The organism is Fusibacter bizertensis (assembly GCF_029914245.1).
In the GTDB taxonomy this organism is placed as follows: domain Bacteria; phylum Bacillota; class Clostridia; order Peptostreptococcales; family Acidaminobacteraceae; genus Fusibacter_C; species Fusibacter_C bizertensis.
Genome location: NZ_JARYZI010000001.1, coordinates 230,687 through 688,624 on the forward strand (window position 1 = coordinate 230,687; position 457,938 = coordinate 688,624).

Sequence of the window (457,938 nt, forward strand, 5' to 3'; positions counted from 1 at the left end):
CTATGGTCTGCTCTATAATTTTGAGCTCATTGTTAACTTCTATTCTAATTGCTTGGAATGTCCTTTTAGCAGGATGTGGTCCATCTTTTCTCGCTCCCGCTGGAATTGCTTTTTTAATAACATCCACAAGTTCAAAAGTTGTCTCTATAGGTTTACTTGCTCTCTCTTCAATAATGAATTTGGCTATTCTATTAGCCCAGTTTTCTTCACCATAATCAGAAATAACACCTGTAAGTTGCTGTTCAGTATAACTGTTCACTACATCATATGCAGTAAATGCATCGCTTTGATTCATACGCATATCTAGTTTTCCATCATTCATATAAGAAAAACCACGTTCTGCTTCATCTAGTTGAAACGAAGATACCCCTAAGTCTAGTAACAAGCCATCAATTTTAGGAATTTCCAAATCTGCTAAGACTTGTGTAATCTTAGAAAAATTACTATGATATGGTATAAATTTACCTTCAAATATTTTGAGTTTCTCTGTTGCAGCACTTAACGCATCAGTATCTTGATCTACGCCAATCAACTTACCTTTATCTAAGAGTTGTAAAATCTTGAAAGAGTGTCCTCCTCCGCCAAGTGTTCCATCTACATATATGCCGTTTGGCTTAATGTTCAATCCTTCAATACATTCTTTTAACAATACACTTACATGATTAAAGCTCATATCTTCTCCTTCTAGAATCTAATGCCCAAGGCTTCCATATCCTCTGCAAGATCGTCCATATTAGCTGTCATGAAGTCATTGTAAGACTCCCACGTTGTGGCATCCCAGATCTCGATTCTTGATCCAGCACCGTTGACATAAACATCTTTCTCAATATTGGCATGTGTTCTCAGTGTCTGTGGTAACAATATACGTCCCTGCTTATCAAGTTCACACTCTGTTGCACCTGCAAAGAAAGATCTTGCAAAAGCACGTGCGTTCTTATTAGACAATGGGAGTTCTTTTAGTTTTTCTTCAAAGATTGACCACTCTTCCATTGAAAAAACAAAAAGGCAATGATCTAAGCCTTTAGTGATATAGAAACTATCGCCAAGCTTTTCTCTAAATTTAGAGGGTATGCTCAGTCTATTTTTTGCATCTACTGCATGTTTAAATTCTCCTGTAAACATAGCCCCACTCACCCGTGTTTTTTTAACGTATGGTCTTTCTACCCACTTTATAACACTTTCTACCACTTACTAATCTAATTTTAATATTTTTTAATATTAAAAGCAACAAAAAAAACGACTTTATTATAAATAAAGTCGCATTTCACAGGTTATTAGGGCGCTAGTCCTACTCTTTTATACATATTTCGTATTTTTAATAACTATCTATCAAAACTTTCTCTCTTACTTAAAGTTGGTTTTAGTCATTTTGACTTTCAACCGTTGTTTCTTTGATCTTCCACCAGCCTTTTTTTCTTGCCAGATAGATAAATGCAGCACCAAGTAAAACTGATACTAAACTCACAACTTGTGCAATTCTAAGTGGACCCATCATCAAACTATCTGTTCTTAATCCCTCAACAAAGAACCTGCCAACAGAATATAACATCAAGTATTTAACAAAATGTTCACCGTAGAATTTTCTTTTCTTAAATGTAAACACCAATATCCCAAAAACTAATACATTCCAAAGTGATTCATATAGAAAAGTGGGATGCACTTTTACGCCATTCACCATAATCCCCCAAGGTAGATCAGTTGGTCCACCATGCGCCTCTTGGTTGATAAAGTTTCCCCACCTACCAATAGCTTGACCGAGTATCAATGGCATAGCGACCATGTCAGCCAAATCACCAAAATTCAGCTTCTTCACTTTACATACAACATAACCACCGAGCAATCCACCTATGATTCCACCGTGAATTGCAAGTCCACCTTCTCTAAATGCTAAAATTTGATTTAGATGCTGTGAATAATATGACCATTCAAAAGCAACATAATAAAGTCTAGCAAATACAATAGCTGATGGCAAAACTACAAGTACTAGATCTAAAATATCATCTTCTTTGTAGCCGTATTTTTTACCTACTTTCATCAAGATCAAAGCACCTATAAACATAGCTGAAGCAATGATGATACCATACCAAGCGATCTGTATTCCAAAAATTTCAAATGCATATCTGTCCATTTAGTTCTCCTTTAAAGCTGTTTTTTGCATCGTAGAAACGACATGGTTTTCTACATCAAAAAAGACATTGATAATCTGGTTTATTTGTTCAAATGTCACTGCTTTATAAGCTTCCATCTGTTTGAACAAATCATTTCCTCTCATAATTGAATGTGTTAAATTCCCCGCGATTGATTGAAGTGAATTAAATGACGAAACTGTTCTGCCCAATATTTTACGTTTGATCCGAATAAAGTCGGTTTCATCGAAACCAATTTCTAAGCAACGTCTTACTTCTGATAATATCGCTTGATAGAGTTCTTCTATATGATCAGTCTCATTGCCAATAATTACAAAGGCATGTCCGTCGCCAAGCTGCAAATCAAAATCAAAATGCTCAGTTACTAAACCCTTTTCATAGCAATCTAAGAAAAAGCGACTACTTCTACCAAACATCATATCAAGTGCAAGTTTAAGTGCAGCCTGTTTGTCTTCTTTATTTTCTTTAAAAAGTACAGGATTTCCTTTGAAACCAACTGCGATCATACCTTTAGATATATCTTTTTTGATGTCAAAACGCTTTTTGTGAATTTCATAAGGTTCTTCTGGTAAAATCAACTCTGGTTTATTGGGATTTTGTTTATATGACGGCGATAGCAAATCGTCAACCAAAGAAAGTATTTTATCTATCTCAATATCACCGTATAAGAACAAACTCATATTACCTGGTGTGTAAAAATGATGATAGCATGACAGGATTGTTTCTTTGGTCAAATCTCCGATGCTTTCAACAGTTCCAGCAATTTCAGATTTTACAGGATGGATATGAAATAAGCCCTCATAAAGGTTATTATAAAGTTCCCATGTTGGTTCATCCATATACATCAAGATTTCTTGTGCAATTACTTCTTTTTCTTTCGCTACGGAATCATCTGTGATATCAGTACTTTGAACCATATCGAGCAACAATTTGAGACACGGTTCAAAATTTTCAACTGTATCAAAATGGTATACGGTTGATGTTGCACTGGTATAAGCGTTTAGGTTTGCTCCTAACTCTTCAAATTTTTCGAAATTGCTTTTTTGGCGATCTTCAAAAATCTGATGTTCTAAAAAATGTGCAGTTCCTAGAGGGACATGGATTTTTTCCCCCTCTAGCATATAATCGTTATACAGTCCGCCATATTGTGTTGCGAAAAAGGCATACTTTTTAGCAAAATGTTTTTTTGGCAGTATATATACATTTAAACCTGATGACAGTGTCGCTTGATGAACCACTTCACCCATGTACTCAGTTTGCTTTGTTTTGTATTTAGGCATGTTCTTCCTCCTTGACAAGTCTAACCACAGCGCCAAGTTTGATGTCAGCAAATGATTCGATGACCGATTCTCTTGTTACGGCACGTATAATTTTGAGATTTTCTTCAATATCTACCGAACCATTTGTAATTAGCATATTATAGTAGAAATTGATATAAGAGTTTGGATAATCAGATACCGATTGTATATTTGACAGCACTGTGTATTTGGCAATATCCAGTTCTTCCTCGGTAAAGTTTCCTTTTTTTATATCTTCAACTTGTTGGTGAATGAGTTCTTCTGCCAAATCAAAGTTTTCAAAATCAACACCTGCATAAACGAGCATAATCGACTTATGCTTTTCCAAACGTGAAAAGACAGAATAGCAAAGTCTAGCTTTTTCTCTAACATTTTTAAATAGTTTAGAACTACCTCCGCCACCTAAGAGCACAGATGCAACAAGTGCCGAAGTATAAAGTGGCGATTCATATGGTACATTAATTCGGTAGCCCATGCTTAGCTTTCCTTGTGAGATTTCGTGTTTTTCATGATAGCGTGTCACAGTCTCTGGATGAAATACCACCTGTTCTCTAGGAAGAGTAATCAGCTGTGTTCGCTCAAATTTTAAAGCGGATTTAACCGTATCAGCCATCTTATCAGAATCATAGTCACCTATGATACAGATATCAATTTGCGATGTTTCCCACAGTTTGCGAAGATGAGCGTAAAGCGCTTGAGGCGTGATCTCTTTTACAGCCTCAACTGTTCCAAATTCATGGATATGATACAGTTCATCCGGGCACATTTGTTCGATGCACATGCTCATCGCCCAGCCATCTTTTTGATCTTTTCTTACGTTAATCTCATCGATTAAGCCTAATTTTTCTCTTTGGACAATCTCTGGATCAAAACTACCATTTACAAGTCTCGGCGAATTGATCATATCGTTTAAGAGTTCTAAAACCCCTTGGTATACAGATTCATCGCCAATATATTTAGCACCTGGCACTTGCATCTTCAATTGAAGCATCTGCTTCTCACCGTACTTATGGACATCAGTCACCATGACACTTCCATAAAGCATATCTAGTGCTTGACTCACTTCTTGTGTCGACTGGAGTTTTGCTGTTGCCTGATCCAAAACCCTAGACAAAAGTGCGTTAAGTGCAACTTCTTCCTCTGATAGCGGCCTTTTTATATATAAACCGAATAATACTGTCTTAAATTTGTCCGATTGCACCAAGTGCAGTTGTATTCCTTCATGCAATTGTAACTTTAAAGTATGGTTAATCATAAGTCACTTCCCATTCTCTGTATTGATAACACCATAACCAATCTAAAATTAGGCGTTATAAAGATATTATAGCTTATTTACAATACATTGTTAATACGTTATAATATTTTGATGTGAATTGAAATTATTAACTGACTATATATTAAGGATGGGATCAAATGAAATTAGGGATAGTAGGATTACCAAACGTTGGTAAAAGCACATTGTTCAATGCAATAACTCAAGCTGGCGCTGAAAGTGCCAATTATCCATTTTGTACAATCGAGCCAAACGTCGGCGTCGTTTCAGTACCGGATAAACGTCTTGATGTGTTAAAAGAACTTTATAATTCAAAAAAAGTCGTTCCGACTGCTATTGAGTTCTATGATATCGCGGGACTTGTTCGCGGTGCATCGAAAGGTGAAGGTTTAGGCAACCAGTTCTTAGGACATATCCGAGAAGTTGAAGCGATTGTTCATGTGGTACGTTGTTTTGAAGATGAAAACGTTGTACACGTTGAAGGCAAAATCAACCCACTTAGCGATATTGAGACGATTAATATCGAGTTGATTTTATCAGATGCTGAAATTCTTGAACGTAGACTTGCAAAATCGATTAAGCAATCTAAAGGCGATAAAACACTTGGCAAAGAAATCGAGATGCTTCAGCGTGTAAAAGTCGTTTTAGATGAAGGTAAATCTGTAAGAACCATGGACCTAACTTCTGATGAGAGAGAATTTGTAAATTCACTTAACCTCCTCTCTTCAAAACCAATTATCTACTGTGCTAATATCTCAGAAGAAGATGTTGTAGATGGCATTGAAAATGAGCATGTTAAAGCAGTAAAAGAATTTGCAGCAACTGAAAATGCAGAAGTTGTTGTGATCTGCGGTAAAGTCGAACAAGAAGTTGCGGAACTCGAAGATGAAGACCGCCAAGCTTTCCTTGAAGAACTTGGTCTAAAAGAATCTGGACTTGATAAGTTAATTCGTTCTAGTTATCACCTTCTGAATCTTATCAGTTTCTTAACTGCTGGTCCTCAAGAAGTAAGAGCTTGGACGATTAAAAAAGGCACTAAAGCACCTCAAGCAGGCGGTAAGATCCACTCTGATATCGAAAGAGGTTTCATCCGCGTTGAGACCATTGCTTTTGAAGACCTTACTGAGTACGGTACGATGTCAGCGGCTAAAGAAGTAGGAAAAGTTAGACTTGAAGGTAAAGATTACACAGTTCTTGATGGTGATGTGATGCTGTTTAGATTCAACGTGTAGAATCAGCATAATCATTAAAATAACCCCAGCTATCACTCACCACCCTATCGGTCAGAGTCCTCACTGCGTTGCGGATGACCTTTCGGGTGATGAGTAATAGCTGGGGTTTTGTGTTTTTACATTGATTGTTATAAATCCATTCTTATACCGTAATTTCTTAGCCATTTACGACGGTTATCATAGTCTGGCATGATACGCTCTACCAGTGACCAAAATTCTTTTGAATGGTCCATTACTTGCAAATGACACATTTCATGCACAACAACATAATCAAGAACCCATGAAGGCGCCATCACACAACGCCAATTGAAAATCAACTCGCCTTTTGAAGTGCAACTTGCCCAACGTTTCTTCTGTTCTTTCACCCTGACATCAGCAGGTTTAAGATCAAAATACTTCTGATAAAAGACAATACGTTCATTTACCTTCTCAAGCGTTTTATGTCTGTACCATCCTACCATAGATGCTTTAAGCTTTGTAGACTCCCTTGTTGGTGTATAGATAATGAACTTGCCTTGAAACAGCTTGGTTACTGGCTTTTTCAGTGATTGATCATCTACAATTTCTAATGTATAATTACGACCTAGATACATAAAGGCTTCACCATTGACATACTCTCTGTCAATATGCTGTGACTGGATCTCTTTGATTTCATAAAGTTTTTGGACTATCCACTTAGCCTTTGACTTAACGTGCTTTATAAGAATATCATCATCGATCTCCTCAGGTGCAACAACAGATACTGCATTAGGAGGTTCAACACCTATTTCAATGGTTTTTCGTTTACTATATGTCACTGTGAATTCAATGGTCTGCGTCCCATATTTAATCGTCATCATTTTCATACTACATCACTTCTTCGTCAGTTTCGTATCTTTTGCACGCTCAATAGATCTAATGCTTTTCTTTGGCGTTTCAAGGTCTTCAGGCATAGTGCCTCCTAATTCCTTGATGGTTTGTCGTACCTTATGCCCAACCTCAAAATGCGTCTCATTGGCTTCTTCTTTTCCTTTTATGTTTTCTCGACGCAGTTTTTCATCTGTTTGGGTGGCTCGGAATAAATTAGCCGCCAATTCCGTACTTCCCATATGATCAAGAATTTGTTGGCTTTTTTTCAATCCTTTTTTACTATGAATCTCTTTTGCTCCCAGACCACCATATAGACCTTGATAGCCTCTGTTCTGGAAAATTGCATAATCTCGTGGATCATCAATTCCAGCCATTTGAGCTGCTTCAGCCAATGATTTATTATGATTTTTTAACTCATTACGTATTGCCAATCTTTTCTCATCTTCAGAAAGCTCATCGAACTGTTCTTGTACTTCACGTTCTCTCGTTTTAAATGCAAAGTAAGACTGACCTTGGGCAATAATTTCCTTTCGTGGATCACCATTTTGTACAATGAGATAGCACGCGTAGCGAGACAGCATTAAATCATCAATGATTCTTACAGCACCCTTGGGCATATCTATCGATTTACCGACGTCGGCAAAATGATCCAACACGTTGTTACCACTGTTTTCACAAGCTTCTTTGGCTTTATTAATTACATTGGAAAATGTGGACCACTTTGAATAATCCAAGGCTTGTTGAAGATCTCTGGCATACCAAAACTCTATGCCTTCATCTGTAAAGTTCTTGATATCCTCAAAAGTTTGTCCACTATATTCTTTTACCTCATTCATATTTCAACTCCTTATTCCTCAGTGCCTGCAAAATGCCTTTTAGCAAGTTCTAGAAGAGGGTTAACCAATTGCTTAAGCTTCTGATAACCGAATCCGTAATACTTATTAGTCATTAGCGCACCTTGAATGGCTTTCTCTACTTGATCAGCTTTTGCCTTATTGGTTGCAAAGCCATCAAGCCTATTATCCTTGATGGTCTTAACCACATCAAATGTCATGTCCTTATAAAGCTCAACATCAGAACTTGATAAATACTCCGCAGGTGATTCAGCAACGGCATCAGCCTGTTCAATTTCGCCAAGGATTTCTTTGATTTTCAGATAGAAGGCATAGTCCTTTTTCGACTTAAAGCCAAGCTTTTCGGCTTCATCTTCTTCACTGTGTTCCATTTCTCTGTCGATGAAGTCTTTGAGTTTTGCTCGACGTTCTTCCCAACTTAACTTTGTTTCATCTAAAATTTGCTGAAGCTTTTCAAGTAGCGAGGTAAAGTGAACTGGGTTGTCTTCCATTTTGACACTGATGGTATGACGGATAGCATGTTCCATACTGGATGCCACTGCTTCATCTGACTTTAGGGTATTCATTTTCTCTTGGAAGTCCTTGTCACACAGGGATATAGGTCTAATCCACTGGGTGACCCCTAGTGCCTTTAAATGCTCTGATATGATTGCTCTGGCTTTCTCGCCACAGTCTGCAATATCAATCTGCTTTTCTGGTTCAAACCTTGCCTTGGCACCTGCACGTACATAAGCCATCCACTTAAGATCGTTGAGGTCGTCTTTGGTCACATGACTTGGCATCAAGGCTTCCAGTGACGTTGCATAGCGTTTATAAGCCATTTCAAACTCAGCACGTTTGTTTTCTGGTTCAATGACACGCATGACAGCATCCAGATCCGAACGGTCTACACCTGTAAACATACGCATAACAGCACCTTTATAGTCCTGCATACGCTTATAAAGTTCATTCAGGTCTTCCATTTGACCTTCGACATCTGACTTGTCAAAGACTTCAAGTGCTTCTTCCAAATGATTTGATACGCCATAATAGTCCACAATGAAGCCATACTTCTTGGCAAAACTGTGCTTTTCAACCGTACCATCATCAGCAACAACTTCTTTCTCCTGCACGTAGGTTCTGTTGGTTCTTGCTATAGCTTGCAGTAGTGTATGCTCTCTTAAAGGGCGATCCAAATACATGACCTGCTCAATCGGTGCATCAAATCCTGTCAGCAGCATATCTTTTACAATGATAAAGCTCAAACGGTCCTTTTCAATAGGCTTTTTAAAACGATCTATGATAGCATCCTGCTCTGGTTTTGTTGTACGGTGTTCCTTTAAAAAAGGCTGCTCATTATTCTCACAAGAGTAGATGACTTTGGCTTCAAGGGGTTCCTCGAAAAACTCAGTCATGTACTTATTGAGAGCATCATAATATTTCACACAAGCACGACGGCTGACACAAACGATTTGCGCTTTGAATCCATTAGGATAGATGTTTGACTTGTAATGTTCAAGGATATCCTTGGCAATTTCATCGATACGTTCATCAGCCTCAGCAATGGCCTGTTTATTGGCATACTTCTGTTTAATAGCTTCTCGCTCTTCATCGGAATACTCAGAGAAGGTTTCGGCAAATACGTCTTCTAGGGTATCAACCTTAATCTGAAGTCCTGGCTTACGTCCTTCATAAAGGATACCAACTGTTGCACCATCTTCCACAGCTTCAGAAAGGGTGTATTGGTCAATCTTCTGACCAAAGGTTCTATAAGTATCCTTGTCATCCTTTTCAATGGGTGTTCCTGTAAAACCAATGAATGCAGCAATAGGTAGTGCCATTCTCATATTCTGAGCTAGAGACGAATACTGTGAACGATGGGCCTCATCCGTCATAACGATGATGTTAGACTTGTTCGACAGCACTTCAATGTCGCCTTCAAAGTAGAGCCCCTTTTCCTGATGCTCGTCTTCAAAGATAACCTTGTCTGATTTCTCACTCTGGAACTTATGAATGGTCGTCATAATAATCTTCGGCTGAGCCTTAGCCAAAAGCGCTTTCATGCTCTTTACTGACTGGGCACGCACCAACAGCTTATCTTCTTCCTTTTCAGCCAGCGTCAACTCAGGAAACACACGACAGAAGGTATCGTATATCTGCTTATCTAAATCCACACGGTCTGTAATGACGACTATTGTTGAATCCTTCAACGACTCAGTACGACGGATTAATCTCGCCAGCATCACCATAGACAGTGACTTACCACTGCCCTGAGTAGCCCATATAACGCCACCACGTTCCAAAGGTGTTTTACTTGAGTCAATCCTAGTCAGCGCCTTATTAACCGCTCTAAACTGCTGATAACGAGCCACCTTCTTAATATTCTTGCCACCTTCTTCTTCAAACAAGATAAAGTGCTGCATGATCTTCAAGAGGTTCTCTTTTTCTAAAATACCTTGTATGAATAAATTCTGTCCATTGTTTTCAACTTCTACAATATCAGTCCTTTTAAAGGGATACGGATCTTTCCATTCCAAGTAATGGTTATACTTGGAGCTGATTGTGCCTACATAACCATGGTATTTATTAAAGATACCTGTAATGAAATTGGTGTGAAAGAGCTTATCGATTCCTTCATCATCAGCAGCACCACGCAAATTCATGTAACGACGAAGCTGTTCATAGCCATCTTTCTTACCTAACTTAACACCCGACTCCATTTCCTTAAAAGGTGACTTACATTCAATCACCACAACTGGAATACCATTAATATAGATGATCAAGTCAGGAATACAGGTTTCATTGACTCCCTTGATCTTCATCTGGGAAACCACATGGAATGTGTTATTCTCAACCTTATCAAAGTCTATGTACTTGACCGTATAATGGCGTTTCTTACCTGAAGCATCTGCCTGTTCAATTGATAGGTTCAAATTGACAATGATCTTGTAGATGTTCTCGTTGATTTCATTAAGTGAGGTACCATGCTGTGAGCCATTGGATAGAACTTCAACCGCCTTGTGTAAACTTGATTCATTCATCCATGGGTTCAGTTCTTTAAGGCGTTCAACAAGATACTTGCTCAAAATCACATCGCGGTCGGAAACACGATCACCAGAAGCTTTGGCCAGTTCTCTACCATCAAGGTAGGTATAACCAAGGCGATCCACTATGTAGTCTATGGCTGGTTTTTCTACTAATGTATATTCATTTCCAAGATATGACATGGGACCACCTCCTTACATTTTGATTTCACAAATAATCACTCGATCATCTTCTTTTACAAACAACAAATCGTCTTCTTGTTCCAGTGAATACTTACTAGAAGATAGTTCTTTTCCAGATGCATTGAACACTAACACTACCGCTGTTCCTATAGGCATCTTTAGAATTTCAGTTTTACCATTCTTAATGTATCCCAATACTTGATCAATTGGTTCATCAACTGAAGCGTTGTTATCTCGGAACGCTTTTAACTCGATAACCAAACTTAACTGTTCGTCTAAGTTTGATACAAACAAGTCATACCTGAAATTTGTTACTGCTAGTTCTGAAAACACATAGCTTGAGTTAAACTCTCTTACAAAATATGGGTACACAAAATTGTGGATAAAATCCTCTACTCTTCCATTTACATTTTTCAACGCATTTGCTTTACTACTACCAAGCATTTGATTTCTATATTGCTTAAATACATCTATTATTCTCAATCGATTAAATTCAACTATAGCTTCATACAAGTTTGCTTCAGTCACAAGCCCTTCACAGTCCTGTTCAATGTCATCAATTGTTCTAAAAGACAAAATGTATTTGATGTTTTCTAATAATTCATCACTTGCATTAATATTCTTTTCTGCTAAACCAATACGAACAATGTAAAACTCATAAAGTATTTTATATACATTTGGGATTTCTAATTGTTCAGAGAACTCATATCCTTGAATCTTGTATGTCTTAACAGCCGCAGTATTTGAGGTTGCTATTAGTTTTATTAAACCAATGAGAAGTACATTGAATTTTGAAATATCCTCACGGAATTCTAGCTCAATTTCCTTATGTCCTAAGCTTTTAATGTAAAGATCAACAGCAATAAAGTGCATAAAGAACTCAATACTATCCCATAGTTTGTTTTGGCAAATGAGTTTAAATATTAACTCATAATTATATAGCGCTGAAGTACATTCACAATCAATTGATTTATTATGTTCAACATACGCAATGTTACAAATTTCTTTCGAAAGAATTGAAAATGCTTCTCTATTCTCGTTTCTTTTTATTAACTCAAGTGCACTTTTTATCCTTGTATCAAGAATCCCTTTAATCTCTGCTGTTATTCTACTCATTAACAGTTACCCTCTTTTTACCCGTGAGCAAATGCTGCATCAGACCTTTCTTTAACTCTTTAGTTTGGAAAAGCAAGCTCTCATACTGAACAATATGGTTTTGTAAGCTATCAAGAATATCTGCAATCATTTTTTGCTCTTTAAAAGGCGGGACTTGAAGTTTAAAGTCAAGCACTTCACTTTTTCTCAAGTTTGTTTGTTTATTCCCATCATCAAACTTTAGGAAATAAAGATTTCTACTAGTGATATATGATAAGAATCTACTGTCCATGTCATTTGTTCTTAAGCAACAAATCCGCTGATTGAGAGTATATTTGTTATCTTCTTCAATCAGGTATGTTTTAGCAATTGCCTTCCCATTCGGCACATCACTCATAACCATAGTAACATCCCCTTTTATTAATGGAAACAAGCACTCATCAGACCTTTTTATAACTTCACCTTCTGTTGAAATGAACTTTGAATTGACAATTATATAATGCCCATCTTCAGATACATTCTTTTCATGTCCTTTTCCGTTAAAAAACTCAGCAACTTCATCTAAAGTTTTCACTTCCCACTCAACAGGTATCCGCCCAACTTCACTATCCTTAAACTCTGTATGCCCAATCCCTTCAGTCAACAACTTCTGCATCAGACCTTTTTTCAGTTCTTTCAGATCTTCGATCATGCCATCAACTTCATCAATATGCCCATCAACCGTTGAGAGGATCATGGCGATTTTCTTTTGTTCTGGGAGAGGTGGTATTACAATACTTAATTTCTTTTGCTGAGTAATACCAATATACGCTCTTGTAGATTGAGCTGAGAGTCTCGTCAACATCGATTGATAATTCTCTTGGTCAAAATAGTACTTCAAATATTTATTATCCAATCTTTCACAATTTGAAATTCTATAATAGGTCACTTGAGGTGTTAATACAATATATGGATTCACTTCTGGTACAATAGCAGTTTCACCTATTGTACCTTTATGTGTCAGCAATACATCTCCGGTTTTTGCAAATCCTTTCATAAGAGTTTTACTTAAATCCACAGTAATAAACTTACAGTTTTCAAGATCCACTTTGCCACTACCTAGATTATTAGCCATTATAAAAGGAATACCTTTATCAACATAATCAGCTGAGGTTGGATGTATCGCACCATGATTCCCATCAAGAACGCCTTCAATAATTCCCATCTTAATTAATTCATTGATCTCTATCTCATCCCATTCATCTGGTATAAAACCAACAATAGATTCTTTATATTTCATAACTTGCAGCCTCCCTATATCGACTCAAATCCAAGCTCACGCATGAACTCGTTGATTTGATCTCTGGATGCCTCAAGTCTACCTTCACGTTCAGAAATACGTCTTGCCACAGCATTGATATCCACTATTTCTTCTTCCTCAGTGGTATCTACATAGCGACTAATATTGAGGTTATAGTCGTTCTCACGTATCTGATCTAAGGTAATTACCTCTGCATACTTTTCAACCATCTCAAAGGCATCATAAGCCTTAACAACAGCATTGATGTCTTCTGGTCTAAGTTTGTTCTTGTTGCCATCTTTAGCAAAGTCATTACTGGCATCGATAAAGAGTACCTTACCTTTTCTTTCAGTAGGTTTATGTTTGTTTAGCACCAATACAGCAGCAGGTATACCTGTACCATAGAAGAGGTTTTGTGGCAGTCCTATAATCGCTTCAAATAGGTCATCTTCTAAAATACCTTGACGAATACTACCTTCTGCACCACCACGGAAGAGTATACCATGAGGTACAACCGTCGCCATTTTGCCCTTACTATTTAATGAAGCAATCATATGCTCTACAAATGCTAAGTCTCCGTAGGATTGAGGTGGTACACCATAGCTAAAACGGTGATAGGTGTTGTTTTGAGCAGATTCAATGCCCCAGTTCTTTAGTGAGAATGGTGGGTTAGCAATGACTTTATCAAAGGTCTTCAGTGTTGCACCTTCAAGGTTCTTAGGTTCTCTGATAACATCGCCTTTATATATAACAGCACCACGAGCTTCATGAAGCAACATATTAAGCTTACAAATTGCCCAAGTAGATAGATTAATCTCTTGTCCGTAAACTTGCACGTTCTTATGGTTGCCACCTTGCTTTTTAACATATTCGATGGCGTTGATCAGGAAGCCACCACTACCTGCTGTTGGATCATAGATAGTATCTGTATCCGTCGGCTGAAGGACTCTTACCATCAGTTCTTTAATTTCCTCAGGTGTATAGAACTCGCCGCCTTTTTTGCCACCATCATCAGCAAATTGCTTAAGCAGGTACATATAAGCATCACCCATGATATCAGGCTTCTCTAGTCCTTCGTTAGACAGGTTCATACTGTCGAAGATCTGCAGCAGCTGATTTAACTTGGCATCAGGCACACGCTCTTTATCGTTATAATTGGCCGTTGTAAGTACTCCAACAAGCTCTGAGTTTTTAGGTTCATCTTCTATAGCGTGGAAGGCTTTGTCCAGTTCAGGACCGATGTTTAAATTGAGGTTCTTAAGCTTTTCCCAGCGCGCTTGTTTTGGTACGAAGAAAGTATGGTAAGACGACGCATCCTCAAGCATGTCATTTAGAAAGGCTTCTGGAAGGTCTGCTTTCTCTTCTTTAATCTTCTTTTGCTCAAGGTCAAACTGATCATTCATCCTTTTTAGGAACATCATGCCAAATATGTAGTCCATGTATTGTGCTGAGCTTAGTGATCCCCTGAGTACATTTGCACAATCCCACAGCTTGGTTTCAAGTTGTTGTAAGTTTAATTTCATCATACGAATTCCCCTTTTATATTATGATTGTTATCTCTTCTAATATTGATTTTAGCGTAACAACAGCCGCTAATTCTATTATAGCGTATATGATTCTCACATTCCATAAATTACCGATAGGATATCAAAGTAAATAAGCCAACGACTCACCCAACAGCAAGCCGAAGGCTCTTTACTCCAATGATTACATGATGCCATTACACCCTTATGTCAAATCACCCATGGGTGTAACGATGGTGTAGTAGCCCAGTTCACTCTATCAAAACTATTGACTCAATTAGACTCTATCAACTAGAGCCTTAACTCAAAAGCACTCAGTAGGCACCATTTGACTCGATTATTAGATTTAACGTGTAGTTTTATTATAAGTGTAGAATGAATATATAAAACCAAAGGCTATATTAGCGTCTTTTCGGTCAGAGTCCTCGTTTCACTGCGGATGACCTACAACACGCTATTATTGCCTTTGTTTTTTTGTTATATAATTCTACCTTCATAAAGTTACTAATTTGAACGACGTGTCATAGAATATGCACAAAACATTAAAACCCCATGGCTATATTAACATATGGAAGGTCATCCGCAGCATAGCGAGAACTCTGACCTGAAAGATGTTAATATAGCCATGGGGTTTATTTTCTGTTCATTTATCTTCTATCAATCTCTTGTTCAAATGTCACAATCGCATCCTGCAACTCACCGATTTCGGCGATATAAAAGTCGGCCCCAAGAAAATCAGTGGCTTCTTTTTGATTCTTGATGCCTCTTCCGCCTGCGAGGATTTTAACTTTTTTTCCTTCTGGTGTAGCACGTAATGATTGTATCAAATGTTCAGCGCTATTGAGGTTATCTTTCAAAGACACTGCTGTCACAATTAAGTCAATCTTGATGTCAGAAGTAAACTGTCTAAGACTTGAGATTGGAACACTGTTACCGATATAATACGTCAACCATCCAGCCATTTTAAAATACTCTCTAATCATCTTCAAAATAATTGTGTGTTCCTCCGAACTAGGTACTACAAATAAAGCTGCAAATTTTTTCTGAGTTTTCACCCTTGGAACACTGGTCATGATCAACCATCTGTCTATTAAATTAGAGATAAAATGTTCTTGAGCTATTGAAAGTTCTTCACGCTCCCATCTTCTCCCCGTTTCTCTCAAAATAGGAATATAAACTTTCTCTATAATGGCTATTGGATCAGATGACTTTTGATAGGCATTCAGAATCTTTTGAGTAGCAATTGCCTCATCACCTTTTACTAATAGTTCAAAGACTTCCTTCCACAGTTTATCATATTCAATACCAACACCTCCATTTGGTGATGCCGTATGAACTGCTAAAACTTCAGAATCTTCATACTCTGATATCCCAAGTAAATAGTCGATACTAACATTCAGATACTCAGAAATCTGTCTCAATGGGGTTTCACTAGGAAATCTCGTGTTATTCTCATAATTAGCAACTGAAGATTGAGCCAATTGAAGCGACTCGGCAAGTTCTTTTTGTGTGATATTTCTCTTTTTACGAATAGTTTTTAGTCTTTGCCCGAAATCGCTCATTATTCACCTTCTCTATGCTTTGATTTTTCTGTTTACTAAAACAGCACCCAGTAGAATAATTATAGTTAATATTCCCAAATTGGTCAAATCTAATGTACCTGTTTTAGGGATATCAGTATTTTGTTCAACCACTTGATAATTAAAATTACTTGGCACTAAAACTGAATCAACCACATGTACAACACCATTTCCAGCCTCAAGGTCTACAGTTGTAATATTACTGTTGTTAACCATCGGATTTGATGTTAAGTCAAATTTAAGTTCAGTATTATTAAGCGTATTTGCCATTAATCCATCTGAAAGATCTGAACTCATCACTTTTCCAGGAACTACATGATAAAGTAAAACTTTTGCAAGGTCTGGTTGTGCCATCAAATCTGATGCCGTAATATTTAGATCAGAGAGTAATTTTTCAAATGCAGCATTTGTTGGTGCAAACACTGTAAAAGGACCTTCTCCTTGAAGTGCAGATACTAAGTCAGCTTTTTGAAGTAAAGATACCAACATACTAAAATCTGGACTTGATAAAGCAATATCAACTACTGTTGATGGAAAATCTAATTTAAAATTATCTGGGACAAGAACGGTATCTATTACATGAATAACACCATTACTAGCCATTAGATCAGCTGACACTACATTGCTATCATTGATTTTTACGCCATCTTTTAGATCGACAACTAGGTCTTTTCCATTTAGTGTTTCCGCTGATAATCCATCTGATAAATCTGTTGATTTAACTTCACCTGAAATAACATGATAAAGTAAAACTTCACTCAATTGTGGATGATTTAAAAGTTGATCTGCAGTAATTCCAAGTTCACCAAGCAACTTTTCAAAAGCTTCATTGGTAGGTGCAAATACTGTAAATGGTCCATCACCTTGTAGTGCATCTACTAAATTAGCTTTTTGAAGCGCTGCTACGAGTATGCTGAAATCAGGATTACTTGAAGCTATATCTACAATTGATTCATCTGCTGCAAATGTTGGAATAGAAAAACTCAACAATAGTACTAACATTAGACTTAAAAACTTTTTCATAACTTAACCTCCTTGGGTTATATCATATAAGTTTCACATTTTGTGATAACAATTATCAACTACACTTTGAATTTATCACTAATCGTGATATTTGTCAACACAAATATTTGATTTTTATTACTTAACGTGATATTATTGTTTTGAGGTGATAGAAATGAAGCCACTAAATATCAGAAAAATAATTAATATGATTATATTCTCTTGCATCATTATATTATTAAGCATTGCAATATTACTCTTTATCCGTAAAATATCTGCCAATAAATATGAAGAACTTCTCGCAGATCGCAATGAATTTCAAGCAGACACAATAATAGTTAATGATAATAGCAATGATATTTTTAGTGTTGTCCCTGACAGTACTATACCAAGTACAACTATACAGTTTAAAAAAAATCCAAATTCAAAGTACCTAGATATCAATACCGACTATGTTGCATGGTTAAAAGTTGAAGGCACCTCCATAGATTACCCTGTTGTAAGAGGTTTGGACAACTCAATTTATTTAAAAACTAATTTTTATAAAGATTATAGCGATTCAGGTGCTATCTTTATGGACTACCGTAACCTCGGTCAATTTCAAGATGTTCACACCGCAATTTATGGTCATTATATGAAAGATGGTTCTATGTTTCATGATTTACACCTATACAAAGATCAATCTTTTTTTGAAGCTCATAAAAAAATAAACCTTTCAGGTTTATATGAAAAAAAAGAGTATGAGATTTTTTCTGTGTATATTGAATCTGCAAACAACTACGAGCTTGATTTTGACTATGAAGCTATGACTTACATGCAGTATCTTGACTTCATAAAAAAAAGATCCCTTTATCAAAGCGATCTCGTTATAACTGGTAATGAGAAATTACTTACATTGATTACATGTAGCTATGAAATCGATAACGGTCGAATCATCGTACACGCAATAGAAGTTAATTGAATTAAGTACTATGACAGAATTCTTCTCTTAGAATTGTGCTCTTAGAAGTGATAAAAACACGCAGAACTTACTTTGCCTTCTTTAACAAATTTGACACCTTCCATTTCTAGTCTAAGAATTTGCTCAAACTCTCCATCTCCAGACAATGCAATTTCACCTTTTTTATTGACAATTCTATGCCATGCTAGGTTCTCTTTTGAACTTAGACTACTGAGAACACGTACAACTTGCCTTGCACCATTGGGATAACCAGCAGCTTTTGCAACTTCTCCATAGCTGCACACAAATCCAAAGGGTACTTCTCTAATTGCCTTTATAATATCGATCGTCATCTGTGTGTAGCTCATTTTTCCTTCACCTCAATTATACTATGATATACAACAGCACTTAAGACAATCACACCTCCGATAAAAGCGAAAACTGAAGGCTTTTCACCGGTGCCTAAGAATACCCAAAATGGATTTAAAAGTGGCTCAAGCACTGGTATAAGTATACCTTCTAGCACACTAACATTTTCGATTCCTTTAGTGAAAAATATATATGAAAGTCCCAATTGAAAAACCCCGAGTAATAAAACGCCAATGATGTTGGCACTTGTCAAAGTAATACCCGAATAGAACGGAATCGCGATAAAAAATGTCAGTATATTTCCCCATATTACAATCTCAATTGGCTTTCGACCTTGAATTCTTTTTAAACTTATAATCATAAGTGCCATTGAAATTCCACTAACAACAGCTAAAGTATTTCCTATTAAACTCCCACTCTTCAGATCTCCCACGAAAAACAAAAGCATCCCTAAAAAAACTATAATTACAGTAGAGACATCTTTTTTTGAAAATTTTTCTTTAAGAAAAAATGCACCAATGACCATTGCCCATGCTGGCGCAGTGAACTGAAGTAATATCGCATTAGCGGAAGTCGTTAATTTATTTGCAGATACGAAAAGCATCACCAAAAACATATAGTTTATAGCGCCCATCAGTACATACTTATTGGGTCTTCTAGGTAGCCTTTTATAGACAGAAAAATATAAAATTAGCATGACTAAACTCGATATGCCACTTCGCATACCAGAAATAGCAATTGGATGCCATGAAACCATTTTGATTAACAAACCACCAGTACTCCACAAAAGTGAAGCAAGTACAACGCATACAATCGCAAAAATTCTACCATTAGTCTTCATTTAATTTTCTCCCTGAATGGTTTATGAAATTCGAATTCATTTGTTTTAATGATTTTAAAAAGAGTTCCTTCTCATTAGGCTCAAAACCTTCATAAGCCGTCTCTACTACGCGTTTTGAAATATCACGGTATTTTTTTTCAATTGCCTTTCCCGCCGAAGTCAAAGCAATTAACGAGACACGTTTATCTTCAGCACTAGTAATTTTTTCTATATATCCTTGTTTTAATAAATGATTAATCAGAACAGTAACTGTTGATTTGTCTTTTCCGATCCGCTTTGCAATTTCTTTCATTGTCAAAGGGCTCTTATTTTCAAACAAAACAGTTAAGATACTCCCATGTGAGGGTATGATATCAGAGAGCCCTTCTTTTTTTAGTTCAACTTCAATGAATTGGTGCATACTTTGGCGTGTCTTGCTTATAAAATAGACGATATATTGTTCGTTCATTGTTTTCCCCAGCTTTCATTAATCTAGACTCATTATAATCAATCTAGTACAATGAATCAAACAAAATATCCTTGAATTAGTTTGACATAAAACTATATGCAATCTATAATTGAAACTAAGAAACACATTACTGTTTAAAGACGTGTATTTAACCTAAATATAGAAATGAAAGGAGCTTTTATGAACTTCAAATCTTTACGTGTATATCTCGAACCAACACTTCGCATCGCTGTCGAAACTGTAGATGAAACGATATTACCTGATCATGAGGTACTCATCGAAGTACATTATTCTTCACTAAATTATAAAGATGCCCTCTCTGCAAATGGAAACAAAGGCGTCTCTAAAAATTACCCACATACACCTGGAATAGATGTTGCTGGGATAGTAAAAGATAGTAAATCAGATGCATGGAAACCAGGTGATCGTGTAATTGTCACAGGCTATGATTTAGGAATGAACACATATGGCGGATTTTCCCAGTATGTTAGGGTCCCTTCGGACTGGATTGTTTCATGTCCTGATAGCTTAGAACTAAGAGATGCCATGTGCTATGGTACTGCTGGGTTTACAGCTGCACTTTCAGTTGAGAAAATCGTAAATAACATCACACCTGATGCTGGTGAGATCTTAGTTACGGGTGCAACAGGCGGTGTTGGTACAGTGGCTATAGCTATCCTCTCAAAATTAGGTTACAGTGTTGCAGCTGCTACAGGAAAAGCAACAAGTGCCGCTTTTTTACAAAGCATTGGTGCCAAGACAATTGTTTCAAGAGAAGAAACCAACGATCAAACTGGAAAGGCCTTACTAAGATCAAGGTGGGCTGGCGTCATAGATACTGTTGGTGGCAACATCCTTTCAACAGCAATAAAAACGACACAATACCTAGGTCATATAACCTGTTGCGGCAATGTGTCGTCTCCTGAATTTTCTAGTTCTATCTATCCTTTTATCCTTAAAGGTGTAACCCTTCACGGAATTGATTCAGTTGCATGTCCAAAAGAACATCGCTTTAAGATCTGGGAATACCTTAGCACAGACTGGGCAATTCCAGGTTTATATCAAGCTGTTCATGAAGTCACACTTGATGAAGTGCCTGAGCAACTAGACTTGATGATTAAAGGCAAACATCAAGGCAGAACCATTGTTAACCTTAAAAATTCTTAGTATAAGAACTATTGATTTTAATCACGTTGCAGCAGATGCTCCAGCAGCTGCTGAAGCTGAAGTTGCTGCTATTATCGCTGCCATCTGAGCAGAAATTAAAGCTTCTATAGAGATGCTAATTGATAGTTTAGCAACTTCAGAATTTAAAGTTTCATCGATCCACTGATCAGATACAAGTGCAGATGCAAGCATGATATTCATGCCTTTGCCTAACCACTTGTATTTTTTTTGATGACTTAAATAAATTGATAGTTCAATCCAGTCATTCATTATTCGCTCATCCTCAAAATAGATTAGTGCGATAATGCCCAACGTTGCATAAAAAGAAGCAGATAGATTCATCTTATTTTGTTTTAGCATATCTTTCATTTTCACACAAACTTCAACAAGTTCTTCAATTGATCTGTTGGAAAGCGCTAAAATATGTGACAATCTTTGAAGTTCGTTTCCTTTATAGAAACCTCTACTATTTAATTGCTGATAGGCTGACTCGATGCGAGACAGCTCACACCCTGAAACTGCAAGCATGACACTCATCGAATAATCATCACCACTTGTGATCCATGGATGAGCAGATTTCATCTCTTGGTATATTGTTTTAGCTTTTGTTGCTATTAATCTTGGAGACTCTTCACCAGCAACTTTATAAAGCGCATAACTTGCCAGTGGAAGATGTGTACTAGACTTAAACCCCGCCTCTTTTAATATACTCTCACAATTTAAAATTCGTGAAAAAGTGCCTTCAACTGAATCACTATCTACGACCATTAGCCCTGCCAACATCAAACGGTACATGCCCCTAAAATTTGAAAATACACCCGAATTTTTATTGATCACCTCAAGTGCGTTTTTTAGGTTTTCTTTAGAGTAGTGTTTATCAGATTGTGTCATAATTAGCGCAACAAAGTGTTTCGCTAAATTACTCTCCCAAATAAAGTCTTTTTCAATCTTTTTATAACGTTCCAACATTTCATCTGCTTTAACTCTCAAATTTTCATTCATATAAACCTCCATCAGAAAATATAAGCTTTTCTGATAGTACTTTACCATAACCTTTATAAGAATGTATAAAAATTGTATTAAATATTAAATAACTTAAGACGCTGATTCAATTGAAGCATCAGTTCTGTTAGTTCATTGGTCTTTAGATCAACATGTTTTATGGCATTTACTTGTCCTTCAATTGAAGCTGCCGCTTCTTCAGCACCAGCAGCATTATCTTCAGATATATTTGACAAATGCTCCATAATTCCTTTGATTTTTAAATTCATGTCCATCATTGAGCTTTGGCTATCTGTGACACTTAAAAGCTCCGTTTTCATCACAGAAAGTGCGGTGGATATTCCTTTGAATTTATCAGTCGTTCCCGTTACACTTAGCTTTTGAGCTGCTACCAAAGATTCTAAAGTCAACATATTATCAACTGCAACGCCTATTTTTTGCGTTAATTCGCTAATTACAGTTGTGATCTCTTCAGTAAAACGATTGGATTCTTCCGCCAGTTTTCTAATTTCATCCGCAACAACAGAAAAACCTTTTCCAGCTTCTCCAGCTCTTGCGGCTTCTATAGATGCATTAAGTGCTAACAAATTGGTTTGTCTAGTAATTCCTTTTATTTGTTCACTTGCACTTGTGATTTTGTCCGCACTTAAGTGTGTTTGTTCAATAATTAAAGTGACTTCCCTTGCAGATTTTGTACTGATATCAGATTTTCCAATGAGTAACTCAAGTTCTGAGAAACCTTCTTCTTTTAATTTTTCTACAATTTCAGTTGCCTCTTCAAGTGCCTTCAGTCGTTTTTCATTATCTTCAATTAGAGTATCCAGCGAAGCTATACTTGCTCTACCCATCTTCACATCTTCAGATTGAGAAACAGCACCAGATGCAATAGCATTCACTGTTTGGCCCACTTCATATGAAGCTGCGGTTGTCTCACTGGTCTTTTCGGTTAAAGCTTGTATTGCGGTATCAAGTTTGAAGTTCGTCTCAACTACGCGCTTCACTATATCAGTAACTGCTCCTTGAAGTTCGTCAATCGCTTGAGCTATTTCTCCAAGTTCATCTTTTCGTGAGATGAGTTTACGATTTAATACATTTCCAAAATTACCTTGTGCCATTCCGTTTAAGTGTACTTTAAGTATCCCAATAATTGAAACTACACGTCCTGAAGTAATAGCTAAAAAACCACCTACAAAGATAAAGATCAACGCAGTAAGTATATAAGTAATTAATCTTCCTTTATTCACTACAGCGTTAACTTTTTCCATTGAAAAACCTAAACTAATTAAGTGTTTTCCTTGCGAATCAATTTCAAAGGGTACGACAACATTTAATATATTATTATCAGTTGCAATAGATTTATCTATAGCCACTTGATCGAGTCCGCTTTCAAGCGCTTGGAAGTAGATTGAATTTTGATCAAATGTTTTCCCAACAATTGATAGTTCATTGTTAGCAATCACTTTTCCACTCTCGTCAATCATCATGGCAAACTCAATTTCTTCAGAACTTGCCATCTGCTCAATTAGTTTTTGATAACTAAAAGCCTTTTGCAGATATTGTAGTCTAAGTGCATCCACTCCAGTTTGCACCATTCCACCTTCTGGAAGTTTAAGGTAACCATATTTTAAAGTTTTTTTACTATCCTCATTGTAGAGAATTTCATCAAATAATGAGTTGCTTTTACCAGTAAGTACAGTTTGCGCTTTTGCATCTTTATCAAGTTTTTTTCCTATGTTGGTGCTAATGTTGGAAAATTCTATCTTTCCATTTTCATCGTAAACATTAATTTCATATATTCCCAGTTGCTGTGCCAGCCTACTCACATATTGGTTACTAATCAACTCTTCATTTGAAGCTACTACACGATTGCTCGCATGAATCTTTTCTTCCATCTCATTATTAACGATTTTTAGTGTCTCGCTATTATCAGAAATTCTTTCAATAAATCTCTTCGAACTATAAAGTCCGCTGTTTTCAAGCTCATCAACTAAACTATTTTTTAAAATTATAGATGAAAAAACACCTATACCAGATGCTCCCAAAAAAATCAAAAGCAATGGTATTACTATTAACTTTCTTCTTAAAGATCCATTTCGCTTCATGATAATCTCCTACATTCTCATTTTGTTTGGTACCGTTTCCAACTCTTCCCTCCTATATTATAACCGAATTCCCATTTCCTCGGTTTGAGAAAACATTTGTTAATTAGGTGCACTGGACGGCCTTTTGGAAACGAAATTTCACAAAAAAATAGTAAGCCAACCAATTTAATGACAAATCGGTTGGCTTACTAGGGCGTAATTCTATTTCAAAACAAACTAATTATAATTTTCTCAATTTATCTTCTGTTATATCAGCTATACGTGCACAGCCAGTCATCAACATTGCGTTTGAAAGTTCAGCTTCCAATTGATTGACGTATAAAGCAACACCTTCACGATCACCACCATAAACCGCTGTTACAAAAGGTCTTGCAATCAAAACTGCTTTTGCACCTAATGCTAGAGCTTTAAAAACATCCAACCCACTTCGCACACCACCATCAAGCATCACAATTGTTTGATCACCAACAGCAGCTACAATTTCGCTTAAGACTTCTAGACTTGAAGGTGTCTCGTCTAATACTCTACCGCCATGATTTGAAACGATTATTGCATAAGCGCCTGCATCAGCTGCTTTCTTTGCTGCAGCTACTGTCATAATCCCCTTTATGATAAAAGGCTTTTCTGTTGAAGCAATTATTTCTTTCAAGGTTTCCGTAGACATTGGCGAGACAGGCTTACCTTGGGCTGCAAGAATTGTAAGTCCAGCAGCGTCTATATCCATTGCTATAGCTACAGCATTTGCAGCTTCTGCGGTTCTTATCTTTTCAATGACCTCTGACTTTCTCCATGGTTTAATAGTAGGTACACCATAGCCATTTTGAGCTTTTATTGCAGTAGCAGTACCGTCATACACTTCTGACTTGACGCCATCTCCTGTGAAAGCCAAAATACCAGCTGCATGACATCCCTCTACAACAGCAGCAGAATATGACAGATCATCATACAAATCACTATAGTGCATCTGTACTGCACCTACTGGTGCGGCAAACACTGGTAGTTTAAATGTCTTACCCATTAATTCAACACTTGTGTCCGGTTGACTCACTTCATGTAAAGTATCCATGTTTAATCCATATCCTCTGAATGCTTGGTAATTTCTGATAAACCCTATACCAGATCCTTTCCCACCTGGTCCAGGTATGACACCCTTACAAGCAATGCCATTGCAGTTAGGACAAACTTTACAATGAGGCCCTATGTTTTTTTTAGCATTTTGAACTACTTCTTGATAAGTCATATTCTTCCCCTTTATATCTTTATTTATATGTTGTATTTTTCCCATAATTCATATTGAGTATTTAATACTTCTTTAAGTGATGATCTTTGAGTCAGTAGACTTTGTAGCTTTTCATAGTCATCACTAAATTCATTTATTTGAGATTCAACGTTTTGTAACGCTTGCTCTAGTGATTCTATTTCAAGTTCAATTAAATTGATTTTTGCAAAATTTTTTTTATTTTTATCAAGTTGAACTGAAACATCACTTGAAGCACTGTTTGATTCTGATTTGTTTGATTCTGATTTGTTTGATTCTGATTCGTTTTTTTCAGTTGATCTATCGCCAATAGCTTTTGCCTTTTTTTGTTGGATGTTATCACGATTTTTAAAAACCGCTCTATATGCATCATAATTTCCTTCAAAAGCGTTAATTTTACCACCTTCAAGATGCCAAAACAAATTTGCAAACTTATCAATGAAGTGACGATCATGGGATACAAAGAGAAGTGTCCCTTCAAACTGAGCAAGTGCATCTTCAACCCACTCACGCGATGGAATATCCAAGTGATTTGTAGGTTCATCAAGTAATAAAAAGTTAACTTTTTTTTGCATAAGCTCGCATAATTTGAGCCTCGTCTTTTCTCCGCCAGACAACCCCGATAAGGGTTTAAAAACATCTTCCTTGATAAATTTATATTTTGCAAGTAATCCTCGAGCTGTTTCTTCATCAATTTCTAAAGTGCCTTTCAGCCATTCTAAAACTGTTAAATCACTAGGTATAAATTCGATTTCTTGTGGCAGATAACCATATTTTACAGATGGACTCCATATATAGTCTCCAGAATCTCCATTTAATTCTTCACATAAAATTTTAAGTAATGTCGATTTCCCAACACCATTATCTCCAACTAAAGCAATTTGTTGATGTTTAAAGAGTGTAAGCGTCACTTTATTTAACAATTGTTTTTTTCCGTATGCTTTGCTTAATTCTATCAACCTAAGCATTTCTTTGCTTTGTGCTTTCTCACTGTCAAACTTAGCAGTTAATTTCCTCTCTGTTTGAGGTTTTTCAGTTTGATCCATCCGTTCTATTCTTTTCTCAACTGAAAAAGCCCTTCTATGCATGGCAGTACTGTCAGCACGTTGCGCCCATTCATGCATACGTTTCGCTGCTTCTTCCAACTGTTTGATTTTCTTTTGTTCTTGCTCATACTTTTCTTCTTGTTGTCTAATCAATATCTCTTTTTGTTTGGCATAATCATTATAATTACCAGTAAAACTAAACGCTTTGCCTTTTGAAATTTCTATAATACGATCTGCAATCTGATTTAAGAAGTACCTGTCATGTGATATCACAATTACAGTACCACTATACTTCTTGATGTAACTTTCCAACCATTCTATCCTGTTTAAATCTAAATGATTTGTGGGCTCATCTAATATTATTACATCTTGTGGCGTTAAAAGCATCGTCGCCATAGCAACACGGGTCTTTTCACCACCACTTAATTGTTCAAATTGCTTTAAAAGCATATGCTCATCTATATTAAATCCCGTCTGAATATCTTCAATAGCCGATTCTATTTCATAGCCGCCCCCATGTTCAAAGGCATGGCTCAACTCTCCGTATTTTTTTAGAAGTTGTTTATCATCTACCGATAACAACTTTTCCTCTATAATTGTCATTTCATTTTTTATTTCAATTAGGTTTTGAAATGCACTCAATAAACAAGTCCTTACATTCCAACCTTCTGGAAAAGTAGGCATTTGATCCAATGCGCCTATTTTGACACCTCTTGTTAAAAAGAGTTCCCCACTATCAATAGACTCTGTCTGTGTTAACACTTTAAGTAATGTACTTTTTCCAGCACCATTTGGCCCGAGTATACCTACTTTTTCACCTTGAAATATTTCAAATGTAAGGCCGTCAAGTACTTTGTTGGCACCATAATATTTATCTATATTATTTGCTGCTATTCTGATCATATTAGCCTCCACTCTCATTATATGACACCCATATCCTGTCTGCAATGCTTTGTCTTTTAAATAATAATTACAAATGTAGGATACAGCCTAGACTTTATAAAGACTAAAGGGTAAAATAGGCTTAGCTTTCATAGCAAAAAATGACATACATGGAGATTCTCATGAAAAAAAGTAGATTGGTTTTAATTATTGCTCTAATATTAATTGTTTGCCTTGGTGCATTCTATGTTTATAAAATTAATGTTTTCGATACACAAACACTCAAAACGCTTGATATACGATTACTCAATTCTAGTGAAGCATCTCTTTATGAGCTAGATTCTAAATCAAAGAGTGCTCTTTTTAATAGTTTATCTAGCTTATCAGAATTTGATATTAATAATGATGCTTTTTTAGACGATGCCATTGCTTATGACATGATTTTACTTAACAAGTGGAATTTAACACATAATTTCAAGATATATTTTTTAAAAGATCATGAAGTATATGCAAAGATCGATAATGACAAAACTATTTATCACGTCGATGATCCTACATTTTTTTATGGTTCTGATGGGTTTGAAGCGCTCTATAGTGCTCAGATGTTCCCTGATATACGTTTGTTATTAGGCGAACAAGCTATCTCTTTTGTTTCAGATCAAATCGACTGGAGCTATAAACGTCTTAACGATGAATGGTACAGTATAATAAAGCCCACATTAAGCTATAGCAGTGAAATTCCAACTATTACTTCCAGTACAGAAGTTCTTGGTCTGGACATAGACAAACTCCCTACAAAAGCGACCTTAAGAATTATTGATAATAGCGGGAAAACCATTGCATTTGAAGGAATAGTCAACGTTAGACAGCTCCCTTTTCCCGAGTATGACGGTTCGTTTAAGTATGAGCTCAACCTAAACTGGACTGAAGAAGCACAAGGTTTTAAAGGTGATACATCACTTAGCTTTGATGTCAATGTCGACCTACCAGAATCATATGTAGTTTCGAAGGAAATTTTGAAGCAAGGCGATATGTTGGTGGTTACTGCCCAACATGTTAACGCAATTGAGGATATCTCACTTGATCAGAACTTAGTTGAGCATTTTACATGGTTTAAAAATGATAACAGTTACAGGGGATATGTTCCGACAAACTATTATACAAAACTTGGTAGTTACACCTTAACTTTTACAAACAAAACTACAAATATAAGTACAGATTTTAACGTCGAAGTTGTCTCTAGAGATTTTAAAGTACAAAATCTTATCATTGATTCTAACGTTGAAGCAAGTACGCGTAATGATGAAGCTTATGCTGAATACCGTGAAGTATTTAATCCTGCTAGAGATGTAAGTGCTAACGAAAGATATTATACTGAGTCATTTATGTTACCTACTCCGGGTAGACTTAACACTGAGTTTGGTGAAAGTCGTAACGTCAATGGTGCGCCAACCACTTATAGGCATATTGGGATAGATATCGGTGCGCCAAGAGGCGCTACAGTAGTAGCTGTAAACCGAGGCAAAGTCGTGTTATCACAACTACTGATACTTACTGGCAACACGGTGATTATTGATCATGGTGAAGGTTTGTTTAGTGTCTACGAGCATCTGGATAGTCTAGCTGTCGAAAAAGGTGATTTAGTAGAAAAAGGTCAAACTATAGCGACTGTTGGATCAACTGGTTTTTCAACAGGGCCTCACCTCCATTTTACGATGTCTTATTACAGAACTGATATAGAACCAGGATACTTTCTTTATGGTGAACCTTTAACTAAAGAGAACTACAAAGAACTCATGAAATAAACAAAATTAAAAGAGCTAGAAATAAACGTATTGGATAATATATCCCTAGTTTATTACTAGCTCTTTATTTATGTTTTTAGAATTTTACAGTTCTTTAGATTTTATGCTCTGGCAAAACATATGGCCTAATTGCTTCAAGTATCTCTAATTTTACCGACTCTTTTACATTGCCATTATCATCCAGTGCAGAATTGTTGAGATCAAATCTAACCTTTGGACAAAGATCAAACTGCTCAAACCACAATTCATAGTTTCTTCTTAAGTCTTCCATATAATCTCTTGGGATTAAGTCCCCTTCCGTAGATCTTGCTCTTTTGTTAATACGTTCCATCGCAGTATCCACAGATACATCGATATAGATCAAAACTTGAGGTGCTTTAATATGTTGAAGCATATTGTGAAGTAAATCTCTATATATATGAAACTCATCAGCCGTCATTTGACCACGCTCATGTATGGTTTTTGCAAATATCTCATCGCCATAGATTGATCGATCTAAGATTGCATTATCACCTTCTGCTTCAATTTTCTTCAAATCTTTAAATCTATCGTTTAAAAACATCACTTGAATGATTGCGCTCCATCTCGTTTGATCTGCATAAAACAAATCCAGCATTCTTTGAGCAAGAGACTCTTTTCCGTCATCTTTAAGCTCTTCAAAAATTGGCACTTGAAGCATATCACTTAGAAAATGTCCTACAGTACTTTTACCTGCCCCTATGATGCCATCTATAACTATCGCCATGTTTCTACTTGCTCCTTTATCAACGTAATTTTCTTTATTTGTACACGTATATGAGACTGTCATTGCCACTCCTATTTTCTGATAATTGTTCCCCCACCAACTAGATATTCATCTTGATAAAAAACAACAGCTTGACCTGGCGTCACTGCACGTTGAGGCTCATCAAAAATAACATGCACTATACCGTCGTGGTATTCAATAGTACATGGTGCCGGTTTCGCACTGTATCTTATCTTTGCCTCACACCTGTAGGGACCCTTAATAGATGCCATCTGAATAAAATTCACATCTTTTGCCCATAATTCACTTTTAAAAACTGTATTATTTTCACCTAACACCACACGATTATACTCTGGATCTATGTCCACTACATACATAGGTTTGCCGAACGTTATACCCAATCCTTTTCTCTGACCTATTGTGTAATTAACAATGCCTTCATGTTTGCCAAGGATTTCTCCTTCTGTGCTAAAAAAATCGCCCGATTCAATTTTAAAATCGCCATTGCGTTTTAAAAAGCCAACATAATCTTGATCAGGTACAAAACAGATTTCTTGACTATCTGATTTTTGAGACATTTGCACATCAAATTTTGCAGCAATTTGTCTTACTTCTTCCTTTGAAGAAAATTCAGAAAGTGGCATCAAAATATGCTGCAACTGCTCTTGCGTTAAATTATAAAGTGCATAAGTTTGGTCCTTTTCAATAGCACTCGCTTTCTGTACGACATAACGCTCAATACTATCATCATATGAAATTTTTGCATAGTGGCCAGTTGCAACATAATATGCTCCTAATTGATGCGCTTTTTCTAGTAAAGCTTCAAATTTCACATATTTATTACATGCAATACAAGGATTTGGCGTTTCACCATTTTTATAAGCATCAATAAAATAATCTACTACGGTTTCTTTAAACACACCTTTAAAATCTAAGGCAAAAAAAGGTATCCCTATTTGTTCACAAACACGTCTTGCATCCTCTACTGACGAAAGACTACAGCACCCTCCATCTTTCATAAAATGCTCTTCTTCAAGAAAATCATCTTGCCATAATCTCATATTGACTCCGATGACTTCATAGCCCATCTTTTTAAGTTGGTAAGCAGCTACAGTACTATCTACACCACCGCTCATTCCAACGACAACTTTGTTTTTATTTAACATACTTTAATCCTTTCAACATCTCTTCTGTTACAGCGATCACATGCGCTATATCATCCATGGATGTATTATCACCTACTGTGATTCTAATACACCTTTTTGCCTTTTGATCATTAAATCCGATTGCTTTTAAAACATGTGACGCACTAAGTGCACCAGAACTACACGCAGAACCACTTGAGATTGCAATGCCATTAAAATCATAATTAATCACTAAGCTATCTCCATCCATCTGAGGAATATAAAAATTCATAATCCCTGGATGGCTTGATTCATCAAGAGGTAGTCCATTACACTCTATCCCCATATCAAGGCTAAGCATTCCTTTTACAAGTTTCTCTTTCAAGACTTGTCGATGCGATACACTCTCTTTAAAATGTTCATATGAGAGACTTAGTGCTTTTCCAAATCCAACGATATAAGGTATGTTTTCATATATCTCACATGAAGGCTCTAAAATTGAACCGTGTGAAAAATTCAATAATTCTATATTTTTAACATATAAAGCACCACAACCCTTTGGGGCATAGATTTTATGCGCTGAAAAAGAAGCAGCGTCAAGATGAAGTGAATCAATATCAATCTTCATACTACCCAAGGCTTGAACAGCGTCAACATGAAAAAGCGTTTCCTTCTCTTTCAAAAAAGTACCAATCTCTTCAATTGGTTGTTTAGTACCAATCTCATTATTCATCATCATAATGGTTACCAGAGCTGTCTTTTGAGAAATCGCTTTATAAAATAAGTCCATTTCCAAAACACCACTTTGATCAACTGGAACATAGACCACTTCAAAACCTTCAACTTCTAGCTTTTCAAGCGTCTTATATACCGCTGGATGTTCAATTGTACTGGTAATAATCTGATTGCCTTTTCCATGATCTCTTTGATAGTAAGCGAGACTTCTAATTAACGTATTGTCACTAAAAGTACCGCTACTAGTAAATATAATTTCTCCTGTTGAAGCATTAAGTATGGACATAAAATCATCTTTTATTTTTGAAATCAGCGATTCATGTTTCTCAGTGCTTTCAAAAAAAGGAAGCATCGCGTTGACTACTTCTTCTTTAACAGGTGTGGTTGCAGCATAATCTAGATAAATTTTTTTCATTTTGATTCCTTTTTCTATTTTTATGTCTAATTTTAACTCACAAAATACAACTCATATTATAACACATATGTACTTCATATGAGGATAAAGATTGAAGAAAAAAACGACATCATCTTCAAATAGCAGTCTTCAAAAAAGTAAAAATGGATGCTGGCGATGCATCCATTTTTTTTAGAGGTATTCAATAAAGTTTACGTTTTGGGGTACCTACTACTTTTAAGGGTAATAAGAAGTTAAGGTGTTACGAGTATAAGGAGTTTTAATTGATAATGATTATCAATTTCATGCTCTTAATATACCATGTATTTCTATCCTTGTAAACCCTTTTTGAAAAAATATTTTTTTTTTTTTGAAATCAATTATATGTTACTATATAAGAAATAATCTATAAGTACAAGTAAACACTGTGAGGTTCCCTATGAATGAATTGATCATTACTTTAAGGTCCTACATAATACTCTCCTTTCAGGATTTAGCTAATATCAAAAATACGATCCAAAAGCGATATATTAATTTATCGTCTACTGAACGCGCTCAAGTGCTCTCTTTGGCAATTCATAATCTTTTAGATAAGCATCTTTCAGGTGTTGAAGAACAGTACAGAGAAAGTTTAAAACTAGAGATCTTAGCTAATACTTTAGTTAAACATATATATGACATCAATCGCTTTGATATATTCGACTCTATCCTCAAATTGGGAGTTGATGAGAAGACACGTCTAGATTTGGCAGAAAGTTGGCTATCTGAGTCTGTTAGAACACCTGTACCTAGATGGGCACTTGAAAATTACTTGATGGATGAATACCAGTTTAGTGACCTTACAACAAATGATAATTCAGACTTTACTTCTTTAGACCAAAGACTAGATGCTCCAGTCCTTAATTTTCCTAAACCACTTGAACTCAATATCCATCGTACTTCTAAAATTAGTTTTTCAAAAGGTTGGAAATATCGATTTAGCTACGAAGCTATTAATCGTTTTATTGCTAGAAACTTTCTCGTCATTTCGATACTTATATTAATTGGACTCTCAACCACATTTATATTGTCTTTACTGCTTAAGCCCCAAAATGATACAATTGACTTTGATTTATCAAGTAGTTTAGATTACCAAGTTTATGAAGGACTTAGCGCTTTAGACAAAGTCTATCTTATAGATTTATCACAGGGGTTAACTAAAAACATTAAAGTTAGTACAGATAAAGATAAAACTATTTCTTTTGCTGTAAAAAAGGATGCCTATCCTTATGGACTAACATCTCAACTTAGATACTTCAAATATGAGAACTTCGATTATTTTCGAGTCAAAGCCTATATTTCAGATGCACGCAACGGATTGATTGGTAAAGCAGAGCACTTTAACAAGGTAATCTATTTATCTTATATAAATGATATTGACCCATTACTTCTCCTTGCAATAATTGGTCAAGAACAAGCATTTATCCCTGTAGATCATCATGAAAGTAGTGAAATCATAAACAATCCTTACAATGTGTATCATAGTTGGACAGAATACAATACTACACTTAGAGACAGCACTCAAATTGCAATTAACACTATTAAAAACCGTTTAAAAATTGCTCCAAAGAATATATCACCTTTTGTCTGGCTTAATCAAACTTATGCAGAAGATCCGAATTGGAACAACGGCGTCAGATTAATCTATATTCATTTGCTTTCTATTGGCAGGCCGTAATTTAAGTATACAAGAATCATTCGCATAATTAATAAAATACTGGGTATGAACACCACACGCTTAACTACCAGAAAGGAGTGTGATGTAGATGCCATATAGAGGTACTAACTCTAAGCGAAATGTCGTTCACGATAAGAGTAGAGGAACTATTAAAAGTAGCTCTCGCGATCATTTTCTATCTGAAAAGAAAGAACATGAACACGAACTTTCGAAGGCAAGAGAAACCATATTAAAACTTCAAAATGAAGGGTATCGTTACAGAGAGCAAATTGATGAACACAATACTGTAAGTGTACTATTTGTCAATTCAGATCAACAAGAAAAAAGGCTGGAATTTAAGTTCCCAGATATTGTTAACCAGCTCAAAGAATTGATGATTAACATCTGGTAAATAACTGCTTTTCAGTTAAAAATAATGAATCTAAGAAAGGGGCTGTCATTTGACAGCCCCTTTCTTGCTTAAAGTCGATCCCATTTTGTTTTAATCATCACTTAAACGATCAAATCCAACCCCTTCTCCCCAGACTGTATTTACTGGTAAGACAGAAACAAATGCTTTGGTATCAGTTATAGCTATAAAATCTCTTATTAAGATTGATTCTCTTGGAGAACACAATGTAATTAATTTAACGCGATTTAAACTTGTATACCCACCGACAACATTATATTTAGATATGCCTCTACGTATTGTTCCTAAGATAAAGGCTTCAATTTCAGCCTCTTTTTCACTGATAATTTCAAGTTTAACAACCTTAGAAGAAAAACCGAACAAAACAATATCAATTGCTTTCATTGCGACAATCTGTGTTAAGAGACCATACATTGCAATTCTAGTGTTAAAAACAAATGCTGCCACAAAAATCACACCCATATCAAGTGCTGCTATTATAAGTGAAATACTCATAAATCTAAAAAGTTTACGATTGATGATCTTAGCGATTGTATCTGTTCCACCTGATGAAAAACCACCTTTTAGAATTAAACCAGTTGCACCACCCGCCATGATTCCATAATATACTGAAGCAAGAAATAAGTCGTTTTGCGTTATATTCATTTCAAATCGACTAAACAAGATCAAAATCATTGGGAAAAATACTGAAAACACTACAATCTTTCCAGCTTCAGCTCTGCCCATAGTCATTCTAGTTAACAACAAAACACCCAATGACATGATATAGTAGATAATTGTATAATTGACTCCAAGCGCTTTCTCAATAACAAGTGAAAAACCTGTAATGCCACCAGTTATCATACCATTTGGCTTGAGAATAGATGTTATTGCTATTGCCAAAATAATTGAACCCACAAGTACATATAATATATCTGTAAATTTCTTTTCGTTTTCTCTATTTCTCATCATTAACCTCTTCTTATCCATACTTTGAAAGATAAGTATAGCATAACTATTTTGACTTTCAATAGATATACAGTTTTGAACATACCACAATATATTAAACTTTTGTATCAATCGCTATCAGGTCCCATTTTTCCAACTATTTAGCTTGACTTGTCTGTGGTTAGCTTTATAATGACAGGGAATGGCAATTTATTCACAAATATTTATAGACACACGAAAGGTTAATAAAGGTAACTTATAATGAAAACTCAAAAACAGACTGAAGAAGAAGAACTTCCATTAAAAAAATCAAAACTACAAGGTATATACAAATTTATAATCGCTATTATTTTATTGGCACTTATTGCTTTTTTTACAATGGCTTTTCTCACAAAGGAGCGAGTCAATATCCTAGTGATGGGGGTTGAAGGCACGCGCACAGATACCATGATCTTTGTATCAATTGATCCTAAAAACAATAAAGTAGATGCTATTTCAGTTCCCAGAGATACTTACTATCCTACTGAAGGAAAAAATGGCGCTGGTCAGGCTAAGTTAAATGCGGTCTACGGATTTAAAGAAATCGGCGGTCCACTAGGTGTTAAAAATACATTATCAAAACTCCTTGGAACACACATCGACTATTATATTACAGTAAAATATGATGCAGTAAAAGAGATCGTAGATCTTATCGGCGGTGTTGAAGTAGATGTGCCATTTAGGATGAAATACGATGATCCCTACTCTAAACCACCTCTTCATATTGATTTTCAACCAGGTCTACAAGTTATTGATGGTGATCAAGCTATGGCATATCTACGCTTTAGAAAAAATGCAGATGGTTCTCATAGTGGTGGTGATATCAAACGCATGGAAAGACAGCAAGATTTTATCAAATCAGCTGCAAAATCTGCAATACAAATCAAACTTCCCTATATTGTAGCTAGAAGTTTATCATATGTAGAAACAGATATGCCACTTAGTAAAGCCGTTATGATAGCAACTTCCATGATTGGAACTGATATGGAATCCGTAAACATACAGACGATTCCTTCAAAAGGCACTGGAACAGGTAAAGATGGTCTTAGTTATTTTTATTATGATCCAGATGCAACTAAAGCTCTAATTGAACAATTTGATCAAGAAGTTAATAAATAAATAACTTTTAGCTGCATATTAAAACGCCTATCTCAACTACTGAGACAGGCGTTTTTACTTACAACTTATTTCTAATGCATCATTATTCCTTTTTCAAGATCTTTAAGTTCATTTGCGATTTCATCTTGATTGAACCCATAAAAAGTCATCTCATAAAGACACATTGCAAGTAGTTCCTCTTTCTTAATTTCCAAATCTTCTTGGATTATCAATTTAGCATTTGCCCATTCTTCCCATCTGGAAAACCCTAGAGCAAAGTGAAGGTTTTCTTTTTCAGAATAACCTGCGATACTTAGATATGCTTCTTCATCAATGTCTTCTTCATAAGCTTCTTCTTCAGAAGGATCAATCAAAGTAACCATGATGATAAAATCATCAATAATTGTAGTTGGTGTTTGATCAATAAATTCTAGCACACTCTTATAGTGGTGCTTATCAGCAATACATTCTGGATATGAAATCAGCAATTCATCTAGAACCGAATCAATAGTAGTTGTTTTTAACATTTCCTTTAAAGTCATGGTAGTCCTTTCCTGTTATCTTCATAATATTAATCTCATTCTTATCTATATTATAGTATTCTAACCATTATTTCAATTCAATTTTATGTTACAATGTAATCAGTAAATTTACATTTAAAAACATTACATCTAAAGGGGGAAATATGGCGCAAACAATTGGTTTTATAGGTGGCGGTAATATGGCAAGTGCAATTATAAAAGGGCTGATTCAACAAGAAATTTATAGCCCAAGTAATATTTTTGCAAGTGCTTTAAGTGAAAGATCAGTGGATAGATTAAAAAATCAGTTTGCTATCAATTCAAGTCAATCCAACGAATTCATCGTAAAAAATAGCGATATAATTGTGCTTGCTGTTAAACCTTATCTGGTTTTTAAAATCATTGATGAAATAAAATCCGTTTTAAAAACTGAACAAATAGTTATCTCTATCGCATCTGGAATCACACTTAAAAAACTAAATCATGCAATGCCAGAACAAAGGGTTTATCGCGCGATGCCAAACACACCTGCATCAGTTAATATGGGAATGACCTCTATTTGTACGACACTCAACCCAAATGAAACTTCACGTACACTTGTAGCTCAAATTTTTGAAGCCATTGGCAAAACAGCTTGGATTGATGAAAGTCTCATGCATGCAGCAATTGCAGTTCATGGTTCATCGCCCGCATATGCCTTTGTGATGATAGAAGCTATGGCAGATGCAGCAGTATTAGAAGGCATGCCCCGTGACAAGGCTTATATTATGGCAGCACAAAGCCTCTTAGGAGCAGCACAGATGGTTTTAGATAGCGGTCTTCATCCTGGCGTACTTAAAGATCAAGTAACTTCTCCTGGTGGCAATACAATAAAAGCCATCGCTGTATTAGAAGAAGATGGTTTTAGATCAAGTATCATAAGAGCAATGCATGCTGCAGCAGAAAAATCACGTGAAATGGAAGCTAATAACTAGCTATAATGATTTATTTAACGCTATGATGTTTTGAATAATCAAGTTTAAGTTGATAAAGCATTTCTTTTGATATAATTGAAGCGTTTGTTAAGCTATTATTTATTTCATTTGCATCATCAATTATATAATCCAGTACCCAACTTACCAAATCACCATTGATGATAGGTTCATCAATTATTCCATCAAAATAAAGCTTGCCATCAAGGTTGATCAATTGACTATATAGCCCTTCTACAGCGTCACTTTCAAGTCTATATTCAGGAATGAAGTTTTCACAGAAGTCAATTTTTTTCATCAGTACTTTAGGTGAAAGTTTTATCCCTTCAAAAGTATAAAGTGACTTAGCAAAGGTTAAGTTTTGTTTTCTAATTTTCATATAATTTGACTCATAAGCATCTTCAGAGGGTGCACCAAAAATACGACAAGGCAATGGTCTTACCTCGTAAATGGTGCACCTTTTTTCATTATCTAAAAAAGGACAAGCATTTGGTTTTACCCATTCAGATAAATAAAATGAAATAATCCTTTTATAAAGTTCCTCTCTTTGTTTTGGTAAAAGCTTAGAAATGCCATTTTCGAATATATTAGCTAGTTCCACAAGAGATACATTCACTGATTCAGAACAACACTTGGCACAACCTACACAACTACCAGAAGGAATTTCAGCATAAACCTGATTTAAAAGTAAATTATAAGCATTTTTCTTTTCCGTTGAAGCATTTATTCTATCGATTACATTCTTGATATCCATTGTCCCACTACTTTCAATCTAAATTTTTAATTCATTATTTAAGACTATCTTTCAATCGCCTTATCCGTTTGGCTAAATCCGATCTTCACAAAAAACCAAGGTATAATGGCTGCTACAGAAAAGACTGTAAAGAAATATCTAAAACCGATAAATGGCGTGGTATCAGGCAGTACTACTTTTAATCCAAGAAAAACTATAAGTGTCAGGCCCATCCCAGAGACAAATTTTAATAACTGTAAAAGCGCTCTATTTTGCGTTTTAAAGCGAATGTACTTCATTTCTATCATAGTACCCAACATAAATCCCATAAACGCAGCACAGCCTTTTACATAAGTCTCGGACTGTAAAAAAAAGAAACTAAACACAATCCCCATAATCAAGAGATAATACGGCCATAGAATACCTTTCTCTCTCTCTTTTCGATATAAAAACATCATCATAAGAACTGACAAAACACCTAAAATTATTGCACCAACAACATCTCTTGGCCAATGTACACCTAGATAAATTCGTGATAATCCCACCAACACTACAAGTGTACTCCCTAAAATCCATGCCCAAGCCTTTTTTACCCTCATAGCGAGTGCAAAGTAAAAGGAAACAACCGTTTGTGTATGACCACTTGGAAAAGAAGTCCCTAGTGCCGTTTCGACCCTTAAAGCACGAATATCAGCAACTAGATAGGGTCTTTGTGAATTGACGATTTCCTTCATAGCGCCATTTAGTACACTCGAAAAAGTTAAACTCAAGACTAGATAACGTGTGATTTCTTTGTTGGAACACCAATACATATAGCCCAATACCAGTATATAAAAATACTCTTCACCCAACATGGTAATCAGGATGAAGATTTGATCTAAAAATTCGGTGTGAAAACTTTGTACCCACTTAATAAAACTTAACTCCATTTGGCTGCCTCCTTTACAATCTAATGAAAGTATAGCGTATTTTTAAAAAAAGTGCTATGATAGGTTTATGGAGGTAAATGAGAATATGAATCAATTATACAATAAAACCCTTGGTCTTTATTTTAAAAATGCCAGTCTATATAAGAAACTATCCGACTTAATTTTTATAATCGCTATCGGAATCAGTTTATATACTTTAATCAGCACTTACATCGTTAGAAGTAATTTGCCGCCTGGTGTCTGTCCAATAGAGAGTAAAACAGAACTATACTACCTCTCAATTGGCTTACTCGTACTTGCAATTTTTATCTCATTTTTTGATAAAAAGAAAAACAAATAAATAAGAGCTATTTAAGTGATTTTGCATTTCCTCTTTGCCGATCTACTCGGCGATCATAAGGAATCTCAAATTTACTTAAATAGCTCATTTTATTATAGGTGCGCTTCTAATGCCTGTGCTAATTGTGATGGACAAGATGTATTTTTACCACCGCACTTTACATCCTTTAGCTTCGTTATTACGTCTTTGATTGGCTGACCTGCTACCATATTACTTAACCCGATAGCATTGCCTGGGCAACCACCGATAAACTCTACACGCTTTATCAAGCCTTCCTCTATCTCAAAATGTATTTCACTTGCACATACCCCTGATGTTTTTACTCTAAACATTGATTCCTCCATACGTTCTTCTTTATGTCTCATATCATTATAAAGGAATCTTCATCAAATTCAAGTAACTTTTTCGTAAATCATTCTGAGTAATCTACAAACTTAAAAGTATTTTTTCCCTCGTTTTTAGCGATATAAAGTGCATTGTCTGCATAATTTACAAAAGCATTGAGTGGTAGATTTTTACAGTTCCCATTTTCCACAGAAACCACTCCCATAGATGCAGTTACTTTAAGGACATCGCCTACCGAATAAAACTGTCTTGACAAAATCATAATTTCTTCTAGTAATTTTAAAACTACCTCTCTTTCAAGCCCAACAAATAACAAACTAAACTCATCGCCCCCATACCTGTATATATGACCAAGGTTTCCAATTGTTCGCTTAAGTAAATCTGCAAATGTGATCAAACATTGATCACCTTCTTGATGACCATATTGGTCGTTGAGGCTCTTAAAATTATCCAAATCTACCATTGCAAAGATTAAATTTTGCTCCTCATCTATTGCCTTTTGATAAAACTGCGGTAGATATTCATTAAAAGCTTGTCTATTATAGACATTAGTCAAACTATCCAAAAATGATAACCGATTTAATCGGATAATAGCTTCATTAAGCTCAGACTTTTGTTGATAGTTTTCTAGGGCGACTGCAAGGTGGGCTGCTAACATCTCAATTAACTCTAGATCAAAATCTGTAAACAAGTTTTTAGTCAAAGATTGACAGTTAATAAGTCCAATCGATCGAGATTCTGTGATGAGAGGCCAAATAACGATTGATTGAGAATGGTTACCATAATTTATAATATCCTCTACAACGAGCTTAACATTAGGGTATTTTTCCTGAAGTCCGCTAAAATCCGATATATCATTAATTATAAATGGTTTTTCAGATTTCATGACAAAAACACTAAATGATTTCTCGTTTTGATAACTGATCATTGATTCACCAACAGATACACCATTTTCATATTTAGCAATATAATGAATGAATTGCTGATGATCGTCATAAATCCCAAGCGCAAATGTATCGATATTAAATAGCACTTTTAATGAATTATATAAAATTTCAATCAAAGCATTTAAATCACTAGTGGCATTAATCAATTTTAGGATGTTGTTAACTTGCTTAAGTCTATGGATTGAATCATTAAGGCTTCTATTCTTAACATTCATCATAAGTACTTTTTCTTGAATTTTAAAATAATTAAGGTTTAGTAAATTGCTTTTGTGTTTATAAGCTTGTTCAAGTTCAAAATAGGTATTTACAGAAGTCATCGCATTTTTCCAATCATTCTCAACAGCATAAATTTCAGATAATGCTTTGTAATAATACTGAATTATCCAATGCCAACTTTTTTCAGTTGCGATTTTTATTGACTGCTCAATATATCTCTTAGCTTTATCCATATGTTGATTGCGTTTTAAAAATGCTATAAAATCCAAAGATATTTGGTTGTAATAATAAAAGGTATTACCATCTAGTTGGTTTTTTATCACTTTTTCATAAAAGTACATCGCATCATCATGCGCATCTGTCATTTCAAAATACTTAGCTTTATAATAATCAACAAGAATCTGTATCACAACATATTGCATATTTTGTGCCGCTTCTTCACATAATAAGATATATTCAAAAGCTCTATTGTAATCCTTAAGTAAAATATATGCATACGCAAACGTTGCAAGCATCACGGCGCCTTCTTCTTTTTCTTCAGCATCATAAAAAGGCATTGCACGCTCGATAACTTTTATAGCTTCCTCAGGTTGATTGATATGCAGATATGCATCTGCAATATTTAAATTAAGAGTAAAAATCATATCTTTTCGTTCGTCGTATTCGTAAATAAGGTTTAAAGCGTTTGACAAATTTTCAATGGCTTCAAAATAGTTTTGTTTGATAATCAAAGCAGTACCAATATTGTTAAGTACAACAGGTTTTTCTTTTCTCAATTCGTTTATTGATGTATATGTCATAGCAATTGTATAATAATTTAATGCCTCATCAATTCTGCCTTCATCTGAACACAATATTCCAAGCAAATTATTCGCTTTATATATTCCAAACACATCATTTGCTTCATTAGACAAATCGAGGAGATGTTCTGCTTTACGCCTTGCCTGAGCATAGTCGCTAAATAACACGTCCTCGATTTCTAAAACTAAGCTTTTTATTTGGTTGTTAATCTCTGACATATGCGCCTCCACAAAGTTTCTAAGTCACATATACCCATAAATATTTATATATTTACAAATTAATTCGATTTTCTAGTAAATATCCAGTTGCTGCAAATAATAGTACTGCTGAAACTAGCGTCGCTACGATACCATAATTCAGCGCTGCATTAACACTTTCAAGCATCATGTTAGCAGATGAAATGTTTACTGTTTCAAAAGTCTTTCCTAATAAGCTCCCAATCACTTCAACTAACTTAGTTTTAAGGATGTTAATCACAATAAAAATACCAAATGTAATGAGACCTTTAAATCGAGTATTATTAAACAAGCTCTTGAAAAGTGCAAATGAAAGATAAACAGTAAGCGCAAACTCCAATATACCTAAAATACTGATACTAAGCACTTTAATAATAACTTGCCATTCATTCGGCTTGATATCAGAGAGGCTAAAGTTAATTGGACCCATGTGCATTATTTTGGCATTTAAGAAAATAATTAAGAGATATGTGGCTGCTATACAAACGCCTTCAAGTAATGCAAATAATAGTTTTGCTCCTAATAATTTGTAGCCATTATGTGGGGTCATAAAAAGCATATAACCTTCTTGTTTAAACAAATCGTTCCTATATAGTAGAATCACATCAATCAAGTATAACAATCCAAATCCAAGTGCTACTACACCTACAAATATTCCGAAAATATCACCATTTATTACAGTTCTTACACTCTCATCAATTTTAAAATATTGATATAAAGCATATATTTGAGCTAAAGCAGTAACTGCTATAGCAACTAAGAAAGTCATTCTCTTTCTTAAAAATTCAAATTTAATAAGCTTAAGCATGTCCATATACCTCCTTGTAAATCTCTTCAAGGGATTTTCCCTTTTCCAATCTCATCTTTTCTGTTTCACCGGCTAGTATAACTTCTCCATGGTCTAAAAATACAACTTCGTCTAAGATTTGCTCAATTTCATTAACAAGATGTGTAGAAATAATCATGACACCCTCTGCATCAAATTGATCAATTATACATTCCTTAATCTTTGATCTAGAGATAGGATCAAGTCCATTTAAAGGTTCATCTAACATGTATATCTTCGCTTTTCGTGAGATTGTGAGTGTGATTTTTAATCTAGCGCGTTGCCCTGTAGATAAGCTCGATACCTTTTGGTTCATATCTATTTCCATGAACTTTAAAAGTTCAATCGCTTTTTCTTTGTCAAAATCCGCATACATATCAGCATAGAACCCCAGTGATTCTTTAACCTTCATCCAACCATAAATAAAATTCTCAGTAGGCATATACGCAACGTAAGCTCTTGTTTTATGCGATGGCTTCTCATCACATATTACTAACTCACCAGAAGTCTGTTTATGCAAGTCAGCAAAAATTTTCATCAATGTCGTTTTGCCACTTCCATTAGGACCTAAAAGTCCATATATTTTTCCCTCTTGAAACTTTAAATTAATATCTATTAATGCTTTTTTTGACATGTAATTTTTTTGAAGATTAATACAGTTTATTAGATAATTCATAGTTTCCCCTCCTCATAAGCTTTTAATTTATTGATGATTTCTTCAAACCCCATATTTAACGATTTCATACCTTCAACAAATTGTGCAATTTTCTCTTTTGCTATTTGTGTTTTCAAAAGTGCTAAAGTCTGATCATCTTCCGTTACAAAAGTTCCCATTCCCCTTTTAGTAAAGCATATTTCTTCGCTTTCTAGTTCTTTAAAAACACGCTGTACTGTGTTGGGATTTACTTTTAAAGCTACCGCTAATTCTCTTGTAGACATTAGTTTATCTCCCTTTTTTAGTTTTCCAGTGATAATATCTGATTTAATCTTATCCATGATCTGAATATAAATCGGTGTGTCATTAGTAAAATCCATAAGTCACCTCCTGTTTGAGTTTCAGCAACAGTGTATCTGTGTATTAATTACATAGTACACTAATTCATAAGTGCAGTCAATACTATTTTTCAAATTTTTTTCTGATCTAAATAACATCTTTAAACAAATTGTAATGTTAAATTTATAGTTATATTGAAAATAGAATGATATAATGGAAAATGACTATTTGTAGTGATTGCATAATTAATTTCAATATAATATGCAATCATTCCATTTGTTATAAAAAAACAATTGTAATTTTAAATAATAAAGTGAGGTAAAAATGAAAAAGCATTCTAAAATTAGGAACAAAGATAAAATAATAAGCTTAATTCTTCTATTTGTCTTTTTATCTGTTGGAATTTTCCCAACAACCCTCGTCACCAATACTTATGCAGATTCTGACCCTGGTTTTAGAATTACTGCAGCTGAGTTTTCTTACAATGGCACCCCCTTGCTAGAAGCTCCAAGTATAATCGGACCCTTTTCAAACGGTGATCTCATCAACTTCACATACCATTGGGAGATTGATGATGCAACTACAATTACAGATGGTTCCAATACTTTAACACTAGTGTTACCAGACGTCTTTCCAATTGATGCTGAAGCATCTGGCCTAATGAATGATGACAACAATGTAAGCTATGGTACCTATCAAGTCACAAATCGCAATTTGATTTTCACTTTTACACCTGGCATAATTGCATCAAACGTTACTGGAGGAGCGAGCTTTAATTTAAGCTTTAACTTTGAAAATATTTCAATTGATGAACCCTATTCTCTATTAGTTCCAGTCACTGATACAATTACAAAATCCTATTCAATTAAAATAACGCCTGATGCGAGTACCCCTTCTATCTTAAAAAGTGGTCAAGCAGTAAATTCTGCTTTAACCCGTTGGACTGTAGATGCTAATATGAACCTTTCAGATGCCGATGATATCATCGTAATCGATAGTTTAGACTCAAGACTTCTATATGTTCCAAGTTCTCTTGCGATTTATCCATTGGCAACAAATAGCGATGGCTCTTATACCGTTTCAGGTCCCGCGATTGATAGCTCCCTTTACGCGGTAAGTTATGTACCAAGTAACGATGTCTCACCTCATGCACTTTCATTTACAATATATCCGGTAGCAGGAGATCCCATACCAAATGCCTATCGCATCATATATGATGCAACTGTTGATCCAGATAAAATTGATTTTGCACAAACAAGTTTTACTTATAACAACACTGCAAACTTAAATGGTACTTCATCGTCTGCAAGTACCACCATAACAGGTGGAAATATCCTTACTAAATCTGAACTTGGAGATAATGCTTCAAAATTTAACCCATCACAGCTAAACTGGAAAATCACTGTAAATGAAGCTGGTTATCCACTTAAAGCAGTTCGTGTAGAAGATATTTTACCACCCAACTTATTATTTGACAAAGATACTGATGTAGTGATTCTTGATGAAAATAACGTTGATGTTACAATAGCATATACCGTAAACTATGATGGCGGCACTCGCACACTCAGTGTCGATTTTGGCGATCTTTCAGTAAAAAGAGAAATTCAGATCAATACAAACATTGATCCCGAGTATATCAAAGGTCTGACTTCAGGCAATACAAACAAGTATTTTGATCTCAGTTTTGCAAATAGTGCAAAATTATACCAAACACAGAACGGCACTGAAAGTGAAACCAATAAAAATAGCACGCTAAGTACAAAAGTTGGCAAGTTAATCTATAAAACTGGCAACGCTTCAGTAAGTTATGATAATGCAAAATATATCAATTGGAATTTATATGTCAATCTTGCAAATATAGATACTGGCGCAACAACGATTACTGATACGTTAGATGCAAGACAAACCTTACCCATAGACTTAAATGATTTACACGTGTACCCCGTAACAATAGATGATAACGGCACTTTAACTGAAGGTGCTGAAATTGTAGCCGGATTTACCAAAAGCTTCGATGCAGGTAACCCGACTAGAGCATATGAAATTGTTTTTGACGCACCAATTACGACACCTTATGTCATCAAATACACTGCTACAATCAATCAAGCTGACTTTGACAAAACAAGCTTTTCAAATACAGGCATGATTGATATTGGTGCTGGTGTTTCCTATACGGGTTCTGTTAATCAAACCATTAAAAACACCTTTACAAAATCCAATACTGATATAGATAATGATGGAAAGGCTTTCGATTACAATACAAAAACTTTTGACTGGAAAATAACCGTTTCACCTACTAAAGAAGCCATCCAAGATCTAGAAATCATAGATACTTTTTCAGCTGGATTAAAGATGACAGATTCAGAGTTTGATGCCCTCGTTATCAAAAGAGGAGCGACGCCTCTCACGAAAGATGTTGACTATACCATTACCAAAACCATTACTGGTGGTGTTATAAAAGGTTTTACAATTAAATTTCACGATGGTGCTGTCAATCACATCGTCAACCAAGCCGTCTATACTGTTTTGTATAAAACTTCAATCGACGAAGCAACTCTATCTACAAACGGGAACTTAAATTATGCCAATTCAGCAGAGTTTAATTGGGATGTTAATAGTACACTACCGGTTGTTACAACAGTCCCTACTATTAATCCGCTTCATAAATACAATGGTAATAAAAGTGGCTCACTTGATTTAGCTACGAAACAAATTACTTGGAATATCAATCTCAATTATTTATCAAAAGATTTAAATGGACTTAAAGTTACTGACCAAATCAATATTGATGCAGATGGTAGCGGTGAAAAACTTGTTCCAAGTTCTATCAAAATTTATAAAGATACTGTTGATAGCTCAGGCAATTTGAAATCACTTGGCATAACTGAACTTTCGCCAAGCGATTTGATTACTGAGGGAATCATAATTACTGAAGATTTAAATGCAAACTCATTTACAATTGATTTTACAGGCAACGTATCAGAACCCTATAGAATCGTTTATAAAACCGATATGGTGGGAATTTCAAGTACAAACTATACCAATACTGCTATGACGAATAAAGGTGAAAACTATACTGCAAACGTCACACATACTACTGGTCTCACTTTTGTAGACAAAACGGGTGCAAGATCAGGTGAATTTGTAAACTGGACACTCACTATCAATCAAGGAAAATCAACTATCTCAAATTTAATTATAAGTGATCAGTTAAATGAAGGACTTGAACTTGTAGAGAATAGTTTTACATTAACTCAAAATGGTAATCCATTGACTTTTGCTGATTATTTTAATGTCGAAGTAGCGCCAAGAAATTTGTCTTCCGACCCTCAACGTTTTGAAATAAGTGCAATTAGTCCAATTGTTGACACCATGGTTATTGGCTATCAAACTTCAATTGTAACTGATAATATTGTGTCCACTTCCTTTTCAAATACAGCGACTGTCAATGGACAATATATCGTTCAAGGGACGCGTACAAAAACGGTTACCATAACGCATAACATCATGGAGTCAAACGGATGGGCCGTGGGACAACTTGGCAGTTTCACACTAAAGAAAGTAGATGAATCTGGCGTTGCATTACCAGGTGCAAAATTTGAGTTTTATAAGGGTGCCACGCTTATTGGTACTTTAACCACTGATTCAAATGGCGAAATACACGTTGAAAAATTAAAATATGCAACTTATACGCTAAAAGAAGTTGAGGCACCTACTGGATACCAAATCGTTAGCAGTTCAGATGATGTGGTTATTAATAGTACTACTGATAAAGACTTAACCATAACAAACGACGCACTTCGAACAATTCAGATCAAAAAACTTCAAAAGAACTCAACAACAAACGTTTTAGCAGGCGCTGTATTTGAAATCAAAAAATCTGGCGTTTTAGTGCAAACTATCACCACCAATCAGCTAGGAATAGCAGAATTACAAGTACCCTATGGTACTTATGACATTTCAGAGAAAACAGCACCAAATGGCTATCGTAAATCAAATGAGATTAAGACGCTTGTGATTAGCGATGGCGACTTGAATGAAGATTTAACACTTAGAACGACCTATGCACTTGTATTCGAAAATGAAGTTCTTCCTAATTATGAACCACCGACAGCGGAACCGACTACTGAGGCAACTACTGAGCCTACTTCTGAATCTACAACAGAAGTTACCATAGAAATCACGACTGAACCTACTACCGAAAAAGTGATTGAAAAAACACCCGAAAACATTCCGAAAGAAGGCGAAATTATAGTTCCTGAAGGTTCAAAACCAACAGTTTCGAATCCTCCTTCAAACGGGAAAGTTGAAATTGATAAAAATGGAAAATGGATCTATACGCCTAACCCAGGATACATCGGAAAAGATCAATTTGAAGTGATCTTAGTTGACCCAGAGGGCAACGAAGAAGAATTTATCATTGATATAGAAATTGAAGAGGTACCTCTTGGCCCTGCTTTACCTCAAACAGGACAAAGTTCTCTTGATTGGCTATATTGGTTAGGAATAGCTATTGTTGGACTTGGAGTATGGTTAAGGAAAGGTAAATTCGCATAAAAAATATAATAATCAAGTTATAGCTTTTATAAAAAAAAGAGTCATTTAACCCCAAGGTTAAAATGACTCTTTTTCAATTGAAATAAAATATTCATTAAAATCTAAAGTATATAAATGGATTAAATTTTTCTCCTACGAGAAAAACAATTGATACCATTAATATACCAATGATACTTATATCAAGCAGAACTTTAAACACAGGATTATCTTGTGCTTCAATTTTCGCCATAAATCTCTGAGTTAAAGGCGTTGAAGCAAATACAGCCAAAATTAAGAACGGGATTGCATACAGCATATCTTGATAGATAAAAAGTAAATCACTTCTCGATGTTCCCGTATATCTGAACATGCCTTTAAGCGCATCAAAAAGTTGACTTGCATCTTCTAGCCTAAAGATTACCCATCCTACAACTACTATTAACAGTGTATAAATATGTCTAAGCACTTTAGGAACCTTATTTAAAACCTTGTGAAGAAGAAGTTTCTCTGCAATCAATAAGACCCCATAGTATAATCCCCAAAACACATAATTCCAACTAGCTCCGTGCCATAGTCCCGTGAGCATCCATACAATTAAGATGTTTCTATAAATCCATTTTCGGTTACCACCTAACGGAATATAAACATAATCCTTGAACCATGTACTTAAAGAAATATGCCATCTTCTCCAAAAATCTGTAATTGAAGTTGAGATGTATGGATAATTGAAATTCTCAAGGAAATGAAATCCAAATATTCGGCCAAGTCCAATGGCCATATCACTATAGCCTGAGAAATCAAAGTAAATTTGAAAAGTATAAGCAATTGCAGCAAGCCAAAGCATAATTGTACCTGGCGTTCCATAAGCACTATTGTAGATGGTATCTGCAATCATCCCCATCTGATTGGCTATGATCACTTTCTTCCCCAGTCCAATAATGAAACGTCTCAATCCATAACTTGCCATCTCTAAAGATTCTGTTCTATGTGTCAACTCTTCTTCAACAGTAATATACCTTACAATAGGACCTGCAATTAACTGAGGAAACATCGTAACATAAGCTGCCATCGTTAAGAAGTTCTTTTGTACTTTTACATGCCCCATATATACATCTATGCTATAGGACATTGTTTGAAATGTATAAAAGCTTATACCAATTGGTAATGCCAATTTATGTGCAGATAAGCTTAAGTGGAACAGCGCATTTATATTCTCTATCAAAAATCCAGCATATTTAAAGAAGAACAATAACCCCAAATTGATACTCAATGATAGAATAAAAAAGAACCTAGCTCTTCCTGTATTGCCCTTGTTACGCTCTTTCTCTACTAATTGAGCACAGAAAAAATCGTTGAATATCGATACAATCATGATACTTATATAGATGGGTTCGCCCCATGCATAGAAAAAAAGCGATGTGACAAACAACCATAAATTTTTATATGTCCTCGTAGGAATAAGATAATAGATTCCGATGACAATTGGTAAGAATAAAAATAGAAAAACTAAACTAGAAAAAACCATAGTCACCTCTTAGTCATTTATAATGAATGTATCTCCAGCGAAAAAGTAATAATATCCCAAATTAACAGCTACACTAATGTCTTTATCCTTGATAAATTCACTGAAATCAAAGGGTTTACCATAGGCAGTTTCATAATAACGAAAATCTACATAATAAGTGTTATTATAATGAGATGCAATAACTTCCTTCAAAGGATTTGAAAAAGAATCAATAAAAATTAATGCATTTGGTTTAGAAGGCTGATTATAGTGATATTCAACAAGTGCATAATCCGCACCGTTACAATCACCGTAGTAGTTAGCAGCAGTTTCTTGGGTGAAATTTCCTTTAATAAAACCATATTTATTGCCATAAGTTGACTTCGATCCATTGATATATACCTCTGAGCGAGAAACTTTAGGCACAATAAATTTGAAAACATCAGTTGTAGAAAACTCATTGAGTAATCTTGATTTATAACCATTGTATGCTAAATTGGTTAAGTATAGATCAAAATCAACCAATGGCTCATCTGGCCCCTTTAAGAACTTGATCAGTGATTGATATCCGATAAGTTGTCTCTCCGTATCCCAGTGATGGTCAGTTTTATAAAAACCATTGATATACTCTTCAACTGAATTGATATTTAAAGACGCAAATCTCACATTATCATTAAATTGCTCACCTAAGTAATTAGACAAATCATGTGTAATCGTTCCACCAACAAAATCAACATCGACATCTGTTTCAATATAAAAGTTATTAAACTGAATCTCAGGATAGTTCTCAGCTAATTTATTGACACTTGCTGCCTTATTTTCAAAGCCTGCTTTCGCAGCACTTAGTCCTATTTTCGTAAAAATCAAGTGGTTTTCTCCAACAGCCTCTACTAAACCACTGCCTTTCGGATTAAGTGCCACCTTAAAGTGCGTATCATCTATTGATGTCCATTTTAGTTTTGACATATAGTCTTTTGTATAGCTATCAATTTTCTCAACATGTGGCACAAAAGATATTTGAGGCTCTACTGTAGTTTCTTCACTAGCTATTGTTGGCTCAGTTGTCTCAACTGTACCCACGAGAATATTAGTCGTTTCTTCGGTTGTATAACCCGGCTCTGCAGTGGTATCAACTTGGCTTGTTTCTTCAGCAACAAATTCATCGTCTCTATCTTTAATGGACCAAACCATTAAGCCTAGGCTTTGCTTTTTGAGTTCCAAATATTTAGCTTTAAAAGTTTCGCCAAGTACCATTTGATCTGATAACGCCTCTTCAAGATCATTTTGAAAAGTATTTTTCATAAAACTTTCAAAAGTAAATTTAGGAAAAGTGTAAAGTCTTTTATTTTCAATTAAAGATTCTGCTTTTACACCTCTGATAAATATGCCTAAAAACAAAATTCCAAATATACTAACAATAGAAATAATAAATGCGTAATGACGTTTCATATTGCCTCCTAAGCCAAACTATTGCTAGAATATCATTCTGTTATAAAGTTGTCAACATACTGTCATTTAGACAAAAAGATAGACCAGTGTAAACTGGTCTATCACAACTTTGTATTAACAAAAATTAACATTTAATTATCAAATATATTCTCTCTTACTTCGGCAAATTAATAACTTGACCTACTTTTAAGAAGTTAGGATTACTAAGATTGTTCAATTCTATGAGAATCTCCATAGTAGTATGTTGATCGGCAGCAATTTTCCATAAAACATCACCTGCTTGTATTGTATAAGTTGATGCTACTTGAGGGCTGATCATATCAATTGCAGCTTGAGGTATAAAAAATTGTGTTCCGTTGAAAACCGTTATTCCATTGAAAGTTGATTTTACCCCATCTGATATAAAGAAATTCTTGTTTTCTTCAAAAAGATATTTCTGATCCGCTTTGAGAAGAACAAGTTTTGGATTTGTAATATCCGAAGCATCAATTGTCACATCAAACCCAAATTTGCTTAAGTCCTTTTGAGGGACAAACAGTTCATCAGTTGCTTTGTCAAGGTCAAGCCCCATAGCTTTGGCCGCATACAAAGCGATATCACTATTTTGAACGGTTCCTGAAAGTTGATTTTCAAAAGAATTCGCGTAAACATATAAGACTACATCTTCACCAGTATGTCCACCGGTTGTCCAGCCGATATGCGCATGTGTACTAACAACTTTCGAAATTTCAACCAATGTTTTATCATAAGCTTTTCCATTTTCATCAATACCTTTTGAAAGTTTAATTGTCTCAACTTCCTCAGCACTCAAATCCAATATACCAAGTTGCTTCATTACTTCTACGATATTGCTTCTTTCAGTATCAATCATTGCTGCAGCTGCCTCTTCAGTAACTTTAGCTTTTTTTAGTGTATCTGTGAAATATGCAATAGGCAACGTTGAATAATTGCCAGATGTACTTGCATCTCCTATTGATATACCACCATTTCCGTGATCACTTGCTATAATAATCAAAGTATCAGCATTACTTTTAGCAAAATCTAAAGCAACTCCTACCGCTTCATCAAAAGCTTTAATTTCTGAGATAAGACCAACCGTTTGATTGCCATGAGCTGCCCAATCAACTTGAGACCCCTCTACCATGAGAAAAAAGCCTTCATCATTTTGAGACAGCAACTCTATTGCCTTGTCAGTCATCTCAGCAAGTGATGGTTCCTCATCGGATTTTATCATATCTTTATTCATAGCTTTTGGTGAAAATGCACCCCAAAGCTTTCCACTTTGAGTATTTAACATTTCTGCTCGCGTAGTGACAAAATTATATCCCATAGATTTTATGGCATCTTGCATATTCTCATGGTCAATCCTCATCTTGTTAAGGGGCTCTGTTGAATTTTTTGTATCAGGGAGTAAGTAGTCTCTACCTCCACCTAAAACAACATCCATGTTCTGATAGACTTGTTGTTCACCAATTGTAGTATACATATTTCGATGTATAACATGTGATGAAAAATCTGCTGGAGTTGCATGTTGAATTTCTGATGTTGCAATAATACCCACTGATTTACCTGCTAGTTTTGCAGCTTCAAGTATAGAAGCAGCTGGCGCAAAAGCATCACCTTCAGTAACTTCACGCGCACCTTCAAGTGTTGTCTTAGCTGGCTTTACACCTACAAGTTTATCTTGAGTTTTATACCCAGTTGCCATAGCCGTTCCTGCAGGTGCAGAATCCGCAATAGCTGTATCTGAGTTGTTGGTAGTTACCAAACCACTTGCTAAAGCATCCATATTTAATGCTTTTCCATCGTTGTAAACCCATCTTGATAATGTTACGCCATCATGACTCATACCGTCAGGGATCATAATAATTACATTTTTAGCAAAATTACTTTTGACTTGATCAAGTGTTACCGCGTACCCTGTCCCATTTGAAAAAAATAGTGAAATAACAAGTACCAAACCTAAAATCGACTTAAACTTAGATCTTCTTTTCATCACTTAGACACTCCTTAAGTATTTTATAGTCTTAATAAGTGCATTATACATTCGCATTGTGATGTCAACATAAAGAATTCGTTTGGCATGTGTAAAGATTTGATTATTTTTACCTCATATTATGTTATCCGCTTTATACTTAAGTCCAATTTGATCTCTTATTTTATCTAATTCTTGCATTAACTCTAAAGTAAACTTATGAGATGCAATATCGGATTCTATTTTACCTTCTGTAATCATTTGACAAATATGTTCTATTTCGTAGTGATACCCCCAAAAACCTGTCACTATATGCTCTATCTTATGTGTTTCAACTTCTTTAATAATTAGGGCGTGATTTGCTTCCCAAAATTGAGGAACTTCAATAGTACCTGCGTCTCCTATTAGTAGCAAATTATTGTCGAGATTTTCTAGAATTGACGCATTAAGTTCTACTTCAACATGTTGATTATATAACAGCCTTATATTTACTGTACCATCCACTCCCGTATCAGTATAAAGTGCATCTGTATGCATCTCTTTATAATTGACACCCATAAGATAATTGGTAATCATCACTGTATATATACCTATATCTAGCAGTGCGCCACCTCCTAAGCTAGGATTTAACAATCGTCCCTCACTTGGTCCTTCATTTTTAAAACCAAAACTGCATTTGATTTTTTGTAAATTTCCAATTGTCCCAGTAGTAATCTTTCTTTTTACTTCTTGTATGGTTGGTAAAAAAAGTGTCCAAAGCGCTTCCATCACAAATAGTTCTTTACGCTGAGCCAGCTCTATAACTTCCTTTGCCTCCTTAAAGTTCATAGCAAAGGGTTTTTCACAGACTACGTGCTTGCCAGCATTTAACGCTTTCATTGCTACTTTTGCATGTAAAGTATGAGGTGTTGCAACATATACAACATCTATTTCAGGGTCATTAAAAAACTCATTTTCATCACTATACGCCTTATCTATCTTATGGTTTTCACAAAAGCTTTTAACTTTAATTCCATCTCTTGCATATACCGCAATAATCTGACCACCTTTAACAACTGAAAAATCGTGAGCGTATTTATCCGCGATTGTTCCAGCCCCATATATTCCCCATTTAATCATATCTACTCCTTTATCGAATCAATTCTTGTTTAGTGTCTTTGTGTTAACCCTGTGCAAACGGGTATAGTTAAAATGAAAGGCTTGTTACTAAGTTTTACAGGATGTTAATTTTATTACTCTACAGAAAGCGAGAAAATTATGGAAAAGAAAATTTTAGTTTTAATTCATGATCTTGCAGAAGATCTTGAACTTTGGTATCCAATATATCGTATGAAAGAAGAAGGATTTACAGTAGACCTTGCCAGTGAACATGCGAACGAATCATTTCACGGAAAATACGGTGTTCCATATACATCCAATCTTAGCTGGGATGAAATAAATGCCGATGATTATGCGGGATTATTGATCCCAGGTGGATGGGCGCCTGATCGTATAAGAAGATATGATAGTGTAAAGCAACTGGTGCGTTCAATAAACGATGCGCATAAGCCAATCGGTCAAATTTGTCATGCTGGCATGGTGACTATCTCAGCTGGTATATTAACAGGTAAAAAAGTCACAAGTACACTTGGCATCAAGGACGACATGGTCAACGCAGGGGCCATCTGGGAAGATAAAGCAGTCGTAGTTGATGGCAATCTCGTTTCAAGTAGAAAACCTGATGATCTACCCGATTATATGAAAGCATATATTTCACTTTTTAGTTAGGCTTTTCACCAAGTTTCTTCTAATTTATCACTGTAGAAATATATTGCCCTTTTATACTTTTCTAAGTTTTCATCACCTGGAAAGTCTGCGATTGTTCTAAGTAAAATTTTAAATGCATCACCATATTCTTCTAAATTGTAAAGTGTCATGGCTTTAAACACATAGAACTCATTATTTTTGGGAAATAGATCAATTGCAATTTCAAAAGTTCTTCTTGCTTCTTCATACTTTCCAATGGCACGGTAAGTACTTCCAAGTCCAAGATAGGCTCCTTTTAAGTCATCATCAACTAAACCCGATTCAATAGCCCTCAGATAAAAAGGAATTGCTTCGTGTTCATTTCCCAATAAATCATTACACCACGCTGCTTGATAATTGAGATCACCACGGTGTGGATGTTGACGTATAAGCTCCATAATTATCAGCAAAGCTTCATCTACTTTCCCAGATTCTCTCAAATTAATGGCTTGTTGTATATTCACTTTACTCCCTCCTTCAGCGCTCTAGTAAAACAATTAACTTTATTATATCATTCTTTGATTATATAAAAGCGATAACAAAAAACAAAATCCAACCTTAACAATAAAAGGTTGGATTTTTATATCTTTATGAATTCAACTCCCAAGATAAACCTGCTTGATGAATCATCTTTTTATCTTCTTCTACATTACTGCCTAGGGTTGTTAAAAAATTTCCCACTAATGCCGCATTGACGCCTGATTTAAACCCTTTTTGTTGCAGATGCTTTAAAGCCATTCTACCACCGGCGTATCTCAAGCTTACATCTTTTAGAATGATGCGATATAGTGCCATACTTAAGATGATTTCTTCAGGTTCCAAAACCGGGTAGTTTTCCATTGGCGTGCCTACAATTGGCATAAGAACGTTAACGGGTACCGACTTGATGCCAAGTGCCTGAAGCTCAAAAGCCATTTCAAGTCGATCTGCCATCGTTTCTCCCATGCCTATGATACCGCCAGAACACACGCCAAGACCAACCTCTCTAGCATTTTTAATAGTATTTAATCTATCTTCAAATGAATGACTATCACAAACTAGTTCATAGCGTCTCGCAGTTGTCTCAACATTATGATGATACATACTAACGCCTGCTTCCTTTAACTTCTTTAGTTCCTCCTCTGTTGCCATGCCATGAGAAGCACACAACTGAAGTGAAGTATCTTCTTTTAGTCTTCTATAGATATCAACCAAAGGCTCTATGATCCCTTCTGATTCAATTGAACGTCCACTTGTTACCAAAGAAAACCTATGTGCGCCAGATGCTTCTACCTCTTTGGCTCTTAGTAGAATTGCTTCATAGCTCTGTAGGTCATACTCGTCGCATTTGGTATCGTGATGAACAGACTGAGCACAATATTTACAGTTCTCGCTACACTTACCTGATTTTGCACTTAAAATAGTACAAAGGTCAACATGATTTCCAACATATTTTTCTCGAATTTGATTTGCGCCTTCACAAATCAATTCATAGTTTTCTGAAGATTCTTCTGCAAGCTTAGCAAGGTTAAGGCCCTCATCCATGCTGATGTCGCGCCCCTGTAAAACTTCACCGATAATTGTTTGGATGGTCATTTTGGAACTGCTCATACTACGCCATTTCCTTTACTTTATAGATGCCTGCTTTTTTTAATCTAGGGATTAGCAAAGCAGATACATACGCAGCGATGATCAGTAAAACATAATCTTTAATCATATAAGGAATCATCATTTTAAATATCGCAGAAAGTGCCATAGGTGTTCCGACATAGATGTTCTTTATCATATAAAAATAAACATTCCCGAAAGCATAAGTAAAGACAAGACCTAACGTCGCAAATCCTAACAATTTAGTGAAATTAACAACTTTGGTTCTTTCAGCTAAAGTTCCAACTATAAGTGCACAACCTGCAAAACCTATCAAATAGCCAAAAGTTGGATTAAATATATACTGAAATCCACCACCATAAGTAAAAACAGGAATTCCTATTAGTCCCATGCCTATATATAAGAGTTGTGAGATTAATCCATTTCTCGCACCCAGTAAAAGCCCTGCAAACACACTGAAGAAAAGTTGGAAAGTAATAGGAACTGCTGAAAAAGGTATACTGACTTTTGCACCCACAAACATCAAAGCTGTAAATAATGGAATCATCGTTAAATCTCGAGTCGTCAATTTCATAAAATTCTCCTGTAAAATAATTTGTCATTACTTTAACAGTATAAAAACTCAAAAGCCTATTGTCAACCCTAAAATTAGCACAGGTTAACAATAGGCTATACAATTCCTTATTTTGCTCATATGATCAAGTAATGTGTTGATAATCTATATCGGCTTTTTTAGCCTGCTTACACAAATCTTGTCGTTTTATATTAAAGTGTTGGTTATCTTTAATGAAATTTGATCCCAATTCCCTAAACTCAAAACTGATATTTTTATCTATGCATTGTTGTCTAATATCTAATACCCAATTATAGTCAAGTGGTCTGACATCTTTGCCTGATTCACCACCGACAATGACGCATTCTATATTTTCATCCAAATATGGTGTTATATCAATTTTTTCGAGCATCGGTTGAATTGTTATAAGTTTATGCTTGATTGGTAATGTTTTAAAAATGCTTAGTCTTTCATCAGCTTTTTCTTGATTTTCAATTGTACAGCAGACGATAATGTGATCATTCCAGCTCTCAAAATCTTTAGGCAAACCAACCATAAACCGCTCAATTCTCTTCGTTAAAAAAAGAAATTTTAAATCATTACGTTCTTTCATAATCTCCCATGCAGCAATTCGCCAATTATCAGCTTCTTCAATTAAAAAATCACTGTTGAAGCAAAGATATACCAACTGACCACTTTTGATTTTATAATTTCCTTTGCTATCTTTTTCAATTGGTTTATCAAATTCTTCCGTCTTGTAAATCATATCAGTCGCTATACCTTTTCGACTATCTGCTCGATGAATATAACAGTTTAAGCATCCATCACTTTTCTTGTGACAACCTCTCCAAGGATTCCTAAATAGACATAGAAAGTCTCCTTAACCTTTTTGGTTATTCGCTTGACGTACCATGTTTTCAACTACAATATCATGAATATCACCTATTGATGCAGCATATTCAAGTAATTGCCATGGCTCATTTGTATGAAAGTGAATCTTAATCAGTTCTTCATCTCCAACTGCCAATAAACAATCACCTTTAATGTTTTCTGTTATATATGCGACAATTTGATCCTCAGAGAGGTTCTCACCTTCAATTAATAATTGTGTATCAAATCTATAATCAATCATATCTTAAACCTCCTATTAGCATAATAATCACTTAACCAATATCTGCTTAGCTATCTCGCTAATGCTTATATTATATCACTTTTTTAAGCATAAATTGCTCAATAACTTTAGCAACACCATCTTCATCGTTGGTATCGGTAATATGATCAGCTATCCCCTTTACATCATCATAGGCATTACCCATAGCAACGCCAAGACCAGCATAATTAATCATAGCGATATCATTGCCTGCATCACCAACACAGATGACTTCATGCGAACCGATATTTTTAGCCACCGCTACTGCATTTACCCCTACACCTTTATTTGCTTCAAGGTGTAAAAATTCAAGGAAAATAGGAGAACTTCTAACGATGGTGTATTTAGCTTTAACTTCATCAGATAAAAGCGTTACTACTTTATCAAGTTTTTCTTTTTCATCAACAAACATTACTTTGACTATTGTCTCAGATTCTGAGAAAGTATAGACGTCATTTTTCACAATTTCTATGCCATTGAGATCAGCTTCAACCTGTGTAAAAGGGTTGAGAACTGGCGTTGTGACATACGTTTCTGTCAAGGCTTGAATATGTACTTCTAGATCTTTACTAACTTCGTATAGAAACTTATAATCGTTTAGCGTTAAAACACTTTTATAGATTACTTCACCTGTTTTTGCATTTTGAACCAAAGCACCGTTGAAAGCTATCACATAATCATCGTGTGTATTAAGTTCAAGGTCATCAAGTACTTTTCGTATGCCTACAAGTGGTCTTCCAGTAGCGATTACTACATTTTTACCATTCTCGCGGGCTTCTTTAATTGCCGCTCTATTTCGAACTGAAATCTCTTTCTTTTCGTTAAATAAAGTACCATCCATATCTAGTGCTATTAATTTATAAGGCATTCTTAATCTCCATTTCAATCTATCTCATTTATTTACAAATCGGACTAGAGGACGAAAAAAGTCCCTATCACACACTTCTCGTCCCAACACTTATATAAAATAACACAGTTTTTAAGATTCTTCAATCTTAACTGTGCTAAATTTATTAATCCAACATCTTATGTACATGTAAAATCAAATCAGCTTTGCTTGATATAAATGACTTAGAAAGGCGTCACACCCCTCTTTGACATCGTCATAAGTTTCATCAAAATCACCAGTATACCATGGATCAGCTATATCTCTCGGCGCAGATGAAAAGTCAAGTAACCGCTTTATTTTTCCTTGAGCATCATCGCCAATAATTTTGATTAAACTTTTAACATTATAAGTGTCCATACAAAGTATATAATCATAATAGGTATAATCTTGTTTAGAAAATTGCATCGAAGTCTTTCCTTCACACTTAATCCCCACTTGAGAGAGTTTTCGTACGGTACCTCGGTAAACAGGATTTCCCAGCTCCTCTCGGCTAGTACCAGAAGATGCAATGATAAAACGCGCCTCTAAACTTAACTCTTTTACAATATCTTTAAATACAAATTCCGCCATGGGACTTCTGCAAATGTTCCCCAGACATACAAACATCACCTTAATCACAAAATCACCTACTTTCTTCAAACTTTAAGGTTCATCGACTTAATAAAAAAGTCTCTAAATCCACCACTGATCTTATCAATTTTCAATTGTTCATCATCTATATCAAAATAATATTGACCACTGTCGATTTCCACTGAGAGAGAATCTAATGGAAAACCTTGAACCCGTTTTTTATGTGCCCTCTCAATAATATAGAACTTCTCCGAATGAATCGTCTCACCATCATATGAAATCATCGTTTCATGATCAAGTGTTAAGCATATGGCATTCTTATAATATGCGGTTAACTTGCCACCATATTTTTTAGCGAGCGTTTGATAATATGCTCTCATTTCATCATCATTTAAGCGTTTCCCATCTACACGTCTCGCATGTACACCAGGCTGGTCTTCATCAGATACCCCCTCAAAATAAAGTCCTGAATCACATGAAAAAACAGGTTTTTTGATTTGTTTATAATACGCTTGTGATTTTTGAATGGCATTTTCAAGAGGTTCATTTCCCGATTCTTCCGCCTCATGGATTTCAAGATCAATATCTTTGATGTCTACAATTTCTAGCGGAAGACCTGATACAGCTTTAATCATCCCAGTAAGTTTTGATGGATTATGTGTCCCATAAATTAGTTTCATTGAATTATCCTTTCTGTCATGTGTTTTTAATAGAAAATATTGTCATTATCTTGTATCATATAGTCAACAAGTTCTTAAAGGAGCAAATATGAATCCTATTAGTAATTTATCGCATCATAAGTTTATAGTCCTTTGTTTTTTGACTGTCTTCATATTCCTGTTATCGAGCTGCTCTAGTACAAAAGAAGACACTCAAACAACAACAACAACAACAACAACAACAACAACAACAACTACTACTACTACTACTACTAATAATAATAATAATAATAATAATAATAATAATAATAATAATGAACTCGACAAAGTAGATACTGAAAATACAGTGTCCACAGGAGAAAGTGAAGTTGAGCACTCTATTTATAAAGATCGTGCTAAATTATCACTTTCTCCATATACAGTGTCTAAAAAACCGCTGATGTTATTCCTAAATATGTCAATGACATCGCTAGTTGAAGCATACGGAATGCCTATCGCAAAATTCTATGATAATGGGAGTTATGTGTTTGAGTATCTTGATTTTTACTGTTATTTCGACGGTCCAAACTATAGTGATATAGAGATGATGAACCAAGATAAAATGATTGCTTTTGCCTTTCAGTTTAAATTAACCTATACAATCTTTGATCTCTCATATGGTCAAGCTAAATCTGAAATTGACTACAATGAAGATACGAATACGACAATTGTCTCCCCCTTCAAGATTGAGCTCATTTGGAGCACTCAAAATTTATTGACCGGTATTATCGTCAGTGAAGAACAAATAGAATAAATAACTTCAACTATTGTATATTAAAGTTGTTCCCACTCTCTCCGAGTCAATGAGTAACAGACTAGATCCTCTATGCTATCATCAAAGATTTTTCTGGCATAGCGGATTGTACCTTCACTTTTAAAACCTAATTTTTCAATAACGCGCTTTGATTTAGCATTGTTAGCAAAATGCTGAACTGATATAAGTTCTAAGTGTTCTACCTCAAAAGCATGCCGCATCACTTCTTTAACAGCTTCTGTCATCAACCCTTTTCCCCAGAACTCTTTTGCCAGTACATATCCAACCATTTTCACGCCTTTAGTATTTCTCATTGTATCTTCATGCATTCCTACTGACCCAATTACTTTATTTGAGATTTTATCAACAATAGCTAAAACTTCATTGCCTTCCATCATCATCTCTAAATACTTGAGTGATTCCTCTATAGATTCATGTGGTTTCCATCCCGCATTTGGTCCAACTTCAGGATGTTGACAATATGCATAAAAAGCATCCAAATCAGGTCGTACAAATTTTCTCAAGATTAATCGCTCTGTCTCTAGTCTCATTATTTCTCCCCTCCAATCAAAAATGAAGTCTGCCCTTTTTCACATATAACATATGATCCGCCTGGCTGATCAGTTCATCTAATGATACATGCTGAGTACCTATAATCTTTGCCATCCCAGCTTCTAACGATAATGTAAATGAATTGCAATTACACTCATTATAAATTGAAATTTCGTTTTCGAGATTTTCAATAATATCATTGAGCATTTGATCATTACAATCATCAAGATAAATTATAAACTCATCTCCACCTAATCTCGCAATAGTATTACTTGCAAAGACCTTTTTCAAAATGTCTGAAGCACTGATGATCAGTTGATCACCCGTAGCGTGACCATAGTTATCATTGACTTTTTTTAGGCCATTGATGTCACAAAATATAATGCCCGGGTTTTTCAAATGCTTTAGCTTTTCATAATAATCTACTTCGACAAATGAAAAAAATCCTCTTCGATTTAACAGTCCTGTCATTGCATCCATGGATGCTAGTCGTTTCATTTGCTTGCTGTATCGATGGATCTGCTCAAACATATCGATTCTATTTAAAGCATTCACAATTTCTCTTCTAAGAGAAGTAAATGTTTTGCTTTTTGCTGTATTTGCATCAGTAACGATATAGCCATAAGAAAGATTGTATTGATTAACCGGATAAATTAACAAAGCTTTTGCCGTTGAGATTTTTAAGGCTTCAAGGGGCAAACCCGTACTCGTTTTGTACCTGCCAAATTTATTGACACTTCCATTTAAGTATCCATATTGATAATTCATCCACGTTGGATATTCAAAAGTCTCGGGGCTTTCGATGACTATCGCTTTTTCTTCAAAAAGACAAAGATGTAATTCTCTCCCTTTCACCTCATCTAAATAGTTGGTAATAGCATCATTTAGCTTTTCCATAGTATCTACTCGATCAAATTTATCATGTAATGTTAGTGTTTGATTATACTCATAAATACTTTCCTGGTATTTATTCATGTAAAACCTTTTCATATCCATCTCAGTGATTGCATCTAAAACCTGCTTATTACAGCCACATGACTCACGAATCTTAATTTCACCCAAATGATGAATATCACTTCGCCTATTAAATCTAAGAAGATCATAAGCACTTCTCACCATTTCTGAAAAGGGTTGTTTAACTGTGGTTAAGGGAACCTCTTGAAGTTTAGCTTGTTCAATATCATCAAAGCCTACTACTGCAATATCATTTGGAATACGTAAGCCTCTTTCTGCTATTGCCTGATAAGCCCCAAGCGCCATTTGATCATTTGCACTTATAATGACATCTACACCTTTATCCAATAATACTGTTGCACCATGATACCCTGAATCTTTAGAAAAATCACCAACGACACTATGAGTAAGTTTTATTCCACGTGTCATTAAAGCTACCATTGTGCCTCTGTAACGTGATAATGACTCAGTGGTCTGATCAGGCCCTTTAATTACACCAAAAGTTGTATAGCCATGGTCAATTAAGTGTTCACATAAAGTATAACTACTTCCGTATCCATCTAAAAGCACGTTTGTGCAACCTTCTAGAGGAACTGAAATACTTATTTTGTGCATATTATCAAACTGGTTAATGTACTCATTGTATTTCTTTAAACCTATGTAATGGCTTAAAGAGCCCGTTAAAGAGATTAAACCATCCATCGGCAATTGCTTCATTAAATTAAATATAACATTACTATAACACTCATCGTTTAGAGTTGAATTAATTGGTTTTCCACAAAAAAAGTACATTTTATCATCGAATTTTTCTACATATTCACTTAAACTAACCCATATTTCTTCTTGAAACAAATCATCAGTCGTTGATAGCATCATTGCATAGTGTTTACTCATTATGTAACCCCTTATATCATTTCTATGTTTTCCAAAGCCATCTTCTCCATATTTATAGGAGACGTCTTTTTCCCTTAAGCGCATCAATAATTCTGTCTTTTATCAAATCAGACCCCGTAAAGATTTGGTAGTTCTCATGATCGTAGTAAACGTTGAAATTCGTACCAAAATTATCCTTATATGCTACTATTTCATCTAGCTCATACATCTTATTCTTAACTATAAATCGCTTTGAATCTAAATAGCCCTTATTTAGTATCCTTTCAAAATACTTGTTCATCCACGCAATTAACAGAAGCAAATAATTGCTATAAGTCATTCTAATTCCAAAAAGAAATAGTACAGCTAATACAATATAAATACTAATTATATACTTTGTTTTTTTACTTGAAAATGCATCAATCTCTTGCCACTCATTACTTAATTTCATAATTCTCGTTTGAGCAACTTTGTACTTTCCCCATATGAATAGATTTAAAAAAACTACAAATATTAATCCATAAATATTTTCAAGTGTTATTTTATCAAGCTTAATTACATATTCCTTACTTTTTTGCCAATAACTTATATATATAAGAACTCCCGCGATTAAAAATATCAGTAGATAATACAATGCAATTTCCCATCGTTTAATAATCCGTGTCATTTTTTCACCTCATATCCTAATTAATTACATCAATACCAATTACACCAATGACTTTTCCATCTACAACAATAGGTTTACTAAGCGTTTGTACATACTTCTGTAATAAAAAATCATCATATAATTCAGGAATATATAGTCCCATCTCTACTGCGTTGAGGTAAACTGGTCTTTCAGTAAATTTATACTCAGGTGGTACTTCCACGATAGGTGATGACCAAAAATTATTTTCAAAATCTCCATAGTAAACATAATATACATCCCAAGTCGTTTCATCATTAAACGTGTCTAGAATATTTTGAATTTCATTGGCATCAGCAGTTGAAATTTTAATTGATAACTGGTCTACATCATTTTCAAGTGCTTTTAGATCTATATTTGTTATTGTTTCTATAGTGGTTTCTACTGTAGATGCTACTGTGGTTTCTACTGTGGTTTCCATACTCAAAACTTCTGTTTCTGCAAGGGCGTTCTCGCTTTTGCAACCTATCAAAAAAGATGACATTAGTAATATGATTGCCAATAAACTCACTAATTTTTGTGTTCTTTTACAATTCATCTAAATCCTCCGATTATATGTATTAATCTGCTTTTTAGCAATACCTCTTTCATTATAACATATTGAGCTAACTTTGAACCAAAAGAGAGCTCATTTGCAAGGCTCTCTTTTGGTAGTATATTGATAGTACAATTATTTAAAATTAAAGTCTTACTTATAAGGACAAATGAAGTGTCATTGATTCCTCATAGATAGACTTCGCGCTAAAACCAGCATCCATGTAGACCTTTTGAGCTGCGTGATTAAATCTACTTACACCAATTTCAAGCTCTTTTGCGCCCTCTTTAGCTAGGTACTCAACTGCCCACTTGATCATCAACTTACCATAACCTCGTCCTTGAAAGCGTTTATCGATTTGGATAATATCTATGTTATAGTGTTTATTTTTTTTATCAATATCCAGTACAAGTAAACCGATCACACGTTTGCCTTCCATTTGAACAAATGCCTTCTTTGTTTTGTACATTAGCGCCATTGCAATTGATGATTTTGCTTCTAGTACAAACTCCAGTTGTTCTGGATCTACCTTGATATTAAGTGCATCCCATAAATTATCACTACTGATCTTAGCCATTTTTGTTTCAAGAGGATAAGTAAATGTAGCTTCAATGACTTCTCTCAAACATTTTCGGTAGTAATACCATATTCCTTCAATATTTTTAAATTTTTGCTCTTCATTGACCAAACTAACATATGAAATCCCAGTTTTATGGTTGAAATATATACACAAACCATAACCATTGAATAACATACTCACACAATCAAATCCATTTGCATTTTCAAATATAAGGCCATTTCCCTCTGAATCAGGTTTTAAAGCCTGCTTCCACATTTTTTTTGAAATTACTTTTGCTTCACCAATTGCCATCAGCAGTTTTTTTACATCTTCTAGTGTAAGAGTGAACAAGCCATCAACTTGGTAGTCCAGCGGCATGCGAACTAGATTGTTATGTCTATACACAGTATAACTTGTCGTATTAGAGGCCTGACCTTGGTTGACACCGGTCATATTCAGCGGTGTAAATACATGTTTTACTAAAAACTCAAAAACCGTCATATGAGTTACACGTCTTACAATTTCAGCCAAAAACGCTGAGTTTGATTCTGAACCATTTCTGCCGATTGTTCCAGGCTCATATTCAAGTGGTTGATCACCTATAAGTGATAAAACGTCTTTGTAGTTTTTGTTTTGGTTCCTTAGTTTATTTTCAGCCCTAATCTTATCACAGTGTGATAAAGCTTGATGTGCACGATCCTTATCTAATTTGATCATTAGCTGTGTATAAAAGAAGTCAGGAATACCTGTTGCATTTTTTAGTAAATGTTTGATTTGGATTTTATCTGCAAACTGATATTCTGGTATATACATGTCTATTTTGTCTTCGAGCTTTATTTTACCTTGATCAATCAATAAGAATGTACAAAGTCCTAAAAAAACAGAAGTCTCTGTATCCATTATATAATTGCTTTCTCTAGTCGTTAAGATTCCATTTTCTCGATCAGCAAAACCATACACTTGATCGTATAATACTTCACCATCTTTTATAACGACAAAGCCACCTGATGCATCCCACTCTTTTGATACCCTATCAATTTCATAGCCTAATTTCTTCTTGTCGATCATCATATTTCCTCCTGCAACTATTGCTACGATTTTTCCGTGAAAAGAAACAAAAAAAGCGGTATATGCTCATATGCATATACCGCTTGCTATCACTAAAAATTTAATCATAATTCGACAAATTTAAGCGCTGTCGCCTTTTACACGGAGATATGTAACAATATGATTTTTAATATAATTACTTCTATTAAATTTGTTGTTATCAATTGTTGTTAAGAACATTGTCATACCTCCTTTCATTGAATTTAATTAATCTTATCACTTGTGTTAATTATCTGTCAATTACAAAACCATTACAAATCAAAATGTGACGAAATATTCACACAATTCAGAATGATTATGTTTATATATCTATCAAAATCAGTCAGATGAATCTCAAAATTAGATATCTGCCGAGCATTTCTTCACTTAAATCATTAGAATATTTTATCTTAGCTCCTATGACTAAGGCTGCCTCATAATTAGACGGCCTCTTTTATTACTGAATCTATCTGATAAAACTAAATCATGACTTTATAACCTTATCGTGCCCTCTCTAAGCATCTTAATGATACAATCTTCTACAGAAGTTAAGATATCCTCTTCAGCGCCCCAGCTAAAGTTAAAAAAAGCGCCTTGTCCACCACCTGACCCAATGGCAGATACAAATATGGTATCGTCGCTTCCCACGACAGTAACACTTAGGCTAGCTCTACTACTATTTCTCATGAAGAACTTATCATAAATGTGTACAGATACTTTAGTATCACCAGTTTCAAAATGACTGGTATCCACTAGTTGCATAGATACGCCACTATTAATGATTTCATCATCTAAATTTTCAACAATCGTCTTAAAATCTCCGTAAACTGTTTTCTCGTATTTTGCCATAAATGTCTCCTTAGAAATATATTGTACTATAATACAGTCTCATCAATATCAAAATCAAATGGAAAAATTTTAGCAACTTGATTCAAAAAATCCACTTTATATCCTCTTCCATCTTTATAATAAAATCCATCCTTCAAATCCACTTTGACAAAACACATGTGCTCATCGTTTTCATCATTATGGGCAAAATACCACGGCGCAAAAACTTTAGTCAGTTTCTCTCTGATCTTTAGATTGACTTCTTTTAATGGATGACCTAAATTTATAGCAGTTCCTGAAAACCTGTACAGGTCGTGGCATAACGCTACATTTGGACTGCTCATAAGCTCGATAACCTTCCGAGTTTTTGCATGGGTAACAATGTAAAATCCTCCGTCATCATAGAACGTATCAACGATTCTCACACTTGGTGTTTCACCTGAAACCGTCGCAAGAGCAAACTGACAATCTTTAGCAAATAATGCTTCTAAAACCTCTAAACTTTCTTTGAATTCAGACATAAAAGATCTCCTTCGATTATCATAATTATTATATTTATAATAGCTAAACCTGTTTTTTGAAAATCATTTCAAGCATTTTATCTGGATGCATCAAAAATTCCTTTGTCACTCGGTAATGGTCAGTTTCTGTGTATTTTGTCTCCTCGTAACCATTGTCTATGTTATAGATCACTGCATGAGGATATGCCATCAAGATCGGTGAATGTGTCGCAATAATAAACTGAGAATCATCTTCTACAAGTTGATGAATTCTAGACAAAAGTGCTAACTGTCTCGATGGAGAGAGTGCGGCTTCAGGTTCATCTAGTATGTAAAGGCCTTTGCCTCTAAATCTATTCAGTGCGAGCGCCATAAAAGATTCACCATGTGACTGCGAATGAAGTGATTTACCACCATAAGAATCTAATAGACTTGCGGCTCCCCCTTCCTCTTCAAGTGCATCGATGTTAGAAGCAACATTATAAAAACTCTCTGCACGTAAGAAAAAACTGTCTCTTGGCGACCTAAATCCTTTGATCAGGTTAATGTCTTCAAAAAGTCCTGAGTGTGTATCTTTGGTTGTAAAGTTAAAGTTTTTTGAACCGCCTTCTGGATTGAATCCATAAAGGACTGCAATCGCCTCTAGCAACGTGGATTTACCACTACCATTTTCACCGATCACAAAAGTGACATTAGGATGAAAATCTAGTTCCTTAAGTTTTTCCAAAGCTAAAATGCTTGGAATGTTATAGGGATATTTTTTTGTGGTTTTATCAATGGCATTTTCAAATGAAACGGTTCTAATATATTGGTCAAATTTTTCTTTAATCATTTTAGCTCCATTTATGCAGTTCTTCGAATATCGGCTACTTTCTTGTGATAGGTTCTCACTTTATATTCCCACCACACTGCATTAGTAATGACAAAGAAGACAAGTAACATCAAGATATGTACAACTATACCTGCTAACTCGCTTTCAAATTTAAATACGAAAATTTTATTTCCAATAAGTAAGTATAAAAACAAAGTGTAGACGGTTGAAAATATAAGCGCGTCTTTTATGTACATTTTGATCCTTTTAAACATATCCTTTTTGGAATAGCCAATAGGGATATAACTGCCACCTATTTTACAAGGTCTTTTAATACGTTCAATTCTCTTTTCAATTTTTTTACTCATATATGCCTCACTCATAATATATACATCTTCACGACTACTTGATCATAATTTCTTCAATCAATTTTGATAAGCCTACTGCGATTACACCACCTACAAAAATAATCGCCAATGCTATAGCAAATAATGGCCTATCTCCCACATAAGATGATGTCATCATCTTTGAACCAATAAACGTAAACATCCAACCAAAAAACAACACCGCTAGTCCCCAAAATAAATGCTTCATGAGTTTTTCCTCCTTTTACTTACTTTCCTATAAAAGACAATTAATATAGTCGTCACTAAAGCAGCACCTAAAAACTTTGCAATATAAAGCACTGGACTTTGACCAGCCAAAAAAATAGCCGTTGGTCCATCTGCGCCACCTATGATACCGATGCTCACACTATTTTTACGTACCAAGGATTTTATATAATAATTTCTCAAAAAAGGTGTTGCTATCATTAAACTAACAACACCTATTAAGGCAATTACACCAATTTTTCGTTTGTTTTTCATTATATACCTCTTGATTAATTAGGAGAATGTTATACAACTATCATACCTTATTATTGCTGCAAAGTACTCAGAATTCAATCAATCTAATCAAATTTTAAGATTATTTTAATGCCTATCATGACTTTCTATTTCCAGACATCTATGCTACTTAATAGCTTTATAAAATCATCCATCGTTTTTGACTGATCCCATAAGCTAAGGCCACTTTTGCTTTCAAGGTCAGTACGCTCATAACGGTAGGAGTCTTCCCATACATAACCATCTGATAGTGCATATTCAACCCACTGGGCATTTTTGATTAATGAAAGTGCGAGCTGTGCATTGTGAGAGAACATTTCATCTAGCGTACTGCCAAACTTTGCATCTGCTCTAAGCTCTGCTTTAGCCTTCAGATGGATGATAAGTCCATAAGGTTCTTCGCTGGTTTTCAGTTCAAAATAATCATAATCAAACCCATCTGGAATAGCGAGGTAACTAACAATATTGCCAACTTTTGTATTGTCGCCAATATACTGCGTACGGTAGTTATAAAGCGTATCAATTGATTGGTATACCAAGGTCTCTTTCAGTTTGAAAATCCACCTTATACTTTTTCCCCTGTCATTATCATAGCCAACAGCAAGATAGAGAGTGCCATTTTTTTGCTGCATCACCATATAAAAAGTATGCGCTTCATCATCAGCATCAGCTCGGTAAAGATAAGCACTATCTTTTAAAAGTTTAGTGACTTTATCAACTGGTACCATAAACATCTTATCAAACTCAGTTTCATCCATCTTGTAAGGACTGAGTCCATTTGCCATACTCCAGTTTATATCGAAGACTTCCTTTCTTAAAAGTGTCATATCGGAAGTAACTGTGAAGATCGGCGCAGTGCTTAGTGTATAAGCAAAAGAATAAACTGGTGCCTCATAGACAATCTCTTCCACTTCATATGTTTTACCACTAAAATCGGAGATGGCTTTTGGATTTGTCAAAAGTACTGTAGCTAGTACCAGTAAGATAAGAATCCCAAAACTCAAAGTCCAAAACGATGGCTTTTTATACTTTAATATATTTTTGATTCTTCCTTTTGTATCGCTCTCACCAAAGGCAATTGGTGAGATACCTAAAGCAGACCTTTCCATGGATAACTTAAGCAGTGAAGTAGAGTAAGCTTTCTTTATATCGACTCCCATGGTACGAAGCACTGCTTCATCGCAAGAACGTTCCATGTCTTTAGCACTTAAAAAGTAACTCGCCCATACCAGTGGATTAAACCAGTGTATTGATAAAGCAAGAAAACTTAGCGCTCTCCATATAGGATCAAGTCGTTTGATATGCACGTGTTCATGTGCCAATATATAGGTTTTCTCGTCCCCTTCGATATGTTCAGGGAGCATGATTCGAGGCGAAAATATTCCAAACACAAAAGGTGTTTCAATATGGTCTGACAAATAGACGCCTTTACCAAGTGGTTTTGCACCCACTAAACGCCTTCTAATGACAATTGTCTTGTAGCCATAATAGCCCCAAAGTGACAAGGTGCCAATCATCCATATTATTAACAAAAGTTGACTCCAAATAAAAGTTTCATGAGTTGCAGCACTTATAACCGGTAGCTCGCCAATGGATTTTCCTACACTTGGCAATACAACTGATGAAACAGTACTAGCACTTAGATTGATGCCATCACCACCGAAACTACTAATTGGGTAGTGTTGGCTTTTAGAAAACCAGTGACCAAATCCACTTAACAGCGACCAATTAGAGGTCATAGAAAAAGGAACAAGTAATCTAATCAAAGGTAAAATCCAAAGTATATAAGTATAACGCTTAGGTAACTTCGTCATTAAGACTCTAGCGATCATAACGGCTATAATAACAATTGAAGCAGTTAGCGTCATGTCTATAAGGTTGATTTGCATCAACATCTCATATAGATTGAAAAGCTTTTTTTCTAGCATGGCTATTCCTCCTCATGAGATGCAATCAGTTTCTGAATTTCTCTAACTTCATCGGCACTTAATTTTTTACCTCGTGTGAAAGCCGCTACAAACTGAGGCAAAGAACCCCCAAAGTTCTCATTGACAAACTGTTCGCCCTGTCCTGATTTAAAGGCTTCTTTGCTGGTCATAATAGTAATTTCACCATTTTCATGCGCAAATAATTCTCGCTCACAAAGGCGCTTTAACATTGTATAAGTCGTCGTCCTTTTCCAGTCAAATGCGTCTGCGCATAAGGCAATTAGCACTTTGGTTTTTAAAGGTGCATGCGCCCATATAAGGTCAGCTAATTTTTCTTCCATTTCTCCAAGTTTATGTTTTTCCATATGCCCTCCTCGTCTAATGTCATTAGACATTTTTAGTCTAACACCATTAGACAAGCGCGTCAATCAATTCACTTATTTATATTCAAATTAATACTCGATATTTAATTATAGTATTTTATAGCATTTAAAGATCACTCAACGATCACTCGAAACAAAACGATGTTCTCAGCATCCTTTAAAAGTTCAGGATCAGCTTCAAATCCAGATACAGCAGATGCTCTTATCATGCCACTCTCTGAAAAGACATAATAGCCAATAATAGGACTTCCGTTTTTTGAAAGGTCTATCGTTTCTTCAAGAAAACCATAACTCCATCCTACTATCTCACCCTCTATAAAATCCAGTGGTACTTCACTGTCAACAGTGACAGTACCTTGATTGTCACTTTGCTTTATTTGAACCGATAGGTTTTCACTTTTGTTAAGAACAAGCACCACTTTTCCTTTTTCTGACGCTTCGAGGCCTATTCCCATGATCGGTTGGGTATTGACTAATTCCCCATCGATATAGGACTCTGCAATGATGCTTAGATTTCCCACTTCTGGACTTTTATCAAATTCAAATAAAGCGATTTGATTATTCATTTTCACGAGGTCAATAAGTTCATGTTCTGAACTACTTAGCTTTAGGGGTTTAATGTAATTCTTGGAGATCGTACTTTGAGTACATCCTGTTAAACTTAGAATTCCGACTACGACGATCAGTATCATTCTTGCTGCATTTTTCATAACTACCTCCGATAAACTTTTACTATAAACACTATGGTAATCTAGACCAATTTTTCTCAGCGTCCTGTTGCTAGTCCCTCTATTTTCCATCCAAATGGATATTTTGTTAGTGTGATAAACTGAGTTGATTTCTCTCCCTCTGTATTAAAACCAGCCATTTTCCACTTGAGATTTAAAAGCACTTCCACTTCTATACGGTCCCCAACTTGCAAAGCAACCTTTATCATCTCTTCGGTTATAGGTTTGAAAGTCATGGGTTCAAAATAGCTAACCACTTCTACATCAGTTGCAGACACTATATTTTCGGTGATTGAGTTGTTCTCGTTAAATCCTGTGTGATATAACCTTCCCTCTACAGGATAGATATTACTACTTAGGGCATCAAACAAAGACCGAGGCGTCAAATACATATTCGCCTTTTCTTTGTTATCTACATCTACTGCATTAAAGAACCCTTTAATCACCTCATCAGGCGATAACTTCTCAAGGGACTTATAAGTGCTTGAAAGTGTATAGGCGCTTTCATCTACGAGCCAATCGCCCAGTTCGAGTCCGGTTAAAGTCTTTAAAGCCTTCCCAGAGAACGAGGGGCCAATGCTTGAGATATTATACTTAAGCCATGCACCAACGATTTTTGAGTCATCTCTTAAAATGACCAGATCAGTTGGCCATGAATGCTTAATCCCTTCATGATCTGTGGCTATCTGTTCATTAATCCTATAGACGTGTGCCGTGACTGTCTTCCCTTTTTGTTCACTAAGGTCTAGTCCATTGGCTTTTGAAAAAACATTTACAAGTTGCCAGTATTGACCTACTGGATATGTGCCCAGTTTTACGGTCCAGTCCTTAGGGATTTTTACTTCAAACGGTTCAAAAGTCTCGCTCACTGTATAGCCATAATTTTTCATAAACAAAGTGTCACTGAGTAGCGAAGCCTTTATCAACCGCCAATCTACAACTGCATAATCACTAAAATCATACGATGTGAGTGGTGACGCAGTAAATGAGTTGAGGTCAATTTGGTACATGATGCCATCGTCTTTGCCTATGGTAATAAGGCATGGGTTTGGCACATCAAGCATCTCGAAGAAAAGTCGCATGGGTTGATCGCTAATCTTCTGAGGTTTATCTAGGGTTAAGTTGTAGGTATAAAAGTCCTCATCTACGGGATCTCCATTTTTAGAGGTAGCAGTGGATGCGTTGAAATAACAGTTATCTGATGGAATTTTAAAATCTGTTATGTGGTGAAGTTCTTTAAATGCAAATTTTTCTTCATCAAAAAATTTTTCAGCTGCAGTCGTTATCTGTTCTTTTATTTCGTACTTCTCACTACTGTCAGCACTTGAATCAGGATAGTAATTGAACCGAATGGCACACACTTTAAAATCTGTATTAAAATCTATGCTGATCCTTAGGTCCTCTTGATCATTTGCAATCGAAATTGGGTAAACGAGTTCAGAGCCTTGCGTGTATGGCACCAAACTCGGTTTAACAATTTTTAGCACTTCATCCAGTGACATCCCAACTTTGATGCCAGCCACGGGATATGGTCCATAATAGTCAGCGGCTAAAATAGGATAAAAAGTTAAAGTATCTTTTTCCTCAACCATATTTAAGTAGAGCATCAAATCGTCATATAAGAGATAGTAGCCTTCCAGCCATTTCACATCTTTAGGAAGTCCCAATTTATCAAAAACTACATCACTACCAGAGCCAATACTGAGCTGCCTGAGTCTTGGTTCATCAGTGATCTTAGAAAACGCTGGCCCAAGTGTTGCTTCTTCTAAAGGCATATGTTTAATGGTGTATTCACTTAAATCATAGTTAGGCTTCGCATCAGATTCTGACAGTTTGCTCATATGGTTAAACTTTTTACTATTAATATCAAACTCAACGATTCGTGAAATCGTTTCAAGTACTAAGATCGTTGAGTTACTGTCAGTATTTTTAGAGGGAATTTGATTCTCATAAGCTTCATACCGTTTATAAAGCGTCGGTTCTTTAAGTGAAGTGACATAATAGGTACGCTCATAGTGATAAGTTGCATAGTTATCTTCATATCTTATGCTAAGTTGCCGATACACTTGCTCTATGGAAGATGCTTTATAGTGTCCTAAAAACTGAAGCTCATCAGCGACTGTTATGGTTTCAGTTTTTAGCCTCACATCTGTATCGATGTCTAGCATCACCACGGCATAGAAAATTCGCCCCTCATAATCTTCGATTCCCCAATCTGAAAAATCATAAGGTGCGGGGTACTCTGATGGTTCAAGTTCTCTCAGTGCAATGACGCGTCTTTGTAATTTGGGTCTTATGTAATAATAGTCAATGCCGTTAACAGTAGTTTTGGTGAAACTCTCTGGTGTAATATCTGAAGGTTCAGTGGTCTGGGCTGTGTCTGAGGTGTCTGAAGTTTCCAGGCTTGTATTAACGCCCTCAGAAGAACTGGCGATTTCATCTGGTGATCCATGATCTAAAGCTGCCTGATCTAAACTATGTTTGATGACAAAGACCAAAATCACCAGGGCAATGGCTAGGCCAATATAATGCCAGGGCCTATACTGCGTGTTCAAGAGTTGTTTGAATCTGTTCTGTTTCATACGATACGCCTCCTGTTTGTTAGCATTTTAACAGATTAGGTGAACTCTGCTCTAAGCAATTCATCATACTCCGTAATAGATTTTACGCATCTACCTTCTCTGCCTACTGTAGTTTGTGCGTAAAACATTGAATTCAAAATTGCTTCTTCGGTGGCCTTTATGGCAGCATTAAAAACGCGGTCAATTAGGTTCTCGTTGATGACCTGGATGCTGATGATATCGTCTGTTTCGCGATAATTGATTCTTCTTGCTGTGCTAAAGCCAAAGAATACATCGCCACTGCCATTTCCAAAGTGTGCACCGGTCCTTGCCATACCTGCTGGTATACGTTTAAGCGTTCTCTTGAGTTGTCGCTCGCTTAGCGGGAGATCCGTGGCGAGTACTGCGATCATTGAGCCTTTTTCTTCGTGTTCAATCTCATACTTAATCAAATCACCTATCTTATGCCCCTCAATTTGAAGTGTACTTAAGTTGCCAAAGTTAGAAAGGACAAGGACGCCAACCGTATAAGTCTTATCGCCAAATTCGACAAGGCGAGATGAAGAGCCGATGCCTCCTTTTAAGCCATAGGTCATCATACCTGTGCCTGCGCCCACTGCGCCCTGTTCAAAATCTATAGCACAGTTTTCTATGGCTTTAAACACATCTTCTTCTTTAATTGGTAACTCCCTGATAGCGTTGATATAACCGTCGTTGCACTCACAAACCACTGGATTAACTGAGCCAGCAGATACACCGATGTCATCGTTTTGCTCAAGCATGTATCTTACAAGTCCTGTTGCGACACGTCCCACACTTAAGGTGTTTGTCATGAGAATTGGCGTCTCTATCGTGCCTAGTTCATCGATTTGCATGAGTCCGATGCTTTTTCCAAACCCGTTCATCACGTAGGTTGCTGCTGTTAACTTTTCCTTAAAGAGGTTGTCACCATGGGGTAGGATCGCAGTGATACCCGTTTGGATATGATCTTCTGATAAGGTATAATGCCCAACTCTTACCCCTTCTACATCAGTAATGGTATTATTGGGCCCCCTAGTACCTTTGCCTATATTAACTGAGTACTTTATTAAAGCGTCTTTATACTTAGTTTCCTTTTTATCGATTTGATTATTGTTCATTAGTAGATGCCCTCCGTAGTTCAACTATGATCTATACTTTCACTATATCCAGTTTTTACTATCAAATCAATATATAACCTCTCATTTATATCTTTTAATCTATTTTGAACTCAAAAATATGCCGCAAATGCTGAATTTTGAATAAAGTTACGGCATTTTTGTCCATAATCATATATAATATTAGTAATGAAGTATTTCTAATAAAAAATCAATAAATTTTAGGAGAAACATGAGGCATTTCAATTTAGTTATATTGATGGTTGTTATTCTATCACTCGTTATATGGGGAATAGTTTCACTCGATACAACAGCAAAAACAGTAAAGCTAGAACGAGCTATAATTGATCAAAAGATACTCAATTTCAATCTCGGTTCTGCACCAGCAACTCTTGACCCTCAACTCAACAAGGACTTATATGGCGGAAGCCTGATAAACAATATGTTCGAGGGGTTATTTCGTCGCGTCGATCATCAGATTGTTCCTGCTATCGCTAAAAATTATACACTATCAGCTGACCAGCTCACCTATACGTTCTATCTTAAACCCTCAAATTGGTCAGATGGAACACCCGTGACAGCACATGATTTTGAATATGCGTGGAAACGCGCTATCGATCCAAGTCTCGTCTCAGAATATGCTTATCAACTGTTCTTTATAGAAGGGGCTGAAGATTACTATCGCGATAAAACTACCAAAGAAAATGTTGGCATTAATGCACTTGATGATTATACATTAGAAGTAAAACTAATGGCCCCTACACCCTATTTCATCGATTTGTTAACTTCTTTTACTTACATGCCATGTAAAGAAGATGTGGTTCAAGATTCTAACGATGGTTCCTGGATGACGCAACCAGAAACAGCTATTAGCAATGGTCCATTTAAACTGAGAAATTATACTACTGGCGATCAAATCGTTTTAGAAAAAAACCAAGAATACTGGGATGCAGAAAATGTGCATCTTGATCTTATAAATGTATATATGATTAATGATTCAACAACCGCTATGACAGCATTTGAAAGTACAGAACTAGATATTATAGATTCAGTACCAATCGCTGAAATACCAAAACTTATGACTGAAGCAGCTGAATTTTATGTAGAGCCATCTTTAGCAACTGCCTACTATCTTTTCAATGTTTCTGTTAAGCCTCTAGATGATATACGCGTAAGACAAGCACTTTCCATAGCAGTCAACCGTAGACAACTTGTGGATACAGTTACTAAAGCAGGAGAAATACCAGCTGTTGGCATTACACCTCCCGGACTTGAAGATGCTATGGGTGATGATTTTCATCAAGTGGCAGGTAATTATTTAATTGATACAGAAAGAGCTGAGGTAGAACGCGCTAAGGCATTATTGGCAGAAGCTGGGTTCGATGGTGGCAAAGGTTTTCCTGAGCTTGAGATATTATACAATACGTCAGAAACAAATGAATTACTCGCTGCTGCAATTCAGGAAATGTGGCAAAAGACCCTTAATATCAAAGTTAAGCTAGTCAATCAAGAGTTTGCAGTTTTTCAGTCCTCAAAACGTTTAAAAAACTTTCAAATCGCAAGAGGAAGTTGGTTTGGTGATTTTGCAGACCCACTTGCTATGCTAGAGATTTTCACCTCTAATACACCTATCAATACAACAGGGTGGAAAAATGAAGGTTTTGATCTTTTAATCGAAAAGGCTAAAACTGCAACAGGTCAAGCACGTTATGAGTTGCTCTATAAAGCCCAAGAAATTCTGATGACTGAGTTACCGATTATGCCTTTATACTATTATTCAGATGTATTTATGGTTTCAAAAAAAATAATAGGATTTGAGAAAACTGCCATGGGTTTATGGTATTTTGGAAAAACTGATATTATCAAATTGGAGAATTAAATGAGAACAAATTTATCAATGGTTATGAAAGCACTTACAAATGGCATTTTAGATGCTTATATATATAATAGCAATGATTATACTGGGGCAAATCAAATGACTTTTTTAACCAGTACTTTTCCACTCTATTTTTTGAATTCAGCTGAGAATGCTCAAATCTTAAAGGTAAGCAAAAGCAATTCCAGTAGACTCTCTAATTTATTTACACGTCAATCCGATCCAAAAAGACGGGAATCGAAGTTTAGAGAGCGCTTTGTAATGGCGTTTGATGAATATTTCGTTGACGAGATGCTTCTAACAACACGTTATATTTTGAGAAATTATAACAGTGATGCCTTTGAAAAATGGCTAGAAGCAATTCTTATTACTGATATGGATTTACGCTTTGATGAGAATATGTTTTTTTACAGAAATATCTCAAAATTTTATAAAAATAGTCCTCATGTTGCGTTAATGCTAGTTTTAATCTGGGCATTTCATATTGATGATTTTAAACCTTTGATTGCGGTTTTAGAACAACACACTACCCTTTCAGGCGGAAGTACCGCTCTTGCTACCTCTGAAGACGATCCCATCAAACCTCTTATTACGATGTTGGATGAATATAATTTATCACCTAACGATGTCTGTGATTTCTTAGAGATTGCTTTCAAATACGGTGTATCGGGCAATCTTGGCGCAATAGCCATTAAAACCTATGTAGATACACATACACATAACAATCCCTTAATCTCAGCTGAACTCGCTGATATGTACTTTTATGGCAACAATTTTACCAAAACCAATAGAGAAAAAGCAATGACACTTTATACACAAAATGCCAATCAACATTATGGATCAGCACTTTGGTCAATAGCACAGATTAGTTCTAACGAACGATTTGATATCCATCAAACGCCAGTAAAAATGTCGATGTACTATTATGAACTTGCTATAGAACACAACCATGCTCTTTCATACAACAACATTGGAAAATGGTGGATCTATGCACTTCATTACCATCTAGATAAAGTCGTTGGTGTTCCAGATTATAGAAACATCTACGCCAATCAAGGCAGACAAGCAGTCTCGGATATTTATCAAATTATGATGGACCGTAATGATTTCATATCATTTCTCCACCAAAACGAATTGTTCGATTCCTCAGAATTTGAAACCATGCTCCCTGTCCAAAAACTTGCACTACTAACAAAAATCGAATCTGCTGAAGATTTTATAGTTGAGAATTTTATTATGCAAGCTTTCCATAAGCAAAAATACTTTTTTTCACTTGGAAGTTGTGTCACACTTTATGAGCACCAATACTGGCGTAGGACAAGGTTTACCGAAGCTTATGCACTTCCCGCTGCCAAAGAAGTTGAAAATAGAATTTGGCAAAAGTATGCGTATTATGTAACAGAATACGCAAAATTTCAGATTTCAAATGCCCAACTTACCTATGCGCATTATCTTGAGCAAATAAATGCTGAAGCGCAAGATATCTATGAATATCTTTATAAAGCGGCGTTCGAGATGCCTGGTAACCAAAATGAACATGAAGCAATTTTAGAATTTCTGACTTATCATGTTAATCCTAAAGTCGTCTATAAAAAGAAACAAATTAGTTTTGAACTCTGCTTGATAGAAGCACTAAAAGAATATAGGCCCAATTATCAATCGAAAACACACTATATCTTTAATTCTGTTCAATTGATGTTAACACATTTCAAATCATTTTACTTGTACAGTGATGCTCTTGAACCTATCTTAGAAGGACTCTTTGCAGAGTCACTTGCTCATCCTGAAGAGGTTGATCAGTACAATGAACTTACAGATGAATTGAAATCCAAATTTAAACAATAACAAGCTACTCTATCATTTATAGAAGTAAAGACACTGAGTGATCAGTGTCTTTTTTTATAAAGTATTCAAAAATTTAGTTATGTCTAGTTTAAAGGACTTTGCAGTTGAACAGATAATAACTTTTCTAATTGTTTCACTTCTAAACTTTTAGGTGCTTTTCTCTTTGCTTTTTCTAAATAAGATAAAGCTTTATCTATTTTATTGTTTTCTAAACTAATCATCGCTTTTTTTATAGTATAGGCATCATCAAAGATGAATTCTCTGGTTTTTTTAACACGCTCGATTATAGCCCAAAACTGTAAACTATATTGCCATGAATTTACTGCTTTTTTAGTTTCGATCATAATCCCCTCCTACTCGACTCTAATGGTTACTAACAACATTTTATGTCAACTAGCTTCTTAGAATCAATAGCGTTCTCTCTTAGAGTACATCTGAGATTAACTTTGACCGACTACTTTATCTTCTTAATCGACATCCCCATCATCAAACTTGGTAAAAAGGCACTGATTAGCAATATAATAGGGATATCTCCGTCAATAGATTCAACTATAAAAGTTGCAAAACCAATACATAAAGCATAAACAGACCAAAGATTCAACTTACTAAATACCTCCAATTGTGCAGCTGGATAAACCAATAGCCATAATAAGATACAAAATATGGAGACACTACTCACTGAGACTAGATTTTTTAATAAACTACCCTGATCCTCTAAGAACTTTCTCGCAAAAAAATAATATAAAAAAGATGCTAAAATAGTCAGCACTATTGCTAAAATCACCAGCTTTATCATATGCGACTCATAGGCCTTTACATCTACCCACTCTGTTACACCAAAGTATGACATTTGAATCACATACCCTAAAAAATATGTAAAACAAAGTGCAATATGAAAACATAAACTTTTAAGATTGTTTTTAAGCATCAAATCCCCCTTATTTTGAATTAGTATTGAACAGTGTGATTGCAACTTAACTACATTCACTACTCTAATATTAGCACAAGGTATCTTGATATACATAAAAAAACTCTCAACAACAGTTTCCTATTATTGAGAGTGCAATTCGTTTTAACTTCTTTAGATGTATTTTATCCAAGTATTGCTGGCAAAACCAATAAACCAATCGTTGTAATGATAAACCAGAATAACCAAATAAATGCCATATAACCCCAAACATCTTTAAGTTTCATCTTAACGATTGCAAGAGCTGGAATAACGTATAACGGTTGTAACAAGTTTGTTGCTTCATCACCAAATACAAAGGCATTGATAACGTGTGGTACATTTGCATTAAGCTGTTGAGCAGCTTCCATAAGGATTGGACCTTGAACGATAAATTGGCCACCCTGAGATGGAATAAATAAATTCAAGATAGATGCTGAATAGTAAGAAAGTAACGGTAAAGTATCTGCTGTAGCAATAGAAGTAAAGGCGCCAACAATCTCTTGACCAAGGCCAGAATCCATCATCATACCTGAGATACCACCATAGAATGGAAACTGAATCATTACATCAGTTGCCAGGCTCATGTTGTTTCTATAAGCATTTACAAACTGTGTTGGTGTACTATAGAGGAAAAAGTTTGCAATCAAAAAGATAAAGATTACAAAATTCAAACTCAATGATCCTAAGAAACCTTTTTCCATAATTGTACTTACAATTACGACTAGGCCGCCGAGACCAATTAACCACATAAGGATTCTACTACCATTCATACGATCTGCAAAAGATAATTTTGTCGTATTTTTTTTCTCTACGACTTCCACTTCATCATCAAAACTTTCAAACTCAATTACTTGATCTTTAGGTGGCATAGATAGGATTGTAAGTCCAATCGTTCCAAGCGCTAAGATAAAGAACAAGATTGTATTCATCGGATTATAGACTGAAACATCTTGAGTAATCACACCGATCTGATCTACTAGGAAGTGATCAGGACTTGCAATTAAAGCATATACAGATGCACTTGGTCCCCAACATTGCCCTAAAATCATCGTCGAATAACCAGCTGCTACAAGTATTGGAAAATGAAGTCCTTTCACATTTTTACTAAGCAACATCGCTAGTACAGGAGTAGCGATTGTACCAAATGCCCAGTTCATAAAACTTGAAATATAACCAAAAATCATAAGCAAAATAATTGCAACTATCGGAGATTTAGCCAGTTTTGCAACTTTTGATAAAAAGTTTTTTACTTGTCTTGATCTAGCTGCAACTGAACAAGTAACAACCATAAAAGACATTTGAAATGCAAAACCAATTTGTGACCAAATCCCTTTAAACCATGCATTTAGCATATCAACTGGTGAAAATGCTGTGAAAAGCACACCTGATATAAATAAAATTACCGTTAGAATTAAACAGAACACCAATGGATCTGGTATGATATTTTCAGCAGCAAAGTTAAATCGTTGACTAAAACGCCATAAGAGTGATCCTTTGCTTTTTTCCTTAACATTATTATTTGTAGACATATAAGTTCCCCCATTAAATATATTTTTTGCTTGTCTTTAATTGAGTGATTAGTCTTTTATTAAAATCGTTTTTGCACTGAATGCGCATTTGATCAGTATATTTAAAAAATCCTTCTCCCGATTTCATTCCTAACTTACCTTCTTCAACTTTTTTTCTGAGAATTGGATTAGCTTCTTTACGATTGTCCATATCTTTAAGCAAGTTATCCCCCACGATACACCAAATATCTAAACCGCCCATATCAGCAACTTCTAGTTGTCCTGTCGTCGCGTATCTAAAAGCAGGTCCAAACTTTAGTGCTTTATCGATATCTTCTGGTGTTGCAACCCCTAACTCGATAAGAGAAAATACTTCTCTTGCAACAGCTTGTTGAATTCTATTTGCAACTAAACCTGGGACATCCTTTAAAATTGTAACAACTTGCTTGTCAATGTTCAAGTAAAGCTGCTCAACCTCTTTATAAATTACCTCTGGCATATTTCCGAAGTTGGAAAGTTCCGCGATTGGCATGAGGTGCGCTGGATTATACCAGTGACAGACCATCATCTTAGTCTGTCTCTCAGCCGAAACCGCTGAAATCATTTTATCTAAAGAGAGTGAAGATGTATTTGTCGCGAAAATAGCTTCCGCTTTACAGTAACCATCTAACTCCTTAAATATCTTGCATTTCAGATCAATGTTCTCAGCAACTGCTTCGATAATATAATCAGCATCAATTGTAGCATCCTTCATAGAATCAAACACCTTAATTCTACCAAGAGTAGCAGCAATATCAGCAACATCTATATATGATTGTTCATAGAGAAACGTAAGCTCAGATTCAATTGCTTCCATCATATGTGTACGAATTGTTTCATCGTATTCATATACATTGACACTGTAACCATGAAGCGCAAAACTTTCAGCTATACCATGTCCCATTGTACCGCCACCGAGGACGGCAATATTTTTAATCATCATTAACCCCTTTTAAGTCCTAAGATTTCTCTTGCATCTGCAGGTGTTGCTACCTCATAACCAGCTTCCCTAATCAAGTTAGCGGCTCTAGTAACGAACTGTGCATTTGACTTAGCAAGTTCAGTGGCACTAAACATTACATTATCTTCCATACCAACTCTCACATGGCCACCAAGTGCTAATGTTGCAAGTATAATTGGTACATGACCTTTCCCTATTCCAAGTGCTGACCATGTTGCATTTTGGGGAAGTAAACTTTTAAGATAAACTAAGTTTTCAACCGTTGCAGTACTACCACCCGCTGCGCCAAGCACGAACTGGAAGTGTAACTGATCATCTAAAAACCCTTTTTTCTGATAATAAAGTGCATTGTAGAGCATACCCGCATCAAAAACTTCAATTTCTGGTTTCACACCATTTTCTTTCATAGTAACTGCAAGGGCTTCTAAGAATTTAGGATGGTTGATAAAAAGCGAACTATGCATCCAGTTCATAGAGCCACAATCAAATGAAGCAAGTTCTGGTTTAATAGCTTTAAGATGCGCTTGTCTTGTCTCATCTGTCGCTTCAAGATCTCCTGAAGTCGTTAAGTTAATGACGATATCACACTTTTCTTTGATTAGTCTAACGGTTTCTTCAAACAGTGCTTTGCTCATTGTACCTTTACCAGCATCATCTCTCATATGAAGATGTGCCACAGATGCGCCAGCCTGATAACATGCATAAACATCTTCTGCAATTTCTTTTGGTGTCATTGGCACATTGGGGTTATTGTCCTTTGTTGGCCATGCCCCTGTAGGTGCCACTGTAATAATTCTTTTCTTCATAAAATTCTCCTTTCTCATTCCTTAACTACTATATATGCAACGACCGTGCCAACTGTATAAAACAAGCTATATCAACAAACATCTGTTATAACACAAGAAAACACCTATAACTTAAGTTATAGGTGTTTTGTTTGAAACGATTGCTACATGGACTTTTCAAAACTTATTCCATTCGTTATGCATGGATATAACAAATGTTATACACGATCACATTTGATTTGATATTTTTTACACTTTTTAGATAAACCTGGTTGGGATAATCCCAAAACTTTTGCTGCCTTGTTAATTGAACCGTATCTTTCAAGTGCCTCAAATATCATTTGCTTTTCTATTTGTTCAATCGCATTTTTAAGATTACCTTCTGATGAAACTGTTCTTCGATCCTTCATGTCTAAGTGCAATAAATTGCTTAAGAACTGTTCTTGAACGATAGGCTCATGATGTATCACAACAATTCGCTCAAACACGTTTTCAATTTCACGAATATTTCCTGGCCAATGATAGGCAGTCAAAAGAGTCTCTGCACTGGTATCTAACAAGAGTTTCTTACCGTATTTTTTGTTGTATCGCTCTAAAAAAGTTCTCGCAAACAAGATTATATCTTCTTTACGTTCTCTAAGTGGTTTTAAATAAATAGGGATAACATTTAGACGATAATAGAGATCTTCTCGAAAACGACCTAGTTTCATTTCTTCATGCAAGTCTTTGTTAGTAGAAGCAATAATTCTAACATCTAATTTTATTGGGACAGATCCACCAATTCTAACAATTTCCATACTCTGCAAGACTCTAAGCAATTTACTTTGTAGTTTTAAAGACATATCTCCAATTTCATCTAACAAGAGTGTGCCTGTATGAGCGAGCTCAAACAGACCTATTTTACCTGATTTATTTGCATCAGTAAATGCACCTTTTTCATACCCAAAAAGTTCTGATTCCAGTAGCTCAGCTGGTATAGCTGCACAATTGATTTTGATAAAAGGCTTATCACTTCTTTTACTGTTTTTATAAATTTCATCTGCAATGATTTCTTTACCCGTTCCAGATTCACCGGTTATTAGTACCGTTACATCTGTTGGGGCAACTGCATGCATCACTTCAAAGACCATTTTCATCTCATGATCTTTACTTATTACCACTTCACTAGACAATTGTTTCCGTAAAAACTTCACCTCTTCATCGACCCTATCTTTATCGACTTTTAGTTGCGACATCTCATTCTCAAGCGCCCTGAGTTCTGTGATATCGCGATTGTTAATCACAACCATTCTCACATTTCCATGCTCATCTAAAAGTGGTGAACCCGTAACAAGATGCTCACGATTTGTAAGTAGGCTCTTTCCAATAGAACTGACACGACTTTTTGATGCAATTACTTTCATCGTTACTGCACCTTTAAAAAGCTTTCCTTCTTCAGTTATATCCTTTACTGTACGGCCAATAATCAGACTTTTATCGATACCCGTAATTCTCGAATATGCTTCGTTAACAAAGACTGTTCGACCTTCACCATCAGCGATATAGATGCCATCAAATAGATGATCACTGACTTCTCTGAAATCAAGATAGTCTGTCATCAGTTCATCATAAAGTTTCTGATAAGTGAGTATATCTTGATTCATCAGCTCTTTTTCACCTAATACACAATGACTTTTAATTGAATCCACCACTGCTTTTAAAGCTATAATTTTCTCTTTATCAGTCATATGATTACCTATCCCCTTTATGGGAAAATCCCTTCTTTAGAAATTCCACATAAAGCTTTAGATTTTTCATATTAAATTCAAGATCTGTCACTTCATCGAAGATTGAATCATAATGCATAAACTGATAAGCAAGTACTTTAATGATAAATTCTTTATCGAAATGGTGATCTAATTCATGGTTTTCATATGCTGCATCAATCATTTGCCTCATTAAAGCTTCGCTATTTCCGCCTAAATAGGCTATCGCCTTTGTGTAAATCGGATGATTTTTCTCTTTTGATAACCTCAAACTCAGTTGGTAGTATTGAGGATACCTTTTAGCAAATTCATATCCAAGTTCAGCTTGGTATATAAATTTATCAAAGAGATTCATTTTAGCAAATTGCTCTTGATCTTTTCCTGAGTTCTCATTAATAAAGGTCCATTTTACATTTGCGCTATTTTCTAGTAAATAGAGATATAACGCCTCCTTATTTTCAAAATGGTAATAAAAAGTTCCTTTGCTGATTTGTGCATTTTTGATGATGTTATTCAATGAAGCTTTTTCATAATCTGTCTGAATAAATTCATCAAGTGCTGCTTTTATTAATTCGTCCTTGCGTTCAAATGATTTTAATTTTTCGATCTTTTTCATATACTATCACTCCATTAAAACGCAAGGACAAAAATATCACTTCAATAGTTGCTATTGCGCTTTTCTTTTTTCAGCTCGTTTAAATCCATAATAAACGACTGCGATGCAAATGACAAGCCCCCCTATGGCTGGAACAAGGATAGACGCACCATCATTTCCCGCTTCAGTAATACTCCATAAGATTTTTGCAAACGCTATAACGACAAGTACAAATATACCCCATTTGAGGTTGCGCTTCCAAAGTGCCGCACATAGAAATCCCATAGTAAGTGGCACCATTGAACTAACTAAGATTTTGCCGAGTGTCCATGTGGAAGTCAAATAGTCCTTTTCTACATTAAGGAATCCTTTTACCTGCTCATTTACCTCTGATGGTACAGGAAACCAAGCCATGCTGGTTAATAACAAAAAGATCGTCACTGAAATGCCCATCGGATTGCGTTTATACGCAAAGTAGCAAAACGGAATCAGCGAGAGTGGTCTAAGCCACCAGCTTAAAACATTTTGATGCCTTAAAAAAGTCCAGTCGAAAAATGACTTGCTACTTGCCATTAGGATGATAAACACTAGTGAAAGTAATCCAAATCCAATTGCTATCATTTTATTTTGTTTTGAAATTCCGCTTTTGTTTTTTAAAAATTCCATTTTATTCTCCTCTCAGAATAACAATTTTACAAATAATCGAGAGCATGTAGCCCTTATTTTTTCTATAGACCAAGTGGTCTATAAAATCAATTTAACACTTTTCCTTCACTTCGTCAAGTATTTAATCGTTCATAAGTTGCACTTATTTTTTCTGATAGTTGCCACTTCTTCATCATATTCTCATCACATACTCAAGTTATGATAAGAACATCAAATGAAACACACATTGACAATCAATCAAATAATATGAATAAGTAATCATGAGAGACATGATTCCAAGGAGGAAAATTATGAATAACAAGAGAAATCTAAAAAACAGCTTTACAAAAACAATGGCAATGGGCTTTATCGCATTAACACTAATCACAGGTACAGTAGCAGGAAGTACACTAACCTACGCATCCGATCTTCCTTTAACAGGATCTGCTGCAGCATTTGCTGATAAAGAATATACACTTGAAGAAATGCTTATCTATGCAATACAAGATGAATATGCAGCTCAAGCTGAATATGATGCCATCATCAAAACTTTTGATACCTCAAAACCATATACAAATATCATCAAAGCTGAAGGTACCCATATTGATCTACTTTTACCACTCTTTGATACTTACGGATATGAAGTTCCTGCTGATACTGCTGCTAAAAACGTCGTTATACCAGCTACTTTAACTGAAACTTATCCCATCGGCGTTGAAGCTGAGATCAACAACATCGCAATGTATGAAGCGTTCCTAAAACAAGATTTACCAGCAGATGTTGCAAAAGTTTTCACTTATCTTCAAAATGCATCTGAAAATCATCTTTCCGCTTTTGAAAAACAAGTAGACCGTAACACAACAACAAATACAAATGCAAAAACAAATACAAGAGGATTCTCTGGCAGAGGTCGCTGGTAGTCAAAAAACTAAAACCTGCTTTCAAGGACGCACATCGTTACTTGAAAGCAGGTTTTTTATTTCTATTTTTTTTTATATTTATTTATATTTTTTTTTGGATTATTCAATGGTAATCATGAGAAAACCAGTGCTATTTGCTTATTCATAGCATATCAATAGCTTAAGCCTATTTTAACATGGGCATACTGAAAAGTTAAACGTTAAGAAACTTTTTTGATGATCCAAATCCTCGATTGATAATCACCCATCGCATCTCCTGAGGTTTCAATACCGTTAAACGATGGTTTTAATAACAATCCGAAATTCATCAAAACACAACCTTGATAAGGCATATCGAATCCGCTGATTTCATAGAAAGCATCTTTATTAAGTCCCTTGAGTTTAAGGGTAAATGCACCTTGATTTGGCACTGCTAAACTTTGATACCACGCAACTATCGCTGTAGCTTGATCTTTTGCCACCACTTGCCATGCAGTTGTATTTTGATCCCCATCAAATGGGCTTACTAACCTATAAAAATCACCACTATGAATGAGCGTGCGATGTTCCTTGTAGAATTTAATTTGGTCAATCATTTGATTTTTTTCAAAGTCACTCATCTCAGACACATTGAGTTCATAGCCAAATGCACCGAAATAAGCGACATCACCACGCATCTTAAGTGACGTTTCTCTTTTGAGTTGATGGTTTGGGATGGCAGAAACATGCGCTCCCATAGTCTGCAGAGGATACAACATCGATGTCCCATACTGTATTTTAAGTCGCTCTACTGCATCAGAATTATCACTGGTCCACGCCAGAGGTGCATAATATAAAAGCCCAAGGTCAAAGCGGCCTCCCCCAGCGGCACAAGATTCAATGAGTATTTCAGGGTATCTATCTGTCAAGCGCTCATAGAGCTGATACACACCCAATATATAGCGATGCATTAGTTCACCTTGTTGGTGTTGTGATAAATAGCTTGAATAAGCCTCTGTAATATTTCGGTTCATATCCCATTTGATATAGTCAATCTTGGCATCGTCAATCACTGCGATTAACTGCTCAAATATATGCTCGACAACTAAAGGGTTAGCATAATCAAGTACATACTGATTTCTACCATGCGATCTATTTCGTCTGGGATCTCCTAATACCCACTGAGGATGATTACTAAAAATGGGGACATCTCCATTGATCATCTCTGGTTCTATCCACAGTCCAAATTTTAGTCCCAACTCGTGGATTTTATGAGAGAGTCCTTTGATGCCATTTGGAAGTTTGTCCATGTTCACACGCCAATCGCCTAAACCTTTTCGATCGCTATCTCGTGTGCTAAACCAACCATCGTCAAGGACAAACATCTCGATACCAATTTCTTTTGATTTCGATGCAATATCAAGCAGTTTTTCTTCGTCAAAATCAAAATAAGTGGCTTCCCAATTGTTGATGAGCACTGGTTTTTCAATTTCCCTAAAGCGTTCTGGAATAATGTGATTTAGTACTAGATCATGAAAACTTTGACTCATGCCATTTAACCCTTGGTCGCTATAAGTTAAAATTGCTTCCGGTGTGTGGAATGTTTCTTGGCTTTGTAGTATCCACTCAAATCGGTGCGGATTAATCCCACAAGTGAGTCTTAATTTACGGTCTGAGTCCACTTCGCACTGAATTTTAAAATTGCCACTGTAAACAAGTGCACACCCATAAACTTCTCCTTTAAACTCATCAGTGCCGGGTCTTGGTAGTGCCACAAAGGGATTGTGCGTGGCACTTGAAGCACCCTTTTTACTCTCAATTGATTGAATGCCCCGATGTAGTGGAAAACGTTCAATATGCCTCTCTCTTATCCAATCACCATGTAAGTGAAGGAAGTCAAACTCTCCATCCATTAAATCCAAACTCAAGCTCTGCATATTGTTGATTTTAATAGACTGATCACCTAAGTTTGTAAGCGCAGCATGTCTGGCTATAACTGAGAGATTTCTAAAAATAGTATAGTAAAGAGTCAGTCTTGCGCCAAGTACCTCATCTTCTAAGTTAATTTCAAGTGTTAACGACTCATCGTCTTTAGCCCTAGTCGTTGGTAGTCCTGGTATCACAGGCTTATCCTTTTGAATTTTATGAGATACATATTTAAAATCATTCACATTTGAGCCTGTAGGGTCGGTTAATTCTATCGCAGGTACGCGATAATCTGTTGTACCATAAACAGGATATTCAAGACGCTCATGTGAAAGTGAAAAATTAAAATCACCTTCATAGACATAATTTGTTAAACCTCGGTTTTGATCTATTCTAAAATGAGACTGTTTTAGATCATCAGCTAATGACTTTCCAAAATAAAAATGACCTAAATGTCCATTTCGCAAAATACCCATTACATAGCTGATCTTCTCATTTTTAATGTGAATTATTTTTTCTGAAGCGATAAAATTTATTGCAAACATACTTTATCCTTTCACCGCTCCACCAACAGTAATGGCTTTTTCTACTTGATTGCTAAAGAGCGTGTATACAAAAACAGTTGGTATACTTGCGATGACCATGGTTGCTCCCATTGCTCCCCAGTCAGTAGTGAATTGACCTTGGAAGAACAAGATACCCAGAGGTAGCGTTTTTAAATTCTGATCTAGTACCAAAACATTGGCAAGAATAAACTCGTTCCATGCATTTAAAAATGTGAAAATTGATAAAGTCGCAATAGCAGGCGTTACAGTTGGCACTATTACTTTGAAAAATGTTTGAAAAATATTTGCGCCATCTATACAAGCCGCTTCTTCAAGTTCTATAGGAAGACCTACAAAGAAACCGTAAAATACCAGTGTTGAAAAAGATAGATTAAAAGCAGTATAGGGTATAATCAGTGCCCAGTGGCTACCTGATAAACCTAAGGTTTGAACCATTCTCGTCACTGGTATCAATACCGCTTGTACTGGTATAAACATACCTAATGCAACATAAGTTCTCACGAAGTTTCTACCTTTCCATCTCATGCGACTGGTTGCATAGGAAAACATCATCGCAAGTGTGATGGTGATAACCACTGTTGCAGTTGCTACAATCAAACTATTCATAAAATATTTTGGTACATTATATTGTGACCATGCATTGATATAATTTTCAAACCTAAATACTTTAGGTAACCCATATGGATTACTCACAAAGATCTCGTCATTGTTCTTAAATGAGTAAAGCACCATCCATACAAGTGGATATAGTGAGATAAATGCATAAAACCATAAGAATCCTTTGAAAAACCACGAGGATAATTTAATTTTTTTTAATTTAGGTCTCATACTATTCACCTCCTACAGTGGGTTCAGATTTAAAGACAAAGTTAATTACCAAAATTGCCATCAAACATTCAAGTACAAGTATAGCCGCTGCAGCAAGTCCATAACCAAACTCGTTACTTCTAAATGCTGAAGAATACATCATATATGTCAAAGTATATGATGACGTTCCCGGACCTCCACTTGTCATTATAAACATTTCAGTGAATGCCTTGATACCACCTGTTACAGAGATCAACAAGCAAAATTTATACGTTTCTTTCAAAAGTGGCATAGTGATTTTCATATGCGCCTGAACGGGTGTCGCACCATCTATTTGAGCAGCTTCATAAAAAGATGTCGGGATGGATTTAATTCCAGCTAAAATCAATGCGAATTGATAGCCCATCCACTGCCAAGCATTTACAATAGCAATAGCATAGATGGCATGCTTGCGATCCGCCAACCAATTTTGTCGATAATCTAAGCCTATCGTTTCAAAAAAACGATTTAACAAACCATAATCAGAGTTGTAGATTGATAACCACAATTGACAGACTACAGTAACTGATAGAACAACAGGTATAAAATAAGCAATTCTAAAAAAATTGCGGCCTTTCATCTTTAGTGTTGACACAGCGATTGCTAAAACAGTTGCCATTAATAATTGAAAAACAGTAATAATTGCAGCAAAAATAAAACCATTCTTGTTACTTAAGAAAAATAATTTATCATCAAAAAGACGTAAAAAGTTATCGAAAGCGATAAAAGACCCCGAGCCAAGACCATTCCATTTAAAAAGGCTCTTATAAAAAACTTGCGTTATTGGATAAAAAACCATTAAGCTAAAAATAATCAAAGTAGGCAACGTAAAAACGAGAATTGCCAATTTGTTGCCAAAAAATTTTTTCAAAGTATCATTCCTTTCTCGCCATAGTGAAAATCCTCATGTGTTCATCTTGAAGATTTTGCTTCATAGAATCGTTTCTTAAAAAAGAGGCTGTCTCCTCATAAGACAACCTCATAGTGACGTTTTATTGATTCATTCTCTCAATTACTTTGTCTAGTTCTTCGATAAATTCTGCTGGCGTATAATCTTCTGTCATTAAAAATTGAGATTGATCTTCAATCGCTACTTTGAAAAGTGGATTGCCTAATCCCCATGCAAATTTAGTTGTTGAAGTGATATTGCTAAGCTCATTATCAAGTTTTTCCATCATAGCAGGAAACGGTGTTTCTGGTTTGATACTTTCATTAACTTTTACAGCTAATATCGGATTGCCTCTATACATATATTTTGCTTCACAGTATTTTTCTGAGATATAAGCAGCAACTTCTGCAGCTAACTCTTTATGCTCAGATTTAGGATTGACTGCATAACCACCTGGTGCACCACCTCCGCTTAAAGCGAATTTGTTGTTTTCATATCCAGGCATTACTGGATACCACATCCAGTCCGCATTTTCACCAAGTTTATCTGTTGCAGCTTGGATTTCCCACTGTCCATTTAAGAACATAGCTGCTTTACCTTCATAGAAAAGAGAAGCGGCTTGGTCATAATTTGTATTGGTTGCGCCATCAGCAAACATTCCAGCTTTAACAAGTTCATTTAAAGTCTCAGCTGCTTTAGCATATGCTTCATCTGATGCTTTTCCTTTTCCAGCATCAAGTTTTGCGATTCCATCTGAATCAAATCTTGTTGCCAACACATCATACATAGCTGTTGTAATCCATTTTTCTTTTGCAAAGATTGACATTGGTATAATATCATTCTCATTAAAAGTATTGATTGCAGTTAATAATTCTTCATATGTTTCAGGCACTTTTACATTATATTGCTCAAAAAGTGCTTTATTGTAGTACCAAAGTACAAGCTCATTGCCTGCATATGGAAAAGCGTAGATATGTCCATCTTCATTGTAGATGATATTGCTTGCACTTGGCACAGCTCTATCTAAGAATCCTGTAGATTTAGCAGCGTCATCAAGAATCATAATATTACCAGATTCTTTAAACGTTTCAATTTGTGATAATCCAACTTGGAAAATATCAGGTAAATTTCCAGTTGCTGCGTATGTTTGTAATTTCACACCATCATCTTGTGCTTGAATATCAAGTTCTAATTTTACATTTGGGTAATCTTTAGCGAGTTCTACTACTGCATAGTCGTAAGGAATTTTTGTGTCATCATCTGAGTACTGTGCATAGATTTTAAGTGTCACCATTTCTGCCTCAGTTGACTCTGGTTGCGTTTCAGCAGTTGTTACTGCTGCTGCAGTTGTCTCCTCTGTTTTACTATTATCTGATGAACACCCAACAACAGAAAAAAGTAATAACGTAAAAATAAGCAATAAAGCTGTTAATTTTTTCATGAAAATCCTCTCCCTTTCTTATTTTGCGCTTTTTATTACCTGCGCTTTACACATTCATTATAGATTTAACGCAACATTAAAAGAATGTAATATTCAAAATAGATTTGTACTTTTCAAAAAAAAAGAGCATCATGTATGATTACTGATACTCTCTTGGAGATACGCCATAATAATTTTTAAAACATTTACTAAAATAACCTGGGTCATTGTAGCCCACCATCTCAGAGATTGCAGATAGTTTATATTGACCCTCGGTAATCAACTGCTTTGCAGATTCCATTCTAACTTTTGTAAGGTACTCTGAAATCGTAGTGCCCATCTCTTCTTTAAACATTTTCCTAAGATAAGTTTGGTTAACCAGTAGATGTTTTGAGACATCGTTGATATTAAAGTGAGGGTTGTTATAGTAAAGTTCAATATATTTTTGCGCTTCTCTTGCAACTTGGCACGTTCTTGACTCACTATGTGCATCTAAATAGGCAAAAGCCTTCGCATAAACAACTTTTATAAACCGCCTTTGTTCTTCATCGTTTTGCGAATTGATCACATGATAAGGATCAAACTCCTCTGGATAAACATCTTCAATATTCCGACCAGCTTTTACGAGGTAAGATAAAAGCAAACTAACGATACTCATGTTGATCATCCGTTTATAGGTATCCGAAAAGCGTTTTAAATCAGCTTCCATAAAGACGCTTTCTATAATCTCCAGTGTATGCGTTGCATTTCTCTGGTGAAGATGATTGAGTATAATTTCGTTAATTTCAGCTGAATAGAAGCCATAAGTTTTTTCTTCTGTCGTGATAGATTCATATGAAAAGATAGAATTAGCACCATCTTGATATCGATGACTTAAAGCATTGACTGATTCCAAATACGATTTTCGTATCCCTGCTAAACCATTGTGGATACCACCTATTCCAACAGTGATATCAAGATGGATTCTTTCTTGCACAAATCTCATAAAGTACTTGATTTCATCTTCGTCTATTGATTGTGGCTTATCCTGCTGAACGGGAATAATGAAGACGATTCTACCTTCATAATCCGTAAAATAATACCGAGTTAACTCCTTTCCCATATAGTCGTTATATAAAGGCGCTAACATACTTTTCCAGTTCATCGCCATCTCAGAGTCAGAGTGAACTCTTCTTTCAGCTTCAACTTCTACAGTCATAGCATAATAATAATTTTCTTGATTGATATCTAAACTTGCTAAGTATAAGTTCCCTTCTAAATTCGAACTAAGTTCTTTTGAATAAATCAGTTCCCTGAGTAAGCTTTCACGTTTCAAGTAAAGTTCATCCTTTTTCTCTTGCTTAAGTTCAATAGCCTGGTTGATATTATCTTGTAAACTGAGAAGTGTTAAAATCAACTCTTCTTTTTCAAAAGGCTTAACAATATAATCTACAACGCCAAGTTTAATCGCACGCCTTGCATACTCAAACTCACTATTTCCTGTGATTAGAACGACAGATATCTCTGGATGAAGTTCGCTTAGTTTTTCAGTAAGCAACAGCCCATCCATATAAGGCATCTTAATATCTGACAGGACGATGTCTGGTTGACAATTTTCTGCTTTAAGCAATGCTTCTTCACCATTGGTGGCTTCACATACGAGTTCAAAACCATAGGTTTCCCAATCAATTGTCGTTCTCAGATATTCTAAAAAAATGGGCATATCATCTACAATCATAACTTTAATCATTTGTATCCACCTCAACTTCTTGGCATAGTCTAATAATAATTCTTGTATACACACCATTTTTAGTTTCTATTTTAATTCCCGAATCTTCTCCAAAGAACAATTTAAGTCTATGATTGACATTTCTCAGTCCAAAACTTTTAACTTCTATGATTTCACTTGAGGGCTTTGTGTTATCCATCAGTTGATTTAGTCCCAATAGTTTTTCTTGATCAATCCCTGCGCCATTATCTTCAACAATAATCTCGATTTTTCCTTCAACTTCAGAAATGCGATCATAAATTTTGATACTCCCTTTAACCTGTTTATCAACAAAACCGTGTTCTATAGCATTTTCAACAATAGGTTGAAGGGATAGTTTAGGAATCGCAACTTTACATATTTTTTCAGAAATCATAATATCATAATCAAATACATCAGAGTAACGTAATTTTTGCAGTTCAAGATAATCCTCTGTCATCTTAATTTCGTTCTTTATAGAGACGATATCAGCGCCGCCAGACAAAGAATTTCTATAATACTCAGCCAATTTTCTAGTCACCATTTGCGCTTTACGTGCTTGCCCCATCTGAGAAAGCTTTAGGATAATATCTAGTGTATTATACAAAAAATGTGGTTTAATCTGTTGCTGGATCAAAGCTAGTTCATATTCACGTTTCTTATGTTCTTCCCGCTCTACATCGTTTAAAAGTTGATTTACTTGATCACTCATATCGTTAAAACTTTGAGCAAGTAGACCAATCTCATCATTGGTCTTCATGTTAAACTTGAATTTGAAATTCCCCTTTGATATCTCTTCTGCACCTTTTTTCAACTTCAAAATGGGACTTGTGATTAATCTATTTAAAGTCAAAGTCATTGTGATTTCTAGTGAAATAATCGTTATTAGCAAGATGATTACCAATAAGATGATATTACTAAGATCTTGCGTAAACAAATCTAGATCCGCCTCGCTTAATAAACGCCATTTCAACTTATCAATCTGAGTTTTTGATACTAAGATTCTATTGGTTTCCGTTTTGATTATCTTTGAACTATGATCAACTTCTAATAAAAATTGATTAATATTGCTCACTTCACTTTTGTTTAAACTACTGGTAAGAAGCATCTGATTCTCTGAATCGTATATCGAATAACTGGCAACTTGTTCTTCAAACAAGCTAGTGAAAACTGACTCACTGACATTTACAAATAAATACCCAATCGTTTCACCAGAGTTAATATTCCATATTTTCTTACCCACTGTTAACATTTTACGATCAGGATCTGTTGTAATGTAATCCCTAGCTTTTAATTCAAACCAGACACTATTTCCTGTCGTTTTTTTTAGTTTTGTCAGCATGGGTGATACAAGTATTCCCATCTTACCTTTTTGCAGCGAATAATCTGAGTAGTAAAGTCGATTGTCCTTATCGATAAATGCAATTGAATCAATCTGTTTATAAATCAGTTTTGCATATGTGAGCTCATTTGAAATAAGATTGTAAAGTTTAATGTCATTTCTAAGAACACCTGCAAACTCATTGCTATTTAATATTCTATTGATACTCAGCGTTAGATAAGTAGCACTTCCCTCTGCATCAGATAGAATGCTATCTATACGGTTGCTTATGAGTACATTGTTGTCTTCCATACTCTCTAAACTGCGATTAATAAAAGCACTTTCATAGATTTTCATGGAGACGACTGCAAAGAATAACATAGGTACAATCGCAATTGGAAGATATAAATATACAATTTTCCGTTTAATTGAAAGATCTCTGAGCTTCATTGATTCCCCCATTATAGTAACGTTTCTATCTTCATACATGATAGCCTATTTTTTTTTATAGGTCAAAATAAAACGCAAAAGTTTCTGTCTCAAGCTAGTTGTGAATTTAAAAAAAGCCAAATCGATTAGCGATTTGACTCTTCCAAATTAACCTCTACAAGATTAACTTCCTTCATCTTAATTTCATCTAAATTTTTTACACCGAAAACAAAATATGCAACATGTCCTAACCACACAAAAACCAAGATAATTCTACCTACAGGAACTTTTGACATCATGACAAAACCAAATGTCATGGTGAGTGTTACAATAGTCATGATTCTAAACTTTGCTTTTCTTGTCATCCCTTCCCCTTTAACATAGGATTCAAGATTGTTTTTATATAGTTTGGTTTCCTTATACCACGCATTGATTCTTTCTGAACCTTTTGCATAGCAAATTGCTGCTAAAAGCAAAAAAGGAAATGATGGTAACAGAGGAATTATGGCAGCAATTGCACCTATTCCTAAACTCACCGAACCAAATATGATCAATATAATTTTTTTCATCTAATAGATATGACACTCCTTGTTTAGTCTTGTATTGATAAAGATTTTCAATTATATCAACACTCTAACAAACTCCTTCACTCATGTCAACTAAATAAAAGCTACATCATGTTATTACTCACACAATGTAGCTCTTATATATTGTATTATCTTAATTACTAACTTGCTTAATTTCAAAATACGTCTTTAAGCACTGGTATAAAGCTTGATATTTTTTGTGTTTTTCAAGATAAATGGCGTGTTTTTTTAGATCTGGTTCTACAGCATCAACCGTTTTTATAATTGCTTTTGTGGCTTCATCAACACTGGTAAAAACTTTATCACCTACTGCAGCTAATATAGCTGCACCGAGTGCTCCACCTTGGTTAGTATTGATACCCACTATCTTATGACCAAAAATATCTGCTAGAATATGTCGCCATTTAATGCTTTTTGCTCCGCCACCAATCACACGAATTTCATCAACTGGAATCGCCATATCCTTCAATATATCAAGTGAATCTTTTAGCCCAAAAGTGACACCTTCAAGAACAGCTTTAGTCATCTCTTTCCTGCTAGTGTTCATGTCCATACCCACGAATGTACCTCTTGCATTTGGATCAGCATACGGTGTTCTCTCTCCCATAAGGTAGGGTAAAAATACAGTATCCGTGATTTGATCGTCAATTTCTTCAAGTGCAACTTCTATATCAGTTATAGCAACTTGATCAGTCCACCATTTGAGACAATTTGCAGCAGAGAGCATAACGCCCATACTGTGGTATCTACCACTTGCGTGACAAAAAGCATGCAGTCTGTTCTGCGCATCTACTTTATACTGATCATGCGCAGCAAAAACCACACCTGAAGTCCCAAGGGTCACTGATACCACACCTTCTGATACGGTTCCAGTTCCTATTGCACCAGCTGCTTGATCGCCTGCACCACCGACTATGATTATATCCTGCGAGAGCCCAAGCTCCGCTTTCAGTTCATCAGAAAGTTTGCCTGTCACTTCATAAGATTCATGAAGCCCTGGCAATTGTTGTTCCGTTATTCCGATATAATCTAAAATAGGTTTAGAATAACATTTATTTTTAACATCTAACAAAAGCATTCCAGAAGCATCTGAAAAGTCAGTAGCATAGTCTCCTGAAAGTCTATAGTTTATATAGTCTTTAGGAAGTAAATACATTGCAACTTTCTCGAAAATTTCAGGAAAATGTCTTTTTATCCATAAAATTTTAGGGGCTGTAAAACCAGTGAGTGCTTTATTTCCAACAAGTTCACTTAATTTTTCTTGTCCGAAGTAAGCTGTTATTTCTTCGCACTCATCTGCAGTACGTTGATCACACCAAATTATTGCTGGCGTAAGTACTTTACCATCAGCATCAAGTGCAACCATACCGTGCATCTGTCCACTAAAGCCAATCCCTTTTATCTCTGCTTTAACAGCTTGATTTTTATCAATTAGTATTTTAAGTGCATTTAATGTACCCTGCCACCAGTCTTCTGGGATTTGTTCTGCCCAGTTCGTCTTAGGGTAATAAACAGGATATTCCTGTGTCACTTCATCTACGATCCGGCCATCTTTTGCCATAAGCAAAATCTTCACCGAAGAAGTTCCAAGATCTATACCAATATACATATGACGCTCCTTTAATATCCAAACATCTCTTTCATTGGCAATAAACTACTTCCTACTACAGCACTATAGGGAGATATTGTAGAAAGCACTAATTTATTATCCCTTGATAAAATATCCGAATGATTTTTCTTCATGTAATCTTCTACAATGGGTTCAATTTCTCTCAAGAAATTTACGATTTCACCGCCAAGAATGATTACCTCGGGATCTAATCCTAACATAATATTTTCAATACCTATCAGCAAATAGTCTAAGTACTTTCTCAAAGCAACTTTAGCTAACAAATTACCTTCATGGTATATTTTGAAAAATGCTTCAAGGTCTGTCACGATATCACCACTTTGTTCAGTATAAAACTTCAACAGTGCACGCTCAGATGAAAAAATCTCCCAACATCCAGTTCGACCACAACTACAGATAATTTCTTTATCCGATATTCTCATATGACCAAACTCACCAGCTTTGTTGAAGGTCCCTTTCGTTACTTTATGATTGGCGATTATACCACATCCGACACCATCTGTAATAGAGATATAAACTGCATCATCCAATTTCTCTGCAGCACCAATTATAAGTTCAGCAAATGCAGCTACATTGGCTTCATTTTCAATATAAACCTTAAGTCCTATAGTCGCTTCAAAATATCTAAAACTATAGTTTTTAACCTTTAGATTTGGTGCATTTACAAGCATTATATTTTCACAATCTACAATCCCAGGTAAAGATAAACCAATTCCTAAGCAATCAGCTTTGAGATAGCCGTGCTTATCTAATAACGTTTCAACAATGGTTTGAATATTTAATAAAACTTCTTCCATAGATTGTTTATCAATTGAGAATTTAGAACGATCTATAATTTCCGATGCTAAATTAGTCATGATAATAGTCGCTTGATGCGGTGATAAATCCACACCAAACGACACCTTTGCTGATTTTATGAATTTGAAAACAACTGGTTTACGACCGCCTGTACTTTCAGCAATGCCAGTCTCTTCAATTAAGCCTTCCTCTAATAAACGTCTTGTGTTAGTTGTAACTGTGGTTATACTTAGATTCAAACTATCCACAAGTTCTTTTTTTTGTATTATTTCTTTTTCTCTAAAAGCTCTTAGAATGCGTGAACGGTTTAGGTTCTTAATGATGCTCTGATCTAAATTATCTAACATTGGCTCACCTCATTCTTATTATATGAGAATTCGATGATTTTATCTATAGATATACTGATTTAAAAGACCTTCAAGCATCTCTTGTCTACCTGATTTATTTTCAATTTCACCAAGTCCCATTGCATAAGCTTCTAGTTCTTCAAAACCAACTTCACCGTTTACAATTTTTGCACCAATACCGTCTTCATAGCTCGCATATCTTTCTTTCACAAAATTGTCAAATACGCCTTCTGTAAGAATCTGATCGGCGATAATTAAACCTCTTGCAAAAGTATCCATACCTGCGATATATGAGTAGAATAAATCTTCCATTTCAAAAGAACCTCTTCTAACCTTTGCATCAAAGTTAAGACCACCTGGTGCCAATCCACCATTTCTTAAAACTTCAATCATAGCGAGAACAGCATCATAGATGTTTGTTGGAAATTGATCTGTATCCCATCCAAGTAAAGCATCCCCTTGATTTGCATCAATTGATCCTAACATACCTTCAATTCTTGCCATATTAAGTTCATGATCAAAAGTATGTGTTGCAAGTGTTGCGTGATTTGCTTCTATGTTCATCTTAAAATGATCTTCCAATTTATATTTTCTAAGGAAGCTGATTACTGTAGCAGTATCAAAATCATACTGATGTTTTGTTGGCTCTTTTGGTTTTGGTTCAATTAATAATTGACCTGTAAAACCAATTTTTTCTTTATAGTCAACAGCCATTTTTAAGAATCTACCTAAGTTATCAAGCTCAAGTGCAGTGTTGGTATTAAGAAGTGTTTCATATCCTTCTCTACCACCCCAGAATACATAATTCTCGCCACCTAAACGCTTAGTAATCTCCATTGCTTTTTTTACTTGAGCAGCAGCAAAAGCAAATACATCTGCATTTGGAGAAGTCGATGCACCGTGTACAAAGCGTTTGTTAGTGAATGCATTTGTAGTTCCCCACAAACATTTAATGCCTGTTTTTGACATTAGCCCTTCAATATAACTAACCATTTCATCTAAGTTTTCATGTTTTTCTTTAAGATTATTTCCTTCTGGTGCAATATCTAGATCATGGAAACAGAAATAGTCGATGCCTAGTTTAGACATTAATTCAAAACCGATATCAGCGCGCAATTTCGCTTTTTCCATACCATCAAGTTCATTCCATGGTCTTTCCATTGTACCTGTACCAAATGGATCGTTACCTTCTCCTGTTAATGTATGCCAGTAGCTCATTGCAAATCGCATATGCTCTTTCATGGGTTTACCAGCAATTATTTTATCTGCATCATAGTATTTAAATGCCATTGGATTCATTGAATCCTTACCTTCAAATTTAATTTTGTCTACATTCTTAAAAAATTCCATCATAACCTCCTAGTTTTTAAACCGGCTTTAATATGTTTCTAATTTCATCATACATGATTGCGCAAACTTTTTCAATCGGTTTTAAAAAGTATCTAAAAAAAATGTTTTATTGTAATTGCAAAGGATAAATGTGATTTACCCCTTGCAATTTCAAACATAAGTTACCGTTAACCTTTTACACCACCCAGTGCAACACCTTCAATAATGTATTTAGATAAGATGAAGTATGCAACAATAAGCGGGAGAACAGTCAATGCTAGTCCTAGATAGATTGCACCATATTCTGTCTTGTAGATATCCCCTCTTAACAAACTAACCATAATAGGCATGGTATATTTATTGCTATCAGTAAGGAGTACCAGTGGTAAGAATAAGTTATTCCAACTAGAAACAAATGTAAAAATAGCTTGTGTAGCCATTGCTGGTTTCATTATTGGTAGTACAATTTTATTAAACGTATAAAACTCACTTGCACCATCGATTCTAGATGCTTCAACAAGCTCAAGTGGAAGCGACGCAACCATAAACTGTCTCATGAAGAAGACCGCAGCAGGTGTCGCTATCGTTGGTAAAATCAATGCTAGGAAGTTGTTCGTCATACCAATTTTATACATAAACTGATAGAAACCAATGATAGATACCTGAGCAGGAATCATCATAACTGCTAAAATAAATGTAAAAAATGGTCCTCTAAGTTTCCAATTATATGCTACTAAAGCATACGCTGTTAGCGCTGAAAAATAAATTGTACAAGCTGTAGATGCAGTGGAAATAATCATTGAATTGGTTAATCCTTTTAAAGGATCAAAAGTCTTACCAAGTAAGATCTTTAAATTCTCAAAGAGATGTGTTGAAGGTATCAAAGACAGTGCATCTTGCTGAATTTGATACGTGTCACGTGTTGCATTTACAAACATAATCCAGAAAGGCAAAATGCTTAGAATGGCAAGTAGTATACAAACAGAATACGCTACTACTTTAAACAGAAGTCCTTTTTTCTTTTTTGTCTTAGCCATTGTTATAAAGCCTCCTGTTCTTTAGCAATCATTAAACGTTCTTTCTTAAGTCTTTTAGCCTCTTTGCGCAGCTCAATTTCACTTTTATCACGCATTAAGTAGAATAAAACGCCAGAAAGTACCGCAATAATTAAAAACATAATCATACTCGCAGCAGCTGCTCTATTATACAAGTAACTTCCACTGAAAGCTTGGTTGTATATGAAAACGCTTGTCGTAAGTGTTGAATTATCAGGTCCACCTTGCATAAACATTTTTGGGATGTCAAACATATTCAAACCACCGATCATGCTTGTTATAAGGACATAAAGTAAAATGGTTTTTAAATTCGGTATAGTTATATAGATAAATGTTTGCCATCCTGTAGTACCATCGATTTCTGCAGCTTCATAAATTTCTGGATTGATGCCCAATACGCCTGATGTCAAAATAATCATTGTATAACCATACCACATCCAAAATTGAATAAATGCAACAATCCCTCTAGCACTGATTTTACTAATTAAAAAATAAACAGGTCCATCGACGATTCCGAGTTTCACCAGCAAGCTGTTGACTGGCCCAACTGGGTAACCAAAAAGTGCGTAGAATAAGATTGCGATACTTGCCGCAGTGATGATATTAGGTAAATAAAATATAACTTTAAAGAAACCTTTTCCACGCATTTTATTGCGCCTAGAAGTAAACCAAGCTGTCAATAATAGCGCCATTAAAATCTGAGGTATAAAATTTAAAATCCAGATGACAAGTGTATTATATAATGCTTGTCTAAAGGAGTGATTATTAATTATAGTAACAAAATTCTGGAACGGATTATCTAAAAAATGCCATGAAGTTACGCCTAATCCTTTGTAATCTGTAAATCCAATCACAGCAGTATAAAAAATTGGATACAATGAAAAAATCAGAAATACAATAATAAAAGGCAAGCTAAAAATGTATCCGTACTTTGCATAACTTACGTTTTTTCGCTGTTTCAAGTTTCACTCACCTCCACAAATTTAATGGGATAGGATTGATAAATACAATCTATCCTATCCCAAAACATATGATATAACTATTCTACAATGATATCAAGGTTATCAGCAACCATTTGCTTAAATGATTTGATAGCATCTTCGCGACTCTTAGTACCAGCAGTATATGCTCTTACTTGGTCACGCCAGTATGTGTTGATTGTCTCATCGTATTGAGTTAAGTTTTTACCATTTGCAAATTGGTTAGCAGGAATAAAGATATCAAACATATTTTGGCCACCTAAGAACTCAAGTTCACCATTAGACATGCCCATTACTTTACCTGAAGCTACAGCATCTTTTGTTCCATCAGCGTTCATCGATCCGTTAGCCCATAAATATTGTAATCCTTGTTCAGTAGTATCTAAAGTAATCCATTCGATGATCTCGCCAACTGCTTCTTTTTTCTCTGATGCAGCTGCGCCTAACACCCAAGTACCACCCCAGAAGAAACCAACTGGAGGCTCACATACAGCCCAATCACCAAATGTATCTTCTGAGTTTCCAGCAAGAACATAGTTGATTAACCATGCAGGACCAAAGAAACCAAATGTTTTCTTAGCGCCAGCATCTTTCATATCAGCAAACCATGCATCTTGCCAATCTTGTGTATCATTATGATAATCATTTTCTTTTAATTGCATAGATAAATCTAAGAAAGCTTCACGTTTAGGGTCGATGTTTAATTTACCATCAACTACCCAAGGTGTATCAGAACTGTTTTCAACAGCATGCCAGATGTCACCATCGCCAGATACAATGCCGTAACCTTTTGCTTTTAAGTCAGCAGCTGCATCATAGAATTTATCCCAACCTGGTCCGATAATTTTAGCGATTTCTGCAGGGTCATCAGTTCCCCAAACATCTTTAGCAATAGAACGGCGATAAATATAAGCACCACCTGTTGCTTGGTAACCCAAACCTACAACATCACCATTTGGATTAGTACCGATATCTACAGTGTATTGAGCGATATCAGCATCTTTAATCATTGTATCAACATCGATACCTAAATCTTTGTAAGTAGCAGAATATCTTGATGCATCACCTTGTGTATACTTAAGTACAAACGCTGCTTCAGCAGTAAACAAGTCTGGACCATCAGCACCACCTGAAGATAAAGCTTGGTCAAGTGCTGGTTGATAAGCACCTTCTGTAGTAGCAATAATTGTTGTCTTGATTTCATATTTAGCAGCGAAATCAGGATGTAATTCTAAGAACTTGTCGATCATTGTTGGTACTTCATCTGTAAATGACCACACATTTAATACTGTTTTTTCTGTAGAAGCTGGTTCAGCAGTAGTTGCAGCAGTTGTTGTTGTTTCTCCAGCCGCTGCTGTAGTTGTTGTATTGTCGTCAGTACCACATGCTACTAAACTAAATACCATCAAAACAACTAAAAATAAGCTTATAAGTTTTCTCATCGTCTTCCCCCTTGCAATTTTTTAAAACATAGTTTATGTGAACTTATTCATTCGAATATACATATGTCACTGAGTGTATCGTCTGCTATCGATTCGTGTGATTTATATGCATTCTTCGAAATCAAAGTTTCCACCGCAATAAAATTAAAAAAGCTTTTATAACAACTCGATTTGATACTTAGTACATTGAACCCCGGTTAAGTCTTCACTCAAAGTATCCGGTTGGTTTACCCCAGCATAAAGTGTAAATTTTTTACTATCTACATAACGTCTACCCTCTTGATCTACTATATCAAAAGCATCTTTGGAAATAGTGATTTTCACTTCAACTGACTCACCTTTTTTTATATGAATTCTTTTAAATCCACACAATTTATGGTTTCTTACTGCCCACTTTGAAGTTTCATCACTTATATACAGTTGAATGACTTCATCAGTGTCATAGTTACCGATGTTTTCCACCAATACATTTGCAGTATTAGTCACACTATTATAGTCTAAACTTTTACATACCACTTTGGAATATGTTAGTCCATATCCAAATGGATATAAAACATTATTTTCTAAATATCTATAGGTACGATTTTTCATACTATAGTCTTCAAAATCTGGTAAGAGATCTGCATTTTCATAAAACGTTACAGGCAACTTACCTGAAGGAGATACTTCACCAAATAGGATATTAGCAAGTGCTTTGCCACCTAATTGACCAGGATACCATGCTTGTATAATTGCATCTGCAGTATTTCCTAATGGATTGAGCGAACTGCCAGAAGCCATCACAATTATAGTAGGTTTATTTACCGCCAACACTTTACTTACCAAAGTTCTTTGACTTCTCGGTAAGTATAAGTCACTTTTATCACCAGCAGCAAAAGCATTTCCAGTATCACCTTCTTCTCCTTCGATCGTTGCATCTAACCCCACACACAACACAACGATATCCGAATGTTCCGCGACTGCAATAGCTTCTGCATAACTATCACCAGGTTCCCCCAGCGGTTGTATCGTTTCTTTAAAAAGATGGCTGCCTTCAGAATAGTAAGTTCTGCCATCAAATGCTTCTCTGATTCCATCTAGGAAAGTTTTATATTCATCACAGGTGCCATAATAGTTTCCACGAAGGGCATCTAAGCTCGCTGCATTAGGTCCAATGACACCAATTGACTTATACTTTGAGCGGTCTATTGGCAACAAACCATTGTTTTTAAGAAGTACCATTGATTTTTCTGCACATTCCCTAGAGAATTGTTTGTGTTCATGAGAACTTACGACATCATATCCAATTTCATCATACTCACAAGATTCATCAAACATCCCCAGTTTAACCCTTGTTCTCATCAACCTTATTGCTGAATCAGTTGCATAGTCTTCAGAAACAAGTCCAGCTTTGATTGCTGACAAAAGATATTCATAAGTATCACCACAGTTACAGTCACATCCTAATTTTAAAGCTAGTGCAGCTGATTCTTCTGGTGTGCTTGTAATCATATGCTTCGTATGAAAATCCCGAATTGCCCAGCAGTCAGATACAAAGTGACCTTTAAATCCCCACTGAGCCAGTTTTCCAGTTAAAAACTCACTTGCACATGCTGGTTCTCCATTTACACGATTATATGCGCCCATAACACTTTCTACATTGGCTTCCTTCACAAGCGCTTCAAATGCTGGCAAGTAAGTTTCGTTCATATCTTTTTTTCCAACTTCGGCATCAAACTCATGTCTTAGCCCTTCAGGTCCACTGTGACAAGCAAAATGTTTTGCACAAGCTGAAGTTTTTAATACTTCCTTATCTCCTTGAAGCCCTTCTACAAATGCAATTCCTAGTCTCGAAGTTAGAAAAGGACATTCGCCATATGTCTCTTGACCTCTTCCCCAACGTGGGTCTCTAAAAATATTTATGTTCGGTGACCAAATTGTCAACCCCTTATAGATACCATTGTCGTTATTCTTAATGTTTTGATTGTATTTAGCACGCGCTTCAGTTGAACAAATCTCTGCGACACGTTTCATTGTTTGATCATCAAAGATTGCAGCAAGACCTATTGCTTGTGGAAACATCGTTGCTGTACCAGCTCTTGCTACGCCATGTAAAGATTCATTCCACCAATTATATTTGGTAACACCTAAACGCTCAACTGCTGATGCGCTATGACTTAATTGTCCTACTTTTTCTTCAACTGTCATTTTGGAAACTAAATCTTCCGCTCTTTCTTGGGCGCTAAGTGTCCTTATTTTGTATTTATCCATTCAGCAAATCCTCTCACTCTCATTGTGTTGTTACTCTATCTGCCTATATAGTTTCTACAATTACTGAATCTATAAATTAAGAAATACCGAAACCGCTTTCGTATAAATTTAAAAAAAATATCAGAAATTACATTGAAACATCTCTATTAAGCAACTTTTTTGTTTCGAAATCGCTTTCGTTAATAAAATTATACTTCCATTTTTTTAACAGGTCAACAAAAAAATCACTCTAATTGTATTTATTTTTATTTTTGATACAAAAAAAACACGACTGGCTTGACACTATTTTCAAACAGCAGTATGATGTCCATATTATTTTCAGTTATAATTCTAGTAGTTGATAAGGAGTAGTTAAAATGACAAAAGTCGAGAAATTTATATTAAAAAGTAAAAGTGGTTTTAGTGTTGAAGTTCTAAATTTAGGCGGAATAATCACAAAAATAATGGCGCAAGATAAACATGGGAACCGTAAAAATGTCGTTTTGAGTTACGATGATTTTGAGGATTATAAAGCCAATCCCTTATTCTTAGGTTGCTTTGTTGGACCAGTTGCCGGAAGAACTAAAGACGGTATTCTGTCAATAGATCAAGAAGTCCAGAAATTAGATATAAGTTGTCATCCAAATAGTCTACATTCTTGTAAAGATGGACTTCATAATGTACTTTGGAGCGTTGAATCACATACGATTGACCAATTAGTTCTATCTTATAAAGTTCAAAGTGCTTACTGTAAACTATCATACAAAATCACATATTCAGTTTCTGATGAAAAACTCAATATAGACTATTATGCAACCAGCGATCATAAAACATATTTGTCTTTAACAAATCACAGTTATTTTAACCTCTCCGGCGATTATAACAGCACTATTTTAAATCACACTTTAAAACTGAACTGTACACATCTAGCAAGATTAGATGATGAAAGTCTTCCTGTGGAGTTAGTAGAATTGGATAAATCTTCTACAGACTTTATAACCGAAAAGCGATTATATGATGTCGTCACCAGTGATACGCCAGATATAAAAAAAGCATCTGGAATAGACCATCCTTTTAAGTGTGGCGATGAAAACAAAATTGCGGTTCTAAAAGAGCCAATATCTGGTCGTATAATGAAAGTATCTACGACGCAACCATACGTGATCATATACAGTGGTAATTTTCTTCATACAGCACAAAGTGGTTCTGGAAAAAAACTCACTCAATATTCTGGTATTTGTTTCGAAACGCAAGACTTACCAAACATTCTTAGCAACAGACTTGATTCGATTACGTATGTTACACCTGAGTCCCCTTACAAACATAGTACTTCTTTTGATTTTTCTATCTTGTAAGTAACCAATTTCAACCTTAATCGATATAAATGCAAACACATCAAACACTTCGACTTAAAAAAAAGCAGCCATATAAACTATCATATGGCTGCTTTTGTTAATATATAACTATATCGTCTTACAAGTTACTCTTTGTTTTTTTGATGCGTTCGATTAATTTATGATCTTCTGCTTTGTTCCTAGGTTGCTTACAAGTTCCACCTTCAATGAGCTCAACACCTATAGTGATTACTGAATTATCGTTGGTTTTAGCCTCTAACATCTGTATACATTTAAGTGATGCTTCTTTCCCCAATCTTGACGTATTTTGTTTGATCGTAGTTAATCTAGGGTAAACCATTTCACCAATCTCAACACCATCAAAACCAGCTACAGAGATATCTTCAGGCACTTTGATACCATGTGATCTAAGGGCGTTAATCCCCCATATTGCAGAGTAATCATCTGGAAAAATTATCGCAGTTGGAACATATTTACGTTTTAATATGATCTCTACTGCATCGACGTTATCATTTTTTTCTCCATATTTCGATTCAACCAACATATCTTCATAGAAAGTTATACCCTCTTCATCTAGTGCTTTTTTGAAACCCCTTATACGCTCTTGAGTAACAAAAACTTCATGACCATAAACGTACATAATGTCTCGATGACCAAGAGAGATGAGGTATTTAGTCATCTGATATAATCCTTTGTAATTATCAGACATAATTGAACTGATATTATTAGACAAATAATCAATTGCAACAACTGAAAGGTCACTTGCCATAAGCTCTTGAACTTGTTCCTCTTCAAACTCAATACAAGCGATGACCACACCATCAATCTTTCGTCTATTACAGTGTTCAAGATATGACATTTCATCATCACCTAAATTCTTTGAAATAAAGGTTATATCATATCCTTTTTCTTCTGCTTGCTCTTTAACACCTTGTAATACCTGTGAAAAAAAGTAATGTGTCAATCCACTATGACTTTTATCTTCAAACAAAACACCTATATTCCAAGTTTTGTTTGTACTTAAGGCCCTTGCTTGTAAATTTGGGACAAATCCCAACTCTTTTGCTTTTTTCAATATGCGTTCTTTAGTTTTAGCGCTTACATCAGGATAATTGTTTAGTGCTTTCGACACTGTAGAACTAGAACATCCACAAGCATTTGCTATATCGTATATTGTAACCATTAAGGTCTACCCTCCTGAATAACATCGACTAATGTTTCGAAACCGCTTTCGACAACATAATCATATCACTTTGTTAATTATCAAGTCAACTAAAGAAAGCACAAAATTTATTTATATTTGTTAATCAAATGATAAACTGCTCCTATCAAGTTTGCATCCGCGCCACATGCACATATAGCTACATTTGGACGTGACATGAATCCAAATAATTGTTCATATAATTTGTCAAACTCAAGTTCAATATTTTTTACAAAATCAGGTCTATTGCTTATAGCACCACCAATCAATATCAACTCTGGATCATAGACGTGTTGAATATTATGGAGTCCATATGCAAACATCTTGAAAAAGTGATCAATACTCTCTTGTGCCTTTATATCACCACTTTCAGCTAGCTCAAATACAAGCTTTCCATTTAAAGATTTAACTTCTTTGTTTGTTTTGCTGGCATAATTTTTAACTAAAGATAATGTAGATCCATTGGCACTCCAAATTATAGGCGTTCCATCCGATTCATATCCATTGATAATAAAGCCGAACTCACCAGCAAACCTTCGATTTCCACTGTAGATTTTTTTATCAAGGACTACTGCGCCACCAATTCCAGAGCCACACACCACTAAAGCAATATCATTAACATCTTTTGCTCTGCCAATCCAGACCTCGGCAAGTGCAGCACAATTGCCATCATTATCTGCTGAATACGGTAAATTATACTTTTCCCCTAGGTCTTTAGATGGATTCGTGCCGTTGATATAGATAAGTGCACCTTCACTTAAAGCTTCACCCGTTTTAGCATCTGTCACACAAGGCTGGCTCATTGCAATGCCGTCTATTGGTGAAATCGCCATTGCCCAATTCACAATTGTTGTTAACTCACTGATTAAGTCGTCATAATTTGTCATTGGTGTCGGTGTACTTGTTTTCTCAAGAATCATTCCTTCAGAATTTACAATTGCAGCCTTAATCGCAGAACCGCCAATATCTATCGCTATATAGTTCATCTTTCACCTACACCTCTTTACCATTAGTTTCTATTACTTTTTGATACCACTGAAATGATTTTTTCTTTGTTCTAGACAGATTTCCAGACTCAAAATCTATATGAACAAACCCATATCTTTTTTTGAAACCATTTAACCAACTTAAAAGATCTGTAAAAGACCAAGTACAATAAGCAAGTAAATCTACACCATTTGCAACAGCTTCTTCACATGCGAGTACATGTTTACGAAGAAAATCGATTCTGTAATCATCATCAATTTTACCTTCTGGTGTAACTACATCGTATGCACCAAGACCGTTTTCGCTGATAATGATAGGTAAGTCATAGCGCTCTTTTAAAATCTCTAATCCATATTTCAAACCTGCTGGGTCTATCGCCCAATCCCAATCAGTGTATTCTAAATCGTTATTTCTAACCTGTTTGTAAAGTCCGGGTACGCCACTTTCAGATTGCGTTCCTTTTTTACCAGTGGTATTCATCCCACTAAAACCAACACCATCTTCTGGATTGCCTGCAACCGTAGCAGTTTGATAGTAGTTTATACCGATAAAATCACATAATGATGCAGCTTTTTTCATCACCTCTAAATCCATTTTACTCACTTCAGGCATTACACCTTTTTTTGAATAATATGCAATAGCCTCTTTGGGATACTCACCTTTGTAATAACTATCTAAATACCATAGAGACCCTGTTGCATCAAACATCTCTTTTGCTTTTAAATCTTCAGGTTGATTTGTTGCTGCATAAGAAGGCGTGTATGCGATGCTAGAGCCAATCATTCCAGTGTATCCAGCTTCTTTATACGCTAGAACTGTATATGCATGTGCAAGCACGGTATGGTGAAACGCATTTAAATATATCGCCTCATCTTGAATGCCTGGTGGGTGTACTTTTAACATATATGCCAAAGATGTGAATATATTTGGTTCATTCATTACAATCCAGTGTTTTACACGGTCGCTAAAATGTTCAAAACAAACTTTGCTGTAATTTACAAAATCTTCGATTACTTCTCTAGATTCCCATCCTCTATATTTATCTTGAAGCACTTGAGGTAAATCCCAATGATAAAGCGTAACCATTGGTACAATATCATTTGCTATAAGTTCATCAATTAAATCACTATAAAAGTCGATCCCCTCTTGATTAATCATACCTGTACCTTTTGGCAAAATTCTTGGCCATGAAATTGAAAATCGATATGTTTTAAGGCCCATTTCTTTCATCAAAGCCACATCTTCTTTAAATCTATAATAATGGTTACAAGCAATATCACCATTGGTGCCTTCATATGTTTTCCCTGGAATGTGCGCCCACAAATCCCATATTGACAAGCCTTTACCCGCTTCGTTATATGCACCTTCAATTTGATATGCGGCTGATGCTGATCCCCATAAGAAATCTTTTTTAAAACTCATGTTTGCCTCCTATAATTTTATAGCAAATAAAAAGTCCCTTAGGGACTTAGTTAATCTTATCTCCAAGATAGCTTAAGTAATAGTTAATCGCATCATTAAATTTACGGATATCATAGCCCGTGATACTTTCTAGTTTATTAAGCCTATAGATAAGCGTATTTCTATGAATGAATAACTCATTTGCAGTTTCAGTAATATTGAGGTTGTTATCGAAAAAATATATTGCCGTTTGTTCGAGTTCCGCATCTCCAACCGGTCTCACATGATGTTTCATGATTCCTTGCATAAACATATCATGTTCTACATCTTGACCCAAATTAGCACGTTTTAGTTGCCTAACTAGCATAGGAAAAAGAAGCGCTTCATATGTGATGACTTGTGCTTTTTGTTTGACAAGTTGAGCCAACTCAGTCAACTCAATTAATTGTAGATATGCACCGTGTAGTTCTGATGGTTGTGTAACCGTATTGCCTATAATAACCTTTGCACGCGTTAAAGCTTCAGACTCTAACATACCTAACAACTCATAGGGCGAAATGCTGTTTCTAGTTACAAAGACTACACTTTCTTGTTTACTTATAGCCACAATTCGGTCTGTTCCAAATGAGGAATTTAAAATTTCATAAACATCCTCGTGATTTTCTTTATACTGAATACGCCATAGATTTAGTGGATACTTTTGAGTTTTAAGATTTTCCTTATAACCATTGGGATCAAGCAATAAATTCACTTCTGCATCTAGCGCAAGACTTAAATCCTTTTCAATCCATTTTTGCACAAAAGTTATCTCTAGTTCAGTAAGTGCGCGATGAATAAGTAGATCACTTTCACTTTCTGTGCGTATTAAAGTTTGATTTTTATTAGGTTTCACCTGTTTTTTCTTGACCAATTCTATCTTACAATCTAGAATCGATTTTAATTCTTGATATAGTGGTTTCATAATGTTATCTCTCCAATAGTGCAATTTAGTGTAAAGTTATTATTTTAATCTTATCATATCCATTGTATTCTTGGAGAATTTTTTCTCACTTCAATATAAGATGGGGAAAAGGACAGACATCAAATGACTGCCCTTTTTCAAGGTTTTACACATTATTTATATGAAGGAGTTTTAAATGCTTGCTAAAATAGATTTTTCACTTTCCTTATCAAACAAGTGAATTTTTTCACTGTTGAAACTTACATGTAGCTCTTGATTAAATTCAAGTTCAACATGTGCATCTTCTTTGGCAATGTATTGTCTTCCTTTATAGCTAAAATAAACGTTAAGATCACTACCAAGTAACTCAGTAACTTCAACTTTAACTTTAAGGCCTTGACCCTCGCCAACTATCTTAATGTCTTCAGGTCTAACCCCTACAACAACTTCTTTTCCTACATAGCCGCCGTTTTTAACTGCTTTGACAATCGCTTCATCTAGTTCAAACTCAGTACCATCAATTGAAGCAAATATTTTGTTGTTTTTCTCAACTATTGTACCGTTAAGGAAATTCATTTGAGGTGCACCTATAAAGCTAGCAACAAACATATTTACTGGATGATTGTAGATAACTTTTGGTTCAGCAACTTGTTGAATAATCCCATCGTTCATAACACAAATTCTAGTTCCCATAGTCATAGCTTCAGTTTGATCATGAGTTACATAAACAAATGTAGTTTGAAGATCGTTGTGAAGTTTAATTAACTCTGCTCTCATTTGTACCCTTAATTTTGCATCAAGGTTTGAAAGCGGCTCATCCATAAGGAAAACTTCAGGTTTTCTAACAATAGCACGCCCTAGAGCAACCCTTTGTCTTTGACCACCCGAAAGCTGTTTAGGCTTACGTGTTAAAAGCTGTTCAATATCAAGTATTCTTGCTGTTTTTTCGATACGTTCCTTAATTTCATCTTTTGGAGTCTTTTGAAGTTTTAAACCAAATGCCATGTTATCATATACAGTCATATGCGGATAAAGCGCATAGTTTTGAAAAACCATTGCAATATTTCTATCTTTTGGTGCGACATTATTAACATATTGATCACCAATAGTTAAGTCTCCACTGCTAATCTCTTCAAGACCAGCAATCATTCTTAAACTAGTTGTTTTTCCACAACCTGATGGTCCTACAAGTACCATAAATTCTTTGTCTTTGATCTCCAAATCAATACTTTTAACTGCTTGGAATCCATTGTCATAAATTTTGCTTATGCCTTTTAACGATACCTTTGCCATATTTCCTCCAATTTCTTTTACTTATAACTCATTATAATTAAACTCTACTAAAAATGATATTGGAGCACCATACAAAGTTTATTGTGAGAAGTGTCAACTGTGCTTTTGCTTATGCATGTGTTAAGGTTGGAAACTTTACTCTCTCCGGTAAATCTTTTCGAATCTTTTTTATAAACAAAGTTGAGTCCTCTTCTTTAGACAACTTGAGAACATACTTAGACGTATCTTCAGGAACAAAATCAAACTTTATTATTTTCGAGTCTGTCTTCTCTTTGATAAATAGCTGTGTCAACTGGTGGGAATGGGTCTCTTTACGACTAAACACACCATAAATAAGCGTCTCATCAAGATGTGTTTCGGCGACAATTATGGCATCGAGTTCTTCAATATAATAAAAACAATTACTCAAAAAATTTAAACTATAAAACATTATTAAATATGGATTAGAAACTTCCATAAATTCCAATTTTAGCTGATTATTCATAACGATTTTAAAAAGTAAACTTTGGTCATTTATATTTTGTAAATCTAGTTTTCTCACCAAATCAGTATCAAAATTTTGAGTAGATATATCTATGTGTTGATAATAATGGTATTCATCTCTTTTTTCAAACCCAAACTTAGGGTAAAAATCTAGTACACTATCATTTGCAAATAAATAAATTAAATCGCACTGATCTTCCCACTCCTTTAAAATGATGTCCATTAACAAACGACTTAGTCCCATGCCTCTGTAAGTTTGATCAGTCATGACGGTTCCAAGCTGAATATAACGACTAATTTCATCCTTTATTTTAAAATCCATGATATTTACTGATATATTAGCAACAATTTGATCTTCATGCGCTAAAGCATAAGGTAGGTACTTATCCGTCCAGTGCCCATTCTGATACCAGCTTTCAAAATCAAAACCATAAGTACTTTTCGTTAATGCATTAAAACTCGCTCTTAAATTTTCATCATGTTCAAACTTTTTAACGAGTTTAAAAGTCCTTCCATTTTTTTCTATGATCATATGATGTTTCCTCCATTAAGGCTAGTTTTAGCTCTCAAAAGCGTTTCAATTTTCGGTTTGTTTACTAGTTTTAAATTAATTTGAAGTTCCTTTTCTTTGATTATTTGCAATTTACTATTGGTTTTAACAACCAAAATCAATCTAGCTACTGTTTTTTTATAGCCTTTCTCCCATGTGAAATCAACTACGTCTTCCCACTTGACGACACTGTCAGGAAAAACAAGCTTATTCTCATATGCTTTAAAAGTTGCTAAAACCTCAAGTCCTAAAACTATGCTTAACAATATAAAAAGTATTGGGATAATTACTGCTAAAAGAAAACTATGGTCACTCACAAAATTCATAATACTCAATATAGTTAAGATTACAAAAACAAAAAAACGAAAGCTATAACTAAAATCAAAGTTTCGCTGCTCAAAAATCAGTTGATCTTTTTCTGCAATGCTTCTTTTGATTTTAATACGTTTAAGGACTCTACTAACCCAAAGTGGTAATAATATAATTATGTATAAAACAATGATATATTCTGACATAACGCCTCCTATTTTAGTTTAAAATTATCATAAACAATAGGAAATATAAAGTTTTTTAAGTCTTTCTAATCAGATTTTAAGAATACAAGTCAAAACTAAACAAATTAAAAAAACCAATCTTATTGTTCACAAGATTGGCATACAAATTTTACTAAGTTTAATATCGTTACTCTGTAATTATTTGATCTCGTTTCAATTTTCCAATCTTTTGTTTCAGCGGTCTACCTAATCTCCAAAATAGTACACTCATCACTAGGCAAGATATCCCTATAGAGATATTGCCATAAGAAAAGTTACCCAGTCTTTCATTTAAGATCAAATTTATAATTCCTATGCCTAGGTTAATACCTCCTGCAATACCTTCTACAATCATTAGCGTATTCCATACGTTAAAAACTCTACTGTAATGCGCAATCTTTGAAGCTTTATCTGTATATAAATCAAAATCGCCGTTTTTCACATCTTTTCTAAGATAAATCCAGCGCATATAAGATGCTATATGTTCGATATCATTTTCGCCTAAAAACTTGATGTAAATAACACTTTCTGGATTTACTACACGATCCTTTAGAAGTTCAATCCTATACTGATATCGGTTTTGTGAATCTTCTTCAAATATATATTGTGCCCAAGTATAATGAATCATATGAAGCCCTTTAGCGGACATTTCATTAAGCCATTTTTCCTCTTTCTCATAATCCCAAAATAATTTCCAAACTTTATGTCTCATTTCACACCTCTTTCCAAGAGTGCTTTACCATTTTGAAGCAGCTCTTCAAGTCTACTGATCTCTTCGCCCAACACGGACCTACCAAGTTTTGTAATTATATATTCTTTTTTCCTTGAATCTGATTCACTAAAAACTTGCTCAATCCAATTCTTTTCAACTAATGTATTAATTGCGCCATATAATGTTCCTGCACCTAAGTTAACACGTTCGTGACTTAATGATTTAACATTTTGCATAATACCATATCCATGCAATGGTGATAACAGAGATAATAATATATAATATACCGCTTCAGTTAAAGCACCTCTATCATTGCTTTCAGGCAATCTTCTCACCTCCATATATTACGTTTGCTGTTATATCGGCTAACGTAATATAAGTATATCGGCTGACGTAATAGTTGTCAATAAAAAAACCTGATTATCATCAGGTTTCAGTAATATATGTATATTTATTCTTAGTACTTATTGACTTGGCTGAATCAACAGTAGTGATAACTTCAATGTCTTTTAGAACTTGACTAATTTGCGCCTTATATTTTAGCTGATTGAAATTCAATAGGGAAAAAATAACCATAAATGTCAGGCCCAAAATTACAAAGACACTTTTCCTTTCAAAATCCATACTAAACCTCCAAATCAGTCAAGACATAGTCCATTCTCTTGCAACCGATTTCTGCTGCAACAGACTTACACTTAGCCCTTAAAAGATAAAAGATATTTTTACTTCTAAGATGACTTAAAGTTTCGAAATTTGCTTGTCCTTTGCTTATAATGAGATCACACTTTTCAAATTCTGATAAAAAAGCATTTGAACATGCACTTAAGATCGTCCCCTGAGCAGAGTGACCATTTTCCATAACTTTAACAATTTTATGAATGCCTGAAAAATAAACATCCTCCATGGTCGCATCATTTACAATTGGCCCCCCTTTTACAACAAAGGTTACTTTATCTTTAGGTAGGTATTCCAAAAGCAGTTTATCAAACATTATTTCGCCAGCATTATCTGCGAGATACATGATTTTGTTAGATTTTTCAACTGCATCCTTTAAAGCAGTAGAGCCAGGTCCAAAGATTTCAACTTTCATACTATTCTCTACTGATGCCAAAATATCGGAATGTTCTAGTTCCAGTCCAACTGAAAAATCAATTATGTTACCGGCAATTGCAAGTCTACAAGCCATATCAAATGGGTCAGTTGCGTTATCTAACCATTTTTCACTTTTAATTTTTTCTGAGATTTCTAAAGCTACTTTATTATATTCTTGTTTTAACTTCACATATGGATCGCTATTTCCAGTGATCTGTTTTGCGTGTTGATGCATCTTATAGGCTATTTCTGGTGCAGTTGCATTAAAATCTAATTCACTTAATGATTTTAGTGACCTTTTGATTATCTCTTCCTGCTCATCATTAACACTTGTTGCTTCTTCAGCTATCTCAACTGCTTGCCTTGCAAGGCAAGGGATACATTCACGTGATATTTTCATATTTTTTCTACCTTTCAGTTTTTAGTCAATAAATAATGTTTTGGCATTTTCATCGCAACTGATTTGATCGTATTCACCTGCTGACAAACTTTTAAGTTTCCACATAAATTGAGCAGTAGGGCTGCTTCGTGTTTATCAAACCTCAGTACTTCTATCATATACCTAAGCATACTTTGTGAAGCTTTAATTGAAGCTTCTTCTAATGTGCTCCCAAACTCAATGATTTCAATATAGTCATCCATTTCTAGCAAGGGTCCTGTCAACATCTTATTTTTAATAACGGTAACTTTTACTGTAACCCTTCCATCAATTTCAAGCCCACATTCACCAATCTCACCATCACCCATCAGAGCATGTAAATCACCTATAGATAGAAGGCCTCCCTTTACAAATACAGGAAGATATAAATTCGTTCCTTTTGTGATATCATTGCAATCTAGATTACCACCATGACGTCCAAGTAATGCAGTAGATATAGGTTCTTGAGTTGCCACACCAATCACACCGATCATGGGACGCGCCTTTAAACTGAACATATCATTCACATAGACTGTATCGTTTTCAACACTTAGTCGATGGATCTTAATCTCATCTAAATAATCTTCATAGACAAGGTTGACTGGTCCTGTAACCATTATGCCAATTTCGCCAAGTTCAATATCTAGAATCTCTATCTTAAGGGTGTCTCCCACTTCACAATTTTCAATAAATAAGGGACCAGTTGCAGGATTGCTATTCTTAGGGTTATCCTTTCCCCAAACTGTATGTATTGGTGTGAAATTGTTGCAAAAACAGTCAAGTGTCTCAAAAATAACAGTTTCACCTGAAATGCAAGTTGCTGCAGGATTGTTATTTTTATTCATACTAAACACATGACATGAACTTTTAATTATAGTCATTCATCACCTCAAATGATATATTATCTTGATTTCCGAAAAATAAATGCAATCAGCTTCTTAATCCCTAAAAGCTCACCCAATTTATTTGCAAATAGTTGCCAATACTTTGTCCATAACATCGCGAACATTATGCCAATTAATATTGCCCACTTCAAACTTATTTCCATATCAACCTCCTGTTAATCTAATAAAGTTAAGCTCTACACCTGGATAATTTATAATTTATTATGTATAGTTTCAGTTTATACCAAGCATAAGACTATATAAAACGGTGCTTGTAATGTAATGCTTCTCAAGCTGAGTATTTGCATAGCCTTTTATGACCATTTCTAATCTACTAATAAAATTAAATCCCTGTATCTCATAGAATGAAATAGCCCACTTAGCATCTTTGTGTGCTAATAGTACGATTTCATTATTGCCTTTTTTTTGAAAATAGTCTTTTAACTTGTTCATGACAATTTTACCAATACCTTTGCCCTGATATTCCCTTTGTAAATACAATGCCATTAAATAAACTATGCCATCCTTAAGTTCTATCGTTCCAACAAATCCAACGACTTCACACTTATACTCTATCATCATAACATCATATGTCTTTGGAATACCGTTTTGTGAGATACTGCCTGCATATTTTTGAAAAGCACCTGGCATAATAGGCTCATATAAGTCAACATTTGAGAGACAAATTTTGACTAAAGCCTCTATGTGCTGCTCACTCGCCTTATAAATTTTGATTTCTGAGTTCATGCGGTCTCCTTGGTTAACGATCTGCTAATTTGATTTTCTCAATGATTATTATGTAACCAGTTTTTCTGGAAGGCGAAAGCACGTTTTAACCTATCATTTTATTATAACATTACTATTCTATTTTCTCAGTTTAATTACGATAAAATATCACTTTACTACCCCAGATAGATTACTAATTACAATGTTTCCATGATTAAATCTTTAGGAATATATTTTTTATCATACATAATTTTTGAATGGTTCTTTATGATCAGTTCTTTTGACAATAAATTACCTGTCCTTTTATCGATAATTGTTCTATAAACTTCATTATTTCGGTAATAGTCTTGATTTGTCTTGCTGTAGTAACAGTTTTCTTCTTTAAGATGATATGCGTTTTCAACTGGTAAATCACTGTAAAGTTCACCTTTTATGTATTCATCATTTATTGTGATTTTGAGCTGAAAACTATGCATCGTGTTGTTTTCAAATTGATAGTCTATGTAATTATAAGCAATAGAAGTTCCCGTACCAAATGGTACTTGTCTACCATAGTCAGGGAACAGGTCAAGACCGTTATGATGATGGTGCTCCAAAACGGTTAGCGGACTATGCAAAACCAGCCAATGTATGAGATTTGTGAACTGGCACATACCGCCGCCAATCCCTTTGTTCGCCTCACCATTTTTTATGATCAATCCTTCTTTAAAACCTTTTGACCGAGTGCATTTTCCCACAAGATACCAAAATGAAAACTTTTCACCAGGCAAGATAACGACGCTATCGATTTTAGGTCTAACTAAATTTAAATTAATCGCTTTGTTATCCTGTAGCTGCATATCGACATCACCTAGACGCCTTCTAATTAAAGAAGTGTGTTCATAAATTTTAAAAGGTAATGTCTCTTTTTCAATTCTGTTGGCTAGTATTTTCCGTTCAAAGAACCATTTTATATGCCTTATCAATACGTTTTTTAGGTACGAAATTTGATAGGTTAAGAAGTTGATTTCACTAAATGACTTTCTATTCATGTTGCCTCCTTTGATGTTTTTTAGTAATAGATTACGCTGGACATCGACTTGACCGTACTATGCTAGAACTACTTAAAAGGTATTAGTCTCTATGTTACTACATGGCTATAGCATCTTAATATAATAATCTTCATACATTGTAATCTGCCGATCATCAACATAATGAAAATTTAAAGTCTTAAGCGTCTCAGTTCTTGTTTTTGCATAGCTATTCCCTTTTGTAATGATACTATTTATCTTAAATAGTTCTCCAAAATACTCTAACACAACACTTAGAATATCATTCAAAAATTCTGATTTTTCATAAACAGTTGGTAAGTCTAATCTAAAAAGACCAACTTTTCCATAAGTATTAAAAGTTTCTTTTTTTGCAAATATCTCAATAGTGCCGACGGCCTTATTACTCTTTTTATCAACAACAGAAAATCTTACATATCCGCTTTCAGAGTATTCCATAAGCCAAAATTTAATCAGTTTATGTAATTCCGCTTCGGTGTCAAAATAAAAATCAATTGGACAGTTATCGCTATTAAAAATTTTAAGTGACGCTTTGTCTGAATAGCATCCTAACAAATCTTCAGCATCTTCTTCTTCAACTAATCGCAATAAAAACAGTTCTGTTTCTAGTACCGGACAACTTATATAGGGATTAACATCGTTCATTTCCATCGTCTCCTTAATTTACAACATTAAATCTTTTCATTTGAGTGTTTGTGTTTTTAATTTTATACTTTTTATTTTTAATTTCATACTTCTCACATATTTCGACAAACACGTCACTAATTCCTCTATTCACATAAATAATAATTCAATTATGCACTATAAAATGAAAGACACATAATCATGTGTCTTTTAACCCGCTACTATTAATCACCAAAATTCATATTTGCAACACTCAAACCATTTTCAAGGCTACTTTCTATGTCTGGAATTTCAAAAATTGAATCTTCTAAAAATATGGATTCGTCAATCTCTAGCAATTCCCAATTAACCTCAATTATATTATTATCAATTTCCCATTCTTGATGGAATTTAACTGGCAAATAATACTTAAGTGAATACCACCGCTCTGTTAGTATGCCATCTTTTGTTAATGTTTTTAAGTACAAGACCCTATCGTCTTCTATCTGATCATAATACCACTGAAAATCTTGAATTGACGGATCACTTTGTATTTCTCTAAACATGTCGGGAGTTAAAAACTTTAATGGTAACTGATTATCTTCAGATACATGACCATAATGTGTTCCCATATACATCAAGGAATAAGTTCTATATGACAGTTGATTAAAAACGTAAGTTGATCTTAGAAAATCATTATAGAAGTTATCTATCTTAATATCACCATTTTTATAGTATACTTCATATCTGATTGGAGTTGTCATTTCTGAAACTATACGAGTTCCAACAAGGACTGCTTTGTATGGGGTTTCATAAGGTTTGTACGTTAAACTTCTGCTTAATTCTTCTATAGAAATATCACGGTGATTGGCAAACTTCACCTTCATTTTTTCAATGTCAATTTGGTCTATAACTCTCCCCATATTATATATTGTAATAAAGGCTTGTTGCCTTTGAAAATTTCCTTTTGGGTCAAACTGATTACCCTTTTTTCCTTTAATGACGCCTAAATCATATAAGTAACCAGTATATTCTTTTGCCCAATCGCTTATCTCGGCTACATCCTCATAGCTATGCGTATCAAAAGTCACATTTTGACCACAGGCCTCAGCTGTTTGAGCTAAAAAAGCGACAGCCATCTCTCTATTTAAATATAGTTTAGGCTCAAATGTCGTTTTCGATGTTCCGTTAACTATTTCCAGTGCTCTAGCTGCAAGAACTTCTAAAGTCTTGCAATCTGTAAAGGTATCTTCTGGTGCTAATTTCACACCTATTTCATCTAAGTATTCAGTAATCGTCATTCCAACTTTAGCTTCTATCAAACGAATTGCTAAAATGCAATATTCTTCACGTGTAATAGTCTTAGTATAATCATTTTGCATACCCAAAGGAATCAATTGATCTTCAATTGCTTTCTGCACAAGCCCAGCTGCCCATTCAGAGGGTTGGTCCTTTGCAGTGTTTGCAAACACTATAGTTGGCACTATAAAACTCATAACGAAGTAAACCGTTAGCGAAAATGAAATTATTATTATTTGTGTGGTTTTTTTCCGTGTTTTCATTGTCGACCTCTAATTACTACTTGAAAAATCTAGGTAAGTACTTACTGTGGGCATGCCACCTTGTTCACTACTTAATTCTATATAGACATCAGTTTCATTAATTGTACCTTGAAGCATTACTACTAAAGATTCTGGTGTTCCCATTTTTTCATAATTTTTAGTCCCCAATAACAATTCTCGGTAATAAGCTGTTAAATCTTCTAATTCTGCATCTGAGACATATTCATAGACAATTGAATAATCATCTTGATAATCTTGAGTAACTTTATATGTTTTGTAAGCTAATGCTTCTTTCAATTCTTCCTCACTGAGTGATAGAACTTTAGTTTCTGTACCATCTCCACCTTCCATACCTAAAATAGCATTAGCCGCAGCGCCATTGTCACCATCGCCATCACTATCACCATAGTTTTCCAAATCTAACGACTCAGCCTCTTGTAAAGCTTCGCCCATTCCTTTTAATGTATCTTTTTGATCTTCTGTTAAGTTTGCCAGACTTTGTTTTTCATAGGCATAAAGTTCGGTAATACTGAGGCCCATATTTTCTGAAGCGACTTGCCATTCACTCAAAACAGTTTGGCCTTTTGAAGTTAATGATTCAATATATTCTTCTTCAGAAAGACCATATTTTTCTGCACCAATTTTGACTAAACCATCTAAAGTTTCTTGTAACGCTTCAACTGAGATACCTTCCTTTTGGGCTTGAGCTTCTAAAGTATTTGGGCTCTCTTTTGAAATACTGCTCTCAACGGTTGTAACTTGTGTCTCATCCATAACAGATTCTTTTGAAGAGCAACCTGTTAGTGCTGTACTTCCAATAATTATTAACAATACTGTACTCTTAAATATCCAATTGTTTTTCATGTGTTTTCTCCTTACTCATTTTAAGTTTAAACGCAGGACTAAAAATAATTTATCGTCCTATAATAACTATATAATACTTATCATTTTTGCAAGGGTACTCCATTGTCAATATAGGTCACTATATCAGCACATAAAAAATGACCCTGGTCACTTTACAATCACCATGGTCATTTATTTTAGGGCATATCTTAATTTATTTATTTACCTATTTTTACACGATTGTTTTTTATCTTAGAAGTAATTATAGCCGTTATAGTGAACACCATATGCAAAAAAAATGATGGCAAATTAGAAATCTAAAGTCGAACTTGCGTCAAAGTCTTCCAAATTAAGCAGTGGTTTAATTCCTCTATTCCCTTTAGTCGTAATTTGATTGCCATTTTCATCTGTCTTTTTCGAGATGAAATCACCAGTTAATAAGTTGTAATCGTCTTCGTCAGCATCCTCTTCTATCACAATGGTATTAAGGTATGAGCCGAGTGTAGCGCCAATTAAGAACCAGCCATTCTCTTGATATCTAAACCTATAACTTTGATACCATCTCCAGTTACTACCACCGTAGAAATTGATGACAATAGATCCTCTATCAATAATGATACTGTCAAAAGGATCCCCCCATACCCCCCCCCTCATCAGCTCCAAGTATAGCGTTTTCGCCTATTACTGATAGTGTATAGGTATTGTCACTATTGCCCATTGCAATCAATAATGACCTTTGAGGTGCTTGAGAGTTTTCGTCCAGCTTGACAATTACAGCTGCGATGTCTGTATTACCATCCTTGTTCAAGTCGCCTTCAACTTGTACTGGCTCACCTTCTACTTTTTCGAAAATTTTCCATCCTTCAGGTATCAAAGAGCCGAAATCACTTCCAATTGGACTCGGGACTGTGGTAGTCTCTTTTTCAGTTGTTACTTCGACTGTAGCTGCTTCTGTTGCTTCCTGCGATTCTTTTATAGTTGTTGGACTCTCATCTGTTGTATTACTTTCATTATTACTACATGCGATTTGCGAAAAACTTAGCAGTGCTATTGTTATTATGATCAATGCTTTTTTCATTTTCATACTCCTAAATGTACTTTTATTTTTAGAATAATAAACTAGTCTAATGCTCATTTAAATATCTTATTTGATTTCTTTACATATATCAACTGTTAATCTATATGTAAATCAATAAATAAACGTCTGAACAACCTATTTTTCCTTGACCTTGGTGTAACACTAAGGTTTATGATAACAAGGTTGTCATTGTATTTTTACAACTATAAGAAAGAGAGGAAAACACCTTGAAAATCAAACAAAAGTTATCTATCCAAAGTATCTTTGCTAAGTTTTTTTTAGTGGCTATGGTAGGTATGGTTATTCCACTGGTTATTACTTTTTTTTATTCTAGTAACCACGAAAAGAAAGCGTTAACCAATCAAATTGAATCATCACTTACTGAAATCAGCAATGAGAGGACGAAGTTAATTGACTTAGCACTTCAATCTGAAAACCAAATGAACAAAATGTTGGCAAATCAAAGCTCTGTTATCAACGCAGCGCTTCTATACCAAGATTCTAAAAAAATCGATCAAGAAATTATTACAGAATTCACACATGTAGTTACTGAAAAATCTAAAAATTCACCTGGACTATACGAAAATATATTTCTATTATTTAAGGATAACAAGGCACAAAAAAGTACGGTTGTCGCTGATAGTATTGGCGGAAAATCTGTTGGTGTTTCTTTTCCTTCCGATGCCAATTCTGTCCCTGTAATAAGTTCAGACACACAGTTTACCGGTCGAACTGAAGTTTCACAGATATCAGGAAATCCTGTTATCGTCTCTCAAGAAGACATCGTAGATAGTAGGTCAAATAAAGTTATTGCATCACTTGGTATTTCTATTGAACTAGAGCAATTACTAAACAGAATTGTTGGTAATAGTGATTCAAGTGATATCAAAGTTATGCTTTTAAGTGAAACTGGTCTTGTTTTAGCATCAGATAATGCCTCTTACATAATGCAGCTAGATTTTAATGCAGAAGATAGTGGCCTACAAGAGTTATTCCAACGTATCAAAACGGGAGAGTCTTCAGTTGGTGAGATGACACTAGATGAAGATGAAAAACTTATTGCTTATACACAGAGTGAATATACTGGATTTTATACCATTGCATACGCTAGTAAAAGTCAAATGTATTCCATCATAGGGAAAGGTGCTAGAGATTTATTCTTCATTATCCTTGCCAATCTCATATTATTTTCAATTATCATCTTTTTTGTAGTGAAATATGTGACAAAACCAGTAAAACTATCAGCTGCATACTTAAAAACATATGCGCAAGGAGACTTTACAAAAGAAATCCCAGAGAAAAATTTAAGAAATAATGATGAAACTGGTATTCTAATGAAATCAGTCAACATACTTAAAAATTCTATTCAAGGAATTATTCAGTCTGTGGTGAATGAGTCGAATACTATTGGTACATCTGTCCAACTCGTCAATCAAAATATTATTGACCTCAATAGTCAAATTCAAGATATTGCTGCAACTGCAGAAGAAATGTCTGCTGGTATGGAAGAAACAGCAGCTTCAACAGAAGAGATGCAGTCCTCTGCACTTGAAATTGAAACGCATATTCTTACAATCTCTGAAAAAGCAAAAGAAGGACTTCAAGCTTCCACTAAGATCAATGATCGTGCAAGAAATCTTAGAGAAAGCTCCATTCAATCTCAAACAACAGCAAAAGATATTCATGCCAGCGTAGCAAGAGATGTTAAAGAATCTATCGAAAAATCAAAAGCTGTTAACGAAATTGATCTGCTCTCAGTTGCAATCTTACAAATCACCTCACAAACCAACTTACTTGCACTTAATGCTTCAATTGAAGCTGCAAGAGCCGGTGAAGCTGGTAGAGGTTTCGCTGTTGTAGCAAATGAAATCAAAAATCTCGCTGAAGATTCTGAAAAAGCTGTAGGCAAAATACAAGTAATTACGAAAGAGGTCGTTTCTTCTGTAGAAAGCCTCATTCAAAATGCCGAAAAAGTTCTCGATTTTATAGATACTTCTGTGGTTCGGGATTATGAGGCTTCGATGAATATTGGTGAGCAATATAGTTCTGATGCAGAGTTTGTAGAAGTATTGCTAAGCGATTTTCAAACTACCACTCAAACACTTACGACTTCAATTAAAGTTCTGACAGACACAATAAGTGATGTTACAATTGCAAATGGCGAAGCTGCTAACGGAACGCATGATATAGCAGATAAAGTTACTACTATGATGCTGCAATCCGACAACATATTAACTGAAATCGACAAAACAAAGACTGTTTCTGGTAAATTAAAGGAAGCTGTTGCACAAATTAAAATTTAAAAACAATTTGAATAAAATGACGACTCAGATTCTGTCACAAAGTAGTTGTGACTTGATAAAAAAAGCAAGTTCTAGTGAACTTGTTTTTTTTTATTCAATAAACACATTTTCCTTCTCAGCATCCTCTTTTGAAAGGTATGTAACTACCATTGGCGCACTTTTTATATTTTCAAATAAAGCCTCAATTAACTTTGGTCTTTTTGTAAGATTTAGAGTGTTAGCGATCTCATCTTGTATTTCTATTTGTTCTTTAGTCTGATTGAGCTGCATTGATATCAGCGACTCTACGGCATAAACTTTCTGTTTGTTGACCACATCTAAATTCTCTCTCCAATCAGGATAATAAACCGCAAGTTCCAAAAATGCCTTAAAACTTTCCGCTATTTTTACACACTGTCCATCTTTAGAGATATAGCCCACAGGATATTGATCATCAATTATATCTCCCATGCCGCCTATTGTACCATAATGATTGCCGGCACTATCAACTGCAAATAGAGCCATCATTGGTACTGGATAGTAATGAAAGTTTTCCAACTGATCCGTCATAAAAAAATACAAATCACAATAAGACGCAAGCAATTTGTATATTTTATGGTCCTGTTCGTTACGTGGCACTGCCATCACTATTTTGCCAGAGGGAATCAGTTCGATTGCCTCTCCTTCATGTGATGCATAAAAACCTGGCACACCATTCTCTCTATTTTCAACATTTACCAGCTTTTTCTTCATCACCATTTTCTTCATCATCTTTACCCTTCTTCATACCAACCAATGCTCGCTATTTTAAGGGTGTTCTCTTTCCAAATGAGATGGATAGAGTTCGTACCCACAGTTTCGATATAATCGCTGCCATTATAATACTTTTTAAGATATTTACTTTCCACAAAAGCCATTGGACCGTTTATAGATATCGTATGGCTGATCTCTTTTTCGTTAAAGCCCTTACTTTTAATAATTGGATAATCATGAAATACTTTTTCGAACTCGTACACGTGATGTTCGATGTTATCAACGCTTAATATTCCTTTGCTGGTGTCACTGTACTCGATCAGTACTGCTTCATCCATAAAGAGCCCTCTAAAACTTTCTAGATTAGGCTCTTGTCCCTCTTCAAACGAAATATAGGCATAAAAATCTTCCAAAAAAGACTGAATTATTGTCTCGTTCATGTTATTCTCTCCTTTTAAACACAGATATATCCCCTAATAATAATCAAAATCATGTTGTGTGTTAGTGACGATCACAAGATCAGGAAGTTCAACCCTACCATCACAATGATAAAAATTGGAAATACCAGATAATCAACGATAAAAACGATACTCTTAAGCACTTCTTTTGACTTTTTGATGATCACTAAGCCATAGACCAATCTAAAAACGACAATTGCTGTCAATATGATATATAGATAAGGAGACTTGGGTTTATCTAGAATCCATGAATAGGCTATGATGACAAGTGTTACCATAAAAATTGCATTTGATATCGTTTCTAACTTCTTATTTAAATAATATTTCATTAAATGCCTTCCTTTTTTTACCTATCCATTTTACTTTCATTAACAACCATCACACCAAAGCCTTCTGGATCTTTATATAGATTGCCGTTAACTACCCAGTATGGATTCTTCGGTGTAAAAGTAACATAATTTTCTGCAGTAAGTTTTTCGATGACTGCGTCGTACTTCGCTGCTTCATAATATAAAACGATTAAATCATCTTCGTCAAAATGATGCTCAGGTTTATCCTGAGACACGGTAAATTCAATCTGCCAGTTGCCCTCCGGACTTCCAAGAATCATGCCATCATAACCATTGTGGTCGACAAACCCGCCGATTTCATGCATCTCAAGTAGATGGACATAAAAGTATCTCATTGGCTCAAGTGCAGTTACATGTCTTGCGGTTCTCATTCTCATAAATACACCTCTATTCTGAAAAAATTAATCTTCGATTAAGTAGTTCCTAACACCTTCCCACGCTTTGCCTTTGAGAAGTGGTAAAAGTTCATCTTTCGAAAGTGGATTTTCTGACGGCTCACAATAAGACTTTAGTGGATAACCCGTTGGAATCACAGCAAATTTGAACCATCCTGGAGAAAGCGCATGCTGTGGACATTCATACACACAGCTTAAACAGAAATGACACTTCGAATCAAATTTCACGGTTTTTTCACCGCTCTCGCTGACTTTAAAAGTGATATTGTTAGACGGACAATTTTTAATACAGTAACCACAACCATTACATGAGCTGTTAACCTTTATATGTTTTCCAAAATGCTTAGCACCAATGACCTCTATCCGGCCAAGTGACGTAATGGGATAATCTATAAGAAGTGGTTTTAAATATGGGAGTGATTTATTGTGTAAAAAAGCGTTAATCCACTTACTCACCTTATGAGGGACAACACGAATCAGTTCCTTTGCAATTTCATCAGGAACTGGCGTCATCCAGTTGTTTGGCATCACTGCCATTGCCTCTGTTGTGGTTTTAAATCCTTTTTGCTGAAGCAATCGTTTTACAGGTACTCTACAAGCACTGTTTGAAATCATTGCGCCACCGCCGGATACCGAGATCACCATAGCAGATCGATTTGATATTTCTTCCAGCGACTTGATCCATGTGTAAACCAGATCTGGCGCATTAAAGGCATGAACTGCATAGAGCAAGATCAACTTAGCATCAAAATCCAACTTTTGAGAGATCATATCAATGCTATCTACGGTTAACCTGTGTAATTCACATTCTATATTTAATGCTGAAAGCTGATTATATATTTCTTCAGCAATAATCTTTGTACTACCAGTTCCTGTGTAATAAAAGATCTGAATCTTTTCCATCTCGTGCCTCTTTCTTAAAATATAAGCGAAGTAATCTCTTGCTATATTTACTATTATTATAGCATAAATAAAAATCTTATCACATCGACCCACAGATTCTATCGCAATTTCATAATGATCTCAATTTCAAAACATACAATGGATTACCAATAATATTTATTATCCTAATGTAGTCACGTAAATCATTTATTACATTTTAGAAAAATCTTATGATTTTCTAATTATATTTTAATGCGCATTTTTTGTAATATTGGTATATTTATATAGCTATAATCTTTACAAAGTTTTAATACTTAATTTAGGAGGCTACTTACATGGTTTTAGTTTTATTGCTACTCGTCCCAATTGGCATTGTCTTTGCAACTTTAATGGGACTATTATACTTATTTGGTTTTGATCTATTAACATTTAATCTTATTTACATTATCCCTGTTGGCGCTTTTATTTCAAGTTGTTTGATGTTTGTTTTTTTCGGCGAAAAATGTGTGAAAAAAGAAATTAACACGAAAAAATTCACGTTACTTGTCCTTATACTATCAGTCTCACTATTCATAGGTATCCAATATGGACAATACAAGATGACCTACATCGATGATACTGATGGTTTGAATTATAAGATGAAAGGCAATCATGTGAGTGAGTATATCAACCCAGATACAGAAGATGGTTTCACTTTTTTATCATATGTTACATTTAGCATCAATCATTCTAGTATCTCTTTTTCAAGAAGAATGCACACGCTCATCAAACTAGATGGTGTGAAGATTATTAACTGGATTATCTATATAATTAGTTTCATAGGATTTCTTATAGGTAGTATGGCTGGCCTTCATGCGAGAACAACAAATTTGGCCTATTGTGATCATTGTAAAAAATATATGAAACGTATACCATTTTCTCTAAGTAATAATTTTTCTAAAGAAAAAATAAGTGTACTAGAAGAGCGCATTAAATCCTCTGAGTCTATCATTGACCATCTAGAAGCACATCCAGCCTTAAATAAAGCGACCGCACTCACATATTATAAGCTACACTTGCTTTATTGTGAGAGTTGCAAAAACGGCATAGTTAACATACAACGTTTTAAATTAAATGATAAAAGCAAATATGTCTCTGATGAGCTTGAAAAAGAAATTAAAGTTGATCCAATTTTTGTTACAGAGCATTTAGATTATACTTTAAACAAGATCAACGAGGTAACTGAAGCTTTATAAAACGAATTCATTTAAAGCAGAGCTATAGGCTCTGCTTTTATTATTTAGCTTGTCTACAGGTACACCAACGTCATCCCAACACCGACTTCTTTAAGCTCCACTGCTTTAGACAATTCAATTTTAGATTTTAAGTCTGTACAGTGACACGCATGGATTTCTTTTACATCTAAATGCTTAAAATAGGTTACTGTTTGACTCAGAACTTCATCACTTGGATTAAGTAAATGAAAACCACCAATTACATCTACGATTCTCTCATCATCACAAACCTTCTTTGCATAATCGACAATATTGCAGATCCCAGCATGTGAACAACCAGTGATGATCACCAAACCTTTAGAAGACTTGTAGACTAGCGCAGTATCATCTAACAAAAAATCGGGCTTCAGTTCTCCATTTTCCTCAAAAGTCCCAATAGGTTCTTTACCTTCAAAGCTATTTTTTCTTTCAATTTCACCTAAAAATACTATTTTGTCTGTAAGCCAATACGGCTCTTTCGTCAATTGCATTTCATAGTGCATCTTAATTTTATTTTTGCTTAAAAGACTTCCTATATCTTCATTTCCATAATTTTTATAAAAAAGTGCATTAGGATGGGATATAAACTTAGGTTTTTTATAGTCTATTCCTTCAATGATCGCTTCAGTATGCATGCTAATAAGCGGCACAAGTCCCCATGTATGGTCAATATGCCCATGTGAGATGACAATATAATCAAGGTTATATAGATTAAGTTGTTTTTTAGCAGCATTTTTAATAAAGACATCAGAATAACCTGTATCAAACAGGATATTTACATTTTCATCTTCAATATAATAAGATACGCCGGGTTCTCCAACAAAGTATCTATCAATTAATGTATTATTATCTACAAGTACGTGAATTTTCATATTTCTTTCCCCATCATCACCATATCATCGAAATCGATATAGCCATTTTTCTTATAAAATCCGTTTGTTTTATCATCTCTAGAAGTAAACAAAATAACCGTTCTGACATCACTTGCCTTAATTTTACTTTCCAGCTTTGCTAATAACCTTTGTCCTATCCCTTTGCCTTGAGCTTCATTTGACACAAATATCTCACGGAGATTATAATGCATACCTTCATACCACTGCTCTATGTTTCCAAATACTGCTCCTAATAATTTGTCGTTATCTTCATACACTAACCCAACAAAATGTGGTGATATAAATATATCATGCAGTCTATGATAGGCTGACTCTGGCGTCCAATTATCATTCCATGGCTCAGCATTAAAAACAGCTATAAATAGTTCTATGCATTTTTCGATGTCTTCTAAGCCTAAATTTCTTATCTTGTTCATGTGACCTCCGATTAAAACTTTGTTATTGGACAATACCTTGTATGGTCAAAATGACTATGGTATACAACAAGTTCCAATATTCTTTGTATGTATCCACAGAGCTTTTAAATATGTCGCCTATATTAATTTTTCTCACTTGTTTCTCCTAATATAATTTTTGATTATACATCAATCCCTAATATGTAAAAGGGCAAATACGGAAAAATGCCCTTATTAATTTACAGCTTTATCATTTGTTACAGTTTGGGTTAATTCTAGACATTAAATACTCATTTACATACTTCCCATTTCTAATTGCTGCAAGTCTTTTTACCCCTTCTTTTTCAAAGCCAAATTTCTCGTAGAGATGAATTGCCTTTTCGTTGTCTTCAAATACAGACAGCTCTACTCTAACCAGCATAAGCCAATTATCAGCTAAATCGATAAGCGTTTGCATAAGTGCTGTTCCTACGCCTTTTCCTTGATAATCCCCATGAATCATAATACCGATAAAACCACTATGTCTTAACCGATGATTCGCATATACATTCAATCCGGCAGTTCCAACCACTATTTCCTGGTCAGCTTCACTTTTGATAACCGCGACAAACTGATGTTGATTAGCGTCCATGTTCAATATAAAATCTTCATTTCGTTTGATGCGTTCAGATGGGATCCCTAGGATATTCTCAAAAACGCCAGGCATACGTCTAAGTTCATTGATCCACTTTCCGTCACCTGCAGCTATCGGTCTAATAATAATTTCCATTTTATGCCCCCAATCAAATGGTATTTTACTCATAGCATTACAATATTTGTAAATTATAATTTTATTAGAGCTTTTAGCTTTCAAAGTGATAGCTCCCTACTGATAATACGGTTATATTCCTCCGCTTCAAAAGCTTTAAGTACAATGAGTCCTCTTAAAGTATTCATCGTTCCAATTTTATCTGTTTCCATCTTGAAATGAAGTTTACCAGTGTAAGTCTGGCCTTTTGTTAAATAACCTCTCTTGAATTTCTCTATAATTAGTTTTATGCCTTCCGTTAACTCTGGGACAAGTTTATAATCTATTGAAGCGAAATAGCAAAGCGCTCTGAGTACATCATATTTCCATCTTGTTGGAAAATGAAAATCTGTGATATATGAAATGATAACTTCACCATCAGTAAGTCGATACATCAAATGCCGATCTAGCAAATACTTATGCGCTGGCACTAGTAAATTATGGATAGCATTTAAATGTGTTTTGTACCCATGTTTCTTATAATCTCTAAAAGCTTCTAAGACTGAAAGCGTTGTGTTTATGGAGCTTTTATCAGTAGTTTTGGGATTACGAGTACTTGAACAGTTCCAGCCACCGTCGGTTTGCCTTGTGGTTAGCAAATAAGTGACCATTTCATCTATAATTGCTGTATCGCGTTGTCCATATGACAGTAAACTTACGAGCATCGCAACAACACATATATCGTCTTCACGCCACTCAGTTGACCACATCTTACCAATAAGCGTATCTAGCCCCTTTTGATAAATCGGATGATCCGGTCTGATTTCAAGAGAGGCAAGATCCCTCATTGTATAAAAAGTAGAAATCCATTTAGGCCCATATATGCCATTGCCCCAAGTCTCTGTTTCAGCGTCAAAGCAATCCAGAAATTTTGAAATCCAACCTTCCTCTACATAGTCAGGATTTTCATCCAAAAGGTATTTCTCCGTCAGGCGTTTCACGCAGGGGTCTGCATTTTGTAAGTAATCTATAATATTCATGATAACTCACCTCATTTGGTTTTTACTTTTACTTATTCCAAGATGTTTTTATAGAGAAAAATGTGTCTTAATCATCTGCGCTACTGTTTCGGCTTCAAGATTTGTATTTTCAATCCTTAGATAATTATCATATTTAATCTCACCCTCATTGCTCACACAACGGTATCTTGAAGAATCGGTTTTAAGTCTGTTATTAGATGCCTCTATATCTCTTTTTGAAGCTTTGTTCATCAGTCTGTTCTCTGAGACATTGCGAGTAAGCCTTTCTTCAAGTGTGGCGTTAAGTTCTACATAATAAATCTCAGCATTCACCCGCCTAAAGATCTCACTCACATGTTCAATATAAGCAGCATCAGAGGGTTCGTCAAATGCCCACATATATGTGAAAATCATTCCCTCATTATTTGATTTCGAAAACTCCTCGAAAAAAACTTCTCGAAGTCTTGTAATTGTTTTTCCATCATAGTATCCAAAAACGTCAATAACAGATTCTATGGTCATATGGTTATGAAATAGTCTTAAATTCGTTATTTTAGTAAGTTCTTGTCCTATGGTCATCTTTCCTACTGCTGCATCTCCTATAATGATGATTAGTTTCATCTGTATTTTCTCCAATCCTTGCTATTTTGCTGAAACTTTATTATTGATTTGATTTCCCTTGATTTGCCACTTGATGCATCTTAGCTGCTATAGCTTCTTCATCTCCAAGATAGTACTTACTTAACACATTGAAATGATCGTCAAATTCATAGACCAAAGGAATACCCGTAGGAATATTGACCTCTACAATTTCATCTTCAGATGTATCGTCAAAATATTTAACTAAGGCTCTTAGAGAATTCCCGTGAGCGACTACTAACACCCGTTTTCCTGCTAACATATCTGATTTTATGACTTGTTCAAAATAAGGTACAGTTCGTGCAATAGTATCCTTAAGACTCTCTGCTAAGGGTAAGTCTGCCTTATCTACTTCACGGTATTGAACATCTTTTGCAGGGTTTCGCTCATCTTCTTCTTTAAGTGAAGGGGGTTTAATATCAAATGAACGCCGCCATATTTTCACTTGTTCATCGCCGTATTTAGCCGCAGTATCTGCCTTATTAAGCCCTTGTAAAGCACCATAATGTCTTTCGTTAAGTTTCCATGATTTGTTCACTGGTAACCATTCACGGTTAAGTTCATAGAGAACATTATTAAGGGTATGAATCGCGCGTTTTAAATAAGAGGTATAGCATACATCAAAATCATAACCTTTGTCTTTTAAACTTTTGCCAGCATCTGTAGCCTCTTGCTGGCCTATTTCAGAAAGTTCAACATCAGTCCATCCTGTAAAACGATTCTGCTTATTCCAATCACTTTCACCATGTCGAATTAATACTAGTTTCATAATCAACATCCTTTCTTTTAATCTCGTCTTGCAACACGCTTCTCAATCAATGCAAGTTTTTCGGAATTTATGTTTCTCATGAGGTGCATATACTCGCAATCATCAAATGAAAACATGTAGCCGTGCTTCTCATTGATCAAACTAGGCATAGATAATAGAGATAACATAATTTCATTTAATATCGCGCCATGGCTGACAACTAGAATATGATTAGTTTTTCTCTTCATCACCTCATTGATGGCTTTATAGGATCTACTTCGTACATCATATGTGTTTTCACCTGATTCTTGAGGATATAAATCAGTAAAATTTTTGAACTCACTCCGTGGATATAAATCGTCAGCCTCTTTTTTATTCATACCACACAATATCCCTCTATCAACTTCTTTAAGAGAATTTAGTTCGGTAGGAGTGATTTTTTGTGCATTCCCGATTATCTCTGCAGTTTCCTTGGCCCTCAGCAAAGGACTTGATAGTATTTCATCAAATACGATCCCTTTCAATTTAAAGTATACAGAAGCTTCCTTTGCCTGTTCAACGCCAGTCTCAGTTAATGCAGAATCATATAGTGACTCGATTTTGTTTTCAATATCTGCAATTGAATGACCATGTCTCATAAAATAAATATGCATATCGCCCCCAACAATTGTGTTCTAGTACCAGTATTCATCCTGTGTAAATGAAAATTTAACTGTTTTAGAATGCTTTTTATCATCAAGATAGTATTCTACCGAGTATATATGTTCTCTAAAGGACAACTTTGTTATATAGTGGACGGTTCCACCAATTCTCTTGATATAAGCCTCCATTTTTCTTTTATCATTCCATCTCCAGTAAACCTCAAATAAAACAAGCAAACTAAATAAAAATAAAGGTAGAATTATATCAAAATGTTTCATCATAATCTCACCACCTTATTTCGCTTCAAAAGACAGACTTCTTAATTATATTATCTATCTTCTTTAAGCGTCTCTATTGATCTTTCGATTTGATCTAATCGGTTGACAATCCCTGTCAACATATTTATCATTATGTAGATTGATACAGGTATACCAATTATAAATCCAAGAACGACTAAAACATAAATCATTGAAAAAAAAGTTTCCATAATAAATCCCCCTTAAAAGTGCATCCGTTTAAAATATGTAGTAAAACTCCGTTTTAAAGCGGAGTATAACTCTAGCATTGGAGTATAATTCTAGTAATAAAGATAATCAGAACGACCAGGATATTTTGCCATCGCTGTTTTATGCTTGTTAAATCCAAGTTTAGTATAAAAATCCACGGCCTCAAAAGATGAGGTTAATCCAATTAATAACGCCTCATTTCCTTCAAGTAATTTTTCCATGATCGCTTGACCTACTCCTTGTTTTCGATAAGCCTCAAGTACCGTTACATCATGAACCCATCCATAGCATTCTCCGTCTGAGATCAACCTTGCAGCGCCTATAATTCTTTCATCGTTCCATGCAATTACAAACCGATAACTATTTTGAAAAGCGCTTCGAATTTTCTCAGTTTCTCTTTTCCGCCCAAGCCCTATGCACATGTCCGTTTCATCATAAAGGTCTACAAGGTTTTCCCAATCTTGATCGCTAATTTCAGTTTTATAGATGATCATATCAATCCCTCCACGTTTCATAAAATGTTGTCGTTTAGTTTAGTTTTATCATTTTTATAGACTCACAAAAGGGTAGATTTCATGGTGCTTTATCCCCCATAATTTATAAGTGATTTTAATGTAATAATCTTCTTCCACTACAGTTTTTTTTATTCTTTTAATGTATTTCACCAATTTTATCTTTTCAGATGAAATTTTATATCCCGGCACATTATCTTCTTTATTTTCTATTTCATTCTCAGATATCCTTATTGCACCTACTGTTGATTCGTTGTCTATCCAAACACGCCATTCAAAAGGTAATTCGGAATTAATTAGTTTATTACCATTTTCATCCGTTATTTGTACATCTACTAACATAATCGGAATCGGAGACTGTTGTTCGAGATTCATGGATAATAAGTACGCTTGCTCAAGATCATACGATGTAAAGCTTCCAAACTCACTGCCTTTTAACTCAACATTAAATTGTATAAGCATAAACGAAAAAACAATCAAACTACCTATAAATAAAGCGATATATTTCTTTTGCATTTTCTTTCCTTCCTGATTTTTATTAGAAAAAGTACATTACTTTACATCAACAACTCGTATTTATGGATACTCTCATATAACCTTATAATCCAGGATTATTTTGTTCCTGATTCGGATAATTCCCCAATATGTAAGTCATTATTTCATCAATTTGCGTTAAAGTATCTTGTGTAAAGACCATCCTCTTGGTGTCAAATAATTTTGAAAAAGATATATATTGATCCAAAGCATCATCTAATTTACTCCAATATGTAGCTGAATCAAAATTTTCTTTATAAATTCTACTTTCAGTAAGATCAATGGCTTCATAAGCCAGTTCAATTAAATTCTCAAGTTTATTTTTAGCTTCTGAAATATCCTCATTACTATCTATTTCATTTAAGTTCTTTTCAAAAGATTCAATTTCTTTTTTCATTTTTACTAAATCTTCTGTGTCCTCTATAAGCGGCAATTGATTCATCCTTAGATATACATTCATTGAAATGATATACGCTTTGTTATAATACTCATTAATGGGGAGTATTTCAACCTTTTCATTGCTTTTAATATTTTGGTTCGCTTCGGAAAAATGATTTGAATCCCATTGATTCGCGATTATTATAATCGTGAAGAACGAAAAGATTGCAATAATAATCGTAATTATGGCTACTTTCTTTTTATTCATTTAAGAAGCCTCCTTTTTAATCCATTTATTCTTATCTCATCAAGCTCTTCCACTGTTAGTGAACCACTTTCGTAAAGTCGTAAATATTCTTTACTCACGTCACTATCAAAGATGAGTACATCATCAGAATTAATCGTGACATCTATCCCTGCATGATATAAATCTCGAATTGGATGAGTCGCATAATTCTTTGCTCTTCCAAGTATGATGTTGCTTGTTGGAGTGATATTGAGCCTAATCTTGTGATCCCTCAAGTAATGGACAACCTCTTTTGACTTTTGTGCATTTATACCATGCTGCACTTCATCTAGTTCTAAAATTTCTACTGCATTTCTCACATCTTCTGCTGTTCCCCACTCGCCAACATGCGCTTTTAAGATCAGTCCCTTTGACTTTGCTTTTCTATAAATATTTTTGAAATTTTCTATTGGCTGAGCATCCTCAATGCCATAAAGATCTATTGAATAAAAATCATTTTCATCCCAAAATGGTTCTAACCATTTTTCAAGCGCACTTATCTTACAGTGGCGAGATAAACCGATTTGTAACCGGAGTTCAATTTCATTGCCATACTTCCTTTGAGATTGTTTAAAACTATCTATTAGCAAATGAATATCACTGTGAAAATACGTGTCTAATGCCCAAACATCTTCACCAATTTCTAGTATTTTCACACCATCCCTAACAGCTTGTACAACTGTCGCATCGATCATAAGCTGTCTCATTTCAAGGCTGTTAAATTTATCACCTTGATATTGATTAACCCAGTTATGCATCTCTTCCATTGAATGCATAATACCTTTAAACGGCTGAATATCTATCCCTGTCATTTCTTTGATGAAACTTCTATTGCCACCTAATGAAAAATGATTGTGTAAATCTGCTTTAGAAACTTTTTTTAGTTTTTCCAGATTTTTCTCTTCTAATGCTTCTATGAAAATTTTTGATTCGTGATCCATTTGTAATACCTCATTTTTCATTTATTGAGTCATATACTTATTTCAAAACATCTCACAGTTTATATTTTTTTTATCGTTGTTAGCAAATTAATCTTGATTAGTGCAGTCTAGAGAAGCTGTTTATACATATCCGTCTCACATATCATCGTGATATCCCCATCATTAATCAAATAGCCTTCTCCATATAATACGGATTTATTGTCCTCTACTAATATAAATGCACCATCGACCAATGCATAAAACGGTCTTATTTTGCTATCAGGTAATGAAATGTCTTCCACAACCCTTAACCCATCAAGCAATAATTCTTTTAACTCCTGAAAATGTGGTAAAACACTTATTTGAGTTAAGTTTAGTCCCTCCAAATATCTTTGATAATTGGGATCAATTGCTTCGCCATCTAGTTCTGGTTGAGCATAAACAACTTCAGCACAGTTCATAGTACCAGCACTGATACCGATGACGATACCGTTATAATTTTTCATGTAATCTCCTGCTACGCTTCTGGACGAATAACGCGTTCCATTATTTCATTTTCTGATTTGAATCCCTTTCTCTTATAGAAATTAACAGCCTTACTGCTTGGCCAAACTATCATTATTTCAAAAGATTTCTCATGCCCCCATTTGATAACATGATCCATAAGCTTTGAACCAACTCCTTGACCTCGAAATTCAGGTTTAGTATAAACATTAGTCACATAAGCATATTCATCAAAAAATAAATTGGGTTTAGGTACTTTTCTAATATGGTTCACCGATATATGAGAGATAATTTCATCGTTTTCTTCCGCTATCCAATGCGTCCATAGCGCATTGTCATCAGATGTATTAAAAAAATCCACACATTCTTTTAAGAAGTCATCCTTTTTAGCGATTAGATCAAACGTGTCCTCACCTTCTACTTTGAAATCCCATCTCATATTGGCTAGCACTGCGAAATCCGTTTTATTTGCGATTCTATAATTCATAATATCTCCTTATTTTCTTTTGTTTTTTTCAATCACAATCGTTGATGCAATTGCATAGATGATCAGAAGAATCATCAGTCCAAACATAATCGTATAGATCCATCCACTACGGAAAATCATTCCTAGTGCTACTAACAGAAATACGATCCCCACCGTAAAAAATACAACAGCTGATTGTCGATAATGCGGTTTCTTATCCATATTTTTACGCTCTTCTTTAGAAGCGTAGATATAGGCATTGTTAAGTAGTATACCTTTTTCTTTATACTGAAAGTAACTCGCTACAAAAGATAAAATTGATAATATAACAACGATAATTAGAGTAGCATTTTCAATCATAAGATGGATCCTCCCTATTAATATTTGATTAAAATTCTTATACGTCCTAATAAAGCCCCTTTGCAACCAGCACCAGTAAGATCCCCAGCGCCAAATAACGCATCCATGATAAAGATAATCGAACCCTCCGGTTTGAATTAGACTTACTTTGGAGCATCTTTATGATTTCTTTGTGTAATACAAGCTTTTTAACATTTGACATGTCGATACTAACTTGTCCAAATCCTTGCTCTATCTTAATACGCTCTTTATCATTTAGAATAAAAGCATATGTGCCCCCTGGCGCTTCTTCTTCACGTTGAAATTCAATTTCAGTACTTTTCATGTATTCGTAAATGTGTGTAATCACTTCAGGGTAACTATAGTTGAGACAAATATAATTGTATTTTTGCCTTATAGTTATCACAATGACTGCAATTATGAATATAGAATAGCTTGGAAAAGTTAATTTGAGATCAAAAACAAATTCACCTCTTGGATTAATAGTCATCCCTAGCATAAGAACTAAATACAACAGACATAGAGGTATCACTTCCCAAAATGTTGTAAAGACACGTCTTTTTCCTAAAAACAAATATATTGCTACCAAAATATATAATATTCCAATTAGCATCACAAAATACCGAGACAGATCATAAGGTGTCTTTAACACATCAAAGGGCACCTTTACCCATTTACCCAATGAGTCCATATAGTAATAACCACTTGGATTGGCTTCGTTTTTCAGCTTTCTAACAAATTGATCATAATATGAATTATATTCCCCTTCTTCAATAGTCACTTCAACAGGGTAAAAGTATATAGATTTAAGATTGACGCCATCAAAGGCAGATTCTCCAATAAATTTGATACTTTGAGGAATTACTATTGTCTTTTGTTTATCGTCACCAAAACTTTGAAAAGCGTCTTTCCCAATAGATTCAAGACCGTTTCCAAAATCAACTTGCTCTACTTCATTTAGTCCCCAAAATGCTCTTTCTCCAATTTGCTTTAGACTATCCGGTAAAATTACTGACTTCAGAGCATCTGCATTCATAAATGCATCATCCCCAATTGACTCAAGCTTGTTACTGAAATTTATAGATTCAAGTGATTCACATCCCTGAAAAGCAGCTTTTCCTATCTCAATTACTTGGTCATACATGACTACTTTTTCTAGGTTTTTACAGCCATAAAAAGCATATGGTTCAATAGAAGTTATGTATTTGGAAAGTACAATTTGAGTTAAATCCAAGTCGTAGTTAAAAGCGTTAATACTGATTTTCTCGACATTAACACCTTGAATTTGATCTGGAACAATTAAGTTAGTTATCAAATCCTTTTCGCCTTTGACACCTCTAGGATAAAATTTATCAATTGCTCCAGTTGTGGCATTAAAATCAAAATAGTCATCAGAGGCAATTTCTGATGGTCTTGAACATGCACTTAGGATAAGCATTAGCATTAGTCCTAATAGGACACTCAATATGATTTTGTAATTTCTCATGATTACTCCTTCAAAAGCCTTGGAAAACAAATTATAGGTGATATTCTAATTGTCTATCATTAGGGTCTTTATCATATAACTCCTGATCTATCTCACTTGCACCAACACATCCAATCATTTTATAAAATGCAATTGTATCTTCAGAAGAGCCTGCGCATAAATACAACTTTTCTGCACCCCATTTCTTTGCTTGATCTGCACATAAGTAAAACAACTGTTTACCTATTCCTTTGTTTCGATAATCTTTCGAGATAAACAATTGATCAAGTAACACATATTTTGAGTGATTTCCAAATTGATCTGAATTAACAGTTGTATATCCGATTAAAGTATCTCCAACAAAGCATCCAAATCCCTTACCACCTGTTTGAATCGTTTGACTAAATTGATCCATATGCCACTTCAAACCATTAGGAAGTTCATGATCTGTCCAGTTAATTTCTATTAATTTTAGTTCTTCATCTACAATTCGCCATGCTTTTTCAATAAAGCATGTAGCATCTATCATCTTAATTTTTTCAACATCTCTCAATTCCAATTCTCTATATATCATATTGCCCCCATCACCAGCATCGTATGAATACTATCAATTTTCACAGCACTTTCAAATCCAAAGTCAATATTTGAAAATAGTTGCGTGAGCTCATCACTTGTTCGTTGTTTGCCACCCCTGCACTCTACTGATAATCTCAAGCCATGCATGATCAAATCCCTAGGTTCAAAAGTCCCCGTCAATACATCTTCAATGATTATAAATTTGGTGTTTTTATCACTGTGTTTTATACAGTTTTGAAGAATATTAAGACAACTTTCATCATCAAAGTCATGCAATATATTCATAAGTACGATGTAATCGTTTCTTTCACTAGGTAGCATCAGTTCAAAGATATTATCCTCAGCAAAAGTAAGCGCCACATCATTCAAAAGTTTATACTCATTCCCTACTTTACACGGTATTTTAGTATCGATAACAGTATAATGACAATTTTCATTTGCCAGCACAAGGGCGGTTCCTAAACCACCACTGTTTCCACCAAGCTCAAGTACCTTTTGATTTGTTAAGTCTAAGTGGTTTGCTACTATTTTACCTATGTTGAAGGTTACATCAAAATCACACCTTGAATAGACATCGTATTCAGAGTCAGTGATGTGATTAAAAAAATAATGGGATTCGTTAATCGCTTTGTCATAGAAATTCGTATATTGCTTGTGTGGATCTTTTTTTATGATGTTCTCGATAATATGTTGAATCTTCTTTTGGTTTCCTTGCGTCATTTTATAGGAAGCACCATCGTGCTTAAGAAGCTTATTAACAACCAATATTTTAAGTATAGCCTGATAGATGCTATCATTTATCCCAGAACTAACGATTTCTTCACGCCTTAAGAGTTTCGGTAATTCATGACCAGCACCGGCATTTATTCTACTCAGCAAGTAAACAGCTTCATATAGTTCTATATAATTTTCATAATTCATATTTGATTTTTTACTCACCTTCTATACTTTTTTAGCAATTATAAGTCCATGCTCGCTTGCGCCTAAGATTGATCGGTCTTCACATGTGCTTAAATGAAAAGCCATCCACTTCTTGAACTTCTCCATAGGCAGTTCATTCACAACATCTCCTATGATAAACTTCATGCCATCAGTCGCTATATGATGTACAATTTCCAGGTTGTAATCTTCAATTTCTTTTTCAATTAACTCTGGCGTTGTACAGTAGAAAACCTTATTTTTCGAGTGAAATCCATTTTTCATATAATCGTCTAGTAGCTCAAATTCACCTGTGAACATCTCCCTAAATTTGATGATATTCGCATATTGATTAACATAGGCTATTGCTATGATGCCTCCAGTTTTAAGAACCCTTATACTCTCTTCAAACGACAGGTTTCTCTCGGCAGTATCCGTTAAGTGATAATGAGATCCTAAGTTCAAAACAACATCAAATTTTTCGTCTTCGTATTTATGTAAATCCAAAATACTACCTACAAAAATATCATTTAACTCAGAATGGTCCTTTTGGCTGCTGATGATATCTGCTACATTTTTTTCAACTAAATCACCGGCATCCACTTGATGACCCCGGTCACTAAAGTAAAATGAATAGATTCCGCCACCAGCGCAAGCGTCTAGTATAGATGAATTGGGCTTAATACATTTATTTAAATATTCAACCGTTGTTAAAAATTCAATTTGGTTTGTATGCTTCCTTTTCAGCCGTGCACTTTCATCTATCGAATTATAGAAGTCTTCAATTGATTCACTTTTTATTTCCATGTGGTTCTCCGATCTACTGTATTGTCTATTACATATTCGAGGTAAGATTATTATTATCCTTTAATAATTCAAATATTAATTTTATTGTCATATAAACCCATTTGCGCCAAAGATCAAGATTCCTTTTGGCATTATTCTCCCATCAACTGCTGTTTTATTTGTATATCAAATTTTTCAAGTGCATAGCGATAAGACACGCGAGGCATTGTCACTTTATTTTTAAGCAAATAAGCATAGACACTCTCAGGTTCAGACTCAGATAACACCTTTAGCATCCACCCATAACCTTTGAGCACAAGATAATGTTCATCGGTCATCAAAGCATCGGAAATAATATAAGGATTGATTTTACTATATTTATGATATTTAATTGGATAGATCAAAACAACCGCAGCCGCACGTCTAACAGCAAAATTTGGATGCTTGGTCCATTTTACAACATGTTCAAATAGATCATTGTTTTGACTTATTAGTTCACCAAATGCATGCGTGCAGAAATCATCACAATCGCCCCAATCCTTCACATATTTTACAAGCCAATTTTCAAAAGTAAAAAAAGTGTCATCTGAATATTGCTTTCGAACTCTAAATGCCCAGTCATAAGCAATAACACCCAGTGCCCATTCACGCTCCTCAAGTAACGCTTCACAGTGCACAAGCACATGATCTATATGCTTATCCTCCAACTTTCGATATAAAGCGCCAGAGATTGCTCTAACTTTACCAGTTGTTACTCGGCCCTCTTGAGCAGCACTCTTAAGTTGTTTTCTCGCTTCGACTACTATGTTCAACATAAAGTTACCTTCTTTCTAATTTCTACTTCCTTATCTCATATTGCGTCACTCTAACTATATCTCTTAATTGCATACTCAGCAGTATAAATCGCCTGAAAACCTAATAGATCATATAAAAGTCTAGCCTTATTCCCCACCACACAGTATAGATCCACGGAAGAATAGCCCTCTGAAAGAATGGCATTGCAAATATACTTCACAAAATTTCGCCCTAAACCTTGACCTTGATACCCTGATTTTATAGCAATGCTACCAATTTCATTGCCTTCAAAATGCGCATAGCCAACGATTTCTCCGTCAATAGTGTACACCAATCTCTCATTTGCTGACTTAGCCCAAAGCACACGCATCTCTTCACTCGGCTTTTGAACAACTGAATCAGGGAAATCACCAACCCTCATTCTCATCTCATGAAAAGCAATGGCATAAAGTTCATGTGCCGCTTCATAATCCTCGTCACAGTATTTTCTGACACTTATCTCTGACAAATCAAAGCCCTCACCCAAGTAACGCATAAAAGTTGATGAGAATTTTCTCATGAAACCTTTTTTGTTGGCAAAAGTCTTAGCCATCACATCTACACAGTTGTAAGTCGACATAACCTCTTCAGTACCAGTACCTAATAGCCTGTTCTCACACAACACGATAGCCTTACTCCCAATTCCCTTACTGCGATAGATAGGATTTATAAAAACATATAGATAAGCTCTTTTACCCTCTTCAAGTTGAGCGATCCCCACTAATTGATCATCATCTCTTATAGCAAATATCGTACTTAGCTTTCTTTCAAACGCCAATAAAAAATCTCCATCAGCACCTTCAAAATCAAAGGAGTTCTGAGCTTCCAAGTAATCTGTCTCATTCATTTCATTTAAAACAACATTCATAATAAACTCCCCAAAAACTCGCTTAATTTGTTTTATTTGTTAATCAATTGAACTTCAAACTCATTTTCTTTTGCCACGAAACCAAACTGCTTATATAAGTGAATCGCATTAGCATTTTCAGTATCTACTGCTAAAAAACCTTTCTTGGCACCTTGTATGTGACCATAACTAAGGCCAGCTTTCAAAAGATTTCTACCTATACCTCTACCTTGAAACTTTGGACTAACAGCTAGCTCTCGAATCCAAAGTACTTCACCATCTGAATAGATCGAGATACAGCAAAAACCTACAATTTCACCATCAATGCGATGAACCAATACTTTGTTTTCCGCAAGCCATTCGATAAACCATTCTTCCGTTTCACCATAAAAGCCTCTACTCATGCCCTTACATGCTTGTGAGAGTTTAGCCAATGCCTTCGCATCCTCAATACTTGCAAATTGCATTTCTATAGCTTGCGATTTAAGACCCGTAAGTTGATCTAAATCCCTCAATATATAATCCTGAAATATACAGTGAATATCAAAACCATGTTGCTCAAATAAAGGTATAGCCTCTAAAGGTATAAATTTAATAAGCCCAATAATGCTGTGCTCTTTTATCACATCTAGCGTGTATTTTAAATCATCTGCTGCATAATAAATCTCATTTGGTTCCTTTGATCTATCAAGTAACAATTTTACCTCAGCTTCATCTACAACGATCATTGCATCACTGAGGTCCTCAAAATCGACATAATTAAGTGAACTATATTTTTTATCCTTTGCCATATCGATGATACGTTCAAATTGATCATTATTCATAATTCTGCTCCTCACCAATCATTTTCATAGTCTCAAGCGTATCTTTAGCTGTCATCTCTACCCAAGCTGTTTTATAGCCACTATTAATAGCGCTTCGCTTAGATGCGATATTGGACCATGCAGTACAATAATAGGGCACTTTACCTATACGGATAATCTCATCAGTTATGTTTTTAATAAGCGTTACTGCAACTCCTTTTTTTCTATGACTTGATACTACATCAATCCCTATTTGCCACATAGTTTCTGAATCGTTACTTGCACCTGCTATACCCACCAACTCACCATTAATATAACCACAAACAGCTAATACGTCTCTCTTATTACTAACATTATCATAACTAAGTGCCATATGAAACCTATCGTCAGCATACAAATCAGAGATTTCATCACCTTCCATAATTTTGATTGTGATGTCTTCATTTATGCGCACTTGCTTTTCCATATCAGGCAAAAAGAATTCAGCAATATGACACACACTCTTGCCATATTTCTCAAATTCTTTATTGAGTACGATTAACTGCGGTGTATCAAAACATCTAAAGCCACTATGTCTTGTCATAAAGGCTTCGATATAAGGTTTGATTGCTGCATCAACAGTAGCAACCAAGCCATCTCCATAGAACACAAAGCCACAGAATATTTTCTGTGTATAGCATTTTTTGGCACCTTCTTTCAAACTAGATATGACTACCTTACTTCCTTGTCTTGTGAAGTCTTTTACCGAGCAATTCATATCTATTGCAGATTGTGTCATAGCGATTTTTAATATATCTTTATTTGTCATACACGGCTCCCCAGTGGCTTGTCATATCAAAACTAAAGTTAAAAACCTATTATCATATTTTACTTTTCTTCAGCATCCATTTCTTCATCGTACATTTTATCAATGTATTGCATAACGCTATTTGTCTCTATTTCACCCTCGTTAATGGTATAAGTAATTCCCTTGATGATAATACTTTCACCAAGTAAGACAGTCATTATCTCTTTGTCACCACGTAAGAACTTTAAACTGTACATATACCCCGTTGATTCCTCACCATCAACTTGTTGATGCACCTTGCAATTACCAAATCTATCTAGTAGATCGTTAATCTTATGCTGATCCGTTACTTCAAAGTTGACAAAATCAGGCTGGTAAAAAACTTTGAGTACTGTAACATCCTCTACGTCGATTATATCAGATAAAATACATTCCGGTTTATGAGTAGTTTTAAAGATGATGCTCCCAATTGATGCAATTATAGTGACTAAAACTATAGCAGCTACATATACGATCATCCTATTTGATTTTTTCATCTGTCACCCCCAAAATCACTAGGTTTATTATTTACTGTCATTCCTATTTAAGTACTGTTAACGCACGCTTAAATGAATAGACTTTGCGAATCAAAGCATTTTCTAAAGGTTTGTTCTGATTATCTATCTCTGCTAGACTAGTATCAAGCCCCTCAGCGATCAATATTCTTGACACTTCCTCTATTAAATCATCAATATAGGCTTTTCCTCTTTTCTCATATGTAACACCTATATAGTTTATCGCACCTCGTTCGCTATCAAATTTTTACGGAACAACAAGTCCTACAAACTCATCATTCAAGTCATAAGCCAGTTTCCACCAGTCTTGATTAAAATCTATTTCTTTTAGCAATTCATAATACATCTCAGCTGCTTTTTTTGTTCCATACATAGCATTATTATCCACATCATCTCGATCTAGTGTGTTTCGTGTTACATCTTCTATTGCTATGACAAATTGCGCTTCACTCTGCTCAGCCAATTTTTATAAGTAAGCCGTTGATGAGTTTTGATGCTATTTTTTAGTTCAATCTCAAAACTCTTTTTTTCTTGGATCACTCTAAAACCTTGTCTTTCAAAAATGAATTTCAATACATCATTGTTATTGGTGGTTGAATACATATGATATTCCACAGTCTCAAATCCATTTTCATTTAAATTTGATAGACTTTCTTTTAATAGTAGCTCATCATTAGACTCTATTCTTTCTACATCAGCATCAATTAAGAACTGCCATATCTTTAAGTCGGTTGGTTGCTCCCTAAACACACCATAAATTGCTCTTCCGAGAAAAACACCGTTCTCCTCAATGATAAAACACCATTTAAGTAAATTCATCCTAGAAATGTCTTTTTCAACACCAATTATTTCAAAATTTTGTAGAAATCACGATTATAACAACTTAAAATTTCAGCTAATTTGAAATTGATAAAATCGTAACAATTAAGCTTGTACCAAGTATAAGTAAAAGGAATAACTTTAAAATATTTCTTTTTAGATTAAGTGACTTGTTATATTTATCTCGATATGCAGCCATATCAGGTTCTTCATCTTCAAATGTAAAGTCATCATACGTCTCATCCAGTTTCATTTCAGAAGCCGACTCCCCCCATAAGTTTTCAATAATTGCTCTTGCAGCCTCAGCATCCTCTTCTTTAACACATATAGATGTGCCAAGGTAATTTACACCACTATAGATTTGTAGATATGAGCCTATACCATTGTTTTTAACCTCTGAAAATATCCCGTTTTCTTCCAGTAATGTGGATACATGAAGTACATCACTCTCAAGTGTTGACTCGTATACTGTAACTAGATTGAGACCATCTGGATATAACTTAAAATCTTTATTTAACCCTTGTTGCTCATAAACATCTTCTGATATAAGCATTTCTCCGCAATCCGAACATTTTTCCACATAATCTTCAAAATCAATTTTACAAATTGGGCACCATTTCATAAAGTCACTCCTTTCACGCTTTAATCACCCACAACAATAATTCGTTGTTGTAATTCTAACAAACAATTATTAAAACTACATTAAAAAACCCTCTATTAACCATTTAAATCAATATTTTGTGATTAAATACTCTTTCCAATTAATCATAAAAAATTTATTCTCTATCCTCTATAATTATACTAGTTCATCTCCAACTATGATATATAACTTTTGATTAATAGATGACACATCGTTCATATGACAAGCTTGTTACGACTTCATGACAACTTTGTTATTTTATTGACTATGTTTTGCCAGCATGCTATTCTAAAATAGATAAATTTGAAAGGAGGTTATGCAAATGTTTATTACTACTATTGTTACAACTAAATTTAATGGATTTAATTTTGAAATGACATATTTTCATAACACTCCGTGTACGGGTAATACATTTTAGGTTTAATTATAAACCAAGGTGGATTAAATTGAACTCAGGCGGTGTATGCATATGTGCATACGCCGTTTTTTTGTGCCTAAACGCGGGGGGATTTAGCGAAAGGGGTAAAAAATTATGATTAAGGTTAACATGCTTCACGTATTCAATGATCTCAATGGCAAATTAGTATACAAGCCATTCGACGTATTTGAAAAACCGGCTAAAACTGAAAACTCAGACTTTGTGAGACTTTTTAGGTAAATAGCTATAAACAATAGAAAATGGATGCCAAACTTGGTTTTCGGCACCATCATATGAAAGGGGTAAATATATGAAAAACATATCTATACAAAATATTTTCATTGATCTTAATGGCAGAGTTATATATAACTCTCCAGCTATATTTGATGATTATGTAAAAAATGGTAAGTCTAGCATAAAAAAATTTAGACTATAATGTGCTATGATTATGACTAAATATAAAACAGACTAAAAACTGTTTCACTTAAGTGAGGCAGTTTTTCTTTTTTTTGCTTCACTATAAACATGACATCCTCATATTCCCATAAAAAAGGATATGAAAGTCTCGACATTCATATCCTTAATCTTATCTATAATGTTTTGATTTATTGAACTTTGAGATGCTTTTGAACTTCTCGTTTTTATTTTTGAGATAGTCATCACGATTTTCAGAGTATGCATCTTCTGTTTTGAGTTTTAAGTAAGACTGCCAGCGTTTTTCTGACAATTCTCCATCCCGTATTGCCTCATATATGGCACATCCAGGTTCACTCGTATGTGTACAATCGCGAAAGCGACACTTTTCAAAGTAGACTTCAACATCTTGAAAAGCCATGTCTAGTCCCTCATCTGAATCCCACATGCCAAGTTCTCGCATGCCAGGCGTATCAACTAACATACCACCACCAGGCAGTAAAATAAGTTCTCTTCGTGTTGTCGTATGCCTACCACGATCATCATTTCGAAGTCCCTGGGTCTCGATAGCTTCTTGACCCGTCAACCAATTGATAAGTGTAGATTTTCCAACGCCTGAAGAACCTAGAAGTGCTACTGTTTTACCTGGTGTAATGTATGACATCACATCTTCAAAGCCTTCTTTTGTAAGTGCAGAAATTCCTAAGATATCCACACCATTCCCTACTGAGTCTACTGCTCTGAATTTACTGTATATATCCTCACACAAATCTATTTTCGTAATTACAACCACAGGAGTCGAACCACTTTCCCAAACAAGCACCAAGTACCTTTCAAGCCTTCTTAAGTTAAAGTCATTGTTTACTGACATGCAAATAAATGTAGTGTCAATATTCGCAAGCACAAGCTGTTCCTGTGCAGACTTTCCAGCTGCCTTTCTAATAAAGGCACTTTTTCTTGATAACACTTGGTGAATGATCCCGTTCCCGTTATCACCCAAATCGCGATCCAACATGACAAAATCACCTACTGCTGGGAAATCACTAAGCTTTCTCGTTTGAAAACGATACTTACCCGAAACCTCAGCAAATAAGATCCCCTTTTCTGTAACTACACGATAGACATCTTTTGATTGCGATAAGACTCTGCCGATATATAAACCTTCTATCAGTGAAGCTTCTTTGATCATCGCATCACTAAGCCCGTACCTTATCATCGTATCATAGCTCACCTATCGCACCTCCTATTTCATTAAGTGGAAATGGAGGCCTTGCTAGAGGCTGTAGTGCAATTGACATAAGCTTAACCGGATTGTCATCTGCAGCAATTCGATTTGAACTCAGATGGCCACAGCGGTTACAGCGATGAATGATTGCCCATTCACCATTTTTTCTTACCCATACACCAATTGCTTCCATAATGCCACTGCAATTTGCAGCACGATCTCCTGGCAAATTATCGACATGAACACTACTTAAACAATTAGGACAATGATTTCTGTGGTCACTTCCTGCACCATTTGGTACAATCAGACTCCCACAGCTTTTACATACAAAATTATCATAACATGCTTCTTTTTGATACTTATTTTTATCTCTACTTGAGTATTTCAACGTTTGCTCCTCCTAAAGTGTTTTAAACCTTTATGGGAGACTCGAATATTGTTATTTTATGCAAGCCTCCCGGACTGCAACGCTCTCGCTTGATTTTTTCAACATATAATAAACTCCTTCCTAAATAATCTTCATTTTAACCGGCTACTTCTTAATGCCGTTTTGACAATTTAATTATAGCAAATATTCTCACAACTTTAACATTAATATCATATTACATAAATGTGTAAATGAGTGAAATACTTATATACTTTTCTTAACAATTAATTAGATTTTTTAAGTAGCCAAACCCACGACATCGCTGTCGTTGCGATAAATCTTCCAGGATACAAGATCGCTGACAGAAAGATCAACATACGATTTAAGTCATCAGAGTATCTAAACGGGTGATCCATCAAGCCACCTAACCAGCCTATATTTGAGTAATCTGGTTTTGGTATAATCAAATAACTTATTACGCAGTATATAAACACCACACCTAAGTAAAACAAAATACCTGCAATGTCTAATCCATCGCTGAATATAAAAAGATACACACCAACCACTATACCAATAGCAACAATTGACTTAAAAATTAATGTTTTTATATTTTGATCATTCTTGATACCTTTATTTTTTTCAATCCCCCCTACATTGCCAGGATTCATAGATTCTCCAAAGATTTCAAATAAGCCCATTTAAGCCCCTCCTATTCATTATTTTTAGCAATCTGTAATTTCTTTCATAATCGAAAAATTTATTCTTACTTCTTAACAATACCACTTACATTGTAATTTTTAATTAAGGATTTATTAAATTTCAGATGACCACATATGTTAGTTGAATGTTCATAATGATATCATGGATTTAGTCTTATCTTTGATAATATCATTGATCTTTTCTTTATCAGTGATAGGCAGTTTCATCTTTAGGTCATATTCTTTGAGTAAAAATAAAGCAGGTCTACGTTTTGAGATTATTGTAATTCTCTCAAAATTTTTATTAAACATAGTTTCCCATTCACAGTCAACCAGATCATTCCAATCTATAAAACGGTTTGGTAGAAATATACCATTATCACATATAAAAAATGTATTTCTCGATTCCTTTAATAATATTATTCCTATTGAAATAATTAAGACTATGTTGAAATAACTGAAACAATCTGCATCTTTATAATATAAACGCCTCCAAAACCATAGTGCCATCACTATAAAATATACTGCTCTAGACCAATAATCTGCATCTTGATTTTTAAGTTCTAATTCTATGGTCTTTTTCTTATTAAAATACTTTTTTCTTCTAAAAAACTGATATGTAAGGTTGCTAAATAGTACAACAAGTATCAACAAAAATAGAATTCTAAATGGATCTGTCATTTCAATCACTCCTTATTAGTAGACTTGAATATGATTATTTTCACCCAAGGTTCGGCACAATATCTTTCCATATAGCCCTTAATACCTCTTTAGGATACTCCTCATTATGACCTGTAACCGTAATCACTGCATCATAATCTTCTAGTATGATACAGTATTGTCCATACATGCCATCTGCTCTGTAACAATTGGGTAAGGTACTTTTCCAAACTTGATAACCATAGCCTTGTCTAGACTCAGGATCTAATTTATATGAAGTGTCGATCCAGCTTGAGTGCATTCTTTCTACATAGCCTGACGAAACAATTTTGTGCCCATCATAGGTCCCTTTACCAAGTAATAGAACGCCTATCCTTGAAAACTCCTCTGTTTTTAAATATAGCCCACCTGAACATGCTGTAAAGCCATTTTGACAGGTGTGCCACTGTGGATTTACGATCCCGAGTTTATCAAACAATCTCGTCTTCAAATAATCTAATAAATTTTCTCCACTTAACTTATGGATAATTCTTCCTAACATATAAGTGCATAGGTCTTCATAATAAAACTTACTTCCCGGCTTTTCTAAGAGTTCCTCTAAAAAAAATAGTTTCACCCGGTCCATGTCATTATACTTTTCGTACGTTTCACTTATATGTCCAGAAGACATCTTAAGTAAATGAACTATTTTAATTTGATCAGACCCTTCACTTGCAATTGATTTATAATCAGGAAAAAAATCCAGCACATAGTCATCAACTGTCAATAAATTCTCTAGTTCAGCAATACCGACAGCTATAGCAACCACGGTTTTGGATGCCGAATATAAGTTTTCTCTGTCGTCACTTCTAAATCTATGTTCTGCAATAGTCTTCCCGTGTTGATAAACATGAATCCCATATAAGCCAAGATTTTGCTCTATAGCAGTAAGTCTAAAATCAGTTAATATTCCCATTTTGACCTCCATATATTATAAAAAATTACTGTTTGGAATTAGTATTTTTAGTTATCATGCTAGTAGTATAAATTGAGACAGCCGAATACATATAAAATGAGAAGACGACGCCAAACATAAAAGTGTACACTAAGCCATAGTCTCTTAATGGTAATATAATATACATTAAAAACATTGAAATTATGGTGTTAATTATTATTGTTACTAGCTTTCCAAGTCTTTCAACCATCTTAGCTATTGGCCTAAACTTTCTTTCAACAAAAAGAAATAAAAAAAGGGAACAAGGAACATTACCGATGAACAGCATCAACAATTCCTGTAATTTATAACTCATAATTAACCTCCTTACACAATATCATTCAATATTAAGAAATAAATCTGAATTTCATAATCAGTCAAACCACTTTAATATCCCCTCGCCCATATACCTAACTGTTTGAGAATGCTCTATTCCTTCAACTTGATATGTAACTGTGTAAATTGAATCTCTCCAACTTATCATTTTCATACTCAGTATTTCTCCACCCTTATTTTTAATGTCAGTTCGTATAACTCTGTCTATTTTACGGAGATAGAAATACCAGAAAACGATTGCACCCACTAGTATTAAAATACCAAATTTAAACTGTGTCATTTTTGCCTCCTGTAATCACATTGGTTTTTTATTTTCATTTAGTCTTTCAATGATTTTATTCAGTCGCCGAATTCTAGTTTCTTCTTTTTTAGCATCTAAATAAAACGCCGTATAGGTTCTTCTTATTGAAGGCGACATCTTTAAGAAGTTAGCCAGTGCAAGCTCCGATCCTTTTAGCACATCAATAAAATCATTTACTTGTTCATCCGTGATTTTATCATCTTTTACCAAATCCCATTGACCAGATCTCTTAGCTTCCTCAATTGCTGTTACGCCAAACGTAGTCATTCTTCCATCTTCAATTAGTGAAGCTGCCAACTTTTTATTCTTATCTGACCAATGACTACCATTTCGTCTTGGTGTAAACTTCTTTTGATATTCATCTTCATCTATACTGAGAATTTGTCCATCAATCCAACCAAAACATAAGGCTTCTTCTAGTGCCTCAGCTGCATTTATCCTTTTTTGAGTTTCTGTTTTATTGAAGACAATCCAGATACCTTTACTAATCCCATGATATTTTACTAACCATTTTCTAAATTCTAGTCTATCTGTAAAAAACAACTTTTCTTCCATAATAGGCACCTCTTTTTTCTCATATACAGAGCAAATCTTACGATCTGAACTATTACATCAAATTTTTCTTGCATGAATTGTTATTTCACCCGGCAATTTTTCATTCGTCCAGCTTGGTTCTTCATTAAATTCCAGAATCATAAATCCAGCGCTGATCATAGCGTTAATAATCTCTGATAAGTTATAATACCTGTATGAACACTCTGGAAACAATTCTCCTTCTGATGCTTCTAACAGACCTTTATAAGCCAAATCACCACTATGGATATCCGTTTCAAAATAATCTTCTCTCGATGACTTAAAATAATTAATAGGCATCACTTTTCTAAAAGGATGGAAATCATTCAATATAACTTCACCTTCGTACTTTAATAATGCATACAGTTTTTCCATAAATTTATCAATATCATGAAAATAATGCAGTACACCACCTTCAAGGTATAGTTTGTCAAAGAAAGTGCCATATTTCGCTGTATCAATTGCTAATACATCAGAAACCACATAATTGAGTTTCACATTGGCAGCTTTAGCCAGTTCTACCGCATATCTCTCATTCTCACGAGAAATATCAAAAACAGTGACATCTGCTCCAAGCGCTGCAAGTGCCACCGCTCGTCTACCAGAAGAACCACAAGGATTACCGATCTTCAGCCCATCAACATGATCAAAGTACTTGCCATGTTTCTTTAAAGTTGCGATAGGATTTTGAAGGATATGAGCCGCATATTCATTTGGCTTGCCATTGCTTTTAACTGCAAATTCGTATGCTCGATATTCCCATGCGTCTTTATTTTTTTTAGTATTGGGATCCATAATGCCTCCAAATTTTATTTGTTTTTATAATTATTACTATTTATAAGCTCATATACTTACTCAACTTATCTATAGTACCGATAAATCGATCTTTTTCATCCATACTTGCGCCAGATTCAATATGCCAACATATCGCTAGTGCACCTTCAATATAAAGAATTTTACTTAAAACTGATCTTGGTATGTTCAACTTACAGCTTATTATTTTAAAAACTGTTTCGATGGTTTCATCAAGCTTAAACGGATCTGCTTCGTCCCAAAATTCATTAAGCATATACCTTGGAATATCAAATATAGGATCTCCCATTACACCTTTTGGGTCAATGATCCTGTAGCCATTTTCACTTTTTAAAATATTATGATAATGCAGATCACCATGTAATAACGTCTCGGAACTATATTCCTGAGTGAGCTTTACAAATAATGCTTTAGCGCGTTTCATATGTTCTGTAACATCGACCCATCGCTCTTGTGCTTCCATATAATCAGTAATTCTAAAAATCCAATCTTTATAGGATTTATATTTAACTGTTTGATTAAAAGGTTGCACTCTATGTGCACTTTCATTATTGATCACATGTAGCTGAAGATATAAATCACAAAATGTGTCTAGTCTTTTTTCAATTTGATTTTCTAAAGCAAGTTCAACCCCTGGTAAGATAGCTTCTTCTAAGAGAACACGATGTTCAAAATCAACTTCATACAGTTTACATACGCTAGGTCCACTTAAACCTTTCAGGGCATTTACTTCACTACTAAATTCTTCGAAATTCCTTCCGAATTTCATAATTATAGGCCCATGAATTTGGGAAAAACCTTTAAAAACTAAATTTGACGAAAATGAGTTAACAAGTTGCAACTTTTCGATATGCCACTTTATGATCAACGATTCTAATACAATACTCGTATCAGAAAAAAAGTCATTTCCAAATGCTTTGACAATTTGTTTGATATCTTCAGTTTTGAATTTGTAAGTCACTCTATTCCTCCATCAAAATTACTTTCTATTCAATTAAAATATGATTTTCTTTACAATATCAGTGTTATTTTTCATGATACTGTTCTCAGTAATGACGCCTCTTACAGAGCATAGTGGATAGACAATGCTATTTTTCCCTATAATAGTACCTGGATTTAAAACAGAATTACAGCCTATTTCAGCTGAATCGCCTAATATTGCACCAAACTTTCTAAGTCCGGTTTCGATAACATTTGAATCATATTTTACTTTCACTAAAGTGTTATCCGATTTTAAGTTTGATGTTATGACACCTGCTCCTAAATGGGCTTTAAACCCTAATATTGAATCACTTACATAATTAAAATGAGGCACTTGAACTCTATTAAAAAGAATTGCGTTTTTAATTTCAGTTGAGTTTCCAACGACAACATTATTGCCGATGATTACATTTCCTCTTATGTAAGCAGAATGTCTAATTTCACAATTATAACCAATAATTGCTGGACCTTTTATCAAAGCGCTTTTTTCAATAGTTGTTCCTTTGCCAACCCATATAAACTCCCCTATCATTTCAAAATCATCAGGTAACGTTTTTGCATACTCCAAAATAAACGCATTGATTTTTGGAAGCACTTCCCATGGCTCTTTAACGCCATCAAATATTGCCTGTGCATCTAGCTCACTTAGTGTTAGCAACTCATCTACTGAAATTCCCATAATTTCACCTCTCATTCACTTCAGAATCTAACTGATTAAAAAAAAGTTCCATAAATTTAATGCGTTCAGCAGCCATGTTTTTCGCATGTTCTGTATATAATTGTTCACACATGCTCTTATATTTGATTTGAAATTCTATATTTGGAGCATGTTTTTTATCCGTTTCTCTCATGTATTCTTCAACACTATCACGGTCAAACTTTTCATATAGTAAATCCCCATATTTACCGACCATTGCAAAAGATCTTGCGAGTCCAATAGCTCCTAACCCATCTAATTAACATCATAGCCTTTGGCTATTTCTTTACAGATTGTTTGAACTCTTTGAACATGATTTAAATCGTGCGCAGAACACTTGAATTTATGCTCAACAAAATCTTGAATCTTATGAAATTTAGATAAATTAATGTTACTCGTCATGTTACATCTCCCATTTCAATTTTCTTCCACCGATAACATGATAATGCATATGATATACTTCTTGTTGTCCGTCTTTTCCAGTATTCGTAATGACCCTAAATCCAGATTCATGAATTCCAAACTTGGTAGCAATAACTTTAATCGCTTTATGTATTTCAGCGATTATTTGATCATCTTCATCACTAATATCCATTATGTTTTCTATGTGTTTACGTGGTACAACTAATACATGAACATCTGCAATTGAAGTCAAACCGTAAAATGCAGCTACATACTCATTTGAATATATTATTTCCGCGTCCCTTTTACCTGCCATTATTTCACAAAAAACACATTGGCTCATTGTTATACACTCCTCTAATGGTAATTTTATAGATTACATATTCCAGACGCATCAAGGCATACAGTTTCATCATTGATGCCCACAATCACAAATGAAAAAGAAGGCAGTTGCCTTCTAAGAAATATTTAAATCAATCTATTTTAACAATACCATCAATCTATTTGCTTGAAATTAAAGTTTGATTAGACTTTTATCAATTCGCCTTAATTTGCTATTGGACTTTATAATAAGTTGAAAATCTGCTAAAATCCTTCCCATCTGTTTCAATCACGATTTCTCCCATGACGAAATCAGTTTTTCCATCTTCGTTTATTCCTAAAAAAAGCTTATGATATACATAATTTTCAAATCTCATCATATTCATTGGATCATATCCTTGAACTGTAAAATCACCATTAAAAATTTTAACTTTCTTATCTGCCTTGATATCATTGACAATTTTACAGATTTTATCAGTCCTATTATTAATCATAACTTGAATTTCTGGATTTTTATCTATTTCAATTTCCCATGATTTTAATGGGTAATTTTCAGTAATTAAATCAAAATTATACTTCAAATTTGGCTCTAATTTCTTTTTGAAATTAACATGCAAATCGTCCACAACTAAGCAAATCAGTGCACCGGTATAATACGCACTCCTTCTTATATCTAGAAATTTCTCATCAACTGTCGTAATCCAATCTATTGCTTTTTTCAGCTTCACTTTATATGTTTCAAGATTCAATTTTTTTAAAGAAATTAAAGCTACATATTCAGCAGCACCTTCTATGGTCTCAATTGATTTTTCATACAAAGAATTTTCACCAATAATTTCAAATCTGTTTTTTCTAACTAATATAAACTTATTAAAAAGCATCTCCTTCTTCTGATGATCTTCTTCCATCAAAGACTGTACTAATAGTTTTGATTCAAATAATTTAAGGTTAAAATTATGATACGTGATTGGATATGAAAGTGCCTTTATATCATTAAAAAATCTATTCTCACCAAATTGCATCTGATAGCTGTGATACATTTCATGAACAATTGAGGTGGCTAACAAGTCCAAATCTTTCATATCATTTTCTTCGATTTTCCATATCGCAATTTGCTTTCCAGCGTATATTATCGTTGTATTTCCAAGGAACTGATCTGTAATAGGTATTTCATAGGTTTCAAAATATACTGTTTTATCATCATATAGGGCAAATTCACATGGAGAAAATCCTTCCCATAGCTTATTAAAATCAATCTTTTGAATACGCTTTTGTATTTCCTTATAAATTTTATACATTTTTTATCTCTTTTCTTTAAAATAATAATAGAACTTTAAAATCCCGATAGTATTATCAAAGGCTAGTGAATTTGCTTTTTCAGAAAATTAGTGTGATTTTCGCAGCAAAATGTGATTAAAAAGAGAAATACTTTTGTATGGCTCTAAATCAGATACTTTCATTTCAATATCAAAAATTTTATCCAACCATTGAGGCTCAAGCTTTTCCACCTCATTACCTTGTAAAGCAAAAAATGTTTGTAAGCTTAAGATTTTCTCGATTTCAAGATTGGACCCCCACTTAGTTAACGCTTCTGGATCGTATACATACACTTTTCCAAAGGTATTGGAAATATGTCCTCCTTCTAGTAAATCAATTGCACCCTCGATATCATTCGCAACAGCCTTGGACATAATTCTACCTGCACCATTGTTTTTTACAATCGATAAAACACCACCTCGTTTAAGTATACGAGAAAATTCTTTGACTATTTCCTCACGTTCAGTTGCAAACTCGAGTACATTATGGCAAATGATGACATCAAATGTATCCTCATCAAAATCCTTTAGCTTTTTATACTGACCGATCATCTGCGTGTATTCATTTTCACGTTCACGTTCTTCAACCATATCAGCATTGGGCTCAATTGCGATAACATCATTGTTTTTAGCCAAATAATTTGCAGTAGTCCCAAATCCACTACCAAAATCAAGAATTTTTAAATCTTTTGTTTCAATATGTCTTTCTAATTGAGCCCATTTCAGTTTATATAGCATTACTTGTTGGGGCTGTTAATATTATTTTTGAAATTTTGTAAATATTCGTTTAGCATTTTTTCCTCCACTAGCTTTATTTGTATTATTTTGACTACTAATTATATTGGGACTTGATTTACATGAACAAAATATCATTGTGATAAAAATCAATTGACTAATTAAGCAGCTTCTCCTCATAGAACCTTCCGATTCATATACATATGATACAGTTCTCAATCATCATTCGGTTTTAATATATAATAATATCCAATCATAATAATGTAATTAAAAAGAAGGAACATTATAGTATTCATTCTGAGTTCAATGAACTGGAATCTAAGATACTCTTCTTCACTAATCGTCTTGATGACAACTCCTTTATCAGCTAAAACATACTTACCATCTATAATCTGTGTGCCCCCGCCTGACAAAAGTGAACCACTATAAAAAAAGATCACAACTGCAACTATTATAAAAATTACAATAGAATACTTTAAAATGATTGGCAATGAATTAAGTGCATCTAAAGGCGAAAAATCAATCCCTTTTGATTTATACTGATATATCGCATAAGCAACTAAACCAAATCCCAATATAAAAACACCTAGTATAAATGAGTTTAATATAGGTGTATATTGGTTAATCTCCAGATAAAAATATGTAGATAAGTGAAATAGAAAACCGAAAATAAAAAGTATACAATTAATGATTAACAATACAGCTCTCATTTAAAAGTCCCCCATCTAATACTAAGTATTTAATCACTTTTTTGTATCATCCACTTCACTTTTCAATATCGGGTATCCAAAATTTTTCATCATAAAAATCACACCTAATAATAAAATTATCACAGCCAATATTGCAGTAAGATTGCCGATTTAATTTAATCCACTTACACTCTCTTAATTTTATGTTCAATTGCATAAATCATTAGTATATTGAGTCCAACCAAGTAAATAGGAAATGCCAATGCAGAAAAATTCCATGTTTCTATTGCAAAAAAACTGGATGTTGCTAAAATTAATCCTCCTATAAATGCTTTGCTCTCTTCTGTTGCAGGATACTTCCACGCTTTCACAATAGTCGGAAATGCTGCAAAGCCGTCACTTATAATTGCAAATAATATAGCATAATTGGGATTTTTTGAGATATACCAAACTGCTAAAGCAAAAATAGACATTAGACCACATACGTAATCACCAGTATGAAGCTTCCAATAAGCATTCTTGTTTGCAAATGAGATCATGAAAACCAGCAAAGGTGTAAATCCAGACATAAAAACTGGCAATACAGATAAGCCAACACCATTTGAAATAGCAGCTGTAGTTGCAATAAGTGGCGCTATTGACCACATTAACCAAGTAATTTTGTTGGGTTGTATGTGTCCTTTATATACAGCTTTGATATATGAAAATGTGAAAAAAAGATTGATCAAAGTACCCGCAAAAACAATATATTTCATTAAATGATTCCTCTAATTCTTTCGTATGCTTTCGTTTTATTTCATATTCTTTCAAACTCACTATTATATCTAATCAATGATTCAAATCCCACAAATAGAGCGTATAGTTTCCCATAGATTTAAACCCTTTTTGGATCGCCAAATGGTAGTCATCAATTTCTTCACAGAAAAACATCATTGATTTTAATCCATTTTCATGACCATTTTGCAATGCTTTATGAAAAAGGGCTTCTCGAAGTGTATCAGATATCTCTGTAGTGGCTAAAATGTGTTGATTAGAGTCTTTTACACCAATAATACTAAGACCATACACATCACCTGTACCTTCAATTTCACGCACGAAAATCCCGCCAAGAATGGTGACTTCCTGTTCAGAGGAACACATATATGCGATGATGACACGAAAGTCTTGAAGATGCTTTTTAAGACGTTCTGAGGACCAGTAATAACCAGTATAAGCTTTATCGTGATACTCAAAATAGGAATTATAGATGTAATCGTTTGTTGTGTCATTTAATTCCAAGATTTTAATAGAGGGATCAAGTTTAAACATTTCACGATTCAAACTTTCGTGAAAACCATCATTAAAATCAAAACTTGTTATATAAGTTTCTTCAAGAAGTTCTGAATCTTCACTCTTAAAATACTCTGTAGCAGATTGATAGTCACTACGAATGCCACAGTATATTTTTTTTCCACCAAAACCTAGATCGTTTGAAATAAACTTTTTAAATAACGCCATAGCCGTAGAATAGTTTGTTTTTTCATCCTGGATATAAATTCCCTTATCCCATCCACCTATGTCTTCATTTTCTCTAAAAATCAGTGGAAATAGTGCAACAAGTGTACTTCCCTCAAATATACCAATAAGATAAAGACCTTTTTTCACAAAGAAACGAGCGAAGTCTTCACTAAGTTCATCTAAACTATTGTAATACGGAAAATAAAAGTAATTACGTTGTTGCGCAATGGGCCATGCAAAATTTATGGCATATTCGAGTTCGTTCTCCAGTAATAATCGCGTTGTATAAATCGGCATAATCTACTCCAAAAAATCATATTTTATGTTCTTACTTATGCAGTCCTAGAAACATTGGTCCAACCTTACAAGGCTTAATCTCTATCTTCTCCCAAACTTTTCCTATAACATACGGTTCTACTTTTAGATATTCATCAAGTTCCTCTTTAGTCTGAAAATCTACAATAATAAGTGATCCAATCATTTTACCAAAGTCATCCAGTATTGCAGCTGCGTACAAATGCTTCTTCTCATCTTTCATTTGTTCTATTTTTCTTAAATGCTCTTCCCGAAATGACGCTCTTCTTTCTAAAGCTTTTTCGTCATTGCCATCATACGCCATAATAATGTATTGCATAAAATTTCTCCTTTAGTTATATATTTTTAATTCTCAAATACTTTTTGCCATTATTCAATATTTAAGTATGATCTCCATTAGTTCAAACTCTCCAATTTGATTCTTGAATCGTATCAGAACACTTTATAATCTTGTGATTTAATCGGAGTCAATCATTAACATATCAGATACACTTATTTCTGTATTATGGTACCTTCTTCTTTCAACAGTTGAATTCCTAAAATCAATAGCTTGTGCTGGGCACCATGCAACACATGCAAAACATTGCTCACAATCATGTTTAAATTCTGGTTTGCCATCATTTCCTTTTATTATATTATCTACTGGACACACGGATGAACAAACACCACATTTTACACACTTTTCATTGATACTAAATCCGTCATCCATATGTTTTACCATATCATAGAAAGTTTCCTCCTTGGTTGTATATGTTCCCCCAACCTTTGCCCAAACCTTCTTTTGTACTGTGTTTTGTAATCCAAGTTTCACAACCAAACTTTCTATAAATACACTACTCGCTTCAGGTTCTGCAAACCCTTTTTCACTAATGAGTCGTGCTATCTCTCTTACTTTACATTGAGCCAATTCATTTGCTGCTTTAATCTCTAAATCCGAATGTTCCCTTATTATAAAGGAATCAAGAAACCCTCGTATTTTAAACCCGATAGGTTCAATATAGTTATAAGGCATTTTAATGCCATATCCCAAAGACAATGAGGCTCCAAGTTCCTGCAATAATTTATCTAACTGAATTAAGGTGATCCCAAGACCATTCCCATAAGTACATACAGCACTGAAGTGTATCTGTGATAAAGATATCCTCTGTGATAAGGTAATCAAGAAATCCTTTAAAATCAAAGGATAACTGTGATTATACATTGGAAAAACAAGGACAATCTGGTTGATGAGTTCAAGTGATTGCTCATCTTTCAAGTGCTTGCTCACCCTACGATAACTGAAATTCAATTCACTTGATAACAATTTTGCAATATACAGCGAATTACCCGTTCCACTGAAATAATATATCACTTCTCTCATATAGGTCTCCTTGATTCCATGTATTTCACTTAATCTTTTAACTATTATTGGTTAGCCACAATGAAGCTTCATAAAAACCTTCGGCAATAAAATTTGGTTCAGTTTTTATCCAAGTATCCCTATATTCATTCAAACTACCTGCTCCTACTCCAGTAAGAACCAATATCTTTTTTATGCCTATATTATGAGCAAACATCATATCTGACATCCCCATATCTCCTATCATATAACTATTTTCTTTGTCAATTTTGATATATGAATTTGCTTTTTCAAACAAACCAGTTTTAGGTTTTTTACACGAACATCCATCATCTCTCGTATGAGGGCAGCAATAAAATTCTAAATTGGATATTCCAAACTTTTTCACTTCTAATACAATTTCATTTTTTTTAGCTTCATATATTTCTTTCGATATGTTACCTTTTGAAATTCTACTTTGATTTGTTACCACTACTAACCTATATCCGTGATCAGCAAGAAGTTTTAATCCCTTTAAAACTTTAGGATAAAACTCAAAGCTAGATATATCACCGAGAGGATCACCTCCTAAAGTCCCTTGTAAATCCATTAAAATTGTTTTCATTTTTTCTCCTAACAGACCTATGATCACCTAGAGCTTGCATAAGTATAAATTATAAGGTTCTTTATAATAGATAGGATTGTTCTCTACATCACGTGCATGATTATCCCAATTAATGCTCTTGATATGTTCTTTAAAGCCCCATGAATTATATATTTTACTTAGCTTTTCATATTCTCTGTTATCTATACCTATGGTGGCTTCTTTAAAGCCCTTACTTCTTAATCTGTTTAAAACAGTCATCATCAATTGACTAGAGTAACCCTTTCCTCTAAATCTTTCATTTACTCGAAGTGCACATAAATAGGCTCTATTTAATCCGTCGGCTTCATCCTTATCTTTAGAATTCCATATGATATACAATTCGCCAACAATATGTCCACATTCCTCTATAGCCCAAAATTCAATGTTTCTCGATTCAATACCTTCAGTAAAGTACTTGCATGTATTACTTTCACTGTCTTTCCATAGTTTTTTCATTTCTTCTATATTTGCTGCTCTAATTCTCATTTAATGCCTCCATAATTTTCATCAGTACCAACAAATGAAAGCTAAAAACATCTAGGATAAAGGTGTTATCTTTGAAGTAAAGCTTACAACTCCAAACATGTTTTTAAGGACAACTCAACAAGATTTTTCCTGATCTCTCCTCTGCTATTAAATTGACGGGAGTCCCATTCTACTCCGCTTAGGTCATCACCACCAAATAATATTTGACCCAATACAACATTGCGAAATTTAGATACTGCAAAAAAAGCAGCAGCTTCCATTTCCACCGTAACACATCCTTCTGAAACCCTTAGTGCAATCTTATCTTCAGTTTCTCTGTAAAATGCATCAGTCGTCCATGTTTTTGCTTTGATATAAGGGATTTTTTCTTTTTCGAACACTTCTACTATAGTATCAAGTGCATGTTTGTTACACTCAATTTCTCTTGAAGGCGCTACATAGTGATAGGATACCCCTTCATCTCTAACCGCTGAATCAGGTATGACGAGATGACCTACCTGAATCCCCTTTTGTAAAACGCCTGCAGCGCCACAAACTATGAACTTTTTAAATCCCATAGCAATTAGTTCTTCCAATAAACCAGCAGAACCAGCTGCACCTAAAAATCCCTGCACGATTGCAATAGATTTTCCATTATACTTAGTTTCATAAATTGGTAAATTAACTGTTGCTGAGTAGAAAGTTGCAACTTGATTTAACATTCCTGACTGTAACATTTCCTTAATTACATCACCAAAAAAAGTGATGACGCAGTACTCAGTAGCTTCTATTTTAGCTGCTAAGTTTGACGGATTTATTTTTGCTTTTGAATTTGGATCAAATTCCAAAATTGGGTATTCTCTTTTTTCAAACATAATTTCATTTCTCCTATTTCTTTTTTTGTTATCAATTTTTTCCCTTTCAGATATTGAATTTCATATAATATTTATGCAGTAAATATCGCTTAAGTATGGAAATAATGTGGTCAATAATCGTGATTTAACTTTAAGTGTTAAGTTGATGATTATTGCTTCTGATATATGCTTTTAGCATACTTTATTACGATTATTGATATTATAATTAGGCCTATAATAGTTAACAAATTGGTGTAATACATATAAAAAGTGAAACTATTTTCATAGAACACAAAGTTTGGTAGAACCATAATGAAACTTAGAATCATCATTAGAGTTCCAGCTAATTCATTAGATTTTCGCCAAATTTCTTTGTTTTCCATTGTATACTTATTACGTACTCCAAACCATAGATTCGGCTTTGATCTGGCTGTTACTCGTTTCGTCACAATTCCACCGACAGCAAAGATTAAACTAACCCCGATGTTTACAAAATATAAAAACTCCATCTTAGTCTCCTTGTACGTGGGTAACCTTGATTTCACAATTATGATAACTATTCATCATTCTTATCTTGTCTGAAATCATAAGTATCCTTATTGATGTCTAAATATATTTCATTAATCTTAATTATTTGGTCATTAAGCCAAGTTATATTTACTTCACTTTGTCTATATTTCCAATAAATGTTTCGACTTTTGTTTATTAGTCTATCATTAAATATAATTTCACAACGTATTGATTCTGAGACAGTTGCATTACCTCGAACAAGATAAACATTTACTGTGCTATTGCCATTTGGAGAATCTATTGAATCAATGAGTTCACCTTTAGGCAAACTGTTCATGCTAAAGAAAAATCTATAAATCAAAAGACCTATTAATATAACTATCGCTATGATGATTAGAAATACATATCGTATAATTTTCCTCATTTTATCCTCTTAGTCATAAGTTTGGGGGGTGAAGTAACTTTATCGAATATTTATCTAATTGACTCGTATAAAATGACCTAATTCATTATTTCAAACTAGATATTCCCATTGATATAAGCTGTTCTTTCATCAATTCATTTGCAATCTCTAAAGCTTCTGCCTTTGTGTCACACGGATAGGTCAACATATTACCATCCTCATTGCTCCATCCTATATCTAAAATTCTAACTGAAACACTAGTAAAATCTCTATCTAAATATACATCCCCATAGGTTCTTGCATATCCTTCTGGACTCGAGTAACTTAGCAAATTACTTCCATCTAATTCATATGTAAGATGATATTCTTTCCCATCAATTTCTAGATTTCCTTGAAATGAAAAATCACCCGTAGAGTTCCACTTTCCAGTACCTTTCATCTTTAAAGTTGATTTTTCAGATGCTAAATTATTTTCTCCAAGTTTATAAGACACACCAGTAAATACTTTGTCAATTTCAAAAATTTGATCTATTAACACCTCTTTATTCTCTGTTTCAATTACTTGAGTAGTATCAGTCTCATTTTCATTAGAAGTGATTGTAACATTCTTATTAGAACAGCCACACATTATGATACAAAACAAGATAAGTATAGTTAATTTTCTTTTCAATTGTTACCTCTCTCTCCAATAGGATTTGTTTAAGGTAAAAGACTTAAAATAATCCACCGTTATATTTTTTCTGTGCAACAAGCATCATCCTAAATCCAATGACAAAGAAAACAGCAAAAAACACCCAGCCATATGAAGTCTCACTTATAAAATCAATAATTCCAGTTAGAATCATTCCCAGTCCCATGATCATACAAGCTTTACCCATCTTTTCTGTATAGGGTTTCTTATCACTTTCTGAAACTTTTTTATAATGATAATCATGTATCAGTGTAATCTGCTGTTTTTTCCATATTCTCCAACCTAGAAAACAAAATAATAGTCCAATAATCAACATTAAGATTAACTCAAACATTTCTACCTCCATAAAAATCAAACTCTCACTTACTCAATTTCTACTCAAAACTTCCTCTACTTCAAGGACTATATGTTCTTCTGAATCATATCCATTAATCACAATTTGACTTCCTGAAATTTCACTCACATCAGCACTCCAAAAACTAATCCCCGAAACATTTTTCACTGATGTTTTTAAGGAGTCATTGTTATCAGTCAGTGTTAGAACAGAGATTTTATCATCTTCAACTAATCCAAAACAGACTATTTTGTCATCCATAATTTGTTTAGGTAATTCCATAAATAATATTCCAATTGAATCTAATATCCGTTCATAATCACTTACAACACCACTATATATGGCTTTATAATTAAAAATTCCATGTTTTACGATTGTATACTGAAGATGACCATCTTCAATTTTTGATAATATTATTGTCTTATTTCCGATTTGGTCCATATGTAATATTTCATAATTCATATTGGAATTAGCCCCTATAACATCCTCAATTGAATTTTTTTGAGAATTAAGAAAAGCAATTAATAATATGACTACAATTACAATCATTATAGATATTCTTTTTTTACTCATTTTTCCTCCGATTAAATTTTTGGCATATTTTATTAATTTTGGGTTTATGTACTCATGCTCAACTTATAAGTTATCCTTTTCTTCCCCCCTTTTATCAATAATAAAAAAGGTGCATGCATATATGCATACACCGTTACAATTCAAATAAAGCATGCTAAAAAAACTATAGCGCTTCATCGGTAATCGGAGTGTCAGCACAATATGTCACCACTAATTCAAATTCAATAATTTCCTTTGCAATAATAGCATTAATCAACATTTGTATTACCTCCTTTTACTCTATTTAACTTATGTTAGCATGATTGATATTTATGAGTCAATTTTTTTCAAAACTTGTCATTGAATTGTCATATTATTCTAACAATAACATCTCGATGTGCTAGACCTCTTAATCATGTATCAATTTTTTATATTTTTGTACCCGAAACAATTGCATTGATACACTAAAAGCCGTTATAATGTCATTATGAGTTATAAAAATTTAAATCCAATCATAAAAAAATTCATATGGGTCGTGTTTCTTTACGGATTAACTTCCGCTTCATTTCAAGGCTTTTTTGGCATTTACGTCAAAGAACTGGGGTATTCTGAAGCTATCGTTGGCAGTATTCTTTCTTTAAGGCGCTTATCTGTAGCACTCATGGCATTTGTAATCACCTTTATCTCCGGAAAGATTGGGCATAAGCGGACGCTACTGCTTGGTCTTTTAGTTGTGGGATTCAGCAGTATGACCATAGTCATGACTGAAAACATCGTTCTTATGCGTCTTATTTCCATCATCTTCGGCTTTGGTCAAGCTGCCATGTTAACGGTTGAATCACCTTTTATTTATAACCAAGCCGATCAAGAAGAACGCGTTCATGCCTTTAGCCTTACGTTTGCAGTTAGAAATGCAGCTTTCATGACTGGTTCGTTATTTACAGGGATGCTTGCCGAGCGATTCGCCGTCACTTTTGGTGAAGGTGCTGTCTCGATACGCTATGCACTCATTGTGATTAGCGCCATGAGCCTAATTGCTATCATTCCATTATCAAGGCTTAAACCACGACCATCTTCAGCAACAAAACGGCTCAATCTTCAGGAATTAAAAGGCTTTTTCACTATCGAAAATATCCTTTTTCTATCCTATACCGGTATCATTGGCCTAGGTGCAGGTCTCGTTGTACCATTTTTTGGTGTCTATCTCAAATATATGCTAGACACTTCTGAAAGTGTCGTTGGATTGATTCTAAGCTTCGCCCAATTTGGTACGGTTGTAGGTGGTTTATGTGTTCCGATGCTCAGTAACAGGTTCGGTGATTATAAGACAATCGTAATCACACAACTCCTAAGCATTCCACTTCTAATAGCGATTGGGCTTCCTCAGGGTATAATTATCGTCGCAATTGCCTTCTTTTTACGAAGCTCACTTATGAATATGGGGCAACCCCTTATAAGAAACATCTCAATGCATGTTGTGGCTGAGCATCATCGCCCTCTGATGAGTGCTATGCGCGCGATGATGAACAATTTATCACGAGCAGCAGGGATTTTTATAGGTGGCTACATTATGGCTAATTACAACTACAATACACCATATATGTTCACCATCGCTTTATACCTTATAGGTACTATGGTTTTCTACTCATTATTTAAAAACGATATAAAAAAGACATCTAACTTTCACTAAATTATAGGATTATAGGATGCAAAGGTTTACCTCTAATTAAGTATAGAGCCCTTCAAATCATATAAACTTTTTTCATATAATGCTTCTCCTATCTCTAGCTATAAACAATCTAGATATTCCATATCCTATCAAAATAGTTGTAAAACACAGTACATACATCATAAAAAGTTCAGCTTTCCCTTTGCCAGTACTACTACTCTCTTTTGTCGTTATATATCGATTCATTTCTTCAGTTATATCATTATTATCTTTGTCATATAATTGATATTTTTCTAATTGAGTATGTGAATCAACACCAAACACTGTTAAAATCTCCGATTTATCATGAACATTTTCTGAAAACATTTCTCCAGAATATGTTTTAATACTAAACGATGAGATCTTATCATCATAATTTGTTCCAATGATTGCCAGATAATCTCCCCGATTTGTTTTGAAGGGTTCCCCTTGAAGGACTCTATTTCTTATATTAAAGCTTGCATTTCTTATTTGATATCTCGAGTTAATTCCTTTGTATAATGTCGTAAAGCCAATAATGTCATTTGATCTCATCGTATAATATACGGATAAAGTATTATCAACTTTTATGTAATCAATTACTGTAACGTTTTCTTCTAAAAACTCTTCAATACTTGTTTCTAATTCATTCAGTTCTGGCTTGATGCTGTATTCGCTTGAATAAATCAGATATGCAATCATAATGGATATCATAATTATTGTTATTCTTATTACTTTTAAATATTTCATATTTCAGATCTCCCATCCTATTCTCCTAAAAAGATTGATATTATTGTTATATTTACACACTTCCATTTCCAATATCAAACTAAGCATAGCTTACTCAATATTCTAACAGTGCTTTCAAATATTCTATAACTTTATCAATATGAAGATTTCTATTCCTACCGAGGTCAGTTTTATTCTTACATTGTAAAGCCAGAAATTATCATTGAAGTTCCTATTATTACTCCTTACTTCAAACCAAACAACGGTAACAAATAAAAATTCAATGCAATCATCAATACAATATATAAAAATAATCCCACCATTGATAGGACACCGTAGTCTCCAAATGCGATGTTATTATAATCTCTATTTCTAAAATGTTTTCCTAAATAATTTCAATTTTTGCTACTTCTTCAATTGGAACTGTAATATCGGAGAGCAAATTTCCTTCTGTTATAACTAAATTATTCTTTGCAAAAGCACGGATTTCAACATTTAAGAACTCAGTATCTTTTCCAATTAATCCACTCCAAAAATGTTTTTCATCTAACGCAATATTTACTCTCTTTCCAAGAAAGAATTCCTTACCAATACTGTTATACTTCAACAAATCAATTTGTTGTTTATCTGCTTTAGAACTCAACTTTATCTCAGTCGTAAATTTTTTTGCAATTCCTACAACTGTGGTTTTATTGCCTTTCTCAGTTAAAAAATATAGAAAATAACTATCTTGAGCTATTAAATACCCATCAAAAATGCCATCATTCCAAGCTGTAAGCTCAGCCGTACATTTTTTGTTTATAAATTGTTGAATTTTTTCATCTCTTTCTTCAAAATGATCATTACATGCTGAGATCAGTTCTTTATTATCAGCATTATAATTATCTAAAAGTGAATCGATACTGATATTTAATACTCTAGATAATGCTTTCAGATTTTCAATATCTGGAATTCCTTTGTCAGATTCCCACTTCGCTATTGCTGACCTTGATACAGAGAGCCTCTTTGCTAATTCTTCTTGTGACAAATTCATCATTTTTCTTTTTTTGGCAATCTTTTCTCCTAACATTATTACGTCTCCTCCTTACAGCAACTATGAGAATAGAATAATACCCATTTGACTATATAGGCAAGATACTTTTCATGACAATATTGTTACCTTTCGTAACAGGTAATATTTATGCCTCTTTTTACTCATAAATCGTCTTATTTCTTTTAATTTTCATTAAAGCTCTATCCTCATTTTTTAAGTAATTAACCGAGATTAGTATTTAAAGTTATTTGTATTCAAAATAGCTGACGAAAAAGTCTCCCGTCCATTATGCTCGTTTATTCTTATATTAATTATTGTTCTAATTTTCGATTAGTATCTGTGGATTCTTCAAAACAACATCTAGATGAATTGACGACTTATTGTCAATACCGTAAAAAGACCCATCACCAATTCCAAAATGACATGTATTAAGAATACTCTCATCAATTCCAATAATTCCAGTAGGTTCCATTTGCGACAATCCAATCCCCAGCTCAACAATCGCTGATGCTTCGTTCTCAATTTTTGATAGGTGTTGCTGAAGTATATCGTTTCCTATAACATTAACAATTTTCCCATTTTTAACAAGCAATTTAAATGATGATGAAATTAAACCGAATTTCTCAAGCATTTTTCCCTCTCTGTATAGTTGCCCTAAAGTTAAATCGACTACTATTTCTCCATTGGCAGACCCTAAATGAATACCAGCATAAATCTCTGAAGGTGGAAGAAAAGCAATATCACTATTTTCATTTATAAAATGATTAAATGAACCAAATTTATTAATTCGGAAACTTATATTTGTTCCAGTTTCAGATTTGACGGTTACTTGTGACTCGTTTTTTTCTCCCATATAGTGATTGATTTTTGCTTTAACCAGTTGATCATCAGTATTAAGTCCTTCGATAAGTGATTTCAATGATATATCCAATCTTATAAAGATATATCTACTGCTTATTCCTTTTGGCTTTCTAAATGTGGGATAAAATCTATTCATTGCTTTGTGTATAAAACTGTCAAATGATAAAATTACAACGAGATAATCGTTAGAATTCAATTTTTCAAATTTTGTAATTTGAACTTCTGAATCGTCTATATTGTGAATCGTGCAACTACTGTAACTTAAGCAAGATTGTATCCATTCAGCAATTTTTAATTGCTGGTTGTCTGTTACTAAATGTATATTTGACTTGCTAGTATCTCCAAACCAGTTGTAAAGTTTCATATTTTCTCCTTATTTCTCCTGTTGTTCTAAGAACATGTACTATTGATATATGATACTTAATTAACTTTTTCTCTTTTACGCTCAATGTACTTCATCTTACTACTGATAAGTACAATTGAAAAGATGCCTCCCCAAGAAATGATAAATCAGTAAATTACAGAAGTAGAAATGCTAAATATCCAATTATAATTACTATTAAAAAAATAATTGATAATATTTTATTTAATTTTACCAATCCTTCACGTGGCTCTAAATCATCATTTTTATATTGCCATCTTCTACCAAATAAGTAGCTTTTTTCAGGTTCTTTAATTGAATAAATTAACACTCCAATTAGTGGCAATATAATTATCGAATAGATTATCTTTTGAAATATATTTTCCATCTTCAAGCCTCCGTATGTAACTGGTGTTAAGTGTTGTACTTGTACTGTTTGTAATGTTTGGCAAGAAAAGCAATTGTATTATTTTATTTTTTCATAGAACACAAGTGTCATATTTTCATTTATTATTAGTATCTCTTCTTTTTTTTGAATGTAGCCCAATTTTTCATATAGGTGACAATTTCCCTTCTCTTGTAATATTGTAGACAACACCCACTTAGCCGCATCTGAATGATAACCTTCAATCATGGTCATCGCTTTTTGTGCGATCCCTCTATTCCAATATTCTGGAAGTACACAAAGTGCTGAAATTTTAAATATCTTACCTTCTAATTCAGTGACGCGTACCCATCCGACACTTACATTATTTAATTGAAAAATATATGATGTTGTATTGGATTTCTCCATTTTCTCTAGAACCTTATCAATACTTTCCATCGCTGGATTTGTCTCGTAATCCCTATATTTATTTAGTAAGGATTCAAAAGATTTTTTCTGAATACTATGAACAATTTCAACACTTTCACTTGAAACCTTACTTACACTTAGCATTTTATCCTCCACTTTTTAAATTATCCTGCATTGCATTAAGCCTTTGCTTGGAACACTTCCAGTCATTACATGACAAAACAAACAGTAGTTTATTAATCTACAAAGTTCCACCCCAAACGCCTTAGTATCTCTATAGACTTACTATCCTTCGCATAATAACTTTCATACCTTGCTGCTATACGTATAATGACTTTATGCTGTTTAAAGTACCGGTTCCTTTCATCTGGAAACTGACTCCTATAAACCTCTAAAATGGACAACTTCTTTAACAATTCTTCTTTGTTAAGTTTGAATACTGCAGTCACCATTTCATCTTTAGTACAAATTCTATTCATAAGACTTTTCTTTACATTTCGTGGTAACCACCATAGTTTTTTCTTAACATAAGTTTCTGGGAATCTAGTTATCTGGATTAACTCTATTCCATTAATTAAACAAGCCTTTTAGCAAATGTGTGCTAACGCCTTATGGTCTGGATGTCCATTAACACCATTCATATCGAAACTAAATATTTGTGTAGGACATTCCTTCTCAATTACATCAATTATATCTGATATTACTTTTTTTTCATTCCAATTCTTTGAGTTTCCATCCTCAAGTCCTAAATTAAAAGATCTAGATACACCGAGTTTATTACATGCAGCGAGATACTCTTCTTCCCTAATTTGAGAAATGCTCATCGTTTTAAGGAGTTTCTGTTTCTCATTACGAATTTTTCCAGCTTCACCTTTAGTGGCACAAACTAAACTTATTTCAATTCCTAAGGAAATTGCTTTAACTATTGTTCCAGCCATTCCAAACTCATCATCTGGATGTGCAAAAATACCCATTATCTTGATTTTTTCCATTGAAATCTCCATGAGGTTTGTCTTTTATTATGCTGTTGAATTTCACTAAATCATTCAAACAAATTTAAGATTGTTTAATTAAGATGATACATCCAGGTTGAAAAGGTACGTTCATCATTATTATTCACACCCTTTTTAGCAAGGGTAAATAATAGTGTGTTTTGATTCAGCCAGACATAGGAATTAAAATAATCATTATCATCAGGAAATTGATCAACTGTTGTTAAATTTTTAGTTTTAAAATCATAGATGATAAACCCGTTTATAAAATCAGCATCTGAACTGATATAACTACAAATAAATTTACTATTATCTGGGCTAAATTTATTATAAGCATCTCTAGCATCTATTTGATTGGGTAGGTTAATATCTATAATTGGGATTATCTTATCCCCATCAAATTCGACCAAATGGATTATTGGAGAAATCCAATCATTGAAATAAGCAATTTTGTTTGCTGAAGTAGCATAGATTGTACCATCAATCCCTAGTGGAATGACTTCGCCATCCATTGTAAAAACTTTAAATTCATTGCCATATGGACCCATCGTGTAAACCAGTAAGTTTTTATCATCTAGCCATTTTTCCGGTCTAAAGTATTCACCTTTATCTAAATTGGCTTTAAATAAAGTTTCTTTTCCAGTCGCAGAATCCACTAAATATAAATCATTTGTCCCATCGTCAAATGAATCACGATTGGAAATATAAGCAATTTTTTCAGTTGTAGCATTTGCAGTAACAAAACTATTAGGAAAGACCTGATTCATTCCAAATCGTTTAATTGACGCATCAAATAGAGCAGAATATGTATCTTCATCCATTTCTATGATTTTTTGAATTGCCATGGATTTAGCATCTATCCGCCAAATACCATTCTCTAGAACAATGACAGTTTGGCTTCCATCATCGCTGAAAATATAATTAAAATATTGAGAACTAATTTCTATAATTGGCTTTAGAACAAAACCATTTTTAACTTTAATCCGTTCACAGTTTAAAGTTGCTTTCTGATCAATAGTTACAGTTATTTGTTCTATCGATTGCGTCTCTATGCCATAAACAAATGGTTTACTTAGTTCTTGAACCATCTGCATTTCCAGTTCTACATAATTCTCCTTTAAATATCTTCCATCTGGTAAAATATTATCAGTTAAATACGCATTGGGATCTTTATTAATTTGTTGAAGTTCTTGTTTCGTCAGTGGTGGTTTATCGGTATCAACTAATTGATTTAAGATTTCATTCACTTCACTAGGTTGTAGCATTTTACTAAGCAGTAAATTTTGTGAACCTAAACTTTCAAACGCATAACTCGATGCATTATAAAGCGTCCATGATTCCTTCTTTGTAAACCCTCTATCAGTCATAAAGAATGCCGTTAATAAACCAATTATTAGTAAGCCAATCGGTATCAATCTGTTCATAAGATTACCTCTTTTAAGTTATTTTATAACTTTTAACGTTGTGCCTTTCTTTATTTCCATGATCAACTTATAAGGATAATAACTGACGACACCTATAATTAGTCCACCTAGACATGAAACAATAGGCGTTGCAAAAAGTACAATTAAGAGTGGTATTATGTAACCATCTGGATTTCCGGTTAAGCTAAGTATAGTTCTAATGAAGTTCATAAATGCGGTAAACAGTCCTGTTAAAAATCCTATAATTCCTGATAACTCTAAATAACTATTGAATGCTAATCTTTTTATTTTTATCGTTTCCATGATTTTTATCTCCTTTTATGGTTTAAGATTTAGAATACTAAATTTTTACATGATGAGAACTCATTGAAAAATGAACGATTCGACCTATTGGCTTATGAATCTATTTATTATGCCTTTGATATACTGAACAAATTGTCCTCAACATAAAATGTTGCAGGATTGATGATTTCTATTTTATTCTTTATTTGCAAAATTGTTCTCGTACAATGGCTCTCAGCTTCTTTAATAAAATTGAAAATACTTACTAAAGGATAAACTTGCATCTCATTATCTATGAACTGGACTGAAAAATCGTCATTTAGGCTTTTAGAGAGCTCACTGATCCAGGATTTATCAATTTCATCAATTTCTTCTTCAATACTAGTGAAATTGAACTTTTCTAGCTCAAATTCCTCAATCAAAATGGGGTTCAACTTATACATATCTTTATAACCAAGTTCATATAATTTGTTTTTATTTGTTTTACTTCTAATATATGTATCTTGGATTTGTTTTAACCAAATTGCATCAGCCAATAAATGTACAAAATATCCCAATTTGTAATCACTTAGATTTTCACTTTCCATATATTTATTTAGGAACTCTTGATAATTAATTCCCTTTTGTTTTTCATTCGTATATCCAAAATGTGCCCTTTCATAATCGCCATTTCCCCATTTAGATACATCAGGTACTAAATTCCCTATATGAAATTCTATTGGATTAATTGTTTTAATATTTTCTAAAATTTTCTTTCCTATGCAATAGTGCATAATTCTTGATGCCATATTAACTCCAGTTCAATTTTTTTGTAATACATATATTTTTCAATTATTTATTATATCTGTGTCAATGCTTTTAATCCAAACTATTTAAGTATTCACATACTGTAACTATAGGCTCCCAATCTGTTAACTTTGAAACCTCATCAAATGCAATCCATTTATATTGCTCATGTTCATTTGTTATTCTTATGTCCGGTTTAGTATTTATGATCATTAGGAAGCAAACGTCCTCCATATCCATTTCAATCCCATTTTTAGGTTCTCGATAGTTAAATTCAAATGGTAATTTCTCTATGTAGTCAAAGTTTGTTATTCCAGTTTCTTCATATACCTCTCTAATAGCAGTATCGCATGCTAATTCATTGGTTTCTATACCACCACAAACAGGCTGCCAGTATCCTGATCTTTCCTTCGTTCTTTTTAACATTAACAATTTGGAGTCAGTAGAACAGACAATATATACTTGAAAATTTTATCTTATCATTTTTCTCCTCCATCCAATTTTGTTTTTATACACGTTTTGTTTAGACATTTTTCACTTAACGTTTCTGTTATGTCATGTGATTATTTTTTTCCAATAATTACGTACCATTCCATATCATCATAATTCTTGACTTGATGATGTATAAAACTATATAATTCAATCTCTTTAAAGCCGATCTCTTTAAGATAATTAACTAGTACCTCTTTTGTAAATGGGTAATATAGTTCAGAAAATTCTTCCCTTCTGAAAATTCTATTTTCTTTCTCAAATGAATATAATAAGTTAAAAGTAATTGTTCCATTATCATTATAGTCCCAAACTTGCATTGCATTTATTCTTTCATTGTCTTTAATCATTGGTTGATAATAATAAAATCTATTGTTTGTATCTAAGATCCGGTCCCAGTTTCTTGTATCAATGTAAATATATCCTCCAGCTTTAATTAATTTCGACATCTGGTCTATTGCTGTTTTTACATCATCGTTATTTACATGTGCTAGTGAATTTCCAGTGCTCATAACACAGTCAAACTGCTCGTGAATCTGATTAGTTAAATCTCTAAAATCACTTTGAATCAATTTAATATCCAATTGCTCAATTATATTTTTTTCGTGTGCTTGTTCTAGCATTTCATTGCTTATATCCGACCCGGATACTTTATAGCCCATCTTTGAGAGCACTTTGGTTAGATTGCCTGTTCCATAACTACAATCATGAATAGAAGTAATTTTTTTGTTGTTAAATACAGTTTCATAATGGTTTTTCAATAACTCAGTCATATTTTCAGTGAATAATATATCGTATATATCAGGTCTATTATAAATACTTTTCTGACTGCTCATTAGAATTCCTCTCTTTGTCATATCATTTAGTGATTTCATCATAGATTGTTCCATTGCGCTTTCAAATTAACCAAATAACTTAAACAATCTGATATGTTTTTTCCATACGATAATTCTGTCTATTCGCTTCTTAAAAGCACTCCGATGATCTGCTAATATTGATATCCCACAGCTACCAGCTATATATTCAACAACTTGATCAATTGTCATCTCATCAGTATCAATGTGCTCCTTAAAGTATTCATCCCTAAAACTTTCAACACATCTCTCTATCTGTTGAAATGACCATGAACCTATTTTGTCACCCCGTCCCTTTAATCGCTTGAATAAAGTTTCATGATTTGCAAGTAAAGTGAAATGATATATATCTTTTCCACTATCATGCAACGCTTGCGTTATCTCTTCCAAATACTGTTTATTGGTCACAGTCATTGGGACAATCACGATACCATCATAATGGTTACAAATGTGAAGTAGCATCTCTCGATTAATAGTTCTCCACATCGGATAATCTTGAAAATCACCAATTGCCAACTCTTTTGGTATGTTATCTCGAATATAAAACCCAGCTTCTTCTGGATCAAATACATGCGACTTCTCAATTCGCTTCAATAACTCATATGCAGTTTGTGTCTTTCCACTCCCAAATGCGCCATTTAACCATATAATCATTTTAATAGCTCCCAATACGTATTCGTTTCGGTTTTAATCATATTTGCTCCATAACTTCCTATTTTAGAGTTTATATTCAAATTCAAATAGAGATTTTTCACTGTCATCTATTATTTCAATTGTAATTTTATCTATCACAGTTTTGAACTCAACATCAAAATCAGATAGCTCACTTACAACACTTCTATATTCATTTTCATCCGTTATTTTAGCAATAGTGATATGAGGGATATAGGGTATAAATCTGTTGTGGTGAGGCTTTAAGATACCTTTATATAGCTGATCATGCAGCTCAATCATCTTATCATTGCCAATTTTTACATCAAGAAATACATATCCATCTGAAGCACCCGTTATTCCTTTTGCAATTAATTCAAATGGTCCAACGTCTTTTAATTGTTTTTCCATATGTTCTATCAATTCTTTGGTTGTTAATTCACTTTGAAAAGGAAAAACAAGAGTGAGATGTGGCGCTATATAGTTAAACAACGGATCATATTTTTCTCTTATTTCATCAATAAGTTCTAAATTACTAAAGTGCGGGAATATTACTATAGCTCTATTCGTCATATATTTGATCCTTTGATTTCAACTTATAATTAGCCTCTTTGAGCAATTTAATTCCATCGTAAATTCCCCAAAATGGAATCAATGAATACAAAATACGTTTTAACTTCTCATTACGATTATAATTTAATGCACTTGTCAGTCTTGTGACGCCATTAAGCGTAAAAATAATATTGATCGCTACTGTTGGTATTAAACCCATCATCACTACGCCAAATATTACAACTCCTGCAAGTGCACCCAAAATTGCTACAGGAATAAACCATACAGAAGAACAAAGTACAAGCAGTGGATATAATGAAACAGCACCAAGCGCAATCATAATTAATATAATAACAAATATCGTATTAATCGTCGTCATATAAAGTGATTTTATGTAAAGTCTAACTGATTTACTCAAATTCATCATTTCGATATGATCTGAAACTTCAGTGGCTAAGAAAAAATTACTTCTTACAAAATAAATCGTATAAATCATAAGCATAATTGCCAGTAAGTATAAACCTTCGATCTTAAATGCATAAATTAAAAAAAATGGAAGCGAAATGGCTAAAGGCATCCAAAGCGTAATTAAAGAAATCCCCAAAACGAAATTGATATAACGGTTTCTAAAAAAAGAAAATACAATTAATGTGACTAATATTATTCCAGATATTACAATTAAGTTTGTCATGTTTATAATTTTTCCTCCAAATTTTGATACCAGCAAGGATCACTTTCTTTCCTCAAGAGTAAACCACCGTACATTTCTATCTTCCACAAACCCTAACTTTTTAGCCAGATTCATACTCTTAAAGTTATCTGCTTCGATATGCACATAGACAGCAAAACCATCTTTTCTGAGTCGTTCTGCAATCCACTTAGTTACAGCTTCGCCATATCCCTTACCGCGGTGCTCTGGCTGGACAAATAAAAAACCAATAGCTCCATCATCATGTGTAATCGCCCATGCCACAAGTTTACCTTCAAGACGTACACAAGCACCGTAACCGTTCTTTATCTGCTCAGTGACATACTCAAGATCCGTGTATTCATTATACGCATGTGAGTTTTGAATTTCTATTGCGTCATCTACAGTAAGTACACTCACCTGTGCTTCACTATGAGGTAACGTCACACCATTTGGCAAATAAAACCTTGTACAGACCATCTCTCTCGTGCGAACAAAATCTCTCGTAATTGTATCCACCATCCAGTCCTCAACAAGCGCAAAATTCACATAGTCTTCAGACAATAGCTTCACTAATGCGCTGAGTGATTCGGTTTTCGCTTCATTACTGTTTATATAAACCCATGGTCGATCACTATTTCCAACAAATACCTCACCCTCTTTTGTGAGACTCTCAAAAAGCGGTGTATGATACGCTTTAAAAAAACGCATATTGTCATATGGCGTTGATACTACTTTGCTCATATAATCCCTCCTTACTATGTATAATATGCTCTATTTGGTATGTGTTTTATCTATATAAATTTCATCTTCCTGAAATCACTTAAACTGCACATACTGATTTGTCTGATTTATCTGAGTTTTTTGATAACACTATAACAATTATATCAGAAAACTATCACATGAATATTTCATTATAATTAAAAATCGTCTCATTAAGAGACGATTTACTTTATATCATATTTACATATTGATGTTTAATAGCGTGTTTGGCTGCTATCTAAATAAGATACTGATTCAGATGTCCATTAGACCTAAAAATCATAATTATAGTTCGCTAGTTTCTGATTTTCGGAATTATACAAAGTCAACTGAAAATTAATCAAATTGAAATTTACATCTCTAACAGCAGTAATGCCAACTCTATAAACATTATCATCTATCTTCAATGTTTCAGTATCTGCAGGAGAAGCAAATAAGACTTTTTTATCATCAATCGTTATATATGTTGATATAAACGGCTTCTGATCATCGAATTTGAACGCATAATCATCTATGAGAATATCACCGTTAAAGACGTAGCAATAGCTGTAGTTGAAAAAACCTTTCTTTATTATCACTGGATTTACTTTTTTTGTAACGTTTCCCTTTATTGTTATCTTCGTTGGTTCATTTAATATGCTCGTTTCGAATTCTGAAAAAACTTTAGTGGGGTTCGCTGAATAGGTTTCATCTATACTAAAAGTCTCAGTTTTGTTGTAAAGCAAATTATCTGTGACAATGATAAGTATGCATACAATAATTACTATGGTGATTACAATATATGATTTTCTTCGTTTTTCACGTCCCATACTTAGTTTATTGAACATAAGCCATTTCCCCTTTACATAGTTTTATGATTGAAACAAATGGACTAAATTTTATTGATCGCTCTTCAAAACCCTTGGTTAGTTTAATCACTAATATGGGATTCTTGTAACGTTCACGTAGTTTTCGATTACTCACTTACTTTTTATCTTAACTGAATTATATTATACCAATTTGTAGATAAAAAGACACCCTCTACAGGGCTGCAATGGGTGTCTCTGGACACTGTCATGTTTTAAAACGACTATTAACTTATTCAAATGCAAATCAAAGATTAATAAGATAATTTTAGATTAGAATGTGACTTTATGTAAATTTCATTTATTATTAATTATTGTCCATTTCTATAATCAAACCATCTTTATCAGCAGAAATTATGGTAACATTTACTTCATCATAACCCATTAAATATCCAATAACTGGTGCATTATGATCTATTCCAAGTTCATCAGTATGTGTTAAAACTACTGCGTCTTCACCAACAACAGGAAAATCAACAACCATAAATTCACTTTTTGAGACTTCTATATCAGAAAAAGCTTTAAATTTCGGGTATTGTCCAGATGAAATATAAAGATTTTTTACTATACTCTGACTTTGATTTGTGACCGTTATTTGAACAGTTGAAGTTACTTCTCCATCAGTGTTTTTATAATAAAATACAAGAATTATAAAACTAGAGATTATAAAAATTGTTATTGCTATTCCAAGTTTTTTCATACAATCTACCTACTCCTAATAACTAAAAAAAAAAATGACATCTACCATCGTCAATTGCATCATGGACACGTTTTACAAGATTTTCAGGAGAGATTGCAAAATGTTCTGTCCAATTAAGTGTAGCCTATTCACTTTAATTCAAGTAGCTCTATCGCTTTTAATAGCATTTCATTGTTACTTCTAACCCGCCCCACTCAGCAATTCTTGGGGGAGCTAAGTTTACACCTTTTTCTTTAAGTTCGATATAAGTTTTTTCAAGATCATCACAATTCAAAATCAATGATTGGTACTCCTAGTTTTTCATTATAAAACTTCACTAATGCTTCTGGTTGCTGTGATGAGATATTAATACAATTGAATTTTATTATCATCGAATTAACCTCCAAACCCTAATTCATTGCCATCCAAATCAAGGATCGTAAATTTTCTTGTCCCCCAAGGCGTGTCAAATAAAGGTTCTAAAATATCCACTTTGTCTTTAATCTTCAGCCATAAAGCATCAACATCTTCAACATTAAAGTTTATTCTTCCATATGATTTTGCACTTTCAACTTCCATAATGGCAAATGTCGCACCACTTTCAGATACAAAATCATAATATTTTGGGTTTTCAATTGGCCAACTTCCATCCACAATAAAGTCTAAAACTTCTTCATACCATTTAAGTGATTTTTGAATGTCACTTACATTTACTCTTATATGTCCTAGATTCGTTTTCATTTTTGTCCCCTCCTTGACTTAAAGATTTTTTATTATTTTGATTTTGTCATCTAACGTTTCTCTTGACCCCGTCGCGATAGTGATGAAGCTAAAGTGTTAGATAACGCTGTAAGGGATTACTCCAATTATCAGTTTACAAACTACAAATTAGTTTTCACTTAAAGAATTGTAAATGTTTTCAAAAAAATTTAAATTGATTTTTTCTCCAATCACTTTATATATTGTCCAGTTTTCATTCTTATCCATAATTGAAATGTATGAATTTCCTCTTATTGCTGCTCTAAAAATTTCTTTTTCATTGTTCTTCATAATAATAACGTAAGTCTCTTTTTCATCAAGTTTTTTATAACTTATATTCGAGCGCATGTATTTAAATGTACTCAAATAATTATAGATTTCTTTACAAGTGTTTTTATTCAAGCTTTCAACAACATTTCCAGGTTCCAATATATTATTTTTTTGAATAATTGACAAACTAGTATTACTAGAAATTGGAGGTTCATTTCCAATAATTTTTACTAATTCACGTGGATATAAAAAAAACAAAGCAACAATTATAAACAACACTATGATTGTTGTTCCAAATACAGTATTTTTTTTCATGTTTCCTCCTGTTGATCGACAAGAGCTAGAACTGTTTTATCTGTGTATTCATCATCACCTAATACGAAGTAAAATAACTTAGATTTATGGAATTCTCTGCTCCATATTTCAACTTGTTCTTTGGTTTTATTATCTTCTAAAATAATCTGATTAATTGTTGAATCAAATACCTTTCCAGCTAAGATATTTATCATATTTTCATCATTGATTTTCATTTCAAAACCACCTGTTATGTAATCTCCATTACTTTCAAATCCATAAAACGGTTCATTTCTAACAAGTCTAAATTCCCCATTTTTTTCAGTAAGTATCGAAATTCCTAGTGCACCATCCCTTTCAAAAAATACTAGGGTAACATCTCGATAACTTTCCGTAGAAAGCAGATTGTCTATTTCACTCAAGCCCTTCTCAATTGCTTCGTCCTCACTCGAATAACGCTCATTATCAGTTGAATTATTAGAATTTGAGCAAGCAGAAAATACAGCAATAGTCAATAATATTACAAATATAAAGATTTTAGTTCTCATAAAACACCTCTCTTTCAATTTTATTTACTGCTGAATAGGGGGATAGGTACTGGATATTGACCGTTACCATCATTCTTTAAAATCGTCAATATTTTCAATTATTAATTCTTCATATGTTTCGGTATAGATTTTTGCTATTAGTAGATCATTCTCAAAATATAGATCTTGAATACCGTATAGCTGGTCACTATATAATTGTGATTCAATTATTCCATTTTTATTAATTATTGATAGATAAGGCTTTCTTTCACACACCAAGTAGATATTACCTGCATCATCTATAATCGGAGGCATAGAAGGATAACCGATGTGATCAAGTTGCCAGTCAATTGCACCATTTTCAATATACAAGCTATAAAGAGTATCATTGACAGCCATTAATATTTTATCTTCAGTGACTGATACACCTGAATAATAGTCTAGCTCTGAAATATCTATGTTATTCCAAGTTTTAAGCCATGACAGTTCATCAGTATTTTCTCCATCAAATACAGCAAATAGAAAGGTTATGCCATTCTCTAAATCTGTTCCACCCTCATATCCAGTACCATAGTGTACACTACCGATCTGTTCCATATGTAATTCTATTTGATAGATATCATTAGTGCGACCAGTATCACGTTCGTTTTTATCTATACTAGTATTATCTTTTTCTTCTATAGGAATGTCGGTGTTGGCACTTTCAGTACTTACATTACTTTCAATAGTACTTTTTCCATCTTCATTATAAACAATATCAATGTTTTCGCCAACATCATGAGCACTACATGAGCATAATACAAACAGAATAATCACTGCTTCTAGAATATGAATTGCTTTAAAGAATTTTGAAATTGTCATAACTGTCCCCCCTCTATACACATTTAGAAATAGCTTCAAACCTATACTAACGTTTAAACGCTCTAATAGTAGTCACAAGATAGCCCTCAGTGATATTCTTTACAACGAGTATTGATCAATGACAAATGGATTTTTACTTTACTTACTTCCACAACTTTTCTTTGTAATCTAGATTTAGATAAAAATCCATAAATTTTGACGAAATTTTATTATTAGCCTTAAACCATCTCCCATTAATTTCAATTTTATCTCCGATCATAACAATTGTACCGCCCCTATATTCCAAACTGACTTGCCATCCTTTTTCGTTATTTATTATTGGTTTTAAATCAGAATTTTTTATCATTTTAAAAATCAGGTCTATATTTTCAGTATCTATGATAGTCTTATAATGCGGCGGTGAAGGTAGCGCAATTATAGTTACTGTAGTTGGTAAATTTTTTGTTGGAATCGGAATATGGTGTAAATATGTATAAATGAGCAAAAAAACAATTAAGACTATTATAATTTTAAATAATCTTTTCATTTAGGTCCTCCTCTTTAGAATAAATTATACAAATTCAACTGCTGTTGACATGAGAGGGCATTGATCAACCTTAAAAGTTCTCTTTCACTCCAAATTAAGCAAATATATGAAATAAGTTAAATCTTTGAATGTATACACCTATTCCAATCGCAATCATACATATCGCTATATTACTTAGAACTAGTTTCTTCTTATCAATCGTCTTAGAATTGAGTAAGTATTTCGCTGATATAAACTGCCAGAATACAAAAGCTATTAATAAAATGACTGCCAGTTCCTCCTGATTTTTATACGGATCATAATTGGGCAGCCAATTGTAGAGCTTCATTTCAGTTATATAAAACAACAATATTGGTATATTCACACCGAAAACCAATCCTACTACTCCCTGTATTGCATAAGAGATCACTTTGAATTTCCCAATTAACTTCTGAATAATCAGTGTATCAACAAGATAGATAATAGAAACAGCTGACCCTATGATTGCATAATCCTTCGTCAAAACAATTAAAATGACATAAACAATATTCCACAAATGGCTAAATCTAGCTACATCATTTAACAATCCAAATACTATAAGAACCAACAACCAACACCCAAAAGAAAATAACAATGGAATGAATCGTAAATATCTATCGTTGATTAACTTATGATTCATTATGCTAAAAATAATGAATGCACTAGCTAAACATATATAATGGAATTCGTACATATACTCACCTCCTCAAATCTATATTTATAATGTCGATTAACAAGTGACGGGTTAACGGAGCGCCCGATACCTGCACAGCAGGTTTGGCGGAGCAGTTATTGAACCCGAAGTTAGGTGATAGACTTCGATTTTCTGTGTTTCTATACTGTCTTAAAATATCCACTTACCCATTCGTAACACTCATTAAGTTCTATATCACTGATTATGTCAGACCTATGCTCATAAAGGATTTTTATATCCTTTTTAGTTTTAGATATAATACTTAAAAAGGCATCAATATCAAACCAGCCAGAATTTATATCCAAACTTTTCAATACTGGATGGTGTCCTTGTTCAATTATGTCGCTAACTTTAATATTTGATAGATGAACAAGATAAGTATATGGCACCATTTCCTTTACAAATTTCATACAATCGAAGTTTGAGTCGATTTTACTTTGCACGTTCAGTCTTGCACTATCAAGACATATTTTAATGTTTGAAAATTGGTTGAGTAATTCTTTTAAATACTCTCCCTCATACAAATACTTATTTAACAGCTCAATTTCTAGTACAATCTGTATTCCCGATTCATCTGACAATTGTGTGAGCTGACACATTAATTCAAAAGTATTATTCTTAAATAATTTAAACGGATAATCGTCTTCATCGATAGGTTTATCTGCAATAGTAAAATTGCATTTGTCCCAGTTCAAACGTTTATCTAATATCATTGGTTTTGGAAAATGTATTAGAATATATTCTGCATTGATACTTCTTTCGACATTAATTTCAGCTATTAATGCCTGCATTGCTATTTTCCGCTCTTGTTCATCTAATGATAATAAATGAGGATCTCTATACTTATAGCTATTCCGATTTAGCGGAAAATGAATTCCCACTTTAATATTATTTTTCTTTGTAAATTCAGCAATTTCTTGTATTTCTTCACAGGACGAAAAATTGCAAAATTCTATACCTGTAAATTCTGTTGAAATATAATCTCTCTGGTATTTACTAAAATCTATCTTATTGTGCATTCCGATTAAAAATTCTGTCATAAACACTCCTTTGATTTGAGGATTTTTATTACACCTAAAACGATACCATCATATTCAGACAATGGTTTAAATTCTCCCAGGCACATACACATCAATTTCTTTACCATCACCAGCAATCGTTCCTTCAATATATGCGTAATTAATCATTATATCCTCCCAAGCTTTCTCGCTCGGATTTTCGCATAACACTCTTACTTTCCTTGTAGCCTCAGCAGAGAGGACTATGTGTCATAGAAATCTCTTTAAATAACTTCATTTATTATATTTTATAAGTTAGAAAATATATATTGGTAATTATAAAGTTTGGATTTTATTACCATTTTGAAAATATACTTATAAATCAGGGACTCATGTCTTTAACAGCTTTTGACCTCATCGCTTCTGTTAACGCAAGTCCGTGTTCCCTATCATAACCATATACGTGACGCAACTCAGGAGGCATATTAATCTCAATCCCAATAACCTTGCTTTGCTTAATAAAAAATGTAATATCCCTGATTTCATTGGTTTCCGGGGTAAATGGCTGCCATAAAAAGGCATACTCAAAGTCGTATTTTTTTTCAAGAGTCGCTAGATTTAGGTCGACAAATTCGATGTAACTTAGCAAATTCGATCGTGTTTCTGACAATGTTTCATCCTTCTCAAGGTAATATAAATCATTTTCATAAGTTAATAAAAGATTACTTTCAGTACTGCCTACAGCAACCCCTTTATTCGTATACATGCCTTCAATATTCGACCAGAGGTAAGCGATGAACACTTGATTGTCTAGCGAATAATAATCTGTGTCAACGAACAAACCTCCATTTTGACTTTCAAACCAATATAGATTGTGTTGGCTAGGGGGAGTTAAGTCATCACTTTCATAGCTTAATACTTTTATAGTCTGTTCCTCTACATTAAAATGATCAAACAGCGTATAAACCCCATGCACTTGACCACTTTTATCCATCAATGTAAGTGAAAAATCATCAGTCATTCGCGCATCATATCGCCCGGAAAAAGTGAAATCCCATAGATAGTGCAAATCCTCGTGAACATTCTGCGGAATCGTTGGTATATCGAGTGAAGTTGCATCCGGTTCAGTACTTGGACTTGTGTTTTCAACTGTAGGTATTTCAGTTTGACTTACAATCGGATTGCTGGCCTTCATATTGTTTTCATTAAACAGGCTCAAGAGAATAAATGTGATAATTCCTATAGAGATCAATAAGATGAACTTAAATTTTGTTTTCATACATCTCCTTTATGCATAATTTCATAATCCTCAAACAAACCGGATTCTCAGAACAATCTTTGCCCAATAGTTTTCTTAGGAAAGGCATCGAAAGCTGATTAACTACAGGCGGCTAGCCGACGAATCAACGGTTTTAAACTATTCTTTTTTTCTCTCTTTGATCATTAATATTTCTGTCACATTTTCAGTATAAAATCCATCAAGTTCACAAAGTCTAACAAAACCAATCTTCTCATACAATTTCTCAGCTCTCGAATTCCACTTCCCGACTAACAATAATATTTTTCTATAATTAGGGACAATTATTTCTTCAAAATAATTCAATAATTGCTTTCCATAACCCTTTCCCCTACTAGCAGAATCTACCACAATTATGTGTATATATGGGTGAATGCCGAAAGCACCTTCTAATTTATAAATTAAAACAGCCACACATTTCATATTGCGATCCTCACCAATCACAATATTATCTTGATCCATTTCACTTCTAATCATCTTCTCTATTTTCTCTTTATCATGCTTAAAATAAATTGATCCTAAATCAGAATCATCTATAATTGTTACCATTGATTCTAGATCCTTAACAATTGCTTTTCTTATCTTCATTTGTCCTCCAATTTTCAACTGTATAGTAAATCATTATTCCCTACCTCTAAAATCAATCACTTTTTTAACAAGTATACACTGTCAATTACATTCCCACGATTCCCACTCCGCAAGAATCGTTTCATCTAGGGGAATTGAGGTTGTCGGCGTGTTATGGGAAGTATCACCCTTTTCTTCTAGTAATATATTCTTCCAAAATCGGCTTGATTGTATGACTCAAGTTCATTGGTAATTCATCTATGTTGTAGAATTTCGCATTTCTACCTTCAGTTTTCTCTACCACAATTTCGCCTTGGAAATCTTTGCATGTAAATGCGACTGTCACATTGTATACTTCATTTCCATCTGGGTATTTATAATATAATTCTGGACCTGAATAAACATTCAATAAATTTAATTTCTTACAGACTAAATTTACCTCTTCTAATACTTCACGTCTTGCGGTATCTTCTAAACTTTCTTTTAATTCCATCGCACCTCCTGGTAACCCCCACCAGTCTCGATCAGTTCGATGATGAAGTAAAATCTCACCGTTTTCATTCTCAATTATTACGCAAGCTCCACACATAATAATTGGTTGAGTTCCAATGTGTTGTCTCAAACTTGATATGTAATCCATTTTGTCTTTTCCTCTTTCCCATTTATTTTTACTTGCTATTTCACTTATCGTTTCGCAAATTCCAGACGTCACTCTCGTGAATTTTTTAATTATTCTAACTCCTGGGTAGACATTGGAAATTCACTGTTAGACGTCGTATTCAATAAAGTCAAAATTTCAAATCAGTATTAGTTCGTTTAATCGTTTTATTTGATACAGAAATAAATCCTGCGGTAAATACTATAAACATCATTAAATAAGCTACTATTCCTACTGTCGTTGTATTTATTGTGTCTGCAAAAAGAATTATAGCTTTTGAGCCCCAATACACAAAACCAAACATATAATTTTGTGATCTCCCAGCAATATCGAAATTTCTATTTACATCACTTACAAAAATAAACTGCCAGATAAATAAAATCATTGAAACTCCCCATAGAGAATTCCCTAAGATAAAATTCATTAGTTTTCCAGTCCTTAGATTTCCAAATTGTCTTCCTACCCAAAACCAAAAAACTACAGCAACATATTTCCACAAAACAAAAGTACTTCTGAAGTAGTTATAACTAACAAAGAGTTCATATTAAATCCATAGACTAATACACGATTTATTACATCTGCCACTAAAAATGGAATTAATATATAAAGAATTAGCTTATAGTCTATTTGATTTTTCATGTAATTTCCTCCTGTCAGATATTTTCGCTAGATTGTGAATAATCTTTTATTATATGACGCCTAACGTTCTTGCATTACTCGCAGCATAAGTTACGTGGACTGTGTGTCAGACGAAGATGTTTATAATAATTATTCAATATTGAAAGTTCAAACATTAATTATTTTTACCACCTTTTTAAAAAAAAAATTAGTAGCTTCTGCTTTTACTTCCGATGAGATTTTAATTCCCTTTTTATTTATAACAGCTTCTAACTCAAGATAGTATTTTTCAGCTTCAAAGCTTTTATTTACTACATCATTATTGTCCATATATTGATTAGAACTTAAGATTTCTTCACAATCATTTATAATTTCATATGTGATTTTAAATAAATTATCAAGTACTACTTCACCTTCAAGAGTTTCCTTTGTAGTTTTTAAACTCTTATATTCTTCATAAAACCCTTCAATATCGTTTTTATAACTATTAACCTCATCCAATGATGTTTTGAGAGGTAACGAATAAACTCTTACATAGGTGTTTGTCGAAATTAAAAAAGCAGTATTATAAAAATCGTTTGTAGTTTCTAAAGTTCTATTTTCAATATAATTTGAGGTTATAATTACAACTTTAATTAAAACAAATATTGACAAAATAATAATTAATAATCGTTTCATTTTAATTTCCTTTCATTTTCAATATTAACTGAAATACATGATTAGCAACAGTCTGATAACGATTTATTTTTCAGTTGATATGTCTACTAGTACGTCTGAAGATAAAGTCGTTTTATCCAACTCTATATGAGTACCTTTATTACAACTAGTCAGAAGAACACCAAAATTGTAATTAGTAGAGTCATTTTCATCTTACTATTCATAACTTACACCTCACGTTGTTTCAATTCACACACATGTTATAAGGATATATCTTCATAATATTCAATCTGACTTGAACCTATAAAAACCATTTCAAAATAATTAAGAGAACGATGTTGTCTCATCTTAAATTTAACGAAATACATACTACTCGGCTCTTTGAATTTCACCTAACGTTCTTACAGTCCTCACAGCGTAAGTTGCGTAGACTGTGTGTTATGGGAAGTTAATTTTAATTATTTTCTTTTATATAAGAGTTTTTATTAGTTTCAAATTTTAGATTTTCTAAGACCTAATATAGTAAATCCTACACCACATAAAGCAGTAGATATTCGATTGATATTTAAAATATATATACCTAACCGAAAATAAGCTTCTACTTGTTTTGGACTAATATGATTTGTTGCCTTGTATGCATTGAAAATACAAGAGGGTATTATGCCAACCAAACAAATAATTATTAAAATCTCAACTTTATAGTTCTTAATGTTTTTAAGATCTATTTCCACCACAAAAATTATAATTAATGCTATGTATATTGTAATAAAAGCTATCGATCTGAATAACCATTCTTCATTGACTGAACTGAACTTAAACAAGTCTATATTATTATTGGCTACTACTATTCCAATAAAAACTGATATCAAAAATATCAAACTGCCTGCTACTTTCTTTGGTTTAATTAAATCAATTATCATAACACCTAGAAGTACAACAATGGCCAATTCTGCATAATCTCTTATATTGTAAAACATCAAACCAAGTTCAGGTGATTCATTTATTAAATGCAATAACCATATAATTGCCATCAATATCATTATGGTACCGTTTATTATCAAAAAATTCCTTTTATTAACTATTTTTAAAAGCATACTCCCTCCTTATTTTGTTCGGTTCATTTTAGTAGTTGATATTCATTGATGTTTCTCTAATTTCACATATTTTGCATAATCTTTATATAGGTTGTTTATTGTACATTTTCAATCACCTGCCTTTTTAAAGAATTTCCTATCGTTCTTGCAGTACTCGCAACTAAGGGGGTGAGGACTGTGTGTTATAAGCTGTTATTGTATTTTTATTTGTATGACTCTATACAATCTCGCTCTTTTAGTAATTCTTCTTTAAATTCGTCTTTTGCTGGAATATATAACATATATTTTGAAGCAAAAATCTGTTTATTATCATCTGGTAAAGTGTATTTTACAACAGCATCCGATTTATCCGTGCATAGCACTATTCCTATAGGTAAATTATCATCTTCATTCATCAGTTTACGGGTATAATAATTCACGTACATTTGCAAATGTAAAATCGTTTTTGACGACCTACAAAGGGAAAAACCTCTTCTAAGTTCCAATAAGAATTCTTGTAAATGTGTTAATAATTTTTCTTCCAAGTCATTTTCATATAATTTCTCATACTTGTTTATTCCTAAAAATTCAAGAACATACTGATCTTTAATAACTTGTTTTGGAGTTAAGACATCACTATCTTTATTTGCATTCAATCTCAATGCACTTTTATCTTTACTTGATAAGAACCGTTCAAAACAAAAACAATTAATCTGTCTTGAAAGTTCTCATACACTCCAATTTGCTTTTTTACTTTCTTCTATATAAAAATTTATCGCTTCAACATTTTCTAATTTTAACAAAAGTCTATAATGTGACTAGCTCAAATCGTGACACAGTGTCACGATTTGAAAATGTTAAGAAAAATTGCTTTGCTCACATCTTTTCTTGAAGTTTCTAAAATTATTCTGATATCCTCATAAAATTTATTGTTTATAATTTCATTCATTAAATATTCTCCCTTAAATAAAATATTTCTTTGACTAACAATATATCAATTTTTATGATAAATATCTTTAAGTACAAAAATGGCATATAACTTTTCCGACGTTCCTTCTTTTTAACGCCTTAGCAGAAAAAGTGGCGCAAGGCTTGTGACAATGGAAAGAATGTAGGAAAATGTCGTGTTAGGCGTAGTCGCTTTATTCTTTTATCAATTTGTTTCAGTAATTAATTTATCTGTTTTTATCCCAAATGCTAACCAAAGTATAAAATAATTACAGTACAGAATTATTGAATCTAAAAACCATATACATGCTAAGGACGTTAAAAACACAGCATTAATTCTAATTAGTCTCTTTGACCATTTTGATCGACATTCAATTTTCTCTTCAATTACAATAAATGGCACCAAAACCAAAAGAATTTTAGCAACCATTCCAAATGAAAAGATTATAGATTTTTCAAAAAAATTATTTATTGAAAACTTGTTAATAAGCAAACCATTTATTAAAACTAATACTAATATGTATGCTATGATAATCCATACATTATTTTTTTCTTTTATAATATGTTTAATCATTTTTTCACCTTTTGCTTTTTATTTATAATACGATTTCGCCTAACGTTCTTCGTGTCCCAGTCGTGATGGGGATACGGTGTTAAGCGATGCTCGCATTATGTTCTGTTTTCTTCTTATCAATAACAGTAATCCATATTAGTGTATTCTTAACCAAGCTAAATTTGATTCATCATTCTAATCAAATATGACTTCTGTTGGTTCAATTAGATCAAGTGTTCCTTTATCTGGCCATTTTTTATTCCAACTAAATGTAACTAAATATACTTTTCCCTCTTCAATCAAATTATATTCACTGTGAGTACACCTTATTTTTTGGCGATTAAGTTCAATATAATAATTATTTCTTTCTTGAATCTTTTGTTCTACTTCAAATAGTCCTCCTATGGTTATTGTCATTGATTGAATATAAAAATATATAACTATAAAGATTAAAGATATCAATAGTGTTAAATTCATCAAATAATCTTTTATCTTAGTTTTAAAACCATTTTCTTTTATTTCTTGTTTGGATCTAGCAGCGTAATATATCCATAAAACCAATTCAAAAGGTACTAAAAAATAAGCAATATTATATGGTATATATAACATTTCATGAAAATTGTAATTCCAATCAGCAATCCACTGTAAACTCGTTAATAAATATCCTATAAATGCACTATAAAATGTTATCAATATGACTTTTGTGATTATCTTTCTTTTTTGAGTGAATGACTTACGATTCATATACTCCCCTTATTAAATTTAATTGTTTTATTTTCTTGTTGTAATTTTGTTTTGACTTTCTTTTTAAATATCTTCTCGAGTTTCACTTAACGTTCTTGCCGTTCGAGCCGCGAAGTGATGGGGATACGGTGTTATTTGATGCCCTTTCCGAGCGTCAGCGACCTTATCTTTTCTGAGCGTAGCTCATCTCGCTTTTGATTCTATTTAAGGTTCTTATATTTCTTTTGATCTTACCTTGGTGAAGCCAAATTCGCTTTTGAACTTAATCAAATTTGGTTTTTAACTCATAGAATCTATTCGGATAAATTCTATTTTATTATTCAATTATATGTAAAAAAACTGAGCCAAAACTCAGGTTCCTTAAATCTAAACAAAATCTCAGGTTTTACTATAATTGGGACTAAAACTAACAATTGTCTTTTACTTATTCGAGATTTATATGCAATTTCCCTCTTTTATTATAAATGTTATTCTAACTTAATTTATATTCATCTTAAATAGCGTCTTTTTTTGTATTCTAATTTCTTTTTCTCTTTTAAAGGGTTTCGTAAACGTTCAGCCGTTCCCGTCACATCAGTGATGGGAATGGCGTGTTAGGCGATGCTAAACTCGGAAACCTTATATAATGGAACTTATAATACAAAGTTCTTAACTAAGTATAATGTAAGTAAATGTATTGGATAAAAACTATAAAATACAAACTTATTAATTCTTAAATTAAAGTCCGTATGTAGGTATATTAATGGTAGTGCCAGAACCGAAACCCCTTGTATACTCATATCCTGGTTTTGGAAAATCAGATCATTTACAGTTGGCAAAATCAGAATCAAAGTACTCATTAGTATTGACTTTCTTGGGTTCTCTCTGAAAACGTAAAACACTATCATCAACAAAATTCCTCTTAAACCATAATCAATATTAGAAACACCCGAAAAGACAATCAGTAATCCAAGTAGTATCCATCGTCTTTCAACAATAGTTTGTATCACAAGAACCCCAACAAGCAAGGTCAAAAAAATATTCGATACAAGCCAGTCTGTATCAAAGGCTAATACATAAAATGGTTGTGATACTATACCACAAAGTGCTAACCTCAAAACATACTGCTTTACATCATTTGTGTAAAGTACCCCAACGACAATACAATATGCAAACAACGGAAATGCTATTCTACCAATAATCTGCAATATCAACACATCTGGATACAATATCTTCCCTATGTGATCAATAAGCATAGTTATTATTGCGAACATTTTAATGAAATTAGTGTCAAGATTGTTCGTTATTCGTGGTGAAGATATACTTTGTCCCATTTATTCCCCCCTATTTCTAGTGTTCTGTTTCTCCTAACGTGCTTACCATTTTCAATTTGTTTAAGTACTTAATTATTTGCTTTTTTTCCAAATGATAACCAAAGTTTAAAATAATTGTAGTACAGAATTATTGAATCCAAAAACCATATATACGCTAAGGATGCTAAAAACACAGCATTTATTCTAATTAGTCGCTTTGATCATTATGATCGATATTCAATTTTCTCTTCAATTACAATAAATGGCAACAAAACCACGAAAATTTTAGCATCCATTCCAATTGAAAAGATTATAGATTTTTCAAAAAAATGATTTATGGAAAACTTGTTAATAAGCAAACTATTTACTAACACTAAAATTAATATGTATGCTATGATAATCCATACATTATTTTTTTCTTTAATAATATGTTTAATCTTTTTTTCACCTTTAACTCTTTATTTATTCTACGATTTCGCCTAACGTTCTTCATATCCCCAGTCGCGAAGTGATGGGGATATGGTGATAGATGAAGGGTCTTAACTCTTATTTTTATATTTACTTAAGGCTGTTAAGCTGAAATCACTTCTTCTTTTAAAATCGAATATTGAACTAGATCTAACCTTTCACCTGAAATTTTATCTATCATACGACTTCTTGCTGTTCCTTCATATTTCATCCCTGCTTTAATCATAATCCGACCACTTGCTTCGTTGTCTTTAAGATAATAAGCGTAAACTGTTTCAAATCCAACATCTTTACATAAAAAACGAATTACTTCTTTTAGTGCCTCAGTTGCATAACCCTTATTCCAATATTTTGAACCATATGCATATCCAATTTCGCATGTCTTATGGATAAGACTTCTTGATACAACAGTTATTGTTCCAATTATTTCTCTCGATTCTTTTAAAGTAACTAACCATTTATAGCTGTGTTCTTCATCATATGAGTCTTGCCACTTATTTAAAAACTCAATCGTTTGATCCAGTGTCTTATGTGTATTCCAAACTACATATCTTGTAATTTTGTCATCTGAAGAACAATTTTCAAATAACTCTTTTGTATCTACTGATGTTCCTTTTCTAAGAATTAATCTCTCTGTCTCTAGCCTCACTGTACCTAAGTCATTCATTATGTATATTCTCCTTTCTGACCTTTCGTCTAACGTTCCTCATGTCCCCGTCGTGAAGAAATGGGGATATGGTGTTAGACGATGACCCATGCATTTTCTTTTCAATAATATAACTTTTAGTCTACAACAGCTATAATTGTCTTTATCTTTTTCCAACCATCAGAAAATACATAGTCAGTTCTAATCTCTGCAACTGAATTCAACTTGTGCTCAACAATTAATAATCGTTTTGCAGTAATAATTACTTCATGATTATAAGTATTGGAAAAACTAAATATTGCTGGTAACACTTCATACTCAGATGCGATTGATACCTCTAACTCTTCTAAAGTGCTCAATACTCTATTGTTGAACTTTATGTATTCATCAATATTATTTCCTGTAATATTTACTCCGTCTTTGTCAAATTCAAAATCATAATTCTCTTCATTAATAATTTCACTTAGGTCCATACTAACCAATTTATTGTCTTTATAGCTTAAGTAATAGTATATTGTACTACCAATAGAACCGCCTTCATCCGCTGATATTAAAATATCGGTATTACCATCATTAGTAATATCAACTTGAGAAACGGAATTCACTTTTCCAATTAGTTCAATTCTATTTTCACTTTTAATTACATCGTTTTGTACTTCTGTAAATTCAACAATAAATTTGTAATTATCTTTTTCAATAATTTTAACTGTTTCTAACGCTTCGTCACTATCCATATTAAGTGTAGATGTACTTATAACTAATCTATCTTCAAGTAAATTTATTTCTTCAGAAGTATTTTGATTTTCTTTATTATTTTCATCTGAGGAAATGATACGATTACATGCTGTTAATAAAATAATAAAAATCAATAATACAATAATCTTATTTCTCCTCATTTTTTCTCCTTCTTTTCACTTGGGTTTTCGTCTAACGTTCTTGCAGTCCTCGCAGCCTTAGTTGCGAGGGCTGTGTGTTAGATGAAGTGCAATTTTTCTAACTAATTCTTTTTCCATTTTTAAAATATAATACTTCCGGTTTTATATACTTTTCCTCAGAAGCAAATAACTTAATAAAAACACCATACGTGTAAGTAAAACTGGAACTTGAGCTACTGTCTGTATAACATTCCAATTTTTTTATATCAAAATCACCATTATCTCTATTAGTTGATTTTTTTACTTCAATAACTAATAAATTGGCGTCGTTTCTCCCCCTTTTATGAACGATTATATCAGGATAGACACTTTGGGTTGTACTTTCCACTTCACTGATTATAATGTCAATCATTTTTCTATTTCTAGAATCATCAATATTTCTATTGTATTCACAATCAACATCATATTCTTTTCCAAAAGTTTGATCTAAATACATTGCCAATTTGTGAGTAATACTTCTCTCATTTACATCATTTTTCAATAAATAATTATCATTCACTCTTAGCATTTCAATCGCAATTTCAACTCGTCTCTTTATTTGATATAATTTCATTTTTTCCTCTTTTTAAATTATTCTTTATCACTTTTTCTTTTTTTGCATTTCATCTAACGTTCAGCCGTCCCCGTCGCGAAGTGATGGGGATATGGTGATATCTGAAGTGCTTATTTAATCAAATTATATACTTTTCTGATATTTAACATATTTAGATGTATCCACTTAAATAGTTCAATTTTATATTCTGCTGATTCTAAAACAATTTCTTTATCAAATTCTCTATATACTGCAATCCTTGAGGTGATTTTTGAGTCTAATCTTTCCCAACTAACTTCACAATTGAATATTTGATTAATTTCATCACAAATCATCAAGTACTTATCATAATTTTCCTTATTAACAATTGCATCACTCGATCCAAATTGAAGTTCTACTCTAATTCTTGAACCATGTGCAATTGATACTCCTAATGAATAATTCGAATTTCCAACCGGAAAATTCATCCAACTATCCGACGTTTCTCTTCTATGATCTGCCCATTTAAATTCGTTTTTTGATAAATAACTTAAAAGTTCTCTCCAAAATATTCTCCGATACTCATGTCTCGGGCTACTTTTTTCTCCTAATAAACTTTTTATTGTTCTTTCAAAATCACTTGGTCCAGCCTCAACATGAAATCTTACTGCTGGATTAGAATCATCAATTTTTATTACTTCTGGTCTTATCAAAAAGAAATTTCTATTTTCATCACTTATTTCATTTAACCAGTCAATCGAAGTTTTATGCTCATCATTAATAATAGGGGTTACCCAAATTATAATTGAAGCATCTAGACCAGAAGCATATGTAATTAATTGGCCTAAATGTTTATGATCACTAATCTCTAATTGATTTTCTATTACTACAATCTTATCACTTCCTTCTATCCTGCCTAAAATGTCTAATTCAAAATTTCCAACTCGTTTTTCAATTTGAATTATCTCAATTGGAAATCCGACCGATTCAGATAGTAAATCAATGTTATCAGCTAACCAAGGAGTAAAATCTTTTTCTTCACTTTTCCAAATATCTCTTGGATGAACTTGTTCAATTTTACTTAATTTCATGTTTTTCCTCCGTTTTTTTGCATTTCAGATAACGTTCTTACAGTCCTCGCAGCCTCAGTTGCGAGGACTGCGTGTTATATGAAGTCATATATACTTACTTGTTAATTCTATAAGTTCATTCACATATCCTATTGCATAATTTTTAGTAGGTACATACAAAGTTGGATGAGCACATTTGTTTCGCTGTGATAAGTAACCTTGATAAATTCTCAGATCAGATTTACTTATGAACTGAATGTCTTTTGAAACATCAATAATTGCAGATTCCGAAAAGTTTTCTTTTAATTCTTGATGGTTATTAAACTTCCATTTTTCTCTTTTTAACCGAATTTTATCTTCATTATCCAAATACATTCTTTGTGAAAATACATGAAAAAAGCCTGCCCAAGCCATTATCATAGATGCTCTATTTAAATCCATTTCTAAACATTTAATAGACTCATTAAAGTAATCTTGAATATCAATTGGTAGTCCAGAGATAGATTTTAGCAAACTGTTTAATGTAATAATTTTAGGCTTAATAGAATAATCATTATTTTCAAGAATACTCTCAATTTCAACCTGTGCGCTCTTTACTTTATTAATATATATTTGAATGTTATTCTTTTCCATCGATTAAGTTCCTTCTTAATGCAGAAAAAATATTATTATAAATTTCAGGGTCATTAGATTCTGGTAAATGCAATTGTATATTTATGGAAATCGAAGGATTTGGATTATATATCACTCTCTTTGGATCGATATTATCCGCTTCCTTTATTGCTACTTCATTCACCTGAGCTTGAGAAAGATCAATTGTTTTTTTCTCTTCATTACTGATTTCCATTTTTTCTTCTCTTTCTTTACTACTTAATACTTTTAACGTACCTTCATTTTCTTCTAATATCCCTGATGAAAAAAATATATCTACAATACATTTAGCACCAGCTTTTGAATACTGATTTGTAGCCTGTCCTGAGCAATAAAGGATATGGTCAGCAAACTTATCTTTATCTAGATTTTTTTGTAATCTTACGTAAGTTATCAATTCTGAAAGGGACTCATTAGCAGAAATAATTTCTTTCAAAATATCACTTACTATATCACTTTTGCCATGTTGCAATGCTCTTCCTAGCCTTGAGCCAATATCAGTAACACTCTTTGTTTTCCCACCTTCGATTAGTCCGTTTTCTACTAAAAACTTATTATTTCTGCTTACTTGATGTTCAGGTAATCCTGAAATTTGAGCAATATCTTCGTTCGTTACAGGTTTTTTTTGGTTTGAATAGCTCATAATTACTTTTTCGATTACATCATAATTTGTTGCTGGTAATGAAAATTCGTTCATATAATCCTCCTCAAATTTTAATTTCTATTTTATGTAAATCAAAATGATTTCACATAACGTTCTTGCAGTCCTCGCAGCCTTAGTTGCGAGGACTGTGTGTTATGTGTTGTCATTTTGAAATTATTTTTGTACTTTCAAATTAATTTCCCGTTTCTCAAAGTCATTTATTCCAGTATCTTCTTTCGGTTGATAAGTAAAAGTCAAGCTTTCATCACCAGCTTTTGTTACATAAAACTCGAATACAACTCTATCAAAATTATCACCTTCTTTTACATTTATAAAAGATCCAACTCGATTGTGTTTAATTTCTTTATATTTGTCCGTTAGTTCTAATCCGTTTAAGATTCCAGTTTGTATATGCCATTCATATAGTATTGTTGAATTCTCAAGTAAGGATATATAAATGGTGTCTCCAGGACTCACTTTAATAGTTTTACTACTATTTTCAGCATTTATGACCTGCTCCCATTTATTGTCATTTATTTTAACATAAATACAATCCAAGTCATTATTTATCATAGCTACTCCTTTCAAATATCCAATTAGAACAATAGTAATTATAAAAAGCAGTATCATGATACCTTTTTTCTTTATCATTGCTAATACCTAGCGTAATTCAAGTAATAAACATTCCCATTAATTATATAAGCAACATTATTACCATTATCATAAGCAGTAACTGAAACACCATAGTTCTTATTTGGATCAATTAGAAGATAATATTTGTCAACTGAACTATATTCTTCAAATCCTCTAATAGTCATTGAATGACCATATAAATCCCAATTATTAGGTGAGTAATAAAAACCCGCGTGAATGGGAATATTGTTTTTTAAAAGACTTTTTGCTTGAGAATAAGTCAAATAATTATATTGACTTGGATACAATCCCCAGTTATTATATGCTTTTTTTATTTCGCTCCACGCTCCTCCTTGGTTTACTGGCGAGCCATACACATATGTTACAATTTCACTTGCAGTAAGATTTAAACTCTTTCGATAATTTAGGATAGAAGCACAGGTTGCTGCACAACACCAATTCATTCCGTTTTGCAATACAATTGGAACAGATAAGTACTTATAGTCAACTGGAGCACCAGGATCAGAAAATATTAGATTACTATTAATAATTATGCTTTCAAAAGAATATTCTTCTACACTAGATTTATCAAGTAATGTTTCTATTTTTTTGTCAATATCCTCTTTATATTTATCTATATCTAGATTACTAGGTGTGTCACTTTCAAGTTCATTTATGACTTTGCTTGAATTATTCGATAAAAATAATGCTGACTTGATTCTAATTAATTTATGTACTCCAGGTTTATAGTTGTTTTTTGATAAATAATTAAATTTATCTGCAAAGCTTTTTGAAAGTGTTCCTGACAATATACCATTTTCAAGCTTTGCAACTGCATAAGTACCAATTAGTTCATTTTTCTCAAGTACTGGGAAATAATATATTTCTGTAGAATTTAGTGTCATATTATCAATATTGTAATCGTATACTCTGATTGGAGTGGCAAGGTGAACGTCATATTTATTTGTAACAGTTACTTCGTAAAAGTTACTATTCAAAATAAAATCATTGATTTGATTTTTGAAATTATGTTCTGCAAATATTATAATGTCTCGAGAGATACTGTCATCATTCAAGTTAGGTTCGTTAACTTGGAAATTGATTTTGGTTGCAAAAACAATTGGATTAAGTACAGTAGCAGTCAAGATTATACAGATTAGTAACAAATTAATTGTCTTAAATTTCTTTTTCATTTTAGACCTCCATTTTAAAGAATCATTTTTCTTAATAGTTCCATAATTTATGTGCCATAAAAACTTATCATATCTATTAAATTAACCAAATCCCCCTTTTTCTGTTAAAGTATTAAACTTCAATTATTGATTCATTGATTCATTTAATGCTGTTGAACTATAACTGAGTTTAACTCGTTAAGTTTCTATCATTTATTTGATGACACATAACGTTCCTCATGTCCTCGTCGCGAAGTGATGAGGATATGGTGTTAGACGATGGAACAATATATCTTAATTCTTCACTTAATGTTATATAGCTCAAATAATACTTTACTTATGCCTCTTGATAACGGATTATCAAATTTCATAGTTTCATATTTTAGATTATTCAACTTCAAATTATTAATTGCAACAAAGTTTGCTTTATTTTCATCTTCATCAGAAAAGCAATAAAAATACCAATTCGCCTCAGGATACATTTTTCTTATGTCTTCTAAATACGGTAAATCTACATCCCCCATTGACAAACCATAAACACAAATTTTTTCAACATTTTTTTTAATCTTGCTTTTATAAAATAGTTTTGCATCTCTGCGGCACGAATCAGTATCTTTTCTTGTTTTTTGTAAATATCTAAGAATACAATAGTTTTCAGTTATTCTATTATTCTGGCTTTGGATATATAAATAATCTTTTTCTAGTTCATCTATTTCATTTTCAATATGACGAATTTTATCATCATTTCCATGTCCAACTATTAAATCTTCACCACATTTACCATGAATGTACAAAATGTTCTCATCATCAATATCATAAATTTTCTCTAATGTCAGAGTATAATTAAATTGTAAAAATAAATCTTCTTTTTTTAAATCCAATTTATACCCTGATTCAAAATATATTTTCTTTAGTAATTTATAATTATCATTGATATTTAAAGTTCTCTCAATCCAATTTGTAAAATGCTTTTTTAAAGTTTCTGAGATTATGTCATCATTTATTTCAATCTCTACTGGATCTGGATTCTCTAGTCCTAAATCATCAGGAATTTGATTTAATACAAAATCATCTGATACATCTGCTAATTTCGCCTCAAATGAACTCTAAACATATCCTCTGCCGTTAATATATAATCATGCGCTATTGACGGTCCAACCATTTCCATATATTTAATTCTATATATTTTACAGAAGTCTTCATAAAATTCATCTTCGGTTTTTATTAAATATTTCGCAAAATTTTTATAGCTACTTGGTAATCCATGATATAAATCAAATCCATTTCCAATAATATTTAAATTCATTTATTTCCTCCTTGTTCTTTCGTCTAACGTTTTACCGTTCTAGCCGCCTCAGTGGCTAGAATGGTGTGTTAGACGAAGTTTAATTTTTATTTTTGATTTGATGAATTTGATTGTTTAGATTTTGATCCAATAAAGATAAATCCTTTAACTGTTGCAATGATAGCTAATTTCTTTTTTGTTTATCATATTTATTGTTTAGGCTAAAAAATATAGTTATTTTTTAAAGTGAATTTTTAATTCCTCGATAATTGACAATGTTGACTATCTATCTTTAAATAAAATTTTAGAAATACTATAAGACTTCCAATAAATAATTATTCCAACAATCGCCAAAGCTATTCTAATCAGTATATTCATCTTCATCCATATTATTTGATTTTCATAATTTCCAATTGATAAGTATTCATTAATTGTAGCTGCTTGAAAAATTGATGTTTGGACATTATTCATTATCAATAGGATACTCGCAATTTTTACTATAATTTGCTCAATTGCAAATAAATCTATGAATCTGTTAGTTTCATCCTCATCATATTTAATACTTTTCGTTATTAACTTTGGTCTTATTATTAGAATTAATCCTACTATAAGCACTAATAAATTCGAAACAATCGTAAATAAATCTATGTTGCTTTTTGATTCACCGCCTATGCTAATTGATCCAAATTTTAATAGCAATGGTAAACTACTTTGATATGTAAAATAGATTCCAAGTGTGATAACCGCCATTTTTAATACTTTTTTTGTTTGCATTTTGTTTTCCTCCTGATAAATTTCGTCTAACGTTTCTGCCGTTTCCGTCGCGAAGTGACGGAAATTGTGTGTTATATGATGCCCTTTCCGAGCGTCAGCGAGATTATCTTTTCTGAGCGCAGCTCAACTCGCTTTTGATTCTAATTAAGGTTCTTAAATTTCTTTTGATCTTTCCTTGGCGAAGCCAATTTCTATTTCATCAATCATCAGAGTTAAGTTCTTTATCGAAATTTACTTTAACTATTACCTTTGATATTTAATCACTTTTATTAATTTGTTTTGACTTTAACTTGGCGAAGCCAAATTCGCTTTTGAACTTAATCAAATTTGGTTTTTAATTCATAGAATCTATTCGGATAAACTCTATTTCTTCATTCAATTATATGTAAAAAAACTGAGCCGAAACTCAAGTTTCTTAAATCTAAACAAAATCTTAGGTTTTACTATAATTAGAACTAAAACCAAACTTTGTCTTTTACTTATTCGAGATTTATATGCAATTTCTCTCTTTTATCATAAATGTTATTCTAGCTTAATTTTTATTCGTCTTTAAATGTTATCTTTTATTGTATTCAAATTTCTTTTTCTCTTTTAAGGGTTTCATATAACGTTCTTCGTAGTCCCGTCGCTTCAAGTGACGGGGACTATGGTGTTAGGCGATGGAATCAATGGAAGCATTAAGTAACTACAAATTGTATAGACGCTTCACAGAAATCCTTCAAGGTCTTTTTTATCTTTCGAATATACCTGATTAAAACTCTGTTCAAATTGCTTAACATTGTGATTCATAATAAAAGCCTTATCTTTTTGAGAATCAATGAAAAGAACCATTCCATCATAATTTGAAACCCCTCCAAAAAAGTAATTTGAACTATATATAGCAACCAAAAGTTTTGGGGATATTGGAAAGAAAACAACTGTTCTATCATCTAATAATCCATTACTAAAAGGTTTCACTTCCAATGAAATTGAATTCATTAACATAACAGGATTATCGCTTGTTATGAATTCGGCTTCCCCAGTAATTCTAAATATAAGAAAATTCTTTCTGAGCAAAATATTAACGTATTTCTCAATGCTATCTTGACTAAAAGTTACATCGAATGATACATCTTTAAAATACTTACTTCCTTCCAAGAAATCACTAATGATTCTCTCCTTTGAAGTATCTAATTGAACATCCAACTTTCGAAGTTTTTGAACAATCGAGGGCGCAAATTTTGCATAGAGTATCTGCTGATAATCTCTGCTTTGTTTTCCTCTTAACAATTGACTAACTATGGAAATAGATAATTTTAGTTTCAATTCATCATTAAGTATTGACGAGTTATTTCGCAAAAGTACACTACTAGATTGTTTTATTATACTCGTTAGTACATCATCCAAAATCGGCTCAAGTACCTCTGCATAAGCATTCTCCCATTTATACTTGTCATCAGAAGACTGCATAGTGTAGAAATGTCTTTCTGCTGCTGTATCTCTTATGCTAGTTAAAAAAATCTTATTTTTATCCTTATGTAATGTGAAAACCTTTTGTAACTTTTGATTTGGTACAGTAAATCTTCTTAGATATGTCTGTGGTACATAATGTTGTTTCCTAGGTTCACTCATAAATAATCTCACCTCGAAATAAAGTTGAAAATAGAATAAATTCAATTATCATATTCATAAACTAATTGATTCTGTCGCCTAACGTTCTTGCAGTCCTCGCAGCCTCAGTTGCGAGGACTGTGTGTTAGGCGAAGTTAACAAGTAATGCAAATTTAATCATCCCTATTCTCCAACTCCAACAAGATATTATCTTCATACAAAACACAAATGTAAACTTCTTGAAATTCTTGACTTGTACCTACCTGTTTAAGCATAAATTTATCAATATCACTTTTGAGTTCTTCACTTTTTAAAAACTGGACTAAATCAAATTTTAATTTCTCTATTTCATTTGTTTGTAATGTTCTATCAACTTTAATTATTACGGAAAGTCTCAATGTCCTATAAGCATGTTCATCCATTGTTAATGCATAATTATTTTTTTCATTTAATGACTGTTCAAACTTATCTAGACTTTTTAAATCAATGAATGGGGTATTGATATTTGAAAAAGCAAATAACATTCCCAAAATAACCATACTAATAATTATTGGAATAAATATTAAAATAATCGAAACTCTCCGATTCTTTTTCCACAAGTAGATCCCAATTACTAATAACATTGGAAGTATAAACCAAAATCTAAATAGAAATTCAATTAAAATGCTTATAAGACCATTCATACTTGTTAATCCTTCTTCACAATTTATTTCTTAAATAAATCAAATTCATTTTATCTTTAAAGCAACTATTACAAGTTATGAGTACAATAATTTCGCCTAACATTCCCGCAGTTTCCGACGTTCCTTCCTTTTAACGCCTCAGCGGAAAAAGTGGCGCAAGGCTTGCCTCGCAAGACTTGTGACATCGGAAGGAATGTCGGAAAATGTCGTGTTAGGCGAAGTAAGTAACGGAAATCTAAATGACTAAGAAAGCTTCCTCAATTCTATCGGGTTCTAACTCATATAAACTTCCAGGTTTAAAAATGTACATAATACCCAACTTACACATTCCTAGTTTTGCCATAGCAATAATTCCCCTAAGATGCATTTGTGATACACCTCTCACAACGCCTTTTGTACCTCTTTTATTTAGGAACTCAGTTGCCATTAACTTTGAATCAAATAAAATTATATGCTTTCCTTCATCGCCATATGAACAGTAAGTACCAGTTACTTTCCCATCTTTTTCCTCCATTATAGTCCAAAAAGGTTGACCAATTACTTTCTCATCTGGCAAAAGTTTCTCAATACTTTTTAGTATGACCTTCAGGCTCAAATTAGTTTCTGTTCCAACAAGGAGCATAATTCCATTTGCATCCGCAAAAAGTTTAGCACCCTTTTGAAAGCCACTTTTAGCAATTAATATCCCAGTACAATTACCAATTTCATTAAGTCTTGTTTTGAAAGCTTCAACAACATTTAATTTAATTGCTTCTTTATGATCCTTGCATTCAATTATAACTCTATGATGGATATCACCTATGTAAAATTCATAAAAGACATCTACTTGATACTCAATTCCTTCTATTCTCCCTGGTATTGATACATTATGTTGAACCTCTATATTGTGACCATCAATATCAAGAATTTGTTGATATATTCTTTGAATTAGTTTTTCATAATCTTTTCCTGTGTTTTTCATATGATTTTCCTTCCTTTAGTTATTTATTTTGCCTAACGTTTCTGCCGTTTCCGTCGCGCTAGTGACGGAAATGGTGTGTTATAGGATGCCCCTTCCCGAGCGTCAGCGAGTCTGTCTTTTCTGAGCGTAGCTCATCAGCTTTTGAATCTGATTTGGCGCAGCCAACTCGAACCTTACTTAATTTTTAGCTTTATGATCTTTCTCGATCTTACTATAGCTAATACCTTTGATAATTCTATTAATGGTTTTAAAATGTATTTTGATCTTACCTTGGCGAAGCCAATTTTAATTTCACTTCATTTTCACCTTTAAATTCTTTATCATTTTCACTATCTCTATTACCTTTAAAAATTGCCTTTAAATGTGTTTTAACTTCATTTGGCGAAGCCAATCTCGCTTTTGAATTTAATCAAAATTGGTTTTATTCATAGAATTAAATCGGATTAATTCTATATTCACAATCTATTATATGTAAAAAAACTGAGCTTAAGCTCTAGTTTCATGAATCTAAACAAATTTTCAGTTTTTACAATAATTTGGATTAAAACCAACACCTGTCTATTGTTTATTCGATATTTAAGCGCAATATTCCTCTTTTGTAATAAATATTATTCTTGCCTTAACTTATGTTTCAATTTATTGGTTTATTCTTTTTCTTTTTCTTTTTCACTTAATGGGTTTCCTATAACGTTCTTACAGTCCTCGCAGCCTTAGTTGCGAGGACTGTGTGTTATATGAAGGGCAGTAAAAATTTAATTATTGTTAGTATTCTTAAAACTGTCTTTGAGTTGTAAATAAATTGAATTTTCTTTTGGTTCAATAATATATTCTCGCCAATTTTCATCATTTACCACAATAAATAAATGAGTTGATGTAGCAAAGTAATAATTGACAATCAAATCTTCATATTCAATAAATATTGAATACCCTAATCCCCAAGTTTCTTCAGCTTTGTTAGAAGTGTACCTAATGCTCTTTATTTCAGTTAATAACTTCTCTATTTCACTAGGTGATTTTAATGACTTTACTTCTCCCGAAATTCTATTTTCTATTTTTACAGATAAAGGTGAATAGTTAAGCCAATATTGTTCATCTTGATTTTTTTTGATTAAAATTGCCACTAAAACAATGACAAGTAATATTATAAAAATGAATAAAACTTTTTTTTTCATTTCGTATTCCTTCCAGTAAATAATTATATCAGTAGGAGTAGTAAAGTCTTACAGTTTTATCCCAAGTATATACATTGTTGTTGTAAGAAAATGTAAAAATTCCATTGGATAATGTCCCTGTTTTAAAAGACTCTGAACCCGGATCCATTATTCTAACTATAAAACTAGATGAACTCTGCGAATATCCACATAAAGCAACGTGATGTGCTGAATTACCTGAGACTGCTGCAATACATGCTGGATCGTTATTATCAATAATTGTTTTAATCATGGTCGAATTCATAGTGCTATCAACTTTAGTAGGCAAATATGGTGATTTAAAATAGTAATTATATCCACTCATAATTGTTGTCCATGTAGCCCCTTCGTATGGAACATCTAAATCATCACACACTTTTTGAGCTGTAATTGAGCTATAATTAGAGAGTTCATACTTCAACATTGATGCGAGAGTTGCAGCCCAACATATACCTACTTGTTCTCCGTTCACTCTCTGATTTATAATCGGATAATTGGGCAAGTTTTTTGTAACCCCACTCAATGCTATATTATATAAGGGGACATCACTTGAAATTTTATATTTGGATAGTATTTTATCAGGTTTTAGAATATTATTTATTTTGTACTCACTAATTTTTTGATAATTCATAATGCTTTTTGAAAGCATGATTTTATCTTTGGATTTGTTTTAACCAACCACTAAATCAAAATCACCATCAAGATTAGTTATAAATAAACTTTCATCATATGATATTAAAACTGCATCCTTTTTTTGTGATTTAAAAAACTTCGTCAATTGATTTGAATAATCTTTTCCAATGCTACAAAATATTTCTCCATCAGATTTAACAAGATTAATAATACCTATCACTTCATCATTTTTGACGATTGGTATATTGACAATCCCCATATTTACTGAGTAATCAAAATTTTCATCAATATCTATTATCCTATAAGGTGTCCCAAAGTACGAATTTGATAATTCATTTAAATTAAAACCAAAACTTTCTGGATCAGATTCAATATATTTTAATGAATCTCTTACAATCGTTTCCACTGAATTTTGAATGTCTGTTTTTGTTATTTCATTTTTTCCTTCTACTTCTGAAAACGACTGATATGTACTGATGCTAGCGATAATAACAACTACTAATAATATGCTAATAATTTTTTTCATTTCTTACCTCCTAGATTTAAGTTTTTAAATTTAAATTTACATTTTCATATTATTTGAATACCTCTCAAGTAACTATCATGTTATCACCTCCTTTCATTGTTTTTCATTGCCTTTCATATAACGTTCCTCGTAGTTGCGCCGCCTCAAGTGGCGGAACTACGGTGTTATAGGAAGGTCAAATATCCTCGTACGCTATAAAATTAATCCTTTTTGAAATATCGAATCGTGTCAACATTTCTTCACCTAAGAATACTCTGAGATTATATAGATAATCAGAAATCGCATCTTCATTGTGATAATAAAAATTAAAATATATTGGTGGCATTTTTGTATAATCGTTTAACGTATACTTTGTTATCCAATCTTTTACCTCTTGAAAAAAATAATGATCCGATTCCCCAAAAGAAAAACCAATAAAAAATAATTCAAGTTTTTCTCTCTGATCTTTATATATTATGGAGTTCTTTTTCATCTTTATGCTTTGTGAAATTTTGAAAATACTGTGTAATTTCTTAATATCCATTTTTCTTGAAAAAGGAATTCCCAAAATAATCTCATCATTTAATGAACCGTGGACATAATTCAACTTGCTTCCAACATACTTTTCAGGAGTATTAGTATAGTTAAAAGAAAAAATTCTTTCAGAACTTTTAATAATATCAATTTCATTGCTTTCGAGTAACTTAAACTTTGAATCCATTTCATATTGAACATTTAGCAAATACTCGAATAATTTTAATTTCACTTCTCTATAATCTCTATCAACATTTTCTATTAATAATTCGTACCACATTGGATTTTTTATTTCTAAAGAAGAGTTATAGTTATCTATACTAAAAAAGGAGTAATTCATGTATTGAACTGCATTATATAAATTTATTTTACTCATTGTCTTGTTAAACTCTCTTTTATCAATTACATAACTATTTGATTTCTCTCTTATTGAAATATTATTTTTAAGGTCAGATAAGTCCTCAAACATTATAAGCAAATCATTTTCTAAGTCTACCCAATTGAAACCATTATTTTTATTACTTAAATAGGTGTATATCAGATTATTTACATTACAATATAAAGTATAATAATTAAAAAAGTCTTTATAAGTTGTTTTTAGTCCATGTCTTAAGTCAAATCCATTCCCAATTATCGTTACTTTCATTTTTTCTCCTTAATTGACTTTCCTATAACGTTCCTCGTGTCCCCGTCGCGAAGTGATGGGGATACGGTGTTATACGTAGCTCGCACTCATTCTTTTGATCTTAATTACGCTTTTATTATGTTTTGATTGGTTTTAAAACGGTTCTAAAATTTTCTTTTATTTTCTTAATACCATAATCAATCTTCGACAGGGTAAATTAGATGCACCCAAAACTCCATAACCTTTTTAACCGACTAAGCAATTTAGTTATTATCTTTTTTAACAATTATCTTTTGCGACTAATCAAATGAAACTGATTTAGGACTTTTCCTTTAAATACTATTTGCCACTGACAACTAACCCCTTTTTAATCCGGTTTTGATCTTTTCAAAATTTGCTTTTGACTTTGACTTTAATTTATCTTTTTATTTTTTTATCATGGGTTTCCATTGTTCAAAGTAATCGAATTTTACTCAATGAATAATTCAGTTTCTCTCAATATTCAATTCGCTTTCTTACCATTCAATCTTCCCGAGTTTCGTATAACGTTCTTCGTGTCCCCGTCGCGAAGTGATGGGGATACGGTGTTATACGCAGCTCGCACTCATTTTTTGATCTTAATTACGCTTTTATTTGTTTTAATTGGTTTTAAACGGTTCTAAAATTTGCTTTTATTTTCTTATACCATAAATCAATCTTCGACTTGGTAAATTAGGTACACCCAAAACTCCATTAACTTTTTAACCGTCTAAGCAATTCAGTTTTTATCTTTTTTAACAATTATCTTTTTGCGGCTAATCAAATTAAGATGCTTTAGCAATTTCCCTTCAAATACTAATTGCCTATGACAACTAATCCACTTTTAATCCGGTTTTGATCTTTTCAAAATTCGCTTTTGACTTTGCTTTTAATCTATCTTTTAATTTCTTTTATTATGGGTTTCCCTTGTTCAAAGTAATCGAATTTTATTCAATTATTAATTCAGTTTTTCTCAATATTCAATTCGCTTTCTTACCATTCAATCTTCCCGAGTTTCGTATAACGTTCTTGCAGTCCTCGCAGCCTTAGTTGCGAGGACTGTGTGTTATCAGAAGTTTTTTTTATTATTTATTTTTTCTAACTCGTAGTATCCCGAATTTTCTATTTCTCTAAATGTAATTACAGGCAAATCAATTTCATCACTTATTTTTTTATCATAATAATTTATCACTTTAGCATTACAAATGAAATTATCCTTTCTTTCAATTCCTGATAACCACGCATCAACTGTAAGCGAATATTTTTTTCCTATTATGTCATCATATTCAATTATTATTCTTATTGCTCCAAACTCAAATATGGTATCAGTATAACCGATTCTTAATATGATCGGGACACAACTTCCTTCGGAAAAATTACTCCAATTTTGCTGACCAATTTTAAAAATAATCTCTTCCCAATTATGTAGAATACTCACTATTTTTACGTTAGACGCTGGACCTCTACCGATATTTTTAACAAACAAATATGCGATACCATGATACTCAAATTCCTGAACTGGATAATCAAAGTTGTAAGCAAAAAGCTTTTCGACACTTTCTATTTCGCTCTCTACAGTAGGAACTATAATTGGTTTAAGTGAATCAGTTCTTGAATTTTTTGTTTGCATGATTGCTATCACAGATATAACTAATGCAATAATTGATAAAATGTCCATAATTTATTCCTTTCAATAAAATTTCTGATAACGTTTCTCTTAGCCCCGTCGCGCCAGTGATGGGGCTAAGGTGTTATCCGATGCTCTTACCGAGCGTCAGCGAGTTTCTCTTTTCCAAGCGTCAGCTTGATTCTCTTTTTTCAAGCGTCAGCTTGATTTTTCTTTTCCGAGCGCCAGCGAGACTCTCTTTTCCGAGCGTCAGCGAGTTTCTCTTTTTCAAGCGTCAGCTTGATTTTCTTTTTCAAGCGCCAGCTTGATTTTCTTTTCCGAGCGCCAGCGAGACTCTCTTTTCCAAGCGTCAGCTTGATTGTCTTTTCCGAGCGTCAGCGAGATTCGCTTTTCCAAGCGTTAGCTTGATTGCCTTTTCAAAATGGATACATGATACACATATAATTAATTCAAATAGAATATTTTTGCTCATTTTACCTATTCTAATTTTACTAAATTAATCTTTTCATTTTAATTGATTTCTTTGGGAGTTTCGGATAACGTCCTAAGCTTTAAGACGTTCCCGTAGGATTTGACCCTAAAAAGTACTTATCTGTCTATAATATCATTAATACCTATGAAAGTGACCACGTATAAATACGGGAATGTCTTGAAGCTTGTGTTATGCGCCGTATTTTCTTTTTTTTCTTGAGGTTTGAAACCAAGAGCCAAATGTTTTCCCCTCGAAAGCTGAAACTTACTTTTTGCTTCCGTAATTATATGTAACTCCGAAGTTCAATCATTTCTTCGCTTTCTCAGAAGCGAATTCGTTGAGAGATTAACTCAATCTTAAGTATCTTAAAATCACGTGATTAATCAACATTAAAACTTACTAATCCCCCCGATTCCTTAAGTTAAGGGAAAATGCGTTAAAGTTTTCGAGGGGAGGACTCACAAATAAACCTAGAATAACTAGTGATCATTCGACCCAAAATCCTATGCGACTAAGACCTGAATACACTTAGCATCAGATACGGTTTTCACCTCGCATCAAGAAACCCTTACTTTAACAAATTTTACTTCCATCTTATCTTTATCCCCATATGGCGCATAACGTTCCTCGTGTCCCCGTCGCGTAGTGATGGGGATACGGTGTTAGGCGCAGCTCGCACTCATTTTTTGATCTTAATTACGCTTTTATTATGTTTTGATTGGTTTTAAAACGGTTCTAAAATTTGCTTTTATTTTCTTAATACCAAAATCAATCTTCGACTTGGTAAATTAGATACACCCAAAACTCCATAACCTTTTTAACCGTCTAAGCAATTTAGTTATTATCTTTTTTAACAATTATCTTTTTGCGGCTAATCAAATGAAGATGCCTTAGCATTTTCCCTTTAAATACTATTTGCCTATGACAACTAATCCCTTATTAATCCGGTTTTGATCTTATCAAAATTCGCTTTTGACCTTGCCTTTAATCCATCTTTTCATTTCTTTTATTATGTTTTTTCCTTGTTCAAAGCGCTTAAATACTAATCAATGATTACTTCAGTTTCTCTCAATATTCAATTCGCTTTCTTACCATTCAATCTTCCCGAGTTTCGCCTAACGTTCTTCGTGTCCCCGTCGCGAAGTGATGGGGATACGGTGTTAGGCGCAGCTCGCACTCATTTTTTGATCTTAATTACGCTTTTATTTTGTTTTGATTGGTTTTAAAACGGTTCTAAAATTTGCTTTTATTTTCTTATTACCATAATCAATCTTCAACTTAGTAAATTAGATACACCCGAAACTCCATAACATTTTTAACCGTCTAAGCAATTTAGTTATTATCTTTTTTAACAATTATTTTATTGAGGCTAATCTAATGAAGATAATTTAGGAATTTCCCTTTAAATACTATTTGATTCTGTCAATCAACCCCTTTTTAATCCGATTTTGATCTTTTTAAAATTCGCTTTTGACCTTGCCTTTAATCCATCTTTTAATTTCTTTTATTATGGGTTTCCCATGTTCAAAGTTGTCGAATTTTATTCAGCGATTGATTCAGTTTCTCTCAATATTCAATTCGCTTTCTAACCATTCAATCTTCCCGAGTTTCGCCTAACGTTCTTCGTGTCCCCGTCGCGCAGTGATGGGGATACGGTGTTATATGATGCTGGCTTAATCTTTTCTAATTCTCTTTTTAAATCTTCTTTTAGGTTCTAACTCTTTTAAAAATCTTTTAATCGGTTTTAAAATGGTTTTAAATTTTCTTTTAAACAACTCTTAACAGTTCAGTTTAATGATTGAATTTGGTTATAAATCGACTTTCGGAAATATGTACAAGCGGTTCTAAACAATCGCCTTTAAATGGTTTTCAATTTTCTTTTAATCAACTCTTATCCTTTTCAAGTTGATGCAACAATTTGGTTATATTCTACTTTTGGAAAAATGCTCAAGTGGTTCTAAACAATCGCCTTTAATTGGTTTTAATTGTATTCTACTCGACTAATCGAAACCTTCGGAAAACCTAATAAACTAAAAAACCAGTTCACTTTTAACCGTCTAATTAATTTGTCTTTTCATTTCTTTTAATATGTTTTTAAACTTTACAATTAATGAATCTTAGCTCAAATGATCAATCTAGTTTTATTTGAAATTTCTCTCCAAGACTTAACAATTAATCTTCCCCAGTTTCATATAACGTTCTAAGCTTTATGACGTTCCCGTAGGATTTGACCCTAAAAAGTACTTATCTGTCTATAATATCATTAATCTAACTGAAAGTGACCACGTATAAATACGGGAATGTCTTGAAGCTTGTGTTATGCGCCGTATTTTCTTTTTTTTCTTGAGGTTTGAAACCAAGAGCCAAGTCTTTTCCCCTCGAAAGCTGAAACTTACTTTTTGCTTCCGTAATTATATGTAACTCCGGAGTTCAATCATTTCTTCGCTTTCTCAGAAGCGAATTCGTTGAGAGATTAACTCAATCTTAAGTATCTTAAAATCGCGTGATTAATCAACATTAAAACTTACTAATCCCCCCGATTCCTTAAGTTAAGGGGAAATGCGTTAAAGTTTTCGAGGGGAGGACTCAGAACTTAGCCTAGAATAACTAGCGATCACTCGACCCAAAATCCTATGCGACTAAGACCTGAATACACTTAGCATCAGAAACGGTTTTCACCTCGCATCAAGAAATCCTTACTTTAACAAATTTTACTTCCATCCAATCTTAGTCCCCATATGGCGCATAACGTTCCTCGTGTCCCCGTCGCGTAGTGATGGGGATACGGTGTTAGGTGAAGGTGAGTTATTTTTACATATTTTTCTCATATACATTTATATTTTTCAAATCTTTTCTATTTAATTTACTATGAGGTTTGCAAATTTTAACTAAATTACAGTCGCTTAGTAAATGTTCATGTGCTTTAGATGAATATATGCTTGGTACATCAACAAGTCCGAGGTATAACGAATCTTCTTTTATGAACCTGTGCGATCTTTTATCTTTAGTACATACGATCTTAACTCCTGAAGCTATAACAATTGCTATAACATGCGGATCATCAAAGTCTTTTGAATTCACAATCTCTTCAATTTTTTTTTGATAATAATCGACACTATCTTTATCTATAACTATTACCTTATTTTTATCTTTAAGAAGTTTTATTATCCCTACATATTTTGTCATTGCATTCAATTCATTTTCAAACTTTGTACCTCCATACACTAATTTACCTTTTCCTTCTAAAATCCATTTTTTCACTGGCAAAAAGTTATTATGGTCGGCACAATTTGCGTTAAAAACTTCAGGAATAGTATTAACATCAATTAGAATACTCATTATATCACCAACATTCTAATTGCTTCATTTATAAAAAAATCCTTAAAATTATCAGGTTGTTCATCATAAGAACCATTTTCGTTTATTTGAATTGATTGAATTCTATTCATTCCATCTTCTAACTCAAAATATAATACTTGCGAAGTTATAGTACTTGATGATGTATTTTGGTTTAATCGAAATCGATCAATTAAAAAATCACTATGTGTTTCAATAAAAAAAGACTTGTTGTCTTTAACAGCAATCACATGCAAAAATTCGCCTAGTGCTGCCTGAGCTTTTGGATGTAAATGTACTTCAGGTTGCTGTATATAATAAATTGTATTTTTAACCCTCATTGTCATTTCAATAATTATTGGGAGAATCTGTGATACTCCATAACCGACAGATGTAAAATTATATGATTTACCATTTTTAACGATATCAATTTCAAATGGACTTGTAAGCTTTGAACCTAGTTTTTCAATTCTAATTTCATTATATAATCCGCTTTCAAATCCAAATTTATCCAATGCAACTTTAATCTCATTCTTTTTTTTACTTTTCTTCTTACTTTCAAACAGCTCTTTCACCAAATATGGCATGTGATCTCCTTCAGCAGTCCTTGGCACATCAAATCCAGGATAATATTGCTTTGGTTTTGCTCTAATTGGAGCAATCCAAGCATTCCTGTATGAAGTATTCCAAAACGGTAATATCGATATATCCAATTTCATTTCATTTTCATTTAGATTAAGGCCTGAAGATAAAATTAAGGATAACAAGTATACTAAAGGTGTATTTTCTATTGTTCTTTTACCGGGTAGCTTATTTTCAAAAGATTTTGCATTATCGATTTCATTCAACCAATTAATAAAAGTTTTCATAGAAGTGGTAAATGTATCTTCTTCACTTAAAATTTTCTTTTTTATTATCGAATATTTTCCATTTTCAATTTCATTTTGTAAAAATAATATTTTTTCAGCATCTTCTAAGATGAATTCGGATAGGAATGGCATTCCATCTCTATCAACAAATTTAAGCTTAAAAAATGTGTTTTTTTCTTTATCGTCCATTTTGCTAAATGCAATTGTGAAAAAGTTATTTTCTTTACCTGCAATATCTTCAAAACTTCCTAACATAAATTCATTTGAATTAAAATTTAAATTCATCCAAAAAGCTTCTGAGTTGATAAGATTTAAAAGTGACAAAAAAGATGTTTTTCCTGTACTATTTTCACCTACTAAAAAATTGACTTTGCGTAGTTCAATCACTGTTTTTTTAATGTTTCTAAAATTTTCCAAATAGATACAATTCATAGTTCCTCCAATCTAACATTATTTACTGTTTTTTTCACTTTCACCTAACGTTCTTCGTGTCCCCGTCGCGAAGTGATGGGGATACGGTGTTAGACGAAGAATTTTTTTATTTTGATAATCTTAATAGAAAGTCATCTACCTTTTCCATTATCACTTCAGTTGCATCAGATCCATCTAATTTCATTGTAATCATCCTAACAATATCTGCATCATTCATATTTATAATCAACTTACCCGTTTCTCTTAGAACTCCATGTGTAGCACTTAATGCACCATCATCAGCACCTTTTTTGGAAATAATTATCGCAACTGTTCTCAATGCTTTTTCAAATAGATATTTTTCGGTAGTATAAATTTGAGTTTGCTTAATTTTCTGTGAATAATTTTTAAATTCAAACAACAAATATCTCGATTTAAAATCATAAGTAAACAGTTTCCAGATACCAATGTCACTATCAATTCTACATATTAAATCAAATCTGTTTAAATCATCAGTAGTACTTTTTTGACTATGCCAACCTACTAAATCACCTTCAAATAAGAATTCTAAAATTTCCAATAGTAACAATTCATAATCTCGATAATATTCCTTAGATGATTTTAATGCTTTTAATCTATTTATTAAACTAAACCCTTTTTTACGTTCAATATCATAATCCTTGCTTGAATGAGAGTAAAAGCTTGAAATAATTGATGATTTTTTGAAAACTTCTTGAATATTATACTCATCACTTGCAATACTATTTTCATTTTCTGTAGTTGTATTTATCAAATTAAAAAATCGTGAATATATACTATTATCAAATTTTGATAAATGTAATAAGTTATCAATATCAATAATTGAGACCTGATACGTATGTTCCAAGTCTTTTTTGATATTCTTGTCAATTTTAATTGATACAATCAAAACTAAATTTAAAATTCCACTAATATTGCCTTTAAATTTTAATTTTTCAATTGCAGTTATTAAAATATTCATATTGATCTTATGTGACTTATAGAGCTTAATTTCTAAAATAGCTTTATTATTATTCTCATAAGCGATGTAATCCGTCTCATATCTTAAACCATTTAAGCTTAGCGGTTTTTCTCTCTTTAAATCAAAGTAAAATGACATTGTTTTGTATACAAGTTCTTCAAATTGTTTATATACGTCTAAATTTTTATTCATGTTTTCTCCTAATTTTTCGTCTAACGTTTCTGCCGTTTCCGTCGCGACAGTGACGGAAATGGTGTGTTAGGTGATGGTCCCGTCAATTTTAATCGAAACATGTAAAATCTAAATTTTTCAGAACTACTTTAGTATCTAGTTTAAGATAGTCACAAAAAATAAAGAAATCGTATAAAACATCAAAATCATCTGGTTCCCAACCGATTGAATCATACTGTTCATATCTTTCCCCTTTAGGTTCATACCAGTCTAAATCAAATAACACGGTCAACTTTTCATATAGGTATTCCTTACTAATTCTTAGATATGGATATATTACATTACGATCAAATATTATAGTTCTTTCTTTGTCTGTTATTTTTTTGTTTCTTTTATAGTAAATTGCATGTAGTACTGCTCTTGTATCAATATCTAAATTTCCAATCTCTTCGAAAAGTTTACGATATGATTTAAAAGTCTCTTTATATTCGTCATCATCTAGATTTTTTACAAATTTCATATATTTAGAAAATGTTCGTGGTAATTTCACTTCCTCTTCAATAATTCTTTCAAATAAATTTGGTTCCCCAGTTTTTAAGCTAATGTTTTCTTCAATAAAATGAAGCATTTCACTTTTCTTTTTTAATTTCAATTTTTTAGCAGCAAGAATTACATCTTCAATATCAATAACATTAGACTTTATATCGAATTGATATTTATCTTTTTGTTCTAACTCCTTATAACTCTTTTTAGCACCAAGTATCAATATTATTAAATCTGGATATTTTTTATACAATTCCTTTTCTTCATATTTACTAAGTGTTGTAATAATTTTGTCTCTTGAATTATCTGATGTTACTTGAAAGCAAACGCCTTCATCTAAATCGCCTAAATCAATCGCTGGAAAATTGACTTTTATTTCATTCAAATTTACTAAATCTAATTTATATATTTTATTAAGAATTTCCTTAAAGAAATTTTCAGAGTAATTATTTATATCAAAATTTCCTGCTTTATTCTCTGTCTTAATATATTCTTTTATTATTGAAAAGTATTTACTTAGTTTCTTGTCTATTTTCTCATGTTCTAACATACTTTGCTCCTTTTTCTACTTGGGACTTTCACCTAACTACTGCATTCCCGCACGTCTTGAATACTACTAAAAACAAGGGGCTTTAAGCTTGTATTTCTGGAATGGTCCATTCTAAGTACTTAGCGAAATTCCAAGCAAATATATAATTCACTCAAAACATCCCCCCCTTTGTCACACAATTGTTAGAATCCTCAAAACACATTACTAAAACCTATCCAAAAAATTTGCAGTCCTCGAAGCTCTGTTGCAAAGATTGTACATTATATTAAATACAATTTTTCTCCTATATTTTCAATAAGAAAGACATTTAACAAATAATTTTTTTTGAAATATTTAATCCCCATTCTGGCTTACTTTTGTTCCATGATTTGATTACACCAATGGAGTTCTACCTTCAGCTAGGATTACTACTGCCATATACAAAATCTTACTTGTAATATCAAACTTTGTTTTATAAGCAAATATATAAGAACTAGTCTTAGTTACTTGTTTCTCCTTAGTAGGTTTGACCGACGTATTTAATCTAACATTTCTGCTTTGTTTGTCGCGTTAGTTACGGAAATGGTGTGCTATGGGGAGGAGCGCTTAGAATATATCTTCATGCACCGTTTTTCCATATTTTATTTTTCTTTTTTCTGCTTCTTTATAACTTTCTTCGTCTGCTCTTAAGGAAACTACTATAATATTCATAACTGTTTTTTCTCTAACAAGTGTGTATACCACTCGTATTCCAATCCCTCTATATTTAATTTAAAAAAATCCAGTCAACTCTGTACCATTTTGATTTCCCACATCACTCAATTTCCACGCTTTCAACAAGTTCTTCAAGTTCAGAATCGTCTATATCAAACTCTTCCATCACACTTTTAAGACTTGAATACTCGCTTGGATTACTTTCATTTATTCTATTCGTAGCCATTAGTAATAGTTCCAATTCTTCCCTAGCTTCCATAAGATTATTGTATTCATCTACCGACAATATTACCGCTTGAGGTTTATTGTTTTTAACCACTATATATTGATCTTTATTTTTTTCAACATCTTGAATCACTTTAGAAGCTTTCCCTCTTCCTAAGTCTGAAACAGATATAATATGGTCAAGTGCATTTCTTAAATCTAAGTTTTTTGCGATCATTTTTTTCACCTCTTTTAGTTCTATTTTATCATATTTGCACGTGAATTTGCATGTGAATTTACATGATTAAGCAATCCCCTATTTCTATTCTTAGACCTCAATAAACTAACGGCTCCCCAACTCTACATCTCTTTCATAATCTCTAGCAACTTCCTATTTATAAATAATTTATCTTTCCCTCTAACTTCGACTTCCAAAATGCCTGATTCAGTTAGTTCATTTAGATAATTTGACGCTGTTTTACGCGTAATATTTAAACTGTTTTCTACAGAACCAATTCTGGTATAGAACTCTGAGAATATAATATCTACTAATTCTTTGGAATATATTTTGGGATGTTTCATTCTTATATCATGACTTGTTTCATCGATTAATGCATTTATTTTCCTCAGTAATTTTAAAGAGGCCTCTGAAGTAATTTGAATTCCTTTTAATATATATATAATCCACTCTTCCCAGCTACCTTTATTATGGATTTCATTTAGCAACTTGTAATAATCTTCTTTTGTAGAGAGAATATATTTACTGAGATATAAAATAGGTGCATCCAACAAACCTTTCATTACGAGAAAAAGTTCATTTATAATTCTTCCAGTTCTACCGTTTCCATCATAAAATGGATGTATGCTTTCAAACTGATAATGAATGACTGCTAATTTAATCAAAGGATCAATATCATCTTCACTATTGATATACATCTCCAGGTTTCCTAGCAGGTTTCTTATTTCAGTCTCAGTAGACGGTGGTGTATAAACCGTCTCACCTGTTCTTTCATTGATAAGCTTTGTACCACCCTGAGTTCTAATGCCTGCTTTATTGCCCTCAATAATGGCTTGAATTTCAACAAACATATTGGTTGATAAAAAATTATTTTCCTTAATCAGATCAATACCTCTCCAAAGTGCTTCTTTGTAATTCAACACTTCTTTCGCACCACCATTGATATACTCCGATTTTGATAGTGCCGCAAATAATTCATCATGTGTCGTAATAATGTTTTCAATTTCTGAACTTTCTTTTGCTTCATTTAAAGTGATGGCATTTATCAATATATTTTTATTGGGAACAATTTCAGAATAGCCTTTTAACTCAGCAAGCTTTCGATTGGCTTTAGCCACTTCACGCATTATTGCTTTTGTTTCAAGTTCTTTAATTTTACCTTCGAAATTAGGTGGCAAATAAGGTATATGATTACACATCGCATTCTCCTTATGGGTAATTTTATTATTTTTTTACTCATATCTTAAATATATGCGTAATCATAACCTATGTCAATAAAATGTGGGGAATTTTTGCGTTTTTTTACCCATTAAGTCACAAGTAGCGCTAAATCCTCATCTATCCACCAAGTCAAATCTTACTCAAACACCCCAATCCACCTATTAAACACCGCATTAAATAACTCAGCCTGTTCTATGTGCATGGCATGCGCTGCACAGTCAACTGCGAGATAAGTCGCTCTTGGAAACTGTAAACTCAGTGCATATTGATCTTCAAAGCCCACCACGGAATCTTGTTTTCCTGCCATGATCACCACTGGTTTATCAAAGCGGGCATTGTTTGCGTCCACATTGAAAGAAGCTTTGTACCCATTTGCTTGATAGTCTTCTAAATAATCTTCATCACCCAGTACCAGCGCTTCATCGATCTCGATTCGCTGTCTATCGACCACATACGCATTGATCACTGTATTTAATTCTCTAATTTCTTCAAGTTCACTAGAAAGGAGCGTCGCAGCATAAGCTTTATCTTCAGATAGCACCCTGTGCACCGGCAACTTTCTCAGCGTACTTATAGGCTCAACCACAGGCACAAATAAAAACATGCCTACGACTTGATCTTCAAAATAACATCTGAGCCCTCTTGCGAGATAACCCCCATAAGACATGCCCACTATGAGAAATTTTTCATTACCTACCAAGGGCTTGATAAGCTCAGCGATACTTTTGAGCATCTGATCTGCATTTTTAATCTGATGATAATTTTTAGTAAGTCCCATCCCTGGAAGATCAAAATAAATCCGTTTAAAGCTTTTACCCTGTAACAAAGACTCACATGCCCCAAGCATCACTCTATGGTCAAGCTGAAAGCCATGAAGCATCACTATTGGCATTCCCTCACCTATTGTAAAACTGTTGTATTTGACACCGTTCATATGCCATCCTCCTACGAAATTCCTCTAAATTAATACCTTTCTTTAAAATCGAAGTATCCCTGATATATTTGAACCAATTGATCATCCACAAAGACAAAAGAATAGGGATAAAATTGTTTTAAAGTACCAGACAAATCTGAAGTAACCAGTTCATTAAATTGGCCACTTTCAGTTGCTGCAAACCCATATTGGTCAACAGCGTAAAACGTTGCATCTGTCGGAACAGTGACCCATAGATGCGTTTCTTGATGTAAAACTTTAATGTTGCTTTTGTTATCACTCATAAAAATAAGCGATTGCTCTTGGTCCGCATCTAGTTCTACTTCAACGACAAAGGCTTCACTATCAGTATAAGATACAACTTTACCTTTGAAAATGCTGATATTTGAAAATTGATCAAGGAGTTCACTGATCGCACTTATTTTCCGATTATTGAGCGTAATTTCCTGTGCCATTTCATCAATATTATAGGCTTTTATCCACTCAAGCTCTTTTTGCAACTTTTCATTTGCACTACTTAACTTAGCAATTTCTTCATTCGCTTTATGACTTTCCAAGGTAACCCCATCAAGCTTAACTGCCAAATCATCTATTCTATTTTTCTGATTAACATTTAAAACAAATATTGTGATCAGTAAAATACCTGAAATTATGATAGGCACAAACCAATTTTTATTAGAGCTTTTATTTACTTTTTCATTAGCTTTTTCATTTACATTTTTATTTTTATTTTCATTCGATTTCACATTGGAATTCGTTTCATCATTCAATTCAGGTTTAAAGTCATCTTTCATTCATAAACACCTCACATCTGTAGTTAAAATCGAAAATCAAACGGTCAACCTAGTTAATCACCAATCGGAGTAACTCATTAATCATTGTTATTCATCAATCATTGTTATTCATCAATCATTGTTATTCATCAATCTTTGTTATTCACAAATCTTAGTGACAATTTCATCTATACTTTCTGCTGTAATACCTATGCTCTTTACAATACTCATAATATTTGCTTGATCATAGTATTCTTCACCATAGATGATTTGAGCACCTGGCAAAACCCTTGGCAGATAACTATAAAGGTCTAAAAGTTCTGACTGTAATTCATTGTAGATTGCATAATCACTTTTATCAGGCTGCTTTTCAGTCCTTAACACTGCATGACCTGAAGAAATATACCGCCTGAGTGAGCTATCAATTGCTTGCAAATAGTTTTCTAATTCGGCGTTCTCACTTGCACTCAGAATGGTTGGTACAAGATCGGTATATTTTAGTTCTAATAGAACTAGATTACTATGTGCTAAAAAATCGTCTATTAAAAAGTATAGTTTATAATTGCCATCTAGATCTACGATCTCTTCATTCGCTAAATTATGGATATCTCTTAAGCTGTCAACCATCAAATGATAAGATAACTCAGCAGTAGTTTCAGCGTTGTGACTTAGCTTAGTATAATTCAGATAAAGCCCCCAAATTACAACAAATAAAACTAAAATTGCTATTTTCACTTTCAAATCTAACTTCGTTTTATCATATACAATTACCAAAAAACATATAAAAACTGCAATATAGCTCAGGTTTAGCAACATATTCGTCTCCTTTTTCGGTCTCCAGTCTCAGTCTCTTGTTTCAGTCACCTTTTCCGGTCTACTTTTCCAAATCATTCATCAAATCCAAGTTGATCCAGTGGATTGACGATGCCCATGAGAGATTTGTTTGAGACATGGGTATAAATTTCCGTGGTTTTACTGTGAACGTGCCCTAAGAGTTCTTGGATATACCTTAGGTCTACACCTGATTCTAATAGGTGCGTCGCAAAAGAATGCCTTAGACTGTGAAAAGAGACATCTTTACGGATATTGGCTTTCTCGCAACTAACTTGAAATACCTTTTGAAGGGTACGCTCAGAGATAGGACCTGTGCAGTTTGGATTCTCAAATAAGTATTCGTAAGGTCTATAGCGATCGATATAACTTGAAAGTTGCTTAGTAAGCGTCGCTGAGAGTGGTACGATTCTGTCTTTTCGGCCCTTTCCCTGTCTCACATAGATGACATTCCTTGAATAATCGATGTCAGCAAGCCTTATATGAGCCACTTCACCTACACGCATCCCACAAGAATACCCCATCATTAGGGCTGTTTTGTGTTTTAGATTTTCAGTGACATTAAAAAGTTTAGTTACCTCAGTTTTTCCCAGTACCTTGGGTAGCTTATATTGTTTCTTTGGTCTTTGGATCTGTATAATTTCGTTATCACGGTATTCGCCTATGCTTTTGAGATGCTGTTTGATGGCATTGACCGCTTGATTGACATACGAATGGCTACAGTCCTTGTCCTCTAATAGAAAGAGCAGATAATTGTTGATGGATTCTTCATCATGTTTTAGCTCACTATGATAGAGAAAACGCGCTAGATGCGCTGTATAACTCTCTATGGTTTTAGGGCTATACCCCTTAAGTACTAAACGATCTTTTAGTCGATTGGTTAATCTTTTTACAGGTGCTTCATATTTTGGATTGACATTTGAAGTATATTTAGGTACCCGTTGTGATGGTGCTTTTGATGTGTAAAGTAACGGTTTGTGAACGGGGCGATTTTTGCCAGTGAACTGCTGTTTCAGTTCCACAAGCGCCTTAAACTTCTCAACTGGAAAGATCCATACCTTATCTTCAGGCTGCCACCATCCGCCACCCACTTTCCTTAACGCCGCAACTATCTCTGCATCAAACCTAACCTTAACCCATAACTCGTCTTTGACATGACTGATCTCCATATATATCCCCCTACAAGAATTCTGATTCCACTTATTACCATTATTTGGAATTAATCAGATTATATCACAACTCTTGCGTGTGGAAAATATTGGATATTCAACTATATGTAATGTCACCTTTATATCACAGCAACCACTCCTACAATTATAACATTTTTACCAAATGATAACAGGATAAAATTGGTATAAATCCTAAACTGAATAATCGTAATTTATACCAATACATCTTGCCTAATTATGAATTGGGTTGTAGTCTTTCACAAACTCATTTTCATAATCTTTGATCATTTGCTTAAGCTCAAGATCCGATTCCCCCTTATATGGAAAAATCACATAGCGCTCAGCTGCTATATATTCTGCTGTAACGCTCTCGCTTGATCCTGTCTCGGTTGAATCAATTTCAGTCAAGTCTATCTCAGTTAAACTATCATCCTCTGTTTGCGGTTCAACTGTTGATCGATTGTATCCGTCATCGTCTGACTCAGCATCAACCACATGCCAGTATTTGATAAAACCTTTTGTAAAATCGGCATTTATGATGATACTTGCCCGTTCACCCTCAACACTTACAAAACTACCATGGTAATCGTCGCCTTTAAGTGGTATGAGCTCTAATACATTTTCGTCAATAAGATTATAAGTGACATCACCTATGGTAAGCGTTCCTGAAAACATCAAATTTGTAGCAAGTATAGCCTGATAGATGTTGCCCGTGAAGTTAATATCGACTTCATCATGTGCATAGTTTGATAAGTTGAGCATCACCGCAGGCGCTGTTATGTTGTATACAGTCATCGTGTTATTATGTAACCATAAAGTATAACCTGCAGTCAGTGCTAAAACTAGAATCACGATTCCCAGTAAAAAACCAAGACGTTTCATAAGTTCCTCCTCATCTGATAATAAGTAAAATTCAACCGGTTTCTTAGGGGCAATTAATTCCCCTATTTTCTCCATCTTACCAAATAGGCAGGTAAAATACATGAATATATACAAGGTTTACTTGAAATTTAATAAAGTTATAACATTCATATTAGAGGCTTTATATTAGACTTGAAAATTAATTTTTACCGTGCTACGCTTTATAAGAGTGTTACTATCATCACCGACATGATTACAACAGAAATGATGATAACAACTAAAAAGGGAGGTTTTTGTATGCACTATGCAGTCATCGAAGTGAATGGAACATTTATCTTTCAACTGTTTAACACCGCTCTACTGATTGGCATCGTAATTGGTATTCCTTACCTTATTTTCAAAGCCATTAAACGCAGCAAAGCCATTGAAGAAAGACTTAAAATCATCGAAAAAAAACTAATTGACAAGGAGAAACCATGAAAAGACCCAAATATATCAGCATCGCTATTCTTGATGGATTATTTCTTATTTTATTTTTAGTGATGTGGTACTATGCAGCATACGAGATCGATGGCGATTTCACTTACTTAATTTTTACATATCTTGTTGCAAATGCAGTGATTAGTGCCCTCGTCTATAAAAAACACGAAGACTTCAGAAGCCTTTCAACTTTTCTACTTAGAATCGTGTTGCCAGCCTGTCTCATCCTCTTTGTCGCCGTCGTTTTCATTATTAGGTTATTTTAATAATCATCACATTCCATCAATGCTCATCACCTACCATCAAAAAAGAGAAGGGCATAAAGTCCTTCTCTTTTCATGTTACTCTCTTTGCATGCTATTCTCTTTATAATTTCCAAGTACTGCGAAATACTCGCTCATGTCTTTAACTTCCTCTATGGCAGTTACGATTTCCGGTGCCGCTAGGTTTCCTGCCACATCTACGAAGAAAAAGTAGAACCATGGCTTATTTTTAATGGGCCTTGAGATGATTCTGAGTAGGTTGACATCGTGCACTGCAAATTTCTCAAGCGCATGGTATAGCGCCCCTGCTTTGTGTGGTAATGAAAATACCAAACTCAAACGGTCCGCCTCCGCTTTTGGCTCGTGGTCCTTTGCGATCACTAAAAACCGTGTGGAATTGGTCACATTGTCTTGGATGTTTTCCTTTAAAATGGCGAGGTTATAGATCACCGCTGCGCGTCTGCTCCCAATCGCTGTGATGTGTTTATCCCCAGTCGCCTCCACTAGCGCTGCACTTTTGGCTGTATTGCTGTAAGCCACAGGCGTAATCGCTGGATGTGTGGACAAAAAGCTACCGCATTGTTCGATGCCCTGCGTATGGCTATACACTTTTTGAATATCACCCACCAAAGAGCCCGGCAGCCCCAGAAGATGGTGCTTGATTTGAAGGTATTGTTCACCTACGACTTTGAGATCATGTGCAATCAACAGATCATACACATCCTTGATATCTCCAGTGGATGAGTTTTCAACCGGTACTACCCCATAATGGATTTTGCCATCTCTCACCGCCTTAAACACCCCTTCAAAAGTGTCAAAAGCCTGCGCCTGAATCTCCTCGCCAAAGTATGAGATCAGCGCCTCTTCACTGTAAGCACCTCTTATGCCTTGGTAACCTGCACTTAATAGGGACATGTCTAAACTGACATTCTTTTGCCTTATGTGCTCATGATTTATTATCTCGTGATTTATTAGTTCATGATTTATTTGTTCATGATTTATTTGTTCATGATTTATTTGTTCATGATTTATTATCTCGTGACTTATTACTTCTATGTTCATCTGATTATATTTCCCTTCAATTTTCTGATATAATGCCACCTACGCGTTTGAATTCTTGGAAGAAATGCGGGTAGGATTTGTCTATGGCGCTGCTGTTTGTGATGATGACTTCTCCTTCACAGCGAAGCGATGCCACTGCAAGGCTCATGGCGATTCTGTGGTCGTTCCAGCTGTCTACGATGCCACCTTTTAGTGAGGTCTTTCCCTGTATGATGAGACCGTCGTCCGCTTCAGTGATATCTGCACCTAGTTTTGATAGCTCTGTTGCGATGGCTTTTAGTCTGTCTGATTCTTTGATTCTAAGTCTTGACGCATTGATAATCTTAGTTTCACCTTCGCTAAGTGCTGCAAGCACTGCCAATACTGGGACGATATCGGGACACTGTGAACCGTCTATAACCGTGCCATGAGTTTCTGATTTGAGGATATGGAGATTGGATGTTTGTGTAGCTTGTGATGCTTGAGATGCTTGTGATGTTTCTTCTATGATTTTTCCGCCCATGCTTTTACAGATCTCTAAGATGGCTTTATCACCCTGTAGCGACTGTGCGCTTAGGTCTTTTAGGGTCAAATCTCCGTCCAGTAGCCCTGCCACGATCCAGAAAGCTGCTTGTGAGTAGTCGCCTTCTACTCTGAAGTTGTGCGGCGTAAAGCGCTGTCCACCTTTGATGGTAAAGTGTTCGTAGTTGTGGTTGATGATTTCTACGCCAAATGTTTTGAGCACATCCATGGTGATATCCACATATTGTTTCGACTCAAGTGGTGATGTGACCACGATCTGTGAATCCTCTTTTAGTGATGGGAGTGCAAACATAAGTCCAGTGATAAACTGCGAACTTACATCCCCAGGCACTTCGTATATCCCCGGTTTAAGTTCACCTTCCACAAGTAGTGGCATTTTAGCTCTGTATTCATATCTAATGCCTTGTTTGTTGAAGATATCAAAGTACGGACTTAGTGGTCTCGACATAAGCGAGGGCTTTCCACTGAAAACCACGGGCTTATCTACAAGTCCACCAAATGGGACTAAAAACCGAAGTGTAGACCCAGACTCATTACACTGTACAGGATGAATCGGCGCTCTTAGGTGCCCATCTGAGATGATGTCCACACGGCCGGGATAAGTATTGACGTTGATGCCAAAATCTTGCATGGCATCACATGTTGCTATTATGTCTTTTGAAAACACGATGTTTTCAAGTTTTGAGTATCCGCTCGCCATAGACGCTGCAATTACTGCTCTGTGACTGATACTTTTAGATGGTGGTATGACTATTTCGCCTTCAAGATGATTTGGTTGAATCGTAACTTTCATGATAATCCCCCTTGTTTTAACCTTATTTGATGTAGATATTTGCCAGTTGTTGATATATGTTTATTTGTTATTTTATATAATAAATAGAACTTTATTTTAAGGATTTAATTTTGAGTATTTAATTTTGAAAGTTTCTTTCGCTAATTATTTTGATATATTTATTATTTTTATAAAACTTAATTGATTAATTATTTTATTTAAAATAACTATTATATATATATTTATTTTATAATTTTATTTTTATATCAAAACAATTGTTAATTTAAAATGTTTTTGAAATTTTGAAATATATATATAAAATCTAAAGTGTATTTAGTAACATGAAATTTATTTTGTAATAAACAATTTTTTACGCAAGAAAAAATGTGTTTGATTTTTAAAAACTACTTCGTGTTTAAAATTGATATTGAGATAAACAAACTCAACATTTAGGTTCATAGTTGTAAATTGTTATTTTAGGTGATTGCTTATAGGTTGCACGCTTCAGACCAATTAAATAGTGTATGGTTAAAAAGTAACTTGGCATTTTGAAGTGCGCTGTCAGTGTAGTACCCTACTTTTAAAACCCCTGGAATATGCTCGCGTGCATGGATGATCTCGATGTCTTTGATGTTGATGTCGTTATCTGCCATTAGTCCAGCTACTTTTGCAATCACGCCGGGTTGATCTTTCACATCGATATAGAGTGCGTATTCTTTGTCGTATGAGTCTACAAGGTGTTTTGGAATCCCTTCACGGACCAATTTTGATTCGGTCAAGAAGGTTTCTAGTCCACGGGTATCCTCTGACATGATCATGGCTTTGCACTTTTCCAAATTAGATAAAAGATCTTCCATTGCTGATAAAATCTGCGATTTGTTTGCGCTTAGGATATCGCGCCATAGTTTTGGATCGCCTGCTGCGATACGTGTGGCGTCCCTGAAACCACCACCGACAAAGTGAATCAGGTCATTTTTACTTTCTCCCAAACTCTGCACCAAGAGCGCTGCGCAAAGATGTGGCAAGTGGCTCGTGCGCGCAACCATGTGATCATGTGCCTCAGGTGAAATCAGATGCGGTTTGCCACCAAGTAGCTCAACCAGATGCCATAACCTATGAAGGTCATTATCTGATGCGATTATCTCGTTTGAGCCAGTCATATCCTCTTTAACCGCATTTACCTCTTTATCCTCAGTTTGCACCGTTAAAAAATAATATGCATTTTCAAATAAATGTGCCTTGGATACTTCGTAGCCAGATTTCTCTGAACCCGCCATAGGATGGCCTCCGATGAACCGATGAGAGCCTTTTAATATGTCTGCGACGGTTGCATGCACGGATGACTTGACGCTTCCGACATCTGTGATGAGACAGTCAGGTGGAATGTGGTTTTTGATGTCTTTTAAGATTTTGGCGTAGGTACATATGGGTGATGCGAGGATGATCAGGTCACATTTTTTTACAATTTCATGAAAATCGTTTTGATCGTTGTCGATGACGCCTTCTGCATGTGCCTTTTGGACGGTCTTTGTGCTATTGCTTAAGCCGAAAATTTTACCTGTGTAAGGGCTATTTTTAAGCGCTTTGGCTATCGATCCACCTATGAGACCAAGTCCTATGATGCCTATATTTTCGAAATTTATATCTTTATTTATGTCTCTATTTAAGTCTCTATTTAAGTCTCTATTTAAGTCTCTATTTTTGTTGCTATTTTTGTCGCTATTTACGTCGCTATTTTTGTCGCTTTTTGCTTTTACTTCGTTGTTCATCATCGCCCCCTATACGATTTGATGGATTTTCTCTACGATTTTGACGAGTTTGGTGAAACGCTCTGGCTTCAGTGATTGCTGACCATCACTAAGTGCGTGCTCTGGATCGTTGTGCACTTCGATCATCAGGCCGTGTGCGCCGATGGCTACTGCTGCTCTTGAGACCGGTTCAACCAATTGCCATCTGCCCGTTGCATGGCTTGGATCAATAAGGATTGGCAAGTGGCTAAGTTCCTTGATGGCTGAGACGACTGCTAAATCAAGCGTGTTACGTGTATAGCTTTCAAAGGTTCTGATGCCTCGTTCACACAAGATCACATTGGGGTTGCCAGATGCCATGATGTATTCTGCTGACATTAAAAATTCTTCTATGGTTGCGGACATGCCGCGCTTTAAACAGATGGGTTTACTTGACCGCCCTGCGTGCTTTAAAAGTGCGAAGTTTTGCATATTGCGTGCGCCGATCTGGATGATGTCAGCATACTGTTCAATGAGGTCAAATTCTTCAATGGACATGGCCTCTGTGATGATGGGGAGTCCGGTTTCTGCTTTTGCTTTTTTTAAAAATTTGAGCCCTTCTTCGCCAAGACCTTGGAAACTATAAGGTGAGGTTCTCGGTTTAAATGCGCCACCTCTCAGTAAATGTCCACCCGCTGCTTTGACTTCCCTTGCGATGTGCATGATCTGCTCTTCACTTTCCACAGAACAGGGACCGCCGATGATGGTGAGATTGTCGCCGCCTATTTTATGACCACCTATATCGATCACGGTATCCATCGGTTGAAATGTTCTGCTTGCAAGCTTGTATGGCTCTTGTACTTTCATCACTTTGTCTACAACGTGCTGTGCCTCAATATGCGTGATGTCTACTTTGGTGGTATCGCCAACCAGTCCAAGTACACCATGATTTTCACTGCCAGCATCTTTCACCTCAAGTCCCATTTTTTCAATCATCTGGATTAAATCCCTCTTTTCTTCGTCAGTTACGATTCTCTTAAGTACTACGATCATTGTTTTTTCCCCCGTCCACGTATTTGTTTTTTATTTTTTGGTAAATAAAAAAGGAAGTTTCTTCAAGAAACTCCCTTTGAAATCATGTCAGTATACAGCTAGGCTATATCATGCACATTCGGTTGGTGTTTGCTCCAAGTTTGGTAAATCGATTTTGTTTGAATTTTTGGTATGCAAAAAAGCTGTAGCTAAAAAAGTAATAGCTGCAGTAAAAACTAAATCGATACATTTGAGTACTCAGTTGGAGCTGTGATTGCTGATTGGTTTGTTTGACTGTGTGCTGATCCATTAGTTTTCTCCTTTGCGGTTTAGTAAGCTTTGTCTTGGATAAAATTATCATTGTGACTTCAATAAAAAAAGGAGCTCCCATATAGGAACTCCTTAACTCACTTTTTTCATGTCATCTTACGATGCACAAATCATCTGAATGGCGTTTACCCTTAGGTTAATATAGCTTTGAAACTTCGATTTTTTGTATGAGAAAAAGCTGTAGCTAAAATAAAAAAAGCTGCAGTAAAAGTTAAAGCTATAAAAATTGTTGAGTTTGTTTTTTATAGTTAAGTTTCTCATCAAAATACCTCTTTCAAAGTTATGAACCCGACGAACATATATTGTTATGTATTATATACTTGGGTGATTTCATTTGTCAACTTTTTGTGGATTTATTTTAAGGTCAAATTAATGTGTAAGTTCATGGGCAAGTTCAAAGGTAAGTTCAAAGGTAAGTTCAAAGGTAAGTTCAAGAGCAAGTTCAAAGGCACTGTCATGTAATCAGAGCAAAGGTCAGCTACAAATAGAATCTTTCAGTCCCAGTCCTCGACTATTTCGAATCAAGATTCTCAAAAGCTAGTCTGCGGAAGGACTTTCAGATTTATTTGTAGCTGGCCTTTGGCGCGCTACTATGACAAGTGAGTTGAGCTTTTGTAAATGCCATGTGACTTATGCTAGAATTATGCTTTGATTCTTACGTTGAATTGTACATGAACTCCAGTTAAAACAAGTACTTGAACTTGGACTTGAACTATATACTGAAATACAACTTACCAATTACACTGTCTTAATTATCTAATTTTCAAATTGAATATATATGTAAATTGGTATGAAACTTGATTTATAATGGCTCACAAATTTTGTCAGCAATAAATCTGAAAGTCCTTCCGCAGGTTATGGTTTGCAAACACAGTTTGCAATAACCGAGGACTTAGGCTGAATGCTTCTATTGATGATGAAATTTGAATTATTTAAGTCAGTTCATAATTTAAATGATTCATCTTGACACGCTTTTTCATAGTGATAATCTATAGGTATAGAATCATTTACTAATACAATTCATACATAGGAGGTTGTTATGAAGAAAATTCTTTTATTTTGTTTAATGATATCACTTCTAATGATGCCATCTTTTGCTGAGAAATATAGTGAAGATGAGAACAACACTAACATGCTAGAATCAGCTGATAAGTTAAAACAGATTATAAATACGCTTGAAAATAATCTTGAATATAATACATATCAAGATCAGCAAAATAATCAAAATCAGCAAACTTATCTAAACAACAACGATATGATAAAACAAGCTGAACTACTTCAAAAAGTTATAAAAGAACTTGAAGCGATTTCTCCACCTATGATCTATAATCACATTAAATATAAGGGAAGTCATTTTTTGTTTTTTCACATGAAATAGTCTTCTGTACTCCCAAGTTATAAAATCATAATCAAATCCATTTCAATAGTTCAAAAGTCAAAGTTTAAGGTTTGAGGTTTAAGGTTTAAGGTTTAAGGTTTAAGTTTCAAGGTTCAAGGTTCAAGGTTCAAGGTTCAAGACTTAAGATTCAAGACTTAAGGGTTAAGGATTAAGGATTAAGGATTAAGGATTAAGGATTAAGGTTCATCAAATATCAGTACATAGTCCATAAAAAAAGACCAGCTATCAAATAAATCTGAAAGTCCTTCCGCAGGTTATGGTTTGCGAATCCTAATTCGCAATAACCGAGGACTGGGACTAAAAGATTTCATTTGAAGTTGGTCTTTTGATTGAACATGCCATAAATTTGATTTTGACTTTGACTTTGACCTTGACTTTGACCTTCGACCTTGACTTTAACCTTCGACCTTTGACCTTGATCTTTGACCCTCTATTATGACAGCATCTCAAAAGTCTTTGTGCCGCGGACCTTGTAGTTGATATAGCGATTGCGGTTGAGCGCACTTTGTTTATCTACCTCTCTTTGACAATCATTAATGACATGTTCTTTTAGTCCCGTCAGAGCGATGATTACCGATTGATTCATTCCCTCTAAAATCATATTGATAATCGCATATTTTTGGAGTCCCGTTAAAGTAAATGGATTCTTACTGATTATTTTTTCACCATATTCTTTTTCATAAGCCGTCTTAACATCACCAAGAAACTCATGTGCCAAATCATGCCTAACGGGTTTTCCGGAAACTTTCAAAAATAGTAAATCCAGTCCCTCAAAATTTTGTTCAGCTCTTAATTTCATATAAATCTCAAGATCCTTAACCAGTGAAAACGGTAATTCAAGTTGAATGACACGATCAGTAAAATCATGATAATGAATCTTTAATACTCTCCTTATCACATCATAATCCTGTACAGCTATAGATGAAATTCTATCGACATTTAAACCATATAAAAGCAGTAACTTAACAACAATCCGTATGCTCATCGCTTTAAAATTATTTGAGTTTAAAGCTTCGACTTGATTGATGATAAATTGAAATTGAGCTTGATCAATAGGCGGATAAGCCTCACGCTCCTTAAGTGTCACACCAAGGGCATTTAATCTAACTTCAACCTCGTCAGCAAGTGTAGCAAATGGGGCTAAACGCTCCACCGCTTCATTGGGATACTTATCAAAAAGAACGCGCTCAAAGAGTTGATTCAGTGCAATAAGAAAATCATCAATCGCTGACTTGCTACTCACATTTTCATTTTTTTGAATATAATAAACTGCACTTTGGATAATAGAATTTCTGTTAAAAACCTTTCCAAAAACTTCAGTTAAATCCATGTCAAATTCATTTCGTTCCAATACATATGGTATAAAATAATCCCTTAGTTTAGGAACATATTGATTGTACTTGTGAATTGTGAGTTGGTTCCCAAAATCTTGTTCAATTATCGTAATCATCTTTTCTCTCACGATGACCTCCTAATATGCTACTCTATAACTCTGATAAGTAGCTTTCCGATAATTTCCTTATCGTCAATTAGCCCTACCGAACTACTTCTGCTGTCTAAGCTGTTGGTTCTATTATCACCTAAAACAAAATATTTACCTTCAGGGACTACTATATTTTCTAAACTATCATGATCTGGAACTGCAATATAAGGTTCGTCTAGTATGATGCCATTGACATAAATTTTTCCCATTTGGATCTGTATCTGATCACCTGGCAAACCTATAATTCGCTTAATCAAGTTTTTAGATGAACCAGATTTGATAAAAATTCTTTGAATTCTATTGAGCTTTTTTAAATCAAGCTCACTAATTTTCAAATGAGATGAAAATGAGATGATATCTCCACGTTCATATTTGGATACTTTTTCAAGTAACACTACATTACCACTTTCAAGTGTCGGTTGCATTGACTCCCCTGATACAATCGTCAAAGAAATGAAAGAATTAAGCAGAAGTACGATGGTAATTATAATTAAAAGCTCTTTCAAACCATTTTGTAATTTTTCTTTAAGGTGATTCATAGTGCCTCCTTGTTTGTGATCATTCTCAATGTCTTTTACTCATCGGATTGCTATTATCATTTTGACGCGATAAATCATCCCCCAAACCGAGAATGAGATAAATAAAAATAAAATACCAAATATATATGGGCAAAAATAAAAACCAATTCTTATGTTCCCTTACAAACGCTTTTATATCGCCACAAATTTCTTTAAAAGAAAAAAGCTTTTTAGATTTCATTAATATCATTTTCCCCTTTCATAAAATACGCAATCGCACCTGTATTAGCGTTAACTACTCTATATACATTATAAAGTGAACTCAAGCTGACAGTCATAAGGTTCATCATCAACCAATTTCTGATTATACTGCTTCGCTTCAACACAGCCAACAGACTTATAAAAAGCCTGCGTCTCCTCAGATGAATGCGCAGAAATATAGAGCTTTTGGGCGCCCAATTCTTTAGCACTTTCACAGGCCAGTTCAAACAACTGCCTACCAATCCCTAGACCTCTTTTTTCATATGAAGTGTGAAGACTTGAAAGCTGTAAGTATTCGTTATGAGATCCAAAAAAATAGTTTTCAACTGACACAAAACCAACCAATACCTTTTCTCCGAATTGATCTCCGATTTCCGTCCCATCCACTACTTTGCTCTCGTTTTGTTTTTTATCTCTAGCTTCAAAAGCGCCATATACGATACCACCCATTTTAACGGTGTTTTTTAAGCATTTCACAAGAAATTCAAACGCATCTGCATCCCATGATTCAGTAAAAACTATTTCTTTAAGCTCCCACCGTTCATTCTCTTTACGCCAACATTTATTAACTTCTTGATACCGATTGAAACCATCAAATAAAGCCGTTTCAATATTGTTTTCACACAGTTCAGTATATATGATCTTATGCATCACAAAATCCTCCAGACAAGAACATTATACCAAAGCGCCACAACTAATGGAAACAAACAAAAATGTAACATGCCCTCCGTTGCTCTGGTCTAAGTTATTATAATCCTATTTTAATCTATGTCTCATGTTTGATATAAGTTAAAGTGTTACAATAAAAGGTATTGATTATAGTATACTGATGTGAAAATTATTAATTTAGGAGATCACATATGAAAAAGAAAACACTGTTCGTACTATTTCTGCTCTTAACATTGTTTACCAGTAGTCTATCATGGGCAGATGCCTCAGTAATGACAACCAAACTTACCCATGCAGTTGAACCTGTATCTGCAGATTCATTTATACTTCAAAATGGAAATGCAATTTACCTCTCTGGTATCAAGTCAAATGGAAATTACATTATCAAGAATGATCAAAAATCAATCAGATATCAATTAAAGTCTGTAAAAAGAGCTGATATAATTTCACTTTCGCACATTTCCCTATAATCAAATTTTTTCATACTTCACCTTAACATTAACTCATGGTGAAATACCTATGAGATACTGCCAAGATAATGTTAATCAAGTATGAACTTCAAGTACACGCTTATATTCATTGCAAAGGGGGTGTAATATCGCTTCATCTTCTATCACTGTGGAGAAACGACTCACATCTTCTGCATTATAATTATCTGTCATATCATCATTAATAGATGAAACTTCACCACATATGAGATCACCATAACCATCTTTTGCCCAAAATAGATGATACATAAAAGGTCTTAAGGTGATGCTATGTCCAGGCTTGATCAAAAGTTCTTCACCAGCTTTTACAGTACATCTCATACCATCGAGATCAACCACAACATCGGTGATATAATCCACGTCGCCATCTTCAAGTCGATTGTAAAGTTTAATTGCCAGCATCCCGCCTGCTCTGTTGATAATATCTTCTGTCTTACTAGCATGATGATGAATTGGCAACCTTTGACCTTCTTTTAAAATTATAAGCTTTTCAGCATATGGCGTTCCCACACTTGCATCTGATAACGAACCATTTCTAAGTGTGAAAAGCACAGCACCCAGTTCCACAAAACGGTCTTTGCCATAATCCGTAATATCCCAGCCAAGCATCACTTCTTTAATCGTTTTAATGTCATGCTCACCCGAAACCCACTCAGACATCGTCCAATAACCAAACGGTGGAAGTTTAATCTTATTTTCTTCTAGCAATGTCATCGCCCATCTTAAGGCAGCGTTGATTTCAGAACGTTTCATAATGTGCTCTCCTCAATATTTAATGTTTCAGCAACAATTTAATGTTTCAGCAACAAAGTGCTACTCTCTTTTTTTAATCATACCATCATTTAATTTTCTAAACAATTAGCGTCTTGAAACTTTTGGGACTGTGAATAAATCAATAAAATAAAACCCAAAATTTCATATGACTATCAGTCAAATTTTCTAATGAATTTCTAATAAAATTCTTATGATATAACTATAAAACATTGCTATATTGAAATGGTGTGCTTATTACAGCATTGTAACAATACCATACTCAACTTAGGGGGACAAATATGAAAAAGAAAGCATTCCTAGTACTTGTATTACTACTGACTTTAGCTGCAAGCAGCCTATCATGGGCAGATATCACAGCGACAGTTACAAAAGTTACACTTGCAGTTGAACCTGACTATAGCGAGTCATTTGTGTTACAAAATGATAATGCGGTATATCTATCCGGTAAAAAAGGAAAAGAAAATTACGTTGTAAAATATGACAACAACCTCAAGCTACAATGGCAACTTAAACTGTCATCATTACCTCAAAAAGCAGATTTATACAGTGGTTACATATATGCAGTGTCTAGTAAATCAGTTTATAAGATTAGCCTAGACGGGGCATTGATTTGGGAAAAATCATTTAATACGGGTTCAAAAGAATATGATCCCGTCGACATCACCATCGTTGGAAATCAAGTTTTTACAAGTGGGTTAGCGCTGCCTAGTTCAGGAGGATATGTGCTCCATGCCTTTACAACACTTTGCACAACGGATGGCGGTTCGGTAACCACACACGAATTTAATGAGTCCACCAATTCTGGACGTAGTAGTGGGTATAATAACGGTAGCTTTTATGTAGAAATTGCCGATCATAAGTTCATTTCAACCGTTGATAACAAATCATTTAAAGATGTATCTGAAACAGAATTCAATCAAAAATATGTCAACGATCAAAGGATGTCAAGCCAGTGGTTTGCGGGACCAACTGAGAAACCAGGGGTTTCTCAACTGATAAGCATATCTGGAATTGAAATAGAAACGACATACATTCCAGCAAAACTCTATTCATGTGTCATGCTTGCAGATAATAGCATTCTTGGGATTGGTATCGATTCAAACTATAACACCCTTGGTTTTATGCGCACAAGTAAACTTTCATTACCATCAACAGCAAATGATATTGCTAAACCTATTAATATCCCAACAACAGCATTAAAAAATATCACAGATAAAGATTCACTTACCTCTTCACTTGAAAAAATCCATAATGATTACTTCGCAAATACAGATGCAAGAGGCGAGTCCGCAGATTTAATCGCACTTTATTCTGAACAAGCAATCGCGAAATTATCGGTTTATCACGTCTCTTCTGAAATGCCAATATCAAGTGTTGATTTAGCGCCTACACTTTCCGCACAAAACGAACTCTATGATTATGTGACTTCTTTAAATGACGCTGCAAACCTTTTCCGTATGAGACAAGTTAAATCATACCTAACACTTAAAACTGAAAAAGAAGATGCTACTTTAACGCTTTCAAGCGATTTAGCAACACTCAAATGTGATGGCATCATCATCTCAACACCATTAATGGATCTAAAGTTGGATCAACATGCTTTAGCTTCCCTTAAAAGCAAGGAAAATTTAATCCTCACTTTCACTAAGGAGGGTACAAAACCAAGTGTTACTTTTAATAGAATCTTAGATATGCCAGTTATTATCGCCTTACCAAAAACTACTGGTAGTATAGATACCACAAGTATCTTTAATTCAAAAGATCAAAATATTGGCGGGAAATATAACCCCGTCACAGGTATGTTTGAAACACGAATTAAAACTGGTGATACCTTCACTGTAAAAAGTGGCGCAAAAAATTTCACTGACTTAGGACTTCAAAACAACGAAGTAAAAGAAGCCATTTCAGTACTTGCTGCCAAGGGCATTATGGGTGGAAAATCAGAAACAAGCTTTAGTCCAGATTCGCCTATTACCAGAGCTGAAATCGCTGCTACACTTCTCAATTTAACTTGTCTTTTAGAAGAAAAAGGGCAACCTGAGTTTGCTGATGTAAAACCAAGTGATTGGTATTACAATATAGCGTACAGCGCTAAGAAAAACGGCATCATGAAGGGTACGAACACTACAGATTTTTCACCAAAAGTTCTAATCAATAAAGAGCAACTTTTGACCATCCTCTCTCTAAAACTTCAAGAGGATATGGGGTATGTCAATAACTCGATTTTCTCATCCTATGATTACTTTACTGATACTAACTTAGTTTCATCATGGGCACAACCTCACTTTGCCTTTGCAAGCCAAGAAGGCTTTTTAATCAACTTCCGTTATCGCAATTTAGATGCAAAATCAAACTTAACAAGAGGCGAAACCGCTCAATTGATCTATGCGTTTTACAAGAAATTCTGGTAATGCATTGAAGTTCACAGAATTAAGGTAAAATAAATTGCATATATACTTTTATTATGTACAAAGCCCCATTTCAAATAGAATCTTCCAGTCCCAGTCCTCGACTATTGCAAACTGCGTTTGCAAATCATAGTCTGTGGAAGGACTTTCAGATTTATTTGTAATGGGGCTTTTATATCATTATTCAAATCTTTTTTATCACCATTTAAACATTTCTTGATTACACTTAGATTATAACTAATCACTAAAATCATATATGAATAAACTAAAATTCCTTTAGATTGATGTGAATTTCGCCTTCACTCAATTTCTATCAATTATAGCTAAAGGTCAAAGACATTGACATAGTATATCCATTTTCAAGTCAACATGCATTTCAAAGTCAAGTTCATTTCAAAAAGAAGGAAGCCCCTAGCAAATAAATCTGAAAGTCCTTCCGCAGGTTATGATTTGCAAACGCAGTTTGCAATAACCGAGGACTGGGACTGGAAGAATTATTTGCTAGCGGGGCTTCTGCCCTTGACCTTGAACTTGCACTTTGAACTTGCCTTTGACCTTGACCTTGAACTTGACTTTGCTCTATGCCCTTTGACTTGCCCGCTTACCCACTGCAAGTGATACCGCAAGGAATGCTGCGCCAAAGCCTAGTTCGATTAAAAGGATACTCAGGATTCCACTTATAGATGAAAAATCAAAATGTGTTAGATTTGCAATTTGCTGATTGGCTTTTACATACCAGTAAGTTGGGAAAAAGCTCGCAACTCTCAGTACACTCTCTCCTAAAAAAGCTTGGGGTACGAAAACACCACTGATGAAACAAGATGATAAAGTGATGATATTGGCTACTGCTGAGACGGCTTCGCGACCCTTTACAAGATTGCCTACAAGATAACCTAGACCTAGAACACTTAGTGCAAACACCACGGAATTGAGCATGAAATAAAGTGTATTTACTTTGAATATATTTCTAGCATCAAACACCAAGCATAGGAGGATCAAGATGCCCCAAGTCCCAAAGGCAAACACAGCATTCGCAAGTAAGAACTGTAAACTTTTACTGAGACTTGTTATAGGGCTGCAAGCATTTCGCCACTTAATTTCTTTACGATTAAACACCCTCATCACCGTTGAAACCCCTAAGATCATGATGAACATATACGAATAAGCAAGGTAGTTAAAGAAAAATGGCATCAAACTACCTTCAACTGCTTTGGGATCAGGTGCAACCATCGTCACCTTAGTCGTATTTTTAAGTTGATTTACAACAAGTTCGGCCACCTTTTCTTCACTGAGATCTGATGTCCCCGTTAGGTATAGCTGCGTCAGTTTCATAAACTGGTTTATCTGCATGTTTACTTGTACAGACTCTGTTGAACCAGGTATGACCTTAGTTTCAAGAGATAACGGATTACCACTCATCACTGATGCCGTAAAACCTTCTGGAATTCTCACTACCATATAAATGGCTCTAAAATAAAGTGCATCTTGGATCGCTTCCTTATTGTCTTCAAGTTCCACAAGGGTTGACACTTCAGAAAGTGCATTGCTTATGCCCTCAGTAAGTGCTGTATGCTCCTCACCTATGATGGCAATTGGCACTTTGGTATCACTATAAGTTGAAAGTGTTTCACCACCCTCCCCACTTAGATTTTTAACGATCATGGACACCATGATAAATATAAAGATATAGATGAGCATTAAAGGTAAATTTTTCTTAATGATTTTCATACTGACTTTAAAGACTGGCATATTTTCGCCCCCTTATGATGAGATATGTCATACTACAAAATAGAAGTGAATAAAGCGACATACCTGTTAAATTGAGAAAGAAGCGCATGTGCGAATCATAGTAGTACAGCGCATACAGTGAGTCCGATAGCAAATTTGCTGGGTTCAGATAGCCAAGAATCGGTACATGCTTTGCCACATAATACTTAACTTCCCCAATCATCATACCCGCTAGGAAAGAACCTGCCATGGATACGATAAGCACCACTGCGATCTTCACACCCTCGCCTTTTTTCACCAGTGCAGATATAAACGTACCCATGGAGATGCCGAGGATACTGCCAACGAACAAGACCATGATCACATAGCCCGTATTCTGACCGAAGCCAACACCTAGCACATAGTTCATATAGCCCAATAATATAAGTAGACCTGAAAAATGAATGATCAGAGCAGCGATGACACCTGCTGCGAAAACTTTAAGCTTATGAACGGGTGCGATATTGATGCGCGCCGCCTCAGCACTGAGGTTTGCCTGAACGCGGTTGACCTCTTCCAGTCCATACATACTGCCATATAAACACGCCATAGCAATGAGTGCATAAAAGTATACCAGCGTCGGATCAGTAGATTTTTCAGTGACACCCTTTTCAACCACATAACTCGCCGTCATGGATAGAGACTCAAGTAGAGCTGGTAGAGCGTCAGGATTGCTCGCTACAATTTCTTTGATAGTAGCCGTATTTTGGCTATACTGATCAAGAAAATGCTTCAATATACTCTGATTCAAACCCGAATTTAACACCACAAGATCAGGTGTCTTACCCGGGATGATATAACCCGAGATATCATAATCCTTAAGATGCTGTAATGCCGTCCTCTCGTCAGACACAGAAAGGTCAAACAGTGGATTTTCACCTTTTGATAGATCTTCCATGGTCTTTAAAAATTCTGGTTGTTGGTTAAGTGCTTCGCCACTCACCAGCGTAACGCTAATAGGAGAGAATTCTTCGATCTTACCAATGTTGCCGAGCGCTACACTGAAAAACGTCGCAAGTACCAAAGGAAAAATCATGGTCCAAAACACAAGGCTCTTCTCACGTAATAGCGTTATAATTCTATATTTAAAAATGTGTAAAAACATAGTCTCCTCCTAATCGCGCAGCTCTTTGCCCGTAATTTCTAAGAAAACGTCGTTTAGCGTCGGTAATTCAGAATAAATCTTACCAAAACTCACTTGCTCTCGTTTTAAAGTTTCAAGTACATTTTCGAGATTGTTTTTGCCTTTTGCAGAGCGAATTGTGAGAACGCCACTGAGGTCTTCTACTGAGATGATATTCGGAAGTCCTTTTAGTGCTTCTAGTTGATGGGAAGTGATTTCATAGGTTTCAACGGTAATCTTTTCACCCAGCGAGATCATCCCTTTAAGTTCATCTTTTGTGCCTGTTGCGATTACTTGTCCCTTATCGAGGATCATAATTCTCGAGCAAATCTGCTCTACTTCTTCCATGTAGTGAGAAGTATAGATAATTGTCGCACCTTGTTTGTTAAGCTGGACAATCCCCTCTAAAATCTTGTTTCTGCTTTGGGGGTCAACTGCAACTGTTGGCTCATCTAGTATGATCAGTTTTGGTTTATGTGCGATACCACAAGCGATATTGAGTCTTCTTAAAAGTCCGCCACTTAATTTCTTTGGATAAAATTTTGTAAATTCTTCAAGCCCTACGAACTTGATTGCCTCTTCTACCAGCGCTTTTCTTTCCTTTTTATCAGATACATAAAGCCCACAGAAATAGTCGATATTGCCATGAACTGTTAACTCATCAAAAACCGCTACCTCTTGCATGACAATCCCGATGTCTCTTTTAATATCATACGCCTCAGGTTTCATCGGTTTATCGAAAACGGATATGTCTCCTTTATCGTATTTTAAAAGCGATAAGATGCAGTTAATGGCAGTTGTCTTACCTGAACCATTGGGTCCAAGTAGTCCAAAAATTTCACCTTGCTTTACTTCAAAACTCAAGTGATCTAGTGCAAGTAGATCACCATATCTTTTAACCAATTGATTTACTTTTACGATCATATTAACCTCCGTTATTCTTTATCATGGTCTAAGTATACCTTTAAATGAGGCAATGGGTTAGTGCCTGTTATCACTAAAATCACATGACATTTGTCACCTTGCTTTCAGATGTGGTCAGATGATAAACTATGTAAGAAAACATTCTATATATAACTAGCAATATCTCCATATACAATCGCATGTAACACGCGTATATGAAGTCAATCCAACAAGGAGGCAAATGATGCGTATCAGTAAAAATCCCGCTTTTCTCATCCTTTTTATCGTCTCTTCATTGATTCAACTGCTTTATCCTACTGATATCATAGAAGTACTGCCTTTTATCATTTGTGCCATCGCTGCTGGGTTGATTATATATACTGACATTACTACATTGAAGCGTGCTATCTTCATTATATATGTTATGATCTGTAGTCTTGAGAGCAATTACTTAACATTTTTACCAGTGGTCATGTATGCATTTTATGATCATCAAGATCGACTTTGGTCACTTTTGGCCATGATTCCTTTTCTGATGATGGTAACCACTTTAATAGATGTCCAAAGTAAAATTTTTATCGCTTGTGTCTTTACGGTAATGGCTATCCTTTTCAAAATGCAGCATCTTGCAAACATCAAACTCAAAAAAGACCTTACTGAAACCAGTGATACCATGCGAGAACTCACCATACACCTCAACGAGCAAAATCGCCTATTAATGGCACATCAAGACGACGAGATCCACGTGGCAACACTAAAAGAACGTAACCGTATCGCCAGAGAGATCCACGATCATGTTGGACACCAACTCTCACGCGTACTTCTCCAAATAGGAGCACAGCTTACCCTTAACAAGACAGACCCTGCACTACTCTCTATGAAAGATACACTAGATAGTGCCATGGATAACCTTAGAAAAAGTGTCCACGATTTACACGAAACCTCTATGGAGCTTGAAACTCAACTTAGCCAAGTAGTAGATCAATTTGATTTTTGTCCTGTGAAGGTCAATATCCATCTTGACAATGTGGTTAACCCTCAAATCAAAGTAGCCATCGTCGCAATCTTAAAAGAGAGTTTTTCCAATATTTCCAAACATTCAAAAGCCACGGAAGTTAAAGTATCACTGATAGAACACCCAGGCTTTTATCAGTTTATCATCAGTGATAACGGCACCATACCCAATCTTACTCAAAATCAATTTTTCAACTCAGGTATTGGCCTCAAAAACATAGAGCAGCGCGTAACTGAGCTAAAAGGACATTTTCTCATCCGTAACCAAAATGGATTCGAACTTTTTATAACACTGCCTAAACTATAATGGGTTTGTACTTTCCATCACTTACCCTAAACTATAAAACTGGAGTTTAACTATGAATATCTTACTCGTTGATGACGATCCCATCGTCTGTTTATCACTAAAGACCATATTAGAAGCAGATACAGATCTTCATGTTGTAGCCACTGGTTCAAACGGTAATGACGCTGTAACGCTTTATCACAAACATAAGCCTGACTTGCTACTCATCGATATTCGCATGCCGGAGATGACTGGACTTGAAGCCGCTGAGTCGATTCTATCAAGTGATGCAGATGCAAAGATCCTTTTTCTCACCACCTTTTCAGACGACGAATACATCATCAAAGCCCTTCGAATCGGTGCAAAAGGCTACTTGTTAAAGCAACATTTTGACAGCATCGTCCCATCTATCAAGACAGTGATACTGGGGCAAAACGTCTATGGCGATGAAATCATGACTCGCCTACCAGAGATGCTCATCAAAAGCAAAAGGTCAGTTAAACCAACACTTGGCCTTACTGAAAAAGAACACCAAATCATCGAGAAAGTATCCGAAGGCCTCTCAAACAAAGAAATTTCAGATACCCTCTTTCTCAGTGAAGGTACCGTCCGAAACTACATCAGCACGATCTTAGACAAACTAGAACTAAGAGATCGTACACAACTGGCTATTTTTTATTATCAGAACCTAAAGTAAGTTCATAGGGGGAATTTGGGTAGTATAGGCATGTAAAGCCCCATTGCAAATAGAATCTTTCAGTCCCAGTCCTCGGTTTTCAACCTGCGGAAGGACTTCCAGATTTATTTGTAACGGGGCTTTTTATCATATGTCCGTGCTATTCCAAATTCATTGGGGGATTCAAGTGATTAAGTTCAAGAGACGATTCTCTGTACATTACTGATCACTTTAAACAATTGAACGAAGGTCGTGTTTAGTTCAATCTTGTACTATATAAATCAATTTCATGTTCTTGTTCAAATATCATATTAATCAAGTTCAAGTCTCAAGATTTAAGGTTAAACATCAAAGTCAAAGTTAATGACAAACGAACAATCATCAAAACAAAGATTCAAAATTCACTTTCAAGTCATATCATCATACTAAAGACAGGCTGACAAATAAATCTGAAAGTCCTTCCGCAGGTTATGCTTTGCAAACACAGTTTGCAATAACCGAGGACTGGGACTGGAAGATTTCATTTGGCAGCCTGTCTTTAGAAGTTAAACACACATGAGCAAGAATTTGAACTTATCTTGATTTTGACCTTAGCCTTTGAACTTGATCTTGACCTTGAACTTAAACTTGAACATGACATATAAAAGAAGATTGAAATAAACACGAAAAAGTGATATGCTTTGACCGGTAGACTCAAATTTGATTGCTGAGTATAGTTCAGCAATTATACAAACTGTAGATTATAAAATAAGAGCTTATGAAAGCTCTTTTTTGATGATAGGAACGGGCACTTTACAATTTTAATTTAAGCAATTAGATAAGAAAGGTAACAATATGATTAAAGTAGATAATTTATCCTATGGATTTCCACAGAAAGACTTATACAACAAGATCTCATTTGCGTTAGAAGATGGACAGCACTGCGCGTTTATCGGTACAAGTGGTAGTGGCAAAAGTACGTTAGTGGATATCATTATGGATCCAGAACGTTATATGTACGACGGTAAGCTTGAGATTGATCCTCAATGTAGAATCGGTTATATTAGTCAATTCCTGCAAGTTAATAAAAACAATCAAACAACAGTATTTGACTATATTGCAGAGCGCTTTTTAAAACTACAAGCAGAAATCGACAAAATTTGTACAGAGATGGAAACTTCCCCTGAGATTGATACACTACTTGAAAAGTATCAACAAGTGCTTGACGATTTTGAAGCCATCGACGGTCATGATTACGTAAGTAATATCAACAAAAAACTCAACCTCGCTGGACTGTATAAGCATAAGGACCTTGGCGTCTCTGAACTTAGTGGTGGCGAATTTAAATTGATCCAAGTTATTAAAGAGATGTTGATTAGCCCTAACCTTTTAATTATGGATGAGCCAGATGTTTTCTTAGATTTTGAAAACCTCAACGCGCTTAAAAATCTTATCAATGCACATAAAGGCATCTTACTTGTGATTACGCATAACAGATACCTCTTGAACCACTGTTTCAACAAGATTATACATCTTGAAAATATGGAACTTCAAGAATTCAATGGTAGCTTTATTGAATACAACTTTACACTTTTACAGCGTAAGATTGAATTACAAGAACTTGCCATTGCAGATACTGAAGAGATCGCAAGAAATGAATACCTCATAGATAGATTGCGTTTTATTGCAACGAATAACTCAGAAGCTTCAAGAGGAAAAGCACTTAAAGCGAGAGTTAAAATCCAAGAACGTCTTGAAGCTAACCGTATTAAAGAGCCATTTGTCGCAATTAAGCAGCCTGATATTAAGCTTGATGTAGATATGCCAATCGGTGGTCATAAAAGCCATGAAGTTATTCAAGATGGCTACGAAGTTATTGAAATAGAGGCAATTGAACCGGATGAAAACGACCTCTATGCACTTAGAGTCTCAAATTATAGCGCAAGCTATGATGAACTCTTACTTGAGAACGTCAATTTCGAGATACTTCCCACTGATAAAGTTGCACTTATCGGTGCTAATGGAACTGGAAAAACGACGCTTTTGAGAGATATTTATAAAAATAATCGTCCAGAAATCGACATCCATGAAACTGCAAAGGTCGGTTATCTATCACAGTTTCAAGGTGAAAGCTTAGAGGAATCTAATACAGTTGCAGAAGAATTCTTTGAAGCAGGTTTTAACTCTTATAGTGAAATTAGAGCACATATTTCCTTATACGGTTTTAATGAAGAAATCTTGACTCATAAAATCAGTGCCTTATCTGGTGGTGAGCGTAATATCTTACAGCTTGCTAAAATTTCAGCACTTAAAGCAAACTTTTTACTACTTGATGAACCTACAAGTCATCTAGACACTTACTCTCAGCTCGCACTAGAAAAAGCGATCGCAGATTATAAAGGTGCCATACTCATGATTTCACATGATTATTACACCATCATAAACTGTATGGATTATGTCTTGATCATCGAAGATCGTACCATTCGTAAGATGAGCATTCGAAAATTTAGAAAGATGATTTATGAAAGTCACTTTGACAAAGACTATCTAGAATTAGAACAAAAGAAAAAGCAAGTCGAAACTAAAATCGAACTTGCTCTTAAAGACACAGATTTTGAACTTGCAAAAGTACTTTCAGAAGACTTAGAAGCGATTGTTTCACTTTTATAACCCGTTTATTTCAGCACACTTGATTCGATGTAGTCAAGTGTGTTTTTTTTGCCATCCTATGCATATATATTGGATTTAGCTGAAATTCACATCGAACTTGTTTCATCAAAAAATTCATCACTATTTTGAACTTATAAATAGTTCATTAAACCAATCAAACTGAGGATCACCCCTGCATAGCTAAGGGTTGCCCCACGATTAACTGTTTTTGTATGTAGTTCATCATGATAATAATGCGGTAGATGTTGGTAGACTACACTCTCGTCAACCTCGTTTCTTTCTCTAAAAATCTTAATTAATCCAATGTAACCATTACCTATGATGAGTGGTACAATAAAAAAGCCAGTTTGAAAAAAATGATCTAGTATCCAAGTAATACCTAGACCTACCAACACAAAAAAAGTTGTCTTTGCTAGTGTAACTACAAAACTGATGATCCCACTTCTTACTTTATTTACAGTGCTTTCATTCATGTGTATCCCTCTCTTTCATATGTAATTCCCTCTTTATATTTTACAGATTATTTCACTCAGTCTATCAATCAATCCTTAAAAAAGTCTTATTAAATTCTTATTCGATTATATTTTATATGCTGCACACATTTGATTACAAATAATTAATAAAACGAATTGATTTAAAAGATTTATTCTGGGCATAATCATATTGTGAAACTAATATCATTTCAAATTTATAATAACTACAAAAGGAGATTTACTTATGAAAAAGATAGTTATAGTAGGTGCAAACCATGCAGGCACATCTGCCATTAATACCATATTAGACAACTCAAAAGACTTTGAAGTCACAGTTTTTGATGCCAATTCAAACATCAGCTTTTTAGGCTGCGGAATGGCACTTTGGATCGGAAACCAGATCGATGGGCCAGAAGGTCTTTTCTATTCCAATAAAGCACTTTTAGAATCAAAAGGTGCAAAGATCTACATGGAAACACCTGTTACCCATATCGACTACGACCAAAAGATCGTCACTGGCGTTACTCAATCAGGCGAAGAAATCAAAGCACCATATGATCAACTGATCCTAGCAACAGGTTCACAGCCCATCGTTCCTCCAATTCCAGGGATGACGCTTGAAAATGTACAGCTGGTTAAACTATACCAACATGCAGATGAAGTGATTAAGAAGCTTGAATCACCTGCTATTCAAAATATCGCAGTGGTTGGTGCAGGCTATATCGGCGTTGAACTTGCAGAGGCTTTCAAACGTAACGGCAAAAACGTCACACTCATTGATATTGCTGATACTTGTTTACCTGTTTATTACGATACACCATTTACAGATATGATGAAACAAAACTTAGGTGACAACGGCATCAAACTCGCATTTGGTGAAACCGTAAAAGCCATAGAAGGCGACAGTAAAGTGGAACGCATCATCACCGATAAAAACCAATATGATGTAGAAATGGTGGTCATGGCGATTGGTTTTAGACCTAACAACGCACTTGGCAAAGATAATTTGGAGCTGTTTAGAAATGGTGCTTACCTCGTTGATAAACATCAAAGAACATCAATTAAAGATGTCTATGCCATCGGTGATTGTGCAACTGTTTATGATAACAGTATCGAAGGAACTAACTACATCGCACTGGCTACAAACGCAGTTAGATCTGCGATCGTGGCAGCACATAACGTCCTTGGCAACGACCTTGAATCTGCAGGTGTACAAGGTTCAAACGGCATCTCCATCTTCGACCTCAAAATGGTATCTACAGGGATGACACATGCCAAAGCCCTTAGCAATGGCTATGAAGCTTCCTTTGTAGACTTTGAAGATTATCAAAAACCAGAATTTATCAAAGAAGATAACCATAAAGTTAAACTTAGAATCGTCTATGATGCAAACACAAGAAGAGTCCTTGGTGCACAAATGGCTTCAAAACACGATATGTCCATGGGAATCCACTTCTTCTCCTTAGCAATTCAACAAAAATTAACAGTTGATCAGCTGGCTCTAGCCGATCTGTTCTTCTTGCCGCACTTTAACAAACCATATAACTATGTTACCATGGCAGCACTTTCAGCGAAGTAACATCAGCTAAGCAAAATTATGTCGTTACCACTCCCCTCATCAACGAATCTGAACTTTTTCAGATAAGCTTGATGAGGTTTTTTTATTATATATTTGTGTTGATTTGCTTCGCTTCACACTAACATGATCAAAAAAGGATTTTGATAATATCCACTTTATTGAATTATAAGGTATATAATCATAAAAAAATCTAATCAATTTCTAATTATAAATTTTTTGTAATCTGTTATAATTTGTGAATAATGCATTTGTATAATAATTGCATTAAATACACTCTTAGGGAGAACTAAAGAATGGAGAACGTCACACTAACAGATCAAGAAATCAAACAATTTGAAACGGCAAAAGAACAATATTCTAAAATGGACATCACGGCTAAAATCAAATTTGTATCCTTTGCCCTCATTTCACTATTATTACTGGTCATTGGATTTATTGCTATCAATAATCAAGGAGGGCAATTTATTTTGTGGGGAGTAGTTGTTACTCTTATTACGCTTACATATTACTTAGTCGTACATGGTAAATGTAAAAAGCTTTCAAAAACAGAAATTCAAAACTTAACTATTACCGAAGGTACTTTAAAGCATCGCCCCATTCGACCAAAAAATGATCCTCGCAACTTTACCATTAAAGAGGACTCTAGCAAAAAACACTATATTGGGATAAATAAAAAACACAAAGATTTTGATGGCATTAAAGTTAGAGTATTTCATCACGAAAACCATATTTTTGTAGTATCATACATCGTATAATAGTAGCTAAGGCTTTATTGCCTACAAAAAAAACTCATGGTAGACTTAATTAGTCATGCCATGAGTTTTTTATTTATTATTGAAACTATGAATGAAATCCCGTTGTCAATTAAGATTTTTCACGAGGAACAACAAAGTAAAATTCTACGCCTTTATCCGTTCGCTCAACACCAAACGCCATACCATGTCCTTCCAGAATCAACTTTACAATTGATAAGCCCAGTCCAGTTCCTTTTTCTTTTCTGTGGTGTGAAAGATCTCTTTTATAAAACCGATCCCAAATCCGGTCTAACTCTTCATCTGAGAAGGGCGTGCACTCATTTTCAATCGAAAATTTTATAGATTGATCTGTTGCTAATTCATTTTCTATTAGTGATGTTTTTATGATGATATTGCTATTTTGTGGCGAATATTTCACAGCATTCTCGACAAGGTTATCAATCACTCGTTGAAGACTCATTTCATCTGCCTCAATCTCATCATATGGTGAATCAATCACGACCTGAAGCCCCTTCTCTGTCAAATCCGATTGTAAAACGAAAAGTGACTTATGCAGCATGTTTGAAAGGGATATATTTGTAGACTTAAATGTAATCGCACCAGCATCGTGTTTTGAGATTTCAAGCATGTCATGAATAAGCGTGTCCATTAAATTAACTTCATCGATAATCGTTTGAGCATATTTTTGTTGCTTATCTATTTTAATCTGATCACAAATTCCCTCAGCATAACTTTTAATAACGCCTAATGGCGATCTCAGTTCATGCGAAACATTGGCAACAAAAGCCTTTCGAGAAGCTTCTTGCTTAATCTCCTTATCATATTCCTCCTGAAGCATTTGATTTGATACACTCAAAGAGCCAAGTGCATTTTTAAGTTCTGATGATAAAGTATTTAAACTATTTGCAAGAACACTTAATTCATCCCTACCTTTGACGATGATTGGCACATCAAAATTCATCCCTGCCATTGCATTGGCATGATTTGTTATTAAAACGATAGGCTTTGAAATCATACGAGAATAAATTAGTGCAAGAAACAATGACATAATTAGAACTAATACAGCAATAACGGGAATCAATGTACTTAGTAATTTCAACATTTCATCAACAGATTGTAAAGATGCAGACGTATAGAGGTATTTGGTCGATCCATCATTAAGTTTAATTTCTCTATGAATGGTTACCTCTTTATAACCCGTATATGGTAAATTTCCGATTTGTATATTGGTGGCTGAGTCCACTAAATAGACGTCGGTATTAAGCGTATCAATGGAAGGAAAACTCACCAATACGCCATCGATAGAAGTTGTGGAACCTACCACAGTTGCTAGTGGGTAAGTTTTGGCTGCAGTAATAGTATCACTTGAAGGAACATTTGAAGCTGTAAGAGCAATTGCAGCAACTGTATCTGTTCCTGAATCAAAATTGAAAACATTTTGATCATCATAGATTAACAGTGTTGCATTGTGTGTTTGCATAAACGTCGCAACGCTTTTATAGAGTGTCTGATCATCCCAATTTTGGTTCGCATATGCCTGGGCAAATTGATCCAAATCAGATGTAATTTTATCAATCTCATGCGCTTCGTAGAACCAGTTAAAATAAGCAAATAAAGCAAAACTAAAACCTACAACGATTAAAGAAAAAACAAGTAAAGTAGAAACGAACATTTTATTGGTCAAAGATTTCATGTTTATTCTACCTCCAGTCTATAGCCGATTCCGATAACCGTCTTAATCATCGAAGCATGCGCACCCAATTTTTTTCTCAAAGTTTTGATGTTCGTATCCAAAACCCTTCCATCACCAAAATAATCTACTCCCCAGACTGAATCAATCAGATATTCGCGTTTTAAAACCCTTCCAGTATTTTGAGCTAACATAAGCAAAAGCTCGAACTCCTTAGCCGTTAAATTTAAATCCATATCGTCCAATTTTGCAATATGATAATTAGGCTGAATCACTAAATTACGATACTGAATTTTGTCGTAATCTCTTTTTAAAGTAGATTGGCGTTTTAACAAAGCATTTGCACTGGCTAACAATACCTTAGGACTAAAGGGCTTAGTAATATATTCGTCAGCTCCGATATCATATCCCATCAATTTATCTTCATCTTCAGTACGCGCACTTAAAAAAATAATATAACAGTCAGATTTTTTCCGAATTCTTCTACAGACTGACCAGCCATCTAGATGAGGCATCATTACATCAAGTATCACTAAATCCGCCCCTAACCGATCAAAATAAGCCATTCCAGCTGCACCGTCTTCTGCACAAGTCACATCATGTCCTGCCATTTCAAAATAATCCTTAATAATTTCAGACAATTGTAGATCATCCTCTATGACTAATATTTTACTCAATGTTTCCTCCATCTTTACAAACCATTATACTTACTATTTTATACCATTTAATCACATATTAAACCTTCGAGGTGAATTTCATGTGAAAAACATTTCTAATGGTCCTCACTTCGGTTTCACTTGGTTAACGCATGGAGTTGCTAAACTGATGAAGATAATAAAAGGAGGTATTCCATGCGAAGTATACAACATGCATTTTTAAGCGTCATCAGAAAACCCACCAAAGGAATCGTGATATTCCTCATCCTACTCATGGTTTTCACATTAATTTTCACAAGCATCATCATACAAAATACCATTCAAGCGTCAAAAGATTTTACCCGAAAGGAACTTGGTGGCAATGTCGAAATGAAGATTGACTACATTAAGAGCATGCAAGATGCTCAAGGGGCTTCAATCACTACTCAAAATGAAATTCAAACGCAATTATCACTACCACAAAATGTCGCAACAACGCTTGCCAAAGATCCAAACGTCCTTAAATATCATATTGAAAATATGATTTATACGAATTCCGAAAAGCTAAAATCCGGTCAATCAGACGATCCAAGCAATTTTACAATGACACTTGCTACTTCTACTGAAGGTAGCATTAATTTCATGCTTTTAGCCAGTAACCAGTTGGTGCCACTGGATTTTGAGAAGCAACTCAAACTTGCTGAGGGAAGATTTAGAACATCGGATGATATTGGTAAAGATACGATTCTTATTTCTAAAGAAGTAGCAACTAAAAACAATCTACTCTTAGGAGATACTGTTGGGTTTAAACTAGACCCTAACAGTGAAGAAGTCAGCTTCGAGGTTATTGGCATATATGAAGGTGCACCATCATATTTGGTAAATCAAACCTATATTTCAGACGATACATTAAACCGACATGCACCACAACAACTTGAAAATATTTCTCGCGTCGTTTGGCAATTAAATGATCCGTTTATTATTCCAGATTTCTTAAGCAAATATGAAAATCAGATGCCTTCAAAGTACTTATACCTTGATGCATCAAATGATCAATACAACACACTTACCAAACCACTTGACGTCATGTCAACGGTCATCAATATGCTCTTAGTCGTAATTTTCATTGCGGGTGCTATGATAACGATCTCTATCGTCACACTATTCGTTCGTGAAAGACAGTTTGAAATTGGTTTACTCCTAGCAAATGGTGAAAGTAAAGGTAGTATATTGGCGCAATTTTCAATCGAGATTCTTATGGTAGCAATTTTAGCCTTTATCTTTGCTTTTGCGGCTAGTTCTTTGACAGCTGATTTTGTAGCAGGGTGGATTTCTGAAAACCAACTGGTTGAAAGCACTTCAGTAACGCAACAAATGATCTCTTTCGATGATATGATGAATGGTTCTAACCTCACAATGGATTCTATTGCAGATTCTTTTAAAGTAGCAATAGACCTAAAAACATTTATTAACCTTTCACTTGCCAGTATTGGACTTTTAATTGCTGCTATTGGGGCTCCTCTAGCCGTTATATTGAGCTATAAACCACGAAAATCATTACAATACTAATAGGAGGAAATATGTCTACATTATTTGAACTCAAAGATATCAGCTACGGTTACATCGATGGTGGGAAGAAAAGACTCATTCTCGATAACTTATCCTATACCTTTGAGAAAGGTGTTTTTTATACGATCCTTGGACCTTCTGGTTCTGGAAAAACCACGCTACTATCTCTTGCAAGTGCCTTAGATGAACCTGAAACTGGTGCTATCTATTACAATGGCACAGACATCAAAAAAATGGGCTATCGCAAATTTAGAAGAGATCATATGTCGATGATCTTTCAAAAATACAATTTAATTGACTACCTCAATGGCGTCGAAAATGTCCAGTCGAATATAATCCATACTGACAAAAGACAGAAAATAGAAAAAAAAGAAATCGCTTATAAAGTGCTTCATCAAGTTGGCATCGTAAAAACAAAAGCAGACCGCCGTGTGAACAAACTTTCAGGTGGAGAGCAACAACGTATAGCTATTGCAAGAGCGCTAGCAAAGGATGTTACACTTGTGCTTGCCGATGAACCTACTGGCGCACTGGACACTGCCACGGCAAAGGAAGTCATTGGAATTTTCAAAAAGCTTTCTCATGAGTTGGGTAAAACTGTCATCATCGTTACCCACTCCGATGAAATAGCACACAGTAGTGATGTGATTTTAGGTTTGAAAAACGGGAAACTGGTTCAACTAAATGGAGGCAGTGATCATGTCAGGTGATCAGCGTTATTTGGATACCCTCGATATGGATAAGCCCGAGAGTTTTGAAGAAGAAGTATTCCTACCTGTTAAATTCTCAATGAAGAAAAAATCACTTTTAATTGGTGCAATTTTGGTTTTTAGTTTGATCATACTTTTAATGGTATTTGGTCAAAAAAAAATCCTCCCAGATATGACAGGATGGTCAAAAGAACAAATTGAAGTTTGGGCAAAGAAAAACCATAAAAACACCGAGCTGGTTGCTAAGTATAATAGCGATACACCAAACGGCTATTTTATATCTCAGAATTTTAAAACTGGTGATAAAATCACTTCAAAAGAACTGCTCATCGTAAATATATCAAATGGTGCTGATCCCGATGAAGTAGTAAAAGTCCCTGACTTGCGTCAAATTTCAGTTGATGAAATTAAGGATTGGATTACCAAAAATCAGTTAGTCAATACGAGTGTACGCTATGAAAGTCATGGCAGTATTCCTAAAGATCAACTGATTGACTATGAATTTGTTGATGGCAGTGAAAATAAATTTTTGAGAAAGAACAGACTCAACATCTATATATCAAGTGGTGAAAACACTGGAAATGCAGTGGTAACACTCCCTGATTTTGTTGGCAAAAGTAAAACTGACGCTATCAACTGGGCTGAAAAAAATGGCGTTACATTGACATTCACACCCGTTTTTAATGAGAGCTCTACAAGAAATACCATCTTAAAGCAATCTGTACCAAAAGACAGCAAAATGAAAATTACAGATGTACTTGAAATTGAAATATCTCGTGGGAAAGAAATCATAGTCCCTAACTTTTATGATTTTTCAAGACAGGAAGCCAGTGAACTCTCAGCACTGATTGGACTAAAAGTATTTTTTAAATATGCGATATCTGACTCTGAGGATGAAACTGTTTTTAACCAAAGCACCGTTTCTGGTCAATCTGTAGATGAAACTGAGATCGTCACGCTCTATATTGATAAAAAATCTACAGATCTACACCTACCAGATTTTACTGGATTAACAGAACAAGAAGCTAAAGCTTTGGCGCAACTCTTAAACATCAAAATACTCATTAAGAATGGAACTTCTGGTTCTGACGGAAAAGTTATAAGTCAATCTCAACCTATAGATACAAAGATATCTGAATCAACTATTGTCACTTTGGAAGTTGATCCAGAGAGCATCATGCTAATGGTTCCAAACTTTATCAAGATGAATCGCCTCGATGCTGAAGTATTGGCAAAAAACCTGGGGCTGACCCCTATCTACAATGAGATCAGCACTACTTCGTCCCCTCATAACACAATTGTAGGTCAAAGTTTGAAAGCTTCTGAAAAAGTCACAAAAGGATCAACGATACGACTCGACGTGGTGGTGAATTCAGAAGTCGTCGTTCCAGACCTCTCCAAATTCACTAAAACAGAAGCAGAAGTATGGGCACAAACAAACCATGTAACGCTTAAATTTGTCGAAATGTATCACGCAAAATTTAACCGTGGCACTTTGTTTAATCCCTCTAAAAAAAACAGACTACTGTTGAAAGATGAACCAGTCATCGTCTATTATTCTTTAGGATTACTCAGTGTGCCTGATTTTGTGGGTAAAAGTAAGCAAGAGGTCTTATCGTGGATAGATGACGTCAATCAAAAAGGTGCATCGGTAACTACGAAATTCACCTTAGATTATCACTCTACCAAACCTAGAGGATCAATCACTTCTCAAAGTAACTATAACGAAAACATCGCTTTAAACAAAGAGATCAGTTTCCATGTCTCAGCAGTGGAAAATCAAGGTGTTCAAGTACCCGACTTCACCGGTCTAGGTGTGAATAATCTCATTAGCTGGTGTCAGCAAAATGGGATTGTCTATAATCTTACAGAACAATATAACGACACTTATGTAAAAGACACCTTATTTGGCCAAAACTTCTTTAACGCTTATCTTTCAAAAGACAGCATTCTCAGCGCTATAAAATCACTGGGCAAAGTTTACGTCCCAAGTTTCGTGGATAAGACAAAGGACGATGTCCTAATCTGGCTCAATGATATCAACCTCAAAGGCGGCGATATAAAGGTCGAATTTACTGAAGAAGTTAGTGCAGAATTCAGTGGAACCATCTTAAATCAAAGTTTAATCGAGGTCTTTGTTAATCAGAAAACCTTAATTCAATTCACTATTTCAAAGTAGCTCTAAGTATTACAGCACAAAAACTCATGGTAGACTTATTGGGGTCACATCAATAATTAGTCATACCATGAGTTTTTATTTATGAAATATATTTTGCACTATTTTAAAGTTCTCACTCATCACAGAATATATACGATCTACTTTTGACCCAATCTCCCTGCAATTCTACCGAAGACGACAGCATCTAAAAGCGAGTTACCTCCTAATCGATTGAGTCCATGGATGCCACCAGTTGCTTCACCTGAAGCATAGAGTCCTTTAATGATTTGACCTTTGCTATCAATCGCCCTTGCCTTATCATCAATTAAGATTCCACCCATACAATAATGTACTCCAGGAATCACTTGTATCGCATAGTATTTACCGCTTTCAAGTGTTCTTTCAAGTGAACGTCTACCAAAGTCAGTATCACTTTGCTGAGCTACAAATTGGTTATAGTTCACAATGGTTTTCTGGAAAGTTTGTTTATCGATCCTCATTTGTTCTGCTAATGAATCTAAGGTATCTGCTGATAAAATGATATCCATGTTAATATAATCACTACTCGATGCCAGAGATGTTTTGATCTCTTCATTAAAAACAAGGTATACTTCTTGATCGGGTTGCGATAGAATATCTGCACTTAACAGATCTCGATTTTCCAGTTCATCGGAAAAACGTAACCCTTTGTTGTTAATCAAAATCCCGCCATTGCCCCTAATTGCTTCTGTAATCAACATACCATATTCATAGGAAACCGTTGGATGTGTCTGTATATATGACATATCAACGAGCTTTACATCAAGTGGTGCTACTAGGGTGATAAAATCTCCAGTCGCACTAGGACTGTTAGTGGTTTTATAGCCCTTAAGTTCTTGATTATAGTAAACATACATCTCTGGACTACCTCCAAAGCCACCTGTTGCGATGATGACGTTTTTTGCATGAATGGTATAAGTTCTACCTGATCGATCAACTACGCTCACCCCTGACACTTCTCCTGATGCCTCTGTAAGGATACTTATCGCTTTATTTTCAAGTCTTAAATCAATCCCTTTTTCATCTACATTCTTCTTTAAAACACGAACAATTTCACTTCCCACTGGTTGCCCACCACTTGGCCTTAGTGTTCTAGGAACAGCATGTCCTGCTAAGATACCGATATCTGTAAGGTCTGCCCCCATATTATCAAGCCAGTTTAACGCATCTGAACTCTCATTTGCCAACTTTTCTACCATGATTTTATTGTTAAGTGAGTGACCTGAAACCAGTACATCGTTTACAAAGAGTTCCTTTGAATCCACTATGCCCATCTCATCTTGAAAGGGTGATCCAACGATGTTAATCCCCGCTGTTGCACGCGCAGTGTTCCCACCGACATAGGGCATTTTCTCAAGTAAAATAACATCAAATCCAGCATCTGCTGCTTCTATCGCTGCACTCATGCCACTGGCACCTGCACCGATCACCACTACATCAGTCACTGTATCAGACCTAAGTAATGTATAAGTTATAAAGCCCCCGATAAAAATTACTGATATTATACTCACCACTATTGCTATTCGATTTTTGGTGCTCATGCGTGCTCCTTCCAAACATAGTACTTATTGGGACGACCGATTTTACCATAGTTTAGTTCTTCTTCAACGACACCTTGTTCAACCATGTATTCAAGGTAACGCCTCACAGTGACTCTTGCAAGACTGGTTACATCTGCAAGTTCTTGTGCTGTCTTGGGTTTACCACTTACGATAAGTCCATCTTTCACAATCTCATAAGTCATAGGATTGATTCCTTTTTCAAAGGTTTGTTCTTTTCCCGTCATAAGCATACGATCTATGTCTTCTTGATTAATTTGTCTATTCACGCTGAGATTTTTACGCTTTTGAACCACTTTCAAAATAGCTTCTGAAAACCGCGCATATGAGAAGGGTTTGATGAGATAATCTACGGCACCAAGTCTAAATACCAGTGAAACCGTCTCATAGCTGTTATCCGCTGTAATCAATACCACTTCTACATCAATAGCTTCCATCCTCACCCATGTTAATAAATCTGGACCACTACCTTCCCCCAGATACACATCAAGTAAAATCAAGTCTACTGATTCCTTTTCTAATATCCTTTGTGCTGCCTCTACATCACTGGCTTCATAGATCATCACATGGCTATCTATTTTTTTGAGATACCCTTTGTTAATGGTTCTTACCATAGGGTCATCTTCAACGATTAACACTTTCATCTGAACCTCCAGCTATTGTTTCGTTCATGGGCAAAGTAATCTCAACCACTAGCCCAGGATCATTGGATAACACTATTTGTCCACCTAATATACTGACGATGCTTTTAACTATTGCGAGTCCATAACCTCTATCTTTTCCTTTGGTACTTACCTCTTGTTCAAAGCACATTTCCATCATTTCAGCGATCATACCAGGACCACCATCTGAAACTACTATGCGAAATAAAGTTTCATCTTGAAAAAGCCCAACTTTAATCCATTTGTCTTCAAAAGATTTAAGAGCTTCTTCTGAGTTGTCAATCAAGTTTCCTAAGATGGATGTCAAGTCTTCATCCTTTGCATGAAGTGGCAAATGTGAGACATAAGTATCTTCATCAATAGTCAGTTCAATGTGTTTCTCAGTAAGTTTTGAATGCTTGGTCAGTAACAAGCCACCGACTGCGGCAACTTTGATTTTTTCTTGTATAGCAACAAGCATTGCTTGCCTTGGGGCAGTGATGGTTTCAATATAGTCAATTGCACCATCATAAGCTTCAAGTTGTATAAGACCGTATATTGCATGTAATTTGTTCATAAATTCATGGTTTTGCGCTCGAAGTGCCTGAGTCAGTTGTTTCATCTCAGTGAGTTCTTCAGCACGTTTACGTACCAAACTCATGTCTTCGATCTTCACTAAAAGACCTAATTTTTCATGAATATCATTAAGGGCATGAATGGTAACAATGAGCACTTGATTTTGAGGCAGTCGCCATTCAAACTGATACAGTTCTCGATCTCGCCAGAACTCTTGTGTAAGGTACATCGTAAAAGGAAGCTGTGAAAGTTCATCTCCTTCACTGATTGTCATGCCCAGTAACTGCTGAGCATTTTTATTTACCATAACCAGTTTTCCACGGTGATCTGATGCCAATATACCTTCACCAATATGATCGAGGATCATATCCTTCTGACTAAGTAACAGTGCTATTTCACTAGGTTCTAGTCCAAAGATATCTCTCTTGATATTGCGAGAAAGTAGATAAGCTGCACCAATTCCAAGCAAAACTGCCACCAGTGCAAAGAGGCTAAGCCATATAATTTGTCCTTTCATGGTCTGAAGGATACGACCGTTGAAAACTCCCACCACGACATAGCCAGTTTTTATACCCTCCGTGTAGATAGGTGCGTAACCTTCTACCATAGCATCCACAGACAAAGCATAGTAATAACTTGGTGACATTAGTTCGCCAGATAATTTGATCTCATTAGGCTTTATGGGTGTGTTAATGCGTTCTGGCAACGGATGTGCATAGAATTTCCCATCATTACTAATGATATATAGGTATTGAATTCCTGTTTTCAAATAAAGGCTTTCCACCGCTTGATTAACTGCTAAATAGCCGTTTTCAGCCTCCATATTCTCTTTTACATCTCTATTATCCGCGATAACCACTGCCTGATCCATAGCGTTTAGGGCAACTTGTTTTTGAACAGAATCAAACCAAGTGCCATACATTACTATGATTAATATGAGGACCAGAGCCACGATGAGCGTGGTCACTAACGTCATAATTTTATATTGTAATTTCATATTCCACCTATTCTTATCACTTTCTTGCTTCGTAGCTATTTTAACATATTTATGTAAATGCAAAAAGAGAAGTTATATAACTTCTCTGATGCATTGGGGTGTTACTTATCGAGTTGGATGTAAGGAATTACTATTTAATTGATAATGCGGCGTTTTTACCTGCTATTCTTCCGAATATTGTAATATCAGCCATTGCATTACCACCTAATCTGTTGTTTCCGTGTACGCCGCCAGTTACTTCTCCAGCAGCATATAAGCCTTTGATGACAGCATCACTACTATTAACGACTTCACCGTTAGTATTGATCATCAGTCCACCCATAGTATGGTGTACAGCTGGCGCTACTTCTACGGCATAGTATGGGCCTACACTAAGGGTTCTCGCCATACTTTGTCTCGAAAATTCAGGATCTGTTTCATCTGCAACATAACCGTTATATGTGTCTATTGTTATTTGAAGTGTTGCTGCATCTATATCTAATTTACCCGCAATTTCTTCTAGTGTCGCGCCTTCAATTAAGAAACCTTTTTTGTAGTAACCTTCAATTGCACTTAAACTCTCACGTACACTTTGGTCAAAGAACAAGTAGCCACTAGCATTTTCCTGTGCTAAGAGTGCATCAGATACAACTGCTCTCGTATCAAGCTCATTTACAAAACGCTTTGCCTCTCTGTTGACTAAGATTGCGCCATTTCCACGAACAGCTTCTGTAATCATATAGTTGTTAGATGGCATAACGGTTGGATGTGTCTGAATTTGTTCCATATCAACATAAGCAACATCGATATTTTTTGCAAATTCTATCACATCACCTGTTGCACCTGGATGATTTGTCGTTCCATAACCTTTAAGTGCCGGGTCAAATTGAGCAACCAAATCGTTGTTAGCACCGAATCCACCAGATGCTACGATAACTGCTTTTGCGTTGATATTATAGTTACCATCTGCAGTTTCTACTGTTACACCACTTACTTGACTTGAATCGCCAAGGATTTCAACTACTGTACTTTCTAATAATATCTCTATGCCAAGTTCTTGAGACTGCGCATATAACACATCAACGATATGTTGTCCAACCGGTGCACCACCAGTAGGTCTATGTGTTCTATCTTTACTTGCACCACCCATACGGCCAATATCTGTAAGGTCGGCACCAAGTCCCATCAACCACTCTACTGTTCCAGCTGAATTTTCAGCAAGTACTTTTACAAGTTCAGGGTTGTTGAGGTTACCGCCACCTTTCATAGTATCTTCAATAAAGATCTCAACTGTATCATCGATTCCTTTTTCTTTTTGTACACTGGTTTCAGCTGCGTTAAGGCCACCAGTTGCATATTTAGTGTTACCGCCTACCATAGGCATCTTTTCAACGACGATTACATTTGCACCGTTTTGAGTGGCTTCGATTGCAGCCGTTAAGCCTGCACCACCAGCACCGATGATGACAACATCTGTTGTTCTATCTTCAAGTTTTACTGCTTCCTTAGCTGCTTCTGTTGTCGCTGCAGTAGATGCACCTTCAAGGTATGCTTTTGCAAGCGCTGCGTTGACAGCTTCTAAAATCCCTTTAGATGTCAAACTCGCACCAGCGATGCCGTCAACTTCTCCAGAATTTGCTTTAAGAATTTTAGCTACTAGTTGATCTGCAGGTTCTACTGCAAACTCTGACTCGTGAAATTCCACAAGATCTATCTTCTCAATTTTAGTTTCAGAAACTGTCACAGATGCTTTAACAACACCTGCATGACCTTGTCCTTCACCTTCGTATGTTCCAGCAGTAAAGATTGCTTCATTTTCAACTTCTTTAGTCTTAACACAACCCGCTAACGTTCCAACGGTGATCATCAATAAGATGAGTACCCAGATTAAACCTTTTCTCATTTTATCCTCCATGTTGTCTTTAATTGTATCTACATGTAGGAGTATAATAGTTTGATAAAATTTTAGCAATATTGTGGTCTTATAGTATCTTTTTGTTCATTTAGTTCACAGATTTTCCCCTTATTTCAATCCGACTTGAAAAGCATCAGTATTCTTTATCTTATCTAACTGATCTGTTGCTATTCTAATTTTTCTCTCATTTTTGATATCTGCATAAGTACCAGTTTGATACTTTTTCATTGATGTTAGTTCATATACATTCAATTTTATATTTGTCAAATCACTTTTGAGATTTTGAAATTAATTCAGCAAGTTTACTCGTCCCCTCAATCACTTCATCAAGTTGCTTGAGCTCATCGACATATTTGCCTTCTCTAGCTACATTTAGATCTGCGATTTGTGCCTTGATCATATCTGCTTCTTCTTTGCTGATCTTTCCACTGGCAATATCATCTAGTAGCTTTTGATACTCAGCTACATCCAAATCACCTGCTTCTCCAAATACTTTGCTTACTCTTGGATCAAGCTGTGCACAGTTGATATTGTGTGTTAAGATATTGCCATTTCCTACGAAGTAGTTATGATTGTCTGTTACAGATAGATTGAAGATCTTTGTGCCATTCGTTGTATCATGCTGAATTTTAGAAATTGTTACAATTTGATCCTCTAGATCTACAAGACGATCCATATTTGTTAACTCTTTTGCCTCAACCCAGCCTTTGCCATCAACCCAAAATGGATGTTCTTCTGTTGCTGTGATGATGCCTTTATCTGTATAAAGTGTATATAACTCTTGTTTGAAACCTACATAAGTGCCATAGACTTCTTTTAACTCTATATTACCATTTTCTGTATTCTTTGAGAATACTAAATCACCAGTTTTTATTGTTTCAACTGGTTTATAGCCTTCACTTGTGTAGATAAGCATTCCTGCTACAAGACAGCCTGCACCGATGATTTTTTCATCGACTTTTTTAATTTCATCAGCAATTTCATCTGCTTTTTCTGCAAACAGTTTCTTAATGTCATCGCCTATTTTAGTGAGTTTTGCTTTTATACCACCAAATATTTTAAAAAGATTAGAAGATTCAAGAATTCGAAACATTTCATCAACATTTTCAGTAATATTTTTTACAATTTTAGCTGTAAAATTGCTCTTAAATTCACTGGCCGAAACAAAAGTTTCTTTTATAACTTTCATGACAGCATCCGAGTTTGATGTGATTTTTCCAACTGGAGCACTTAAAAAACCCTTTAAAGCAGAAACTGATAATCCAACTAAACCTAATGACAATATTCCACAAATAATATCGAATGCAAAATTATCGCCACCTCCAGTAATGAACGATTCAACTTGTTCAGCTATATACAATAGTGTATTAAGCACATCACTGAGTGTGGAAATTGGTTCAGGGAAAAATCCAACGATGTCCATGATACCATGAATGAGTTCTGTGACTGTAGGATTTTGAATATCTTTCAGGTTCTCCATTTCTTCCCACTTTTCAATGGCGTAAAACTGACAATCTAATGAATCCAAACGTCCTGTGTGAATAAAGTTCTCATCGGCTTGAAGAATGAGATCATCACCTTCTTTTATAACTTGAACAACAAATTCATATCCGTCACTCGTTACTCCCACATAACGAGTACCTACTTGCCTACTACCTTTTAAATTATTTGGTACATTCATTTGAAGTGGACTTAAGTTGCTTGGATTTGGATCAGGATTTGGATCAGAGCCATTATCAACCAAAACATATTTAATGTTTAATTGAGTTTTTTCTGGTTCAATTATTTCATCATAAGAAATATCAAATCCATCAACATACTTAGTGGTAATAATTGTCTCCGTTTTATTCGGATAAATTGGTTTTGTTAAATCATCAACATCACCCCAAACTGCATGTACATATTCAGTGTAACTTTCTATTTCAGTATCATAGTGTCCTTCTTTATCAACAACTCTAACATCTTTATAATATCCATTTTGAATAATATTGGGTTCATCTACCCATTTACCAGGTGTAACAAGTTCTTGAACCACTTTCTTTTCTTCTGGAGAAATTAAATAAGTCTCAGTGTATGAATAAGCTGGTTTATCTACAACACGTTTAGTTACTGCAGGAACCCATACTTGTTTAGGTTCTCCTGACTTTGAGTCTAAAACCCACTTGTAGTGTCCTGCTGTTACTATGACCGTTTTGTATGTCGCAGCCACAGTACGTGTTCTTGTACCGTAAATTGCAGGCTGAATAATTTTTGTTACACTTTTATATACTGCTGGTTTCCATATTCGTTTCATCTCAACTACTGGTGGAACCCATTCTTGAACAGTTTTATAAGTAGTTGGAATATAAACCCTTACAGCTCGATATGCGAGTCTTTCAAAAGCCTTTTGTATAATTACACTTTTTTGTTCATAACTCGATGGTGGTTTTGAAGTATCAGGTACATCAACATATGTTTTCACTTCCTCTGGAATTTTTACAGAGGTAGATGAAAAATTAAGCTTTCCTTCATAAGGCGAAGTATCTTTTACTTGCAAATTATATAGTTTAGTTTGAGCTGGTATTACAACTTCTTGCGTATATTTTTCATACAAGAAGTCATTTCCAAACCCAACTTCATAGCCGTAGTAAGTTCCTGATTCTCGAGTCCAGCCTGTTGTATCGTCACTCGGTGCAGCTGATGAATTTGCTTGCACTGAAGCAGCTTGCATCGTTGGCGAGTTAAAATTTACTGAGTCTCCATAACCAGATGAAACAGTACTCGCTTTCATTGCTGTACTCGCTAATGGCTGCATAGTCGGTGTGTATGCACCTTGGCTACCCGAGTTAGTTTGTGGCACATTTGAAGCTTCACTAAAAGTAATTTGGACCTTATTTACATCTGACCATCCGAGTCCTATGCTATCTGAAACATATGATTTAGACGGATCAACAGTTGAATCTGGTGACCAAGTGACCGCTTTTTCGGTTTCTTTAGTCCACTGTCCATCTTTATAGACATCTACATTTTGAGAAGACGATATGGCGTTTAAACCACTCTTATTTGAAAGTATGGCTGCATTTGAATCACTTTCTACGATATCATAATCGCCCTGTTCATAATCAACGGTGTAGTCATTTTCTATCACTGTTTTTGTGTTTGGTGCTGCAAATGCCATTTGGGCACCTCCGCTAAATAGCGAAGTCCATAACACCGTGAAAATAAGCACTTTTGAAATTACTTTTTTCATATTTTTCCCCTTTTAAATTTATTAGTTATATGATGGTGTTTTTATTCACCTCCTTCACCACATATAAAAAAGGCTCATTTTGAGCCTAATTTGTTACAATATCATACTGATTAGCATGATCGTTTCCTTTTTCAAAAATCAGTATCGCAAAGATAAAAAAGTTATAAAGTGGTATAAATAACCCCAAAACATAAAAACCACTTCTATTGATGTCATGTAACCTTTTCACAGTAATTGCATAGTTAGATATGAGTGCTGCAAATGCTAATACTAATAAGATAAAATTTAAGAGAAAGAAATTAATCAATATTGCAATATTAGCGAAAACCACTAAAGATGCAATTAGAATCAACTTCATTTCGATATATTTGTATCTACCTATTCTGCCTTTAAAAGATAACCATTTTTTCATAATGCCTCCTAAAATAATGCATAATTTTCGTAATATGATTTGACTTCCATCTCCATAACAGGATTACCTACGCCGTCATATGCTTTTACATATAAAATAAAAAAACTATATCCCCCTTTACCAAGAACATTATTCTCAATAAAAATGGATATAGTTTTCTTAAACTTTCAATTTATCTCTTATATAATTAATTATTTGAACTTAGCGTTCCCCACTGATCAGCTTCTCAAGCGCTACTACATCACTGACGATGATACTTGCGCCATTTGAGATAAGACAGTCGCGATCCCGAAAGCCCCAGTCTACGCTGATGCAATCGATACCTGCATTTTTAGCGGTTTGTATGTCAACTTCTGAATCACCTACATAGACCACTTCGTAAGGGGCCAGGTTCATTTCCTCTATACAGTGTAACACCATATCGGGTGCTGGTTTTCTTTTGATGTGATCCGTCACACCTAGTGCAAAATCAATCCACTGGCTAAAGTAAAGCTTATTCAGTATTATCACAGCACTATCGATCTTATTGGATACAATCGCTAGTTTTCTGCCTTCTTGGTGTAGTGATGCCAGTAGCGTATCCACGCCATCATAAAGCCCTGTTTTATGGTTGCAGTTAGCATCGTAGTAACTTACAAACGCATCATGAACGGCTTGATAATCAGGGTGCGCTGCCCCATCCTCTAAACAGAGCGCAATCAACTGCGCCACACCATTGCCTACATAACTTCTCACCTGAGAGATAGTCTTTTCCTCTAGTCCAAACTTAACCATGGTGACATTTACTGCGTCAGTTAGATCTTCAAGCGTGTTGAGTAGCGTCCCATCTAAATCAAATATAATCCCTTTATAACCTTTCAAACTCTTTCTCCTATTTATTCTATTTACATTTCGAGAATGCTGGTGCGTGCGTACAGTTTCGCAATTACTGCTTTCCCGATTTATGTTTCCTTGTCTATTATATCGTGAAGCCAACACCTTGACCAATGTCCTTTTTCGATTTCTTTTAGTTCAGGCAATTCTTCCGAGCATTTTCCAAAGGCTTTCTTACAGCGATCAGAGAAACGACATCCCTTTGATAGTTCAGACAGATGTGGCACATAACCTTTAATCGTCTCAAGGCGCCTTTTGCGATCGTCAATACGGGGGATACAAGTCATCAGTTCCTGTGTGTAAGGATTAAGCGGTGTATCAAACAAAGCCTGATTGCTACTGATCTCCATAACCTTACCGCAGTACATTACCACGACATCATCTGCAATCTCAGCCACTACCCCGAGGTCATGTGTGTTGAGAATCATCGCCATATGATGTTCTTTTTTTAGGTCGCGTAAAAGATCAAGAATCTCAGCTTGTATGGTAACATCAAGTGCCGTGGTCGGCTCATCTGCGATCAATAGTTTAGGCTGACACGCAATCGCCATCGCAATGATAATCCGTTGCCGCATGCCACCACTGAACTGGTCGGGTAACTGATGGTAACGCGCTTCGCAGTCCGTGATCCCTACAGCAGTCATCAGATCAAGCGCCGCATTTCTCAGGGCTAGCTTATCCATCTTCTGGTGTAACTTGATTGCCTCTTCAATTTGCTTGCCAACCTTAATCATAGGGTTAAGACTAGACATGGGATCTTGATAAATCATAGCGATATCATTCCCGCGTATGTCTCTGAGCTCACGCTCTTTCATCTTTATAAGATCTTTCTCCTGAAAAAGGATCTCGCCACCTACTATCTTTCCCGGATAATCCACCAACCCCATAATCGATAGTGCGGTGACACTCTTGCCACTTCCCGATTCTCCGATAATCGCCAAAGTCTTCCCTTCATTTAAAGAAAAACTGATATCATCCACTGCGGGAAATGCTTCGCCATCCAGATAAAAATATGTTTTTAGATGCTTTATCTCTATAAGTGTCATGTTCTCCTCCTAATCAGCCTTTATACGTGGCATTACAACATCTTTGAGCATATTTAAAGCCATAAAGATGACATAGTAGACAAGTGCAAGTGACACAATAAATACACTAAAAGCGACACCAGCCTCATACTGTGGTACAAGTGTTGTCGTATAAAAATAGATAAGGTGATAGCCTATACCTCTATACTGAAAAAACATCTCTACGATTACAAGGCTTGAAAACATAATGCCCATCACCGTTGGTAGCACCGATAAAACACCAAAAGCAATCTGCTTTGAGAGATGCGTCTTGATGATTTGAAACATCGAGCAGCCTTTGCCTCTTGCTGTTAAGATGTAAGGTTTAGACAACCCCTCTTCGATGACATTTGCAACTGTCCTTGAAAGATAAGCCGCAGGTAAAATCGCTATAGAGAGTATCGGGAAAATGGCATGTGCTAAAGTATCATCTCCAAAAAACGGGATGATGCCGAACCCTAAAAACGGAATATCATTTTTGAAGAGGTACATCGCACCTAACTGGATCAACGTGATGACCAAGATATCTGGTAGCGATAAGGGAATCAAAGACTGTAGAAGTTTCAAAGTTCCTGCTTTATTTTTTTTACGACTATCTATAATGCCTTTTAAAACACCGATGACCAGTGCGAGTAACGTGCCAAAGAAAAGGACGATAAAACTCCTTTTTGCAGCTATGATCAGCACTTGTAGCGTCGTTTCGCTTTTGATCATCACTTTAAAGGCATCACCGCTTAATATCAGTTTAAAATTACTTTTGATACTCTCAAGGGCATCTTTAACGGTAAGTGAAATCATGCTTTCACCATCGTAGTACGATACGCCAAAATCCATAGGGATACCAGTCACAGCGATCACTAGTGAAAGAATCGCCATCAGGATCAACAGATTGACCAGTACTCTTTTGCCAATAGCCATTAAGGTTTTTCTTTTCATCATAGCTGTACCCCCTCATGGTATAGATGACAAGCAACAGTACGACCTTCTTCAAGCGCAATCATCTGTGGCGGTGTCATTTCACATACACCCATTTTATAAGGGCAACGGGTATGAAAAGCACAGCCACTAGGGATCCGCATGGCACTTGGAATTTCACCCTTAAGTTCAATACGTCCTAATTGCCTACCTGGGATGGGCAATGGTGAAGCTGACATTAAAGCTTTTGTATAAGGATGTTTGGGATCATCAAAGAGCGTATCAACAGGTCCCTTTTCCACAATTTTACCAAGATACATCACTGCTACGCGATTGCTCACATGACGAATCACACTGAGGTCATGTGCAATAAAAAGATAAGATAACCCTAGTTCTTCTTGAAGGTCCATAGTTAAGTTTAAAATCTGTGACTGAACAGAGACATCCAGTGCCGATACAGGTTCATCACACACCACGAACTTTGGTTTAGTCGATAAGGCTCTTGCGATACCTATACGTTGCCTTTGCCCACCACTAAACTCATGTGGGAATTTCTTGGCATCTTGTTTAGTTAGCCCCACCATATTTAAAAGTCTGCCCACTTCTTGTCGGTAATCAACGGGACTGACGATTTTGAAAATTTGAAGCGGTTGAATCAAGATATCCTCTATGGTCATTTTGTAATCTAATGCTGAATATGGATTTTGAAAGACGATTTGTAGATCCTTTCTCATTTTCCTAAAAGCACGGTTACCAATTGTGCTGATGTCCTTACCTTCAAGTAAGATTTTACCCTCAGTAGGTTCTAAAAGTCTCAGGATCAATCTACCAGTGGTTGATTTACCACTGCCTGATTCACCCACAAGTCCTAGCGTCTCCCCTTTATCGATCCGGAAGTTTACGCCATTGACTGCATTGACGACACCTTTCTCTACACCGAGCACTTTGCTCTTGATTTGAAAACTTTTTTTTAAGTTTTGAACTTCAATCATGGCTGTACCTCCGCTGAGTTGTCATCATTCATCATGAATTCATTCATCGTCAAAGTGTCTAATATCAGTTGACCAATAGCGTCTATTCTCTCCACATTTAAGTTGTCGATTTCATCATAAGGGCCATTGATGGACATATTAGTTGTATTTCCCACGCCGATACTGGTTAGGGCATTGAGGCGCATATTTTGTAGCTGCTCTGTCATGGCATATTCGAAGTGATATCGACGGTATTTCACATCCATCTCTTTCAATCTTTTTTCCATCTCAAGTCCGATGAGGTAATTTTTACCATTGGCACGTTGCGCTGGAAGGGTTGTTAAATTCAGTGTATCTTGCTCAGCATATCCTGGATAAGCAATATCGATATAGTAAAAGCCATGTGCCATAGACATTTGAACATCAGTCATATCAGTGAGGTGAAACTGTCCCACGCCACTTAACTGAGTATATTTGCCGGTTTCAGCTTCGTTGTCCCAGAACATAAAAAGGATTGATTTTTCAAGCGGTTCATCGATTCCCCCTATTACTCTTGCAATTTCCAGAGCCGTCGCAGCTGGTGTAGCACACATGGCAAAAGGTGTATTTTCGCTGCCATTATAAACACCATCATAACTTGCCCCTATAATGATGGTCTCACCTGGATCATCTATAGTTCTCCCCTTTCCCGGTAAAAATCCTGTGATATTACGCCCAGGATGCGCTGCCATTTGAGGATAGGATAAATTGATTTCCACTTCACTATAGCCACTGCTAACTGCTTCACTTAGAGCATCATAAAGCGATGCATAAGGGACAATCACAGTCGCATTAAAAACTTGTGTACCCATGGCCCCTTCGTAACCATTCCAGCCCATGAAAAATTCTGCATCATATTCAAACGACGTAGACTTGTCTACTTTAAACAAATTCTTAGGCTTTTCACCGTTTTTGTTCATAAAGGGGTAATCAGTTGTCATTGGAAAAAAAGCGTTATTTTCGGATAGATTGCTAGCCAATTTACTTGCGTGTTCATTGTCTACAGCGATGCCTTTATAGATCAGCCTTTCTGTAGTTTCTTCTGTAAAGACATCTCTGTTAATTGACAAGATACTAAAATCTTTATAAAGCTCAAATGTTTTTTCACTGCCATCTGCACTTACGATTTTGATATAGCCAGAGTCCACGAAAACGGGCGATATATCTTTTGGAACGACCTTGTCATTTTCTGTCTTTAAAAATGCAATTTCGGTTTCATCTACTTGATAGCCATACGCTGATAGTTGAGTTTTGATGTATTCTCCAGCTTGATAGCCACCTTCAGTGCCTGCAACTCTTCCTTTAAAATCCTCGCTTACTAATTGCTCAAGATTAGCCATCGCATAATCAATGTTAAAGTCATATCGACTTGGGTGCCATGGAATGACGATATAAAGGACAATTCCTGTAATTAAGATCAGTTTTACTGCGACAGGTTTATAGTAGTGCTTGATGTCTTTAAGTTGGGTGATAAAAAGCTTAGGTGATATAAAATAGAAAATCTTGCGAATATCACTGATCACTCGCGAGTTTCTCTTATAAAACTCTATGCGTAGCCCTTCACCGAGTAGGTTAAAGCCAACTATTGCGATACTGAATAGTAGTACAGGGAATATAGTCATCCAGTATACCGTATCAAACTTACGCATGTTAACTGCTATCCTAGATAGTGTACCGCCCCATTCAGGTTCTAAGATCATGTCATAGTTTGACTTAAAGGCAAGTGCCTTAATCTCCCTTGTAACGCCTACAAACACATTGAAAACTGCAAGTTGAGCGATTAGAAACATCGCCATTCCCATCTCTTTGAAGAATAAGCTTACCGCATCAGGGATAAGATGTGGCAGTATATTTTGAAAGGCAATTTGTAGTTTTGTCTTACCAATGGCGATCTCCCCTTCGATAAAGTCTTCAGACATGACTTTTCGAGTTGAGTCTTCGATCATACCAGCGAGCTTCGCCCAGCCTAGTGCGGTAAATACAATGGCAAAAGCGACAATTGCCTTGTCCATCTGTAGATGCGTAAAGTATGCGATATTTAAGATGATATAACTGAATATCAAGATTGGAACAGCGGTAAAAAAAGTATTAAAAACCTTGATCAGCATCGAAAAAAATTTAGCCCCCATGCCAGCTGCAAGTCCCAAAGGAAAAGCGATTAGCATTCTAAAAAGTGCCACTAAGAAAACGATAGTCAGTGTATTTCTCGTCCCATAAATGAGGCGCGCGTAGACATCTCTACCGGCATCGTCCGTCCCCATAAGATTATCTCTATTCGGCGGCATTGGATTATAGCCAAAATGCTCTACCCACTCACCATTCTCCCTCACCTCTATGTATTTAGGTGATTCTTCATATAAGGGATCTTTGTTCGTGAAAAGTGCTGGAAACATATACATCAGCATCAAGATCAAAAGGATGCCAATGCCCAGAATTAAGGGAAAATTAATCTTTCTCATAATGTGTCTACTCCTTCTAGATTTGTGTAAAAATACAGATCGTTGATTCTTTTTTATCATTATATCTCTAAACGTACTGAATTGTCATACTATTATAAATATTCTAATCAAACTTTAAAATATCTGTCTTGTCACTAAAAAATCTCTTCTTTTCGACAAAAAAACCTTTACGATTAACTTGATTACCAGTTTAATCGTAAAGGTTATAATTTACTTTATAATTTACCATCGCATTTGATTATAATATGCAATAAAGGCTGCTTGTACTTCTTTTTTTCTCGCTCGACTCATCTTAAGATCATGACCTCCACTCATAAGTACACTTTCTGAATTCATCTTAACCACATGTTTTAAATTGATGAGATAACTCTTGTTGCACATGATGAAATGATAGGGTCTTAATTTATCGTTCATCTCTCTTAAACTACCTAGCATTTTATATTCATCTTCTTTCGTGATGAAAAAAAGCCAGTGATTTCTTACTTCAATAAAAATGATCTCACTTGCTTTAATATTCCTGATACCATCTTCTACGGGTACTAATATGTTTACTTCTTCTTTTCTATCAATCACATCTATTGCTGCACTAAATTTTATAGCAAACTGAGTATAGTCAATGGGTTTCATCATATAGTCAAAAGCTTGCACTTCATAGCCGTTGATCGCGTATTTTGCAGTATTTGTTATAAATACGATCACAGCATGTGGATCGGATTTGCGTATTTCTTTAGCGACTTCCATACCATTGAGATGAGGCATCTCAATATCAAGAAAAATAATATCATAGATAGGTTTAAAATGTGAAATCATCTCAAAACCATTGGAATAAGATGTCACTTGTATCGATACATCATGATCTTTTTCATATTGCGTTAGATGCTGATATAATTTTTCAAGGTAAGTAAAATCGTCATCTACAATAGCAATTTTAAGCATCGGGACCTCCTGATCTTATCCTATCTTACATGAATACTTTGAAATCTAGTTAGTTTACCTTTATTTTAGCATAAAAGAAGGGTTCTTCCGAACCCTTCTTAACTTTACATGTTATAAACTTGAGTTACTTTGATACTAAATCAAATTAGATTTCTAAAGTTACTTGATCTTTCTTTCTTCTCACTCTTGATAATACAATCCAAAGAACAAGTAAAACAATGATCACGATATCTGCAACATTTCTAACTACTTTCCAAGGTGCCATTTTAACAGTTATTGTAGAACCTGGTACAATACCGTTCATAGCGTTGCTGTTTGCTACTGTATATAGAAGTCTGTGTGCTGATTTTCTTAGGTTTGTAACTGCAGTTGCACTGCTACTATCTTCAAGTGATTTCATAGAATCAAAAGTAATATAATAGTCTGTACCAGCTGCAATACCTTGGTTAGCGTACATATGCTCATAAAGGTTGAAGTCAGAGATCACAACACCTTCAAAGCCCCATTCACTACGTAATACATCTTCTAAAAGTGCATGGCTTCCGCCTGTCCAAGTAGAACCGATTCTATTGAATGAACTCATTAGTGCAGTTGTCGCTTTCATTTCTTTCTCTACCATTGTACCATTTTCATCACCGATGTAGCTGATGGTTGTTGTCGCATTTTTAACCGTTTTCTCAAATCCTTTAAGATAGATTTCGCGGATCGCTTGCTCGTTTGCCCATGTTGCGACACCATTGTTAACTCTATTCGTTTCTTGATCATTTAAAGCAAAGTGTTTGATAAAAGTATATACACCTTTTTTAGCTGCACCTTCGACAACTGCTTGTGTTATTTTAGCGCTTACAACAGGATCTTCTGAATAATATTCAAAGTTTCTACCTGCAAATTGTGAACGGTGTACGTTAAGAGCAGGTGCATACCAGCCATTAACGCCTTTATCAAGTGCTTCATTACCAACCATTTGTCCCATTGATGTTGCAAGTTCAGTATTGTAAGTCGAAGCAATTACAACTTCTGACGGATATGCTGTTCCTTTGATCTCAGCGCCCATGAAAGAACTCAATCCTGCTGGTCCATCAATGTCTATCGTAACTGGTTTAGAAACTGATGGCATTTCAAGTGTTGTATACGCGCCGTTCATAATTACTTTTACAACTTCTTGTGGATCAACTTGATCTAAAAGTGCATCCCATGCTGGATCATCATATGCTTTTCCTCTAAGGTCAATAAGTGTCAAACCGTTGTTCGCCTTAGTTGTTGGCATCACTGCGTCAGCATCTTCATGATCTGCTGCGACATACTTTTGGAAACCTGTAATGATTGCTTCATTTGCAACTTTATCAACAGCCATTGGCGCAGTTGGGAAAGTACCTGCAAAATCAGCACGTGACATGTTCAGTGCATATCCTTCAGTAGCTGTGTCAGTAAACATTGCTGATACGTCATCAAATTGATTTGTTGCCTCAACAAGATCTGTTGATCGTTTGTTGCTATCATTATAGACAACTTTTTTATTTACATCGTAAACGATTGGTTCAATGCCATCTTTCATGTTGTGAGAATCAGTTTGTACTCTCACTTCATAAGCACCACTGTCTAATACATATGCTTTTTCAGTTTTATAATCATAAGATGCCATATCTTCAACTGCAAAAGTTAAAGTAACAACTTGTGATTCTCCTGGTGCAAGTAAGTTAGTCTTTGCAAAATCAGCAAGAACAACTTCTGATTTTTCGATGCCACCTTTGGTATAAGGTGCTGAATAGTATACTTCAACTACATCTTTACCTGCAACTGCACCTGTGTTAGTAACTTCTACATCTAAAGTAATTGACTCGTCGGTTTTGCCAAGTGTTTCATTAACCACTTTCCAGTCAAATGATGTATAGCTTAAGCCATAACCAAAAGGATAAACAACTGCTTCATCATAGTTGATAAAGCCTTCTTTTGCTGCTGTTTCATAATATCTATAACCTACATAGATGCCTTCTTCGTATTGTACGAAAGTTGCATCACCAATAGCATTTTTCTTATTGATATTTGAATATTGAAAGTGTCCAAAGTTGTTAAATGTAGGGTCCTTAGATAAATCTGCTGGATATATATCAACTGTATGACCTGATGGATTTACAGTACCATTTAAAATTCTACCTACAGAGTTAAAACCCGTTTTTCCTGGGAATCCAATCATTAATATCGCATCAATTTCTGGATCTGCTTCAAGGATACCAAGTTCCATAGCAGCACTAGAGTTAATTAATACAATTACATTTTCAAAATTCTCTTTAGCAAGTGCAATCAACTCTTTTTCGTCTTTGTTGAGCTCAAGTTGATGTTGTCCTGCTTCATAGTTGTCATCCCAACCTTTCATATCTTGGGCAAGGTCTCCACCTTCACCTGCTGGACGACTGATCGTAACAACTGCTGCATCACCATATACTTTAAAGCTATCAAGTGCTTCAGTTGTATATTGAGATACTGGCATTTCACCAATCATGTAAGTCGATGCTTCAGGATTATCCATTACGATTGAAGATTTTGGATTATCATAAACTTTTGAAGGCCCAAATACGCCTTGCTCCATTTTGAAAGAAGCAAATTTATTTAAGAGGTCATAAACTGTGCCATTTACATCAAAACCTGCATTATTAAGGCCTAGTTTTAAATCAATTAAGCCTTCTGACGATGAAGAACCTGAACCAGATCCACCATACACAGAATCGACACTGCCTCTACCTAAAAGTGTGAGTTTTGCACTACTTGCAAGTGGCAATACACCATTATTTTTTAAAAGTACGAAACCTTCATCAGTGATGCTAGTAACCAAATCACCAGCAGCAGCTGAAATTTCAGTTGCATCTTTATAGTCGTTTGCATAATAATCACTTACCCAGTTCTCAGAACCTTCTGATTTTTGAATGATCATCTCTCCAGTACCTAGATACAAGTTTGCATGACTTTCGAAAATCACGGATGCAATATTTACGATTAAAACCAGTACAAGAAATATTGCTAAAATAATCTTTCCTAACTTTTTCTTTCCTTTTTTTGCTGAGTTATTAACCACGACTAACCTCCTAAGTTTCTCTCCTATGACTAATCTAAATTGCTTTTTCGTTTTGTTCAGGTAATTTTTTCATTACTACGAACTTTAAAACGGGATAGATAATGATGACTTGAACCAATATGTTAATTGCATTGGTTAAATTCATCCCCCAAAAACTGCCAACTACTGCTGATAATGGTTCCAGAACAAGAGTTGGTATATACAAACAAATCACATAAACGATCATTACAGTTAACAAATAGATCGGGATAGCACTACCTAACTTGTTGTTAGAATTAAACACTAAATTCCTTTGTACTATAAAGTTTACTGCTTGAGCGCAGAAGAAGCTTAGAAGGAAAGCTAAAAACCCTCCAAGACCACCACTTTCTGTTTTATAATTAAATATTAAAAAAGAAAATGGAATATCTAATAATGATTTGAACAGTATCGAGTTGCCGATGTTGAGTACAACAAAATTGGTGATTGTTGCAATGTTACTGAGTAAATTAAACATGATGAATTCATAAAGTTCAGCATGTCTCTCTTTAAATCTAACGATTGAACTAAGCATTAATTAAGCCCTCTCTTCCTATAACTGATGAACGACCGAACCAATCCACCGAGTCCTTTAAAGAAATGGCCATTGACTATGTCTAATATATTTTTTGTCATGGCAATTGAAACCGCGCCATTTGACATCTTTGCTATAGCCCTAAAAGGCATATTGGATAAGAAGAACAAGTTAAGATCAGGATTGCCTTTCTTAACCGACTTATTTCTTAATCCAATTAATATCTTAATAGCAGTTCTAGCTAAAAAGCTTTTCGCATATACCATTTGTGCTAGTGAATCATTTAACCCCAAAGGCTCTGTTCTATCCCAAGTAGCCTTTGGCACAACATCGCCATACAGCGCTTGAAAAGTATCAAAACTTACGGCTGAAACAGTTCCTTTGTAATAATCACTTAGTTTTTGTTGATCCTCTTTTTCAGGCGTTTTTCCATCAATTTTAATTTCACCTTTTAGTTTGATCTCTCTTGAAGAACTTCCAACTAAAAGCTGATATAACCCATTCTCTATCTGAAATGAATTTTCATTTACATCGTAATAACGAAAAGAATAATCATCAAATGGCATCTCAACAATTGCAGTTTCACCGGGCATCAAAAATATTTTTTTGAAACCCTTTAACTCTTTTGATGGATGATGAATTAGATTTTGATCTTTACCTATATAAAGCTGTGCAATTTCAGCACCTGCTACAGGACCAATATTTTTTAAACTAAACCTAACACCGTCTTGCATTACCACAAGATCCGAATACTCGAAACTGGTATAACTAAGACCATAACCAAAAGGATAACGTACGTCTTGACCTACTTTGTCATAATAACGGTATCCGACATATAGTCCTTCGCGGTATTCACTGGTTCTTTCATTACCTGGATAATAATTGATATTAGGAACATCTTCATATTTTAAAGGATACGATTCACTGAGTTTTCCACTTGGATTTACCGCGCCAGTTAATACGTTCAATATCGCGTTAGCACCAGCTTGTCCTGTTAGATATCCATGTACGATTGCATCGCACTGTGTTTCCCAAGGCATCTCTATCACAGAACCACCACTGATTACAGCCACCACTTTAGTAACTTTAGCTACAGCTTCTAACAGTTCTATCTGACAGCTTGAGATTTTTAAATGCTGTCTATCTTGTCCTTCAACTTCATCAATTTCATTTAAGCCTATATAGACAACTGCAACATCTGCTTTTTTTGCTAAGTTAACTGCTTCTTCGCATTTATCATGTGCACATTTACCAACACGGTCATAACCACTGGCATATCCAATTATGTCAAGATTAGCTTGTTTCATCACTTCAAGCGTACTATCTAGCTTGTAAGGATTAACCATACTTGAACCCGCACCTTGATAACGTGGAGTATCTGCAAAGTCTCCGACTATAGCCACTTTACAATCTGGTTTTAGCGGTAACACATCCTCATTCTTCAAAAGTATAATAGATGCTTCAGCTGCCTTTTGTGCCAACTTATGATGTGCTTCAAAATCTAGCTCTATTTTTCGATTAATCTCTGTTTCATATAGCACTTTCAGATATTCTTCAACACGTTCATCTAAAACAGTTTCATCTAAATTACCTGATTTAACTGCATCGACGATTTGATGTACACTGTCGTAACCTGTTGATGGCATCTCCAGATGTGCACCAGCTTTGACGCTTTCTACAGCATCATTACTGCCACCCCAATCTGAAACGACCATACCTTCAAACCGCCATGTATCCACAAGCAAATCTCTTAGTAAATATTTGTGTTCATGAGAATAGGTGCCGTTTACTTTGTTATAAGAGGACATCACTGCCTTAGGCTTGCCTTCTTTAACTGCTATCTCAAATCCTGTGAGGTATATCTCATGCAATGTTCTATCATCAACAATAGAATCATTTGTCATCCTGAGATATTCTTGGTTATTAGCAGCGAAATGTTTGAGACAAGCACCAACACCTTCGCTTTGGATACCTCTTGTGTATGCCGCTGCAAGCTTCCCCGCCTGATAAGGGTCTTCGCTATAATATTCAAAATTACGCCCACATAATGGACTTCTCTTAATATTTAGACCTGGACCTAATATGATATTGACCTCATTGTAAACTGCTTCTTTACCAAGCGCCTTTCCTACAGCTTCGCACATCTCTACATCCCAGCTATTCGCCATAGTTGCAGAGGTTGGAAAACATGTTGCAGCTACTCCTTTGACAAGTCCTAGATGATCGCCTTCGCTGGCTTGCTTTCGAAGACCATGCGGTCCGTCTGCAAGTGCCATCGCAGGAATGTTTAACCGATCTATTTTTCTTGAATGCCAAAAATCTTCACCTGAAAGCAATGAAGCTTTTTCAACCAATGTCATTTGCGTAGTAATTGACCCATAATTTGACGGCATCGACATTCTCCTTTCCTTGTATATATTTAGTTGAATCCCACTTTTTGCTGTGCTTTTTTATAGACAAGAAGTGATATCTTTCTACCTGTAATTCCTGGTAAATTGATGACACTCCCTACTAAACTAAGGCGCATACGAAAATTAATCCATAAGTTATACTTTCGGATTGAACGCCAAAGCATTTTCTTTTTATTAATCGCTTCTTTTGTACCGATTTTTAATAACAATACTGAAGAAACGGTAGTGATAATCGTAAGATAGTGAAGCATATACTTTTGTCGTTTTCGACCTTTGATTTTTGTTAAATCTGTGCTATACAGCATTAAATTATTTACCAATAATTGCTGATCAATGCGGCGAATCATATTCTTTTCATTAACGGATTGTTCATCTCGCCCTATAAAATAATGGTAAACACAGATACTCATATAATAGATCGTTTCCACATATGGAAGCGGCATATAGACAAATATATTATCCACATAAAAAGTATGCTCCGGAAGTTTCAGTTCACAAGTAATAAGCACACTACGTCTATATATTACTGAATGCATCAAGATGTACTTCCCAGCTCTAAAGCGACCGATTTCATCCCAAGATACGATTTCGTTTTCTGGAACGATACCACGATAATGCATGATTTTCTTTTTACTCTCGCCCAACTTATCATAGACAAAATCACAAAGAAACATATCTACATCTTGACCAGCTTCGGTAAACTCTTTAAGCTTTGAAACAACTGACTTTAAAGCTTCTGGATTTACCCAGTCGTCACTATCAACTACTTTTATATATTTTCCGGAAGCACTTGCGATACCTGTGTTTACAGCACCGCCGTGTCCTAGATTTTTTTGATGAATTACTTTAACTTTTTCAGGATAATTTTCTTCAAAACGATCGGCAATCAAACCTGTTCCATCTGTAGAACCATCGTTGACGATTAGGATCTCAATACCTTCACCACTCTCAAGCAAAGTAGTGATACAGTTTGATAAATACTGCTCCGTATTATAACTCGGTACGACAACAGATAAAATATTCATTTGTTCTCCTTTCAAACCTGCATGTGAGGTTATAATATCATAGAATTTTTTTTATAATTGTACGATTGCGTAAACTGTCATTTTCATTTCACAATATGCAAAACATTTGTTAAGGTATAACGAGTTGCGATTTAATTTAATGTTGATGCGGCTTCATATAGTTAATCATGTCTTAAGTTAGTTTAGTTGTGTCTTAAAAAAAAGCTGGAATCTATCATTCCAGCTTCCGTACTTGTTCTTCATTTACATGTTTAAGTGCAAGTTCAATTATTTTATCCATATCATAATACTTATAATCTGCAAGTCTTCCGCCAAATATTGTATCAGGTAGTGCGTCTGCTAACGCCTTATATTTTTTGTAGATTTCATCATTTTTAGCATCATTAACTGGATAATACGGTTCCATCCCAGGCTGCCATTCTTCACTATATTCTCTACTGATTACCGTACTGGGCTGTGTTCCAAATTCAAAGTGCTTATGTTCAATGATTCGTGTATATGGCACGATTTCGTCAGTATAGTTGATGACTGCATTTCCTTGATAATTTGGGATGTTCAAGATTTCAGTTTCAAATCTCACACTTCTGTATGCTAGAGGTCCATAACAATAATCAAAGTACGCATCAATGGCACCAGTGTATACTATTTTTCGTCCTATTTGATTCCATTTTTCACGATTATCTAGATAATCAGTACCAAGTTTTACATCTATACCGTCTAGCATTTTACTTATAATTTTAGTATATCCACCTATCGGGATTCCTTGATAACGATCTGAAAAGTAGTTGTTGTCATAAGTATACCTCACAGGCAAACGTCTTATAATAAATGCAGGTAACTCGTCACAAGGCCGCCCCCATTGTTTCTGAGTATAACCTTTAATGAGCCTTTCATAAACATCTCTTCCAACCAGACTAATCGCTTGTTCTTCGAGATTTTTCGGCTCATCTTTAATTTCTTTTCTTTGCTCCGAGATGATGGCATCAACTTCTGCTGGAGTTGCCTTTCCCCACATCTTGTAGAAAGTATTCATATTAAACGGCAAATTATAAAGTGTTCCCTGATAATTCGCTAAAGGACTGTTGATAAATGAGTTGAATTCAGCAAATTGACTGATATACTCCCACGTCTCCTTAACACTGGTATGGAATATATGTGCACCGTATTTATGAACATTTATGCCTTCAACTTCTTCAGTATAGATGTTTCCAGCAATATGCCCCCTCTTTTCTAAAACAAGACACTTTTTCCCAATTTTTTTCATCTCATATGCAAATATAGCACCATATAGGCCACTGCCTACAATTATATAGTCGTACATCGTTATCCTCTTTATTCTTCACTTGGAAGTGGAATTAATATTTTCATTACAAACCAATTATTATCGGTGGATATAGACAGATTACCATTGTACCCTTCGATAGTCTTCTTAATACTTTTTATACCATAACCATGATAATGCATATCAGATTTTGTCGTTACGGGTAATCCATCTCTAAAAATAATATCTTCTTCAAAATAGTTTTCAAACCGCATCATCAAGAATCCATTTTTTGAAAAAACGGCTACACGAATGATGCGTTTTTGAAGATCATCAATTTTTTTGACACTTTCGATACAGTTGTCAATGGCATTTCCAAACACTGAACAGATGTCCATCACATACATAAAATCTAAAAGTTTGCCATTTACTACACAACTCAGCGTGATGTCATTCTCAAAACAAGTAATACCTTTTCCGGTCAGTATCGTGTCAACAACAGTATTTCCCGTATCATAGCTAGATTCATAAACTCTAATAGAATGATCTATTTCATCGAGATACTTTTCTTTAAGTACTGGATCTTGCTCATTTCTAATCTGATTGATTTGATGCTTGAAATCATGATACTTTCGATTAATGACTTCTATATTATCTTTCGAAGCCTGATATTGATCATAATGTTTATGAAGTATATCGTTGATCGCGTTAAGTTCGTGGTTGAGATTCATCTCTCTACGCTGTTCGTTCGATGCAAAAAGAATCAAAAGTCCACTTAAATCTACAAGTGTTCTTATATACAGTAGATTTGCTCTTACGTTACTATCCGTAAAAGGATTATCCATAACAAAATTGATATTATTCATGAGAAATGTTGCAATACCAATGATAAGTGCGTTAAGTAATTCTTTAAAAGTGACACCAAGCTTTCGATCTTTAAAAACTTTTCTTGCATCTACCCAAAAACCTATCGTAAAAACCAAGCTATAGACTAAGACCATAATAGCACCTGCGAGCCAAATCTTATGGGGCACTCCTACATAGAGAATCGCATAATATATCTGCCATTCAAGTGATGCAGCAAATTCAGCCAATATAAAAGCCCTAATAAATAAAAAACCAGCATCGTATTTTGAGATATCACAGACTAACCATATATATATATACATCACTGCCATGGCAGTTAACATCCCCGGAACCCAATATATCAAAGGAAGTTCACCACTAATCAGTTGAACCATCGTTAAAACAATTGGACCTAGAAGCAAAAAAAGATAGTGCTTAAATCCAGTATATCTCTTTTTTAGTGGCATAATATAGATCAAACACGCTAGTGATTCAGCAATAGACGTAAAAAGCCTTGGGATTTCAAGATATTGATCAACCATTATATATATTCACCTCCAATATACTCAGCAAGTGCATTCATAAAATTCTTCTTTTTTGAGCGACTTATTACAAGTTCAGCACCGCCAACAACCACACAATCTTTCTCTATTGACTCAACATGTTTTAAACTGACCAAAAAACAGCTATTGCACCGTGCAAAGTGAAAATTCTTAACTAACTGCTCTAGATTAGAAAGTGAATTATAGATAGATATCGTTTCATCTTCAAGGTGAATATATACTTTATGCTCAATACTTTCCATGTAGCAAATTTTAGTGATATCAAGCCTTATAATCTCACTATTAACAGTTACAAGTAAAAAAGCACTTTTACTTAGTGCAATTCTATTAACCGCTTTATCTAGCTGTTGTACAAAATCTACATAAACAATGGGTTTTACAACATAACTCAGCGCATCAACCTTGTATCCTTGTATTGCGTAGCCTGACATATTGGTTACAAAGATAATGATAACGTTTTTATCAACGGCTCTAATTCTCTCAGCTGCGGTTAATCCATCCATTTTTTCCATCTGAATGTCCATAAAAATAATGTCATATAGACCGTTATACTGCTCAACGATGTCAAAAGCATCAGAATAAATTGAAATATAAAACTTCTCTTTTTTTTCTTTCTCATATTCTTTTATATATTGCTTCAATTTATTTTGAATGATCACATCATCATCAACAATTGCCACTCTGATCAAAGTTTTCCTCCACAGGTTATTAATAATTGTCTTTTGCCTATTATATCACCGTTTACTTCAGTTGGGCAAACGCATAAAAAGACTGTTATGCTGACAAAATATCAGCATAACAGTCTAGGGGGATTATATAATTATTTTCCTGTATTTGTAGGTGTTACAAGTGGTGCAACGCCATATTTAGCAGTACGTGCATCATCAATTACACCAGCCCAGTTTAAACCAAATGCAAAGTCATAGATATTGCCTTCGCTATCTGTGTATGAAACCATATCTCTTGGTACATCTTCAAATTGTTGTTCAACTGTTTCCATATCTTTAGGGAACTGAACTGGTAACAAACCAGATGGTTCATATTTTCCAGCTGCAACTTCTAATAACGCTTTATCTTTTATACCAAAGCCTACGATAATTGCATCAACATCATTCTCAAATTCAGATACAATTACAGGTCTTTGAGCGCGAATAGCAACTATTGTTTTAGCACTTTCTGGCATATTCGCCGCTGCATATTCAATCGCATCTAAATCTGTCGCATTTGTGATAATTGCATCTTTGCCGAAGTATGAACGATTTTCTTTAACTTCAACAGTTTGCGTACCATATACTGAATCTTGTTTTTCTTCGATCATAGAACCAGATATTGATTCTTTACGAACAAATTCTGAATCAGCAGTATATTTACCATATTGTAACGTCATCGGTACATATGATTGTGTTGCAGGATCAAAACCATAACCAGCGAACATACTACCTGCATTCATCGGTCCATCAACCACAGCAAGTGAGAAATCACAACCTGCAAGTTCTTTTGCAGATGCACGTTTGATGTCTGCATAAGCAATTGTTGCATTACCGTCTGCATCTGCTTCACCAGTAAGTGTCGCATTTACAGTATCTGTAACTACATTGAAATATTCACTAGCAACTTCTAGGTCAACTGGTAAGAACCATTTAGCAGGTGTTGGTGCTCCAAAATCAGAAGCTGCTGCTGGTCTATAAAGCATTGGAATATAAACTGTTGGTTTTTCGCCTTCAGTTGCAGCCTTTATCGTATTGTCTTTGTTTTTAAGCATAACTACTGATTTAAGTGCTGCATCAAAACCTTTAGCATTTAATGCGTCACTGCCAACCACTTCTTTTGTTTCATCTACATCAATGTAAGCATTATCAAATAAGTTTACGTTGAAAATATTTTTTAAAAGTCTTACAGCAGACTCTTCAAATCTTGCTCTCATCGCTTCTTCACCAATATCAGCTACACCGATATCATATGCTTCTAGAATTTCTACATTGCTGTTATGTCCACCAAACTGATCAACGCCTACTGTTAAAACTCTGTAGACACGTTCAGCTTTTGTCATATCCTCAGCACCCCATGATGTGTGGATAAACTCTTCTGGGTCATTGATAACACCCCAGTCAGTACAAATTACACCTTCATAGCCATATTGTCCACGAAGTAAATCTTTAATTTTATATTCACTATATGCACTACCTATCAATTCGCCATAAGCTTCGTCTTCATCATAGGCAATTGAATAAGAAGACATAATTGATGATGCTTCTCCAGTTTTTCCTTCAAGCTTAAGACCACCATCTACGAAAGGAATCAAGCTCGTTTCAAATTGACCACCTGGATAAACTGCACTGTTACCTACTAAAGCATGACTTTCACGTCCACCTTCAGCAGCACCATCTCCCGGCCAGTGTTTGATCATAGCATTCATACTATCTTTTCCCCAACCAAGATCGTTACCACTTGCATCGTATGAAGATTGAATACCATCTACATATGATGCAGTCATATCTCTAGAAAGCGCTGGATCTTCACCAAACGTTCCTTGAATACGAACCCATCTTGCTTCACTTGCCAAATCAATTTGTGGTCCTAATAGCGTACCAATACCGATTAATCTGTATTCTTGAGAAATCGTCATTGCAGAATCTTTTGCAACTTGTGGATCAAAAGTTGCTGCAAGTGCAAGATTGGATGGCCAAGCTGATATACCAACATCTCTTGGATCAGAACTTGTATTTACAGGTATACCAAAAGGTGTTTTCTCTGCATAAACTTGCATTGCATTATTCCAAAGTGCACCAGTTTCAGGCGCTGCAGCTGAAGCAGCATTTAGAACTGAACGTCCACCTGCATCTAAAAATGCAAGTTGAGCTTCATCTAATGTTTCACCAATTGCAAAGACATGTGCACTATATAGCATCAAACCAGCAATGTTTTCAACTGGTAAAATACTAGCAAGATTCATTGCTCTTGCTTCATCTGATTCTCGCCAGTCTTCATATTGATCAAGCATATTATTTGCATTTAAATCTTTAAATGCAAAACCATCAACTTGGATTAATTTAAGACCTGACTCTTTAGAATAACCGATTGTTTCTCCACCGTCATTGTTAACAAGTGTAAAACCAAAATCTGTATCTTCTTCAGACCATTTTACTGTTCCCGAACCCCATTCTTCAACTGGTATCGGTTCTTTCATTACAATTGCACCGTCATTTGTTTCTTCTGTTGTTTCTATACTCCCCGTAGTGCTTTCACTTGTGCTTTGCGTATCATCATTAGAGTTCTTATCTGAACATCCTACTGATAATGACAATATCATCACTAAAACCATGAGTAATGATAAACCTTTTTTAAAGCCAGACTTCATATACTTTATCCCCTTTCAAATGTCGATGGTCAAATTATATGATAGAATGTATGAATTTTTTGTTGGATTGCGTAAACGGTCGAACATAAACCATAATTTGCACTTATATCTAAAAAAAAAAAGACCTTCGCTTATCAATTACTGATTTGCTAGGGTCTATCTAATTGCATCATATATTGCCTTATCACTCAAACTTCTTAAAAAAATCCACTTCTAAAATAACATGTAGGTTCTGGCCTGCCATTTTATAGTCTAGTGCTTTCTTAACTTTCGTCCCATAATTACCATACGCCCAAAGGGGACTGCCATAAGCACCCACTAGCACGAAGTCAAGCTGCCGTGTTACTTGCGTAACAACACGTCCACCGTGCGCCAGTATAAACAGTTCGACATCTGTTTTCTCACCGTATCTAAAATCACCCGTTAAGCAAAAGCTTTTATCCTTAATCTCAAAGTGATCAGTGGTCGTCTTGAGCTGAACTGGCGTTTCTATTTGGCTATTGGTGAGATTTGATTTTAATTTATAGTATGAATTTGAGTATGAATTTCTATTAGTGTCTGTATGCTCATTTGATATTGAAACACTTTTTCCACGCATATGTGGTCTGTAAAATTCACTTACGAAGCTGTCATTATACCCGTGATGTTCCACGATGTGATAAAAAATACCTTGGCACCCTTTTGCATCAGAAAGTGCTTCATGATGTCTTTCAAGTAAAACACCTAAGGTAGCACACAGATAGTCTAAGCTATTTTTACGATATTTTAAAAAGCGGCGTGCAAGCACTACGGTACATATATAATGAAAGCATGGAACCTCTATACCATAATGTACAAGTGTCATGGTCAAAACACCAAGGTCAAACGTCGCATTGTGTGCAACGATGATGCTCTCTTCAAAATACGTCCTCACTGATGGCCATATCTCTTTAAGTGTTGGCTCATCCCTCACCATCGCAGGTGTAATCTTGGTAAGTCCTATATTGAAAGGATCAAATCTGACTTCAGGATTCACCAATATATTCGCTTCAAAGATCGTAATACCGTCTTCAACGACGACGATCCCCATGGAACTGATCCGGTCATTATTTCTATTTGGTGTTTCCACATCAAAAAAAGTAAACCTCGACATACAACTTCCCTTCACCACTTTTTCTATATTATAACACGTCTTTTTTTCTATTTTAGAATATAACTCGTTTTCTTTACAATAACACGTCCTCTATCGCTTGATTTTCAAATCCAATCAGCATATTCCCTCTAGCATCTTCAAGTTTTAACCAGACGAGTTCGTGGTCCTCTTCAATCTTTGGACGGTCAAAAGCCATCATTTCAACTTCATAGACGTGTGCATATACCTCGTAGAACTTTTGATGCTTTTTACTCCAGGTATACTCTTTATAATCTTCGATGAATTTGCCAACTTTGATGAGATGTCCTGTTTCCTCTACAAACTCTCGTTTTAGACATTCAATCAGATTTTCACCAGGGTCTAGTCCACCCCCAGGGAGACGATAACCTGATGGCACTCTCACTACTGCGATCTTTCCATCTTTTATTGCAATGCCATAAACACCTTCACGCGTTTCATAATACTTTCTTATGCGTGCACTCATCAAGTTATAAAAGTCTAAGTGTATACTCTTTTGAACTGCTGTCGGTAATCTTGGGATAATCTCATCAACAATATCAATCAGTATGATCACGCCTTTTGGTAACTCTGATGGCCCTATACTATCAAGTGCAATAGTAAACTTCTCTAGCATGCTTGGGTCAAGTTTTTCTGAGAGACGCTTCATACCAAGCTGTGCATTTTCTGCATCGTATAGATGTCTCAATACAACTGAAAGTGTCCCTGTCATATGGCTTGCTAAGCGAGAAGCCCATATAAGGTCTTCTCTTTCATAAGCAGCTTCAAATTCTAATAAATTAAATGTAAATGAATCGATATGCTCTCTGAGAACATCCTCAGTCACGGGATAACGCTGTGCTTTGTAATGGCGAAGCAAATCCTCCGGATCAAAAATAACTTTGATCTGATCCGTTGCTTTTAACGTTTCTTCCGTCACGGTGTAAAGGTCAAAGTGAAGGGCGTTTTCATATACCGCTACGATTTGAGGTGCGACAAAGTAGACTTCTTCGCTGAAAACGATTGGTCGATACTTTTCAAGATAGTCCATGCGCCGCTTTAAAAAATCTTCAAGCTGTTCCTTATGCACGAGGCAATAAAGGTCCACATCAGAATGTTTGTCGGCTTCGTCTCTTGCCAAAGATCCTTTGAGAAAAATGGCGCGAACTGCTACGTCAGACCTTAAAGCCTCAGACACCTTTCGAATCGCTTCCCACTGGTGGCTTGCAGAAGATGTAGGTTGCGAGTTAGATTGTGATTCAGAGTTAGATTGTGGTTCAGATTGTGGTTCAGATTGTGGTTCAAATTGTGATTTAGGTTGCGAATTAAATTGTGATTTTAAGTGTGATGTTGTTTTTTTCACTAGCTTCTCCTTATCGTTGAACTATTGATGATCTATTGTTGAGTATTGAACATCTAATATTCTTTGTCGATTGTCTTACAAATACATTTTTCGATTGGGTAATGCTTTGGTTTCTTCATGCCCCCATATGATGGCTTCAACTAACCCCATCATTCGTCCTAACTTCAGCGTTTCGTAGTAGGCACTTTCCATTCCTGGTTTAATGATGACACCATTTTCTCCAATGGTCACGAGTCCAATACTATCGCTAGATTTCCATCTGATAAATTTTGTTTGATCCCCGTGCTTGAATTTGAAATTATAGATGCCTAAATTAGGGATATCAATAACTAGTTTAGTTGATGGCAATTCAAAATTCGCAAGATCGTTTGCAGTATAAAATGCCAATAAAGTGGCTTTTTCATATGGTGTAAGTTTTAGTTCAATTGTTTTAGGTCCACCTGTGGTATCTGCTGTAAATGTGCCAGAAACTGTTGAAAGTTTTTCTTTTGCTGCGACGTTAAACGACGCTTCTAGCTCAAACGCATCTAGTTTAACATTTTCTCCAAATAATGCTGGAATCAAATGCTCAATGTCTTGATCACCTACTAGTTTTCCTATCTGAAGATGCGCCTCTTGTACTTTAACCAGCCAGTCAGAAGGATCTCCTACCGTAAATTCAATTTGCTTTGTTACCGCCAATTGTTTTTGGCTATAAATCCCCTCAATGCTACTGAAAAGACTATCAAACGGCTGCTTTAGCTTCGTATTTTGATGCATTAATTTTGCGGTGATTTCTTTCGCATTTGTCACTTGGTCCTGTAACTGTTCAAGTTCAACTTCATCAGCGCTATTGGCGATTTTATAAGAAAGCATATATAATTTCATGCTTTGTGAAATTTCTTCATCGTAGTTCTTTTCTTTATGTATAAATGTAACGGCTATGAGCATCACAAGCAAACTAACGAGCGTTACTGCAAATATGAACTTGGCTTTATTATTGATTTTGAAGTTTGTTTTGGGATTGATTTTGAAACTGCTTTTCGGCATGAGAACCTCCTTACATTAGGCTTATATTTTAGTATATGAAACCACTTCAAATTGATAAGAATTTGAGTTGATTAGGGGTAATACTTCTTACATTATATCAAATTAAACTAGAAACTTTACTATTTTTATACAATTTAGAACTATAGGATGATTAATCATATCCCACTCTAATGCTAATCATGCCGTTAAAATTGCAAGTTACGTTGAAAACAGCTTTTTTTTTTATAAATAATCTATACTAAAGTAAAATTGCAATGTTTTTACATAAAAAAGCAGATTGCATGTAACCATTTGGAGGGCATCATGAAAAAAACAATTATAAAAAAAATTCAATTTATTTTAGTGACCTTAGCACTCTTGTTCATCATTAATACCATTGCAAGTGGCGTAACAAACTCTCAAGTCACGCTTTCATCAACCCTCATGTCAAAAGTTTTTTTACCTATGAAATCTGAACAGCTTGCTGTTTTTACTGGTATTGAAGCCATAAACTCAGAAATAAATATGGCAGCACTTCAATCCACTCAAGAAAGCAATTCATTCATTTCACAACTTGATAGTGACATGAATGATATAACTTTAAGTTTAGACCATATGGCCGAACTCTCCAAGTTTGCCACAGAAAAGATCATGAACTCTACAATAGAAGATGCCTTTGCGCCCTTATATGAATCAGCAACACTTTACTTAAGTGATGTAAGTCAATATGCCAAAACAACTCAGCAACAAATGCCAACAAGTATTGAATCAAACAAATTAGCCTCATCATACAGCGCTCTTAAAACAGCTGAGTTAAACTATGATAAAATCATCCAGTCAAGTCTCGATCATGAAAATATCCTTATTGATCAAAGGGTCAATCGCTTAAAACTTATTAACATCGTAATGGGCATACTTTTTTTACTAGCAGGAATCGGGTCTTTTGTAGTTGTACTAAGATCTGTTAAGAAACCAATGGAACAGGCAAACGAACAAATCAAAGCGATTATTGAAAGCATCCAAAACTCTGAAGGGGATTTAACACTTCGTTTAGAAAGTAAACATGATGACGAGATTGGAATGATCATTAAAAGCATGAATATACTGTTAGATATTTTACAACATGCGATGATTTCTATCAAATCAAGTAGTCATGCGATGAAACAAAATGCAACGATCATCAATGAAAATGTTAACGAATCAAATGCATCAATTGATGTGATTTCTTCCACCATGTCTGAACTCTCAGCAAGTATGCAAGAAATTAATGCCTCCATTGAATGGATGGAAACGGGTTCCATCAATATCTTTGATCTCGCACAAGGCATCTCAGATAACTCAATCAAAAATGGTAGTGTCGTCAAAGAACTTGCTCAAAAATCAAGTGATATATATGAACAAACTGAAAAAAACCGACAACAAACAAAATCAGTTATCGGCGATATGAAAGAGCATATAGGAATTTCTCTTGAAAAAAGTCAATCCGTTAATCAAATTAGTGATTTAACCCTTGATATCATCAATATTGCTTCTCAAACCAACTTGCTTTCACTAAATGCAAGTATTGAGGCAGCTCGTGCTGGAGATGCGGGTAGAGGATTTGCTGTTGTTGCGGATGAAATTAGAAAACTTTCTGAAGGATCTCAAAACATTGCCAATCAAATTCAAAGTTTAAGTCACACCGTCATTAATTCTGTAAGCGATTTAGTGCAAATTTCTGAAGAATTAATGAAATATGTAGACAATCATATCCTTGAAGACTACAATACTTTCGTAAATGTTACTGCAAAGTATAAACATGACATTTCTGAAATTGATATTATACTCTCTCAATTTGTTAATAAATCCATAGAACTAAAAGATATATCACAGCAAATGGCGAAGGGTACTAAAGAGATTTCATATGCGGTTGATGATAGTGTAAAAGGAATTATTGATTCTACTTACAATATGAATGTCCTAAACTCAAATATGAATAAAATTAGCAATGAAAGTGAAAAAAACAAAGCTTTATCCAATCAATTAAGCGAAGAAACTGGGATTTTTAAAATCGTTGAATAGGTTCGTAATAGATGATAGACCACCATTTCTGGTGGTCTATCATAAAAATTTACCACCTTCAAAACTCCCTCCTAAACACCATCTGCCACTCCTCCCACTTCTCTTGCCCCATGCTATGATATGGCAAGCGTTCGAGCCTTTCTCTAGTGGGATGTGCTGTAAGTTCATCAAGCTGTGAGAGGTGGGCATCTGTGTCGTTGATGCCTTTTAGGACAACCTGTCTGATCCAGTAGGGTTTGTTTTGTGCTTTGAGGGTTGCTAAGGTGGCGAGTGGGTTTTTGAGGCTATGCTTGGTCAAAGTTTGATGAAGTGCTTCGTCTGTGGCTTTGATGTCGAGGATGACGAGGTCGATAGCGTCCATGAGGTTTTGCGTATCGTCACTTATGATACTGCCTGAAGTGTCAAGTGCAGTGTGTATTCCCACACTTTTTAGGGCTTTTACCAGTGGTAAAAGCCCTTTTGCTTGCAATAAGGCTTCGCCACCTGAAAAAGTGACGCCGCCTTTGTCTTTATAATAGGGTTTGTATCTTAGTACGAGTTCATAAAGGGACAGTGCACGCATCATCGTCCCTTTTCCCGCGTTAGCTAACCAAGAGTCTGCATTATGGCAGTACTGACAGCGCATGGGACAGCCTTGAAGAAAGATCACTGTTCTAAGACCCGGACCATCCAGTGCGCCTAGCGTTTCAATTTTGTAGACTTCTAATTCATAAGCATCTAATTCATAAGTTTCTAAATCATAAGCTTCTAAAGTTTCCTGAACAAGCATCTCTAAACCCTTTCATGATAGGTTCTGCTAATAACTTCTAATTGTTGTGCTTGGCTAAGTCTGTGGAAGTTGACGGCATATCCTGATACACGTATGGTGAGGTTTGGATATTTTTCAGGATGCGCCATTGCATCCATGAGTTTTTCTCTGCTGAGAACGTTGACGTTGAGATGATGGGCATTTTGAGAAAAATAGCCATCCATGATCGATACGAGATTCTCTACTTGTGTCGCTTCATCTTGTCCGATGGTTTCTGGACGAATAGAAAATGTACATGACACGCCGTCCCTGCAACAGTCAAAAGGAATCTTTGCCACTGAATTAAGCGATGCCAGTGCGCCTTTTGTTTCTCGGCCATGCATCGGGTTAGCGCCTGGTGCAAATGGTGCCCCTGCTTTTCTGCCATCAGGCGTACTCCCCGTTTTCTTACCATACACGACGTTTGATGTGATGGTGAGGATTGATAGTGTATGCTCAGCATTTCTATAAGTTGGGTGCATTTTTAGTTTTGTGATAAATCTTTGCGTTAATTCTGCTGCAAGGGTATCTACGCGGTCGTCGTCGTTGCCGTATTTTGGAAAATCCCCTTCAACTTCAAAGTCGACGATCAAACCAGTGGCATCTTTGATGGGTTTCACTTTGGCGTATTTCATGGCTGAAAGTGAATCCGCTACGACACTTAAGCCAGCGATACCAAATGCCATATAGCGGTGAATATCTGTATCATGAAGTGCCATTTGTGTTTTTTCATAGGCGTATTTATCGTGCATAAAGTGGATGATGTTCATGGTGTTGACATATTTCTCACAGATCCAGTCTAGCATCTTGTCAAATGCGAGGTTTACCGCTTCATACTCGAGTAATTCACTGGAAGGCGATAGCACGTCCTCCCCTAAACCCAATGTTTTTAAAGAAGGTGTGATTTGTTTTCCCGTGCGCTCATCTCTTCCGTCGTTGATCGCCAGTAGCAAAGTCTTGGCGAGGTTACAGCGCGCGCCGAAAAACTGCATCTCTTTGCCAATTCGCATCGCTGACACACAGCAAGCAATCCCATAATCATCGCCATATAGTGGACGCATCAAGTCGTCGTTTTCATATTGTATCGCATCGGTTTGGATGGACATCTTCGCACAGTAACGTTTAAACGGCTCTGGAAGTGCATCTGACCAAAGGACTGTCATGTTGGGTTCTGGCGCAGGTCCAAGATTTTGAAGGGTGTGTAAAAAGCGATAGGTGGTCTTTGTCACCAGCGTTCTCCCGTCAAGTCCCATACCGCCTAAGCTCTCAGTGATCCAGAGGGGATCGCCTGCAAAAAGTTCGTCGTAATCTGGAGTTCTCAGTTGTCTCGCCATGCGCAGTTTGATGATGAAATCGTCGATGAGCTCTTGTGCACTGGTCTCATCAAGGTTGCCATTTTCCAGATCACGCTGAATATAGATATCGAGGAAGGTACTCACCCTACCCAGTGACATCGCTGCACCATTTTGCTCTTTGATTGCGCCAAGGTAGCCATAGTAAGTCCACTGAATGGCTTCCCTTGCATCCATAGCAGGTCTGCCAATATCGTGACCATACGCCATAGCCATATCTTTGAGTTTGTGTAGAAAATCGATTTGCTTGTAAAGTTCTTCTATTAACCCGATGCTACCTTCGAGCATCGCTTGTTTTTCACGGTATTTTTTATCGCTTTGTTTCTCCTGAATCAATCGGTCGATACCATAAAGTGCAATTCTTCGGTAATCTCCAATGATGCGACCTCTGCCGTAAGCGTCAGGTAGTCCAGTGAGGATTCCCGCTGAACGCAGTTCCTTGATTTCGTCAGAGTACACCCTAAACACCCCGTCGTTGTGTGTGGTTTTATAGGCGAAGTGTTCTTCAACTTGCTTAGAGAGTTTGTACCCATAGGCTTCACACGCCTGTCTCGCCATACGTATGCCACCAAAAGGGTTGACGCCACGTTTAAGCGGTGCATCGGTTTGAAGTCCTACGATCAGTTCGTTCTCTTTGTCTATATAGCCCGGTTCATAGGTGAGTAGCGATGAAACGCGCTCTGTGTCTATGTCCAGTACGCCACCTGCCTTGTGTTCTTCCTTCATCAGATCAAGTACTTGCTGCCAAATGGCGTGTGTACGGTCAGTTGGCGATGCCAAGAAGGATTCATCCCCTTCGTAAGGCTGATAGTTCGCCATGATAAACGCCCTTACGTCTATCGCTGATTGATCCAAATCTGATGTTTGTTTGCTTTTTTGATTCATGTCACATTTCCTCCTATTGTGTAATTGGAAACGCTCTATGTCGAATTTGAGGCTTTAGACAAATAAGAAAAATCTTCGGGCTTCGAGCCCTCAGATTTTGTCACAAAGTAGTTGTGACTAAATTAAAGCCAACACATCCTGAGCGTAAGTGCCCAGGCGGTCGGCTAATAGTCTATTTCACTCAATCCCCCGTGGTAAGCCCCACATATTCCGCCAGTTTTGAGTAGACATGGTTACATTTAATTTGTGTTTATTATAAACGAGAATGCAGTGTGTGTAAATAAGAAAGTTTAAATTTGTTAAAAACACCTTCAACTTTCTTCATCCTAAGCCGAATAATAAGTCGCTTGCGCATTGAACATCCGTTCATACTGTGAGCCTTCTTGTATGATCAACTCATCATGTGAACCAACCTCGATAATCCGACCTTTATCAAACACCAATATACGGTCGCAAAACCGGCAGCTTGAAAGTCTATGCGAGATGTAGATCGCCGTTTTGTTTTGAACCATTTGGTCAAACCGGCAATAGACATCGTGTTCAGCGATCGGGTCAAGTGCTGCAGTTGGTTCATCCAGTACGACGATTGGCGCATCTTTACAAAGTGCTCTGGCAATGGCTACCTTCTGCGCCTGACCACCTGAAAGCTTTGTAGCACCTCTGTCAAATCGCTTATCAAGAGTTGTCTTTAGCCCGTTAGGCAACGCTGCGATATCACTGGCAACGCCTACTTTTTCCAAAATCCCGTAGATCTCTCGTTCGGCACCTTCAGCAGCGGCAGCATTTTTATCTCCTTCAGCACTGACAACTGACGCATCACCATTATCATCACTTTCACCGTTTTTACCGCCTGTTTCAAAATCTAGCGTATTTTTTCCTGTGATATTTTCTTCTACAGAGATTCCAAAGAGTCTGTAGTCTTGGAAAACAGCTGCGATATTTGACATATACGCATTGTAATCCACATCATTTATATCGACACCATTAAGGGTGATTTTCCCTTCAGTCGGTTTGTAAAGCCGCGTTAAAAGCTTTACAAAGGTCGTCTTTCCCGCGCCATTTAGGCCTATAATCGAGATTTTCTCACCCGGATGAATTTTGACTGAGATATTTTTAAGGGTGAAATCTTCTGCTCTTGGATACTTAAACGATACATCGTGAAACTCAATTTCAAATAAGTTGCCATCTGGCATCGCTTGGTCACCACTGTCTTTTGAAGCGGGTATCTTCTCGTATTCCACTAAAAGCTCAAGCTGTCTACAGAGTCGGTTGACTTCGATGATGCCACTTACAAAGTTGTTCATGCTCTGGCTATACTTGCCTATGGTGCCAGCGTACATCATAAAGTTACCGATGGTTACAGTGCCACCTACTGCTTTCGCAGCCAGCAAAATATAGATGATCACGGTTTGAATCTGTACATTGACACTTACCAGTCCATCAAGACGACTAATCGTGCCATAAATTTTGAGATATTCATCATATGTGGCGAGGTTCACACGGTTCATTTTATCGATAATCATCTTTGGCATGTTGTATAGACGTATGTCTTTTGCCAGTTCCTGATCGCCAGACTGGTTGATATAATAGACAAACGCACGATTGGCATTCACTGTGTTTGTAGATTCACGGTAGTAGTATTTCTGAATTTTTTTGAAAAGAAAACTATTGATCATGACAACGCCGATTAAAAGCAAAAGTACCCATGGGCTAAATGTCCATATGATTGCAGATAAACTCACAATCAATATCATTTCATTGGCAATTTTTGATAGACCTTCTACCATACCGTACATCAATCCATGGTTCCTAACGGCGAAAAGCGCACGTTCCTTGAGATTCAAAATCTCAGGGTCTTCTACATTTTCAAAATCAATCTCTACCGTTTTTTTAGCAATATGTCTTTCAAACGCATTGTTAAATTTATAAGTTAATAAATCAGTTTTAGACTTTAATACCTTCTCAGTTACGCCGACGACAAAATTACCCAGTGCAATAATCGCTATGAGGAGCACTAAGCGATCGGTGCGCTGTAGTCCCATCAGCTCATCAACGATTAATTTTGGCCCCATGATAAAAAGAAGTGGTCTGATGGTTTTCATCAACGATTGCACTAGCAAGGTTGGCAGATAAGCCGGTGTCAATTTATGCATCAAGCGGATAAAATACTTGATGACCTCCTGATTGCTATTTAAAAATTCTCGCTTATCCATCAGGCAGTCACCTCCACTTTTTGATCTTGGTAGTACTGGGCTTGTGTGTTGAACATATGGGCATACTTGCCATTCAAAGCAAGTAGTTCATAGTGTGTGCCATATTCTTCGATTTTACCATTTTCAAAATAAGCGACTTTATCACAAAACTTCGTACTGGATAAACGGTGTGAGATAAAGATCGCGGTTCTGCCATCGATCATGTCACCGAAGCTTTCATAGATATCCTTCTCTGCGATAGGATCAAGTGCAGCAGTTGGTTCATCTAGGATCACTATTGGCCCGTTTTTATAAAGCGCTCTTGCAAGTGCAAGTTTTTGGTTCTCGCCACCTGAGAGTTCAAGACCATCATCTTCAATTATTTTAAGGAGTGGTGTATCCAGCTTTCTACCCAGGCTGTTGACTTTATCACCAAGCCCAGCTCTCTGAACTGCATCCCAAACCCTATTCGTATCATAGGTTTCAGAAGCGGCAACATTTTCTGAGATACTAGCTGCTACCGGTTTGATTTCCTGATAGACCACTGAAAACAGTTTGTAGTGTTCAGTGAGTGGTATCGTCGAGATATCCGTGCCTTCTATGGTGATTTTGCCTTCAGTTGGCCGGTATAACCCTGTCAAAAGCTTAATCAGACTCGTCTTCCCTGCCCCGTTGACACCCACAACTGCCAGTTTTTGCCCAGCAGGGATATCAAGTGACAGTGACTCAAAGATTTTTTTCTCTGTCCCTGGGTAAGCGAAATCGACGTTGTCAAAATGTATAGCCAATCGGTTACCACTTGGGAGTGGCGATGGCTCGCCTAGAATTTTTTCATTTTCAATTTCCATAAAATCTAGGTAATCATCAACATACCTAGCAGCAAGTCTAAACTCTGTGAAATTTCTCATGAGTTCTAGCATCCACACTGCAAACCCATTGATAGTCGTTGCGTACAGGATAAAACTACCAAACGACATCTTGCCGCTTAAGACCATATAGGTGATGTAGGCATAGACGATTCCATCCCTGATCAGTACAAGTACTGTATCTATGAGTTCTACTTTCAGGCTCTTTGTATTGATTTCCTTTTGAACACCTTCCGTTCTTTTGTTAAGGCGCTCCATTTTATCCAGAAGCATGGTCTTTAATTGGTAGATTCTCGTGTCCTTACCAAATTCAAAATCGGTTAAAACATTCCCTATGTATCTTGATTTTCTCTCATATGGGCGTATGTCATCCTCTCTTGAGTATCTATATTTGTCAGATTTGCTCTTAAGGCGATAAATGATTACCACACTGATCAACAGGTAGACAAGTACCACAGGATGTAAGCTTAAAATGATCCCTATATAACCGATGAAGCCAATCATATACCCTAAAAGTGAAAAGGACTGTTTCATTACACCACCTAATCCGTGATTAGGGTTGCCAGTATTTCTAGTTGCTCGGTTTAGTAAATTCTGAGTATCCGCATTCTCTGCATGATGATAATCGAGGTTCATCGCCTTATCATGTAGCTCTAGACCAAAAAGCATGCGAATTCTCGCCATTTTCATACGGAATACTCCGATACACGCTTCCTTTGTAAAATGGACTGCCGCAGTGATGATCAGCGTTACAGCAAGTACAGTTATGATCCAATCCATCCTTGCACTACCCTGTAACTCATCAATGATCAGCTTCGGTACAACGATCCAGATGAAAGGTGCAATCGCCACTGCGACAGTGTTAAGTGCCAGCACCGTTATGGATTCAGGTAACCATTTACGCATGTGCTGATAGACAAAAAACACATTGCGCATCAGTGGTCTTTTCTTGACTTTTTCTGCGTCATTTTCTTTCTCTTTTTTTCGGCGCATATTTCCCCCATATACTTTATTTTGTTTAAGTCAGATACACTTATTTTATCACAACACTTATTTCAAAAGTGGCTGTCATTAAAAATTAATATTGTCACAATATTCAATAAAATCCATATGAGGGCATAAAAAAACACCTGCTCATCTTTTTAACAAGATGCGCAGGTGTTCACATTCATTTATTTCTTAATCAATTGCTTAACACGTGCCACTACGTTTTCAGTTGTAAAGCCAAACGCTTCGAAGATTTCTCCCGCTGGCGCAGACATACCAAAACCATCATGACCGATTACATCGCATGCATACTTGTGCCATCCAAAAGTGCTTGCAGCTTCTATCGCAAGTTTTGGAACGCCTTTTGTAAGTACTTCTGCTTTGTAAGCATCTGATTGTGCATCAAACACTTCTTGACATGGCATAGAAACAACTCTTGCATCGATACCCACTTCGCTAAGTGCCTTTTGAGCATCAATTGCAAGCGATACTTCTGAACCTGTTGCAATCAAGATCACATCAGATACATTTGCTTCTTTAGAAACGACATATGCACCTTTAAGCGCCTCTCTTGAAGAACCTTCAAGTGCCGGTAAGTTTTGTCTTGTAAGGACAAGTGCAGTTGGTGTAGATGTCGATGTCATCGCCATGTACCAAGCTGCCGAAACTTCTCTTGCATCTGCAGGTCTTACGACGTTTAAGTTTGGTACTGCTCTTAACATCGCAAGTTGATCAATCGGTTGGTGTGTTGGACCATCTTCACCAACACCGATACTATCGTGCGTTAAGATATATGTGACAGGAAGTCCCATAAGTGCTGCAAGTCTCATTGCTGGTTTCATATAATCAGCAAATACAAAGAAAGTCGCGCCATAAGCTCTAAGACCGCCATGTGCCTGGATACCATTTACAATTGCTGTCATGGCATGCTCTCTTACGCCAAAGTGAAGGTTTGATCCTTCTGGGCTATCTGCAAAGAAAGAAGTTCTTTTCTTCATATCTGAGTTGTTTGATGGTGAAAGGTCAGCAGATCCACCAAAAAAGTTTGGTACATGATCAGCAAGCACATTAAGTACTTTACCAGATGAACTTCTAGTAGCTACTGTTTCATTGTAGTTCCAGAACTCATCTGATTCTAAAAGTGCCATAGGCGCTTCATTAGCAAACCAAGCATCATATTCTGCAGCAAGTTCTGGATATGCTTTTGCATACTCAGCAAAGTTAGCTTTCCAAGCTTCTTCAGATTTTCCAAGTTCACTTACGACCTTCGACATGCTAGACGCTACATCTGAAGGAACTTCAAATGCTGCTCTATCAGTCATACCTAAGTAGTTACTCATCTCTTCGATACCATCTTGACCAAGTGGCGAACCATGTACTTTATGTGAACCTTGTTTAGAAGGACAGCCATATCCGATCACTGTTTTTACGATGATGATTGAAGGCTTTTCTGTTTCTGCTTTAGCTGCTTTAAGCGCCGCTTGGATTGCATCCACATCGTTGCCATCTTCTACAGTAAGTACTTGCCAGTGCATCGCTTCAAAACGACCTGCTACATCTTCAGTGAAAGCAAGATCAGTGCTTCCTTCGATAGAAATTTTATTTGAATCATACATTAGAACTAATTTGCCAAGTTTAAGTGTACCTGCAAGCGATGCAGCTTCGTATGAAATACCTTCCATTAAGCAACCATCGCCTGAAATTGCAAAAGTGTGGTGATCAACAACTGGGTAGCCTTCTTTGTTGAATTTTGCAGCTAAATGTTTTTCAGCCATAGCAAATCCCACTGCGTTAGCAATACCTTGACCAAGTGGTCCTGTAGAGATTTCCACACCTTTAGTGTGACCGTACTCTGGGTGACCTGGTGTTCTACTGTTGAATTGACGGAAATTTTTAATTTCTTCCATTGAAAGACCGTAATCAAATAAGTGAAGCAATGAATAAATTAACATTGAGCCATGACCTGCTGATAAGACAAATCTGTCTCTGTTATGCCACAAAGGATTATGTGGATTATGCTTCATTTCCTTTGCCCATAGGGTATATGCCATAGGTGCTGCACCTAGTGGTAAACCAGGGTGACCTGAATTAGCCGCTTGGATTGCTTCGGCAGATAACATCCTAATCGTATTAATCGTTCTAATTTCCATTATTAAACCAACCTTTCTTATTTTGAGATCTATCGATCTTGTATACATGTCTCACTACATTATAACGGGTAACCCGCCCAATAACAACCTAAAAACATGTAAAATTACGTTGAAAATATACCCAAAAAAATTCAAAAACCCCAGCAATCACTGGGGTTTTAAGAATTATTAATCATAAATTGAATCATGTTTGAAAATTGACAGTTTTCGATGGGATAATTGTCGATATCGCGTGTTTGTAAATCATCTGTTGTTTGCCTTCACTATCGAGTACGATGGTGTAGCTGTCGAAGCCTTTTACAAGTCCTCTGATCTGATAACCACTGATTAAAAAGATCGTAATCGGTGTCTGATCCTTACGACATTGGTTTAAAAATAGGTCCTGAAGATTAAGTGCACTTTTCATGGATTCCCCTCCTTATCTCTTTATTTTATATGATTGACAGAATTTCCTTAACCGCATCTTCGGTACAAGTGATATCTAGATCGATCCATTTCAAATCGTCATAACGCTTGAACCAAGTAAACTGACGCTTGGCATAATGCCTACTTCCCTGCTGGATTTCGTCGATCATCTGTTCGTAATTGATTCGTCCTTCCAAATAGGACAGAACTTCCTTGTAACCTATACCCTGCATTGACTGAAAACTATCATCCAAACCAGAATTTTTTAATTTTTTTACTTCGTCAAGTAAACCTGCACTAAACATCAGCTCGACGCGTTTGTTGATGCGTTCATATAGCACATCTCTACCCCGCGTTAAACCTATCAAAATCACTTCATAGTCCGTGGTTTTGGTAGGTGCATTTGCAAAATCAGCCATGGGTTTACCCGTGACATGATTAATTTCTAGTGCTCTGATGACCCTTTTTAGGTTATTGGGGTGGATTCGCTCCGCCGCCACCGGATCACAGCTCAAAAGCCTTTCATATACTGCCATCGCCCCGCACCTTTGGGCAAGTGCTTCCATCTCAGCCCTGAACTCAGCATCTGCACAGCTCTCACCAAAATCCATCTCATATAAAAGACCGTTGATATACAGTCCAGTACCTCCCACGATAACAGGGATCTTCCCCATTTCATGAAGTCTACGGATTTCTTTTTTTGCAAGTTTTACATAATCACTTACAGAAAAAGCCTCTGTCGGTTCAACTACATCGATCAAATGATGTGGAATTCCCGCCATCTCATCTAGAGTTGGTTTAGCAGAACCGATATCAAGTCCATTATAGATTTGAACCGAGTCTGCTGAGATAATTTCAGTTTGAAGCGTATGCGCTAGAGCCAGTGATAAATCCGTCTTTCCAACGGCAGTTGGTCCTGCAATAATTATAATTTTATTCATACTATACCAATATATCTTTCATCATATAATTTTACTGTTAAATATTCAACAATACAGCCAAAAAAGTAATAATTTTGAAACAATTCAGAAAATAACCTCACTCTAAAATTAAAGCCACGCAACAATAGCGAGGCTAAAATTTTTGTGCTATCTGAATTTATATTTTATCACTTTAAATCACATATGTCAGTAACAATGACTGATTATGACACTTATATCACAAATTGTTTACATATAATTAGAGTACATCTAGTAAAACTACATTTTGAACCGTAAAGCTATATCATTCGGAGCATGTATGATAATGCTGTCGATCTCATTAAGCTGTATATACTTACTTGATTCATTCATCCCTTGCACTGGCGGAGCAACTTGAATAACCGTCCGATAGTTGCCTGAACCTATATAGTTAAAATTAGGCATCTTTCCCATTTGTTTTTGAATGGTTTCACCTGATTTTAAGATGATGTCCACTTGAGTGATCTGAGGATACAAAGTTTGTTTTGCATAAATGCCACCCATAGATGCATAATCTTGATCTATTTCAAGCGTTAATACATCTTTAATCGACCTAAGTGATACACCATAAAGCGTGAGTTTAGGTTCTTCGTCAGATAAAATAATCGGCTTTGTAAAGCCAGTAATGTCATAAGCACCATCAACTAATTTAAAAGTTGAAAGATCCGCTCGTTCACCGGTATATGGAACGATAGCATCCATCTGGCCAAATTTCTCAAGCATTTTACTGAGGATGACACCGGCTTCTTGTGCACTTACTTTATTTTTAGGCATCAGATTGCCATCTGTATTTACAGTTAAAATTCCAGCATTATAAAACAAATCCACACTGTTTAAAGCGGCTTCACTAACATTTTCTCGGTCTGCATAACCGCTTGTAACATCACCATACATCGTATAATCCACCTGAAGCATGTCCAACATATTTTTGCCAATACGCGTCATGGTCTCGCGTGTAATAGATGCGCCACTACTTATTGAAAAACCATTAAAAACACCAGCATCTCTGACGCCTTCAAAATCTGATTGACCTAGTTTTATATACGCTGCTCGTTTAAACGAGACAAATTTATCATTTAAGATGTTGGCAATAGTTGTGGAAAGTTGTTCAGCTGTGACGATCTCACCAAAAGATTTATGATCATTATAAAAATACCCTTTTGCATTAAGCGAAAAAATGTAAGGTCTCGCCCATGAATCTGGTAAGTAATCATAATATGCATATGGCAGACGCTCAAGTGCTATAAAAGACAAGCCATTTGCAATATATGTATCTATGGACTCATCTGTATAAAAATTGGTCTTAATATCACTTAACTTTACTGTCATACCTTTTTTTATAACTGTCGTTTGTGCAATTTGCTCTTTTGTACTATGAGTGATGTCAATTGTCCTAGAGGTACCGTCCCAATTTAGCGCATATCCAAAACGCGTCAAATCTCTCAATAAAACGAGGTCTTTACTATTGCCATCAACATCTACCACTTCATAAACCGTAATCGGTTCAAAATCATTGCCATCAAAATAGTAATTTGGTGTATTACTTGTTCCCTTAATTGTATCACCATATCCAATCCCAAAGCTAAGACAGACACATGTGATTGCGAGTACTACACCTTTTGCAGTTATTTTTTTTAACTTCATCATGCTCACCTTCCTAAATTTAAGTTACTCCATAATTTAGTTTCAATATAAACGAAAGTATATTTATTTGCGTTCTATGAATAGGATATCAAAGAACATGACTAAAGCATTATTAAATTTGTGTTTTTCTGTTAAGTCTGTGTTACATGGCTTGGTCATCACGCAGTATAACTGCTTTTGTAAATTTACTGTACTCTAAGCACAAAAACATAGCCACCAAAAGATTCAGTATTCTCATTGATTTCTTCATTTTCAAAAGCATTATAAATTCTAAAGGTTATTTGCTCATCATTTACTTCAAATTTACTTTGTGAAAAAACCCTCCATTTAGGTTCTCCGCCCACTGCTTCTTTACTTCGATTAATAGATCGTGACGTGATTTCAGTTTCAAAATCTACTTTATCACTTTCTTTATACGTAATCGCACGTACAGTTTCATACTCAGGAAAAGAATAATAAATCTTCTCAATGCCACTTTCAACTTCCAAAGTAAATGGTACCTGAAGATTCGTATCGTAGTCCAGCTCAAGTTTTTGATAATATGTATCGTAAACTAAATATATACATATAATATGATTAGAAGAATCCGTATATATTTGATTGATATCATTATTCAAACGCTCTTTTAAATCGAACTTAGCAAGATTCATCTCATCAGAAATAATGTAGTTAGAATCAGTCGTTGGCTTCCTAACATAAATTGTACCACCATAGTTTGATTGAGCCTCTTCTATATTAACCATTTTCACTTTAATTAATACCACCAACACTACCAGTATAATTACGACGCCCCATTTTTTCATGCCCTACCCACTTTCAACTATAATAATAAAAAAAGTTACAAAATCCATTTCACATTTCGTTTTGCTAATTTGAAACTATTTTTCTATTTTTTTCACATTTTATTTATATATCCCAACACGATGAGATAACGCAAATAGTCGAATGATTTCCAAATTTAATTTAATATCTTTACTGCATTTAGGTTTAAGATTTATCAAAATATACTTTTCTTTTCAGTATATATCTAGCAATTGCTAAATAAATCAATAAAATAATGATAATAAGCACTAAAGGCCCATTTGAATTTTGATTAATCAATAAAACAGCTCCTACAAACACATAGAGGCTCATCAAAGAACACAAACTAACGGATAGATAGTAAGCATATCTTTTTCTAAACCCTATTCCAACACCTGTTAAAACAAATAAGAGCCCTAAGAAAATCCCGATGATGTATAATTGGGGATCGAATTTCAGGGTTATAAATCTCCCATTCTTGTCTTCAATTACGTTGATTATTGACTGAATAAAAATAGATAGACCGTTTAAAATAAACAAAATAGAAAATCCTTTCATATTTTACCATCCTTTTTATTTCTAATTAAATTTCAATTTGTTATATACGTTTTAACCACTTCCATCAGTATATTTTTCATATAAAGATAAAAAAAGACATTATTTCTAATGTCTTATCTAAAATGATCCTCTATTTAGTTTATCATAGAATTCGCTTAAATTTCCGTTCTATTTCACTCAGTGAAAAACTGATGATGATGGGCCTCCCATGAGGGCATGTGTAAGGTGAGTTCAATCCCTTAAGTGAATCCACAAGTGCCATACGTTCATCCTCGTGGATTGCATCATGTGCTTTAATCGCTGCTTTGCATGCTTTTTCCGCAATCTGATGCTTAAAATGATCATCGACATGTTCTTTAGCGTTTTCAAATACTGAAGCAACCATATCTTTTGCCTGGGAAAATGAAAGCATCGATGGAATCTCACGCATTACTACCCCGTCATCGCCAAAGGCCTCTATCATAAATCCCATATCGTGAAGCAAGGGCTTAACTTCGTTTAAACGTGTCATTTCAATCTTGCTTAAACTGATGATCTCTGGCATTAAAAGCATCTGTGACTGAACATTACTGCTTTCAAAAGCAGCCATAAACGCTTCAAAGAGAATTTTCTCATGTGCTGCGTGTTGATCTATCAGATACAAACTTTTGTCTTTTTCATAGAGTAAATAAGTGTTGTTAAACACACCAACATACTGAAGTCCATCATAAATCGTGTGACGTGCGCCTTCTTCTACATCAAGTGGTACAGGCTGTTCAAGGACTATAGAAGCTTCCTCTAAAGTAGCAGTTGCAAAGTTCGTAAGTGTAGAAAAATCAAACGATTTTGGCACTGATTTATGTGCGGCGTTATGTGATGGATTTAGTGCTGGATTTAGTGCTGAGTTATGCGATGCATTTTGTACTGAATTGTAAGCCGGCTTTTCTGAGTGATATTCTGACTTTACCGAGTTCAGTTCTGGCTTTGCCGAGTTCTCATCTGGCTTTGTCGAATTTACCTGTGGCTGCACAGATTGTGAAGTCGCCTCAAATTGTGAAGCCGACTCAGATTGTGAAACAGTCTCAGGTTGCGATGCATTTTTAGGTAGCTCTGTCACCTTTGTACTTTCACTTTGAAGTTCAAGTTGCTTAACCTTCTCTTCTTGAGTCGGTGCAGTTTTCATTGAAAAAACCTCGCGCTCTTTGAAAGTAACTTTTGGTACTTGGTCATAGAGGTTAAATGCTTTTTTCAGTGCACTAAACACAAACTGTTTGATTAACCCATCATCATGAAACTTGATTTCAGTCTTTGCAGGGTGGATGTTGACGTCTATCTCACTCGGTGGAATCTCTAAGAATAATACACAAGCAGGAAAGCGATTGTTCATCATATAAGGCTTATAAGCCATATGAATCACTTCTTTGATAAGGTCGCTTTTGACATATCTGCCATTTACAAATAATAGCTGTTGCGCTCTTGTCCCTTTTGTATAATCAAATCTTGAGATAAATCCATTTAATTGAAGCTTATCTTGTCGGTCGGAAATCTCATACATGCCTTTGACCATGTTTTGATCAAAGACGGCAAAGATTGCATTTACGAGGCTACCTTTTCCTTGTGTATGAAAGATCATTTTGTCATCTGAGCTGTACTTTATCGTAACTTCTGGATGAGAAAGCGCCAAAAATCCCATGAGTTCAGTGATAGAACGTCCTTCTGCCATATCACTTTTGAGAAACTTAAGTCTCGCTGGTGTATTGTAAAACAAGTCGTTGACGATAATTGTCGTCCCTTTTGAAGTGCCCACCTCAGAGATTTTCTGGATGGTACCACCTGCAGCCTGTACTTTTCGACCAGAGTTTTCCCCCTCTCGAAGTGTGATGAGCTCTACAGTTGAAACGGCACATATACTGGCAAGTGCCTCACCTCTAAATCCTAGAGAAGCTGTTGCATAAAGGTCTTCTATACTTCTGATTTTACTGGTTGCATGACGTTCAAATACCAGTGATAAGTCCTCATAGTTGATGCCTCGTCCATTATCACTGACTTTGATATAACTCTTGCCACCTTTTTTGATGTCTACGATAATCTCAGTTGCACCAGCATCTATTGCATTTTCAACAAGCTCTTTGATCACCATGGCAGGGCGTTCTACAACCTCGCCAGCGGCGATTTTGCTTGCGGTTCTTTCATCTAATTTCAGTATGCGATTGTCTTCCATAGCCCCTCCTTTGAAAGCATCGTTGTGTTTTCTTGGTAATTCTTTCAGTTACGACTCAATCACGCATCCTATTTCTCTTTAAATTGACTGATGATGTTGTAAAGTGCGTTCATGGCTTCGATAGGTGTCATCTGCTCTACTTCTAGTTTGGAAAGGTAGTGATAGAGTCCTTCTGAAACAGAATAATCACCATATTTTACTTTTCCATCTGTTTGAGGCTGTGCTTTGCCATCTTCCATCTCAAGGCCTTGAAGGTTTTGAATGTTGTTGTTGATGTCATTGACTTCAAGTTTTGAAAGGATGTGTTTCGCACGCTCTATGACAGGTTCAGGCACTCCTGCGAGTTTTGCCACTTGTATACCAAAACTTTGATTTGCCCCACCACGCTCTATTTTTCTAAGGAAGATGATATCATCTCTCGACTCTTTTACTGCGATACGGAAGTTACATACCCCATCGATCTTGCCCTCAAGTTCGGTGAGTTCATGGTAATGGGTTGCAAACATGGTCTTAGCATGGATACCAGACCCTTGACTAAGGTATTCTACAACGCTCCAAGCGATGGAGAGTCCATCGTAAGTGCTCGTTCCTCTACCGATCTCGTCAAGAATGATCAACGATTTTGAAGTTGCATTGTTGAGGATGTTGGCAAGTTCATTCATCTCAACCATAAAGGTACTCTGGCCTTGTGAAAGGTCATCTGATGCGCCAACACGTGTGAAAATCCTGTCAACGACGCCTATCTCTGCTTTATCTGCTGGGACGAAACATCCTATCTGGGCGATCAAGGTAATCAGTGCCACTTGTCTCAGGTAAGTTGACTTACCCGCCATGTTCGGTCCTGTGATGATATAAAATTTATGTGCCTTTTGATCAAGTAGCGTATCATTTGGTACAAATGGCGTTTCATTAAAGATGCGCTCAATCACTGGATGACGTCCATTTTTGATCTGAATGGTATCTTTATTGTTGACTTTCGGTTTCACAAAACCATAGCGGTAACTACACTCTGCAAAGGATAAAAGGGCATCAAGTGACGCAATAGCTCTCGCAGTTGTTTGTATACGGTCTACATGTACCATAATATTTTGTTTAAGCTGTGCAAATAGCTCTTGTTCAAGGCGCACGATTTTTTCTTCTGCACCAAGCACGGTTTCCTCTAGTTGCTTAAGCTCTGGGGTGATATAGCGCTCTGCATTGGCAAGTGTTTGCTTACGGATGTATTCTTCAGGGGCATTTTTTGAACTGCCTTTTGAAATCTCAATATAATAACCAAATACTTTGTTAAAGCCTATCTTAAGGGTTTTAATTCCCGTTCTTTCACGTTCTTTGCTCTCAATATCCAGTATCCAGCCTTTGCCGTTGGCAATGGCGTCTCTAAGATTTGCGATCTCTGGATGGAAGTCCGTCTTAATGACGCCACCATCTTTGACGCTATATGGCGGCTCTTCTACTACACTTTCGTCTATAAGCTGATAAATATCTTTCAGTGAATCGATGTCTTCGTTGATGGTTTGAAAATCACCCTCTTCTAAGGTATCGATACACCCTTTGATATCAGGCAATACTGAGATGGACTGTTTAAGTGCCACAAGGTCTCTTGGGTTGATGCTGCCATAGACGAGTTTAGAGGTTAACCTTTCAAGGTCGTAGATCTGTTTAAGGTGTGTACGAAGGTCACTGCGTAGTAAGAGATCATCTACCAAAACTTCAACTGTGTTCAGTCTTTTGTGAATGGCTTCTATATCTATGAGTGGCTCTTCTACCCATGCTTTAAGGCGTCTTGCTCCCATGGCTGTGCACGTTTTATCCAGCACCCATAAAAGGCTTCCTTTTTTATCTTTGGTGCGCATGGTTTCCACGAGCTCTAGGTTACGTCTGGTGAATTTGTCCAAAACCATAAACCGCGAGTGGTTGTAGATGTCGATTTTGTTAAAGTGGTTAAGGGGTACTTTAGCGGTCTCTTCTACATAGGCAAGCAGTGCACCAGAGGCGCAGAGGATCGCAGAATCATCCGCAAATCCAAGGCTCTCGATAGAAAACACGTTTAAAACGCGCTCGATGATGCGCTTGCCTGCATGTGGCTGAAAAGCATGATCCATAAACGGCGTCAGTGTGATGCCTTGTGCCTCAATGGTTTTGATCATATCAGGTGCTAAAGTATGTTTATCCGAAATGACAATTTCGCTAGGTTCTATCTTGATGATCTCGTCGATGAGTTTTTCTGGGTCGTGTAGCTCGGTGGTTTTCATCACCCCCGTAGTGATATCACAGTAGGCGATAGCATAAGTGTTTTCAAGCTTTGTAAGTGACGCCACATAGTTGTAATTGCCCTCGTCTAGCATCTCAGGATCTGTGATGGTTCCCGGTGTGATGATGCGCACAACTTCACGTTTGACTAGGCCCTTGGCAAGTGCAGGATCTTCTGTCTGTTCACAGATGGCAATCTTGATGCCCTTGTCTACGAGTTTTTTGATATAGCCATCTACCGCATGATATGGCACACCACAAAGTGGGGCTTTTTCTTCAAGACCACAGTTGCGTGCTGTCAGTGTGATTTCCAGTTCTCTTGATGCCCGTACAGCATCATCAAAAAACATCTCATAAAAATCGCCCAAACGATAAAATAGGATATAATCCATGTAGTTCTCTTTAATTTCAAAGTATTGGCGCATCATGGGCGTCAACTTGGATCTATCTATGTTCATCATATTTGCCTTCCTCGTTTTTTAGAGTTTAAATTCGTTTTGAATTAGTATGATAAAGTTACATTAAATCTTAGCGAATAACCTCAACCACTTCACCATATAGCGAGAAGTTCTTAGGTCTAGTGATTCTCACATTGACGAGTTTGCCGATCAGTTCAGGGGCACCTTCAAATGTCACGGTGTAGTTGTTGCGCGTTCTACCCATTAGGACTTCTTTTGAACTTTTAGAAAAGTCCTCTACAAGCACCTCAACTATTTTACCGTCCATGGTGCTGAGTTTTTCAGTGATCATAGGGTTTAGGACCTTTAACAGTTCACTGATACGTGCATGTTTCACGTCGTCTGGCACTTGGTCTTCATATTTCGCAGCTGGCGTTCCCGTTCTTATAGAATACAGGTAAGTGAACGCTGCATTGTACCCAACTGTTTTGATCAGTTCCATGGTATCAGTGAAGTCTTCATCTGTCTCACCAGGAAAACCCAAGATCAAGTCAGTAGTAATACCTAAATCAGGCATCAAGGCTTTTGCCCGGCTGATGATATCGAGGTACTGCTCTCTTGTGTACTTTCTGTTCATGCGCTTAAGGACTGCATTACTGCCTGCTTGTACTGGTAAATGTAGGTACTCGCACACTTTATCGCTAGCAGCCATGGTGTCGATGAGCTTTTGTGATAAGTCTTTTGGATGTGAAGTCATAAAGCGGATACGCTCAAGTCCTTCGATCTCGTTAACTGCTTTGAGTAAATCTGCAAAATCAACTGGCTCATCAAATGTTTTACCATATGAGTTGACATTTTGTCCTAGTAACATCACTTCTTTTGTACCTGTCTGTACAAGACTGCGTACCTCTTCTATAATGTCCTCAAACTTTCGGCTACGTTCTCTGCCTCTGGTATAAGGAACGATACAGTATGAGCAAAAATTGTCACAGCCGTACATGATATTGACATAAGCTTTGATTTCTTTCTTTCTATTTGACTTAAGACCTTCGATTACATCGCCTTCTGATTCCCATACTTCTACAACTTGGTGCGTTGCAGTTAGTGTTTCCTCTAAAAGTGCTGGAAAATTATGAAGGTTGTGTGTGCCAAATACAAGGTCGACGTATTTGTATTTCTTTTTAATTTCAGCAACGATGTGAGGTTGCTGCATCATACAGCCACAAACTGCCAAGATCAAATCAGGTCTCGTCTCTTTTAGCTTTTTCACGTGACCAAGGTTTCCATATACTTTGAACTCTGCGTTTTCTCTGACACAGCAAGTGTTGAAGATAATGAGGTCAGCATCTTCAAACTTCTTCGTCAAGTCATACCCCATATCCATGAGCATCGCATTGAGCTTTTCTGAGTCGTGCTCGTTCATCTGACAACCATACGTGATCGTAATGGCTTTCTTTTTATGTTGTAACTCTGTATAATGCGCATCGTTTATATCTTTAATTGCGCGTATGTGTTCATCATTTTTAGTGAGTATTGATTCCATTGATTCAATTTCAAACGTTTCTCTCTTAGACATTTTTTCTCCTAACCGCTTTCTAATTGCCTATGCTATATGCACAAGCTTTCCTCATTATAAAAAAACTTCGGACCTTGCGTCCTTAGTTTATGTCACAAATAAGTTGTGACTTTAAAAATGGCTTTGCCATTTATCCACTTTGTTAACACGAAAAAAAAGGGGAAAATTTCCCCTTCTAATTATAACAATTTTCACTTTGAAAACAAACCATTAATTTGTGAACAGTTATTTTAACAAATTATTCATTAAATACTTATCAACGATTAATTTTTTACCATCTATGATTTATTCGAAATGTTTCATCGCTCATATTAAAGTACTTTGTTCTTGGTGTTGATGGACCTCTATCCGGAACAGGATCGTCCCAAGTTACATCTAAATTATACCAGACACCATCAATTAGTACTCTATTCCATGCATGTGATTCCCAAAAGGTACTTGATTTTGCTGCCCCAGTTACAATCTCCGCTTCAATATCTGCAAGTGTCAATAATAGCAAAGTTGCTTTCGCATAACCATCACATACACCTACACCATACAAAATAACGCCATATGCCTCGTGTGAATCAACCGGGATCGTATAATTTTTATAGTTTTCAATATCGTATTTTGTATTCAACACAATATAATCATGTATAGCTTTCTCTTTTTCTAAATCAGACATATTATCTCTAATAATATTTTTCAATATAATTTTAGCTTGATCGATCGCCAACTGTTGCATGCTGAAATCGACTTCCAAATATGGTAGCATGCCTATAATTGGTTTGTAATCCAAAATGTTGTTTCCGCCAAGATCTAAATTTTCCAGTTTTATTAAATTTTTAAGTGGACTAATATCTGTAATTTTATTATAACTTAAATCAGCCCTCCTAAGTTTACTTAAATTTGTCAAATAAGAAAGATCAGAAACATCCGTATTTCTAATTCTGATATCTGTTAAATTAGTTAAGTCTTTTAAAGGCTCGATGTCTGAAATTGGGCAATCAGTTATCCATAAATTAGTTAGATTTACAAGTGACTTAAGATCAGAATAATCAGTTACAGGACAATTGGTTAGACTTAACACATTCAACTCTGTTAGACTCGTTAGTGGGGACAAATCGCTAACTGGGCAATTATAAATATATAAATATTTCAGATTAACAAGTCCTTTTAATGCGTCGATGTTTTCAACTGGCGATAAACTTATATTCAATTCCTCTAATTTTTTTAGATTCTTAATAGGTTCCAAGTCACTTACTTCCGTAACATGAATTGTTAAATCAACTAAATTTTCAAAATATTTTAAAGCTGAGATATCTACTAAATCTTCCATCGCTTCATCTATATACTTATTTAAATTTAACTCCGTAATGTACCTAACATCATACTTAATTAAATCACCTGTCGGTTTATCAATTAAATTTCTGATATATTTTTCAAAAATTAAATCATCAATAATAATTATGTCGTCATCATCGTTGTATATTGATATTGTTTTAGTAATTGCATCCCATTCAATATTTGCACCAAAGAACGTACTAATAAATCCAATTGGTACAAAAATTTTGTTTTTAATAATTTGAGGGGGGATGCCTAAAAAATAAAAATCATCATCTTCAACTGCATACTCCATTCCAATATACATTATCAATTCTCTATCTTTTTTATGTATGGATATCCTAGATAACTTCTCATCCATTTCAAAAGTTAGATGTAGCGATTCTGAAATAACGTTTAACGGGACTAGGACCCTATTGTTAACAATTACAGGGTCAACTTCAAATTCTAGCTTCTTGCCATTGACAATTACATTTATATCCTGAGTCAATGCAAATACAGGGATGCCAATTACTATTGTTTCCAACAGAATTAAACAAATTAAAGATACTGTTATAAAATTAATAAATTTACTTTTTCTTTTCAATTATTTCTCCTTTTTTGATTGTTTTTATACATCTATTTTGTAATTGTTATTATAATATAATCTAAATTGTAATTTGTCAATTATTCCATTCGTTAGATTTACATCATTCAAAATATATAATTTCAATAATTATAATCAATAATCATAATTCAGCCACATTCTATTGATAAGATCCTTATAGGATATGGCATTTGGTCGTGGTGTAGAGTTAAAAGTTAAATACATGAAAAGGAGAATACAATGAAAAAATAATGATAGTTTTATTAATGACAAGTCTAATCTTTGCTACTTCGGGAATTTCAGGTACAAACAGCTATGCAGGTATGATGAACTCATCACAAAATAACGGTTATTTTCACGGTGGAATGATGGGAGGCGCTTATGGTCAAAATACTAACTTATCAAATAACACTGGTGACAAACTTGATCTCAGTGTTTTAAAGCAAAATGTTGAACAGTATATTTCAAACTACAATGAAGAGCTTATGATTGGCGATATATTCATCTATGAAGACACCGATTATTATTTTTCAATTATGGAAAGTGATACAGGTAGAGGTGCAATGGAACTTCTAGTGAATCCTTATACTGGTAACGTCTACCCTGAGTTTGGACCCAATATGATGTGGAATTTGAAATACAGCATGATGGGTACTGGCAGTATGATGGGACTAGGCAATAGCTCATATTTTGGTAACATGATGGGCAACGGCAATAACTCAAATTATGATAATAAGTTGAACGTCGATCATAGAGCTTATTTTGACAACATGATGGGCTTTGGTAGTAACTATTTGTTTGGCAACATGATGGGTTTTTCAAATAGATGGGCGAATATGCAAAGCTACGGTTTTGGCAACAACTTATTAGATGAGAAATACTTAAGCACTGATAGTACTTTAACACTTGATGATGCAAAAGTCTTTGCCGAAAAATATATTGCCTCAATTTATTCAGATGACTATACGATTGAAAATGATGCGCACTCATTTTATGGGTATTATACTTTTCACTTAGATAAAGATGGTACTACTGCAGGAATGTTAAGTGTCAATGGTCTAACGGGCACAGTTTGGTTTCATACTTGGCATGGAACGTTGATTGACACTGTTGAAAACGATTAAATTATAAAAATTAAAGCGTGCTAATCATCATCAACTTTGATGAATAGCACGCTTTTTTTGACTAATTTTATAATAACTTTAATTCACTTCCTCAATCAGTCCAAGGATAAATTTCTTAATACTAATTTTCCCTCTTGTCTTGCTGTTTCGCTTGATATAGTCCATTTCTTTTCGCACTTCGCGAAGATCAAATAAAGATGATGCATATTTTTCAAATACATGGTGTTCATAATCGTGTAGTCCAAGTTCTGCGATATTACCAAGGGCTTGTCCAATTGTCCTTCTGATGCGCTGCTCTATTGCTTTCTCACTCACCAGCTCACCTTTCTCTTTCTCGTACTTAATAGAAACATAGTCATAAAGATCGCTAAGTTTGTGATCAAAGATATTCCGCTTGTTGGCATCGCCTTTTTCAAAGATAAACTCAAGCATATTGAGGATATCTTTCGTCCCGGCTTCACTGAGAATGCCAAGGTGGTTAAAAATCTGCCTTGCACTTTCAAGTTTGGGATTTTTAAGGTTTTCTGCTGTTGGAACGGCTTCTTTAAGTGACTGCATACTCTGAAAAGCAGTTTGAAAAGAATCAATGACGCGCTTCATTTTCAATTTTTCATCCACGCGTTTGATGACGTTAATCACTTCTATCACGTTGATGGGTTTGTTAATAAAGAGCTCAATGCCACTGTTGTAGGCTTTTGAGACCATGTCTTTCGAATAGACCTCACTGATCATGATGCATGGAATCTCTGGATAGTGACCTTTGACTTCTTGCACGACCCGAATGCCATCCTTTTTTGGTAAAAGTAAATCCACTAGCAATATATCTGGTTTTAATCTCACGATCTCAGCTATTGCATGTTCACCTTCACTCGATTTACCTATGACATCTCCTAAATTGTTGCTTACGATGATCTTGCTAAGTATACTCAAAACACTTGGATCATCATCCACCAGATAAAAATTGTAGTTCATATTCCCCCCGAAACTTCCTACATTTTATGCCTAAATATACGATTATGCTCTGCATAACTTGCTCATTCTTCTTTTGCTTATTCTTCTTTTGTTTTACTTCTGCTAGTAAGCATCCTTTCCATAGGGATCGAGATCTTAAAACATGTTTGATCACTTTTCTTACTCACAACTTCTATACTACCCTCAAAATAGTCTTCAACAAGATGTTTGACATGCGTGAGTCCTATCCCTGATGCCATCACACCGTTGTTTTCATTGAATTTAGTTGAAAAACCTGGTTCAAAAATGAGTGGGATATCCTGTGGATCAATACCATCCCCATCATTGGAAACTTCAAAGATCATTTGATTTTCTTCAACACGCTGTTCTATAGCACATTTTCCTTCGTATTTAAAAGCCTCTACTGCATTGGTCACGATATTATTTAAAATTGAGATAAGTGCAAGATAATCCTCAGTTTTAAAATCAAAACCAATGTTAGAGCTAAATTTCATGCTCACACGTCTGGAAATTGCGTATTTTTTGTTAGAGGACATGACAATTTCAAAAATTTCTTTGATGTTCATGTTATAAATAGGTGAATCTTTGATACTCTTTTCAAGCCCAGAAATCACACGTGTATAATCTTTTTTAATCTCATGGATGTCCTTCGTTACAGATAAAATTGACTCTTTAAGCTCTAAATCTTCGGCTTGTTCATAGATGGTAAAGCTCCTCTGCATAGCATCTTCGATATCGTTCTTAGACTTTCTAAGAAAAAACAGTTCATTTTTTAAATTCGACATCAACATGATTCGGTCTACAAATATATGATGATTCTCACGTTCTTTTGATTTTTCATAATAATAACGTGAGACATATACGAGAATCGTGGTTATAAAGGTTCTTAAAAGTCCTATGAGGATAATTGTAAATATGATTTCTTCAAAGTTAACGCTTCTCCACTCTTGGCGAACGATAACCTCGATGATATTCGGTATACTATCACAGATCCATATGCTTAAAAATAATGCATATGGGGTTTTAACTAAACTTCTCACATCTAAAAGGACAAAGAAAATACTATAAAAGATATAAAAAAAGATCACTGGATAATAAGTGCCAAAGGCTTGAAAGAGAGTCCCACTTCCATTAAGAACATATAGAACACTCCGCACCAAGAACATCAGTATACCAACCAGGTTTATCGTGATAAACGGCTGAATCTCACGGAAAGTGAGCATCAAAATATTCAGTACCACTACAGCAAAAGTTAGCCTAAAGTTTGTACCAAATGGCAACATATATATTTGACCCATAAAGGTTGTGAATACCGCAACTAGAAGTAATTTTTCAATATTTTGCTTGTTAATCGTCATACTACACTCCAATTAAAATTATCATTATATGCATTATTTTTGCATTTTATTTCTATTACATAATAATATCATAACATCGCTATAATTTATATAGGTAGCAAGATGGATAGATTTAAGCAAAGAAAAAACCAAGCACTCCGTCATCGAGATGCTTGGTTTTTAATATTTAACGCTATGCGTATTTCACACAAAAATCATTAAGACGCTTAAGACCTTCTATGATGTTTTCCATACTTGTCGCATACGACAGGCGGATATAGTCATCTACGCCAAATGCAATCCCCGGAATCACAGCGATATTCGCTTGATCGATCAACACTGCTGCAAGATCAAGCGAGTCTTTTACTAAAACGCCTTCTACAGTTTTTCCTTTGTAATGTGAAATGTTTACCATCACATAAAATGCGCCTTTTGGTGCGACACAAGATACGTTTGAAATCTCACCAATGGTTTTAACCATATAATCTTTTCGCTCCTCAAATGCTACTCGCATCTCCTCGATCGGCGTTTGATCACCACTAAGTGCTTCGATTCCTGCGTACTGCGCAATTGTGTTTGGGTTTGATGTCGCATGTGATTGTATATTGCTCATGACTTTTGTGATCGTTGTCGAACAAGCTGTATAACCTATTCTCCATCCTGTCATGGCATAAGCTTTACTAAGTCCGTTTACGACAATCGTTCTTTCATATAAGTCTTGTGATAAACTTGCGATACTCACATGTTTTTCACCATAGATGAGTTTTTCATAAATCTCATCAGAGATAATATATAGATCGTGCTTTGTTGCAAATGCACCTATTGCACGAAGTTCTTCTTCAGTATATACCGCTCCTGTTGGGTTGTTAGGGCTGTTAATTAAAAGGGCTTTTGTTTTTTCGGTAACTGCTGCTTCAAGTTGCGCAACAGTAACTTTAAAGGAATTAGATGCAGCACCTTCTACTAAAACAGGCTCTGCATCAGCCATCTTAGTAAGTTCATAATAGCTTACCCAGTATGGAGATGGGATGATGACTTCATCATCAGGGTTACAGATTGTTTGAAGTGCATTGAAAAGACTGTGTTTTGCACCTGATGATACGACGATTTGATTGGGTGCATATGTCAAGTTGTTGTCTTTAAGAAGTTTAGCGCAGATGGCTTTTTTAAGTTCAATTAAGCCTGATGCTGCAGTATAGCCATTGCCACCTTTTTCGATTCTTGCAATTGCATAGTCTCTGATATTCTTTGGTGTATTGAAATCAGGTTCACCAGCACCAAAACTCACGATATTGACGCCACTCTCTTTAAGTTGCTTAGCTTTAGCTGTAATAGCCAAAGTCATAGATTCTTCTATACCTAAATTTTTCTTTGATAACGCTTTCATATAGACCTCCAAAATCAAATATTGTCGAGACTAGTATATCAACTAAGCGGCTACTTTGTATAGAACTTAAAACAATTTTTAAGGTTGCTTTACTTACTAAAATTAAGCATTTCGCCAATTTTTTTTATTTATAAAACAAGGTACTTTCTCTGTTAATCTCTGGTTTATCTACGGTTTATCTACTCTACTCTTAAATAACCATCTGGAGTATATTGATAATGATGGACTTGGGTATTTTTTGCCACACTATAGTTTCTAAGTTCACTCACTGGCTTACCATCAAAGATCAGTTGAAACACCATCAGTGTAACGCCATGCGTCATGACCAGTACATTATGCGGTCTGCTTTTATCAATATGTAGCGCAATTTGATCCGTCAAAAATGACTGGACACGATCATATACATCATGATATGTCTCCGCCTCTGATAGCCAAAAATTTTCAGGATGGTTATAGAAAATTTCAAGCTGTTCTGGGAACTCTCTCTCGATATCTTCATGTCTCATTCCTTGCCAAGGCCCAAGTTTAATTTCTCTCAGCCTTTCATCTGTAGTAAAACTCTGATGATGATCAGACAAAATAAGTCCCATTGTTCTCGCAGCACGCTGACTAGGCGAGGTGTAGCAGTGATGAAATTTATAATCTTCAAGTTGTGTTTTTAATGCCAAAGCACTCTCAATGCCATGTTCCGTAAGTGGTGAATCCAGCCAACCCTGGAATCGTCTCTCTGTGTTCCACTCAGTTTGTCCATGTCTTACAATATAGAAATTCAACATATTTCCCGCCTCCTTTAGTTATTTTATTTTAAGTCAGCGCACTTGTAAAGTGATATCAAAAAACACGCCCAAGTCTTTTCTCAGGCGTGTTCTATTTTCAATTCATGTGGCTTCCCAAATTATGAAGGGAATACAATCTTTTCTTTATGCATCAACTGTCTCGAAACAACTAGTAGCGCAAGTGTTATCACCGTAGAAGTACCAAATGCGATTAACACATGGATAAAATTACCATCTCCTGTTAATATCTGCTTCATATTAACGAGGTTATTGTAAATTGGGATGTAATAGCTGACGCTACTCACATCACTGCCGCTAAACATGTTCATAAATGCTGTGATCATAACAAGCATATACGCTGGTGTGATATAAGCACCTGCTTCTTTTAGTGAGTTGGCAATCATCGATAATACTGAGATGATGGTTACATACATACCGACAAGGCCAATCATACATAAGAAGAACATAAACAACTCATTGCCACCTAGTGCAAATTGAGACATATCAAAGTTTCCATCAGATGATAAAAACTTAGCACTAAATGGAATAGAAAGTATAACACCTATAAAGGATGATGTCATAGAGATAAGTGCAACTACTGAAAGACTAAGCACTTTCCCGCCGATGATGACACCTCTATCCACTGGTGTTAAAAGCATCGTCGCAATAGTTCCTCTTTCTTTTTCACCTGCTATAGAATCCATACCGATCCCCATTGCACCTGCAAAGATGAAGATAGACACCAGCATAGGGATTAAGTTAGCAATACTACGATCCAGTCCTTTATCTTCTTTTGGAATCTCTATTTCAGCCGTTTCCATATCAAAAGCTTGTAAGAATGATTCTCCGCCCAATCGATTTGCCAGTACTTGGTTTTTGTAACCATCGAGCATCTTTCCAACTTTGTAATTCGCTTCAAGACTCAAATCACTTTTTGGTGAATATAGCCCTTCTACTTTTGGCAATTCTCCTGATGTGTAATTCACTATTTTCTCAGAAAAACCTGGGTCAAAGTAAAGATAATAATCATACTCCCCAGCCTTGATTTTTGCCCCTGCATCTGCTTTGCTAATCGCCATCTCGGTATAAACCATGGTTTCGTCAGCATCTATATTGGCTGCAACGTCTGCAGGCATGTTAACGCTAAGAATTGTAGTTGTATGCGCCTCAATATCATCTGTTGTCTTGCCAATCATAAAACCCATTAGCGAATAGATAATTGCGATACTAACTGCTGGTAATATAAAGTTCGTAACAATCAAACGTCGGTCTGTGAAAACACGGCGTAGTTCCTTTTTCATAATGATCATCAAAGATTTAAACATGTTGTTGACCTCCCGAGATATCATAGAGTTTGAAGAAGGCGTCATCCAAATTGTCTTTGCCCGTCAACTTATAAATGTCGTCTAGTGAGCCTATGGCTTTGATCTCACCATCCATTATTACAGCGATACGGTCACAAAGTTTTTCAGCTACATGCATCATATGTGTAGAAATAATGATGGTTTTACCACGCTGCTTGAGCTCTTTTAAATATTCCGTTACAGCTCTCGCAGTGATAATATCCAATCCATTAGTAGGCTCATCAAAGATTATTACTTGCGGATCATGAATTAAACTAACGACGATAGACAATTTTTGCTTCATCCCAGTAGACAAATCTGCTATTTTTGTGAATTTAAAAGGCGTTACACCAAAGTAATCAAATAAGTGATTCATTCTTTCTTCAATTACATTTTCTTCAAGTCCATGAAGTCGACCGAAAAACTTAGTGGTGTATTCAGGTGTGAAATGTGTATCTAGTTTTAGCTCATTGGTTAGAAAAGCGAGTTCTCGTCTAACTGCTTCACCTTCACTCGCGCCATCAAAACCGTTGACATTTACCGATCCTTCTGTAGGATTAATCAAGGTTGCAAGGCATCTCATCGTCGTGGTTTTACCCGCGCCATTTGGTCCGATAAGTCCGAAAATCTCGTTGTCATGCACCTGAAAATCAATTCCTTTTACTGCTACTTTAAATTTATCCTTATTACCGTTTTCCATCATTTGCTTTTTGGAAAGTTTAAAGGATTTTTTGAGTCCGTTCACTTGAATCATAGTCAATCTCCTTTATCATTCTATTCCTTTTACTTACTACTTGATGTTTATTCTTATTCGAACAATGTCGCTTCCCTCTTATCATACACTGTCATTATAAAAACTAGCTTATTAAATTATTATAATTTCATTAAAAAAGAACCGAGCACTTGCCTCGATTCTTTTTAAAAAGTCTCTATAATATACCATTTTGTGTTCAGCGATAAGTCCAAATCAAAATACAACCGCTTGTAATCCTGGTCTTTGGGAAGGAACACTCTAACGATTGGACTTTCTGGATACAGTTTATTTTGATAAAGTACAATCCCTCTATGCCCTGAATTGAGCACGATCCCTGTCCCTGTTGGATAGATGTTGATGTGTCTTGCAAAAGTCTCCATAATCTTGGTATCAAAGTGCTTATCTCCAAGATGTGTAATCTCTCTAAAGACTTTGTCTGGTGCAGATCTTTTTTGATAAACTCTGTCGTTAGACATGGCATCATAAACATCAGCAACCGCAACTATCCTTGCAAATAAAGGGATCTTTGTATTTCTTAAACCTCTACTATAGCCAGTACCATCGAATTTTTCATGATGATGTAAAGCGATTCTAGCGGCCTCTTCAGGTATATCTGTTTGTATCAGTATCTCATAACCATACTCTGTATGTTTTTTAACTTCTCTAAACTCTTCATTCGTAAGCTTAGCAGGTTTTTTGATAATATCTTCTGGGATCATAATCTTGCCAATATCGTGCAAAATAGCTCCCATACCAAGCTGCTTGAGTTGTTCCTGTTCAAGCGCTAAATCTATTCCAATTATTAAGGAAAGTACACCCACATTGACTGAATGCTGATACGTATAATCGTCCACCGAGCGCAATTGTGACAGCGCAAAAACAAAATCTTTTTTATCAAGCAGCTGTTCAATCATATCCTCAACGATCTGGCTGATCTTTTGGACATCCGTATTGCTCACAGATTTAAACTTAAGCATCGTTTTCTTAATCTGATTTTGAGCATGCGTACGGGTTTTATCATGAATAACATCTTGAATATTTAAAGATTTTCTGATGGTCGTTATCGTTTCAGGTGTCATGGATCCATTTTCTTCAACGAATATTTCTTGTACACCCGCATCTATAAACCGAGGAATATACTGTTCACGAAACATACTCCCCTTTTTAATGAGAAGGATTCCATCTGAACCGTATACATCTTGGGCGATGATAGAGCCGGGAATAACCCCACCTATAAAATGTTTTTGCATTTCCCCACCATGTAGTATATTTTTGGCATTCTATATATATTTCGGCACTATATATGCTTTACTTTATGCCAATTTCAAAGAAAATGCAACTTTTTTATATATATTATGTTAAAAACCTTAATATATATTAATTTTTAAAATAAATTTGTATAAATAGCGGTATTCATTGCACCATCAGAGCTACAGTTTTTTTAGTGTTCCAAGTAGTCCTCTCGCCAAACTCGACCCTACTGATCGTCCTAGTGAAGACAGAAAAGACTTTGTTACTTTCTCAACCATTGTATCTGGCTTTCTTCCTCTTCTTTTAGGTGCGGCTTGTTTTTTAGGCGTTGCACTCTCTTTCTTACCTATATCTTTATCTGTATCTTTACCTTTATCTCTAGCTGAATTAGCTTTGCTTGCAACTTCATGTAATTTTTCAAAGGCTGATTCTCGATCAAGTGGCAATTGGTATTTTGCTTTTAGTGATAAATTCTTAAAGCAATCCACACCATCAACATGCCCAAAAGCGCTCGAAGGCGCTAGGATTTGTACACGTTCGGTCACTTCGGGCACTCCCTTTTCATCTAAAAAGGAAACCAATGCTTCGCCCACACCAAGTTCAAGTAATGCTTTCTCAATATCAAGTTCAGGATTGACTCTAAAACCTTGTGCAGCTAGTTTTAGCTGTTTAATCTCTTTTGCTGTATAAGCTCTCAAACCATGTTGTATCCTATTTCCCAGCTGACCCAGTACACTATCTGGGATGTCCGTTGGTGATTGTGTGACAAAATAGATCCCAATCCCCTTTGATCGAATTAGGCGTACAACTTGTTCAATTTGATTTAAAAGTACTGGTGAAATCTTATCAAAAATCAAATGAGCTTCATCAAAGAAAAACACCATTTTAGGCTGTTCCAGATCCCCTTCTTCTGGAAATGTCTCGTAAAGTTCTGATAAAAGCCAGAGTAAAAATGTTGAATACAATTTTGGGTTCATAAATAGTTTTGAGGCATCCACTAAATTGATAAATCCTTTTCCTTCATCAAAACCAATAAAGTCCTCAATTTCAAGTGCTTGTTCACCAAAAAAGTCAGATACTTTCTGTTGTTCGAAAACATTGAGTTGTCTCATGATCGCACTCAATGAGGCTTTGTTTAAACTGCCATAGCCTTCTGGAAGCGATGTGCTATTGGCATATGCAAAATCAACAAGTGCCTTAATGTCTTTAAAATCAAGAAGTAATAGTCCTTCATCATCTGCAAGTTTAAAAAGTGTATGCAGGATACTTGTTTGTACATCATTGAGGTCCAGTAACCGCGAAAGTAGAAGAGGTCCCATATCCGATATCGTTGTGCGAATAGGTAATCCATTTTCACCAAACAAATCCCAATACTGAACAGGAAACGATTGAAAATCAGGCAAATTTTCAGCCAACATCTCAAGGCGTTTTACAAGCTTATCACTGCTTTTTCCGGCAATTTCAAATCCGTTGAGATCCCCTTTAACATCAACAACAAATGTAGGAATTCCCTTTTGGCTCAGTGATTCAACAAAGAGTTTCATTGTGATGGTCTTACCTGTTCCCGTTGCACCAGAAATCAAACCATGTCGATTGATCATCTCAAGACATGGTCCAAAATATGTACCATTAGATTTCTTTGCAATTCTAAATTTTTCCATTTAAACGCCCGCCCTTTCAAATCAAATCTAATTTTTTTTAGTTCTAATTTTTCACTTCTTAGTTCTTAATGTCGACCTTATATGCTACAAATAAATTGATAAACGATAATCCTGCTGCTAGAAAAAAGATGTATTGTGGTCCCCACACACTCCAGATTATACCGCCCAAGTAAGCACATATAATCGAAACAAAATGGTCCATACTTTGCCCAAGTGTCAGCGTCGGCGTTACGTCACTTTGAAAAAGTGCAATTTTTCTTAAATAAATCGTTCTAACAATCCCCATCTGTGTAGACATGCGATCAATGATAAATATACCATAGGCTAGCATTACGCCTAAGCCAGCAGTTTGGATGCTTCCATTGACATATCCCATCGCGAGTAAACCATAGACAAGATAAACACCAATAAATGAAAGCGCATCAAAATACAACAGTTTTTTTACGCCATATTTATCGAGCAATCTACCGATTGCAGGTATAAAAAAGATGCCTATAAATGAACCAATTACAGTTAAGATAGAAATTGTATCTGCTTTTTTACTCAAAAGGTCTATAAGTACCCAAGGTCCATAAACCATCATGATCTGCTTTTGAACACCAAACAAAATCACCAATGTATAGTAGTACTTATACTCTTTTCTAAATACATAGCCACTCTGCTTTACATGAGGTTTATTAACACTTACAATCCGGTCCAGAAAAAGAAGCAATACGAAAACACCGAGAAACATAACGGCTGCTATGATAAAAGGTGTTTTCATTGATTTCTCAAAACTCATAAATCCCATTTTAAAACCAAAGAAGACAAATAATGAAGCTACCATTTGAACGCCTGTAAAAAAGCCTTTAAACTGACCCAATCGTTTTCCCATGTTTTCTTTTTCAACAAGTTCAAGCCCAATACTGTCTTGAAGTGGAAAAAATAGATGCATACCAAGTGAATTGATAAAGATAAAGACAATCATCACATTAAACGAAGGTGTATATATCCCTAAAACAAAAATCCCAATAACACTTAAAAGTTGTGCAACCATTGAAATCCTAATATCACTTAAGAATGATAAACCTGCAATGACAAAAACACTTATAAGTCCCGGTAGTTCTCTTGGAAATTCCAAAAAACCTCTTTGATAAGCCGTGACGTTATAAGCGTCTTTAAAGAAATTCGAGATGACATTGTTGGTCATACCAAGCCCAAAAGCAGTGAGTGCTAAAATTGCAAAGTATATCTTTACTTCCTTTTTCATGTTTCCCCCCGACTTGGCTATAATGGCCAAAAGATTAGTATAAGCGGTGTTCCTATAATTAATAATATTACCGTTACCGGAAGTCCCATTTTCCAATAATCGCCAAAATGATATCCCCCTGGTCCCATTATAAGTGTGTTCGATTGATGTCCTATTGGCGTCATAAACGCACAAGAAGAGCCTACTGCAACTGCCATCAACATCGGATCAATAGACACACCGAGTCCTAGCGCTAAACTTATCCCTATAGGTGCCATTAGGACGGCTGCAGCAGCATTATTAATCAAGTTGGTCAACAGCATAGTCACCAGCATCAGTAGCCCCACAAGCAATTCTGGGGACAATACGCGCTGTGTTAGTAAAAGCAACGAAGCAATTGTATCTGCCGCACCTGTACTTTGTAACGCCTCACCAAGTGGCAACATTGCACCAAGCATGAAGATCACTGGCCATTCTATACTTTCATATGCCTCTTTCAAAGTCATGATTTTAAACAGCACCATTGTAACTGCAGCTAATGTAAACGATAACTGCACTGGCACAATCCCCAAACTGGTCATTATAATCGATACGAGAAAGATACCCATACCGAGGATTCGTTTCTTTTTAAATATACCTAAATTAATCTGTAACCCTCTCTCAGCCAGAGGAAGTCCCTTTAATCTCGTCAAAACATTTCGTATGTTTTGATCTGCAGCTTGAAGCAACAAAATATCTCCCGGTTTAAAGATCGTCTCTCCAAGCCTTTCCCTATGTTGTTGCCCCTGTCTAGATATAGCCACTAAATTGACATTATAAGCATTTCGCAAATTAATTGTCTTTGCTGTTTGCCCAATCAGTGGAGAATCATCCTTGATTACAATTTCCCAAAGTGCATAGTCTTTGATACTGTAATCTCCACGTGACTTTGCTCCTTTTAATATTACATCAGTTTTTTCAATTAACTTTGTTAGTTCACTAGGATCAATCTTAATTACCAGAAGATCTCTCGCTTCCAACGTCTCCCTTGCATGAGGTGCGACGATATTAACCTTATTTCTAATAATACTAAGTATATTGATCTCCAAGCCATGAAGCTGTGAAAATTCTATTAGTGATTTGCCTGCTAGTTTTGAACCTTCGGGAATAATAATTTCAGATAAATAATCATCAACTTTAAATAAAGTATCTAAATCTGATTTGGATTTACGATTAGGGATTAAACGATAACCAATTAAACCAACGAAGATAATCCCCACTACTGCAAGTCCCATCCCAACCGGTGCAAAATCAAAAAAGTGAAATGGTGTCCCTAGCAATTCTTGTCGATACATTGAGATAATCAAGTTTGGTGGCGTGCCAATCTCAGTAACTAATCCGCCCAAAAGAGAGGCATATGCCACTGGCATCAGTAAAAAAGAAGGAGATATATCATTCTGTTTAGCTACAGTCATAGCGATCGGCATCGTAAGTGCCAAAGCACCAACGTTGTTCATAAAGCTTGAGAAAAACGCAGTAATTCCCATGAGAACCATTAGCTTGGTTACAATCCCACCACTTAAGCTGCTTACAAGTGCTGTTACAGGCTCCATAGCCCCTGCATTAATCAACCCTCGACTCACTACAAGTACAGCAACAACAGTAATTACAGCTGGATGTGAAAAACCTACAAAAGCATCTTCAGCAGATACAATCCCACTTAATGTGATCATAAGCAAAGCAATTAAAGCTACAAGGTCATACCTAAGCTTTGCCTCAATAAACAAAGTTAAAGATAATAAAATCACAAAAATGACGATGATCTGATCGAACATACACACCTCCACTTATTTCATTATTTTACCATAGATATCCTATACTTTCATAGATAGGATATAAAACTTCAGTAAATAGAAAGAGGTTTTTATTATGTATAGATGGGAGAGGGTAAACACACTTGAATGTCACTCCGCAGGATCGAGGACGCATATCTCTTATCACCCCCAGATGTAGGTTGTGTTAAAATCATGGTACATATATGTATAAATGGGAGAGAGTAAACACACTTGAAGGTCATTCCGCAGGAACGAGGACGCATGACCTGAAAGTGTGTTTACTCTCTCCCATTATTTAATTCGTGATAAAATACACCCTACACCCCAGTGTACTCATGTATGATCTCATTTAAAAATTTCGCAGCACCAACTCTATGTTGATCATAGTAGTGTGTAAAACGCTCATCAGCGACATACATTTCACCAAGCCCAGCATGTGTTTCTTTTGAGTATTCCGTCCAGTATAGCATGAGCCACTCTTTATGTTTTTCTGCTGTTGCCGTTGCCAAGTCACCTTTTGTATCATTTTCATCCATTGCTTTCAAGAGCAAAACAATGATTTCTTCGGCTAGCTTTGTCGCATAATCATAGGTTTCTTCTGACATTGCTTCAAACTTTTTATTGGATTTATCTACTTTATCGTTTCCATATTTAGCTCGTATCTCGTCACCATACTTCATTTCATTTTCCTTCAGAAGATTTTTCTTCAAACCTTCAAATTTTTCTTTATCAGACATCGTTATTCTCCCTTCAGTTTCTTCTATTGTTTTCTTGACGTTATTGATTAGCAGGTCTAGATGTGCACGTTTTGACATCAATTTTTCAAAATGTGTATGAAGCACTTTCAGTTCATCAAAATCCTCAGAAAGCATAATTTTCTTGATTTCGTCTAATGGAATATCAAGCGCTCTAAAAAATAGGATTTGTTGAAGCATTTTCACTTCAGAATGTCCATAAATTCGATATCCAGATGAATTGATCCTCGCCGGCTTGAGTAATTCAATTTCATCATAATACCTAAGTGTACGTTTCGTTACACCAGAAATTTCTGCCAATTTATTAACTGTATATTCCATCTGCACCTCCATAAACATATACTACACCTTCACGTAACGTCAATGTCAAACGTTTATTTTAAATATCCATATAATTTTTTTTGTATACTTTTTGATTTTTGAATTCAGTTAAGTAAAAATATGATAAACTATTAAGGGTACCGAAATAATCTTATGGAGGAAATTATGCAATCAAGTACGAATAAAAGAATGCTTCGCTCGGATGTCCCAGTGGAAACCACATGGGACCTTACACATCTTTTTGAAAACAGAACTGCATGGAAGGAATCACTTTTAGCCAATGAGAAAAAATTCGATGAAATCGCCCTTTTTAAAGGTAAACTTTGCTCAAATGCACAAACACTTTATGATTGTCTTGTTTTACTTGAAAAGGCATATGAAGAAGCTGTGAAAATTGGTACTTACTCAAACCTAAAACAATCTGAGGATGCAACAAATCCTGAAAACCAAGAAGACAGTATGCTGTATGCTACGATTGCCACTAGGGCTCAGGCAAAAGCGACTTTTATCTCATCAGAAATCACTTCACTTTCTAAAGAAGCATATCATCAACTATTTATAGAATTACCTTCACTAAATGTATATAAAAACTATCTAGATGACATATATCAGCAAAAAGAACATATGCTATCTCCTGAAACAGAACTGGCTTTCTCAAGTTTAGGAGAAGTTTTCAATGCACCATATCGCATCTACCAAGTAAGCAAAGGCGCTGATATGCAATTTGAAGATTTCGAGTATCAAGAAGAGAAATTACCAAATTCCTTTGCACTTTTTGAAACTAAATACGAATTTACACCTGATACGGATCTCAGAAGAACTGCATATGATTCTTTTACTAAGACGCTCAGTATGTATAACAACACCTATGCATCTGTCTATGCAACTGAAGTCAAAAAACAGGTCACTATAAGCAAACTAAGAGGATATGCATCTGTAACAGAGATGTTATTAGAACCTCACAAAGTATCTACTGACATGTATAACCGTCAAATAGATATTTTATTTACCCAATTGGCACCACATATGCGCCGTTTTGCTCAAATAAAAAAAGAACAGCTAGGACTAGATCAAATTCGTTTTTGCGATTTAAAAACGCCGCTTGATTCAGCCTTCAATCCCCCAGCAAATTACGAAAGTATTCAAAAGGTAATTATTGAAGCGTTAGGTGTCCTTGGCGAAAACTATACAGATATCATCAAACGTGCTTTTGATGAAAGATGGATTGATTACTCTGATAACGTCGGAAAATCAACGGGAGCGTTTTGCGCATCTCCTTATGGCGTACACTCATATATCCTAATCAGTTATCAAGAGTCTATGCGCTCTGCTTTCACACTTGCACATGAACTTGGACATGCTGGTCATTTCAATATTGCAAACAAAACGCAAAGGATTTTCGATACACGCCCTTCAACTTATTTTGTGGAAGCTCCTTCTACTATGAATGAAATTTTGCTTGCAAATCATTTGATGAAATCTAATGATTCACCTCAAATGAAACGTTGGGTGATTTTGCAACTTATGGGAACTTACTATCACAATTTTGTGACACACTTACTTGAAGCAGAATTTCAAAGACGTGTTTATGCCCACGCTGAAGCCGGCGGTGGTTTAACAGCTAAAGTGCTTAATGGCTTAAAGCTCTCTGTTATAAAAGAATTCTGGGGAGATGCAGTGGAAATTGATGATGCTGCTGGAATGACTTGGATGAGACAACCTCATTATTATATGGGTTTGTATCCTTACACTTACTCAGCAGGACTAACGCTATCAACTGCAGTTTCAAAAGAAATCAGCTCTAAAGGTAAACCTGCTGTAGATAGATGGCTTTCAGTCCTGGCTGCTGGTGGTACGAAACGACCACTTGACCTCGCACTTATGGCAGGTATAGATATGTCCACTACTGAACCAGTGCAATCAGCAGTTTCATATGTTGGTGAACTTATCGACGAGTTGGAAAGACTGTACAAATAAGAAATCCACACCACAACTATTGACTTAGAGCATCAAAATTAAATTATAAAAGCCAGTTTGATCACTCAAACTGGCTTTTTCACTACTTTTTATAATAGAAAAATGTTTTACTCGATTCAAAGTTATAACGTTGTGGTTGAATGATTTGCTCAGTACTTCCTACAAAGAAATAACCATCATTAACAAGAGCTCCGTAGAATTTTTTATACATTTCGTCTTTCGCTTCTTCAGTAAAATAAATCATGACATTGCGACATACGACCATATCAAATCCCTTAGGGTATTCATCTAGTAAAAGATTCATCTTCTTAAATTCAACACAATTTTTAACTTCGTCTTTGATTCTAAAACCTTTACCTACCGGCTCAAAGAATTTCTTCACATAAGCTTCTGGAACATTTTTAATACTCTTATCAGAATACATTCCTATTTTCGCTTTGTTAAGTGCTTCATCATCAAAATCAACTGCTAAAATCTTAATGTCTTTTAGTGGTACAAATTCACTTAAGCACATGACTAAAGAATACGGTTCCTCACCTGTGGAACATGCAGCTGACCAAATCTTTGGTCGCTTAGTTCTCTTTAATAGGGCCGGAAAAATATCTTCTCTTAGTGCATCCCACTGTGTAGGGTTTCTATAGAATTCAGATACGTTAATCGTTAAATAGTTAATAAATTCATCAAATGCGCCTTTGTTTGAATCTATCAATTTATAATAAGATTCAAAATCACTTAAGCCATGTCTAGTAATCAATGACTCAATTCTTCTTTTCATTTGACGTTCTTTATAAAGTGTTAAATCCAATTTTGTTTTTTTAAACACGCGCTCTTTAAACTGTTCATATCCTTCCATAAAATCCCCCAATAATCAATTAATTAGTTTCCGATAACTGGACTATAAAAAACGATAGTAAAAAAGCCGATATAAAATCGGCTTTTATAATTGAGTCTTTATTCAGCTTCTACTTCAGCCGCTTCTTGAACAACTGGTTCGTGTACCGCTTTCATAGAAAGCTTCACTTTTTTCTCATCAGATACATACTCAAGTATTCTAACCTCAACATTTTGGTTAACTTTTAATACGTCTGATGGCTTCTCAACGTGCTCTTTAGCAATGTGTGAAACATGTACTAAACCTTCAATACCTGGTTCAAGTTCAACAAATGCACCAAAATCAGTTAAATTAACAACTTTACCGTTGTAGATGCCATTTACTTCATATTTCTCAGTAAATGTCTCCCATGGCTCAGGAGTCAATTGTTTGATCGATAGTGAAATCTTATTTTCTTCTTTGTTAGCATCGATAATTTTTACGTCTACCATTTGTCCAACTCTTACAAACTCAGAAGCTGGTTTAATTCTTCCCCAACTCATCTCTGTAACGTGAACAAGTCCATCCATACCACCGATATCTACAAATGCGCCAAAGTTAGTGATGCGTTTAACTTCACCCTTAACCACTTGACCCACTTCGATGTTCTTCCAGAATGCTTCTTTTGCTGCTTGTTTTTCAAGTAAAGCAAATTCTTTATGTGAGAATACAGCTCTTCTTTTTTGTTTGTTGATTTCAATTACTTTAACTTTAAGTTCTTGACCAAGGTATGGCTTAAGATTTTTAACAAATCTGTCTGAAAGTTGTGATGCTGGTACAAAACCTCTAATTTCTTTGTAGAAAGCAATAATACCACCATTTACTGTATCAGTTACCTTAACTAAAATTGGTTCATCTTTTTCATGAATTGCTTCAAGTTCTTCCCAATCTTTATCAACATTTACTTTTCTTAGTGAAAGTAGAATGTTTCCTTCGCCATTATCATGGCTAACGATGAACACATCTAGTTCATCACCCTCTTTGAAATTCTCTTGTAAATCGAAATTAGTATCTGCAGACACTTCGTTTCTAGGAATTACGCCGTCAGATTTATAGCCAATGTTAACTATGATAACATCAGCATTAACTTGAATTATGCTTCCTTTAACAATTGACCCTCTTCTTGGAATTTTCAATGATTCTTCGATTTGCTCCATCATTTCAGCCATTGAATTGTGATTATCCATTAAAAAATTACCTCGCCTTCGTTTTCTATTTTAAGAATGACCGACTGGATTATCCAGTCAGGTGTAGACGCACCGGCAGTGATGCCAACAATCTTTGAACCAATCAGGTCTACACTTATTAAATCATCCTTAGTTTCAATATGAATTGTTTTTACTTGCTTTGCACATAGTTCTGCAAGCTTTATCGTATTAGAACTATGCTTTCCTCCAACCACGACCATGAGGTCTACTTTACCTGCAAGATCAAGAACCGCTTGTTGACGCTGCTCCGTTGCATGACAGATAGTATTGAAGATAATTACATCGGATAAACGGCTTTCAATTTCTTTTGAAAGAATTTCCCACTGCTTAATGCTGTATGTGGTTTGAGCCACTACACAAGTAGGACGGTTAAAGTCCTTGATAAGTTCCAATTGCTCAAAATTTTCTATTATGAGCGCTTGGTTTTCACACCAACCATTAATTCCAATCACTTCTGGATGGACAGCATTTCCTACAATGATTATATTATACCCTTTAGTGGTATAAGTTGAAACCGTATTTTGAATTTTTTTTACATAAGGACATGTTGCATCATGAATTTTAATTCCTCTGGCAGCAGCTTCATCATAAATATGCTTCGGTGCACCATGGGAACGAATCACAACACTGACACTTTCTATCTCATTATCCCTTAAATCGGAAATATTATCAATGACCAAAACACCATTTTGTTCATAATAATCAGTCACTTGTTTATTGTGTATAATAGGACCAAGTGTATAAACTTTCTGGTGGTCTGAAATCAATGACTCCAAGATATTGACAGCGCGCTTCACGCCATAGCAATAACCAGAGTGCTCAGCAACTTGTATTTTCATATAAACCTCGTTATTATAACATACTCTAGAGTCTATGTCTAGCAATGAAATATGAACATTTCCAAATCGATTTATTTCTGTTTATAGTACTTTAACTGACTATATATCCTGTTCATGATCTCTTGTGAAATAGTTTCATATTGTTCTGGTTCAAGTTTTTGGTCATAATACTCACTATATTCAACAGGTTTGTGAAAAACAACCCTAAGTGGTTTTCTAAATTTATAATAAGAATCAATGGTAATTGCGAGTACTGGGGTTTTAGTTCTTATGGCAAACATAGCAGTTCCAGCTTTTACAGGTAATGGCATATAACCTTTGTTTCTCGTCCCCTCAGGAAATAAACCTAGATTTTGATCCGCTTTTAATATCCCCAGCGCAGTCTTAATTGCCTTTAAATCATTTGCATCACGATCAACTGGAAAAACACCAATTTTCCTTAAAAATGCTGCAACAATTTTGAACTTAAACAGTTCCTTTTTAGCCATAAACCTTGCTTCTAATGGTAATAATCCCCCTAGAACAAAAGGATCTTGTAAATTTAAATGATTCGCACAAATTACATAATGCCGACTGAGATCGATATTCTCAATGCCTTCAACTTCTAACTTAAAAAATAGCTTATAATAAAGATATGCTCCTGTCTTACAAGTTTTATACAACCAATTCATCAAACGCCTACTTTCTTACGCCTTTAACATAATCCAAAATCAATACAACCACTTCTTCAATAGTGTATGAAGTTGTATCAACCTCAATAGCGTCTTCTGCCTTCTTAAGAGGGGAAATCTCTCTGTTTGAGTCTAGTTCATCTCTTAAAATTATTTCTTCTACAAGCGCCTCTAATGTGGCTTCAAATCCTTTTGCTTTTAACTCTAACAAACGACGTTTTGCGCGTTCTGTTGGATCTGCTACAAGAAAAAATTTATAAGTAGCATTTGGAAGTACAACTGTACCAATATCTCTCCCATCCATAATAACAGCTTGACCTAGTGCAATTTTTTGTTGCATCTTTACCATTTCTGATCTGACATATGCATCCATCGATACGACTGAGACATTTCTAGTTACCTCAGGCGTTCTGATAGCATCTGTTACATCTATATTATTTACATATAATTTTGAAACGGTCATATTGAGATCCATCTGGTTAACAATTTTTTTAAGTGCTTCCGGATTATGAAGATCTACTTTATGGTTAAGTGCTTCGAGTGTTACAGCTCTATACATCGCACCTGTATCAAGATAAGTAATACCAAGTCGTTTAGAAATTTCTTTTGCTACTGTACTCTTTCCCGATCCAGCGGGTCCATCTATTGCAATTTGAAGATAAGCCATCATACGCTCCTAAATATAAAATTAAAAAACACCAAAAGAGGTGTTATTAAAATTATAGCTTAAATTAGTCTTTTAATCAAACATCAAATGGGCATGATTACTCATGCCCATTCACATATATAATTACTTTAGCCCATAGATACCATATTCTTCCCAAATGCGTTCGAGTTTTTCTAAATTTTTCTCTACGCCTTCTTTTTTTAAGCTTATACCAATAATTAAAGCATTGATTAAACTCATAGGGGCAACAAATGAATCTATAAAGGTATTCATATTATATTTTGCAGTTAAACAATATTTTACTTTTTCAAATAATGGAGAATTAAGGCCATCAGTAATACCTAAAATTGTCGTTTCATTTTTTATCGCATAATCTACACAGTCATATGTTCTCTTAGAATACCTAGGAAAAGACAATACAATCATAGCGTCATCTTTTGACATATTCAATAATTGATCATAGACATCTTGCGCAGTCTCATGTATAACATGAATTTCCGGAAGTATAAAATTGAGATAAAATCCAAGATAATTTGCCAAAACCGATGAACTTCTAAGTCCTAATATATAAACTTTTTTTGCCTTTATAATCTCCGCTATGAAGTTATTGAGTAAATTTGAATCAAACTGGTCAATGGTTTGACGGATATTATCGATGTCATTTACCATAATCTTTGTAAGATATTCCGACTCAGTGTGATCTTTTGACATTTCAAAGCGTTGAACTGTGGTCAATTTAGTTTTAATTGTTTCTTGAAGTTCCTTCTGAAGTTCTGGATAACCATCATATCCGATTGAGCCTGCAAATCTCACCACTGTGGATTCGCTAATATCAACGTTTTTCCCAAGTGTGGATGCAGTCATAAATGCAACTTTATCATAGTTGGATAGAATATAGTCCGCTATTTTTTTATGGCTTTTACTCAGCGTTAAATACTGTTGTCTGATGCGACCTAATAAATCTGAACTACTCATGCTCGTCTCTCCAAATTCATGAAACTATATATTTTTTGCTAACTCGTATCCTTTTTTAAGTGCAAGTCGGTTAAGATCTTCTGTTCCTTTTGGAATTCTTGACATAATCGCTTGCTCTAAACTCTCTTCTGAAACGATTCCAGTTAAACCAACAATTAAACCAAGTGCAACGATATTGGCAACAATTTCTTTTCCCACTTCGCTTACTGCAGTTTTAATGATTGGTATTTTATATATATTTTTCGCCTTGATTCCTTCAGGTAATTGAATGGTATCATCAACGATAATTGTACCCTCTTCTGAGATATCACCGATATATTTGTCACTGGCAATTTGTGTTAATGCTAAAGTCATCGTTGGTAATGTAACTTTAGGAAAATCTATCGCAGCATCGCTGATAATAACTTCTGCTTTACTCGCGCCACCTCTTGCTTCTGGTCCATAACTTTGAGTTTGAATCGCGTTCATATTATCTTTTAAAGCTGCTTCAGCTAGAATAATACCTGCAGTGATTAATCCTTGTCCACCTGAACCAGATAATCTTAATTCCAATTGTTTGCTCATCACATTCACTCCTCGACTATTTTTTCAACTGCTCAATGATTTTGTCATATTGTTCAGTGTATTCAGGTTCGATTTTGTTGATGAATTCTCCCATTAGGAATTTACCTTCTTTTTTCTCAGGAGGTAATTTTTCAGCAACCTTGTGATCTACAAAGCTGTCTTTCAACCAATTCATCATATCGACAACTGAACCTTTTTTGTTCTTGCGACCATAGTAAGTAGGGCAAATTGAGATAGCTTCAACCAAAGAGAAACCTTTATGACTAATTGCCGATTCAATAAGTTTATCCATTTGGTTAACATGATAAACGGTAGTTTTTGCAGCATACGTTGCACCAGCTCCCATAGCCAACTGTGTAATATCAAATGGTTTATCGATATTTCCGTAAGGTGCAGTTGTACCTTTTTCGTTAGTCGGTGTCGTTGGTGAATATTGTCCACCTGTCATACCATAAATGTTATTATTGAAACAAATTGTTGTTAATCCTATATTTCTTCTTGCAGCATGGATTAAATGATTTCCACCAATTGCTGATAAGTCACCATCGCCAGCTATTACAATAACTTCAAGTTCTGGATTTGCAAGTTTTACACCTGTTGCAAAAGCAAGTGCGCGACCATGCGTTGTATGGAGTGTGTTGAAATCCATATAACCTGGTGCTCTTGATGAACAACCGATTCCTGAAACGATACAAACCTTATCTTTATCGAGTCCCAATTTTTCAATTGAACGGGCAATTGAAGCCATAATGATACCATGACCACAGCCTGGACACCATATATGTGGGAATTTTTCCATACGGAAGTAACCTTCTACTAAAGGATGATTCATTATAATACCTCCTTAAACTTACGGATGAGTTCCTCAGGTGTTAACACTTCACCATTGGCTTTACCACAGAATCTAACTGGACAGTTGCCTTTTACAACGCGCTCAACTTCAAGTTTCATCTGACCGTAATTTAATTCAGCTACTAAAACGTCTTTCACTTTTTCGCTTAACTCAACCACTTGCTTTTCAGGAAATGGCCAAACTGTAATTGGTCTAAACAAGCCAACCTTTATCCCCTCAGCTCTAAGTGTTTTGATTGCTGCTTTTGCTGTTCTAGCAGTTCCACCATATGCAACAATTAAATATTCTGCATCTGCAGTTTCTATTTCTTCATAGGTGATAATATCTTCTTTATTATTTTCAATTTTAGCCATCAAACGATCCATTAAGACAGCTGCATTCTTAGTACTATTACTTGGGAAACCTGTCTCATCGTGCATAAGACCAGTTACATGGTATCTAAAACCAGAACCGAAATCAGCCATCTTTGGAACAATATCCCCATCATATACTTTATAAGCTTTATAATCTTCACCTAAAGTTGGTTTAATTCTATTATATATTTCAATTTCAGATTGATCTGGAATCTCAATTTTTTCTCTCATATGTCCAGTGATTTCATCTGTTAATAAAATAACTGGTGTTCTATATTTCTCAGCCAAGTTAAAAGCTCTAATGGTTAAATCAAAAGTTTCTTTAACTGAATCCGGTGTTAAACAAATAACAGGATGATCTCCATGAGTTCCCCACATTGCTTGCATCAAATCACCTTGACCTGGTGCAGTAGGAAGACCTGTACTTGGACCACCACGTTGAACGTTTACAATTACAACTGGAACTTCAGTTAAAGCTGCATATCCTATGTTTTCTTGTTTTAATGAGAATCCTGGACCTGATGTAGCCGTCATTGCTTTCGCGCCAGTTAATGATGCACCTATAGCTGCTGCAATACCAGCAATTTCATCTTCCATTTGAATAAATTTACCACCAATGCGTGGCAATCCTTCTGCGGACAGCTCTGCAATTTCTGTAGATGGGGTAATTGGATAGCCTGAATAGAATGTCATTCCTGCCATCAAAGCGCCTTCAACACACGCTTCATTACCTTGAAGAAATTTGACTTTTCTAGCCATTATTCTTTACCTCCTAAAAATATTGCAAAATCTGGGCATCTCATTTGACACATGCCACACTTGATACAGTTTTCTCTGTCGAGCATCGTTACTTTTCCGTTTTCGTTAAAGCCCAAAACTTTTTTAGGACAAAATGCTATACAAATGCCACAACCCTTACACCATGATTCGTTGATGTGAATGGTTAAATTTTCTTTTGAATCAGCCATTGGAAATCCTCCTTTACTCTCTATACCATCATATCACAGTGATATATTTTTGCAAGGATAACTTCATTTTGACAGAAAAACTTTATAATTTGCAATTTTTCATTCAAATTGTATGGTAGGCTTTTCGTATAGTTGTATACATTTTATCGTTTTACACTACTTTTACAAGGTTGATCAAAAAAATCACTGATAGAATCTAAGTACATCAAACAGTTGAGTGGTCTATCTTCAACAATATTTTCTATATCAAATTTACTTGTAATCACCTGTGGGGCAAACGCTGAAAATCCTATATGACTATAAAAGGAGCATTCCTCATCATTTACATAAAAAATGACAGAACTACCCTTTCTTATTTCAATACTATTTAAAGTTGCACGTAACAAACCATCACCTAACTTTAACTTTCGTTCTGTAGGTGTGATATAGATACAGTCTATCATAGCAATATCAGCATCTAAAAATCTATATTGGCTTATTCCTAGTATTTTTTCACCATCATAGACCACAAAATGAGTGTAAGTAGTTTCCGATTTTAATCGGTCCAAAAGCTTACTTTGGTCAACATTCTCAAAACTTTTAATTGCTTCCTCTAGAGATTTATCCTTCAATTGTTGAATCTGAATCATTTTCGCCTCCTGGTAAGCCCACAACAGCATTTTCAGTTATTTCAGTTATTTCAGTTATTTCAGCGGTTTCAACATTTTCCTCTGGCTCTTGGACAACTTCCTTAAAACCGGTAAAAGCATCAATTTCAGGCAGATCAGAAAGTGTTCTAAATCCAAAGCTTTTTAAAAACACATCAGTAGTTCCGTAAATTTGTGGTCTACCAATCTTTTCAAGTTTTCCTTTTACTTCAACAAGTTCTCTTTCAATTAAACTATGCAGTGGCCCTTCAGAGTTTACACCTCTAATCTGCTCCATATCCAGTTTTGTGATCGGTTGTTTGTATGCAATTATTGCAAGTACTTCAAGGGCTGAATTAGATAATCCTTTGCTTTTAGAAGTGGCACACAATTGCTCTACATAAACATAATTTGCCTTAAGTGTACTAAACTGATAATGCTTATTTGCTTCAACAATTTGCAGACCGCGATGTTGTGTTTTATATTCAATCTTCATTTCTTCCAATAATTGCTCAACAGTTTGTGCTTTTAAATCAAGTATTTTTGCAATCTTATATAAACTTAAAGGCTCAGCCCAAGCAAATAATAAAGATTCTATAATCGACTTAAATTTAGCACGTTCAACACTTTCTTCCACTAGCATTGGTTCCATATAATTTACCTTTCTATTCAACAAATTCTTCTTTATTTTTTGTATCTTCCACTATTTCATGTGTTTCATCTTCATAATTGCGCTTTTGTATAACAATATCACCAAATAGATCATCTTGTTTGATTCTTACTTCTTTAAGCTTTAACAGTTCAAGTAATGCTAGAAAAGTTACAACAACTTCCTCTTTTGTAATAAGTTCACCAAATAAAGTGTTAAACTCAAAATATAGGTCCGTATTCAATCGATTCCTAACAAGTGATATTTTTTCATCCACTGTATACAAATCTCTTTTAATACCTTTAAAGTATTTTTGTCTGTTCTCATCAAAGCGATTCATTTTCAAAACAATTCGTTTAACTGCTTCTATCAAGAGGATACTATCCATAGAAGCATTTAAAGTTTCTTTGGGTACATGTGCAACATACTTGTCTAAATCATCTTGTTCTCTGAAAATCACTTCATCAAGTGTCCCTTCGGATTCACGAAGTAAGTTGGCTATATCTTTGTAACGTTTGTATTCAACCAGACGTTTTACGAGTTCTTGTCTAGGGTCATCATAACTGTAATCAAATACTTCAACTTCGTTTTTATCTGGCAACAACATCTTAGACTTAATCTCAAGTAAAGTTGAAGCCATGACGATAAATTCCGTTGCCATATCAAGATCGATTTGATCAATATCACCTATCGCAGAAATATATTGAGATGTGATGCTCACAATTGGTATATCGTAAATATCCAATTCTTCTCTCGTAATTAAATGTAACAATAGATCCAATGGACCTTCAAATGCCTCTAGTTTAATCTCTATACTCATTAATTCTACTCGCTATCCAATTTATTTCTTCATTAATTGTCATATTGACACGTTTGTTCACTTTATACTTTAATAGGGAATTTAACATTACACCAATTTGCTTGCCTTGATTTATGCCTATATTTTTAAGGTCTGTCCCCGTAACAAGCACTTTGGTAAATCGTGTTTTATCCAAGTAGGTCGAAAGCTCTATAATAAGTTCAGGGTGATCAATGGCAATAAACCCATTTTGTATTAGCAGACTTACAAATAAAATACTAGCGATTGATTTACCTTGTAACAACTTAAAAACATGCCATGCATCACAAATAAAATCAACTTGCAATCCAGATTGAATGGCTGTAATCTCTTCAATCAAAAGATTTACACTTCGATCTTGATTTTTCCAAAAAATAATATGTTCGTGATAAATGAACAATAAAAACAATACTGACCTTGTTCTATCATCTACTTCTTCAAGCAAAGCTTTGCCAAACAAAGCTAAACTACTGTCAAAACTCATCATAGAGTCCATTTTCACGTTTGTTAAAACTGGACTTGAACTACTTATTGTATAAAGCAATAATTTTTCATTATACAATGCGCTAATAATATGCTTGCCATTACTTTTTAGTGCATAATCTAGAATAATCTGTTTATAACGATCCAAAGAAAACTTTTCTAGTGCACTTCGAGCTAATTTACTATTAAATTTTAGCTGTGTATCCGTCTCAAAGTTTAGCCCCAACGTCACTTGGTATTTTACAGCTCGTAACAGCCTAGATGCATCTTCAACAAAACTATTTGGATGCAAAATCCTTATTAGTTTATTCTCGATATCTTCGAAAAAATGAAGGTGACTATAGTTTATTTTTAAAATGTCATTTGATTGATTTCTATTTAAGTGAGCCCCTACAAGTACGCGAATAGATGATTTCGTCATCAAAGTATATCCAGTATTTATCGTGAAATCACGTCTGTTGATATCCTTCTCCATTTTTGCTAATTGAATATCAGGTAAACCATTAGCACGATTATAAGTTTCCATTCTAAACGCAGCTACATCGACGTTATAATCACCTATATTTATGGAGAAAGTTGAGAACTGCGATTTGTTTAATGCGTAATTTTTTTCGAGTTTTTGACATAAAACTTCAAAACCATGACTATCAATCGCCAAATCAAAATCAGTACTTTTTTTACATAGCAAATAATCACGCACACAACCACCTACAAAATAGACTGGAATTTCGCTCTGCTTACAAACCTCATAAACTTGATCCAAAAAAATTATTAGTTCTCGCTGACCATTCATTTATACACCCATAAAAGTAATCTCTGCAAAAGCCACCATTATATTATACCTTTATCATCGCACTCTGACAACCTGCTTCACACGCTCTAACTAACCTTCCAATATGCTTTGAAAATTAAAAAAGCTGGAGACACCCTCTTATAGAAAGGTGTGCTCCAGCACATGGTTTAAAATTTATTTTTTACTCAACAATTTCATAAATATATTTGACTGCTTCTGGTTTATGTCCACTAATGACAAATGCTGATCTTACTACGCGCTCAGCTTCAGCAACATCATCTAAATTCGTGTGAAGAACACATAAAACATCACCTAAATTTACATGGTCACCTAGTTTTTTCTTAATGGTAATTCCAGCTGCAAAATCTATATTGTCTTCTTTTTTTCTTCTTCCAGCGCCTAGCATCATCGCCGAGATACCTACTTTTTCAGAATCAAAACCACCGACAAAACCCTCAAGATCTGCTTTAACCTCAATATGTCTAGAAGCCTGCGGTAATTTTTCTGGATGTGTAATGACATCTGGATTACCACCTTGAATCTCAACAAATTTTTTCAGCACTTCAATGGCTTCTCCTGATGCAATTAGCTTTTCAAAATGTTTACGGGCATCTTCATTATTTTTAAATGCACCACCAAGTACAGCCATATAAGATGCAATCGTTAAAGCTACTTCTGTTTCATCTTCAGCACCTCTCCCACTTAACACTTCAATGGCTTCCTTAATTTCGTTAGCATTGCCGACTTCATGACCAAGTGGTTGATCCATATTAGTAATCACAGCGACTGTTCTTCTATTAAGAGATTTTCCGATATCTACCATGGTTCTAGCAAGTTCTCTAGCATCATCAAGTGATTTCATAAAAGCACCAGAACCGACTTTAACGTCTAAAACAATTGCATCTGTTCCCGCTGCAATTTTCTTACTCATAATTGAACTTGCAATTAAAGGAATACTATCTATTGTACCTGTTACATCTCTAAGAGCATAAAGTTTTTTATCAGCAGGCGTCAAATTGCCAGATTGTCCGACAATTGCCATTTTGTAGGTGTTGACGTTGTTAATAAAATCTTCATTTGAAAGTTCAACTTTAAAGCCTTCAATTGCTTCTAGTTTATCAATGGTTCCACCAGTATGACCTAGACCTCTGCCTGACATCTTTGCAACAGGTACGCCAACAGACGCTACTAGAGGTATAACAATCAAGCTAATCTTGTCACCTACACCGCCAGTTGAATGCTTGTCGACTTTGATCCCTTCAATTCGGCTTAAATCAACTGTATCTCCAGATCTTACCATCGCGTCCGTTAAATCTGCGATTTCCCTCGATTCCATTCCTTTAAAATAGATTGCCATTAAGAGTGCTGAGATCTGATAATCAGGAATTTCTCCATTTGTATAACCCGAAACGAAAAAATCTATCTCTGCTTTTGTAAGGCTCTCACCATGCTTTTTCTTATTAATTAAATCAACTATACGCATTATTTGCCTCCAAGACTATGCTATTTCAACGATTCTATTAACTAATTTGATAAACGTACTTTGAACACGATTGGCAACTTCAACTACCTCTTTGTGGTTAAGTGCTGTTTTCTGGATGCCAGCTGCCATATTAGTAATGCAAGAAATTCCAGTTACTTTCATGCCCATATGTGTTGCCACTAAAGCCTCTGGCGCTGTAGACATACCAACAGCATCCCCGCCAAGCATCTTCGCTAATTTTACTTCTGCTGGCGTTTCGTAAGCTGGACCTGTGAAATAGAAATAAACGCCTTGCTTTAAATCAATATTCATCTTATCAGCTTCTTGTAGAATCTTTTCATTAAACTCAGGGCTATATATATGTGATGCGTCTGGAAATCTTGGGCCAAGTTCCGCTTCATTTTTACCAATAAGCGGGCTTATCCCCATAATATTGATTTGATCTGTTATAAGCATCAATGTGCCACCAGTAAAGGCTTCATTGGTTCCTCCAGCTGCATTGGTTAGGATCAAATGCTCCACGCCAATCGCCTTTAGAACTCTTACTGGAAATGTGATTTCTTGTAAAGTATAACCTTCGTAATAATGAAAACGGCCTTGCATCGCTATTACATTTTTTCCTTGTAATTTTCCTATTACAAATTGACCTTCGTGCCCTTCAACTGTTGAAACTGGAAAATGAGGTATTTCACTGTACTTAATCTTTATAGGTGCTTCTATCTGCTCAGCCATAACGCCAAGTCCAGAACCGAGAACTAATCCTATTTCGGGTTTAAAGTCGATTTTTGATTCGATATAAGCTTTCGCTTCGTTCATTTTCGTCAATAGATCTAACATTTCTTCCTCCATCACTTTGAGTCGCATATTTTTATCTCTATATTAATAAAACTACTTTAGTATTTCATTTTTAAAACTAGTGCCATAAGGTGTAGATGATATTCCTAAAATATCAGATACAGTTGCTGCAACATCAGCGAAAGTTTTTCTCGTACCGATATTTGTCCCAGCTTTAACTTGCTCACCAAAAATCAATAATGGAATATACTCTCTTGTGTGATCAGTACCTTTATATGCAGGATCGTTGCCATGATCTGCTAAAATAATCATCAAATCATTCGCTTTCATTGCACCCATTAGTTCAGGTAGTCTTGCATCTACTTCTTCAATTGCATTGCGATATCCAGCAACATCTCTTCTGTGACCAAATTTCGCATCAAAATCAACTAGGTTAGTAAATAAAATTCCTTCAAAATCAGCTTTCATATAATTAAGGGTTTGATCAACGCCATCCATATTATCTTTTGTATGCACGTCATCTGTTATACCTTCACCATCATAAATATCAACTATTTTTCCTACGGCTTTAACTTTTAAACCAGCTTCTTTTGCGTAATCCAGTACTGTTTTTTGAAATGGTTTAATGCTATAATCTCTTCTATTTGATGTTCTTTGGAAATTGCCTGGTTCACCGATAAATGGACGGGCAATTACACGAGCAACTTGATCATCTCCCATCAACATATCACGTGCAATTTGACACATACGGTAAAGTTCATCAAGAGGAATCACATCTTCGTGCGCCGCAATTTGAAATACACTATCCGCTGAAGTATAGACGATTGGATTTCCCGTTTTCATGTGTTCTTCACCAAGTTCATCTAAAACTACAGTACCCGATGCAGGTTTGTTACAAAGTACTTTTCTCCCTGTTTTAGCTTCAAACTCATCGATGATGTATTTTGGGAAGCCATCTGGATACGTTTTAAAAGGTTGTTCTATATATAGTCCAGCAATCTCCCAGTGTCCAGTGGTTGTATCCTTCCCATTGGATGCTTCAAGACTTCTACCATACGCCCCTATTGGTGAAGGGGCAGCCTCGATGTAATCAACACCATCGATATTGCCAATTCCAAGTTTTCTTAAGTTTGGGATCTTAAAATCATCTGTTGATTTTGCAATATTTCCCAAAGTATTTACGCCAATATCACCAAATTTCTCCGAATCCGGCAATGCACCAATTCCTACACTATCAAGTACAAAAAGTATCACTCGATTAATCATAAATGCCTCCTTATAAATTTCAAAATAAAATAAGAGCCTTATTAGGCTCTAGGATGTGTTTTTTCATAAATGTCTCTCAGCTTAGAATTCGACATTTCAAGATATATCTGCGTAGTGGCAACATCTGAATGCCCCAGCATCTCTTGAACTGACTTTAAATCGGCACCATTTTGAACCAAATGAAAAGCAAAAGAATGACGCAAAGTATGAGGCGTAATAGATTTGTGAATGCCCGCTTCTTCTGAGTGGCGTTTAATCACTTTCCAAAATCCTTGTCTGGTCAACTTCTTTCCATAATAGTTAACAAAAAGTGCTTCTTCATCTCCTGAAACCATGTGTGTTCTACCATCTTTAAGATAGATATCGATTGCTCTTGAAGCCATTGAACCTAGAGGAATTACTCTAGTTTTATTGCTTCCTTTACACTTGACATAACCCATGGTCGTGTTAACATCTGACAAAGTCAAAGATATTAACTCAGAAACGCGAATTCCAGTGGCATAGAGTAGCTCAATCATGGCTTTATCCCTTTTGCCTATAGATGTTCTAATATCGGGACGCGCTAACAATCTTTCAACCTCAGGTAGAGTCAACACCTGCGGCATCTTACGATCCAGTTTAGGTGCTTCCAATTCCAATGAAGGATTGCTCTCAATGAATCCACGATGATGTAAAAACGAATAAAAAGTTCTCAGTGATGCAACAAATCGAGAAATTGTCGCATTAGCTTTTCCAGATTTTTTTAGATAGATCACATAAGTCATTAAATCCACTTGTGATACTGTTAAAAAACTCGAAGTCACATTATACTCTTCTAGATAACGTCCAAAAAACTTTAGATCCCTTTTATAAGACAGTAAAGTGTTCTCAGATAGTTTTTTGTGTTCACTTAAATATCTTTCATATTCGTTTATGTAACTTTTCATATCATCCATATATATACCCCTATTTTAACTTATACCCATGAAATTTAAATACATTTGCCTATCTTTTGTATAATACTTACAACTTCGATGCTTTTACTAACTTTTTTTGAGCATACATTTCTTCATCAGATTCATGTACAAAGCTCAACAAACTAGTGTGTTTCGACGGGTCAAATTGTGTTATACCAACGCTCGCACTAATCTTAAACATAAAATCGCCTTTTGCATTTACGCGTAAAAACTCATCTGTAATTCTTCTCCAAACTCTTTGCGCTTGTTGCTTGTTACATCTCGTGAAAATAACTAAAAACTCATCGCCTCCTAATCGTGCTACGACATCAAACTCTCGAAGTGTAGATTGAATAACTTCAGAAATTACTCTGATCAATCGATCGCCTTCTTTATGCCCCCATTTATCATTAACAACTTTTAAATCATTGACGTCAATATATGCAATTGTTAAGTCATAATTAAAATGTGTTGCTCTGGACATTTCAGACTTAAGATGTGTAAGTCCAGCTTCACGACTTAACGCACCAGTCATGACATCTGTTTCAGCTTTAAATTTATAATTTTCTAAATTTTTATCCACCATGAAAATTCGATTAACGAGTACAATCAACACTAAAACCATGCTTGTAACAAAAAGATATGTCAAGAAAAAATAACTCGTATAAGCTTTAGTCGTAGGTGAATTTATGACGCCTTCAAAAGTAAATTTTGCCATATTCTCAAATGTAATTCTCTGATACAAAATGACAAACGAAAACAGCGCAACATTACTCAGTAACATCATCAAGTCAATCTTAATATTGCTAGCTGAATATTTTCGAAGCAATTTAACGATTAACTTATAATACTGAAGTAGTAACACAACTATTAAACCAAAAATCAAATTGGCACTTAAGTTAGCGGATGCAAATAGAATTCGATAATCGACAATTTTCCCTGTAATTAATAATGTAATATTTGAAGAAATCATCGCTGAAATAACAGTAATCAAATACATAAACATCACAGACATAGATGCCACAAAGGAAGAAACACTATAAAGCCATCTCATTAACACAATTAGTCCAAAGTACATCAACAAAACTACTTTTATGTGTGTTAAATCTGCAAAGGTCATTATCGAAGCCAAATAAAGCACCGTAATCCCGTGCTTAACATTTGTTTCTTTTTTTAGTTTTGGGACTAGCCTACTAAGTAGATAAAACATGAGTAAGCTAGTAATTACACTGTAGATAAACCTGATAAATAAATCCATTTTAATGCCTCAAAATGTATTTTTTTTCTCCTGCAATACGAATCATTTCTTTTGCATGTTGGGTCGTTGAAGCTGTCACAGAAGCACCACCAACAAGTCTTCCTATTTCATCTTCTATTTCTTTATCATTAATTTTCTTAAGTTCAGTTTCAGTTGAAATACCATCAGAGCTTTTCTCAATTAAGAAATGATGATCGGCGTAAACTGCAATTTGTGGTAAATGAGTAATACATAATATTTGACAATTTTCTGCAAGTTTCGATAGCTTTTCACCTACAATATTTGCTGTTATACCGCTAATTCCAGCATCAACTTCATCAAACACAAGTGTAGGCACTTCATCAAGTTTACCTAAAACAATCTTAATACCTAACATAATTCTGGATAACTCCCCTCCAGATACCACTTTTTTTAACGGTCTAAATGGTTGTCCAATATTGGTAGATATCACAAATTCAATTTCATCTATACCTGTGATATGTTGCGTTTTCGAAGATGTCAAATCCATTTTAAAAGTTGTTTCCTTCATGTTTAACTCTTTAAGTTCAGCTTCTAAAGCACTCTCAAATCGCAAAGCTGCTTTACGTCGCATATTAGATAGTTGTTCTGCAAATTCCTGGTACTTCTGTATAGCTTTTTCAAGAACGAGTTTTTTGGCTTCAAGTAACTCACCAATTGCTTCAAACTCTTCTCGCTCAGCCATAAGTGACGCTAATTTATTGATTATATCACTTATTTGCATTCCATATTTGGACTTAAGTGTATTTATGACGTCTAATCGCTTCTCAATAATTGAAAATTTCTCAGGATCAACGTCTAATTTTTCTGAAAAATGATCAATATCTTTTGCTAAATCTTCCATTATAAAAAAAAGCTCATTGATTCGGTTCGAGATATCTTTTATACTTGTGTCGTAAGTTTCGATTTTTCTAAACTGTCCATTAAGTTGTCCAAGTGTGCCAATTGCACCCTCACCATATTCGCCAGATATCCAATTCGATGCCATTGAGACAGTATCTTTAATCTGACCCAAATGTGTCAAATATTCAAACTCTTTCTCAAGTTCGAGATCTTCATCGTCTTTTAACTTTGCGTCTTCAATCTCAGTTATTTGGTAATTTATGAAATCAAGACTCTTGATGCGATCATGGCTTTTCTTCTCAAGTTGATCTAGTTCATTCTTAAGTATTCGCATTTTTTCGTATTCTGCTGCAACTAAATCACGTAAAGCAACTTGTTCATCGCCTCCAAAAGCATCTAGAAGATTCAATTGGTGGTCATTTTCAAGCAAAGACTGATGTTCGTTTTGTCCATGTATATTGATTAATTCATTTGTAATTCGTTTAAGTTGGTTTAAAGTTACGATTTGACCGTTGATTCTAGAAATACTTTTACCTTTTGATTGAATTTCTCTTGATACAATCAAGATTTCTTCATCTGTTGGTATATCTTGTTCTTTAAGTAGTTTATTTGTATTTTCTTTCACTTGAAACGTCGCTTGGATCGATGCTTTTTCTGCACCTAAACGAATACTATCCTTGTTCGCTTGTCCACCCATCACCATGCCTATTGCACCAAGGACCATAGATTTTCCAGCGCCAGTTTCACCAGTAAGTATATTTAATCCCTCATCAAATCTAAGCTTTACATCACGAATCAATATAAAATCTTTTATACTTAATTCAAATATCATGAGACCCCCGAATCAAATGTTCTATCAACTAGACAAGCAATTCTTTAAACTGTCTAAGTAAATCTTGAACCATCTCTGGCTCTTTGACTACAAGAAAAATAGTATCATCACCTGCAATACTACCTACAATTTGTTTTAAATTGAGGGCATCTATTGAAACAGCAGCAGCACTAGCAGAACCTACTAATGTTTTAATCACAATAAGATTGCCAGCAAAATCTATCGAAGTTACAGAATTTCTAAAGATTTTCAAAAAGCGTTCATTCACCACGCCTTCCTTTTCTCTTATGGATGCATATTTATACTTTCCCTCTTTTGTTAATACTTTAATGAGTCTCATCTCTTTGATGTCACGAGACACAGTTGCTTGAGTCACTTGAAATCCAGAATTTCTTAATTCCAAAGCGAGTTCATCTTGTGTTTCAATGTCTCTGCTTTCAATGATTTCAAAAATTTTTGAATGCCTAGAATATTTCATAATCATTCCCCCAATAGAAGTATTATATAACATTATTAAAATTGTGTAAAATAATTACTGTTAACTACCAGATGAAAATACTTATTAATCCAAATCCTAAAATATAGTAAAGTGGATGTTTTTGTGTCTTTTGTATAATAAAATATGCAGATGCAAGCATAATTAACGCTTTGAGGTCAAGATAAGACCAGATTTCTCCAAAGTCTTTTGGTACTTCTTTAAAAAGTGATACAATTGCAACCTGAACGATAGAAGTAGCTATCAAACCAATAACAGTTGCTTTAAGTCCCGCAAACGCTGCAGTCACAACAGGATGTTTCCTGTATTTCGCCAATAATTTCGAAAGCGCTATTGCTAAAATAAGTCCTGGTAAAATGAGCACCAACGACGCTAAAATTGCGCCTATAACGCTTTGTTCTGTGAATCCAATAAAAGTTGCCATGTTAATAGCAATTGGTCCTGGTGTAGATTGTGAAATCGCAATTAAATTTGCAAATTGAGAATCGGTTAACCAAAGATTATCAATAGCGATATCACGAAGTAGCGGAATCATAGCCAAACCACCACCATAAGTAAATGTACCAATTTTGATAAATTCAAACAGAAGTTTTATCATTCACTCACCCGCTCTCTATAAATTGCGACACCAGCAAAACCACCTGCAACAATTACTAAGATCGGGTTTATTATACTAAAAAGTACAAGTATAAATGCAACAGAAGCAATAACAAATGTTTTTCGGTCAAATACAGCAACTTTGAAAAGTCTGGAAAATGAGTCAAATAACAGTGCTAAAACAACAACACGTATACCTTTAAAAGCGTTTTGAACGATTTCTAGATGTTCAATTCGAGTAAAGATCATCGCTATAAATAAAATGATAATTATCGAGGGGGTAATGACACCCAGTACACTTACCACTGCACCCTTTACTTTTCCTAGCCTATATCCGATAAGTGCAGCTGCGTTAGAAGCGATAACACCAGGTAAAGTTTGTGATAATGTATAACTTTCAACAACTTCATCCATTGTTAAAAGTTCTAGTCCCTTTACAAGTTCTTGCTCAATAATCGGAAGCATTGCATAGCCACCACCAATTGTTAATAGCCCAACTTTGAAAAAAGCTATATACAGTTTGAGGAGCTTTTTAAAAACTTTCATTACAAACTCCTTACTCTTATTCAGCGATCAATGACTTGTGTGCCATATCTACAATCGCATTAATGTCTATTGCGGCATTTATAGATTCAGCCTCTTTACCTACAGATGCATGTGCGAGGAATTCTATATTTCCTTTTGGACCTTTTATTGGTGAAAAAGTTAAAAAAGATATCACTAGACCTAATTCACCCGCAAGAGCAATTACATTTGTTAATACTTGTTTATGAACTTTTGCTTCTCGTATGACGCCACTCTTCTTAACTTGTTCACGTCCCGCTTCAAATTGAGGTTTAATTAAAAATACCATTGAACCGTTTTCTTTTAGCAAAGATTTTGCCACGGGTAATACCAGTTTAAGAGAAATAAAAGATACATCAATACTAAGAAAATCTACTCTTTCTCCTATTTGTTCATCTGTCACATACCGAATGTTTGTCCGTTCCATGTTGGTTACTCGTGGATCATTTCGAAGTTTCCAGTCGAGTTGACCATAGCCCACATCAACTGAAAACACATGAGAAGCACCATTTTGGAGCATACAATCTGTGAAACCGCCCGTTGATGCCCCTATGTCCATACATCTTTTACCAGCAAGATCTATCCCTAGTTCTTGTATGGCTTTTTCTAGTTTTAAACCACCCCTACTCACATATGGAATCGGATTCCCTTTAACAATTATCTCAGATTCTATGTCGACTTTTGTACCCGGTTTATCAACTCTTTCAGTTCCTATAAACACTAGACCCGCCATTATCGTCTTTTGAGCACGTTCTCTTGACTCAGACAGGCCTTTTTCAACCAGTAGGACATCAATCCTCTCTTTAGCCATTTTCAACCTCCCGAATGAATTTTTCTACACCTTTAACATCCAGACCGATTGAAGCTAAAAGTTCATCCATATCACCTTGCTCAACAAATTCATCGTCAATCCCAAGATGATAAATTGATTTATCTATATGATTCTTTCTGAGCACACGAGCAACACATTCTCCCATTCCACCTGAAATCATATGGTCTTCTAGTGTAATGATTTGATCATATTGCTTTATAATCTCAAGTAGTTCTTTCTTATCAATTGGTTTAATTTTTCTAAGATTAACAACCCCTATAGGATGGTCAAATTGTTTTGAGACTTCAATGGCTGTTTTAACCATTTTTCCTGTAGCAATAATAACTGTTTTTTCTCCACTTACCAAATGTTCTGGTGCAAGAGATTCAGGTAATCTAGTTGGAATTTCATATGCTCCACCTCTTGGATACCTAATGGCAATTGGACCTTCAGAATAATTTGCAGCGTATTTCAACATGAAGTTTAGTTCTATTGAGTCCTTTGGTGATAAGATCATCATGTTTGGTAAATGCGATAAATAAGAAATATCAAATACACCGTGATGTGTTTCACCATCATTTCCTACTAAGCCAGCGCGATCAATACAAAGCACAACTGGTGCTTTCTGAATACAAATATCATGAACAACTTGATCATACGCTCTTTGTAAAAACGTAGAGTATAATGCAACAAAAGGTTTAAGACCTTGCAATGCAATCCCTGCCGCCATAGTGACAGCATGTTGCTCTGCTATCGCTACATCAAACGTTCTATCTGGGTAAAGCGTCGCAAATTCCGAGAGCCCAGTGCCATCAATCATAGCAGCACTAATCGCTACAACCCTTGAGTCTTTACTTGCAATCTCGATTAAAGTATCACCAAACACTTTTGAGAAATCAAGTTTTCCCGAGGCACCTAAAGAAGTAAATGGATCAAATTTACCCACACCATGGTACTTATTGGGTGCATCTTCTGCAAACTTATATCCCTTCCCTTTTTGAGTGATCACATGTAGTAATACTGGTCCATCAACTTGTTTCATCATCTCCATATGTTTCGTTAAACTTTTAAGGTCATGACCATTAATTGGGCCTATATATGTCAACCCAATTTCTTCAAAGAATACGCCTCCATCTACAACAAAATATTTAAAACTGTCCTTGAGCTTACTAATTAAGCTTACTATTGGCTCACCAAGAGAGGGTAATCTCATTAATCTAGATTTAGTTGTTCCTTTGAGTTTCGTATAGTTTTCACTTGTTCTAAGTCCATTAAGTGCTATTGACATCCCACCAACATTTTGAGAAATCGACATTTCGTTGTCATTGAGTATTATTTTCACATTGTGTTTGCTATGTCCTAAAAAGTTGATTGCTTCAAAAGCCATCCCTCCGGTTAAAGCACCATCACCGATGATGCTTATAATATCGTGCTTTTCTCCTTTTAGATCACGTGCAATTGCCATACCTACAGCACCAGATATTGACGTGCTACTATGCCCCGTATCAAAATGATCATGTTCTGATTCATGCCTTTTTGGAAAACCGCTTAACCCTTTGTATTGTCTCAAAGTTTCAAATGAGGTCATACGGCCTGTTAATAATTTATGAACATAGGCTTGGTGTCCAACATCCCAAATAAATTTATCTTGCGGGCTATTAAATACGGTATGAAGTGCAATTGTAAGTTCTACAACACCTAGGTTCGATGCTAAATGCCCACCTGTTTTCGATACGGATTGAACTAAAAAGTTTCTAATTTCATAGGCAAGGACTGTAAGCTCTTCAGAACTCAGTTTTTTGATATCTTGAGGTCCTGTAATTTCACTTAAATATTTGAACATCGTATTTCCTTTCCACATAGCATTAGCCTACACGATTATGTTTGCAATGATGATCCCGAGGATAGCACCAACCACAACTTCTGTAGGTTTATGTCCTATGAGTTCCTTAAGCTTTTCTTCTTCGAAATGCTTGTTTTTATACAAATCAAGTATAATGCTATTGAGTAATTGTGCCTGCTTACCTACAGAACGTCTTACACCAGAAGCATCATACATAACAATAAATGCCATAATAAGAGATAGCGCATAGATAGAAGATGACCATCCTTCTACGATCCCAATTGCAGTAGAAGCAGATACAATTGTTGCGGTATGAGCACTAGGCATACCACCTGAACCGTGCATCCTCTCCAACTTTAATTCTTTATCTACAAGATAAGTCAATATCACTTTAAATACTTGAGCGGTTGTCCACGCAACAGCAGCTGCTAAAAATATTCTATTATTGGTAAATTCATTGAAAAAATCGCCCATAACCCCTCCACATTAGAATTCTCTTGTCGCCAAAAAAGTCACTAGAGACTTCAAAAAGGTCTTATCGATTTCTAGTAGTTCTATATCAGCGAGTAATTTTGCTTGCAAACTCGCTATGATTTTCTTGGTTTCATTTAATCCTAGTAAACTAGGATAAGTACATTTATTATTTTTGGCATCTATTTGCGTGCGTTTGCCTATCTTTTTCTCATCACCAACGACATCAAGTACGTCATCTACGAGCTGAAACAACATACCGATATCTTTGCCAATGGTTCTTAATTTAGTAATTTCATCTTCAGAAGCATTACCTAGATAAGCTCCAGCTATAATTGAAGCCGTTAGTAACTTTCCCGTTTTATTTTGATTAATAAAGTCTAACTGAACGCGATCGGCTTCGGTTTCATGATACTTTATATCAGCTACTTGCCCTAATATCATACCACTTGGTCCAGAAGCTTTCAATATTTCACGCATTGCTTTAAGATTTCTCAGCTCAACATGATGCTTTATAACTGCATTTAACATCACTTCTGCTGATAAATTTAATAAACTATCCCCTGCTAGTATCGCAATATCTTCTCCAAATACCACATGGTTAGTAGGTTTTCCCCTTCTTAAATCGTCATCATCCATACTAGGAAGGTCATCATGTATCAATGAATATGTGTGTATCATCTCAATCGCTATAGCAAATTCAACAGCAAGGTTGAGATCAGCACCATAACTCTTTGCAATTTCCAATAAAAGGAGTGGTCTAATTCTTTTTCCACCTGCACAGAGGCTATAATTCATACTTTCCTTTATCAAATCTAAAGCTTTTTTTGAGACCAAATCAGAAGTGCTTGAATCCACAAATAATTCAACTTTACTTTGAAGTGCAGCGTCTATCTTATCGATAAAGCTCAAAATTTCTTCATCAATTTGCATTTTCTGCCTCCTCATTGGTTAAAATAGTCTGTATTTTAGCTTCTGTGCTCTCAAGGATAGTGTTACACTCTCTATATAGTTTAATACCTTCTTCAAATACTTTCAGTAGTTCCTCCAGTGGCGCTTCACCACGTTCAAGTATTGTTGAAAGTTCTGATAATCTTTCTAGTTTTTTTTCATAAGTCGATTTGCTAGCCATTATGCGCTCCTCCTACGAATTTAAGTCCTATGATTGATGCTTTAATAATTTCTTGTTCTTTACTTCCACCGTTATGGCACCATCTATCATACGGATCTCAAGCAAATCTTTTTGCTTCACTTGAGTGATGGAACTTACTAATTTTCCTTCTTTTGTAACGACGCCATAACCTCTCCTCATAACTGCAAAGGGACTCATGGAATCGATCTTAGTTGCTAAAACATTGAGTTTTTCTTTTTCGCCCATTAAATGTGTCAAAATTTTCTGCTCAAATATTTTTTGCTGATGCTCTAACTTTTGCTGCTTTAGTTCAATCATTGTATTCGCTCGCTTCAACCACTGATGTGGCTCAAATCGATTAATTTTCGCTCTTTCAAGTTCCATTCTTCTACTTATAAATAAAGACATTTTTTGAATCGATTTGTTGAGTTCAAGCGCTAATTCTGTTTTAGACTTAATCGCGATTTCAGCAGCAGCTGATGGTGTAGCTGCACGTTTATCTGAAACAAAATCACTAATGGTAAAGTCAGTTTCGTGACCAACACCCGTGATAATAGGGATGCGAGATGTATAAATTGCTTCTGCAACGATCTCCTCGTTAAAAGACCATAGTTCTTCTATTGATCCACCACCACGTGCAAGGATAATCAAATCAACATCATCTCTCATATTAAAATAACGTATCCCCTGACAAATTTCAGATTTAGATTGCTCACCTTGAACCCTTATGGGATAGATTAACAATTCTGAGAAATTGGAACGCCTTTTTGCAACCGATAGTATATCTTGTATTGCAGCACCCGTTGGAGAAGTTAAAATACCGATTTTCCTAGGTAAAAATGGCAACAGCTTTTTATGTGCCGGATCAAAATAACCTTGCGCTTCAAGTTTTACTTTTAAAGCTTCATATCTAACATGTAAAGCGCCAAGACCAATATTTTCCATACCAACTGCATTGAGCTGATATCGCCCATCACGTTCATAAATGGTCACTTGACCTTTAGCATGTACACGATCACCGTTTTTAGGCGAAAAACCAATTTGATCAACATACTGTGAAAACATGACACAAGCAATTTTACTCGTGTCATCCTTTAATGTGAAATATGCATGTCCACTTGAATGTCTAATATAATTCGAAATTTCGCCTTCAATTATGACATGATTGATGATGGGATCTGTGCTTAGTAAGCGTTTGAGATATCTTGTGACTTCCGTGACCGAAAACGCCTTCATCTTCATCATACATTACGCTCCCCTATATATTGCAATCTTCCAAGCTCAGCAATACCAAGTGCATTATCACGCGCATACTCTGGCATTGCAAAATATACTTTTCTGTTCTTAAAGTTATTTTCAATAATAGCTCTTACGATGCTATTTGATGCTACACCACCTGAAAAAACAACTATTTCTTTATGATTAAGCGGCTCAATAAGTTGGCTCAAAAGCCAACCGATAGTATTAAATATATGTCTACAGCAATAAGATGCTGAATTTGTCTCGATAAGAGTTAGGTATTTATTTTCTAGCCCAGATATATTAAAATGCTCCGAGTCTTTTAGCTTTACTTTAAAAAAATCCTTATGGTTTTCACTTTGTGCCATAAGGTCCATTTCTTTTCCACAAGGAAAAGAAAATCCGAGTTTTACACCAATTCGGTCAATTAATTGTCCAAAATTTAAGTCAAGAGTCCCTCCAATACAATCTACGCTAAAACCGTCTTCTATTGCGCTGACGTATAATAACTCAGTAGTACCTCCTGAAATATGAAGTCCATAGAATTGTTTGGGAATCTTACTGATTTTCGCGCTGTATATTGCTGCCATCAAATGTCCTTCTTGATGAGAGTATCTATATAGAGGAACACCCAGTGCATTTGCCAAATTATTAGCAAATAACAGACCCGCTTGAAAAACAGGCATATATGATTGATCTTGTGGTCTGGGACGGCTGGATACAGCAATTGCCTTTATTTGACCTGGAGAAACATGTTTCACCAAGTCATCAAAAGTCTCTGCTAATTTGTGTACATGCTGAAAAAAGCCCTCAGATTGGCGCAGTCCGCGCTCTCCGGGCTTTACAGTCAGGTTTTGATTCTTTTCATAAGTAGGTGATCCACTCTCAATAGAAAGCGTCACCATAGATGTTGTGTAACAGCTTGTGTCTATACCGAGTATCATTAGCTTATTCCTTGTCTGCAAAATGGCTCAAAACACCGTTGATAAACTTGCCTGATTTATCATCTACATATTTTTTTGCTAAATTGACAGCTTCATTAATACTTACTTTCTGTGGAATTGATTGATCATAAAGCATCTCAGTAATGCCTAGTCTCAAGATTGCTAAATCGATTTTTGCTAATCGATCTAACTTCCATCCTTTTAGATGTTCAGTAATCTTATTCTCAATTTCTTCACGATGTTCGATCCATAAATTGAGAATGCTTCGAATATAGGCTTCGTCTAAAATTTCCTCATAATGCGAAAAAAGTTTATCCACACTATATTCTTTTTGGATTTCCATTTGATAAAGGAGCTCCATAGCCACTTCACGGCTTCTAATGCGGTTCATGCGCCCTCCTAACATGAAAATGACTAACTTTATCAAAGCCAGTCTATTCTCTAACGCTTTATTTATCTTAAAACTTAGTATTGATACTTTCCACAAAAACGTTTACTGCACTTACTTCAAATCCAGTCATAGATTCTATTGCAAGTTTAACATTGTCCTGAACTAAACGTGCCACTTCATGGATTTTCGTACCATAATCCACGATGACGCTTAAATCTATTTGAACGACATTATCTTCCATTTCTACTCTGATACCTTTATTGAAATTTTTCTTTCCAACGATCTCCATCATTTCTTCTGAAAAAGTACCACTTAAATCTTTTATACCTTCTATTTCAGCTGCTGCAATTGAACCGATTACGCCAATTACATCATCTACAATATTCACTTTCCCGTGCTTATAAGCATCAATAGTCATGTTCTCTGCCATGTCGCACCTCCTTAGTTAAGCTATACTAATATTATAGCAAATATGCGTTTTCAATACAAATAAAACCACTTATCAAGGGATTGAGAACTAAAAAAAGAGATGTTGCGAGTCACCTCAACAACATCTATTATGGTCTAAATGTTTAGATGTTTATTCTTCACAGCAGTCGCAACCTTCTTCTCCACAGCACTCGCAGTCATCTGTGAATTCGATAATTACGCCACAGTTAGGACATTCCACATCTTCCCCTTTGTCAATTAAACTGCCATCAACAAAGAAAGACTCCCCACAATCAGGACATTCAACCTCTTCAAAATCCTCATCCTCATCATCTTCAAAGTCGTCGTCATCAAGTTCATAGACATCGTCTTCAAGATCAGCAAGGTCTTCGTCGATAGTTTCAAGGTAATCATCCAGTTCTACTACAGCATCGTTGAGATCGTCGAGCTCATCGTATACGCTGTCCACTTCATCTGCAAAATCCTCTAACACTTCGATGATTTGAAGCAACAACTTGCCCTCTTTCGAGTCGCTACCAATTTCCATGCCCTCAGCTAATCCTTGTAGATAAGCCACTTTTTCATGCATATAGCTCATGTGAATCCCTCCTTTTAGTGGGTTTTTATATTAAACAGCATCAGAATTAATTCTAATACTATTCAACTCAAATTAAGCTCTTGATAAGTACTCGCCTGTACGTGTATCAATTTTGATTTTATCGCCTTCGTTAACGAAACCTGGCACCTGAATTTCAGCACCTGTTTCAACTACTGCTTTTTTAGTTGAGTTTGTCGCTGTATCTCCTTTTACTCCTGGCTCTGACTCTGTTACTGTTAAAATTACAAAGTTAGGTGGTTCAACTAGGAAGCATTTACCTTTATAGAATTTAAGGGTTGCTGAATCATTTTCTTTAATGTAAAGGATCGCATCTTCAACTTGCTCTTCTGATAACGGGATTTGATCATAAGTTTCATTGTCCATGAAATAATATAAGTCACCTTCATTATACAAATATTGCATTTCCTTAGTTTCAATATGCGCTCTAGGAAATTTTTCAGACGGATTAAACGCTTGTTCTCTTATTGTACCATTAATTAAGCTTTTGTATTTTGTTCTAACAAACGCAGCACCTTTGCCAGGCTTAACGTGTTGAAAATCTACAATTACAAATGGCTCATTGTTTATTTCAAATGTAACACCTTTTCTAAAATCACTTGCAGCTATCATTATATAACCTCCAAATATTAATTCAAACTCAGACCAACACCTATTATAGCTTTAAACTTTATTGATTGTCAAGAATTCTCCATACTAAGATTTTATCAGAACTCAGCAGTGAGTGCAATTCATAAAAATTGGATTTGCGTTGTAATTATCAAGCCTGCTGAAAGGCCGCTATTATCTGATCCGCAATCGCTTCTTTAGTTTGATTATTGATCGAAATAATATGATGAGCAGTTGAAGTATAAAGCCCACTTCTAACCCTCAAAATAGTATCTAGTGAATTCGCTTTTAGCATAGGTCGATGATCAGTTTCACCTTCAAGGTTCGACCTCAGTTGTTCTAAGCTGCCTTCTAAGTAAAAAATTGTACCGGTTTGTTTCATTTGAATCGTATTCACAGGATTAAGAACAATACCTCCACCGGTGGATATTACCGCACCATTGACGTCGCTGATTTTGTAAATCAGATCAGTTTCTAACGTCCTAAATTTCTCCTCGCCATACATTTCAAATATTCTTGAAATAGTAAGACCTTGCATTTGTTCAATCATCTGATCCAAATCCATATATTTCATATTCAATTTATCAGCAACAATTTTTCCAATTGTAGATTTTCCTGAACCCATCATGCCAACAAGGATAATATTATTCATAAGAGCTCCACTTTACTTGTACTTTTTTCAAGTCGTTTAACAAACTCTATATCTTGGCAATATTTATATAAGGCTTCTTTGCTAATATCACCAGCTATAAATCTATCATATAAATTGGTATCCATACTTACCATGCCTTGTTTTTTACCTATGATAAGTGTATTTCTAAGTTCCATAAACGACCCAGTCATAATATGCGAGCGAATTGCCGCATTTGGTAATAAGATTTCATAGCATAAAACTCTATGATCATCTTGTTTGCTGGGTACAAGTTGTTGGGCGACAATCGCTAACAAGTTCGATGAAAGCTTTAATTTTCTACTTTCACTTCTCTCTGACTTGGCAGATGCAATTATAGTTTCAATAGAAGTTACAGTGTTGATGGAAGAAAGACCTGCAATCACCAGCTTGCCTGATTCTGCAATTTGGAGTGCCAACTCCATAACAGGTTCTTCAGAAATATCAGAAATCATAACCACATCAGGATCATGACGCATAATACTTCTCACACCTTCATATATAGAACCACAGTCAGTGCCCACGTCTCGTTGAAGCACTAAAGACTCCCCGTGCTTAAACAAATATTCAATAGGAGATTCAACTGTAATAATATTCAATTTATGATTTTCATTTAGCTCTTGAAGGATTGCGGCCATAGTTGTAGAACGACCAGAACCGGATGCACCACTTACAAGTAAAAGACCTCTACCTTGTTTAGTCAGTTCAAACAGAACATCAGGTAGACCAAGTGTTTCCTTTGAAGGAATTGTAAGTTTTAAGATTCTTGTAGAGATGCTGTAAGTTCCTCTTTGTTTTACAATATTTACTCGAAAACGACCTAAATCTGTAATAGAAAAGCTAAAATTAACTTCACCTTTTTCATCGAGTCTCTTAAGTTGTGATTCATCACATAATTCTTTAACACTCTCGTAAACCAAATCATGCGTTAACACATCAGAGTCAATAATTGAATGTAGTGTACCGTTGATACGTAACATTGGTTTGGCGTTTGGCGCAACATGGATATCAGATGCATTTTGCTCAATTGCAGTTTTTATCAAATCCAAATGGCTCAATGTATCACCTCGCTTAATTATGAGTTACAAACAGTTTATCCACAGTTTTAAAGATCTCTTTTGAGATATGCATCAAAGTTAATAATCTTCCGTGGATAACTTTGGTCCATGTGCGAACTTGTCAACAGGAAATCTGCAGTTGAACGATTCATCGCAATCGGAATATTATATAACGTTGCTATCCTCAGTAATGCTTTAACATCTGGATCATGTGGGTGCATACTCATAGGGTCCCAAAAAAAGATCATGAAATCTATTTCACCTTCAACGATAAGGCTACCAATTTGTTGATCGCCACCAAGTGGACCACTTTTTAGGCTTTTTATAGGTAACGAAAGTGATTCTGTAAGCAATTTAGCTGTTGTGCCGGTACCATACAAAAAGTGTTTGTTCAGTTCCTCTTTGTGTTCTCCGCACCACTCAATAATATCTCTTTTCCTAGAATCATGTGCAATAAGTGCAATATGCTTAGTTGATTTAATTTCTACTATATCTGATGGGTGTGCTTTATTCATTATTACTCCTTCTTCTACTGTTTTTCTCTGATAATAGACATCACTTTAGTTGTCATGATGTCAATTGCTACTTTGTTATATCCGCCTTCTGGAATAATGATATCAGCATATTTTTTAGTTGGCTCTATAAATTGTTCATGAGCTGGCTTAACTGTTGTTAAATACTGTTCGATAACTGAATCAAGTGTTCTTCCTCTTTCGTTGATATCACGTGTAATTCTGCGAATAATTCTTACATCTGCATCCGTATCAACGAAGATTTTTATATCCATTAAATTCCTGAGGCGTTCATCTTCTAAAATCATAATACCTTCGATTATAATGATGTCTTTCGATTGAATACAAATCGTTTCAGTCTCTCTATTATGTTTTGAGAAATTGTAGATTGGTTTTTCAATTGATTGATGTTCACATAATTGTTTAATATGTTCTATTAACAGGCCTGTATCAAATGCCAATGGATGATCATAATTTGTTTTAACACGTTCTTCGTAAGTTAACTCACTTTGATCCTTATAATAAGCATCTTGTTCAATGATGAGTATGTTCTCATCAGGCAAAGATTTAAATATGGCCTTGGCTACAGTACTTTTTCCAGAACCTGTTCCACCAGATACCCCAATAACGACTGGCTTACTCATAAACTCCTCCTCAACTTGAGCGCACTGAGCGCCTGAAAACTTCTTAATCTCTTGCAACCATTCTTAACATATAAAATGGCTTAACGGGTTGTCCTAACGGCAGTTTAACAGTCATTTTGGCATGTGGTGCTACCTCTATCAAATTGTCATTTGCATCATACATATCTTCAATCACGTGTTCGCTATAGTAATAATCAGGTCCTATGATCTCGATTTTGTCGCCTTTTCTAAAGTGATTTCTCTGCTCTATAGTTGCGATTCCCGTTTTAATATCATAACTTTGAACGACACCGATAAAATCATACGTTCTGATATATGAGCTCGTCGTATAAAGTTGATCTTCATTTGTAGGTTTTTGATTGTAAAACCCATTAGTAAATTCTCGATGAGACACCTTTTGAAGCTCTTCATACCACTTCGGATCATAGACATAACCTTCTGGATCTTTGTAAAATTCATCAATCGCTTTTCTATATGCTCTTACAATAGATGCTACATAATAAATAGTCTTCATTCTGCCTTCAATTTTTAAACTATCAAGACCTGAACGGATCAAATCAGGAATTTGCTCAATCATACAAAGATCTTTTGAGTTAAAGAAAAAAGTACCATCTTCAGTTTCTTCTACTGGGAAATATTCTCCTGGTCTAGTCTTTTCAACTAAATTGTATTCCCATCGGCAAGGTTGTGCACAAGCACCACGGTTAGCATCTCTTCCAGCCATGTAATTACTCATTAGGCATCTTCCGGAATATGAGATACACATTGCACCATGTATAAAAGACTCAAGTTCTAAAGCGGGTGGTGTTTTAGCACGTATCTCAGAAATTTCATCAAAAGATAGCTCCCTTGCAAGGATAACTCTTTTCACCCCTTGGTTGTGCCAAAAATTTGCACTCATGAAGTTTGTGTTATTCGCTTGTGTGCTTAAATGCACCTCTAAATCAGGTGCATACTGTTTAACAAACATAAATGTACCAGGATCAGATAAAATCACAGCGTCTAAACCTAAATCTTTGATTTCTTCAATATATTTTTCCAGATAATGAATATCTTCGTTATGAGGGATGATATTTAATACTAAAAATACCTTTTTGCCTCTTTCATGAGCAAAAGTAATCCCTTCTTTCATATCTTCAAAGGAAAAGTTTTTTGCAGCAGCGCGCAGTCCAAAAACTTGACCGCCTATATAAACAGCATCAGCTCCATAAATAATCGCATACTTGAGCTTCTCCAAATCACCAGCTGGTGCTAGTAATTCCACACGCTTCATGCATGTCCTCCTTTTTTTATACTAATTGCAAGTCCATCTCCCATAGGCAGAACTGTAGTATCAAGTTCTGGATGGGTCGATAAAAATGTCAAATATTTTCTCATTCGTTTAACAATTGTTATTTTTCTTCGTACCAAGTATAAATTCGTTGCAATCATCCCTTTATAAAGCACATTGTCGGAAACAATTACACCGCCTTCATTCAGAAGTGGATAACACAAATCAAAGAAAGCTTTATAATGACCTTTTGCTGCATCGATAAAAATCATGTCAAATTTCTTTTCAATTGTTGGAATTACTTCAATAGCACTCCCTAAATGTTGCGTTACAGCGACACCTGGAACAGTTTTTTTTAATGAATCAAATGTTTCCTCTGCTTTAGCAAACATATCTTCACTTAATTCTATGGTATCAATAGTTCCCTCTTGCATCACCGTTGCAAACAAAGCTCCAGAATAGCCTATAGCAGTACCAATTTCTAAAACCGACTTCGGTTTCACTAACTGAGTAAAAACTTTTAAATATTGTGCAATTTCAGGCTGTACAATAGGCACTAGATGCTCTTGAGCATATTGCTCAAGAGTACCTAACAAACCTTCTTCTTTTGGTAATAATGCTTTGATATAAGATTCAACGTAAGGATCTACAATTTTACTTTCAATCATAATTAATGACTCCTCGCTGCATCTCTATTATGCCCTTCTAAGGTTTCATTAAAATAATGAGAACCATCGTTGGTCTCTTTCGTAACAAAATAGAGGTAGTTCGTATCAGCAGGATAAAGTGCTGAATGAATTGCAAGTTCACCAGGTGATGCAATTGGTGAAGGGGTTAAACCAGCGTTGATATAAGTGTTATAAGGACTATCAATCGCTATATCATCAAATGACAAAACGTCCTTACGTTCTTTAAGAATAAACTGAACGGTTGCACAAGACTGTAACATCATACCAATGTCGATACGGTTATGGAAAACACTAGACACAATTGGAAATTCCTCTTCAACTCTAGCTTCTCTTTCAATAACAGATGCAAGTGTAATCACTTGATCAACTGTCATGTCCAATTCCTTAGCCCGCTCATAGTATTCATCCGTAAAAATCTCATCAAAACGTTCCAGCATACGATCAACAATTTGAACCTCAGTTGCTCCTGCTTTTAGAGTGTATGTGTCTGGGAAAAGATATCCCTCGAGTAAATAACTTCGATCTACACCTTCTAAAAAAGCATAATCAAACTCTGTATTTTGAAGTACATCTAAGAATTTTTCACGGTCAATAAAACCACCAGCTTCCAACTTGTCGACTATTTGACGAACTTCATAACCTTCAGGGATAGTAAAAGTCTCTATTTCAACATAAATATCCCCATTTACAAGTTTGGTGATAATCTCTTCTGTGCTCATGGATTTTGAAAGCATGTAATCTCCCGCTTTCATTTGACCATCAACTTCCATCTGCTTAGCCTTTGCCTTGAAAGCATTTGCATTTTGAATAAGTTCTATTTCTGCTAGCGCTTTACCGATACTGGTTGTTGTTGCACCAGAGGGAACGGTATACATTACTGTTGCCGTATCCTCCGGATCAACAGGAGAGTTGTATTTTTCTAGCACGCCCGCGCAACCAGACACATGCGAAAGCGTCAACACCAAAAGTAATAGTAGTGCAAGTTTTTTCATATTCCCTCCCAACAAAAGAGTCTTCTAGACTTCCATAAATACAGGTAAAATCATAGGAGATCTTTTTGTACTTTGATAAATATACTGGCTAAGTGCATCACGAACTGACGACTTAAGAGACGCCCAATCTTTTATATTTTTAGCGTAGCATTTTTTTAATTCTTCTTCGATGACATTTCTTGCGCCTTCCATGAGCACTTCAGATTCTCTTACATAAACAAATCCTCTAGATATCAAGTCTGGACCACTAATATGTTCACCAGTTGCACTTGAAATTGCAACTACGATGATGATTAATCCATCTTCTGAAAGATGTTTTCTATCTCTAAGAACGATATTACCAACATCGCCTACGCCTAAACCATCGATAAAGACTCTTCCTGCTTGAACAGGTTTACCAAGTTTCGCTCCCTCTGGTCCAAATTCTAAAACTGAACCGTTATTAAGGATAAAGATGTTTTTATCATGCATTCCCATAGAGATTGCGAGTTGTTTGTGCTTATCAAGATGTACGTATTCGCCATGTACTGGCACAAAATACTTCGGTTTAACAAGTGCTTGCATCAACTTAAGTTCTTCTTGTTTAGCATGACCTGATACGTGTACATCTGCAAGTGACTCGTAAATCATCTTTGCGCCTTTTTTAGTAAGTTGATTGATGATCTTATATACTGATTTTTCATTACCAGGTATCGGTGAAGAAGATAAAATTACGAGATCACCTGGTGTGATTTCCATATTTCTGTGTTCAGAGTTTGCCATCCTAGCAAGCGCACTCATTGGCTCACCTTGTGAACCAGTTGTAATTACCACAAGTTCATTTTCTGGATATCTTCCTAAATCCTTGATATCAATAATCATATCTTGTGATGGTAATTTTAAATAACCAAGTTCACGAGCAACACCAGTAACATTCACCATACTTCTACCTGAAAAGGCAACTTTACGGTTATTTTGATATGCAGCGTTGATAATTTGTTGCACCCTGTGAACGTTAGATGCAAACGATGCTACGATGATTCTTGAAGTTGCATGTCTAAAAATTTCTTCAAAGGTATCCCCAACAGAACTTTCTGACATAGTGTATCCTTCTCTGACAACATTGGTACTATCAGACAATAGAGCCAAGACCCCTTCATCTCCAAGTCTTGCCAAACGATGTAAATCCGTTTTTTGACCATCAATTGGTGTAAAGTCAATTTTAAAATCGCCTGTTTGAACTACTTTTCCATAAGGGGTTGTAATTGCATAAGCAACAGCATCAGCTATACTATGGCAAACACGAATAGGTTCAACTTCAAATACGCCTACTTTGATGACCTGCCCAGGAACGATTGTGATTAACTTTGGATTCAATTTATGCTCTTTTAATTTGTTTTCTACAAGACCAAGCGTCAATTTTGTACCATAAATAGGTACGTTGATTTCTCTTAAAAAGTATGGAATCGCACCTATATGATCTTCATGCCCGTGTGTAATAAAAATCCCTTTTACTTTACTTGCATTTTTCTTAAGGTATGAAATATCCGGTATAACAACATCTATACCTAATAGTTCATCTTCTGGAAATGCCATACCACAATCAACTACAAAAATATCATCTTCATACTGGTAAACAGTCATATTCTTCCCAATTTCATTGAGTCCACCAAGTGGAATGATCTTAAGGACACTTGCTGCGGGTTTTTTACTATTTTCTTCAGTAAAAACCACTTGCTCCACTTGATTCTTGTTCTTGTTTTGATTTTGTGGTTTATTTTGATTTTGATTTTGTTGCTTATTTTGATTTGGATTTTGTGGCTTATTTTGATTTTGATTTTGATTTTGATTTTGATTTTGATTCTGATTTGGATTCGTTTTCTTTTTTGCCGGTCCATTGTTAGTTTTCTTTGTAGGCGCTACTTTTGGCGCTTCACTTGTTACCGGGCTCTGTGCCGAATTTGGCACAACTACTGTTTCTTCTGTTGCATTCTTTTTTGTCATAATTCACCTCATAATTTGTGTTCAGCCTTAATTCCGGTCAGACTGATGGATGTGACTAGTATGACAAAGTTTTGACCTTTCTACGAAAAAGAAACCCTGTACTAAACAAGGTTTTTACATTCACTACAAATACCATAAAATTTTAGTTTATGATCTAAGATTTTAAAATCATATTCTTTCTCAATTTTATTTTCCAACTCTTCTAAAAGGTCACCTTCGACCTCGATTACGGCACCGCAATTTGAACAAATAAGATGATGATGGTTATGTTGACCGTCGTCACTATAAAGTTCATAACGCACGCAACCGTCTTCTAAATTTAACGATGACACAACTTCTAGTTCTTCTAATAGCTGTAAGGTTCTGTAGACAGTGGCCAAACCCATTTCTGGATTACTTTGTTTAACTATGTCATAAATTTCCTCAGTATTGAGATGTAGGCCTTTGTTCTCTTCAATGGCACTTAATATCGCTATTCTCTGTGGTGTTAGTTTATAACCCGCTTCCTTTAACTTTTTCTTGTATCCATCATACATTGAACTCATTCACTTACCTCAACACTTTCTTTAAGATTTATTCTTCGTCTTCCATATCATCGAGCAACTCATTATAGGCGTCAACAACGCTATTTAATTCATCCTCATCTTCAATGGTTTCAAATACAAATTCATCATTTTCTTCTGTTACTTTAAAGATCAATACATCATCTTCATCTTCTACATTAGATAAGATCGCATACTCTTGACCGTCTAATTCTAAATTGGCAATGATATTGAAAAGGGTTGGTACACCATTTTCATCCAATAGTTCTACTACATCTGATTCTTCGTGTTCTGGCTCAAGCACGTCAAATAAATTGTCACTCATAATTTTTCTCCTTGTTCATCTAATTTAATAATTTATACCGTTCTGTTCTTATCTAAATAGCCTTGCAATATTAAAGTTGCAGCTAATTTATCCACGACTTCTTTGCGTTTTTCTCGTCTCATATCGGCATCGATGAGCATCCTTGTTGCACTAAGCGTTGTCAAGCGTTCATCCCAATATTCAATCTCTATTTTTCTATCAATTCTATCTGAATATATTAATTTTTTTTCGAATTTGTCAATAAATTGTTTTGTCTTTTCTCCTTGTGGACCTATACTGCCATTCATATTGTACGGCATCCCAGATACAACTTTTACAACTTCATACTCGTTAATAAGTTCAATCAATCGATCAATATCTTGCTTAAGGGACTGTCTAAAAATTGTTTCTTTTCCCTGTGCTGTCATTAACAGCGAGTCACTAATCGCTACACCAATTGTGCGATCACCTACATCTAGTCCCATTATTCTCATTTAATCATATCCTCCAGTATACTCCATTTGTTTGAAATATACAATATTTAATAAACTTTTATACAAAACTCAGGGCATACAGTTGAACAATACCCGCACAAAACACATCTTGCGCGATCTATTGATACAGCCCCATTTTCAAGTGTAAGGGCCTTATGATCACACTTGTTGACACATGCACCACATCCAATACACCAATCTGCAATTTGTAATTTTTTCTCTGAGATACTAATTCCAGACTTAACAGAATCCAAAATCTGTTCCCCATTGATCATGGCTACATTATAATCTATTTCAGCAAATGATTGCATCCCAAACGCTATGGAATCTACATATTTTTGCGCTTCCAAGTACTCGAAACACTGATTTATATTGCCTAGCAAATTACCACCACCAAAAGGTTTCATGGCAAAAACGCCTCCACCCCGTTTGTGATAAGCTTTAAGGGCTTCTTCCATATCGCTTCTAGTACCATCTTGGATGCCTAAACCGTTGTAGTTTAATATAGGGTGAACAATCTCAATCTCTGGATATTTAATCGCTCCTAAAACCCCGGCAACATAGTGTGTCGAGATACCAAAAGCCTTAATTTTTCCAATTTCTTTTTGTTTTAGAAAATACTCAATAGCTTCATAATGACCACGAATCGTGAGTTCATTCATTTGTTCATGTAGCATAAATACATCTACATAATCTGTGTTCATTTCACTAAGTGCCTTTTCAAAACTCTGCTTTGCAGTTTCCTTAGAGTATGCATAGCATTTACTTGCAATCACAATCTCTTCTCGAGGTATGCGCTTTAATGCTTCTTTGATATGCCCATACGTTTCATAAAGCTCAGCTGTATCGATAAAATTAACACCCTTATGAAATGCATACTCAATTAAAGAGGCCCCTTCAATAGTGCTCAAATTACGTTGAAGCGGCCCCATTGTTAAACTTCCAAAACAAATTTTTGAAACATTTATATTTGTTTTGCCTAACCTATTATAAATCATTTTTTATTACTCTCTATATAATCATTGATGAGAACTTCAAGAATATCATCTCTTTCGATTTTCTTGATCATGGTTCTTGCTTCATTGTGAGTTGTTATATAAGTTGGGTCTCCAGAGATAAGATAACCAATCAATTGATTAACAGGATTATATCCTTTTTCTTCAAGTGCATTGTATACATAAAGTAGTATATCTTTATGATCGCCGTTTTCTAAATAATCCTCAACACTAAATTTCATCGTATTCTTCATCGGAATCCCCCTTTTCATCAAATTAAACCTTTATGATGTCATTATACCCTTTTTAAGACAATAAAGCATAAACTTTTTGAAGTGCTTCATCAACTTTTTCTGGATTCTTTCCACCAGCTTGTGCCATATTCGGTTTTCCGCCGCCACCACCGCCTGCGATTTTAGCAACTTCTCTTATTATATTACCCGCATGAGCACCTTTTTTAATCGCAGAATCCGAAGCCATAGATAAAAATTCAACTTTATCACTGTTTACATTTGCGAGGACGATCACACTATTTTCAAACTTATCTTTAATTACATCGCCTAAGTTACGAAGTATATTCATATCTACGCCTTCAAATTTAGCCGTAACTACTTTGTAACCATTCACCTCTTTCATTTGGTTGATGATATCACCCATAGAATTTTTAGCAATTTTGCTTTTCAATTGCTCGTTTTCTTTTTGGATATGCTTCATTTCAACTAAGAGTTGCTCAGCTTTATGTGCCACATCTTGTACGTTTGACTTAAGGATATCAGAAATATGATTTAATTTATTGTCAAGATCTGTAAGCAAATTGTAAACATTTTCACCCGTAATTGCTTCAATTCTCCTTACACCTGCTGCAACACCTGTTTCACTTATGATTTTAAAGAGCCCCACTTCTGCTGTATTTGCAAGGTGAGTTCCCCCACAAAGTTCGATACTATAATCACCCATAGTAACAACGCGAACTTTCTCGCCATATTTTTCTCCAAAGAGCGCCATTGCTCCTTTTTCTTTTGCACTCGCAATTGACATTTCTTCTGTTTCAATTTGAAGAGAAGCAAATATCTGTTGATTTACCATTTTTTCAATAGCCATCAAATCTTCAAAAGAAGTAGCTTCAAAATGCGAAAAATCAAATCTAAGTCTTTCAGGATTAACCATTGAACCAGCTTGTTCAACGTGTGTACCTAACACAGTTCTAAGTGCTTTGTGTAACAAATGTGTCGCAGAGTGATTTCTTGCAGTTGCCATTCTCTTTGAAAGATCTACACTTGCAGTTACTGTCTCACCAACTTTTACCGATCCTTTAATAACTCTTACATTATGACTGATAATACGGCCGACACTTTTTTTAGTCTCAATTACTTCAGCCATAAATCGATCTGTAAAAATCACACCCACATCGCCAACTTGACCGCCACCCTCAGGATAAAATGGTGTTTCATCAAGCACTAAAGTAACTTCCATACCTTCAAATGCTTCGTTTACAATTTCTTCACCAACAACTGCAACAAGTGTACAAGCTTTTTCTAGCCTATTGTACCCAACAAATTTTGAGATAATTTCTTTAGGCAACTGAGAGACTGCATCACTCGCCCAACCAAGCTCGTCTCCATTGCCTCTTGCAGTTCTAGCACGTTCTTTTTGCTCTGTCATCTGCTGTTTAAACTCGATTTCATTAACGGTTAAATGCTTTTCAGCCAAGATCTCCATTGTGAGTTCTAGTGGGAAACCATATGTGTCATAAAGCTTAAAAGCGCGTTCTCCATCTAACTCTTTTTGCCCTTCTTGTACCAGTGTATCAATATACTCTGATAAAATTCCTAAACCCTGATCGATAGTCGTTTGAAAACGCTCTTCTTCAATAGAGATAATGCGTTTGATATAGTCCTTTCTATCAACGAGGTTTTGATAACTCTCTCCATAGACTTCAATTACAGTATCTACCAACTTTGTAAGCACGTTCCCTTCCATGCCAATCTTTTTCGCATGTCTAGCAGCGCGTCTTAAGAGTCTTCTTAAAACATATCCTCTACCTTCGTTATTTGGCATGATACCATCACCAACCATAAAAGTTACAGCTTTAACATGATCTGTTACAATTCTAACTGATATATCTTGTTCTTTATTTATTCCATATTCTACACCTGAAAATTCAATTACCGCATCTCTAATACGCTGAATCGTATCAACTTCAAAAATTGTATCTACATCTTGCATGATGCATGCAATTCTCTCAAGGCCCATACCTGTGTCGATATTTTTCTTTTCAAGTTCACTGTAGTTTCCTTGATCATCTTTACTAAATTGTGTAAAAACGTGGTTCCAAAATTCGAGATAACGTTCACACTCACATCCAGGACGACAATTGGGATCACCACAACCGTATGCTTCTCCACGGTCAAAATAGATCTCAGAACATGGGCCACACGGGCCAGTACCAATTTCCCAAAAGTTATCTGCTTTTCCAAGTCTCGTGATTTTCTCTTCAGGTATACCAATGACATCTCTCCAAATAGCAAAAGCTTCATCATCCTCAAGGTAAACTGATGGCCACAATTTGTCAACAGGCATCTCTAATACTTCTGTAATAAACTCCCATCCCAACTTAATAGAACCTTCTTTAAAATAATCACCAAAAGAAAAATTTCCTAGCATTTCAAAAAAAGTAGCATGTCTTGCAGTTACACCAACGTTTTCGATATCACCAGTTCGTATACATTTTTGACAAGTTGCCATGGTTGAATTTGGAGGTGTTTCAATTCCTGTAAAGTAATTTTTCAGTGGTTGCATACCAGCGTTCACCAGTAGTAAGCTTTTATCGTTCATTGGGACAAGCGGATAGCTAGATGTCACAAAGTGTCCTTTAGATTCATAAAAGTCTAAAAATGCTTTTCTAATTTCATTTAACCCCATTTTTTTCATCGTAATTCCTCCCATATTTCAATATACAAAAAAACCTTCAAAGATCGTGTAGGGACGACGTAATCGCGGTACCACCCTACTTATTGGAATCATCCAATCGCTTTGAAGGTCAAAATGCAACATAACGTTTGCAAAACGCATCACTCTACTTTATTTCAAGCGATGAGCTCAGAAGCTGCTTCAACCCGTGTACATTTCCACCAGACATGTACTCTCTATCGTAGGTCTACTCCTCTTCGTCTTAGCTGATATTCAAGCTAACCAAAAGTTAGCGTTAATTCTTATCACATTTTAACACATTTATATTTAAAGAACAAAGTTTTTTTGTTCCAAAACATACATGTTAAAATTCAATTTCTACAATATCGTGATGGTCATCATGATCATCCGTTGGATCAAAACCTTCAAGACCGGCATAAGTCTTTCCAGTTTTCTGTGCATAGTCATAAATTGCCGCTTTTAAAGCTTGCTCTGCCAGTACCGAACAGTGAATTTTTACTGCTGGCAAACCACCAAGCGCATCTACAACTTGCTTGTTTGTTACTTTTAGAGCATCTTCTATAGATAGGCCCATGATAAGTTCAGTTGCTATTGAAGACGCTGCTATTGCAGATCCACATCCAAATGTTTTAAACTTAATGTCTTCGATTTTCTCGTCATTCACTTTTATATAGATACGCATGATGTCGCCACATTTTACATTGCCAACTTCGCCAACACCATCTGCATTTTCAATTTCGCCTACATTTCTTGGATTCATAAAATGATCCATAACCGTTTCAGTATACATACTATTTACCTCCCTGAATTCTATCGTATAATGGTGACATCATTCTCAATTTTTGAACAACTTCTTTAAGTGCTTCAATTGTATAATCTACATCTTCTTCTGTGGTAAAATCACCAATTGTAAGTCTTAATGACCCATGTGCTATCTCATGTGGTAAACCAATAGCTAAGAGAACATGTGATGGATCTAAGGACCCAGAAGTACATGCAGAACCGCTTGAACCACCGATTCCTTTTGCATTTAAACTGAGAAGTAAAGCTTCACCTTCGATAAATTCAAAGCAAACATTGACATTACCAGGATGTCTCAGTGTAGGGTGTCCATTATGTTTAACATAATCAACACTTTCAAGTATGCCTTTTAATAATCTTTCACGAAGTGTAACAAGTTTTTCTACGTGCGCCTCTAAAGAGTCATGTGCTATCTGTGCAGCTTTAGCAAAGCCCATAATACCCGCAACATTTTCAGTTCCAGCTCTTCGTTTTTTTTCTTGTGCGCCACCTTCTATTAAATTCTGGATTTTAATACCTTTTTTTATATATAAAGCACCTACACCTTTAGGACCATAGATTTTATGGCTTGAAACACTCATTAAATCTATCCCCATAGCAGAAACATCAATTTTTACATTACCATATGCTTGAACTGCATCAGTATGAAAAAGAACGCCACTTTCATGGGCAATTTGTGCAATATCTTGAATTGGCTGCATTGTTCCAATTTCATTGTTAATAAACATAATCGATATTAAAACCGTTGTAGGTCTAATTGCTGCTTTAAGAGCTTCTAAGCTAATCATACCATCGCTATCGACATCTAAGTAGGTCACTTCAACCCCTTCTTTTTCTAGCGCTTGGCATGTATGAAGCACTGCGTGATGTTCAATCTTACATGTGATCATATGGTTGCCTTTTGCTTTGTTAGCGCGCATAACACCTTTAATCGCCCAATTATCAGATTCTGAGCCACCTGCAGTAAAATAAACTGTATCAGCTGGTGCAGCTATTGTAGCTGCAATCTGAGCACGTGCTTTTTCAAGTGCTCTTTTTGCGTCTTGTCCAAAACCATGTATACTCGATGCATTCCCAAAATTTTCTGTAAAATAGGGTAGCATTTCTTCAACTACTTCTTTTTTAACTGGTGTTGTCGCCGAATAGTCCAGATAAATTTTTCTCACTTTAACCCCTCCAAAACGTTATTTGCATTCACATATGCTGTTGATAATTGTGCTTTCTTGATTTTCCTTATAATCATCAATCATATGTTGAAGCGAAATAGAATTTACAACGCTGGTGATGCTTTCATAAATTTTCTCATAGATCACTTTTGTAACACAATAGTTTGAATGATCACATAACTCCTCATCGCTACTATCCATTACGACACAATCAGTAGGCGCTAGTGGACCTTCAAGTGTCGTTAATATCACACCTACCGTGATGTCTGATGGCGCTTTAGCAAGCATATAGCCACCCTGAGCACCTCTAACACTTTCAACCAATAGTGCTTTCCTAAGCGGAGAAATTAACTGTTCAAGATAATTTACTGAAATCGCTTGTCTCTCTGCTATACTCGTAAGTGAAATTGGCCCTTCGCCATAATATAGGGCTAAATCAAACATCGCTTTGAGGCCATATCGCCCCCTGGTAGATAATTTCAAAATAATACGCTCCTTTAATCCCTAGTTGTTTACTAAGAAATCATTTACATTATAATATATCCGATTAAATGCGTCAACTTTAAACCGTTGAATAGTTATAAAGAAATTGTTAACATTATGACAGATTAAGCCGATAATACTAGTATAACTATTTTAAGAGGTGAAAGATGTCGGAAAGAATGAATGAACTTTTTACGTTAACTCAAAAAGCGCAAAAAATGGAAATGATTAATGAAGAAATCGCGCTAGGAATCTACTTAGATATTTTCGATAATTACACACCTAAGATCTCAAAAACATATGAAAGTGCTATTAGACTTCTTGAAAAAAGACAACGCTATGTTGAAGCAGAAGTTATATGTTCCAAAGCAATTGAACTTATAAAAGCAGACGAAATTTCTGGTACATTAGATAAATTTGAAACCATTAAAGAACGGCTCGATCGAAAAATCATGGAGTTATCACCTGCTGACATTAAGCCTCAGCGGAAAAAATTTAAGCTAACCAAAACGCACCTTATTTTATTGGTAGTTATTTTAGCTCTGATTTTTATGATATTAAAGTTTACTACTCCATTTGACGACCTTAATGTGGATTTGGATGGAAAAGAATCGCTCAATGGCGGTGAAGGTGTTTATAAGGTTACTACAGAATCATCGGAACTCACCTATCCAGTTACAGAAGCTATGATCGATATAGCTACCAGTGAGCTTAAAAAAAATATAGATGTGAGTGATGCTTCTGTGATTCCACAAGACAATACTTTAGGAATTGCTATCATCATCAAACCAGGCACATCTCAAGAGCGCGCAGTTGAGTTGACCGAAGCCTATCTCAAATCACTTTCAGGTGCTGCCGCTGCAGCCTATTCCGACTTAAAAGCCCCCACTAAAGAAACACTTGGGGAGCTCTACGATTATTATGAACTTGTAATCACTGTTGGTACTAGCACAAAACCTGAAGATTTTATCGCAAAAGGAACAAAAGTACGTGGCGCATCTTCAATATACTGGCGGAATATGGACAATCAATAAAATCAACTTATAAATAAAAAAGTGTCAAAGTGATGTGGTTATTACTAACCCAATCATTTTGACACTTTTATTTTTTCTTATTTATTTGTATGGATTAAGGACTGTGAAAGTTGTTCGCTCAACTTGTGTCCTTTTAAGATTTCTACTAATTTAAGTGCAAAATCCATTGCCACACCAGCGCCTTTCCCCGTTATCAATTCACCATCATGAACAACAGATTCATCAACATGTTTAAAATCCCTAAGTTGTGTTTCAAAGCCAGGATAACAGGTTACATTTCTACCTTTAAGTAAACCATGTTTAGAAAGTACTGTTGGTGCAGCACAAATTGCCGCTAAGTGAATATCAGAATCATAAGCCTGTAGCAACAAGTTTCTCAAAACATCACTTTCAGCCAAATGCATTGCACCAGGCATTCCACCAGGCAACACGAGCATCGACACATCAGATAGTGTGTGAATCTCACTGATTCTTCCATCCATTTTAACTTCTATACCATGCGCTCCTGTTACCGATAGACCATTTAATCCAATCATATGTGTTCTTATATCAGCACGTCTTAAAACATCTATCACAGTGAGTGCTTCAATCTCTTCAAATCCTTCTGCAAAAAAGACATAAACCATATTGGCCTCCACTAGTATTCGTTGACTTTTGTATAATACTTAGCGTTCTTGATCATTGTTACACTAGAACTGCTGCCTTTCCATGTGCTATCAACGGTATTGTCTACGATTACCCATTTGCCATCAATTAAGATCTCATTCCATGCATGATAACCATTTACATACTTAGAATATCCTTTTACCAACTTAGTTGGAATACCATGACTTCTTTCAATTGAAGCAAATAAAGCGGAGTAGTCATAACAAATCCCTTTAAGATCTTCATAAGTTTTTTCAACACTTGGAATATAATCAGACGTTAAAGTCGGGATTTTATCATAGTCGTATTTCATATTTTTAACTAAATAGCCATATAAAACTTGTAGTCGCTTATTATCCGTGGTACTTTTTTCAAGCAAGTCTTTTCCAAATTCAATTGCTTTTAGCTCTTCATCCCATTTAACATTTTGAATAGAATTCAAAAAAACAATATTAGGATCTTTTAATTCTAGTTCTATCGTTTTTTGAGCGACATATACGTATTTAGTACCGCTTACATTTTTTAATAGTCCAACTTTATAAGTACCATTTCCAAGTTGTAAGGGATAAGATGTAGTTGAACCATCTGAAGCAAAGGGATATGCAATTTTACTTTCCCCTTTCGATATCAAAACTTTATATTTTAAAGCATCTGCCGCTTTATAAGTAACGTCAATCACACCTTTAGAAAGGTTTGTCACGTCAATTGTCTCCTTGACTTCTTTAGTAACACCGAAGCTGCTTGAAGCAGACAACGTGGCAAATACAACCAACATACAAAATATTAATCTCATTTTTTTGTTCATATTGTTGATCTCCTTTCTAAGTCAATACATTTTAGTCTGACTACTAATCTGTTTCACCAAGGTATCTCTTAATTGTATCATAGTTTATACAGTGTAGCAAAGCGTCTTCCTTTTTAATCAACCCTTCATTGTACAAATCCGCTAGGCTTGCATCCATACTAATCATTCCAACACTTTTACCTGAGTGTATTGCAGCTTCAATTTGTGGAATTTTTCCATCTCTAATCATATTTCTTATGGCATGGTTCATACTCATAATCTCAAAGGCTGGAACTCTTCCCAACTTCTCAGACGGAATTAATTGCTGAGATATAACACCTTGCAGTACAGTTGAAAGTTGAATTCTAATTTGTTGTTGCTGGTTGGGTGGAAAGACATCTATGATTCTATCAATTGTCTTTGCAGCGCCCACTGTGTGCAGTGTTGAAAAGACTAAATGTCCCGTCTCTGCTGCAGTTAGTGCAATTGAGATTGTTTCATAATCTCTCATTTCACCAATTAAGATCACATCAGGCGCTTGTCTAAGTGCGGAACGTAAACCATCTGCATAACTTCTAGTATCAATCCCTATCTCTCTTTGATCAACGATACTTTTATCATGTCTGTGAATGTACTCAATTGGGTCTTCAAGTGTTAAAATATGACAAGCGCGCTCTTTGTTAATTAAATCGATAAGGCATGAAAGTGTTGTGGATTTTCCACTTCCAGTTGGCCCAGTAATTAGAACTAAACCTTTTGCTTTTTTTCTAACAGATAATATAGCTTCGGGAATTCGAAGTTTATCTATATCAAGTTTATCAAATTTAAGCACTCTTATCGCAGCAGCGTGGGAGCCTCTTTGCGTATAAGCGTCAACTCTAAATCTACCAACACTACTTAAAGAATATGAAAAATCTTTTTCTCCTTTTTCTAAAAATTCTTGATAGTGTTCGTGTTTTCTAAAAAGTTGTTTTACCAAGATTTCTGTATCGTCAGGCATCAACTTGTTTTCTCCAACCTTTTCAAATTGTCCATGTACTTTCAAAGTCGGTGGAACGCCTACTGTTATGAATATATCAGATGCATCTTTTTCAATCGCTAGTTCTAATAATTCTTCAAGACTCTTCATTGTAAATTTTCCTCCGGATCATTGAAATATATACTGTCATCGTATTGAAATTCTCTAGGTAGCTCTCGCCACTCTTTAATCTCAGGATAGTTTTTATAGTTTAGGGCGTTAATTTTTATAGATGTCAATAACTGTCGTCCTGTTTCTTCATCAACTGTAATATAACTTATTTCCGGTTCCTCATCATTTAATATATCTTGGTTCACAATGTCGTAGTTAAAACTGATGCTCGTATCTAAAAGATATATAGGAGAATTATAAAACTTATCATATAACAAATAGAGAAATAATTTTTGTTCACATAGCTCATTCTCATTCGCATCAATATCAGTTAACAAAGCATTTTTAACCAACTCTGGAAGCGAAGATGATTCAATACCAATTTCCAAATCATTGCTGAGGTAATGATCCATTTCCTCCACTACTGCTTTATATAAATTTTCAAACTCCATATATGTTTTATCGGCATTACTTTCTAATCGATAATAGTCCTTTGTCCAATCAGCGTGTTTTCTTGCTATTTTTAAATTAGAGTAAGAAGACATCATAGCTAAAACGCCAAAAGTAATGAGCAATAGCATAATCATAATTACAAGAACAGAAGAACTGCCTTTTTCACTTTTTAGATTTATGTTCCTAATAATACTTTTGCATTTCAATTTCATAGATTGGCTCCAATTCTAACGGGTCATTTTGGTGGATTTCAATCCGATAATTAACAACTTCATATTCAAGAGCTTGTGTTTTAAACGCTTTAAAGTCGAGAATATAAAAAGCATCATCTTGTGAATCTATAGTGATAAAGGCGTCATCAAGATATACAATCGACTGAACAACTTCCTCACTTACATCAAACAATGCGTGTTTAAACAACTGCATATTTCGCAAATTTCCAAGTGTACGATCAGACTCAACTACCTCAAAAATACTTTCACTTACTAAAACACTTTGGTCTAACACTTTCGCTTTTGAATTGAGATCATTTGATGTAATAAACATTTGAATGACGTAAACACTCAAAATAGACAATACAGCAATTGATAGTATCAGTTCAACCAAAGACACACCTTTGTTTCGCTTAGCTTTTAACATATTGTCACTCCTCGTATATCAGTACTTCTGATTTTAGTGTGACGATTAAATCAGAAAGTGATTCTCCATTTTTTTCCACCGATATATATATTGATTTTTCACTGAAAGAAAGGCTCATTTTATCGATATCAGCAATTTCAAAACTCACATCATCAGATGGTTTGATACCATTTAGAACAGTAGCTTCTCGTAAAGAACCCTTGGATTCATAAATCCAAGTTTCGTACAGATCGCCAGCTAGTACTTCTTTGATTACAAGTGCATCTTTACCACCCATACCTTTGTCAGCAATTTCAACACTTTCAAATCTGTCATTTTGTCTTAATTTAGTGACGATATATGAACTTGCAATCCTTAAGTTTTCATTGTTATCTTTTTCTTCAACAAGTGCTTCATAAGAAGATGTCGATGCAGCTGCCAACATAAAGATTCCAAGTCCAAATAAAAGTAAAAGCATCATTACAATAGACATTTCTATTAGGCTATACCCTTCTTGTTTACGAACAAATTTATCCATAGTTTCCTACCATTTCTTATAGACTGCAATAACAGGCATTATATTTGAAGCGATCAGTTCATAATGGTAATAGTATGCATCTTCATTAATTACCAATCCATAATGTGTCACTAAGTATGAAAACGTCGGATAGCTACCCTCCAGCGCATAACACTGAACTGCTGCTTTTTGAATAGCTTCTTCAACTGTTTTCACACGCTCAAACTCTGCGGTTTTGGAAAACCCAACTATTCCAGTCCCGGATTGAGCTACGAAAATAATCAATATTAGGATTAAAATTAGATAAATTCTCTTAGATAGCCAATTCATATTTTTCTCCTTACCCAATAGATGACATGATGTTAATAAGTGGTAACATCACCAATAACAAAATTGCACCTACTATCAAAGACAACACAATTACTAAAGTTGGTTCAATAGAAACTGTCATCCTATGAAGTGATCGACTTAACTCACGATCATAAACTTCAGAGATCTTATCTAGCATATTATCAAGTTCGCCTGTTTTATTTCCAAGTGCCACCATTTTGAGGAACAACTCTGGGAAAAGTCCAGTTTCCCTTAGCGCTTTTTCCATTGTAATTCCTTCTTCAATTTTAACAACTACTTGGTTTAATTTTTCTTCAATCAATTTATTATCCATAAGCGGAATTATGAGGTCCAGGCTCGACTGAATTGGCATACCACTTCTAGTAAGAATTGCCAGCGCACCTGCAAATTTTACTACAACAGATTTTTTATAAAGCGTTTTTACAATTGGTAATGAAAGTAACATTGAATCTCTGTGTCTTGGGAAATAGTTTGTTTTAAAAATCAATAAGAAATAGCCAATGATAAGCACAAGTAGGGCGATTATAATCAACATACTACTTTGCAATAACTCACTGAAACTTAGTACAAATTGTGTTGCTGATGGAATGCTTCCACCAACCGACAATAGAATTTCATGGAAAATCGGTAAAACTTTTAAGATTAGCAATAAAATCACTGCTGTCATTAATCCTATCAAGACAAAGGGATATGTTAATGCATTTTTGATTTTTTGCTTTAAGATGTCATTTTTTTCATAATAAGAAGCTAATTGCTCAAATACATCGCCTAAACGCCCCGTATTTTCAGCGATTTTTAACATTGAAGTCATATATTCAGGAAATACACCTCGTGCAGAAATAGCTTCATATAGCAATTTGCCTTCTTCAACATCATCGCCAATTTCTTTTACAATTTGCTTCATCCTACCATCAAATACATCACTCGCTAGTAATTGTAACCCTTCTAAGTAAGGTATACCTGCTTTAAATACCACTGAAAATTGATAACAAAACAAAGAAATTTCTGAGGCTTTTAATTGTTGTTTCTTTAACTTACCATCCATATTTACCACCTTATATAAACATAATACAATTTGTATGATTATACCCTACTATGCTATTTTTAAACCTTATGTAGTTATTGTAATCTCTACATAACAAAACACTCCAAAACCTTGAGTTTCTATAATAAGGATACAACAAAAACAACTTAAAATCATCTATTAATCGTTATTTTGACATATGAATTTAATCTATCTGATTGATTGATGAAATATTCTAAGGGTATAATAGACGTGTTGGAGGTAATACTTATGTCTAAAAAGAAAAAAGCGCTTGAAGCACAAAGGAAAATCAAAGAGAAAAAAATGATTAAGACTGTACTTTTCACAGGCATTGCTTTGGGACTATGTATCGGTTTTATCAATGGTTGCATTATTGGTTATACTTTGAAAAAAAAGTTCTCTAAAGATGGAAAAAAACGTCTTGAAGAAAGAGCTTTTTACAAAGCAAGATTAGGCGAGATTAAACATTCACTTTACCTTATAAAATCTCATTTGGCTTGTGATCAGTGCGATGACGCCACACTTGATGAAGCTGTTGCTGAGGTGCAAACTGAAATCGATAATGTGTAAATAAAAAGATGCCTATTAGGCATCTTATTTTTTTCACATACCAAAACCATTACTCTGGTGCATATTTGGTCTTTTTTAAATATTCATTAATTTTGGTTTCATAGCCTAAATCAGTTGGTCGATAATAGCGTTTATCCTTAATTTCATCAGGAAGGTATTGTTGCTTAACATAGTGTGTTTCATAGGCATGAGGATACTCATAACTTTTCATGTTATCTGATTGACGGTATTTTCTCTCAAGCGATAGCGATGTGCCATCTTTGAGATAATATGGAATTGTACCAGTATGAATGTTACTAATATCGTCAAGCACCTCATTAATCCCCGTATATGCTGCATTTGATTTCGGCGCACTGGCCACATAAGTCACCGCTTGTGCCATAATGATACGTCCTTCAGGCATCCCGATAAAATCCACAGCCTGAGCAGCGTTATTTGCAACTACCAGCGCCATTGGATCAGCATTTCCAACATCTTCTGCTGCACAAATCACAATTCTTCTGGAAATGAATCTAGGATCTTCTCCGCCAGCGATCATCTTTCCGAGATAAAATAGTGCAGCATCAGGATCAGACCCTCTCATACTTTTAATAAAAGCAGATACAATGTCATAGTGATTATCCCCGTTTTTGTCATAATCTACAGCTTTCATCTGAATACAATCTTCAACATCATTTATACTGATGTCAATTTTACTGGATAGATCTAGTTTTGGAAGCACAGATAACTCTAAAATATTTAATGCACGCCTAGCATCACCACTAGAAACATCTGCAATATATTCAAGTACACCCTCATCAACCTCGATTGGATACATCCCTAAACCACGTGTTTCATCATTTAATGCATTATGGAGTATCATAACAATATCCTCTACACCTAATTTGATGAGTCTAAAAACTGACGATCTTGAGATCAAAGCACCGTTAACTTCAAAATAGGGGTTCTCAGTTGTTGCACCAATAAGTATAAAAGTTCCATCTTCTACAAATGGTAATAAAGCATCTTGTTGACTTTTGTTAAATCGGTGGATCTCATCAATAAACAAAACACTTCTTCGTTGATACATTGCAAGTTCATCTTTTGCACGATCAACAGCTTCACGTATATCTTTGACACCTGAAGTTACAGCATTCATACTGATAAAAGTTGCTTTGGTTTGTTTGGCAATCACTTTAGCAAGTGAAGTCTTACCACTGCCTGGTGGTCCATACAAAATAATTGATGTTAAACGATCTGCTTTAATCAGTTTGGGGAGTAATTTTCCTTCCCCCATGATGTTAGCTTGTCCAACAAAATCATCGAGCGTCTCGGGCTTCATTCGTTCAGCAAGTGGTGCACTTGACTCCTTTTGTTTTTTTGCCATTATATCAAATAAATCCATCTATTCCTCCTGTAAATAAAAGCCCAATTGCATCATAAATTCATCAAAAATCAACACAACTTCATCTTGTCCTAAGGCTTCGACGATATTCTTAATCAATTGACAAATTATGGTTCCCTCTTTCGGTACAATAGTCTCAAGAAAGATTTTCACAGCTTCATGTGTTTGCTTGATCAATCGATGTTTAAAAGAACTGTGCCTGCGGAGTGCTATAATTTCAATAGTTTCAAGTAAACCCGTTATATATATATTTGTCAAATCCATATCAATTTTACTTTTTTCAACGTGTAATATTGATTCAAATCTTGACTTAATGGTTTGTTGATCATTCCATGAGAGGTGCTGAAATGCCTGTAGTTCTTCTTCATCAAGGTGTTTCATTATTCGCAAAATTTCCATTTTTTGAGTGTATATATTTATAGACTCTAAGCTAAAATCGTGTTGTTCATCTTCCGTTTTTTCTGAGACAAACGTCCCTATCCCGCGTTTTACTTCAAGTACCTTACGGCTAATTAAGATTTTAATAGCCTCTCTCAAAGTCGCTCTAGATACACCAAGTTCTTCTGCCAACTGGATTTCATTGGGCATTTGATCGCCTACTTTGTAAAAGTCATTTTTTATGGAAGTCATAATAGTTTCAGCTACTTTTTCTGATAGCAACATCTTTTGATACATGTCGACTCCTTTCTGGTTCAAAAAAACATCTAAAGACAACAGCGCAACATGACGATACTTATATCGCAAGGATGCAACTAACTTTATAGTAACATGAATTGATTCAAGGAGGAATACTTATGATTACCAATCCCGTTAATCTTAACAAAATCACCTCTGCCTATTCAAACTCTGTAACGAACCCTGCAGCTGAACAAGCTGCAAATACACTACCAGAAGAACTTAAAAATGCAGAAGCGACTACAGCTTTAACCGATTCACTGGAACTCGGAAAAAGTGATGCCGAAGATTTTGGAACGTACAAAATTGATCGCCAAAAACTGAATGCCATAAAACTTGATTTCAAGAAGAATACTGAATCGTTTAAAGAAATGATTCGTGGATTGATTGAAAAGCAAGGTAAAAATTACGAAGAAGTCGTTTCTGCAATTCGAAATGGCGAATCTCCTGTTATAGAAATTGATGCTGAAACCCGTGCCAAAGCAGAAGATGCAATTTCTGACGATGGGTATTGGGGCGTTAACAAAACTTCCGAAAGAATATTGGATTTTGCCAAAACGATTTCAGGTGGTGACACTTCAAAAATCGGTTTACTAAAAGACGCATTTAAAGAAGCTTTTGAAAGTGCAAAAGAAGCCTTTGGTGGTACACTTCCAGATATTTCACAAAAAACATACGACCAAGTGATGAAGGGCTTTGATGAATGGGAGAATCCTTCAGCCATCGAAGAGTCCGAGTAATTTTATAAAAACGAGTGTATCAAAAATTTCTATAATGAAATATTTGATGCACTCGTTTTATTTTATTGTCATTTAAATTAATGAATCAAAAACTTTTTTCTTTACAGGTAAGAGCACCTCAATTCTATGAATTTCTTCTATTTGAGTGGCATAAAACTTGCCCCCTATGATTCTCAAAACCGCCCCAACAAACTTTCCATGATTTTCCAGCATTTCACTTAAGTTTTCATTTGAAACACAATCAACAACAAGGTGAAGTATATGTTTTTCACTTAAATTTTCAGTTTTAATCGCAACAGCTTGAATTTCAGAACCATTGATATGCGCAAGTTCGATTATATCTGTAAATATGCTCGTTACCATTTTAAAATTATCATAATAATTGAGTTGATTTTCGCTTGTATTAACCTCTAAAGGTACTTTAGGTATATCTAATTTATCAAATATCAATTCAATATGCGCTTCTACTTCTGGAAGTGTAAATGCCTTCATTGCAAAACGGTTCAGTTCAAATATCTTGTTGAGATAATGTACACGGTCGTTCATTTGCTGTATCACATCGTTCATCTTAGTTTTATCATCACTACTTTTTAAGGCTTGAATCGAAAATAGATGATGCTGATTTAACGCTTTAATAAGTTCATCATATAATCTTAGTACATGATCAACTTTTTCATAGCTTTCACTGAGCATTTTATTGTAAAGTTTTCCTTTTTTTTCACTAGATATCAACTTATTTGCTTCTAAAGCAGTATTTTCATAAATCTCTATTGCTTCCCTAATGTATACCTTTAATTCTGCATCAAGATCCCATGGCTTTGTCATAAACTTATAAATCTCTACATTATTGACTGTTGCAAGAATTTGCGGCAATTGAGTATACCCTGTTAATACGATTTTAACTGTCCTTGGACTTATTTCTTCAACCTGTCGCAGCAATTCTAAACCATTCATTCCAGGCATTCGCATATCCGTTATAATCACACTAATTTGATCTTCTCTCGCAAAAGATTCTAACGCTTCTGCACCACTTGAAGCAAATATTTTTGAGTACTGCTCAGTATGCATTCCTCTTTTTAAGGACTTAAGTATATCAATTTCATCGTCTACAATAAGTACGGTATGCATGGAATAGTCAATCATTTCATCACCTCATTACTTGTGCTATTTCTTATTCTACTTGTGCTATTTCTTATTCTTTATATTTACTGACGATTTCTCTAAAAAAATCTTCACTAATTCCTAGTACATCCATTGCTTCTAAATAATTGGTGTTTTCAGTTGACATCATCTTGCTTTCAATCAGTGAGGATAAGCACATCAGCGCAACTTGCTTTTTGCCCAAAATATCTGGGTCATTTGGTATATGGTGATATAGCGTCATCTCAATTATATCATACGGAAAAGCCCACCAGTTTAAGAAATATCCGCCAATGGTTGAATGGTCAATTCCAAAGAGCTCATTTTCTTTACCGATTAATTGATCATCGCGTAAATTAAGTTTAAGTATATCATCATAATAACTATTTCCAAAGATCTGAAGCATGATTATCTTTCCAATATCATGTACGATACCTGCAGCACTTATAATAGGTGGAACCTTTGTGCCGAAATACTTTGTATATAAGTCTTGAAAGATTAAGTTAGTTCTATTTGAATGTGTCCAAATAAACTCTGCTTTTGAATAGGTTTTCTCATTCATCTGAGAAATTTCATATGACAAAACGATCTGTTTTAAATTATTTAGGCCTATGTACATTATCGCTTGCTGGATATTTCCTGTCTTTGCAGCATAAAACGCAGAATTTGCTATACGTAAAATATTGGATGTAATCGCAGGGTCTCGTTCTATAATTTCAGTAATTTCTTCAATACTTTTATCTCGTTGTATATATAAATTAAGCTCATTAAATAATCGTGGAATCGTTTTTATGCTATCGAATTGCTGAACAGTTTTAAAGATATGTGAACTTTTTAGTTTATCCTCTAAAACGAACATCTTTCTAATTCCATCAATCAACTCATCATTGTTCCAAGGTTTATAAAAATACTGCTTTGCAAGATTCTTACTGACTGCTTCAGTGATGCTAGAAGCTGAAGCATATCCTGTGATAGCCACCCGAATTGTATCAGGAGAAGCCTCTTTAAATAATTTAAGCACTCTTATACCATCAAAATAAGGCATCTTTATATCTGTGATTAACATATCAAGTTGATCTATCTCCAAGAAAATTTCTATCGCTTCTTTTATACCATTGGCATAGAAACATTCAAATTCTAGATTTCTAAACGCACGGTTTATGGCTCTTAGTATATTACTTTCATCATCTATAAATAGAATTTTTTTCATTAGCAACCTCTCAATAAATAGCACTTGTGTTAAAGTTTATTCCTTCATAGCGATTATACCCCATAGTAAATCCTAAAAACAGGTAGTTGTTTTATGGCTTATTAAGAAAAGCCACAGTGGTCCAGTTGGATTTTATCCCACTGCTCTCAATGCGGCTTTTTTTTATAGTCTTACAAAAATTATCTATATTCTCTATCTACGTATTCAGACGTAAACAGTCTTAGCATCGCGCCATATTCCATCTTGAACTGAACAATATCACCAACTTCATACTCCTCTTGAGCAGCAGTAAAATCTAGAATTAAATGATCACTTGACGCACCCAAGATGGTAATTCTTGAATCTATCGGGATAAGTGCACCATGGTCAACATCATGTCTACCAACAGCGACGATACCTCGTTTAATCATACCCTTATCTTCAAATACTGGCTTATTTCCAAAAGCATCCATACCGATAATACCCTTTGGCATTGACGCTTTGGTCTTATACTCTATTAATTGTGCTTCTAATATAAAAGCATCATCATTAGTGCCCTCAATTTGTTCTCCATACGCAGCTTCTCTTCCAAGTACGATACCTTCTCCTATACGTAGATTGTTGATTCTACTCGGTAAATCCGAACCATCAAGCAAGTATAGGCTACTTGAATTTCCACCAGATACGACATTGAGCTTAATATGATAAGTATTTTCAATATGATTTGCTAACCGCTCTAATTCACTTAAATTATCATGCGTTGGAATTACACCACCGTAACATGTTAGATTTACACCGATTCCTTCGATAACAATGTGATCACACTTCAAAATCTCTGGTATAACTTGATCGACTTCTTCTGGTAAAAAGCCTTCTCTTAAATCTCCAAGGTCAAACATCACAATAATCCGATGTTTCTTGTTTGCTTTTGCTGCTGCTACATCAAGTAGTTTAATGGTACTTAACTCGGAGTTAAAACTTATATCCGCAAGTGCAATCACTTCATCCACTTCAGAATGCATTGGTAATCGGAGTAAGATTTTCTCACACTTTAACGATTCGAGTTTTTTCAAGTTTTTTATACGCGAATCAGCGATACCATATGCACCAGCATCTAAACAGACCTGCGCTAATTTTATATCCGCTGAATGAACTTTTGTAACTACATGAACATTTACACCTTTTTCTTTGGCCTTATCTACTACGATTTTAGTATTTTCATATAATTTCTTCTGATCAATAACGACTCTTGGATACATACGGCCTCCTAATCAATCTTCAATGATTTTTTTAACAATAGTAATGCAGCAGTTTCATGTTCTTTAGAAAGTACGCCTAACGAAGCCATAATATAATCATTGTCGATGAGAATCTGCGCTTGCTTGTTAGGCAAGAGTTTATCTCCCATAAAGTTATTTGTAATTTCTCTAAGTAATTCTACCCTATTTGGAAGTCTTGTACAAGCACCACCGGTTCCTATAATATATTTTATACTGGTCAGATCTTTACCTTCTGCATATGTTTTTTTACCGCCACCACCATATAACGTTCTGAATCCACCAGCGTGACGATGTGCGGAGATTGAGATTGCTTCTTTTGTTAGCCGCTCTACAAAACGAATCTGATCATCAGTTGTCGGTATTGGAACATGATTCTCAATAAGCCCTTGTACTTTTACCTCATCCATTTCCATTGCTTTACATAGCTGTTCAAATCCAATTAAGCTAACAATGTTTCTCATATTCACATATACACCAAGATCACCCTCTACCGTTCTCTTGGCCACTGGTTCAGGACTAATCAAAATCCTTGAAACTTCTTCACTACCTTCTGAAACAGAATGTATATCTGTTGTAGCACCACCTACGTCAACGGTTATCAAATCACCAATGGCTGATTTTAATAATTTTGAAGCTTCCATCACGGCTCCTGGCGTAGGGATAATCGTACCGGAAACCATCTCTCTTATATGTTCCATCCCAGGTGCATGAACGATGTGTTCTTCAAATATATCTTGAATCACTTTACGAGCAGGTTCCACATTTAGTAGATCAATTTTAGGATATACGTTTTCGACGATATATAGCAATTCACTTTTTCCAGCTTCTTCAAATATCAATTTTATTTCTTCTTGATTTTGGACATTACCAGCATACAAAACAGGTGCATTAAGGTCTAACCCCGCGATAATTTCTGCATTAAAAATTGCAGTTTCCACTTCTCCGTAGTCTACGCCACCTGCAATCATAATGATATTGGGATTAGTTTCTTTAATCTTCTTGATATCCGTTCTTCGCAGCTTCCCCGCTGTAACCATATGGATATTTGCGCCTGCGCCAAGTGCAGCTTCCTTTGCCGCCTTAGCTGTCATGTCATATACGAGCCCGTGTACAGTCATCTTGAGACCACCAGCTGCACTGCTTGTCGCCAAAAGTTTACCATACTCTAAAGTTTCACAATTTAAGTTATCTTTAAGTTGCGCTATTGCCTCGTGTAGACCTATGGTTACATCGCCTTTTACGACACTTGTAGGCGCTTGACCTTGTCCGACAAACTCAGGAGATGAAGAGTCAATTCCGTTAAAAGCATTGACCACGGTAGTTGTGCTTCCGATTTCTGCAACCAACAAATCTATTTTCATGTGATCCTCCATGTAGTAAAAGCTTAGCACAGCAAGATTTAGCATCTAAGCTGCGCTAAGCTCTAGCTTTAAGCCATTAACTTAGTACTTATTTATCACGTTTAGCTCTTCTCTCCTTAACAAGGAAAGTCGCGACATTTACGCCTCTATCATATCTTCCGAAACCTTCATCCATGCCATTATCACGTGCGATTTCAGGTGTAACTTGTGTACCACCCGCACAGATTATGAAACGATCACGTACGCCTTTTTCAACTGCATATTCGTGAATTCTCTTCATGTTTTTGTAATGAACATCATCATGTGAAATGATGGTAGATGCCAAGATGACATCTGCATTGATCTCGATTGCTGCATCTACTAGTTTCTCAATTGGTACTGAAGTCCCAAGGTATTCAACATCACAACCGTATTTTTCAATACCACCATGTTTGATATCGATTACTTCTCTAAGTCCAACAGAATGCTCATCTTGTCCAACTGTACCTGCTACTATTTTAACTGGATATTTATCAAACTCTTCTCTGATTTCATCATCACTCATCACTTCTGGTTCTGGTGGGATCACAAGGTTGTTTAGGTCAAGGTCCATATCAAGCACGCCTTTAAGTTGAACTCTAGTACCTTCTACAAGATGCATCTGCTCAATATGAATCACTTCAACATCTTTAAGGTTCATCTTTTTAGCAAACTCTATAGCAGCATACTGAGCCGTTCTAAGTGCTACTGGTAATAATATTTCAACTTGAACAACTCCGTCACCTAACCACTGTACTTCTGGCTTAACAAAATTTGATTCGCCATGTTCGCCTCTGTATTTTTCACTTTCAGCCATACGTTGGTTGACGTTATCATTTTCATCAAGTTCATCAATATATACAATTTTATCAGGTTTTTCAAATGTACAGCCATCTATAAGTGCCGCAGGATTATCTACTAAGTTTGCATCGTACTGCGCGACATTGTTATAACCATAATGCGCTGTAACTGGCGCCATATAGTCTTCAGCTCTTTCATAAACCGAACCAGCACCTACACCACCTTCAATTTTTCTACCGATTCCATCGCCATTTCTCTCAGGATACATGCCTGAATCAACAAAGAAACCTTGTTCAACTGCAGTAAAATAGCCACCAACTTTGATGATCTCTTCTACATATAAAACAGCTCTTTCTTTTAATTCACGTGCTTTTTCTCTAAGATAGCCATCATTTTTAAGTTCAACCATCTCCATCAAACCGTCAAGACCAGCAAAAGTTTGCTTAGCAGTATCACATGCCTCAATGTTGTACATATGCCAAGGTACATTTCTACCTTCATCAGGAGTAATTGTAGATTGGATATCTGCTGATGTCATTCTTGAAATCAACATATTCATAACATGAGTAACTGTCGCTTCTCTTGAAGATGATGTGATATATTTCGTGTTCATTTGAGCACGCATTTTGTATTCTGTGAAAAGATCTCTAAGGGCAACTGCATAAGGTAAATCAAGCTTCATGCAAGGCGCTGGTGAAGACGATGGTGGTACAGTAGATAGCGCTATATTTTCTTTAGGCATCCCCACTTTAAAAGAATAAAGTGCATTGATACCATGTTGAACCATCAATTCTGGCATAACTTTCCAAGCTTCACGTGCAGTCGCGTTGGCATTATGTGCGCCATCGATTTGTGCCATTTCAGCCCATGCCATAACTTTCTTAGACTCAGCAGCATCTACAAAAGAACGCACCATATTGATATTTCTATAAAGTACATTGTATTGTGGATCTTGATGCGCGCCGTTTACGCCTTCTTCTGCTAACATAACAGCTACATCTGGACCTGCTACTCCTGATACATATGAGTGATAGTTTATTGGTCTACCTACTTCATCTTCAATCAGGTCAAGCGCTTTTCTATGTGCTCTAACTTGTTTTCTAGAAATTGGAACGCCACCGATACCTTGTGGTGTACCTTCAATTAAGCCATCAAAATGTGATTGACCAGCAGTACGGATAACCATTATATGATCTGCTCCGTGCCATGCTGCCATTCGCATTCTACGAATATCGTCTTCAAATCTACCTGAAGCAATCTCAGTTGTGATTGTATTATTGGGTTGTGGATCAATATTTCCGAAATATTGAGCTGCAGGCATTGGAATATAATTTTTAAGTGGCGTAGACATATCGCTATATTCAAAAGCACCATAAACTTGTTTTTCACTTTTTTCTCTCCAAGTCCAGCCTCTTCTCTTTGGTCTGTAACTTTCAAGATCTCTTAGAATTTCTTTAACATCTAATTTAGTGTTGATATCTAATTGATTCATTATTTGTTACCCCCTTTGAAGATTTGTACTGCATCATCCCAATGTTTGCCTTCGATTAATTCAAGTCCTGCTGTTCTTATATCTAAGTTTTTAACTTTAGCAACTTTATAAACTACATGACCTACGCCATGTCCAATAAGACCACGATCAATTGCGCCATCTACAAGTGGTTGTGCCTCTAAACTTGAAAATCCCATTCTAAGCAATACCGATCTTTCAATTGCTGGTGAAGTATTCTTCTGTGCCAGATCCAATAAAGGATCGACAATCTCTTCTACCAAACTCCAGAATCTCTCTTTGAGCTCATCATCAGTTAATCCAACTAGATGTTGATTTCTCTTTAGATAATCGTCTTCTCTTCTAACAAAACCTTTCATCTTTTGACCCTCCATTTAATTTTTAGCCGCACCTTTTTATAAATCTATTCCTAGCTCTTTTAGTACACTTAGTACATAAGCTTTATCTGTTTTAGTTTCTGTGATAAGGTACATTAAATCCTTATCACCTAACTTTTTCTCTGCTCTAGAAGATATTGCATTTTTAATAAGTGATCTTTTTAGTTTGTCTAAATCAAGATCCACTGCTTTAATAAGACTTGGATGACTTGGAAGGATTATATTTTCTCCAGGAACTTGTGCCTTTGGATTACCAAACATAATTTCAATTCCATTATCTCTCGCAAAAGAAAGTTGAGGCTGAATGTGTTTTCCTGCACCTGTATACTCAGTTTCTTGAACGACGATGATTTGATCTTCATCCATCTCTTGCGCTATACTAAACGCTGCTACAAGCGCTGTATTTCCTGCTGGACCTTTCTCAAGACCTTCAAGTTGTGCTAGCGCTTCAGTCATATAAAAAACTTCACCTTGAGTCACTGTTACATAGCGATCCATGTAACGCATTGGTCTCGCTGCCGATCTCGGAACATCTGATCGATCAGGTACTGTTGCAAAAGGAACTCCAAAACCTGTATGACCTGTTGTAAATGACTTCTTATTAAATTGTGTGTCACTTGCCATATGAAGGCCACTTAAATCCACTGATGCACCTACAATTTTAGTCTCCACTGCACCTGCTTTAATAAGCCCTCTTGCTGTACCTGTTAAGTTACCACCGCCCGCATTGGTACAAACTACTACGTCAGGGTCTTTGCCATATCTTTCTCTGCACTGCATAGAAAGTTCATAGCCTAAAGTTTCAACACCAGCAATACCAAACGGTGTGTAAAGTGAAGCGTTAAAGTATCCCGTCTCTTCTAAGAGTAATAAAAACTCATAAAAAAGTTCTGGACCCACTGTAAGTTGAATCACTTCAGCGCCATAAGCTTCACATCTTCTTGCTTTTTCTACTATTTCAGGTTGCCCTACACCTTTAGAATCAAAAGTCTCTTGTACAATTATGCACTTCAGTCCCTGCATTGCAGCTTGAGATGCAACAGCTGAACCGTAGTTGCCACTTGTCGCTGCAATTACACCTTTATAACCTAATTTCTTAGCATGATAAACTGCATTTGCAGCTCTTCTTGCTTTAAAACTACCTGAAGGATTACTCGCTTCATCTTTTATAAATATGCGCGCGCCTTTTCCAGGTGCTGCCATCTTACGTGCAAGTTCTGTGATATTTCTTAGTTCTAAAAGTGGTGTATTTCCCACACCAGTACGTCCTTGTATTTCTTGCATTTCTTCGAGAGAATAGCCAGTCTCTCTCATCATGCGCTCATAATCAAAACCAATACCATCATCTTCAAAAACAGCGTAATCTATTCCAATGGCTTTTTTCATTATATCGTTTTTTCGGCCCATGACAGCTGAGTAAGAATTATCTTTCATTGTCGTCACCTCCGAAAAGTATTTCTTTAAGCGTAATTCCTATTTGAGTAATCTCAGGCACATAGTTACCAAATGAATGTTTGTAAGTTGGCTCAAGTTCAACAACTTTACCATGCTCTTTTCTGCCTGTAATTGTGAGGATTTCTACTTCATCACCAATTTGGGCATCAGACTGACAAAAACCTTTTACCCACATCTCTAGTGGTACTTTTTTAGTATCGTCTGGCACTTGTGGAGCACGTTGATCAGGTGTAAAGATTACACGATAAACTCTAACCCAATCACCTTTTTTTATTTTCAATGAAAACACCTCGCTTCAAACTATTTAATAAACTGTCTCATGTCACCCATAATTGCTCTTGGAACTGGTAAATCTAGCATTGTTTTGAGTCCAGCTTCTGAATTGATAACTTGAGGAATCATATTTACACACATTGCAATTGTACCAAGTCCACCTTCAACCTCAGGTTTAATAATCATATTTACTTCAGGAGAACCTTTTAATGTAATGTAATCTCCAGTAAATGTACCTTCCATTTCCGGTTCAATTTGTTGAGGATGAATCATATTGATTTTAACTTGTCCATCTACAAAACCTTGACCTGTCATATTTACACCTGCAACATTACCCGCAGCAGCAAAGCCATGAGGTGATTTTCTGTCAACTGTAGTTACGATTGGTTTCATTTGTGTCTCGATTTTTTCTACTGGCCAGCCAATTGCATCACCAATCATATTAATTGATTCTTCAAAACCAACATGTCCAGCTAGTGAACCATCTGCAACACCATTATTAAACTCATCAACTGTAATGCCAACACCTTGTTCTTCCATAACTGCATGTCCAAACGGTGATAAGCTGTTAACACGTTTTGCTTCTATTTCAGTGACATCTGTCATACAGCCTGTCAACACAACTACTAAAAGGTCCATAATGAGTCCTGGATTAATACCCGTACCGAGGATTGTAACGCCATTTTCCTTAGCAATTTTATCAAGCTCAGCAGCAAGTTCAGGATTTTGAGCCTGTGGATAAGACATCTCTTCTGCAGTTGAAATAACATTTATTTTTTTCTCAAGAACATGTTTAAGTCTTGGGAAAGCTTTTGCTGTAAATGAATCAGTTGCAGTTAAGCATACATCACATGATTTTTCACTAATCACTTCATCAATTTCAGGATTAACGATAACATCTGGTCTATTACCTCTTTCAACACCTAGAATCTCATAGATACTTTTACCTACGCGTTCAGGGTTTCTATCGCAAACACCTACGATTTCAACTCCTTTTTTATTCATTAGCATCTTAGCCATACCACTACCCATGGCTCCAAAACCCCAAATTGCTACTTTAACATTTTCTGATCTCATAATTGTCACCTCCGAATATTTGCCCTATAGGCATCCAACTATATATTACGCAAATGTCATGCCAATTAAGAGGTATGTCATCTAAACCGACTGCAAGCATTGAAAATACAAGCTGAATAATTATACATCACTATTTTTATCAAAAGTATACTCTGAATTGTCCGAATTGTTTGCTTATTCCACCAGAATAGCAAATATTTTTGCACTATATCGCGCAAAATATTTTGCACACCACATTAAAAGCAAAATATTTTGCACACTGTTTTCACTAATTTTCCTGTTTCTATATAATTTTAATGCTATAATTGAAAAAAAAGATATGAGGGACTTATGACGCATAAATATACCAACTTAAAAATTTATTTATTAATGATCATGGCTACTTTTTTTTGGGCTGGTGCCTTTATAGCTGCAAAACTAGGCGTTTACGAGTTAAGCCCTACTATCTTGACCTTTCTTCGTATGGGAATTGCTGCTGTTATCATATTTCCTATTATGGTGATCAAGCTTGGCACTAATTGGAAACTTAAAAAAAACGAGATAAAAATTGTACTGGCTACATCAATCGTCGGAATGATTGGCTATCACATGTTCTTTTTCACAGCATTAAAATATACCACTGCATCAAATGCTTCTATGATCAATGCCACTAATCCCCTGATAACTGCTGTGTTAGCCTCGCTCTTTGCAAGCGAGCGCATCACGCCTAAAAAAATAGCCATGTTACTATTGGCTTTTTGTGGGGTAGTCTATATTATCATAGCTGGTAACATCAATTCACTTGCAACCTTGGTTCTAAACAAAGGTGATTTTATTATGCTATGCGGTACCTTTCTGTGGGCCGTTTATGGTATCATCGTAAAAAAAGCGGTACCCATTATGGGACCACTTAAGTTGACGACGTATACATTTTTATTTTGCGCACTAATAATGGCACCATTTGCCATTTTCGCCTTTGCAACGACAAATGCATTTAGTGTTGGCATTAATCCTTATATCGCTGTTATATATATGGCAATATTTCCTACGGTTATTGGTTATTCGATTCAACAGTATGCCATTGCTCAAATCGGACCATCTAAAGCTTCACTTTTCATCAATTTAGTGCCCATTATATCAACAATTCTTGCAGTCATCTTCTTAAATGAACATATTCGTAGTTATCATCTTATAGGTGCCACTATGATCATCACTGCAGTTATTGTTTATAACCACTCAGGCTTCCTGATTAAGAAAGATAAATCTGTGCAGGATTAAGCATATACATGCTTTTTCCATGCCTTTTGACCTTTTTTTTAATCTTTGCAAGTGCTTCACTTAGGGCGTCTGAGCTTTGGAATTCGTTGAGATTACCGTATAATCCAGATATAGATATAGAGGTTAAGGCTAGATCTCTTACTATTCCAAATCTATCTTCAGCTTTAATTGTGCCACACCTAAAGTGTTCTTCCGTGAAAAAATCTGACTTATCGGCCTCGAACTGATCTAAGATAATTTGAGCCATTTTCTCATACTCACTGACTTCTCCTTCAATTACAATTACAAAGTCATCTCCTCCCACGTGCCCAATGAAACTTGTATGTGGGAATTTATTTTTTACAGCTATATTCATCATATCAGCTAGATATTTAATCATAACATCTCCCTTTTCAAATCCATAGACATCATTATAGATTTTAAACTCATTGATATCTACATATAAGATGCACGAATTATTGTTAAAACTAACGACGTCTGTCATTACTCTTGTTATGACTGGATTACCTGGTAGTCCTGTAAGTGGATTACGTTCTTTCGCACTGTTTTTTTCATACATCAAGGTGTATTCAAATATTTTTTTCATGGATACCGTTCCTTGATATTTTCCACTTTTAGTCACGATGACATCGTCAAAAATCTGTTCATCCGGACGCTCCATAGCACTTTTCGCAACGACACTGATTGGCATATAGTAATCAACAACCAGCGGCGATGTATTCATAATTCTTGAAATGGGTTTATTCGCAAAAAGAGAGAAACCATATTTCCCCGACATACTTGCATCTATGTTATGCTTCATAATGATGCCTACAGGCCTTTCGTTCTCACATATACAAGCACTTTTAGCTTCAACTTTATCTAAGTGATTTTTAATTGTTATACATGGCGCCATAGATTCATATATAGGATTCACATGGCTGTTAATTAAATTTGAAATATAATGGTATTCTTGAGAATACTCATTTAAATTCCTAGAAATCTGGTTGTAATCTTTAATTCGTGTGATGACATCTTCGTCTAAACTTTCAAACCCTGCAGACGGTTTTCTAAGATAAAAGCCTTGTCCTAAATGAACACCAAGTAAAATTAGCGTCTTCATTTCCTCTTTTGTTTCAATGCCTTCTGCGATGATCTTTATATTAGTTGTTAATGATGTATCTACAAAGGCTTTAATTAGAGCCTGTTTAAATGCATCTTTGTCAATATTTCTGATTAAATCCATATCAATTTTAATGAAGTTTGGGCGTATTTCATTGATTGTTTTGAGCCCAGAATACCCCGCTCCAACATCATCTATTGCAACTTGATAGCCTTGGTTTCTATAATTGTCTAAAACATTCATAAATGCAGTGTAGTCAAATATGGCTGTTCTCTCGGTAATTTCAAACACAATACTACTCTCTTTGCAGCCAATTTCATCTAAATACTCTTTTGTTAAACCCGTTTTATACTCTGATGCTTTAATCACTTCTGGGTCTACATTAACAAACAATAGTTTATCATCACCAAGTTCACTTATGCGCTCCAGCGCTTTTTTTCTAAAGAGCATTTCAAGTTCCCAAATCTTTTCCTTTTCATGCGCTTTTTCAATAAGTTCAAGTGGAGAGTAAAACACTGTTTTTTCTGGACCTCGTGATAATGCTTCATAACCTAAAATATCGCCATTCCTGAGACTTACAATAGGTTGATAATAACTGGTCACTTTTTCGTTTTTCAAAATATCTTCAAACAAAACATCTTCAATTGAAATAATCTTTCCATTTTCTATTTGATTCATTATTTGCTCCATTTTATCGCTCTCCTTTACCCAAATCAACCATAACATAGATACGTTAAGACGATGTAAAGCTTATATAATACATGCGTAAAACATTACAAATAAAAAAGCATCTCCATGTGAAATCAACACATAGAAATGCTTTATTTATAACTCAAATTGTTTAATTTTATATTGTAAATTTTGACGTGAAATTTTCAAATGTCTGGCTGCTTTGCTTATATTAAAGTTATACAGTGCCAATATTTCTCTGATTATATCTTTCTCAATTGCTTGCAAATGTGCATTTAGATCATCCACAACCAAAGGTGAATTGGGAATATATTGATTTTTTTTAAGCAATACTTCAGCAACATGAGAAGGCATATGCTCTTTTCCAATCACATGTTCATCTGAGATTAAGTTCATCGCTGATTCGATAAAATTTTTTAGTTCTCTGATGTTACCTGCCCAGTTATAGTTTTTAAAAGCTTCTAATAATTCAGATGATACCATCCAAACGTCTTTACCAAGTTGTTCATTATATTCTCGTATAAAATAATCGACCAATAAGGGGATATCATCTACCCGATCATTTAAACTAGGAATACGAATATTGATGACATTTAAGCGATAATAAAGGTCTTTTCTAAACTGTCCTGACTTGATTAAAGCTTCTGGTTCTTCATTAGCAGCCGCAATAATTCTTACATCTATTGGTATATCTCTATTTCCACCAACACGTCTCACATAATTTTCTTGAAGTACCCTTAAGATCTTGGCTTGAAGCGCCGAGCTCATGCTGTTAACTTCATCTAAAAATAAAGTACCTCCATCTGCTTGTTCAAACAGACCTGGACGATCAAGCGCACCTGTGAAAGATCCTTTTGATGTACCAAATAACAAACCTTCTAGAAGGCTTTCAGGAATCGCAGCACAGTTCTGTGCAATAAATGGTTCTTCTTTTCTCTCACTACCATAGTGGATACTTTGCGCAAACAGTTCCTTACCAGTACCTGTATCACCAAAGATAAGAACGCTAGATATTGATTTAGAAGCCCTCTTCGCAATCTTAATTGCCTCAAGGTACTTTTCATTTTTTCCTATTAATTGGTCAAAATGATAATGTCTAATTCCAATATCTTTTTTGTTCGGTTTAATCAACTTTTGTTGAAGGTTGATAATTTGCTCAGACATATCGTTTACTGTTGTCATATTTTTAGCGATTTCAACAGCACCGATAAGCTGCTTTCCTTCAAATATCGGCAAAGTAGAATTAAGTGTGCGTATATTTTTGCCTTTGAAGTTAAGATAACTTTGTTCTCTGTTGAATATGGGCACACCAGAAGACAGCACAGTTAAAAGTGTGCTGTTTTCCTTAGTCCAGTCAGGGAATAAATCAAGTAAGTGTCTACCAACAACTTGCTTATGAGATAATCCCTCAATTTCCTCTATGGCTTTATTATAAAGTATGGTCTTTCCAGAATGATCAACTATGTGAATTCCTTCCTCTATGGCATCAAATATCTCTCTACTCGCTAGATTTAACACCTCGTTAATCGTCATGTGACCTCCATCATTTTTACTTTATGCCAGTGGCACCATTCCGTCGTGCTCAGATTGCAAAATTTTCAAAATTTTAGCTGTATATTTTTCATTTCTTAAGAAACGTTTGTCGTTCATTTTAATTACCAAGTAAATGGCAGCCATAAACACAAGTCCCAAAAGTGCTGTCATGACATCGCTACCTTTAAAGAATGTTTGACCCACTAAAAGACCAATAAATAAACCAACTAGCGGTAAAATGTACATGATAAAGGCAGCACTTAATACACCACCTGTTTCCATAGATACTTCCACTAGATCACCATCTTTGGCTTTTACAGCATTTTTAGCCACTAGCATGATATCTTTTTGATCATCACCTAATTGACATGCGCCACAATTACCACAAGCTGTATGCCTTACTAGTTTAACTCTTGAGTATTCACCCATTTGGCTAACTACTATACCTGCTCTATCCATTTCGTCACCTCATTTCAAATACGCCTTATTATGCGTTGCTTTTCTCTACTGGCGTAAGTTTAAGATACAACTCATCAAGTTGTTTTTGTTCTGCAACGCTTGGTGCATTGGTTAACAGACATTTTGCGTCTTGTGTTTTTGGAAATGCAATGACATCTCTGATATTATCTGTTCCTGTTACCAACATCACGACTCTATCTAGTCCATATGCGATACCACCGTGAGGAGGTGCACCATATTTAAATGCATCAATGAAGAATCCAAACTTCTCGTTTGCTTCTTCCTCAGTAAAACCAAGTGCCTTGAACATTCTCTCCTGTACTGAAGAGTTGTGAATTCTAATTGAACCGCCACCAATTTCATAGCCATTAAGTACAATATCGTATGCTTTAGCGCGACAGTTCCCCGGATCTGATTCAAGTTTATCTAAATCTTCATCTTTAGGCGATGTAAAAGGATGATGTTTTGCGACATAACGGTTTTCTTCTTCATCGTATTCAAAGAGTGGGAAGTCAGTAACCCATAAGAACTTATAATCCTTAGGATCTAATATACCTATTTGTTTTGCAATTTCACATCTTAAGGCACCTAACGAATCATAAACAACTGCTGATTTATCTGCAACGATTAAGATCAAGTCGTTTTCACCAACCTCAAATAAAGTTTTAACCGCATTTATTTGAGATTCGTTTAAAAATTTGTTAATTGATGATTGCATTTCACCATTTGTGAACTTAATCCATGCAAGGCCTTTAGCACCATATGACTTAATAAATTCTTCTAGTTTTCCGATGTCTTTTCTAGAGAAACGATCACCATATCCATTGATATTTATACCCTTAATGTCACCATTTGATGCAAGTGTGTCACTAAAAACTTTAAATTCTGTATTTTCAAAAATTGAATTCATCTTTTTAAGTTCAAATCCAAATCGTATATCTGGTTTATCTGATCCAAAACGATCCATAGCTTCTTGGTATGGCAATTTCAAAAGTGGTGTTTGTACATCCACATTTGCCACTTCTTTAAAGATATATTTTAATAAATCTTCATTGATTGCTCTTACATCATCTTCATCGACAAAAGACATCTCAACATCTATTTGTGTAAATTCAGGTTGACGATCTGCTCTAAGGTCTTCGTCTCTAAAACATTTTGTAATTTGATAATATCTATCAAATCCCGAAACCATAAGTAATTGCTTGAAAAGTTGTGGAGATTGAGGTAACGCATAAAACTTGTTAAGGTTTACTCTACTTGGTACTAGATAATCCCTAGCACCTTCTGGAGTAGGCTTCGTTAACATTGGTGTCTCAATATCTACGAAACCCTGCTCATCAAAAAATCTTCTAGCTGCAGATGCAATCTTATGTCTTGTAAATAGAAAGTTTTGCATCTTAGGTTTTCTAAGATCAAGGTATCTATATTTTAATCTCGTACGCTCATTTGCTTCATCGTTATCATCAATATGAATAGGTGGTACTTCAGATTCACAAAGAATTTTAAGTGTTTCAGCAAATATCTCTACTTGTCCAGTAGGTAAGTTGTTGTTTACAGACTCTCTCTTAGTTACTTTTCCAGTAATTGCGATTACATATTCATTTCGAATTGAATTTGCTTTGTTAAAAGCTTCTTCTGATACTGCTGTATCAAACACGATTTGACAGATGCCAGATTTATCTCTTAAATCTACAAAAATCAAACCACCTAAGTTTCTTCTTTTTTGAACCCACCCCATAAGAGTAACTGTTTCACCTATATGATTTTCTCTTAGCTCACCACCATAGTGTGAACGTTTTAAACCATTTAACGCTTCGCCCATGTTAACCTCCATGTTCTATCTTTTAAAATTTATGATATTATTTTTTATTTCAAAAGTGTCTTTTTTAAAAGAATCTCATCAAACCTATCGAGATAAGCTTCAAGTCCTTTTATATTAGCAACTCTTTCAAATCTGTTTTCTTCAGGCGTACAAATCTTTGAAACAGCACCCGCCCCACATGCAACTATGGTATGTTTTTCTTCCATAATGCGCATGTTATATAGTGATTCATGTCCTATTTTAGCATAGCCAACATTTTCAAGGTGACCAATCATCTTCTTTTGCCTATACATATAGTATGGAGATAAATTACCGTCTCTAATCACTTGATCACTAACGTCTAGCATCTTAGCTACTTCTTGATCATGTGCAAGTTCAAAGTGCTCTGGATCCTCATGCAACCTTGATGCGCGCTTTACTGATAATGTATGAATCGTGATATTCTCTGGATCAAGTTCGAGTACTTTCTTCACAGTTCTTAAAGCATCCTCAGCCGTTTCTCCAGGAAGTCCCATAATTAAATCCATGTTAATGGTTTCAAATCCCACTGATTTTGCAAGTGCCATTGTAGTAATAATTTCGTCGGATGTATGCGCACGACCTATTGTGATTAGTGTTTCTTCGTTTAATGTTTGAGGATTGATACAAACTCTGTTAACCCCATGTTTTTTCATTATTTCAAGCTTTTCTTTAGATATTGTATCAGGTCTTCCAGCCTCTATAGTATATTCCTTTACTATGTTTAAGTCTAGATGATTGCTGATGGTCTCAAGTAAAGAATTTAACTGTACTTCGTCGATACTCGTTGGTGTTCCCCCACCAATGTATATACAATCAACATATTTTCCAACAGAATGAATATGCTCAATGGCATATACCACTTCTTGTTCTAGTTTATCCATATACTCAGGCAATAGCTTACCTTTTTGTTTTAGATCATTTGATGGAAATGAACAATAAACACACCTTGTTGGACAAAATGGAATACATAAATAAAGTGAGATTGCATCTGGATTATTAGGCACTAGATGTGGACGCTCTCGTAAAGCAATCTCTATCATCAACTTTACTTTATCAGGCTTAATCAGATACATTTCTTTTAAAATCGTCTCAATATTTTCTATCGTTTCGCCTTCATCTAATAGTTCATGCACTATTTTTACCGGTCTTATGCCTACAAGAATTCCCCATTTAGACATTGGGGTAAAGTATGGCTGTAATATCTCATAAACTGCTTTTTTAAGCTTGTTCTTAATTTTCTTTTGGTTAGCATCACGCACAAATAAGGTTCTTGAGTCAAGAACCTTATCAGTATTAAAATCACAACTTGTTTGTGATAAAATCTGCGGACCAGGTATCCGAAGATTTTCCATAAGTATGATGTTTATTTCCTGTTCCTTATAGCGAATAAGCAAACCATAATCGCCAACATTTAATTTTTGGTTGAAATCTGCTTCATTCTCTGCAAAATGAATCCTTGATTTGACAACAAATATTTCATAGAGATTTTCTAGTTCATATGTGCTCTCCAAACCTTCTTGCAGAATCACGAGTTCCTTCATATATTCCCTCTATCCTTGCAAAAATGGATTTCTTTTTCTTTCAAATCCTATTGTTGAACTTGCGCCATGTCCTGGATATATTGATACTTGATCATCCAAGATCATTAATCTTTCTAAAATTGCACTGATTAGTTGCTTATGGTTTCCACCCGCTAAATCAGTTCTTCCAATTGAACCATAGAATAAAGAATCACCTGTTATCAGTATTTTCTCTTTGTCAAAATAAAGGCATATTCCACCAGGTGTATGACCCGGCGTATGAATAATTTCACATTTCAAATTTCCAATAGTGAGTTTATCTCTATCGCCAATTGTCTTGTTTGGTGTAGAAGAAACCGTTGGACCATTCATTGAATCAGTTAGATTCAACATAGGATCTTTCAGCATGATTTCATCATCGTGATGAATCAACACTTCAGCACCAGTTAGCTTCTTGAGTTTCTCTAAACCGCCGATATGGTCACCATGCCCATGTGTGATGACGATATACTTTATATTTAGCGCTAAATCTTCAACCTTTTTAAAGATTCGTTCTGCTTCACCACCTGGGTCAACTACCATACCAATATGTGTTGCCTCATCACCAATGATGAAACAATTTGCAGCATACGCACCCACTGCTAATTTTTCGATAATCATGTTTACCTCCAATTATAGGTAATACTAAAATTGCTTTTTACTATCTACCAAAACAGTCACTGGTCCATCGTTTTGGATATCTACTTTCATGTCAGCTTGAAAAATGCCCGTTTCGACATGTATACCCATTTCTTTAACCGCTTCACAAAACTGTTTGTATAATTCGTTTGCCTCATCTGGCTTCGCAGCACTTACAAAACTAGGTCTTCTTCCTTTGCGACAGTCACCTAGTAACGTAAATTGAGAAATGCATAACATTTCTCCACTAACATCCAGAAGAGATAAATTCATTTTTTCATCAGCATCTTCAAAAATTCTCAAATTGACTATTTTTTCAGCCATATATTTTACATCTTGAATTGAATCACCGTCTTCGACACCTAACAAGACATTTATGCCTTTATTGATCTTACCGACAATTTTTCCCTCAACTTCTACAGAAGAGAAGTTTACACGTTGAATTACAGCTCTCACCATTTCCTCCTGCTTAAGAACTCATGCGTTTTACTTCAATAATATCTTCTAAGTTCTTTAAGCGCTTCATTAATTTATTGAGTTCTTCAATATCTGAAATTTCAATAGTGATATTTACTATTGCAATACCATTTTTATCGATTTTGGCATTTATTCCTGACATGGCCATGTCAAGTTCATGCATCATCATAGTGATTTCTGATAACAATCCTTTGCGGTCATGTGAAACAACTTGTACACTTGCAGTATAAGCCGTGTTATTGTTATTTGCCCATGCGACCTCGATAAATCGGTTTTTACTTTCATCGGTTTTTTCAAAGTTTTCACAATCGCTCCTGTGTATAGTAACACCACGACCTCTTGTGATATATCCAATTATATTATCACCTGGAACAGGCGTACAACATTTTGCAAATCTAACCAAAATATCTTCAATCCCTTTTACAACTATTCCAGTATCACTTTTCTTAACTTCTTTTTTCTTGTTTGGCATTTCTTCCAAACGTTCGATCTCAGTTTTTTTCTTTTCAGTTTCTTCTTTTTGATCTTTAAAATACTTTTCTTTAATTTTTGGGACAACTTGAATGGTAAGAATTCCACCGTAACCTATGGCATTATACATATCTTCAAGTGATTTCAAACTAAGTCTTTTTAATATTGCATCTAAATATTCTTCATTTAAAACGACTTTAGTTGGCAAGTTTTGTCTTTTAAGTTCAGCAACGATAATTTCCTGACCTTTTTCAACATTTTCTTCACGGCGTTCCTTTTTAAACCATTGTTTAATTTTTTGTTTCGCTTGTGTACTCTTAACAAACTTGAGCCAGTCTCTTGATGGGCCTTGGGCGTTTTTAGTCGTCATAATCTCAACACGTTGCCCATTTTGAAGTTGATAATTCAAAGGCACAATTCTTCCATTAACTTTTGCACCAACACACTTGTTGCCCACTTCAGAGTGAATTTTGTAAGCAAAGTCAACAGGTGAACTTCCAACAGGCAAATCTACCACTTGTCCATTTGGAGTAAAAACAAAAACTTCTGTATTGAACAAATCTAATTTAAGCGAATTCATAAATTCACTAGGGTCTTTAAGGTCGCTTTGCCATTCCATCATTTGTCTAAACCATGAAATTTTCTTTTCCATTTCATTGTTAGAGGCCTTAGTTCCTTCTTTATATTTCCAGTGCGCTGCTATACCGTATTCAGCGATTTCATGCATCTCTCTCGTCCGAATTTGAATCTCAAATGGCTCTCCATTTCCCATGAGGGTTGTATGAAGAGATTGGTAGAGATTTGGTTTAGGCATCGCAATGTAATCTTTAAATCTACCAGGAATAGGCTTCCATAGCGTATGAACAGCACCGAGGGCGCTATAACAATCCTTAACATCCTCACAAACGATACGAATCGCTGTTAAATCATATATTTCATCAAACTCTTTATGTTGATATTTCATTTTTTTATAGATACTATAGAAATTTTTTGGTCTTCCATATATTTCGAACTCAAGACCAAGATCTGTCAAAGCATTATCTATCTGATTGATATAATCATTGATGATTGATTCTCTATCTGTTCTTTTTTTATCAACTTTTTTAACCAATTCTTTGTAACCTTCAGGATCTAAGTATTTTAAACTTAAGTCTTCCAGTTCCCATTTAATTCTAAATATACCAAGTCGATGTGCTATAGGTGCAAAAATATCAATTGTTTCTTCTGCTTTTTCCTTTTGCTTCTCAGCAGTCATTGCACCTAAAGTTCTGATATTATGAAGGCGGTCTGCGAGTTTAATCAAGATAACTCTTATATCACTAGACATAGCAAGAAACATCTTTCTAAGGTTCTCAACTTGTCTTTCTTGCTTAGTTTCATAGTTAATTACCGCAAGTTTAGTAACCCCGTCAACGAGCGCAGCAACTTCCTTACCAAATAGTTTTTCAACTTCTGCTAAGGTAACAGCTGTATCCTCCACAGTATCGTGAAGTAATGCGGATATAATTGTTTCTTCATCCATTTCAAGTTCTGCTAAAATCAAAGAAACGCTAGTTGGATGATTAAAAAAAGCTGTACCATCTTTTCTAAGCTGTCCAATATGGGCTTTTTCTCCGAAATCGTAAGCTTTTGCAATACGTTCTAAGTCAAGATAAGGAGCGTAACCTTTAACCTTGGCCAAATAACCTTCTAAATTCATATTCACACCGTCTAAAGTATAGTTTTAAGTACAAAAAATGCGCCTCATTTATCAAGAATAGTCCGTCCAAGAACCTTGAACGAACTATTTTATATCTATTTTACAGAGTTATCAAGTTATTTACAACCTTTTTTTATGACTCATAATTGATAGCACTTAGCACTTTGTAGCCATCTAGCACCTTGCGACCATCTAAGAAATCTAGTTCCATCAAAAATGCAAGACCCACAACTTCGCCACCTAATTTTTCAATTAACTCACATACAGCCTTTGCAGTACCACCTGTTGCAAGTAAATCATCCACTACCAATACTTTATCGCCTGGCTTAATGGCATCTTTGTGAACTTCTAAAACATCAGAACCATATTCTAAGAAATATTCATGTTTAATTGTTTCATATGGCAATTTACCTGGTTTTCTGATTGGAACAAACCCCTTCTGTGCCATTACTGCAAGTGGTGCACCAATTAAGAAGCCTCGCGCTTCTGGTCCAACTACGACATCATAATTGATCCCTTCAAGCATCTCTAAACACGCTTTGATAGCAGCTTGATAAGCCTCTCCATCACTTAAGAGCGTTGTTACGTCTTTAAAACTGATACCTTCCTTTGGAAAGCCTTCTATTACTCGAATTTTCGATTTGAAATCCATTTTAACCTCCATATAAAAAAGGTTTTCACCTTTATTTACGCCATTTTTTAATTAAATTCTTATACAACTCAAGTTGTTCTATGTCGATCTTTTCTGTAGGTCTAGGTAGCCAATTCAGCTTCACATAATTGCCATTTTCTTTATAGTGTAGTAAATTCATTTCACTCAACAAAGAAAGACAAATCCTACATTTTGCAATGCTCAATGTTCCTTTATTAGATAATAGTTGCAATGTACTCTCTTCTTTATTAATTGCATATTTATAAAATAGTGCCAAGTCATTTCGATCAGGAATATGACTGTATAATTCTAAATCGTTTGTCGCACTTATAAAATAATATGCATCGCTTACACCAGGTGCTATTGGTAAAATAATTATATCCCAGAACCCTTCACGACTCTCTTTAGAATTAAATTGGTTAAAATGCAAAGTATAATTAATATAATTATTTGCAAGCACCTTATCTTTAAATTTGATGAGTCCTTCTTCCGAATAAATCAAAATAGGTTTTTTATTGGGAACAGAAAATATTATATCAAAACTATCTATACTTGTAAAATTATCTATAGTTCCATATCCGTCTGCATTCACAAGAAAATTTTTCATAGCCAAATCAAAGCGCATTCTAAGTAAATCGGAAATTGGCATTCTCTCTTTAATCATATCTTTCACCATAAATTGAATTGTTTCAACACCCATAAAATTGTTTTTCTCAAGTGTCATCAACAAATGGATTTTATCAGATTTCTTTAAGAACTTCATAAAACTGCCTCTGTTAAAAGCAAGCGCATCATAAACTCTATTGCTATCATTTACTATTAATTTGAGATGATTTTGAAGTTTTCCTAAAGCTTTGTAATCTTCAATAATTAAATCATTGAATACAAACTGTGGTTTGGGGTTACCCATACCAAATGGTTTAAGTTGTTCAATGGTCTCTACAAGTTGATGCGTAACCATTTGAGGTTTTAACAAACCATCAACACGCTCTTTTGAAATCAGCATATAATTATGAAGATGTTCACTGCTATAAGCTTTTAGCCCCTCACGAAGTGCCTGTATATTATCAGAACTAAGCGAAAGTCCCGCCGCTTGTTCATGTCCACCAAATTTCTCAAATAAAAATTTAAACCTTGATAACACATCGTATATGCTAATACCTTCAATACTTCTTGCAGAACCTTTAGCCATTATTCCATCTGAATTTAAAATAACAGTTGGTCTCGAATACTTATCGGACAATTTTGAAGCGACGATCCCTATGATACCAGTGTGCCAGTTATTCCCCACAACAAGTAAAATCTTCTCTGTATCAAGATCAATTTGAGTCTGAATATATCTCTCAGCACTTTCCATGATCTCTCTTTCCTGCATCTGTCTATCCGTGTTAAGCGCACTGAGCTGTTTCGCAATTTCAAGTGCTTTAAAATAGTCTTTTTCAAGCAACATATTTACAGCTATACTTGGATTACCGATTCTTCCAGAAGCATTAATTCTAGGTGCAATGACGAAACCTATATGCCCTGAGTTAATTTCCTTTCCTACAAGCCCCGCTTCACTGATCAGTGCTTGAATTCCTGGATTTTTTGTGTTTGGCATCTTTGCAAGACCAACACTTGTGATGATTCTATTTTCATCCCTTAAAGGTACAATATCAGCAACAGTTCCAAGCGCCGCAATATCAATTACTTCTTCATAAAATGCACCGAAATTATCGCCTGACAAGGCTTGAACTAACTTAAGTGCAACACCACAACCCGCTAACATCTTAAACGGATAATTACCACGTTTAGGATTGACTACTGCAATCGCATCTGGTAATTCACCTTGAAACTCATGGTGATCAGTAATGATTAAATCTAGTGCGATTTCTTTTGCATATTCAGCTTGTGCTAATGCAGTGATACCACAGTCAACAGTTATAACAAGTTGACCTCCATCAGATTTAATGGTATCTAGTCCATGCTCACTGATGCCATATCCCTCATCTTGACGATCGGGAATATAGAACTTTGAATTTACACCTAAACTATGAAAGTACTTCATCAAGATGGATATACTCGTAATTCCATCTACGTCATAGTCCCCATATAGCCAAATAGACTCTTGATTTTCTATCGCACTATGAATTCTTTGAACAGCTTTATCCATATCCAATAATAAAAGAGGATCTTTAAGATCCTCTATTTTAGGATTTAAAAACGTATTAACTTCTTCCTTGGTCGAAAGTCCCCGATCTAGTAATAATTTAGTAATAAGCGCATCTTGTTTCCACTCTCTACTAAATTGTTCAATCTTTTCTAAATCGGATTCTCGATATGACCAAATAGAATTTTGAAATATCATTGATTCCCCACTTCTTCTATATTATTTTCTGGGATTGTCGCTATCAATCCTTTTTGATAGTTAATCAACTCATCTTTTTGAAGAATGAGTTCATCCCTCTTAGCAATGAGTTCATCTCTTTGTATAATAATTTGATCACGCTGTTTAAGTGCCTCATCTTTAATAGCAAGTTGCTTTTCAAGTTCTTCACTTTTTTTATTCATCTCTTTAAGTACTCTTCCATCCCTAATTTTTCTAATTGAATCGAACAACACAACCGAGATAGCGCCAATTAACACCGATCCAATAATCACTAAAGCCAAAGATATCTCTATGTCTACAAAAAATAAACTAACCGTGACAACTGAAGCGTTAAAAATAGCAAACAATGTTACAAGAATTGCGAAAATCAATATTAAAACAATGTAAATTTGCATGTCTACCTCCTTATTTTTTCATTTATAACCATTATTAATTATATGCCAAATTTGATAATCTGTCGATTTATTTTGGTTATGTATTCATGAGAAAGCAAAGGACTGTCATAAAGTAATCCAAATTTTTAGATGGATTAGCTTATGTGACAGTCCTAACTTATAAAATTAAATTAACTTCCTACTTAGAAGCATAGTGACTATTTTTACCTAAATAACGTCTTGTAACTGCCCAAACTGGACTTGCAATGAATACAGACGAATAAGTACCAACAGTAACACCTACTAACAATGGAAACGCAAATTCTTTAATTGAACTTGCACCAAAGACATAGAGTGCACCAATTACTAATAACGTAGTTAAAGAAGTATTGATTGTTCTTGTCATGGTTTGAGTTACTGATGTGTTGATGATACCAAAGTAATCTTTAGATTTATCACGTTTAACATTTTCTCTCACTCTATCAAAAACAACAATTGTGTCATTGATTGAATAACCAACAATCGTTAATACTGCCGCAATAAATGATGAACTAATTGATTTTCCAGTAATCGCATAAATAGCAATCAAGAAAAACACATCATGTAATAAGCAAACTATTGCTGCCACACCAAATACAGTTTCAAATCTAATTGAAATATAGATCAGCATAAATACTGATGCAATTAATACAGCTGTAATCGCACGGTTTCTAATCTCTTCACCCATAGCTGGTCCAAATTGATCAGCGCTGAAGTCTTTGCTTTCAATACCATATTTATCTTTAAATACGTTGAAAACTTCAATTCTTTTTGCATTATCAAGTGATTGCTTAGTCTTGATGATCACACCAGTCTTATCAACACCTGAATGCACAATATCTGGGTTTAAATCAAAATCAGATATTAAATCAGCGACTTCCTGTACAGATACTTCCTTTGCAAGTTCAACTTGCATCATTGTACCCCCAGTAAAGTCTATTCCTAAGTTAAGGCCATTAACAAGCATCATTATAAGCCCTATCAAAATAACTGCTCCAGAAAAAACAAACCAAAGTTTGTAATGTTTCATAAAATTAATCGTTTTCATCTTCATTACCCCCTTGATCCGTACAGTTTCTTACGGTCAGTAAACGCAAGTGAAAATCTAAGTAAAGATTTCGTCACGATAACCGCAGTAAACATACTTGAAATGATACCAATCATAAGGGTAACTGCAAAGCCTTTAATAGGGCCTTCTCCAAATGCAAAAAGTATCAATGCCGCAATAAAGGTTGTAACGTTAGAATCGATAATTGTGCTCATCGCTCTATGGAAACCACCATCAATTGATGCTCTTAGTGATTTACCGACCTTCATTTCCTCTTTTAATCTCTCAAATATAATAACGTTTGCATCTACTGCCATACCCAGTGAAATTACAATACCTGCAATACCAGGTAGTGTAAGTGTCGCACCAAGGCCAACCATTACATAAACTACTACAGTTGCATATAATGTTAAAGCGATAGATGCTATAATACCAGGAATTCTGTAGTAAATCATCATAAATAACATAACTATAATAATGCCGTAAATTGCAGCTTTTATCGCTGAATTAAACGAATTTAAGCCAAGTGTTGGTCCAATAACAGAAGTTTGAACTTCTTCCAGTTGAACTGGAAGCGCACCACCACGAATAAGCATTGCTAATTCGTTTGCAGTATCATATGTGAAATTTCCGTCAATTGTAGCTTCTCCGCTTGTTATAACAACACGAGAAGTTGGGGCAGATATAACCTTGCCATCTAAAACAACAGCAATTTGACCTACGCCAGTACCATTGCTAGATGCTTTTCTAGTACCTTCAGCAAACAAATCTGTTCCTTCGCTGTCTAATTTAAATGCAACAATAGGTTGATTGTAGCTGTTTTTAGAAACATAGGCATCTTTGATATTGATTCCAGTTAAAACGCGTTCATATTCAAATTCAGAAACGTCCATACCCTCTTTAGCTGCAACTGATCCTGTAACTAAATCGAATTCTAATACTGCTGTTTTACCAATTACATTGATTGCATCTTGTGCATTTTCAACACCTGGTAATTCAATACGTAATCTTTTGTCACCTTGTAAAGTGATAACTGGTTCAGTTAAACCAAGTTCGTTGATACGTCTACCAATAATTTGCTTTGTTTGTTCCATAGTCTTCGTTAAATCAGCGCCAGATTCATCTGTTTGTGCTTCATAAACGACACTTACACCACCTCTGATGTCTAGACCCAGTTTAAGGTCATCTTTAACAGGCGATATGGAAAACGTACCGATTGTTATTCCATTGATTGCCACAAACGCAAGGCCTGCAATTAGTGCGACGATCAGGAAAAACAATAACGTGTTTTTTCCTTTCATTTTGAATGCCTCCTATTTTGATTTGTAATGCTGTGACAATTCCACGTAGCCTCTTGCAGATTGCTTTATGCCTTCAATCTCTTCTTCAGTCAATGTTCTCACTACTTTTGCAGGTGAGCCCATGACCAAAGACCCTGATGGAATTCTCTTTTTAGGTGGCACCAGTGAACCGGCACCAATGATAACATTACTTTCAATATAAGCCCCATCTAAAATAATAGAGCCCATACCGATTAGTACATCATCTTCAATCGTACATCCATGACAGATAGCACGATGTCCTATGGTTACGCCTTGACCTATTGAAGCTGGATAGCCTTTACTCGTGTGTATGACGCTTAAGTCCTGCACATTCGTGCCTTTCCCGATAGTAATAAGTTCGACGTCACCCCTAACTACTGTATTATACCAAATGTTAGCATCTTGTTCTACAATAACTTGACCAATTAAATCAGCAGTATCAGCCACAAAACAACTTTGATCAACACTTGGAGTATAACCTTTTATAGCTACTCTCATTTTGCCCTCCTTATTCTTCAGAATGATTGAGTTTTCCATAGATATAAATTGAGCTTTCAATACGTTTTTTTTCTAGTTCACAGCCAATATCATAAGGTACAAAGATATCGTGGTTAAAATTGTAAGCGTTAGCATGACATCCACCACTACAGTAGAATTTTGCCCAACAACTTCTACATTTCTCTTTGTTATACACATGTGCGTTTTTAAACTGATTGGTTAAACCGAAATCTAATACACCCGCCAAAACATTGCCCATCTTGAAATTATCATCACCAACAAACTGGTGACATGGGAAGATATCACCTTCAGGTGTAATCGCGAGATACTCAGACCCTGCACCACAACCAGAAAGTCTTTTAACGACACAAGGCCCTTGACTCATATCGATAGCGAAATGGAAGAATGAAAATTCTTTATCAGTATTGTGTCGTGCAACCATCTCTTCAGCAAGTGCTTCGTATTCGCTATTTAACTTAGCGATATGCTCTTCTGTGATTGCATAACTATCTGTTGGTTTGGCTACAACTGGCTCAACTGAAGTGCTCTTAAAGCCCAAATCAGCTAGATGTATAACATCATTGGAAAAATCCAAGTTGTTCTTTGTGAAAGTACCTCTTACGTAATAAGACTTACCTTCACGCTTTTCAATTAGCTTTTTAAACTTTTCAATAATGATATCATACGTACCGCCTCCTGAGATGGTATAACGCATTTTATCATTTACTTCTTTTCTGCCATCTATACTAAGTACTACATTGGACATGTTTTCGTTGATATAAGCCATGTTATCATCATTTAAAAGCACACCATTTGTAGTAATTGTAAATCTAAAGTTTTTATTATGCTCAGCTTCTAAGCTCCTACCGTAATTAACCAGTTGCTTCACCACTTCAAAATTCATAAGCGGTTCGCCACCAAAGAAATCTACTTCTAAATTACGTCTATTTCCTGAATTTGCAACTAGCAAGTCAAGAGCTTTTTTACCGACTTCAAAAGGCATTAGAGAACGGTCACCTTTAAAATCTCCTTGTGATGCAAAGCAATAAGCACATCTTATATTACAATCGTGAGCCACATGCAAACACAGCGCTTTAATAATTGGACTTCTATTGTTAAATTCTATTGAATTCACATAAGTGTCATCCGTGAAAAGCATATCATTATCAATTAAATAATCGAGTTCATCAAGTGTTTCCTTGATAGCAGCTTCAGGATACTTGTCCTTAAGCATACGGACAACTGATACTGCATTATTTTGCGGATAATATTCCAAAGCATCGAATACGATTTCATCTATGACATGCACGGCACCGCTATTTACATCCAAAACAAAGTACATATCGCCTTGTTTAAATTTGTGGATCATTTGTTACCTCCTATTTCCATTGCAAGAAGAAAAGCAGCTTTAGGCTGCTCTTTTATGATAATGATGATTTAATTATTTTCTTTCACACTCTTGATTTCCTACTGTACAAGATGTCTTGCAAGCTGATTGACAAGATGTTTGACATTCGCCACAACCACCGTGTTCTGCTGAACTTTTAAGCGTTCCAGTATTTAATGTTTTTATATGTTTCATCTTTGTGCCCTCCCAAAATTTTAAGAATACCAAATTAATAAAATACAAGATATTATATCATGCTTTCTAATATAAGAAAAGAGCATTTTAAACCACTCAAATATAATAGATCATTATTTTACATCAAAAAGAAAACCAGTATACAAAGTGTTGATTTTTACACCTTAGAATACTGGTTTTAGTAACGCACTTTAGTACGTCATAATGTCATTTACTCTTCGATCTCAATTGTTTCAACTTCAACCGCAGCTGAGCTTGATTTTTCAATCGTTGAAATTGCCCACTTCTTAAATGTCAATTTTGTTCTTGCAGCACCAACTTCAATTGTAAAATCATCTTCTTTTACATTAATTACATTTCCAACTAAACCGCCAATTGTCACAACTTGATCACCAGCTTTGACACTGCCTCTTAAATCATTCAACTGCTTTGTCTTTTTCTTTTGTGGTCTGATAATTAAAAAATACATTAAACCAAAGAAAAAGCCCATATAAAGAATTAAACCTACTGTGCTATTCATATTCTATCTCCTTTAAAAATTCTTTATTCGCCGTTTCAAACAGCATCATTTAAATACCATTATATCAGAAATTCGAATCATTACAATTGAGTTTCTCCATAATAATTTGCAAAAAATTCATTTCTAAAGTCTAGAAGGCGGTCATTCATAATCGCTTCGCGTACTTGTTTCATAAGATTAATTAAAAAATGTAGGTTGTGTGTTGACATCAATCTTGATGATAATATTTCATCAGCCTTATATAGATGTCTCAAATATGCTCTTGTATAATTCTTACAACAGTAGCAGTCACAGTTTGGATCAAGTGGTGTAAAGTCACGAGTGTACTTTGCATTTTTGATGACTACTTTACCAATTGAAGTCATCGCAGTACCATTTCTAGCGATACGCGTAGGTAATACACAGTCAAACATATCGACGCCACGTATAGCACCTTCTATAAGTGCATCTGGACTTCCAACACCCATTAAGTACCTAGGTTTATCTTTAGGTAATAGTGGCGTTGTATAATCTAGAACTTCATACATCAACTCTTTTGGCTCACCGACACTTAAACCGCCAATTGAATAGCCCGGAAAATCAAGTGCAACAAGTTCACGTGCGCTTTGTTCCCTTAGATCTTGGTACATACCACCTTGAACAATCCCAAAAAGAGCTTGGTTCTCAGTATTTTTATGTGCTTCTTTACATCTTACCGCCCATCTAGTGGTACGTTCAAGAGAATTTTTTACATAAGCCTTGTCCGCAGGATAAGGTGCACATTCATCAAACGCCATGATAATATCAGCACCTAAAGCATTTTCAATCTCCATTACTTTTTCTGGTGAAAGAAAATGTTTACTACCATCGATATGTGATTGAAATTCAACGCCTTCTTCAGTAATTTTTCTTAAGTCTCCTAAACTAAAAACTTGAAATCCACCACTATCTGTTAAAATTGGTCTGTCCCAATTCATAAATTTATGAAGTCCGCCAGCCTCTTTTACAAGTTCGTGACCTGGTCTAAGATAAAGGTGATAAGTGTTTGAAAGAATAATCTGAGCCTGCATGTCTTTAAGTTCTTCTGGTGTCATAGCTTTCACCGTTGCCTGTGTCCCTACCGGCATAAAAATAGGGGTTTCTATAATGCCGTGAGGTGTATGAAGACGACCTAATCTTGCGCCTGTCTGTTTACACTCTTTTATTAACTCATATCTAATTGCCATTGATTCGTATGCCTCCTATTTTATAACTGCTATATGATCAACATCGCATCGCCAAAACTGAAAAATCTATATTTTTCGTCAACTGCTAATTGATATGCATCTAAAACTGTCTTTTTATCCAAAAACGCACTCACTAACATAATTAATGTAGATTCTGGAAGATGAAAATTCGTGATCAAACCATCTACTAATTTAAACTTATAACCAGGGTAGATAAAGATCTCTGTCCAGCCACTTTGTGCTTTCACATGTCCATTTTCTTCCGCAATGGTTTCAAGTGTTCTTGTAGAAGTTGTCCCCACTGAGATAATTCTGCCACCTGCTGCTTTTGCTTTGTTGATGATCTGAGCATTTTCTTCATCTAAGATATAGTACTCTGAGTGCATCTTATGACTATTCACATCCTCAACTTTTACAGGTCTAAATGTTCCAAGTCCTACATGAAGTGTAACAAATGCAATAGTCGCACCTTTTTGAGCCACTTCTTCTAAAAGTGCATCAGTAAAATGTAGCCCTGCAGTTGGTGCCGCAGCAGAACCTTCATGTTTAGCGTATACTGTATTGTATCTCGTAGGATCATCAAGTTTTGCTGTTATATACGGTGGTAACGGCATTGAACCTAGTTCCTCTAAAATATGTTCAAATACCCCTTCATAGATAAACTCAATAATTCTCGATCCCTCTTCACCGATATCTATGATATCGCACATAAGTCTTCCATATCCAAAAGTAAAACGCGTTCCTATTTTAGCTTTTTTGCCCGGCTTAACCAACGTTTCCCAAGTGTTTAATGATATTCTTTTTAAAAGTAAGAATTCCACTACTGCACCTGTTTCTTTAGAACCAAAAAGTCTTGCTGGAATTACTTTTGTGTTGTTGAGCACTAGGCAATCGCCACTTTTAATGTCATCTAAGACATTATAAAATCTCTTATGCGAGATTTTACCATCTTTTTTATCAATCTTCATAAGTCTTGAACTTGATCGATCTTCAAGAGGTGTCTGTGCGATAAGAGATTCAGGTAAATCAAAGTAAAAATCACTTGTTTTCATGTTTCATCCTTTGCTATTCATCGAGCTGAATCAGCTCTGTATTTTTATAATAAAATTTTAAAATTTCTTCATACGACTTTCCAAGATCTGCCATGGCTTTTGCGCCCCATTGGCTCATACCAAGACCATGTCCATAACCGTGACCATAAAATATCACATTTCCACTAGAGATGTCAAATGATTCAGTACTATTATACAAATAAGGTTTTGTAACAGTTGTTATCGCTGAGTATATATCATTAGCCTTAAGTAATGCATCTTTATCAACTTTTATGGCACTTTTACTACCAGCCTGATAAACTTCAATTTGAGTATTATCAAGAAATTGACCATATATCGAACCATTATCGATAAGCAACTTAGGCATATCTCCACCTATCTCTTTTGAAGGACCGGTGTTACCTTGAGTAGTAGTTTGCACTGGATTCTTTAACATTGTTACATCAGTAATAGCTGTTGCTTTATCAAAACTAAACAAATTACTTTTAATTACGGTACTCCCAAGTACCGCCCTTATTTTGTCTTTAGCAAGTGTCGCTTTACTTAAAGTGCCTATAAATTCTAGCTTTAGTACTCTCCCACTATCTGCACGTTCCAAAATATTAATGGTTTTTAAACTGCCTAAACTATACCCTGCTGAAATAAGTTTACTTTCTATATCAAATTTATTAAGGGTGACATTCCAGTCGGTATTTGGTGCGCCAAGTGAATATAAATCTAAAGTACTTTTTAGATAAGGGAGGGCACTAGACCAAACATTTTCAGAATTATCCGTAATACCACCACTGTTCGCATGAAAATAGAGAGGAACAACTACACCATCAACCGCAAGTGCATAGCCATTGGTTTCGTCTACAGCTTTATTGCAAATTTCACTTTCAACAGAATATCCACCATACACCTGGCTATTTACAGTAGTATCTACATCAAATCCATAAGCTGCATATTTAGAGCCAATTGTTAATGCGAAATTCTTTGATGCAATTGCTTGTGCTTTTAAAGCTTCAATTGGCCAACTACTGCTTGCTTCTTTGGGCAAGACACCATATAGGTATTCTTTCATAGTCACTCTGTTTACAAAAGTAAAATCACTGCCCGGCAATCGCGTCACATAAAAACTGTTTCTGTATTTTATCCCATTAAGATCAAATACAGATGTATGAAAAAGAAAATTTTGTTCACTACTATCATAACTAAATAATATTTTTTCTTTAGTCGCAATAATCACACGCGTTGGTGTCGGCTGAACAAGTGAAATAGTATTGCCACTTATAAAGGGCGTTAGCGCTGCAATCTGGCTTAAGGCACTGTTTTCATCTAAATAAACACCTTGAAAGATTCTCCATGAATCATCATAGACAAGATAAACATCATTTATCACACCTTGGAATACTGCTAGTAAACTGATAGCCTCATCATAAGTTTGAAAAGAATCACCAATTTGTAGATGATAACCACCTTTCACTTGTCCATTGGCATAATAACCTTCATTACTAGTGATCAATGTTCTACCACTTGGTTCATAATAACCATCTTTATATATTAATAAGTTCTTATAAGCACTAAAATCTATCGATTGCGTCCCTATATTGGCCGCCTCAAAAGTTAATATAAAACCATCTTCACTTGTAACCCCAATTGGATATTGATTGTTTTGACCATAGATGATCCCAACGTCAACTTGAGACATACTTGCAGCAAAATTTGGGGCAGTAGTACAAATAAACATAAGCAAAACAGCCAATGAGAGATAAATTTTGAGTTTTAAGTTTAATGAATTATTATGCTTTAATTTATCCTTCATACACCTTATTCTCCTTCCGTTTGTGCGGGTAATGTTTCAAAATAGAGCTGGTCTGTATTAACTACCATCTCATAACCAAGATGAACCCTGCCTTTATTGGTTATCATTCGTCCTCTTGGTGTGCGATTAATAAATCCAATTTGCATTAAGAACGGCTCATAAACATCTTCAATTGTTGATGACTCTTCACCAGTTGCTGCGGCTAAGGTCTCAATACCAACCGGTCCACCATCAAAGTTTTCGACGATGCATGTAAGTACTTTACGATCTACTGCATCAAGGCCTAGACCATCAATTTCTAATAAATCCAGAGCTTGTTTGGCAATTTTTCTCGTTACAAAACCGTCTGCTTTTACCATTGCATAATCACGTACGCGCTTTAACAAACGATTGACAATTCTAGGTGTACCTCTACTACGCATAGCAAGTTCAACTACAGCTTCATCTTCCATGGGTACATGAAGTACATCAGCTGATCTTCGAATGATACCTGAAAGTTCCTCTACATTATATAGATCTAATTTACAGATCACGCCAAAACGATCTCTTAGAGGTGCAGTAAGTTGTCCTGCTCGAGTAGTCGCCCCTACCAAAGTGAATTTAGGCAGTTCTAACCTCACAGAACGGGCGCCAGGTCCTTTCCCTATAACGATATCAATGGCATAATCTTCCATAGCAGGATATAATACCTCTTCAACTTGACGACTTAGTCTGTGAATTTCATCTATAAAAAGAACATCATGCTCTTTTAAACTGGTTAATATAGCTGCTAAATCACCTGGCCTTTCAATTGCTGGTCCTGATGTAATCTTTATATCAACATTCATTTCTTCTGCTATAATATGTGATAATGTTGTCTTTCCTAACCCTGGAGGCCCATACAATAATACATGATCAAGTGGCTCAGCACGCATTTTAGCTGCTTTCATAAATATATTGAGTTTTTCTTTTGTTTTTTCTTGACCGACATACTCACTAATCAGTTTCGGTCTTATCCCTTGTTCACTTGAACGGTCTTCTTCAGTGAGCTTCGGTGTAATAAATCTTTCCATGTATCCCCCTTGCATCTATCTGATCAACAATATAACTATTGCATCAATTTTTTAAGTGATGCTTTAATTATTTCTTCTACAGTCATTTGTTCCATGTCAATTTGCTTTAACACACCTTGTGCTTCACTTCTAGTATATCCTAGAGCCATTAGTGCTTCCATTGCATCACTTTGTGTGCTCGTAATTACAGCACTACCATTTGCCGTATCCTGATGAGATAAAGTCAATGTTTGAGGCACTTTGTCTTTTAACTCTAAGACAACTCTTTCAGCAGTTTTCTTACCTACGCCCTGAGCAGTTTGAAGCATTTTTATATCTTGAGTTGCAATGATTCCTGCCAGTTGACCATGCGGTATACTCGATAAAATACCTACACCTACTTTGGTCCCTATACCACTCACAGAAGTTAGCAAAATAAACATATTAAGTTCTTCTCTTGTTGAAAAACCCACTAACGAAATAGCATCTTCACGAACAATCATCTGAGTATAAACGATTACTTCTTCTCCTGGTACTGTAAAATCAGAGGCTGAACCTGTTGATGTATGGATCTTATAACCGATACCATTATTTTCTACGATTACACTATCTCCAATTACATGTACTAACTTTCCCTTAATAAAATCTATCATAACGCCTCCGACAATAACTTTATATTGTTTATTATACGCTCTAGTCGTATTTAAATCCATTACAGACACATGACTTTTAAACATTCCAATCACGTTTTTTCCATTTTACAATCTATAATATTATAACTGAAAACATAAAAAAACACACCCTAATAAAGGTGTGTTCACTTGTAGCTTTAGTTTTTAAAACAAATTCAATTTTTTTAACACTAATTAATATCTGTCATCCATATTATATCTGTCTTCTTCTTCGTCAATTTCTGGTTCATCTTCTTCATAAACATCTTGATAATCTACTGCATCAGGATCGTATTTTGGTAAAATAATCGCCATTATAATATAGATTAAAATTGGTGAACCTACGCCAAAGAAAATTGCTAATAACCATATTAGTCTGATAACAGTCACGTCTATGTTGAAGTAATGTGCAAGACCTGCACAAACGCCTGAAACCTTACCTTCTGATTCTATTTTACAAAGTTTTTTCATCGTACCCTCCTTGAAAATTAGCTTTTATTGATTCTCTATGATATTACTATAAATTGTTTTCAAGTCTTTTTCAAGGGTTCTAGCGGATTCTAAACGCATTCTAATCTATTCCTAACCTTCAAGAACACTTTCGGCGATTTTGATCATTTCACTTGCATCTTTGGCATAATAGTCTGCACCTATCTCCAGAGCAGTTTCAGCTGATAAAACCGCGCCACCAACGACTGTAATGATATCTCCATCAACTGCTTTTAACTGCTTAATCGTTTCAGTCATTGAGGCCACTGTAGTTGTCATCAAAGCACTTAGTCCTACTAATTTGATACCATTCTTTGTACATGCATCTACTATCTTTGCAGGTGGTACATCCTTACCAAGGTCATATATTTTATAGCCGTAGTTTTCAAGAACAACTTTCAATATGTTTTTACCAATATCATGTATATCGTGATGTACTGTTGCAAGTACGATCTTCCCGCGATCAATAGGCGCTTTACCTTGTTTACTAATTTCATCTTTTAACAGTTCAAAAGCGCCTTGTACAGATTCGGCAGATTGAATGAGTTGAGGTAAAAACAATATGCCCTCTTCATACTTTTTCCCTACAGTATTTAATGAAGGGATAATGATTTCATCAACTATAGCTAGCGGTTCCATCCTAGAAAGCAATTCACGTGTTAAGTCTTTAGTTGCAACTTTTCTTCCCGACTGTATTGCCTGAGATAATTTTTCAGAGGAAGTATGCTCTTTTGTCGTTAATTTCACTTCAGCACTCAGTTCATTTTGAATATTTTTGCTCTCTAACTGTTGTAAATTAAATCGGTTGATGTATCTTTCTGAACCCTGATCTTTATTACTCAAAACTTCATAGGCAGCAATAGCTGCTTTCATAGGCTCATGTGCAGGATTGATAATGGGTGCATCTAGGCCAGCGTATAGGGCCATCGTTAAAAAAGTTTGATTAATCACTTCCCTTGCTGGTAATCCAAATGAAACATTGCTCACACCAAGAGCCGTGCAAACACCTAGCTCCTTTTTAACGCGTTCTATCGTTTTTAAGGTTTCAAACACCTCTGCTTGTTGCGCACTAGCAGTAAGTGCTAGACAGTCAATGATAATGTTTTCTTTAGGTATGCCATAGGCAACCGCAGTTTTAACTATTTTTTGAGCAATTTCAAATCGCCCATCAGCACTTGATGGTATGCCTTCATCATCCAATGTTAAGCCAATCACACAAGCACCGTATTTTTTAACGATGGGTAAAATAGCTTCAAGTACGCTCAATTTGCCACTTACAGAATTGATCAGTGGCTTACCATTATAGTACCTTGCACCGGCTTCAATCGCATCTGTATTAGATGAGTCGATCTGTAGTGGGGCATTGATAATAGCTTGAAGTCCTTTTATAACTTCCTTCATCACTAAAGGTTCATCAATACCCGGTACGCCTACATTGACATCTAAAATCGCTGCACCTTGTTCTATTTGTAACAATCCTTCTCTAAGTAAATAGTCATATTCTTCATTTTTCAATGCTTCTCTCAATCTTTTTTTGCCTGTTGGATTAAGTCTCTCACCTATAATTACAGGTACATCCCCTATTGTGACCGTCTCAGAAAAAGAAGCAACCCGCGTTTTAGGTAAATATGCTTTCCTCCATGAAATTTCAGCACTATATTTTGAGATAAAATCAGCATTTTCACTATGATCCATATAATATTTAATTGCCTCTTTAAGTTTTATGATGTGTTCACCTGTTGTACCACAACATCCCCCAATTGCAGAAACACCAGAAGCAAGAAAACGCAGTGCATTCTCATAATATTCATCAAAATCCGTGTCATAAACAGCAATCGACTGGATAATCTGAGGCATACCCGCATTGGGTTGCAAAAAAATAGGTTTAGCCGTAACTTTAACTAATTTTTCAACAAGCGGTAACATTTCCCGACTCCCAAAAGAGCAGTTAAATCCCAATGCAGAAATACCTAATCCCTCTAAAGTGGTTGCCATACTTTCTATGTCAGCTCCAAAAAATGTACGCCCAGTTGACTCAAAGCTCATGGTACAAATTACTGGAAGTTCACTATTTTCAACTGCTGCTAGTACGCCACATTTTGCCTCATAAAGGTCCGTAAAAGTCTCAAGTAAAATCAGATCACAACCAGCTTTTACTCCGGCATGGACGACTTTTTTATAAGCTTCATAAGCCTCGTCAAAGCTCAGCGTTCCAAGTGGCGATAGCAGTGTTCCAAGTGGACCTAAATCTAGTGCGACATAGATTTCTCTTGTCGCATCACTTTCTTCTCTATATTCTTCAATTGCCTGGTGTGCTATATCAACTGCGGCTTTTACAATTTCAACATAATTGTCAAACTTAAGCGGATTTGCACCAAATGTATTGGCGGTAATAATCTCTGAACCTGAGTTTAAATGTGCTTTATGAATTTCTTTAATCCACTGTGGTTGGATTAAATTATAGCTTTCTGGATAAACACCTAGAGGTAGTCCTTTCTCGAAAAGTGCAGAACCCATTGCACCATCCATAAGTCTTGGTTGTTCATGTAACCATTTTTCAAATTCATTTTTGGTCATTTTAAGCCTCCCTATATGGACAGTTTTTTAGTAAACACCCGGAGCAATCGCTACCACATGTCTTCAACTTACTTCTAAAAGGTTCTTTAGCAGTCCCTATGATAAAAAATACTGATTTTTCAGGTTGCAACTGATAATGGTCTGTAACGTGAACACCTAATGTTTTTTCAGTATTAAGTAGATCTGATATCATTTTTTGAGTCTTTATTTCTAAATTACCATATCCTGGACTATATCTTTGAGAAAAGTAATTATACGTTTCAATATCAACATTTAAATGCGGATTTCTAAGTTCATCTTGAACAAAATCACAAAGCGCATCAGCAATAACAGATGCACAAGCATCCATAATTATCGCTTTAGTAGGAGCTAGATGCATCAATGCATTGATTTTTCTTACCACTTCATAACCGAGTGTAGCTGCCACAAAAAAAAAGTATTCTGAGCCATTTGTAACCTCACACAGGTCACTTGAAGACAACTGATATAATAGCAAACCACTTTCAGATGTAACTGATATTAATGGCGAATTGAGGTGAACTGGCAAACGTTTCAAACTATACTTAGGCTTTATCGTTTCAATTGTTTCAGCTAGTACCTCATCAAGTAACGCCTGCATTTCTACCGGAATCACTTGATCTTTATGCTGCAAGTATCTTAGAATTTCTTTTGGTGATACATATGATTTTAATTTATCCTTCACTGATATCCCCTCGTCAAACGGTTTTCATTGGAGCTAAATGAAATTATATCTATTTCATAGTGTTCAATATACCTGATATATTTTGAACAATTCTCTGTGCAATCTCTGGTTTATTCATGACATAAAGATGAATACCATCAACACCTGATGAAAGTAGATCTACTATTTGCTCACAAGCATACGCAATTCCAGCGTCTTGAAGTGCACTTGGTTTATCTTCATACTTCACCAATATTTTTTTAAATTTTTCAGGAAGTGTCGCGCCACTAAGTGCTACCATGCGCTCAATTTGTTTTCTATTTAGCACAGGCATGATTCCAACTGTTATCGGTATATTGATATCTAAGCTCCTCACTTCATTTCTAAAAGAATAAAACTGCTCATTATCAAAAAATAGTTGTGTTACTAAAAAGTCTACACCGTTTTGCACTTTATCTTTAAGATAAATTAAGTCAGTAGTCTTGCTTCTCGCCTCCACATGACTTTCCGGGTAACATGCAGCTGCTATGTCGAAATCGCCTTCTCTTTTAATGAAAGCTACTAGATCAGATGCATATTTAAAATCTCTACTTTGCAAAACTGTATTAGGATCTAAGTCTCCTCTTAATGCAAGTATATTTTCGATATTCTGCTCTTTATAAGTACTTAATATTCTTTTAATATCATCTTCACTTGCCCCTACACTGGTGAGATGTGCAAGTGCCTCAATATGGTATTCATTTTTAATCTTAGAAGCCATTCTAACTGTATCTAAACCGCGCTCACTTCCCGCAGCACCATAAGTGACACTGATATAATTAGGCTTTAATACTGCCAATTCATCAATTGTTCTGATTACACTTGATACATCTCCATCTCTTTTAGGTGGAAAAATTTCAAATGATAAAACAGGTTTTCCACTTCTGAACATGTCATGAATTTTCATTTCAAAGCCTACCTTTCTATCTCTATTTATAGTTTATAATTCAAATTCATTATGAATTGCAATAACAGCTTTTGCATAGTCATCTTGATTAACCACACATGTAATATTGATATCAGATGTAGACACCATATCTATGGCAACATTATGATCAGCTAAGCATGTAAATACCCTAGAAGCAACTCCTGATGTCGATTTCATTCCTACACCGATGATGCATACCTTTGCAACCTTTTCATTACCATATACTTCATCCGCTTTTAACCTACGTCCTAGATCTTTTGATAATTCAAGTGCTCTATCATACTCCTCCTGAGCAACTGTAAATGAGATCGTTATCCGGTCAATATTAATATAGTTTTGCGTGATAACATCAACATTTATATTAGCATCCGATATTGTTTTAAAAATAAGTGCAATATTTTTTGAAGTATTGTCTATATTTGCAATGGTGATTTTAGCATTATTTGTGGTGTGTGCCACCCCTCGTACAAGCACATGTTCCATTTTATCCTCCTCATCAAGTACATAAGTTCCAATTGCATCACTAAAAGATGATCTTAAATGTATAGGCATGTTATTTTTCGCTGCAAGTTCTACACTTCTAAGATGGAGTACTTTTGCACCTGAACCTGCCATTTCAAGCATTTCGTCAAAGGTTATATAATCCATTTTATGCGCATTAGGAACTACTCTTGGGTCTGCAGTATAGATACCATCAACATCTGTATAAATCTCAACTTCAGCGGCATCAAGCGCAACGCCTATTGCTACCGCTGATGTATCTGATCCTCCTCTTCCAAGTGTTGTAATCTCCAAATCTTTTGTAACACCTTGAAAGCCAGCGATGATCACGATTTTTCCCTCACCAAGCGCCTTTAATAATTTATCGGTATTAATTGCTTCAATTTTTGCTTTATTATGATTCCCATCTGTTATGATCCCCACTTGTGCGCTTGTAAAAGATATCGCATCTTCACCTAGTGCTTTGATGGCCATTGCTAAGAGTGAAATTGAGATTTGTTCTCCTGTTGCAAGGATCATATCAAGTTCACGTCCAGAAGGTTTGTCCGTGATTTCCTTTGCACGACTTACCAAATGATCTGTAAAGCCTGCTGGCGCTGACACAACAACCACTACATCGTGTCCCCTCAGTTTGGCATTAACCACCTTCTCTGCTACGTTTTTTACACATTCTGAATTTGCCATGGATGTACCGCCGTATTTCTGTACAATGATGCTCACGAAACCCCTCCTTTCGAAATTATATTAAAAAACGTCGCTTCCACATAGAAAGCGACGTAAATAAAGTGTTTCCACTCTCTCATCTCTCATTTCTAATCGAAATGCAGGAATTGGCACCTTGCATCGAATGGGATGCAGGTTGCTGGGCGTCGTTGAGCCTGTTCTCTCGGCCTCTCTGGATAAGGGGATATACAATTGTCATTGCGAACAAGTCGCACGTTCATTGATGTGAAAAGATTAATTTAATAGTGATATTAACACAATTTAACACTTCAATCAAGTGCATTTAAAGATTTTAACATGTTTTTTTTATGCACTTTTCTTTTTTCCATCTTCTTTTTCTTCGTTTTTACGTTCATGTTGATTAAGAAGATCTCTTTCACCTTCTTCTATAAACTGGTTCGTATAGAGTTCATAGTAGTGACCGTGATTTTCCATCAACTCATGATGGTTGCCTTGTTCTATCACTTTTCCTTTTTCAATTACTAAGATGACATCGGCACTTCTAATCGTTGAAAGTCTATGCGCAATGATAAAGCTTGTTCGATCTTCTAGGACATTATCAATTGCATATTGAATCTTTGCTTCCGTTTCAGTGTCAATAGATGAAGTTGCTTCGTCTAAGAAGAAAATCTTTGGTTTAGAGATAATCGCACGGGCAAATGAAATCAACTGTTTCTCGCCAGTTGAAAGCATTCCACCGCCTTCACCTACTTCAGTATCATAACCTTTTTCGAGTTTTGATATAAACTCATGTGCATTTACTATTTTTGCTGCTTCGATGATTTCTTCATCAGATGCATCCAGTTTACCATATCGAATATTTTCTTTAATTGATCCACTGAAGAGATGCGGTGATTGCAAAACATAGCCAATATTGGCATGAAGCCAGTTTTGTGAACGTTCCTTATAATCCTTGCCATCAATCAATATTCTGCCACCAGTTGGTTCATAAAAGCGGCAAGCAAGGTTTACAATTGTACTCTTCCCGGATCCCGTTTCTCCCACAAGTGCTATCGTTTGTCCTTTTTTCACTTTAAGATTAAAATCCTGAAGAATATACTCACCTTCGTTATAGTAAAAATCAACGTGCTCAAACTCCACATTTCCAATTAAAGGTTCCCAGTTCTCTATCTTTTGTTCATAGTGGTTACCATAAAGTGCAAGTACTTCAGAATTCTCTTTGATGTCCTCATTTTCATTAATCAAAGACATAACTCTCTCAGCTGCAGCTTGAGCACTAATCATCTCTGTATAGATACGTGCAAGTTCTAAAACTGGATCAAAAAACATTCTCGCATACGTAATAAACAATACCAGTTTACCATATGTGATTAAGCCCCCAGCTAAATATACACTACCAAAATACAGTGTCAAAACCATCCCTATAGCAGATACAAAAAGTGCCATTGGTAAATAACCGGCAGATAGTGTTCCTGCCCTAACTGAAGTCCGTTTCATATCATATGTTTCGGCTCCAAACTCTTCACGATTCAACTCTTCTCTTACTAGTGTTTTAGTCGTTCTCGCACCAACGATACCATCGTTAAAAAGTCCTGTAATCTTTGAATTGATTTTTCTAACATTTCGATAGGATACCAACATTTTCTTTTCAAAGAAAACACTAATAATCGCAAGAAGTGGTACTGTAATAAGTGTAACCAGTGCCAGCCTCCAGTTTTGAATTAACATTACAATGGAGATGCCAAACATCATAGCAATACCCCATACTAAATCTACAACTCCCCAAGCAACAGTTCCTGAAATTTTTGAAGCATCGGAAGTTGTTCTTGCAATCATCCAACCAATTGCATTTTTATCATAATAACTAAAAGACAATTTTTGAAGTTTTTCAAAACTATCTTTTCGCATTTTATATAGCAAACCCATCTCTATTTTTCCAGCGAATTTGATGAAAGTAAACACAATCAGTGTCATCGCGATTGTCAATATACCATAGCCAACAGCAACGAGCCAAAGCCCTTCAAGCTTTTGTGGCTCTACATAAGTGTCTATCGCATATTGTGTTAACAGTGGAAAGGATAGGTCAATTACTGCAAGTGATATCATGAAACAACACAGAATCATGAAATCTTTCTTAAATGTACGGAAGTAAATAAACATTTCTTTCCATACAGTTTTATCATATTTTAGTTTCATCTCTTTAGAGTTTTCCACTTTAATTCCTCCTATAGATTTTGCACCTTAGAAAATAGTGATTATACCACCATCTTCTGAAGGTCCCAAATCCTTTTATATAACCCATCTTCATCGATGAGATCTTTATGTGTACCACTTTGAATCATCTTACCTTCATCTAGCACGATGATATAATCTGCTTCTGACAAAGTGGTGATTCTATGGCTTATAATTAATGTTGTAACATCTTTGCTGCGTTTTTTAAGCGCTCTACGAATTTTCATATCGGTTTCAGTATCAACTGCGCTTAATGAATCATCAAAGATGAGAATTCTTTTATCTGGATCTATAATTGTTCTTGAAATTGCAACACGTTGCTTTTGACCTCCAGAAAGTGATACGCCTTTTTCACCAACAATCGTCTCATAGCCCTCTTTAAACTCAAGAATATTGTCGTGTATTGATGCCGTTTTAGCAGCCTCAAAAATTTGTGTTTCCTCATAGCGCTTATCTGTAATGCCGATGTTTTCTTTAACTGTTTTAGCATAAAGGTAAGGTTCTTGTAGAATAAGTCCGATTTTTCGTCTAATCCATTGTTTCTTAATTGTTGAAAGTTCATGATCATCGATCTTGATACTACCTTCATACTCATATAGTCTTTGGATTAAATGTACCAGTGTTGATTTACCTGATCCTGTTGAACCTAGTATTCCTAAAGTTTTTCCTTTCTCAAGTTTAAAACTTATATCTTCTAGTGCAAGTTTTCCATCAGGATAAGCAAAGTTTACATGATCAAACGTGATACTACCTTCAATTTCTGGTTCGATTTCTGTTGGTAAATCTTTCTCAATTGTTTCATTTAAAATTTCTTCTATCCTTGTAATTGCAACTGTTGTTTTACCTAGTTCACTTAAAAGTCTACCCGATTGTTTTACTGGCCAAAGGAGCATAGACTCATAGGTGATAAAAGCAATCAAAGTTCCGATTGTTAGATTACCTGTAATGACCATACTGGCCCCTACAACTAAGACGATACCACTTTGTAAAAGTGTCAACAAATCTGACGATGACCAGAACATCGCTAAAGTTTCGACGAGTTTATACGTTATATTTCTGTAATTTGAATTCACTTCTTCAAATTTATCAATCTCAAATTTCTCTCTTCCAAAAGCACGAACAACACGAACGCCTGAAAGATTTTCTTGTAGCACTGTTGTCAATGTCCCTTCAGCTTCATCAGATTTTTTAAAAGTCTTTTGAATTTTTGTGAAGAAAATATATGAGAAAGCAAAAAGGATCGGGATTAATGCAATTGCGTAAATTGTCAACCTTACGTTAAGGGACATCATAATTGCAACTGATAAAGTGATCATAATAACAATCCGACCCAAATCAACAATTTGAACACCTAAAAAACGTCTAATCGTTTCTACATCAGATGTACACCTTTGAATCATGTCACCAGTTTCTTTTTTTGTATGCTGCTCATAAGTCATATATTGAATTTGCCTATAGAGTGAATCTCTAATATTTTGAGCAATGTTCTCTGCCGCATAGCTTGAAAGATATCCTTTTAAGAAAAGAAAAATCCCTCCAATAAAATTAATGCCTATCATCAGCCAAACAACAGCCATGAGATTCTTGCCAAATGCATCCATTAAAAATTGTAAATTTCCAGCTGGAACTTCTCCAATAATTGAATCCACAGCGTATTTAATTAATATAGGCGTAGCGAGCTGCATAACGGTTGCGATGATGATTGAAAGTATAGCGATGCCAAATACACCTCTATAGCCCTTCAAATACTTGAATATGTTTTTCATTGTGATTACTACCTCCTTAAATTACTGTCTGTGTCTTTTTATTGGCATATGAATTTGTCACAAGACCATTTTGAATAAATAAAAAAACCACGCAAGCGTGGTTTCATAAAGGTGGACGTATGGACAAAAAAACCCAGTACCTCATCTTAATACAAATAAAAAACCACAGACATTATGCCTGTGGTTGATAAATCAAATTCTATAATCTAGTCTTGATCTCTTCCGCAGGCTACAAACTTATTAAATTGTGAAACAGGCACAACTATAGCGCTAATGCCAAATAAACCAGTATTCATGTTACCAAGTCTAAATTTAATATTCATCATCGTTTATAACCTCCTTCTTTAATATTTAGGTGTACTTCGCCTATCGAAGCACTAACCTAGACATAGGATATAATAATTTTTTTATATACGCAATACTTTTTTACATTTGTCATGAGCTTGTAATATTTGGTTATCTCTGACCATACTTATTGAGATAGAAATCCCTCATAAATTCACAATCTTCACGACTGAGTTCAATTGCACCACCAATGTTTGCAGCCATAATTGTAGCTTGCGCGGATTTTTCACAAATAAGTGCGATTTTAATTGTCTCTTTCAGTGTGCTTCCTGCAGCTAATAAGCCATGATTAGATAAAATCACCGCTTGTCGATCTCTTAAGGCTTCAACAACAACTTGTCCTAAGTCATCCGATCCAGGTAGTCTATAGTCAGATACACGTACGTCACCACCTACGATTTGCACCAAATCTTCGCAAGAAGCTGGAATTGGTTTTCTTGCAATTGCCATTGCAGTACAGTGAACTGAATGCGTGTGTACTATCGCATTGATATCTGGTCTATTTTTATATATTTCTAAATGCATTGGAAGTTCTATTGATGGTTTCATGTTGCCATCAATTAAATTACCTTCCATATCCACAATAGGTATATTCTCAGGCAACATCTTTTCATATTCAACACCAGTTGGTGTAATGGCAACTAGTTCTTCACCGGCGATTCGTACACTTAAATTACCCCAAGTACCAATCACTAATGACGATTTCAATATGGTTAAACTTGTGTCGATTATCTCTTTTCTAGCAATTTGATGTTTCAATGACATTTTGAAACCTCCTTTTCAATCGGATTAAGGAATAGCTACACTAACGCAGTGTTAATCGTTAAGTAATAGCGCCTACAGCAGAATATCACATCCCAAATTTCATTTCAAGTGAACACTATTTCATTACAAGTGAACACTTAACCACTTGCGACATTTCACATGCTTAACTTTACATTAAGGCTCTTTCTATAACAGCTTTTATTTCCTCAGTTAATTTTATCGTATCTTTGTTCATTTCCGCCGTCATTTCAATCGGTTCGGAAATCACAATCGTGACTTTAGCAGGGGTTATTTTAAAAGAACCTTTTTTCATAAGATTCATAGAATTGTTAATTGTTACAGGTACAATAGCAGCCCCTGATTTCGTAGCAAGTTTAAGACCACCTGGTTTAAAATTTTGTAACTTGCCATTTGGACTTCTTGTTCCTTCAGGAAATAAAACCATAGAATGGCCACTCTTCAGTGTCTTCACACCTTCTGTAATCCCTTTAACTTGCTGCCTTATATCATCTCTATCCATAAAAACACAATGCATAAACTTCATCCAGTCTCTTACAAATGGGAGCTTAAGCGTTTCAATTTTTGCAATAAACCCCTTTTTACCTGGGAGTTGTGTAATCAAAAGTGGAATGTCAAAATTACTTTGGTGGTTACTCACAAACAGTACAGCACGGTCCATTGGAATGTTTTCCAAACCAATGACGACAGTTTCACAACCTGCAATTTTTAATAACGATCCCATATAACTGCGCGCTTTTTTATCTGCAAATTTGCTTTTTTCTTCTAAATCTTCAATTTTCTTTGCCTTGAAGTAACTTGGAATTAAAATTATTAATTTTACCCAGAAACAAATAAACCAATATATTGTGCGAACCATGATGCCTCCTTATACTTAAAATACCCTCACGATATTGTGAGGGTATTTTTTGTCTATTTCAAATATCATACTATATATTTTATACAGATACCATACTTATTAGCTAAAAGTCTATTCCACCACTTCATCATGAGAATATGGGATTGAAATTTTAAAACAAGTGCCTTCTCCAGGATTACTTTCAACACTTATTTTTCCCTGATGTTTATCCACAATTATGTTGTGAGAAATGCTTAGTCCAAGGCCTGTTCCCTGACCTACAGGTTTAGTTGTAAAGAATGGATCAAATATTTTGTTTAGATGCTCACTATCAATCCCACTCCCGTTATCACAAACCATGATAACACAAAATTCCTTTTCTGGGATTGTTTCAACCTTAATTATGCCTGATCCTGCATATGTATATCCTTTTATCGCATGAGCAGCATTGATAATCAAGTTGACAAAAACTTGTTCAATTTGACCTTTATTGCAGTAAATAGGCGGACACTGCTGTAGATTTTTTTCAAGTGTTGCTATATACTTCACTTCATTATTGACAACGATGAAAACTTCTTCCAAAAGTTCAATTATATCAACGTACTCAAAATAATTTTCATCAGATAGGCGTGCAAAATTACGCATACTATTTACAATCTTTGCTACACGATCAAGTCCTTTCTGCGAATCAGTTATCAACTCTGGAAAATCTTCAAAAACAAATGTCATATCGGATTTTTCCCATAACTCTGCTGCGACTTTTTTAAATTCTTCTAACGATAATGAAGAATCTTCTATTTTACTCATAATCGTCTTGATAAAGTTTTCAAAACTGTCCACATATTGCCTTATATTCGTAAAATTACTAATAACAAATGCCAGTGGATTGTTTATCTCATGTGCAATTCCAGCTGCAAGTTCACCTATAGCTACTAACTTTTCTTTTTGAACTAAGTGATACTGAGCTTCTTTAAGGGATTCATTTACTTTTACAAGTTTAGCATTTTGTTCTTCTAAAAGCTGTGAATTTTGTTTTAGTTTCTGATCATTTTCGATTTCTCTAAAAGTTGAATTAATACGTGAAATAAAATCCATCTCTTCGAATGGTTTTTTAATGTAATCTGATGCGCCTAAATCAAAACAAGCTTTCAATATTTTCGAATCGCTAATTGTAGTCAACATTATAATCTTAGGTATATCTTTCATTTTAGTGGTGTGTAAATGCTCTAGAACTTGTAAGCCAGTGAGTTTTGGCATAATTATGTCTAACAAAACCAAATCTATGGAATGACCATAAATATGTTGCAGTGCCTCTTCTCCATCCATTGCAAACTCAATTTCACAATCGATTTCATATTTTACCAATGTATCTCTAGCAATAAATTGATTGATTCTGCTATCTTCAACAATTAATATTCTCATTTAGACCTCCACATTCAATGATAATATACCCATAATAAATCATGGCATTCAATATTGTCTAACTATCAACCATAGTTTCTAATAGTAATTCAATCAACTTTTTAGTCTGACTTTTTTCTCTTCTCATCTGTTCAATCATTGAATACTCAAAGTGTTTATGATGTTCAATTACTTTTGAAACCACTTGTAAATATTCTGCTATCTCTTGTTCAGATAAGGATTTTTCTTGCCCCATCAACCCAATAAGATGTCTTTTAATTATCCCGTATCTTATGAGTAAAAGCCACAATGCTTCTTTTATATTTTCACCTTCTGAAAATGGAAAAAGAGTACGGAAAACATGATTTACAAAATAATTTTTTAAGATATAAGAGGATTGATTTAGAAAAGTTTTGTAATTCTGTGTTCCAATATTGATATTTCCAGTTGATGCTATTTGTGTAATTTCCAAAAATCTTGCTGAATCACTTGCACCAATTCCACTTAGATGTTTTAACAAATAATCGGTATATGAAATAAAAGATGCATCGTCAAACAAATTGTATTTCTTTGATATAAAAAAATCACTTCTTGTTTTATTAGAATTCATATATCTGTCATATTTTTCAATTACTTCCTCTAAAAGATTTAATGTTTTATTTTTTTCAAGCATAAAGCAATCTTCTATAAAATTTGATAAAATCACCAAGCTTATCTCCACTGAATAGCACTCACTTGATAAAATTTTCATAGCTTGATCTCTCACCAATTTCAAGTTAGCGATCAATGTGTTTTTATATAATTTGTCATTTTGTTTTATTTTGTAAGTTAGCAACTCATTTATATTTTCTTCATCAATCTCAACGAGTTGCATTGCATCGGGATCTGAAACTATCTTTCTAGCAATTTCAGGACAAGAAGGTGTTGCTGACTGCTCTAGTTTTCCATCAATTTTATTTGTGATTCGAGGAAAATTGGTACAGACGTTAGACAGATAACTTTCACCCATATGTTTGTGAATCATACATAAGTTTTCTGAATTTAAAAACTGGCACCTTCTAGAGTCATCTAGAGATGCATATGCATAATCTACAACTGGATCATAACAGTTCGTATTGATATGAATGTATTTTTTAAATTCATTTTTCATTCTAGGTTCTTGTACTTTCTGGTATTTAAGATATGTTTTCTTGTCAATATCCACATCCCAACCAATACAACAATTATCTTCACATGAACCACCAACACATTTAAAATTAAGCATATATTTTGGGACTATCATCTTATCACCTTCTCTTCAGGATTATGTTAACTCTCATAACAACTGGGTATAATTTCTCAAACGGGGAAAGGAGGTTTTTCTATTATGAAAAAAGTATTATTAGGGGTTTTGCTATTCATAATCATCGCTGGTATTGGTATCTACGTGACGCTAAATACTGGTACTAAAGTTGATGTCACCTACAACACTACTGATTTTAACTCAGCACTAACAAAAACCTCGATTGTCATTGATGATATCAAGGAAATTAACCTTATCACTTTGGCCCAAAAAGATTTTGTCGTTTCTGGGACAAACACTGTTGATATCTCATTCTCAAACGAGGAAATGAGCGCACTTATTGATATGGCCAATCAATCTGGTGGACCAATTTCGGACTTCAAGGTCGCCTTTTTAGGAAATAACGAAGGCGAACTTAGTTTTAAACTCACTGATCAATTTCTGAACTTTATCAAAGAAGAAAACATGATTTATGTTCCAACTTCAACTTTTAGTGCTATCTCAAATTCATATCTATTCGCATCCACAAGTAATAGCATTACTGATACTGTTGTCAACTTTATTACAAATATTGCTGCAAATAAGCCAATATATGCTAAAGGAACTTTGACAAAAACATCTGAACATTCTGTCACAGTTCATATATCATCCTTAAAGGTTGGTCAAATTCCATTAAGTAATGAAGTGATTTCAAAGGTTGAATCTGAAGTTGTGAAATTTGTAAATGCTTTGCTTAGTGAATCTAATGGTTTTAGCATTGAAGAATTACGTATTGAAAATGGTGCTATTTATTACAAAGGAACACTACCATCTGAAATAAAAGGTAAAAAAATAATTGACTAATCTACATGTTTAAACTGCGTTGTATAACCACTTGGCGTTAAAACATCAAACCGATAACCTAAAGCTAAGTAATGTTCTATTATTTCTGGCAAGGCTTCAACAGTGGATTTTTTTGCATCCGTGTCATGAAATAATACGATTGCATCCTTTTTCTTTGAAATTTGAGTGTAAGCGTTTGATTTTATGGTTCCAACTTCAGCATAGGTTGCCATGGCATCACCACTGTCGATGTTCCAATCGAAAAATTGAACGCCTTGATCTAACATCATTATGCTAAGTGAAGTCACAAATTCATTTCCTTTAAAATTTCTTGCTGTATTCGATCCACCTGGAAATCTATATAAAGTTGGGGATTCTCCAATGACAGAATACACAGCATCTTGACACAAGTTAAAATCTTTCCAAAACGAATCCTCATCCTTATAAATCAATGTATAATTATGAGAATATGAATGATTTCCTATTGCATGACCTTGCTTATTGATTTCTCTTAGCACATCAGGATTTTTATTGACATTTCTACCTTGTACAAAAAAAGTTGCTCTTACATTATATAGCTTAAGAATTTTAAGTATATCAAGCGTTGTTTCTTTTGAAGGACCATCATCGAAAGTTAAATACACAACTTTATCTGTAAGTGAGGACATTTGGCGATTGAGCACTTCATTACTTTGCTTTAAATCCTGTATCAATTGATTGAGTTCATTTTGTTCTTGTATTAAATCATCTATTTGATTATCTTTATCTTTTATAATTGTTTCTACATTTTGTAGTTCCTTTATTTTTTCTTCTTGATTTACGACAATTGTTTTATACTCACTGAGTTCGTTTTTTTGGTTATTGTTTATTTGAATTGCTTTTAGACCTGTTGAAATAGCCATCAAAACAAATAAAGAAATTACAACTTTAAATATTTGTCGATTCATTATTCACATCCTTTACCTTATGTATAGTCAATAAGCTCTTTATATTATAGCATAGCACATAATGTGAAATTGTTTTTATTTCTTAAAGGAGGATTTTATGTCTAAAAAGGTATTAATTTTCGTATTAATTTTATTAACTACTACTTTTTATCAACTTTCATCAGGCACTGAAACGATACAAAAAATCGTAGCTGCTTTTAACTACGAAATCAAACTATCACTTAATGGCGAAGCATACACTCCCACTGATGATGATGGAAGAGAATTAAAACCAATAATCTATGAGGGGCGAACATATCTCCCTTTAAAAGCTTTTGCTGATACACTTGGTGTGTTTGTAGATTGGGATCCAAGTTCAAAGACTGTAATCATAGCTACTAATGATGAAAATTTTGGAATCCCTTACAACGATGCCAATACAGATGCACAGATAGACACATTTACTACACCTAAATTATCTGGAAGTATTGTTGAACAAAAGGTCAAATTAACTTGGGAAGTCATTTCAACTTCAAATTTTACTGGCTATAAAGTAGTTGCCTCAAAATATAATAGTGAGCCATCGTATCCAAATGATGGCTATGCTGCCTATATTACCGATCGAAAAACGACATCCTTTTTGATTGATACAAATTCATCATATAACGGTGGTGATTTTGATGGTAAATTCATCAGTGGTCAAAAGTATTATTTTAGCATAACTGCGCTATATGGTGAAACCAAAGTTAAAGGTAATGTGGTTGAAATCATTATGCCTTAACCATTATAAAAATGAGAGCTATAACCACAAATACTGTGATTATAGCTCTCATGTCTTTTTTACTAAAATTGCTTTACTGTTTCTTATTCTTCCCAGTTATGGTAAACGGTCTGAACATCATCATCATCTTCTAAAAGATCAATGAGTTTTTGCATATACTTGATATCTTCTTCGTCTGTAAGCTTTGTCATCGTCTGTGGAAGATAACGAAGTTCTGCCATACTAAACTCAAATCCTTGAGATGATAAAGCATCTCTAACACCTGCAAAATCACCAATGTCTGTGATAACTTCGTAGTAATCTGTCTCAACTGAGATATCCTCTGCACCTGCTTCGATAAAAGTCATTTCTAGTTCTTCATCATCCATACCTTCTTTCTTATCGATAACGAGTACACCTTTTCTATCAAACATGAAGCTTACACATCCATTTGTTCCAAGATTCCCTTTTCCTTTGGAGTAATAACTTCTTACATTTGCAGCCGTTCTGTTTGTATTATCAGTTAAGCATTCTACGAGGACTGCTACCCCACCTGGGCCATATCCTTCATAAGTTAATTCAGTAAAGACCGCTCCATCAGTTTCTCCGGCGCCTTTTTTTACAGCTCTGTCTATATTGTCATTTGGCATATTAGCTGCCTTAGCTTTTTCAATTGCACTCATAAGTGCGGCGTTGTAAGTCGGATCTCCTCCACCTTCTCTAGCTGCTACCATAATATAGCGACCTAGTTTGGTGAACTCTTTTGCTTTCTTTGCATCCTGCTTACCTTTACGGTTTATAATAGTACCTATTCTACCCACGTTTTTTCTCCTGTCCCATTCAGATTCTGAATTTATGCAAAAACATTATAGCATATAAACGACTTGTATGCTAGAATTTTGGTGGACTTGGAGGCATGCTACGCTTATGTGCAGTCTTCTCATGAAGCATTTCAATAATTGTCTTATCATTTTCAGGAATTTCTACCCCCATGATATAATCATCAATCATATCATAAGTAGTTCCCATTTCGGCTTCATCTGTTTGACCTTCCCACAATCCTGCTGAAGGCTGTCTGTCAATTATTTGTTGAGGTACATTCAATACCTTTGACCACTGAAAAACTTCTCTTTTCAAAAGGTTCCCAATTGGTATGATATCCACTCCGCCATCTCCGTATTTAGTGAAATACCCTGTTAAAACTTCAGCTGCATTATCAGTACCTGCAACTAAATAACCTAGAGAATTGGCAACACCGTACAAAGTGGTCATGCGTAATCTTGCACGTAAATTAGCATCTGCCAATTTTTCATTTTTCACTTCAAAGCCTTCTAATCTACGTTGAATTTTTCCAATGAGAAGATCATGTTCTTCTGATAAATCAACAGTCAGGTATTCTATACCAATTGCCTCAGCAAGTGCTATTGCATCTTGAGCATCTTTAGGATTGCTTTTACAAGGCAAAACAACACCCAATGAATTTTCTGGAAAGGCTTTCTTGATTAAAGAACCTACTAAAGAGGAATCAATTCCTCCGGATAACCCAACAAGAACGCCTTTAGAGCCTGACAGCTTAACTTGCTCTCTAATCCATTCAACTGTTAGTTCAATTTTTTCTTCAACTGTTTTAACCATTAATGTTTCCTTCCTTAGTTTTGTATTTAGATAATAAACTACTACTATAACTAACGTTTGTCAAGTTCAACCAAAACACAATTTAAATATACAGTGTTTACACCAGCAACTTCCGAAGTCTCTACAATCTCAGGCGTAAAAGTTCCCGGTTGAAACCAAATATTTTCAATTTTGAGTTCCATTACTTCTTTAAGTGTTTCCATAGCGCGTTCTGGACTCACAACTACATCTACACAATCAACTTTAACAGGTAGATCACTTAAACTACTATAGCATATATCACCATCGATCTCTTGATACATTGGATTCACCGGATATACTTCATAACCAAATTTTTTTAACTTTTTATATATTTTGTTGCCAAATTTTGATTCATTAGCTGTTGCACCAACAACTGCCCATTTTTTTTGATCTAACATCGATTTAATTAAAGCATCCATAAAATTCTCCTTTCAGAATTCAACTGATTACTGTAAAGTACATGGCAAGATTTATTAAATATGCAATTATATATGATAACCTATTTATACCAATTATCCTCTGTAAAAAACAAAATACTATATCACGTTTCCTTCATGAATTGTTAGATAAAATTCACCTTCATTTTGAATACTTATGTTTCCAGAAGTGAGGTTCACTAAAGCTTCAATGTTACGTTCTTCATTTAGAGCATCTACATAAAATAATATTGTAACCTCATCAGTAAAAATTGTATCTTTTAAAATAATATCTTCTTGATTGAGTATGAAATTCTGAATTTTTCCGTGCATCTGATAATCAACATTGCATTTAATAAGCTGTTTAACTTTTTTATCAACAATTTTTGATGCGAACAAGACTTCTTTTGCACTCTCTGTGTATGCACGTACCAAGCCTCCTGTGCCTAGTTTGACACCCCCAAAATAGCGTGTCACAACTATACATAAATTTGTAAGGCCTTCTTTTTTAAGCATTTCTAATATTGGAACACCTGCGGTACCTGAGGGTTCCCCATCATCAGAGTATCTTTGTGTAGAATAGTTGTCTCCCAGTACGTATACTGGAACATTATGCGTCGCATCCCAATTTTTTTTTTTAATTTGTTCGATAAATTGAATTGCATCGGCTTCATCTTGAACAGGTTTTGAATACGCGATAAATCTTGATTTATTGATAACAGTCTCGCTGACTGCTTCTAGATAAATGGTTTTAAAGTTCTTCATCTCACTTTATGCCTCCACCAAATACTCAGCATATCTGTTGTAATCTGCGATGGATACTTCTACATCAATTAAAGTTCCTTCTTCCATATATTCCATTTTAGTTACTTTATAGGTTTCACATAAATATGATGCGACTTGACCTTCTGCGTATGGAATCATGAAAGCTGCTTTTTTATGATCTGAAAAAAGTACCTCTTTGATAGTTTTCAAAAGAAGGACAATATTTTCACCTGTTTTGGCAGATATGCTAATTGAGTCTTTTAAATGGTCTATGATGAAATTACCTTTATCAATCTTATTGTATAACGTTACCATCGGAATTTGATCTGCTTTTAACTCTTTTAAAACATCAGTTGTTACAGCCATTTGCATGTCGGCGTTATCATTTGAAGCGTCTACAACATGTAGGAGTAAATCCGCATTTAAAGCTTCATCTAATGTCGCTTTAAATGCACTTACTAAACTATGTGGTAATTTAGATACAAAGCCAACTGTATCAGTAAGTATAAACTCCTTTTTATCATCTAAAATAATTCGTCTGCTATAGGTGTCTAAAGTTGCAAAAAGCATATCTTTTTCAAAAACATGTCGTTCAATATCTAGCTCAGTAGCTTCACCGATTAAACGATTCATAAGTGTAGACTTTCCAGAGTTAGTATAGCCAACTAGCGCCACTATAGGCACTTCATTTTTTTCTCTTAATTGACGCTGAACTATTTTATTCTTATCGGCTTCTGCTATCTGTCTCTTAATTTCATCAATTCTCTCTTGGATTTTTCTTCTATCGAGTTCAAGTTTTTGTTCTCCAGGCCCTCTTGTACCAATACCACCACCAGTTCTTGACAGGTTACCATTCATGCCAATTAGTCTTGGAAGTCTGTACTTAAGCTGTGCAAGTTCTACTTGCAATTTGGCAATTTTGGTTTGAGCACGAATCGCAAATATATCTAAAATTAAGGCTGTTCGATCCAAAATCGTAACACCTATTAGTGCCTCTAAATTACGCATTTGTGCACCTGAAAGTTCATCATTAAAAATTACAATATCTGCTTCGGTATCTTCTACTGCTATACGTACTTCTTCTACTTTTCCCGAACCGATATAAGTTGGGGCTTCAATTTTAGCCTTATTTTGAATAATGATATCGACAACCTCTGCATCGGCTGCTAAAGTAAGTTCAGCCAATTCATTCATCGATTCTTCAACACTAAATTCGCCTTTTAATCCTTGGAACATTCCAACGAGCACTGCTCTTTGCTTTTTAATTGTATTTTCTTCCATTTTCGCTCACTCTTTCAATAGTTTATATTATTAGTTATTATACTACAAAGACAGGACAATTCATAATATCAATTTGATTGCCCCTAATATTAAAAATACATTATAAAGAATTAAAAAATAGATTGTCTTTGTGCAAATATGTTATAATACTTTGTAGGATTTTGCGCGCTAGCGCAATCAATGCATCAGGAGGTTTTTAATGGAAAGCACTAAAAAAGCAGCCCCTGGACAAAAGCCCAATCGTTCAGGAAAATCTGGTAATCACAAAGAGAAAAAGCAAAAAAGTTCATTTATGAATATAGTGAAAATCGCACTCATTGCTATGATTGTTTTGGGGTTAGTTGGCACAGGCGTTACTTATATGTACGTTATGTCTGTTGTCAAGAATGTCGAACCTATAGATCCCGATTTAATCGCTGCAACATTAACTGAGAATTCGGTCATTGTTGACAGTCAAGGTAGAGTACTTGAACATATTCAAAACAGTGGTTTGAGAACTGTTGTCCACTACAACGATATGAGCAAAGATTTGATCAATGCCTTTGTTGCAGTTGAAGATAAAACATTTTTTGAACACAATGGTTTTAACTTTATCAGGTTGTTTGGTGCTGTAAAAGACACATTGACAACAGGAAAACGACTTGGTGGTACAAGTACCATTACACAACAGCTTGCAAGAAATATCTACCTTTATGAAATTAGAAGTGATCGTGCACTAGATCGAAAGGTAAAAGAAGCATATTATGCAATTGAACTTGAAAAATTTCTTACAAAAGAACAAATTATTGAAGGATACCTAAACTTAGTTTATTTAGGATCAAACTCTAATGGTGTTGAAGCTGCTTCTCAAGCTTATTTTTCAAAGAGTGCTTCTGAACTGAACTACATTGAATCTGCTTTACTAGCAGGCATTGTTAAATCACCATCTGTATATCCACCTATGATTACAAAAGAAAAGGTCAATGTCACAGCCGATGATTACATCATTGATGACACAGACCCACTATATACGTTGGTATTTAATCCAACTTGTGAAGACAGATTCTTAACGTCAATTTACCTAATGCATCAAAATAATAAGATAACAGATGCTGAATATGAATACGCTAAAACTGTTGATCTTAAAACGCTAATTCACCCAGGAAAAACTGCGCAATCAGAAATCACTTCTTTCTTTGCTGATATGGTAAAAGATGATGTTGTTGCTGATTTAGTTGATCAATATGGTTACACAAAAGAAGATGCAACTAACCTTCTCTATACTGGTGGTTTAACAATCGAGTCTACAATCGATTTCGATATGCAAAAAACACTAGAAAGCAATTATGCTCAAGATAATTTCACGCCTTATTATGGAGAATCAACCGCCGTTGCGGTTAGGGCATTCCAGAAAGACAAAGGATTATCAGTTGATGGTGTTGCTGGACAAAACACGATTGCTAAAATCAGAGAGTTATCTGGTATGGATACTTCAATTTTTACATTGGATGTATATAAAAAAGGGGTAAATAGTGATGAAGTTATCACATTAAAACGTACTCTTTTTGAACTTGGTTACCTCGTTAACAACGAGAATTTCCCTAAAGTAACTGTTATGCTAGATTCAAAAGGTAACATTATATCTGAAGAAAGTAAAAGATTATTAATCTATAAACAGTCAAACTTAATTGATGATAATGAAAATTTTGTAATTCCATCAACTGACTATAAATTTGATGATAACGGTAATCTCGTACTCTTCAAAAATGAAAGAATGTATTTCTATCCACATTATCAAAATGATCAGCTTGTAAGTATTCAAGTCGTTGTAAAAGAGACTTTTACTTATAATGAAAACAGTGATGAAAATGAGAAGCTATCTGGAGGAAAATATAATATAACTGATCTTTATACTTATGAAGGTCGAGATGTATTGATCCCTAATGAATATAAAAGCTTTGATGAAAATAACAATGTTGTTGTTGATAAAAAATTCCTTGTAGATTATCCAGATTTCTTCACGATTGATGGTAATCAAAATATCTTAGTTTCAAAAGGTGATTATGTCATCAATGAAAAAGGAACAATTCAACCACAGTCAGCTATGGTAATCATTGATTATCATACTGGAGAATTAAAATCCATCGTGGGTGGTAGAAATATCACAGGACAGCGTGTATTCAATCGTGCGACTAATCCTAGACAACCAGGATCAGCAATTAAACCAATATCTATTTTTACACCTGCTATTGATTCAGGTAAGTATACTGCTGCTACTGTCATTGACGATAGACCTGTTTACCTTTTAGGAGATGGCACTACAAGATGGCCGATTAACTGGTATGAAGCTTATAGCAATTACAATAAAAACTTTGGTCTTGTAACGCTAAGAGAGTCTGTACAACAATCTATAAATGTTACTGCAGCTTTAATAGCACAAGACTTAGGTGTTGATACCTCTATTTCATATCTTCAAAAATTTGGAATTTCTACTTTAGTTACTTCGGGCGATACAAGCGATTTAAACATTGCAGCTGTAGCTCTTGGTGGTATGACCAAAGGAATCACACCGTTAGACTTGACTGCTGCCTATGGTGCAATCGCTAACAAAGGAGTTCTTAATGAAGTAATTACCTACAAAACCGTTAAAAATGGTAAAGGTGAGATTTTACTTCAAAATGAAAGCAAACAAACTTATGTCATTGATGAAAATGTTGCTTATATTGTTCAAGATATGATGAAAACGTCTGTAGAATCTGGGGTTGCAACAGCAGCTAAATTATCACCTAATAATGATATAATGCCTGTATCTGGTAAGACAGGAACTACATCTAGCAATATCGATGCATGGTTTATCGGATATACACCATACTATGTAGGTGGCGTTTGGTTTGGTAATGATGTCAACATCCCACTGGATCAAGGTTCTAGAATTTCTGCTCAGTTTTGGAAAACAGTTATGTCTGAAATTCACATGGACTTAGAGTCAAAGCAATTTGATGTTCCATCTGGAATTGTAAGGGTTACAGTAGATACAATCTCTGGAAAGCTACCAAGTGAATTATCTGCTCTGGATCCTCGCGGTACAGTTAGAAGTGAAATTTTCCTGAGAGGTACAGAGCCAACTGAAGTTGATGATGTACATGTTATGGCTGATATTTGTACCGAAAGTGGTAAACTGGCAACTGAATTTTGTCCTACTACCCTTGTTGAGAGTAGACTTTTTGTTAAAAGGCCAGTACCATATGATCCTGCTGAAAATCTTGATGGAAGAGGCAACCCAATTATTCTACGTGACTCTGGTTATGATTTACCTATTGAAGAGTGTGATATTCATACTGCAGAAACAACTACACCTGAACCAACTTCACCCACTTATATAGGAATCAAACCAACGGTTAGATTAGTAGATGGAACTTTATTTGTTCAAAGGCCCTATCCAATTGATTTGATGGATGGATCAGTACTAGTACTTCAAGTTGGTTCAAAAATTAATACTGATGGTTCAATCACACTTTCAGATGGTAGTATTTTAATGGCTGAAAGTATAAAAGATATTCCAAATTATTCAACAGAAGATTTAGATGCTCTGAATCCTTAAACAATTATAAAAGCCACTCAAATTGAGTGGCTTTTTTCGTTTCTATATTTATATAAACTATCAAGCTAAGATCTTTTTAAAACTTCTCCTTTAGAGATAATAATTGTATCTCGTGATGTAATTGCTGCTTCTATCAACTCATCCACTTGTAGTAAATCCATAGATGCTTGAATCTTCTCAAGTCTAGGTTTGGTTACTACTCTATCTGGTAAGAAAACAGTACAGCAATCTTCAAATGGTAAAATTGATGTCTCAAATGTATCAAGTTTCTTTGCCAGATTAATAATTTCAACCTTGTCATATGCTATCAAAGGTCTAAAAACAGGCATTTCAATCATACTATTGGTCGCATTCATACCTTCAATGGTTTGACTGGCTACTTGACCTAAGTTCTCACCAGTAACTAGTCCTTTACAGTTGTACTTTAATGCAAGTTTTTCAGCAATTTTCATCATAAAGCTTCTCGCTAATATCGTAGACTCTTCCGACGGACAATGCTCATTTATTGATTTTTGGATCTCCAGTATATTTACACTGTGAATTTTGATATTGCCAGTATACTTCGTCAGTTTCGCTGCAAGATCAATTACTTTTTCCATTGCTCTTTCACTGGTAAATGGATACGAGTGAAAATGAACTGCTTCAAGTTCAAGCCCTCTTTTGGCCATCAAATACCCCGCAACTGGACTGTCTATTCCTCCTGAAAGTAATAACATTCCTTTGCCTGCACTACCATAAGGCATACCACCTAAAGCCGGAATCTTTTTACTGAACACATAGGCTACATTCCTAATCTCCATTGTAAGCATAATGTCAGGATTGTTCACATCAACTTTGATTGGTTGTAGATTTTTATAAAGATGTGCACCAACTATCTGGTTAATTTCAGGTGTTTTAAGTGGATAACTTTTATCTGCTCTGCGCGTCTCTACTTTAAAGGTCTTAATATCTTGCTCTTCCATTAGTCTTTGCATAAGCTTGAGACATTCTACTTTTAGATTTTCTATGTCTCTGTCCATTCTTACAGCTGGACTGACTGAAACAACACCAAATACATTGGTAACGGCTTCTATTATTGCATCTTGATTATGGGGTTCATATTCAACTACAACTCTCCCGTGTTTATCTAAAACAACTGCATCTGGAAAACTAGCAACAGCTTTTCTAATATTACTCACCAATTTTTTCTCAAAAGATCTAATGTTTTTACCTTTAAGTCCAATTTCGCCATATCTAACCAATAACATTTCTTTCATTTTCATCTCCACTTTTCTATCTATAATATTATAATAGGTTTATCTTCTTTTGCCTTTGTTCATAATTTTTTTTAGTTCTGTAGCTGTTTGAATCATTATATCAGCAGCTTCTTCAATCTCATCAATTGTACAATTCTCGCCAAAACTAATCCTAATTGCACTTTCTAATTTTGCTTCTGAACATCCTAATGCCATGAGTACATGAGAATAATTTTTCTTTTTAGATGAACAAGCGGACCCTGTTGCAACATATATCTCCTTCATTTCAAGTGAATGAAGCATAACTTCACCTTTAACACCAAGAAAACTTACATTAAGTATATAAGGTGATGAACTACTTCCATTTACAACAATATCATCAATATTCTCGAATTTTTTTAGCATCTTATTTTTCAATTGTTCAACATGTTCGTTATTCTTTTTAATTTTACCTTCAAAAGATTTTATAGCCTCGCCAAATGCAATAATTCCTAACAGATTTTCAGTTCCTGGTCTAAAAGTAAATTCTTGCTGCCCTCCGTAAAATAGTGGCTTTAAAAGACTGGTATATTTACAGACTAATGCGCCCACTCCTTTTAGGGCATAAATTTTATGCGCACTAATACTCATCGCGTCAACGTTTAACTTTTTGAAGTCAATATCTATTTTGCCAAAAGCCTGAACCGCATCAACGTGAAAATAAATAGATGTTTTATGCATCTTGTTGTATTGTGAAATAAGTGAACCAATTTCTTCGATAGGTTGAATGGACCCAATCTCATTATTAATATACATTACACTCACCAAAAGGGTCTCTTCATTTATAGCTGACTTTAGTTCGTCTATATCTATTTGACCATTGTGATCAATGCCAATAAATATCACATCTAAACCTTTCTTTTTTAACTGTTCAAACGCATTAAGTACTGATGGGTGCTCAATCTTAGAGGTTATAATACGACCTTTTTGCTTATTGGCTAACAAACCAAATATAGCAAGATTATTTGCTTCAGTACCGCCAGAAGTAAAAATAACCTCTGAATCTTTTACATTTAATTCTTCAGAGATTAATCGCCTAGTGTGTTTTATTTTTTTTTCTGAGGCAACTCCTAATGAATGCATCGAAGACGGGTTACCGAAATAATCGAGGTTTTCTACTATACTTTTTTTCACAATATTTGAAAGTGGCGTTGTTGCCGCATAATCTAGATAAATAGACACATTATTACTCCTTTACATTTCCGTTATACTTCTTTAAATCTCCATCACATTATTATATAATAATTTAGGGTTAAATAAAATTTTTTTATAAAAATAATTTGTTTTTTTGGAGGATGCCATGAAAAAACGCATTGCAGTAATTTTTACTGGTGGTACTATTTCTATGAAAGTTGATGAACGACTTGCAGCCGCCATTCCTGCGTTATCTAGTGAAGAAATTATGTCCATGGTCACAAATATTGATAGAATTGCTGATATTGACATTATTACCTTTGGGAGTTTTCCAGGACCACATATGACACCTGATAAAATATGGCAACTCTCTAATTTAGTTAAAGATACCATATCAAAGGAAGAAATTGATGGAGTTGTAATCACGCATGGTACAGATTCGCTTGAAGAAACAGCTTATTTTCTTGATTTAAATATTAATAGTCATAAACCGATCATCTTTGTTGCTGCTATGCGCAATAGTTCAGAACTAGGTTATGACGGACCAAGTAATCTATCTTCTGCAATCTGTACAGCTACTTCAGAAGACTCTAAAGGAAAAGGCGTTCTTATCGTGTTAAATAATGAAGTCAACTCAGCACGTGAGACCACAAAAACACATACACTCTCATTAGATACTTTTAAATCTATGGAGTTTGGTCCTCTAGGCATTGTAGATAATGATGAAGTTATTTTTTATCGTAACATTATTAAACATGATCATATTGAAACTGATCACTTTGAAAAAGAAGTTTCTTTGATTAAAGCATGTGTAGGTTGTGATTCCAAATATATGCAGTATGCTATTGCAAACGGAACCAAAGGGTTTGTAATTGAGGCGATGGGTAGAGGTAATGTACCTCCTGAGATGGTTACAGGTATCGAAGAAGCAATTCAAAAGGATATACCAGTCGTAATCGTATCACGATGCCCTATGGGAAGAGTTTTAGACTCATATGGTTATCCTGGAGGGGGAAAAAATATTCGCGATTTAGGCGCAATATTCGGCGGTAACTTAAACGGTCAAAAAGCCCGTATCAAACTTATGCTTGCATTAGGTAAAACAAATGTTTATGAAGAGATTAAATCAATTTTTGAAATTGGTGTATATAAATAAAATTGAAATGACATCAACCAGAGTTTTGGATGATGTCATTTTCTTTTGATTAATTATTAATAATTAATTCTTAATGTTGATGAGTTAATACTTCTTCAATATCTAAAGTATAATCAGATGATAAATCAATAAAACTATCTTTGATTTTGATTAGAGGACGATTCAAAGCAAATTTATTGACATAAACAACTTCACCAACTCTTCCGTCATTTAATTTAACACGATTGTTGATAAAAAATGAGGCTATATTAGACATAAAAACATCAGATATTGTTGGATCCAGTCCACGGAAACTTTCGTCTTTTAATATATTAAATGCTCTAAATGAAGAAACACCTTTCTTATAAATCCGATCTGATGTAATTGCATCAAATACGTCTACAACACCTATAATCCTAGCAATAAATGGGGTTTGTTCTTCTTTAAGTCCACTTGGATAGCCACTGCCATCACTTCTTTCATGATGAAATAAGATCGCTGCTAAAACATCTCTTGGGATTGCAGCATTTTCCTTTAATAGCTCATATCCAAGTTTAGCATGTGATCTTACTAAATCAAGTTCTGCTAAACTTAAACGATCTGTTTTAAATAAAATTTCTTGAGGCACTTGCGTTTTTCCAATATCATGTAACAAACCAGCTGTAGCAATTGTATAAATAGTTTGTTTATCTAAACCTAACCACTTACCAAGCATTGCTCCAAACATAGAAACATTTACAGCGTGCGTAAAATGATAGCTTTCTTTAAAAGATAATAATCTCATGCTACCTAATATATCATTATCGGATAATAATATATCTACAAGCGGCTTAATATCTTCTTCTATAGTTTTCATATCAAATTGAAAATCTTTATTTTGAACTTGATAATACATTCTTTTAAAACTTTCAAGTACTATTGCGTAGCCACTGTTTAATTCACGATACTTGCTACTTGTGATTACTCTAGAAATATCTGCAGTTTGATTGTGAGAAATCTGTTCTTCGACATATACAAAATTGATGCCATGATTACGGAAATACTCCAAATGTTTTGCGTGTAATTCAGTGCCTTGTGCTAAGATAATGTTTCCCAAATCATTATAAATATCTTTAGACAAACATTCACCTAACTTCAATTCTTCTATCGCAATTTCCTTCATACTTACTCCCCCAGATTTTGACTATTGTTTTTTATAAATCTAGAAATGATTATTGTTGCTATAAAAGCAACAAATACTCGCGTAAAAACAATTATTAAACCCTTAGCTCCAATTGCAACAAAAAGTAATGTATCTTCAACAATCGCATGGCATGCAGCTAAAAAAACGGATATAATCATCAAACTCCTATGATCAATATTTCCATCTTCTGAAGTTTTTATTAAAACACCTGCACCATAGGATATCCCAAAAATAATACCTACAGCTAAAGGAAATGCCGCGTTTTCTTCAGCACTTAACAGTTTTGTTATCGGCTTGAACAATTTGCTTATAAAATCCAACAACTTAATATCTTTGGCTATTTCCATAAATACCATCAGCGGAATTACTATAATAGCAATGCTCCATATTGATTTAGCACTACCAATTATTCCGAGATTAAAAAAATCGATTATAAAATTCATATTATATAAGCCTCTACATGTTCATTGAATAAAGTTATAAAATGAGATTTAAAATAACACCACTTAATACCCCTAGTGAAATTCTAAATGTGACAACCTTAGTAACAGGAACATTAAGTTTATTAAAAATCGCAGTTTCAACAATTAAAGAATGAGAAAACGCTAACATAACGGCTAATATAGTTATTTGCTTAACAGTTAAAGTCAATGAAGCGATCGCACCTAGTGCTGCATAGAGATTTAGTGTGTTTCCCAAAACCAATACAATTGCTGCTTCTCCTGGAAGTCCAAAAATGAACATTAATGGTTTAAATACTAGTGATATCCAATCAATAATAGGCGTTAATCTAATAAGTGTAATCAAAAGATATACAGGAACTAGAACTTTTGAAAGTAACCAAAGCGTTTTAAAACCATTTACAAAGCCTCTTTTAAAAGTACCAATCGTTATCAATGAGTTCCATCCTTATTTTTCATACATTTTAATTAACATATCGAATATATATTAACATAATTTCATATGTAAATCTAGTGTAATTGCCAAAATACAACTAATTGCATAATTCCAGTATATTGACCCTAAAATAAAAATGATATAGACTTATATTATTAGATTAAACGAGGTAAATATGGAGAAATTAATATATACTAACGAGATAAATATTCATAGTAATTTTAAGGCTTATAATGTCATGTTTATTGATATCGAAACAGATGGTCTTAGTCATAATAATAAGATAGCTATAATTGGTTTAATCATTTATACCAAGTCAAAAGACAAGCCTGAAGTTATACAACTATTTAACGAAGATTATCATTCTGAGAAAGACTTATTATTAGAACTTATAAATTTGATTCAAATTCACAACATAGATTATTATGTAAGCTTCAATGGAAATTCATTTGATTTTCCATTTATAAACGCAAGACTTATGCATTACAAAATAAAATATAAACTGTGCAAAGGAGCTAATATAGACTTGTATAGATTGGTTAAATCTAATCAGTCTTTTCTTGACCTTCCAGACGCAAAATTAAAAACAGTAGAAAAATATGTAGGTATTGACAGAACTGATACAATAAGTGGAAAAGACAGTATCATTTTATATGAAGCTTTTTTGGAAACTAAATCACCAATTCTAAAAAAGAGTATTTTGCTCCATAATTATGATGATATTGTTAATATGATTCCATTACTTAAATTATTTGACAGCATCGATTATATTCCACCATTTTATTTTGAATATCATAAATCCAAGTTTTATTTATCCTCTTATAAAATAAAAGGAAATTTTTTATTGTGTGAAATAGTTTTAAATGAACCGTATAGTCTGAAAGATTTGTATTTTACAGCTAATGGTGCTTCATTAGAATATTCAGATACGACTTTGACACTTAAACTGGAACTTGCTAAATCAGGAGATGCAAGAGGAAACATGTATATGTTTTTCAATTCAGTCATGCTTTACAATAAGAACTTTGATTACTGCAATGATGATGAAAAGCATTCTTTACTAGCTGCTTATAATCAAACATGTATTGAAGATACAATAAAAAGTTATTTAAAGTTTGTCATCGTAAAGATTCTAGATATTTTAGGAGAATCAAAATTTTAAATCCTACACTAGCAAATGTTTCAGAATTAGTATTAGATAATTGCAAAATAAAAGGTGCTGTTGCAAAATAGCCCCAAAGTAAAAAATGGACTCCAGCAAAATCAATTTTGATTTTGTTGGGTCCATTT

At 35.0% G+C, this 457,938-nt stretch carries 453 protein-coding genes, 1 pseudogene, 2 riboswitches and 1 other annotated feature (1 of these 457 running past the window's edge); of the genes and pseudogenes, 45 read left to right on the forward strand and 409 right to left on the reverse strand.

Annotated elements, in window-relative coordinates; genetic code table 11:
- The 5 genes from rsmH to yfmF all read right to left on the reverse strand — a co-directional run.
- Positions 1-673, reverse strand: partial view of a 16S rRNA (cytosine(1402)-N(4))-methyltransferase RsmH gene (gene rsmH, locus QE109_RS01120; protein ID WP_281092520.1) — the 5' portion only. Its footprint begins 260 nt before the window's first position; the window shows 673 of its 933 coding nt (coding positions 1-673); it begins with the start codon at positions 671-673; its stop codon lies beyond the left edge, outside the window.
- An 11-nt stretch (positions 674-684) separates the two neighbouring features.
- Positions 685-1,122, reverse strand: a complete 438-nt coding sequence (mraZ, locus tag QE109_RS01125) for a division/cell wall cluster transcriptional repressor MraZ (protein ID WP_281092521.1) — start codon at positions 1,120-1,122, stop codon at positions 685-687.
- Between the two features lie 238 nt (positions 1,123-1,360).
- Positions 1,361-2,128 (reverse strand): prolipoprotein diacylglyceryl transferase, encoded by a 768-nt coding sequence (lgt, locus tag QE109_RS01130; RefSeq protein ID WP_281092522.1) that lies wholly within the window; start codon positions 2,126-2,128, stop codon positions 1,361-1,363.
- Entirely contained in the window at positions 2,129-3,427 is a 1,299-nt protein-coding gene (gene yfmH / locus QE109_RS01135) for an EF-P 5-aminopentanol modification-associated protein YfmH (RefSeq protein WP_281092523.1), read from the reverse strand.
- Positions 3,420-4,700, reverse strand: a complete 1,281-nt coding sequence (gene yfmF / locus QE109_RS01140; protein WP_281092524.1) for an EF-P 5-aminopentanol modification-associated protein YfmF — start codon at positions 4,698-4,700, stop codon at positions 3,420-3,422. The genes yfmH and yfmF overlap by 8 nt, the downstream gene beginning before the upstream one ends.
- 158 nt (positions 4,701-4,858) lie before the next feature.
- On the opposite strand from yfmF, the gene ychF reads away from it, so the two are divergent.
- Complete coding sequence (ychF, locus tag QE109_RS01145) at positions 4,859-5,950, forward strand: redox-regulated ATPase YchF (RefSeq protein WP_281092525.1); 1,092 nt, start codon at positions 4,859-4,861, stop codon at positions 5,948-5,950.
- Positions 5,951-6,078: 128 nt separating this feature from the next.
- On the opposite strand, the gene QE109_RS01150 is transcribed toward ychF, so the two are convergent.
- From QE109_RS01150 to QE109_RS01185, 8 genes are all read right to left on the reverse strand, one after another.
- Positions 6,079-6,789, reverse strand: a complete 711-nt coding sequence (locus QE109_RS01150; protein ID WP_281092526.1) for a M48 family metallopeptidase — start codon at positions 6,787-6,789, stop codon at positions 6,079-6,081.
- A gap of 12 nt (positions 6,790-6,801) precedes the next feature.
- Positions 6,802-7,635 (reverse strand): DNA damage-inducible protein D, encoded by an 834-nt coding sequence (dinD, locus tag QE109_RS01155; RefSeq protein ID WP_281092527.1) that lies wholly within the window; start codon positions 7,633-7,635, stop codon positions 6,802-6,804.
- Between the two features lie 11 nt (positions 7,636-7,646).
- Positions 7,647-10,859 carry a type I restriction endonuclease subunit R gene (locus QE109_RS01160; RefSeq protein ID WP_281092529.1) on the reverse strand — a complete coding sequence of 1,071 codons (3,213 nt, stop codon included), beginning with the start codon at positions 10,857-10,859 and terminating at the stop codon, positions 7,647-7,649.
- A gap of 12 nt (positions 10,860-10,871) precedes the next feature.
- Positions 10,872-11,975 carry a hypothetical protein gene (locus QE109_RS01165; RefSeq protein WP_281092530.1) on the reverse strand — a complete coding sequence of 368 codons (1,104 nt, stop codon included), beginning with the start codon at positions 11,973-11,975 and terminating at the stop codon, positions 10,872-10,874.
- Positions 11,968-13,233: a restriction endonuclease subunit S gene (locus tag QE109_RS01170; protein ID WP_281092531.1), complete on the reverse strand. Its 1,266-nt coding sequence runs from the start codon at positions 13,231-13,233 to the stop codon at positions 11,968-11,970. The genes QE109_RS01165 and QE109_RS01170 overlap by 8 nt, the downstream gene beginning before the upstream one ends.
- 14 nt (positions 13,234-13,247) lie before the next feature.
- Entirely contained in the window at positions 13,248-14,759 is a 1,512-nt protein-coding gene (locus tag QE109_RS01175) for a type I restriction-modification system subunit M (RefSeq protein WP_281092532.1), read from the reverse strand.
- 644 nt (positions 14,760-15,403) lie between these two features.
- Complete coding sequence (locus tag QE109_RS01180) at positions 15,404-16,318, reverse strand: helix-turn-helix domain-containing protein (protein ID WP_281092533.1); 915 nt, start codon at positions 16,316-16,318, stop codon at positions 15,404-15,406.
- 12 nt (positions 16,319-16,330) lie between these two features.
- On the reverse strand, positions 16,331-17,359 hold the full coding sequence (locus QE109_RS01185) for a fasciclin domain-containing protein (protein ID WP_281092534.1): 1,029 nt from the start codon (positions 17,357-17,359) through the stop codon (positions 16,331-16,333).
- A 154-nt stretch (positions 17,360-17,513) separates the two neighbouring features.
- Between QE109_RS01185 and srtB the strand changes: the two genes are divergently transcribed.
- Positions 17,514-18,299, forward strand: coding sequence for a class B sortase (gene srtB / locus QE109_RS01190; protein WP_281092535.1), 786 nt, complete (start codon positions 17,514-17,516; stop codon positions 18,297-18,299).
- A gap of 41 nt (positions 18,300-18,340) precedes the next feature.
- On the opposite strand, the gene QE109_RS01195 is transcribed toward srtB, so the two are convergent.
- Genes QE109_RS01195 through QE109_RS01205 form a run of 3 tightly spaced genes read right to left on the reverse strand, consistent with a single transcriptional unit; the run spans position 18,341 to position 19,936 of the window.
- Complete coding sequence (locus tag QE109_RS01195) at positions 18,341-18,646, reverse strand: MGMT family protein (RefSeq protein WP_281092536.1); 306 nt, start codon at positions 18,644-18,646, stop codon at positions 18,341-18,343.
- Positions 18,643-19,488, reverse strand: a complete 846-nt coding sequence (locus QE109_RS01200) for a DMT family transporter (RefSeq protein WP_281092537.1) — start codon at positions 19,486-19,488, stop codon at positions 18,643-18,645. The genes QE109_RS01195 and QE109_RS01200 overlap by 4 nt, the downstream gene beginning before the upstream one ends.
- Entirely contained in the window at positions 19,478-19,936 is a 459-nt protein-coding gene (locus tag QE109_RS01205) for a MarR family winged helix-turn-helix transcriptional regulator (protein WP_281092538.1), read from the reverse strand. Before QE109_RS01205 ends, QE109_RS01200 begins: the two co-directional genes overlap by 11 nt.
- Before the next feature lie 180 nt (positions 19,937-20,116).
- On the opposite strand from QE109_RS01205, the gene QE109_RS01210 reads away from it, so the two are divergent.
- On the forward strand, positions 20,117-21,103 hold the full coding sequence (locus QE109_RS01210) for a YhdH/YhfP family quinone oxidoreductase (protein ID WP_281092539.1): 987 nt from the start codon (positions 20,117-20,119) through the stop codon (positions 21,101-21,103).
- Between the two features lie 21 nt (positions 21,104-21,124).
- On the opposite strand, the gene QE109_RS01215 is transcribed toward QE109_RS01210, so the two are convergent.
- The 4 genes from QE109_RS01215 to abc-f form a co-directional block, all read right to left on the reverse strand.
- A complete protein-coding gene (locus tag QE109_RS01215; RefSeq protein ID WP_281092540.1) occupies positions 21,125-22,105 on the reverse strand; it encodes a DUF4003 family protein in 981 nt (326 codons plus the stop codon).
- A gap of 77 nt (positions 22,106-22,182) precedes the next feature.
- Positions 22,183-24,207, reverse strand: coding sequence for a methyl-accepting chemotaxis protein (locus QE109_RS01220; RefSeq protein ID WP_281092541.1), 2,025 nt, complete (start codon positions 24,205-24,207; stop codon positions 22,183-22,185).
- Between the two features lie 220 nt (positions 24,208-24,427).
- Entirely contained in the window at positions 24,428-25,447 is a 1,020-nt protein-coding gene (locus QE109_RS01225; RefSeq protein ID WP_281092542.1) for an alpha-hydroxy-acid oxidizing protein, read from the reverse strand.
- 23 nt (positions 25,448-25,470) lie between these two features.
- Positions 25,471-27,414 carry a ribosomal protection-like ABC-F family protein gene (gene abc-f, locus QE109_RS01230; protein WP_281092543.1) on the reverse strand — a complete coding sequence of 648 codons (1,944 nt, stop codon included), beginning with the start codon at positions 27,412-27,414 and terminating at the stop codon, positions 25,471-25,473.
- Between the two features lie 161 nt (positions 27,415-27,575).
- Here abc-f and QE109_RS01235 point away from each other — a divergent pair, with 161 nt between their 5' ends.
- Complete coding sequence (locus tag QE109_RS01235) at positions 27,576-29,198, forward strand: M23 family metallopeptidase (protein ID WP_281092544.1); 1,623 nt, start codon at positions 27,576-27,578, stop codon at positions 29,196-29,198.
- Between the two features lie 94 nt (positions 29,199-29,292).
- Here the strand turns inward: QE109_RS01235 and QE109_RS01240 are convergent, their stop codons facing one another.
- Genes QE109_RS01240 through QE109_RS01250 form a run of 3 tightly spaced genes read right to left on the reverse strand, consistent with a single transcriptional unit; the run spans position 29,293 to position 32,217 of the window.
- On the reverse strand, positions 29,293-30,006 hold the full coding sequence (locus QE109_RS01240) for a deoxynucleoside kinase (protein WP_281092545.1): 714 nt from the start codon (positions 30,004-30,006) through the stop codon (positions 29,293-29,295).
- An 8-nt stretch (positions 30,007-30,014) separates the two neighbouring features.
- Entirely contained in the window at positions 30,015-31,109 is a 1,095-nt protein-coding gene (gene mnmA, locus QE109_RS01245; protein WP_281092546.1) for a tRNA 2-thiouridine(34) synthase MnmA, read from the reverse strand.
- Entirely contained in the window at positions 31,099-32,217 is a 1,119-nt protein-coding gene (locus tag QE109_RS01250) for a cysteine desulfurase family protein (RefSeq protein ID WP_281092547.1), read from the reverse strand. Before QE109_RS01250 ends, mnmA begins: the two co-directional genes overlap by 11 nt.
- 418 nt (positions 32,218-32,635) lie before the next feature.
- Here QE109_RS01250 and QE109_RS01255 point away from each other — a divergent pair, with 418 nt between their 5' ends.
- Together QE109_RS01255 and QE109_RS01260 are read left to right on the forward strand one after the other, a co-directional pair.
- Positions 32,636-33,913 carry a hypothetical protein gene (locus QE109_RS01255; protein WP_281092549.1) on the forward strand — a complete coding sequence of 426 codons (1,278 nt, stop codon included), beginning with the start codon at positions 32,636-32,638 and terminating at the stop codon, positions 33,911-33,913.
- A gap of 88 nt (positions 33,914-34,001) precedes the next feature.
- Positions 34,002-34,304 carry a hypothetical protein gene (locus QE109_RS01260; RefSeq protein ID WP_281092550.1) on the forward strand — a complete coding sequence of 101 codons (303 nt, stop codon included), beginning with the start codon at positions 34,002-34,004 and terminating at the stop codon, positions 34,302-34,304.
- A gap of 90 nt (positions 34,305-34,394) precedes the next feature.
- On the opposite strand, the gene QE109_RS01265 is transcribed toward QE109_RS01260, so the two are convergent.
- On the reverse strand, positions 34,395-35,270 hold the full coding sequence (locus QE109_RS01265) for a YitT family protein (protein ID WP_281092551.1): 876 nt from the start codon (positions 35,268-35,270) through the stop codon (positions 34,395-34,397).
- Between the two features lie 240 nt (positions 35,271-35,510).
- Here QE109_RS01265 and QE109_RS01270 point away from each other — a divergent pair, with 240 nt between their 5' ends.
- Complete coding sequence (locus QE109_RS01270) at positions 35,511-36,407, forward strand: LCP family protein (RefSeq protein ID WP_281092552.1); 897 nt, start codon at positions 35,511-35,513, stop codon at positions 36,405-36,407.
- Positions 36,408-36,478: 71 nt separating this feature from the next.
- Here the strand turns inward: QE109_RS01270 and QE109_RS01275 are convergent, their stop codons facing one another.
- Positions 36,479-36,913 (reverse strand): DUF6557 family protein, encoded by a 435-nt coding sequence (locus tag QE109_RS01275; protein WP_281092553.1) that lies wholly within the window; start codon positions 36,911-36,913, stop codon positions 36,479-36,481.
- A 158-nt stretch (positions 36,914-37,071) separates the two neighbouring features.
- On the opposite strand from QE109_RS01275, the gene proC reads away from it, so the two are divergent.
- A complete protein-coding gene (gene proC, locus QE109_RS01280) occupies positions 37,072-37,881 on the forward strand; it encodes a pyrroline-5-carboxylate reductase (protein WP_281092554.1) in 810 nt (269 codons plus the stop codon).
- Positions 37,882-37,891: 10 nt separating this feature from the next.
- On the opposite strand, the gene QE109_RS01285 is transcribed toward proC, so the two are convergent.
- Positions 37,892-38,632: a YkgJ family cysteine cluster protein gene (locus QE109_RS01285; protein ID WP_281092555.1), complete on the reverse strand. Its 741-nt coding sequence runs from the start codon at positions 38,630-38,632 to the stop codon at positions 37,892-37,894.
- 44 nt (positions 38,633-38,676) lie between these two features.
- Entirely contained in the window at positions 38,677-39,540 is an 864-nt protein-coding gene (locus QE109_RS01290) for a phosphatase PAP2 family protein (protein WP_281092556.1), read from the reverse strand.
- Between the two features lie 85 nt (positions 39,541-39,625).
- Between QE109_RS01290 and QE109_RS01295 the strand changes: the two genes are divergently transcribed.
- Positions 39,626-39,880 (forward strand): hypothetical protein, encoded by a 255-nt coding sequence (locus tag QE109_RS01295; RefSeq protein ID WP_281092557.1) that lies wholly within the window; start codon positions 39,626-39,628, stop codon positions 39,878-39,880.
- A gap of 92 nt (positions 39,881-39,972) precedes the next feature.
- Here QE109_RS01295 and QE109_RS01300 read toward each other — a convergent pair whose 3' ends face one another.
- The 5 genes from QE109_RS01300 to QE109_RS01320 all read right to left on the reverse strand — a co-directional run bounded on the left by QE109_RS01300 (position 39,973) and on the right by QE109_RS01320 (position 44,286).
- Entirely contained in the window at positions 39,973-40,212 is a 240-nt protein-coding gene (locus QE109_RS01300; protein ID WP_281092558.1) for a TIGR03905 family TSCPD domain-containing protein, read from the reverse strand.
- An 80-nt stretch (positions 40,213-40,292) separates the two neighbouring features.
- A complete protein-coding gene (locus tag QE109_RS01305; RefSeq protein WP_281092559.1) occupies positions 40,293-42,407 on the reverse strand; it encodes a sensor domain-containing diguanylate cyclase in 2,115 nt (704 codons plus the stop codon).
- Positions 42,408-42,459: 52 nt separating this feature from the next.
- A complete protein-coding gene (locus QE109_RS01310) occupies positions 42,460-43,233 on the reverse strand; it encodes a hypothetical protein (RefSeq protein WP_281092560.1) in 774 nt (257 codons plus the stop codon).
- Positions 43,226-43,927 carry an ABC transporter ATP-binding protein gene (locus QE109_RS01315; protein WP_281092561.1) on the reverse strand — a complete coding sequence of 234 codons (702 nt, stop codon included), beginning with the start codon at positions 43,925-43,927 and terminating at the stop codon, positions 43,226-43,228. The genes QE109_RS01310 and QE109_RS01315 overlap by 8 nt, the downstream gene beginning before the upstream one ends.
- Complete coding sequence (locus tag QE109_RS01320) at positions 43,924-44,286, reverse strand: GntR family transcriptional regulator (RefSeq protein ID WP_281092562.1); 363 nt, start codon at positions 44,284-44,286, stop codon at positions 43,924-43,926. Before QE109_RS01320 ends, QE109_RS01315 begins: the two co-directional genes overlap by 4 nt.
- Positions 44,287-44,569: 283 nt before the next feature.
- On the opposite strand from QE109_RS01320, the gene QE109_RS01325 reads away from it, so the two are divergent.
- Positions 44,570-48,802, forward strand: coding sequence for a collagen binding domain-containing protein (locus QE109_RS01325; RefSeq protein ID WP_281092563.1), 4,233 nt, complete (start codon positions 44,570-44,572; stop codon positions 48,800-48,802).
- A 94-nt stretch (positions 48,803-48,896) separates the two neighbouring features.
- Here the strand turns inward: QE109_RS01325 and QE109_RS01330 are convergent, their stop codons facing one another.
- From QE109_RS01330 to QE109_RS01345, 4 genes are all read right to left on the reverse strand, one after another.
- The gene (locus tag QE109_RS01330; protein ID WP_281092564.1) at positions 48,897-50,306 is read right to left on the reverse strand and encodes an MBOAT family O-acyltransferase; all 1,410 of its coding nucleotides are present in this window, start codon (positions 50,304-50,306) and stop codon (positions 48,897-48,899) included.
- Positions 50,307-50,315: 9 nt separating this feature from the next.
- Positions 50,316-51,734 (reverse strand): hypothetical protein, encoded by a 1,419-nt coding sequence (locus QE109_RS01335; protein WP_281092565.1) that lies wholly within the window; start codon positions 51,732-51,734, stop codon positions 50,316-50,318.
- 154 nt (positions 51,735-51,888) lie between these two features.
- Positions 51,889-53,730, reverse strand: a complete 1,842-nt coding sequence (locus QE109_RS01340) for an alkaline phosphatase (protein WP_281092978.1) — start codon at positions 53,728-53,730, stop codon at positions 51,889-51,891.
- Positions 53,731-53,844: 114 nt separating this feature from the next.
- The gene (locus QE109_RS01345; protein WP_281092566.1) at positions 53,845-54,828 is read right to left on the reverse strand and encodes a Gfo/Idh/MocA family protein; all 984 of its coding nucleotides are present in this window, start codon (positions 54,826-54,828) and stop codon (positions 53,845-53,847) included.
- Between the two features lie 138 nt (positions 54,829-54,966).
- Between QE109_RS01345 and QE109_RS01350 the strand changes: the two genes are divergently transcribed.
- A complete protein-coding gene (locus QE109_RS01350) occupies positions 54,967-55,476 on the forward strand; it encodes a type 1 glutamine amidotransferase domain-containing protein (protein WP_281092567.1) in 510 nt (169 codons plus the stop codon).
- Positions 55,477-55,481: 5 nt separating this feature from the next.
- On the opposite strand, the gene QE109_RS01355 is transcribed toward QE109_RS01350, so the two are convergent.
- The 8 genes and pseudogenes from QE109_RS01355 to QE109_RS01390 all read right to left on the reverse strand — a co-directional run bounded on the left by QE109_RS01355 (position 55,482) and on the right by QE109_RS01390 (position 60,923).
- Positions 55,482-55,958: a tetratricopeptide repeat protein gene (locus tag QE109_RS01355; protein ID WP_281092568.1), complete on the reverse strand. Its 477-nt coding sequence runs from the start codon at positions 55,956-55,958 to the stop codon at positions 55,482-55,484.
- 124 nt (positions 55,959-56,082) lie between these two features.
- Complete coding sequence (gene bioB / locus QE109_RS01360; protein ID WP_281092569.1) at positions 56,083-57,084, reverse strand: biotin synthase BioB; 1,002 nt, start codon at positions 57,082-57,084, stop codon at positions 56,083-56,085.
- A 1-nt stretch (position 57,085) separates the two neighbouring features.
- Positions 57,086-57,655, reverse strand: coding sequence for a biotin transporter BioY (locus QE109_RS01365; RefSeq protein WP_281092570.1), 570 nt, complete (start codon positions 57,653-57,655; stop codon positions 57,086-57,088).
- Positions 57,656-57,779: 124 nt separating this feature from the next.
- A pseudogene (locus QE109_RS01370) lies at positions 57,780-58,478 on the reverse strand (DUF5131 family protein); the annotation flags it as partial.
- Between the two features lie 36 nt (positions 58,479-58,514).
- Entirely contained in the window at positions 58,515-58,766 is a 252-nt protein-coding gene (locus tag QE109_RS01375) for a kinase to dihydroxyacetone kinase (RefSeq protein ID WP_281092571.1), read from the reverse strand.
- A 70-nt stretch (positions 58,767-58,836) separates the two neighbouring features.
- Positions 58,837-59,652, reverse strand: coding sequence for a sugar-phosphatase (gene yidA / locus QE109_RS01380; protein ID WP_281092572.1), 816 nt, complete (start codon positions 59,650-59,652; stop codon positions 58,837-58,839).
- 174 nt (positions 59,653-59,826) lie between these two features.
- Positions 59,827-60,291, reverse strand: coding sequence for a low molecular weight protein-tyrosine-phosphatase (locus QE109_RS01385; RefSeq protein WP_281092573.1), 465 nt, complete (start codon positions 60,289-60,291; stop codon positions 59,827-59,829).
- A 17-nt stretch (positions 60,292-60,308) separates the two neighbouring features.
- Positions 60,309-60,923, reverse strand: a complete 615-nt coding sequence (locus tag QE109_RS01390; protein WP_281092574.1) for a non-canonical purine NTP pyrophosphatase — start codon at positions 60,921-60,923, stop codon at positions 60,309-60,311.
- A gap of 88 nt (positions 60,924-61,011) precedes the next feature.
- On the opposite strand from QE109_RS01390, the gene QE109_RS01395 reads away from it, so the two are divergent.
- Positions 61,012-61,695: a hypothetical protein gene (locus QE109_RS01395; RefSeq protein WP_281092575.1), complete on the forward strand. Its 684-nt coding sequence runs from the start codon at positions 61,012-61,014 to the stop codon at positions 61,693-61,695.
- 20 nt (positions 61,696-61,715) lie between these two features.
- Here the strand turns inward: QE109_RS01395 and QE109_RS01400 are convergent, their stop codons facing one another.
- The 16 genes from QE109_RS01400 to QE109_RS01475 form a co-directional block, all read right to left on the reverse strand.
- Positions 61,716-62,246: a GNAT family N-acetyltransferase gene (locus QE109_RS01400; RefSeq protein WP_281092577.1), complete on the reverse strand. Its 531-nt coding sequence runs from the start codon at positions 62,244-62,246 to the stop codon at positions 61,716-61,718.
- 16 nt (positions 62,247-62,262) lie between these two features.
- Positions 62,263-64,095, reverse strand: a complete 1,833-nt coding sequence (locus QE109_RS01405) for a substrate-binding and GGDEF domain-containing protein (protein ID WP_281092578.1) — start codon at positions 64,093-64,095, stop codon at positions 62,263-62,265.
- A 52-nt stretch (positions 64,096-64,147) separates the two neighbouring features.
- Positions 64,148-64,741, reverse strand: coding sequence for a hypothetical protein (locus tag QE109_RS01410; RefSeq protein ID WP_281092579.1), 594 nt, complete (start codon positions 64,739-64,741; stop codon positions 64,148-64,150).
- Between the two features lie 16 nt (positions 64,742-64,757).
- Entirely contained in the window at positions 64,758-65,297 is a 540-nt protein-coding gene (locus tag QE109_RS01415; protein WP_281092580.1) for a PDC sensor domain-containing protein, read from the reverse strand.
- Positions 65,298-65,451: 154 nt separating this feature from the next.
- The gene (locus tag QE109_RS01420) at positions 65,452-66,924 is read right to left on the reverse strand and encodes a GNAT family N-acetyltransferase (RefSeq protein ID WP_281092581.1); all 1,473 of its coding nucleotides are present in this window, start codon (positions 66,922-66,924) and stop codon (positions 65,452-65,454) included.
- Positions 66,925-67,431: 507 nt separating this feature from the next.
- A complete protein-coding gene (locus tag QE109_RS01425) occupies positions 67,432-67,788 on the reverse strand; it encodes a DUF6054 family protein (RefSeq protein WP_281092582.1) in 357 nt (118 codons plus the stop codon).
- A 26-nt stretch (positions 67,789-67,814) separates the two neighbouring features.
- Positions 67,815-68,288, reverse strand: coding sequence for a pyridoxamine 5'-phosphate oxidase family protein (locus QE109_RS01430; RefSeq protein ID WP_281092583.1), 474 nt, complete (start codon positions 68,286-68,288; stop codon positions 67,815-67,817).
- Positions 68,289-68,331: 43 nt separating this feature from the next.
- Entirely contained in the window at positions 68,332-69,099 is a 768-nt protein-coding gene (locus QE109_RS01435) for an AAA family ATPase (protein ID WP_281092584.1), read from the reverse strand.
- An 11-nt stretch (positions 69,100-69,110) separates the two neighbouring features.
- Positions 69,111-69,446 (reverse strand): hypothetical protein, encoded by a 336-nt coding sequence (locus QE109_RS01440; protein WP_281092585.1) that lies wholly within the window; start codon positions 69,444-69,446, stop codon positions 69,111-69,113.
- 34 nt (positions 69,447-69,480) lie between these two features.
- Complete coding sequence (locus tag QE109_RS01445) at positions 69,481-69,672, reverse strand: hypothetical protein (RefSeq protein WP_281092586.1); 192 nt, start codon at positions 69,670-69,672, stop codon at positions 69,481-69,483.
- Complete coding sequence (locus QE109_RS01450; RefSeq protein ID WP_281092587.1) at positions 69,669-69,944, reverse strand: hypothetical protein; 276 nt, start codon at positions 69,942-69,944, stop codon at positions 69,669-69,671. Before QE109_RS01450 ends, QE109_RS01445 begins: the two co-directional genes overlap by 4 nt.
- Positions 69,945-70,069: 125 nt before the next feature.
- A complete protein-coding gene (locus tag QE109_RS01455; RefSeq protein ID WP_281092588.1) occupies positions 70,070-71,890 on the reverse strand; it encodes a M56 family metallopeptidase in 1,821 nt (606 codons plus the stop codon).
- A gap of 2 nt (positions 71,891-71,892) precedes the next feature.
- The gene (locus QE109_RS01460) at positions 71,893-72,255 is read right to left on the reverse strand and encodes a BlaI/MecI/CopY family transcriptional regulator (RefSeq protein WP_281092589.1); all 363 of its coding nucleotides are present in this window, start codon (positions 72,253-72,255) and stop codon (positions 71,893-71,895) included.
- Between the two features lie 131 nt (positions 72,256-72,386).
- Positions 72,387-72,983, reverse strand: a complete 597-nt coding sequence (locus tag QE109_RS01465; RefSeq protein WP_281092590.1) for a hypothetical protein — start codon at positions 72,981-72,983, stop codon at positions 72,387-72,389.
- Positions 72,984-73,039: 56 nt separating this feature from the next.
- Entirely contained in the window at positions 73,040-75,583 is a 2,544-nt protein-coding gene (locus tag QE109_RS01470) for a DUF4830 domain-containing protein (RefSeq protein ID WP_281092591.1), read from the reverse strand.
- A gap of 35 nt (positions 75,584-75,618) precedes the next feature.
- Entirely contained in the window at positions 75,619-76,701 is a 1,083-nt protein-coding gene (locus tag QE109_RS01475) for a P1 family peptidase (protein WP_281092592.1), read from the reverse strand.
- 229 nt (positions 76,702-76,930) lie between these two features.
- On the opposite strand from QE109_RS01475, the gene QE109_RS01480 reads away from it, so the two are divergent.
- Positions 76,931-78,577: a peptide ABC transporter substrate-binding protein gene (locus QE109_RS01480; RefSeq protein WP_281092593.1), complete on the forward strand. Its 1,647-nt coding sequence runs from the start codon at positions 76,931-76,933 to the stop codon at positions 78,575-78,577.
- Positions 78,578-80,419, forward strand: coding sequence for an SEL1-like repeat protein (locus QE109_RS01485; protein WP_281092594.1), 1,842 nt, complete (start codon positions 78,578-78,580; stop codon positions 80,417-80,419).
- Between the two features lie 83 nt (positions 80,420-80,502).
- On the opposite strand, the gene QE109_RS01490 is transcribed toward QE109_RS01485, so the two are convergent.
- From QE109_RS01490 to QE109_RS01525, 8 genes are all read right to left on the reverse strand, one after another.
- Entirely contained in the window at positions 80,503-80,763 is a 261-nt protein-coding gene (locus tag QE109_RS01490) for a hypothetical protein (RefSeq protein ID WP_281092595.1), read from the reverse strand.
- 110 nt (positions 80,764-80,873) lie between these two features.
- Positions 80,874-81,347, reverse strand: coding sequence for a hypothetical protein (locus QE109_RS01495; RefSeq protein ID WP_281092596.1), 474 nt, complete (start codon positions 81,345-81,347; stop codon positions 80,874-80,876).
- 164 nt (positions 81,348-81,511) lie between these two features.
- Positions 81,512-82,897: a short-chain fatty acid transporter gene (locus QE109_RS01500; RefSeq protein ID WP_281092597.1), complete on the reverse strand. Its 1,386-nt coding sequence runs from the start codon at positions 82,895-82,897 to the stop codon at positions 81,512-81,514.
- A gap of 13 nt (positions 82,898-82,910) precedes the next feature.
- Complete coding sequence (locus QE109_RS01505) at positions 82,911-83,855, reverse strand: 3-hydroxyacyl-CoA dehydrogenase family protein (RefSeq protein ID WP_281092598.1); 945 nt, start codon at positions 83,853-83,855, stop codon at positions 82,911-82,913.
- A 2-nt stretch (positions 83,856-83,857) separates the two neighbouring features.
- Positions 83,858-84,682, reverse strand: a complete 825-nt coding sequence (locus tag QE109_RS01510; RefSeq protein WP_281092599.1) for a beta-keto acid cleavage family enzyme — start codon at positions 84,680-84,682, stop codon at positions 83,858-83,860.
- A gap of 197 nt (positions 84,683-84,879) precedes the next feature.
- The gene (locus QE109_RS01515) at positions 84,880-86,388 is read right to left on the reverse strand and encodes a sigma-54 interaction domain-containing protein (RefSeq protein WP_281092600.1); all 1,509 of its coding nucleotides are present in this window, start codon (positions 86,386-86,388) and stop codon (positions 84,880-84,882) included.
- Positions 86,389-86,392: 4 nt separating this feature from the next.
- On the reverse strand, positions 86,393-87,022 hold the full coding sequence (locus tag QE109_RS01520) for a TetR/AcrR family transcriptional regulator (protein ID WP_281092601.1): 630 nt from the start codon (positions 87,020-87,022) through the stop codon (positions 86,393-86,395).
- 51 nt (positions 87,023-87,073) lie between these two features.
- On the reverse strand, positions 87,074-87,667 hold the full coding sequence (locus QE109_RS01525; RefSeq protein ID WP_281092602.1) for a hypothetical protein: 594 nt from the start codon (positions 87,665-87,667) through the stop codon (positions 87,074-87,076).
- A 290-nt stretch (positions 87,668-87,957) separates the two neighbouring features.
- Here QE109_RS01525 and QE109_RS01530 point away from each other — a divergent pair, with 290 nt between their 5' ends.
- On the forward strand, positions 87,958-88,566 hold the full coding sequence (locus QE109_RS01530) for a ferritin-like domain-containing protein (RefSeq protein WP_281092603.1): 609 nt from the start codon (positions 87,958-87,960) through the stop codon (positions 88,564-88,566).
- Between the two features lie 200 nt (positions 88,567-88,766).
- Here QE109_RS01530 and QE109_RS01535 read toward each other — a convergent pair whose 3' ends face one another.
- The 14 genes from QE109_RS01535 to QE109_RS01600 all read right to left on the reverse strand — a co-directional run bounded on the left by QE109_RS01535 (position 88,767) and on the right by QE109_RS01600 (position 108,065).
- Complete coding sequence (locus QE109_RS01535; RefSeq protein WP_281092604.1) at positions 88,767-90,995, reverse strand: alpha-galactosidase; 2,229 nt, start codon at positions 90,993-90,995, stop codon at positions 88,767-88,769.
- 3 nt (positions 90,996-90,998) lie between these two features.
- A complete protein-coding gene (locus QE109_RS01540; protein ID WP_281092605.1) occupies positions 90,999-91,844 on the reverse strand; it encodes a carbohydrate ABC transporter permease in 846 nt (281 codons plus the stop codon).
- A gap of 1 nt (position 91,845) precedes the next feature.
- Entirely contained in the window at positions 91,846-92,733 is an 888-nt protein-coding gene (locus tag QE109_RS01545) for a carbohydrate ABC transporter permease (RefSeq protein ID WP_281092606.1), read from the reverse strand.
- Between the two features lie 121 nt (positions 92,734-92,854).
- Positions 92,855-94,192 carry an ABC transporter substrate-binding protein gene (locus tag QE109_RS01550; protein ID WP_281092607.1) on the reverse strand — a complete coding sequence of 446 codons (1,338 nt, stop codon included), beginning with the start codon at positions 94,190-94,192 and terminating at the stop codon, positions 92,855-92,857.
- A 139-nt stretch (positions 94,193-94,331) separates the two neighbouring features.
- Positions 94,332-95,900, reverse strand: coding sequence for a response regulator (locus QE109_RS01555; RefSeq protein WP_281092608.1), 1,569 nt, complete (start codon positions 95,898-95,900; stop codon positions 94,332-94,334).
- Positions 95,893-97,668, reverse strand: coding sequence for a cache domain-containing sensor histidine kinase (locus tag QE109_RS01560; RefSeq protein WP_281092609.1), 1,776 nt, complete (start codon positions 97,666-97,668; stop codon positions 95,893-95,895). The genes QE109_RS01555 and QE109_RS01560 overlap by 8 nt, the downstream gene beginning before the upstream one ends.
- 125 nt (positions 97,669-97,793) lie before the next feature.
- The gene (locus QE109_RS01565; protein ID WP_281092610.1) at positions 97,794-98,216 is read right to left on the reverse strand and encodes a YbaN family protein; all 423 of its coding nucleotides are present in this window, start codon (positions 98,214-98,216) and stop codon (positions 97,794-97,796) included.
- A gap of 151 nt (positions 98,217-98,367) precedes the next feature.
- Positions 98,368-99,843 (reverse strand): xylulokinase, encoded by a 1,476-nt coding sequence (gene xylB / locus QE109_RS01570; protein ID WP_281092611.1) that lies wholly within the window; start codon positions 99,841-99,843, stop codon positions 98,368-98,370.
- An 11-nt stretch (positions 99,844-99,854) separates the two neighbouring features.
- Positions 99,855-101,009, reverse strand: coding sequence for an ROK family transcriptional regulator (locus tag QE109_RS01575; protein WP_281092612.1), 1,155 nt, complete (start codon positions 101,007-101,009; stop codon positions 99,855-99,857).
- A 39-nt stretch (positions 101,010-101,048) separates the two neighbouring features.
- Entirely contained in the window at positions 101,049-102,362 is a 1,314-nt protein-coding gene (gene xylA / locus QE109_RS01580) for a xylose isomerase (protein WP_281092613.1), read from the reverse strand.
- A gap of 164 nt (positions 102,363-102,526) precedes the next feature.
- Positions 102,527-103,375: a carbohydrate ABC transporter permease gene (locus QE109_RS01585; RefSeq protein WP_281092614.1), complete on the reverse strand. Its 849-nt coding sequence runs from the start codon at positions 103,373-103,375 to the stop codon at positions 102,527-102,529.
- Positions 103,376-103,377: 2 nt separating this feature from the next.
- The gene (locus QE109_RS01590) at positions 103,378-104,355 is read right to left on the reverse strand and encodes a carbohydrate ABC transporter permease (protein ID WP_281092615.1); all 978 of its coding nucleotides are present in this window, start codon (positions 104,353-104,355) and stop codon (positions 103,378-103,380) included.
- A 77-nt stretch (positions 104,356-104,432) separates the two neighbouring features.
- Positions 104,433-105,815 carry an ABC transporter substrate-binding protein gene (locus QE109_RS01595; RefSeq protein WP_281092616.1) on the reverse strand — a complete coding sequence of 461 codons (1,383 nt, stop codon included), beginning with the start codon at positions 105,813-105,815 and terminating at the stop codon, positions 104,433-104,435.
- Between the two features lie 156 nt (positions 105,816-105,971).
- On the reverse strand, positions 105,972-108,065 hold the full coding sequence (locus QE109_RS01600) for a glycoside hydrolase family 3 C-terminal domain-containing protein (RefSeq protein WP_281092617.1): 2,094 nt from the start codon (positions 108,063-108,065) through the stop codon (positions 105,972-105,974).
- A gap of 356 nt (positions 108,066-108,421) precedes the next feature.
- Here QE109_RS01600 and QE109_RS01605 point away from each other — a divergent pair, with 356 nt between their 5' ends.
- Positions 108,422-109,399 (forward strand): aldose epimerase family protein, encoded by a 978-nt coding sequence (locus tag QE109_RS01605; protein ID WP_281092618.1) that lies wholly within the window; start codon positions 108,422-108,424, stop codon positions 109,397-109,399.
- Positions 109,400-109,517: 118 nt separating this feature from the next.
- On the opposite strand, the gene QE109_RS01610 is transcribed toward QE109_RS01605, so the two are convergent.
- From QE109_RS01610 to QE109_RS01705, 20 genes are all read right to left on the reverse strand, one after another.
- Positions 109,518-110,582 carry a LacI family DNA-binding transcriptional regulator gene (locus QE109_RS01610; RefSeq protein ID WP_281092619.1) on the reverse strand — a complete coding sequence of 355 codons (1,065 nt, stop codon included), beginning with the start codon at positions 110,580-110,582 and terminating at the stop codon, positions 109,518-109,520.
- 107 nt (positions 110,583-110,689) lie between these two features.
- The gene (locus QE109_RS01615; RefSeq protein ID WP_281092620.1) at positions 110,690-111,586 is read right to left on the reverse strand and encodes an ROK family protein; all 897 of its coding nucleotides are present in this window, start codon (positions 111,584-111,586) and stop codon (positions 110,690-110,692) included.
- A 7-nt stretch (positions 111,587-111,593) separates the two neighbouring features.
- A complete protein-coding gene (locus QE109_RS01620) occupies positions 111,594-113,009 on the reverse strand; it encodes a glycoside hydrolase family 1 protein (protein ID WP_281092622.1) in 1,416 nt (471 codons plus the stop codon).
- Positions 113,010-113,055: 46 nt separating this feature from the next.
- Positions 113,056-113,949 carry a PucR family transcriptional regulator gene (locus QE109_RS01625; RefSeq protein WP_281092623.1) on the reverse strand — a complete coding sequence of 298 codons (894 nt, stop codon included), beginning with the start codon at positions 113,947-113,949 and terminating at the stop codon, positions 113,056-113,058.
- Positions 113,950-114,120: 171 nt separating this feature from the next.
- Complete coding sequence (locus QE109_RS01630; RefSeq protein WP_281092624.1) at positions 114,121-115,221, reverse strand: ABC transporter ATP-binding protein; 1,101 nt, start codon at positions 115,219-115,221, stop codon at positions 114,121-114,123.
- A gap of 109 nt (positions 115,222-115,330) precedes the next feature.
- On the reverse strand, positions 115,331-116,236 hold the full coding sequence (locus QE109_RS01635) for a GNAT family N-acetyltransferase (RefSeq protein WP_281092625.1): 906 nt from the start codon (positions 116,234-116,236) through the stop codon (positions 115,331-115,333).
- Positions 116,233-116,769 (reverse strand): hypothetical protein, encoded by a 537-nt coding sequence (locus tag QE109_RS01640; RefSeq protein ID WP_281092626.1) that lies wholly within the window; start codon positions 116,767-116,769, stop codon positions 116,233-116,235. The genes QE109_RS01635 and QE109_RS01640 overlap by 4 nt, the downstream gene beginning before the upstream one ends.
- A gap of 166 nt (positions 116,770-116,935) precedes the next feature.
- Complete coding sequence (locus tag QE109_RS01645; RefSeq protein WP_281092627.1) at positions 116,936-117,499, reverse strand: DUF2812 domain-containing protein; 564 nt, start codon at positions 117,497-117,499, stop codon at positions 116,936-116,938.
- Positions 117,496-117,825 (reverse strand): PadR family transcriptional regulator, encoded by a 330-nt coding sequence (locus QE109_RS01650; RefSeq protein ID WP_281092628.1) that lies wholly within the window; start codon positions 117,823-117,825, stop codon positions 117,496-117,498. Before QE109_RS01650 ends, QE109_RS01645 begins: the two co-directional genes overlap by 4 nt.
- Before the next feature lie 100 nt (positions 117,826-117,925).
- Positions 117,926-118,123, reverse strand: coding sequence for a hypothetical protein (locus QE109_RS01655; RefSeq protein ID WP_281092629.1), 198 nt, complete (start codon positions 118,121-118,123; stop codon positions 117,926-117,928).
- Between the two features lies 1 nt (position 118,124).
- A complete protein-coding gene (locus tag QE109_RS01660) occupies positions 118,125-118,991 on the reverse strand; it encodes a damage-control phosphatase ARMT1 family protein (RefSeq protein ID WP_281092630.1) in 867 nt (288 codons plus the stop codon).
- A gap of 14 nt (positions 118,992-119,005) precedes the next feature.
- Positions 119,006-119,890, reverse strand: coding sequence for an acetamidase/formamidase family protein (locus QE109_RS01665; protein WP_281092631.1), 885 nt, complete (start codon positions 119,888-119,890; stop codon positions 119,006-119,008).
- Positions 119,891-119,910: 20 nt separating this feature from the next.
- Complete coding sequence (locus tag QE109_RS01670; RefSeq protein WP_281092632.1) at positions 119,911-120,057, reverse strand: hypothetical protein; 147 nt, start codon at positions 120,055-120,057, stop codon at positions 119,911-119,913.
- 70 nt (positions 120,058-120,127) lie between these two features.
- Positions 120,128-120,640, reverse strand: a complete 513-nt coding sequence (locus QE109_RS01675) for a GNAT family N-acetyltransferase (RefSeq protein WP_281092633.1) — start codon at positions 120,638-120,640, stop codon at positions 120,128-120,130.
- A gap of 176 nt (positions 120,641-120,816) precedes the next feature.
- On the reverse strand, positions 120,817-121,650 hold the full coding sequence (locus tag QE109_RS01680; RefSeq protein ID WP_281092634.1) for a VanW family protein: 834 nt from the start codon (positions 121,648-121,650) through the stop codon (positions 120,817-120,819).
- A 105-nt stretch (positions 121,651-121,755) separates the two neighbouring features.
- Positions 121,756-122,313: a GNAT family N-acetyltransferase gene (locus tag QE109_RS01685; protein ID WP_281092635.1), complete on the reverse strand. Its 558-nt coding sequence runs from the start codon at positions 122,311-122,313 to the stop codon at positions 121,756-121,758.
- Positions 122,314-122,516: 203 nt separating this feature from the next.
- Complete coding sequence (locus QE109_RS01690) at positions 122,517-123,833, reverse strand: S-layer homology domain-containing protein (RefSeq protein ID WP_281092636.1); 1,317 nt, start codon at positions 123,831-123,833, stop codon at positions 122,517-122,519.
- A 9-nt stretch (positions 123,834-123,842) separates the two neighbouring features.
- The gene (locus tag QE109_RS01695) at positions 123,843-124,697 is read right to left on the reverse strand and encodes a hypothetical protein (RefSeq protein WP_281092637.1); all 855 of its coding nucleotides are present in this window, start codon (positions 124,695-124,697) and stop codon (positions 123,843-123,845) included.
- Between the two features lie 288 nt (positions 124,698-124,985).
- A complete protein-coding gene (locus QE109_RS01700; protein ID WP_281092638.1) occupies positions 124,986-125,330 on the reverse strand; it encodes a hypothetical protein in 345 nt (114 codons plus the stop codon).
- A complete protein-coding gene (locus QE109_RS01705; RefSeq protein ID WP_281092639.1) occupies positions 125,299-125,754 on the reverse strand; it encodes a hypothetical protein in 456 nt (151 codons plus the stop codon). Before QE109_RS01705 ends, QE109_RS01700 begins: the two co-directional genes overlap by 32 nt.
- Before the next feature lie 227 nt (positions 125,755-125,981).
- On the opposite strand from QE109_RS01705, the gene QE109_RS01710 reads away from it, so the two are divergent.
- A complete protein-coding gene (locus QE109_RS01710) occupies positions 125,982-128,057 on the forward strand; it encodes a methyl-accepting chemotaxis protein (RefSeq protein WP_281092640.1) in 2,076 nt (691 codons plus the stop codon).
- Between the two features lie 90 nt (positions 128,058-128,147).
- Here the strand turns inward: QE109_RS01710 and QE109_RS01715 are convergent, their stop codons facing one another.
- The 5 genes from QE109_RS01715 to QE109_RS01735 all read right to left on the reverse strand — a co-directional run bounded on the left by QE109_RS01715 (position 128,148) and on the right by QE109_RS01735 (position 130,895).
- Positions 128,148-128,807 (reverse strand): hypothetical protein, encoded by a 660-nt coding sequence (locus tag QE109_RS01715; protein WP_281092641.1) that lies wholly within the window; start codon positions 128,805-128,807, stop codon positions 128,148-128,150.
- A gap of 2 nt (positions 128,808-128,809) precedes the next feature.
- A complete protein-coding gene (locus QE109_RS01720; RefSeq protein ID WP_281092642.1) occupies positions 128,810-129,229 on the reverse strand; it encodes a hypothetical protein in 420 nt (139 codons plus the stop codon).
- 71 nt (positions 129,230-129,300) lie between these two features.
- Complete coding sequence (locus QE109_RS01725; RefSeq protein ID WP_281092643.1) at positions 129,301-129,576, reverse strand: hypothetical protein; 276 nt, start codon at positions 129,574-129,576, stop codon at positions 129,301-129,303.
- 17 nt (positions 129,577-129,593) lie between these two features.
- Complete coding sequence (locus QE109_RS01730) at positions 129,594-129,974, reverse strand: hypothetical protein (RefSeq protein WP_281092644.1); 381 nt, start codon at positions 129,972-129,974, stop codon at positions 129,594-129,596.
- 24 nt (positions 129,975-129,998) lie between these two features.
- Complete coding sequence (locus tag QE109_RS01735; RefSeq protein ID WP_281092645.1) at positions 129,999-130,895, reverse strand: EFR1 family ferrodoxin; 897 nt, start codon at positions 130,893-130,895, stop codon at positions 129,999-130,001.
- 314 nt (positions 130,896-131,209) lie between these two features.
- Here QE109_RS01735 and QE109_RS01740 point away from each other — a divergent pair, with 314 nt between their 5' ends.
- Positions 131,210-132,109, forward strand: a complete 900-nt coding sequence (locus QE109_RS01740) for a hypothetical protein (RefSeq protein ID WP_281092646.1) — start codon at positions 131,210-131,212, stop codon at positions 132,107-132,109.
- Between the two features lie 53 nt (positions 132,110-132,162).
- Here QE109_RS01740 and QE109_RS01745 read toward each other — a convergent pair whose 3' ends face one another.
- The 29 genes from QE109_RS01745 to QE109_RS01885 all read right to left on the reverse strand — a co-directional run bounded on the left by QE109_RS01745 (position 132,163) and on the right by QE109_RS01885 (position 150,667).
- Positions 132,163-132,999, reverse strand: coding sequence for an MBL fold metallo-hydrolase (locus tag QE109_RS01745; protein ID WP_281092647.1), 837 nt, complete (start codon positions 132,997-132,999; stop codon positions 132,163-132,165).
- Positions 132,996-133,436: a GNAT family N-acetyltransferase gene (locus QE109_RS01750; protein WP_281092648.1), complete on the reverse strand. Its 441-nt coding sequence runs from the start codon at positions 133,434-133,436 to the stop codon at positions 132,996-132,998. Before QE109_RS01750 ends, QE109_RS01745 begins: the two co-directional genes overlap by 4 nt.
- A gap of 229 nt (positions 133,437-133,665) precedes the next feature.
- Positions 133,666-134,184, reverse strand: a complete 519-nt coding sequence (locus QE109_RS01755) for a GNAT family N-acetyltransferase (protein ID WP_281092649.1) — start codon at positions 134,182-134,184, stop codon at positions 133,666-133,668.
- Positions 134,185-134,264: 80 nt separating this feature from the next.
- Positions 134,265-135,182, reverse strand: coding sequence for a hypothetical protein (locus QE109_RS01760; protein WP_281092650.1), 918 nt, complete (start codon positions 135,180-135,182; stop codon positions 134,265-134,267).
- A 48-nt stretch (positions 135,183-135,230) separates the two neighbouring features.
- Positions 135,231-135,782 (reverse strand): DEAD/DEAH box helicase family protein, encoded by a 552-nt coding sequence (locus QE109_RS01765; RefSeq protein WP_281092651.1) that lies wholly within the window; start codon positions 135,780-135,782, stop codon positions 135,231-135,233.
- 40 nt (positions 135,783-135,822) lie between these two features.
- Positions 135,823-136,572, reverse strand: coding sequence for a 2,3-diphosphoglycerate-dependent phosphoglycerate mutase (gene gpmA / locus QE109_RS01770; RefSeq protein WP_342637107.1), 750 nt, complete (start codon positions 136,570-136,572; stop codon positions 135,823-135,825).
- A gap of 14 nt (positions 136,573-136,586) precedes the next feature.
- A complete protein-coding gene (locus tag QE109_RS01775) occupies positions 136,587-137,201 on the reverse strand; it encodes a histidine phosphatase family protein (RefSeq protein ID WP_281092653.1) in 615 nt (204 codons plus the stop codon).
- 21 nt (positions 137,202-137,222) lie between these two features.
- Positions 137,223-137,471, reverse strand: a complete 249-nt coding sequence (locus QE109_RS01780) for a hypothetical protein (RefSeq protein WP_281092654.1) — start codon at positions 137,469-137,471, stop codon at positions 137,223-137,225.
- A 47-nt stretch (positions 137,472-137,518) separates the two neighbouring features.
- Positions 137,519-137,677 (reverse strand): hypothetical protein, encoded by a 159-nt coding sequence (locus QE109_RS01785; RefSeq protein WP_281092655.1) that lies wholly within the window; start codon positions 137,675-137,677, stop codon positions 137,519-137,521.
- A gap of 90 nt (positions 137,678-137,767) precedes the next feature.
- Positions 137,768-138,190 carry a GNAT family N-acetyltransferase gene (locus QE109_RS01790; RefSeq protein WP_281092656.1) on the reverse strand — a complete coding sequence of 141 codons (423 nt, stop codon included), beginning with the start codon at positions 138,188-138,190 and terminating at the stop codon, positions 137,768-137,770.
- A 54-nt stretch (positions 138,191-138,244) separates the two neighbouring features.
- On the reverse strand, positions 138,245-138,724 hold the full coding sequence (locus QE109_RS01795; protein ID WP_281092657.1) for a hypothetical protein: 480 nt from the start codon (positions 138,722-138,724) through the stop codon (positions 138,245-138,247).
- A gap of 82 nt (positions 138,725-138,806) precedes the next feature.
- Positions 138,807-139,388, reverse strand: coding sequence for a hypothetical protein (locus tag QE109_RS01800; RefSeq protein WP_281092658.1), 582 nt, complete (start codon positions 139,386-139,388; stop codon positions 138,807-138,809).
- On the reverse strand, positions 139,385-140,347 hold the full coding sequence (locus tag QE109_RS01805; RefSeq protein WP_281092660.1) for an amidohydrolase family protein: 963 nt from the start codon (positions 140,345-140,347) through the stop codon (positions 139,385-139,387). The genes QE109_RS01800 and QE109_RS01805 overlap by 4 nt, the downstream gene beginning before the upstream one ends.
- A 107-nt stretch (positions 140,348-140,454) precedes the next feature.
- A complete protein-coding gene (locus tag QE109_RS01810) occupies positions 140,455-140,832 on the reverse strand; it encodes a Type 1 glutamine amidotransferase-like domain-containing protein (protein ID WP_281092661.1) in 378 nt (125 codons plus the stop codon).
- A gap of 11 nt (positions 140,833-140,843) precedes the next feature.
- Positions 140,844-141,317 (reverse strand): GNAT family N-acetyltransferase, encoded by a 474-nt coding sequence (locus QE109_RS01815; RefSeq protein WP_281092662.1) that lies wholly within the window; start codon positions 141,315-141,317, stop codon positions 140,844-140,846.
- Positions 141,318-141,326: 9 nt separating this feature from the next.
- Entirely contained in the window at positions 141,327-141,656 is a 330-nt protein-coding gene (locus tag QE109_RS01820) for a DUF3784 domain-containing protein (RefSeq protein WP_281092663.1), read from the reverse strand.
- Positions 141,657-141,702: 46 nt separating this feature from the next.
- Positions 141,703-143,142 carry a leucine-rich repeat domain-containing protein gene (locus QE109_RS01825; RefSeq protein ID WP_281092664.1) on the reverse strand — a complete coding sequence of 480 codons (1,440 nt, stop codon included), beginning with the start codon at positions 143,140-143,142 and terminating at the stop codon, positions 141,703-141,705.
- Positions 143,143-143,173: 31 nt separating this feature from the next.
- Positions 143,174-143,695 (reverse strand): GNAT family N-acetyltransferase, encoded by a 522-nt coding sequence (locus QE109_RS01830; RefSeq protein ID WP_281092665.1) that lies wholly within the window; start codon positions 143,693-143,695, stop codon positions 143,174-143,176.
- Positions 143,692-144,618, reverse strand: coding sequence for a methyltransferase (locus QE109_RS01835; RefSeq protein ID WP_281092666.1), 927 nt, complete (start codon positions 144,616-144,618; stop codon positions 143,692-143,694). The genes QE109_RS01830 and QE109_RS01835 overlap by 4 nt, the downstream gene beginning before the upstream one ends.
- 21 nt (positions 144,619-144,639) lie before the next feature.
- The gene (locus QE109_RS01840; protein WP_281092667.1) at positions 144,640-145,422 is read right to left on the reverse strand and encodes a class I SAM-dependent methyltransferase; all 783 of its coding nucleotides are present in this window, start codon (positions 145,420-145,422) and stop codon (positions 144,640-144,642) included.
- 131 nt (positions 145,423-145,553) lie between these two features.
- Complete coding sequence (locus QE109_RS01845; RefSeq protein ID WP_281092668.1) at positions 145,554-146,216, reverse strand: DNA alkylation repair protein; 663 nt, start codon at positions 146,214-146,216, stop codon at positions 145,554-145,556.
- Between the two features lie 50 nt (positions 146,217-146,266).
- Complete coding sequence (locus QE109_RS01850; protein ID WP_281092669.1) at positions 146,267-147,103, reverse strand: GNAT family N-acetyltransferase; 837 nt, start codon at positions 147,101-147,103, stop codon at positions 146,267-146,269.
- Between the two features lie 32 nt (positions 147,104-147,135).
- Positions 147,136-147,906: a GNAT family N-acetyltransferase gene (locus tag QE109_RS01855; protein ID WP_281092670.1), complete on the reverse strand. Its 771-nt coding sequence runs from the start codon at positions 147,904-147,906 to the stop codon at positions 147,136-147,138.
- On the reverse strand, positions 147,899-148,693 hold the full coding sequence (locus QE109_RS01860; RefSeq protein ID WP_281092671.1) for a GNAT family N-acetyltransferase: 795 nt from the start codon (positions 148,691-148,693) through the stop codon (positions 147,899-147,901). Before QE109_RS01860 ends, QE109_RS01855 begins: the two co-directional genes overlap by 8 nt.
- Positions 148,694-148,752: 59 nt before the next feature.
- A complete protein-coding gene (locus tag QE109_RS01865) occupies positions 148,753-149,208 on the reverse strand; it encodes a hypothetical protein (protein WP_281092672.1) in 456 nt (151 codons plus the stop codon).
- 43 nt (positions 149,209-149,251) lie between these two features.
- Complete coding sequence (locus tag QE109_RS01870) at positions 149,252-149,383, reverse strand: hypothetical protein (RefSeq protein ID WP_281092673.1); 132 nt, start codon at positions 149,381-149,383, stop codon at positions 149,252-149,254.
- A gap of 90 nt (positions 149,384-149,473) precedes the next feature.
- Positions 149,474-149,689 (reverse strand): hypothetical protein, encoded by a 216-nt coding sequence (locus QE109_RS01875; protein ID WP_281092674.1) that lies wholly within the window; start codon positions 149,687-149,689, stop codon positions 149,474-149,476.
- Entirely contained in the window at positions 149,656-150,045 is a 390-nt protein-coding gene (locus tag QE109_RS01880; RefSeq protein WP_281092675.1) for a hypothetical protein, read from the reverse strand. The genes QE109_RS01875 and QE109_RS01880 overlap by 34 nt, the downstream gene beginning before the upstream one ends.
- A 76-nt stretch (positions 150,046-150,121) precedes the next feature.
- Positions 150,122-150,667, reverse strand: a complete 546-nt coding sequence (locus QE109_RS01885; RefSeq protein ID WP_281092676.1) for a putative signal transducing protein — start codon at positions 150,665-150,667, stop codon at positions 150,122-150,124.
- A 550-nt stretch (positions 150,668-151,217) separates the two neighbouring features.
- On the opposite strand from QE109_RS01885, the gene QE109_RS01890 reads away from it, so the two are divergent.
- Positions 151,218-151,343 (forward strand): hypothetical protein, encoded by a 126-nt coding sequence (locus QE109_RS01890; RefSeq protein WP_281092677.1) that lies wholly within the window; start codon positions 151,218-151,220, stop codon positions 151,341-151,343.
- Between the two features lie 346 nt (positions 151,344-151,689).
- Here the strand turns inward: QE109_RS01890 and rsgA are convergent, their stop codons facing one another.
- From rsgA to QE109_RS02025, 28 genes are all read right to left on the reverse strand, one after another.
- On the reverse strand, positions 151,690-152,748 hold the full coding sequence (gene rsgA, locus QE109_RS01895) for a ribosome small subunit-dependent GTPase A (protein ID WP_281092678.1): 1,059 nt from the start codon (positions 152,746-152,748) through the stop codon (positions 151,690-151,692).
- On the reverse strand, positions 152,738-153,130 hold the full coding sequence (locus QE109_RS01900) for an RNHCP domain-containing protein (protein WP_281092679.1): 393 nt from the start codon (positions 153,128-153,130) through the stop codon (positions 152,738-152,740). Before QE109_RS01900 ends, rsgA begins: the two co-directional genes overlap by 11 nt.
- 263 nt (positions 153,131-153,393) lie before the next feature.
- The gene (locus tag QE109_RS01905) at positions 153,394-153,807 is read right to left on the reverse strand and encodes a hypothetical protein (protein WP_281092680.1); all 414 of its coding nucleotides are present in this window, start codon (positions 153,805-153,807) and stop codon (positions 153,394-153,396) included.
- Between the two features lie 150 nt (positions 153,808-153,957).
- Positions 153,958-154,488, reverse strand: coding sequence for a hypothetical protein (locus tag QE109_RS01910; protein WP_281092681.1), 531 nt, complete (start codon positions 154,486-154,488; stop codon positions 153,958-153,960).
- 40 nt (positions 154,489-154,528) lie between these two features.
- Entirely contained in the window at positions 154,529-155,422 is an 894-nt protein-coding gene (locus tag QE109_RS01915) for a serine hydrolase domain-containing protein (RefSeq protein WP_281092682.1), read from the reverse strand.
- 391 nt (positions 155,423-155,813) lie between these two features.
- The gene (locus tag QE109_RS01920; protein ID WP_281092683.1) at positions 155,814-156,056 is read right to left on the reverse strand and encodes a hypothetical protein; all 243 of its coding nucleotides are present in this window, start codon (positions 156,054-156,056) and stop codon (positions 155,814-155,816) included.
- 15 nt (positions 156,057-156,071) lie between these two features.
- Positions 156,072-156,632, reverse strand: a complete 561-nt coding sequence (locus QE109_RS01925; protein ID WP_281092684.1) for a YdeI/OmpD-associated family protein — start codon at positions 156,630-156,632, stop codon at positions 156,072-156,074.
- A gap of 57 nt (positions 156,633-156,689) precedes the next feature.
- Complete coding sequence (locus tag QE109_RS01930; RefSeq protein ID WP_281092685.1) at positions 156,690-157,445, reverse strand: class I SAM-dependent methyltransferase; 756 nt, start codon at positions 157,443-157,445, stop codon at positions 156,690-156,692.
- A gap of 40 nt (positions 157,446-157,485) precedes the next feature.
- Positions 157,486-158,424, reverse strand: coding sequence for an aminoglycoside phosphotransferase family protein (locus QE109_RS01935; protein WP_281092686.1), 939 nt, complete (start codon positions 158,422-158,424; stop codon positions 157,486-157,488).
- Positions 158,425-158,457: 33 nt separating this feature from the next.
- The gene (locus QE109_RS01940; RefSeq protein WP_281092687.1) at positions 158,458-159,123 is read right to left on the reverse strand and encodes an acyltransferase; all 666 of its coding nucleotides are present in this window, start codon (positions 159,121-159,123) and stop codon (positions 158,458-158,460) included.
- A 4-nt stretch (positions 159,124-159,127) separates the two neighbouring features.
- On the reverse strand, positions 159,128-159,358 hold the full coding sequence (locus QE109_RS01945) for a hypothetical protein (RefSeq protein WP_281092688.1): 231 nt from the start codon (positions 159,356-159,358) through the stop codon (positions 159,128-159,130).
- 38 nt (positions 159,359-159,396) lie between these two features.
- Complete coding sequence (locus QE109_RS01950; RefSeq protein WP_281092689.1) at positions 159,397-159,543, reverse strand: HD domain-containing protein; 147 nt, start codon at positions 159,541-159,543, stop codon at positions 159,397-159,399.
- Between the two features lies 1 nt (position 159,544).
- Positions 159,545-159,886: an HIT domain-containing protein gene (locus QE109_RS01955; protein ID WP_281092690.1), complete on the reverse strand. Its 342-nt coding sequence runs from the start codon at positions 159,884-159,886 to the stop codon at positions 159,545-159,547.
- A gap of 211 nt (positions 159,887-160,097) precedes the next feature.
- Positions 160,098-161,162, reverse strand: coding sequence for a hypothetical protein (locus QE109_RS01960; protein ID WP_281092691.1), 1,065 nt, complete (start codon positions 161,160-161,162; stop codon positions 160,098-160,100).
- Positions 161,163-161,249: 87 nt separating this feature from the next.
- Positions 161,250-161,918, reverse strand: a complete 669-nt coding sequence (locus QE109_RS01965) for a class I SAM-dependent methyltransferase (protein WP_281092692.1) — start codon at positions 161,916-161,918, stop codon at positions 161,250-161,252.
- 212 nt (positions 161,919-162,130) lie between these two features.
- Positions 162,131-162,625 carry a hypothetical protein gene (locus tag QE109_RS01970; protein WP_281092693.1) on the reverse strand — a complete coding sequence of 165 codons (495 nt, stop codon included), beginning with the start codon at positions 162,623-162,625 and terminating at the stop codon, positions 162,131-162,133.
- A 164-nt stretch (positions 162,626-162,789) separates the two neighbouring features.
- Positions 162,790-163,359, reverse strand: a complete 570-nt coding sequence (locus QE109_RS01975) for a hypothetical protein (protein WP_281092694.1) — start codon at positions 163,357-163,359, stop codon at positions 162,790-162,792.
- Between the two features lie 73 nt (positions 163,360-163,432).
- Positions 163,433-164,398 carry a hypothetical protein gene (locus tag QE109_RS01980; protein WP_281092695.1) on the reverse strand — a complete coding sequence of 322 codons (966 nt, stop codon included), beginning with the start codon at positions 164,396-164,398 and terminating at the stop codon, positions 163,433-163,435.
- A gap of 31 nt (positions 164,399-164,429) precedes the next feature.
- Positions 164,430-164,735, reverse strand: a complete 306-nt coding sequence (locus QE109_RS01985; protein WP_281092696.1) for a YciI family protein — start codon at positions 164,733-164,735, stop codon at positions 164,430-164,432.
- A 138-nt stretch (positions 164,736-164,873) separates the two neighbouring features.
- The gene (locus QE109_RS01990; protein WP_281092697.1) at positions 164,874-165,776 is read right to left on the reverse strand and encodes an EFR1 family ferrodoxin; all 903 of its coding nucleotides are present in this window, start codon (positions 165,774-165,776) and stop codon (positions 164,874-164,876) included.
- A gap of 37 nt (positions 165,777-165,813) precedes the next feature.
- Positions 165,814-166,359, reverse strand: a complete 546-nt coding sequence (locus tag QE109_RS01995) for a D-glycero-alpha-D-manno-heptose-1,7-bisphosphate 7-phosphatase (RefSeq protein WP_281092698.1) — start codon at positions 166,357-166,359, stop codon at positions 165,814-165,816.
- A gap of 27 nt (positions 166,360-166,386) precedes the next feature.
- A complete protein-coding gene (locus QE109_RS02000; protein WP_281092699.1) occupies positions 166,387-166,866 on the reverse strand; it encodes a GNAT family N-acetyltransferase in 480 nt (159 codons plus the stop codon).
- 83 nt (positions 166,867-166,949) lie between these two features.
- The gene (locus tag QE109_RS02005) at positions 166,950-167,720 is read right to left on the reverse strand and encodes a nucleoside phosphorylase (protein ID WP_281092700.1); all 771 of its coding nucleotides are present in this window, start codon (positions 167,718-167,720) and stop codon (positions 166,950-166,952) included.
- A gap of 149 nt (positions 167,721-167,869) precedes the next feature.
- Entirely contained in the window at positions 167,870-168,208 is a 339-nt protein-coding gene (locus tag QE109_RS17735) for an SdpI family protein (protein ID WP_425365101.1), read from the reverse strand.
- A gap of 47 nt (positions 168,209-168,255) precedes the next feature.
- The gene (locus QE109_RS02010) at positions 168,256-168,633 is read right to left on the reverse strand and encodes a DUF5412 family protein (protein WP_281092701.1); all 378 of its coding nucleotides are present in this window, start codon (positions 168,631-168,633) and stop codon (positions 168,256-168,258) included.
- A gap of 85 nt (positions 168,634-168,718) precedes the next feature.
- Positions 168,719-169,282 (reverse strand): hypothetical protein, encoded by a 564-nt coding sequence (locus QE109_RS02015; RefSeq protein WP_281092702.1) that lies wholly within the window; start codon positions 169,280-169,282, stop codon positions 168,719-168,721.
- A 43-nt stretch (positions 169,283-169,325) separates the two neighbouring features.
- Positions 169,326-169,637, reverse strand: coding sequence for a DUF3784 domain-containing protein (locus QE109_RS02020; protein WP_281092703.1), 312 nt, complete (start codon positions 169,635-169,637; stop codon positions 169,326-169,328).
- Positions 169,638-169,670: 33 nt separating this feature from the next.
- Positions 169,671-170,210, reverse strand: coding sequence for a hypothetical protein (locus QE109_RS02025; protein WP_281092704.1), 540 nt, complete (start codon positions 170,208-170,210; stop codon positions 169,671-169,673).
- A gap of 466 nt (positions 170,211-170,676) precedes the next feature.
- Here QE109_RS02025 and QE109_RS02030 point away from each other — a divergent pair, with 466 nt between their 5' ends.
- Complete coding sequence (locus tag QE109_RS02030) at positions 170,677-171,879, forward strand: MFS transporter (RefSeq protein ID WP_281092705.1); 1,203 nt, start codon at positions 170,677-170,679, stop codon at positions 171,877-171,879.
- 72 nt (positions 171,880-171,951) lie between these two features.
- Here QE109_RS02030 and QE109_RS02035 read toward each other — a convergent pair whose 3' ends face one another.
- The 68 genes from QE109_RS02035 to QE109_RS02370 all read right to left on the reverse strand — a co-directional run bounded on the left by QE109_RS02035 (position 171,952) and on the right by QE109_RS02370 (position 229,462).
- On the reverse strand, positions 171,952-172,626 hold the full coding sequence (locus QE109_RS02035) for a hypothetical protein (protein WP_281092706.1): 675 nt from the start codon (positions 172,624-172,626) through the stop codon (positions 171,952-171,954).
- 364 nt (positions 172,627-172,990) lie between these two features.
- Entirely contained in the window at positions 172,991-173,674 is a 684-nt protein-coding gene (locus tag QE109_RS02040) for a helix-turn-helix domain-containing protein (protein ID WP_281092707.1), read from the reverse strand.
- Positions 173,675-173,957: 283 nt separating this feature from the next.
- On the reverse strand, positions 173,958-174,863 hold the full coding sequence (locus tag QE109_RS02045) for a M29 family metallopeptidase (protein WP_281092708.1): 906 nt from the start codon (positions 174,861-174,863) through the stop codon (positions 173,958-173,960).
- Between the two features lie 154 nt (positions 174,864-175,017).
- On the reverse strand, positions 175,018-175,248 hold the full coding sequence (locus QE109_RS02050; protein WP_281092709.1) for a hypothetical protein: 231 nt from the start codon (positions 175,246-175,248) through the stop codon (positions 175,018-175,020).
- A 78-nt stretch (positions 175,249-175,326) separates the two neighbouring features.
- Entirely contained in the window at positions 175,327-175,797 is a 471-nt protein-coding gene (locus QE109_RS02055) for a GNAT family N-acetyltransferase (RefSeq protein ID WP_281092710.1), read from the reverse strand.
- 92 nt (positions 175,798-175,889) lie between these two features.
- Positions 175,890-176,132, reverse strand: coding sequence for a hypothetical protein (locus QE109_RS02060; RefSeq protein ID WP_281092711.1), 243 nt, complete (start codon positions 176,130-176,132; stop codon positions 175,890-175,892).
- Between the two features lie 108 nt (positions 176,133-176,240).
- Positions 176,241-176,645, reverse strand: coding sequence for a PIG-L family deacetylase (locus tag QE109_RS02065; protein WP_281092712.1), 405 nt, complete (start codon positions 176,643-176,645; stop codon positions 176,241-176,243).
- A 74-nt stretch (positions 176,646-176,719) separates the two neighbouring features.
- The gene (locus tag QE109_RS02070; RefSeq protein ID WP_281092713.1) at positions 176,720-178,069 is read right to left on the reverse strand and encodes a hypothetical protein; all 1,350 of its coding nucleotides are present in this window, start codon (positions 178,067-178,069) and stop codon (positions 176,720-176,722) included.
- A gap of 18 nt (positions 178,070-178,087) precedes the next feature.
- Positions 178,088-178,372 (reverse strand): hypothetical protein, encoded by a 285-nt coding sequence (locus QE109_RS02075; protein WP_281092714.1) that lies wholly within the window; start codon positions 178,370-178,372, stop codon positions 178,088-178,090.
- Between the two features lie 107 nt (positions 178,373-178,479).
- Positions 178,480-179,139 carry a hypothetical protein gene (locus QE109_RS02080; RefSeq protein WP_281092715.1) on the reverse strand — a complete coding sequence of 220 codons (660 nt, stop codon included), beginning with the start codon at positions 179,137-179,139 and terminating at the stop codon, positions 178,480-178,482.
- A gap of 70 nt (positions 179,140-179,209) precedes the next feature.
- Positions 179,210-179,593 (reverse strand): NUDIX domain-containing protein, encoded by a 384-nt coding sequence (locus QE109_RS02085; RefSeq protein WP_281092979.1) that lies wholly within the window; start codon positions 179,591-179,593, stop codon positions 179,210-179,212.
- Between the two features lie 107 nt (positions 179,594-179,700).
- The gene (locus QE109_RS02090; RefSeq protein ID WP_281092716.1) at positions 179,701-180,501 is read right to left on the reverse strand and encodes a class I SAM-dependent methyltransferase; all 801 of its coding nucleotides are present in this window, start codon (positions 180,499-180,501) and stop codon (positions 179,701-179,703) included.
- A gap of 27 nt (positions 180,502-180,528) precedes the next feature.
- Positions 180,529-181,134, reverse strand: a complete 606-nt coding sequence (locus QE109_RS02095; protein ID WP_281092717.1) for a DEAD/DEAH box helicase family protein — start codon at positions 181,132-181,134, stop codon at positions 180,529-180,531.
- A 63-nt stretch (positions 181,135-181,197) separates the two neighbouring features.
- Entirely contained in the window at positions 181,198-181,704 is a 507-nt protein-coding gene (locus QE109_RS02100) for a 2'-5' RNA ligase family protein (RefSeq protein WP_281092718.1), read from the reverse strand.
- A complete protein-coding gene (locus QE109_RS02105) occupies positions 181,694-182,374 on the reverse strand; it encodes a hypothetical protein (protein WP_281092719.1) in 681 nt (226 codons plus the stop codon). Before QE109_RS02105 ends, QE109_RS02100 begins: the two co-directional genes overlap by 11 nt.
- Before the next feature lie 39 nt (positions 182,375-182,413).
- Entirely contained in the window at positions 182,414-183,115 is a 702-nt protein-coding gene (locus QE109_RS02110; protein ID WP_281092720.1) for a GNAT family N-acetyltransferase, read from the reverse strand.
- 290 nt (positions 183,116-183,405) lie between these two features.
- Entirely contained in the window at positions 183,406-183,960 is a 555-nt protein-coding gene (locus QE109_RS02115) for a hypothetical protein (protein WP_281092721.1), read from the reverse strand.
- Positions 183,961-184,285: 325 nt separating this feature from the next.
- Positions 184,286-184,678: a hypothetical protein gene (locus QE109_RS02120; protein ID WP_281092722.1), complete on the reverse strand. Its 393-nt coding sequence runs from the start codon at positions 184,676-184,678 to the stop codon at positions 184,286-184,288.
- A gap of 157 nt (positions 184,679-184,835) precedes the next feature.
- Positions 184,836-184,958, reverse strand: a complete 123-nt coding sequence (locus tag QE109_RS02125; RefSeq protein ID WP_281092723.1) for a hypothetical protein — start codon at positions 184,956-184,958, stop codon at positions 184,836-184,838.
- Positions 184,959-185,053: 95 nt separating this feature from the next.
- Complete coding sequence (locus tag QE109_RS02130; protein ID WP_281092724.1) at positions 185,054-185,398, reverse strand: VOC family protein; 345 nt, start codon at positions 185,396-185,398, stop codon at positions 185,054-185,056.
- A 147-nt stretch (positions 185,399-185,545) separates the two neighbouring features.
- Positions 185,546-186,001 carry a hypothetical protein gene (locus QE109_RS02135; protein WP_281092725.1) on the reverse strand — a complete coding sequence of 152 codons (456 nt, stop codon included), beginning with the start codon at positions 185,999-186,001 and terminating at the stop codon, positions 185,546-185,548.
- Positions 185,998-186,528: a hypothetical protein gene (locus QE109_RS02140; RefSeq protein ID WP_281092726.1), complete on the reverse strand. Its 531-nt coding sequence runs from the start codon at positions 186,526-186,528 to the stop codon at positions 185,998-186,000. Before QE109_RS02140 ends, QE109_RS02135 begins: the two co-directional genes overlap by 4 nt.
- 69 nt (positions 186,529-186,597) lie before the next feature.
- A complete protein-coding gene (locus QE109_RS02145; protein WP_281092727.1) occupies positions 186,598-187,368 on the reverse strand; it encodes a hypothetical protein in 771 nt (256 codons plus the stop codon).
- Positions 187,369-187,510: 142 nt separating this feature from the next.
- Positions 187,511-187,894: a hypothetical protein gene (locus QE109_RS02150; protein WP_281092728.1), complete on the reverse strand. Its 384-nt coding sequence runs from the start codon at positions 187,892-187,894 to the stop codon at positions 187,511-187,513.
- 94 nt (positions 187,895-187,988) lie between these two features.
- Positions 187,989-188,480: a hypothetical protein gene (locus tag QE109_RS02155; RefSeq protein WP_281092729.1), complete on the reverse strand. Its 492-nt coding sequence runs from the start codon at positions 188,478-188,480 to the stop codon at positions 187,989-187,991.
- Positions 188,481-188,746: 266 nt separating this feature from the next.
- A complete protein-coding gene (locus tag QE109_RS02160; protein WP_281092730.1) occupies positions 188,747-189,646 on the reverse strand; it encodes a TIM barrel protein in 900 nt (299 codons plus the stop codon).
- A 66-nt stretch (positions 189,647-189,712) separates the two neighbouring features.
- Complete coding sequence (locus QE109_RS02165; RefSeq protein WP_281092731.1) at positions 189,713-189,835, reverse strand: hypothetical protein; 123 nt, start codon at positions 189,833-189,835, stop codon at positions 189,713-189,715.
- Positions 189,836-189,986: 151 nt separating this feature from the next.
- Positions 189,987-190,883: a hypothetical protein gene (locus tag QE109_RS02170; protein ID WP_281092732.1), complete on the reverse strand. Its 897-nt coding sequence runs from the start codon at positions 190,881-190,883 to the stop codon at positions 189,987-189,989.
- A gap of 138 nt (positions 190,884-191,021) precedes the next feature.
- A complete protein-coding gene (locus tag QE109_RS02175; protein ID WP_281092733.1) occupies positions 191,022-191,489 on the reverse strand; it encodes a GNAT family N-acetyltransferase in 468 nt (155 codons plus the stop codon).
- Between the two features lie 163 nt (positions 191,490-191,652).
- A complete protein-coding gene (locus QE109_RS02180; RefSeq protein WP_281092734.1) occupies positions 191,653-192,108 on the reverse strand; it encodes an NUDIX hydrolase in 456 nt (151 codons plus the stop codon).
- Between the two features lie 148 nt (positions 192,109-192,256).
- Positions 192,257-192,511, reverse strand: coding sequence for a hypothetical protein (locus QE109_RS02185; protein ID WP_281092735.1), 255 nt, complete (start codon positions 192,509-192,511; stop codon positions 192,257-192,259).
- 92 nt (positions 192,512-192,603) lie between these two features.
- Positions 192,604-192,765 carry a hypothetical protein gene (locus tag QE109_RS02190; RefSeq protein WP_281092736.1) on the reverse strand — a complete coding sequence of 54 codons (162 nt, stop codon included), beginning with the start codon at positions 192,763-192,765 and terminating at the stop codon, positions 192,604-192,606.
- A 147-nt stretch (positions 192,766-192,912) separates the two neighbouring features.
- Complete coding sequence (locus tag QE109_RS02195; RefSeq protein WP_281092737.1) at positions 192,913-193,422, reverse strand: hypothetical protein; 510 nt, start codon at positions 193,420-193,422, stop codon at positions 192,913-192,915.
- Positions 193,423-193,892: 470 nt separating this feature from the next.
- The gene (locus QE109_RS02200) at positions 193,893-194,495 is read right to left on the reverse strand and encodes a hypothetical protein (RefSeq protein ID WP_281092738.1); all 603 of its coding nucleotides are present in this window, start codon (positions 194,493-194,495) and stop codon (positions 193,893-193,895) included.
- A 203-nt stretch (positions 194,496-194,698) separates the two neighbouring features.
- Positions 194,699-195,130, reverse strand: a complete 432-nt coding sequence (locus QE109_RS02205) for a PDDEXK nuclease domain-containing protein (protein ID WP_281092739.1) — start codon at positions 195,128-195,130, stop codon at positions 194,699-194,701.
- A gap of 497 nt (positions 195,131-195,627) precedes the next feature.
- Entirely contained in the window at positions 195,628-195,996 is a 369-nt protein-coding gene (locus QE109_RS02210; RefSeq protein WP_281092740.1) for a hypothetical protein, read from the reverse strand.
- A gap of 174 nt (positions 195,997-196,170) precedes the next feature.
- Positions 196,171-196,719 (reverse strand): hypothetical protein, encoded by a 549-nt coding sequence (locus QE109_RS02215; RefSeq protein WP_281092741.1) that lies wholly within the window; start codon positions 196,717-196,719, stop codon positions 196,171-196,173.
- A 632-nt stretch (positions 196,720-197,351) separates the two neighbouring features.
- Positions 197,352-198,032: a TraX family protein gene (locus QE109_RS02220; RefSeq protein ID WP_281092742.1), complete on the reverse strand. Its 681-nt coding sequence runs from the start codon at positions 198,030-198,032 to the stop codon at positions 197,352-197,354.
- Between the two features lie 550 nt (positions 198,033-198,582).
- A complete protein-coding gene (locus tag QE109_RS02225; RefSeq protein WP_281092743.1) occupies positions 198,583-199,146 on the reverse strand; it encodes a GNAT family N-acetyltransferase in 564 nt (187 codons plus the stop codon).
- A gap of 116 nt (positions 199,147-199,262) precedes the next feature.
- Positions 199,263-200,021, reverse strand: coding sequence for a hypothetical protein (locus tag QE109_RS02230; protein WP_281092744.1), 759 nt, complete (start codon positions 200,019-200,021; stop codon positions 199,263-199,265).
- A 97-nt stretch (positions 200,022-200,118) separates the two neighbouring features.
- Positions 200,119-200,613: a hypothetical protein gene (locus tag QE109_RS02235; protein WP_281092745.1), complete on the reverse strand. Its 495-nt coding sequence runs from the start codon at positions 200,611-200,613 to the stop codon at positions 200,119-200,121.
- 110 nt (positions 200,614-200,723) lie between these two features.
- On the reverse strand, positions 200,724-201,662 hold the full coding sequence (locus tag QE109_RS02240; protein ID WP_281092746.1) for a DUF4268 domain-containing protein: 939 nt from the start codon (positions 201,660-201,662) through the stop codon (positions 200,724-200,726).
- Between the two features lie 84 nt (positions 201,663-201,746).
- Positions 201,747-202,274: a hypothetical protein gene (locus QE109_RS02245; protein ID WP_281092747.1), complete on the reverse strand. Its 528-nt coding sequence runs from the start codon at positions 202,272-202,274 to the stop codon at positions 201,747-201,749.
- Positions 202,261-202,989, reverse strand: a complete 729-nt coding sequence (locus QE109_RS02250) for a hypothetical protein (RefSeq protein ID WP_281092748.1) — start codon at positions 202,987-202,989, stop codon at positions 202,261-202,263. Before QE109_RS02250 ends, QE109_RS02245 begins: the two co-directional genes overlap by 14 nt.
- 120 nt (positions 202,990-203,109) lie before the next feature.
- Positions 203,110-203,586, reverse strand: coding sequence for a protease inhibitor I42 family protein (locus QE109_RS02255; RefSeq protein WP_281092750.1), 477 nt, complete (start codon positions 203,584-203,586; stop codon positions 203,110-203,112).
- Positions 203,587-203,588: 2 nt separating this feature from the next.
- Complete coding sequence (locus tag QE109_RS02260) at positions 203,589-204,761, reverse strand: C39 family peptidase (RefSeq protein WP_281092751.1); 1,173 nt, start codon at positions 204,759-204,761, stop codon at positions 203,589-203,591.
- A 281-nt stretch (positions 204,762-205,042) separates the two neighbouring features.
- On the reverse strand, positions 205,043-205,792 hold the full coding sequence (locus QE109_RS02265) for an AbiH family protein (protein WP_342637108.1): 750 nt from the start codon (positions 205,790-205,792) through the stop codon (positions 205,043-205,045).
- 32 nt (positions 205,793-205,824) lie between these two features.
- Positions 205,825-206,046: an AbiH family protein gene (locus tag QE109_RS02270; protein ID WP_281092752.1), complete on the reverse strand. Its 222-nt coding sequence runs from the start codon at positions 206,044-206,046 to the stop codon at positions 205,825-205,827.
- Between the two features lie 261 nt (positions 206,047-206,307).
- Entirely contained in the window at positions 206,308-206,799 is a 492-nt protein-coding gene (locus tag QE109_RS02275; RefSeq protein WP_281092753.1) for a hypothetical protein, read from the reverse strand.
- Positions 206,800-207,504: 705 nt separating this feature from the next.
- Positions 207,505-208,410: a DUF4238 domain-containing protein gene (locus tag QE109_RS02280; protein ID WP_281092754.1), complete on the reverse strand. Its 906-nt coding sequence runs from the start codon at positions 208,408-208,410 to the stop codon at positions 207,505-207,507.
- Between the two features lie 152 nt (positions 208,411-208,562).
- Positions 208,563-208,928, reverse strand: a complete 366-nt coding sequence (locus QE109_RS02285; RefSeq protein ID WP_281092755.1) for a hypothetical protein — start codon at positions 208,926-208,928, stop codon at positions 208,563-208,565.
- A 379-nt stretch (positions 208,929-209,307) separates the two neighbouring features.
- Complete coding sequence (locus QE109_RS02290; protein ID WP_281092756.1) at positions 209,308-210,033, reverse strand: restriction endonuclease; 726 nt, start codon at positions 210,031-210,033, stop codon at positions 209,308-209,310.
- Positions 210,034-210,785: 752 nt separating this feature from the next.
- Positions 210,786-211,205, reverse strand: a complete 420-nt coding sequence (locus QE109_RS02295; RefSeq protein WP_281092757.1) for a hypothetical protein — start codon at positions 211,203-211,205, stop codon at positions 210,786-210,788.
- Positions 211,206-211,233: 28 nt separating this feature from the next.
- A complete protein-coding gene (locus tag QE109_RS02300) occupies positions 211,234-211,647 on the reverse strand; it encodes a hypothetical protein (RefSeq protein ID WP_281092758.1) in 414 nt (137 codons plus the stop codon).
- A gap of 246 nt (positions 211,648-211,893) precedes the next feature.
- Positions 211,894-212,382, reverse strand: coding sequence for a hypothetical protein (locus tag QE109_RS02305; protein ID WP_281092759.1), 489 nt, complete (start codon positions 212,380-212,382; stop codon positions 211,894-211,896).
- A gap of 175 nt (positions 212,383-212,557) precedes the next feature.
- Positions 212,558-213,541: an AbiH family protein gene (locus QE109_RS02310; RefSeq protein ID WP_281092760.1), complete on the reverse strand. Its 984-nt coding sequence runs from the start codon at positions 213,539-213,541 to the stop codon at positions 212,558-212,560.
- Positions 213,542-214,607: 1,066 nt separating this feature from the next.
- Positions 214,608-215,216 (reverse strand): hypothetical protein, encoded by a 609-nt coding sequence (locus QE109_RS02315; RefSeq protein WP_281092761.1) that lies wholly within the window; start codon positions 215,214-215,216, stop codon positions 214,608-214,610.
- Between the two features lie 3,232 nt (positions 215,217-218,448).
- Positions 218,449-218,976: a hypothetical protein gene (locus tag QE109_RS02320; RefSeq protein ID WP_281092762.1), complete on the reverse strand. Its 528-nt coding sequence runs from the start codon at positions 218,974-218,976 to the stop codon at positions 218,449-218,451.
- Positions 218,976-220,274: an AAA family ATPase gene (locus QE109_RS02325; RefSeq protein ID WP_281092763.1), complete on the reverse strand. Its 1,299-nt coding sequence runs from the start codon at positions 220,272-220,274 to the stop codon at positions 218,976-218,978. Before QE109_RS02325 ends, QE109_RS02320 begins: the two co-directional genes overlap by 1 nt.
- A gap of 106 nt (positions 220,275-220,380) precedes the next feature.
- On the reverse strand, positions 220,381-221,445 hold the full coding sequence (locus QE109_RS02330) for a hypothetical protein (RefSeq protein WP_281092764.1): 1,065 nt from the start codon (positions 221,443-221,445) through the stop codon (positions 220,381-220,383).
- Between the two features lie 88 nt (positions 221,446-221,533).
- Positions 221,534-222,517, reverse strand: coding sequence for an SMEK domain-containing protein (locus tag QE109_RS02335; RefSeq protein WP_281092765.1), 984 nt, complete (start codon positions 222,515-222,517; stop codon positions 221,534-221,536).
- A gap of 793 nt (positions 222,518-223,310) precedes the next feature.
- On the reverse strand, positions 223,311-223,652 hold the full coding sequence (locus QE109_RS02340; protein WP_281092766.1) for a type II toxin-antitoxin system Phd/YefM family antitoxin: 342 nt from the start codon (positions 223,650-223,652) through the stop codon (positions 223,311-223,313).
- A gap of 122 nt (positions 223,653-223,774) precedes the next feature.
- Positions 223,775-224,851: a Fic family protein gene (locus QE109_RS02345; RefSeq protein WP_281092767.1), complete on the reverse strand. Its 1,077-nt coding sequence runs from the start codon at positions 224,849-224,851 to the stop codon at positions 223,775-223,777.
- Between the two features lie 158 nt (positions 224,852-225,009).
- Positions 225,010-225,807: an alpha/beta fold hydrolase gene (locus tag QE109_RS02350; protein ID WP_281092768.1), complete on the reverse strand. Its 798-nt coding sequence runs from the start codon at positions 225,805-225,807 to the stop codon at positions 225,010-225,012.
- Positions 225,808-225,836: 29 nt separating this feature from the next.
- Complete coding sequence (locus QE109_RS02355) at positions 225,837-226,601, reverse strand: hypothetical protein (RefSeq protein WP_281092769.1); 765 nt, start codon at positions 226,599-226,601, stop codon at positions 225,837-225,839.
- Between the two features lie 138 nt (positions 226,602-226,739).
- Positions 226,740-227,396 carry a hypothetical protein gene (locus QE109_RS02360; RefSeq protein ID WP_281092770.1) on the reverse strand — a complete coding sequence of 219 codons (657 nt, stop codon included), beginning with the start codon at positions 227,394-227,396 and terminating at the stop codon, positions 226,740-226,742.
- A gap of 71 nt (positions 227,397-227,467) precedes the next feature.
- A complete protein-coding gene (locus QE109_RS02365) occupies positions 227,468-228,580 on the reverse strand; it encodes a tyrosine-type recombinase/integrase (RefSeq protein ID WP_281092771.1) in 1,113 nt (370 codons plus the stop codon).
- A gap of 231 nt (positions 228,581-228,811) precedes the next feature.
- Entirely contained in the window at positions 228,812-229,462 is a 651-nt protein-coding gene (locus tag QE109_RS02370; RefSeq protein WP_281092772.1) for a hypothetical protein, read from the reverse strand.
- A 276-nt stretch (positions 229,463-229,738) separates the two neighbouring features.
- Between QE109_RS02370 and QE109_RS02375 the strand changes: the two genes are divergently transcribed.
- Both QE109_RS02375 and QE109_RS02380 read left to right on the forward strand, forming a co-directional pair.
- Positions 229,739-229,921 (forward strand): hypothetical protein, encoded by a 183-nt coding sequence (locus QE109_RS02375; RefSeq protein ID WP_281092773.1) that lies wholly within the window; start codon positions 229,739-229,741, stop codon positions 229,919-229,921.
- Entirely contained in the window at positions 229,918-230,187 is a 270-nt protein-coding gene (locus QE109_RS02380; RefSeq protein WP_281092774.1) for a hypothetical protein, read from the forward strand. Before QE109_RS02375 ends, QE109_RS02380 begins: the two co-directional genes overlap by 4 nt.
- A gap of 75 nt (positions 230,188-230,262) precedes the next feature.
- Here QE109_RS02380 and pheA read toward each other — a convergent pair whose 3' ends face one another.
- From pheA to aroF, 4 genes are all read right to left on the reverse strand, one after another.
- Entirely contained in the window at positions 230,263-231,285 is a 1,023-nt protein-coding gene (gene pheA, locus QE109_RS02385; RefSeq protein ID WP_281092775.1) for a prephenate dehydratase, read from the reverse strand.
- Positions 231,263-232,564, reverse strand: a complete 1,302-nt coding sequence (aroA, locus tag QE109_RS02390) for a 3-phosphoshikimate 1-carboxyvinyltransferase (RefSeq protein ID WP_281092981.1) — start codon at positions 232,562-232,564, stop codon at positions 231,263-231,265. The genes pheA and aroA overlap by 23 nt, the downstream gene beginning before the upstream one ends.
- Before the next feature lie 464 nt (positions 232,565-233,028).
- A complete protein-coding gene (locus QE109_RS02395; protein WP_281092776.1) occupies positions 233,029-234,309 on the reverse strand; it encodes a prephenate dehydrogenase in 1,281 nt (426 codons plus the stop codon).
- A 9-nt stretch (positions 234,310-234,318) separates the two neighbouring features.
- On the reverse strand, positions 234,319-235,320 hold the full coding sequence (gene aroF, locus QE109_RS02400) for a 3-deoxy-7-phosphoheptulonate synthase (RefSeq protein ID WP_281092777.1): 1,002 nt from the start codon (positions 235,318-235,320) through the stop codon (positions 234,319-234,321).
- Between the two features lie 1,348 nt (positions 235,321-236,668).
- Here aroF and QE109_RS02405 point away from each other — a divergent pair.
- The gene (locus QE109_RS02405; protein ID WP_281092778.1) at positions 236,669-237,007 is read left to right on the forward strand and encodes a hypothetical protein; all 339 of its coding nucleotides are present in this window, start codon (positions 236,669-236,671) and stop codon (positions 237,005-237,007) included.
- Between the two features lie 454 nt (positions 237,008-237,461).
- Here the strand turns inward: QE109_RS02405 and QE109_RS02410 are convergent, their stop codons facing one another.
- The 4 genes from QE109_RS02410 to QE109_RS02425 form a co-directional block, all read right to left on the reverse strand.
- Positions 237,462-238,490, reverse strand: a complete 1,029-nt coding sequence (locus QE109_RS02410) for a site-specific integrase (protein ID WP_281092779.1) — start codon at positions 238,488-238,490, stop codon at positions 237,462-237,464.
- Between the two features lie 17 nt (positions 238,491-238,507).
- Complete coding sequence (gene lepB / locus QE109_RS02415; protein WP_281092780.1) at positions 238,508-239,050, reverse strand: signal peptidase I; 543 nt, start codon at positions 239,048-239,050, stop codon at positions 238,508-238,510.
- A 25-nt stretch (positions 239,051-239,075) separates the two neighbouring features.
- The gene (locus QE109_RS02420) at positions 239,076-239,270 is read right to left on the reverse strand and encodes a hypothetical protein (protein ID WP_281092781.1); all 195 of its coding nucleotides are present in this window, start codon (positions 239,268-239,270) and stop codon (positions 239,076-239,078) included.
- Positions 239,271-239,338: 68 nt separating this feature from the next.
- Positions 239,339-239,941: a GNAT family N-acetyltransferase gene (locus QE109_RS02425; RefSeq protein WP_281092782.1), complete on the reverse strand. Its 603-nt coding sequence runs from the start codon at positions 239,939-239,941 to the stop codon at positions 239,339-239,341.
- Positions 239,942-240,150: 209 nt separating this feature from the next.
- On the opposite strand from QE109_RS02425, the gene QE109_RS02430 reads away from it, so the two are divergent.
- Positions 240,151-240,429, forward strand: a complete 279-nt coding sequence (locus tag QE109_RS02430) for a hypothetical protein (protein WP_281092783.1) — start codon at positions 240,151-240,153, stop codon at positions 240,427-240,429.
- A 75-nt stretch (positions 240,430-240,504) separates the two neighbouring features.
- On the opposite strand, the gene QE109_RS02435 is transcribed toward QE109_RS02430, so the two are convergent.
- Complete coding sequence (locus QE109_RS02435) at positions 240,505-241,200, reverse strand: D-lyxose/D-mannose family sugar isomerase (RefSeq protein WP_281092784.1); 696 nt, start codon at positions 241,198-241,200, stop codon at positions 240,505-240,507.
- Between the two features lie 299 nt (positions 241,201-241,499).
- Here QE109_RS02435 and QE109_RS02440 point away from each other — a divergent pair, with 299 nt between their 5' ends.
- Positions 241,500-243,632: an S-layer homology domain-containing protein gene (locus QE109_RS02440; protein ID WP_281092785.1), complete on the forward strand. Its 2,133-nt coding sequence runs from the start codon at positions 241,500-241,502 to the stop codon at positions 243,630-243,632.
- A 576-nt stretch (positions 243,633-244,208) separates the two neighbouring features.
- On the opposite strand, the gene QE109_RS02445 is transcribed toward QE109_RS02440, so the two are convergent.
- From QE109_RS02445 to QE109_RS02455, 3 genes are read right to left on the reverse strand one after another with little or no spacing between them, the layout of a single operon-like run.
- The gene (locus QE109_RS02445) at positions 244,209-245,357 is read right to left on the reverse strand and encodes an ABC transporter permease (RefSeq protein ID WP_281092786.1); all 1,149 of its coding nucleotides are present in this window, start codon (positions 245,355-245,357) and stop codon (positions 244,209-244,211) included.
- 7 nt (positions 245,358-245,364) lie between these two features.
- On the reverse strand, positions 245,365-246,501 hold the full coding sequence (locus QE109_RS02450; RefSeq protein WP_281092787.1) for an ABC transporter permease: 1,137 nt from the start codon (positions 246,499-246,501) through the stop codon (positions 245,365-245,367).
- 9 nt (positions 246,502-246,510) lie between these two features.
- On the reverse strand, positions 246,511-247,443 hold the full coding sequence (locus QE109_RS02455; protein WP_281092788.1) for an ABC transporter ATP-binding protein: 933 nt from the start codon (positions 247,441-247,443) through the stop codon (positions 246,511-246,513).
- 223 nt (positions 247,444-247,666) lie between these two features.
- Here QE109_RS02455 and QE109_RS02460 point away from each other — a divergent pair, with 223 nt between their 5' ends.
- The 3 genes from QE109_RS02460 (at position 247,667) to QE109_RS02470 (ending at position 252,047) form a co-directional block, all read left to right on the forward strand.
- Entirely contained in the window at positions 247,667-248,743 is a 1,077-nt protein-coding gene (locus tag QE109_RS02460; RefSeq protein ID WP_281092789.1) for a sensor histidine kinase, read from the forward strand.
- A gap of 52 nt (positions 248,744-248,795) precedes the next feature.
- A complete protein-coding gene (locus tag QE109_RS02465; protein ID WP_281092790.1) occupies positions 248,796-249,419 on the forward strand; it encodes a response regulator in 624 nt (207 codons plus the stop codon).
- An 813-nt stretch (positions 249,420-250,232) separates the two neighbouring features.
- Complete coding sequence (locus QE109_RS02470) at positions 250,233-252,047, forward strand: ABC-F family ATP-binding cassette domain-containing protein (RefSeq protein ID WP_281092791.1); 1,815 nt, start codon at positions 250,233-250,235, stop codon at positions 252,045-252,047.
- A gap of 131 nt (positions 252,048-252,178) precedes the next feature.
- Here the strand turns inward: QE109_RS02470 and QE109_RS02475 are convergent, their stop codons facing one another.
- Positions 252,179-252,520: a hypothetical protein gene (locus QE109_RS02475; RefSeq protein ID WP_281092792.1), complete on the reverse strand. Its 342-nt coding sequence runs from the start codon at positions 252,518-252,520 to the stop codon at positions 252,179-252,181.
- Positions 252,521-252,764: 244 nt separating this feature from the next.
- Here QE109_RS02475 and nox point away from each other — a divergent pair, with 244 nt between their 5' ends.
- Together nox and QE109_RS02485 are read left to right on the forward strand one after the other, a co-directional pair.
- Complete coding sequence (gene nox, locus QE109_RS02480; RefSeq protein WP_281092793.1) at positions 252,765-254,099, forward strand: H2O-forming NADH oxidase; 1,335 nt, start codon at positions 252,765-252,767, stop codon at positions 254,097-254,099.
- A gap of 293 nt (positions 254,100-254,392) precedes the next feature.
- Positions 254,393-254,854, forward strand: a complete 462-nt coding sequence (locus tag QE109_RS02485; RefSeq protein ID WP_281092794.1) for a hypothetical protein — start codon at positions 254,393-254,395, stop codon at positions 254,852-254,854.
- A gap of 109 nt (positions 254,855-254,963) precedes the next feature.
- Here QE109_RS02485 and QE109_RS02490 read toward each other — a convergent pair whose 3' ends face one another.
- The gene (locus tag QE109_RS02490; RefSeq protein WP_281092795.1) at positions 254,964-256,547 is read right to left on the reverse strand and encodes a sensor histidine kinase; all 1,584 of its coding nucleotides are present in this window, start codon (positions 256,545-256,547) and stop codon (positions 254,964-254,966) included.
- 2 nt (positions 256,548-256,549) lie between these two features.
- A complete protein-coding gene (locus QE109_RS02495; protein ID WP_281092796.1) occupies positions 256,550-257,221 on the reverse strand; it encodes a response regulator transcription factor in 672 nt (223 codons plus the stop codon).
- Between the two features lie 174 nt (positions 257,222-257,395).
- Here QE109_RS02495 and QE109_RS02500 point away from each other — a divergent pair, with 174 nt between their 5' ends.
- The 3 genes from QE109_RS02500 to QE109_RS02510 are packed head-to-tail and all read left to right on the forward strand — an operon-like array spanning position 257,396 to position 261,637.
- Complete coding sequence (locus QE109_RS02500) at positions 257,396-258,748, forward strand: ABC transporter permease (protein WP_281092797.1); 1,353 nt, start codon at positions 257,396-257,398, stop codon at positions 258,746-258,748.
- An 11-nt stretch (positions 258,749-258,759) separates the two neighbouring features.
- On the forward strand, positions 258,760-259,458 hold the full coding sequence (locus tag QE109_RS02505) for an ABC transporter ATP-binding protein (RefSeq protein ID WP_281092798.1): 699 nt from the start codon (positions 258,760-258,762) through the stop codon (positions 259,456-259,458).
- A complete protein-coding gene (locus QE109_RS02510) occupies positions 259,448-261,637 on the forward strand; it encodes a PASTA domain-containing protein (RefSeq protein WP_281092799.1) in 2,190 nt (729 codons plus the stop codon). The genes QE109_RS02505 and QE109_RS02510 overlap by 11 nt, the downstream gene beginning before the upstream one ends.
- A gap of 137 nt (positions 261,638-261,774) precedes the next feature.
- Here QE109_RS02510 and QE109_RS02515 read toward each other — a convergent pair whose 3' ends face one another.
- From QE109_RS02515 to QE109_RS02625, 23 genes are all read right to left on the reverse strand, one after another.
- A complete protein-coding gene (locus tag QE109_RS02515; RefSeq protein WP_281092800.1) occupies positions 261,775-263,196 on the reverse strand; it encodes a flavocytochrome c in 1,422 nt (473 codons plus the stop codon).
- Positions 263,193-263,858: a response regulator gene (locus tag QE109_RS02520; RefSeq protein ID WP_281092801.1), complete on the reverse strand. Its 666-nt coding sequence runs from the start codon at positions 263,856-263,858 to the stop codon at positions 263,193-263,195. Before QE109_RS02520 ends, QE109_RS02515 begins: the two co-directional genes overlap by 4 nt.
- Entirely contained in the window at positions 263,839-265,428 is a 1,590-nt protein-coding gene (locus tag QE109_RS02525) for an ATP-binding protein (protein WP_281092802.1), read from the reverse strand. Before QE109_RS02525 ends, QE109_RS02520 begins: the two co-directional genes overlap by 20 nt.
- A 130-nt stretch (positions 265,429-265,558) precedes the next feature.
- Positions 265,559-267,310, reverse strand: a complete 1,752-nt coding sequence (locus tag QE109_RS02530) for a flavocytochrome c (RefSeq protein WP_281092803.1) — start codon at positions 267,308-267,310, stop codon at positions 265,559-265,561.
- 280 nt (positions 267,311-267,590) lie between these two features.
- Entirely contained in the window at positions 267,591-270,551 is a 2,961-nt protein-coding gene (locus QE109_RS02535) for a polymorphic toxin-type HINT domain-containing protein (protein WP_281092804.1), read from the reverse strand.
- Between the two features lie 85 nt (positions 270,552-270,636).
- Positions 270,637-270,963: a DUF805 domain-containing protein gene (locus QE109_RS02540; protein ID WP_281092805.1), complete on the reverse strand. Its 327-nt coding sequence runs from the start codon at positions 270,961-270,963 to the stop codon at positions 270,637-270,639.
- Between the two features lie 201 nt (positions 270,964-271,164).
- The gene (locus tag QE109_RS02545) at positions 271,165-271,824 is read right to left on the reverse strand and encodes an HAD family hydrolase (RefSeq protein ID WP_281092806.1); all 660 of its coding nucleotides are present in this window, start codon (positions 271,822-271,824) and stop codon (positions 271,165-271,167) included.
- 80 nt (positions 271,825-271,904) lie between these two features.
- Positions 271,905-272,882 (reverse strand): ABC transporter ATP-binding protein, encoded by a 978-nt coding sequence (locus tag QE109_RS02550; RefSeq protein ID WP_281092807.1) that lies wholly within the window; start codon positions 272,880-272,882, stop codon positions 271,905-271,907.
- Positions 272,883-272,891: 9 nt separating this feature from the next.
- Complete coding sequence (locus QE109_RS02555) at positions 272,892-273,839, reverse strand: ABC transporter permease subunit (RefSeq protein WP_281092808.1); 948 nt, start codon at positions 273,837-273,839, stop codon at positions 272,892-272,894.
- Positions 273,836-274,807, reverse strand: coding sequence for an ABC transporter ATP-binding protein (locus QE109_RS02560; protein WP_281092809.1), 972 nt, complete (start codon positions 274,805-274,807; stop codon positions 273,836-273,838). The genes QE109_RS02555 and QE109_RS02560 overlap by 4 nt, the downstream gene beginning before the upstream one ends.
- Positions 274,804-277,284, reverse strand: coding sequence for an ABC transporter permease subunit (locus QE109_RS02565; RefSeq protein ID WP_281092810.1), 2,481 nt, complete (start codon positions 277,282-277,284; stop codon positions 274,804-274,806). The genes QE109_RS02560 and QE109_RS02565 overlap by 4 nt, the downstream gene beginning before the upstream one ends.
- A gap of 222 nt (positions 277,285-277,506) precedes the next feature.
- Entirely contained in the window at positions 277,507-278,220 is a 714-nt protein-coding gene (locus tag QE109_RS02570) for a LytR/AlgR family response regulator transcription factor (protein ID WP_281092811.1), read from the reverse strand.
- A 145-nt stretch (positions 278,221-278,365) separates the two neighbouring features.
- Positions 278,366-281,290: a glycoside hydrolase family 3 N-terminal domain-containing protein gene (locus QE109_RS02575; RefSeq protein WP_281092813.1), complete on the reverse strand. Its 2,925-nt coding sequence runs from the start codon at positions 281,288-281,290 to the stop codon at positions 278,366-278,368.
- Between the two features lie 34 nt (positions 281,291-281,324).
- Positions 281,325-281,843, reverse strand: a complete 519-nt coding sequence (locus tag QE109_RS02580; RefSeq protein ID WP_281092814.1) for a polysaccharide biosynthesis protein GtrA — start codon at positions 281,841-281,843, stop codon at positions 281,325-281,327.
- Positions 281,843-284,236, reverse strand: coding sequence for a beta-glucosidase (locus QE109_RS02585; protein ID WP_281092815.1), 2,394 nt, complete (start codon positions 284,234-284,236; stop codon positions 281,843-281,845). The genes QE109_RS02580 and QE109_RS02585 overlap by 1 nt, the downstream gene beginning before the upstream one ends.
- Before the next feature lie 26 nt (positions 284,237-284,262).
- Entirely contained in the window at positions 284,263-285,279 is a 1,017-nt protein-coding gene (locus QE109_RS02590; protein WP_281092816.1) for a glycosyltransferase family 2 protein, read from the reverse strand.
- A gap of 214 nt (positions 285,280-285,493) precedes the next feature.
- A complete protein-coding gene (glf, locus tag QE109_RS02595) occupies positions 285,494-286,600 on the reverse strand; it encodes a UDP-galactopyranose mutase (RefSeq protein WP_425365102.1) in 1,107 nt (368 codons plus the stop codon).
- An 11-nt stretch (positions 286,601-286,611) separates the two neighbouring features.
- Positions 286,612-287,928 (reverse strand): GHKL domain-containing protein, encoded by a 1,317-nt coding sequence (locus QE109_RS02600; protein ID WP_281092817.1) that lies wholly within the window; start codon positions 287,926-287,928, stop codon positions 286,612-286,614.
- Positions 287,928-288,629: a LytR/AlgR family response regulator transcription factor gene (locus tag QE109_RS02605; protein WP_281092983.1), complete on the reverse strand. Its 702-nt coding sequence runs from the start codon at positions 288,627-288,629 to the stop codon at positions 287,928-287,930. The genes QE109_RS02600 and QE109_RS02605 overlap by 1 nt, the downstream gene beginning before the upstream one ends.
- A 140-nt stretch (positions 288,630-288,769) precedes the next feature.
- Positions 288,770-291,307 carry a glycoside hydrolase family 3 protein gene (locus tag QE109_RS02610; protein ID WP_281092818.1) on the reverse strand — a complete coding sequence of 846 codons (2,538 nt, stop codon included), beginning with the start codon at positions 291,305-291,307 and terminating at the stop codon, positions 288,770-288,772.
- 184 nt (positions 291,308-291,491) lie between these two features.
- Entirely contained in the window at positions 291,492-292,439 is a 948-nt protein-coding gene (locus tag QE109_RS02615; protein ID WP_281092819.1) for an exonuclease domain-containing protein, read from the reverse strand.
- A 73-nt stretch (positions 292,440-292,512) separates the two neighbouring features.
- Entirely contained in the window at positions 292,513-293,799 is a 1,287-nt protein-coding gene (locus tag QE109_RS02620) for an NUDIX domain-containing protein (RefSeq protein WP_281092820.1), read from the reverse strand.
- Positions 293,800-293,874: 75 nt separating this feature from the next.
- Positions 293,875-294,828 carry a hypothetical protein gene (locus QE109_RS02625; protein WP_281092821.1) on the reverse strand — a complete coding sequence of 318 codons (954 nt, stop codon included), beginning with the start codon at positions 294,826-294,828 and terminating at the stop codon, positions 293,875-293,877.
- Between the two features lie 303 nt (positions 294,829-295,131).
- Between QE109_RS02625 and QE109_RS02630 the strand changes: the two genes are divergently transcribed.
- Positions 295,132-296,868 carry a methyl-accepting chemotaxis protein gene (locus QE109_RS02630; RefSeq protein WP_281092822.1) on the forward strand — a complete coding sequence of 579 codons (1,737 nt, stop codon included), beginning with the start codon at positions 295,132-295,134 and terminating at the stop codon, positions 296,866-296,868.
- Between the two features lie 58 nt (positions 296,869-296,926).
- Here QE109_RS02630 and QE109_RS02635 read toward each other — a convergent pair whose 3' ends face one another.
- The 14 genes from QE109_RS02635 to QE109_RS02700 all read right to left on the reverse strand — a co-directional run bounded on the left by QE109_RS02635 (position 296,927) and on the right by QE109_RS02700 (position 318,787).
- On the reverse strand, positions 296,927-297,637 hold the full coding sequence (locus tag QE109_RS02635) for a radical SAM protein (RefSeq protein ID WP_281092823.1): 711 nt from the start codon (positions 297,635-297,637) through the stop codon (positions 296,927-296,929).
- 2 nt (positions 297,638-297,639) lie between these two features.
- Positions 297,640-299,892: a formate C-acetyltransferase gene (gene pflB / locus QE109_RS02640; protein WP_281092824.1), complete on the reverse strand. Its 2,253-nt coding sequence runs from the start codon at positions 299,890-299,892 to the stop codon at positions 297,640-297,642.
- 143 nt (positions 299,893-300,035) lie between these two features.
- Positions 300,036-300,123, reverse strand: a riboswitch (ZMP/ZTP riboswitch).
- A gap of 95 nt (positions 300,124-300,218) precedes the next feature.
- Positions 300,219-302,105: an ABC transporter ATP-binding protein gene (locus tag QE109_RS02645; protein WP_281092825.1), complete on the reverse strand. Its 1,887-nt coding sequence runs from the start codon at positions 302,103-302,105 to the stop codon at positions 300,219-300,221.
- Positions 302,105-303,943, reverse strand: a complete 1,839-nt coding sequence (locus QE109_RS02650; RefSeq protein WP_281092826.1) for an ABC transporter ATP-binding protein — start codon at positions 303,941-303,943, stop codon at positions 302,105-302,107. Before QE109_RS02650 ends, QE109_RS02645 begins: the two co-directional genes overlap by 1 nt.
- Before the next feature lie 179 nt (positions 303,944-304,122).
- Positions 304,123-306,135 (reverse strand): transketolase, encoded by a 2,013-nt coding sequence (gene tkt, locus QE109_RS02655; RefSeq protein ID WP_281092827.1) that lies wholly within the window; start codon positions 306,133-306,135, stop codon positions 304,123-304,125.
- Positions 306,136-306,271: 136 nt separating this feature from the next.
- Positions 306,272-306,493 carry an RNA chaperone Hfq gene (gene hfq, locus QE109_RS02660; protein ID WP_281092828.1) on the reverse strand — a complete coding sequence of 74 codons (222 nt, stop codon included), beginning with the start codon at positions 306,491-306,493 and terminating at the stop codon, positions 306,272-306,274.
- A 25-nt stretch (positions 306,494-306,518) separates the two neighbouring features.
- The gene (gene miaA, locus QE109_RS02665) at positions 306,519-307,433 is read right to left on the reverse strand and encodes a tRNA (adenosine(37)-N6)-dimethylallyltransferase MiaA (RefSeq protein WP_281092829.1); all 915 of its coding nucleotides are present in this window, start codon (positions 307,431-307,433) and stop codon (positions 306,519-306,521) included.
- A gap of 258 nt (positions 307,434-307,691) precedes the next feature.
- Positions 307,692-309,098 carry a hypothetical protein gene (locus QE109_RS02670; RefSeq protein WP_281092830.1) on the reverse strand — a complete coding sequence of 469 codons (1,407 nt, stop codon included), beginning with the start codon at positions 309,096-309,098 and terminating at the stop codon, positions 307,692-307,694.
- A gap of 182 nt (positions 309,099-309,280) precedes the next feature.
- The gene (locus QE109_RS02675; protein ID WP_281092831.1) at positions 309,281-309,898 is read right to left on the reverse strand and encodes a hypothetical protein; all 618 of its coding nucleotides are present in this window, start codon (positions 309,896-309,898) and stop codon (positions 309,281-309,283) included.
- 184 nt (positions 309,899-310,082) lie between these two features.
- Positions 310,083-310,454, reverse strand: a complete 372-nt coding sequence (locus QE109_RS02680; RefSeq protein WP_281092832.1) for a hypothetical protein — start codon at positions 310,452-310,454, stop codon at positions 310,083-310,085.
- A 142-nt stretch (positions 310,455-310,596) separates the two neighbouring features.
- Positions 310,597-312,654, reverse strand: a complete 2,058-nt coding sequence (gene mutL, locus QE109_RS02685; RefSeq protein WP_281092833.1) for a DNA mismatch repair endonuclease MutL — start codon at positions 312,652-312,654, stop codon at positions 310,597-310,599.
- Between the two features lie 68 nt (positions 312,655-312,722).
- Positions 312,723-315,362: a DNA mismatch repair protein MutS gene (gene mutS / locus QE109_RS02690; RefSeq protein ID WP_342637109.1), complete on the reverse strand. Its 2,640-nt coding sequence runs from the start codon at positions 315,360-315,362 to the stop codon at positions 312,723-312,725.
- 70 nt (positions 315,363-315,432) lie between these two features.
- Positions 315,433-316,878 (reverse strand): tRNA (N6-isopentenyl adenosine(37)-C2)-methylthiotransferase MiaB, encoded by a 1,446-nt coding sequence (gene miaB / locus QE109_RS02695; RefSeq protein WP_281092835.1) that lies wholly within the window; start codon positions 316,876-316,878, stop codon positions 315,433-315,435.
- 271 nt (positions 316,879-317,149) lie between these two features.
- Positions 317,150-318,787 (reverse strand): stalk domain-containing protein, encoded by a 1,638-nt coding sequence (locus QE109_RS02700; RefSeq protein WP_281092836.1) that lies wholly within the window; start codon positions 318,785-318,787, stop codon positions 317,150-317,152.
- 266 nt (positions 318,788-319,053) lie between these two features.
- Here QE109_RS02700 and QE109_RS02705 point away from each other — a divergent pair, with 266 nt between their 5' ends.
- Positions 319,054-319,911 (forward strand): hypothetical protein, encoded by an 858-nt coding sequence (locus QE109_RS02705; protein WP_281092837.1) that lies wholly within the window; start codon positions 319,054-319,056, stop codon positions 319,909-319,911.
- Positions 319,912-319,989: 78 nt separating this feature from the next.
- On the opposite strand, the gene QE109_RS02710 is transcribed toward QE109_RS02705, so the two are convergent.
- The 11 genes from QE109_RS02710 to QE109_RS02760 all read right to left on the reverse strand — a co-directional run bounded on the left by QE109_RS02710 (position 319,990) and on the right by QE109_RS02760 (position 333,510).
- On the reverse strand, positions 319,990-320,883 hold the full coding sequence (locus QE109_RS02710) for a response regulator (RefSeq protein WP_281092838.1): 894 nt from the start codon (positions 320,881-320,883) through the stop codon (positions 319,990-319,992).
- A gap of 77 nt (positions 320,884-320,960) precedes the next feature.
- Positions 320,961-322,241: a sensor histidine kinase gene (locus QE109_RS02715; RefSeq protein WP_281092839.1), complete on the reverse strand. Its 1,281-nt coding sequence runs from the start codon at positions 322,239-322,241 to the stop codon at positions 320,961-320,963.
- Between the two features lie 172 nt (positions 322,242-322,413).
- Positions 322,414-323,607, reverse strand: a complete 1,194-nt coding sequence (locus tag QE109_RS02720) for a pyridoxal phosphate-dependent aminotransferase (protein ID WP_281092840.1) — start codon at positions 323,605-323,607, stop codon at positions 322,414-322,416.
- Between the two features lie 179 nt (positions 323,608-323,786).
- Positions 323,787-324,383 (reverse strand): histidine phosphatase family protein, encoded by a 597-nt coding sequence (locus QE109_RS02725; RefSeq protein WP_281092841.1) that lies wholly within the window; start codon positions 324,381-324,383, stop codon positions 323,787-323,789.
- A 119-nt stretch (positions 324,384-324,502) separates the two neighbouring features.
- Positions 324,503-325,708, reverse strand: coding sequence for an ABC transporter permease (locus QE109_RS02730; RefSeq protein WP_281092842.1), 1,206 nt, complete (start codon positions 325,706-325,708; stop codon positions 324,503-324,505).
- On the reverse strand, positions 325,701-326,480 hold the full coding sequence (locus tag QE109_RS02735; RefSeq protein WP_281092843.1) for an ABC transporter ATP-binding protein: 780 nt from the start codon (positions 326,478-326,480) through the stop codon (positions 325,701-325,703). Before QE109_RS02735 ends, QE109_RS02730 begins: the two co-directional genes overlap by 8 nt.
- A 164-nt stretch (positions 326,481-326,644) precedes the next feature.
- On the reverse strand, positions 326,645-327,730 hold the full coding sequence (locus QE109_RS02740; protein ID WP_281092844.1) for an HD-GYP domain-containing protein: 1,086 nt from the start codon (positions 327,728-327,730) through the stop codon (positions 326,645-326,647).
- A gap of 180 nt (positions 327,731-327,910) precedes the next feature.
- The gene (locus QE109_RS02745) at positions 327,911-329,392 is read right to left on the reverse strand and encodes a helicase HerA-like domain-containing protein (RefSeq protein ID WP_281092845.1); all 1,482 of its coding nucleotides are present in this window, start codon (positions 329,390-329,392) and stop codon (positions 327,911-327,913) included.
- Between the two features lie 58 nt (positions 329,393-329,450).
- Positions 329,451-330,641 carry an MFS transporter gene (locus tag QE109_RS02750; RefSeq protein ID WP_281092846.1) on the reverse strand — a complete coding sequence of 397 codons (1,191 nt, stop codon included), beginning with the start codon at positions 330,639-330,641 and terminating at the stop codon, positions 329,451-329,453.
- A gap of 17 nt (positions 330,642-330,658) precedes the next feature.
- The gene (locus tag QE109_RS02755; protein ID WP_281092847.1) at positions 330,659-332,434 is read right to left on the reverse strand and encodes an SLC13 family permease; all 1,776 of its coding nucleotides are present in this window, start codon (positions 332,432-332,434) and stop codon (positions 330,659-330,661) included.
- Positions 332,435-332,751: 317 nt separating this feature from the next.
- Positions 332,752-333,510 (reverse strand): MerR family transcriptional regulator, encoded by a 759-nt coding sequence (locus QE109_RS02760; RefSeq protein WP_281092848.1) that lies wholly within the window; start codon positions 333,508-333,510, stop codon positions 332,752-332,754.
- A gap of 165 nt (positions 333,511-333,675) precedes the next feature.
- On the opposite strand from QE109_RS02760, the gene pepF reads away from it, so the two are divergent.
- Entirely contained in the window at positions 333,676-335,487 is a 1,812-nt protein-coding gene (gene pepF, locus QE109_RS02765) for an oligoendopeptidase F (protein WP_281092849.1), read from the forward strand.
- 82 nt (positions 335,488-335,569) lie between these two features.
- Here pepF and QE109_RS02770 read toward each other — a convergent pair whose 3' ends face one another.
- The 51 genes from QE109_RS02770 to QE109_RS03020 form a co-directional block, all read right to left on the reverse strand.
- Positions 335,570-336,340 (reverse strand): CheR family methyltransferase, encoded by a 771-nt coding sequence (locus tag QE109_RS02770; protein ID WP_281092850.1) that lies wholly within the window; start codon positions 336,338-336,340, stop codon positions 335,570-335,572.
- Positions 336,341-336,438: 98 nt separating this feature from the next.
- Entirely contained in the window at positions 336,439-337,527 is a 1,089-nt protein-coding gene (rpsA, locus tag QE109_RS02775; RefSeq protein WP_281092851.1) for a 30S ribosomal protein S1, read from the reverse strand.
- A 17-nt stretch (positions 337,528-337,544) separates the two neighbouring features.
- Positions 337,545-338,405 carry a 4-hydroxy-3-methylbut-2-enyl diphosphate reductase gene (gene ispH / locus QE109_RS02780; protein WP_281092852.1) on the reverse strand — a complete coding sequence of 287 codons (861 nt, stop codon included), beginning with the start codon at positions 338,403-338,405 and terminating at the stop codon, positions 337,545-337,547.
- A gap of 71 nt (positions 338,406-338,476) precedes the next feature.
- A complete protein-coding gene (locus tag QE109_RS02785; RefSeq protein WP_281092853.1) occupies positions 338,477-339,076 on the reverse strand; it encodes a lysophospholipid acyltransferase family protein in 600 nt (199 codons plus the stop codon).
- A gap of 7 nt (positions 339,077-339,083) precedes the next feature.
- Entirely contained in the window at positions 339,084-339,743 is a 660-nt protein-coding gene (gene cmk, locus QE109_RS02790; protein WP_281092854.1) for a (d)CMP kinase, read from the reverse strand.
- 123 nt (positions 339,744-339,866) lie between these two features.
- Positions 339,867-340,718, reverse strand: coding sequence for a MurR/RpiR family transcriptional regulator (locus QE109_RS02795; RefSeq protein WP_281092855.1), 852 nt, complete (start codon positions 340,716-340,718; stop codon positions 339,867-339,869).
- A 24-nt stretch (positions 340,719-340,742) separates the two neighbouring features.
- Entirely contained in the window at positions 340,743-341,282 is a 540-nt protein-coding gene (locus tag QE109_RS02800) for a 2-oxoacid:acceptor oxidoreductase family protein (RefSeq protein ID WP_281092856.1), read from the reverse strand.
- 16 nt (positions 341,283-341,298) lie between these two features.
- Positions 341,299-342,114 (reverse strand): 2-oxoacid:ferredoxin oxidoreductase subunit beta, encoded by an 816-nt coding sequence (locus QE109_RS02805; RefSeq protein ID WP_281092857.1) that lies wholly within the window; start codon positions 342,112-342,114, stop codon positions 341,299-341,301.
- Positions 342,114-343,247 (reverse strand): 2-oxoacid:acceptor oxidoreductase subunit alpha, encoded by a 1,134-nt coding sequence (locus tag QE109_RS02810; protein ID WP_281092858.1) that lies wholly within the window; start codon positions 343,245-343,247, stop codon positions 342,114-342,116. The genes QE109_RS02805 and QE109_RS02810 overlap by 1 nt, the downstream gene beginning before the upstream one ends.
- Positions 343,247-343,456, reverse strand: coding sequence for a 4Fe-4S dicluster domain-containing protein (locus QE109_RS02815; RefSeq protein WP_281092859.1), 210 nt, complete (start codon positions 343,454-343,456; stop codon positions 343,247-343,249). The genes QE109_RS02810 and QE109_RS02815 overlap by 1 nt, the downstream gene beginning before the upstream one ends.
- Before the next feature lie 143 nt (positions 343,457-343,599).
- Positions 343,600-344,085, reverse strand: a complete 486-nt coding sequence (locus QE109_RS02820; RefSeq protein ID WP_281092860.1) for a GNAT family N-acetyltransferase — start codon at positions 344,083-344,085, stop codon at positions 343,600-343,602.
- A complete protein-coding gene (scpB, locus tag QE109_RS02825; protein ID WP_281092861.1) occupies positions 344,057-344,755 on the reverse strand; it encodes an SMC-Scp complex subunit ScpB in 699 nt (232 codons plus the stop codon). Before scpB ends, QE109_RS02820 begins: the two co-directional genes overlap by 29 nt.
- Positions 344,748-345,551, reverse strand: a complete 804-nt coding sequence (locus tag QE109_RS02830; RefSeq protein ID WP_281092862.1) for a segregation and condensation protein A — start codon at positions 345,549-345,551, stop codon at positions 344,748-344,750. The genes scpB and QE109_RS02830 overlap by 8 nt, the downstream gene beginning before the upstream one ends.
- A complete protein-coding gene (locus QE109_RS02835; protein WP_281092863.1) occupies positions 345,535-346,815 on the reverse strand; it encodes a tRNA nucleotidyltransferase/poly(A) polymerase family protein in 1,281 nt (426 codons plus the stop codon). Before QE109_RS02835 ends, QE109_RS02830 begins: the two co-directional genes overlap by 17 nt.
- Positions 346,816-347,026: 211 nt before the next feature.
- Positions 347,027-348,328, reverse strand: coding sequence for a pyrimidine-nucleoside phosphorylase (locus QE109_RS02840; RefSeq protein WP_281092864.1), 1,302 nt, complete (start codon positions 348,326-348,328; stop codon positions 347,027-347,029).
- Positions 348,329-348,343: 15 nt separating this feature from the next.
- The gene (locus QE109_RS02845; RefSeq protein WP_281092865.1) at positions 348,344-349,165 is read right to left on the reverse strand and encodes a purine-nucleoside phosphorylase; all 822 of its coding nucleotides are present in this window, start codon (positions 349,163-349,165) and stop codon (positions 348,344-348,346) included.
- 51 nt (positions 349,166-349,216) lie between these two features.
- The gene (locus tag QE109_RS02850) at positions 349,217-350,389 is read right to left on the reverse strand and encodes a phosphopentomutase (RefSeq protein WP_459251421.1); all 1,173 of its coding nucleotides are present in this window, start codon (positions 350,387-350,389) and stop codon (positions 349,217-349,219) included.
- Positions 350,390-350,430: 41 nt separating this feature from the next.
- Positions 350,431-351,324: a site-specific tyrosine recombinase XerD gene (xerD, locus tag QE109_RS02855; protein ID WP_342637102.1), complete on the reverse strand. Its 894-nt coding sequence runs from the start codon at positions 351,322-351,324 to the stop codon at positions 350,431-350,433.
- A gap of 67 nt (positions 351,325-351,391) precedes the next feature.
- Positions 351,392-352,582 (reverse strand): GGDEF domain-containing protein, encoded by a 1,191-nt coding sequence (locus QE109_RS02860; RefSeq protein ID WP_281092866.1) that lies wholly within the window; start codon positions 352,580-352,582, stop codon positions 351,392-351,394.
- 1 nt (position 352,583) lies between these two features.
- Positions 352,584-354,275, reverse strand: coding sequence for a DNA repair protein RecN (gene recN / locus QE109_RS02865; protein ID WP_281092867.1), 1,692 nt, complete (start codon positions 354,273-354,275; stop codon positions 352,584-352,586).
- Between the two features lie 28 nt (positions 354,276-354,303).
- Positions 354,304-354,753 (reverse strand): arginine repressor, encoded by a 450-nt coding sequence (locus QE109_RS02870; protein WP_281092868.1) that lies wholly within the window; start codon positions 354,751-354,753, stop codon positions 354,304-354,306.
- Positions 354,754-354,817: 64 nt separating this feature from the next.
- Entirely contained in the window at positions 354,818-355,369 is a 552-nt protein-coding gene (locus QE109_RS02875; RefSeq protein WP_281092869.1) for a chromate transporter, read from the reverse strand.
- On the reverse strand, positions 355,366-355,914 hold the full coding sequence (locus QE109_RS02880; protein ID WP_281092870.1) for a chromate transporter: 549 nt from the start codon (positions 355,912-355,914) through the stop codon (positions 355,366-355,368). Before QE109_RS02880 ends, QE109_RS02875 begins: the two co-directional genes overlap by 4 nt.
- A gap of 16 nt (positions 355,915-355,930) precedes the next feature.
- Entirely contained in the window at positions 355,931-356,743 is an 813-nt protein-coding gene (locus QE109_RS02885) for a TlyA family RNA methyltransferase (RefSeq protein ID WP_281092871.1), read from the reverse strand.
- Complete coding sequence (gene dxs, locus QE109_RS02890; protein WP_425365106.1) at positions 356,736-358,586, reverse strand: 1-deoxy-D-xylulose-5-phosphate synthase; 1,851 nt, start codon at positions 358,584-358,586, stop codon at positions 356,736-356,738. Before dxs ends, QE109_RS02885 begins: the two co-directional genes overlap by 8 nt.
- Positions 358,587-358,613: 27 nt before the next feature.
- A complete protein-coding gene (locus QE109_RS02895) occupies positions 358,614-359,060 on the reverse strand; it encodes a divergent PAP2 family protein (RefSeq protein WP_281092873.1) in 447 nt (148 codons plus the stop codon).
- A gap of 12 nt (positions 359,061-359,072) precedes the next feature.
- Positions 359,073-359,990, reverse strand: coding sequence for a polyprenyl synthetase family protein (locus tag QE109_RS02900; protein WP_281092874.1), 918 nt, complete (start codon positions 359,988-359,990; stop codon positions 359,073-359,075).
- Positions 359,980-360,189, reverse strand: a complete 210-nt coding sequence (xseB, locus tag QE109_RS02905; RefSeq protein WP_281092875.1) for an exodeoxyribonuclease VII small subunit — start codon at positions 360,187-360,189, stop codon at positions 359,980-359,982. The genes QE109_RS02900 and xseB overlap by 11 nt, the downstream gene beginning before the upstream one ends.
- Before the next feature lie 27 nt (positions 360,190-360,216).
- Positions 360,217-361,434 (reverse strand): exodeoxyribonuclease VII large subunit, encoded by a 1,218-nt coding sequence (xseA, locus tag QE109_RS02910; RefSeq protein ID WP_281092876.1) that lies wholly within the window; start codon positions 361,432-361,434, stop codon positions 360,217-360,219.
- The gene (locus QE109_RS02915) at positions 361,431-362,372 is read right to left on the reverse strand and encodes a tRNA (adenosine(37)-N6)-threonylcarbamoyltransferase complex transferase subunit TsaD (protein ID WP_281092877.1); all 942 of its coding nucleotides are present in this window, start codon (positions 362,370-362,372) and stop codon (positions 361,431-361,433) included. Before QE109_RS02915 ends, xseA begins: the two co-directional genes overlap by 4 nt.
- Positions 362,373-362,376: 4 nt before the next feature.
- The gene (nusB, locus tag QE109_RS02920; RefSeq protein ID WP_281092878.1) at positions 362,377-362,763 is read right to left on the reverse strand and encodes a transcription antitermination factor NusB; all 387 of its coding nucleotides are present in this window, start codon (positions 362,761-362,763) and stop codon (positions 362,377-362,379) included.
- 67 nt (positions 362,764-362,830) lie between these two features.
- Entirely contained in the window at positions 362,831-363,193 is a 363-nt protein-coding gene (locus QE109_RS02925; protein WP_281092879.1) for an Asp23/Gls24 family envelope stress response protein, read from the reverse strand.
- Between the two features lie 150 nt (positions 363,194-363,343).
- Positions 363,344-363,790, reverse strand: a complete 447-nt coding sequence (locus tag QE109_RS02930; RefSeq protein WP_281092880.1) for a CD1247 N-terminal domain-containing protein — start codon at positions 363,788-363,790, stop codon at positions 363,344-363,346.
- A 72-nt stretch (positions 363,791-363,862) separates the two neighbouring features.
- Positions 363,863-364,420, reverse strand: a complete 558-nt coding sequence (gene efp, locus QE109_RS02935) for an elongation factor P (RefSeq protein ID WP_281092881.1) — start codon at positions 364,418-364,420, stop codon at positions 363,863-363,865.
- Between the two features lie 148 nt (positions 364,421-364,568).
- A complete protein-coding gene (locus QE109_RS02940; protein ID WP_281092882.1) occupies positions 364,569-365,069 on the reverse strand; it encodes a shikimate kinase in 501 nt (166 codons plus the stop codon).
- Positions 365,066-366,130, reverse strand: coding sequence for a type IV pilus twitching motility protein PilT (locus QE109_RS02945; RefSeq protein WP_281092883.1), 1,065 nt, complete (start codon positions 366,128-366,130; stop codon positions 365,066-365,068). The genes QE109_RS02940 and QE109_RS02945 overlap by 4 nt, the downstream gene beginning before the upstream one ends.
- A gap of 62 nt (positions 366,131-366,192) precedes the next feature.
- Positions 366,193-366,660: a methylglyoxal synthase gene (locus QE109_RS02950; RefSeq protein ID WP_281092884.1), complete on the reverse strand. Its 468-nt coding sequence runs from the start codon at positions 366,658-366,660 to the stop codon at positions 366,193-366,195.
- A gap of 14 nt (positions 366,661-366,674) precedes the next feature.
- Positions 366,675-367,301 carry a uridine kinase gene (gene udk / locus QE109_RS02955; RefSeq protein ID WP_281092885.1) on the reverse strand — a complete coding sequence of 209 codons (627 nt, stop codon included), beginning with the start codon at positions 367,299-367,301 and terminating at the stop codon, positions 366,675-366,677.
- Positions 367,302-367,344: 43 nt separating this feature from the next.
- Positions 367,345-368,574 carry a peptidase U32 family protein gene (locus tag QE109_RS02960; protein WP_281092886.1) on the reverse strand — a complete coding sequence of 410 codons (1,230 nt, stop codon included), beginning with the start codon at positions 368,572-368,574 and terminating at the stop codon, positions 367,345-367,347.
- The gene (locus QE109_RS02965; RefSeq protein ID WP_281092887.1) at positions 368,571-369,239 is read right to left on the reverse strand and encodes an O-methyltransferase; all 669 of its coding nucleotides are present in this window, start codon (positions 369,237-369,239) and stop codon (positions 368,571-368,573) included. The genes QE109_RS02960 and QE109_RS02965 overlap by 4 nt, the downstream gene beginning before the upstream one ends.
- 2 nt (positions 369,240-369,241) lie before the next feature.
- Positions 369,242-370,252, reverse strand: coding sequence for an endolytic transglycosylase MltG (mltG, locus tag QE109_RS02970; protein WP_281092888.1), 1,011 nt, complete (start codon positions 370,250-370,252; stop codon positions 369,242-369,244).
- A gap of 24 nt (positions 370,253-370,276) precedes the next feature.
- Positions 370,277-372,235, reverse strand: coding sequence for a ribonuclease J (locus QE109_RS02975; RefSeq protein ID WP_281092889.1), 1,959 nt, complete (start codon positions 372,233-372,235; stop codon positions 370,277-370,279).
- Between the two features lie 101 nt (positions 372,236-372,336).
- Positions 372,337-372,780: a Fur family transcriptional regulator gene (locus QE109_RS02980; protein WP_281092890.1), complete on the reverse strand. Its 444-nt coding sequence runs from the start codon at positions 372,778-372,780 to the stop codon at positions 372,337-372,339.
- Between the two features lie 28 nt (positions 372,781-372,808).
- Positions 372,809-373,102 (reverse strand): DUF1292 domain-containing protein, encoded by a 294-nt coding sequence (locus QE109_RS02985; RefSeq protein ID WP_281092891.1) that lies wholly within the window; start codon positions 373,100-373,102, stop codon positions 372,809-372,811.
- 32 nt (positions 373,103-373,134) lie between these two features.
- Positions 373,135-373,575, reverse strand: a complete 441-nt coding sequence (ruvX, locus tag QE109_RS02990; protein WP_281092892.1) for a Holliday junction resolvase RuvX — start codon at positions 373,573-373,575, stop codon at positions 373,135-373,137.
- Positions 373,576-373,622: 47 nt separating this feature from the next.
- Complete coding sequence (locus QE109_RS02995) at positions 373,623-374,573, reverse strand: aldo/keto reductase (protein ID WP_281092893.1); 951 nt, start codon at positions 374,571-374,573, stop codon at positions 373,623-373,625.
- A complete protein-coding gene (locus tag QE109_RS03000; RefSeq protein ID WP_281092894.1) occupies positions 374,570-374,824 on the reverse strand; it encodes an IreB family regulatory phosphoprotein in 255 nt (84 codons plus the stop codon). The genes QE109_RS02995 and QE109_RS03000 overlap by 4 nt, the downstream gene beginning before the upstream one ends.
- A 52-nt stretch (positions 374,825-374,876) precedes the next feature.
- The gene (gene alaS / locus QE109_RS03005) at positions 374,877-377,501 is read right to left on the reverse strand and encodes an alanine--tRNA ligase (RefSeq protein ID WP_281092895.1); all 2,625 of its coding nucleotides are present in this window, start codon (positions 377,499-377,501) and stop codon (positions 374,877-374,879) included.
- A gap of 47 nt (positions 377,502-377,548) precedes the next feature.
- Positions 377,549-377,753: a binding site (T-box leader), on the reverse strand.
- Positions 377,754-377,844: 91 nt separating this feature from the next.
- Entirely contained in the window at positions 377,845-378,291 is a 447-nt protein-coding gene (nifU, locus tag QE109_RS03010; RefSeq protein ID WP_281092896.1) for a Fe-S cluster assembly scaffold protein NifU, read from the reverse strand.
- Between the two features lies 1 nt (position 378,292).
- Positions 378,293-379,468 carry a cysteine desulfurase NifS gene (nifS, locus tag QE109_RS03015; protein WP_281092897.1) on the reverse strand — a complete coding sequence of 392 codons (1,176 nt, stop codon included), beginning with the start codon at positions 379,466-379,468 and terminating at the stop codon, positions 378,293-378,295.
- Positions 379,469-379,486: 18 nt separating this feature from the next.
- Positions 379,487-379,951, reverse strand: coding sequence for an RrF2 family transcriptional regulator (locus tag QE109_RS03020; RefSeq protein WP_281092898.1), 465 nt, complete (start codon positions 379,949-379,951; stop codon positions 379,487-379,489).
- Positions 379,952-380,118: 167 nt separating this feature from the next.
- On the opposite strand from QE109_RS03020, the gene QE109_RS03025 reads away from it, so the two are divergent.
- Positions 380,119-380,985: a hypothetical protein gene (locus QE109_RS03025; protein ID WP_281092899.1), complete on the forward strand. Its 867-nt coding sequence runs from the start codon at positions 380,119-380,121 to the stop codon at positions 380,983-380,985.
- A 77-nt stretch (positions 380,986-381,062) separates the two neighbouring features.
- Here QE109_RS03025 and QE109_RS03030 read toward each other — a convergent pair whose 3' ends face one another.
- Genes QE109_RS03030 through QE109_RS03065 form a run of 8 tightly spaced genes read right to left on the reverse strand, consistent with a single transcriptional unit; the run spans position 381,063 to position 386,527 of the window.
- Positions 381,063-381,611, reverse strand: coding sequence for a DJ-1 family glyoxalase III (locus QE109_RS03030; protein ID WP_281092900.1), 549 nt, complete (start codon positions 381,609-381,611; stop codon positions 381,063-381,065).
- 11 nt (positions 381,612-381,622) lie between these two features.
- Entirely contained in the window at positions 381,623-382,435 is an 813-nt protein-coding gene (locus QE109_RS03035; RefSeq protein ID WP_281092901.1) for a transglutaminase-like domain-containing protein, read from the reverse strand.
- A 43-nt stretch (positions 382,436-382,478) separates the two neighbouring features.
- Positions 382,479-383,543, reverse strand: a complete 1,065-nt coding sequence (locus tag QE109_RS03040; RefSeq protein ID WP_281092902.1) for a type IV pilus twitching motility protein PilT — start codon at positions 383,541-383,543, stop codon at positions 382,479-382,481.
- On the reverse strand, positions 383,540-384,208 hold the full coding sequence (locus QE109_RS03045; protein ID WP_281092903.1) for a hypothetical protein: 669 nt from the start codon (positions 384,206-384,208) through the stop codon (positions 383,540-383,542). Before QE109_RS03045 ends, QE109_RS03040 begins: the two co-directional genes overlap by 4 nt.
- Positions 384,180-384,635, reverse strand: coding sequence for a type IV pilus modification PilV family protein (locus QE109_RS03050; protein ID WP_281092904.1), 456 nt, complete (start codon positions 384,633-384,635; stop codon positions 384,180-384,182). The genes QE109_RS03045 and QE109_RS03050 overlap by 29 nt, the downstream gene beginning before the upstream one ends.
- A gap of 4 nt (positions 384,636-384,639) precedes the next feature.
- Positions 384,640-385,152, reverse strand: a complete 513-nt coding sequence (locus QE109_RS03055) for a DUF4860 domain-containing protein (RefSeq protein ID WP_281092905.1) — start codon at positions 385,150-385,152, stop codon at positions 384,640-384,642.
- Positions 385,153-385,158: 6 nt separating this feature from the next.
- Positions 385,159-385,461 (reverse strand): hypothetical protein, encoded by a 303-nt coding sequence (locus QE109_RS03060; protein WP_281092906.1) that lies wholly within the window; start codon positions 385,459-385,461, stop codon positions 385,159-385,161.
- 10 nt (positions 385,462-385,471) lie between these two features.
- On the reverse strand, positions 385,472-386,527 hold the full coding sequence (locus QE109_RS03065; protein WP_281092907.1) for a type II secretion system F family protein: 1,056 nt from the start codon (positions 386,525-386,527) through the stop codon (positions 385,472-385,474).
- Between the two features lie 249 nt (positions 386,528-386,776).
- Between QE109_RS03065 and QE109_RS03070 the strand changes: the two genes are divergently transcribed.
- Positions 386,777-387,097 (forward strand): hypothetical protein, encoded by a 321-nt coding sequence (locus QE109_RS03070; protein WP_281092909.1) that lies wholly within the window; start codon positions 386,777-386,779, stop codon positions 387,095-387,097.
- Between the two features lie 49 nt (positions 387,098-387,146).
- Here QE109_RS03070 and QE109_RS03075 read toward each other — a convergent pair whose 3' ends face one another.
- On the reverse strand, positions 387,147-388,481 hold the full coding sequence (locus QE109_RS03075; protein ID WP_281092910.1) for a replication-associated recombination protein A: 1,335 nt from the start codon (positions 388,479-388,481) through the stop codon (positions 387,147-387,149).
- Positions 388,482-389,156 (reverse strand): FadR/GntR family transcriptional regulator, encoded by a 675-nt coding sequence (locus QE109_RS03080; RefSeq protein ID WP_281092911.1) that lies wholly within the window; start codon positions 389,154-389,156, stop codon positions 388,482-388,484. It abuts the gene before it with no gap.
- Between the two features lie 119 nt (positions 389,157-389,275).
- Here QE109_RS03080 and QE109_RS03085 point away from each other — a divergent pair, with 119 nt between their 5' ends.
- The gene (locus QE109_RS03085; RefSeq protein ID WP_281092912.1) at positions 389,276-389,896 is read left to right on the forward strand and encodes a hypothetical protein; all 621 of its coding nucleotides are present in this window, start codon (positions 389,276-389,278) and stop codon (positions 389,894-389,896) included.
- 72 nt (positions 389,897-389,968) lie between these two features.
- Here QE109_RS03085 and QE109_RS03090 read toward each other — a convergent pair whose 3' ends face one another.
- The 9 genes from QE109_RS03090 to ord all read right to left on the reverse strand — a co-directional run bounded on the left by QE109_RS03090 (position 389,969) and on the right by ord (position 400,377).
- Positions 389,969-391,039, reverse strand: coding sequence for a response regulator (locus QE109_RS03090; protein WP_281092913.1), 1,071 nt, complete (start codon positions 391,037-391,039; stop codon positions 389,969-389,971).
- Positions 391,040-391,088: 49 nt separating this feature from the next.
- Positions 391,089-392,246 (reverse strand): HDOD domain-containing protein, encoded by a 1,158-nt coding sequence (locus QE109_RS03095; RefSeq protein WP_281092915.1) that lies wholly within the window; start codon positions 392,244-392,246, stop codon positions 391,089-391,091.
- 179 nt (positions 392,247-392,425) lie between these two features.
- Positions 392,426-393,484: an ornithine racemase Orr gene (gene orr, locus QE109_RS03100; protein WP_281092916.1), complete on the reverse strand. Its 1,059-nt coding sequence runs from the start codon at positions 393,482-393,484 to the stop codon at positions 392,426-392,428.
- A gap of 8 nt (positions 393,485-393,492) precedes the next feature.
- Positions 393,493-394,866: a GlmL-related ornithine degradation protein gene (locus QE109_RS03105; protein WP_281092917.1), complete on the reverse strand. Its 1,374-nt coding sequence runs from the start codon at positions 394,864-394,866 to the stop codon at positions 393,493-393,495.
- A gap of 88 nt (positions 394,867-394,954) precedes the next feature.
- Positions 394,955-397,177 carry a D-ornithine 4,5-aminomutase subunit OraE gene (gene oraE / locus QE109_RS03110; protein WP_281092918.1) on the reverse strand — a complete coding sequence of 741 codons (2,223 nt, stop codon included), beginning with the start codon at positions 397,175-397,177 and terminating at the stop codon, positions 394,955-394,957.
- A complete protein-coding gene (locus QE109_RS03115; protein ID WP_281092919.1) occupies positions 397,177-397,554 on the reverse strand; it encodes an ornithine aminomutase subunit alpha in 378 nt (125 codons plus the stop codon). The genes oraE and QE109_RS03115 overlap by 1 nt, the downstream gene beginning before the upstream one ends.
- 36 nt (positions 397,555-397,590) lie before the next feature.
- Positions 397,591-399,006 (reverse strand): 2-amino-4-oxopentanoate thiolase subunit OrtB, encoded by a 1,416-nt coding sequence (gene ortB / locus QE109_RS03120; protein ID WP_281092920.1) that lies wholly within the window; start codon positions 399,004-399,006, stop codon positions 397,591-397,593.
- Positions 398,996-399,307: a 2-amino-4-oxopentanoate thiolase subunit OrtA gene (ortA, locus tag QE109_RS03125; RefSeq protein WP_281092921.1), complete on the reverse strand. Its 312-nt coding sequence runs from the start codon at positions 399,305-399,307 to the stop codon at positions 398,996-398,998. The genes ortB and ortA overlap by 11 nt, the downstream gene beginning before the upstream one ends.
- A gap of 20 nt (positions 399,308-399,327) precedes the next feature.
- Positions 399,328-400,377, reverse strand: coding sequence for a 2,4-diaminopentanoate dehydrogenase (ord, locus tag QE109_RS03130; RefSeq protein ID WP_281092922.1), 1,050 nt, complete (start codon positions 400,375-400,377; stop codon positions 399,328-399,330).
- A gap of 330 nt (positions 400,378-400,707) precedes the next feature.
- Between ord and QE109_RS03135 the strand changes: the two genes are divergently transcribed.
- Entirely contained in the window at positions 400,708-401,634 is a 927-nt protein-coding gene (locus tag QE109_RS03135) for a DMT family transporter (protein ID WP_281092923.1), read from the forward strand.
- On the opposite strand, the gene QE109_RS03140 is transcribed toward QE109_RS03135, so the two are convergent.
- The 33 genes from QE109_RS03140 to fliB form a co-directional block, all read right to left on the reverse strand.
- On the reverse strand, positions 401,606-403,426 hold the full coding sequence (locus QE109_RS03140) for a GGDEF domain-containing protein (protein ID WP_281092924.1): 1,821 nt from the start codon (positions 403,424-403,426) through the stop codon (positions 401,606-401,608). The two genes, QE109_RS03135 and QE109_RS03140, sit on opposite strands and share 29 nt — an antisense overlap.
- 135 nt (positions 403,427-403,561) lie before the next feature.
- Positions 403,562-404,959, reverse strand: a complete 1,398-nt coding sequence (locus QE109_RS03145; protein WP_281092925.1) for a sigma-54 interaction domain-containing protein — start codon at positions 404,957-404,959, stop codon at positions 403,562-403,564.
- 21 nt (positions 404,960-404,980) lie between these two features.
- Complete coding sequence (locus tag QE109_RS03150; RefSeq protein WP_281092926.1) at positions 404,981-405,418, reverse strand: SoxR reducing system RseC family protein; 438 nt, start codon at positions 405,416-405,418, stop codon at positions 404,981-404,983.
- Positions 405,419-405,446: 28 nt separating this feature from the next.
- Positions 405,447-407,240, reverse strand: a complete 1,794-nt coding sequence (aspS, locus tag QE109_RS03155) for an aspartate--tRNA ligase (RefSeq protein ID WP_281092927.1) — start codon at positions 407,238-407,240, stop codon at positions 405,447-405,449.
- Positions 407,241-407,284: 44 nt separating this feature from the next.
- Positions 407,285-408,802, reverse strand: coding sequence for a coproporphyrinogen dehydrogenase HemZ (gene hemZ, locus QE109_RS03160; protein ID WP_281092928.1), 1,518 nt, complete (start codon positions 408,800-408,802; stop codon positions 407,285-407,287).
- A gap of 9 nt (positions 408,803-408,811) precedes the next feature.
- Complete coding sequence (locus QE109_RS03165; protein WP_281092929.1) at positions 408,812-409,441, reverse strand: MBL fold metallo-hydrolase; 630 nt, start codon at positions 409,439-409,441, stop codon at positions 408,812-408,814.
- 24 nt (positions 409,442-409,465) lie between these two features.
- Positions 409,466-409,915, reverse strand: coding sequence for a D-aminoacyl-tRNA deacylase (dtd, locus tag QE109_RS03170; protein WP_281092930.1), 450 nt, complete (start codon positions 409,913-409,915; stop codon positions 409,466-409,468).
- Positions 409,916-409,928: 13 nt separating this feature from the next.
- The gene (locus QE109_RS03175; RefSeq protein WP_281092931.1) at positions 409,929-412,106 is read right to left on the reverse strand and encodes a RelA/SpoT family protein; all 2,178 of its coding nucleotides are present in this window, start codon (positions 412,104-412,106) and stop codon (positions 409,929-409,931) included.
- Between the two features lie 133 nt (positions 412,107-412,239).
- Positions 412,240-412,758 (reverse strand): adenine phosphoribosyltransferase, encoded by a 519-nt coding sequence (locus QE109_RS03180; RefSeq protein ID WP_281092932.1) that lies wholly within the window; start codon positions 412,756-412,758, stop codon positions 412,240-412,242.
- Between the two features lie 31 nt (positions 412,759-412,789).
- Positions 412,790-415,105, reverse strand: a complete 2,316-nt coding sequence (recJ, locus tag QE109_RS03185; RefSeq protein WP_281092933.1) for a single-stranded-DNA-specific exonuclease RecJ — start codon at positions 415,103-415,105, stop codon at positions 412,790-412,792.
- Positions 415,102-415,521 carry a LapA family protein gene (locus QE109_RS03190; RefSeq protein WP_281092934.1) on the reverse strand — a complete coding sequence of 140 codons (420 nt, stop codon included), beginning with the start codon at positions 415,519-415,521 and terminating at the stop codon, positions 415,102-415,104. The genes recJ and QE109_RS03190 overlap by 4 nt, the downstream gene beginning before the upstream one ends.
- A 178-nt stretch (positions 415,522-415,699) precedes the next feature.
- Positions 415,700-416,587, reverse strand: coding sequence for a protein translocase subunit SecF (secF, locus tag QE109_RS03195; RefSeq protein WP_281092935.1), 888 nt, complete (start codon positions 416,585-416,587; stop codon positions 415,700-415,702).
- Positions 416,588-416,592: 5 nt separating this feature from the next.
- Entirely contained in the window at positions 416,593-417,888 is a 1,296-nt protein-coding gene (gene secD / locus QE109_RS03200; protein ID WP_281092936.1) for a protein translocase subunit SecD, read from the reverse strand.
- 12 nt (positions 417,889-417,900) lie between these two features.
- Positions 417,901-418,407 (reverse strand): gamma carbonic anhydrase family protein, encoded by a 507-nt coding sequence (locus tag QE109_RS03205; RefSeq protein WP_281092937.1) that lies wholly within the window; start codon positions 418,405-418,407, stop codon positions 417,901-417,903.
- A gap of 10 nt (positions 418,408-418,417) precedes the next feature.
- A complete protein-coding gene (gene scfB, locus QE109_RS03210; protein WP_281092938.1) occupies positions 418,418-419,776 on the reverse strand; it encodes a thioether cross-link-forming SCIFF peptide maturase in 1,359 nt (452 codons plus the stop codon).
- A 72-nt stretch (positions 419,777-419,848) separates the two neighbouring features.
- A complete protein-coding gene (gene scfA / locus QE109_RS03215) occupies positions 419,849-419,989 on the reverse strand; it encodes a six-cysteine ranthipeptide SCIFF (RefSeq protein ID WP_281092939.1) in 141 nt (46 codons plus the stop codon).
- A gap of 211 nt (positions 419,990-420,200) precedes the next feature.
- Complete coding sequence (gene yajC, locus QE109_RS03220) at positions 420,201-420,509, reverse strand: preprotein translocase subunit YajC (RefSeq protein ID WP_281092940.1); 309 nt, start codon at positions 420,507-420,509, stop codon at positions 420,201-420,203.
- A gap of 80 nt (positions 420,510-420,589) precedes the next feature.
- Entirely contained in the window at positions 420,590-421,714 is a 1,125-nt protein-coding gene (gene tgt, locus QE109_RS03225; RefSeq protein ID WP_281092941.1) for a tRNA guanosine(34) transglycosylase Tgt, read from the reverse strand.
- A 29-nt stretch (positions 421,715-421,743) separates the two neighbouring features.
- On the reverse strand, positions 421,744-422,766 hold the full coding sequence (gene queA, locus QE109_RS03230) for a tRNA preQ1(34) S-adenosylmethionine ribosyltransferase-isomerase QueA (protein WP_281092942.1): 1,023 nt from the start codon (positions 422,764-422,766) through the stop codon (positions 421,744-421,746).
- Positions 422,767-422,779: 13 nt separating this feature from the next.
- On the reverse strand, positions 422,780-424,570 hold the full coding sequence (locus tag QE109_RS03235) for a SpoIID/LytB domain-containing protein (protein WP_281092943.1): 1,791 nt from the start codon (positions 424,568-424,570) through the stop codon (positions 422,780-422,782).
- A gap of 5 nt (positions 424,571-424,575) precedes the next feature.
- Entirely contained in the window at positions 424,576-425,622 is a 1,047-nt protein-coding gene (gene ruvB, locus QE109_RS03240) for a Holliday junction branch migration DNA helicase RuvB (protein WP_281092944.1), read from the reverse strand.
- Between the two features lie 35 nt (positions 425,623-425,657).
- A complete protein-coding gene (ruvA, locus tag QE109_RS03245) occupies positions 425,658-426,254 on the reverse strand; it encodes a Holliday junction branch migration protein RuvA (RefSeq protein ID WP_281092945.1) in 597 nt (198 codons plus the stop codon).
- Positions 426,255-426,467: 213 nt separating this feature from the next.
- Positions 426,468-426,743, reverse strand: coding sequence for a PspC domain-containing protein (locus QE109_RS03250; protein WP_342637105.1), 276 nt, complete (start codon positions 426,741-426,743; stop codon positions 426,468-426,470).
- Positions 426,744-426,854: 111 nt separating this feature from the next.
- A complete protein-coding gene (locus tag QE109_RS03255; RefSeq protein WP_281092946.1) occupies positions 426,855-429,338 on the reverse strand; it encodes a homocysteine S-methyltransferase family protein in 2,484 nt (827 codons plus the stop codon).
- A gap of 1 nt (position 429,339) precedes the next feature.
- Entirely contained in the window at positions 429,340-430,041 is a 702-nt protein-coding gene (locus QE109_RS03260; RefSeq protein WP_281092947.1) for a vitamin B12 dependent-methionine synthase activation domain-containing protein, read from the reverse strand.
- A gap of 49 nt (positions 430,042-430,090) precedes the next feature.
- On the reverse strand, positions 430,091-430,966 hold the full coding sequence (gene metF, locus QE109_RS03265; protein WP_281092948.1) for a methylenetetrahydrofolate reductase [NAD(P)H]: 876 nt from the start codon (positions 430,964-430,966) through the stop codon (positions 430,091-430,093).
- A gap of 33 nt (positions 430,967-430,999) precedes the next feature.
- Positions 431,000-432,208 (reverse strand): aspartate kinase, encoded by a 1,209-nt coding sequence (locus tag QE109_RS03270; protein WP_281092949.1) that lies wholly within the window; start codon positions 432,206-432,208, stop codon positions 431,000-431,002.
- A 76-nt stretch (positions 432,209-432,284) separates the two neighbouring features.
- A riboswitch (SAM riboswitch) is annotated at positions 432,285-432,394 on the reverse strand.
- Positions 432,395-432,517: 123 nt separating this feature from the next.
- Complete coding sequence (locus QE109_RS03275; protein WP_281092950.1) at positions 432,518-434,386, reverse strand: ABC transporter ATP-binding protein; 1,869 nt, start codon at positions 434,384-434,386, stop codon at positions 432,518-432,520.
- Positions 434,387-434,427: 41 nt separating this feature from the next.
- A complete protein-coding gene (locus QE109_RS03280; RefSeq protein ID WP_281092951.1) occupies positions 434,428-436,170 on the reverse strand; it encodes an ABC transporter ATP-binding protein in 1,743 nt (580 codons plus the stop codon).
- 456 nt (positions 436,171-436,626) lie between these two features.
- Positions 436,627-437,280, reverse strand: coding sequence for a class II aldolase/adducin family protein (locus QE109_RS03285; protein ID WP_281092952.1), 654 nt, complete (start codon positions 437,278-437,280; stop codon positions 436,627-436,629).
- A 169-nt stretch (positions 437,281-437,449) separates the two neighbouring features.
- Positions 437,450-438,157 carry a lysophospholipid acyltransferase family protein gene (locus QE109_RS03290; protein WP_281092953.1) on the reverse strand — a complete coding sequence of 236 codons (708 nt, stop codon included), beginning with the start codon at positions 438,155-438,157 and terminating at the stop codon, positions 437,450-437,452.
- 111 nt (positions 438,158-438,268) lie between these two features.
- On the reverse strand, positions 438,269-439,558 hold the full coding sequence (locus tag QE109_RS03295) for an ATP-binding protein (RefSeq protein ID WP_281092954.1): 1,290 nt from the start codon (positions 439,556-439,558) through the stop codon (positions 438,269-438,271).
- A 58-nt stretch (positions 439,559-439,616) separates the two neighbouring features.
- Entirely contained in the window at positions 439,617-440,801 is a 1,185-nt protein-coding gene (gene fliB / locus QE109_RS03300) for a flagellin lysine-N-methylase (protein WP_281092955.1), read from the reverse strand.
- Positions 440,802-440,903: 102 nt separating this feature from the next.
- Here fliB and QE109_RS03305 point away from each other — a divergent pair, with 102 nt between their 5' ends.
- Positions 440,904-441,662, forward strand: a complete 759-nt coding sequence (locus QE109_RS03305) for a hypothetical protein (protein ID WP_281092956.1) — start codon at positions 440,904-440,906, stop codon at positions 441,660-441,662.
- Here QE109_RS03305 and QE109_RS03310 read toward each other — a convergent pair.
- Positions 441,659-442,588 carry a polysaccharide deacetylase family protein gene (locus QE109_RS03310; RefSeq protein ID WP_281092957.1) on the reverse strand — a complete coding sequence of 310 codons (930 nt, stop codon included), beginning with the start codon at positions 442,586-442,588 and terminating at the stop codon, positions 441,659-441,661. The genes QE109_RS03305 and QE109_RS03310 overlap by 4 nt on opposite strands.
- Before the next feature lie 97 nt (positions 442,589-442,685).
- On the opposite strand from QE109_RS03310, the gene QE109_RS03315 reads away from it, so the two are divergent.
- Positions 442,686-443,348: a stalk domain-containing protein gene (locus QE109_RS03315; RefSeq protein ID WP_281092958.1), complete on the forward strand. Its 663-nt coding sequence runs from the start codon at positions 442,686-442,688 to the stop codon at positions 443,346-443,348.
- Between the two features lie 83 nt (positions 443,349-443,431).
- Here QE109_RS03315 and QE109_RS03320 read toward each other — a convergent pair whose 3' ends face one another.
- The 5 genes from QE109_RS03320 to hflX form a co-directional block, all read right to left on the reverse strand.
- Positions 443,432-444,184: a YebC/PmpR family DNA-binding transcriptional regulator gene (locus QE109_RS03320; RefSeq protein WP_459251423.1), complete on the reverse strand. Its 753-nt coding sequence runs from the start codon at positions 444,182-444,184 to the stop codon at positions 443,432-443,434.
- 34 nt (positions 444,185-444,218) lie between these two features.
- On the reverse strand, positions 444,219-444,962 hold the full coding sequence (gene nadE / locus QE109_RS03325) for an NAD(+) synthase (protein ID WP_281092960.1): 744 nt from the start codon (positions 444,960-444,962) through the stop codon (positions 444,219-444,221).
- Between the two features lie 50 nt (positions 444,963-445,012).
- Positions 445,013-445,402: a CoA-binding protein gene (locus QE109_RS03330; RefSeq protein ID WP_281092961.1), complete on the reverse strand. Its 390-nt coding sequence runs from the start codon at positions 445,400-445,402 to the stop codon at positions 445,013-445,015.
- A 117-nt stretch (positions 445,403-445,519) separates the two neighbouring features.
- Positions 445,520-446,164, reverse strand: a complete 645-nt coding sequence (locus tag QE109_RS03335; protein ID WP_281092962.1) for a YigZ family protein — start codon at positions 446,162-446,164, stop codon at positions 445,520-445,522.
- 6 nt (positions 446,165-446,170) lie between these two features.
- Positions 446,171-447,445: a GTPase HflX gene (gene hflX / locus QE109_RS03340; protein WP_281092963.1), complete on the reverse strand. Its 1,275-nt coding sequence runs from the start codon at positions 447,443-447,445 to the stop codon at positions 446,171-446,173.
- A gap of 199 nt (positions 447,446-447,644) precedes the next feature.
- Here hflX and QE109_RS03345 point away from each other — a divergent pair, with 199 nt between their 5' ends.
- Complete coding sequence (locus QE109_RS03345; RefSeq protein WP_281092964.1) at positions 447,645-451,025, forward strand: transglycosylase domain-containing protein; 3,381 nt, start codon at positions 447,645-447,647, stop codon at positions 451,023-451,025.
- A 65-nt stretch (positions 451,026-451,090) separates the two neighbouring features.
- Here the strand turns inward: QE109_RS03345 and thiI are convergent, their stop codons facing one another.
- Together thiI and QE109_RS03355 are read right to left on the reverse strand one after the other, a co-directional pair.
- A complete protein-coding gene (thiI, locus tag QE109_RS03350) occupies positions 451,091-452,281 on the reverse strand; it encodes a tRNA uracil 4-sulfurtransferase ThiI (protein WP_281092965.1) in 1,191 nt (396 codons plus the stop codon).
- Positions 452,282-452,320: 39 nt separating this feature from the next.
- Positions 452,321-453,481, reverse strand: a complete 1,161-nt coding sequence (locus QE109_RS03355; RefSeq protein WP_281092966.1) for a cysteine desulfurase family protein — start codon at positions 453,479-453,481, stop codon at positions 452,321-452,323.
- A gap of 118 nt (positions 453,482-453,599) precedes the next feature.
- Here QE109_RS03355 and QE109_RS03360 point away from each other — a divergent pair, with 118 nt between their 5' ends.
- Complete coding sequence (locus QE109_RS03360; RefSeq protein WP_281092967.1) at positions 453,600-454,589, forward strand: asparaginase; 990 nt, start codon at positions 453,600-453,602, stop codon at positions 454,587-454,589.
- Between the two features lie 70 nt (positions 454,590-454,659).
- Here the strand turns inward: QE109_RS03360 and QE109_RS03365 are convergent, their stop codons facing one another.
- Genes QE109_RS03365 through QE109_RS03375 form a run of 3 tightly spaced genes read right to left on the reverse strand, consistent with a single transcriptional unit; the run spans position 454,660 to position 456,648 of the window.
- Entirely contained in the window at positions 454,660-455,730 is a 1,071-nt protein-coding gene (locus QE109_RS03365; RefSeq protein ID WP_281092968.1) for an HD-GYP domain-containing protein, read from the reverse strand.
- Positions 455,731-455,732: 2 nt separating this feature from the next.
- On the reverse strand, positions 455,733-456,194 hold the full coding sequence (locus QE109_RS03370) for a nucleoside recognition domain-containing protein (RefSeq protein ID WP_281092969.1): 462 nt from the start codon (positions 456,192-456,194) through the stop codon (positions 455,733-455,735).
- Positions 456,195-456,228: 34 nt separating this feature from the next.
- Positions 456,229-456,648, reverse strand: a complete 420-nt coding sequence (locus QE109_RS03375) for a nucleoside recognition domain-containing protein (RefSeq protein WP_281092970.1) — start codon at positions 456,646-456,648, stop codon at positions 456,229-456,231.
- A gap of 175 nt (positions 456,649-456,823) precedes the next feature.
- On the opposite strand from QE109_RS03375, the gene QE109_RS03380 reads away from it, so the two are divergent.
- Positions 456,824-457,810: a ribonuclease H-like domain-containing protein gene (locus QE109_RS03380; RefSeq protein ID WP_281092971.1), complete on the forward strand. Its 987-nt coding sequence runs from the start codon at positions 456,824-456,826 to the stop codon at positions 457,808-457,810.
- The last annotated feature ends 128 nt before the right edge of the window (positions 457,811-457,938 follow it).

What these genes read in the sequence shown, in the direction of transcription:
- xerD (WP_342637102.1), bottom strand. Translation starts at nt 351,324, where the DNA reads ATGGATGATATGAAAAGTTACATAAACGAATATGAAAGATATTTAAGT.
- QE109_RS01645 (WP_281092627.1), bottom strand. Translation starts at nt 117,499, where the DNA reads ATGAGACATAAAGTTTGGAAATTATTTTGGGATTATGAGAAAGAGGAA.
- QE109_RS02485 (WP_281092794.1), top strand. Translation starts at nt 254,393, where the DNA reads ATGGAGAACGTCACACTAACAGATCAAGAAATCAAACAATTTGAAACG.
- QE109_RS02160 (WP_281092730.1), bottom strand. Translation starts at nt 189,646, where the DNA reads ATGACAGAATTTTTAATCGGAATGCACAATAAGATAGATTTTAGTAAA.
- QE109_RS01260 (WP_281092550.1), top strand. Translation starts at nt 34,002, where the DNA reads ATGCCATATAGAGGTACTAACTCTAAGCGAAATGTCGTTCACGATAAG.
- QE109_RS01610 (WP_281092619.1), bottom strand. Translation starts at nt 110,582, where the DNA reads ATGGTTACAATATACGATATAGCAAATGCTTGTGGATGTTCTAGTTCT.
- QE109_RS01200 (WP_281092537.1), bottom strand. Translation starts at nt 19,488, where the DNA reads ATGAAGACTAATGGTAGAATTTTTGCGATTGTATGCGTTGTACTTGCT.
- bioB (WP_281092569.1), bottom strand. Translation starts at nt 57,084, where the DNA reads ATGAGCAGTTCCAAAATGACCATCCAAACAATTATCGGTGAAGTTTTA.
- QE109_RS02580 (WP_281092814.1), bottom strand. Translation starts at nt 281,843, where the DNA reads ATGCTTAGTTCAATCGTTAGATTTAAAGAGAGACATGCTGAACTTTAT.
- QE109_RS02900 (WP_281092874.1), bottom strand. Translation starts at nt 359,990, where the DNA reads ATGCAAATTGATGAAGAAATTTTGAGCTTTATCGATAAGATAGACGCT.
- QE109_RS01790 (WP_281092656.1), bottom strand. Translation starts at nt 138,190, where the DNA reads ATGATCATCTATAAAACTGAAATTAGCGATCAAGATTGGGAAAACCTT.
- QE109_RS02555 (WP_281092808.1), bottom strand. Translation starts at nt 273,839, where the DNA reads ATGATGAAAAGAAAAACCTTAATGGCTATTGGCAAAAGAGTACTGGTC.
- QE109_RS03190 (WP_281092934.1), bottom strand. Translation starts at nt 415,521, where the DNA reads ATGCAAATTTACATTGTTTTAATATTGATTTTCGCAATTCTTGTAACA.
- QE109_RS02710 (WP_281092838.1), bottom strand. Translation starts at nt 320,883, where the DNA reads ATGAACTACAATTTTTATCTGGTGGATGATGATCCAAGTGTTTTGAGT.
- QE109_RS01530 (WP_281092603.1), top strand. Translation starts at nt 87,958, where the DNA reads ATGAATAACAAGAGAAATCTAAAAAACAGCTTTACAAAAACAATGGCA.
- QE109_RS02455 (WP_281092788.1), bottom strand. Translation starts at nt 247,443, where the DNA reads ATGATCGTAAAAGTAAATCAATTGGTTAAAAGATATGGTGATCTACTT.
- QE109_RS01910 (WP_281092681.1), bottom strand. Translation starts at nt 154,488, where the DNA reads ATGACAGATCCATTTAGAATTCTATTTTTGTTGATACTTGTTGTACTA.
- QE109_RS02590 (WP_281092816.1), bottom strand. Translation starts at nt 285,279, where the DNA reads ATGAATATTTTATCTGTTGTCGTACCGAGTTATAATACGGAGCAGTAT.
- QE109_RS01960 (WP_281092691.1), bottom strand. Translation starts at nt 161,162, where the DNA reads ATGTATAAAATTTATAAGGAAATACAAAAGCGTATTCAAAAGATTGAT.
- QE109_RS03360 (WP_281092967.1), top strand. Translation starts at nt 453,600, where the DNA reads ATGAAAAAACGCATTGCAGTAATTTTTACTGGTGGTACTATTTCTATG.
- abc-f (WP_281092543.1), bottom strand. Translation starts at nt 27,414, where the DNA reads ATGATCAGAATAGCAGCAAATAATATAGATAAATATTATGGTGCCAAC.
- QE109_RS03205 (WP_281092937.1), bottom strand. Translation starts at nt 418,407, where the DNA reads ATGAGAGTAGCTATAAAAGGTTATACTCCAAGTGTTGATCAAAGTTGT.
- QE109_RS03370 (WP_281092969.1), bottom strand. Translation starts at nt 456,194, where the DNA reads ATGAATTTTATAATCGATTTTTTTAATCTCGGAATAATTGGTAGTGCT.
- xylA (WP_281092613.1), bottom strand. Translation starts at nt 102,362, where the DNA reads ATGATGGAATTTTTTAAGAATGTAGACAAAATTAAATTTGAAGGTAAG.
- QE109_RS02550 (WP_281092807.1), bottom strand. Translation starts at nt 272,882, where the DNA reads ATGACACTTATAGAGATAAAGCATCTAAAAACATATTTTTATCTGGAT.
- QE109_RS01830 (WP_281092665.1), bottom strand. Translation starts at nt 143,695, where the DNA reads ATGATATATAGAGAATTGGAATTGAGAGATGTTGAAAAAATTAAGATG.
- QE109_RS03045 (WP_281092903.1), bottom strand. Translation starts at nt 384,208, where the DNA reads ATGAAATTGAAATGCAAAAGTATTATTAGGAACATAAATCTAAAAAGT.
- QE109_RS01605 (WP_281092618.1), top strand. Translation starts at nt 108,422, where the DNA reads ATGACAAAAGTCGAGAAATTTATATTAAAAAGTAAAAGTGGTTTTAGT.
- QE109_RS02440 (WP_281092785.1), top strand. Translation starts at nt 241,500, where the DNA reads ATGAAAAAGAAAGCATTCCTAGTACTTGTATTACTACTGACTTTAGCT.
- queA (WP_281092942.1), bottom strand. Translation starts at nt 422,766, where the DNA reads ATGAAAACAAGTGATTTTTACTTTGATTTACCTGAATCTCTTATCGCA.
- QE109_RS02215 (WP_281092741.1), bottom strand. Translation starts at nt 196,719, where the DNA reads ATGAATCGTAAGTCATTCACTCAAAAAAGAAAGATAATCACAAAAGTC.
- QE109_RS02270 (WP_281092752.1), bottom strand. Translation starts at nt 206,046, where the DNA reads ATGAATTTAAATATTATTGGAAATGGATTTGATTTATATCATGGATTA.
- mraZ (WP_281092521.1), bottom strand. Translation starts at nt 1,122, where the DNA reads ATGTTTACAGGAGAATTTAAACATGCAGTAGATGCAAAAAATAGACTG.
- mutL (WP_281092833.1), bottom strand. Translation starts at nt 312,654, where the DNA reads ATGGAAGACAATCGCATACTGAAATTAGATGAAAGAACCGCAAGCAAA.
- QE109_RS02340 (WP_281092766.1), bottom strand. Translation starts at nt 223,652, where the DNA reads ATGATCGCAAAAAACTTAGATTTAAGAAATGCACTTGACCATATTATA.
- QE109_RS01800 (WP_281092658.1), bottom strand. Translation starts at nt 139,388, where the DNA reads ATGAATAAAAAGAAAGTAGCCATAATTACGATTATTATTGCAATCTTT.
- QE109_RS01220 (WP_281092541.1), bottom strand. Translation starts at nt 24,207, where the DNA reads ATGAAGCGAAATGGATCTTTAAGAAGAAAGTTAATAGTAATACCATTG.
- QE109_RS02880 (WP_281092870.1), bottom strand. Translation starts at nt 355,914, where the DNA reads ATGAAAGTTTTTAAAAAGCTCCTCAAACTGTATATAGCTTTTTTCAAA.
- proC (WP_281092554.1), top strand. Translation starts at nt 37,072, where the DNA reads ATGGCGCAAACAATTGGTTTTATAGGTGGCGGTAATATGGCAAGTGCA.
- QE109_RS01535 (WP_281092604.1), bottom strand. Translation starts at nt 90,995, where the DNA reads ATGTTTGCAATAAATTTTATCGCTTCAGAAAAAATAATTCACATTAAA.
- QE109_RS02450 (WP_281092787.1), bottom strand. Translation starts at nt 246,501, where the DNA reads ATGTTTTTACACATTTTTAAATATAGAATTATAACGCTATTACGTGAG.
- tkt (WP_281092827.1), bottom strand. Translation starts at nt 306,135, where the DNA reads ATGTATACAAGATCGATAGATCTCAAAATAAGAAAGGTTGGTTTAATA.
- QE109_RS01270 (WP_281092552.1), top strand. Translation starts at nt 35,511, where the DNA reads ATGAAAACTCAAAAACAGACTGAAGAAGAAGAACTTCCATTAAAAAAA.
- QE109_RS02645 (WP_281092825.1), bottom strand. Translation starts at nt 302,105, where the DNA reads ATGGATAAGCGAGAATTTTTAAATAGCAATCAGGAGGTCATCAAGTAT.
- QE109_RS01175 (WP_281092532.1), bottom strand. Translation starts at nt 14,759, where the DNA reads ATGATGAAATTAAACTTACAACAACTTGAAACCAAGCTGTGGGATTGT.
- QE109_RS01990 (WP_281092697.1), bottom strand. Translation starts at nt 165,776, where the DNA reads ATGAGAGAAGTGATATATTATTTCAGTGGAACGGGTAATTCGCTGTAT.
- QE109_RS01420 (WP_281092581.1), bottom strand. Translation starts at nt 66,924, where the DNA reads ATGATGATCGACAAGAAGAAATTAGGCTATGAAATTGATAGGGTATCA.
- QE109_RS01685 (WP_281092635.1), bottom strand. Translation starts at nt 122,313, where the DNA reads ATGAACGATGTTAATCCCTATATAAGTTGTCCGGTACTAGAAACAGAA.
- alaS (WP_281092895.1), bottom strand. Translation starts at nt 377,501, where the DNA reads ATGAAAAAAATGGGGTTAAATGAAATTAGAAAAGCATTTTTAGACTTT.
- ispH (WP_281092852.1), bottom strand. Translation starts at nt 338,405, where the DNA reads ATGAAAATACAAGTTGCTGAGCACTCTGGTTATTGCTATGGCGTGAAG.
- QE109_RS02315 (WP_281092761.1), bottom strand. Translation starts at nt 215,216, where the DNA reads ATGGACATTTTATCAATTATTGCATTAGTTATATCTGTGATAGCAATC.
- QE109_RS03250 (WP_342637105.1), bottom strand. Translation starts at nt 426,743, where the DNA reads ATGAAAAAACTTTGTAAAATAGAATCAGAAGGTAAGGTTTCAGGCGTT.
- QE109_RS01670 (WP_281092632.1), bottom strand. Translation starts at nt 120,057, where the DNA reads ATGGAAATAAGTTTGAAGTGGGCAATATTAATTGGCATAATGTTCGCG.
- QE109_RS02060 (WP_281092711.1), bottom strand. Translation starts at nt 176,132, where the DNA reads ATGAATAGAATTTGTACTAAAGATGAAATGGTGACTGCAGTATTCAAA.
- QE109_RS02050 (WP_281092709.1), bottom strand. Translation starts at nt 175,248, where the DNA reads ATGGAAAATATATTTCAAAAGATAATCTATTCGATAATTATATTGCCA.
- QE109_RS01930 (WP_281092685.1), bottom strand. Translation starts at nt 157,445, where the DNA reads ATGGATCCCAATACTAAAAAAAATAAAGACGCATGGGAATATCGAGCA.
- QE109_RS03165 (WP_281092929.1), bottom strand. Translation starts at nt 409,441, where the DNA reads ATGATTATCGAAAAATTAGCAGTGGGTGCGTATGCTGCAAATTGTTTC.
- QE109_RS01275 (WP_281092553.1), bottom strand. Translation starts at nt 36,913, where the DNA reads ATGTTAAAAACAACTACTATTGATTCGGTTCTAGATGAATTGCTGATT.
- hfq (WP_281092828.1), bottom strand. Translation starts at nt 306,493, where the DNA reads ATGAAAAGTGCACTTAATCTTCAGGACCTATTTTTAAACCAATGTCGT.
- QE109_RS02005 (WP_281092700.1), bottom strand. Translation starts at nt 167,720, where the DNA reads ATGTTTGAAAAAAGAGAATACCCAATTTTGGAATTTGATCCAAATTCA.
- QE109_RS02175 (WP_281092733.1), bottom strand. Translation starts at nt 191,489, where the DNA reads ATGAAGATAAGAAAAGCAATTGTTAAGGATCTAGAATCAATGGTAACA.
- srtB (WP_281092535.1), top strand. Translation starts at nt 17,514, where the DNA reads ATGAAGCCACTAAATATCAGAAAAATAATTAATATGATTATATTCTCT.
- QE109_RS01695 (WP_281092637.1), bottom strand. Translation starts at nt 124,697, where the DNA reads ATGAAAAACAATTGGATATTTAAGAGTACAGTATTGTTAATAATTATT.
- QE109_RS01820 (WP_281092663.1), bottom strand. Translation starts at nt 141,656, where the DNA reads ATGATTGAAAATGCTACTCTAATTATCGTTGTTATATTATCAATTTTA.
- QE109_RS02000 (WP_281092699.1), bottom strand. Translation starts at nt 166,866, where the DNA reads ATGAGAATTAGAGCAGCAAATATAGAAGAAATGAAAAAACTATGGAAA.
- QE109_RS02670 (WP_281092830.1), bottom strand. Translation starts at nt 309,098, where the DNA reads ATGATGAAGTTAAAAAAAATAACTGCAAAAGGTGTAGTACTCGCAATC.
- QE109_RS03280 (WP_281092951.1), bottom strand. Translation starts at nt 436,170, where the DNA reads ATGAAAAACATATTCAAGTATTTGAAGGGCTATAGAGGTGTATTTGGC.
- QE109_RS02040 (WP_281092707.1), bottom strand. Translation starts at nt 173,674, where the DNA reads ATGTTAGGAGAAAAGATTGCCAAAAAAAGAAAAATGATGAATTTGTCA.
- QE109_RS02275 (WP_281092753.1), bottom strand. Translation starts at nt 206,799, where the DNA reads ATGCAAACAAAAAAAGTATTAAAAATGGCGGTTATCACACTTGGAATC.
- hflX (WP_281092963.1), bottom strand. Translation starts at nt 447,445, where the DNA reads ATGGAAGAAAATACAATTAAAAAGCAAAGAGCAGTGCTCGTTGGAATG.
- QE109_RS01365 (WP_281092570.1), bottom strand. Translation starts at nt 57,655, where the DNA reads ATGAAATTGACGACTCGAGATTTAACGATGATTCCATTATTTACAGCT.
- QE109_RS02300 (WP_281092758.1), bottom strand. Translation starts at nt 211,647, where the DNA reads ATGTTGAAGTATGAACTCTCTAATTATAGCTCAATTACAGCTCAAAAA.
- QE109_RS01310 (WP_281092560.1), bottom strand. Translation starts at nt 43,233, where the DNA reads ATGCTTAAGCTTATTAAATTTGAATTTTTAAGAAAGAGAATGACTTTC.
- QE109_RS02915 (WP_281092877.1), bottom strand. Translation starts at nt 362,372, where the DNA reads ATGATACTCGGTATAGACACAAGCTGTTACACAACATCTATGGTGACG.
- QE109_RS01955 (WP_281092690.1), bottom strand. Translation starts at nt 159,886, where the DNA reads ATGAGCCAATGTGTTTTTTGTGAAATAATGGCAGGTAAAAGGGACGCG.
- QE109_RS02540 (WP_281092805.1), bottom strand. Translation starts at nt 270,963, where the DNA reads ATGAAAAAATGGTTATCTTTTAAAGGCAGAATAGGTAGATACAAATAT.
- QE109_RS01460 (WP_281092589.1), bottom strand. Translation starts at nt 72,255, where the DNA reads ATGGAAAAACATAAACTTGGAGAAATGGAAGAAAAATTAGCTGACCTT.
- QE109_RS02975 (WP_281092889.1), bottom strand. Translation starts at nt 372,235, where the DNA reads ATGACAAAAAAGAATGCAACAGAAGAAACAGTAGTTGTGCCAAATTCG.
- QE109_RS01235 (WP_281092544.1), top strand. Translation starts at nt 27,576, where the DNA reads ATGAAAAAAAGTAGATTGGTTTTAATTATTGCTCTAATATTAATTGTT.
- QE109_RS01210 (WP_281092539.1), top strand. Translation starts at nt 20,117, where the DNA reads ATGAACTTCAAATCTTTACGTGTATATCTCGAACCAACACTTCGCATC.
- QE109_RS01675 (WP_281092633.1), bottom strand. Translation starts at nt 120,640, where the DNA reads ATGAACTCAGAAATCAAAATTTATAAGGCGAGTGAGCAGCACATAGAG.
- QE109_RS01150 (WP_281092526.1), bottom strand. Translation starts at nt 6,789, where the DNA reads ATGATGACGATTAAATATGGGACGCAGACCATTGAATTCACAGTGACA.
- QE109_RS01340 (WP_281092978.1), bottom strand. Translation starts at nt 53,730, where the DNA reads ATGAAAAGAAGATCTAAGTTTAAGTCGATTTTAGGTTTGGTACTTGTT.
- dxs (WP_425365106.1), bottom strand. Translation starts at nt 358,586, where the DNA reads ATGTTCAAATATTTAAGTGAAATTACAGGACCTCAAGATATCAAAAAA.
- aspS (WP_281092927.1), bottom strand. Translation starts at nt 407,240, where the DNA reads ATGGGCGAAGCGTTAAATGGTTTAAAACGTTCACACTATGGTGGTGAG.
- QE109_RS01330 (WP_281092564.1), bottom strand. Translation starts at nt 50,306, where the DNA reads ATGGTTTTTTCTAGTTTAGTTTTTCTATTTTTATTCTTACCAATTGTC.
- QE109_RS02295 (WP_281092757.1), bottom strand. Translation starts at nt 211,205, where the DNA reads ATGAAAAAAAAAGTTTTATTCATTTTTATAATATTACTTGTCATTGTT.
- QE109_RS01735 (WP_281092645.1), bottom strand. Translation starts at nt 130,895, where the DNA reads ATGGAAAAGATTCAGATCTTTTATTACACAGGAACTGGTAGTACAAAG.
- QE109_RS01775 (WP_281092653.1), bottom strand. Translation starts at nt 137,201, where the DNA reads ATGCATATTTATTTTATGAGACATGGTCATTCAATTGCAGATATTGAA.
- QE109_RS02475 (WP_281092792.1), bottom strand. Translation starts at nt 252,520, where the DNA reads ATGAATGAAAGCACTGTAAATAAAGTAAGAAGTGGGATCATCAGTTTT.
- QE109_RS02210 (WP_281092740.1), bottom strand. Translation starts at nt 195,996, where the DNA reads ATGATTAAACATATTATAAAAGAAAAAAATAATGTATGGATTATCATA.
- QE109_RS01720 (WP_281092642.1), bottom strand. Translation starts at nt 129,229, where the DNA reads ATGAACGAGACAATAATTCAGTCTTTTTTGGAAGATTTTTATGCCTAT.
- QE109_RS02095 (WP_281092717.1), bottom strand. Translation starts at nt 181,134, where the DNA reads ATGATTATATGGTTAAATGGCGCATTTGGGAGTGGAAAGACACAAACT.
- QE109_RS01265 (WP_281092551.1), bottom strand. Translation starts at nt 35,270, where the DNA reads ATGAGAAATAGAGAAAACGAAAAGAAATTTACAGATATATTATATGTA.
- QE109_RS02370 (WP_281092772.1), bottom strand. Translation starts at nt 229,462, where the DNA reads ATGAAACGTCTTGGTTTTTTACTGGGAATCGTGATTCTAGTTTTAGCA.
- QE109_RS02220 (WP_281092742.1), bottom strand. Translation starts at nt 198,032, where the DNA reads ATGGGACAAAGTATATCTTCACCACGAATAACGAACAATCTTGACACT.
- QE109_RS03090 (WP_281092913.1), bottom strand. Translation starts at nt 391,039, where the DNA reads ATGATTGACTATTCCATGCATACCGTACTTATTGTAGACGATGAAATT.
- QE109_RS02635 (WP_281092823.1), bottom strand. Translation starts at nt 297,637, where the DNA reads ATGCTTGTTCAGGAAACTTTAGAAGCTTATGATTTAGAAACTTATGAA.
- QE109_RS03235 (WP_281092943.1), bottom strand. Translation starts at nt 424,570, where the DNA reads ATGAAGGATAAATTAAAGCATAATAATTCATTAAACTTAAAACTCAAA.
- QE109_RS01515 (WP_281092600.1), bottom strand. Translation starts at nt 86,388, where the DNA reads ATGACTGATAAAGAGAAAATTATAGCTTTAAAAGCAGTGGTGGATTCA.
- QE109_RS02065 (WP_281092712.1), bottom strand. Translation starts at nt 176,645, where the DNA reads ATGGAAAAAATCAAGATAATGGGTATTTTTGCACATCCAGATGATGAG.
- orr (WP_281092916.1), bottom strand. Translation starts at nt 393,484, where the DNA reads ATGTATCCAAGAGTCGTTATTGATCAGAAGAAATTATATGAAAATACT.
- QE109_RS02845 (WP_281092865.1), bottom strand. Translation starts at nt 349,165, where the DNA reads ATGTTAGATCTATTGACGAAAATGAACGAAGCGAAAGCTTATATCGAA.
- QE109_RS01575 (WP_281092612.1), bottom strand. Translation starts at nt 101,009, where the DNA reads ATGTTAGATAATTTAGATCAGAGCATCATTAAGAACCTAAACCGTTCA.
- tgt (WP_281092941.1), bottom strand. Translation starts at nt 421,714, where the DNA reads ATGGCAATTAGATATGAGTTAATAAAAGAGTGTAAACAGACAGGCGCA.
- nusB (WP_281092878.1), bottom strand. Translation starts at nt 362,763, where the DNA reads ATGAACCGCATTAGAAGCCGTGAAGTGGCTATGGAGCTCCTTTATCAA.
- QE109_RS01490 (WP_281092595.1), bottom strand. Translation starts at nt 80,763, where the DNA reads ATGATCGAAACTAAAAAAGCAGTAAATTCATGGCAATATAGTTTACAG.
- QE109_RS01885 (WP_281092676.1), bottom strand. Translation starts at nt 150,667, where the DNA reads ATGAAATGGTGCCCAATTTGTAAAATTGATTTTGAAGATTATGTGGAA.
- oraE (WP_281092918.1), bottom strand. Translation starts at nt 397,177, where the DNA reads ATGAATCAATTAGATATCAACACTAAATTAGATGTTAAAGAAATTCTA.
- QE109_RS02770 (WP_281092850.1), bottom strand. Translation starts at nt 336,340, where the DNA reads ATGGAAGGATATGAACAGTTTAAAGAGCGCGTGTTTAAAAAAACAAAA.
- QE109_RS02420 (WP_281092781.1), bottom strand. Translation starts at nt 239,270, where the DNA reads ATGAAATCTAAAAAGCTTTTTTCTTTTAAAGAAATTTGTGGCGATATA.
- QE109_RS02235 (WP_281092745.1), bottom strand. Translation starts at nt 200,613, where the DNA reads ATGAAATTATATCAAATAAAGAGACGAGTTGAAATTGCGATTGAAATG.
- QE109_RS01945 (WP_281092688.1), bottom strand. Translation starts at nt 159,358, where the DNA reads ATGGTCGGTAAATATGGGGATTTACTATATGAAAAGTTTGACCGTGAT.
- QE109_RS02740 (WP_281092844.1), bottom strand. Translation starts at nt 327,730, where the DNA reads ATGCAAAAACATTTTATAGGTGGGGTTATTCCCGGCTCTATCATCGCC.
- QE109_RS02730 (WP_281092842.1), bottom strand. Translation starts at nt 325,708, where the DNA reads ATGTTTAAATCTTTGATGATCATTATGAAAAAGGAACTACGCCGTGTT.
- recN (WP_281092867.1), bottom strand. Translation starts at nt 354,275, where the DNA reads ATGATATTTGAATTAAGTATAAAAGATTTTATATTGATTCGTGATGTA.
- QE109_RS01500 (WP_281092597.1), bottom strand. Translation starts at nt 82,897, where the DNA reads ATGTCTACAAATAATAATGTTAAGGAAAAAAGCAAAGGATCACTCTTA.
- QE109_RS01390 (WP_281092574.1), bottom strand. Translation starts at nt 60,923, where the DNA reads ATGAAACTAATTTATGGGACACATAATCCATCAAAACTTACTGGGATG.
- QE109_RS02860 (WP_281092866.1), bottom strand. Translation starts at nt 352,582, where the DNA reads ATGGATTTATTTATCAGGTTTATCTACAGTGTAATTACTAGCTTACTC.
- QE109_RS01305 (WP_281092559.1), bottom strand. Translation starts at nt 42,407, where the DNA reads ATGTCAGAGATTAACAACCAAATAAAAAGCTTAGTTTTAGAAATCGAG.
- QE109_RS02985 (WP_281092891.1), bottom strand. Translation starts at nt 373,102, where the DNA reads ATGAGTGACAATTTATTTGACGTGCTTGAGCCAGAACACGAAGAATCA.
- QE109_RS01300 (WP_281092558.1), bottom strand. Translation starts at nt 40,212, where the DNA reads ATGTTTAGAGTAAAAACATCAGGGGTATGTGCAAGTGAAATACATTTT.
- QE109_RS01890 (WP_281092677.1), top strand. Translation starts at nt 151,218, where the DNA reads ATGATTAAGGTTAACATGCTTCACGTATTCAATGATCTCAATGGCAAA.
- QE109_RS01170 (WP_281092531.1), bottom strand. Translation starts at nt 13,233, where the DNA reads ATGAAATATAAAGAATCTATTGTTGGTTTTATACCAGATGAATGGGAT.
- QE109_RS01640 (WP_281092626.1), bottom strand. Translation starts at nt 116,769, where the DNA reads ATGTCAGAATATATCATTGTTTTATACATAATTATATTATTACCACTT.
- QE109_RS01730 (WP_281092644.1), bottom strand. Translation starts at nt 129,974, where the DNA reads ATGAGAATGAGAACCGCAAGACATGTAACTGCACTTGAGCCAATGAGA.
- QE109_RS01510 (WP_281092599.1), bottom strand. Translation starts at nt 84,682, where the DNA reads ATGAAGAAAAGAATTATTACAGTGGCACCTACAGGGGCATGGCCAACA.
- dinD (WP_281092527.1), bottom strand. Translation starts at nt 7,635, where the DNA reads ATGAATGAGGTAAAAGAATATAGTGGACAAACTTTTGAGGATATCAAG.
- QE109_RS02335 (WP_281092765.1), bottom strand. Translation starts at nt 222,517, where the DNA reads ATGTTAGAACATGAGAAAATAGACAAGAAACTAAGTAAATACTTTTCA.
- ord (WP_281092922.1), bottom strand. Translation starts at nt 400,377, where the DNA reads ATGAGATCAGAAAATGTTAAAGTAGCAATTTGGGGTTTTGGAGCCATG.
- QE109_RS02510 (WP_281092799.1), top strand. Translation starts at nt 259,448, where the DNA reads ATGTCAGGTGATCAGCGTTATTTGGATACCCTCGATATGGATAAGCCC.
- QE109_RS01495 (WP_281092596.1), bottom strand. Translation starts at nt 81,347, where the DNA reads ATGCTTAAAAACAATCTTAAAAGTTTATGTTTTCATATTGCACTTTGT.
- QE109_RS02535 (WP_281092804.1), bottom strand. Translation starts at nt 270,551, where the DNA reads ATGAAAAAAGTAATTTCAAAAGTGCTTATTTTCACGGTGTTATGGACT.
- QE109_RS02995 (WP_281092893.1), bottom strand. Translation starts at nt 374,573, where the DNA reads ATGATTTATAATAGGTTAGGCAAAACAAATATAAATGTTTCAAAAATT.
- QE109_RS01405 (WP_281092578.1), bottom strand. Translation starts at nt 64,095, where the DNA reads ATGAGTAAACACTATGCAATGATGCTATCAACGACTGATGATTTGTTT.
- QE109_RS03380 (WP_281092971.1), top strand. Translation starts at nt 456,824, where the DNA reads ATGGAGAAATTAATATATACTAACGAGATAAATATTCATAGTAATTTT.
- QE109_RS02350 (WP_281092768.1), bottom strand. Translation starts at nt 225,807, where the DNA reads ATGAACGGTGTCAAATACAACAGTTTTACAATAGGTGAGGGAATGCCA.
- QE109_RS02750 (WP_281092846.1), bottom strand. Translation starts at nt 330,641, where the DNA reads ATGAAAAAGGAAGTAAAGATATACTTTGCAATTTTAGCACTCACTGCT.
- QE109_RS02795 (WP_281092855.1), bottom strand. Translation starts at nt 340,718, where the DNA reads ATGAGTAGTTCAGATTTATTAGGTCGCATCAGACAACAGTATTTAACG.
- pflB (WP_281092824.1), bottom strand. Translation starts at nt 299,892, where the DNA reads ATGAATCAAAAAAGCAAACAAACATCAGATTTGGATCAATCAGCGATA.
- ruvA (WP_281092945.1), bottom strand. Translation starts at nt 426,254, where the DNA reads ATGATAGATTTTATTAAGGGAAAGTTAGTACATGTAATTGGAGATAGT.
- QE109_RS01375 (WP_281092571.1), bottom strand. Translation starts at nt 58,766, where the DNA reads ATGATTGATTATAGATTTGATACACAATTATTAATTGAAGGTGAGAAC.
- QE109_RS02285 (WP_281092755.1), bottom strand. Translation starts at nt 208,928, where the DNA reads ATGGTTATTTTGGGAATGTTATTTGCTTTTTCAAATATCAATACCCCA.
- yfmF (WP_281092524.1), bottom strand. Translation starts at nt 4,700, where the DNA reads ATGATTAACCATACTTTAAAGTTACAATTGCATGAAGGAATACAACTG.
- QE109_RS03150 (WP_281092926.1), bottom strand. Translation starts at nt 405,418, where the DNA reads ATGGATAGAGCAGGTATAGTAGTTAGCCAAATGGGTGAATACTCAAGA.
- QE109_RS02425 (WP_281092782.1), bottom strand. Translation starts at nt 239,941, where the DNA reads ATGCATAAGATCATATATACTGAACTGTGTGAAAACAATATTGAAACG.
- QE109_RS01325 (WP_281092563.1), top strand. Translation starts at nt 44,570, where the DNA reads ATGAAAAAGCATTCTAAAATTAGGAACAAAGATAAAATAATAAGCTTA.
- secD (WP_281092936.1), bottom strand. Translation starts at nt 417,888, where the DNA reads ATGAAAGGAAAAAACACGTTATTGTTTTTCCTGATCGTCGCACTAATT.
- QE109_RS01825 (WP_281092664.1), bottom strand. Translation starts at nt 143,142, where the DNA reads ATGAGAAATTACAAAATCATATTGAGTGTCCTATTAGGACTAATGCTA.
- QE109_RS02850 (WP_459251421.1), bottom strand. Translation starts at nt 350,389, where the DNA reads ATGATTAATCGAGTGATACTTTTTGTACTTGATAGTGTAGGAATTGGT.
- QE109_RS01880 (WP_281092675.1), bottom strand. Translation starts at nt 150,045, where the DNA reads ATGAATTTACTTAAATGGTGTTTTATCATTGAGGAGAACGGTGTTTTT.
- QE109_RS03060 (WP_281092906.1), bottom strand. Translation starts at nt 385,461, where the DNA reads ATGAATTGGCTATCTAAGAGAATTTATCTAATTTTAATCCTAATATTG.
- QE109_RS01755 (WP_281092649.1), bottom strand. Translation starts at nt 134,184, where the DNA reads ATGGAAATTATTATTAGACCGATAGCTGCAGGTGACGGAAAGTGGATC.
- QE109_RS01315 (WP_281092561.1), bottom strand. Translation starts at nt 43,927, where the DNA reads ATGAATTATCTAATAAACTGTATTAATCTTCAAAAAAATTACATGTCA.
- QE109_RS02875 (WP_281092869.1), bottom strand. Translation starts at nt 355,369, where the DNA reads ATGATAAAACTTCTGTTTGAATTTATCAAAATTGGTACATTTACTTAT.
- QE109_RS02010 (WP_281092701.1), bottom strand. Translation starts at nt 168,633, where the DNA reads ATGAGGAAAATTATACGATATGTATTTCTAATCATCATAGCGATAGTT.
- QE109_RS01505 (WP_281092598.1), bottom strand. Translation starts at nt 83,855, where the DNA reads ATGATTAAAAATATTGCCGTCCTCGGTGGCGGTACAATGGGACATGGT.
- QE109_RS01555 (WP_281092608.1), bottom strand. Translation starts at nt 95,900, where the DNA reads ATGATTAAAGTTATGATTGTAGATGATATGCCCATTTTTTTAGAATAT.
- QE109_RS01165 (WP_281092530.1), bottom strand. Translation starts at nt 11,975, where the DNA reads ATGAGTAGAATAACAGCAGAGATTAAAGGGATTCTTGATACAAGGATA.
- QE109_RS01680 (WP_281092634.1), bottom strand. Translation starts at nt 121,650, where the DNA reads ATGAATAGAAAGTCATTTAGTGAAATCAACTTCTTAACCTATCAAATT.
- QE109_RS02395 (WP_281092776.1), bottom strand. Translation starts at nt 234,309, where the DNA reads ATGAACAACGAAGTAAAAGCAAAAAGCGACAAAAATAGCGACGTAAAT.
- QE109_RS01940 (WP_281092687.1), bottom strand. Translation starts at nt 159,123, where the DNA reads ATGGGAATTTCAGTAGATGAGTTGCTAACACTAAGTGAGCTAGATGCA.
- QE109_RS01965 (WP_281092692.1), bottom strand. Translation starts at nt 161,918, where the DNA reads ATGCTATATAAACTGAAATGGGCTCAATTAGAAAGACATATTGAAACA.
- QE109_RS01285 (WP_281092555.1), bottom strand. Translation starts at nt 38,632, where the DNA reads ATGGATATCAAGAATGTAATCGATAGAATAAATGCTTCAACGGAAAAG.
- QE109_RS03085 (WP_281092912.1), top strand. Translation starts at nt 389,276, where the DNA reads ATGATTACCAATCCCGTTAATCTTAACAAAATCACCTCTGCCTATTCA.
- QE109_RS02150 (WP_281092728.1), bottom strand. Translation starts at nt 187,894, where the DNA reads ATGAAAAGATTATTTAAAATTATAATAGTCTTAATTGTTTTTTTGCTC.
- QE109_RS02930 (WP_281092880.1), bottom strand. Translation starts at nt 363,790, where the DNA reads ATGAGCTATATGCATGAAAAAGTGGCTTATCTACAAGGATTAGCTGAG.
- QE109_RS03315 (WP_281092958.1), top strand. Translation starts at nt 442,686, where the DNA reads ATGTCTAAAAAGGTATTAATTTTCGTATTAATTTTATTAACTACTACT.
- rpsA (WP_281092851.1), bottom strand. Translation starts at nt 337,527, where the DNA reads ATGGCTGAAATGATGGAGCAAATCGAAGAATCATTGAAAATTCCAAGA.
- QE109_RS01475 (WP_281092592.1), bottom strand. Translation starts at nt 76,701, where the DNA reads ATGAACAATAATCAAATCGATAAAAAGGAAACTAAGTATAAAGACGCT.
- QE109_RS02055 (WP_281092710.1), bottom strand. Translation starts at nt 175,797, where the DNA reads ATGCTAAGTGTAAGTAAGGTTTCAAGTGAAAGTGTTGAAATTGTTCAT.
- QE109_RS01205 (WP_281092538.1), bottom strand. Translation starts at nt 19,936, where the DNA reads ATGAACGAACAATATATCGTCTATTTTATAAGCAAGACACGCCAAAGT.
- QE109_RS01690 (WP_281092636.1), bottom strand. Translation starts at nt 123,833, where the DNA reads ATGAAAACACGGAAAAAAACCACACAAATAATAATAATTTCATTTTCG.
- QE109_RS02490 (WP_281092795.1), bottom strand. Translation starts at nt 256,547, where the DNA reads ATGAAATCTTTGACCAATAAAATGTTCGTTTCTACTTTACTTGTTTTT.
- QE109_RS01795 (WP_281092657.1), bottom strand. Translation starts at nt 138,724, where the DNA reads ATGCAAAAGAAATATATCGCTTTATTTATAGGTAGTTTGATTGTTTTT.
- QE109_RS02045 (WP_281092708.1), bottom strand. Translation starts at nt 174,863, where the DNA reads ATGAAACTTTACAACTGGTTTGGAGATACTAGCAAGTCAAATATACAT.
- QE109_RS02895 (WP_281092873.1), bottom strand. Translation starts at nt 359,060, where the DNA reads ATGGGCGATTTTTTCAATGAATTTACCAATAATAGAATATTTTTAGCA.
- QE109_RS01970 (WP_281092693.1), bottom strand. Translation starts at nt 162,625, where the DNA reads ATGAGAGCTGTATTGTTAATCATTAATTGTATACTTTTTATTTTCGGT.
- QE109_RS03050 (WP_281092904.1), bottom strand. Translation starts at nt 384,635, where the DNA reads ATGTTAAAAGCTAAGCGAAACAAAGGTGTGTCTTTGGTTGAACTGATA.
- QE109_RS02230 (WP_281092744.1), bottom strand. Translation starts at nt 200,021, where the DNA reads ATGAGGAGAAATAAGATTATTGTATTATTGATTTTTATTATTTTATTA.
- xylB (WP_281092611.1), bottom strand. Translation starts at nt 99,843, where the DNA reads ATGTATATTGGTATAGATCTTGGAACTTCTTCGGTGAAGATTTTGCTT.
- QE109_RS03040 (WP_281092902.1), bottom strand. Translation starts at nt 383,543, where the DNA reads ATGAAGAGTCTTGAAGAATTATTAGAACTAGCGATTGAAAAAGATGCA.
- QE109_RS02950 (WP_281092884.1), bottom strand. Translation starts at nt 366,660, where the DNA reads ATGAATAAAGCACACCCATCAGATATAGTAGAAATTAAATCAACTAAG.
- QE109_RS02785 (WP_281092853.1), bottom strand. Translation starts at nt 339,076, where the DNA reads ATGAATTGGTTGTATAAAACTTGTAAGACAGGAGCATATCTTTATTAT.
- lgt (WP_281092522.1), bottom strand. Translation starts at nt 2,128, where the DNA reads ATGGACAGATATGCATTTGAAATTTTTGGAATACAGATCGCTTGGTAT.
- QE109_RS02290 (WP_281092756.1), bottom strand. Translation starts at nt 210,033, where the DNA reads ATGAAAAACACAGGAAAAGATTATGAAAAACTAATTCAAAGAATATAT.
- QE109_RS01395 (WP_281092575.1), top strand. Translation starts at nt 61,012, where the DNA reads ATGAATCCTATTAGTAATTTATCGCATCATAAGTTTATAGTCCTTTGT.
- QE109_RS02800 (WP_281092856.1), bottom strand. Translation starts at nt 341,282, where the DNA reads ATGAGCAAACAATTGGAATTAAGATTATCTGGTTCAGGTGGACAAGGA.
- QE109_RS01415 (WP_281092580.1), bottom strand. Translation starts at nt 65,297, where the DNA reads ATGAATTGTAAAAGAACACAAAAATTAGTGAGTTTATTGGCAATCATA.
- QE109_RS01225 (WP_281092542.1), bottom strand. Translation starts at nt 25,447, where the DNA reads ATGACTTATCAAGAAGTAGTTCAAAATGCTAAAAAAAACATAGGGCCT.
- QE109_RS01985 (WP_281092696.1), bottom strand. Translation starts at nt 164,735, where the DNA reads ATGCAATACATTATTATGGCGTATGATGGCAATGACGAAAAAGCTTTA.
- QE109_RS03115 (WP_281092919.1), bottom strand. Translation starts at nt 397,554, where the DNA reads ATGAAAGGTTTTGTTAGAAGAGAAGACGATTATCTAAAGAGAAATCAA.
- glf (WP_425365102.1), bottom strand. Translation starts at nt 286,600, where the DNA reads ATGTACGACTATATAATTGTAGGCAGTGGCCTATATGGTGCTATATTT.
- QE109_RS01855 (WP_281092670.1), bottom strand. Translation starts at nt 147,906, where the DNA reads ATGAATAATGATCAATTTGAACGTATCATCGATATGGCAAAGGATAAA.
- QE109_RS01845 (WP_281092668.1), bottom strand. Translation starts at nt 146,216, where the DNA reads ATGTTGAACATAGTAGTCGAAGCGAGAAAACAACTTAAGAGTGCTGCT.
- fliB (WP_281092955.1), bottom strand. Translation starts at nt 440,801, where the DNA reads ATGCTTAATTTTAAATGTGTTGGTGGTTCATGTGAAGATAATTGTTGT.
- QE109_RS01400 (WP_281092577.1), bottom strand. Translation starts at nt 62,246, where the DNA reads ATGAGACTAGAGACAGAGCGATTAATCTTGAGAAAATTTGTACGACCT.
- QE109_RS01290 (WP_281092556.1), bottom strand. Translation starts at nt 39,540, where the DNA reads ATGGAGTTAAGTTTTATTAAGTGGGTACAAAGTTTTCACACCGAATTT.
- QE109_RS02560 (WP_281092809.1), bottom strand. Translation starts at nt 274,807, where the DNA reads ATGATTGAAGTTCAAAACTTAAAAAAAAGTTTTCAAATCAAGAGCAAA.
- QE109_RS02585 (WP_281092815.1), bottom strand. Translation starts at nt 284,236, where the DNA reads ATGCCGTCAAATTATGGGTCAATTACTACGCAAATGACATTGGTTGAA.
- QE109_RS02760 (WP_281092848.1), bottom strand. Translation starts at nt 333,510, where the DNA reads ATGGAATATACAGTTAATAAATTGGCAGAAATTTCTGGTGTAACGAAA.
- QE109_RS01240 (WP_281092545.1), bottom strand. Translation starts at nt 30,006, where the DNA reads ATGACAGTCTCATATACGTGTACAAATAAAGAAAATTACGTTGATAAA.
- QE109_RS03095 (WP_281092915.1), bottom strand. Translation starts at nt 392,246, where the DNA reads ATGAAAAAAATTCTATTTATAGATGATGAAAGTAATATACTAAGAGCC.
- QE109_RS01185 (WP_281092534.1), bottom strand. Translation starts at nt 17,359, where the DNA reads ATGAAAAAGTTTTTAAGTCTAATGTTAGTACTATTGTTGAGTTTTTCT.
- QE109_RS02030 (WP_281092705.1), top strand. Translation starts at nt 170,677, where the DNA reads ATGAGTTATAAAAATTTAAATCCAATCATAAAAAAATTCATATGGGTC.
- scfB (WP_281092938.1), bottom strand. Translation starts at nt 419,776, where the DNA reads ATGATCCACAAATTTAAACAAGGCGATATGTACTTTGTTTTGGATGTA.
- QE109_RS01440 (WP_281092585.1), bottom strand. Translation starts at nt 69,446, where the DNA reads ATGAGTAAAAAAATTGAAAAGAGAATTGAACGTATTAAAAGACCTTGT.
- QE109_RS02130 (WP_281092724.1), bottom strand. Translation starts at nt 185,398, where the DNA reads ATGAAAACGAATCTAGGACATATAAGAGTAAATGTAAGTGACATTCAA.
- QE109_RS02105 (WP_281092719.1), bottom strand. Translation starts at nt 182,374, where the DNA reads ATGACAAACTTAATTGTAATATCTGGAATAATATTAGTCACATTAATT.
- xseB (WP_281092875.1), bottom strand. Translation starts at nt 360,189, where the DNA reads ATGGCTAGCAAATCGACTTATGAAAAAAAACTAGAAAGATTATCAGAA.
- QE109_RS02330 (WP_281092764.1), bottom strand. Translation starts at nt 221,445, where the DNA reads ATGAATAAAAATTTAGACGTATATAAACAATTTGAAGAACTTGTATAC.
- QE109_RS03065 (WP_281092907.1), bottom strand. Translation starts at nt 386,527, where the DNA reads ATGGATGGTAAGTTAAAGAAACAACAATTAAAAGCCTCAGAAATTTCT.
- QE109_RS02745 (WP_281092845.1), bottom strand. Translation starts at nt 329,392, where the DNA reads ATGGAAAAATTTAGAATTGCAAAGAAATCTAATGGTACATATTTTGGA.
- QE109_RS02965 (WP_281092887.1), bottom strand. Translation starts at nt 369,239, where the DNA reads ATGATTGAAAGTAAAATTGTAGATCCTTACGTTGAATCTTATATCAAA.
- QE109_RS02830 (WP_281092862.1), bottom strand. Translation starts at nt 345,551, where the DNA reads ATGAGTATAGAGATTAAACTAGAGGCATTTGAAGGTCCATTGGATCTA.
- QE109_RS02305 (WP_281092759.1), bottom strand. Translation starts at nt 212,382, where the DNA reads ATGAAAAAAATTATTAGCATATTATTAGTAGTTGTTATTATCGCTAGC.
- QE109_RS03080 (WP_281092911.1), bottom strand. Translation starts at nt 389,156, where the DNA reads ATGTATCAAAAGATGTTGCTATCAGAAAAAGTAGCTGAAACTATTATG.
- QE109_RS17735 (WP_425365101.1), bottom strand. Translation starts at nt 168,208, where the DNA reads ATGGAGTTTTTATATTTTGTAAACATCGGGGTTAGTTTAATCTTTGCT.
- QE109_RS02245 (WP_281092747.1), bottom strand. Translation starts at nt 202,274, where the DNA reads ATGGAAAAGAATAACATTCAAATATATATTAATAAAGTAAAGAGCGCA.
- QE109_RS02870 (WP_281092868.1), bottom strand. Translation starts at nt 354,753, where the DNA reads ATGAAATATTCTAGGCATTCAAAAATTTTTGAAATCATTGAAAGCAGA.
- QE109_RS03030 (WP_281092900.1), bottom strand. Translation starts at nt 381,611, where the DNA reads ATGGTTTATGTCTTTTTTGCAGAAGGATTTGAAGAGATTGAAGCACTC.
- lepB (WP_281092780.1), bottom strand. Translation starts at nt 239,050, where the DNA reads ATGAATCACCTTAAAGAAAAATTACAAAATGGTTTGAAAGAGCTTTTA.
- QE109_RS01700 (WP_281092638.1), bottom strand. Translation starts at nt 125,330, where the DNA reads ATGAGGGGGGGGGTATGGGGGGATCCTTTTGACAGTATCATTATTGAT.
- QE109_RS01585 (WP_281092614.1), bottom strand. Translation starts at nt 103,375, where the DNA reads ATGGCTAAGACAAAAAAGAAAAAAGGACTTCTGTTTAAAGTAGTAGCG.
- QE109_RS01435 (WP_281092584.1), bottom strand. Translation starts at nt 69,099, where the DNA reads ATGATTAAAGAAAAATTTGACCAATATATTAGAACCGTTTCATTTGAA.
- QE109_RS03345 (WP_281092964.1), top strand. Translation starts at nt 447,645, where the DNA reads ATGGAAAGCACTAAAAAAGCAGCCCCTGGACAAAAGCCCAATCGTTCA.
- QE109_RS01860 (WP_281092671.1), bottom strand. Translation starts at nt 148,693, where the DNA reads ATGACAAATAAAGATATATTAAAAATCGCTATGACACAATCTGCAATA.
- secF (WP_281092935.1), bottom strand. Translation starts at nt 416,587, where the DNA reads ATGAAAACGATTAATTTTATGAAACATTACAAACTTTGGTTTGTTTTT.
- QE109_RS03365 (WP_281092968.1), bottom strand. Translation starts at nt 455,730, where the DNA reads ATGAAGGAAATTGCGATAGAAGAATTGAAGTTAGGTGAATGTTTGTCT.
- hemZ (WP_281092928.1), bottom strand. Translation starts at nt 408,802, where the DNA reads ATGAAGGAACTCGTGATTCTGCAAGAAGGTTTGGAGAGCACATATGAA.
- QE109_RS02705 (WP_281092837.1), top strand. Translation starts at nt 319,054, where the DNA reads ATGACAAGTCTAATCTTTGCTACTTCGGGAATTTCAGGTACAAACAGC.
- QE109_RS02505 (WP_281092798.1), top strand. Translation starts at nt 258,760, where the DNA reads ATGTCTACATTATTTGAACTCAAAGATATCAGCTACGGTTACATCGAT.
- QE109_RS02025 (WP_281092704.1), bottom strand. Translation starts at nt 170,210, where the DNA reads ATGAGTAAAAAAAGAATATCTATAATGATTGTAATTGTAGTCATATTA.
- ortB (WP_281092920.1), bottom strand. Translation starts at nt 399,006, where the DNA reads ATGAAAGATAATTCTTACTCAGCTGTCATGGGCCGAAAAAACGATATA.
- QE109_RS01520 (WP_281092601.1), bottom strand. Translation starts at nt 87,022, where the DNA reads ATGAAAAAGATCGAAAAATTAAAATCATTTGAACGCAAGGACGAATTA.
- QE109_RS02365 (WP_281092771.1), bottom strand. Translation starts at nt 228,580, where the DNA reads ATGGAGATCAGTCATGTCAAAGACGAGTTATGGGTTAAGGTTAGGTTT.
- QE109_RS01345 (WP_281092566.1), bottom strand. Translation starts at nt 54,828, where the DNA reads ATGATTAAATGGGGAATATATGGGGCTGGAACAATCGCGGATAAATAC.
- QE109_RS02650 (WP_281092826.1), bottom strand. Translation starts at nt 303,943, where the DNA reads ATGCGCCGAAAAAAAGAGAAAGAAAATGACGCAGAAAAAGTCAAGAAA.
- QE109_RS01630 (WP_281092624.1), bottom strand. Translation starts at nt 115,221, where the DNA reads ATGGCAAAGGTATCGTTAAAAGGCATAAGCAAAATTTATGACAATGGA.
- pepF (WP_281092849.1), top strand. Translation starts at nt 333,676, where the DNA reads ATGCAATCAAGTACGAATAAAAGAATGCTTCGCTCGGATGTCCCAGTG.
- QE109_RS02720 (WP_281092840.1), bottom strand. Translation starts at nt 323,607, where the DNA reads ATGAAAGCGTTATCAAAGAAAAATTTAGGTATAGAAGAATCTATGACT.
- QE109_RS01600 (WP_281092617.1), bottom strand. Translation starts at nt 108,065, where the DNA reads ATGGATAAATACAAAATAAGGACACTTAGCGCCCAAGAAAGAGCGGAA.
- QE109_RS01760 (WP_281092650.1), bottom strand. Translation starts at nt 135,182, where the DNA reads ATGAATATTATAGATTACTTACAAAATGCAGACCCCTGCGTGAAACGC.
- QE109_RS02225 (WP_281092743.1), bottom strand. Translation starts at nt 199,146, where the DNA reads ATGAATGACTTAGGTACAGTGAGGCTAGAGACAGAGAGATTAATTCTT.
- QE109_RS02725 (WP_281092841.1), bottom strand. Translation starts at nt 324,383, where the DNA reads ATGTTGAATTTCTATATTGTAAGACATGGACAAACTGAGTGGAACACA.
- QE109_RS02310 (WP_281092760.1), bottom strand. Translation starts at nt 213,541, where the DNA reads ATGAAAGTAACGATAATTGGGAATGGATTTGACTTAAGACATGGACTA.
- QE109_RS02100 (WP_281092718.1), bottom strand. Translation starts at nt 181,704, where the DNA reads ATGACGAATAGAGCTATAGTAATATTCCCGCACTTTAGTAATTTAGAA.
- QE109_RS02380 (WP_281092774.1), top strand. Translation starts at nt 229,918, where the DNA reads ATGAAAAGACCCAAATATATCAGCATCGCTATTCTTGATGGATTATTT.
- QE109_RS02960 (WP_281092886.1), bottom strand. Translation starts at nt 368,574, where the DNA reads ATGAAGCGTGTGGAATTACTAGCACCAGCTGGTGATTTGGAGAAGCTC.
- QE109_RS02120 (WP_281092722.1), bottom strand. Translation starts at nt 184,678, where the DNA reads ATGAAAAAACTTGGAATAGCAATAACAATTTTTATAATCTCTAGTTTT.
- QE109_RS01745 (WP_281092647.1), bottom strand. Translation starts at nt 132,999, where the DNA reads ATGAAAATTCACGTACTTGTAGATAATAATACATTAATTGATAGATAC.
- QE109_RS03175 (WP_281092931.1), bottom strand. Translation starts at nt 412,106, where the DNA reads ATGAATTTAGAAGGTTATTTGGCCAAGGTTAAAGGTTACGCTCCTTAT.
- QE109_RS03145 (WP_281092925.1), bottom strand. Translation starts at nt 404,959, where the DNA reads ATGACGATTAACGAGGTGTTAAATCTAGCGAGTAGAGAGATATTTGAT.
- QE109_RS03180 (WP_281092932.1), bottom strand. Translation starts at nt 412,758, where the DNA reads ATGGATTTCAAATCGAAAATTCGAGTAATAGAAGGCTTTCCAAAGGAA.
- QE109_RS02810 (WP_281092858.1), bottom strand. Translation starts at nt 343,247, where the DNA reads ATGGCTAGAAAAGTCAAATTTCTTCAAGGTAATGAAGCGTGTGTTGAA.
- QE109_RS02460 (WP_281092789.1), top strand. Translation starts at nt 247,667, where the DNA reads ATGCGTATCAGTAAAAATCCCGCTTTTCTCATCCTTTTTATCGTCTCT.
- QE109_RS01950 (WP_281092689.1), bottom strand. Translation starts at nt 159,543, where the DNA reads ATGACGAGTAACATTAATTTATCTAAATTTCATAAGATTCAAGATTTT.
- QE109_RS01635 (WP_281092625.1), bottom strand. Translation starts at nt 116,236, where the DNA reads ATGATCATAGAAAAAAATGGAAGGACTTTTAAACTCGTTAAAAAGTTT.
- QE109_RS02525 (WP_281092802.1), bottom strand. Translation starts at nt 265,428, where the DNA reads ATGAAATTACAATATAAAATTATGACGTTAGTGACCACGCTCATCGTG.
- QE109_RS01455 (WP_281092588.1), bottom strand. Translation starts at nt 71,890, where the DNA reads ATGCTAGAAAAAAAGCTTTTCAATCTATATGAGATGTTGATGCAAATC.
- QE109_RS02145 (WP_281092727.1), bottom strand. Translation starts at nt 187,368, where the DNA reads ATGACAATTTCAAAATTCTTTAAAGCAATTCATATTCTAGAAGCAGTG.
- QE109_RS02470 (WP_281092791.1), top strand. Translation starts at nt 250,233, where the DNA reads ATGATTAAAGTAGATAATTTATCCTATGGATTTCCACAGAAAGACTTA.
- QE109_RS03295 (WP_281092954.1), bottom strand. Translation starts at nt 439,558, where the DNA reads ATGAGAATATTAATTGTTGAAGATAGCAGAATCAATCAATTTATTGCT.
- thiI (WP_281092965.1), bottom strand. Translation starts at nt 452,281, where the DNA reads ATGAAAGAAATGTTATTGGTTAGATATGGCGAAATTGGACTTAAAGGT.
- QE109_RS03310 (WP_281092957.1), bottom strand. Translation starts at nt 442,588, where the DNA reads ATGAATCGACAAATATTTAAAGTTGTAATTTCTTTATTTGTTTTGATG.
- QE109_RS01540 (WP_281092605.1), bottom strand. Translation starts at nt 91,844, where the DNA reads ATGAGACCTAAATTAAAAAAAATTAAATTATCCTCGTGGTTTTTCAAA.
- QE109_RS02565 (WP_281092810.1), bottom strand. Translation starts at nt 277,284, where the DNA reads ATGAGAAAGATTAATTTTCCCTTAATTCTGGGCATTGGCATCCTTTTG.
- QE109_RS01550 (WP_281092607.1), bottom strand. Translation starts at nt 94,192, where the DNA reads ATGAAAAAATTAACAGCTTTATTGCTTATTTTTACGTTATTACTTTTT.
- QE109_RS01620 (WP_281092622.1), bottom strand. Translation starts at nt 113,009, where the DNA reads ATGAGTTTTAAAAAAGATTTCTTATGGGGATCAGCATCAGCCGCATAT.
- QE109_RS03290 (WP_281092953.1), bottom strand. Translation starts at nt 438,157, where the DNA reads ATGGTTCGCACAATATATTGGTTTATTTGTTTCTGGGTAAAATTAATA.
- QE109_RS03335 (WP_281092962.1), bottom strand. Translation starts at nt 446,164, where the DNA reads ATGAAGAACTTTAAAACCATTTATCTAGAAGCAGTCAGCGAGACTGTT.
- QE109_RS02255 (WP_281092750.1), bottom strand. Translation starts at nt 203,586, where the DNA reads ATGATAAAGAAAAAAGGTATCATGATACTGCTTTTTATAATTACTATT.
- QE109_RS02170 (WP_281092732.1), bottom strand. Translation starts at nt 190,883, where the DNA reads ATGAAAACAAAATTTAAGTTCATCTTATTGATCTCTATAGGAATTATC.
- QE109_RS02035 (WP_281092706.1), bottom strand. Translation starts at nt 172,626, where the DNA reads ATGAAATATTTAAAAGTAATAAGAATAACAATAATTATGATATCCATT.
- QE109_RS02675 (WP_281092831.1), bottom strand. Translation starts at nt 309,898, where the DNA reads ATGAAAAAATGGGGCGTCGTAATTATACTGGTAGTGTTGGTGGTATTA.
- QE109_RS01255 (WP_281092549.1), top strand. Translation starts at nt 32,636, where the DNA reads ATGAATGAATTGATCATTACTTTAAGGTCCTACATAATACTCTCCTTT.
- QE109_RS01250 (WP_281092547.1), bottom strand. Translation starts at nt 32,217, where the DNA reads ATGAAAAAAATTTATCTAGATTATGCTGCAACCACACCTGTTAAAGAA.
- ruvX (WP_281092892.1), bottom strand. Translation starts at nt 373,575, where the DNA reads ATGAGAATAATGGGACTAGATGTAGGTGATCGCACAATTGGTGTAGCG.
- yajC (WP_281092940.1), bottom strand. Translation starts at nt 420,509, where the DNA reads ATGAATAGCACAGTAGGTTTAATTCTTTATATGGGCTTTTTCTTTGGT.
- QE109_RS02680 (WP_281092832.1), bottom strand. Translation starts at nt 310,454, where the DNA reads ATGAAAGGATTTTCTATTTTGTTTATTTTAAACGGTCTATCTATTTTT.
- QE109_RS01925 (WP_281092684.1), bottom strand. Translation starts at nt 156,632, where the DNA reads ATGGAAGAAAAGTTGTTTTTTACAGATAGACTAGAATTTAGAAAATGG.
- QE109_RS01740 (WP_281092646.1), top strand. Translation starts at nt 131,210, where the DNA reads ATGGTTTTAGTTTTATTGCTACTCGTCCCAATTGGCATTGTCTTTGCA.
- udk (WP_281092885.1), bottom strand. Translation starts at nt 367,301, where the DNA reads ATGAGTAAGCCAGTCGTTATTGGGGTATCTGGTGGAACAGGTTCTGGA.
- QE109_RS01560 (WP_281092609.1), bottom strand. Translation starts at nt 97,668, where the DNA reads ATGAAGCTCAGAGATCTTTCAATTAAACGGAAAATTGTATATTTATAT.
- metF (WP_281092948.1), bottom strand. Translation starts at nt 430,966, where the DNA reads ATGAAAATTCATGACATGTTCAGAAGTGGAAAACCTGTTTTATCATTT.
- QE109_RS02515 (WP_281092800.1), bottom strand. Translation starts at nt 263,196, where the DNA reads ATGAGCACCAAAAATCGAATAGCAATAGTGGTGAGTATAATATCAGTA.
- QE109_RS01480 (WP_281092593.1), top strand. Translation starts at nt 76,931, where the DNA reads ATGAGGCATTTCAATTTAGTTATATTGATGGTTGTTATTCTATCACTC.
- QE109_RS02280 (WP_281092754.1), bottom strand. Translation starts at nt 208,410, where the DNA reads ATGAGTGAACCTAGGAAACAACATTATGTACCACAGACATATCTAAGA.
- QE109_RS01975 (WP_281092694.1), bottom strand. Translation starts at nt 163,359, where the DNA reads ATGAAATATATTGTTTTTGCGGGTACTTTGATCAATCTTTTTTTCACA.
- QE109_RS02355 (WP_281092769.1), bottom strand. Translation starts at nt 226,601, where the DNA reads ATGAAAGATGACTTTAAACCTGAATTGAATGATGAAACGAATTCCAAT.
- QE109_RS02820 (WP_281092860.1), bottom strand. Translation starts at nt 344,085, where the DNA reads ATGATTCAGATTCAACAATTGAAGGATAAATCTCTAGAGGAAGCAATT.
- QE109_RS01920 (WP_281092683.1), bottom strand. Translation starts at nt 156,056, where the DNA reads ATGACACAGTTTAAATTTGGTATTTTAATACTAGTGGGTGCAATCGTT.
- QE109_RS02090 (WP_281092716.1), bottom strand. Translation starts at nt 180,501, where the DNA reads ATGAAATCACTAAATGATATGACAAAGAGAGGAATTCTAATGAGCAGT.
- QE109_RS01295 (WP_281092557.1), top strand. Translation starts at nt 39,626, where the DNA reads ATGAATCAATTATACAATAAAACCCTTGGTCTTTATTTTAAAAATGCC.
- QE109_RS01850 (WP_281092669.1), bottom strand. Translation starts at nt 147,103, where the DNA reads ATGAATGTTGTTTTAAATGAAATGAATGAGACAGATTACTTGGAAGCT.
- QE109_RS01470 (WP_281092591.1), bottom strand. Translation starts at nt 75,583, where the DNA reads ATGAAACAGAACAGATTCAAACAACTCTTGAACACGCAGTATAGGCCC.
- ychF (WP_281092525.1), top strand. Translation starts at nt 4,859, where the DNA reads ATGAAATTAGGGATAGTAGGATTACCAAACGTTGGTAAAAGCACATTG.
- QE109_RS01320 (WP_281092562.1), bottom strand. Translation starts at nt 44,286, where the DNA reads ATGGATTTTACTAATGACACACCGATTTATATTCAGATCATGGATAAG.
- QE109_RS02250 (WP_281092748.1), bottom strand. Translation starts at nt 202,989, where the DNA reads ATGAACGAATTTTCATTACCAGCAACAAATTATGATGTAATCGAAAAA.
- QE109_RS03305 (WP_281092956.1), top strand. Translation starts at nt 440,904, where the DNA reads ATGAAAAAAGTATTATTAGGGGTTTTGCTATTCATAATCATCGCTGGT.
- QE109_RS01445 (WP_281092586.1), bottom strand. Translation starts at nt 69,672, where the DNA reads ATGAAGCATTTATTTTGGGGACTAGCGGTGTTGTTTTTTGGTTGGATG.
- QE109_RS01215 (WP_281092540.1), bottom strand. Translation starts at nt 22,105, where the DNA reads ATGAATGAAAATTTGAGAGTTAAAGCAGATGAAATGTTGGAACGTTAT.
- QE109_RS02925 (WP_281092879.1), bottom strand. Translation starts at nt 363,193, where the DNA reads ATGGCAGAGAACATGACTATTGATGCTTATAAGCACGGGAAAGTGAAT.
- QE109_RS01995 (WP_281092698.1), bottom strand. Translation starts at nt 166,359, where the DNA reads ATGAAAACAATTTTAATGGATTTACAAGGGACTTTAGGAGGTGATCCT.
- QE109_RS02715 (WP_281092839.1), bottom strand. Translation starts at nt 322,241, where the DNA reads ATGACGATTAACAAGCAAAATATTGAAAAATTACTTCTAGTTGCGGTA.
- QE109_RS02940 (WP_281092882.1), bottom strand. Translation starts at nt 365,069, where the DNA reads ATGAATAATATTATCCTTGTTGGCATGATGGGTTCAGGAAAATCTACA.
- QE109_RS01430 (WP_281092583.1), bottom strand. Translation starts at nt 68,288, where the DNA reads ATGTCTGAATTCAAAGAAAGTTTAGAGGTTTTAGAAGCATTATTTGCT.
- QE109_RS03255 (WP_281092946.1), bottom strand. Translation starts at nt 429,338, where the DNA reads ATGACCAAAAATGAATTTGAAAAATGGTTACATGAACAACCAAGACTT.
- QE109_RS01725 (WP_281092643.1), bottom strand. Translation starts at nt 129,576, where the DNA reads ATGAAATATTATTTAAATAAGAAGTTAGAAACGATATCAAATGCAATT.
- QE109_RS01905 (WP_281092680.1), bottom strand. Translation starts at nt 153,807, where the DNA reads ATGGGCTTATTTGAAATCTTTGGAGAATCTATGAATCCTGGCAATGTA.
- QE109_RS01785 (WP_281092655.1), bottom strand. Translation starts at nt 137,677, where the DNA reads ATGGAAACTTTTTTTTCAATGATTTATGTTTTAGTCGTTCTTGGATTT.
- mltG (WP_281092888.1), bottom strand. Translation starts at nt 370,252, where the DNA reads ATGAAAAAACTTGCACTACTATTACTTTTGGTGTTGACGCTTTCGCAT.
- QE109_RS02615 (WP_281092819.1), bottom strand. Translation starts at nt 292,439, where the DNA reads ATGTCGAGGTTTACTTTTTTTGATGTGGAAACACCAAATAGAAATAAT.
- QE109_RS03330 (WP_281092961.1), bottom strand. Translation starts at nt 445,402, where the DNA reads ATGGATGCTTTAATTAAATCGATGTTAGATCAAAAAAAATGGGCAGTT.
- QE109_RS01195 (WP_281092536.1), bottom strand. Translation starts at nt 18,646, where the DNA reads ATGAGCTACACACAGATGACGATCGATATTATAAAGGCAATTAGAGAA.
- nadE (WP_281092960.1), bottom strand. Translation starts at nt 444,962, where the DNA reads ATGGTTAAAACAGTTGAAGAAAAAATTGAACTAACAGTTGAATGGATT.
- QE109_RS03285 (WP_281092952.1), bottom strand. Translation starts at nt 437,280, where the DNA reads ATGTCATTGAAACATCAAATTGCTAGAAAAGAGATAATCGACACAAGT.
- QE109_RS01915 (WP_281092682.1), bottom strand. Translation starts at nt 155,422, where the DNA reads ATGGGAATATTAACTGATTTTAGACTTACTGCTATAGAGCAAAATCTT.
- QE109_RS01865 (WP_281092672.1), bottom strand. Translation starts at nt 149,208, where the DNA reads ATGAAAAAATCAAATAGGATGATCGTATATGTAGCTGCTATAGTTTTA.
- QE109_RS02320 (WP_281092762.1), bottom strand. Translation starts at nt 218,976, where the DNA reads ATGAGTATTCTAATTGATGTTAATACTATTCCTGAAGTTTTTAACGCA.
- QE109_RS01660 (WP_281092630.1), bottom strand. Translation starts at nt 118,991, where the DNA reads ATGAAAATATCACGTGAATGTATCCCTTGCCTTGCAAGGCAAGCAGTT.
- QE109_RS01980 (WP_281092695.1), bottom strand. Translation starts at nt 164,398, where the DNA reads ATGCCGATTTATACAACGCGATTATTACTGGAGAACGAACTCGAATAT.
- cmk (WP_281092854.1), bottom strand. Translation starts at nt 339,743, where the DNA reads ATGGCTTATCTTCAAATTGCAATAGATGGACCCGCTGGATCGGGAAAG.
- QE109_RS01525 (WP_281092602.1), bottom strand. Translation starts at nt 87,667, where the DNA reads ATGGAATTTTTAAAAAACAAAAGCGGAATTTCAAAACAAAATAAAATG.
- aroF (WP_281092777.1), bottom strand. Translation starts at nt 235,320, where the DNA reads ATGATCGTAGTACTTAAGAGAATCGTAACTGACGAAGAAAAGAGGGAT.
- QE109_RS02405 (WP_281092778.1), top strand. Translation starts at nt 236,669, where the DNA reads ATGAAGAAAATTCTTTTATTTTGTTTAATGATATCACTTCTAATGATG.
- mnmA (WP_281092546.1), bottom strand. Translation starts at nt 31,109, where the DNA reads ATGTTAAATAAAAACAAAGTTGTCGTTGGAATGAGCGGTGGTGTAGAT.
- xseA (WP_281092876.1), bottom strand. Translation starts at nt 361,434, where the DNA reads ATGATGAAGATGAAGGCGTTTTCGGTCACGGAAGTCACAAGATATCTC.
- QE109_RS02980 (WP_281092890.1), bottom strand. Translation starts at nt 372,780, where the DNA reads ATGAGTTCAATGTATGATGGATACAAGAAAAAGTTAAAGGAAGCGGGT.
- QE109_RS02805 (WP_281092857.1), bottom strand. Translation starts at nt 342,114, where the DNA reads ATGAATCATCCTTTAGTAGAAGGTTACTTCCGTATGGAAAAATTCCCA.
- nox (WP_281092793.1), top strand. Translation starts at nt 252,765, where the DNA reads ATGAAAAAGATAGTTATAGTAGGTGCAAACCATGCAGGCACATCTGCC.
- QE109_RS02185 (WP_281092735.1), bottom strand. Translation starts at nt 192,511, where the DNA reads ATGATTTTATTTATCTGGCAGTTTATTTTTGTAAGTGATGTAAATAGA.
- QE109_RS02570 (WP_281092811.1), bottom strand. Translation starts at nt 278,220, where the DNA reads ATGCTTAAAATTGCTATTGTAGATGACGATTTTACTTACCTTGAAAAA.
- QE109_RS02630 (WP_281092822.1), top strand. Translation starts at nt 295,132, where the DNA reads ATGAAAAAAACAATTATAAAAAAAATTCAATTTATTTTAGTGACCTTA.
- QE109_RS02465 (WP_281092790.1), top strand. Translation starts at nt 248,796, where the DNA reads ATGAATATCTTACTCGTTGATGACGATCCCATCGTCTGTTTATCACTA.
- QE109_RS01835 (WP_281092666.1), bottom strand. Translation starts at nt 144,618, where the DNA reads ATGAATTATGAAAATTATATAGAACTATATGAAGCTGTTTACTTGCTG.
- QE109_RS02115 (WP_281092721.1), bottom strand. Translation starts at nt 183,960, where the DNA reads ATGTTCAATAAACTAAGTATGGGACGTGAAAAACGAAGAAAATCATAT.
- QE109_RS02240 (WP_281092746.1), bottom strand. Translation starts at nt 201,662, where the DNA reads ATGAAATTAAGTAAAATTGAACAAGTTCATCCAAGAGATATTTGGAAA.
- QE109_RS01625 (WP_281092623.1), bottom strand. Translation starts at nt 113,949, where the DNA reads ATGAAACCACTATATCAAGAATTAAAATCGATTCTAGATTGTAAGATA.
- yfmH (WP_281092523.1), bottom strand. Translation starts at nt 3,427, where the DNA reads ATGCCTAAATACAAAACAAAGCAAACTGAGTACATGGGTGAAGTGGTT.
- QE109_RS03055 (WP_281092905.1), bottom strand. Translation starts at nt 385,152, where the DNA reads ATGGATAAATTTGTTCGTAAACAAGAAGGGTATAGCCTAATAGAAATG.
- QE109_RS02180 (WP_281092734.1), bottom strand. Translation starts at nt 192,108, where the DNA reads ATGGATTACATATCAAGTTTGAGACAACACATTGGAACTCAACCAATT.
- QE109_RS01350 (WP_281092567.1), top strand. Translation starts at nt 54,967, where the DNA reads ATGGAAAAGAAAATTTTAGTTTTAATTCATGATCTTGCAGAAGATCTT.
- QE109_RS01450 (WP_281092587.1), bottom strand. Translation starts at nt 69,944, where the DNA reads ATGAAAAACAAACGAAAAATTGGTGTAATTGCCTTAATAGGTGTTGTT.
- QE109_RS01715 (WP_281092641.1), bottom strand. Translation starts at nt 128,807, where the DNA reads ATGATGAAGAAAATGGTGATGAAGAAAAAGCTGGTAAATGTTGAAAAT.
- QE109_RS02610 (WP_281092818.1), bottom strand. Translation starts at nt 291,307, where the DNA reads ATGAAGTCTGGCTTTAAAAAAGGTTTATCATTACTCATGGTTTTAGTG.
- QE109_RS02445 (WP_281092786.1), bottom strand. Translation starts at nt 245,357, where the DNA reads ATGAAAATCATTAAGAAAAATTTACCTTTAATGCTCATCTATATCTTT.
- QE109_RS02190 (WP_281092736.1), bottom strand. Translation starts at nt 192,765, where the DNA reads ATGAAAAATCAAATAGACTATAAGCTAATTCTTTATATATTAATTCCA.
- QE109_RS01810 (WP_281092661.1), bottom strand. Translation starts at nt 140,832, where the DNA reads ATGAAAAATTATAACGGTATCGTCATCGGTATCAGTGCTGGTACTATG.
- QE109_RS02755 (WP_281092847.1), bottom strand. Translation starts at nt 332,434, where the DNA reads ATGTTCGATCAGATCATCGTCATTTTTGTGATTTTATTATCTTTAACT.
- QE109_RS03075 (WP_281092910.1), bottom strand. Translation starts at nt 388,481, where the DNA reads ATGGATTTATTTGATATAATGGCAAAAAAACAAAAGGAGTCAAGTGCA.
- QE109_RS02135 (WP_281092725.1), bottom strand. Translation starts at nt 186,001, where the DNA reads ATGAAAAAAAATACTGTATTTGGAACAACAATCATAGTGTTGTTTATA.
- nifU (WP_281092896.1), bottom strand. Translation starts at nt 378,291, where the DNA reads ATGTATACTGAAACGGTTATGGATCATTTTATGAATCCAAGAAATGTA.
- QE109_RS01565 (WP_281092610.1), bottom strand. Translation starts at nt 98,216, where the DNA reads ATGAAAAAAATTATATTGATCATATTTGGTTCGGTGAGTTTAGGAATA.
- QE109_RS01485 (WP_281092594.1), top strand. Translation starts at nt 78,578, where the DNA reads ATGAGAACAAATTTATCAATGGTTATGAAAGCACTTACAAATGGCATT.
- QE109_RS01595 (WP_281092616.1), bottom strand. Translation starts at nt 105,815, where the DNA reads ATGAGAAAACTTATAAGCTTATTTTTAGTTGTTTTGATGGTATTTAGT.
- yidA (WP_281092572.1), bottom strand. Translation starts at nt 59,652, where the DNA reads ATGCCTTATAAATTAATAGCACTAGATATGGATGGTACTTTATTTAAC.
- QE109_RS01410 (WP_281092579.1), bottom strand. Translation starts at nt 64,741, where the DNA reads ATGACACGGATTATTAAACGATGGGAAATTGCATTGTATTATCTACTG.
- QE109_RS03070 (WP_281092909.1), top strand. Translation starts at nt 386,777, where the DNA reads ATGTCTAAAAAGAAAAAAGCGCTTGAAGCACAAAGGAAAATCAAAGAG.
- recJ (WP_281092933.1), bottom strand. Translation starts at nt 415,105, where the DNA reads ATGATATTTCAAAATTCTATTTGGTCATATCGAGAATCCGATTTAGAA.
- mutS (WP_342637109.1), bottom strand. Translation starts at nt 315,362, where the DNA reads ATGAACATAGATAGATCCAAGTTGACGCCCATGATGCGCCAATACTTT.
- QE109_RS01465 (WP_281092590.1), bottom strand. Translation starts at nt 72,983, where the DNA reads ATGAAAAATGCAGCAAGAATGATACTGATCGTCGTAGTCGGAATTCTA.
- QE109_RS01815 (WP_281092662.1), bottom strand. Translation starts at nt 141,317, where the DNA reads ATGAATTATAGAATCGCAAATAAAACGGATTTCGCAGTGCTAGCCAAT.
- QE109_RS03035 (WP_281092901.1), bottom strand. Translation starts at nt 382,435, where the DNA reads ATGAACAAAAAAATGAGATTAATATTTTGTATGTTGGTTGTATTTGCC.
- QE109_RS02195 (WP_281092737.1), bottom strand. Translation starts at nt 193,422, where the DNA reads ATGAAACGATTATTAATTATTATTTTGTCAATATTTGTTTTAATTAAA.
- QE109_RS01765 (WP_281092651.1), bottom strand. Translation starts at nt 135,782, where the DNA reads ATGAAACTAATCATCATTATAGGAGATGCAGCAGTAGGAAAGATGACC.
- QE109_RS02430 (WP_281092783.1), top strand. Translation starts at nt 240,151, where the DNA reads ATGAAAAAGAAAACACTGTTCGTACTATTTCTGCTCTTAACATTGTTT.
- QE109_RS02075 (WP_281092714.1), bottom strand. Translation starts at nt 178,372, where the DNA reads ATGGAAACGATAAAAATAAAAAGATTAGCATTCAATAGTTATTTAGAG.
- scfA (WP_281092939.1), bottom strand. Translation starts at nt 419,989, where the DNA reads ATGAAACATATAAAAACATTAAATACTGGAACGCTTAAAAGTTCAGCA.
- QE109_RS01705 (WP_281092639.1), bottom strand. Translation starts at nt 125,754, where the DNA reads ATGAAAAAAGCATTGATCATAATAACAATAGCACTGCTAAGTTTTTCG.
- QE109_RS01840 (WP_281092667.1), bottom strand. Translation starts at nt 145,422, where the DNA reads ATGGAAATAAAAAGTGAATCAATTGAAGACTTCTATAATTCGATAGAT.
- QE109_RS02140 (WP_281092726.1), bottom strand. Translation starts at nt 186,528, where the DNA reads ATGAGAACTAAAATCTTTATATTTGTAATATTATTGACTATTGCTGTA.
- QE109_RS02600 (WP_281092817.1), bottom strand. Translation starts at nt 287,928, where the DNA reads ATGGTTGATCAATATCTTGAAATCCCAAGGCTTTTTACGTCTATTGCT.
- QE109_RS02435 (WP_281092784.1), bottom strand. Translation starts at nt 241,200, where the DNA reads ATGAAACGTTCTGAAATCAACGCTGCCTTAAGATGGGCGATGACATTG.
- QE109_RS02020 (WP_281092703.1), bottom strand. Translation starts at nt 169,637, where the DNA reads ATGTTTGAGTTAATCTTAATGTTGATTATTGGACTATTATTTTGTTTT.
- QE109_RS01780 (WP_281092654.1), bottom strand. Translation starts at nt 137,471, where the DNA reads ATGATGAAACATTTTGATATAATTCTACCTTTATTTTTATTTAGTTTG.
- miaA (WP_281092829.1), bottom strand. Translation starts at nt 307,433, where the DNA reads ATGAATAAAATTATAATTATTGCAGGACCAACTGCCGTTGGAAAGACG.
- QE109_RS02500 (WP_281092797.1), top strand. Translation starts at nt 257,396, where the DNA reads ATGCGAAGTATACAACATGCATTTTTAAGCGTCATCAGAAAACCCACC.
- QE109_RS02735 (WP_281092843.1), bottom strand. Translation starts at nt 326,480, where the DNA reads ATGATTCAAGTGAACGGACTCAAAAAATCCTTTAAACTTTCCAAAAAG.
- QE109_RS02375 (WP_281092773.1), top strand. Translation starts at nt 229,739, where the DNA reads ATGCACTATGCAGTCATCGAAGTGAATGGAACATTTATCTTTCAACTG.
- QE109_RS01160 (WP_281092529.1), bottom strand. Translation starts at nt 10,859, where the DNA reads ATGTCATATCTTGGAAATGAATATACATTAGTAGAAAAACCAGCCATA.
- QE109_RS03025 (WP_281092899.1), top strand. Translation starts at nt 380,119, where the DNA reads ATGTCGGAAAGAATGAATGAACTTTTTACGTTAACTCAAAAAGCGCAA.
- QE109_RS01750 (WP_281092648.1), bottom strand. Translation starts at nt 133,436, where the DNA reads ATGAACAAGATAAGAAATTTAGGCTTAGAAGACATCGAAAAATGCATA.
- efp (WP_281092881.1), bottom strand. Translation starts at nt 364,420, where the DNA reads ATGATAGCTGCAAGTGATTTTAGAAAAGGTGTTACATTTGAAATAAAC.
- miaB (WP_281092835.1), bottom strand. Translation starts at nt 316,878, where the DNA reads ATGTCTAAGAGAGAAACGTTTGAAATTGAATCAATGGAATCAATACTC.
- QE109_RS03135 (WP_281092923.1), top strand. Translation starts at nt 400,708, where the DNA reads ATGACGCATAAATATACCAACTTAAAAATTTATTTATTAATGATCATG.
- QE109_RS02110 (WP_281092720.1), bottom strand. Translation starts at nt 183,115, where the DNA reads ATGAGCAAAGTAGTATCAACGCCATATGACAATATGCGTTTTTTTAAA.
- QE109_RS01425 (WP_281092582.1), bottom strand. Translation starts at nt 67,788, where the DNA reads ATGGCAAAATACGAGAAAACAGTTTACGGAGATTTTAAGACGATTGTT.
- QE109_RS02345 (WP_281092767.1), bottom strand. Translation starts at nt 224,851, where the DNA reads ATGTGTAATCATATACCTTATTTGCCACCTAATTTCGAAGGTAAAATT.
- QE109_RS01180 (WP_281092533.1), bottom strand. Translation starts at nt 16,318, where the DNA reads ATGAGCGATTTCGGGCAAAGACTAAAAACTATTCGTAAAAAGAGAAAT.
- QE109_RS02325 (WP_281092763.1), bottom strand. Translation starts at nt 220,274, where the DNA reads ATGAATTGTATCTATTTGGAAAATTTTAGAAACATTAAAAAAACAGTG.
- QE109_RS03000 (WP_281092894.1), bottom strand. Translation starts at nt 374,824, where the DNA reads ATGAAGAATACGATGAAATTTAGTGTTGAGGATTATTTAGAAAACGGC.
- QE109_RS03140 (WP_281092924.1), bottom strand. Translation starts at nt 403,426, where the DNA reads ATGGAGCAAATAATGAATCAAATAGAAAATGGAAAGATTATTTCAATT.
- QE109_RS01335 (WP_281092565.1), bottom strand. Translation starts at nt 51,734, where the DNA reads ATGAAACGTCATTACGCATTTATTATTTCTATTGTTAGTATATTTGGA.
- QE109_RS02815 (WP_281092859.1), bottom strand. Translation starts at nt 343,456, where the DNA reads ATGGCTGATTCAAAAGAAAATTTAACCATTCACATCAACGAATCATGG.
- QE109_RS03105 (WP_281092917.1), bottom strand. Translation starts at nt 394,866, where the DNA reads ATGAAAATAGATTTGTTGGTTGCAGAAATCGGAAGCACAACTACCGTG.
- QE109_RS02625 (WP_281092821.1), bottom strand. Translation starts at nt 294,828, where the DNA reads ATGCCGAAAAGCAGTTTCAAAATCAATCCCAAAACAAACTTCAAAATC.
- QE109_RS02520 (WP_281092801.1), bottom strand. Translation starts at nt 263,858, where the DNA reads ATGAAAGTGTTAATCGTTGAAGATGACCCTATGGTAAGAACCATTAAC.
- QE109_RS02840 (WP_281092864.1), bottom strand. Translation starts at nt 348,328, where the DNA reads ATGCGTATAGTTGATTTAATTAATAAGAAAAAGCATGGTGAGAGCCTT.
- QE109_RS01665 (WP_281092631.1), bottom strand. Translation starts at nt 119,890, where the DNA reads ATGACTATAATTAAAAGTTCATGTCATGTGTTTAGTATGAATAAAAAT.
- QE109_RS02200 (WP_281092738.1), bottom strand. Translation starts at nt 194,495, where the DNA reads ATGCTTTTAAAAATAGTTAATAAAAGGAATTTTTTGATAATAAACGGT.
- ruvB (WP_281092944.1), bottom strand. Translation starts at nt 425,622, where the DNA reads ATGGAAAGATTTATTACACCGAAGCTCACTGAAGAAGACCGTTCAAGT.
- QE109_RS02080 (WP_281092715.1), bottom strand. Translation starts at nt 179,139, where the DNA reads ATGGCATCAAGAATTATGCACTATTGCATAGGAAAGAAAATTTTAGAA.
- QE109_RS01615 (WP_281092620.1), bottom strand. Translation starts at nt 111,586, where the DNA reads ATGAACTATATAGCGATAGATATTGGCGGTTCTGCGATTAAGGCTGCA.
- QE109_RS02070 (WP_281092713.1), bottom strand. Translation starts at nt 178,069, where the DNA reads ATGAACAGATTGATACCGATTGGCTTACTAATAATTGGTTTATTAACG.
- QE109_RS02260 (WP_281092751.1), bottom strand. Translation starts at nt 204,761, where the DNA reads ATGAAAAAGAAATTTAAGACAATTAATTTGTTACTAATCTGTATAATC.
- QE109_RS02360 (WP_281092770.1), bottom strand. Translation starts at nt 227,396, where the DNA reads ATGTTGCTAAACCTGAGCTATATTGCAGTTTTTATATGTTTTTTGGTA.
- QE109_RS01805 (WP_281092660.1), bottom strand. Translation starts at nt 140,347, where the DNA reads ATGGATCACGAATCAAAAATTTTCATAGAAGCATTAGAAGAGAAAAAT.
- QE109_RS02530 (WP_281092803.1), bottom strand. Translation starts at nt 267,310, where the DNA reads ATGAGAAAAGGTTTAATCTGGGTACTCATCTTATTGATGATCACCGTT.
- QE109_RS02885 (WP_281092871.1), bottom strand. Translation starts at nt 356,743, where the DNA reads ATGGCTAAAGAGAGGATTGATGTCCTACTGGTTGAAAAAGGCCTGTCT.
- QE109_RS01655 (WP_281092629.1), bottom strand. Translation starts at nt 118,123, where the DNA reads ATGGATTTTGAAAGGAAAAGTGTCTTTGTAATTTTGGGCCTGACATTT.